This is a genomic window from Chryseobacterium aquifrigidense (genome assembly GCF_006716485.1).
Lineage (GTDB): Bacteria > Bacteroidota > Bacteroidia > Flavobacteriales > Weeksellaceae > Chryseobacterium > Chryseobacterium vietnamense.
Map to the genome: position 1 here is coordinate 2,271,679 of NZ_VFPD01000001.1, position 461,373 is coordinate 2,733,051.

The 461,373-nt window shown below is 37.1% G+C and carries 404 protein-coding genes, 2 tRNA genes and 2 riboswitches (1 of these 408 only partly in view); of the genes, 194 read left to right on the forward strand and 212 right to left on the reverse strand.

From position 1 onward, the window contains the following. From FB551_RS10190 to FB551_RS10255, 14 genes are all read right to left on the reverse strand, one after another. On the reverse strand, nucleotides 1-1,486 hold the 5' portion of the coding sequence (locus FB551_RS10190) for a beta-glucosidase (protein WP_142017211.1). Its footprint begins 1,178 nt before the window's first position; the window shows 1,486 of its 2,664 coding nt (coding positions 1-1,486); it begins with the start codon at nucleotides 1,484-1,486; its stop codon lies off the left edge, out of view. Continuing rightward, nucleotides 1,486-2,928: an alpha-L-fucosidase gene (locus FB551_RS10195; protein ID WP_142017213.1), complete on the reverse strand. Its 1,443-nt coding sequence runs from the start codon at nucleotides 2,926-2,928 to the stop codon at nucleotides 1,486-1,488. Before FB551_RS10195 ends, FB551_RS10190 begins: the two co-directional genes overlap by 1 nt. A 50-nt stretch (nucleotides 2,929-2,978) precedes the next feature. Further along, nucleotides 2,979-3,878, reverse strand: a complete 900-nt coding sequence (locus FB551_RS10200) for a TIGR01777 family oxidoreductase (RefSeq protein ID WP_052187103.1) — start codon at nucleotides 3,876-3,878, stop codon at nucleotides 2,979-2,981. A 91-nt stretch (nucleotides 3,879-3,969) separates the two neighbouring features. Beyond that, nucleotides 3,970-4,677: a YqjF family protein gene (locus FB551_RS10205; protein WP_310018314.1), complete on the reverse strand. Its 708-nt coding sequence runs from the start codon at nucleotides 4,675-4,677 to the stop codon at nucleotides 3,970-3,972. Nucleotides 4,678-4,692: 15 nt separating this feature from the next. Beyond that, nucleotides 4,693-5,169 carry an SRPBCC family protein gene (locus FB551_RS10210; protein WP_047433709.1) on the reverse strand — a complete coding sequence of 159 codons (477 nt, stop codon included), beginning with the start codon at nucleotides 5,167-5,169 and terminating at the stop codon, nucleotides 4,693-4,695. 154 nt (nucleotides 5,170-5,323) lie between these two features. Next, nucleotides 5,324-5,986, reverse strand: coding sequence for a class I SAM-dependent methyltransferase (locus tag FB551_RS10215; RefSeq protein ID WP_142017215.1), 663 nt, complete (start codon nucleotides 5,984-5,986; stop codon nucleotides 5,324-5,326). Then, complete coding sequence (locus FB551_RS10220; protein WP_142017217.1) at nucleotides 5,979-6,923, reverse strand: EscU/YscU/HrcU family type III secretion system export apparatus switch protein; 945 nt, start codon at nucleotides 6,921-6,923, stop codon at nucleotides 5,979-5,981. Before FB551_RS10220 ends, FB551_RS10215 begins: the two co-directional genes overlap by 8 nt. Nucleotides 6,924-7,000: 77 nt before the next feature. Continuing rightward, a complete protein-coding gene (locus tag FB551_RS10225) occupies nucleotides 7,001-7,696 on the reverse strand; it encodes a hypothetical protein (protein ID WP_142017219.1) in 696 nt (231 codons plus the stop codon). 10 nt (nucleotides 7,697-7,706) lie between these two features. Beyond that, a complete protein-coding gene (locus tag FB551_RS10230; protein ID WP_047433713.1) occupies nucleotides 7,707-8,210 on the reverse strand; it encodes a GbsR/MarR family transcriptional regulator in 504 nt (167 codons plus the stop codon). A gap of 171 nt (nucleotides 8,211-8,381) precedes the next feature. Continuing rightward, nucleotides 8,382-12,902 (reverse strand): TonB-dependent receptor plug domain-containing protein, encoded by a 4,521-nt coding sequence (locus FB551_RS10235; RefSeq protein ID WP_142017221.1) that lies wholly within the window; start codon nucleotides 12,900-12,902, stop codon nucleotides 8,382-8,384. Nucleotides 12,903-12,905: 3 nt separating this feature from the next. Next, nucleotides 12,906-15,674 carry a hypothetical protein gene (locus FB551_RS10240; protein ID WP_142017223.1) on the reverse strand — a complete coding sequence of 923 codons (2,769 nt, stop codon included), beginning with the start codon at nucleotides 15,672-15,674 and terminating at the stop codon, nucleotides 12,906-12,908. A gap of 64 nt (nucleotides 15,675-15,738) precedes the next feature. Continuing rightward, the gene (locus FB551_RS10245) at nucleotides 15,739-17,655 is read right to left on the reverse strand and encodes a vWA domain-containing protein (protein WP_142017225.1); all 1,917 of its coding nucleotides are present in this window, start codon (nucleotides 17,653-17,655) and stop codon (nucleotides 15,739-15,741) included. Nucleotides 17,656-17,775: 120 nt separating this feature from the next. Next, nucleotides 17,776-20,232 carry a vWA domain-containing protein gene (locus FB551_RS10250; RefSeq protein WP_142017227.1) on the reverse strand — a complete coding sequence of 819 codons (2,457 nt, stop codon included), beginning with the start codon at nucleotides 20,230-20,232 and terminating at the stop codon, nucleotides 17,776-17,778. 12 nt (nucleotides 20,233-20,244) lie between these two features. Next, complete coding sequence (locus tag FB551_RS10255) at nucleotides 20,245-20,763, reverse strand: RNA polymerase sigma factor (protein ID WP_142017229.1); 519 nt, start codon at nucleotides 20,761-20,763, stop codon at nucleotides 20,245-20,247. Between the two features lie 206 nt (nucleotides 20,764-20,969). Between FB551_RS10255 and FB551_RS10260 the strand changes: the two genes are divergently transcribed. Both FB551_RS10260 and FB551_RS23260 read left to right on the forward strand, forming a co-directional pair. Further along, entirely contained in the window at nucleotides 20,970-22,172 is a 1,203-nt protein-coding gene (locus FB551_RS10260) for a C1 family peptidase (RefSeq protein ID WP_142017231.1), read from the forward strand. Nucleotides 22,173-22,346: 174 nt separating this feature from the next. Further along, nucleotides 22,347-22,505: a bacteriocin-like protein gene (locus tag FB551_RS23260; protein ID WP_156121543.1), complete on the forward strand. Its 159-nt coding sequence runs from the start codon at nucleotides 22,347-22,349 to the stop codon at nucleotides 22,503-22,505. A gap of 182 nt (nucleotides 22,506-22,687) precedes the next feature. Here FB551_RS23260 and FB551_RS10265 read toward each other — a convergent pair whose 3' ends face one another. Next, nucleotides 22,688-23,749, reverse strand: coding sequence for an NADH:flavin oxidoreductase (locus FB551_RS10265; protein ID WP_142017233.1), 1,062 nt, complete (start codon nucleotides 23,747-23,749; stop codon nucleotides 22,688-22,690). 165 nt (nucleotides 23,750-23,914) lie between these two features. Here FB551_RS10265 and FB551_RS10270 point away from each other — a divergent pair, with 165 nt between their 5' ends. Continuing rightward, complete coding sequence (locus FB551_RS10270; RefSeq protein ID WP_142017235.1) at nucleotides 23,915-24,307, forward strand: winged helix-turn-helix transcriptional regulator; 393 nt, start codon at nucleotides 23,915-23,917, stop codon at nucleotides 24,305-24,307. A gap of 108 nt (nucleotides 24,308-24,415) precedes the next feature. Continuing rightward, on the forward strand, nucleotides 24,416-24,832 hold the full coding sequence (locus FB551_RS10275) for a carboxymuconolactone decarboxylase family protein (RefSeq protein WP_142017237.1): 417 nt from the start codon (nucleotides 24,416-24,418) through the stop codon (nucleotides 24,830-24,832). Between the two features lie 54 nt (nucleotides 24,833-24,886). Here FB551_RS10275 and FB551_RS10280 read toward each other — a convergent pair whose 3' ends face one another. Next, nucleotides 24,887-27,319 carry an alpha-ketoacid dehydrogenase subunit alpha/beta gene (locus tag FB551_RS10280; RefSeq protein ID WP_142017239.1) on the reverse strand — a complete coding sequence of 811 codons (2,433 nt, stop codon included), beginning with the start codon at nucleotides 27,317-27,319 and terminating at the stop codon, nucleotides 24,887-24,889. Between the two features lie 138 nt (nucleotides 27,320-27,457). On the opposite strand from FB551_RS10280, the gene FB551_RS10285 reads away from it, so the two are divergent. Then, the gene (locus FB551_RS10285; protein ID WP_047433723.1) at nucleotides 27,458-27,751 is read left to right on the forward strand and encodes a hypothetical protein; all 294 of its coding nucleotides are present in this window, start codon (nucleotides 27,458-27,460) and stop codon (nucleotides 27,749-27,751) included. 210 nt (nucleotides 27,752-27,961) lie between these two features. Here FB551_RS10285 and FB551_RS10290 read toward each other — a convergent pair whose 3' ends face one another. From FB551_RS10290 to queA, 7 genes are all read right to left on the reverse strand, one after another. Next, a complete protein-coding gene (locus FB551_RS10290) occupies nucleotides 27,962-28,756 on the reverse strand; it encodes a hypothetical protein (protein WP_052187105.1) in 795 nt (264 codons plus the stop codon). A 259-nt stretch (nucleotides 28,757-29,015) separates the two neighbouring features. Then, complete coding sequence (locus tag FB551_RS10295; protein ID WP_047433724.1) at nucleotides 29,016-29,993, reverse strand: polyprenyl synthetase family protein; 978 nt, start codon at nucleotides 29,991-29,993, stop codon at nucleotides 29,016-29,018. A gap of 71 nt (nucleotides 29,994-30,064) precedes the next feature. Further along, nucleotides 30,065-30,973 (reverse strand): hypothetical protein, encoded by a 909-nt coding sequence (locus FB551_RS10300; protein ID WP_142017241.1) that lies wholly within the window; start codon nucleotides 30,971-30,973, stop codon nucleotides 30,065-30,067. A gap of 231 nt (nucleotides 30,974-31,204) precedes the next feature. Further along, nucleotides 31,205-32,155 carry a sterol desaturase family protein gene (locus FB551_RS10305; RefSeq protein WP_142017245.1) on the reverse strand — a complete coding sequence of 317 codons (951 nt, stop codon included), beginning with the start codon at nucleotides 32,153-32,155 and terminating at the stop codon, nucleotides 31,205-31,207. Nucleotides 32,156-32,229: 74 nt separating this feature from the next. Further along, nucleotides 32,230-33,264 (reverse strand): 23S rRNA (adenine(2503)-C(2))-methyltransferase RlmN, encoded by a 1,035-nt coding sequence (rlmN, locus tag FB551_RS10310; RefSeq protein WP_047433728.1) that lies wholly within the window; start codon nucleotides 33,262-33,264, stop codon nucleotides 32,230-32,232. Nucleotides 33,265-33,296: 32 nt separating this feature from the next. Beyond that, nucleotides 33,297-33,644, reverse strand: coding sequence for a four helix bundle protein (locus FB551_RS10315; protein ID WP_047433729.1), 348 nt, complete (start codon nucleotides 33,642-33,644; stop codon nucleotides 33,297-33,299). A gap of 42 nt (nucleotides 33,645-33,686) precedes the next feature. Beyond that, a complete protein-coding gene (gene queA / locus FB551_RS10320; protein ID WP_047433731.1) occupies nucleotides 33,687-34,736 on the reverse strand; it encodes a tRNA preQ1(34) S-adenosylmethionine ribosyltransferase-isomerase QueA in 1,050 nt (349 codons plus the stop codon). Between the two features lie 154 nt (nucleotides 34,737-34,890). On the opposite strand from queA, the gene FB551_RS10325 reads away from it, so the two are divergent. From FB551_RS10325 to FB551_RS10350, 6 genes are all read left to right on the forward strand, one after another. Then, nucleotides 34,891-35,604 carry a hypothetical protein gene (locus FB551_RS10325; protein WP_226798668.1) on the forward strand — a complete coding sequence of 238 codons (714 nt, stop codon included), beginning with the start codon at nucleotides 34,891-34,893 and terminating at the stop codon, nucleotides 35,602-35,604. A gap of 36 nt (nucleotides 35,605-35,640) precedes the next feature. Continuing rightward, on the forward strand, nucleotides 35,641-36,333 hold the full coding sequence (locus FB551_RS10330; protein ID WP_047433734.1) for an AIM24 family protein: 693 nt from the start codon (nucleotides 35,641-35,643) through the stop codon (nucleotides 36,331-36,333). Between the two features lie 84 nt (nucleotides 36,334-36,417). Further along, nucleotides 36,418-37,926 (forward strand): M61 family metallopeptidase, encoded by a 1,509-nt coding sequence (locus FB551_RS10335; RefSeq protein WP_226798669.1) that lies wholly within the window; start codon nucleotides 36,418-36,420, stop codon nucleotides 37,924-37,926. A 219-nt stretch (nucleotides 37,927-38,145) separates the two neighbouring features. Continuing rightward, nucleotides 38,146-39,543 carry a Gfo/Idh/MocA family protein gene (locus FB551_RS10340; protein ID WP_142017249.1) on the forward strand — a complete coding sequence of 466 codons (1,398 nt, stop codon included), beginning with the start codon at nucleotides 38,146-38,148 and terminating at the stop codon, nucleotides 39,541-39,543. Continuing rightward, nucleotides 39,533-40,447 (forward strand): nucleotidyltransferase family protein, encoded by a 915-nt coding sequence (locus tag FB551_RS10345; protein ID WP_142017252.1) that lies wholly within the window; start codon nucleotides 39,533-39,535, stop codon nucleotides 40,445-40,447. Before FB551_RS10340 ends, FB551_RS10345 begins: the two co-directional genes overlap by 11 nt. After that, a complete protein-coding gene (locus FB551_RS10350; RefSeq protein WP_142017254.1) occupies nucleotides 40,438-41,472 on the forward strand; it encodes a phosphotransferase enzyme family protein in 1,035 nt (344 codons plus the stop codon). The genes FB551_RS10345 and FB551_RS10350 overlap by 10 nt, the downstream gene beginning before the upstream one ends. A gap of 180 nt (nucleotides 41,473-41,652) precedes the next feature. Here FB551_RS10350 and FB551_RS10355 read toward each other — a convergent pair whose 3' ends face one another. Together FB551_RS10355 and FB551_RS10360 are read right to left on the reverse strand one after the other, a co-directional pair. Further along, nucleotides 41,653-42,144 carry a DNA-deoxyinosine glycosylase gene (locus FB551_RS10355; RefSeq protein WP_142017256.1) on the reverse strand — a complete coding sequence of 164 codons (492 nt, stop codon included), beginning with the start codon at nucleotides 42,142-42,144 and terminating at the stop codon, nucleotides 41,653-41,655. A 300-nt stretch (nucleotides 42,145-42,444) separates the two neighbouring features. Then, nucleotides 42,445-44,439: a S9 family peptidase gene (locus FB551_RS10360; RefSeq protein ID WP_142017258.1), complete on the reverse strand. Its 1,995-nt coding sequence runs from the start codon at nucleotides 44,437-44,439 to the stop codon at nucleotides 42,445-42,447. A 206-nt stretch (nucleotides 44,440-44,645) separates the two neighbouring features. On the opposite strand from FB551_RS10360, the gene FB551_RS10365 reads away from it, so the two are divergent. Next, nucleotides 44,646-45,512 (forward strand): chitobiase/beta-hexosaminidase C-terminal domain-containing protein, encoded by an 867-nt coding sequence (locus tag FB551_RS10365; protein WP_142017260.1) that lies wholly within the window; start codon nucleotides 44,646-44,648, stop codon nucleotides 45,510-45,512. Between the two features lie 50 nt (nucleotides 45,513-45,562). On the opposite strand, the gene FB551_RS10370 is transcribed toward FB551_RS10365, so the two are convergent. The 4 genes from FB551_RS10370 to FB551_RS10385 all read right to left on the reverse strand — a co-directional run bounded on the left by FB551_RS10370 (nucleotide 45,563) and on the right by FB551_RS10385 (nucleotide 49,542). After that, complete coding sequence (locus tag FB551_RS10370; RefSeq protein WP_142017262.1) at nucleotides 45,563-45,907, reverse strand: phage holin family protein; 345 nt, start codon at nucleotides 45,905-45,907, stop codon at nucleotides 45,563-45,565. 118 nt (nucleotides 45,908-46,025) lie between these two features. Beyond that, entirely contained in the window at nucleotides 46,026-46,448 is a 423-nt protein-coding gene (locus FB551_RS10375; RefSeq protein ID WP_142017264.1) for a PaaI family thioesterase, read from the reverse strand. 122 nt (nucleotides 46,449-46,570) lie between these two features. Then, complete coding sequence (locus tag FB551_RS10380) at nucleotides 46,571-48,124, reverse strand: GMC family oxidoreductase (RefSeq protein ID WP_142017266.1); 1,554 nt, start codon at nucleotides 48,122-48,124, stop codon at nucleotides 46,571-46,573. Nucleotides 48,125-48,135: 11 nt separating this feature from the next. Continuing rightward, nucleotides 48,136-49,542, reverse strand: coding sequence for an aldehyde dehydrogenase family protein (locus FB551_RS10385; RefSeq protein WP_142017268.1), 1,407 nt, complete (start codon nucleotides 49,540-49,542; stop codon nucleotides 48,136-48,138). 101 nt (nucleotides 49,543-49,643) lie between these two features. Between FB551_RS10385 and FB551_RS10390 the strand changes: the two genes are divergently transcribed. The 4 genes from FB551_RS10390 (at nucleotide 49,644) to FB551_RS10405 (ending at nucleotide 52,812) form a co-directional block, all read left to right on the forward strand. Further along, complete coding sequence (locus FB551_RS10390; RefSeq protein WP_142017270.1) at nucleotides 49,644-50,513, forward strand: helix-turn-helix domain-containing protein; 870 nt, start codon at nucleotides 49,644-49,646, stop codon at nucleotides 50,511-50,513. 96 nt (nucleotides 50,514-50,609) lie between these two features. Next, the gene (locus tag FB551_RS10395; RefSeq protein ID WP_047433752.1) at nucleotides 50,610-51,035 is read left to right on the forward strand and encodes a hypothetical protein; all 426 of its coding nucleotides are present in this window, start codon (nucleotides 50,610-50,612) and stop codon (nucleotides 51,033-51,035) included. A 236-nt stretch (nucleotides 51,036-51,271) separates the two neighbouring features. Further along, a complete protein-coding gene (locus FB551_RS10400) occupies nucleotides 51,272-52,126 on the forward strand; it encodes a helix-turn-helix domain-containing protein (protein ID WP_142017272.1) in 855 nt (284 codons plus the stop codon). 194 nt (nucleotides 52,127-52,320) lie between these two features. Then, nucleotides 52,321-52,812: a hypothetical protein gene (locus tag FB551_RS10405; protein ID WP_142017274.1), complete on the forward strand. Its 492-nt coding sequence runs from the start codon at nucleotides 52,321-52,323 to the stop codon at nucleotides 52,810-52,812. A 323-nt stretch (nucleotides 52,813-53,135) separates the two neighbouring features. Here the strand turns inward: FB551_RS10405 and FB551_RS10410 are convergent, their stop codons facing one another. The 9 genes from FB551_RS10410 to FB551_RS10450 form a co-directional block, all read right to left on the reverse strand. Next, entirely contained in the window at nucleotides 53,136-55,262 is a 2,127-nt protein-coding gene (locus FB551_RS10410) for a type IA DNA topoisomerase (RefSeq protein WP_142017276.1), read from the reverse strand. Nucleotides 55,263-55,722: 460 nt separating this feature from the next. Next, entirely contained in the window at nucleotides 55,723-56,598 is an 876-nt protein-coding gene (locus tag FB551_RS10415; RefSeq protein WP_142017278.1) for a pirin family protein, read from the reverse strand. Between the two features lie 392 nt (nucleotides 56,599-56,990). Further along, nucleotides 56,991-57,575 carry a Crp/Fnr family transcriptional regulator gene (locus FB551_RS10420; RefSeq protein ID WP_142017280.1) on the reverse strand — a complete coding sequence of 195 codons (585 nt, stop codon included), beginning with the start codon at nucleotides 57,573-57,575 and terminating at the stop codon, nucleotides 56,991-56,993. A gap of 10 nt (nucleotides 57,576-57,585) precedes the next feature. Then, on the reverse strand, nucleotides 57,586-57,897 hold the full coding sequence (locus FB551_RS10425) for a hypothetical protein (RefSeq protein WP_047433762.1): 312 nt from the start codon (nucleotides 57,895-57,897) through the stop codon (nucleotides 57,586-57,588). A 161-nt stretch (nucleotides 57,898-58,058) separates the two neighbouring features. Then, nucleotides 58,059-59,669 (reverse strand): Na+/H+ antiporter, encoded by a 1,611-nt coding sequence (locus tag FB551_RS10430; protein ID WP_142017282.1) that lies wholly within the window; start codon nucleotides 59,667-59,669, stop codon nucleotides 58,059-58,061. Between the two features lie 163 nt (nucleotides 59,670-59,832). Then, on the reverse strand, nucleotides 59,833-60,453 hold the full coding sequence (locus FB551_RS10435) for an alpha/beta hydrolase (RefSeq protein ID WP_142017284.1): 621 nt from the start codon (nucleotides 60,451-60,453) through the stop codon (nucleotides 59,833-59,835). A 5-nt stretch (nucleotides 60,454-60,458) separates the two neighbouring features. Further along, nucleotides 60,459-61,412 carry a ring-cleaving dioxygenase gene (locus FB551_RS10440; RefSeq protein WP_047433768.1) on the reverse strand — a complete coding sequence of 318 codons (954 nt, stop codon included), beginning with the start codon at nucleotides 61,410-61,412 and terminating at the stop codon, nucleotides 60,459-60,461. Between the two features lie 212 nt (nucleotides 61,413-61,624). After that, the gene (locus tag FB551_RS10445; RefSeq protein WP_047433770.1) at nucleotides 61,625-61,921 is read right to left on the reverse strand and encodes a GNAT family N-acetyltransferase; all 297 of its coding nucleotides are present in this window, start codon (nucleotides 61,919-61,921) and stop codon (nucleotides 61,625-61,627) included. Between the two features lie 203 nt (nucleotides 61,922-62,124). Beyond that, nucleotides 62,125-63,057, reverse strand: coding sequence for a ring-cleaving dioxygenase (locus FB551_RS10450; protein ID WP_142017286.1), 933 nt, complete (start codon nucleotides 63,055-63,057; stop codon nucleotides 62,125-62,127). Between the two features lie 558 nt (nucleotides 63,058-63,615). Here FB551_RS10450 and FB551_RS10455 point away from each other — a divergent pair. From FB551_RS10455 to FB551_RS10475, 5 genes are all read left to right on the forward strand, one after another. Beyond that, entirely contained in the window at nucleotides 63,616-64,611 is a 996-nt protein-coding gene (locus tag FB551_RS10455; protein WP_142017288.1) for an EamA family transporter, read from the forward strand. Nucleotides 64,612-64,629: 18 nt separating this feature from the next. Then, nucleotides 64,630-65,658 (forward strand): methionine ABC transporter ATP-binding protein, encoded by a 1,029-nt coding sequence (locus tag FB551_RS10460; RefSeq protein ID WP_142017290.1) that lies wholly within the window; start codon nucleotides 64,630-64,632, stop codon nucleotides 65,656-65,658. Beyond that, a complete protein-coding gene (metI, locus tag FB551_RS10465; protein ID WP_047433776.1) occupies nucleotides 65,651-66,307 on the forward strand; it encodes a methionine ABC transporter permease MetI in 657 nt (218 codons plus the stop codon). Before FB551_RS10460 ends, metI begins: the two co-directional genes overlap by 8 nt. A gap of 113 nt (nucleotides 66,308-66,420) precedes the next feature. Continuing rightward, on the forward strand, nucleotides 66,421-67,230 hold the full coding sequence (gene metQ / locus FB551_RS10470; RefSeq protein WP_142017292.1) for a methionine ABC transporter substrate-binding lipoprotein MetQ: 810 nt from the start codon (nucleotides 66,421-66,423) through the stop codon (nucleotides 67,228-67,230). A 524-nt stretch (nucleotides 67,231-67,754) separates the two neighbouring features. Continuing rightward, a complete protein-coding gene (locus tag FB551_RS10475) occupies nucleotides 67,755-69,965 on the forward strand; it encodes a glycoside hydrolase family 3 C-terminal domain-containing protein (protein ID WP_374709943.1) in 2,211 nt (736 codons plus the stop codon). A 540-nt stretch (nucleotides 69,966-70,505) separates the two neighbouring features. Here FB551_RS10475 and FB551_RS10480 read toward each other — a convergent pair. From FB551_RS10480 to FB551_RS10515, 8 genes are all read right to left on the reverse strand, one after another. Then, the gene (locus FB551_RS10480) at nucleotides 70,506-72,692 is read right to left on the reverse strand and encodes an outer membrane beta-barrel protein (RefSeq protein WP_142017296.1); all 2,187 of its coding nucleotides are present in this window, start codon (nucleotides 72,690-72,692) and stop codon (nucleotides 70,506-70,508) included. A gap of 390 nt (nucleotides 72,693-73,082) precedes the next feature. Next, nucleotides 73,083-73,634, reverse strand: coding sequence for a DUF2652 domain-containing protein (locus tag FB551_RS10485; RefSeq protein WP_142017298.1), 552 nt, complete (start codon nucleotides 73,632-73,634; stop codon nucleotides 73,083-73,085). A gap of 59 nt (nucleotides 73,635-73,693) precedes the next feature. Continuing rightward, complete coding sequence (locus FB551_RS10490; protein ID WP_226798670.1) at nucleotides 73,694-75,106, reverse strand: efflux transporter outer membrane subunit; 1,413 nt, start codon at nucleotides 75,104-75,106, stop codon at nucleotides 73,694-73,696. A gap of 17 nt (nucleotides 75,107-75,123) precedes the next feature. Next, the gene (locus tag FB551_RS10495) at nucleotides 75,124-78,264 is read right to left on the reverse strand and encodes an efflux RND transporter permease subunit (RefSeq protein WP_142017302.1); all 3,141 of its coding nucleotides are present in this window, start codon (nucleotides 78,262-78,264) and stop codon (nucleotides 75,124-75,126) included. Nucleotides 78,265-78,273: 9 nt separating this feature from the next. Next, the gene (locus FB551_RS10500; protein ID WP_142017304.1) at nucleotides 78,274-79,419 is read right to left on the reverse strand and encodes an efflux RND transporter periplasmic adaptor subunit; all 1,146 of its coding nucleotides are present in this window, start codon (nucleotides 79,417-79,419) and stop codon (nucleotides 78,274-78,276) included. 218 nt (nucleotides 79,420-79,637) lie between these two features. Next, nucleotides 79,638-80,552 (reverse strand): helix-turn-helix domain-containing protein, encoded by a 915-nt coding sequence (locus FB551_RS10505; protein WP_142017306.1) that lies wholly within the window; start codon nucleotides 80,550-80,552, stop codon nucleotides 79,638-79,640. Nucleotides 80,553-80,638: 86 nt separating this feature from the next. Beyond that, complete coding sequence (locus tag FB551_RS10510) at nucleotides 80,639-81,385, reverse strand: metallophosphoesterase (RefSeq protein ID WP_142017308.1); 747 nt, start codon at nucleotides 81,383-81,385, stop codon at nucleotides 80,639-80,641. Nucleotides 81,386-81,499: 114 nt separating this feature from the next. Next, nucleotides 81,500-82,888 carry an MFS transporter gene (locus FB551_RS10515; protein ID WP_142017310.1) on the reverse strand — a complete coding sequence of 463 codons (1,389 nt, stop codon included), beginning with the start codon at nucleotides 82,886-82,888 and terminating at the stop codon, nucleotides 81,500-81,502. A 142-nt stretch (nucleotides 82,889-83,030) separates the two neighbouring features. On the opposite strand from FB551_RS10515, the gene FB551_RS10520 reads away from it, so the two are divergent. Then, nucleotides 83,031-83,501 (forward strand): Lrp/AsnC family transcriptional regulator, encoded by a 471-nt coding sequence (locus tag FB551_RS10520; RefSeq protein ID WP_034696927.1) that lies wholly within the window; start codon nucleotides 83,031-83,033, stop codon nucleotides 83,499-83,501. 73 nt (nucleotides 83,502-83,574) lie between these two features. On the opposite strand, the gene FB551_RS10525 is transcribed toward FB551_RS10520, so the two are convergent. Together FB551_RS10525 and FB551_RS10530 are read right to left on the reverse strand one after the other, a co-directional pair. Further along, nucleotides 83,575-84,090 carry an iron-containing alcohol dehydrogenase gene (locus FB551_RS10525; protein ID WP_142017312.1) on the reverse strand — a complete coding sequence of 172 codons (516 nt, stop codon included), beginning with the start codon at nucleotides 84,088-84,090 and terminating at the stop codon, nucleotides 83,575-83,577. 17 nt (nucleotides 84,091-84,107) lie between these two features. After that, entirely contained in the window at nucleotides 84,108-85,160 is a 1,053-nt protein-coding gene (locus FB551_RS10530; protein WP_047433796.1) for a hypothetical protein, read from the reverse strand. A 449-nt stretch (nucleotides 85,161-85,609) separates the two neighbouring features. Between FB551_RS10530 and mnmE the strand changes: the two genes are divergently transcribed. The 7 genes from mnmE to FB551_RS10565 all read left to right on the forward strand — a co-directional run bounded on the left by mnmE (nucleotide 85,610) and on the right by FB551_RS10565 (nucleotide 95,453). Continuing rightward, nucleotides 85,610-86,995 carry a tRNA uridine-5-carboxymethylaminomethyl(34) synthesis GTPase MnmE gene (mnmE, locus tag FB551_RS10535; protein WP_142017316.1) on the forward strand — a complete coding sequence of 462 codons (1,386 nt, stop codon included), beginning with the start codon at nucleotides 85,610-85,612 and terminating at the stop codon, nucleotides 86,993-86,995. Nucleotides 86,996-87,236: 241 nt separating this feature from the next. Continuing rightward, entirely contained in the window at nucleotides 87,237-87,497 is a 261-nt protein-coding gene (locus FB551_RS10540) for a hypothetical protein (RefSeq protein WP_142017318.1), read from the forward strand. A gap of 191 nt (nucleotides 87,498-87,688) precedes the next feature. Further along, on the forward strand, nucleotides 87,689-89,335 hold the full coding sequence (locus tag FB551_RS10545) for a class I SAM-dependent DNA methyltransferase (RefSeq protein ID WP_142017320.1): 1,647 nt from the start codon (nucleotides 87,689-87,691) through the stop codon (nucleotides 89,333-89,335). Continuing rightward, entirely contained in the window at nucleotides 89,332-90,711 is a 1,380-nt protein-coding gene (locus tag FB551_RS10550; protein ID WP_142017325.1) for a restriction endonuclease subunit S, read from the forward strand. The genes FB551_RS10545 and FB551_RS10550 overlap by 4 nt, the downstream gene beginning before the upstream one ends. Beyond that, entirely contained in the window at nucleotides 90,708-92,381 is a 1,674-nt protein-coding gene (locus FB551_RS10555) for a restriction system-associated AAA family ATPase (RefSeq protein WP_142017327.1), read from the forward strand. The genes FB551_RS10550 and FB551_RS10555 overlap by 4 nt, the downstream gene beginning before the upstream one ends. Nucleotides 92,382-92,479: 98 nt before the next feature. Beyond that, a complete protein-coding gene (locus FB551_RS10560; protein ID WP_142017329.1) occupies nucleotides 92,480-93,403 on the forward strand; it encodes a hypothetical protein in 924 nt (307 codons plus the stop codon). Nucleotides 93,404-94,193: 790 nt separating this feature from the next. Continuing rightward, entirely contained in the window at nucleotides 94,194-95,453 is a 1,260-nt protein-coding gene (locus FB551_RS10565; protein ID WP_142017331.1) for a hypothetical protein, read from the forward strand. 66 nt (nucleotides 95,454-95,519) lie between these two features. Here the strand turns inward: FB551_RS10565 and FB551_RS10570 are convergent, their stop codons facing one another. Both FB551_RS10570 and FB551_RS10575 read right to left on the reverse strand, forming a co-directional pair. After that, nucleotides 95,520-96,110, reverse strand: coding sequence for a DUF4840 domain-containing protein (locus FB551_RS10570; protein WP_142017333.1), 591 nt, complete (start codon nucleotides 96,108-96,110; stop codon nucleotides 95,520-95,522). A 240-nt stretch (nucleotides 96,111-96,350) separates the two neighbouring features. Beyond that, nucleotides 96,351-97,049, reverse strand: a complete 699-nt coding sequence (locus tag FB551_RS10575) for a DUF1826 domain-containing protein (RefSeq protein ID WP_142017335.1) — start codon at nucleotides 97,047-97,049, stop codon at nucleotides 96,351-96,353. Between the two features lie 193 nt (nucleotides 97,050-97,242). Between FB551_RS10575 and FB551_RS10580 the strand changes: the two genes are divergently transcribed. Beyond that, complete coding sequence (locus FB551_RS10580) at nucleotides 97,243-98,061, forward strand: helix-turn-helix transcriptional regulator (RefSeq protein ID WP_142017338.1); 819 nt, start codon at nucleotides 97,243-97,245, stop codon at nucleotides 98,059-98,061. Here FB551_RS10580 and FB551_RS10585 read toward each other — a convergent pair. From FB551_RS10585 to FB551_RS10595, 3 genes are all read right to left on the reverse strand, one after another. Beyond that, nucleotides 98,058-98,504, reverse strand: a complete 447-nt coding sequence (locus tag FB551_RS10585) for a YybH family protein (protein ID WP_226798671.1) — start codon at nucleotides 98,502-98,504, stop codon at nucleotides 98,058-98,060. The two genes, FB551_RS10580 and FB551_RS10585, sit on opposite strands and share 4 nt — an antisense overlap. A 148-nt stretch (nucleotides 98,505-98,652) precedes the next feature. After that, on the reverse strand, nucleotides 98,653-100,518 hold the full coding sequence (locus FB551_RS10590) for a T9SS type A sorting domain-containing protein (RefSeq protein WP_142017342.1): 1,866 nt from the start codon (nucleotides 100,516-100,518) through the stop codon (nucleotides 98,653-98,655). 71 nt (nucleotides 100,519-100,589) lie between these two features. After that, the gene (locus FB551_RS10595; protein WP_142017344.1) at nucleotides 100,590-105,458 is read right to left on the reverse strand and encodes a PKD domain-containing protein; all 4,869 of its coding nucleotides are present in this window, start codon (nucleotides 105,456-105,458) and stop codon (nucleotides 100,590-100,592) included. A gap of 532 nt (nucleotides 105,459-105,990) precedes the next feature. Here FB551_RS10595 and glsA point away from each other — a divergent pair. From glsA to FB551_RS10685, 18 genes are all read left to right on the forward strand, one after another. Further along, nucleotides 105,991-107,004 (forward strand): glutaminase A, encoded by a 1,014-nt coding sequence (glsA, locus tag FB551_RS10600; RefSeq protein ID WP_047433821.1) that lies wholly within the window; start codon nucleotides 105,991-105,993, stop codon nucleotides 107,002-107,004. A 932-nt stretch (nucleotides 107,005-107,936) separates the two neighbouring features. After that, nucleotides 107,937-114,959 (forward strand): type I polyketide synthase, encoded by a 7,023-nt coding sequence (locus tag FB551_RS10605; RefSeq protein WP_142017346.1) that lies wholly within the window; start codon nucleotides 107,937-107,939, stop codon nucleotides 114,957-114,959. Between the two features lie 19 nt (nucleotides 114,960-114,978). Next, the gene (locus FB551_RS10610; RefSeq protein WP_142017348.1) at nucleotides 114,979-119,244 is read left to right on the forward strand and encodes a type I polyketide synthase; all 4,266 of its coding nucleotides are present in this window, start codon (nucleotides 114,979-114,981) and stop codon (nucleotides 119,242-119,244) included. Further along, nucleotides 119,232-119,531, forward strand: coding sequence for an acyl carrier protein (locus FB551_RS10615; protein WP_002977699.1), 300 nt, complete (start codon nucleotides 119,232-119,234; stop codon nucleotides 119,529-119,531). The genes FB551_RS10610 and FB551_RS10615 overlap by 13 nt, the downstream gene beginning before the upstream one ends. Further along, on the forward strand, nucleotides 119,522-120,304 hold the full coding sequence (locus tag FB551_RS10620) for an alpha/beta fold hydrolase (RefSeq protein ID WP_142017350.1): 783 nt from the start codon (nucleotides 119,522-119,524) through the stop codon (nucleotides 120,302-120,304). The genes FB551_RS10615 and FB551_RS10620 overlap by 10 nt, the downstream gene beginning before the upstream one ends. Beyond that, nucleotides 120,297-122,699 (forward strand): glycosyltransferase, encoded by a 2,403-nt coding sequence (locus FB551_RS10625; RefSeq protein ID WP_142017352.1) that lies wholly within the window; start codon nucleotides 120,297-120,299, stop codon nucleotides 122,697-122,699. Before FB551_RS10620 ends, FB551_RS10625 begins: the two co-directional genes overlap by 8 nt. Nucleotides 122,700-122,702: 3 nt before the next feature. After that, nucleotides 122,703-123,986 (forward strand): condensation domain-containing protein, encoded by a 1,284-nt coding sequence (locus tag FB551_RS10630; protein ID WP_047433829.1) that lies wholly within the window; start codon nucleotides 122,703-122,705, stop codon nucleotides 123,984-123,986. Further along, on the forward strand, nucleotides 123,983-125,236 hold the full coding sequence (locus FB551_RS10635) for a phthiocerol/phthiodiolone dimycocerosyl transferase family protein (RefSeq protein WP_047433831.1): 1,254 nt from the start codon (nucleotides 123,983-123,985) through the stop codon (nucleotides 125,234-125,236). The genes FB551_RS10630 and FB551_RS10635 overlap by 4 nt, the downstream gene beginning before the upstream one ends. Beyond that, nucleotides 125,233-125,781: a hypothetical protein gene (locus FB551_RS10640; RefSeq protein ID WP_047433833.1), complete on the forward strand. Its 549-nt coding sequence runs from the start codon at nucleotides 125,233-125,235 to the stop codon at nucleotides 125,779-125,781. Before FB551_RS10635 ends, FB551_RS10640 begins: the two co-directional genes overlap by 4 nt. Before the next feature lie 207 nt (nucleotides 125,782-125,988). Then, on the forward strand, nucleotides 125,989-126,819 hold the full coding sequence (locus FB551_RS10645) for a helix-turn-helix domain-containing protein (protein WP_047433835.1): 831 nt from the start codon (nucleotides 125,989-125,991) through the stop codon (nucleotides 126,817-126,819). 46 nt (nucleotides 126,820-126,865) lie between these two features. Continuing rightward, nucleotides 126,866-127,282 (forward strand): hypothetical protein, encoded by a 417-nt coding sequence (locus FB551_RS10650; RefSeq protein ID WP_142017354.1) that lies wholly within the window; start codon nucleotides 126,866-126,868, stop codon nucleotides 127,280-127,282. A gap of 312 nt (nucleotides 127,283-127,594) precedes the next feature. Further along, nucleotides 127,595-128,119: a hypothetical protein gene (locus FB551_RS10655; RefSeq protein WP_142017356.1), complete on the forward strand. Its 525-nt coding sequence runs from the start codon at nucleotides 127,595-127,597 to the stop codon at nucleotides 128,117-128,119. A 75-nt stretch (nucleotides 128,120-128,194) separates the two neighbouring features. After that, complete coding sequence (locus FB551_RS10660; RefSeq protein ID WP_142017358.1) at nucleotides 128,195-128,998, forward strand: fimbrial biogenesis chaperone; 804 nt, start codon at nucleotides 128,195-128,197, stop codon at nucleotides 128,996-128,998. Beyond that, complete coding sequence (locus FB551_RS10665) at nucleotides 128,991-130,019, forward strand: hypothetical protein (RefSeq protein WP_142017360.1); 1,029 nt, start codon at nucleotides 128,991-128,993, stop codon at nucleotides 130,017-130,019. The genes FB551_RS10660 and FB551_RS10665 overlap by 8 nt, the downstream gene beginning before the upstream one ends. Before the next feature lie 41 nt (nucleotides 130,020-130,060). Further along, a complete protein-coding gene (locus FB551_RS10670) occupies nucleotides 130,061-132,817 on the forward strand; it encodes a COG1470 family protein (RefSeq protein WP_142017362.1) in 2,757 nt (918 codons plus the stop codon). A gap of 248 nt (nucleotides 132,818-133,065) precedes the next feature. Continuing rightward, nucleotides 133,066-136,137, forward strand: a complete 3,072-nt coding sequence (locus tag FB551_RS10675; protein WP_142017364.1) for a type I restriction endonuclease subunit R — start codon at nucleotides 133,066-133,068, stop codon at nucleotides 136,135-136,137. A 2-nt stretch (nucleotides 136,138-136,139) separates the two neighbouring features. Next, a complete protein-coding gene (locus FB551_RS10680) occupies nucleotides 136,140-137,735 on the forward strand; it encodes an HsdM family class I SAM-dependent methyltransferase (RefSeq protein WP_142017366.1) in 1,596 nt (531 codons plus the stop codon). Next, nucleotides 137,728-138,984, forward strand: a complete 1,257-nt coding sequence (locus tag FB551_RS10685) for a restriction endonuclease subunit S (RefSeq protein WP_142017368.1) — start codon at nucleotides 137,728-137,730, stop codon at nucleotides 138,982-138,984. The genes FB551_RS10680 and FB551_RS10685 overlap by 8 nt, the downstream gene beginning before the upstream one ends. 52 nt (nucleotides 138,985-139,036) lie before the next feature. On the opposite strand, the gene FB551_RS10690 is transcribed toward FB551_RS10685, so the two are convergent. After that, the gene (locus FB551_RS10690; RefSeq protein ID WP_142017371.1) at nucleotides 139,037-139,447 is read right to left on the reverse strand and encodes a helix-turn-helix domain-containing protein; all 411 of its coding nucleotides are present in this window, start codon (nucleotides 139,445-139,447) and stop codon (nucleotides 139,037-139,039) included. 298 nt (nucleotides 139,448-139,745) lie between these two features. On the opposite strand from FB551_RS10690, the gene FB551_RS10695 reads away from it, so the two are divergent. From FB551_RS10695 to FB551_RS10715, 5 genes are all read left to right on the forward strand, one after another. Further along, a complete protein-coding gene (locus FB551_RS10695; RefSeq protein ID WP_142017373.1) occupies nucleotides 139,746-140,252 on the forward strand; it encodes a hypothetical protein in 507 nt (168 codons plus the stop codon). Nucleotides 140,253-141,294: 1,042 nt separating this feature from the next. Next, on the forward strand, nucleotides 141,295-143,184 hold the full coding sequence (locus tag FB551_RS10700; RefSeq protein ID WP_142017375.1) for an McrB family protein: 1,890 nt from the start codon (nucleotides 141,295-141,297) through the stop codon (nucleotides 143,182-143,184). Continuing rightward, complete coding sequence (locus FB551_RS10705; protein ID WP_142017377.1) at nucleotides 143,184-144,650, forward strand: 5-methylcytosine restriction system specificity protein McrC; 1,467 nt, start codon at nucleotides 143,184-143,186, stop codon at nucleotides 144,648-144,650. Before FB551_RS10700 ends, FB551_RS10705 begins: the two co-directional genes overlap by 1 nt. A gap of 336 nt (nucleotides 144,651-144,986) precedes the next feature. Next, nucleotides 144,987-145,307, forward strand: coding sequence for a GIY-YIG nuclease family protein (locus FB551_RS10710; protein WP_142017379.1), 321 nt, complete (start codon nucleotides 144,987-144,989; stop codon nucleotides 145,305-145,307). Between the two features lie 622 nt (nucleotides 145,308-145,929). Beyond that, on the forward strand, nucleotides 145,930-147,072 hold the full coding sequence (locus tag FB551_RS10715) for a 1-acyl-sn-glycerol-3-phosphate acyltransferase (protein WP_142017381.1): 1,143 nt from the start codon (nucleotides 145,930-145,932) through the stop codon (nucleotides 147,070-147,072). Between the two features lie 71 nt (nucleotides 147,073-147,143). Here FB551_RS10715 and FB551_RS10720 read toward each other — a convergent pair whose 3' ends face one another. Further along, nucleotides 147,144-148,193 (reverse strand): alpha/beta fold hydrolase, encoded by a 1,050-nt coding sequence (locus FB551_RS10720; protein WP_142017384.1) that lies wholly within the window; start codon nucleotides 148,191-148,193, stop codon nucleotides 147,144-147,146. A 320-nt stretch (nucleotides 148,194-148,513) separates the two neighbouring features. Here FB551_RS10720 and FB551_RS10725 point away from each other — a divergent pair, with 320 nt between their 5' ends. From FB551_RS10725 to FB551_RS10755, 7 genes are all read left to right on the forward strand, one after another. Continuing rightward, nucleotides 148,514-149,497 carry an L-histidine N(alpha)-methyltransferase gene (locus tag FB551_RS10725; protein WP_142017386.1) on the forward strand — a complete coding sequence of 328 codons (984 nt, stop codon included), beginning with the start codon at nucleotides 148,514-148,516 and terminating at the stop codon, nucleotides 149,495-149,497. Between the two features lie 87 nt (nucleotides 149,498-149,584). Next, a complete protein-coding gene (gene egtB, locus FB551_RS10730) occupies nucleotides 149,585-150,754 on the forward strand; it encodes an ergothioneine biosynthesis protein EgtB (RefSeq protein ID WP_142017388.1) in 1,170 nt (389 codons plus the stop codon). Nucleotides 150,755-150,764: 10 nt separating this feature from the next. Continuing rightward, entirely contained in the window at nucleotides 150,765-151,685 is a 921-nt protein-coding gene (locus FB551_RS10735) for an ABC transporter ATP-binding protein (protein ID WP_047433868.1), read from the forward strand. Further along, nucleotides 151,682-153,250 carry an ABC transporter permease/substrate-binding protein gene (locus FB551_RS10740; protein ID WP_142017390.1) on the forward strand — a complete coding sequence of 523 codons (1,569 nt, stop codon included), beginning with the start codon at nucleotides 151,682-151,684 and terminating at the stop codon, nucleotides 153,248-153,250. Before FB551_RS10735 ends, FB551_RS10740 begins: the two co-directional genes overlap by 4 nt. A gap of 144 nt (nucleotides 153,251-153,394) precedes the next feature. Beyond that, nucleotides 153,395-153,940: a hypothetical protein gene (locus tag FB551_RS10745; RefSeq protein WP_047433871.1), complete on the forward strand. Its 546-nt coding sequence runs from the start codon at nucleotides 153,395-153,397 to the stop codon at nucleotides 153,938-153,940. Nucleotides 153,941-154,018: 78 nt separating this feature from the next. Then, nucleotides 154,019-154,627, forward strand: coding sequence for a Crp/Fnr family transcriptional regulator (locus FB551_RS10750; protein WP_142017392.1), 609 nt, complete (start codon nucleotides 154,019-154,021; stop codon nucleotides 154,625-154,627). A gap of 31 nt (nucleotides 154,628-154,658) precedes the next feature. Further along, nucleotides 154,659-155,555: a cyclase family protein gene (locus FB551_RS10755; protein ID WP_142017394.1), complete on the forward strand. Its 897-nt coding sequence runs from the start codon at nucleotides 154,659-154,661 to the stop codon at nucleotides 155,553-155,555. A gap of 42 nt (nucleotides 155,556-155,597) precedes the next feature. Here the strand turns inward: FB551_RS10755 and FB551_RS10760 are convergent, their stop codons facing one another. The 3 genes from FB551_RS10760 to FB551_RS10770 all read right to left on the reverse strand — a co-directional run bounded on the left by FB551_RS10760 (nucleotide 155,598) and on the right by FB551_RS10770 (nucleotide 158,284). Beyond that, a complete protein-coding gene (locus FB551_RS10760) occupies nucleotides 155,598-156,026 on the reverse strand; it encodes a DUF3592 domain-containing protein (RefSeq protein WP_142017395.1) in 429 nt (142 codons plus the stop codon). A gap of 110 nt (nucleotides 156,027-156,136) precedes the next feature. Continuing rightward, a complete protein-coding gene (locus FB551_RS10765) occupies nucleotides 156,137-157,624 on the reverse strand; it encodes a serine hydrolase (RefSeq protein ID WP_142017397.1) in 1,488 nt (495 codons plus the stop codon). 87 nt (nucleotides 157,625-157,711) lie between these two features. After that, nucleotides 157,712-158,284, reverse strand: a complete 573-nt coding sequence (locus tag FB551_RS10770) for a helix-turn-helix domain-containing protein (protein WP_142017399.1) — start codon at nucleotides 158,282-158,284, stop codon at nucleotides 157,712-157,714. A gap of 172 nt (nucleotides 158,285-158,456) precedes the next feature. On the opposite strand from FB551_RS10770, the gene FB551_RS10775 reads away from it, so the two are divergent. Next, on the forward strand, nucleotides 158,457-159,338 hold the full coding sequence (locus tag FB551_RS10775) for a CPBP family intramembrane glutamic endopeptidase (RefSeq protein WP_142017401.1): 882 nt from the start codon (nucleotides 158,457-158,459) through the stop codon (nucleotides 159,336-159,338). Nucleotides 159,339-159,408: 70 nt separating this feature from the next. On the opposite strand, the gene FB551_RS10780 is transcribed toward FB551_RS10775, so the two are convergent. Continuing rightward, nucleotides 159,409-160,488 carry a hypothetical protein gene (locus FB551_RS10780; protein WP_142017403.1) on the reverse strand — a complete coding sequence of 360 codons (1,080 nt, stop codon included), beginning with the start codon at nucleotides 160,486-160,488 and terminating at the stop codon, nucleotides 159,409-159,411. Between the two features lie 441 nt (nucleotides 160,489-160,929). Here FB551_RS10780 and FB551_RS10785 point away from each other — a divergent pair, with 441 nt between their 5' ends. From FB551_RS10785 to FB551_RS10835, 11 genes are all read left to right on the forward strand, one after another. Further along, nucleotides 160,930-161,145, forward strand: a complete 216-nt coding sequence (locus FB551_RS10785; protein WP_142017405.1) for a RebB family R body protein — start codon at nucleotides 160,930-160,932, stop codon at nucleotides 161,143-161,145. Between the two features lie 17 nt (nucleotides 161,146-161,162). Further along, nucleotides 161,163-161,741 (forward strand): hypothetical protein, encoded by a 579-nt coding sequence (locus tag FB551_RS10790; protein ID WP_142017407.1) that lies wholly within the window; start codon nucleotides 161,163-161,165, stop codon nucleotides 161,739-161,741. Next, nucleotides 161,716-161,904 (forward strand): hypothetical protein, encoded by a 189-nt coding sequence (locus FB551_RS10795; RefSeq protein WP_047433889.1) that lies wholly within the window; start codon nucleotides 161,716-161,718, stop codon nucleotides 161,902-161,904. The genes FB551_RS10790 and FB551_RS10795 overlap by 26 nt, the downstream gene beginning before the upstream one ends. After that, nucleotides 161,901-162,728 (forward strand): hypothetical protein, encoded by an 828-nt coding sequence (locus tag FB551_RS10800; protein WP_142017409.1) that lies wholly within the window; start codon nucleotides 161,901-161,903, stop codon nucleotides 162,726-162,728. The genes FB551_RS10795 and FB551_RS10800 overlap by 4 nt, the downstream gene beginning before the upstream one ends. Nucleotides 162,729-162,761: 33 nt before the next feature. Further along, nucleotides 162,762-163,145, forward strand: coding sequence for a hypothetical protein (locus tag FB551_RS10805; RefSeq protein ID WP_142017411.1), 384 nt, complete (start codon nucleotides 162,762-162,764; stop codon nucleotides 163,143-163,145). A gap of 20 nt (nucleotides 163,146-163,165) precedes the next feature. Continuing rightward, a complete protein-coding gene (locus tag FB551_RS10810) occupies nucleotides 163,166-163,393 on the forward strand; it encodes a hypothetical protein (protein WP_047433895.1) in 228 nt (75 codons plus the stop codon). A gap of 463 nt (nucleotides 163,394-163,856) precedes the next feature. Continuing rightward, nucleotides 163,857-164,114 carry a RebB family R body protein gene (locus FB551_RS10815; RefSeq protein ID WP_034697220.1) on the forward strand — a complete coding sequence of 86 codons (258 nt, stop codon included), beginning with the start codon at nucleotides 163,857-163,859 and terminating at the stop codon, nucleotides 164,112-164,114. A gap of 77 nt (nucleotides 164,115-164,191) precedes the next feature. Next, nucleotides 164,192-164,449 carry a RebB family R body protein gene (locus tag FB551_RS10820; protein WP_034697223.1) on the forward strand — a complete coding sequence of 86 codons (258 nt, stop codon included), beginning with the start codon at nucleotides 164,192-164,194 and terminating at the stop codon, nucleotides 164,447-164,449. Nucleotides 164,450-164,526: 77 nt separating this feature from the next. Continuing rightward, nucleotides 164,527-164,784: a RebB family R body protein gene (locus tag FB551_RS10825; RefSeq protein WP_034697225.1), complete on the forward strand. Its 258-nt coding sequence runs from the start codon at nucleotides 164,527-164,529 to the stop codon at nucleotides 164,782-164,784. A gap of 86 nt (nucleotides 164,785-164,870) precedes the next feature. After that, entirely contained in the window at nucleotides 164,871-165,128 is a 258-nt protein-coding gene (locus FB551_RS10830) for a RebB family R body protein (RefSeq protein ID WP_047433898.1), read from the forward strand. An 84-nt stretch (nucleotides 165,129-165,212) separates the two neighbouring features. Continuing rightward, on the forward strand, nucleotides 165,213-165,476 hold the full coding sequence (locus tag FB551_RS10835) for a RebB family R body protein (protein WP_047433900.1): 264 nt from the start codon (nucleotides 165,213-165,215) through the stop codon (nucleotides 165,474-165,476). A 66-nt stretch (nucleotides 165,477-165,542) separates the two neighbouring features. On the opposite strand, the gene FB551_RS10840 is transcribed toward FB551_RS10835, so the two are convergent. From FB551_RS10840 to FB551_RS10855, 4 genes are read right to left on the reverse strand one after another with little or no spacing between them, the layout of a single operon-like run. Next, nucleotides 165,543-166,223, reverse strand: a complete 681-nt coding sequence (locus tag FB551_RS10840; protein WP_142017413.1) for a response regulator transcription factor — start codon at nucleotides 166,221-166,223, stop codon at nucleotides 165,543-165,545. An 8-nt stretch (nucleotides 166,224-166,231) separates the two neighbouring features. Further along, nucleotides 166,232-166,981, reverse strand: a complete 750-nt coding sequence (locus tag FB551_RS10845; protein WP_142017415.1) for a sensor histidine kinase — start codon at nucleotides 166,979-166,981, stop codon at nucleotides 166,232-166,234. Beyond that, complete coding sequence (locus FB551_RS10850) at nucleotides 166,951-167,529, reverse strand: hypothetical protein (protein WP_142017418.1); 579 nt, start codon at nucleotides 167,527-167,529, stop codon at nucleotides 166,951-166,953. Before FB551_RS10850 ends, FB551_RS10845 begins: the two co-directional genes overlap by 31 nt. Before the next feature lie 52 nt (nucleotides 167,530-167,581). Further along, nucleotides 167,582-168,295, reverse strand: coding sequence for a hypothetical protein (locus FB551_RS10855; RefSeq protein WP_142017421.1), 714 nt, complete (start codon nucleotides 168,293-168,295; stop codon nucleotides 167,582-167,584). 204 nt (nucleotides 168,296-168,499) lie between these two features. Between FB551_RS10855 and FB551_RS10860 the strand changes: the two genes are divergently transcribed. The 3 genes from FB551_RS10860 (at nucleotide 168,500) to FB551_RS10870 (ending at nucleotide 170,986) form a co-directional block, all read left to right on the forward strand. Beyond that, on the forward strand, nucleotides 168,500-169,135 hold the full coding sequence (locus FB551_RS10860) for a LysE family translocator (RefSeq protein WP_142017423.1): 636 nt from the start codon (nucleotides 168,500-168,502) through the stop codon (nucleotides 169,133-169,135). Nucleotides 169,136-169,311: 176 nt separating this feature from the next. Beyond that, complete coding sequence (locus tag FB551_RS10865; protein ID WP_142017425.1) at nucleotides 169,312-170,175, forward strand: helix-turn-helix domain-containing protein; 864 nt, start codon at nucleotides 169,312-169,314, stop codon at nucleotides 170,173-170,175. A gap of 88 nt (nucleotides 170,176-170,263) precedes the next feature. Beyond that, nucleotides 170,264-170,986: an FAD-binding oxidoreductase gene (locus FB551_RS10870; RefSeq protein WP_047433912.1), complete on the forward strand. Its 723-nt coding sequence runs from the start codon at nucleotides 170,264-170,266 to the stop codon at nucleotides 170,984-170,986. A gap of 101 nt (nucleotides 170,987-171,087) precedes the next feature. Here the strand turns inward: FB551_RS10870 and FB551_RS10875 are convergent, their stop codons facing one another. The 4 genes from FB551_RS10875 to FB551_RS10890 form a co-directional block, all read right to left on the reverse strand. Beyond that, a complete protein-coding gene (locus FB551_RS10875) occupies nucleotides 171,088-171,666 on the reverse strand; it encodes an NAD(P)H-dependent oxidoreductase (protein WP_047433914.1) in 579 nt (192 codons plus the stop codon). Then, on the reverse strand, nucleotides 171,663-172,685 hold the full coding sequence (locus tag FB551_RS10880) for a Rossmann-fold NAD(P)-binding domain-containing protein (RefSeq protein ID WP_142017427.1): 1,023 nt from the start codon (nucleotides 172,683-172,685) through the stop codon (nucleotides 171,663-171,665). Before FB551_RS10880 ends, FB551_RS10875 begins: the two co-directional genes overlap by 4 nt. Nucleotides 172,686-172,738: 53 nt before the next feature. After that, nucleotides 172,739-173,305, reverse strand: a complete 567-nt coding sequence (locus tag FB551_RS10885) for a Crp/Fnr family transcriptional regulator (RefSeq protein ID WP_142017429.1) — start codon at nucleotides 173,303-173,305, stop codon at nucleotides 172,739-172,741. 587 nt (nucleotides 173,306-173,892) lie between these two features. Beyond that, entirely contained in the window at nucleotides 173,893-175,662 is a 1,770-nt protein-coding gene (locus tag FB551_RS10890) for an aminopeptidase P family protein (protein ID WP_142017431.1), read from the reverse strand. A gap of 217 nt (nucleotides 175,663-175,879) precedes the next feature. On the opposite strand from FB551_RS10890, the gene FB551_RS10895 reads away from it, so the two are divergent. Genes FB551_RS10895 through FB551_RS10905 form a run of 3 tightly spaced genes read left to right on the forward strand, consistent with a single transcriptional unit; the run spans nucleotide 175,880 to nucleotide 177,623 of the window. Then, nucleotides 175,880-176,317, forward strand: coding sequence for a DUF6526 family protein (locus FB551_RS10895; protein ID WP_142017433.1), 438 nt, complete (start codon nucleotides 175,880-175,882; stop codon nucleotides 176,315-176,317). A gap of 22 nt (nucleotides 176,318-176,339) precedes the next feature. Then, complete coding sequence (locus FB551_RS10900; protein ID WP_142017435.1) at nucleotides 176,340-176,507, forward strand: phosphatidate cytidylyltransferase; 168 nt, start codon at nucleotides 176,340-176,342, stop codon at nucleotides 176,505-176,507. Between the two features lie 9 nt (nucleotides 176,508-176,516). Further along, on the forward strand, nucleotides 176,517-177,623 hold the full coding sequence (locus FB551_RS10905) for a DNA topoisomerase IB (protein WP_142017437.1): 1,107 nt from the start codon (nucleotides 176,517-176,519) through the stop codon (nucleotides 177,621-177,623). A 106-nt stretch (nucleotides 177,624-177,729) separates the two neighbouring features. Here FB551_RS10905 and FB551_RS10910 read toward each other — a convergent pair whose 3' ends face one another. From FB551_RS10910 to FB551_RS10970, 13 genes are all read right to left on the reverse strand, one after another. Continuing rightward, nucleotides 177,730-178,620: a helix-turn-helix domain-containing protein gene (locus FB551_RS10910; protein ID WP_142017439.1), complete on the reverse strand. Its 891-nt coding sequence runs from the start codon at nucleotides 178,618-178,620 to the stop codon at nucleotides 177,730-177,732. 158 nt (nucleotides 178,621-178,778) lie between these two features. After that, a complete protein-coding gene (locus FB551_RS10915) occupies nucleotides 178,779-181,022 on the reverse strand; it encodes a TonB-dependent receptor (protein ID WP_142017441.1) in 2,244 nt (747 codons plus the stop codon). 126 nt (nucleotides 181,023-181,148) lie between these two features. Continuing rightward, nucleotides 181,149-182,036: an urea transporter gene (locus tag FB551_RS10920; RefSeq protein ID WP_142017443.1), complete on the reverse strand. Its 888-nt coding sequence runs from the start codon at nucleotides 182,034-182,036 to the stop codon at nucleotides 181,149-181,151. Between the two features lie 215 nt (nucleotides 182,037-182,251). Further along, nucleotides 182,252-182,953 (reverse strand): hypothetical protein, encoded by a 702-nt coding sequence (locus FB551_RS10925; RefSeq protein ID WP_079242526.1) that lies wholly within the window; start codon nucleotides 182,951-182,953, stop codon nucleotides 182,252-182,254. Nucleotides 182,954-183,017: 64 nt separating this feature from the next. After that, entirely contained in the window at nucleotides 183,018-183,806 is a 789-nt protein-coding gene (locus FB551_RS10930) for an urease accessory protein UreD (RefSeq protein ID WP_142017445.1), read from the reverse strand. Further along, the gene (gene ureG / locus FB551_RS10935) at nucleotides 183,807-184,445 is read right to left on the reverse strand and encodes an urease accessory protein UreG (protein WP_142017447.1); all 639 of its coding nucleotides are present in this window, start codon (nucleotides 184,443-184,445) and stop codon (nucleotides 183,807-183,809) included. Between the two features lie 301 nt (nucleotides 184,446-184,746). Next, nucleotides 184,747-185,436 (reverse strand): urease accessory protein UreF, encoded by a 690-nt coding sequence (locus FB551_RS10940; RefSeq protein WP_142017449.1) that lies wholly within the window; start codon nucleotides 185,434-185,436, stop codon nucleotides 184,747-184,749. 1 nt (nucleotide 185,437) lies between these two features. Beyond that, the gene (gene ureE / locus FB551_RS10945) at nucleotides 185,438-185,947 is read right to left on the reverse strand and encodes an urease accessory protein UreE (protein WP_142017450.1); all 510 of its coding nucleotides are present in this window, start codon (nucleotides 185,945-185,947) and stop codon (nucleotides 185,438-185,440) included. Then, entirely contained in the window at nucleotides 185,937-186,584 is a 648-nt protein-coding gene (locus FB551_RS10950) for a hypothetical protein (protein ID WP_047433937.1), read from the reverse strand. Before FB551_RS10950 ends, ureE begins: the two co-directional genes overlap by 11 nt. A gap of 111 nt (nucleotides 186,585-186,695) precedes the next feature. Further along, the gene (gene ureC / locus FB551_RS10955; RefSeq protein WP_047433939.1) at nucleotides 186,696-188,417 is read right to left on the reverse strand and encodes an urease subunit alpha; all 1,722 of its coding nucleotides are present in this window, start codon (nucleotides 188,415-188,417) and stop codon (nucleotides 186,696-186,698) included. Between the two features lies 1 nt (nucleotide 188,418). Beyond that, nucleotides 188,419-188,787 (reverse strand): urease subunit beta, encoded by a 369-nt coding sequence (ureB, locus tag FB551_RS10960; RefSeq protein ID WP_047433940.1) that lies wholly within the window; start codon nucleotides 188,785-188,787, stop codon nucleotides 188,419-188,421. An 11-nt stretch (nucleotides 188,788-188,798) separates the two neighbouring features. Next, entirely contained in the window at nucleotides 188,799-189,101 is a 303-nt protein-coding gene (gene ureA, locus FB551_RS10965) for an urease subunit gamma (protein ID WP_034697260.1), read from the reverse strand. A 155-nt stretch (nucleotides 189,102-189,256) separates the two neighbouring features. Then, nucleotides 189,257-189,622, reverse strand: coding sequence for a hypothetical protein (locus tag FB551_RS10970; RefSeq protein WP_142017453.1), 366 nt, complete (start codon nucleotides 189,620-189,622; stop codon nucleotides 189,257-189,259). A 406-nt stretch (nucleotides 189,623-190,028) separates the two neighbouring features. On the opposite strand from FB551_RS10970, the gene pruA reads away from it, so the two are divergent. The 3 genes from pruA (at nucleotide 190,029) to FB551_RS10985 (ending at nucleotide 192,808) form a co-directional block, all read left to right on the forward strand. Beyond that, nucleotides 190,029-191,654, forward strand: a complete 1,626-nt coding sequence (gene pruA / locus FB551_RS10975; protein ID WP_142017455.1) for an L-glutamate gamma-semialdehyde dehydrogenase — start codon at nucleotides 190,029-190,031, stop codon at nucleotides 191,652-191,654. Between the two features lie 382 nt (nucleotides 191,655-192,036). Further along, nucleotides 192,037-192,258, forward strand: coding sequence for a hypothetical protein (locus tag FB551_RS10980; RefSeq protein ID WP_047433946.1), 222 nt, complete (start codon nucleotides 192,037-192,039; stop codon nucleotides 192,256-192,258). 340 nt (nucleotides 192,259-192,598) lie between these two features. Next, nucleotides 192,599-192,808: a hypothetical protein gene (locus FB551_RS10985; protein WP_047433948.1), complete on the forward strand. Its 210-nt coding sequence runs from the start codon at nucleotides 192,599-192,601 to the stop codon at nucleotides 192,806-192,808. A 315-nt stretch (nucleotides 192,809-193,123) separates the two neighbouring features. On the opposite strand, the gene FB551_RS10990 is transcribed toward FB551_RS10985, so the two are convergent. After that, nucleotides 193,124-194,752: an AraC family transcriptional regulator gene (locus FB551_RS10990; RefSeq protein WP_167497846.1), complete on the reverse strand. Its 1,629-nt coding sequence runs from the start codon at nucleotides 194,750-194,752 to the stop codon at nucleotides 193,124-193,126. A 301-nt stretch (nucleotides 194,753-195,053) separates the two neighbouring features. Between FB551_RS10990 and FB551_RS10995 the strand changes: the two genes are divergently transcribed. Further along, nucleotides 195,054-196,214 carry a thioredoxin family protein gene (locus FB551_RS10995; RefSeq protein WP_142017459.1) on the forward strand — a complete coding sequence of 387 codons (1,161 nt, stop codon included), beginning with the start codon at nucleotides 195,054-195,056 and terminating at the stop codon, nucleotides 196,212-196,214. Between the two features lie 217 nt (nucleotides 196,215-196,431). Here the strand turns inward: FB551_RS10995 and FB551_RS11000 are convergent, their stop codons facing one another. Continuing rightward, complete coding sequence (locus FB551_RS11000; RefSeq protein WP_142017461.1) at nucleotides 196,432-197,454, reverse strand: 3-oxoacyl-ACP synthase III family protein; 1,023 nt, start codon at nucleotides 197,452-197,454, stop codon at nucleotides 196,432-196,434. Nucleotides 197,455-197,527: 73 nt separating this feature from the next. Here FB551_RS11000 and FB551_RS11005 point away from each other — a divergent pair, with 73 nt between their 5' ends. The 5 genes from FB551_RS11005 to FB551_RS23505 all read left to right on the forward strand — a co-directional run bounded on the left by FB551_RS11005 (nucleotide 197,528) and on the right by FB551_RS23505 (nucleotide 202,354). Further along, nucleotides 197,528-198,427, forward strand: a complete 900-nt coding sequence (locus tag FB551_RS11005; protein WP_142017463.1) for a magnesium transporter CorA family protein — start codon at nucleotides 197,528-197,530, stop codon at nucleotides 198,425-198,427. Between the two features lie 98 nt (nucleotides 198,428-198,525). After that, nucleotides 198,526-200,112, forward strand: a complete 1,587-nt coding sequence (locus FB551_RS11010) for a patatin-like phospholipase family protein (RefSeq protein WP_142017464.1) — start codon at nucleotides 198,526-198,528, stop codon at nucleotides 200,110-200,112. Nucleotides 200,113-200,145: 33 nt separating this feature from the next. Beyond that, on the forward strand, nucleotides 200,146-201,615 hold the full coding sequence (locus FB551_RS11015) for an FAD-binding oxidoreductase (protein WP_142017466.1): 1,470 nt from the start codon (nucleotides 200,146-200,148) through the stop codon (nucleotides 201,613-201,615). 6 nt (nucleotides 201,616-201,621) lie between these two features. Further along, nucleotides 201,622-202,122 carry a DUF2199 domain-containing protein gene (locus FB551_RS11020; RefSeq protein ID WP_047433959.1) on the forward strand — a complete coding sequence of 167 codons (501 nt, stop codon included), beginning with the start codon at nucleotides 201,622-201,624 and terminating at the stop codon, nucleotides 202,120-202,122. A gap of 4 nt (nucleotides 202,123-202,126) precedes the next feature. Then, nucleotides 202,127-202,354, forward strand: a complete 228-nt coding sequence (locus FB551_RS23505) for a hypothetical protein (protein WP_156121553.1) — start codon at nucleotides 202,127-202,129, stop codon at nucleotides 202,352-202,354. A gap of 14 nt (nucleotides 202,355-202,368) precedes the next feature. Here the strand turns inward: FB551_RS23505 and FB551_RS11025 are convergent, their stop codons facing one another. After that, entirely contained in the window at nucleotides 202,369-202,899 is a 531-nt protein-coding gene (locus tag FB551_RS11025; RefSeq protein WP_142017468.1) for an NAD(P)H-dependent oxidoreductase, read from the reverse strand. A gap of 91 nt (nucleotides 202,900-202,990) precedes the next feature. Between FB551_RS11025 and FB551_RS11030 the strand changes: the two genes are divergently transcribed. Then, nucleotides 202,991-203,356, forward strand: a complete 366-nt coding sequence (locus FB551_RS11030; protein WP_047433963.1) for a winged helix-turn-helix transcriptional regulator — start codon at nucleotides 202,991-202,993, stop codon at nucleotides 203,354-203,356. 248 nt (nucleotides 203,357-203,604) lie between these two features. Here FB551_RS11030 and FB551_RS11035 read toward each other — a convergent pair whose 3' ends face one another. Continuing rightward, nucleotides 203,605-204,153, reverse strand: a complete 549-nt coding sequence (locus FB551_RS11035; RefSeq protein WP_142017470.1) for a DNA-3-methyladenine glycosylase I — start codon at nucleotides 204,151-204,153, stop codon at nucleotides 203,605-203,607. A 163-nt stretch (nucleotides 204,154-204,316) separates the two neighbouring features. Between FB551_RS11035 and FB551_RS11040 the strand changes: the two genes are divergently transcribed. Genes FB551_RS11040 through FB551_RS11050 form a run of 3 tightly spaced genes read left to right on the forward strand, consistent with a single transcriptional unit; the run spans nucleotide 204,317 to nucleotide 206,692 of the window. Next, nucleotides 204,317-205,231, forward strand: coding sequence for an alpha/beta hydrolase (locus FB551_RS11040; protein WP_047433965.1), 915 nt, complete (start codon nucleotides 204,317-204,319; stop codon nucleotides 205,229-205,231). Between the two features lie 38 nt (nucleotides 205,232-205,269). Next, nucleotides 205,270-205,626 (forward strand): hypothetical protein, encoded by a 357-nt coding sequence (locus FB551_RS11045; protein ID WP_142017472.1) that lies wholly within the window; start codon nucleotides 205,270-205,272, stop codon nucleotides 205,624-205,626. Nucleotides 205,627-205,678: 52 nt separating this feature from the next. Further along, entirely contained in the window at nucleotides 205,679-206,692 is a 1,014-nt protein-coding gene (locus FB551_RS11050) for a TQO small subunit DoxD (protein ID WP_142017474.1), read from the forward strand. A 135-nt stretch (nucleotides 206,693-206,827) separates the two neighbouring features. Here FB551_RS11050 and FB551_RS11055 read toward each other — a convergent pair whose 3' ends face one another. The 6 genes from FB551_RS11055 to FB551_RS11080 form a co-directional block, all read right to left on the reverse strand. Beyond that, complete coding sequence (locus FB551_RS11055) at nucleotides 206,828-207,424, reverse strand: hypothetical protein (protein ID WP_142017476.1); 597 nt, start codon at nucleotides 207,422-207,424, stop codon at nucleotides 206,828-206,830. A 207-nt stretch (nucleotides 207,425-207,631) separates the two neighbouring features. Next, on the reverse strand, nucleotides 207,632-209,209 hold the full coding sequence (locus tag FB551_RS11060) for a DHA2 family efflux MFS transporter permease subunit (RefSeq protein ID WP_047433973.1): 1,578 nt from the start codon (nucleotides 209,207-209,209) through the stop codon (nucleotides 207,632-207,634). Nucleotides 209,210-209,349: 140 nt separating this feature from the next. Beyond that, on the reverse strand, nucleotides 209,350-210,453 hold the full coding sequence (locus tag FB551_RS11065) for an HlyD family secretion protein (RefSeq protein ID WP_142017478.1): 1,104 nt from the start codon (nucleotides 210,451-210,453) through the stop codon (nucleotides 209,350-209,352). Nucleotides 210,454-210,469: 16 nt separating this feature from the next. Then, nucleotides 210,470-211,786, reverse strand: a complete 1,317-nt coding sequence (locus FB551_RS11070; protein WP_047433976.1) for a TolC family protein — start codon at nucleotides 211,784-211,786, stop codon at nucleotides 210,470-210,472. Further along, complete coding sequence (locus FB551_RS11075; protein WP_047433978.1) at nucleotides 211,770-212,408, reverse strand: TetR/AcrR family transcriptional regulator; 639 nt, start codon at nucleotides 212,406-212,408, stop codon at nucleotides 211,770-211,772. Before FB551_RS11075 ends, FB551_RS11070 begins: the two co-directional genes overlap by 17 nt. Before the next feature lie 315 nt (nucleotides 212,409-212,723). Next, entirely contained in the window at nucleotides 212,724-213,842 is a 1,119-nt protein-coding gene (locus FB551_RS11080; RefSeq protein ID WP_142017480.1) for a DNA polymerase III subunit, read from the reverse strand. Nucleotides 213,843-214,090: 248 nt separating this feature from the next. Here FB551_RS11080 and mdlD point away from each other — a divergent pair, with 248 nt between their 5' ends. From mdlD to FB551_RS11100, 4 genes are all read left to right on the forward strand, one after another. Further along, complete coding sequence (gene mdlD, locus FB551_RS11085; RefSeq protein WP_142017482.1) at nucleotides 214,091-215,410, forward strand: NAD(P)-dependent benzaldehyde dehydrogenase MdlD; 1,320 nt, start codon at nucleotides 214,091-214,093, stop codon at nucleotides 215,408-215,410. A gap of 195 nt (nucleotides 215,411-215,605) precedes the next feature. Further along, nucleotides 215,606-216,922, forward strand: coding sequence for a hypothetical protein (locus FB551_RS11090; RefSeq protein WP_142017484.1), 1,317 nt, complete (start codon nucleotides 215,606-215,608; stop codon nucleotides 216,920-216,922). A 1-nt stretch (nucleotide 216,923) separates the two neighbouring features. Continuing rightward, nucleotides 216,924-217,514: an LPS export ABC transporter periplasmic protein LptC gene (gene lptC, locus FB551_RS11095; RefSeq protein ID WP_047378448.1), complete on the forward strand. Its 591-nt coding sequence runs from the start codon at nucleotides 216,924-216,926 to the stop codon at nucleotides 217,512-217,514. A gap of 11 nt (nucleotides 217,515-217,525) precedes the next feature. After that, a complete protein-coding gene (locus FB551_RS11100; RefSeq protein WP_142017486.1) occupies nucleotides 217,526-218,569 on the forward strand; it encodes an anhydro-N-acetylmuramic acid kinase in 1,044 nt (347 codons plus the stop codon). A gap of 49 nt (nucleotides 218,570-218,618) precedes the next feature. Here FB551_RS11100 and FB551_RS11105 read toward each other — a convergent pair whose 3' ends face one another. Then, entirely contained in the window at nucleotides 218,619-219,008 is a 390-nt protein-coding gene (locus FB551_RS11105; RefSeq protein WP_034699917.1) for a hypothetical protein, read from the reverse strand. Between the two features lie 36 nt (nucleotides 219,009-219,044). Between FB551_RS11105 and FB551_RS11110 the strand changes: the two genes are divergently transcribed. Further along, nucleotides 219,045-219,656, forward strand: a complete 612-nt coding sequence (locus FB551_RS11110) for an NUDIX hydrolase (RefSeq protein WP_047433988.1) — start codon at nucleotides 219,045-219,047, stop codon at nucleotides 219,654-219,656. A 150-nt stretch (nucleotides 219,657-219,806) separates the two neighbouring features. Here FB551_RS11110 and FB551_RS11115 read toward each other — a convergent pair whose 3' ends face one another. Together FB551_RS11115 and gldJ are read right to left on the reverse strand one after the other, a co-directional pair. After that, nucleotides 219,807-221,078, reverse strand: a complete 1,272-nt coding sequence (locus tag FB551_RS11115) for a UDP-N-acetylmuramoyl-tripeptide--D-alanyl-D-alanine ligase (RefSeq protein WP_142017488.1) — start codon at nucleotides 221,076-221,078, stop codon at nucleotides 219,807-219,809. A 152-nt stretch (nucleotides 221,079-221,230) separates the two neighbouring features. Beyond that, entirely contained in the window at nucleotides 221,231-222,832 is a 1,602-nt protein-coding gene (gene gldJ / locus FB551_RS11120; RefSeq protein ID WP_047433991.1) for a gliding motility lipoprotein GldJ, read from the reverse strand. 164 nt (nucleotides 222,833-222,996) lie between these two features. Between gldJ and porU the strand changes: the two genes are divergently transcribed. The 3 genes from porU (at nucleotide 222,997) to FB551_RS11135 (ending at nucleotide 230,741) form a co-directional block, all read left to right on the forward strand. Beyond that, entirely contained in the window at nucleotides 222,997-226,899 is a 3,903-nt protein-coding gene (gene porU, locus FB551_RS11125) for a type IX secretion system sortase PorU (RefSeq protein WP_142017490.1), read from the forward strand. Nucleotides 226,900-226,959: 60 nt separating this feature from the next. After that, nucleotides 226,960-228,123, forward strand: a complete 1,164-nt coding sequence (gene porV / locus FB551_RS11130) for a type IX secretion system outer membrane channel protein PorV (protein WP_034699905.1) — start codon at nucleotides 226,960-226,962, stop codon at nucleotides 228,121-228,123. A 353-nt stretch (nucleotides 228,124-228,476) separates the two neighbouring features. Further along, entirely contained in the window at nucleotides 228,477-230,741 is a 2,265-nt protein-coding gene (locus FB551_RS11135; protein WP_142017492.1) for an FUSC family protein, read from the forward strand. On the opposite strand, the gene FB551_RS11140 is transcribed toward FB551_RS11135, so the two are convergent. Both FB551_RS11140 and FB551_RS11145 read right to left on the reverse strand, forming a co-directional pair. Continuing rightward, a complete protein-coding gene (locus FB551_RS11140; protein WP_047433996.1) occupies nucleotides 230,722-231,336 on the reverse strand; it encodes a 4'-phosphopantetheinyl transferase family protein in 615 nt (204 codons plus the stop codon). The two genes, FB551_RS11135 and FB551_RS11140, sit on opposite strands and share 20 nt — an antisense overlap. Before the next feature lie 175 nt (nucleotides 231,337-231,511). Then, a complete protein-coding gene (locus tag FB551_RS11145; protein WP_047433997.1) occupies nucleotides 231,512-232,030 on the reverse strand; it encodes a pyridoxamine 5'-phosphate oxidase family protein in 519 nt (172 codons plus the stop codon). 167 nt (nucleotides 232,031-232,197) lie between these two features. On the opposite strand from FB551_RS11145, the gene ahcY reads away from it, so the two are divergent. The 7 genes from ahcY (at nucleotide 232,198) to FB551_RS11180 (ending at nucleotide 240,598) form a co-directional block, all read left to right on the forward strand. Next, the gene (gene ahcY, locus FB551_RS11150; protein WP_047433999.1) at nucleotides 232,198-233,511 is read left to right on the forward strand and encodes an adenosylhomocysteinase; all 1,314 of its coding nucleotides are present in this window, start codon (nucleotides 232,198-232,200) and stop codon (nucleotides 233,509-233,511) included. A gap of 102 nt (nucleotides 233,512-233,613) precedes the next feature. Continuing rightward, the gene (locus tag FB551_RS11155; protein WP_142017495.1) at nucleotides 233,614-234,411 is read left to right on the forward strand and encodes a hypothetical protein; all 798 of its coding nucleotides are present in this window, start codon (nucleotides 233,614-233,616) and stop codon (nucleotides 234,409-234,411) included. Nucleotides 234,412-234,531: 120 nt separating this feature from the next. Continuing rightward, nucleotides 234,532-235,329: a hypothetical protein gene (locus FB551_RS11160; RefSeq protein ID WP_142017497.1), complete on the forward strand. Its 798-nt coding sequence runs from the start codon at nucleotides 234,532-234,534 to the stop codon at nucleotides 235,327-235,329. A gap of 257 nt (nucleotides 235,330-235,586) precedes the next feature. Continuing rightward, nucleotides 235,587-235,979 (forward strand): inner membrane protein YiaA, encoded by a 393-nt coding sequence (gene yiaA, locus FB551_RS11165; RefSeq protein ID WP_047434004.1) that lies wholly within the window; start codon nucleotides 235,587-235,589, stop codon nucleotides 235,977-235,979. A gap of 139 nt (nucleotides 235,980-236,118) precedes the next feature. Further along, the gene (locus FB551_RS11170) at nucleotides 236,119-237,441 is read left to right on the forward strand and encodes a BspA family leucine-rich repeat surface protein (protein WP_142017499.1); all 1,323 of its coding nucleotides are present in this window, start codon (nucleotides 236,119-236,121) and stop codon (nucleotides 237,439-237,441) included. 23 nt (nucleotides 237,442-237,464) lie between these two features. After that, complete coding sequence (locus FB551_RS11175; RefSeq protein ID WP_142017501.1) at nucleotides 237,465-239,024, forward strand: BspA family leucine-rich repeat surface protein; 1,560 nt, start codon at nucleotides 237,465-237,467, stop codon at nucleotides 239,022-239,024. Nucleotides 239,025-239,038: 14 nt separating this feature from the next. Continuing rightward, complete coding sequence (locus FB551_RS11180) at nucleotides 239,039-240,598, forward strand: BspA family leucine-rich repeat surface protein (RefSeq protein ID WP_142017503.1); 1,560 nt, start codon at nucleotides 239,039-239,041, stop codon at nucleotides 240,596-240,598. A gap of 53 nt (nucleotides 240,599-240,651) precedes the next feature. On the opposite strand, the gene purE is transcribed toward FB551_RS11180, so the two are convergent. Then, the gene (gene purE, locus FB551_RS11185; RefSeq protein ID WP_034699885.1) at nucleotides 240,652-241,155 is read right to left on the reverse strand and encodes a 5-(carboxyamino)imidazole ribonucleotide mutase; all 504 of its coding nucleotides are present in this window, start codon (nucleotides 241,153-241,155) and stop codon (nucleotides 240,652-240,654) included. Nucleotides 241,156-241,411: 256 nt separating this feature from the next. On the opposite strand from purE, the gene FB551_RS11190 reads away from it, so the two are divergent. The 3 genes from FB551_RS11190 to FB551_RS11200 all read left to right on the forward strand — a co-directional run bounded on the left by FB551_RS11190 (nucleotide 241,412) and on the right by FB551_RS11200 (nucleotide 245,150). After that, nucleotides 241,412-242,320 (forward strand): DMT family transporter, encoded by a 909-nt coding sequence (locus tag FB551_RS11190; protein ID WP_142017505.1) that lies wholly within the window; start codon nucleotides 241,412-241,414, stop codon nucleotides 242,318-242,320. A 133-nt stretch (nucleotides 242,321-242,453) separates the two neighbouring features. After that, nucleotides 242,454-243,020 (forward strand): hypothetical protein, encoded by a 567-nt coding sequence (locus FB551_RS11195; protein ID WP_047434010.1) that lies wholly within the window; start codon nucleotides 242,454-242,456, stop codon nucleotides 243,018-243,020. Between the two features lie 6 nt (nucleotides 243,021-243,026). Continuing rightward, nucleotides 243,027-245,150, forward strand: a complete 2,124-nt coding sequence (locus FB551_RS11200; protein WP_047434012.1) for a cation:proton antiporter — start codon at nucleotides 243,027-243,029, stop codon at nucleotides 245,148-245,150. A 282-nt stretch (nucleotides 245,151-245,432) separates the two neighbouring features. On the opposite strand, the gene FB551_RS11205 is transcribed toward FB551_RS11200, so the two are convergent. Together FB551_RS11205 and FB551_RS11210 are read right to left on the reverse strand one after the other, a co-directional pair. Further along, entirely contained in the window at nucleotides 245,433-246,545 is a 1,113-nt protein-coding gene (locus FB551_RS11205) for a 5-(carboxyamino)imidazole ribonucleotide synthase (RefSeq protein WP_142017507.1), read from the reverse strand. Nucleotides 246,546-246,570: 25 nt separating this feature from the next. Continuing rightward, the gene (locus FB551_RS11210; protein WP_142017509.1) at nucleotides 246,571-247,122 is read right to left on the reverse strand and encodes a DUF1543 domain-containing protein; all 552 of its coding nucleotides are present in this window, start codon (nucleotides 247,120-247,122) and stop codon (nucleotides 246,571-246,573) included. Nucleotides 247,123-247,219: 97 nt separating this feature from the next. On the opposite strand from FB551_RS11210, the gene FB551_RS11215 reads away from it, so the two are divergent. Continuing rightward, nucleotides 247,220-248,050 (forward strand): sulfite exporter TauE/SafE family protein, encoded by an 831-nt coding sequence (locus tag FB551_RS11215; RefSeq protein ID WP_142017510.1) that lies wholly within the window; start codon nucleotides 247,220-247,222, stop codon nucleotides 248,048-248,050. After that, nucleotides 248,050-248,433: a DUF1634 domain-containing protein gene (locus FB551_RS11220; RefSeq protein WP_034699869.1), complete on the forward strand. Its 384-nt coding sequence runs from the start codon at nucleotides 248,050-248,052 to the stop codon at nucleotides 248,431-248,433. Before FB551_RS11215 ends, FB551_RS11220 begins: the two co-directional genes overlap by 1 nt. Nucleotides 248,434-248,436: 3 nt before the next feature. On the opposite strand, the gene gloA2 is transcribed toward FB551_RS11220, so the two are convergent. Continuing rightward, complete coding sequence (gloA2, locus tag FB551_RS11225; protein ID WP_142017512.1) at nucleotides 248,437-248,814, reverse strand: SMU1112c/YaeR family gloxylase I-like metalloprotein; 378 nt, start codon at nucleotides 248,812-248,814, stop codon at nucleotides 248,437-248,439. Between the two features lie 22 nt (nucleotides 248,815-248,836). Beyond that, nucleotides 248,837-249,277 carry a nuclear transport factor 2 family protein gene (locus FB551_RS11230; protein ID WP_142017514.1) on the reverse strand — a complete coding sequence of 147 codons (441 nt, stop codon included), beginning with the start codon at nucleotides 249,275-249,277 and terminating at the stop codon, nucleotides 248,837-248,839. A 110-nt stretch (nucleotides 249,278-249,387) separates the two neighbouring features. Here FB551_RS11230 and FB551_RS11235 point away from each other — a divergent pair, with 110 nt between their 5' ends. Beyond that, complete coding sequence (locus FB551_RS11235; protein ID WP_142017515.1) at nucleotides 249,388-250,470, forward strand: endonuclease/exonuclease/phosphatase family protein; 1,083 nt, start codon at nucleotides 249,388-249,390, stop codon at nucleotides 250,468-250,470. 45 nt (nucleotides 250,471-250,515) lie between these two features. On the opposite strand, the gene FB551_RS11240 is transcribed toward FB551_RS11235, so the two are convergent. The 10 genes from FB551_RS11240 to FB551_RS11285 all read right to left on the reverse strand — a co-directional run bounded on the left by FB551_RS11240 (nucleotide 250,516) and on the right by FB551_RS11285 (nucleotide 260,239). After that, nucleotides 250,516-251,574, reverse strand: a complete 1,059-nt coding sequence (locus FB551_RS11240; protein ID WP_142017516.1) for a diphosphomevalonate/mevalonate 3,5-bisphosphate decarboxylase family protein — start codon at nucleotides 251,572-251,574, stop codon at nucleotides 250,516-250,518. 21 nt (nucleotides 251,575-251,595) lie between these two features. Continuing rightward, complete coding sequence (locus tag FB551_RS11245; RefSeq protein ID WP_142017517.1) at nucleotides 251,596-253,365, reverse strand: AMP-dependent synthetase/ligase; 1,770 nt, start codon at nucleotides 253,363-253,365, stop codon at nucleotides 251,596-251,598. Beyond that, nucleotides 253,362-254,375 carry an NAD-dependent epimerase/dehydratase family protein gene (locus FB551_RS11250; RefSeq protein WP_142017518.1) on the reverse strand — a complete coding sequence of 338 codons (1,014 nt, stop codon included), beginning with the start codon at nucleotides 254,373-254,375 and terminating at the stop codon, nucleotides 253,362-253,364. Before FB551_RS11250 ends, FB551_RS11245 begins: the two co-directional genes overlap by 4 nt. Nucleotides 254,376-254,634: 259 nt before the next feature. After that, nucleotides 254,635-255,639 carry an MvdD family ATP-grasp ribosomal peptide maturase gene (locus FB551_RS11255; RefSeq protein WP_142017519.1) on the reverse strand — a complete coding sequence of 335 codons (1,005 nt, stop codon included), beginning with the start codon at nucleotides 255,637-255,639 and terminating at the stop codon, nucleotides 254,635-254,637. Further along, the gene (locus FB551_RS11260; protein WP_142017520.1) at nucleotides 255,632-256,588 is read right to left on the reverse strand and encodes an MvdC family ATP-grasp ribosomal peptide maturase; all 957 of its coding nucleotides are present in this window, start codon (nucleotides 256,586-256,588) and stop codon (nucleotides 255,632-255,634) included. The genes FB551_RS11255 and FB551_RS11260 overlap by 8 nt, the downstream gene beginning before the upstream one ends. A 74-nt stretch (nucleotides 256,589-256,662) precedes the next feature. Continuing rightward, the gene (locus FB551_RS11265; protein ID WP_062674467.1) at nucleotides 256,663-256,887 is read right to left on the reverse strand and encodes a microviridin/marinostatin family tricyclic proteinase inhibitor; all 225 of its coding nucleotides are present in this window, start codon (nucleotides 256,885-256,887) and stop codon (nucleotides 256,663-256,665) included. A gap of 53 nt (nucleotides 256,888-256,940) precedes the next feature. After that, nucleotides 256,941-257,177 carry a microviridin/marinostatin family tricyclic proteinase inhibitor gene (locus tag FB551_RS11270; protein WP_047434032.1) on the reverse strand — a complete coding sequence of 79 codons (237 nt, stop codon included), beginning with the start codon at nucleotides 257,175-257,177 and terminating at the stop codon, nucleotides 256,941-256,943. A gap of 116 nt (nucleotides 257,178-257,293) precedes the next feature. Beyond that, entirely contained in the window at nucleotides 257,294-258,073 is a 780-nt protein-coding gene (locus FB551_RS11275) for an alpha/beta fold hydrolase (protein WP_226798672.1), read from the reverse strand. 5 nt (nucleotides 258,074-258,078) lie between these two features. Next, entirely contained in the window at nucleotides 258,079-258,798 is a 720-nt protein-coding gene (locus tag FB551_RS11280) for a pyridoxine 5'-phosphate synthase (protein ID WP_142017522.1), read from the reverse strand. A gap of 172 nt (nucleotides 258,799-258,970) precedes the next feature. Further along, on the reverse strand, nucleotides 258,971-260,239 hold the full coding sequence (locus tag FB551_RS11285; protein WP_047434037.1) for a mechanosensitive ion channel family protein: 1,269 nt from the start codon (nucleotides 260,237-260,239) through the stop codon (nucleotides 258,971-258,973). A 272-nt stretch (nucleotides 260,240-260,511) separates the two neighbouring features. On the opposite strand from FB551_RS11285, the gene FB551_RS11290 reads away from it, so the two are divergent. The 3 genes from FB551_RS11290 to FB551_RS11300 all read left to right on the forward strand — a co-directional run bounded on the left by FB551_RS11290 (nucleotide 260,512) and on the right by FB551_RS11300 (nucleotide 262,793). Continuing rightward, nucleotides 260,512-261,696: a carboxypeptidase-like regulatory domain-containing protein gene (locus FB551_RS11290; RefSeq protein WP_226798673.1), complete on the forward strand. Its 1,185-nt coding sequence runs from the start codon at nucleotides 260,512-260,514 to the stop codon at nucleotides 261,694-261,696. Between the two features lie 79 nt (nucleotides 261,697-261,775). Continuing rightward, nucleotides 261,776-262,267: a DUF456 domain-containing protein gene (locus tag FB551_RS11295; protein ID WP_047434041.1), complete on the forward strand. Its 492-nt coding sequence runs from the start codon at nucleotides 261,776-261,778 to the stop codon at nucleotides 262,265-262,267. A 16-nt stretch (nucleotides 262,268-262,283) separates the two neighbouring features. Next, nucleotides 262,284-262,793, forward strand: coding sequence for a hypothetical protein (locus FB551_RS11300; protein ID WP_142017524.1), 510 nt, complete (start codon nucleotides 262,284-262,286; stop codon nucleotides 262,791-262,793). On the opposite strand, the gene FB551_RS11305 is transcribed toward FB551_RS11300, so the two are convergent. From FB551_RS11305 to FB551_RS11320, 4 genes are read right to left on the reverse strand one after another with little or no spacing between them, the layout of a single operon-like run. Continuing rightward, the gene (locus FB551_RS11305; RefSeq protein WP_047434047.1) at nucleotides 262,780-263,421 is read right to left on the reverse strand and encodes a uracil-DNA glycosylase; all 642 of its coding nucleotides are present in this window, start codon (nucleotides 263,419-263,421) and stop codon (nucleotides 262,780-262,782) included. The genes FB551_RS11300 and FB551_RS11305 overlap by 14 nt on opposite strands. 39 nt (nucleotides 263,422-263,460) lie before the next feature. Beyond that, nucleotides 263,461-264,459 (reverse strand): acyltransferase family protein, encoded by a 999-nt coding sequence (locus tag FB551_RS11310; RefSeq protein ID WP_142017526.1) that lies wholly within the window; start codon nucleotides 264,457-264,459, stop codon nucleotides 263,461-263,463. 39 nt (nucleotides 264,460-264,498) lie between these two features. Further along, complete coding sequence (locus tag FB551_RS11315; RefSeq protein WP_047434051.1) at nucleotides 264,499-265,026, reverse strand: GNAT family N-acetyltransferase; 528 nt, start codon at nucleotides 265,024-265,026, stop codon at nucleotides 264,499-264,501. Between the two features lie 27 nt (nucleotides 265,027-265,053). Next, nucleotides 265,054-265,410 (reverse strand): hypothetical protein, encoded by a 357-nt coding sequence (locus tag FB551_RS11320; RefSeq protein WP_142017528.1) that lies wholly within the window; start codon nucleotides 265,408-265,410, stop codon nucleotides 265,054-265,056. 238 nt (nucleotides 265,411-265,648) lie between these two features. On the opposite strand from FB551_RS11320, the gene FB551_RS11325 reads away from it, so the two are divergent. Continuing rightward, nucleotides 265,649-267,796 carry an endonuclease MutS2 gene (locus tag FB551_RS11325; protein WP_142017530.1) on the forward strand — a complete coding sequence of 716 codons (2,148 nt, stop codon included), beginning with the start codon at nucleotides 265,649-265,651 and terminating at the stop codon, nucleotides 267,794-267,796. Nucleotides 267,797-267,866: 70 nt separating this feature from the next. Here FB551_RS11325 and FB551_RS11330 read toward each other — a convergent pair whose 3' ends face one another. Beyond that, nucleotides 267,867-268,952 (reverse strand): GEVED domain-containing protein, encoded by a 1,086-nt coding sequence (locus tag FB551_RS11330; RefSeq protein WP_142017532.1) that lies wholly within the window; start codon nucleotides 268,950-268,952, stop codon nucleotides 267,867-267,869. Nucleotides 268,953-269,206: 254 nt separating this feature from the next. Here FB551_RS11330 and FB551_RS11335 point away from each other — a divergent pair, with 254 nt between their 5' ends. Both FB551_RS11335 and FB551_RS11340 read left to right on the forward strand, forming a co-directional pair. Further along, on the forward strand, nucleotides 269,207-270,007 hold the full coding sequence (locus FB551_RS11335) for a hypothetical protein (RefSeq protein ID WP_142017534.1): 801 nt from the start codon (nucleotides 269,207-269,209) through the stop codon (nucleotides 270,005-270,007). Nucleotides 270,008-270,040: 33 nt separating this feature from the next. Beyond that, nucleotides 270,041-270,221: riboswitch (cobalamin riboswitch) on the forward strand. A gap of 112 nt (nucleotides 270,222-270,333) precedes the next feature. Continuing rightward, on the forward strand, nucleotides 270,334-270,717 hold the full coding sequence (locus tag FB551_RS11340; RefSeq protein WP_034699813.1) for an acyl-CoA thioesterase: 384 nt from the start codon (nucleotides 270,334-270,336) through the stop codon (nucleotides 270,715-270,717). Between the two features lie 54 nt (nucleotides 270,718-270,771). Here FB551_RS11340 and FB551_RS11345 read toward each other — a convergent pair whose 3' ends face one another. From FB551_RS11345 to FB551_RS11355, 3 genes are read right to left on the reverse strand one after another with little or no spacing between them, the layout of a single operon-like run. After that, complete coding sequence (locus tag FB551_RS11345; RefSeq protein WP_142017536.1) at nucleotides 270,772-271,362, reverse strand: HD domain-containing protein; 591 nt, start codon at nucleotides 271,360-271,362, stop codon at nucleotides 270,772-270,774. Between the two features lies 1 nt (nucleotide 271,363). Next, nucleotides 271,364-271,660, reverse strand: a complete 297-nt coding sequence (locus tag FB551_RS11350; RefSeq protein WP_142017539.1) for a hypothetical protein — start codon at nucleotides 271,658-271,660, stop codon at nucleotides 271,364-271,366. Beyond that, nucleotides 271,641-272,066 (reverse strand): XAC2610-related protein, encoded by a 426-nt coding sequence (locus FB551_RS11355; RefSeq protein WP_142017541.1) that lies wholly within the window; start codon nucleotides 272,064-272,066, stop codon nucleotides 271,641-271,643. The genes FB551_RS11350 and FB551_RS11355 overlap by 20 nt, the downstream gene beginning before the upstream one ends. A 557-nt stretch (nucleotides 272,067-272,623) precedes the next feature. Here FB551_RS11355 and FB551_RS11360 point away from each other — a divergent pair. The 5 genes from FB551_RS11360 (at nucleotide 272,624) to FB551_RS11380 (ending at nucleotide 277,192) form a co-directional block, all read left to right on the forward strand. Next, nucleotides 272,624-272,953, forward strand: a complete 330-nt coding sequence (locus FB551_RS11360; RefSeq protein WP_002977573.1) for a PadR family transcriptional regulator — start codon at nucleotides 272,624-272,626, stop codon at nucleotides 272,951-272,953. An 11-nt stretch (nucleotides 272,954-272,964) separates the two neighbouring features. After that, complete coding sequence (locus FB551_RS11365; RefSeq protein ID WP_142017543.1) at nucleotides 272,965-274,686, forward strand: PspC domain-containing protein; 1,722 nt, start codon at nucleotides 272,965-272,967, stop codon at nucleotides 274,684-274,686. Nucleotides 274,687-275,001: 315 nt separating this feature from the next. Further along, the gene (locus tag FB551_RS11370; RefSeq protein ID WP_142017545.1) at nucleotides 275,002-275,610 is read left to right on the forward strand and encodes a 1-acyl-sn-glycerol-3-phosphate acyltransferase; all 609 of its coding nucleotides are present in this window, start codon (nucleotides 275,002-275,004) and stop codon (nucleotides 275,608-275,610) included. A 26-nt stretch (nucleotides 275,611-275,636) separates the two neighbouring features. Beyond that, on the forward strand, nucleotides 275,637-276,065 hold the full coding sequence (locus tag FB551_RS11375; protein ID WP_047434068.1) for a PaaI family thioesterase: 429 nt from the start codon (nucleotides 275,637-275,639) through the stop codon (nucleotides 276,063-276,065). A 158-nt stretch (nucleotides 276,066-276,223) separates the two neighbouring features. After that, on the forward strand, nucleotides 276,224-277,192 hold the full coding sequence (locus tag FB551_RS11380; protein ID WP_142017547.1) for a chorismate-binding protein: 969 nt from the start codon (nucleotides 276,224-276,226) through the stop codon (nucleotides 277,190-277,192). Nucleotides 277,193-277,743: 551 nt separating this feature from the next. Here the strand turns inward: FB551_RS11380 and FB551_RS11385 are convergent. From FB551_RS11385 to FB551_RS11435, 11 genes are all read right to left on the reverse strand, one after another. Continuing rightward, nucleotides 277,744-277,944 carry a hypothetical protein gene (locus FB551_RS11385; protein ID WP_047434073.1) on the reverse strand — a complete coding sequence of 67 codons (201 nt, stop codon included), beginning with the start codon at nucleotides 277,942-277,944 and terminating at the stop codon, nucleotides 277,744-277,746. A gap of 5 nt (nucleotides 277,945-277,949) precedes the next feature. After that, nucleotides 277,950-278,552, reverse strand: a complete 603-nt coding sequence (locus FB551_RS11390; protein WP_047434074.1) for a MarC family protein — start codon at nucleotides 278,550-278,552, stop codon at nucleotides 277,950-277,952. Between the two features lie 44 nt (nucleotides 278,553-278,596). Then, nucleotides 278,597-280,336 carry a BatD family protein gene (locus FB551_RS11395; RefSeq protein ID WP_142017549.1) on the reverse strand — a complete coding sequence of 580 codons (1,740 nt, stop codon included), beginning with the start codon at nucleotides 280,334-280,336 and terminating at the stop codon, nucleotides 278,597-278,599. Beyond that, nucleotides 280,336-281,079 (reverse strand): tetratricopeptide repeat protein, encoded by a 744-nt coding sequence (locus tag FB551_RS11400; RefSeq protein ID WP_052187114.1) that lies wholly within the window; start codon nucleotides 281,077-281,079, stop codon nucleotides 280,336-280,338. The genes FB551_RS11395 and FB551_RS11400 overlap by 1 nt, the downstream gene beginning before the upstream one ends. A 99-nt stretch (nucleotides 281,080-281,178) precedes the next feature. Further along, nucleotides 281,179-282,186, reverse strand: a complete 1,008-nt coding sequence (locus FB551_RS11405; protein WP_047434080.1) for a vWA domain-containing protein — start codon at nucleotides 282,184-282,186, stop codon at nucleotides 281,179-281,181. Next, nucleotides 282,186-283,178 carry a VWA domain-containing protein gene (locus FB551_RS11410; protein WP_142017551.1) on the reverse strand — a complete coding sequence of 331 codons (993 nt, stop codon included), beginning with the start codon at nucleotides 283,176-283,178 and terminating at the stop codon, nucleotides 282,186-282,188. The genes FB551_RS11405 and FB551_RS11410 overlap by 1 nt, the downstream gene beginning before the upstream one ends. Further along, nucleotides 283,171-284,067: a BatD family protein gene (locus tag FB551_RS11415; RefSeq protein ID WP_142017553.1), complete on the reverse strand. Its 897-nt coding sequence runs from the start codon at nucleotides 284,065-284,067 to the stop codon at nucleotides 283,171-283,173. Before FB551_RS11415 ends, FB551_RS11410 begins: the two co-directional genes overlap by 8 nt. Nucleotides 284,068-284,124: 57 nt before the next feature. Continuing rightward, entirely contained in the window at nucleotides 284,125-284,988 is an 864-nt protein-coding gene (locus FB551_RS11420; RefSeq protein WP_047434084.1) for a DUF58 domain-containing protein, read from the reverse strand. A gap of 67 nt (nucleotides 284,989-285,055) precedes the next feature. After that, nucleotides 285,056-285,514 (reverse strand): GNAT family N-acetyltransferase, encoded by a 459-nt coding sequence (locus FB551_RS11425; protein ID WP_142017555.1) that lies wholly within the window; start codon nucleotides 285,512-285,514, stop codon nucleotides 285,056-285,058. Continuing rightward, nucleotides 285,514-286,518, reverse strand: coding sequence for an AAA family ATPase (locus FB551_RS11430; protein WP_047435863.1), 1,005 nt, complete (start codon nucleotides 286,516-286,518; stop codon nucleotides 285,514-285,516). Before FB551_RS11430 ends, FB551_RS11425 begins: the two co-directional genes overlap by 1 nt. A 269-nt stretch (nucleotides 286,519-286,787) precedes the next feature. Continuing rightward, nucleotides 286,788-288,095 (reverse strand): Ig-like domain-containing protein, encoded by a 1,308-nt coding sequence (locus FB551_RS11435; RefSeq protein ID WP_142017557.1) that lies wholly within the window; start codon nucleotides 288,093-288,095, stop codon nucleotides 286,788-286,790. 235 nt (nucleotides 288,096-288,330) lie between these two features. On the opposite strand from FB551_RS11435, the gene FB551_RS11440 reads away from it, so the two are divergent. The 8 genes from FB551_RS11440 (at nucleotide 288,331) to FB551_RS11475 (ending at nucleotide 297,655) form a co-directional block, all read left to right on the forward strand. Next, nucleotides 288,331-289,665, forward strand: coding sequence for a peptide-N-glycosidase F-related protein (locus tag FB551_RS11440; RefSeq protein WP_142017559.1), 1,335 nt, complete (start codon nucleotides 288,331-288,333; stop codon nucleotides 289,663-289,665). Nucleotides 289,666-289,914: 249 nt separating this feature from the next. Beyond that, a complete protein-coding gene (locus FB551_RS11445; RefSeq protein ID WP_047434092.1) occupies nucleotides 289,915-290,388 on the forward strand; it encodes a DinB family protein in 474 nt (157 codons plus the stop codon). A 114-nt stretch (nucleotides 290,389-290,502) separates the two neighbouring features. Continuing rightward, nucleotides 290,503-291,252 carry a 23S rRNA (guanosine(2251)-2'-O)-methyltransferase RlmB gene (gene rlmB / locus FB551_RS11450; protein ID WP_047434093.1) on the forward strand — a complete coding sequence of 250 codons (750 nt, stop codon included), beginning with the start codon at nucleotides 290,503-290,505 and terminating at the stop codon, nucleotides 291,250-291,252. 3 nt (nucleotides 291,253-291,255) lie between these two features. After that, nucleotides 291,256-292,377 carry a serine hydrolase domain-containing protein gene (locus FB551_RS11455; RefSeq protein WP_142017561.1) on the forward strand — a complete coding sequence of 374 codons (1,122 nt, stop codon included), beginning with the start codon at nucleotides 291,256-291,258 and terminating at the stop codon, nucleotides 292,375-292,377. A gap of 14 nt (nucleotides 292,378-292,391) precedes the next feature. Continuing rightward, nucleotides 292,392-293,441, forward strand: a complete 1,050-nt coding sequence (locus FB551_RS11460) for a DUF6263 family protein (protein ID WP_142017563.1) — start codon at nucleotides 292,392-292,394, stop codon at nucleotides 293,439-293,441. A gap of 64 nt (nucleotides 293,442-293,505) precedes the next feature. Beyond that, nucleotides 293,506-293,736 (forward strand): hypothetical protein, encoded by a 231-nt coding sequence (locus tag FB551_RS11465; protein WP_047434099.1) that lies wholly within the window; start codon nucleotides 293,506-293,508, stop codon nucleotides 293,734-293,736. A 31-nt stretch (nucleotides 293,737-293,767) separates the two neighbouring features. After that, nucleotides 293,768-296,308: a YfhO family protein gene (locus FB551_RS11470; RefSeq protein ID WP_142017565.1), complete on the forward strand. Its 2,541-nt coding sequence runs from the start codon at nucleotides 293,768-293,770 to the stop codon at nucleotides 296,306-296,308. 57 nt (nucleotides 296,309-296,365) lie between these two features. Beyond that, nucleotides 296,366-297,655, forward strand: coding sequence for a glycosyltransferase family 4 protein (locus FB551_RS11475; protein WP_142017567.1), 1,290 nt, complete (start codon nucleotides 296,366-296,368; stop codon nucleotides 297,653-297,655). Between the two features lie 61 nt (nucleotides 297,656-297,716). On the opposite strand, the gene FB551_RS11480 is transcribed toward FB551_RS11475, so the two are convergent. Then, a complete protein-coding gene (locus FB551_RS11480) occupies nucleotides 297,717-298,358 on the reverse strand; it encodes a hypothetical protein (protein ID WP_142017569.1) in 642 nt (213 codons plus the stop codon). 131 nt (nucleotides 298,359-298,489) lie between these two features. On the opposite strand from FB551_RS11480, the gene FB551_RS11485 reads away from it, so the two are divergent. Then, complete coding sequence (locus FB551_RS11485; RefSeq protein ID WP_142017571.1) at nucleotides 298,490-299,455, forward strand: YpdA family putative bacillithiol disulfide reductase; 966 nt, start codon at nucleotides 298,490-298,492, stop codon at nucleotides 299,453-299,455. A 93-nt stretch (nucleotides 299,456-299,548) separates the two neighbouring features. Here the strand turns inward: FB551_RS11485 and FB551_RS11490 are convergent, their stop codons facing one another. Further along, nucleotides 299,549-300,730 (reverse strand): MFS transporter, encoded by a 1,182-nt coding sequence (locus tag FB551_RS11490; RefSeq protein ID WP_142018105.1) that lies wholly within the window; start codon nucleotides 300,728-300,730, stop codon nucleotides 299,549-299,551. Between the two features lie 302 nt (nucleotides 300,731-301,032). On the opposite strand from FB551_RS11490, the gene FB551_RS11495 reads away from it, so the two are divergent. The 3 genes from FB551_RS11495 to FB551_RS11505 all read left to right on the forward strand — a co-directional run bounded on the left by FB551_RS11495 (nucleotide 301,033) and on the right by FB551_RS11505 (nucleotide 304,856). Continuing rightward, a complete protein-coding gene (locus FB551_RS11495) occupies nucleotides 301,033-301,914 on the forward strand; it encodes an AraC family transcriptional regulator (protein WP_142017574.1) in 882 nt (293 codons plus the stop codon). Nucleotides 301,915-302,003: 89 nt separating this feature from the next. Beyond that, nucleotides 302,004-303,932, forward strand: coding sequence for an oleate hydratase (locus FB551_RS11500; protein ID WP_142017576.1), 1,929 nt, complete (start codon nucleotides 302,004-302,006; stop codon nucleotides 303,930-303,932). 27 nt (nucleotides 303,933-303,959) lie between these two features. Beyond that, a complete protein-coding gene (locus FB551_RS11505) occupies nucleotides 303,960-304,856 on the forward strand; it encodes a 3-hydroxyacyl-CoA dehydrogenase (protein ID WP_142017578.1) in 897 nt (298 codons plus the stop codon). Nucleotides 304,857-305,200: 344 nt separating this feature from the next. On the opposite strand, the gene FB551_RS11510 is transcribed toward FB551_RS11505, so the two are convergent. Next, nucleotides 305,201-306,874 (reverse strand): glutamine--tRNA ligase/YqeY domain fusion protein, encoded by a 1,674-nt coding sequence (locus FB551_RS11510; RefSeq protein ID WP_142017580.1) that lies wholly within the window; start codon nucleotides 306,872-306,874, stop codon nucleotides 305,201-305,203. Between the two features lie 153 nt (nucleotides 306,875-307,027). Here FB551_RS11510 and FB551_RS11515 point away from each other — a divergent pair, with 153 nt between their 5' ends. Next, nucleotides 307,028-308,158 (forward strand): alpha/beta hydrolase, encoded by a 1,131-nt coding sequence (locus tag FB551_RS11515; RefSeq protein WP_142017582.1) that lies wholly within the window; start codon nucleotides 307,028-307,030, stop codon nucleotides 308,156-308,158. Nucleotides 308,159-308,606: 448 nt separating this feature from the next. Beyond that, a complete protein-coding gene (locus FB551_RS23265) occupies nucleotides 308,607-308,774 on the forward strand; it encodes a bacteriocin-like protein (protein ID WP_156121559.1) in 168 nt (55 codons plus the stop codon). Nucleotides 308,775-308,788: 14 nt separating this feature from the next. Here the strand turns inward: FB551_RS23265 and menC are convergent, their stop codons facing one another. Together menC and fbp are read right to left on the reverse strand one after the other, a co-directional pair. After that, nucleotides 308,789-309,793: an o-succinylbenzoate synthase gene (gene menC, locus FB551_RS11520; RefSeq protein WP_142017584.1), complete on the reverse strand. Its 1,005-nt coding sequence runs from the start codon at nucleotides 309,791-309,793 to the stop codon at nucleotides 308,789-308,791. Beyond that, a complete protein-coding gene (fbp, locus tag FB551_RS11525; RefSeq protein ID WP_047434129.1) occupies nucleotides 309,794-310,810 on the reverse strand; it encodes a class 1 fructose-bisphosphatase in 1,017 nt (338 codons plus the stop codon). A gap of 324 nt (nucleotides 310,811-311,134) precedes the next feature. Here fbp and FB551_RS11530 point away from each other — a divergent pair, with 324 nt between their 5' ends. The 3 genes from FB551_RS11530 to FB551_RS11540 all read left to right on the forward strand — a co-directional run bounded on the left by FB551_RS11530 (nucleotide 311,135) and on the right by FB551_RS11540 (nucleotide 314,419). Next, nucleotides 311,135-312,373, forward strand: a complete 1,239-nt coding sequence (locus FB551_RS11530; RefSeq protein ID WP_047434132.1) for an aspartate kinase — start codon at nucleotides 311,135-311,137, stop codon at nucleotides 312,371-312,373. Nucleotides 312,374-312,395: 22 nt separating this feature from the next. After that, the gene (locus FB551_RS11535) at nucleotides 312,396-314,237 is read left to right on the forward strand and encodes a lysophospholipid acyltransferase family protein (protein WP_047434134.1); all 1,842 of its coding nucleotides are present in this window, start codon (nucleotides 312,396-312,398) and stop codon (nucleotides 314,235-314,237) included. Nucleotides 314,238-314,346: 109 nt separating this feature from the next. Further along, nucleotides 314,347-314,419 (forward strand) — tRNA-Phe (locus tag FB551_RS11540). A gap of 232 nt (nucleotides 314,420-314,651) precedes the next feature. Here the strand turns inward: FB551_RS11540 and tssD (FB551_RS11545) are convergent. Continuing rightward, complete coding sequence (tssD, locus tag FB551_RS11545; protein WP_047434135.1) at nucleotides 314,652-315,056, reverse strand: type VI secretion system tube protein TssD; 405 nt, start codon at nucleotides 315,054-315,056, stop codon at nucleotides 314,652-314,654. A 540-nt stretch (nucleotides 315,057-315,596) separates the two neighbouring features. On the opposite strand from tssD (FB551_RS11545), the gene FB551_RS11550 reads away from it, so the two are divergent. Next, nucleotides 315,597-315,669, forward strand: a tRNA-Phe gene (locus tag FB551_RS11550). Between the two features lie 305 nt (nucleotides 315,670-315,974). On the opposite strand, the gene nagB is transcribed toward FB551_RS11550, so the two are convergent. From nagB to FB551_RS11580, 6 genes are all read right to left on the reverse strand, one after another. Further along, a complete protein-coding gene (gene nagB, locus FB551_RS11555; protein WP_142017586.1) occupies nucleotides 315,975-317,903 on the reverse strand; it encodes a glucosamine-6-phosphate deaminase in 1,929 nt (642 codons plus the stop codon). Between the two features lie 923 nt (nucleotides 317,904-318,826). Next, nucleotides 318,827-319,588: a LytR/AlgR family response regulator transcription factor gene (locus FB551_RS11560; protein WP_142017588.1), complete on the reverse strand. Its 762-nt coding sequence runs from the start codon at nucleotides 319,586-319,588 to the stop codon at nucleotides 318,827-318,829. A gap of 79 nt (nucleotides 319,589-319,667) precedes the next feature. Next, complete coding sequence (locus FB551_RS11565; protein ID WP_142017590.1) at nucleotides 319,668-320,987, reverse strand: RagB/SusD family nutrient uptake outer membrane protein; 1,320 nt, start codon at nucleotides 320,985-320,987, stop codon at nucleotides 319,668-319,670. A 12-nt stretch (nucleotides 320,988-320,999) separates the two neighbouring features. Continuing rightward, nucleotides 321,000-324,329, reverse strand: coding sequence for a SusC/RagA family TonB-linked outer membrane protein (locus tag FB551_RS11570; protein ID WP_142017592.1), 3,330 nt, complete (start codon nucleotides 324,327-324,329; stop codon nucleotides 321,000-321,002). Between the two features lie 6 nt (nucleotides 324,330-324,335). After that, nucleotides 324,336-326,909, reverse strand: a complete 2,574-nt coding sequence (locus FB551_RS11575) for a zinc-dependent metalloprotease (RefSeq protein WP_226798675.1) — start codon at nucleotides 326,907-326,909, stop codon at nucleotides 324,336-324,338. 130 nt (nucleotides 326,910-327,039) lie between these two features. Then, a complete protein-coding gene (locus tag FB551_RS11580) occupies nucleotides 327,040-328,623 on the reverse strand; it encodes a histidine kinase (RefSeq protein WP_142017596.1) in 1,584 nt (527 codons plus the stop codon). A gap of 293 nt (nucleotides 328,624-328,916) precedes the next feature. On the opposite strand from FB551_RS11580, the gene FB551_RS11585 reads away from it, so the two are divergent. Genes FB551_RS11585 through FB551_RS11595 form a run of 3 tightly spaced genes read left to right on the forward strand, consistent with a single transcriptional unit; the run spans nucleotide 328,917 to nucleotide 330,950 of the window. Then, nucleotides 328,917-330,092 carry a thioredoxin fold domain-containing protein gene (locus FB551_RS11585; RefSeq protein WP_142017598.1) on the forward strand — a complete coding sequence of 392 codons (1,176 nt, stop codon included), beginning with the start codon at nucleotides 328,917-328,919 and terminating at the stop codon, nucleotides 330,090-330,092. 14 nt (nucleotides 330,093-330,106) lie between these two features. After that, a complete protein-coding gene (locus FB551_RS11590; protein WP_142017600.1) occupies nucleotides 330,107-330,739 on the forward strand; it encodes a DUF3575 domain-containing protein in 633 nt (210 codons plus the stop codon). A gap of 4 nt (nucleotides 330,740-330,743) precedes the next feature. Then, nucleotides 330,744-330,950 carry a hypothetical protein gene (locus FB551_RS11595; protein WP_142017602.1) on the forward strand — a complete coding sequence of 69 codons (207 nt, stop codon included), beginning with the start codon at nucleotides 330,744-330,746 and terminating at the stop codon, nucleotides 330,948-330,950. Here FB551_RS11595 and FB551_RS11600 read toward each other — a convergent pair whose 3' ends face one another. Continuing rightward, nucleotides 330,951-332,147 (reverse strand): exo-beta-N-acetylmuramidase NamZ family protein, encoded by a 1,197-nt coding sequence (locus FB551_RS11600; protein ID WP_142017604.1) that lies wholly within the window; start codon nucleotides 332,145-332,147, stop codon nucleotides 330,951-330,953. Between the two features lie 4 nt (nucleotides 332,148-332,151). Between FB551_RS11600 and FB551_RS11605 the strand changes: the two genes are divergently transcribed. Both FB551_RS11605 and FB551_RS11610 read left to right on the forward strand, forming a co-directional pair. Beyond that, complete coding sequence (locus tag FB551_RS11605) at nucleotides 332,152-333,381, forward strand: ABC transporter permease (protein ID WP_047434151.1); 1,230 nt, start codon at nucleotides 332,152-332,154, stop codon at nucleotides 333,379-333,381. A 174-nt stretch (nucleotides 333,382-333,555) separates the two neighbouring features. After that, complete coding sequence (locus FB551_RS11610; RefSeq protein ID WP_142017606.1) at nucleotides 333,556-334,548, forward strand: PLP-dependent cysteine synthase family protein; 993 nt, start codon at nucleotides 333,556-333,558, stop codon at nucleotides 334,546-334,548. A gap of 58 nt (nucleotides 334,549-334,606) precedes the next feature. On the opposite strand, the gene FB551_RS11615 is transcribed toward FB551_RS11610, so the two are convergent. The 3 genes from FB551_RS11615 to FB551_RS11625 are packed head-to-tail and all read right to left on the reverse strand — an operon-like array spanning nucleotide 334,607 to nucleotide 336,395. Beyond that, nucleotides 334,607-335,137, reverse strand: coding sequence for a hypothetical protein (locus FB551_RS11615; RefSeq protein ID WP_142017608.1), 531 nt, complete (start codon nucleotides 335,135-335,137; stop codon nucleotides 334,607-334,609). A 37-nt stretch (nucleotides 335,138-335,174) separates the two neighbouring features. Further along, a complete protein-coding gene (locus FB551_RS11620) occupies nucleotides 335,175-335,477 on the reverse strand; it encodes a chaperone modulator CbpM (protein WP_142017610.1) in 303 nt (100 codons plus the stop codon). A gap of 3 nt (nucleotides 335,478-335,480) precedes the next feature. Then, nucleotides 335,481-336,395, reverse strand: coding sequence for a DnaJ C-terminal domain-containing protein (locus FB551_RS11625; RefSeq protein WP_142017612.1), 915 nt, complete (start codon nucleotides 336,393-336,395; stop codon nucleotides 335,481-335,483). A gap of 93 nt (nucleotides 336,396-336,488) precedes the next feature. Between FB551_RS11625 and FB551_RS11630 the strand changes: the two genes are divergently transcribed. Next, a complete protein-coding gene (locus FB551_RS11630) occupies nucleotides 336,489-337,688 on the forward strand; it encodes a dicarboxylate/amino acid:cation symporter (RefSeq protein ID WP_047434160.1) in 1,200 nt (399 codons plus the stop codon). Between the two features lie 20 nt (nucleotides 337,689-337,708). Here the strand turns inward: FB551_RS11630 and FB551_RS11635 are convergent, their stop codons facing one another. The 3 genes from FB551_RS11635 to FB551_RS11645 form a co-directional block, all read right to left on the reverse strand. Then, entirely contained in the window at nucleotides 337,709-338,092 is a 384-nt protein-coding gene (locus FB551_RS11635; protein WP_047434162.1) for a DUF779 domain-containing protein, read from the reverse strand. A gap of 89 nt (nucleotides 338,093-338,181) precedes the next feature. Beyond that, the gene (gene adhP, locus FB551_RS11640) at nucleotides 338,182-339,216 is read right to left on the reverse strand and encodes an alcohol dehydrogenase AdhP (RefSeq protein ID WP_047434164.1); all 1,035 of its coding nucleotides are present in this window, start codon (nucleotides 339,214-339,216) and stop codon (nucleotides 338,182-338,184) included. A gap of 208 nt (nucleotides 339,217-339,424) precedes the next feature. After that, nucleotides 339,425-340,954: an aldehyde dehydrogenase family protein gene (locus tag FB551_RS11645; RefSeq protein WP_047434167.1), complete on the reverse strand. Its 1,530-nt coding sequence runs from the start codon at nucleotides 340,952-340,954 to the stop codon at nucleotides 339,425-339,427. Nucleotides 340,955-341,137: 183 nt separating this feature from the next. On the opposite strand from FB551_RS11645, the gene FB551_RS11650 reads away from it, so the two are divergent. Beyond that, a complete protein-coding gene (locus FB551_RS11650) occupies nucleotides 341,138-342,061 on the forward strand; it encodes an AraC family transcriptional regulator (RefSeq protein WP_142017614.1) in 924 nt (307 codons plus the stop codon). A gap of 79 nt (nucleotides 342,062-342,140) precedes the next feature. Here the strand turns inward: FB551_RS11650 and FB551_RS11655 are convergent, their stop codons facing one another. The 14 genes from FB551_RS11655 to FB551_RS11715 all read right to left on the reverse strand — a co-directional run bounded on the left by FB551_RS11655 (nucleotide 342,141) and on the right by FB551_RS11715 (nucleotide 361,995). Next, nucleotides 342,141-343,601, reverse strand: a complete 1,461-nt coding sequence (locus tag FB551_RS11655; protein ID WP_142017616.1) for a RagB/SusD family nutrient uptake outer membrane protein — start codon at nucleotides 343,599-343,601, stop codon at nucleotides 342,141-342,143. A gap of 14 nt (nucleotides 343,602-343,615) precedes the next feature. Next, nucleotides 343,616-346,411, reverse strand: coding sequence for a SusC/RagA family TonB-linked outer membrane protein (locus tag FB551_RS11660; protein ID WP_047434174.1), 2,796 nt, complete (start codon nucleotides 346,409-346,411; stop codon nucleotides 343,616-343,618). A 733-nt stretch (nucleotides 346,412-347,144) separates the two neighbouring features. Continuing rightward, complete coding sequence (locus tag FB551_RS11665) at nucleotides 347,145-348,593, reverse strand: RagB/SusD family nutrient uptake outer membrane protein (RefSeq protein ID WP_142017618.1); 1,449 nt, start codon at nucleotides 348,591-348,593, stop codon at nucleotides 347,145-347,147. A gap of 11 nt (nucleotides 348,594-348,604) precedes the next feature. Beyond that, nucleotides 348,605-348,847: a hypothetical protein gene (locus FB551_RS23510; protein WP_226798676.1), complete on the reverse strand. Its 243-nt coding sequence runs from the start codon at nucleotides 348,845-348,847 to the stop codon at nucleotides 348,605-348,607. 39 nt (nucleotides 348,848-348,886) lie between these two features. Further along, nucleotides 348,887-351,445, reverse strand: coding sequence for a SusC/RagA family TonB-linked outer membrane protein (locus FB551_RS11670; RefSeq protein WP_226798677.1), 2,559 nt, complete (start codon nucleotides 351,443-351,445; stop codon nucleotides 348,887-348,889). A 414-nt stretch (nucleotides 351,446-351,859) separates the two neighbouring features. Continuing rightward, a complete protein-coding gene (locus FB551_RS11675) occupies nucleotides 351,860-353,188 on the reverse strand; it encodes a hydroxymethylglutaryl-CoA synthase family protein (protein WP_142017620.1) in 1,329 nt (442 codons plus the stop codon). Between the two features lie 173 nt (nucleotides 353,189-353,361). Then, on the reverse strand, nucleotides 353,362-355,872 hold the full coding sequence (locus FB551_RS11680; RefSeq protein WP_142017622.1) for a M1 family metallopeptidase: 2,511 nt from the start codon (nucleotides 355,870-355,872) through the stop codon (nucleotides 353,362-353,364). Between the two features lie 23 nt (nucleotides 355,873-355,895). Further along, a complete protein-coding gene (locus FB551_RS11685; RefSeq protein WP_047434188.1) occupies nucleotides 355,896-356,114 on the reverse strand; it encodes a hypothetical protein in 219 nt (72 codons plus the stop codon). A 231-nt stretch (nucleotides 356,115-356,345) separates the two neighbouring features. After that, nucleotides 356,346-357,140: a thymidylate synthase gene (locus FB551_RS11690; protein ID WP_047434191.1), complete on the reverse strand. Its 795-nt coding sequence runs from the start codon at nucleotides 357,138-357,140 to the stop codon at nucleotides 356,346-356,348. 135 nt (nucleotides 357,141-357,275) lie between these two features. After that, nucleotides 357,276-357,716: a hypothetical protein gene (locus FB551_RS11695; RefSeq protein ID WP_142017624.1), complete on the reverse strand. Its 441-nt coding sequence runs from the start codon at nucleotides 357,714-357,716 to the stop codon at nucleotides 357,276-357,278. 148 nt (nucleotides 357,717-357,864) lie between these two features. Then, nucleotides 357,865-359,214, reverse strand: coding sequence for an alpha-amylase family glycosyl hydrolase (locus FB551_RS11700; RefSeq protein WP_142017626.1), 1,350 nt, complete (start codon nucleotides 359,212-359,214; stop codon nucleotides 357,865-357,867). Nucleotides 359,215-359,506: 292 nt separating this feature from the next. After that, nucleotides 359,507-360,106, reverse strand: coding sequence for an IS1096 element passenger TnpR family protein (locus FB551_RS11705; protein WP_047434196.1), 600 nt, complete (start codon nucleotides 360,104-360,106; stop codon nucleotides 359,507-359,509). 134 nt (nucleotides 360,107-360,240) lie between these two features. Then, nucleotides 360,241-361,272, reverse strand: coding sequence for a sensor histidine kinase (locus FB551_RS11710; RefSeq protein WP_047434197.1), 1,032 nt, complete (start codon nucleotides 361,270-361,272; stop codon nucleotides 360,241-360,243). 48 nt (nucleotides 361,273-361,320) lie between these two features. Then, nucleotides 361,321-361,995 carry a response regulator gene (locus tag FB551_RS11715; RefSeq protein WP_002977493.1) on the reverse strand — a complete coding sequence of 225 codons (675 nt, stop codon included), beginning with the start codon at nucleotides 361,993-361,995 and terminating at the stop codon, nucleotides 361,321-361,323. A gap of 325 nt (nucleotides 361,996-362,320) precedes the next feature. On the opposite strand from FB551_RS11715, the gene FB551_RS11720 reads away from it, so the two are divergent. Together FB551_RS11720 and FB551_RS11725 are read left to right on the forward strand one after the other, a co-directional pair. Further along, entirely contained in the window at nucleotides 362,321-365,110 is a 2,790-nt protein-coding gene (locus FB551_RS11720; protein WP_034695118.1) for a TonB-dependent receptor, read from the forward strand. A gap of 44 nt (nucleotides 365,111-365,154) precedes the next feature. Beyond that, the gene (locus FB551_RS11725; protein WP_047434199.1) at nucleotides 365,155-366,564 is read left to right on the forward strand and encodes a hypothetical protein; all 1,410 of its coding nucleotides are present in this window, start codon (nucleotides 365,155-365,157) and stop codon (nucleotides 366,562-366,564) included. A 391-nt stretch (nucleotides 366,565-366,955) separates the two neighbouring features. Here the strand turns inward: FB551_RS11725 and FB551_RS11730 are convergent, their stop codons facing one another. Together FB551_RS11730 and FB551_RS11735 are read right to left on the reverse strand one after the other, a co-directional pair. Continuing rightward, a complete protein-coding gene (locus FB551_RS11730) occupies nucleotides 366,956-368,194 on the reverse strand; it encodes an amidohydrolase (RefSeq protein ID WP_142017629.1) in 1,239 nt (412 codons plus the stop codon). Between the two features lie 79 nt (nucleotides 368,195-368,273). Continuing rightward, a complete protein-coding gene (locus FB551_RS11735) occupies nucleotides 368,274-369,119 on the reverse strand; it encodes an AraC family transcriptional regulator (protein ID WP_142017631.1) in 846 nt (281 codons plus the stop codon). Nucleotides 369,120-369,152: 33 nt separating this feature from the next. Here FB551_RS11735 and FB551_RS23270 point away from each other — a divergent pair, with 33 nt between their 5' ends. Next, on the forward strand, nucleotides 369,153-369,290 hold the full coding sequence (locus FB551_RS23270; RefSeq protein ID WP_167497847.1) for a hypothetical protein: 138 nt from the start codon (nucleotides 369,153-369,155) through the stop codon (nucleotides 369,288-369,290). A 52-nt stretch (nucleotides 369,291-369,342) separates the two neighbouring features. Here FB551_RS23270 and FB551_RS11740 read toward each other — a convergent pair whose 3' ends face one another. From FB551_RS11740 to FB551_RS11760, 5 genes are all read right to left on the reverse strand, one after another. Next, nucleotides 369,343-370,677 (reverse strand): amidohydrolase, encoded by a 1,335-nt coding sequence (locus tag FB551_RS11740; protein WP_142017633.1) that lies wholly within the window; start codon nucleotides 370,675-370,677, stop codon nucleotides 369,343-369,345. Nucleotides 370,678-370,973: 296 nt separating this feature from the next. Beyond that, entirely contained in the window at nucleotides 370,974-372,263 is a 1,290-nt protein-coding gene (gene hemL, locus FB551_RS11745) for a glutamate-1-semialdehyde 2,1-aminomutase (protein ID WP_142017635.1), read from the reverse strand. A gap of 18 nt (nucleotides 372,264-372,281) precedes the next feature. After that, a complete protein-coding gene (locus FB551_RS11750; RefSeq protein ID WP_142017637.1) occupies nucleotides 372,282-373,247 on the reverse strand; it encodes a hypothetical protein in 966 nt (321 codons plus the stop codon). Between the two features lie 16 nt (nucleotides 373,248-373,263). Next, nucleotides 373,264-374,322, reverse strand: coding sequence for a glucosaminidase domain-containing protein (locus FB551_RS11755; RefSeq protein ID WP_142017639.1), 1,059 nt, complete (start codon nucleotides 374,320-374,322; stop codon nucleotides 373,264-373,266). A gap of 66 nt (nucleotides 374,323-374,388) precedes the next feature. Continuing rightward, entirely contained in the window at nucleotides 374,389-375,297 is a 909-nt protein-coding gene (locus FB551_RS11760; protein ID WP_142017641.1) for a 1-aminocyclopropane-1-carboxylate deaminase/D-cysteine desulfhydrase, read from the reverse strand. A 168-nt stretch (nucleotides 375,298-375,465) separates the two neighbouring features. Between FB551_RS11760 and FB551_RS11765 the strand changes: the two genes are divergently transcribed. Next, nucleotides 375,466-375,654, forward strand: coding sequence for a hypothetical protein (locus tag FB551_RS11765; RefSeq protein ID WP_142017643.1), 189 nt, complete (start codon nucleotides 375,466-375,468; stop codon nucleotides 375,652-375,654). Here the strand turns inward: FB551_RS11765 and FB551_RS11770 are convergent. Next, nucleotides 375,651-375,977 (reverse strand): hypothetical protein, encoded by a 327-nt coding sequence (locus FB551_RS11770; RefSeq protein ID WP_142017645.1) that lies wholly within the window; start codon nucleotides 375,975-375,977, stop codon nucleotides 375,651-375,653. The two genes, FB551_RS11765 and FB551_RS11770, sit on opposite strands and share 4 nt — an antisense overlap. A gap of 40 nt (nucleotides 375,978-376,017) precedes the next feature. Between FB551_RS11770 and FB551_RS11775 the strand changes: the two genes are divergently transcribed. The 3 genes from FB551_RS11775 (at nucleotide 376,018) to FB551_RS11785 (ending at nucleotide 379,625) form a co-directional block, all read left to right on the forward strand. Next, the gene (locus FB551_RS11775) at nucleotides 376,018-376,200 is read left to right on the forward strand and encodes a DUF5522 domain-containing protein (RefSeq protein WP_047434227.1); all 183 of its coding nucleotides are present in this window, start codon (nucleotides 376,018-376,020) and stop codon (nucleotides 376,198-376,200) included. Nucleotide 376,201: 1 nt separating this feature from the next. Beyond that, a complete protein-coding gene (locus tag FB551_RS11780) occupies nucleotides 376,202-376,729 on the forward strand; it encodes a DUF4136 domain-containing protein (protein WP_047434230.1) in 528 nt (175 codons plus the stop codon). 1,105 nt (nucleotides 376,730-377,834) lie between these two features. Beyond that, nucleotides 377,835-379,625, forward strand: a complete 1,791-nt coding sequence (locus FB551_RS11785) for an endonuclease (RefSeq protein WP_142017647.1) — start codon at nucleotides 377,835-377,837, stop codon at nucleotides 379,623-379,625. Nucleotides 379,626-379,784: 159 nt separating this feature from the next. On the opposite strand, the gene FB551_RS11790 is transcribed toward FB551_RS11785, so the two are convergent. The 16 genes from FB551_RS11790 to namA all read right to left on the reverse strand — a co-directional run bounded on the left by FB551_RS11790 (nucleotide 379,785) and on the right by namA (nucleotide 394,809). After that, nucleotides 379,785-380,501: a hypothetical protein gene (locus FB551_RS11790; RefSeq protein WP_142017650.1), complete on the reverse strand. Its 717-nt coding sequence runs from the start codon at nucleotides 380,499-380,501 to the stop codon at nucleotides 379,785-379,787. A gap of 124 nt (nucleotides 380,502-380,625) precedes the next feature. After that, a complete protein-coding gene (locus tag FB551_RS11795; RefSeq protein WP_142017651.1) occupies nucleotides 380,626-381,399 on the reverse strand; it encodes a hypothetical protein in 774 nt (257 codons plus the stop codon). 4 nt (nucleotides 381,400-381,403) lie between these two features. Continuing rightward, entirely contained in the window at nucleotides 381,404-381,772 is a 369-nt protein-coding gene (locus tag FB551_RS11800) for a hypothetical protein (RefSeq protein ID WP_142017653.1), read from the reverse strand. Then, nucleotides 381,753-382,313: a LemA family protein gene (locus FB551_RS11805; RefSeq protein WP_142017655.1), complete on the reverse strand. Its 561-nt coding sequence runs from the start codon at nucleotides 382,311-382,313 to the stop codon at nucleotides 381,753-381,755. Before FB551_RS11805 ends, FB551_RS11800 begins: the two co-directional genes overlap by 20 nt. Beyond that, nucleotides 382,313-382,963: a hypothetical protein gene (locus FB551_RS11810; protein WP_047434240.1), complete on the reverse strand. Its 651-nt coding sequence runs from the start codon at nucleotides 382,961-382,963 to the stop codon at nucleotides 382,313-382,315. Before FB551_RS11810 ends, FB551_RS11805 begins: the two co-directional genes overlap by 1 nt. A gap of 13 nt (nucleotides 382,964-382,976) precedes the next feature. Further along, entirely contained in the window at nucleotides 382,977-383,576 is a 600-nt protein-coding gene (locus FB551_RS11815) for a hypothetical protein (protein WP_142017656.1), read from the reverse strand. Between the two features lie 5 nt (nucleotides 383,577-383,581). Beyond that, complete coding sequence (locus FB551_RS11820; RefSeq protein ID WP_142017658.1) at nucleotides 383,582-386,413, reverse strand: OmpA family protein; 2,832 nt, start codon at nucleotides 386,411-386,413, stop codon at nucleotides 383,582-383,584. Between the two features lie 11 nt (nucleotides 386,414-386,424). Beyond that, nucleotides 386,425-386,913, reverse strand: coding sequence for a DUF4280 domain-containing protein (locus tag FB551_RS11825; protein ID WP_047434248.1), 489 nt, complete (start codon nucleotides 386,911-386,913; stop codon nucleotides 386,425-386,427). Between the two features lie 29 nt (nucleotides 386,914-386,942). Beyond that, a complete protein-coding gene (locus FB551_RS11830; RefSeq protein WP_142017660.1) occupies nucleotides 386,943-387,986 on the reverse strand; it encodes a hypothetical protein in 1,044 nt (347 codons plus the stop codon). A 50-nt stretch (nucleotides 387,987-388,036) separates the two neighbouring features. Next, the gene (locus FB551_RS11835) at nucleotides 388,037-389,449 is read right to left on the reverse strand and encodes a phospholipase effector Tle1 domain-containing protein (RefSeq protein WP_047434251.1); all 1,413 of its coding nucleotides are present in this window, start codon (nucleotides 389,447-389,449) and stop codon (nucleotides 388,037-388,039) included. Between the two features lie 34 nt (nucleotides 389,450-389,483). Beyond that, complete coding sequence (locus FB551_RS11840; protein WP_262711496.1) at nucleotides 389,484-390,458, reverse strand: DUF2931 family protein; 975 nt, start codon at nucleotides 390,456-390,458, stop codon at nucleotides 389,484-389,486. 61 nt (nucleotides 390,459-390,519) lie between these two features. Beyond that, on the reverse strand, nucleotides 390,520-390,690 hold the full coding sequence (locus tag FB551_RS23275) for a hypothetical protein (RefSeq protein WP_156121567.1): 171 nt from the start codon (nucleotides 390,688-390,690) through the stop codon (nucleotides 390,520-390,522). 1 nt (nucleotide 390,691) lies between these two features. Further along, nucleotides 390,692-392,623 carry a type VI secretion system Vgr family protein gene (locus FB551_RS11845; protein ID WP_142017664.1) on the reverse strand — a complete coding sequence of 644 codons (1,932 nt, stop codon included), beginning with the start codon at nucleotides 392,621-392,623 and terminating at the stop codon, nucleotides 390,692-390,694. Between the two features lie 148 nt (nucleotides 392,624-392,771). Next, a complete protein-coding gene (gene tssD / locus FB551_RS11850) occupies nucleotides 392,772-393,176 on the reverse strand; it encodes a type VI secretion system tube protein TssD (RefSeq protein ID WP_002977458.1) in 405 nt (134 codons plus the stop codon). Between the two features lie 271 nt (nucleotides 393,177-393,447). Next, complete coding sequence (locus FB551_RS11855) at nucleotides 393,448-393,726, reverse strand: DUF2752 domain-containing protein (protein WP_047434262.1); 279 nt, start codon at nucleotides 393,724-393,726, stop codon at nucleotides 393,448-393,450. Nucleotides 393,727-393,756: 30 nt separating this feature from the next. Further along, nucleotides 393,757-394,809 carry an NADPH dehydrogenase NamA gene (gene namA, locus FB551_RS11860; protein WP_142017666.1) on the reverse strand — a complete coding sequence of 351 codons (1,053 nt, stop codon included), beginning with the start codon at nucleotides 394,807-394,809 and terminating at the stop codon, nucleotides 393,757-393,759. A gap of 100 nt (nucleotides 394,810-394,909) precedes the next feature. Between namA and FB551_RS11865 the strand changes: the two genes are divergently transcribed. Then, nucleotides 394,910-395,392 carry a cytidine deaminase gene (locus FB551_RS11865; RefSeq protein ID WP_142017668.1) on the forward strand — a complete coding sequence of 161 codons (483 nt, stop codon included), beginning with the start codon at nucleotides 394,910-394,912 and terminating at the stop codon, nucleotides 395,390-395,392. 232 nt (nucleotides 395,393-395,624) lie between these two features. Here FB551_RS11865 and FB551_RS11870 read toward each other — a convergent pair whose 3' ends face one another. From FB551_RS11870 to FB551_RS11905, 8 genes are all read right to left on the reverse strand, one after another. Next, a complete protein-coding gene (locus FB551_RS11870; RefSeq protein WP_047434272.1) occupies nucleotides 395,625-395,936 on the reverse strand; it encodes a barstar family protein in 312 nt (103 codons plus the stop codon). Continuing rightward, nucleotides 395,933-396,556, reverse strand: a complete 624-nt coding sequence (locus FB551_RS11875; RefSeq protein ID WP_226798678.1) for a Zn-dependent protease — start codon at nucleotides 396,554-396,556, stop codon at nucleotides 395,933-395,935. The genes FB551_RS11870 and FB551_RS11875 overlap by 4 nt, the downstream gene beginning before the upstream one ends. 140 nt (nucleotides 396,557-396,696) lie before the next feature. Beyond that, nucleotides 396,697-396,864 carry a GIY-YIG nuclease family protein gene (locus tag FB551_RS23620; protein ID WP_310018383.1) on the reverse strand — a complete coding sequence of 56 codons (168 nt, stop codon included), beginning with the start codon at nucleotides 396,862-396,864 and terminating at the stop codon, nucleotides 396,697-396,699. 122 nt (nucleotides 396,865-396,986) lie between these two features. Beyond that, complete coding sequence (locus FB551_RS11885; protein ID WP_142017669.1) at nucleotides 396,987-397,490, reverse strand: ribonuclease domain-containing protein; 504 nt, start codon at nucleotides 397,488-397,490, stop codon at nucleotides 396,987-396,989. Nucleotides 397,491-397,516: 26 nt separating this feature from the next. Further along, on the reverse strand, nucleotides 397,517-398,308 hold the full coding sequence (gene nadE, locus FB551_RS11890; RefSeq protein WP_047434281.1) for an NAD(+) synthase: 792 nt from the start codon (nucleotides 398,306-398,308) through the stop codon (nucleotides 397,517-397,519). Nucleotides 398,309-398,328: 20 nt separating this feature from the next. Beyond that, a complete protein-coding gene (locus FB551_RS11895; protein WP_142017670.1) occupies nucleotides 398,329-399,066 on the reverse strand; it encodes a leucine-rich repeat domain-containing protein in 738 nt (245 codons plus the stop codon). 2 nt (nucleotides 399,067-399,068) lie between these two features. After that, the gene (locus tag FB551_RS11900) at nucleotides 399,069-399,593 is read right to left on the reverse strand and encodes a GNAT family N-acetyltransferase (RefSeq protein WP_226798679.1); all 525 of its coding nucleotides are present in this window, start codon (nucleotides 399,591-399,593) and stop codon (nucleotides 399,069-399,071) included. Nucleotides 399,594-399,605: 12 nt separating this feature from the next. Then, entirely contained in the window at nucleotides 399,606-400,244 is a 639-nt protein-coding gene (locus tag FB551_RS11905; RefSeq protein WP_142017672.1) for a leucine-rich repeat domain-containing protein, read from the reverse strand. Between the two features lie 52 nt (nucleotides 400,245-400,296). Between FB551_RS11905 and gldB the strand changes: the two genes are divergently transcribed. From gldB to FB551_RS11950, 9 genes are all read left to right on the forward strand, one after another. Further along, a complete protein-coding gene (gldB, locus tag FB551_RS11910; RefSeq protein WP_185097561.1) occupies nucleotides 400,297-401,280 on the forward strand; it encodes a gliding motility lipoprotein GldB in 984 nt (327 codons plus the stop codon). 30 nt (nucleotides 401,281-401,310) lie between these two features. Beyond that, entirely contained in the window at nucleotides 401,311-401,634 is a 324-nt protein-coding gene (gldC, locus tag FB551_RS11915) for a gliding motility protein GldC (RefSeq protein WP_034695059.1), read from the forward strand. 135 nt (nucleotides 401,635-401,769) lie between these two features. Next, on the forward strand, nucleotides 401,770-402,912 hold the full coding sequence (locus FB551_RS11920) for a cystathionine gamma-synthase (protein WP_262711506.1): 1,143 nt from the start codon (nucleotides 401,770-401,772) through the stop codon (nucleotides 402,910-402,912). Between the two features lie 69 nt (nucleotides 402,913-402,981). Next, a complete protein-coding gene (locus tag FB551_RS11925) occupies nucleotides 402,982-403,428 on the forward strand; it encodes a GNAT family N-acetyltransferase (RefSeq protein ID WP_142017674.1) in 447 nt (148 codons plus the stop codon). 102 nt (nucleotides 403,429-403,530) lie between these two features. Beyond that, nucleotides 403,531-404,043, forward strand: coding sequence for a DinB family protein (locus FB551_RS11930; protein WP_142017675.1), 513 nt, complete (start codon nucleotides 403,531-403,533; stop codon nucleotides 404,041-404,043). Nucleotides 404,044-404,317: 274 nt separating this feature from the next. Continuing rightward, nucleotides 404,318-404,746 carry an IS200/IS605 family transposase gene (gene tnpA / locus FB551_RS11935; RefSeq protein WP_142017676.1) on the forward strand — a complete coding sequence of 143 codons (429 nt, stop codon included), beginning with the start codon at nucleotides 404,318-404,320 and terminating at the stop codon, nucleotides 404,744-404,746. A 279-nt stretch (nucleotides 404,747-405,025) separates the two neighbouring features. Further along, complete coding sequence (locus tag FB551_RS11940) at nucleotides 405,026-405,574, forward strand: L-threonylcarbamoyladenylate synthase (protein ID WP_142017677.1); 549 nt, start codon at nucleotides 405,026-405,028, stop codon at nucleotides 405,572-405,574. Nucleotides 405,575-405,681: 107 nt separating this feature from the next. Next, nucleotides 405,682-406,026 (forward strand): nuclear transport factor 2 family protein, encoded by a 345-nt coding sequence (locus FB551_RS11945; protein WP_142017678.1) that lies wholly within the window; start codon nucleotides 405,682-405,684, stop codon nucleotides 406,024-406,026. Nucleotides 406,027-406,063: 37 nt separating this feature from the next. After that, nucleotides 406,064-407,482, forward strand: coding sequence for a CCA tRNA nucleotidyltransferase (locus tag FB551_RS11950; RefSeq protein WP_142017679.1), 1,419 nt, complete (start codon nucleotides 406,064-406,066; stop codon nucleotides 407,480-407,482). Between the two features lie 157 nt (nucleotides 407,483-407,639). Here FB551_RS11950 and FB551_RS11955 read toward each other — a convergent pair whose 3' ends face one another. The 3 genes from FB551_RS11955 to FB551_RS11965 all read right to left on the reverse strand — a co-directional run bounded on the left by FB551_RS11955 (nucleotide 407,640) and on the right by FB551_RS11965 (nucleotide 412,202). Beyond that, nucleotides 407,640-408,695 (reverse strand): DUF5074 domain-containing protein, encoded by a 1,056-nt coding sequence (locus FB551_RS11955; RefSeq protein WP_047434313.1) that lies wholly within the window; start codon nucleotides 408,693-408,695, stop codon nucleotides 407,640-407,642. Between the two features lie 19 nt (nucleotides 408,696-408,714). After that, nucleotides 408,715-410,541 carry a TonB-dependent receptor plug domain-containing protein gene (locus FB551_RS11960; protein WP_142017680.1) on the reverse strand — a complete coding sequence of 609 codons (1,827 nt, stop codon included), beginning with the start codon at nucleotides 410,539-410,541 and terminating at the stop codon, nucleotides 408,715-408,717. Between the two features lie 32 nt (nucleotides 410,542-410,573). Beyond that, a riboswitch (cobalamin riboswitch) is annotated at nucleotides 410,574-410,751 on the reverse strand. Between the two features lie 137 nt (nucleotides 410,752-410,888). Beyond that, entirely contained in the window at nucleotides 410,889-412,202 is a 1,314-nt protein-coding gene (locus FB551_RS11965; protein WP_142017681.1) for a T9SS type A sorting domain-containing protein, read from the reverse strand. 154 nt (nucleotides 412,203-412,356) lie between these two features. Between FB551_RS11965 and FB551_RS11970 the strand changes: the two genes are divergently transcribed. Further along, a complete protein-coding gene (locus FB551_RS11970) occupies nucleotides 412,357-413,967 on the forward strand; it encodes a helix-turn-helix domain-containing protein (protein ID WP_142017682.1) in 1,611 nt (536 codons plus the stop codon). A gap of 80 nt (nucleotides 413,968-414,047) precedes the next feature. Beyond that, on the forward strand, nucleotides 414,048-415,094 hold the full coding sequence (locus FB551_RS11975) for a tetratricopeptide repeat protein (RefSeq protein ID WP_226798680.1): 1,047 nt from the start codon (nucleotides 414,048-414,050) through the stop codon (nucleotides 415,092-415,094). A gap of 234 nt (nucleotides 415,095-415,328) precedes the next feature. Here the strand turns inward: FB551_RS11975 and pafA are convergent, their stop codons facing one another. Then, nucleotides 415,329-416,975 carry an alkaline phosphatase PafA gene (gene pafA, locus FB551_RS11980; protein ID WP_142017683.1) on the reverse strand — a complete coding sequence of 549 codons (1,647 nt, stop codon included), beginning with the start codon at nucleotides 416,973-416,975 and terminating at the stop codon, nucleotides 415,329-415,331. Nucleotides 416,976-417,077: 102 nt separating this feature from the next. Between pafA and FB551_RS11985 the strand changes: the two genes are divergently transcribed. The 8 genes from FB551_RS11985 (at nucleotide 417,078) to FB551_RS12020 (ending at nucleotide 422,364) form a co-directional block, all read left to right on the forward strand. Continuing rightward, nucleotides 417,078-417,863: a hypothetical protein gene (locus FB551_RS11985; protein WP_142017684.1), complete on the forward strand. Its 786-nt coding sequence runs from the start codon at nucleotides 417,078-417,080 to the stop codon at nucleotides 417,861-417,863. Nucleotides 417,864-417,882: 19 nt separating this feature from the next. Beyond that, complete coding sequence (locus FB551_RS11990; RefSeq protein ID WP_142017685.1) at nucleotides 417,883-418,275, forward strand: VOC family protein; 393 nt, start codon at nucleotides 417,883-417,885, stop codon at nucleotides 418,273-418,275. Between the two features lie 17 nt (nucleotides 418,276-418,292). Then, entirely contained in the window at nucleotides 418,293-418,829 is a 537-nt protein-coding gene (locus FB551_RS11995; protein ID WP_142017686.1) for a GNAT family N-acetyltransferase, read from the forward strand. 80 nt (nucleotides 418,830-418,909) lie between these two features. After that, nucleotides 418,910-419,146 (forward strand): hypothetical protein, encoded by a 237-nt coding sequence (locus tag FB551_RS12000; protein ID WP_142017687.1) that lies wholly within the window; start codon nucleotides 418,910-418,912, stop codon nucleotides 419,144-419,146. 99 nt (nucleotides 419,147-419,245) lie between these two features. Beyond that, nucleotides 419,246-420,316: a tetratricopeptide repeat protein gene (locus FB551_RS12005; protein ID WP_226798681.1), complete on the forward strand. Its 1,071-nt coding sequence runs from the start codon at nucleotides 419,246-419,248 to the stop codon at nucleotides 420,314-420,316. A 189-nt stretch (nucleotides 420,317-420,505) separates the two neighbouring features. Continuing rightward, the gene (locus FB551_RS12010) at nucleotides 420,506-421,057 is read left to right on the forward strand and encodes a putative glycolipid-binding domain-containing protein (protein WP_142017689.1); all 552 of its coding nucleotides are present in this window, start codon (nucleotides 420,506-420,508) and stop codon (nucleotides 421,055-421,057) included. Between the two features lie 103 nt (nucleotides 421,058-421,160). Next, complete coding sequence (locus FB551_RS12015) at nucleotides 421,161-421,712, forward strand: REP-associated tyrosine transposase (protein WP_142017690.1); 552 nt, start codon at nucleotides 421,161-421,163, stop codon at nucleotides 421,710-421,712. Between the two features lie 115 nt (nucleotides 421,713-421,827). Then, complete coding sequence (locus tag FB551_RS12020) at nucleotides 421,828-422,364, forward strand: hypothetical protein (protein WP_142017691.1); 537 nt, start codon at nucleotides 421,828-421,830, stop codon at nucleotides 422,362-422,364. Nucleotides 422,365-422,424: 60 nt separating this feature from the next. Here the strand turns inward: FB551_RS12020 and FB551_RS12025 are convergent, their stop codons facing one another. From FB551_RS12025 to FB551_RS12035, 3 genes are all read right to left on the reverse strand, one after another. After that, nucleotides 422,425-423,351, reverse strand: a complete 927-nt coding sequence (locus FB551_RS12025; protein WP_034699354.1) for a malate dehydrogenase — start codon at nucleotides 423,349-423,351, stop codon at nucleotides 422,425-422,427. 118 nt (nucleotides 423,352-423,469) lie between these two features. After that, nucleotides 423,470-424,021, reverse strand: a complete 552-nt coding sequence (locus FB551_RS12030) for a biliverdin-producing heme oxygenase (protein ID WP_142017692.1) — start codon at nucleotides 424,019-424,021, stop codon at nucleotides 423,470-423,472. A gap of 21 nt (nucleotides 424,022-424,042) precedes the next feature. Beyond that, entirely contained in the window at nucleotides 424,043-426,241 is a 2,199-nt protein-coding gene (locus FB551_RS12035; RefSeq protein WP_142017693.1) for an ATP-binding protein, read from the reverse strand. Between the two features lie 382 nt (nucleotides 426,242-426,623). Between FB551_RS12035 and FB551_RS12040 the strand changes: the two genes are divergently transcribed. From FB551_RS12040 to FB551_RS12065, 6 genes are all read left to right on the forward strand, one after another. Continuing rightward, nucleotides 426,624-427,673, forward strand: a complete 1,050-nt coding sequence (locus FB551_RS12040; RefSeq protein WP_047434352.1) for a linear amide C-N hydrolase — start codon at nucleotides 426,624-426,626, stop codon at nucleotides 427,671-427,673. Between the two features lie 171 nt (nucleotides 427,674-427,844). Then, nucleotides 427,845-429,011: a porin gene (locus tag FB551_RS12045; protein ID WP_142017694.1), complete on the forward strand. Its 1,167-nt coding sequence runs from the start codon at nucleotides 427,845-427,847 to the stop codon at nucleotides 429,009-429,011. 20 nt (nucleotides 429,012-429,031) lie between these two features. Continuing rightward, nucleotides 429,032-430,462, forward strand: a complete 1,431-nt coding sequence (locus tag FB551_RS12050) for an anion permease (protein WP_047434356.1) — start codon at nucleotides 429,032-429,034, stop codon at nucleotides 430,460-430,462. Nucleotides 430,463-430,478: 16 nt separating this feature from the next. Next, complete coding sequence (locus FB551_RS12055; RefSeq protein ID WP_047434359.1) at nucleotides 430,479-431,135, forward strand: succinate dehydrogenase cytochrome b subunit; 657 nt, start codon at nucleotides 430,479-430,481, stop codon at nucleotides 431,133-431,135. A gap of 11 nt (nucleotides 431,136-431,146) precedes the next feature. Beyond that, nucleotides 431,147-433,063 carry a fumarate reductase/succinate dehydrogenase flavoprotein subunit gene (locus FB551_RS12060; protein ID WP_142017695.1) on the forward strand — a complete coding sequence of 639 codons (1,917 nt, stop codon included), beginning with the start codon at nucleotides 431,147-431,149 and terminating at the stop codon, nucleotides 433,061-433,063. A 12-nt stretch (nucleotides 433,064-433,075) separates the two neighbouring features. Next, complete coding sequence (locus FB551_RS12065) at nucleotides 433,076-433,828, forward strand: succinate dehydrogenase/fumarate reductase iron-sulfur subunit (protein WP_142017696.1); 753 nt, start codon at nucleotides 433,076-433,078, stop codon at nucleotides 433,826-433,828. A gap of 84 nt (nucleotides 433,829-433,912) precedes the next feature. On the opposite strand, the gene FB551_RS12070 is transcribed toward FB551_RS12065, so the two are convergent. From FB551_RS12070 to FB551_RS12080, 3 genes are all read right to left on the reverse strand, one after another. Continuing rightward, nucleotides 433,913-434,686, reverse strand: coding sequence for a cyclase family protein (locus FB551_RS12070; protein WP_142017697.1), 774 nt, complete (start codon nucleotides 434,684-434,686; stop codon nucleotides 433,913-433,915). Nucleotides 434,687-434,756: 70 nt separating this feature from the next. Then, on the reverse strand, nucleotides 434,757-435,719 hold the full coding sequence (locus FB551_RS12075) for a hypothetical protein (RefSeq protein WP_142017698.1): 963 nt from the start codon (nucleotides 435,717-435,719) through the stop codon (nucleotides 434,757-434,759). 60 nt (nucleotides 435,720-435,779) lie between these two features. Continuing rightward, nucleotides 435,780-436,793 carry a nucleoid-associated protein gene (locus tag FB551_RS12080; RefSeq protein ID WP_142017699.1) on the reverse strand — a complete coding sequence of 338 codons (1,014 nt, stop codon included), beginning with the start codon at nucleotides 436,791-436,793 and terminating at the stop codon, nucleotides 435,780-435,782. Nucleotides 436,794-437,225: 432 nt separating this feature from the next. Between FB551_RS12080 and FB551_RS23280 the strand changes: the two genes are divergently transcribed. The 5 genes from FB551_RS23280 (at nucleotide 437,226) to FB551_RS12095 (ending at nucleotide 439,138) form a co-directional block, all read left to right on the forward strand. Further along, the gene (locus FB551_RS23280; protein WP_167497848.1) at nucleotides 437,226-437,390 is read left to right on the forward strand and encodes a hypothetical protein; all 165 of its coding nucleotides are present in this window, start codon (nucleotides 437,226-437,228) and stop codon (nucleotides 437,388-437,390) included. Nucleotides 437,391-437,401: 11 nt separating this feature from the next. Then, the gene (locus FB551_RS12085) at nucleotides 437,402-437,758 is read left to right on the forward strand and encodes a DUF7674 family protein (protein ID WP_047434373.1); all 357 of its coding nucleotides are present in this window, start codon (nucleotides 437,402-437,404) and stop codon (nucleotides 437,756-437,758) included. An 82-nt stretch (nucleotides 437,759-437,840) separates the two neighbouring features. Further along, entirely contained in the window at nucleotides 437,841-437,972 is a 132-nt protein-coding gene (locus tag FB551_RS23595) for a hypothetical protein (protein WP_262711497.1), read from the forward strand. A gap of 51 nt (nucleotides 437,973-438,023) precedes the next feature. Further along, nucleotides 438,024-438,419 (forward strand): DUF7674 family protein, encoded by a 396-nt coding sequence (locus FB551_RS12090; RefSeq protein ID WP_047434374.1) that lies wholly within the window; start codon nucleotides 438,024-438,026, stop codon nucleotides 438,417-438,419. A 119-nt stretch (nucleotides 438,420-438,538) separates the two neighbouring features. Continuing rightward, nucleotides 438,539-439,138, forward strand: coding sequence for a hypothetical protein (locus tag FB551_RS12095; RefSeq protein ID WP_142017700.1), 600 nt, complete (start codon nucleotides 438,539-438,541; stop codon nucleotides 439,136-439,138). Nucleotides 439,139-439,219: 81 nt separating this feature from the next. On the opposite strand, the gene FB551_RS12100 is transcribed toward FB551_RS12095, so the two are convergent. After that, nucleotides 439,220-439,732 carry a thioredoxin family protein gene (locus FB551_RS12100; protein ID WP_047434379.1) on the reverse strand — a complete coding sequence of 171 codons (513 nt, stop codon included), beginning with the start codon at nucleotides 439,730-439,732 and terminating at the stop codon, nucleotides 439,220-439,222. A 125-nt stretch (nucleotides 439,733-439,857) separates the two neighbouring features. Here FB551_RS12100 and FB551_RS12105 point away from each other — a divergent pair, with 125 nt between their 5' ends. The 4 genes from FB551_RS12105 to FB551_RS12120 all read left to right on the forward strand — a co-directional run bounded on the left by FB551_RS12105 (nucleotide 439,858) and on the right by FB551_RS12120 (nucleotide 442,411). Next, the gene (locus tag FB551_RS12105; RefSeq protein ID WP_142017701.1) at nucleotides 439,858-440,385 is read left to right on the forward strand and encodes a hypothetical protein; all 528 of its coding nucleotides are present in this window, start codon (nucleotides 439,858-439,860) and stop codon (nucleotides 440,383-440,385) included. 66 nt (nucleotides 440,386-440,451) lie between these two features. After that, nucleotides 440,452-441,243: a helix-turn-helix domain-containing protein gene (locus FB551_RS12110; protein WP_142017702.1), complete on the forward strand. Its 792-nt coding sequence runs from the start codon at nucleotides 440,452-440,454 to the stop codon at nucleotides 441,241-441,243. 376 nt (nucleotides 441,244-441,619) lie between these two features. Then, nucleotides 441,620-442,045, forward strand: coding sequence for a DoxX family membrane protein (locus FB551_RS12115; protein ID WP_142017703.1), 426 nt, complete (start codon nucleotides 441,620-441,622; stop codon nucleotides 442,043-442,045). Between the two features lie 12 nt (nucleotides 442,046-442,057). Continuing rightward, nucleotides 442,058-442,411, forward strand: coding sequence for a cupin domain-containing protein (locus FB551_RS12120; protein ID WP_047434386.1), 354 nt, complete (start codon nucleotides 442,058-442,060; stop codon nucleotides 442,409-442,411). A 173-nt stretch (nucleotides 442,412-442,584) separates the two neighbouring features. Here FB551_RS12120 and FB551_RS12125 read toward each other — a convergent pair whose 3' ends face one another. The 3 genes from FB551_RS12125 to FB551_RS12135 all read right to left on the reverse strand — a co-directional run bounded on the left by FB551_RS12125 (nucleotide 442,585) and on the right by FB551_RS12135 (nucleotide 445,847). Further along, the gene (locus FB551_RS12125) at nucleotides 442,585-443,694 is read right to left on the reverse strand and encodes a heparan-alpha-glucosaminide N-acetyltransferase domain-containing protein (protein WP_142017704.1); all 1,110 of its coding nucleotides are present in this window, start codon (nucleotides 443,692-443,694) and stop codon (nucleotides 442,585-442,587) included. 385 nt (nucleotides 443,695-444,079) lie between these two features. Beyond that, nucleotides 444,080-445,030 carry a BPSS1187 family protein gene (locus FB551_RS12130; protein ID WP_142017705.1) on the reverse strand — a complete coding sequence of 317 codons (951 nt, stop codon included), beginning with the start codon at nucleotides 445,028-445,030 and terminating at the stop codon, nucleotides 444,080-444,082. A 43-nt stretch (nucleotides 445,031-445,073) separates the two neighbouring features. After that, nucleotides 445,074-445,847, reverse strand: a complete 774-nt coding sequence (locus tag FB551_RS12135) for an aspartate/glutamate racemase family protein (protein WP_142017706.1) — start codon at nucleotides 445,845-445,847, stop codon at nucleotides 445,074-445,076. A 687-nt stretch (nucleotides 445,848-446,534) separates the two neighbouring features. On the opposite strand from FB551_RS12135, the gene FB551_RS12140 reads away from it, so the two are divergent. Further along, nucleotides 446,535-447,920, forward strand: coding sequence for an autotransporter outer membrane beta-barrel domain-containing protein (locus tag FB551_RS12140; protein WP_142017707.1), 1,386 nt, complete (start codon nucleotides 446,535-446,537; stop codon nucleotides 447,918-447,920). 132 nt (nucleotides 447,921-448,052) lie between these two features. Here FB551_RS12140 and FB551_RS23670 read toward each other — a convergent pair whose 3' ends face one another. Both FB551_RS23670 and FB551_RS12150 read right to left on the reverse strand, forming a co-directional pair. Continuing rightward, nucleotides 448,053-448,259, reverse strand: a complete 207-nt coding sequence (locus FB551_RS23670; protein WP_142018107.1) for a helix-turn-helix transcriptional regulator — start codon at nucleotides 448,257-448,259, stop codon at nucleotides 448,053-448,055. Next, on the reverse strand, nucleotides 448,253-449,509 hold the full coding sequence (locus FB551_RS12150; RefSeq protein WP_142017708.1) for a tetratricopeptide repeat protein: 1,257 nt from the start codon (nucleotides 449,507-449,509) through the stop codon (nucleotides 448,253-448,255). Before FB551_RS12150 ends, FB551_RS23670 begins: the two co-directional genes overlap by 7 nt. Before the next feature lie 875 nt (nucleotides 449,510-450,384). Between FB551_RS12150 and FB551_RS12155 the strand changes: the two genes are divergently transcribed. The 3 genes from FB551_RS12155 (at nucleotide 450,385) to FB551_RS12165 (ending at nucleotide 457,136) form a co-directional block, all read left to right on the forward strand. Then, nucleotides 450,385-452,484 (forward strand): hypothetical protein, encoded by a 2,100-nt coding sequence (locus tag FB551_RS12155; protein WP_142017709.1) that lies wholly within the window; start codon nucleotides 450,385-450,387, stop codon nucleotides 452,482-452,484. 382 nt (nucleotides 452,485-452,866) lie between these two features. Continuing rightward, nucleotides 452,867-455,002 (forward strand): hypothetical protein, encoded by a 2,136-nt coding sequence (locus FB551_RS12160; protein WP_142017710.1) that lies wholly within the window; start codon nucleotides 452,867-452,869, stop codon nucleotides 455,000-455,002. 523 nt (nucleotides 455,003-455,525) lie between these two features. Further along, nucleotides 455,526-457,136, forward strand: coding sequence for a hypothetical protein (locus FB551_RS12165; RefSeq protein ID WP_142017711.1), 1,611 nt, complete (start codon nucleotides 455,526-455,528; stop codon nucleotides 457,134-457,136). Between the two features lie 366 nt (nucleotides 457,137-457,502). On the opposite strand, the gene FB551_RS12170 is transcribed toward FB551_RS12165, so the two are convergent. Together FB551_RS12170 and dnaK are read right to left on the reverse strand one after the other, a co-directional pair. Further along, nucleotides 457,503-458,981, reverse strand: a complete 1,479-nt coding sequence (locus FB551_RS12170; RefSeq protein ID WP_142017712.1) for a helix-turn-helix domain-containing protein — start codon at nucleotides 458,979-458,981, stop codon at nucleotides 457,503-457,505. 251 nt (nucleotides 458,982-459,232) lie between these two features. Further along, on the reverse strand, nucleotides 459,233-461,131 hold the full coding sequence (gene dnaK / locus FB551_RS12175) for a molecular chaperone DnaK (RefSeq protein WP_142017713.1): 1,899 nt from the start codon (nucleotides 461,129-461,131) through the stop codon (nucleotides 459,233-459,235). Nucleotides 461,132-461,373 lie beyond the last annotated feature (242 nt).

Genomic DNA, 461,373 nt, shown 5'->3' on the forward strand with positions numbered 1-461,373 from the left:
CTAGCCCTTTTTTGTTTTCAGAGGATAAATATTCATTGGAAATGGTGACGAAATCTTTTATATTCCAATCAATTCCTTTTGAATACACAACTTCAGTAGCTGTATTTTTCACATAATTTTTAAGACCATCCAGGATATTTACTTTTTTGTTCCCAGGCCCCGAGTACCCGCCTAATCTTGCATCCACAGCATCTGTTCCTACCACCAAAATCTTTTTAACATTTGAAGGAACAGGAAGTGTATGATTAGTATTCTGAAGCAAAACAAAAGACTCTGCCGCAGCTTTTTCTGCCAAAGTCTTGTGATTGAGTTTTTTTAATTCTTCAATTTCCTTAGCAGAAACATAGGGATTTTCAAATAATCCAAGTTCAAATTTGGCTCTTAATACTCTTGAGACGGCATCATCAATTCTTTCTTTTGAGATTCTTCCGTCCAAAAAAGGTGGAATAAACAGTTGATAGTGTTTATATTCCGTCTGAAAAATCACATCAAGCCCGGCATTGATAGCCTGTGCAGAAGCATCATCATAATCTTTTGCTGTAAAATGGAGAACATTGGCTCCTCCTACCGCACTTGCATCACTGATAACAAATCCTTTGAAATTCCAGTCTTTTTTTAATTTTTCGGTCAGTAACCAATGACTGGCAGTTGAAGGTCTTCCATCAAGCAAATTATAAGAAGTCATTACAGAACGGCTTTTTCCTTTTGTAAAAGCAATGTGAAAAGGAATTAAATGGGTTTCTTCCAGATATCTTTTGCTCCAATGAATAGGGTAAGAATCTCTTCCTCCCTCTCCTACATTCGCTAAAAAGTGTTTAGGCGTAGTAATAATTCCCATATTTTCAAATGACCTGACAAAGCTGACTCCCATTACGGAGGTCAAAAATGGATCTTCACCATAGGTTTCCTCTGTTCTTCCCCATCTTACATCGCTGGCAAGGTTTACTACCGGTGTAAGAATCTGACGAATTCCTCTCAATTTTGATTCTCTGGCAATAGCTGTTGAAACTTTGGTCATTAATTCCGGATTAAAAGTAGCTGCCAGCCCTATTGCCTGCGGAAAAGCGGTAGCACCTTCCCGGACCAGTCCGTGTAAAGCTTCATCAAAAGGAATAATAGGAATTCCTAATCTTGATTCTTCCACAAAATATTTCTGAATGGCGTTGATCTTTTGCACCAGTATTCCTGCATCTTCACTGGCATTGTATTTCAGTAATTGCCCTGCTGCTCCGCCTCCCTGATTGCCTGCGCTTACCTGCAATCCGAAAATTCCGTGGGAATATTGTCCTTTCGGAACGTTATCCAGATCTCCCGGAATCATAAAGCACTGCCAGAATTTTTCTTCCGTAGTCATTCTCTTCAGCAGATCCTGAACTCTGGCTTCAATGGGCTGCCTGGGATCTTTATATAAAGGTTTTTGAGCAAAAATAATCACAACATTCAACAATAATGCTGCTCCAGCAAGTTTAAAACAAACAGATCTCATTATTGAACGATTTGAATTACAGTTGAATATTTTAACTGATCTCTTTCTTTCGGTAAATTAACTTCAATTGAATTCCCTGTTTTTTTCCATTGAATTTTGTTTGACAAGCCTAAAACTTTTAAAGATTTTGGTTTAAAATGATCAGGAATGGTAAAACTTAATGTTGATGGAGACTCATAATTTGCTTTTTCATCCAAATGAAAAATATTCACTGTTTTTCCATCTTTGCTTTGGGTGTAATAATAGTTTCCTTCATGGTAGGGAGCAATGCTTCTGGTGGCAAAAACAGCGGACTGATTTTTTTCCATCCAGCCGGAAATCTGCTGTAATCTTTCGTATACAATGGCATCATAATCTCCGTTAGGTCCGGGAGCAATATTCATGAGGTAATTTCCTCCTCCTGAAATGATTTTAACCAGTGTTTCAATGATCTTCTGAGAGGTTTTATAATTATCATTGGGAACGTAAGAAAAGGAATCTCCCATGGTAATACAGCTTTCCCACGGAATAGAAAGAGCGTGCTCCGGAATTGCCTGCTCGGGAGTGACATAGTTTTCCCATTTTCCAGAAACGGTACGGTCGACAATGATAATCCCTGGCTGATTTTTTCTTGCCATTGTTCCTATTTTATCCATATCAATATCCTGCTCTACTTTTATGGTGCGCTGCCACTCTACTTTTGGATCTATGGTGTGAAAAGGACGTACCCAGCCGCCATCCAGCCACAGAATATCAATTTTCCCATAATTGGAAGTAATTTCATTCAGCTGATTGAAGGTAAATTTTTTAAAGTTCTCCCATCTTTCCGGATATTTCTTCGGATCGTAATTGACATTTCTGTCTTTGGGTGGAAAGTAAGACCACCAATAATCATCGGAATGCCAATCAGGTTTTGAAAAATAAGCTCCGATTTTAAATCCTTCTTTTCTGAATGTATTGAAAATTTCTTTCGTCACATCAGATTTTGGATTTTTTGAAAAAGGGGTTTTGGGAGAGGTAATCTTATAATCCGACTGCTGAGTATCAAACATTGCAAAACCATCGTGATGCTTGGTGGTAAAAACCACATATTTCATTCCTGCCTTTTTTACGGCATCAGCCCATTTTTGCGGATTGAACCGGGTTGGATTGAAAGTGGTCTGAAGATTCTCATAATTCTTCACATATTCGTAATAAGATTTTCCGTGTTCAGATTTTCTTTGTGTCCATGATTCATCTTCAGGGCATAAGCTCCAGCTTTCAACAATTCCCCATTGGCTGTAGGTTCCCCAATGCATAAACAACCCGAATTTCATATCCTGCCATTGCTCCAGATTCTGCACGACCAAGGGGTCTGTAGGCTTCTGATAGCCTTCGGATACATTATGAGCCTGTGAAAAAGCAATTGAACTTATTAAAAAGGATGAAAGAAAAAAGGGTTTTATTTTGGATATAACCAGCATAAGGAATAGTTTTCCGCTAATTTAATTATCCTTTGGGAAACCCGCAAACATTAGGAATCCAAGAGATTAAGAATCGCTTCATCAAATGTAGAATATGAAAACCTAAATCCGTCTTTAGTAAGTTTTTCAGGATACACATTTCTGCTTTTTAAGAGTAATTCTGTTTCTGTTTTCATGAATAGGGATGCTACTTCCAGCTGCCATACCGCTGCATTGAGTCCAAACGGCATTTTCATTTTATTTCTCAGTTTTTTCATCATATTCTGATTGGAAAGAGGAGCGGGAGCAGTCACATTCACTATTCCTGAAATAGTCTGATGCTGAATAATCCAATCCACCGCTTTACAGAAATCTTCAATATGAATCCAGCTTACCCTCTGGGTACCTCTTCCCTGCTTTCCTCCTAAACCCAGTTTTGTAATCATTTTCAGTTTTGGAAAAGCTCCGCCATTTTTCCCCAGAACAATAGAAGTCCGGAGGGCAACTTTTCGTATTTCATCATTTTCAACTTTAAAAAATTCTTTCTCCCAGCTTTTGCAGATATTCATGGAAAAATCGTCCCCGATAATTCCGTCTTCTTCTGTATTAAGGTGTTTTTCAGAATGAACATAAATGGTTGCCGAACTTGCATTCAACCATATTTTTGGCTTTTCAGCACACTGATCTATTGCCTTTTGTAATACTCTTGTACTGTTGATCCTTGAGGAATAGATCTCCTTTTTATTGTTCTCATGATAGCGGCAGTCTACAGATTTTCCTGTCAGATTGATCAAAACATCTGCTTTCTCAAGACTGCTTTTCCATTCACCTATTGTTTGGGCATCCCAATAGATTTCATTTTTACGTTGAGGATTGCGGGTCAGAATGCAGACCTGATTTCCTTTTTGTGTAAAGTATTTTTCCAGGTTTTCGCCGAGAAATCCGGTTCCTCCGGCTATGATTATTTTCATTGTTTTAAAGTTTAAGGATTGGGATTCAATGGTTTAAGGTTTTAACCACAGATTTCGCTGATTTTCACAGATTATTGAGGATTGTTTATTTTTAGCTGATATATTTTTTGGTTTTGACATGAACTTCTGAGCCTTCGGCAAGCATTACTGAAAGAGGTTTCTGATCATTCAGATGTTTAAAATCAATTCCATAGATTTTTTGAAAATCTATTTCTAAATGGTATTCTTTAACAGTATAACAATCCCATTTTGGGTGGCAGACTTCATATTCTGAGGTTATATTTTCTTTTTTTGTAAAGCCAAAATAATGCTCTGTGATGAATTCAAATTCTGAGTTTTCTTCCATTGGCTTTGCTTTACTTTCAGCCATAATCTGAATGGAATGCCAGTTTTTATCTTTCCACGAATAGCGGATCAGCAGTTCATCCTCTCTTTTTTCAATCTGATTTTTCATGGGCATTGTATGATAATTTTCTTTGTAAATAGAATTGGCGACCATGCTTAATGCAGGCTTGGGAACAATTTCCTTGATAAACACCACTCCCCGTTTCCAGATTCCCTTTTCTTTTTTCTTTACATAAAACCTTAGATTCACTTCTTCAAAATTGCGGTGAAAAGGAATCGGTACTCCCAAGAGTCTGGTGTTTAAAAACATGAATCCCACCAGACTTACGTAGCATTTGCCTTTATAAAAATCGAGTTCTGTTCCTTTGGGTAAATAAGGTAGTAAAATATCAGGATCAATTTGGTAGTTAATGATGGCCAGTTTTCGCCATTCTGCTTTTAAAAAATTCATCATACTCTTTTTTTTGGATTAAAAAATGGCTATCCCTTCCTGGATGGAAGATTCTGCAATAGTCTTGATCATTTCATTTCTTTTGAGCAGAAAACTCTTGAGATAGCCTCTAAGAAAAACTGCGTTAAATAATTTTCCTATGATGCCGAACGGCGATTCGAATTCAAAAATATCTGTCATTAAGGTATTTCCGTTTACGGATTTAAAAATATGCCTGTGGCGCATGGATTTAAAAGCTCCTTTCTGCATGACATCAATAAACTGAAACGGTTTTTCCATGCTGATAATTTTTGTGGTGAGATTTTGATAGACTCCGAGATGTTTTGCGCGCCAGGTTACAGTTTCATTTTGTTCAATCAATCCGGAGGTGCGTCCTGCAATTGCTCTTTCATGGGATTTTGAGGTAGACTGCTGATGCAGGTCAATATTTCTTGCCAGGTCAAAAACATAGTGAATATCTGCTTTGATGACTGTATTTAAATAGATGGTTGACATTTTTTAATGGTTTTTAAGCTTATTAATTCTATAGTTTACAATGATCCTTTTCGTCTGAAATAAATAATCAGGAATAAGTGAATGAGTACATTTTTCATAATTATTATTCATTTAATTTTTTTTGTAATTCTGGAATATGGTTTTGAATGAAAAATCAGTTTCGTTTTACATGAAGAATTTCAATCAGATCCAGATATCTTTTGTGAGATATGATGGAAAGTTCATTTTTGAGAAACTGGACTTTAAGATCTTCAAGGCTTTTATTTTTATTGATATAATGGAACAGTTTTCCAAATTCGTTTCCAAAAATTTTTGTAACAAGAACTTCTATATACCACTTTACACAACTAAACCTCCACTTTGTTTTGGGTTTTACAAATTCTACAATGATAATTTCACCTTTCTCATCAATGATATTTGAAAGTCTATCTGCAAAAATCGGTTTCTGATCTTCTTCTATCGTCTTTGTCCCATAAGAGCAAAGGATAATGTCCATAGAATGATCGGGAATCTGGCTTTCGAAAAAATCGGTCTGGATCTGTTGTATTGACAGTTTATTTTTGAATGTTGCAGCCAGCTTCCTATGCATTGCTGAAGAAAAATCCAGTGCTACAATTTCTGTATTCTCATTGTGTGCCTTTATAAATTCTAAATTTTCTCCCTGCCCGCTCATCAAATCCAAAACTCTTTTATTTCCATAGTTTTTCACCTTTTGAACAGCCATCTTTCTGAACAGTCTTGTAAAGCCTAAAGATGCAATTTCATTAATATAATATCTGGGTTGCAGATGGTCAAAATATTGTTGCAGATCATTCATTTTCTGATTGTGTTTTTATAGATTGTAATACATTGCTTTGCATTTTATCTATGATATAGCCGGACCATTTTTTCCAGTACCAGGTAGGTGCAATTTTGTAACTGTATTTAGTTTTTGCAATTATCTTTGTTTTATTTTCTGATAGTTTGTCTAAAGTAATCTCACCATATTTCACAATAAAATAATCATGCAAATGCTTAGCATCAATATCTTCATAAGGTGTTATCTCTTTCATTGGAACAGTCTGATTTTCCAAAGAGAATTTCACTTTTTTATTTTCTATGAACTCATCAATATTAAGTTGTAATTCATCATTATTGGTTTGGCAGCTATAGTTCAATTTTCCGTTTTCATTAACAAGCTTTATATTTTTTGGATAGCTGATTCCTTTTTCAAACAGAAGAAAATCAGGGGTATTGAAATTGATTTGTGTATTTAAAAGCTTCCACACTTTTTCATTGGAAGAATTCACAATCATTTCTGTGGTGATAATTTCTTCAATTGGTTTTGTATAGGTATCAAATATGTAAGATGCCGGATTGATAAAAAGAATAAATACTATCACACTTCCGGTATGCCGCTTTTCGTCAAATACTCCAATGATAAAACCAATATTGAAGCCTACGAACATTGCAAAGCCAATAAATGGAATGGCCATAATAATACAAATAGCTCCTTCCACGCCAGCTCCTATTAAAATCAGAGAGAAAATGACTAATCCCAGGACTATTTTTAAAATGGTCTTCAGAACATTCATTAATCCGACTTTTTTAAAATACTTGACATATCCGATGACAAATCCAATAGAAACCGGAATGGTAAAGAACATTGTTACTCCATATTCACCTTTGGCCACCAGAAAAAACCAGACTGCAACAACTAAAACAACAGTCAGAAAGAGACTTAAATAGAGATAACGTTTAAAAAAATTCTTCATGATATTATAAGTTTTATATTTTCAGTAATTTTTGAAAATTAATTTGAAATAAAAAAGGATTTTCATCCTGATTTATTTTATTGTAGCTTATTCTTTTTTAAATAGTCTTTCAGTGTATACCAGATAGAAAATTCACAGGTCCCATCATAAATGGTATCTGATTTTCCTTTATGATAGAAAATATATTCATCTCTGGTAGTACAACCTCCATCTTCAGGAATTTCCCTTATTTTGTTTTCGGTTTTTACAAAATATGCCCATGCTGCTTTATCTATAGATTTCAAACTCCCGTTTTTTTGGCGAAGAAAGTAATTATTGTCTTTGTTAATAATCATTACTGAATCTTTATCCTGATGAAAACATCCTGTAGATCGAAATACCAATTTTGCTTCATCCTCTTCCAGGTTTTCAAAAATAGATATTTTATTTTTCTTTAATAAATAATCAGGAGTAATACTAACTCTATACGTTATAGATTCAACAACTTCTATTTCTTTTTTTATTGTTTCTCCAAAAATATTTTCATAAACAAATGAATATTTTCCCTCTTTTAAACTGTCAAGTTTTATATTGGAATTTAAGAAAGGAGCAGACTCTTCAGGTTCTAGAATTTTGAAAATTTTTTCATCCTTATAGATTTCCATTTTATGCAAATCGTGACGCCTATTATCATACTTATCAGAGTTTTCTATATGAATATCGAAATTTGCCGTTACATTTTTCTGACAGCTCATCATAAGAGTTAAAAGACATAGTAATAAAAGATTTTTCATTTTTGAAAATTTATTTCAGCAGATTGGTAATCTTCCCTACCAGCCAGTGGTCATCACTTTTTATCGCCAGATCCATAATATTGTTGATCTTTCCGGTTACAGAGCTGAAATCATTCATCAGCTTGATAAATTCCTGCGCTTCTTCTGAATCTTTATCCTCAATATTTTTTAACTCTTCAAGAAAGGAAATGACAGGTTCTATCTCTCTTTTTCTTCTTTCTTTGGTAATTTGTTTGAACAGATACCAGACATCTTTTTCTGCTACGAAATACTCTTTACGATCACCTTTTACAAACTCTTTTTTCACGATTCCCCAGTCTATCAGAGCCCGAAGATTCATATTGGCATTTCCTCTTGAAATCTCCAGCTGCTGCATAACTTCATCGGTAGAAAGAGGTCTTCCGCTTGCCAGAAGCAATGCATGCACCTGTGCCATCGTACGGTTGATTCCCCAGTTGGTAGCAAAGGTTCCCCAGGTTTGAATGTATTTTTCTTTAGCTTCTGAAAGTTGCATCTTGTTCCGTTTTTAATTTCTGTAACAAATGTAATTATATTTTTTGAATTTTCAATAATTTTTGAAAATTAATTTTAAAAGATTATTCCTTTTAGAAAGATTTCTTATTATCCATGTCAAGGTTTAAAATCTTGACATGGATAAATGGATGTCTGTTTCAGTTTATAAAAACTAAGGCTCAATACTGGTTCTAATCCCTTGATTCCAATACTTAGCTTCTGGCATATAATAGAGGTAAACATTGCTTGATTTTCCTGTATACGTTCCGGCAAATTCTACTTTAAGATCAAGATTAATGGTCTTTGTTTCTTCAGCATTGAAATGTTCCCAGTATAACACCAGATAGTTGTCAAAAATTTCATAGTAAGAAACCTGTTTTTTATCAACCATATCTTTCAGTAAAGCATTTTGCAGAGTAAGTCCTGCAGGGATGCCAACCTTTGCTATGGTCATTGGCAGCTCACCGTTTATTTTGTTTTTGACGGTAATGGTCATTCTGTTCGTCTCTCCTATTTTTGACATTCCGGATTTTAATTTGGTCTCCATGGTAAGAGGAATATCTTTGCTTTCCGGAGCCTGCAATGTATAATATTGATATTCCAGCTTATAAGGCAATCCACTCTTATCTGGATAATGAATATTTATCGTATTTTCTCCGGTTTTATATGCTGATACCGCACTTATCATAGGTGAGATTTGTGCGTTGTTAATTGCAATCAATGGCTTTTCAGATCCATATAACTTGTCATTTTTAGAGAAAAACTCAGACAGTGCCTGTATTGCCAATGTGGTAGCCTGTGTAGAACCAAACCCGTAATATCCATTGAAATTAATAAGCTGATCAGCCGCTTCAGCAATTTTCAACTGATTGAGTTTCTCATCTTTCTGAAGTGCCATTATATATAATGATAGTGTTTCCGCAGCCGCAGACATTCCCCATGAACCTGTAAAAGTAACTTCAGATTTTACCTTCTTTGTTTCATATTGTTTGTCCAGAATGTTTATCAGATCGTCATATTCTTTTTGTTTTCCAAGATTTGCTGCTGCATTAGCTAGTAAAGCCAATTGATAAGAATCTTTTGTAGCCAAAGCTCTTTTCAACATTACCTGAAAGGAATCTTCAATTTCATTTTTAAAACCCAGTTGAGATAAAGCATATACTACATACATATTTCTCGACCAGGAATACTCCGAAAAATCTTTTTTAGACTCATAAGGTTTTCTTACTTCGAATAATCCATTGGCATTCTTTTTCGACAGAATAAATGAAGAAAGTTCCTGAATAAGCTTAGTATCCGGATTTACATACTTCTTTAATCCTGTAAATTCCAATAATGCAAACGCTGAAAGAGCAACATCTGATTCCTCAGAACTGAAATATCCGAAACCTCCGTCTCTATTTTTATAACTCAGCAGCTTCTGGAAGCCTTTCTTCAGGCTTTTTACCACCTGACTCTCAGTTGCTGGGTCTATTTTTTTATTTGACTTTAAATAATCAAGAATAAAAATGTTAGGATACACGGTAGAAGAAAGCTGTTCAAAACATCCGTAAGGTTCTTTTTTCAGCTGCTCTATATCTTCAAACATCTTCAGCGCTGTACTTTCAAATACATAATATGAGGAATACAGGCTTCCATTGATATACTCCGGAATATTGATTTTGAGATCTTCGGTTTTATTATTGATCATGGAAAATTGATGGAGAAATCCTTTTTCCTCCACTTTAAAAGGAAGGATCATTGTTTCCCTGAATTCTCCCGATTTTATGGTAAACTGGATATTGGAATTCACCACCTCATCTGTCTGGATTCTGACAAATAATCTTCCTGATTCCAGAGGCTTCAAAGTGATAAGACTATCAGAACTGATGAGTTTCACATGGTTTGGAACAATAACATCCATGGTCATTTTACGGGTTTCGGGAGAATTATTTTTAATGACCACAGGAATTATCATCTGATCCGTTCTTGTCAGATACTGAGGTATTTTAGTATCTACCGAAATCAAACTCTGCGCAGCATAGGTTGTTTCATCTCTTCCCAAAAGTCCTGTTGCAGCAATCCCTTCTGTCATAATTCTGAAAGTGGAATTGGCATCCGAATTATAGAATTCTACTTTTGCTTTTCCATTTTTATCCGTTTCCACAACCGGATTCCAGTAAAGCGCTTCCCTGTAGTCAAAACGATAAGAGGTATTGGTTGTCTTATACTCAGGATATACAAATTCTCTTGATCCGGCATATGAAAGAAGTTTTCCATAAGGTAAAGCTTCGATGGCAAGATAAGATTTCGGAGTTATATCAAACTCTATTTCGGATTTTCTATTTTTAAGTGAAGTTACGATAATGACTCCATTCACAGCTCTGCTCCCGTAAATAGCGGTAGCAGCAGCATCTTTCAAAACGGTAATGCTGTTGATATCATTTGGGTTGATGGTGGTATTAAAGTTTTCGACAGGGACACCATCCACAATAAATAACGGATTTTTATTGGTAATGGAGGCCGTTCCTCTGATATTGATCTGTTCCCCTGCTCCCGGCTGTCCGGCACCTGTTACAACTAATCCTGCAACTTTTCCATTCAATACGGAAGTTACACTGGAGTTTTGAAGTTCCATAGAAGATGCTACTGTGGTAGAAGCAACGGCTGCTTTATCTTTATTTATACCATAACCTAAGGCTACTACTTCTTCAATACTTGTATTCCTTCTTACTGTATCCGTTTTTGATTTTCCAAGATTGTTTGACTGATTGGTATTGTTTCTGTTTTCTTTTTTTACTTCTTCTTTCCTTTCTGCCTCTTTTACGATTTCTTCAACATCTATATGGGTAAGTTTCTGTTTTACTAAGGGGTTAATATCCAGATTATAAGATAAAATCTTTATCTTCAGCTGATGTTTAGGCAGGAAGGATCTGGCAATGATTTTATATGAACTTTCTGCATTTAAATCTGAAAAATAAAACTTTCCGTTTTCGGCAACAGTCTGTTTGAGGATCTTATTATTATGAGTATCCAAAAGAAAAACATCTGCCTTCACAGTTTTTTTGTTTTCATCTTCCACCACACCATAAATAGTATTTTTCTTTTCAGGAAGGTATTTGTATTTATTCGTTTTCAGAACTTCAGGAATAAATTCAAAATATCGGTAGCCGTTTGTAAGCATAACAAGATCTAAACTTTTATCAGCTTTGGGTTCTTTTTTATCGAAATAAAACTGTGGCTTTTCTATTTTACCTTTAAGCTCAGTGTCCATCAAAAGCCAGGAAACAATATGATTCTGCTTATCATCGGCGTAAGTCCATAGCTTATCATCTACCACACTCACTCCAAGGTTGGCCGGAACCGGTGTATTGTTTTCGTCAGTAGTTTCAATATTCAGAATTACTTTTTCCCTTGGCAGGTAATGTTGCTTTACAGGGGTAACCTTTACATTCAACTGGTTTACTTTATTAGTAAAAACTATACGTTCCGCAAGAGGAATATTTTTTTCCAGAACGGTAAATCTGCATATTCCTGTCGGGAAATCCTTTTCTGCAATTTCCAGTGAATTTTTTCCCTTTTTTAACGAAATCACTTTGCTATAAACTTCTTTTCCACGGAAACCTCCCTGTAGGGTAATTGTTTTTTCCTGAGTTGAGATGATAGTAAAAGTCAGATTTTTGTTTGCATTTTGAATATTTAAAACCAGTCCTTCATTGTTTGCTGCGGGGAGATTAAAAGTCTGGGTAATATTTTCCGGTTTTAAAACTTTTGCATAATAAGTTTCTCCTCTTTTAGGGGTAAACAGGAAGCTTCCCATTCCGAAATTATAGGCTGAAATTTCTTTTATTTTTTCATGATTCTGATTGTAAACTACCAGATCAGCATCTACAGGCTTTTCAAACTCATCCAGAATTTTAAAGGCTATATTCTGTTCTATTCCATTGATAAAAGTTCCGCCTTCAGGTAAGAATTTCACATCGAGATTATTGAGAACAATGGGGATATTTCTGGAAATAGATTCTGTAAATCCGTCAAAATTCACTTTGATATTCAAAAGAGCATCAGAGGATTTTAACACTTCAGGAAGCCTGAAGGTCAATACTTTTTTCCCTTCTTTATCAGTAATGAGTTTTCCTTCTGATACGGTTTCTCCATTGTACGTTACCATATAATCAGCTTCATAAAAAGGGATGGGAAGGTTGCTCAGGCTTCTCATGGAAAAATCTGCAGTCACCTGATCTCCCGGTCCATATCCTTTTTTGGGAAAATCCAGTTTCATTAAAATCCTTGGAGAAACAATTTTCTGGAGGGTAATTTCTTTTTCGAAGGCATTTTTTCCTTCTTCATTCTGCATCCAGTTGGTAAAAGCTCTGATTTTATAGATACCCCCTTTCATGTCTTCCGCAAAATAGAAATCTCCCCGGGCATATCCATTGGTAATTTCATATTTTAATTTTTTTACAACACTTCCTGCCGGATCTGTTATTTCAAAATTGACGACTCTGCTTTCTTCGACCGGCAAATTATTATTTCCTTTTACGACATATATTTTAAAATACATTTGCTCACCAGGTTTATAAAAAACATGATTGGTCTGAACGTAGGTCTTTTCTTTTTCAAAATCCTGAAACGGCTGCTGATCTTTCACAGAAAAGGTTGAAAATAATAAGCACAGCAGGGTGATACAGACAGATATAAATTTGAGATTCATGGGTTAAAATTTAAGTGAAACAATACAGCCGAATGTTTTAAAGGAGGGCAGGTTAAAAAAGTCCAGGCCTCTTCCATTATTCATATCATAAAAATTCTGATTAGGATCTGCTCCTTTATTAGCCTGCCAGAGCAAAATATTATTTACATAAAAAGTCAGCCTGAGGGTCTGTTTATTCCTGTTAATCGGGAAATCTGAGGAAAGTGATATATTGTTGATTCTTACATAATCTGCTTTTTGAATATAATTTTCCGCCACACCTAAATAACCGTATCTTGACCATCTGTTTTCCAGAACATTCAGGTTAGGATCATAGAAATCGACAGGAATCTGGTTGACAGTTCCATTTGTATGTACGCCTTCGAAAATATAATTTTTTATGTTCCTTTCTTCTCCTGAGCTATAAGAACGTCCGTAATAATCAAGAACAGCCTGTGTTCCATTCCATAGCTGGCCTCCCTTTTTCCATTCCCAATTGATATCTAAAGACAGATTTTTATAGGTAAAACTGTGGTTGAATTTCATCACAAAATCCGGTGTAGGATCTGCAATAATTTTCATACCGTCTGCCTTTTTGGGGAATCCGAACTCATCAATAATCACTTGTCCGGATGCATTTCTTTCAAAGTAATTTCCCATGACAGCACCCAAAACCTGTCCTTCTGATAGTGTTTTATAAATATCTTTGAATCCTGAAACCGCCAGATCGTGATATCCCGGAGCGACACGGTCTACAATATCTTTATATTTAAAAAATGAAACTTTATGGGTGGTATACATATCGTACCCCAGACGTAATCGTTCGTAAGCAAAATTGAATTCATATCCGCTGTACGTATGATCTGCTATATTTTTAAGTCGTAATTGATTGTTTTCAAAAACTGGAAATATATCGTCACTATTCTTTTTACTAAAATATTCTCCATCTACACTGATATTATACCCAAGGTTCAGCCTGGCTCCAATTTTCCATTCTTTAGTATTGACATTGGACACACCTTTGAAACTTTCTGCTTCCTGTACCGGAAAGTATTGATTGTAATTTTCTGCCTTCAGCAAAGTAGTAGAATACGAAGCATAGGATCTTGTTATTTCCGGTTCGGAGCTTAGTTGAGTGTAACTTCCCAGTAATTTAAAACTGTAGTTATACCAATTGAAGATCTGATTGAACTTCAAATAAAAGTTAGCCTTTGGAAGCCAATAATTATTTTTAAGGGAAGTATTGGAGATATAAAATGAATTCCCAAGATTAAAACCTGCTTCAAAATTATAATCGCGGATGTTCATATTATAATTAAAAATATGATCCTGCGAAGTTCTCTGATAGAGATATTTTTGATGGGTCAGGCTGTTATAAATATCAGCTTTTTTATCATTTAAAATAAAATTCAGGCTGAAAGTATTTCTAAAATCATAGTCTCCCAATGAATAAGAACCCTGTATATTGGAATGATAGGAACGGTTGTTTTGAATTCTTTCATTTGATATTCCGCTGATGAAACCATAAGTAGAAGGTTTATATTGATCCTGATTCCAGCTATTACTATTTTCATAGGACTGAGTGATATTCAGTTTAAAGTTATCCCAGTCTTTCGCTACATTAAGACTAAACTGCCTGTCCCGATTCCTAAACCGGTATTTACTATCCTGCTCAAAAAGGAATGAAGGATTGTCTGCATACCGGCTGTAGCTTCTCTGTGAGCCGTTGTTCAGGAAAATATTTTGCTCATTTGAAAATGAAACCGGTGTTAACAATGAGTTTTGGTAAGCTCTGTTGAACAACCCTATTCTATTGGTATTGGTTGCTTTGTTTTCTTCGTAATTAAAAGCAAGATTAATGTAATATCTACCCAAATCTGCATTCAGTTTTGTTTTGAGGGTATTGGTAACATCAAATTGATCAATAAAATACATTTGGTTCTTCTGCTGTCCCAGATTCATTGAAAGCCTGATCTTTTCGCTGGAGCCTTCTTTTATAAACGCATTTACATTCAATTGATTATTGTAACCTACCGTAGTTTTAAAAAGGTTGTTATCATATCTTTGCGCACGCTGAAGTCCATTAACCCATGGAGTCAGTTTTCCATTCTGATCATACTCGTAAGGTAATCCGTTAAATCCAAGGGTTGATATGTCTGGTCCAAAGCTGAACATTTCATTCGTTTCAGGACCTTTCCAAACAAGATTTGCATTTTCAGATCTTCCCTGAACATACTTATTTTGAGTCTCCGGGACAGCATTCCTGCTTTTGATATCAAGAGATGTGGTAAAGCTTCCATTAAACAGTAATGCTGTCTTATTGATCCTTTTTAAAACATAAACAGTATCGTTCTTTTGCTTTAATTTTCTTATGTCATCAAAATAAGAATGTGATCTTTTGCTGAGTTGGGTTGTAGCTTTTTCAATACTGAAATCATCTTTAATTTCCTTTGAAACAAGACTGTCGTACGCTTTACTGTAAATATTTTCTACACTTTTACTTCCTGTCTGATTTTCCAGAATCTCTTTTAGTTCCCTGAGTTCATAGGTAGAAATAACATGGGTGTTTTTACCTTGGTTCCAAACGAGAGTATCATAAGCTTTGGCTGCAATGATGGCAAATCCTTTCTCATCAGTCAGTTCATAAACCCCACTGTTTTTGTTATAAATCTTTAAAAAGTTCTGTGCTTTATCTTTAGTTGTTAAAAATTTACCAGAGTAATATAATTGTGAATTTTGTGCCTGTAATAAGGTAATTGTAAATGGCAGTAACAGCAGATAATTCTTTTTCATCGGTGATTAGTATGCTTAAAAATATAAAAAAAGAAATTTCCGGGGAAATTTCTTTTTTTATCAACTATTTTTGAATTGTTTTATAGCTCTCTATCAGTCCTATAAATTCGGAGCGATAGCCTTCTTCATCTTTATTTTTACCCTCTTTGGCGAGATTCTGAATATCAGAAAGATCTCTTTTCGTAATCAGTTCCGAGTTTCTTAGTACCAAACCGAACCAGGCTACGGAAGAAGCAAATTTGAAATCCGGGCTTATTGCTGCTGAAGATGCATTTTCTTTTTTAATCACTTTAGCGATTTCCATACTTTTGTTTCCATCAGGTTTTTTGTACCGGAATTTCACAGTTGCCAATTCATCTCCAAAGTTCTTCTTATCTGAAGTTTTAGAATATTTCAATTTCGTTTCTGCAGGAATAAATTCTGATTCTGTATTTACCGGAATAATTTCATATAAAGCAGTTACAGTATGTCCGCTTCCTAATTCTCCCGCATCAATCTTATCATTAACAAAGTCTTCATTTCTCAGTTTCCTGTTTTCATAGCCTATCAAACGGTAAGATTTCACAAATTTAGGATTGAATTCAATCTGAATCTTTACATCTTTAGCAATAGCGTACATGCTTCCGGCAAATTCTTTTCCTAAAAATTTATTGGCCTCCTGTATATTATCAATATAGGCATAATTTCCGTTTCCTTTATCAGCAAGCGTTTCCATTGTGTTGTCTTTGTAATTCCCCATTCCATATCCAAGACAGGTCAGGAAAATCCCTGTTTTTCTTTTTTGTGTAATTAAGGCTTCAATATCGGTATTGGAAGAAGGACCAACATTAAAGTCACCATCTGTTGCCAGAACGACTCTGTTGTTTCCTCCTTTGATAAAATTCTCCTTTGCCAGTTTATAGGCAAGCTCAATACCTTCTCCACCTGCTGTACTTCCTCCTGCCTGAAGATTATCCAACGCTTTAATAATTTTTTCTCTTTCTCCAGCTGACGTTGGGGGTAAAACCACTCCTGCACTTCCCGCATAGACTACAATGCCTACTTTGTCTTTTGGTCTCAGCTGTTTCAGCAAAACTTTAAGAGAAGACTTCAGCAAGGGAAGTTTATTTTCCTCACTCATTGATCCTGAAACATCAATCAGAAAGACAATATTCGATGCAGGCAGATTGTCCATAGGGATGTTTTTCCCCTGAAGGCCTATTTTAAGAAGCTTATGCTTTGGATTCCATGGAGATTTACCATATTCGGTATTGATTGAAAAAGGTTCTCCATTTGTAGGCTTTGGATAATTATATTTAAAATAATTGATCATCTCTTCTACCCTTACTGCATTTTTATCTACTTTATCTCCATACTTGATGATTCTCCGGACATTGGAATAAGAAGCATTATCCACATCAATAGAAAAGGTAGAAAGAGGCTGGCTGCTGGTCAGTTCAAATGCATTTTCAATAAATCCGGCGTACTCTTCATTATTATAACTAATATTCTTATCAGTTTTTTCAGGCTTCTGAACCTCTTTTTTTCCTCCAATGTGATGAGTATAAACTCTTCCTGGTTCATATAATCTCTTTGATAGGGAACTTTCTACTTCCATTGCAGTAACTGACTTTGGTTTCGGGCAGCCATTATATTCCGGCATTCCCGGAACCGTAGGACAGGCATCGTCTTTATCCAAAATACCATCACCATCTGTATCCGGCCACGGACAGCCATTATTTTCCGGAGGTCCGGGCACTGTAGGGCACGCGTCATCTTTATCAATAACACCATCTCCATCCGATTCTACCCACGGACATCCTTCATTTTCTATCGGACCGGCAATATCTGGGCACTTATCCAGTTTATTAGGAATTCCATCCTGATCCTTATCTTTTCTGACACTGTAAGTCTGTGGTTTCTTGTCACTTTCAGTGTTTTTTTGAGTTTTACAGCTTGTTAATGCCACAAGCCCTAGCATGGTTATTAGAATTTTTCTCATCTTTTTTCAAATTTCGGCAGGAAATTATTAAAATAAATTTAAACCGATTAATAAATATTGAATAAAACTTATTTTCTCAATAAAGAAGAGAAATTTCCTGAGTAATTTCTCTTCTAATCATTACTTTTGAACTGTTTTATAACTTTCTATCAGTCTTATAAATTCTGACCGATAGCCTTCTTCATCTTTACTTTTGCCTTGTTTAGCCAGATTTTCTATATCAGAAAGATCCTTTTTCGTAATCAATTCCGAGTTTCTGAGTACCAAACCGAACCAGGCTACCGAAGAAGCAAATTTGAAATCCGGGCTTGCAGAAGATATTCTGTCATCTGTATTTTTAACAACCTGGCTTATTTCTCGGCTGGTATCTCCGTCAGGTTTTTTATATCTGAATTTAATTGTTGCCAGTTCATCTCCAAATTCTCCTGATGAACTATTCCGGATATATTTCAGATTACTTTCTTTAGGTACAAAGTCTGATTTTACATCTGTTGGAATTACCTCATATAAAGCAGTAACGGTATGGCCGCTTCCGAGCTCGCCGGCATCTATTTTGTCATTGGCAAAGTCTTCATTTTTCAGTTTTCTGTTCTCATAACCTATCAAACGGTATGATTTTACGTATTCAGGATTAAATTCAATCTGAATTTTCACATCCTTTGCGATAGCATACATACTTCCTGCAAATTCTTTCCCCAGAAACTTATTCGCTTCCTGCATATTATCGATATAAGCGTAATTCCCGTTTCCTTTATCGGCAAGGGTTTCCAGCGTATTGTCTTTATAGTTGCCCATTCCGAAACCTAAGCAAGTAAGGAAAACGCCTGATTTTCTTTTATCTTCAATCAGTGTTTTAAGGTCTGATGTAGAAGACATCCCTACATTGAAATCTCCGTCGGTTGCAATAATAACACGGTTATTACCATCTTTTGCAAAGTTTTCCTGCGCCAGTTTATAAGCAAGCTCAATTCCTGCTCCTCCGGCTGTGCTTCCGCCAGCCTGAAGATGATCTAGCGCCTCTATAATTTTATCTTTTTCTGCTGCTGAAGTTGGTGGTAAAACCATTCCTGCACTTCCCGCATAGACTACAATTCCAACCTTATCCTTAGGTCTGAGCTGGTTCAGTAAAAGTTTAAGAGAAGACTTTAGCAATGGTAGTTTATTTTCCTCACTCATTGAGCCTGAAACATCAATAAGGAAAATAAGGTTTGAGGCAGGCAGACGATCCATTGGAATATTCTTCCCCTGAAGTCCTATTTTAAGCAATTTATGCTTCGGATTCCATGGAGATTCACTGTATTCAGTATTAATTGAAAAAGGATCTCCATTCTGAGGTTGTGGATAATTATATTTAAAATAATTAACCATCTCTTCGATTCTTACTGCATTTTTATCAACTGCCTGCCCGTTATTGATCATTCTTCTTACATTGGAATAAGACGCATTATCAACATCAATAGAAAAAGTAGACAACGGCTGGCTTCGTGTGAGTTCAAAAGGGTTCTCAACAAAAGTATCATAGCTTTCATCATGCGGAGTCACTGGAGAAACCTGCTGTTGGTTATTAATTGCTTCCTGAAGTTTTTTCATTCTTTTTCTTTCCCTTCTTGAAAGATCTTTGGTAGTTACCACAACTACTCCATTTGCTGCCTTACTTCCATAGATTGCTGTAGCAGAGCTACCTTTTAAGACATTCACTCCTTCAATTCTGTTAGGATCTAAATTTTTGAAGTCATTAGCTTTTGTCAATATTCCGTTAACAACAAACAGAGGTTGATTTTCCGGTTTCACAGAAGCTGACCCTCTGATCCTCAGCCGAATATCATTAAAGTCTCCCGGAGAAACATTACTCCCCAGATATCCTGTTGAGCTACTTACTCTAACCCCAGCAACAGTTCCCTTCAATGACGAATAAGTGGACTGTGGTAAGTTGCTGACAGAGCTTGTAACTGTACTGGATGATGTAACAGATTTCACCACTTTTCTTTGTCCAAAACCAACCATTACAACTTCATCTATACTCGTGACTCTATTGGTATCTTTCCGTTGTCCGGAAGCAACATAATTTGCTTTCCTCTCATCGTACACCACGTCGCTTTTCTCTCTTACAATCTGATTTTCGGAGCTTACCGGTTGATATCCATGATCCGAAGACGGACGAAGAGGAGGCAGCTCAACAGAATGTTTCGATGGTAACTGAATTGTATTCACTGCAATATTTTCTGCCGGCTTAATACTATTTTTCTCTTTCTGGATATTATGCTTTGTAATGCTATCTATTTTTGCAATATCAGATGTATTACCAGGACCGTTTGAAGTTCTATTTTCTACTATTGCAGGTTGTAAAGGTTTTTCAATCTCTTTTTTATTCATAAAGTAAAAAGCCCCAAGACCAATCATCAAACTTGCAGCAATACCATACGGCAGCCAAAGCGGAATAATTTTCTTTTTATCTTCTTTTTTATCTAATTTCTCTTCAATCTTATCCCATACTTTCTCAAAACCAGGAAAAACAGTTGGTTCTTCTGAAAGCCTGGAAGCTTCATTGAATTGTTGATCTATATGATTATTTTCCATTGTTGTAAAAGTTTAAATGTTTTGATTCACTAGAAGTTCCTGCAACTTTTTTCTTGCAAAATTGAGCTGGGATTTTGATGTTCCTTCGCTTATGGAAAGCATGGCTGCTATTTCCTTATGAGGATATCCTTCAATAGCGAAAAGGTTAAAAATCGCTCTACAACCTTCGGGGAGAAAATTCAGTAAACTTAAAATATCTTTTTCCAGGGAAAGGTTTTCTGTAGTTCCTTCAGAATGATCTATGAAATTTTCTTCAAGAGAAATCAGTAATCCCTTATTAGATCTTAATTTTTGCAGACATTCGTTCACCGCAATTTTTCTCGCCCATGCTTCAAAGGTTTCAGCATTTTGAAGCTGGGTAATTTTCGTGAAAATCTTGTAGAATGTATCGGCCAATACTTCTTCTATATCTTCATCGTTTTTCAAATAGCGTCTGCAGGCTGCGTAAAGCCTGCCCGCCATTTTCTCGTAGACTTTCCGCTGTGCATTGCGGTTGTTACGCTGGCATTCCAATAATAATTCTTGTTCCATAGTCAGGAGTTATATTATTATAGATGCGGAAACTTTTGAAAGGGTTGGAAACATGATCAACTTTTTTTGAGTAAAAGGGTAAATTGGCAAATGAACCTCTATTAATTCAGCTTTTTTGTAATTTTTTTAATTTCAAATTTAACTTTTCCATCTGTAACAAATCTCTATTATCAACGACTCTTAATATAAATAATCTTTTTATAGTAATGAAAAATGCCAAAATTGCATCATTACTTTTTGTTTTGTCTGCAGGAAGTATGATGTTTGCCCAAGATGACTTAATCAACAAGTTAAAAAACAACCAATCACAAAATGCTAATTTTCAGTTCACAACGTTAAAAGACGTTGGTGCAACTTCTGTAAAGAACCAAGGTTCATCAGGAACTTGCTGGAGCTACTCAGGAAATTCATTCCTTGAATCTGAAATGCAGAGAATGGGCAAAAAACCTGTAGATCTCGCCGAAATTTTCACAGCAAGAAACTCTTATCATGATAAAGCGAAGTTATATGTTTTAAATAATGGAGCGATCAGTTGGGGTGACGGAGGAGAACTTCACGACGTAATTAATATGTACAAAAAGTATGGAGCCGTTCCTCAGGATGTTTATACGGGTTTAAAATCCGGACAGACTACCAACAACTTCAAGGAAATGCAGGGCAAACTGAAGCCCGTTCTTGACAGTCTTGTTCAAGCTTCTTCGAAAGGGAAACTGACTGATAACTGGATGGATTCTGTAGATGCTATTCTTGACGAATATTTAGGAAAAGTACCTGCTAACTTTACATATGAAGGGAAAAACTACACTCCGAAAACATTTGCTAAAGAAGTAGTAGGAATCAACCCTGAAGATTATGTGGAATTATCTTCCTATAAAGATTATCCATATTTTCAGAAATTTGTAGTTCCAATTCCTGATAACTGGAGTCACGATTCTGACTGGAATGTTCCGATGAAAGATCTTACAGCAATCATCGACAATGCGGTAACAAAAGGATATTCTGTGGGTTGGGCAACTGACGTTTCGGAGCCTTATTTTTCTTACAAAAATGGTGTAGCTTACGTTCCGGATATGGATCTTGACCAGATTACTGCAGAGAACAAGCAGACTTTGTTTACAGAGCCTAAAAAAGATAAAACCATCACTGAAGACATGCGTCAGAAAGCACTTAATAACCTTTCTACAACGGATGACCACGGGATGCACATCGTAGGTTTGGCTAAAGATCAAACGGGTAAAGAATATTATATGGTGAAAAACTCATGGGGAGTAACCAATGATTTCGCCGGATATATTTATGTAACAAGACCTTATGTTGAATATAAATCAACAGCAATTCTTGTTCACAAAAATGCAATCCCAAAAAGCATATTAAAACAATTGAAGCCAACTAAGAATATTGGTTTGTAAAGAAATCATTTCTGCCGGTTTAAGGGCAGTTTAGATATTTAAATCTGTTAAAACCCGCTTCCGGAAATTCCGGAAGCGGGTTTATTTTATACCAGTATATTTCACATTTTAGTGCAAAGTGTTATTTAGATTCTAAAAAATATTATATTTGTATGAATCAACAAATTATTACATATGAAAAATCTAAAGAAATTATCAAAATCGACATTAAAGAATATCATCGGAGGAAATGCTCCTGAGTGTCCTGAAGGAAGTACAGCATGCTATATTCCAGGCAGCAATGGAATTCCTCCCCGTTGGAGATGTGTACCAGATTCAATAGGATGTCCATAACATACAAAATCGGCTTTCAGGAAATCCTGAAAGCCGATTCTTTAATAAATAGGTGAAAATTAAATATAAAATAAAGTGAATTATGCTGATTTAATACCTGTATGAACCGTTAATTCTTCTTCGCAAGTAAATTATGCTGTTAAAAAAACCAACGCAAATGAATTCACAATTCATTATTGGTATTAAAATAAAACGCCCATACTTTCTGCTGAAAAATCAAGAAGTGCTTCAGTATTGCCATCTTTGATCTTCTGTACCCATTGGTGATCCTGAAGAATAGCTCTTCCTACCGCAACAAGATCGAATTCTTCATTATCAAGTCTTCTGATCAGTTCTGTAAGATCACTTTTTTCTGTTCCCTGTCCTGCAAAAGCATTAAGGAAATCTCCGTTTAAGCCTACAGAACCTACTGTAATAGTTGGCTGTCCGGTAATCTTTTTGGCCCATCCTGCAAAGTTTAAGTCAGAGCCTTCAAATTCCGGCTCCCAGAAACGGCGCTGTGAACAGTGGAAAATATCTACACCTGCTTCTTTTAATGGTAATAACCATTCTTCCATTTCATTTGGAGTGAATGCCAGTCTGGTTTTATAATCCTGTTGCTTCCACTGTGACAGACGGATAATAATGGTAAAGTCCTCTCCTACTGCTGCTCTGATCGCTTTTACCACCTCTACAGCAAACCTGCTTCTTTCTTTTAATGTTTTACCACCATACTCGTCAGTTCTTGTATTGGTCACTTCCCAGAAAAACTGGTCGATAAGGTATCCGTGAGCGCCATGAATTTCAATACAATCAAAACCAAGATCTTTTGCAGATTTTGCAGACGCTGCAAACTGTGCTATCGTATCCTGAATATCTTCAATCGTCATTGTTGAAGCTTTTTCCATGGGAACTAACGGATAGTCTTCGGACATCCTTGTATCACCTACGTGCCAGATCTGAGGCCCCATTTTACCTCCATTCTGATGTACAGTATCGATGACATTTTTCCAGCCGTTCAAGGCTTCTGTTCCATAGAAATCCGGAATATTCTGCATATTTTTGGATCCTGGTCTGTTGATCACAGTTCCTTCGGAAAGAATCAATCCTACTTCTGAAGCGGCTCTTCTTCCATAATAATCTGCGATACTTTGAGTAGGAACTCCATTGTCAGATTGTGCTCTGGTCATAGGAGCCATTACGATTCTATTTTTAAGCTGTAAATTCTTGTATTGAAACGGTTTAAATAATGATGATGTGCTCATATTTAAATTTATATTTTATAATTGTTACACAAAGTAACTAATAATAGTTCACTTTTGTATCTTTTATTAAAAAAATAGTGGTAACTTCGCAGTAACTTACATTAGTAACATCAAAGTAACACATGAAATTCCGGTTTCATATGGTTTTAAAATAAAGATCTCTCTATGAAAAAGAATGAATTAATGCAATACAGCTGTCCTCTGGGTAAGGCAATGGCCGCTCTGGGAAGCAAATGGAAGCCTATTATTGTTCTTGTTATTAAAGACAGGAAGTTACGTTTTGGAGAACTGGCAGTACGCATTAATGTCATTTCCAGAAAGGTATTAACTGATCAACTGAGGGAGATGGAAGCTGATGGGCTGGTGGTTCGTGAAGAGTTTAAAGAACTACCTCCAAGAGTAGAATATTCTCTTACAGAAAAAGGATTGGCTTTGCTGCCAATTTTATATTTACTGGAAGAGTGGGAAGCTAAATATCAGGTAAAAGGATCGCATGAAGATAAGGATTGCGCTTTTTTGAATGAGGAGGTAAAAAATAAAAAGGCTGTCAATGTTTGATAGCCTTTTACTTTAAATTATACTTTCAAAAAGGTAAGTATATCACCAAAAGGTAAGTATATAGGTTTAAAAGCATTTCTGATGCAAATTTGCAGGAAAATATTCATTATGAATTACAAAGAAATTGCAAAAGAAACTATTGGAAATCTGTATAAAGCCCACAACAGCATTAGAAAATCCGGGATTGATGAAAAATTAATTGCACTCGTTGAACTACGGATTTCTCAAATCAATGGTTGTGCCTATTGCTGTAGCTATCATGCAAAAGAACTCTCTGATTTTGGCTTTGAACAGGATGTTATTAACAGACTTCCAGGCTGGAAACATACCAATGCCTTCACTGATCAGCAAAAGCTTGTTTTAGAATGGGCTGAAACTATTATTTACAGTAAAGATGATTGGCAAAATATCAAATCAAAGCTGATAGAGCAATTCACTGAGAGAGAATTTGTAGAACTTACAGCAAGTATAACCCTGATGAATACTTTGAATAAATTGAGGATTACATTGGCTGAAAAGGACTAGCAAACAAAAAACCGCTCCCCAAAGGAAACGGTTTTATATTTATTTAAAATCCCATTAGAATATCGCAGGATATTTCTGAGGATTTGTTTCATTAAACATTGCGTAGATTTTTTCTACCATATCGTCTGTAGATGGCTTGCTGAAATAGTCACCATCACTTGCATAAGCAGGTCTGTGATCATTGGCAGAGATCGTCAACGGATCTGAATCCAGATATCTGAAAGCTTTCTGCTTTTCAAGGATCTGCTGCAAGATGAATCCTGTAGTTCCTCCTTCCACATCTTCGTCAATCACGACTAATCTGTTGGTTTTCTTAACACTTTCAGCAATTTCGTGAGATAAATCGAAAGGAATTAAAGACTGAATATCAATCACTTCTGCAGAAATTCCCAGTTTTTCCAATTCGTTGGCAGCTTCTGTTACAATTCTCCATGTAGAACCGTAAGTCACCAAAGTAACGTCTTTACCTTCTTTAGTTACTTCAATTTTCCCTACAGGAACTGTGAATTCGCCTAAGTTATCCGGTTGTTTTTCCTTTAATCTGTATCCGTTCAGACATTCTACGATGATCGCAGGTTCGTCGGCCTGAAGCATTGTGTTATAGAATCCGGCAGCTTTTGTAAGGTTTCTAGGCACCAATACCAGAATTCCTTTTGAAAGGTTAAGAATACCCGCCATTGGAGAACCTGAGTGCCAGATTCCTTCCAATCTGTGACCTCTTGTTCTGATGATTAACGGAGCTTTCTGACCTCCTTTGGTTCTGTAATGTACTGTTGCCAGATCATCACTCATTCCCTGTAAACAGTAAAGAACATAGTCTAAGTACTGGATTTCAGCGATTGGTCTTAAACCTCTCATCGCCATACCAATTCCCTGTCCAAGGATCGTTGCTTCACGAATTCCCGTATCAGCGATACGCAGAGCACCGTACTTTTCCTGCATTCCTTCCAATCCCTGGTTTACGTCACCGATGTTTCCGGTATCTTCACCAAAGATTAAGGTTTCAGGATATTTTTCAAAAATTTTGTCAAAATTGTTTCTGATCACTACTCTTCCGTCTACCTCTTCAGAGCTGTCAGAATATACAGGTTTGATTTCCTGTACATTTTCAGCCTTCCATTCAGACTGAGAGTATAAGTGGGAAGAATAGTTGTCTTTTTCAACAGCAGATACTTCATTATATTTCTGCATCAACTGATTTCTTTCTGCAGAATTGGTTCCTCTTGTCGCCAGTAAAGACTGTCTTACCAGATGGAAAATATCTTTCTTCGCTTTTGAAACCAGTTTATTGAAATGAGCAATATAATTTTCTACTTCAGCATTTTGTCCTTTAAGATTTTCTACTAAAGGTAAAATAGACTGAATAAGTTCAGAAATTGCTTTCTGATAGTTTTCCCAGGCTATTTTTTGTCCTGTTTTTGCCGCTTTTTTCGCTTCTTCATCTATAGCTTCCAGTTCTTCAGCGGTAGCAATCACTTCTTCTTTTCCATCAATTTCGATAGAATAGTTCAGGATCCATTCTTTAAATTTTGCCAGACCATCATACTCAGCTTCCCAGGCCAGACGTTCTTCGTTTTTATATCTTTCGTGAGATCCGGATGTAGAATGTCCCTGAGGCTGGGTAACATCTACCACATGCACTACCACCGGTACACTTTCTGTTCTTGCAAAATGTTCTGCCTTAGCATAAGCATCCAATAATGCAGGATAATCCCAGGCTCTCACCTGGATGATTTCACATCCCTGATTATCGCCTTCTTTTCTCTGGAAACCGCTTAGCATTTCACTGATATCAGCTTTTGCTCTCTGGTTTTTCGTAGGAACTGAAATTCCGTATCCGTCATCCCAGATAGAAACGATCATAGGAACCTGAAGTGCACATGCAGCATTCAGAGTTTCCCAGAAATGACCTTCTGCTGTAGAAGCATCCCCAATTGTCCCGAAAGCAATTTCGTTCCCTTCTCTTGAGAATTTTTCTGAACCGTCAAATTTTACGCTTTTATAAATAGTAGAAGCCTGAGCCAGTCCCAATAATCTTGGCATCTGCCCGGCTGTAGGAGAAATATCCGAAGAAATATTTTTCTGAGCTGTCAAATCTTTCCAGCTTCCGTCTTCATTTAAACTTCTTGTTGCAAAATGCCCGTTCATTTGTCTTCCCGCTGAAGCAGGCTCTCTTTCCACACTGGTATCTGCATACATCTGTGCAAAGAAACTCTCTACTGTCAATGCATCTATTGCCAATGCAAAAGTCTGATCCCTGTAATATCCTGAACGGAAGTCTCCATTTCTGAAAACTTTCGCCATTGCAAGCTGAGGAAGTTCTTTCCCATCCCCAAAAATTCCAAATTTAGCTTTTCCAGTGAGTACTTCTCTCCTTCCGAGATAAGACATTTCACGAGAGATCCTTCCTAACCTGTAGTCTCCAAGTATCTGATTTTTAAAATCTTGAAAGGATATTTGCTGTGTTTCAATATAGGTTGTTTGCATAGCTAAGTAAAAAAGTTTTTTAATCTTCAAGTATTTTGCTAATATACACTTTTTAAATTAATTTTAATTTTTAATAATCTTTTTTAAAAATTTGATAATAAAAAAAATTGTGCTTTATTTTGAAAAAAATTGTAAATCATGGAAAAAAAATCACCTCACATCTTGAATGCTTCCAGCAATCTTTTAGGATTTTCTTTAATTATTATTACCTCATTGAAAATCTCTAAGATCAGTCAGAATACGTATTTGGACGAATTTGCCGGATTTGCCTCTATTCTTTTTGCCTGCAGCTGTTTCTTTTCATTTCTGGCAATCAGAACAGAAAACAAAAAGCGGGAATACACGTTTGAGAACATTGCGGATTATTTATTTTTAATTGCTTTATTTTGTATAGTTCTAGCTGTTATTATTGTAACCCTGAAAATTATTTAATTTAAAATTTTCGCTCAATTCTATAGTTCATGGCAATATATAAGGACAACCACAGGGAAATGTGAAAATTCATCAATAAGCTCTTTTCTGTTTTTTAAACTGAAATCATATGAGATTGTGAATATAAAAAAAGAAAGTGCTCTGTATACATTTCCAGTTTCCTGAAAACCTATACAAAACACTTTTGTTTTGATTAGAGTAAAGATAGAATTATATCTTCTGAACGGTTACATTGGTAACATTTCCACTTCCTGTAGATCCTGTTTCTGTTGCAATAATGGTAGCATTTTGATTGGGAGCTGCTGTAAAACGGATCTGATATCCGGCTGTAGGAGCTACCACTACGGTTGTATAGTTCATCAATTCACCTACCGTTCCCGAAGAAGCAACTGCATTATAATGGCTTCCTCGTCCCAGGTAATTAGCATCCGGTACAGGTCTGATACCGATGAGCAACTGAGTATCTGCCGGCATATTGGTAAAACTTGCCTGTAACGTTATCAAATAATTCCCAGCCTGATTGAAAGTTAATACTCCGGTTCCTGCATTATAAGAGTAGAAGGGAGAAGTTGCTAACGGTGTAGCAAATAATAAAGTAGTAATTGTAGAAGAACTGATGTTCTGGTTAGCAGCTAAACGTGCATGAAACAGAGAATAAGCAGTGAAATCAATAGTCTTTAGTACTCCGGTAGCATCCGCTACAACCACCCTGTCAGTTCCTCCGACACCTATATTCGAATTAATATTACGGATACGGGCATTTCCGGAGGCCACGTCTAATTTTTCACTTGGAGAAGTTGTACCAATCCCTACTTTAGCAGTAGAAGTCACGCTAAAATCATTATCCTGTTGGGTTACAGAAGGAATTCCTGTGGAAGGATTGTCTTTAGAACCGTCAATATGAAATGTTGTCTGGGGATTCTGAGTACCTATTCCCACTTGTGCGTACGTAAGAAAGCTTGAAGTGATAGCACACGCTACCATCATTGTTTGGATTTTTTTCATTATTTGTTGTTTTTTCTTGCGACAAATTAACAAAAAATATACTGAAACCCAATGAATTATTAACAAGCACTTTATTTGAATGATGCAAAATATTAATTTACAGTAATTTACTGATACAAAAAGAACAGACTAATCACAACTCATTGAATTATTGAGAGATAGAGCTATTTTCTTTCCAATAATAAGAACTTTAGATACCATGCAGGATCAAAGGGAAAAAGAGAAAAAAAAAGCAGAAATACCTTAAAAAGTATTTGCATCAGAATTTTCGCTCAATAACATAATCCAGCATAATATGCAATGATTTTCTGGCTTCAGAATCCGGAAATTCATTCAGAATATCTTTTGCTTTCTGCTGAAAATCTTTCATGATGGTAATAGCGTATTCCAGTCCACCGGAACTTTTAACAAATTCTATCAGCTCTTTTACACGCTTAGGATTGTTATTGTATCGTTTTATGGTATCGAAATAGTATTTTCTATCCTTTTCATTGGCTATTTTCAGGGTATGAATCAAAGGCAGTGTCATTTTCTGTTCTTTAATATCAATTCCTACAGGTTTACCGATCACGTTAGAACTTAAATAGTCGAAAAGGTCATCTTTGATCTGGAATGCCATTCCGGTAAAAGTACCGAAATCCATCATCTTCTTGGCAAGAGCTTCATCTGCATTGTTGGAAAGAACTCCTATTTCGCAACATGCTGCAATCAGAGTAGCTGTTTTCTGACGGATAATTTCATAGTATACATCTTCTGTAATATCCAGTTTTCTGGCTTTCTCCAGCTGAAGAAGTTCTCCTTCAGACATTTCACGGATCGTTCTGGAAATAACTCCAAGCAGATCATAATCTTTGTGATCTGTAGAGAGTAAAACTGATTTTGACAAAAGGTAATCCCCTACCAAAACCGCAATTTTATTTTTCCACAGCGCATTGATTGAGAAAAAATTACGACGTTTAAAGCTTTCATCCACCACATCATCATGTACCAGAGTAGCCGTGTGGATCAGTTCGATCATTGAAGCACCACGGTATGTTTTTTCCGTCACTTCACCTACCAGCTTGGCACAAAGAAACACAAACATAGGACGCATCTGCTTTCCTTTGGTGGTAACAATAAAACGGGTTACTTTATCCAATAAAGCTACTTTACTCTGCATTGATTCATAAAACTTCTGTTCAAAAAGTTTCATTTCATCATTGATCGGTCGTTTAATCTCTTCTACTGTATTTGCCACAATCTGCGATGCTGGGTGAATAATTATTAATTCTCACAAAGATAATTTTTTTCGCTCAATTTTAAGGCAAATTAATCTTTGAGTTGATCTTTCGGAATAAAATAAAATGAAGGTTTTGTAGTTCCCAGTGGAGACCTGAACTTTTCTCCTGAAATATAAATTCCTGTTTCATCTACACTTATTCCCTCAATCTGTGCCAATGAAAGCGCAGACCCAAGGTAATAATGCCTGGGTTTTCCTTTAAAAAATATTCCGGGTTCTGTTTCCGTAAAAATATCTAAAAAGACTTCGGTTTTCTTGGTGTATCCTACCAAATAAAGCTTTTTATCAAAATATGAGGCATCAGTAACCACAAAACCGGTTTTATAAGTTTCTATTTTCTCTGCCTGTTGCAGTTCTGAAATTTCAGGATCTACGGTATAATGTGAGGTTGCTTTTGAGGCCCATTCTTTGGTAAATATATGAAGCTTTCCATTCAGATAAATCATGGCTTCCGCATCAAAGTCGTTCCTGGTATTTTTAGAAATAAACTCAGTCTGCTCCGGATAATAAAAAAGAACCTTTGTTCCGTCTAAGGCTCTTTCTGAACCGGGAATTTTAATGGCATTAGACTCATCCAGACGTTGGTATGGGACTTTGTAAATCATCAGATCCTTTCTTGTTCCGGTATTATTCCCGAAATCTCCGATATAAAAATTTTCTCCATCATTGGCTAAGGCTTCCCAGTCCGTATTGATTAAATTGGTTTTCAGAGTTCTTATAATTTCTCCACTTTTTTTATCAATCTCAAAAAGCTCGGCAGCATTTCCACTGTCATTGAATGTATACAGTTTTCCATTGAAAATATTCAGTCCTGAAGTTTCTTCAATCCTGTCATCAAGATAATTAACTCTGTATTTTTTTATTTTCAGAAAATCAGTCTGCTGGGAAAATGCAGGTTGGATAACAAAAAGAGCAACAATCAGGAGGATTTTTTTCATAAGACAAAAATAGGGTTTTATTGTGAGTTTGAAGATTGGTGGGTTTGAGGGTTTGAGAGCCTGAATGAGACGAGATTTTGGGTTTCGGGATTCGAGTTTGAGGTGAAATCTAGATTCCTACAGAATGGACAAAGTGTTGTTGCTACTTTAAAAAAGTCTCCTTCAAAAATAGAAAAACGGACTAAAGCAGCCCGTTTTTCACTTAGATTTCTATTGGTTTTAAATCAGAAGTTAAGCCGTTTTCTGCTCTTTCTGATTTTGCTGTTGTTCTTTCTTTTGTGCCTGTCTGGCAAAATACTCTTTCTGATATTGTCTTACCGTCTTTCCGGTTCCGTCATGTCTCCATCCCGGAGAATTGAAAATATAATTGATTCTGTCTGTAAATTTTAATCCCGGCTGCTTCAGATCTTTCCAGATTTTTCTCCATTCATAAAAAAGCACAGTATCCGGTCTGTTATCCGGCATTTTTGGATAGATTCCATATTTTACAGGTACATTCGGATCTTCTTTTTGGAAGGTTCCAAATATTTTATCCCAGATAATGAGACACATTCCCATATTTTTATCCAGATATTTCACGTTACATGCATGGTGCACACGGTGATGGGAAGGTGTTACCAGGATATATTCCAGGAATCCCATAGTTTTCACAGTCTGCGTATGTACCCATGTTCCATACACCTGTCCGATAGCGTATGCTACCATAATATGCCATGGATTGAATCCTAAAAATGCAAGCGGTGAAAAATACAAATATCTGTAAAGAGGCTGTAATACGGGACTTCTGAATCCTGTTGTCAGGTTAAAATATTCTGAACTGTGGTGCGTAATATGAACTGCCCAGAACGCTCTGGAGCGATGGTCTACATAATGCAGCACATAATAAGCAAAGTCTGTGATGATAAAACAAGCCAGCAAATACCATACACTAAGATCCCATGAAAAAAGTCTGTGATGGTAAAAGAAAAACATCACTCCCATGGCAAATGCCTTCATGATAAGGTCAAGGCCAAAGTTCATCAATGCAAGATAAACATTGGTGGCAAGATCTTTCCCGCTATACAATTTAGCTTCTGAAACGTGGCTGTAAATCATTTCAGCTAAAATAACAGTAGCATGCAATGGGATCGCCCATGCATACACATTTTCCAGCCCGTCCTCGCTCATAAGAAAATCCATCATCACAAAATAATTTGTGCAAAGGTAGGGTTTTAACCTATTTTTTAAGAAAGTTTTAGGCTTTTTTTAAGGAAATTTTAATCTGTTGTTTTGTTGGCTAACTGTCCGCAAGCGGCATCAATATCACCTCCACGACTTCTTCTGACCATTACCGTTACGCCTGCATTTTCAAGTTGACGGATGTAATTTTCTTCCGCCTGTTTATTGCATTGATCGTATTTTCCATCCCCGATCGGGTTGTATTGAATCAGATTTACTTTTGAAGGAACCTGTTTGCAGTATTTAATTAAAGCTTTAATATCTTCATCACCGTCATTGATTCCTTTCCATACGCAGTATTCAAAAGTAATAACAGAACCGGTTTTCTGATACCAGTACTGAAGAGCCTCCATAATATCCGTTAACGGGAATTTATCAGAGAAAGGCATGATCTCATTACGTTTGGATTCGATAGCAGAGTGAAGGGATAAAGCCAGCTTCACACGCAGTTCGTCATCTGCAAGCATTTTGATCATCTTAGGAATACCGGATGTAGAAACGGTAATTCTTCTTGGAGACATTCCCAAACCTTCCGGCTGGGTGATTTTTTTGATGGCTTCCACTACGTTTTTGTAATTCATCATCGGCTCTCCCATTCCCATAAATACGATATTGGAAAGCGGCCTGTCGAAATACATTCTGCTCTGGCTGTCAATCAGAGCTACCTGATCTACAATTTCAGCGACTTCAAGGTTTCTCATCCTTTTCAGTCTTGCTGTAGCACAGAATTCGCAGTTTAATGAGCATCCTACCTGTGAAGATACACAGGCTGTAGTTCTTGTTTCTGTAGGAATAAGAACAGATTCCACCATCAGTCCGTCGTGAAGTTTCACTCCGTTTTTGATGGTTCCGTCAGCGCTTTTTTGAAGAAGGTCTACGGAAACAGGATTAATGGTATATTCTTCCGAAATTCTCTCACGAAGTGATTTTGAAAGATTCGTCATTTCGTCAATCGAATGGAGGTTTTTACTCCATAGCCAGTCATAGACCTGTTTCGCGCGAAACGGCTTTTCTCCTAAAGACACAAAGTAGTCTTTAAGCTGGTCTAATGATAATGTACGGATATCTTTCATAATATTAAAGAGCCAAGTTAAAAGTAAAAGGTTTAAAGTTTAGTATTGTTAACTATTGCAGCCAAAATGTTTTTCAATTCATTACTTTCATTCAATAAAGCTTTAAATTCTTCAGAATCATAACCATCTAATCCTTCTAAAACGCGAAGCCAAAAATGACTTTCTCTGGCTTCTCTTAAAGCAATTTTTACTTTATTTTTAAAATCTGCTTTAGAGGATCCTGCTTGGGATTCTTCATAATTAGCGCCTATTGAAGTAGCTGATTTTCCGAGCTGAAATCTTATTAATTTACTTTCAGAATCATTGGGAAGCGTTCTTAAAAACTTAAGACAATCAACCCCAAATGTAAAAGTTCTTATAAGTAAATCATTTTGTCTCATTTCTACTTGTATTACCTTTAACTTGGCTCTTTTTACTTTTTTTTATAGAATTAACATTGCGTCACCGTAAGAATAGAATTTATACTTTTCTTTTACGGCTTCTTCATAAGCGTGCATTACGAAATCTCTTCCCGCAAATGCTGCAATCATCATGATCAGAGTAGACTTCGGTGTGTGGAAGTTCGTGATCATTGAGTTCGCTACTCCAAAATCGTGAGGAGGATAAATGAATTTATTTGTCCATCCGTTGAAAGCAGAGATTTTTTTGTTTGAAGAAACAGAAGTTTCCAGTGCTCTCATGGTAGTAGTTCCTACTGCACATACTCTTCTGTGAGTTTCAACTGCTTTATTAATGATGGCAGCATTTTTCTCATCGATGATAATTTCTTCAGACTCCATTTTGTGTTTGGAAAGATCTTCTACCTCAATCGGGTTGAATGTTCCCAATCCTACGTGAAGGGTAACTTCAGCAAAATTGATCCCTTTGATCTCCAATCTCTTCATCAAATGCTTTGAGAAGTGAAGACCTGCTGTAGGTGCAGCTACTGCTCCTTCTACTTTTGCATAGATCGTCTGATATCTTTCTGCATCTTCAGGTTCTACTGCTCTTTTGATATATTTTGGAAGCGGAGTTTCTCCCAATTCTTTTAGTTTTGTTCTGAATTCGTCGTAAGAACCGTCGAATAAGAATCTTAATGTTCTTCCTCTTGAAGTTGTGTTATCAATAACCTCAGCTACCAAAGACTCGTCTTCTGTGAAGAATAATTTGTTACCAATTCTGATTTTTCTTGCCGGATCTACCAAAACGTCCCAAACTCTGGTTTCTTTATCAAGCTCTCTTAATAAGAAAACTTCAATTTTAGCACCTGTTTTTTCTTTATTTCCGTAAAGACGTGCAGGGAAAACTTTTGTATTGTTGAAGATGAACAAATCCTCTTCATCAAAATAATCCACAACATCCTTGAATAATTTGTGCTCGATAGTTTGTGTTTTTCTATCAAGTACCATTAATCTCGCTTCGTCTCTGTGCTCTGATGGGTGTTCTGCTAATAATTCCGCAGGAAGATCAAAATTAAAATCTGATGTTTTCATTTTTTAAATTACGGTTTAAAAATTATTGAAATTACAAGGTGTAATTTTCGGAGTGCAAATATACGACATTGAACACCCCTTTGTCAAGTATTATTTACAATCAAATATAAAACCGTGATTTTACGGGCAGTTTCAAGGTATAAAAAGAGTATTTTTGGGAAAATTAAAATTCAATATGGAATCTGTAAGCAAAATATACTTCATTGATAATCCGTATCCTGAAGGTCATGCAATTGAAAATTTCAGCTGGAGCGGGCGGATTGATGAATATGGATTTATCTGGTTTGATTTTCATTTAAAAACTGAAAATTATTATGCCAATGATGATGAAAACAATGAAGACGAGGACGAAGATCTGTCCGACTGGGACTCCAAAATCGTATGGAGAAATTATCACGCCTGTACACTTTCTTCCAATTATTGGGGTGAACAGAGAGGCATCAGAATTAACAACCTTGATGAAAAGCTGGATTTCGATGCTGTTGTTAAAAATGACCTTTTCAGTAATGATCTCCCTTCTGAACAACATTCTGATGATGATGATCTTGCTTTCAACATTTACCTGCTGGGACATGACAGCTGTGCAGGGCATCAGATCCGGTTTTCAGAAACAGATCATAATCGGTATAATATTACATGGACGGGCAAAATAGCGCTTACCTACGCAGGCGATCATGAGTTTGCACATGATTTCAAAGCCAAAATTTTCAATGCTGAATTTGAAGGCTTTCACTATCCCAAAACCTGGTCGCTGGAAAAAGCAACTGAAATGTTCAATGCCAGACTTGCCAATTTTGAAGAGTACGAATTTGTAGATCTGAATCCTAAAAGTAACAAAAGGGAGTATAAACTCGACAAACTGAAATAATAACACTATAAAAGCAACAAATAAAAAAATATCATTATGAGCAAATATTCGATAGAAGCATTTATCAACGAAACGAAGGAAAACCCACAACAAAGAGATTATTTTGAACTGGAAACAAAGCATCTTCTGGAAATCAACCTTAACAATCAGGCAGTGTGGACGAAAAGAGGAAGCATGGTAAGTTATGTGGGAAATATCAATTTTGAAAGACAGGGAATGCTGTCCGGAGGACTTGGAAACCTTTTAAAGAAAGCTATCAGTGGTGAGGGAGCCAGACTGATGAAAGCAGAAGGTACCGGAAAACTATATGTGGCAGATTCCGGGAAGAAAGTCCGTATTTTATATCTGAATAATGAATCTGTTTGTGTAAACGGAAATGATATTCTTGCTCACGAACAAAGTGTGAAAAGTGATATCACCATGCTAAAAAGTATCGCAGGAATGATGTCCGGAGGTCTTTTTCAGGCAAAACTTTCAGGAACAGGACATATTGCCATTACCACCCACGGAGATCCTCTTACGCTTTTGGTAACTCCGGATACTCCTGTTTTCACAGATCCTAATGCTACTGTTGCCTGGTCCGGAAACTTAAGCCCGGAACTGAAAACCAATGTTTCTTTCAAAAGCCTTATCGGAAGAGGAAGCGGAGAAGAGTTCCAGATGAAGTTTTCAGGACATGGATGGGTACTGATTCAGCCTTATGAAGAGGTATACTATATGGAAAAATAAAACAGACATAAGCTAGAAGTGATTTAGAATTTTCGTAATAATTAAGATTTGCAGCCCATGAATATCCTTATAAAGCTATTTTTTGTGATCATCATACTACCTAACGTAATGATAGCGCAAACTTCAAAGAAAAATTACGAATACACTATAGATCTGCTTCATATGTCCAATGATGAAGTCCGGGTATCTTTTTCACCTCCAAAGAGTAATCTTAAACAGGGAAAATTTATCATTCCCAAACTGGTACCCGGATTTTATCAGGCTATGAATTTCGGACAATATGTTTCTGATTTCACAGCCACTGATAAAAACGGTAAAAAAGTAGTAACCGAACGTCTGGACAAAAACAGCTGGATGGTACACGATCTCAATCGGGTAAAGAAAATATCTTATCAGGTAGCTGACGGATGGGACTCTTTGGAAAAAGAATCCAATGAAGCCCGATCTGCTGGCAGTATGTTTATAAAAGACAGAATTTTTGTCATCAACTATAATTCTTTAGTAGGATATTTTGAAGAAATGAAAGATATTCCTTATCGGATTACGATTACAAAAAACAAAGATTTTTATGCTTCTTCCGCTTTAGATTATCAACAGAAAAATAAGAATACGGATATAGTACGGGCAAAGGATTACCGCGAACTGGTAGATTCTCCTGTTTTATATTCTGTTCCCGATACTACATGGCTCAAAATAGGGCACACCGATGTGCTTGTATCATTCTATAATAAAAAGGAAAGGCATTACTCCAAAACAATTGCTCGCGAACTAGAAAACATTCTGAAAAATCAGCAGGCGTATCTTGGTGGAACATTACCGGTCAACAAATATGCATTCCTGATCTATTATGAATCATCCAACGAGAATGGATTTTTGGGAGACGGACTTGAGCATTCCCACTCTACGGTCTGCCTGTACCGTTCCGGAAGTATGAAGTTTCTTCCCAATGCATTACACAGGGTTGCTTCCCATGAGTTTTTCCACGTTGTTGCCCCACTCAATATTCATTCAGGAGAAATTCAGCATTATGATTTCATGAATCCTGTTATGTCTGAACATTTGTGGCTCTATGAAGGGATGACAGAATATGCGACCATTCATATGCCTGTCAAACAAAAAATGATCAGTCTGGAAGATTTTGAAAGAAGTCTGGAAGAAAAGATCAAAGGCATGAAAGAATTTGACAACACTCTTTCTTTTACAGAAATGAGTAAAAAATCCATGGAAAGACAGGACCAGTATATGAACTTTTATATGAAAGGAGCTTTGCTCGGGCTTTGTTTAGATATACGGCTAAGAGAACTTTCTCATGGGAAAACCGGAACCCAGGATCTGATGCAGATGCTTATGAAAAAATATGGAGCAGGTAAATATTTTAATGATAATGAACTTTTTGACGAAATTACAAAAATGACCTATCCTGAAATACGTACATTTTTCACAGATTATATAGAGGGTACCCAACCTGTTCCTTTGAAAGAATACCTGGAAAAGGCAGGATTCAATTATGATGAAACTACTGGAAAAGTAACTGCCGTATCCCATCCTGATTCAAAACAAATTGCATTAAGAAAAGCCTGGATCAATCAATAATTTTTCATGCAGATAACAAATATTAAAAAAATATAAATGAGCAAAACCGAGAAAAAAGTGAAAATTAACAACCTGTAATTCAATAACTCAAAAACCATTCAACTTTAAAATCCACCAACCTGCAAATTCTTACAAACCGCCTCCATTACTTCATTATCATATTGCCCATCACTTTATCGGGATTTAAAAAAAGTTTTAATATATTTAAAAAAAATATTGATGAACAATAGTAACTCCCGCAGAACCTTTCTTAAGACTGCTGCTTTAGCAAGCTTTGGAGCATTGGTTTTACCCAATTCTTTATTTGCTTATTCCAATGATTTTAAAACAGATAAAAAAGTCCGCGTTGGTTTTATCGGCGTAGGTCTTCGTGGTCAGGAGCATGTGAAATTGCTGGCAAAACGTAATGATGTAGAAATTGTTGCGTTTGCAGATCCGGAGAAACGAATGCTTGCCGCGTCTCAAAAAATACTTAAAGACAACAATAAACCGGCTGCCCAGGAGTTTTCCAATGGGGAATACGACTATCGGAATCTTTTAAAATTAAAAACAATAGATGCTGTTGTTATTGCAACGCCATGGGAATGGCATCTTACCCAAGGTGTGGAAGCCATGCGCGCTAAAAAAATTGTAGGCATGGAAGTTTCTGGAGCTATTAAGCTTCAGGACTGCTGGGAGTTTGTAAAGGTATATGAGGAAACAAAAGTTCCTATCTTTATGATGGAAAACGTGTGCTACCGCAGAGATATTATGGCCATCCTGAATATGGTGCGTAAAGGAATGTTCGGGGAACTGGTACATGGAAGAGGCGGTTATCAGCATGATCTGAGAGGTGTTCTCTTCAATGACGGGGTTAATCCATACAATTCCGGTGCTGAATTTGGAGAAAAAGGATTCAGTGAAGCAAAATGGAGAACCGAACATTATGTAAAACGTAACGGGGAGCTTTATCCTACCCATGGATTAGGCCCGGTTGCCATGATGATGGATATCAACAGGGGAAACCGTTTAACAAAACTTTCTTCATTCTCTTCAAAATCCGTGGGACTTCATAAATATATTGTTGAGCATCCCAAAGGCGGGGAAAACCATCCTAATGCCAAAGTAAAATTCAACCAGGGAGATATCGTAACCACTCAGATTGCCTGTGCCAACGGGGAAACCATTCTTCTTACTCATGATACGAGCTTACAAAGACCTTATGATCTTGGTTTCAGAGTTCAGGGAACAGAAGGATTGTGGCAGGATTTCGGTTGGGGAGATTTTAACCAGGGACATATTTATTTTGAAAAGACCATGAATCATACCCACCGTTGGGACAATACTGAAAAGTGGATGAAAGAACACGATCATCCGATGTGGAAGAAGTTTGAAACTACCGCTGCAGGCGCCGGACATGGCGGAATGGATTTCTTTGTGATGAATACTTTTATTGAATGTATTAAACGAAACATAGAATTCCCGATGGATGTATATGATCTTGCCCTGTGGTATTCGATTACCCCATTGAGTGAAGAGTCTATTGCCAAAGGCGGTCAGGTAGTTGACATCCCTGATTTTACCAATGGAAAATGGAAAACCCGCAAACCAGTATTTGGAATGACCGATGAGTTCTAAGAAAACATTACTCATATTGGCAGGCGGATTGGGCAGCAGATATAAAGGACTCAAGCAGATAGATGGAATACTTGATAACGGTTCGCCGATTCTTGAGTATTCTATCTTTGATGCGCTGGAAGCCGGTTTCCAAAAAGTAGTTATTATTGTCAACAAACTGATTCCTGAAAGTTATATTGAAAGACTCAACCAGATTTCAAAAGCTAAAAACTTTGAATTGCACTGGGTATATCAGGAGAAAGATACTATTCCTATTTCACTGGAAGGTTTTGATTATCCTGATCGTGAGAAACCATGGGGAACTGCCCATGCCGTACTTTGTGCCAAATATTCAATACAGGAACCTTTTGTGATGATCAATGCTGATGATTTCTATGGAAAAGAAGCCTATCAGCTGGCTGCCCATGAAATTAATCATCACCATATTTCAGATACACAATTAGGGATGATTGCATATCCTGTGGGTACAACATTGAGTGGAAATGGTGCTGTAGCAAGAGGAATCTGTACGCTGGATGCTGAAAATTATCTGATTAAAGTAGAGGAACAAACCTCTATCCAAAGAATCAACAGTTCAATTATTTATGTTGAAAATGGAGAAAATATAAAATTAGATCCCGAAACATTGGTATCCATGAACTTTTTTATTTTCCATCCTCATATTTTCTGTTATCTGGAAGCCTATTTCTATGATTTCATAGAATCTGATCCGCTGCCTAATCAGGAATTTTATATTCCTTCTGCGGTACAGAGAATGATGGACGAAAACAGAGTAAAGGTAAAGGTGAAAGCATCTCCGTCCCGATGGATGGGGGTTACCTATGCTGATGATAAAAAGGAAATTATAGATTTTCTGACTTCAGAGATTAACCATAACAGATACCCGGAAGATTTATGGAGATAAATGCTATTGTTGCTGAATTTATTACTACGGATAATTATAACTTTACTCCTATTACTGATGGATTAATTAATACAACCTATCTTTTGGAGGATAAAGATCAGAGCAGAAAGTTTATTCTGCAGAAAATCAACAATCATGTTTTCAAACAGCCGGAAGTAATCGTAAATAATCATTTGTTAATTAACGAAATTCTCAGGTCAAATGATTATCATTTTCAGATTATCGAACCTGTCAGGTCTCTGGCCAATAAACTTCTGGTAGAAGATATAAATGGCGAACCGTGGCGCATGTTAAGTTTTGTAGAAAATAGCGTTACATTCCTTACCGCTCCATCTTTACAGACGGCCTTTGATGCTGCTAAAACCTTCAGTTATTTTCTAAACACTGTTAATACTGAAAAACTGCCTGCTATTGAAGATTCTCTTCCCAACTTCCTTAATTTTGAAAAAAGGGTTGCAGATTATAAAGACTCACTAAAAAACGCAGCGCTTCATTTAAGAGAAAACGCTAAGGCTGAAATAGAAATCACCAACCAGCTTCTGTCCTTGCCTGATCACTGGATCAAAATGGAGAAAAACAATCAGATTCCTAAAAGAATTATTCATGCAGATGTAAAAATCAGTAATATTCTTTTTGATCAAAAGCATAACCCATTAGCTGTAATTGATCTGGATACTATGATGATTTCTACCATTTTATATGATTTCGGAACGATGATCCAGTCTTATACCAATACCACACAGGAAGATGATGGAACAGCCCAAAACAATTTCAATCCTGAAATGTATAAGGTTGTAAAAGAGGGATTTTTATTCTACTTAAAAGAAAAACTGACACCCGAAGAATCTGATCATCTTGATTATGCAGCGCAAGTCGCCATTTATATTCAGGAACTTCGTTTTTTGACGGATTACCTTAACGGAAGCACCTACTATTCTGTCACGCATCCTGAACACAATCTGGACAGAACCAAAAACCAATTAGAGCTATTGAAAGGATTGAGAGAATATCTGGGAACTAGTTGAGAGTTGGAGAGTTTGAGAGCTGTGTTTATAAAGTGCATAGATTCCTACGGAATGACAAGGTGTATGGATAAATAAAGCGTACCAGTTATCCATTCCGCAGGAATTTATATGTTTACAATTTAAGCACTATAACCCGCAAACTCTCCCACTCTCAAACCCTCCAACTCCCCACGACTCTTCTCACCCTAAAAACTCCAGAACTTTCTTCCACTCTTCCAGTTTTTTTTCAAAGGAAACCGTATGAAGCGGACTTGTAGAAGGCAATAAAAAAATGGGAAGTTTATAATTTTTACCAAGAAGTTTCAGCAAGTTTTTATAAGATTTTCCACCATTGCAAAATATGGCTTTGATGTTCGGATGTTCTTCAAGCAATTCTTCAATTTGATTAGCTTCTTCATTCCTGATTTCAGAATCCAGGCTTCCTTTTCGCTCGCAAGAATCAATCACATCCCAAAGCGCAATATGATGTTTCTTTATGGTTTCAATTCTTTGGATATAATCATCAGTAAAATCCTCATTCAGCAATTCAAAAATGATTTTCCAGAATTTGTTTTGTGGATGCCCATAATACTGCTGCTTTTCCAGTGATTTTACTCCGGGAATTGAGCCTAGAATCAGAATTTCAGACTGAGAGTCAATAATGGGTGAAAATGAAGAAATACGGTTTTGCATACCCAAATATAGAGATTTAATTTATTTTAATCAGGTTGGAAGCTGGGAGCCTGAAGAAGGAAGTTATTGAAGTTATAAAAAACGGGTTGCCCATATTTTCATCTTTCTAAACAATGATATCATTAATTTATAACAGTCTCTATAAATGTTAAGATTAACAGCTACTTCCAGCTTCCAATAGCCTGAATTAAATTCCTTTAACCAACGTAGTTATTTAGGTTTTAGCTAAAGCTATTGGAATTTTTAATCATAAAAAAACGGGCTAAAGCCCGTTTCTATTGATGTTTTATATTATTGTTCTTATAAAGTTTCCTTCAGCCAATCGAAGAATTCTCTCTGCCATACCAGTCCGTTTTGCGGATGAAGTACCCAGTGGTTTTCGTTCGGGAAGTATACCAGTTTAGATTTTAATCCTCTTAATTTTGCAGCCTGGAAAGCTTCCTGCCCCTGCTCGTAAGGAACACGGAAATCGATTCCACCCTGAACAATCATGATAGGTTTGTTCCATTTTTCTACAAAGTTGCTTGGGTTGAATTCTGTATATGCTTTTGGAAGTGGTTTTTCCCATGGAGAACCAAGATCCCAATTCGCAAACCAAAGTTCTTCGGTAGTCAGGTACCAGGATTTCATATCAAATAATCCATCATGAGCGATGAAAGTTTTGAATCTGTTCTCATGAATTCCTGCCAGCATAAATACACTGTATCCTCCGTAGCTAGCTCCTACAGCAGCTACTCTGTCTCCGTCTACGTATGGTAAAGTTTTTGCAAAGTCTGTTGCTGCCAGATAATCTCTCATAGGCTGTCCTCCCCAGTCTTTTGAAATTTCTTCATTCCATTTTGTTCCCCAGCCCGGCATACCTCTTCTGTTTGGAGCTACCACAATATAATCGTTGGCTGTCATTAAGGCAAAGTTCCATCTTACACTGAAATATTGAGTAAGCGCAGACTGTGGACCACCCTGGCAGTATACCAGCGTTGGGTATTTTTTGTTCGGATCAAAGTTCGGTGGATAGTGGAACCAAACTCCCATTTCCTTACCGTCTGAAGTTTTCACCATTTTAAGTTCGGATTTCCCTTGAGCTAACTTAGCGTATGTTTCTTTGTTGGCTTCAGTTACCTGCTTCATTTCTCCGTTTTTAACGTTTACAGAGAATAATTCTGTAGCATGGTTCACGTCTGTTCTTCCTACTAACAGTGAAGTTTTATTGTCTGTAAAGATTTCGTTTACGTCAAAATCTCCTTTGGTAATCTGCTGTACTTTTGCTGATTTTGAATCCAGCGAGAAAAGTTGTTTTGTTCCTCTGAATGCCGCTGTAAAGTAGATTGTTTTTGAATCTGCTCCCCAAAGCACATCTCCTGAAACACTTTCATCCCAGCCTGAGGTAAGATTAGTGGTCTTCCCTGACTTCCAGTCCAGGATTTTTACATCATTCTTGTCTGCTTCGTATCCATCTCTGGCCATACTCTGCCAGATTAAAGATTTTCCGTCCGGACTGAATTTTGGGTTTACATCATATCCTTTGTTGGATTCTGTAAGGTTTTTGGTAGTACCTGATGCCAAATCGTAAGCAAAGATATCCGTGTTGGTGCTTGTAGCATATTCTTTACCGCTTTTAGGTTTGGTAACATATAAAAGCTGTGCAGAATCCGGGCTCCAGATAAAATCTTCTGCACCCCCGAAAGGTCTTTGTGGGGAATCCCATGTTTTTCCTTCCAGCAGGTCTTTAGCTGATTCTGCTTTATCAGAAGTATTCACTACAAATACATGGTTATATTTTCCTTCATTGAAATAATCCCAGTGTCTGTGGTTCAGGTCTGTATACACCTGAGCCGTTGTTTTAGGAGTATCACTGAATTTATCTTTGCCCATTACTTTCTCTACCAACACCTGCTTACTGAAGGCAATTTTCTTTCCGTCAGGAGAAATGACAACATTATCAGCTTCCCCGATGGTATAAAATTCTGTCCAGGTTTTTCCGGCATCTTTAGAAAGATAGATTTTATCACCTTCCTGAGCATAGATCCCGTTTTTATCCCACTGAATAAGTGCTTTTTTACCGAAATCAATTTTGGAAGACTGATGATTAAGAACATTTAGAAAATAGTTCTCATTTTTTGTTTTCTCTGTTTTCAGATCAACCTGTCCTACTTTATAGATAAGGGAACCCTGATCCGGTGAAACTGCCTGTACTCCAACTTTTTTCAAAGTCCAAAGAATTTCAGGCGTCATTACTTGTTGTGCATTCATTAAAAGCGGAGCTGCCAAAGCCAGCAGACTGTACTTAAGTTTCATATGTTGATATTCATTTTTTAACGGATGTACAAAATAAACTGATCTCCTACATCCTTTTATTAAATTCAAAGATTGCCAAAGTTAATATTTAAAATAAAAATGGACGAAAGAATTAACATTAAGTTTTTAAAGTTGATAAATAATTGATTTATGTATGGCAAAAGTTTATTAGTTTTACAAAAGACTAAACTAATACCCATTTTTATATGAAAAAATTTATACTTTTTTCTTCACTCTGTGTATCTTCATTCTTTTTTTCACAGCTTACGATGAGTCCTTTTCCAAGTCATTATGATAATCCTTATCTGGCCGCCATTTCAGGAAACGGAACAATTTATTATACAACCGATGGAAGTACCCCGACACTGAACTCAGCCTCTGCAGCCAACAGTGTACAAATCCTTATTGACCAGAATAAAGAAATTAAAGCCTTTCTTGTTAACGGCCAGGGAAATTCTTCTGCTGTCATCAGTAAAAAGTACTACACCGGAGTGATTCCCTCTGCTGTCATTTATTTTAAAGCACCTTCCACATGGACGTCAGGAAGCTGTGTCATGGTGGATTTGGTTAACCCCAATGCCGTTAACGGTTTTGCTATGGATACCTTCTGGCCGGGAATTACTATGCAGCCTGCAGGATGTGAGTCGTGGTATAAAACAACCAGAAATTTTGAAAATGCCAATCTGCGTTTTAACAACTGTACTCTTTTTGAGAATATCCCTCAAACTATCAGCACCAGTCTGATTCCGGCGGGAAGCACTATTTACTACGATTTTACAGATGGTGTGATAACAACTCCGCCTTCCTGCTTATTTTTGGCAAGCGATGAAACACCATCAAAAAATAAAAATGTTTTAATCAAGGTGTATCCGGATCCGGTTTCAGATATTTTAAAAGTACATACCGACCGACAGTTCCAGGACTATGAAATTATAGATGTGAGTGGAAAAGTTCTTCTTAAGGACCGGTTTACCAAAGAAATTGTGATCATTCATCTTGTTTCAGGAAATTACTTTCTAAGAATGAAAGACCAACAAGGCGATTTGGTTGTAGTAAAATTCATTAAGAAATAAAAAATTCCGCTCTGAAACAGGGCGGAATTTTTTTGATTGTTTATCATTTATTATTCTCCATCTGAGAACATAGAGTTCGCCAGAGAAGTTACGATTGACAATAATATACTGAAGATAAATGCCCACCAGAAGCCATCTACGACCATGCTGTCTATGAAATAGTCTGCAATCAGGACAATTGCGGCATTAATTACCAGGGCAAAAAATCCTAAGGTAAGAATGGTCAGCGGAAGACCAAACAGACTTAAAATAGGCTTTACAAATATGTTCAGAACCCCAAGTACAATAGCAAAGATAATGGCTGAAGAGAATCCTTCAAAATGTACTCCGGGTAAAATTTTGGTTAAAAGGTAAGCGACAATCGCGGTAATAAAAAGTCGGATAATTAAGTTCATTGTGATATTTTTTAATGTTTATGGGGTTTATGGAGCAAAAGCCATTCCATTCCGCTAAAAAGAATTCTCTGAAACCCTTTATTGAAGGAATATTTCGACTTTTATTTCCTTTAAATTCCTATTTTATTTTCATCATCGTGACCAATGAAGTTGCCACATGGCTTTCTGAATCAGATCCTTCGGTCTGGACATAGATTTCCGTTCTCACTACAATAATTTTTCCACCTCCTTTGATGACATAAGATTTTGAAACCAGGGCGTCTCCCATTGCCGGGCGAAGGTAATTCACTTTCAGCTCAACAGTCACTACATAACAGTCTTCCGAATAGTGGCTCACAGCGGCGTATCCTGAAGAAACGTCTACCAGAGAGGCGATCATTGCTCCGTTGAACATTCCTGCTTTTCGGGTCATCATTTCCATTTTAGGAATCTTCATGGATATAAAATCGGTTTCTACTTCCAGCAGTTCTGCTTTATAAAACTGTAAGGTTTCCGAACGGCCGAAGCTGTCTGTAATGAGTTTCTTTTTTTCTGGTGTCATGAATTTTATTTTAAACAAAGGTAAGCGCTACAACGTTTTTGATCTCCATGATCTTATATTTTTTCATTAAAAAACCGTTTCAACACTCGTGAAACGGTTTCTTTCTGGCTTTTTAAACCTTCTTACACAACAAACGATAACTTTTCAGATGAGTCTGACGCTTTCAGATGATGATCTTCTTTGATCATTTCGGCTGCTTTTTCACCTATCATAATGGTAGGTGCATTGGTATTTCCGGAAACCACATCCGGCATAATAGATGCATCTGCTACCCTTAATCCTTTTATTCCATATACTTTCAGTCTGGGATCTACTACAGAATAGCTGTCGGTTCCCATTTTACAGGTTCCTGTCATATGATGATAGGTAGAGCATGATTTTTTAATATAATCAATGACTTCTTCTTTTGTTTTTCCTTCTCCGGGATAGATTTCACCGTCATTCCATTCTTTCATAGCTTCTGTTCTTCCCATTTCACGACATATTTCGACACATTTGTAGAGAGCTTCCAGATCGGATTCTTCAGAAAGATACATCGGATTGATTTCCGGTGAAGCTAAAGGATCGGAAGAAGTAAGTCTGATATATCCTTTACTGGCAGGTCTTATAAATCCTGCGCAGAATGTAAAAGCGTTTTCCGGTCCTGTGAATCCTGGGCTGTAATAAGGAAGTCCCATGAACAAAGGCTGAAGATCCGGGAAAGCCATTTCTTCTTTGCTCTTCCAGAATAACTGTGCCTCCAGGAGATTGGCTTCCGGAGCAGGAATTTCTTTTTTAGCTTTAAAAATAACACTTGTCAGAAGATGATCCTGAAGGTTTTTCCCAACTCCTTTCAAATTTTTTACCACTGGTATTCCAAGTGATTCCAGTTCCTTTTGATCACCAATTCCGGAAAGCATCAGAAGTTTGGCAGATTCTATGGTTCCACAGGATACAATCACTTCTTTTTCGGCTTCTACTTCTACTAATTCACCATCTCTCAAATACTGAACTCCAATACATTCGTTTTCTTCAAAAATTAATTTCTGAGCCAGCGCATTGGTTTGGATATGCAGATTGGAACGTGATTTTACAGGATCCAGAAATGCTTTTGCCGTAGAACATCTTTTGCCATCTTTTCCTACACTAAGGTGGTTAAGACCTGCTCCCCAGATTTCTTTATTAAAATCATCCGTCAAAGGATAGCCCAGTTCTTTACAGGCTTCAATAGCACTTACTGAAATGGCATTCGGCCGTTTGATCCTGCTAACAAACAGTGGTCCTGCCCCTCCATGAATATCATCTTCACCCTCTTCATGGGTTTCTGATTTTTTAAAATAGGGCAAAACACTTTCCCAGTCCCAGCCTACACATCCTTTATAAGCCCAGCTATCATAATCCTGCTGATGTCCTCTGATGTAAATCATTCCATTGATGGAACTTGAGCCACCCAATGTTTTACCGCGGGGCCAGTATCTTGTATTTCCTCCTGCATGTTCCTGCTCAACGGTATGATAGGCCCAGTCCCTCTCCGTATTCCAGATAGCGGGCCACCGTGCCTGTTCCTCCACTTCAGCCACTTTATCATCGGGACCTGCTTCCAGCAGGAGTACATTTATATTTTCGTTCTCACTTAATCTGTTGGCTATTACAGCTCCTGCCGAACCGGATCCGACAATTATAAAATCGTATTTCATGAGTTCTACCTTTATTTTTTAATGCTGATTACTTTAGGAACTGTGACTGCTTTCAATCCTTCAATTCCGAATTCTACTCCGTAACCGGATTGTTTGGCTCCTCCGAACGGTACAAAAGGATGAATAGCTCCATGCTGATTAATCCAAACGGTTCCTGCTTCCAGTTGTGCGGCTACTTTCTGTGCTTCATCAAGATTATCACTCCAAACGGAAGCTCCTAATCCGTTTTCAGAATCATTGGCTTTACTGATGGCTTCATCGACTGTTTTATATGTAATGATCGGCAGTACCGGACCGAACTGTTCCTCATCTACAATTCTGTCTCCGTTATCTACGTTTCCGATAAGTGTTACCGGAATGAAATATCCCTCAAGATCGGGTTTCTGACCTTTGAAAATAAAGTCTGCTCCAATATTTTCGGAATCACGAATCAGATCCTGAATTTTATCATACTGCATTTTATTCTGGATTGGTCCCAGAACAATACCCTCATCGGCTCCGTTCCCCATCGGAATATGGGAAGAGTAATCAGCTAACGCCTTAACGACTTTTTCATAATCGTTTTCATAAACATATAATCTTTTTAAGCAGGCGCAGGTTTGGCCCATATTCAGGAAAGCGCCCCAGAAAAGTCCTTCAATATGTTTTGCGATATCAAGTCCGGGTAAGATGATCCCGGCATCATTTCCACCGCATTCCAGCGTCAAACGGGCCATGTTTTTGGCAGAAGCTTCAATGACTTTCTTTCCGGTGGCAATAGATCCTGTAAACATAATTTTCCCAATTTCCGGATGGGATGTTAGGTAACCTCCCACTTCTCCTCTGCCGGTAACTACCTGTAAAATATCCTCAGGAAGCACACTGTTGATTACCTTTATCATTTCCAGACTGCAATAGGTTGTATATTCCGAAGGTTTGATGATGACTGCATTTCCCATTCTCAGTGAGGGAATAATCTGCCAGATGGCGATCATCAGGGGCCAGTTCCACGGAGCAATAGCGGCCACTACTCCAATCGGGTTTCTGTATACAATATCTTTCCGGGTTTCGTCTTCAAAAACAATTTCTTCGGGTAAATCCAGTGATGCAGGTACCTGTGTCCAGCCCACGCAACCCTGCATTTCAAAATTGGCTCCCGGCCCGTTAAGCGGTTTTCCCTGCTCGCGGGTGATCCATTCTGCCAGTTCTTTTGAGTTTTGCTGAAGCGCTTCTGCAACTTTTAATAAAATTTCTTTTCTTTCTGCATCCGGCCTTGCTGCCCACAGTTTCTGGGCTTTTTTTGCTTTCTCAATTTTAGTATCAATCTCCACACGAGAAGTATTGGTAACTTCCCCTATAACCTCTAAATTAGAAGGATTTAAGGATAAAAACTGAGTATCGGGAGTATGAGTTTCTTGAGCTACTGATGTATTTTCCATTGTTTTAAATATTTTGTATTTTACGTAGTCCTAAAATGGCAATAACATGATATAATTCATTTACTTATTCTCTATTTTTTTTAACCTAAACTCTACCTGTCATGGAAAAGATCGAAGAAAGAACTGTTTTCAGCATTCCTTTCGGTGAATTGAATGTATTTGAAACGAATGTAGATTGTCATGATTTTCCTTTCTTTTTTGAAAAGCCTGTCATCACGCTGATGTTGAGTGGCAATAAGATCATCCGGAGTGAGGATGGAATTTTTGAGTTTAATGAAAGAAGGGTGTTTATTCCTCCTTGCAACAAGGAATTGAGCATAGATATTCACCCTGTTTTCAAAGAACCTACCAGGTGTCTTGTATTGAATATAGAACAGGAATATATTGACAGTGTATTTTCTGAAGTAATCGAAAACTGGCATCCGGACTGGGACAGAACAGGAATTATGATGAAGGAAAATGCAACGGAAAAGTTTGTAAGTTCAGATGAATCTTTGTGTAGAAGCCTTACCAATCTTTATAACAGAAGAATTGACGGAAACCTTCATGGTACCTCAGATTTTCTTTTAAGTTTAAATCTGAAAGAATTGATTTATGAACTGATGAAAACCAATGCTAAACATATTCTGCTGCATTCTGACAAGAAAGAAAATATACAGAACGGACTTCAGGAGGTGGTTCATTTTATCAAAAACAATTACAGAGAACCGATTACCATCAAGAAACTTACTGTGATCGCAGGAATGAGCGAAGCCAATCTGTTCAAAAAGTTTAAGCATTCCTACCGCTGTACTCCGGTAGAGTATATTATCCAACTGAGAATAGAACATGCCAAGCAATTGCTGATCAGCAATCCTGAAATTGGGATTAAAAATATATGTTTTGAATCGGGTTTTAATACATTGGAGTATTTTTACAGAAAATTTACCCAGATCACCGGAAAGTCTCCGAAGAAGTTTAAGGTAGATTGATATCATTAGGGCTGGAAGATGGAAGCGAGAAGATGGAGGTTAGTTCCCGCCTTTTTATTTCTGAAAGTTGTCTTCATTTAATAAAATAATCATTCTATGTATCATTGTAAAAAAGTGTTTATTGTTTTAGGTCTCCTCTTATGCTGTGTCTTTCATGCGCAAACTCTGCATCTATATGGCGGCGCGGATCAAAAAGAATATCTGGGATGCTTAAACTGTGATAATTTTGATAAAAATTCAATATGGAATAAGTTCAGTGATTATGGAAATGTCTTCAGCTCAAAATCCATCTGGAACGCTTATGGAAACTATGGAAGCACCTATGGTCCTTATTCTCCATGGAATGCTTACGCTTCTTATCCTCCGGCGATCGTTGACCAGGATGGAAATTTCTTCGGATTTCTTACTTTGAATTCTTATCTGGCCGACAGATCTGAGCTGGAGCTGGCTGTGATTTTATGTAAGCATCATGAGGAGATTAAAAGCGATGTTGGCGGTTGGTATGAAAAATTGTTCCGGTAAACCACCAGTCAAAAAAGTGTAAAGCCGGATTTCTTCGGAATGACAAATACGACGTTTAATTTATCCATAAAGCCATAGTTTGGTTGGAAAACGCAAAGTCGCAAATTGTTGCCAAACTATATGTTTTTAAGGCCTAAGATTTTATCTCCGATAAAATGTAGTTTTGCTTTACATTTACAATGAAAATTTATTTAACTTTTCCTGATTATTGAATTCAAAAATTCACGAACTCCATTATGCTGAATGATTACAAAAAACATGAATTGTTTGGGAAAACCCTGATACAAAAAATTGATATGTCAGGAACTTTCAGATATGACTTCCCGGTTTCGGAGCAAGCCTGTTTTCTGTATGTGCTTAAAGGTGAGTTTCAGTATACAACAAAGGAACAGGAGTTTGATGTTTCTGCAAATTATTCTCTGTTTCTGAACTGTATCAGCTCCGGAAAACATATTCAGAATTCAAAGTCAGAAGATCATTGTGAAATTGTGATCGTTACTTTTTACCCGGATATCCTTAAAAAAATATATGACAGGGAATTACCATTATTGCTGCAAAAGCCGGCCAATATCGTTTCAAACCAATCCAATGAGAAAATAAATAATGACTTTCTGATTCAGAAGTATGTAGAAGGGCTGCTTTTTTATTTTGAAAACCCTTCCCTTGTAAATGAAGACATATTAGTTTTAAAACTCAAGGAAATCATTTTGCTGCTGGCTCAGTCACAAAATGCTGATTCTGTTCAGCTGATCCTGTCACAGCTTTTTTCTCCCACCACTTATTCTTTTAAGCAAATCATTGAAGCGAATTTATTCTCACAGCTTACCATCGAACAACTCGCCGGACAAAGTAATCTAAGTGTTTCCTCCTTCAAAAGAGAATTTACAAAACATTACAACGATACTCCCGCTAATTACATAAGGAACAAAAAACTGGAAAAAGCCGCCGAATTACTTTTACTATCGGATGAACGTATCAGCGATATCGCATTCGACTGCGGATTCAATGATCTGGCCACTTTTACAAAAAACTTCAGCGATAAATATCTTGTCACACCTTCAGGCTATCGTCAGGAACGGAAAGAAAAATAATTGAACCTATTTTATGATACGGCCATTCCTTATTTCGATAAGGAATGTTTTTTTTGGACCAAAACCTCAAATTCTTGAACTAAATCCCAAAATCTTTTCTTTGATTCTATCGCAAATTTGTACCATCAGTTTCAGGCAATACAAATATACCTGTTGCTCCAACTGAATAAGTATACATTTAAAATAAAATCAATATGAATCTATCAAGTTTAGGAATTTTTCATACCATTATTGGCATCACAGCACTGTCTGGTGCAATTATAGGGTTTATCAAGTATGGTAAAATCAATCTGGCTCAGCCGTCAGGAAAAGTCTATTTTTATGCGACTGCCATCACTTCACTTACAGCGTTGGGTATCTCCAAAAACGGAGGTTTTAATGCAGGGCATGTGTTCTCATTATTTATCCTTGTTTTGATTGCTGTGGCCTACTTTCTTTCTGTCAGTAAAAAAGAAAGTAAGAAAGCCAGGTATTTTGAGAATTTCCTGCTGTCATTCAGCTTTTTTCTGTCGCTGGTTCCTACTGTAAATGAGACTTTCACAAGAGTTCCAATTGGCCATCCTTTGGCTAAAGATATCAAAGATCCGGTCATTGGACAGACTCTTCTTATTATTTTTCTGCTTTTTATTGCCGGATCTGTTTTTCAGTTTATCAAGCAGAAAAAAGAGAATGTTGGGATTTCTTGATGATTACGTGTTCAGAAAACGTATAACCACCCCGTCAAAAATTCTCTGAATTTTTACCACCCCTCCGGTGGAGGGGAATTTTTACGTCTTCAGTTGGGGTATTTGTAAATAGGGTAACTATTCTAATTCTATAGATAGGTGTATGGTTGGGTTCCTGCTGAATGACAAATACAATGTTTAGTCTATTCGTAAAACTTATCCTTACGTAGAAATCTCGGTATAATTTGGTTGGAAAACGCAAAGACGCAAGTTATTTTCCAAACTGTTTTTTAAGGCGCTAAGATTTTATCTCCGATAAAATAGGATACTGCCAAAAAAGAGGGTTAACTAAGCTGTACCTGGAAATCATCAGTTAAAGTTAAAACACCTTCTGTAATGGCATCCGGATGTGTGGTAAAGCCCTTTAATTTTGAAGTTTTTCCTTTTAAAACAAGATCAAGAAGCTGTTTATCTGATAATTTTTTGCCGAAAATTTCAAAGGTGATTTTAAAGCCACAGTTTTTGAAGTCGGAACAGCCTACGGCGGTTTTTCCTTTGATCAGGTTGTGGTCTTTACATTTCGGGCATTTCGTTTCTTCCCAGGACTGCAGTTCTTTTTTCTGTGCAGGTTCTCTTTTTTTCTTCTCCTTCACTTCTTCTTTTTCTTCTTCCTGAAGGGTAATCACTTTTCCTTTTCCGTAGACTACTTTTTCAGTCAATTCTGTCACCATCTGGATCAGTTCTTCTTTGAAAAGGTTAGCTTCGTACTGTCCTTTTTCAATTTTACGAAGCTTGGATTCCCATTCTCCGGTTAGTTCCGGGCTTTTTAACAGTTCATCTTCGATGGTATCGATCAGCTGGATTCCGGTTTGGGTAGCAATCAGATTTTTTCTTTTCTTCTCGATGTATTTTCTTTTGAAAAGGGTTTCGATGATGTTGGCACGGGTAGATGGTCTTCCGATACCGTTGTTCTTCAACATTTCACGCAGTTCTTCATCTTCAACCTGTTTTCCGGCTGTTTCCATCGCTCTCAGCAAAGTTGCTTCGGTATAAGGTTTTGGAGGTGTTGTTTTTCCCTGGTGAATCATTGGATCGTGTGGTCCCGTTTCTCCCACAACAAACTCAGGAATCGTTTGTTCCTCCTCTTTTTCTTTTTCCTTATCGGTGGCCTCCTCTTTAGGTTCTTTGGCGTAAACGGCTCTCCATCCTGCTTCAAGAACCTGTCTTCCACTGGTTTTGAAAGGAATGGTTCCTACTTTTCCTTCTACCAGGGTATTGGAAATTTTACATTCCGGATAGAATACAGCAATAAAGCGCTTTGCGATCAGATCATAAATCAGTTTTTCTTCCCTGCTCAGGTTCTGGGAAGGTGGAATTTCCGTAGGAATGATGGCATGGTGATCGGTTACTTTCGTATCGTCGAAAACCGCTTTTGATTTTGGAATCGGAGCTTCCAGCAACGGAGCGATCAGATCCTGATAAGGATACATCTTCTGGAGGATTCCAGCAATTTTCGGATATAAACTATCTGATAAGTAGGTGGTATCAACACGCGGATAGGTTACATGCTTCTTTTCATAAAGACTTTGTACATAATTCAATGTATTTTCTGCTGAATATCCGTATTTCTTATTGGCTTCCACCTGAAGTCCGGTCAGGTCGAAAAGTCGTGGATTTTTTTCTTTTCCTTCTTTAATTTCGAAAGAAACGATTTCAAATGGATTGACTTTAAGGTATTCCAATCCTTTTTCTGCCCGTTCCAATGTCTTTAAACGATCGATCGCTGCACTGAAAAGTACGTCACGGTATCTGGTTTTCAGCTCCCAGTATTCTTCTGTGGTAAAGGCATCAATTTCTTTCTGACGCTGCACAAGCATCGCCAAGGTAGGAGTCTGCACTCTTCCAATGGAAAGAACTGCTTTATTTCCTCCGAATTTCTTGGTAAAAAGCCTCGTAGCATTGATTCCCAACAGCCAATCACCTATCGCTCTGGCATTTCCGGCCAGATACAGATTTTTGTAATCTTCAGCAGGCTTTAAACTGGCAAATCCTTCTTTAATAGCATCTTCCGTCAATGAAGAAATCCATAAACGCTGAATAGGTTTGTTGCATTTTGCCTTCTGCAATACCCAACGCTGAATGAGTTCTCCCTCCTGCCCGGCATCCCCACAGTTAATGACCTCATCACATTCTTCTACCAATCTTTCAATTACTTTAAACTGGTTTTCAACACCTTTATTCGGGATCAGCTTGATTCCAAAGCTGCTGGGAATAATCGGCAGTGAAAAAAGGTTCCAGGATTTAAACTGCGGACCGTAATCGTGGGGTTCTTTCAGGGTGCAAAGATGTCCGAACGTCCATGTTACGCAATAGCCGTTCCCTTCCATATAGCCTTGTTTAGGCGTGGTAGCGCCCAATACTTTGGCGATATCTCTGGCAACACTGGGTTTCTCGGCAATACATAATTTCATGAACTCGGGTTTATTGAAGGAGTGCAAAAATCGGGATTTTTTTTGACTTTTCAAATTTCGTTGAGGATTGAGGTCTTAAAGTTGAGAAAGAGCAAATTACGTTTTTATATTCTAAAGAACTAAAGTTTCACAACATATGTAAACGCAAAGTTTATTGGATTCTATTATTTATTTGAGGGAGCAAAGAATTGCGACTAAAGTCGCTGATGGAGCAGAAGGATAATCCATAAGCTTGGAAAGGATCAATTTCATTGATTCCATCTTTGCTTCCTTAGAATTTTAAAAAAGGGATATTAAACTTTGCGTTTAAAATTACTTGTCAGATATGTAATCGTGATCATATTTTTTATACAAAAAGCCCCCTAAAAAAAGGAGGCTCAATCAACAATGTAATGAAACAAGGTTCATTATTTCTTTTATTTTAAAATGGCATTGGCCATTCAATAGACTTTTAGTAATCTTAAAGCGTCATGGGTACATCCATTACAAGGATTTCCGTGCCTTTTTTAAGGGCTTTGATATCGAGATCCTGAATATCCCATACTCCGAAGCCGTCGCGTTCTTCCAAAGTCTCACCACCTATTTCTGCACTTCCCTTCAAAATGAAAACATACACTCCGTTTCCTTTTTTTCTGATCTGGTAACGGGTTTCTGTATTCTTATCAAAAGTTCCCAGGTGAAACCACGCATCCTGATGAATCCACACTCCTTCATCATCTGCATTGGGAGAAAGGATCTGCTGAAACTGATTGTGGCTTTTCGTTTTGTCTAAAGTGATCTGATCATATCTTGGCGTCACATTTCTTTTTTTCGGGTAAATCCAGATCTGAAGGAATTTTACAAGCTTATCGCTGTTTTTGTTGAACTCGCTGTGCATAATTCCTGTCCCGGCACTCATCACCTGAATATCTCCGCTTCTGATCACTGCTGTATTTCCCATGCTGTCTTTATGTTCAAGATCGCCTTCCAAAGGAATACTGATGATTTCCATATTGTCGTGAGGATGTGTTCCGAAACCTCTTCCTGCTTCTACTTTATCGTCATTCAGAACTCTCAGAACTCCGAAGTGCATTCTCTCAGGATTGTAATAATTGGCAAAACTGAAAGTATGGTTGCTCAACAGCCATCCATGATCTGCTTTTCCTCTTGAGTCGGCTCTGTGAATGACGGAGTTTTCTTTTATTTTTGATTCTGTATTGGGAAGATGATTGTATCCGATCGGTTCTAATGGTTCGATCTCATCGATGTCATTTTTCATAGCGCTGGCCAAAGAAGCTGATGCTACAAACATTCCTGTTCCCAATAATCCTTTCTTTAAAAAATCTTTTCTGTCCATATCAGATTGTTATTTGTTCTTGTTTGACAGGACAAATTTAGGGTAATGGGAAACCCTGCACATTTAACTAGTTTAATAAATGACTTTAAAGCAAAAAAAATTAGGAAACTTTTGTATCTGGGAGTGTGGTTATATGATTCTAATTGTGAGGAGTAAATATTTGCTTGTTCTTTTACCTTGAAGCAAAAGAACCAAAAATTCAAGACTTAGAAACTTCCGCTAAAAATGAAGTCTGTTCTCTAAAAACTCTAAACTCGTGCGGAATCAATGTATATTTACAATCACAATTTCATCCGCACTCAAACATAAGAGTTTTCTTAACGTTCACAGAATTCATTTTTTTTAACGCTCCATTTTCTCAGGTCGTAAAACGCTCGCGTGATGTAATAAAATTATTTCTCTTTTGAAGCAAGGCGCTTTCTGATGGTACTTACAAATTCTTTTGAAACCCCAAGGTAAGAAGCGATATAATACTGTGCTACTCTTTGCGGGATGGAAGGGTAAACTTTGATAAATTCAAGGTATCTGTCGGATGCCGTTTTGGAAATAGTGTCTACCAACCTGCTTTGAAGGGTTGCAAGATTCCGTTGAACCAACATTCTGAAAACTCTTTCGAATTTTGGGACTTCCTGCAGCAGTTTTTCTTTTGTTGCCGGGTTCAGCATATAGATTTCAGAGTCTTCCAACGTTTCGATAAAAACCTTAGAAGGCTTCTGCTCATGAAACGATGCGATATCACTGATCCACCAGTCTTCAATGGCAAACAGCAATGTCACTTCGGTTCCATCATCATCCAGACAATACATTCTCAAACATCCTTTCTGAATATACCCTTCAAACTGGCAGATTTCTCCTTCCCTCAGTAATACTGTTTTTTTGGGAAACGTCTGGCAGGACAACAGACCTGTAAATGCTTTTTCTTCTTCCGGGGTAATTGAGATAAATCGTGAAATATTTTTAATGATATTTTCAAACATAATGCAGAGTTTACCCCTGCAAATTAGGAAAAAGACTGTAAACTTCGTTCTTTAAAAGCCCACTTCCTCCTCCATAATGGTCAATTACTTTCACCTCTTTATCCAAACCGGCACAAAATATTTTTATATCTTTCTCAAAATCATCTCCTAAGCCGGAGCTTAAAAGGACAATATCCACTGTATTTTCTTTTATATAATCATAGCAGAAATTTTCATCACTTTGTATTTCTGCTGTCCAGCCTTCATTATTTTCTATAATTCTTTTTAACGTATCCAGAATTTCCTGGTTCTTTCCAATCACTAAAAAATGTAATGTTTTCATCTCGTTTAAGGTTTAAAGTTCAATGTTTAAGGTTTAAGGTTTAGATTGCAGAAGTAAAGGATAAAAAGAGTGGAAAAGGTTTAGAAAATAAAGGTAGAATTACTCTGATACCCTCCGACTCTCAAACACATCAACTCGCATCCCGAAACCCTCACCTCGCTCTACAAGTGCTTATTCCCGGTAATTTTCAACTCATTCAGATCCAGCTGCGATTCTGCTTTTCGGATCTCATCATCGCTGAAGAGCTTTTCTCGTTTCATTTTAAAGAGTTCTTTTCGCTGTAAGGCAAATATATCCAGCATCACTGTATGATATTCAGCCATATCATTTCGCCTGTTGGTGCACATTTCAATTGAATTTAAATGATTCTGGTGAAGTTTGATATCACTTTCCAGTGCTTTTTTAAGATTTTCCAGCAGTCCATTGCTATTTACGGCTTCGTTGTATTCGCTGTCGAGTTTATGAACGGCAAGTTTATCGAGTCTCATCTGAATTCCGGCCTGCTGTTCATGGGAAGGAAGGATATGATCGATCTCTCCTATTTTTGTTAATTTAATAATCAAAGGTAATGTCAATCCCTGAAAAACCAATGTCACAAAAATGACGACAAATGTGATAAAAATAATCAGGTTTCTCATGGGAAATTCGTCCTGACTATTCATCATTACCGGAATAGACAGGGCTGTAGCCAAAGAAACCACTCCTCTCATTCCTGCCCATCCTATGATTAAAGGATTTTTCCATCCGGGACTCGGATCATGGCGGGCTTTTTCACTTAGCCATCTGGGAATATGAGCAACGGGATAAATCCATAACAGACGTACTGCAATGACGATCAGGCTTATTATTAAACCATATTTGATTCCTTCCATTACTGAAATTTCCCCTAATCCATTAATAATGTCCGGAAGTTCAAGACCAATTAATACAAAGACTAAAGCATTCATCACAAAAATCAGCGTGTTCCAGACTCCTGTCATGTTGATTCTTGTGGTTCCGGTTTTGAAAATTTCGTGCGCACGGAAAGACATAAACAGTCCTCCGCTCACCACCGCCATCACTCCTGAAAAATGAAAATGCTCTGCTGAAAGAAACAGAATGTAGGGCGTCATTACGGTAAGTGCTGCATCAATCGCTGGTGTGGTTGGTAAGAAACGATGAATGGCATAAAAAACATGAGCGCCCACAATTCCTACGACAATTCCCATTCCTGCTACTAGAAAAAACTGCCCGGTAGCTTCATGCATTGAAAAAGTACCTGTCATAACTGCTGCCAGAGCAAATCTGAAAACAATCAGTGAAGAGGCGTCATTAATCAAACTTTCCCCTTCCAATATGGCAATGGTACGTTTCGGCACTTTTAATCCTTTTAAAACGGTAGTAGCAGCCACAGCATCCGGTGGTGAAACAATTCCTCCCAATAAAAATCCTAATGCCAGGGTAAATCCGGGAATCAGCATCTGTGAAGTATAGGCAACCACCAGAGATGTCAGAAATACCAGTCCAAAAGCCAGCAGACTGATGGGACGTTTCCATTTCCAGAAGTCGTTCCATGAGGTGTACCATGCGGCTTCGTATAAAAGTGGGGGTAAAAAAATTAGAAAGATAATCTCCGGATCCAGTTTTAAAACAGGAACTCCCGGAATAAGACTGATTCCCAATCCGGCAAGTACCAGAAAGATAGGGTAAGCAATCTTAATCCGCTGTGCCAGCATCACGAGCATCATGACGAGTAATAAAAGTCCGAGTATTAAAAGTAACTGTTCGTGCATAGTTTTTCAGAAGTTAGATCTCAGATTCTGAGTAGTTAAGTTTTGGCTAAAGCCAGTAGTATATTTATTTTTTAAAGGTGGGCTAAAGCCCACCGCTATTGAATATCTAATTAAATACTTAAAAGATCATTAAAAATTACAAATAATTCAAAGTTAAAAGTACTTATTTAAAGATAACCGAGTTGGCTAATTCAATTTCTTCTTCATTAATAGAGTGTCCGAAATTGGCATATACTTTCTCTGTTACCTCAGCATTCATTTCTCTTAAGATATTGGCTGTTGCATATACTCTTTCTACCGGAACATGAAAATCGGGATTGCTGGTTCCCAGAAAGACGGGGGTTCCGGCAAAATCTCCTTGATAATTTTCACGATTGATCTTATCTCCTATCACTCCGCCAATAATGGCAGCTGCTCCACCGAACTTCTGAGCATTGCGGGCCAGAAACTCAAGGGTAAGACAGGCTCCCTGGGAAAATCCGAAAAAGTAGATATTTTCATGTTTAATTCCTGCATTGACAGCAGCTTTTACGGTTTCGCCAACCATTTCAAGGGCTGATGATAACCACGGTTCGTTTTGTTCTACCGGAGCAATAAATGAAAAAGGGTACCATGTGTGATTCAAAGCCTGTGGAGCCAGTAATGCATAGTCTTTTACATTCAAATGCCGGGATAAACTTAGTATATCCCGAGCACTTCCTCCGCGCCCATGAACCATGATTAAAGCTTTTCCTGCCTGATTTAATGGAATTCCTGCTGTTTTTATATTTAAAATATGACTCATTATTTTTATCTGAATTTTTCTGTTGGATAATCAATTTTGGGAAGAACTTCTTTCAAGCGCTCTCTTCTTTTTTCAAACTGTAGGGGCAATTGCAGATCCTCTCCTAAAAATGCTGCCTCTTCATCTACATCGAAACCTGGGCCTGACGTGGCAATTTCAAATAAAACGCCTCCCGGCTCTTTAAAATATACGGAAGTAAAATACTTTCTGTCTTTCACTTCAGTATGTTCCAGTCCGTATGCATTCAGTCTTTTTACCATTTCAAGCTGGGATTCCGCATCGGGAGTCGCAAAGGCTACATGATGAACGGTGCCTCTTCCTGCTAAACCTTTTAAAGCATTTGGGGTAGAAAGCAGATCTACATATTTCCCCGGCATATTGTCTGTTCCCAATCTCAATCTGTCAGGACTTTCTCTGATCACTTTATGATCCATCTGAGTTGTCAGAAGGGCCGCTGTTCTTTCATAGGCATCCTGCCAGATTTCTACGTGATGGATTCCTTTGATGGCATAATCTTTAGGAATATAGCCATTGTAATACCCTTTTCTTTCGTCTTTATCATTAAAAACCAGTTCCAATCCTAACCCGTCAAAATCTTCTAGATAAATAAAAACTTCATCAGAAAACCTTTGCTGCGGCTGTTTGAAAGGAATATTAAACTGTTCCAGACGGTTCATCCAATAATCCAGGGCATCTATAGAAACTGAAAAAGCAGTGGTATTGAGCATTCCTTTTCCATGTCTGCCATTGATCAGGTCTTTACCATAGGGAAAAGTTGTCATAATCGTTCCCGGTGTTCCGTATTCGTCACCGAAATAAAAATGATAAACATCTGAATAATCAAAATTGACTGTTTTTTTGACCAGTCGAAGTCCTAAAACTCCTGTATAAAAATCTATATTTTCCTGTGCATTGCCGGTAATTGCCGTTACGTGATGCAGTCCTGTGATAAGTTTCATTGTGATAAAATTGTTAATTGGTTATTATGATAGGAGACGAGATTTCGGGATGCGGGATTCGGGTTGATAAGTTCGTGAGCAGCTTTATGAATCATTTGTCTTTCATTTCTGCTTTTTTAGCCCGAGACTCTCAAACTCTCTTTCACTCCGACTCTCAAACTTGAATCTCGAATCTCAAAAATCCGCATCCCGAAACCCGACTCTCAAACTCACTAGAGTTCTTCCTTCAACCATACATCATTATATTCTTCCGGATGACGTTTGAACTGTGCGTGAACATACGGACACAGCGGTAAAATCTTTAAGTCGTTTTCTCTTGCATAGGAAACCAGTCTTTCCAATAAGATTTTAGCAAATCCTTTTCCTTCATATTCCGGATTTACTTCCGTATGATAAACCGTCAGCTTTTTTCCAATGACTGAAATATCCATTTTACCTGCTTTATGATCGTCTGAGAAAAGCTGAATCTCTCCCTTTCTTCCTTCTAAAACTATTTCTGTTCTTTCCATTTTTTTTATTTTTTTGGTATTAAATCGTGTTTTTTTAAAGCAAAGATTTAATAATACTCCTTCATATTTTAAGTTGACTTAAGAATGGAATCAACATGTTGATTCTATGAAGCGTCCTGTTACAATAACCTACAATAAGTTTATATTCCGGAAGTTTAAATCTTTATTCAAAATTAGCATCTTTATAAAATATGACCGATGATCTATGATAAGTTCGGCAATACTCCTTCTATTTTCTCACGCATTCCTTCGTATTGAACAGGAAGTTTAAGGTTGGTCCCCAACTCATTCAAAGGTTCATCTACAGTGAATCCCGGATTGTCTGTTGCAATTTCAAATAAAACACCTCCCGGCTCGCGGAAATACAGTGAATAGAAGTAATCTCTGTTGATTTTCGGGGTGATGCTTAATCCTGCAGATAAAGCTTTCTCACGATATTCCATCAGAACATTGTCATCTTTTACTCTGAATGCGATATGGTGATTGGTTCCCGCTGCATTTCTTCCTGCAGGAATTTTATCATTTTCAATAATATCAACTAGATTAGCAGTATCTATAGCATCAGTAGCCAATCTGTATCTTTCACCTTCCTGTTTCTGCAAATCGTATCCTAAGATATCTGTCAGAACTTTGATGGTAGGATCTGCTTTTCTCAGGGTTAAAGTTACATTATGGAAGCCTCTTAATGCATTTTCATCCTTGATATCGTCTGTTGTCCATACTTTTCTGTTGTCTTTACTTAACGGTTCTATCAACTGTAATTGAAGGCCGTCCGGATCTTTAAAAGAAATCATTTTTTCTCCAAAGATTTCGCCCTCTTCTATCGCTACATTTAAGCTTTGTAAATGGTTTCTCCAGAATTCAAGGCTTCCTTTAGGTACTGAATATCCAATATGGGTAGCCATACCACTTCCGTTAGTTCCTTTTCCTATTCCTTCCCATGGAAAGAAAGTAAGAATTGTTCCCGGTGTTCCTTCTTCATTTCCGAAATAGAAGTGATACGTTCCCGGATCGTCAAAGTTCACGGTTTTCTTTACCAGTCTTACGCCTAACACTTTGGTATAAAAATCTAAATTTCTTTTGGCGTTGTCTGCAATAGCAGTAATATGATGCAGACCTAAAATTCTATTGTCCATTGTCTTTTTATTTTGATGCTAAATTACAGTGAACAGAAATCCTGTACATTTAACTAGTTTAATAAATGCAGGAATTCAATTTTGCAGCATCATTTTTACAGGAAATGAACATTTGCATAATTCTCATCAATTTCACTTTATATTGCCTTTTTCACAACGCCTATTTTAGGGGAAATATGATCTTCTTTTTCCAAAAAATTCTAAAACCAATCTATTCAATACTTTAAATTCAAAATAAAACAAATAATAATTAACTGGTTTACAAAGTATTAACCTATTAATAATAATTTAATATTCAAAAAGCCTACTTTTTTAGTAGACTAATAAAAATTATATTCTATATTTGCAAACGTATTCAGGAAATAAAACAAAATGAAGGCAGAATTAAAATATAATTCAATGAGAAAACATAGCATCAAAAATATGATGAAGGATATGTGTATGCCTTTACATCAAAAATACTGTGGTTGACCTTACTTTTATTTAGATATATTTTCAAAGGCTTTACCACGTGGTAGAGCCTTTTTTCATTAACACAACAACATTAAAAATATAAAAATGAGCAATTCTAAAAACAAATGGTTGATTCCATTGGCTTTTACAAATATCTATGTGATATGGGGAATTACGTTTTTAGCTATATCATTTGGCTTAAAAGGTTTTCCGCCTTTCATTCTTTCGGGATTAAGATTTCTGGTTGCCGGAATTCTGATGATAGGATATCTACTGTCTAAGGGAGAAAAAGCCAATTCTCTGGTCAACTGGAAGAAAAATGCAATCACCGGTATTCTTATTCTTACCGGAGGAACCGGTCTAGTAGCCTGGGGAGAACAATATGTGACGGCTTCTGAAGCAGCAATTTCGATTGCAACCGGGCCATTCTGGTTTATTGCTATCGACAAAAAGAACTGGAAATATTATTTTTCAGATAAATTCATTCCGATAGGATTGGTGATCGGTTTCGTAGGATTGATTATGTTTCTAAAAGGAAGTGTAAATTCTAATGCTCATACATTGGCAGATGGAAACTTACGTATTACTGCGTTTGTGGTATTAGGATTAAGCTCCATTGCCTGGGTACTTGGCTCATTATATTCAAAGAAAAATCCGGCTTCTCAATCTACCTTCATGAATATTGCACAACAGCTTATCGTAGCAGGATTAGCCTCTTTTCTAATTGCTTTTTTCAGAAAAGAATGGACTGGTTTTTCAGTTTCAACTGTTCCGTTATCGGCATGGTTTGGGGTTCTATTTTTGATCTTCTTTGGATCGATAGTCGCTTATTTGTCGTACATTTGGCTTCTGTCCGTAAAACCCGCTGCTTTGGTAAGCACCCATACCTATATCAATCCTATTGTAACAGTGATTGCAGGCTGGATTGTTGCACACCAAAGCATCAATGGAGGTCAGCTGTATGGTTTATTCGTCATATTGCTGGGAGTACTTCTAACAAATGTCACCAAGTATTTCAGACTTTCAAAACGGGCCAAGGTCAAAATCAGAAGAGTAAGGAGATTTTTAAACAGAACAGGCAGACCTTATCAGCCTATTTAAAAAGTATATAAAATCAGAATGATAGAAATCAGAAACATATCAAAAACATTTCATCAGAAAAAACAGTCTTTCAAAGCACTGGATAAGGTGAGTCTTACTATAGATAAAGGAGATATCGTAGGAATTATCGGTTTTTCAGGTGCAGGAAAAAGTACACTGATCCGCACCGTCAATCTATTGGAAAGACCGGATGAAGGACAGATTATTATTAATGGAAAGGATTTTACCAGGCTTAATGCCAAACAGCTGGCTGAGGAGCGTAAAAAAATAGGAATGATCTTCCAGCATTTCAATCTTCTTTCTTCAAGAACTGTTTTTGATAATGTAGCACTTCCATTGGAACTGGATCATACCAGCAAGGACGAAATCAACAGAAAAGTAAATGAACTTCTGAAGATTGTAGGACTTGAAGATAAAGCTAATGATTATCCCAAAAGCCTTTCCGGAGGACAGAAACAAAGAGTTGCCATTGCAAGGGCTCTGGCCAATGACCCTCACCTTCTGCTTTGTGATGAAGCAACCAGTGCACTGGATCCTGCTACAACACAATCTATCTTGCAGCTTTTAAGAGATATCAATCAGAGACTGGGAATTACCATCCTTTTAATTACCCACGAAATGGAAGTCATCAAAGCGGTCTGCAACCATGTTGCCGTGATCGACAAAGGAAAATTATTAACAAAAGGAACGTTGAGCGAGATTATTTCGGATAAAGAGAATCCGATCATCCGTCAGTTCATTAATTCAGACATCATGACCCTGCCACAGGAACTCATCAGCAGACTGCAGAAAGAACCCAAAGAAGGTTTATTTCCGCTGGTCGAAATAGAACTTAACGAAAACATCAGTGTTGAACAAATTCTTTCAACGCTGTACAATCAATATAAAATCCCTTATAAACTGTTAAAGGCAGATGTAGAATATTTCGGAAATTCCAATTTCGGTAAACTACTTTTGCAGCTTCAGGGGGAAACTGAAGAAAATCAACAGGCGATCTATTATTTCAACCAAAATAAAATTCAAAATACAGTAAAAGGATATGCTTAGTGATACGGTAATTGCCCTTTTGGCAAAAGGAACCTGGGAAACGGTTTATATGACATTTTTATCCGGATTTTTTGGATTTGTGCTGGGACTTCCGGTAGGAATCATGTTATTTTTAACCAGAAAAGGCCAACTGCTGGAAAATGTGGTCTATCATAGAGGATTATCTATTCTGGTTAATATTTTCCGTGCTATTCCTTTTATTATTCTGATCGTGTGGATGATTCCTTTTACCAGAGTTCTGGCAGGAACTTCTATTGGAGTAAATGCAGCTTTGGTTCCGCTAAGTGTGGGAGCAGCTCCTTTTATTGCAAGACTCGTGGAGAACAGCCTGATTGAAGTTCCTCATGGTCTTATAGAAACGGCAAGAGCTTTGGGAGCTTCTCCATTACAGATCATTAGGAAAGTATTGCTTCCTGAAGCCCTTCCATCCTTAATCAACAATGCTACTATCACTTTGATTACGCTTGTAGGATATTCTGCAATGGGCGGTGCTGTAGGAGCAGGTGGACTTGGACAGGTAGGTTACCAGTACGGATATATCGGCTATGATATTGTTATTATGAATACGGTCTTGATCCTGCTTGTTCTTTTGGTTTTCATCATCCAGTTTATGGGCGACAGATTGTCAAAAAGATTTGATCACAGGTAGTTTTTGGATAAGAGGGTTTGAGTGTTTGCGATTCGGGGGGCGGGTTTCGGGATATGGAAAAGGTAAAAACTTTTTGCTCTTTTGCTTCAATGGTATTTAAATAAAAAAATAGAATGAAAAAAATAAAGATTTTTGGTTTGGTGGCTGCCGGAATATTGTTATTCAGTGCCTGTTCTGGAAGAAAGGATGATCCGAACTTTATCCGTGTCGGGATCACTTATGGCCCGGAGCAGGAAATTGCTGAAGTAGCTAAAAAAGTAGCCAAGGATAGATACAATCTTGAAGTGGAACTGATCCCTTTCAATGATTATGTAGTTCCCAATGAAGCATTGACTAACGGAGATATTGATGCCAATGCTTTCCAGCATATTCCTTATTTAACAGAACAGTCGAAGCAGAGAGGTTATAATCTTGCCCCTGTAGGCAATACTTTTGTTTATCCTATTGTAGCCTATTCAAAAAAGATTAAAAATGTCGGTGAATTACAGGCAGGCAATACGATTGTTATTCCCAATGATCCTACGAATGGAGGACGTTCTTTATTGCTTCTGCAAAAAAGCGGATTGCTGAAATTGAAAGCTGGCGTAGGACTTCTACCGAAAGTAACAGATATTACAGAAAACCCGAAACAACTCAAAATTATGGAGATTGAAGGTGCTCAGATTCCAAGAGTGTTGGAAGACAGAGATGTTGTTGTGGGAGTGATTAATAATAATTTTGCGGCTCAGGCAGGTTTGAATCAGGAAAAAGAAGGTATTCTTGTGGAAGATAAAGACTCCCCTTATGTGAATGTGGTGGTTGCGAGACAAGATAATAAAAACAGCCAGAAAGTAAAAAACTTTGTAAAAGCCTACCAGTCTCCCGAAGTGGAAAAGAAAGCTAAAGAAATTTTCAAAGGAGGTGCTGTGAAAGGATGGGATTGATGAAAGAGTTTGAGAGTGTAAGGATTTTAGAGTAGTAGAGTTGAGAGAGGATTCGGGATTCGGGGTACAAGTTTTCGGGATGCGAGTTGGAGGGTTGGAGAGTAAGAGGGTTTAAGTTTAGATTCCTTCGGAATGAACAAACTACACGCTATACCTATACGTCCGCCTTGTCTTTCCGTAGGAATCTAAACACTGTGTTAGGAGCATTGTAAGATTCGAGGTGTTGAATGAAAGTATACGGGAGTAGCTTCATTCGTCTTTTATCATTTTGCAATTTCGCTTTTAGCCTTTTCACTTTTATGTTTCCCATCAACTTCTCTTCAGTTTTTTCACATGTACAAATACAATATTGAATAAAAAGCTGTCCGCCAGTAAGCAGGCAGTTTTTTTATTTGCTAAATTTTATTTTCTCAATTTGAGATAATAAAAAATTTTCTTTATTTTTGTTTTTAATCAAATAGAAAGGCATTATGTTAAAGAAAACCGTCATTATAAGTTTACTCACCTTTATTTCTGCTTCTTATATGGCTCAGACAAATACTACCATCCCCGTTTATTTAGATGAATCCAAACCTGTAGAACAGCGTATTCAGGATGCATTATCAAGAATGACACTGGAAGAAAAAGTGGCTATGCTTCACGCACAGTCGAAATTCAGTTCACCGGGTGTACCAAGATTGGGAATTCCGGAATTCTGGACCACAGATGGTCCACACGGGGTTCGTCCTGAGGTAATGTGGGACGAATGGGATCAGGCCGGATGGACCAACGACTCTATTATCGCCTACCCTGCCCTGACTGCTTTATCCGCAACATGGAACAAAAAAATGTCATGGAATTACGGGAAAGCGTTGGGTGAAGAAGCCCGTTACAGAAAAAAAGATATTCTTCTGGGACCTGGAGTTAATATTTACAGAACTCCGCTGAACGGAAGAAATTTTGAATATATGGGTGAAGATCCTTATCTGACTTCAAAGATGGTAGTTCCTTATATTAAAGGAGTGCAGTCTAATGGTGTAGCCACTTCTGTAAAACATTTTGCCCTGAACAACCAGGAAATGTTCCGTCATACGAGCAATGTGAATGTAGATGACAGAGCGCTTTATGAAATTTATCTCCCTCCTTTCAAAGCTGCGGTAACAGAAGGTGATTCATGGACCATCATGGGTGCTTACGATATGTACAAAGGCCAATACGCCAGCCAGAATCAGTATCTTTTAAATGATATTTTAAAGAAAGAATGGAACTATAAAGGGGTTGTAGTCTCTGACTGGGGTGCTGTAAACAATACTGAACAGGCCATTCATAACGGTCTTGATCTGGAATTCGGATCCTGGACCAACGGCCTTTCTGCCGGAACTAAAAATGCCTATGACAACTATTATCTGGCAAAGCCTTATCTTGATCTGATTAAAGCAGGAAAAGTAGGAACTAAAGAATTGGATGACAAGGTAACCAGATTACTTCGTCTTGCATATAAAACAACGATGAACCGCAACAAGCCTTTTGGAAATATTGCTTCTGAAGAGCATAAAGCCGTTGCGAAAGAAATTGGTGAAGAAGGAATTGTGTTATTAAAAAACCAAGGCAATGTTCTTCCGATCGATATAAATAAGGCTAAAAAGATAGCGGTTATCGGAGAAAATGCCATCAAAATAATGACTGTTGGCGGAGGTTCTTCTTCATTAAAAGTAAAATATGAAACCCTTCCTTTAGACGGAATTAAATCCAGATTTGGAAAACAGGCAGATGTACAGTATGCAAGAGGTTATGTAGGTGATATCGGTGGTGAATACAATGGCGTAAAATCCGGACAGGACTTAAAAGACACCCGCTCTGAAGCCGAATTACTGAATGAAGCGGTGGAATTGGCTAAAAAATCAGATTACGTCATTTTTGTAGGCGGATTAAATAAATCAGACTTCCAGGACAGCGAAGGAAACGACAGAAAAAGCTATGGATTACCATACAATCAGGATCACGTGATCTCTGCTCTTGCCAAAGCGAATAAAAACCTTGCCGTTGTTCTAGTTTCAGGAAATGCTGTAGCAATGCCATGGATCAAAGAAGTTCCCACTATTTTACAGTCGTGGTATCTGGGTTCTGAAGCTGGAAATTCACTTGCAGCAATTTTAGCCGGGGATGCCAACCCATCAGGAAAGCTTCCGTTTACTTTCCCTGTAAAACTTGAAGACAACTCAGCACACCAGCTGGGAGAATATCCGGGGCAGAAAGACGAATTTGCCGCAGGAAAGGGAAAAGATCAGAAAAATCCGATCAATATTACTTACAACGAAAGCATTTTTGTAGGCTACCGCTGGCATGATACTAAAAATATAAAACCGTTGTTCAGTTTCGGACATGGATTGAGCTATACCACTTTTGAATTCGGAAAAGCAAAAGCAGACCAGACCACCATTTCACAGGATGGAAAAATCACGTTTACCGTAACCGTAAAAAATACAGGTAAAAAAGCTGGTGCTGAAGTAGCCCAGCTTTACATCAGTGATATAAAATCATCTGTTCCCCGTCCTTCAAAAGAACTGAAAGGTTTTGAAAAAGTATATCTGAATCCTGGAGAACAAAAGGAAGTGAGTTTTACTATTGATAAAACGGCTTTAAGCTATTTTGATGCTCAAAAACATGACTGGGTAGCTGAACCGGGAGATTTTGAAGCACTGATTGGAAATTCTTCTGATGCCATTAAAACAAAAGTGAAATTTACTCTTAAATAAAACTGAGAGTTAAGAGTATAAACTCTATTTAATAATTATTTGATATAATGCAAACAGATTCCAGATTGGGATCTGTTTTTTTAATTTATTTAAACGCAAAGATTATTGAATTCTATCTTATCTGAGGAAGCAAAGAAAGGCAACAAAGTTGCGGATGAAGCTAATGGATCATACGAATGCTTAGAAAAAATCAATCTTTTTGATTCCATCTTTGCTCCCTTTAAATTCAAAAGTATCTTAATGTAAAACTTTGCGTTAAAATAAAAATCCTAAGTCTGCTCAAATATTCAATCTTATTTTTTAAACCATTAAGGAGTTTTTAAGTGATGAAGAAAAATTAAGATTCAAATAAATTTGAATAAAGCGTTGCATCTGATAAATGTCTTTAGACATTCTCTTAATAATCTTAACAACTTAATATTTTCTTAATGGTTCAAAAACTTCAGTGTAGATTTTTTGCTATAGCATAAATATTTTAGAAAAATAAAAAACAGACTCCAAATTGAAACCTGCTTTTATTTTTACCTGACAAATCTTGAATTATTTTCCGCCGCCGCCGTTTTTCTCTACGTCAGTTTTCGTATTTTCTTTTACCTTCTGGTTTCCGAAGCGCTTCACAAACGTAAGGGAAACTCCGTACCAATCCCATTTTGAGTACTCTCTGAAAGTTCCGTCCTGGCTGTAAGTTGTGTTATCACCATAAGGTCTTTTAAAAATATTCATCAGCTGCATACTCAGCTCCATTTGAGTTTTCGGGAATATTTTGGTGACTGAAATATTGTGGAAAACATTGGTATTGTTTGCATATGAGTTTCCATTGTTCTGATTGGCCAATTCTACCCATGCACTCAGGTTAATGTTTTTATTGAAAAGGTTCGTATAAGAAACATTCGCAGAAGCTCCCCAATAACTGATATAATCTTTGGCACCCAGTTTATTTTTCTCATTAAAATCTTTGTTATTAATATAATACCATCCGAATCCTGCATTCACATTCAGTTTATTTTTCAGGAAGTTCTGATTGGTATTGGCAAAAAGGTAATATTTTTCAACCTTTCCGTCAAAGTTTCCGGGTAGTGAAACCGTTCTTCCGTTTTCCGTTACATAAGTCGTCCAGTAATCCTGATTGGTGTGCATATATCTTGCAGAAATAAAATACTTCTTCAGAATTCCGAATTTCATATAAACCCGGTCATTCGGGTTGGGATTCAGATAAAGGTTTCCTCTGGAATAGGTACCGTTAATTTCAGGCATCAGGAAAGGGTTAAACTCAGAATACCATGGTCTCCAGATGCTTCGGTTATAGGTAAGACTCAGGTCAAATTTCTCTGAAAAGCTATATTTCAGCAATAAATTGGGAAGAAAAGTTCCGTAAGAATCTCTTCTCTCTGTACCTGCTACTTCCTGTCTTACTTTATAATCAATGTATTCGTATCGGATTCCGATTCTCGTTTCCAGTTTTTCGAAAAATGTCTTACTATAATTGGCATATAAAGAGCTCAGATGATCTTCATAATGGAATCTGTCATTTTTGGATAGATTAGCAAATTCCGGGGTAGGATTATTCATGCTGAATCCATAAAGGCTGTTGGAAATAGCATGGTTATTGATTTCCGTTTTACCGCCCACTTCCATAGTGCCGCCCGATTTACCGAAAGGATGTGTATAATCCACTTTCAGATAATAATTACGCATCTGGTTGGAGCTGATAACCCCAAGCTGCTGAGTGGTTTTCACTCCCTGTTTATCAATTAATTTATCAATCAGGTTATCATTGCTATCACCGGAGTAATTGGTTCCCAAATTAATATCTAAGATTCTGTTCTTTTCTTTATCATAATATTTATAGAAAGCATTGGTTCCCAGATTACGGCTGAATCCCCAATTGTTCTGGCTTTGGAGGAAAGATTCTCCCGGATCTCCATCTTTTGACGTCATCCCATCAGATTCTGCTGAAAGTAAATTCCTGTTTTGTGAATATTCCAGTACAAGTCCGAAATTATTTTTGTCATTAATTTCAAACTCTGACGTAGAAGAAATGGAAGGGCTTTCATTTCTCATTACGTTTTCCAGGTTGAAGCGGGTAAGCTTATTATTTTCATAACGGTTATCCCAGGTTTGGGTTTTCTGTACATAATTTCCGTTATTGTATCCTCCAATAAAGGTTTGGGTAAACTTTTTCTTATGATAGTTCAGGTTGAAATTCGTGTATTGTGAATTCTTCGTACTTTGTCTGTTATTGAGGGAGATGCTTCCTTTTAGTCCTTCGTCATCCCTTTTTTTAAGAACAATATTGATCACGGATCCTGAAGTTTCATAACGGGAAGACGGGCTGGTAATGACTTCAATTTTCATCAGGTTATCGGCTGGAATAGTTTTAAGGTATTCCTTCAATTCTTTCCCAGTAAATACAGATTTCCTGTCGTTGATGTATACGGTAACCATTTGCCCCTCGGCTTTTACCTCATCATTGTTATCAATACTCACCAAAGGCGTCATTCTGAGAACATCCCATGTTGTATTTCCTGCCAGAATTGCACTATTCGCTACATTGAATACAGTTCTGTCTATTTTCGATTCTACTGTTGGCTTTCTGGCAACCAGTGTAACAGCTTCTATTTCTTTTGCATTTCCCTTCACAGTATCTTTGGCTACGGGAGCTGGAGCTTGCTGTGCCAGTGCTAATGAGCCTGTTAATAGTGCTATTGGAAATAATAGTATTTTCATGTGAGATTATAGTTTTATCTATAAGACCACCATCTGCATAATTTCGTTACATCAAAAAAGAAAAAAAATTAAAATAAACACTTAATTACCAATCATATATAAGTATTTAATTTAAACATAAATTCAAAAACAATACATATTTCTCAACAAAAGAACGTAATATAAATCACTATCATAATAAATATTCTTAAAAAAGCATTTTATACACAATCTAAATTTCAGTTAAAAAAGTTTTAAAATGAATAGTAATTTCATGAATATTTTACACTTAATTAATGTCAAGCAATTTTTATACAGGATTTCCAGCAGGTTTATCCATAAAAAAGCCCGGATCTCATCCGGGCCGCTAGCAATAGCAAATTTACAAGGATTAATATTAAAAAATATATGCTAGTTTAAATTTTCAAAATAATGGATAACGCCTACTTCAGGCAAACGAAGCGGATCTTTATTAAAATCAGATTCTTTATTGTTACTGCTTTCCAGAAACGAATTACTGAAGAGCGCATAAGAAGGCTGTTCTGCTACTCCGTTTTTCAAAAGCTGATGGGCTTCCACAATCGTTTTTCCATATAGCTTTCTGAAGTTTCCAATATTGTATTGTGAAAAAGATCCATAATGAACAATAAACTTGAGGGCCAGATCAATTTTTGTACTTAAGCTCTTACTGAGCTCCTCTATTTTCCTGTTGAAAGCACTTCTCATCTTCCAAAGCATCGTTGAAATACTCTGGTAGGATGGATTTTCATCATAACGGTAAAATAAAATAGCATCGCCTTCAATCTCGGAAATTTCAAAATACTGATCGTTTACCTCAATAAGTGTAGACAATAATTGCCGTACAATATATTCTCCGGTGTACAATTTTGTATTGAACACAAATTCGGTAAATCCGCTGAAATCCGGAATGAGAATGATCCCCTCTTGTATATTTGTCTTCATAATGATAATGGATTAGAAACCTGCTTCATCATTACAGACGAAGCAGATTCAATTTTACTTTATTGCCATCCGCCTCCTACAGAGCGGTAAAGTGCTGTAATGGCATTCAGTCTCTGGGTTTTCAGAGAAGCCAGTTCCAGTTCTGCCTGTAGTTTATTCGTTTGTGCAATAATTACTTCTACATAAGTAGCCGAATTATATTTAAATAACAAATCCGCCTTCTTTACTGCTTCTCCGGATTTCACAGCCAGCCCTTCTGCAATTTTCTGCTGTTCTTCCAGCTTTTTAATCTGTACCAATGCATCAGAAACTTCAGCTACTGCTTTTAAAACAGATTGCTTAAAGTTAATTTCTGCCTGATCAGCCAATACTTTAGACTGTTCATACTGGGTTTTCAACTGTTTCCCATTCAAAATAGGTTGCGCCACAGCACCCGCCACCATTCCAAAAAGTGATCCCGGAATACTGAACCATTTGCTGATCTGGAAGGCATTCACTCCACCCTGCGCAGTAATATTCAATGAAGGATACATACTCATTTTTGCCACATGAATAGCTGCTGCACTTTTTCTGACTTCAAATTCAGCTGTTTTAATATCCGGTCTGTAGCTTAATAATTCTGAAGGAATACCTGCTGCCAGATGATCCGGAGACTGTACATTGTTCAGGCTTGCACTTCTTTCAATTTTTCCCGGCATAGAACCCGTTAACAGGCTCAAAGCATTTTCCTGAGTGGTCACAGAGCTTTCAATCGCCGGAATTGATTTCAGAATCTGATCTTTTACAATTTCCTGCTGCTGTACTGCCAACGCAGTTGTCAAACCAAGTTCCTGCTGTTTGGTCAGAAATTTCAGGGTATTATCTGCATACGCCAGATTCGATTTTGTAATTTCCAGCTGAGTATCCAGCATTAACAAGTTGTAATATCCCTGCACCACCGCAGATACAACCTGTGTTTTTACCGCTTTTGCCGCTTCCTGTGTTTTAAGATATTCTGCCAAAGCCTGTTCTTTTCTGCCTTTGATCTTACCCCAGATATCCGCTTCCCATGAAAAACTCAGAGAAGTTGTATAATCTTCCATATACCTTTTTCCCATAAACTGTCCCGCCATCATCCCGTTCATACTATTGTCGGAAGGACGGTTGATATTGGCATTGGCCGAAGCACTGACTGTCGGTATATTGGCCCATTTGCTTTGGTTATATGCTAATGATGCAAATTCTATCTGCTTTAAAGCCACCTGAAGATCATTATTCTGTACCATTGCTTTATCAATTAACCCTACCAGAACAGGATCTTTGAAGAAGTCTTTGTAGCTTATTTTAGCAATATTCTCCTGAGAATCCACCACCATACTGTCAGCTCTGAAAGCTTCGGGCATTTTTATTTCAGGTTGTTCATATTTCTGAACTTTACAGGAGATTGCTGTTCCGGAAATAAATGCGATGTATGCTATATTTTTAATTTTCATTTTTAAAATCATTTGATTTAATATTCCCAATCTGCATCGGTTACCACTCTTCCGTTGATTCTTTCATGCAATGCCTGGAATACCACAAAAAGAACAGGAACTACAAAAATCCCCAGAATGGTTCCGAAAAGCATCCCTGAAATGGCTGCATATCCGATGGAATGGTTACCCATCGCTGAAGGCCCTACCACGAATAATAATGGAATCAATCCGGTGATAAATGCAAGGGAAGTCATTAAAATAGGACGTAAACGCGCCTTTGCTCCTTCTACTGCAGATGCGATAAGACTTTTCCCTGCTCTACGCCTTTGAATAGCAAATTCCACGATCAGGATACCATTTTTTGCTAACAAACCAATCAACATTACCAGAGCAATCTGTACATAAATATTATTGGAAAGTTCTGCAAAAGTAATTCCCACAAATACTCCTGAAAGACCTACCGGAATAGCGATCAATACAGCTAATGGAAGAATATAACTTTCATATTGGGCAGATAAAAGGAAAAATACAAACACGATACATAATCCGAAGATCATAACAGATTGTGAGCTTGAACCTGCTTCTTCACGGCTCATTCCTTTATAATCATAAGTATATCCCGGAGGAAGTACCTGCTTGCTCACTTCTTCAATGGCTGCCATAGCCTGTCCGGTACTGTATCCCGGAGCAGCCATTACCGTTAAATTGGATGAATTAAACAGGTTAAAACGATCTACCACTTCAGCTCCCGTTACCTGTTTCAGACTTACCAGTGTGTTGACAGGAACCATCTGGCCCAGATTATTTTTAACGAAAATCCCGTTTAAGGATTCTTTATCCTGTCTTGTCTCCGGAGTAGACTGCACGAGAACTCTGTAATATTTCCCGAATCTGTTGAAATCAGAAGCCTGAATACTTCCGTAATATCCCTGCATTACTCCTAAAACATCAGAAACATTGACTCCCAGCTGTGCGGATTTCACTTCATCCACAAGCACCTCAAACTGAGGATACGTAACATCAAACGTGGTAAATGCCACTGCGACTTCCGGTCTCTGCATTAAAGCACCCATCATTCCGTAGGAGATATTTCCAAGGTTCTGAAGTTCTCCGTTGGTACGGTCCTGAAGCACAAGCTCCATCCCACTCGTATTACCGAAACCATCTACCGTTGGGGTGTTGATCACAAGGAAATTGGCTCTTTTATCCTGGGAAAGCATTCCCTGGGTTTGTCCGATGATGTCATTGATATTATTAACAGCACCTCTCTCGCCTCCTTTTTTTAATTTAACGAAAATAGAAGCTGCCGATGATGACATGGAACCACTGAATAAGTTCAGTCCATCTACCGAAATCACTTTATCCACGGCCGGATTTTTCATCAGAAGATCTTCCGTATCGGAAACGACTTTGGAAGTTCTGTCTTTTGATGCTCCGGGAGCAAGGTTAGCCGTTACAATGATAAAACTCTGGTCTTCATCCGGGATAAATCCTTTAGGCGTTGTCATAGACATCCACGCAAACAATCCACCGAAAGCCACAATAATAATCAAAGCCACCCATTTTCTTTTTAAAAGGAATAACACGGCTTTTCCATAACGGAAAGTCAGTTTATTGAAGCTTGCATTAAATCCTGCAAAGAACCTGTCTTTGAAATTCATTTTTTCATGCGTTTCCGGATGATGTTGTTTTAAGAATAAAGCACATAAAGCCGGACTCAACGTCAATGCATTCACCGCTGAAATCACAATAGCAATGGCCAGTGTTAATGCAAACTGCTGGTAGAACAATCCCGTAGAACCACTCATAAAAGCCACCGGAACGAATACTGCAGACATAATCAACGTAATCGAAACAATTGCTCCTGTGATCTCACTCATTGCAGACATCGTAGCGGCTCTCGGGTTGAGTTTTTTATGTTCCATTTTAGCATGAACAGCCTCTACAACCACAATCGCATCATCCACCACAATACCAATGGCGAGCACCAGTGCAAACAAGGTCAGGATATTGATAGAGAATCCGAAAACTTTCATAAAGAAGAATGTTCCCACAATGGAAACCGGAACGGCAATCGCCGGAATTAAAGTAGAACGGAAATCCTGAAGGAAAATATACACCACAATAAACACCAGGATAAATGCTTCTATCAAAGTATGAATTACTTGTTCTATGGATTGATCCAGCGCGTCTTTTGTAGCATAAGGAATTTCATAATCCATTCCTGCCGGAAAGGATTTTTCCAGTTCTTTCATTCTTTCCTGAAGAGCGATCTGTACTTCATTGGCATTGGATCCAGCCATCTGGAAGATCGCCATCGTTACGGATGCTTTTTTATTATAATTCGAAGAAACGGTATAACTGTACGCTCCGAATTCTACTTTGGCAATATCTTTTAATTTCAAAACAGAACCGTCATTCAATGCTTTGATTGTTATATTTTCATATTGCTCAGGCTCTGTAAATTTTCCTTTGTAGCGAAGCACGTATTCCATGACTTCTTTACTTCTTTCTCCTAATCTTCCGGGTGCTGCTTCAAGGTTTTGCGTCTGGATAGCACGCGAAACATCAGATGGAGTAAGATTGTATGAAGTCAGTTTATTGGGATCCAGCCAGATACGCATGGAATAATCTTTATTTCCGTATACCATGGCATCTCCTACTCCTTTTACCCTTTTCAGCTCCGGAACGATATTGATTTTTGCATAGTTTTCAAGGAAAAGATCACTCATTGACCCATCTTTACTGGTCAGCGAGACCATAGCAATCATACTGTTCTGTCTTTTCACCGTAGTGATTCCCGCCTGAATTACTTCTGCAGGAAGCTGATTGGTAACCTGAGCTACCCTGTTCTGCACGTTAATCGCAGCCTGATCGGGATCTGTTCCCAATTTGAAAATAACAGTAATACTTAACGTACCGTCATTACTCGCTGTAGACGTAATATAATCCATATTTTCCACACCGTTGATGGCATTTTCCAATGGCGGTGCTACAGACCTTGCAATAGTCTCAGCATTGGCTCCCGGATAGGCCGCTGTTACCATAACGGTAGGAGGCGCAATGTCCGGAAATTTTGTAATCGGAAGACTTACCATCCCGACGATCCCCAGTATTACAAGCAATACGGAAATAACCGTTGCCAGTACGGGTCTTTTTATAATTTTCTTTAACATGATTTCTTCTTAGGATTTTTTCTGTTGAGCATTTTTCTTCTGTGCCACGACAGGAGTTCCAGGCTGTAATCGGTCAAAACCACTGGTGATATATTCATCTCCAGCCTTAAGTCCTTTGGCTACAATGAAATTATCTCCGGCCTTTCCATTCACTTCTACAGGCAGCATAGCTGCTTTCCCACCCTGAATAGTGAATACAAAAACTTTATCCTGAATGGTTCTTGTAGAAGCAATGGGAAGTAGAACAACATTGCTGTAGAACTGATCAAGTACAATTTTTCCAGTGTTTCCGCTTCTCAAAAGATTGTTCGGATTGTTGAATTTTGCTCTTAATGTGATTGATCCGGTCGTTTTGTTGAACTGACCTTCCACCGCATCAATTTTTCCTGTTTCTGCATATTTTTCACCACCTGAAAGCAATAATGACACTGCCGGTGTATTTTTGATCACTTCAGCAATACTGCTTCCTGTATACTGTTTCTGGAAATTGTTAAAATCATTTTCGCTCAGGCTGAAGTAGGTATACACCTGATGAATATCTGATAATAAAGTAATCGGCTCCTGATTACCCGGCGTCATCAAACTTCCCAGACGATAATTGAACCTTCCGATAAACCCGCTTACCGGAGCTTTGATGGTAGAGAAATTCATATTGATTTTCGCAGATTCAATGGTTGAAGCAGACTGACTTACCGCTCCTCGTGCCGCATTATAAGCTGCTTCAGCCTCTTTTACCTGAATTTCTGAAACCATTTTATTTCTGAACAGTTCTTTTTTTCTGTCCAGATCAATTTTAGAAGTGGAAAGATTCGCCTGAGCAGTAATCAAAGAGGCCTGAGCACTTTTCAGCTGCTCACGGAAAACCTGATCTTCAATTTTGAACAAAGGCTGCCCCGCCTTCACAAAGTCACCTTCATCAACAAAAATTTTGCTTAAATATCCTGTTACCTGAGGTCTGATTTCCACATTGGAGATCCCCTCCACAGATGCTGCATATTCTCTGGAAACAGAGGCGTCTCCCTGTATCACTTTTGCTACAGGCAATTCCGGTGCCTGCTGCTGATAGCCCTGGTTTTGATTGTTTTTCCTACACCCTGCCAATACGATCAGTGAGAGGAAAAGTAGAGTCGATTTTTGAATAAAAAATCTTTGCATAACATTAGTCCTTTTAAATTTTCCGCACAAAAATCGAACGAAAAAAATTCAATAGGATTATTCGAAAAACTCCTTATTTTGTCAAAAAGACTCCTTATTTGAAAAAACATGAGAAATATCATTCATAGATAATATAAATGACAATATTTACTATTTTAAATCAAAATAATAGTTGAAATTTGGTAAAAAGACGTCTTAAAAACACAAAACACTGATTATCAATACAAATCATCTTTTTTGTATTCCAGAGGAGATCTTCCGGCGTGTTTTTTGAAAAATTTACTGAAGGATGCCTGATCTGAAAAACTCAGCTTTGATGCTACCTCACTGATATTCAGGTTGGGATTTTTCAATAACAGCCTGGCTTCTACCGCCAACACCTGATGAATAATATCTCTGGGAGATTTAAATACCGTTTTATTGATTACTTTCGTGAGGTATTTACGGCTGATAAAAAGTTTATCGGCATAGAATTGAACATTATGTTCTTCTTTGAAATGATCCTGAACAAGTTTGAAGAAACGTGTGGTCAATTCATCTTCTCTGTGGGTAACCGGATGGGGCTTTTCGGTTTTCTTGAAATAATTATCAATTTCGTAGATCACCAGCGAAAAGTGATGCCAGATCATTTCGTTGAAATAATAATTTTCTTTTTCCTTATCATTTAAAACCTTCAGCTCATCGAGATGGAAATTTACTTTCCTGTACACATCCGGCTCATTTCTGATGATATGAGTAGGATCTGAAGACAAACTCTTCAGAACATTGTTTGATTTGTAATTAAAGCCTGCATCGGATATAAAGTTCAGTGAAAAGAAAATATATTTAGCATTGTAATCTTCTGTAATTTCATCCAGCCAAAACGTTTCCAGCATGGGACAAAAAATAATATCGCCTTTCGTGACGCTATAACTTTTATCATCCAACCTGAATGTAACACCTCCTTTCTGGACCATAAAAATGCTAAAATAATCGGAGCGGTAAGGCATATTAGGCTGTATAATGTAGTTTGCCTTATCAATTTCCATCACCACAAATTCCTTGATTTTAAGATCAAACTCCACTTGCTGAAGCACTTCATCGAAGGCCAGCTGGGAAACAAAATCAGGTTTTGACTGGGATTTTTTAGGCATTTGGAAAGAAAATTAAATACGAAGGTAGTGGAAAAAGGAAAAAATGCCAAGAAGCCCCATCATCAAATTGTACTTTTTATTGTTTGCTAAACAACAATCAGCAATTCCTTATCATATCCATTGTACTTTTCATCGATATAGCCGTGAGGATTACAGATGATTTCCGTGGCTTCAATCTTATATCTGCACGGCGTATGGATGTGCCCGTGAATCCAGTACAACGGCTGATATTCTTTAATAAAATCTTCCAGATCAGAAGCATAGGCCGCTGTTAAAGGATCTTTTTTGTAATGTCCGGGAACAGATTGTATGCTGGGTGCATGATGGGTAACCACTATATTTTTAAGTCCTATTGAGTTTTCAAGACTTTCTTTTAACCATTGCTTTGAAAGCTGATGAATTTTAAAAGTATCCAATGTTCTCATTTTCGAATAAGAAGGATCTCTTCTGATCATTTTATAGTCGTTGATCTTTGGCTGGCAAAGCATTCCGTACTGAACCGGATTTCCAAAGATTGAAAAATCTGTCCACAAGGTTGCCCCATGAAAACGAATACCGCCTATATCTACAAATGAATTTTCCAGCACATGAACATTGGAGTCCAGCGCTGCTTCTCTGATCTTATGGAGTGTTTTAGGGTAAGAACCTTTATAGTATTCATGATTACCCAAAACATAGATGACAGGTTTATTGGGTATGGCTTCTTTAATCCATTCAATTCCTTTGGTTCCCAGATTGACATCACCTGCCAGCAACACCACATCTGCGTGATCAAAACATAATTCCGTAGTTCCAAATTCCCGATGAAGATCGCTGATGACCTGTATTTTCATGATTTCCCGTAAACAGCAAAGGTAGTGAAGAGAAACAGAATATAAAAAATCAAAAAGAACCGGCACCTAAGCACCGATTCTTTCCTCATATAGTTTGTGTATTTTTAAGACCGCTTATGAAACGGCTACTTCTGCCTGCTTCACTTTTACGCTTTTCAATATAAAATAAAATAACATTCCGAGAGCCAGTAAAGAATAACTGATCAAAATAATCAGATTCAGGCTTCCTACAGAAAGTTCTGACGGAAAGATCTGACTCATTAACGTCATGAATGACAATCCAATACCCGCTCCCAAAAAGTAACTTGTAGAACTCAGACTTGATGCCAATCCGTAATATGCAGGTTCAACATCCTGGATTCCCATTACTGAAAGTGCGGTAAAGCAAAACGTCATTCCAACTCCGGAGATGCATGCAGCTCCCAATAAAACTACGGTTAGCGGATGTCCTGTGTAAACTGAAATCAACAGCAACAATCCTCCAGCCAGCATAAACAACCATCCTAAAACACCCATTTGAGAAGAACTCAGACGTTTCGATATGTGCGGCAGAATGAATTTAGCCGTTAAAGCAGACAGAATACTGAACGGAACAAGCATTAATCCTGCAGACGCAGCACTATACCCCATATCTTTCTGAAGCATCAGTGAAATCAGGAATAAAAATCCGATAAAAAATGCTCCCAGGGTAAAGAATACCGCATTGGAAACTACCAGGGATTTATGTTTAAACAATTTTAAATCTACCAAAGGCTCCGCAACGGATTTTAAACGATAGTACACCATAACAAGCAGTACTAATGCCAAAACCAAAGAACCTGTTATCAGGAAAGGCTGTTCTTTAATATGAACTAATTCATGGGTTCCGTAAGTCAGACTTAAAAGCCCCAGCACCATCAATATTCCTGAAACCAGATCTGTTTTCTGAGCCGTTTCATTTTTCTCATCTGCCGGCAGATAATAATACGACAACACCAATGTGATTAAAAGAATGGGAACATTGATCAGGAAAACCCAATGCCAGCTCAGGTAAGTACTAATAATTCCTCCTACTGAAAGACCACTTCCTGAACCAATGGCAGCAAATGAACTGAAAATTCCTATAGCACGGTTTCTCTCCTGTTCTGCTCTGAAGGTATTGGTCACGATAGACAATGCTGACGGCATTACCAATGCAGCTCCCAATCCCTGCAAAGCACGGAAAACAGCCAGCACTTCAAAGTTTTGGGATAATCCTGCCCCTAATGAAGTGAGCATAAAAATCAGCGCTCCCCACAAAAACATTTTCTTTCTTCCAATCTGGTCTGAAAGTTTTCCCCCAATGATCAGAAATCCTCCAAAAAACAATACATAGAGTGTCTGCAGCCACTGTACGGTCTCGGCTCCAATCTGAAACTGCTGCTGAATAGAAGGAATGGTTAAATTAATAATGGCAATATCCAACGCCTCTACAAATGTTCCTACCGATGCTAAAATTAATATTAAATTCTTCCTTGTATCCATGTTTCAAATTTCCTGCAAAATTAAAATTAACAGAACGTATTTGAAAATTTAACCTTAAATTTGGAACAATATTGAATATTTAAAACACACAAAAGAACAAAACACCTGATCCATCAAAAAAAACCTATAAAAACAGAACAAAATGGCAACTGAAAATTATATTCCAGATGAAAAAGACTTGTCCATCCTCCGTCTTCTTCAGAAAGATGCGAAGATGAGTGTCCGTGATATTTCGGCAAGGATCAATTTGAGTCCTACGCCTACGCATGAGCGTATCAAACGTATGGAAAAACAGGGAATCATTAAAGAATATACGGCTGTAGTAGACCGCAAAAAGGTCAATAAAGGAATGATGGTGATCTGTATGATTGCTTTGAATGTTCACAACAAAAAAACAGCAGGAAAATTTATTGAGGAAGTGGGTAAACTGAAGGAAGTCGTAGAGTTTTACAATATCAGTGGGGATTTTGATTTTATGCTGAAGATCCTGGCTCCCAATATGGATGAATTTCATGAGTTTTTTGTCAATAAACTGTCAGAAATTGAAGGAATTGGACAGACCAAGAGTATTTTTGTGATGAACAGCATCAAGGAAAGTGCGCAAATCGTTTAAGCTAAAAAGCAGCCATGTACCATACACGGCTGCTTTTTTATTTTGAACGGAATATTCCGGATCAGCTTATTTTTTATTTCCAGTAATTCCAGACTGTGCCGTCAAATACCGCCAGTGTTTTGCTGGTTCTATCATAGCACATCATCCCCGGATAAGGATTTTTTACGTTAAGATGTGGTGTGGCTATCTGAGGAAGAACCATTGCTTTATTCTGAGATTCCAGAACCAATACGCCATCAGCAGAACTTGTAGCTTCACCCATAATGACTCCTTTTCCTGTTTCTGCAGAATTATTGATAACAACTGCACTTGAACTTCCGGCATCTGATAATGATTTCCAGACATCATTTTCGTAGACCTTCACTTTGTTATCGGTGACATCAAAGATGAATGTTCCGTTCACTAAAGAACCTGTAGGAAATCCGGAGGTAGCAGGAAGAATTAAGCCTTTTGTATTTCCTGATACATTATCAAAATCCAATACGGTACTCTTTCCGTCTATCGTCTGTTTACCAATCGCAACCTGAGCGAAAAATGTATTACAAACAACTAAGGCAAATGCTATACTTATATTTTTTATATTTCTCATATCCTTTATCGGTTACATTAATCGTTACAGCTTCTTTGTACACATTTCCATTCAGTACCGTTATAAAGCTTCACGCATTTATCCTGAATATCATAGAGAAGCATTCCTTCTTTCGGTTCTGCGATGGCATCTCCGGGCTGTGGAGTCTGGCTTACATGCTGAACTCTGGTAATAACAAAACCTTTATTTTTTGATTCCATAGCCAAAAATCCATTAGGGATATTTTCAGGCCATGCATCGCTTTTCTGCTGTATGGTGATCCCAAATTTGGTATATCCGTCAGGGGTCCCTGAAATTCCGGGTTTTGTACAAAATCCATCGATCTCATCAATAATCAGGGGTGCATTTCCACAACTTGTTTTATCTTCAGACAATCCTTCTGGCCAAAGAGAGGGACACATTGCTTTTGTTGCATTGGGTCCGCAGAAGCTTGAATTCCCCATTCCCAATCCTATAACAGATCCCATGGCAATGGTTACAATCTGGCTGTCATCACTGATGATGGAAGCTCCCCCTCCACCGCTTACGTCTGCTTTAGCAATACAATAGGCTCTTCCGGTAGGAACACCTACATATTCAACAGAAGGATAGGTTGTAGACTGCTGGGTAAATGTTCCGCAAATCTCTACCACACTGCCTGTTCCCATTTCAATAACTGAGGTTGTTCCGGGATAAAAACCACCAAAACTCGGGTCTTCCTGAACTACCGATCCTACAAGAGATAGGAAGGATTTTGTTCCTAATTTAATTTTTGAATTTTTCTGAGATCCGAAAGTTCCTACTTTCACTGTTCCTGTTGACTTAACACTTGCCCCATCACTAATTTCCAGCACGCCATCCACCTGGATACTGTTAGACTGCAATTGTCCGGATTGTATGATAAGGGCTGCTCCGTTCGGGATGCTGATATTGGTACTTACACTAAGATTTCCGTTGAGACAATAGGTATTTCCGCTTGTGATCGCCTGTCCGGTATAAGGAATACATTGCGCATAGGTCATTGTACTGAAGACAAGCATTAATAAAAAAGATAATTTTTTATTAATCTTTAAAAAAAATAGGTTATTCATATACATTTATAATACTTTAACAAATTATTACCGTTTTAATAATAAATATTTAAATTTTCAACATCAACGACCCCACTAACAACAATTAACATACCAAACAATTGTTTAATTTTTTACTCCATACATGACATTTAACCATCATCCATCACTGTCGAGTTTATTAAAAAACACTGATCAATGTTACACCACAGCAAACTACACCTTTCCCATTCTGTTTATATTCAACAGAATTATTTTTTAAAATTTTATATTTCAAATGGTGTTTTCGCTCTATGTTTAATAGAAATAATTCTGCACTTATTGATATAGCAGGTACATCTTTTATACAACAAGCCTCTCAAAACATAGCCTGTATTTAAATCTTCGCTGTTTTTAACTGAATACAACAATAGATAATCTGAATAACAGACGTCCATGAAAATTCACATTAAAAACCGTAAATTTGCAGCATGAATAACGATACGATATGTGCACTGGCTACTGCCAATGGAATAGGTGCTTTAGGCATCATCCGTGTTTCAGGAAATGAAGCTTTATCTGTAGTTCAGAAAAGTTTTCCGGCTAAAAATCTGGAAAAACAGAAATCCCATACCATTCATTACGGTTATTTTATGGATGAGGAGGAAGCTATTGATGAGGTGATGCTTTCTATTTTTCTGGCACCAAAAAGTTTCACTACTGAGAATTCTGTGGAGATTGCTTTTCACGGTTCTCCGCATATCGGAAAACGTATTCTTGAAACCCTGATCAAAAACGGAGCGAGAATGGCTAAAGCAGGAGAATTTACTCTTCGTGCTTTTATCAACGGTAGAATTGATCTTTCTCAGGCGGAAGCGATTGCTGATGTGATCGCCTCTGAAAATGAAGCTTCGAGAAAAGTTGCGATCAACCAGCTGAAAGGAGGAATCACCAATGAAATCTCTGTATTAAGAACGGATCTTTTAAATTTCGTTTCCTTAATTGAACTGGAGCTTGATTTTGCGGAAGAAGATGTGGAATTTGCTGACAGAAGTGCTCTGAGTGGATTATTGGATAAAATTGAAGTCAAATTAAATTCGTTGATTGAAAGTTTCCAATACGGAAATGCCATTAAAAACGGGACCGCGGTTGCCATCATTGGAAAACCTAATGCCGGAAAATCTACGTTATTGAACTCCCTTTTGAAGGAAGAAAGAGCGATTGTGAGTAATATTGCAGGAACAACAAGAGATACCATTGAAGAAGTTCTTCATATTAAAGGTCATGCCTTCCGGTTAATTGATACTGCCGGACTTCGGGAAACGGTGGATGAAATTGAAGCAATCGGGGTAAAAAAAGCCAAAGAAAAAGTAGAAAACGCCAATATTCTGGTGTATCTGGCAGATGCTGCTACCCAGGATTTTTCTGAGGATATTGACATGATTCAATCCTTATTAAGAGAAGATCTGAAGCTGATTATCTGTGCAACAAAAATTGATGAAGTTATTCCAACAAAATACGAAACGGTAGAAGATATTTTCAGAAACGCTATTTCTCATGATTTTGATTTTATCAAAATCTCAGCAGTTGAAAATCAAAATATCCAGGATCTGAAAAATGAGCTTTCCTCATATGTAGAGCATTTGAAAACTGAAGAAAACAATGTTGTCATCACCAATCAACGACACTTTGAAGCCTTAAGAAAATCCATGGATGCCGTTGATAAAGTGAAAGAGGCTATTTCTATTCAGATCTCTACGGAATTACTGGCTTATGAGCTTAGAAATGCCCTGGAACATCTTGGAGAAATCTCCGGAGAGGTAACCAATGATGAGGTGCTTGGGAATATCTTTTCTAAGTTTTGTATTGGGAAGTAGATCCAATCATATTTTAAGAATTTTGAATTCAAAATATAAAACAGCCTTTTTTAAGGCTGTTTTTTTTGTTTATTGAAGTCTCTTGTTTGGAATATCCGAACTTTGAAGCTTTATTACTGACTCAAAGTCAGGAGACTTTGCGGAGCGGGGAACTATAGAATCTATTGATTTTATGACAATTGTGGAAAAGTATTCTTTTGAAAAGAGGACTTTTTTAGTTAATTTTAGTAAAATTCAAAATATGACTATCAAACACTATTATGATGATTTAAAATCTGCTGACGATTTAATGAGTAATAACTTGCATCATAAGCTATCATCTGTATTAAGATATATAATTCCTTTGGTTAAAGATTCGGAACAAAAGAAGGAGTTAAAAGATTTCTATAAAAGATGTGAAGAGCTTCCTTTTGCGAATAAAGGTAGCGAAGAATATATAGAAGTTAGAAGAATTACTTATGAAGTATTAGAATTCATTGAAGAAAATTTATTAATTAATTAGTTTCATTGAAATTGCATATGAAGAAGCTACTATATCAAAGATTGAATGAGACATAATTAAACTATAATATTATCCAGTATTTATAATTTGTTGACAGGTAGTAATATTATCACTTTTTCACCAGATAAATTTATAAAACTAGTAATAAAACAGTTTATAATTTTAAATTTGCAATTATCAATAATTAATATATGTTAAATTCAGAGATAAAAAGTAAGATTCAACTACTATGGGATAGATTGTGGGGAGGAGGTTTAACTAATCCTATAACTGCGATTGAACAAATCTCATATTTACTTTTTATGAAGCGCTTAGAAAAGTTTCATCCCGAAGTTGAGGAAAAATACAAATGGAGTACTTACCATGATTTTAAGGGAATAGAATTAAAAAATAGGATAGTTGAAGTTTTTACTTTTGTTCAAAATGACCTAGCAAAAGAAGATGAGCCTTTTGCTATTGAAATGAAAAAAGCTAAATTTGGTATAGAGACGCCTTCTCTCATCGAAGATGCAACCATAATTATTGATGAAATTTTCGACCAAATTGAAATAGAGGAAAATAAGAATCAACATTTTCAAGATACTTTAGGTGATGTTTATGAATATTTATTAAAATCAACTAATGAAGCAGGTAAAAATGGGCAATTTAGAACTCCACGACACATCATACAAATGATGGCTGAATTATTACAGCCAAATATTGACGATAAAAATGCAAGGATTTGTGATGTTACAAGCGGGACGTCTGGATTTCTTGTTGGAGCATTTCAATATATTCTAAAAGAGAATTCTAAATTAGTGGAATTAGATGAAGATAACAAATTGGAAAAAGGACTGGACGGGGCTAATCTCACTTCCAAAAAGAAAAGTCAATTATTGCAAAAAACTTTTTTTGGATTTGATATAGATTCTACTATGGTTAGAATTGGTATGATGAACATGATGATGCATGGAATTACAAAGCCACAAATAAAGCATTTAAATACATTATCTGAAGAGTATGAGAAATTTATTGAAATCTACGATAATGAAATTAATATTGATAATTTGATTGATGGAAAGCTTAAGGGTAGTGTAAACCACGTTGAAACGAATAATCTGAATATATCAAAATCAGATATTTTTGGCAAAGGCGAATTTTCATACATACTTGCTAATCCTCCTTTTGCAGCAAAAGTAAATAGCAAAAGCATTAGCAAAAATCTCAATCGTATCTATGAAATAAAGGAAGATTCTAAAAAAGCAATATCATTACAAACTGAACTTCTCTTCTTAGAAAGAATAATATTTATGCTAAAGAATGAAGGAAAGGCAGCTGTAATAGTTCCAGAGGGTGTTTTGTTCAACTCGGGAAAAGTTTATAGAAAAGCGAGAGAAATACTTTTAAAAGATTGTGATTTAGAAGCTGTTATTTCTTTACCAAGTGGTGTATTTAATCCTTATACGGCTGTTAAAACTTCAATTTTATTATTTACTAAAAAACAATTTGATAGTAAAAAATATCATACTAAAAAAGTGTGGTTTTATGGTATGGATTCTGATGGTTATACATTAGATACCAATAGAAAAAAAATTGTGGAAGATTTTCCATTACCTGAGGTTTTAAAAGGATTTGAAAATCAAAAGGACAAAATACAAAAAGATAGAAGACAAAAACATTTTCATGTTCCAATTAAAGATATTGAAGAAAATGGGTTGGAGCTTAACTATAATAAGTATTTTGAGATTAGCTATAAAGCACAAGGATATGAACCCCCTGCTAAATTACTTTCTCAATTAATAAAACTCGAAGAAGAAATTTTTGAAAATTATAGTGAATTATCAAAAATAATTGAATGAAAGAAGAGTACTTATATAAATTATGTAATATAATTGGAGGTAAGCCAAATCCACAATTTGACAGTGCTTTTTCAGAAAGCGAAAGCATCTCATTTGTAAAAATGAAAGATTTGGGTAAATACCATTTAACCACCAATTTATTAGAAACAGAAAAGAAAATTAAAATAGAATATGCTGAAAAAAATGGATATAAATTAATTAAAAAAGGATCTGTAATATTGCCACGAAGTGGTTCAGTATCACAAAATCATAGGGCGATTCTAGGTATTGATGCTTATATTGTTAGCCATATATTTGCTTTAGAAATAATTGATGAGAATGTAATTAACAATTATTATTTATATTATTATTTATTAAATATAGATTTAGGATTAATAGCTAACAAAACAACAGGAATAGATTCTGTTACTAAAGAAAGACTTGGATTATTAAGAATTCCTATACCGCCAATTGAAATACAAGATAAAATTATTTCAATATTAAAAGTTATACAAAAGGCTGAAGAGAAAAGAAAAAAAAGTATTAATTTATTAAATGAATTTTTACGTTCAATTTTCTTTGAGCTGTTTGGTGATCCGATAGCAAATACAAAACAGTGGAAAATAAAAAAGAAATTATCTGAAATTGGTGAATGGAAAACTGGAGGTACGCCAACGACAAGTAATTTAGAGTATTATAATGGAAATATACCTTGGTTTACATCTGGAGAGCTAGGGAAAGTATTTATTGATAAAAGCAACAAATCTATTTCGTTAGAAGCTATTAAAAATTCAAATGCTAAAATTATTCCTCAACATAGTATAATGATTGGAATGTATGATACTGCTGCTTTTAAAATGAGTATGAATTTAGTAGAATGCTGTTGTAATCAAGCTATTCTATATTCAAAATTAAATGAAGATGTATATACCTTATATGTTTATTATTCTTTAAATTATTCTAAAGAATTTCATTTAAATAAAAGAAAAGGAGCAAGACAAAAAAACCTAAATGCAACTTTAATTAAGGAAATCGAAATATATTTTCCTAATGATAAAAATAAAATTGAACACTACAATCTTTTACATGCTTTAATAGAAAAACAAAAACAAAAAATAAATGATTCCAGAAATGTACTAGACAATCTATTTAAATCATATCTTGAATTATTATTTGTTGGTAAAACAGATAATGTAGAAGCTTCTCTAGAGGCTTTAAATAATGAAAATGAACTATTGGAATTAATAAATTTGTTTAAAAACAATAAATTTGTTAATCAAACTGACTATAATATAAAAAAAGATTATCTATTTGAACTTCTTGAAAAATCAGAAAATGAACTGAACGGTATTACACAGATTTTTAATAATGATATAGTCGAATTACATATAAAATGAAGCTTGTAAAACTTACCCTATTAGATAAATTTAGAAGTCTGAACAAAATTGATGGAGAAGACTTTGTAGTGAATTTTAGAGAAGATGAGCCTAACGAGTCTTGGAAAGAGTTTCACCCATATTGTTTTGCAGGTTTAAATGGTAGTGGGAAATCGAACGTTTTGGAAGCATTAGCTAACATTTTTTATCATTTAGAATGTTGCACGCTTAATTCTGAGTACTCTGAATATTTGAAAAGTAGCGAGTTCCAAAAATCAAAAGGAATTCCTACATCTTATGAATTAGAATATTATATTATTCCTAAAGATTCTGATAAGAGATCTGAAAACGATTTTGTAAATGTTATAATTAGGAAAGAAAAAAATGAAGCTCCCAAAATAAAGATAAAGGCACAAGATCAAAAAGAGGAAGGGGTTAGTTTTCAGGTATTAAGCGAATCTATAAGAACATTTTTACCAGAACTAGTTATAGGATATTCATCAGGTGAAAATGAAATTTTGAGTTTACCTTTTATAAAATCTCGCTTACTACAACTTGATGAATATTACTATCATTTAAAAAATATTGGAAAAATTGAGCTCAAATATGATTTAGATAAAAAACCTGAAAGTAGCTTAGTATATATGGATTATCATATGAGTCAGGCAATATTGCTTTCCAATTTTTTATTACAAGACAACACAACCTTAGAACCAATAAAGAATCAATTAGATATTGATAGGTTAGATAGCTTTAGACTAGTCATTAATAACCATAAGTTATATCATAAGGATGATGATTTAGATATGGGATACCTACTCCCATTAGTTAAAGATACTGTTGATAAATTGAGAAAATGTAGTACAATTAATTATTTTGAAAAAAAAGATAATGGAGATGAGTATTTAGAATATTTAGATTTTTATGTAGATAATGCAACTAAAGAGGCATTTCGGAAGCATTTCGTAACACCTCTCAGATTATTTAAAGCATTTCAAGTTCTCTCATTATTGAACTTACGAGTTATTGATAAAGATTTAAAGAAGGAAATCTATAAATCAGACAGTTTATACGCAATGTATAAAATTCCTACGTATAAAGAGCAAGAACATATTTTTCATTTTAATTTATTTAAAATAAAAAAGAATGATTCTAGTGATAAAATGTTGTTAAAAGCATTCTCAGATGGGGAACATCAATTTTTACACACAATGGGTATTTGTCTGATGCTTCAGGATAAAAACACTTTGTTTCTTCTTGATGAGCCTGAAACACATTTTAATCCGGAATGGCGTTCTGAATTTATTAGTTTATTGAAAGAAAGTTTAGGAATGAGCGGAGTAAATCATTTAATGAGAGATATTATTATTACTTCTCATTCTCCATTTATAATATCAGATTGTTATCCTGATAAAGTGATCATTTTTGATAAAGGAAAACAACCTCAAAATGCTATTGATTTAAACGTGGAAACTTTTGGTACGTCGGTAAATTTATTAACTAACAAAATTTTCAAAAGAAAAAATACTATTGGTAATTATTCTTTAAGCAAAATAGCAGAGTTTAGAAAAAGAAGTCTAAATGGAGAAGAAACAAACAAACTGATTGAAGAAATTAATAATGAATTGGGTGATTCAATAGAAAAATTAATCTTGATTAAAGAAATCTCACAAATAGAAAATATTAAGTGATTTACCCTTACACAAATATAAAGCATAAAATTACTAAAGGGCAATCTTTTGTAAACTACATTGTCTTAGAAGTTCTTTGTAAATCAAAGAAGACTGGAATGCCAGAAGAATTTGACGAGCATTTAGTTATTACAAAATATAAGGCATTAATTAATGTAAATGAAAAATATATAAAATCTCCTTTAAATAGTGCTTATAAAATATGCCAGAAAAAGCTTAATCTATCAGATTTAAAACTATTAAAAAAAGCTCTACACAGTAATTTAGATGTTAAAGGTATTTGTGAAGGGAATATTAAACCTCTACTATATTCTGATATAAAAAATGTTGATAAAGATTTAGCAAATTATCTTTACATATTCTGTACATATCTTTACACTGAAGTATTAAAATTAAAACCATTTATTGATTTATTTGGAACTATTCAAAGTCATTATACTGAATTTTCTACAGCAAATGTTTTAAAATCAAGAAGATGTCCGTTTTGTGGTTCGGCAAGAATGTTAAATGAATATAATACAAAAAAGGAAGCGTATGATCATTTTTTGCCAAAAGAACAATATCCTTTTATTAGTATTCACTTTATGAATTTATTTCCAATGTGTCATACTTGTAATTCTTCATACAAGTCAAGAAAAAATCCTGTGGATATTCTTAAATTGGGAGTGCAAAAAAAAGTCTTTTATCCTTTTTTAAATTATGGTAAAATAAGCTTTGAGGTAAGCATATCAAATTTAAATCTAGAAATAATTACTCCTAGTGAAGTCACATTGAATAACACACTGATAGGAAATGAAGATGAAATAGAATCTTGGGAAAGTATCTTTGGAATACAAGAGAGACATAAAAGTATATATGTTGGTGATGGTTTTAATTGGTTTGAAGAAGTCAGAATTGCAACTGATGAATTTGGTGACACATATGATAGCTATAAAACAAAACTAGATAATAATTATTATTCAAACGAAAATTTCATGAAGCTGTCATTATTGGAAGCTTGTGAAAAAATTGGATTAATATAGTGTTTACTAATCATGCTACTACTTTTCTGTAAAGCTGCATAAACAGGAAGTAGTCTACTTTCTGTATTGGGAAGTAACTTCAGTTTCCATCATTATCTTTCAAGAATTTCAAATTCAAAATATAAAACAGCCTTTTTTAAGGTTGTTTTCTGTGTATTGAAGTGTCCTGTGCAAAGTTTCCAAAATTTGGAACATACATTCTATAATTTTAAACCAATTATTCCAAAGGAGAATCAAATAAAAGATTTTTCATAACACCAATTGTAAGCATGACTAAAAAGAAGAGTAAAAAATAGGCGAAGAAATTGACAAGTCGTTTTTTATTATCATGATTTTGCAACGTATTAGTACTATAACTATTTACAAAACTTCTTAGCCCTAAAGTAAATACAACAATAATTGATGTAAAGGTAATATAAAGGATCATAGATTGCCTTAGTTCAAAAAAGACCAGGATTACTAAAATATCTATTAATGCAATAAGCCAACTTAATTTAAATATTTTAAAGGACGATATATTTTTTTCCAACATTAAAAATATTGAATTTGAAAATATAATGGTAAGAAGTATTATCTGTAAAATTGTATTCATAAAATTGAGTATTAAAAATTAATATGAGCAAGGATTAGGGAAAGTAATATCTGCATCCAGCCCCAGCCCATCTGCTGCTTTCCTGAAACATCCGATCTCCAAAATCAGGAGGCTTTGCATAGCAGACTTCAAAAATAGCGAAAAAGGGTAATTTCCCGATAATAGTCTACACGGTAACTTTATCAAAAAATAGGTACCATGGACGCAATTATTAAAAAACTATCAATTTTAAGTGTACTGATTTCACTTTTGAGTTTCTGTTCCTTCCTGTTTGCGCAGGTTTATCCTATTGGGCAGATGTTTTTGACTACTTATGGTCAGTCTTTTACGATGTACAACACAGGGGTGATTGTTCAGGATGGAAATCCGGGAAATGCCGGCCAGGCCGTATATGATCAGACCGGAATTAATTATTTACGCTTACCGTCTGCCGTTCCTTACCAAAAGGCTTTTTTTCTGGATTTTAATAAAAATATTATAGAGCTGGATTACCGATATGGATATCGCGTCGTTGGTTATTCCAATATTCCTGTTCCTCCGCCGCCAGTTATGAATCTGCCAAAACCTACGTATGATAATCAGATAGGAATTGAAACCGCTGACGGATTGAGACCTTTACCCACCCAGATTATTGATGAGCAAAAACCTTATGGAGATGTCATGATGACCAGTGAACAAAATGCCGTAGACTGTTATAAGAATTCTCTGAATTTTGACGGATCATTAAATCAGATGAAATTCGGGGACTGCATGGTAACGAATATGGCGGGTAAAAAAGAGCTTGAAATTTATAAATGTGCTAAAAACTCAGCAACCATGGAGGAGCAAAGTCTTTGTATGCTGAGTATATTAGGCGGTTCTAAAGAAAAGCAAATTACCCAGGATATGTTGAAATGCTATAAAGAATATGGCGGCAATTACGAAATGTATCCCCTTTGTTTCGCTGATAAAGTAAACGATCCTGAACTCAAGCAATTAGTTTCCTGCTTTAAAGATCAGGCCAGCAGCGGTGAAATATCTTTCATGGGAACTGCCGTGTGTTATGGCGCAAGCAAACTTAATCTGAATACGGAAGCCCAGATTGCTGTTGAGTGCGCTGTAAGCACGGGAGGTCAGCCTTATGCATTTGCAGGATGTGCGGGAGGCCAGCTCACCTATCGTGAATTAAGCAAATGTTTAACAAACGGTGTAGGTGGTGACAATGGATGTTTTGGAAAAAACAATACGATCGTTAAAGGATTAAATCAGATTGGAGAGGCTTTAAAAAATCAGTTTGGCCCTACTAACGATATTGTCAAAACATGGAATACGACCGTTCATGATTTACAATATGGCCCCGGCAAAAATCACGAAGCAGTAAAAGTGGTCAGAAACATTAGTAATGAGCTGGGAAAAGCAGGAACTAATGTCGCCAAAGAAATTAAAAAAGTCGTTCCCAAAATAAAAATAAAATGGTAACTGAGAAGGTAAAATAAAAACAGATGCACTTGTGTAAGTGCATCTGTAGAATATTCCTTACTGCACCTATTTCTTCAGCATTTGAAAATTATATTTTATAGGATTGAAAGGATTGACAGCCGTTCCATCAACAGTTATTTTACTTGCAAGCAGTTCAAAATTCATATTTTGCGTGTTCTGCTTGGTAAACAGTCCTTTTTTGGAAGCTGTAAACGTTATGACCACTTTCTTGCTTACTCCATCCACAGGAACCTGAACCGTTAATTCTTTGGGAAGAAGATTAAGTTCTATTTCCTTTTTATACTGATATAAAACTGCCGTATAATCCAGGTCATATTTTATTTTCCCGATGGCTGTTAAGGCCTGATTGGCTTTCGCAGGATCAGAAATTACAGAGTAAACAATCTCTTTCATTGGAAATTCCGAATAGGAAATCAGGTTTTTCTTGGCCGAAAAAGCAACCGCCGTTTCTCCGTTCACAGTTCCCTGGGATACCCCTGCTTTTCCTGTGTATTCACCGTTGAGATCATCGAAACTGATGGTCACAGGATTAGGTTTTGGAGCATCATCATCATTACTGCAGCTTGCCAGAGCAAAAGGAATAGCCAGTAAGATCACAAGCATTGATATCAATTTTACATGATTGAATTTTTTCATTTTGATTTTGAATTTATTATTTTGATTGAAAAATATTTTACTGAGTACTCATCTATATAAATACAGAAATTCCATATCCTTGCTTGGGATTTTAAAAAATAAATTCAATCAATTGATTTACTGCCTGTTATTTTTTAATATTTAAAACAATTAAAAGCATTACTTCATAATTATTCATAAAAAAAATCCAACATCTTTCTGATATTGGATTTTTGTATCGTTCAAAATATAACAGATCAGTTAACAGATCAGCAGCAGTCTATACTCGCCATCATTTTCCACAGGCGCTCTGTGAACACAAGGTAAAACCTCCTGATCAGGATGATCTACTGCAATACGCCAAAGATGGCCAACTCCTAAATTGACAGGCTCTGCATCGGGCTTTGGCTGATAATGAAGATCAAAGAAATACTCTTTCAGGAAGTCTTCAAATTCTTCTTCAGGACCGTCGTGTAATTTTCTGAGCTGTTCCCGGATTTCAGGAATTAAAATTTTCTGTTCCACCTGATCATTGGGTATAATATCACTTGCTGTCCCGTGATAAGTACATAAAAAAGTATCTGTCCCGACAGGTGAACGGTCAACATGATAGGAGTACACATCTGTTGAAATAAAACCGAGCTCTTCGTCACGCTCATAACATTTAAGCAGGTTAAGAACCGGAGATGCCCCGAAATCTGTCAGTAATTGCAGGTCATTTAAAATAATTTCTCTCGCCATACTCCCCTCTTCTGACAATTCCAATGCTAAAAGATCTTCACTGGAAACTTCTGTAATATTATCTTTCAGCAAAAGCTTTGTGACAATTTCTTTAAAGTCTCCCACTACATTCCTGTGCCAGCAAATGGCATTCATAACTCCTTGAAAACGGGTATTTACAAGTTCAGAAAAAGAAGAAACCATACCTACCTGATGATGGTCAGAAAACATATTGCTCATATATTGGAATAAACAGTTTGGCTGTTTAATTCTGTACAAAAATACGGAATAGGTCTTTCAAAACCTTCACTATAAGAATTCTTATAAGTTCTGCTACTGAAATTTAATTTCCTGTTGATCTTTTCTCTTGACATTGTATTTATTCTTAACTTAGAACAAGGTAATTATCAACGAATTAATTAAATTAACCGTTATGCAGATTTCACCATCCGCCAGCCTTGCACCTTATATAAAAAGTTACACCGTTGTTACCATTGATAAGGATCTCAGAGATGAGGTATTTTATCCGAGTGGATATATAGATCTCATTATCAATATTTCCGGTGGTTTTGCTGCTACTATTATCAATGGCGAACAAAAAAACACTCCGGATATAGAATTATTGGGACATCTCACACTTCCCACCCGGCTTAGTGCAGCGAAAGGAACTTCGGTACTTATAGCAAGGATATTTCCGCATGCCGCCACTTTATTTTTTTCCGACCCTCTTTCAGAATTCACGAACTATGCCACTGATATGTATGATGTAACGGGGAATGAAAACAGAAATTTGTATGACCGCATCATGGATACCGGGGATCTTTGTTCAAAAATAACCGTTTTAGAAGAGCATTTTCTTCAAAAGCTGAAGAAAAATGAATCTCATCTTAAAAAAGCGACCATCCTCCACGCTCTTAATCAACAGCTTTTCATGAATCAGAATGTATTGAATTTGTCTGTTATAGCTCAAAGCTCAGGGCTATCGGAAAGATATATTCAAAAACTTTACCTTACGCATATGGGAATAAGCCCTTCTTCTTTTGCTTCAGTAACAAGATTTAACAAAAGTCTGCCAATGGTTCTCAACACCCCGGAATCACTCACAACAATAGCTTACCACTGCGGATACTATGATCAGGCTCATTTTATCAAAGAGTTTAAAAAATTTACCGGCATTACTCCTTCAGCATCCAGACACTCGCTGATCAAAAACGATGCTGATCTCCAACAGGCTGTCAATATTGGCTTTTAGTTTGATTTTGCAGGATGATTGCTACTGAACATGTCCCGGTGCATCTTCCAGCCATCTTTTGTATTCTTCCAGATGACGATCACTTTTCCGTCATCCAGTTTTTCTCCCTTTAAATCTGTCATCTCATAATAACTTTCTTCTGTTACTGAGGTTCTGCCATCTCCATACAGATTTTGAATCATAAACTTAACACGTACTTCCGGGCCGTTTTTAAAGAAATCAAGTATTTGCTCTTTTCCGCATAATGGGACAGCATTGGGTGGAAAAAGACATGCATCATCGGTATATCTGCTAAGAATAGAACCGTCATTTTTATTGGCAAGCTCCGCATAGATTGCATTACTGGCTTCTATAATCTCCCTTACCGGCTTAAGATCTTTATTTTGGGCATCAGACCATGAAGTTAGGAGTAATAATAAGCTTAAAATAAGTATTTTTTTCATTGTAAAATTTTTATACAAAGCAAAACATTCCTCAAACCCAAAAATTGTAAAATTGCGAACAAACTGATATTTTTCAATAAAAAACGGTGTCTTCTCCTGGAAAACACCGTTTTATATATAAGGTTATTAATTTTCAGTTTTGTTTTTTTTACTTCTTTAGTATTTTTTCAGTTACTGTTGAAGATTTTGTTTGAAGTTTAATGTAATATACTCCTGTCTGAAGGGAGGATAATACGATCTGTTCCTGCATCATACTCAAAGTCCCCTGTTTTACCAGTTGTCCGGCTGCTCCAAAGATTTCATACGAAACCAACGGCTCTTTGCTCCTGATCGTTAAAACATCCTGAACCGGATTAGGATATAGCTGCATTCCCGCCTGAACAGCAGTTTCTTCTACTGACATCTGGCTGCACGCTGATTTAGCAAATTTTGTAAAAAAAGACTGAGATTTTCCTCCTGCTACATTAACAGCCATTGTATTGACATTATCATTGGCATCTGTAAATAGCTGATCATGAAAAAAACCTCCCACTACATAGTTGCCGTCATTATCTGCAGCAACCGCCGTAAATTCATCGATAACATAAAAGTTACTGCGAATCTCTCCCGTTCCCAAAACATCTCCTGTATCTTTATTAAGTCTCACCAATAAAGGGTCTGACCTGTCTCCATCCGGACGTACCATTGCATAGCTGCCCCAGACGTCTGACCAGCTTCCTTTAGCAAATGCTATTTCATTTCCATTAATGGCAATTGTTCCTTTGGTAAAACGATAGCCAAACTGAAGACCGGACATTGCTTCCGGAGTTTTTGCCCATTGTACCGTACCCGAAGCATTCATCTTCATCACAAAGGGAACAGCTTCCACATAACTCCTCAAAGGAAAAGTATAGTTTCCAAAAGTGGCAGGCACCGTTATTCCGTTATAATAACGTCCTGAAATATAAATATCAGAAGTCACCGGATCTTTGATAATAGAATGAATTTCGTCATCAGTACTTGTTGTACCATTATTGAGTTCTTTTCTCCAGACCTCAGCTCCGGTAGTACCGTCAAAAGCAAATACATAAGCAGCTTTCGTAAAAGGAACATTATTATAAAAAAGATCAACCAGATTACTGAATCCGGGATCCATTCTTTTCCCTGCAATGTAATAACGGTTTAAACTTTCATCATATACCAAATTCACTTTTCCCTCTCTTCCCACAATATTGATTCCATTTCCCGTGATAGGAAGAAGTAAAGGCGCAGCAGGGGTCATATTTCCATTATCGTAATTGAACTTAACTGCATAATACTGGTACGTTGAAGTAAAGGTTGAAGGCACTGTAATTAATCCATTTAAATGTGTTCCTGCTCTGAATCCCATTACAGCATGAATATTTTTGGAAGAATCCATATACATCATCTGAACATCACACATGCGGGAGAAATAATTGACATCTCCCTGTAAAGCTTTGCTCCATGCCAGTGTACCGTCTGAAGTATTATATTTTAACAGAAAAGCTGCTTTGTGGGCAGGTTCTATTGTCTGATCATAATAAGTGTACAGAGGCTGTGTATGGGTATCATCAAAATGTACAGGAACCGCATTAGGATCTCCTACATATGAATTGTTATAAATGGTTGCCATCACATATAATCCTCCGTTATTATCTACTTTAATATGCCATGCATTTTCTCCGTCTCCCGAACCCCCAATGGGTCTGGTCCATCTTATATTTCCTGCACAATCAGCAGAGAACAGAAAGAGATCACTCAGTCCGTAATTGGTTACAGAAGTACCGTTCAGGTTTTGTCCCTGTTCACGCATCGTTGCAAGATAATAAGTGTTATTGTTGTTGTCTACTACAATATCCCTTATGGATTCATCAAAGACATAATGAAAGCCCGGATCGGCAGAACCTGTTAATCCTCCTGCCTGTTTTCCCCATTGCCATTGATAAGTCTGGCTAAAAGATAATCCTGGTAATATCAGAAGCAGTCCCCAAAGTTTGTTTTTAAATTGTATCATAAAAATTCATTTAATTATCACATACTATAAAAAAACAGTGCTCTCCGAAGAGAACACTGCTTAATAAGCTACTAATTTTTAATTAGTTTTCCTTGTAATGAAGTGTCTCCCGTTTGTACGATAACAATATAAACACCTTGCATCCAGCTGGTAACCTCCACGTCTACCTCTCCGGAAGCCGCTTTCAGTTCCTTACGGAATTTGACATTGCCCATGGCATCAAAAACCGTAACCTGTTTTGCCAGTAATTTTTCATTGCCCGTATGATACGAGATTTTCACTTTTTCCTTTGCAGGATTTGGGATCATTTTCAGAGAATAAACTGACGTTGCCACCACACTTCTTCCTGCATTTTTCATACCCATCCAGTTAGGATCTACCGCTTTGGTAGTAAACTTACATGTTTCATTGGAGAATAAAATCTCATCAGTACCCTGGAAGCCTGAGTTTGGATAGAATGCCAATGGATTAGCGTTCATATCATATATTCCGCCTGCAGGAATCGTGATGATAGAAGGAAGATAAATTCCAAATCCATTAAGACTTGAAACAGTAAGACTTATCGGTTGGCTTCCGCCATTGAAGATAACACCATACACGTTATAGTGATCTCCAACCCATTTCATGTCTTTGATACTTGCCTCCAGTTTACATTCTGTTTCGTATCCGCATTCTTTACCCGGATAGTAATTCATGGTTCCGGAAGTAAACTGACATCCCAGGTGATTAATCTGCAACTGATACGTTCCTGCAGCACCAATATATAAAGGATAGATATAATCATTGTTTCCACTCTGGATACTGTTTCCGAACAGCTGCCAGTCATGGTGATCAAATACTCCTTTTGGTCCTAAAACATAATTCTTTCTGAGACATTCGTCATAACATCCTGTTGGGAATACCCACATCAGGCTTTCAAGACTTAAAGGTACCTGTACGTTACCTACAACTTTACATCCGCTTGGCGCTGTGTAAATAACCTGATAAGCACCACCTTCGTATACTGTGATAGACTGACCTGTCATTCCGTTGCTCCAGTTGTACACTCCTGCAGACGGCCCGGATGCTGTTAACACAACACGATAAGGCTGACAGCTTGCCATATTATAAGTTACCGAAACTGGTGCCGGTGGGCTATTGACAGTAACGGTAAAGCTTTTACTGCTTGTACATCCTGATGTACCCGGAGTTCTTACTTCCAGCGTATACACATAAGTACCTGCGGTCAGTGGTCCTGTGCTAAGGGCAATCGGATAAGGAGCAGAAGCCCATGGTACAATTACCGAATTTCCTTTTTTCCATTGATATTCCAATGTATTATCTGTTACAATACCGGTAAGTACTGCCGAAGATCCTTCACAGATGTTAGCTGTTCCCGCTATATTAACATAAGGAGGGTTTTTAAGCGTTACAGGTATTGCTTTAGTACTCATAATACTTGTTCTGCATCCGTCTGATGATACCAGCACCGGCCAGTAGTTACCAGATTGTGTCGGGGTGAATACCGGAGAGTTTGGTGCTCCAAGTACAGCCTGAGAACCATTCATCCAGATATACTGGGAAGGAGATCCAAGCGTACTGGTAAATACGATATTAGGAGCACTTCCTATACAAGCTACCAGAGCAGGAGGCGCCATATCACCATCCAGAGTCGCTTCTTTCACATTAACACCAATTACAGCAGAAGTATATTCACATCCCATTGGAGTTTTAATTTTCAGCTGAATTGTTTTTGTTCCTGCAGTGTTATAAGTTATTGTAGCATCTGGTCCTGTCGTAATATAGGAAGTACCGTCAAAGATCCAGGTATATGTATTTCCTGAAACATAGTTTATTGGACTAAACGTAATAGGCGAACGTGCACATAACCAGGCAGGAACCAGGAAGCTGGTATCAGGAACCGGAGCTAATGTAATAGTCTGCGTAGTGGTACATGTTGGTTTCCCCGGTGAAGATACCGTCATGGTAAAGGTATATGTACCTGGCGCAAGATTATAAGTAGCCGATTGTCCTGTTTGAGTAGGCTGTCCCGGCGAAGTAAATGTATAGGTAATAGCCGCCGGATTGATTTCAAATATGGTAGAGGTATTGAAAAGCGTTACACTGTAACCGTTTCCGCTGCACACCGTACTGATATTGAATTTAGGCTCATAATTCTTTCTCACTTCTACTCCTTTGCTGTACCAGCATGAACCATATCTAAGACGTACAAAAACAATATGTGCGCCTGCAAGATTAGTCTGATATACCGGTGAAGCCGTTCCCTGACCGGAAACTAAGGTAAGTACAGTATCAGATAACCATTGGATCTCATCCGGAGTTCCATTGTACGTTAAGCCTGAAACAGTAATTGTGTTACAAGCAGACCATGCCGGAACGAAGTTAATCTGAGGATTCGCTGTACAACTTCCACTGCTCGGACAAGACTGAGTAACATTAATGTTCTGTGAAGAAACCACACAACCGTTAATATCTACAGCCTGTACTCTGTAAGTTCCAAAAGCACCTGCTCCTGAGATGGTATATGAGTTTGTAGTTGCTCCTGGTATGATACTATTATTTTTATACCATTGCCAAGACAGGATATTTGTAAGCCCTGTAGAACTGTTGGCCGTAATAGTATACGGTGTCATCGTGGCAGGGTCACAAACGGCAATATTATATACCGGAGAAATCGTAATAATAGTTTCAGGATATACAATAAAGTTAGCACTTGCGGTAGGCTTATAATTACATCCATTAGTACCTGTATAAGTTACGGTAACGGTCTGGGAAACATTGTTCCCTGAATTATTCTGGATATACCCGTTATTTGGGAAGCTGTAAACCCCAGACGGATTAAACGCTGTAGTAAACGTTCCGCCAACAAAGGTGAAAGTTACGCTTGTTGCAGAAGTAATTGTTCCCTGATTCACTGTAAAAGTAAGATTTGATCCCAAACAGATTCCACCAACATTGGTAAAGCTTACTACCGGAAGTTTTATTAAAGATACCGGCATAGTAATGATTTTCGTCACTCCACATTTTACGATTTTCAGCATCAGATCAGTAGTATCTGTTGAAGAAATCTCGTTGAAGTTTACCGTAATATTAGCTGTACCCTGTCCTCCCACTACACTTCCGAAATTGGAACTTGCAAACGACCATTCCATAAAATCCGGAACAATACCATTCAGATTAGCACTGAATGTTTGAGTACTGCTCGGGCAGAAAGGCCCTGAATTAGCATTAATAACAATAGTATTAAGGTCTAATTTCGTTACATTAAACGATTTTGGAGCTGAAAGACATGCTGCACTGCTGATCGATTTGTTCTGTGCAGACACGGTATATGATGTTGCACCTGCATTAAATATCACCGTAACAGATTGTCCTGCATTACTTCCCTGAATCGTTCCGTTGGTAACACTCCAAACCGGCACCATTCCAGGATCTACTGAACTGATGGTATACACATACGGTTTTCCAGGACATACTTTTGTTTCTCCGGAAATTGTTCCGTTAGGTGCCTGTGGAATTGGTAATACCTTAATAATTCTTCCATTACTTTCACAACCTCCACCTTGCTTGGTAGCCGTCACGGTATACGTTCCTGCTGTTGCAAAGTTGTAGTTGAATATTCCTGTCATAGGTGGAGAAGTATAAGTAGATGTCCCCGTTGTCACTTTCCAGATCACCGGTACATTAGGAACCGCTGTAAACCCCTGGCTTGTTCCCGCGCAGATTTCATCCACACCGCCACTTACCAGCACAGGTGCCTCTACTACAATATCTATAGAAGCCTGTCCTTCACATCCCAGTAAAGTATTAAAATAATTTGCTGTAAGATGATAAGTACCTGGCTGATTTGCAGAGAAAACAATTTCATTTCTCTGTTGAGTATTCGTCAGGAGACCTCCCGCAGGACCTGAAACATTCCAGTTAACTTTAGTTGTAGGCCACTGAGGAATTGTATAGGTATACTGTCTTCCAGTACATATCACTGCCTGTCCTTTGATTTTTGCATTTTTTAAAACTACAGGAATTTTAATGGTTGTCCACTCAGGACAAGCACATTCTGACATATACATTACATATCCAAAGCCGTCAAGCGGATCAACCTGATCCCAGACAACTTCGATTTCGTTACCGTTATTATTGACAATTGATCCTCCAATAACTTTCCATTGTCCTTTGTTGCATCCATCCTGTACGTTATATTTTTCAGTACTGCCTTCACATACTACGGAAGCACAGTTGATCTGTACAGGATCTGCTTTTAAGACTTTGATTTGTCTTTTAATTTTATCCTGGCAGCCACACTTGTTGGTTACCGTAAGAGTGATTGTATAATTTCCGGGATTGGCATACAGATGGGAAGGCTCAAAAGCGGTGGAAGTAGTACCATCACCAAAGTCCCAGAAATAATTAATGATATCCGACCCGCCGTTCTGTTCAGAAAGGTTATCAAAATAGATCGTTGTATTTCTACATACAGTATCACTCAGATTTAACATTTCAAATTTAGCAATCGGCCTGTTGATCTTTTCAATACAGATCGTCTGGGTTTCTACCGTTCCATCGTTGTAGGTGATGACAGCCTGTAAAGATCCGTTACCTGCCGCTCCCCAACTTACATTGGCTACGGTATTCGCGGGTCCGGAAATAGCTGCCGTACCTCCTGAAACCGTCCATTGTACATTGGAAACATTCGGTCCCTGAATCTCATACTTTACAGTTGACTGCTCACAGACACGGAGACATTGGGATGAATTGATGTAGGAATAGGCGATTCCGTTGTCAGGGATCTGACCATCTTTTTCGCCACGGAATTCCTGGCATCCGACCTGAGCGGTCCATGTAATTCGAGCTTGTGCTTGCAGTACCCAGGGTACCAAAAGCCAACATAGCAGGAGCCATCTGAAGATGTGCTGCCTACCAAAATAGGTGTTGTTTTTCATAGTTATTAAAAAAGTGTTATTAATTTTTTGTCAAATTAATAAAAATAATAATACAAAAATCATTTAATCGTGAAAAAATAACATTATTTCACACCTGAATTCCAACAATATAGACAAATTCATGCTTATATGTTATTTCACTATCCCATTACTTATTTAAGAAACCTATGTCTATCGCTAAATTTTGGCGTAACAAGCTAATTTCAGCCAAATAAAATGCTGAATTTTCAATTAATAAATCCCGAAATCAATAACCTAAATCACATTTAGTTTATTTTTTACTAAATAATTTAAATTTGTATTAAAATTAATCATAATTAAAACTGATAAAACAACAAGCTTTTTTATCCATTTCTTATTTTAAAAAAAATCCTATGTATTTCAACAATTCAATCTTCCCCCCGGGAACATTGTCTACTCAGACCTGTATCGATATCCACCGGGAATATCATGAGAATTGCCGACAAGACTAAAATACTTTATCTTTGTTTTTCAAGGCTTATCATAAACATTATATTTGAACATCTTCTATATGAAAAACAACCGCTTTTTATTTTCTGCCAAAGGAATCTGTACCGCAGCTTTTCTTTCTTTAAACACAATCGTTTATGCACAGAAGGCAGCAGATATTTCAACCCTTTCAGAAAAAACTTTAAATACCATTCTGGAAAAAAACAGAGCTTATTACACTCAGGGAAAAGTAGCCGATTACATTCCTGAACTGGGAAAAATGGATGCTAAGGCAATAGCTTTTTCAGTGGTTGACAACAATGGAAAAGTATTCAATACAGGTGATGTAAGTAAAAAATTTACCATGCAAAGCATTTCCAAAATCATATCATTAATGGTAGCGGTAAGCGAAAAAGGAGAAACTCACATTTTCGACAAAATGGGGTATTTCGGATCAGACAAACCTTTCAACCACTTTTCAAACCTTGAAACTACCGGAAAGCCACTGAATCCAATGATGAATGCAGGAGCAATTCTTACCACATCGCTCATCTCCGGAGACGGCGAAAAACCGTTCCTTAAAATACTGGATATGGTAAGATATATTACCAAAAATTCTTCAATTGACTATAATAAATCAGTGTATGAATCCGAAAAATCAACAGGACACCGCAACCGTGGTATGTTTTACATTATGAAAAACAGCGGACTGATTTCAGGAACTGAAGACCAACTAGACAACTATTTCAAGCAATGCTCTATTGAAATTACAGCCGAAGACCTTGCAAAAATAGGATACTTCTTTGCCAACCACTGCGTAAGATTTGACGGCGATACCACTTATAAAAACGCAGACATGGCCAAATTAGTAGAATCACAGATGCTGACTGCCGGAATGTATGAGTTCAGCGGTGAATATTCCAGAACCGTTGGTCTGCCGAGCAAATCCGGTGTTGGTGGCGGAATTACAGTAAGCGTTCCGGGGAAAATAGGAATCGGGGTATTCAGTCCTGCTTTAGATCAACATGGTAATTCTCTGGCTGGGTATCATATGATCTTGGATCTGGCAAAACAATATGGATTAAGTATTTTTTAACTTTTAAAAGAACGAATCCTCCATCGTAATTCTTTCTTCAACGGGAAGAAATTTCACTACTTCTACACAGCATACAAATAGCTTATCAGTCAAAAAAAAATATAGCAATCAACACCTACAAAACAGTAAGTACATCAGACACTTACTGTTTTTTTTATGAATTTCGGAAAGATATATTAATTATTCTTAAAATTACGTATCTGTTTATTTATCAAAAAGATATAAAAAATTCATAAATAATTCAAATTAAATCACAATATATTGATTAATTTTAATTATCTTCGTCTTATCATTTTATCAGATTGATAAAGGAGATTCTTACACTTTTGTACCATATTCACTCTATATTATCTTTTTGTAATATTACTCAAAACAAATCTCTTGTTTTTGAAATATTTTATTTTTTATTCCTATATTTGCTTAACATTTTTTTAACTATAAATATTTATAGTTAAAATTACTAAGATTGTATCGTCACGTTTCTAAGAATAATGGAACAATAAATATACTTTAATAAAATTTGAATAATTAATCTTTTTGTATTAAAAAATAGTTATCAAATTTCGTTTATGATTAAAGATATATTTAAGTTTTATTATTTTTATTCCATCATAACAAAATATCACTGCTAATCCCATTGATATTGATGTTTTGTTATGAAATATCATTAACTATCCCAATACCGTAAATGCTATGAAAAACTTGACCAAAATCAGGCTGATGCCTTTTGAAAAGACGGACTCCGATCTTACATCATACTATCTGTTTCCAACTAATAGATTATTGAATAATTACTATAAAACGAATCCATTCGTTAACGATATAACAAAAACCAATTTTATTACATCATAATGATAAGCAATTGCCTTATTATCGGGCAAAGCAAGTTGTTATGACACTCTGTTATCATTCAACCATTCAATTAACACGCCATGAAAAAATTAACCATTATTGGACTGACGCCTTTTGAAAAGCCGGACGTTAACCTTATATCCCGACTGCATCAGGCAGGCGCACTACCCGTATTAAGTTTAGGAAATGAGCTAACGAAAGCCCAGGAAGCGTTACAACAACTTGATCAGATAGACGTACCATCGTATGGTATTTATTTTTCTAATGACAATTTCACCACTCTTCAAATTCCGGAAAAAGTAAGATTTGCGATCCTTCCGTTTGGAATGCCTAAGCCCCATAACGTACCTGTTATTTATCAGGTAACCAGTTTGGAAGAGGCCAGACAGGCTGAACAATCGGGAGCGCAGGGAATTATTATCAAAGGAAATGAAGCCGGTGGATTAGTAGGCTATGAATCCACGTTTGTATTATTCCAGCGTGTGATCAAAGAAATTCAGAACATTCCGGTGTGGGTACAGGGAGGAATAGGTCTCCATACTGCAGCGGCATCTAAAGCATTGGGAGCAACAGGAGTTGTACTGGACAGCCAGTTGGCTCTGTTCCCGGAAAGTTCGGTCCCTCAGGATCTGAAAGAAGTCTGCTCAAAACTGAATGGTACAGAAACTAAAGTGATTGCTAACCATCGTGTATTGGTAAGACCCAACTCTCCTGCTTTACCTGAAAATGTAACAGCAGAAGACCTTAAACAATATTTTGCAGGTTTCGACCTTAGCACATGTTATATCCCTATGGGACAAGACATTTCGCTGGCAACAGACCTGTATGAAGATTTCAAAACTCTGAAAAAACTGATTTTCGGTTTCAAAGAAGCTATGTATGGCCACCTGAAGCAGGCAAAAGCACTTAAAGTAATTGATAAAAACAACTCTTTAGCTCAGGAGTTAGGGTTGAGTTACCCTATTGCTCAAGGTCCAATGACCCGCGTGAGTGATGTACCTTCATTTGCCAATGCGGTAGCAGATGCCGGAGCCTTACCTTTTGTTGCCTTATCCTTATTGAAAGGAGAATCTGCAAAATCACTGGTAATGGACACCAAAAAGCTGGCTGGTGAAAAAACATGGGGAGTAGGAATTTTAGGATTTGCTCCACAGGAATTAAGAGATGAACAAACCTCATATATATTAGAAGCAAAGCCACCGGTAGTTTTGATAGCCGGAGGAAGACCAGCTCAGGCTAAAGTATTTGAAAAAGCCGGAATAAAATCATTCCTGCATGTTCCTTCCCCTGCCCTTCTGGATATTTTTCTGAAAGAGGGAGCGAAAAACTTCATTTTTGAAGGACGTGAATGCGGAGGCCATGTAGGACCTTTGTCCAGCACTGTTCTTTGGGAAAAACAGATTGAACGTATATTAAAAGAAGATCATCCTGAAAACATCAGTGTTTTTTTTGCAGGCGGAATTCATAACGCATTTTCAACGGCGTTTGTATCCATTATGGCTGCACCATTAGCTGCAAGGGGAGTGAAAATCGGGGTATTGATGGGTACAGCTTATCTGTATACTCATGAAGCTGTACAAACGGGAGCTATTCAGGAAGAATTTCAGGCGCAGGCTATGCAGGCGAAAGATACAGTTTTACTGGAAACAGCGCCAGGACATGAAACCCGCTGTTTAAATACAGCATTCGCCAACCATTTCAATACAGAAAAAGCAAAGCTTCTTGCTGCAGGAATGGATAAAAAACAGGTGTGGGAACAACTTGAAAAATTAAATGTAGGCCGTTTACGTATCGCGGCTAAAGGGATAGAACGTCAGGGTGATAAATTGGTCAATATTCCTAAAGATGATCAACTGGATTTAGGAATGTATATGATAGGACAGGTTGCTACGATGCAGAATCGTGTGATCTCATTATCAGCACTTCACCAAAGTGTTGTAGACAACTACGAGCATATTCAGGATGCAGCGTTACCGGAAGAACCGGTTTCTACAGAAAAGCCATTGGATATTGCTATCGTAGGAATGGAATGTATTTTCCCGGGAGCTAAAAACCTGGATGAATACTGGAGAAATATCATTTTAGGAAAAGACAGCGTTACCGAAGTACCGGACGAAAGATGGAATAAAGACCTTTATTATAAACCAGATTCCAACGAATCTGATGTCTCCCATTCCAAATGGGGAGGATTTATTCCTAAAATTGATTTCGATCCATTGGCATTCGGAATTCCGCCACAATCACTTGCTGCCATTGAACCTACACAGCTATTAACTTTATTGGTTGCCAAGCGTGCAATGGAAGATGCGGGATATGGTGAAAAACATATCAACAGAGAAAACATTTCTGTCATTATAGGTGCTGAAGGAGGTAATGACCTTGCCAACAGCTATAGTTTCAGAGGATATTATAAGCAGGTTTTCGGAGAACTTCATGAAGAAGTAAAAGAAGCCTTCCCACATACCACAGAAGACTCATTTCCGGGAATTCTTGCCAACGTGATCGCAGGTAGGATTACGAACCGACTGGATCTTGGCGGCAGAAACTTTACCGTAGATGCAGCTTGCGCTTCGTCATTAGCCGCTATTGATCTGGCTTGTCAGGAACTTGTATTAGGAAAATCTGATATGGTTCTTGCAGGAGGAGCAGATTTACACAACGGAATCAATGATTACCTGATGTTCTCCAGTACTCACGCCCTTTCCAGAAAAGGAAGATGTGCTACTTTTGATAGTGAGGCAGACGGCATCGCCCTTGGAGAAGGTATTGCGATCCTTGTTTTAAAAAGATATGAGGACGCTGTACGTGATGGTGACCGTATTTATTCCGTAATCAAAGGAGTTGGCGGATCCAGTGACGGTAAAGCACTGGGATTGACTGCTCCAAGACAGATAGGCCAGGTAAGAGCATTAGAACGTGCTTATTCCCAGGCTGGTATCAGTGCTGCTTCTGTAGGTTTAGTAGAAGCTCACGGTACAGGAACTGTAGTAGGTGACAAAACCGAACTAAGTGCATTGACTAATTTATTCAGCCGTTCTGGGGCATTGCCTGGGCAGACTCATTTAGGTTCTGTGAAAACCCAGATCGGACATACAAAATGTGCGGCAGGATTAGCAGGATTGATCAAGGCTTCCCTTGCAGTTTATCATGGTGTAAAGCCACCTACTCTTCACCTTCAGCAGCCGAATGCTTATTATAACGCAGAAACCAGTCCATTTGCCTTCCATGCAGAAAGTGGATTATGGGCGGAGAAAAACCGTTATGCAGGGATCAGTGCTTTCGGATTTGGGGGAACAAACTTCCATACAGTAATTGCCAACCATCCTAAGGAGGATAACTCAATCGCCATGCAGTCATGGCCATCAGAACTATTTGTTTTCCGTGGAGACACTTATGAAGAAGCCAAAGGACAATCAAGCCAGGTAAAAGCTTTATTAGAAATTAACGATGGGATTCCATTAAAAGATATCGCTTACAGTTTAAGTATCAGTTCAGAAAAGCCAATCCAGTACAGTATTGTTGCAGATACTGCTGAAGACCTGATGATGAAGCTTGAGCTGGTATTGCTGGGGATTGAGACAAAAGATACGTTTACCGTGAATAAAAAAGAAGGTAAAGTAGCCTTCACTTTCCCTGGACAAGGCAGCCAGAGAATCAATATGGCCCGTGACTTATTTGTAGTTTTCCCGGCTATGCGTAAGATTATTGACGAGTATCCTGAACTTGAAAAAGTAGTTTTCCCATCTAAGACTTTTAACGAAGCTGATTTAAAACAACAAAAAGAAACCATTAAAGATACCCGTTTAGCACAACCGCTTTTAGGAATTGTAGACCTTGCATTGGCTAAATTCCTGGAATCATTAGGTATTATTCCTGATATGCTGGCAGGTCACAGTTATGGTGAAATTCCCGCATTATGTTTTGCAGGTGTATTTGGAGAAGATATGCTGGTTGACTTAAGTGTTCAGAGAGCGCAGTCTATCTTAGATTCTGTAGAAGGTGGAGATCCGGGTTCAATGCTGGCAGCAAGTGTTACAGCAGAACGTTTACAACCGATCATTGCTAAAGTAGAAGGATGCTATCCGGTGAACTTTAATGCTCCTACACAATGTGTCATTGCCGGAAGTACAGAAGCGATCAATAAATTGCTGGAAGTTCTTAAACAGGAAGGTATTTCTGCTAAAAAGCTTGAAGTTGCCTGTGCGTTCCACAGCCCGTTATTAGCAAAATCCAGGGATTTATATGCTGAAGTATTGAAAAATGTTCCTTTCGGGGAAATGCAGATTCCTGTTTGGTCCAATACCACAGCAGAAGTATATCCCGCGAATCCGTCAGAAATAAAAGAAAGACTTACTGACCATCTGGTACAGCCTGTAAGATTTGTAGAACAGCTTCAGGCAATGTATAACGACGGCGCAAGAATATTCATCGAAGTAGGACCAGGAAAAGTTCTTACCGGGCTTACCAAATCCTGTCTTGAAAAAGATCAGCTGACCTTATATGTTGAAGACAACAGCCGTAATAAATTCAGCCACCTGCTTTGTATGCTGGCACAATATTTAGGAACTGGCCGAAGCTTTAGTATTGATAAACTTTTTGATGGCCGCAGCGTTAAGGTTATTGATCTTAACCAACCTGAGCTTTACAAGAAAAGCCCTGCCATCTGGCGTGTTAACGGGCAGACCGCCCACCCAACTCATGGTAATCTGCCATCCAATGGTGCTTTACCACTTATAAACCCTATTCCCATGAACAATTTTACTCATCAACCACAGACCTCTGCAACTGAAGCTCAGTCTACTGCTGAACGTATGCTGCAGGAATATTTAAACAGCATGAAATTAATGATACAGGCACAACGCGATGTGATGCTTTCCTTTATGGGACAGAATCCTCAGGCGTTCCCTGCTCCTGTATACAATTCACCAGTACAGGCTCCGGTTCAACAGCCAATATCTACTATTCCGGTTCAGCCTGTTCAGCAGGAAAGACCGGTAGCCGTTACAGCTGTAAAACAAGCTCCTTCAAGAGATATCAAATCCTTATTACTGAAGGTGGTAAGTGACAAAACAGGATATCCTCAGGAAATGCTGGGTATGGAAATGGACCTGGAAGCTGACTTAAGTATTGATTCTATTAAAAGAGTTGAAATCATCGGAACACTTCGTAACGAACTGGGAAGTCTGGGTAACGGGAATACCAGCGAAGATACCGTTATGGAACAGTTAGCAGGAATAAAAACCTTAAGCGGTCTTGTTTCGTGGCTTACTGAATTCTCAGGAGCTGAAACAACTGCTGCTGAAAAAAACGGATCTGCAGCTGAATCAACAGCTTCAACACCACAAGTTCAAACGGCATTCTCTCTTGAAGATCTTCAAAATGCTATTCTGAATATTGTAAGTGAAAAAACAGGATATCCAAAAGAAATGCTGGGTCTGGATTTTGATCTGGAAGCAGATTTGAGTATCGACTCTATTAAACGTATGGAAATCATCGGTGATCTTAAAACTAAGATCGGATTTGGTCAAAACCTTGAGCAAGCGGATGATGTCATGGAAAAACTGGCGGCCATTAAAACCCTCCGTGGTCTGGCAAGCTGGATCAGCGAAATGAATGGTGAAACCAGCGAAGCTACTCAGGAAACAAAAGAAACCAACACCGCAGAGCCAGCTCAGAATGTACTTTCACGTCTTCGTTTTGACATCACTCCTACTGATGCTTCTTTAGTACAAAATACAGACGTATTACAGGGAAAACGTTTTGCCATTACACAGGATGACAACAAACAAACTTCTGCGATCAAAGATGCTCTGGAAAAACATGGAGCTATCGTAGAAATAGTAGATACAGAAAAAGATCTTTCAGACATTGACGGATTAATTATGCTGGACCTGTTCTCAGCAACCGATAAACCAAGTATTATTGATCACGTAGATCTGATCAAAAAACTGGATTTTGATAAAGCAAAATGGGTATACCTGATCTCAGATATTCCAGCTCATATTCAGGAAATTACAGATGCAAGCATATTACGTCACCATCAGGGATATCCGGGGCTTTTCAAAAGTTTAGCCAGAGAATTTGACAATACAACCTGCAGACTCATCAGCCTGAGCACCCCTCAGGAAGTAGATCAGATTGCTGAAATCACGTTGAAAGAAATCCTTACCAACGATAAACCTGCTGAAGTTATTTATAAAAATGATCAGAGGCATAAGGTAGACATCATCCCTTCCCCATTATCAACGAGCTTACATGAAGCCCATATCCAGTTAGATCAGAAATCTGTGGTACTGGTACTTGGAGGCGCACAGGGAATTACTGCCGAGTTGGTAAAACATATGTCTCAGGCCTATCCTTGTACTTATATTCTGGTAGGAAGATCAGCGGACCCAAGAAATGAACTTTCTGCTAAAGACTTTCAAGGCATGAAAACCAAAGAAGAGATCAGAAGTTTCTTAATTAAATCCGGACAATTCACTTCTCCGGCAGAAATAGAAAAAGAGACGACAAAGATTTTCAAAAACAATCAGATTCTTCGTACGATCCGTGACATGGAAGAACTTGGAAATATCATCATTTACCAATCACTGGATCTTTGTGACGAAGAAGGTTTAAGTAACCTGATCAGCAATATCTATGAAAAATATGACCGTCTTGACGGAGTAATCCACGGAGCAGGTCTTTTAGAAGATAAATTATTCAAACAAAAGACGACAAGCTCTTTCGGACGTGTATTTGATACTAAAGTGAAACCACTTCGTGTATTGGCGGAGCAGCTTCGTACAGACTGCCAGTTTGTAGTATTATTCTCAAGTATTGCTTCTGTATACGGTAACAAAGGTCAGACAGATTATGCGGCTGCCAACAGTGTACTGGATGATTACGCAAATGCTTTAAATAAAAGATTAAAAGGAAAAGTAATCTCAATCAACTGGGGCCCATGGAAAGGAGCCGGAATGGTTTCTTCCACCCTTGAATCAGAATATGAACGCAGAGGAATTTCCATGATTCCATTGGATGAAGGGAAAGAAATCTTCCTTAACGAGATTAAGTACGGAACAGAAAGCCAGGTGCTGATCATGTCAGGAAATAATTGGTAAAACACTGTATAAACTCAATATGAAAAAAACAGATGTTGCTGTAATTGGCCTATCCTGTGTCTTTCCCGGGGCACAGGATGCCAACACTTTTTGGCAGAATATTGTCAATAAAGTCGATTCTACCGAGCCGGCTCCGGCTGATCGGATAGATCCTGTTCATTTCAGTGATGCTACAAGTCCCGTCGACCGTTTTTACTGTCAGCGTGGAGGATTTATCCCTGATTATACATTCGATCCTACAGCATTCGGTATTTTACCACTCGCTGTTGAAGGAACGGAACCTGACCACTTACTTACCCTTGACCTGGTACAGAAAGCACTGGAAGACGCAGGAATATTTCAGAAGAAAACTTCTCTTGAAAAAACGGGAATCATCATCGGTAAAGGAAACTATACCGGTCCGGGAGCTACCCGCGCTATCGAAATTGTAAGAACCGGAGAACAGATTTCCTCGTTACTGCAGGAACTGCTGCCTCACGTTTCTTCATCCGATATTGAAAAGGTAAAGCATGCTTTTCAGGAACGTAAAGGCCGTTTTGCAGCAGATACCGCTATGGGATTAATTCCTAATCTTGTAGCCTCTCTTGTTGCCAACCGTTTCAATCTGGGAGGTGCTGCATTTACAGTAGATGCTGCTTGTGCATCCGCTTTAATCGCTGTAGACCATGCTGTACAGGAACTTCAGAGAGGTCGTTCTGACATTATGATTGCAGGAGGAGTACACACAGGACAAAATGCTGCTTTCTGGAGTATTTTTGCCCAGCTGGGTGCGATGTCCCGCCAGCAGCAGATCAAACCCTTCAGTATAGATGCTGATGGATTATTGATTGGTGAAGGTTGTGGCTTTGTTGTGTTAAAACGATTGGAAGACGCTGTTCGTGATCAGGATAAAATTTATGCAGTAATCAAAGGTATAGGAGTAAGTAGTGATGGTACCGGAACCAGTGTGATGAGCCCTTCTGTAAAAGGTCAGTTGAAAGCGTTGGAACAAGCCTGGATCAATGCTGATTTAGATAAAAATAAAGTCGGTTACCTTGAAGCTCACGGCACAGGAACACCGCTTGGAGATAAAACAGAACTTCAGACCTTAGCTCAGTTCTTCGGCAAAGAAGAAGCTGCAACTGCAGCGGGTATCGGGTCTGTGAAATCCAATATCGGACATGCTATGCCTGCAGCGGGAATCGCAGGGTTAATTAAAACCTGTCTGGCATTACACCATGACACATTACCTCCAACATTATATTGTGAGAATCCAACTGCAGAGATGCAGAACACAAGGTTTGAACCGGTACAGGAAGCTAAAAACTGGTCAAAAACAGGACTGCCAAAAGTAGCCGCTGTAAATGCCTTCGGATTTGGAGGAATCAATGCGCACGTTGTTCTGGAAGGCTATGATATGCCTAAAAAAGATCAGGTGCTGATATTGGCAAGACCTACCCATGAAGAACTGCTTTCAGCATTACAAAATAATGAAACAGCCATTGGAGAAGGAGATTTCAGAGTAGCGATCTTCGATCCAACGCCTGCAAGAATAGAAAAAGCGATTAAAATTGTTTCCAAGAATATCATCTGGAAAAACAAACAGGATATCTGGTACACTTCTACTCCATTATTAAAAGATGGCGGTAAAGTTGCCTTTGTATTTCCTGGCTTAGATGGTCTGGCTAAAGGTGAGGTAGATACCGTTAGCCGTTATTTTGGATTAACGGCACCGATAGAAACGGAAGGCGAAGGTCTTTTAACCGATGCTTTAAACATTTTCAACAACTGCAGTATCCTTGACAATTCACTGAAAAAACTGGGAATTATTCCCGATATGAATGCTGGACACAGTTTAGGAGAATGGCTGGCAGGATATTCATCTGAGCTGGCAGAAGCCAATTCTGTAAAAGCTTTAATTGATGTACTGAATCCGGAAACATTTGAATTAAAAGATTCCAAATTCATTGCTATAGGAGCAGGTATCGATGCCATAAAACCTTTTATTGATGAAATTTCAAACCTGTATGTATCCAATGACAACTGCCCAAATCAGGTGATTCTTTGCGGAAGCAATGCTGCTTTGGATGAATTGGTTCCTTTGTTAAAAGCAAAGCAGATTTTCCATCAGGTATTGCCGTTCCAATCGGGTTTTCACTCTCCTTTTATTGCAGATAAACTGGATGTGATCCTTGCAGGAATGGAAAAAGCACAGTTTCAGCAGACAAAAATCCCATTGTGGTCTGCCACAACACTAGAACCTTATCCTGCAGATCAGGCTGCGATCAGAAAACTGAGTGCCGAGCATTTGGTAGAACCCGTTCGTTTCCGTGAACTGACAGATAAATTATACGAAGAAGGCGCAAGAGTCTTCATTCAGGTGGGTACCGGAGGATTGATCGGATTTATTGATGATACTTTAAAAGGAAAAGCATTCAGTACAATTGCTTCCAGCGTTCCTACCCGTTCTGCATTGGCGCAGTTACAGCGTGTAGTTGCTTCACTATTCGTAGAAGGTAAAACAATTGCTCTTGACTTTCTGGAGATTCAGAATCACTCGAAAAGAGTATCAGGAAAAGGCATTAAACTGGAATTAGGCTCACCTATTATCCGTAATTTTAAAGAAGTGAAAGCGTTGGCTCAATCCTTTGATTCGCCAAAACAATATACTACAACAGCTTCAGCTATTGCGACTAAAAGCGGCCACCCGCTGGTACAGGCATTCCAGGATAACGTTGCAGATATGATCCGGATGCAGGAAGAAGTATTGACTTTATTCCAGAACCGTCCGGAGATTACAATTCCACGTCCTGCTCAGACTGCTCCTGTAGTACAACAGGCTGCTCCAAAAGCACCGGGAAGTACAAGTTTCTCAAAAGATTTGTATGTAACGCTGGAAAGTCATCCTTACCTGATTGATCACAGCTTATTGAGACAACCAAAAGGTTGGGCTCATGTAGCAGATATGGAACCGGTAATTCCGATGACAATGATTTTTGAGCAATTAGCAGAAATTGCAGAAGCAGAAATTCCGGGAACACGGGTTCATAAAATCATGAATGTAAGTGTATTCCAATGGATGAACGTGGCCAAACCTTTTGAGAAAACCGTAAAAGGAGAATGGCGTTCACCGAATCACGCTTATCTCGACATTGAAAACTTTGCCAACGCAGAAGTAGTTTTAAAATCGGGTCCTGTTCCAACACCTGCTTTCAATCTTTCCATCGGTACTCTTTTACCCATCGAAAGAACACCTGAAGAAATCTATGACATGCACATGTTCCATGGAGAAAAATACCAGGGAATTACTGAAATTTCAGCCGTTGGAGATAAAGGAATCATCGGAAAAATAAAAGGAAACGGCGGTAAGGGTTCATTACTTGACAATGCCGGACAGTTATTCGGGCTTTGGCTGCAGCTTACTTTGGTAAAAGACCGTATTGCATTCCCTGTAAAAATCAGAGATATTGAATTCTTCGGAGATATGCATAACCAGGAAGGTATTTTTGAATGCACCTGTATGCTGACCGAGCTTAATGATGAATTTGCCATCGCAGATATCATCCTGAAAAGAGACGGAAAAGTTTGGTGTGCCATTACGGGCTGGCAGAACAGAAGACTGGAAATTGATGCCGCTTTATGGAATGTTTCCATGTCACCACTTCACAACAGACTTTCGGAAGAGATTGCTCCTGAAGTATTCTTCTTTCATCAGGCGTATACCAGAGTGGCTTCATGGGATTTCATCCTGAAAAGATACTTTAACCAGACAGAAAAACAGCACCACCAGCAGTTATTACCCAACAAAAAGAAAAACTGGATGGTAAGCCGTGTGGCCGTGAAAGATGCCGTAAGAAATCTTCTCCGTCAGGAAAAAAATCATGCCTGCTTCCCGATTACGTTTGAAATCCGTTCCGATGAAGTGGGGAAACCTTACCTCATCAGTGATTTTACAGAAAACATTCATATTTCATTAGCTCATAAAGGGAAAGAAGCCGTGGGAATTGCGAGGTATGGAAAATCTGTAGGAATCGATATGGAACTGATGGAAGAACGCAGCGCCGGATTCTACGACATGGTATTTACCAACAACGAATTAGCATTATTAAAAGACAGAGATCAGGCAGAATGGACCACCCGCTTCTGGGTAGCCAAGGAAGCTTACGGAAAGTTCTTAGGAACAGGACTGAAAGGGAATCCAAAAGCCTTCGAAGTCGAACAAATAAAAGATGATCATCTCTGGATCAACAACATTGAAATCAAAACTATTAAACATAAAAATTATATTATCGGATGGACACTGTAAACGCAACATTAAAAATGAACCACGAAGAACTTTTTACTTTATTAAAAGGTTTTATTACTGAAGTGATAGGTGCTGAATTTGTAGAAGAGATGGACATTACTCCTGAAAGTTCATTCACCAAAGATCTTGAAATGGACAGCATCGAGATTGTTTCTTTCTCTGAAAAGATCAAAGCCCATTTTGGCGATCAGATCGACTTTACAGGTTGGTTATCTTCTATGGATCTTGACCAGCTGATAAATCTTGACCTTAGTATGATCATCAATTATATCTACGAATGCCAATAATCACTGTCAATAACAGACAAGTTCATATACAGGAACTCAACAAAGGAGCCGAACAAACCGTGGTACTCATCCACGGTATGTTCAGCAACCTGTCCATTTATTATTTTAATATTGCCCCTGTGCTGGCCAAGCATTTCCATGTGGTGATGTACGATCTGAAAAGCCACGGTATGAGTGAACGCTTTTTGGATGGGTACGACCTTGACAACATGTCATCCGATTTAATAGGTTTAATAGATCATCTTCAACTGGAAAAAGTACACCTTGTAGGCTATAGTTTCGGAGGTCTTATTGCTTTAAAAACAGCTTTAGAATACCCGGACCGCGTGAATCAGCTCGTGGTAATGGAAGCTCCGGATCCTCAGGATGAAAAAGCGCGTAACATCATTGATGAATACAGCAAAGAATTTCTTGAGCATTATGTAGCCAACTTTACAGATACCACCAAAGTACAGATGGGGAAAAGACAGATGGAAAAGAACCACCGTATGTATGAATTTCTGTTTAATCAAACCACCATTAAAGCAGATATGATTAAGGAAAAACATTTCCTTGGTGAAGCCCATTTCAATGAATTGACAGCTCCCACTCTATTGCTTTATGGCGCTGATTCCAACTGCAGACAAACAGGTGAATGGTTGCAATATCAAATCAGCGGATCTGAACTTGAATTAATCCCGGGCGATCACAATATTCCTATTCAGGAACCGAATCTGATAGCAGAAACAATCGCTCAATTTTTATCTAAAATTTTAACACAAAACCATGGCTAAATTTGCATTTATAGTTCCACCATTGACAGGACATGTCAACCCTACCTTAAGCATCGGTGCTACTCTGTTGGAAAGAGGACATGAAGTAGCCTGGATCAGCCTTGACCCTACTTTAGAGGCTAAACTTCCCGAGGGAGGAAAATTATTACTGATCCAGTACGATCAGACCGACGAAGAAAAAAAAGAAAGTGAACAATATCTCGATATTATTTCAAAGAAAGTAGTGTACGGAATCGACAGCGTGAAGTTCCTTTACGAAGAGGTGCTTATCCCGCTGAACAGACATTGCTATAATGGAGTTGTTGCTTTACTGAAAACATATCAGCCTGATTTGATTATCGGTGACCACCAGTTATTTGCAGCCCCTGTTGCTGCGAAAGCGCTTGGAATTCCTTATGCCACTTCCGTTACCGCTCCGGCTGCCATTAAAATTATGAATGAGCTTCCTAAAGTACATGAATGGGAAGTGAATCAGATTGTAGCACTACAGAAAGAATTAGGTTTCCAGGAAGAACGTTCTCTGGCGACTTCAGATCTCTTGACCCTTGTTTTAACCTCGAATTATTTCTTTGGTGACATGGAAGATCTGGCACCTCAATATAAATTCACAGGACCAGTTCTCACAGAGCGTCGTATTTCTTGTGAGTTCGATTGGGACAGATTGAAAAATGCCACCAACAAAAAGATTCTGGTAAGCATTGGAACGACCTTCGATCATGATCACAAAAAAGTATTCTTCCAAAAGGTTATTGATGCCTTTAAAGATGAAGATTTAACCGTTGTAGTCGTTTCTGATCCACAGCTTTTCGATCAGTGGCCGGAAAACTTTATGGTCTATCAGCAGATTCCTCAACTGGATCTTTTACCTCATCTTGACGGTGTGGTATGCCATGGCGGTCACAATACCGTATCTGAAACCTTATCCAACGGTATTCCTTTGGTCGTGATCCCGATTGCGTATGACCAGTCGCATGTTGCAGGACGTGTGGTGCGTACAGAAGCGGGTGAACGTCTTAATTTCAACCGATTTAAAGCCAATCACCTGAGAGAAGCAGTACACCAGATTTTAAATAATCCAGGCTATCGTGAAGCGGCTCAGAAGGTAGGACAATCTTTTGTGAATGCAGGAGGTGCAGCTACAGCAGCAAATCTGCTGGAACAGGCTATATCAAAGGCTTCAAAGCCTGAAAAACCCTCTAAGTTTTTATTCGTAGTTCCCCCGTTTTTCGGACATGTGAGCCCTACTTTAAGTGTGGGAGCGAGTTTGATTGCACGTGGACACGAAGTAAAATGGTTCGGGATTACGCCTTTAGACAGCAAACATATTCCTGAAGGAGGCTCTTATTTCTATCCAGAAGAAGACCTTGTTCCCTATCAGGAGGAAATTGCCCGCATTTTAAAAAGACAGGATGACGGCCCGGCCTGTTCCGGACCTGAAGTGATGAAGCTGGCACTGGAAGAAACCTATGTTCCTTTCGCTAAAATGATGATGCCGGGATTAACGAGACTGACAGAAAGCTGGATGCCGGATGTGATCGTAAACGACTGCATCACTTTCGGAGGGGCTCTTTTCGCTCATAAAAATAATATTCCTTGTGTAACGACAACTCCGGTTCCGCCGGATGTGATGGGAGACACGGAAAAAAGTGCTCCCAAAATCTGGGAATGGCAGCAAAACCTGATTAAAGACCTGCAAAAAGAAGTAGGCATTCATGAAGAAGGAATTTATATCCATTCTCACAAACTGAATATGGTATTTACCTCACAGGCTTTCGCCGGTTTTGAAACTGTTCCACCTCATATGAAATTTGTGGGTCCGGTGAAAGGCCGTCCGAACGATGCTCTATTTGACTGGGATAAACTGAATGCTTCTACCACTCCAAAGATTTTCGTATCATTGGGAACGCTGCTCGTAGATATCAGAAAAGCTTTCTTCGAAAAAATCATCGCTGCATTTAAAGATCAGCCGGTAACAGTGATTGCTGCTACTCCACCCGAAATTTTTGAAGAATGGCCGGACAATTTTATTGTGAACAGCTTTGTTCCCCAGTCTGCAGTAATGCAGCAGATGGACATGGTGATCTGCCATGGTGGTTTCAATACCGTAAATGATACTTTCCGTAATGGTTTACCTATGTTGATCACACCTATCGCTTATGACCACTTCCATATTGCCAAACTGATTGAGCAGGCAGAGTGCGGAATCAGCATCCGGTACAAAAGACTGCGTGTAGATGCGCTTCGTGAAACCGTTTTTGAATTGTTGGAAAATCCAAAATACAGAATCGCCGCTCAGGAAGTCCGCAATACATTCACGCTTGCTGGAGGAAATGACAAAGCAGTAGAATTATTAGAAAATTTTGTACACGAACATTCAATATTAGCTTCAGTGTAGCCTATGAATCAACCTATAAAAAGAAGATTGCTATTTGGAGAGCGCATGTTATTAGGGGACGGAACAGAACCTTTTAACGCGGTCATTCCGTTCAGACTTAGAGGTACTTTTACATTAAAAGAGATCCAGCAGGCTCTGGCCCGAATCCAAAATAAACACCCGTGGCTGAGAGCATTAATCAGCCATGATGAAAAAAATATTCCGTGGTTTATTGTTCCTGAAAAACCTGTTTCTATTCCTGTAAGAATCATCACCAGACAAAATGAAGATCAGTGGCAGGAAGAATCCAGGAGAGAATGGAACACCACCTTTAATTACGAAAAATTGCCTCTGATCCGTTTTATCTGGATCAAGGGGGAAGACGTTTCTGACATGCTGTTTGCGTTCCACCATTGTCTTTGCGATGGTGGTTCTGCAATGGCTTTTTTAAAAGAGTTTCTGACAGTACTGGACAATCCGGCTGCCGATATCGGGACAGAAAAGCCAATATTAGGAATCCAGGATGTGGTTCCATCTGATATTCTGAACAGCCGCAGACAAAAACTGAAAGCTAAATTTATCGGAAGATTGGCGGCTACAGCAATCAAATGGCTTCCGGTAAACAAAAAGCCTGTTGAAAGACAGAATGACTATCTGATCCATGGTAAACTGGATGAAGAGACAAGCCAGCAGGTCATCGCTTATTGCAAATCTCATGAAGTGACCGTCAATACATTTTTGAGTGTGGCGCTGCTACACGCATTCAGAAAAGTAAGAGGCAAAAAATCCTTCAACAAAGTTTCCTGTCCGGTAGACATCAGACGTTTTGCCAAACAGATTAAAGAAGATCACATCTTCGCTTTCGGGCTGATGATTGTGATTTCTCTGGATGAAAAACTAAACTTTACAGAGAATCTCCGTGCGATGCAGAAATCTGTTCAACAAAAGTCTTCAAAACTGGATCCGTACATCACCATGATGGTCATGGAGTCCGGACATGATGCGCTGAAAAGTTTTACCAGACTGTTAAAAAACGGAAAGTCATCCAACGACTGTATGTTTTCCAATCTGGGGCCTCTTCAGATTCCACATGAGTACAAAGAGTTTTCGGTAGAGACCATCTTCAGCCCATCGGTCATTGGTCCGCTGGGAAATACCACTACCCTTGTGGTTTCTACTTATCGTGGAAGAATGGATTTTTCAATCATGGGAAGTGAAGGCTATTTACCCCATGCTGAAGTAACGGCTATCCGTGATGAGGTTCTGAGAACAATTTATTCACAAGTTAAACAGACAGCAGTATCATGATCAAAAGACCTTTAATGATGGTGGAAAGGATCATGTATGTAGATCCGGAAACCCCCTTAAACTGTATTTATACGGCAAGAATCAAAGGAGAGATTTCTGAAGAAAATTTTAAAAACGCTTTAATACGAATCCAGCAGAAACATCCGATTCTGAGAACTAATATTGATCATAACAAAGGGCGCTATCCTTTTTTTATGGGACAAAGAGATATTGAACCTATCCCCCTTCGTATTGTAGAGCGTACCACAGACGAAGATTGGTTCAAAGAATCTGAAAAAGGATGGTTTAAACTTTTTGAAACTCCCAAAAAACCTTTGGCAGAAGTAGTCTGGGTAAAAGGACAGGATACTTCCGAAATCCTTTGGATCATGCCACACTGTATATCCGATGGGACTACTGGAGTGACTTTACTCCGTGAACTTTTAAGTTTGCTGGACAATCCTTATGCTCCGCTAATTCCTTATGTTGCTTTTGAATCTGTTGATGATTTCCTGCCTTCAGATTTTAACACCGGAATACAAAAATGTAAGGCCAGCCTTTACCTGCTGTTTGCCAGAATATTTTTTTTCATCCAAAGAAAAAGTAAAAAGAGAAATCAGGGGAAAAACTATGCCATTCACTGGAAAATGACTCCGGAGGACACCAAACTGATCACTGAAAAATGTAAAGCCAACGGAATTTCTGTGCATGCCTTGCTGTGCTCTTCGGTAATGCAGGCCTTCCGTGATATTCAGGGAGACCGTGCCAAAGGTAAGGTGATCAGTCCTGTAGATGTGCGTCATTTTATTCCGGAAATTAAAGAAGATCATTTATTTGCTTTTGCTCCAACGGTAGAACTGTCTGTGAAAAAAAACAGTAAGGATGTTATGAGCAATGCCAAAGAGATCAAAAAAGATCTTACGGAGAAAATCAACAAGATGGAAGCCCGTGAACTCCTGTGGATGGGTGAACATATGCATCCTGTTGTGGGACATATGATCAATATGCTGAAATCCAGTGAAGGCGGGCATGATGTAACCTTATCCAATATGGGAAAGGTAAACATCCCGAATGATTATAAAAATTTCAGTCTGGAAACAGTCATTAGTCCTACCGTGGCTTTCCCATGGCTGAACTCGAATACCTTAGTTACCAGTACGTACAACCAGCAGATGGACTTCACTTTCATGTCCAATGAAAATTTTCTTCCCAAAGAGGAAGCTCATCGGATAAAAGATAAAGCCATCGAGCTATTGACCACCTCTCTATGAAATTTAAATTAAAGCCTCCGAAGCCCAAACTAATAAAGAAAACCACCCTGAAACGCTTTCTCATAAAGCGTACAATTTATTACGTCCTTCCGAATGTGTTTTTTAATTTTATTATTGCCTATGCCAGTTTTAAGGAATTAGGCTACACCCATTTCTTTTCGGGTACACAAAACCTGGCCCGTCTTACTCTGCCTATGGCGATCTTCCTTCCGGTAGTTCTCACCATTGATATCATCAAAAGAGTAACCGATGCCGCCAGCCAGGAAGCCATCGAATTTACCGTAGATGAACAGTTGAATATTAAAAAACTCATGACCAGGTTAAGTATTTTACATGGTTTGATTACAGGACTATTGGTATTGTCTCTGCTCTTTATAGGACAATATAATTTTTCAAAAGATTATAAACTGGATGCAACGGCAATGGCCGTGGTAGTGGGAACCCTCGCAGGAATATTGTCTGTGGTTTTTGTGTATTTACCAGTTTGGAGGTTGAGGAGATGGATGTGCAAAGTAACATCAGTTCCTGCAGACATCAACCCATGATTTTTGAACAAAAACAGATACAACACTGTATATCATTCAATTAAGAGTCAAAAAAAGGATAATTATGCCCGGATAATCATAAGGACACCGGGTATTTTTACGAAGATCTCAACTTAATTTTTTCCTTTAAAACTCAGTATTTGGTAAATTTTTTATATTTATATAATAATTTACAAGAATTTTCTTGAACAGAATGACTAACAATGTATGTACAAAATCACGGATCAGTTAAAAAATGTAGGATTCAGTATCAATCGTTTAGATTTCCTTATCAATAGAAATAACAACAAAAGAGAATTCAATACCTTAGAATATTTTTGTATTTATATTATTCTTGAAGATATCCAGTTAACGGTAGAAAATGTTCCCTATCCTTTAAAAGGAGGAAGTATTGCCTTCGTAGGACCTCAAAAGAAAATAATTTTTGGCAAAACCAAAAGATCAGATGTGTATTCAATTGCATTTTCCTCCAGCTTTTATGAGAGATCAACCAAAGACAGTCTTTTTATCAATTCGCAGCTTTTTTATAATTATAATTCCGACATATTTATAGCGCCCTTCCTCAATGTAGAACAGATGAGGGTGGTATTTCTCGAGCGGATGGAAAGTTTCCGGGCAAAGGATGAAAGCTTATATATAGCTGCTGCCCATAATGCCATAGAAAGGCTGATGCTGGACGCCCTTTTACATATTCCCACTGAAGAAATCAAAAAGGATATCAAATTTGACTATATGTACTATGTTAACCGATTCAAAGTTCTGCTGCAAAGAGATTACAAAAAGGCAAAAAAAGTGGCTTACTATGCAGAAGAACTTAATATCTCCTCGAGGAAACTCACGGAGATGACAGAGTATGTACTCGGCAAAACAGCCAAGCATATTATTATCGAAAAGCTCATTACAGAATGCCGGAAAGCACTGAACTTCTCCAATTCCACGATCTCTGAAATATCTTATGATCTGGGTTTCAGCAATGAAGGAAATTTCACCAATTTTATAAAAAAACATACGGGAAAAAATCCCTCCGAAATGAAATAATTTGTATATTTACATAAGTAACCTTTTGGGGAAAAATATAGGTTATATGCTTGCAAAGTATATTTTATTCATTTTGCTTTATTTTGCTTTTACAAAATCATTTGCACAGGCAGCAGACGGTTTAAGGCTTAACGTCAGGCTTTATCCCGTACAGATGCTTGCTGTTGGCACAGGATTTTCGGACGATGGGGATGAGTCTTCCTTCCGGGAGGTTCAGTCTGTAATGATCTCAAGTCCGTCCGGGTTTCAACTGAATGCACAATATGATGAATACCGGGGTACAAGCGGTAATTCTGAAAGCAACAGAGAAAGATCGGATGAATATCCTCTTATCAGCCAGTACAAAGGAGTGGTTCAGGAGAGATATATCATCAACGATGAGTTAGAAAATGCAATAAAAAATTTAAGCTCTGACACCAGTGATGAGCAAAATTTTTTAATATTAACTCTAATTTCTCAGTAAAAAATTAAGCAAGGCTTAAAAAAATACTATGCACTAAATAACAATCTCACAATTTATTCATTCCCTATAAATTAAGTAAAATTAATGTTTAAGATTAATAAAACATTTTTTTTACTTTATGGTGATTTTATCAGCATTTAAATACTACTTTTTATGTAATTATTCATAAAGAGTATTGATTGGTGCGCTCTTATTTCTCCGTAAAAATTCACAAATAATAAGTATCTTTTCACAAAGGTCCTGCTGTTCTTTGTATTTACCTTTGCATCCGCAATTTTAAAAACAATTAATACAAAAAACATCCTTAACCTTATGAAAAATTTGATCTTAGCTTCTTTTGCTATCCTGGGATTCTCAACATTAAAAGCACAACAGAATGTAACCCTTAACGTGAGACTTAAACCTATTCAGACTCTTGTTGTTAACAACGCTCAAAAAATCGTTAACCTAGACTATGTAACCAAAGATGACTATGCTGACGGTGTATCTTCTCTCAACGCAGATCACTTAAGCATTTACAGCACAGGAGGATTCCAGGTAAAAGTAAAAGGTGGTAACGATGTATTACAGCAGGGAGGTAAAAACATCCAGGCTAACACGATCCAGATTATTGCAAGCGCAGGCTCTGAGGCTGTAAACGGTGCCCAATATGCTCAGAATGTACATTTATCAGCTAACGAAGCTACTTTGGTAACTTCTTCTACCGGAGGTGTAGACAAAAAAATCAATATTGAATATAAAGGTGCAGGAGCTAATACTTACCTGGATAATTATATCGCAGGACAAGATCCTACCGTATATACTACTGAACTTACGTATACCATTATTTCTCAATAATAGATATCATTTTGTAATGATAAAGTGTTGTACCTACCACAGCACTTTATCAACACTTAAAAACTAATTTCCGTCATGAGCAGATTCTCTCTTCTCCTTTTCAGTCTTCTTTTCCTATCCTCTCTTCATGGATACGCACAAACAGGAGTTTCGGTTTCACCGCCAAGGCTGTATTTTGAGTCGGGAAACGGAAACAGCAATACCCAGACAATAACGGTAACGAATGTAAGTGCCAAGAATTCTCTGGATCTTGCCGTAAGCCTTGGAGACTGGGAGTATGACGGCAAAGGTGAGAATGTAACGTATCCTGCCAATACTCTTCCCACTTCATGCGCAAGTTGGGTTTCGGTCAAAAAAGAAGAAAATTACTTTACTTTAGCTCCGGGAGAAAAAAAAGATATTGAGGTAACCATTACAGTTCCTAACGCACTTTCAGACCAACTGGCTGCCCATACAGCCGTTTTGTATGTTAGTCAGATGAATCCGGTAGATGATGTGGACCATAAAGGTGCCAACATCAAAGTGAGCATACGCTCAGGCATCAAATTATTCCACAAGCTGCCTGCGGCAAAAACCAAAAAACTTGAAATCCAGAATCTGGTATACGGAAAAACAACCAGTACAATCAACCTCTTCTTTGAAAATCAGGGTGACGTATGGGGAGACGGAAAAATATACACCGACTTTGTGAATACCCAAACCGGGAAAAAAGTATCACTGGATCCCGTTATCTTTTATACGATGCCCGGAAACAAAAGGGAAATGGATATCCCATTACCGGCAGGCCTTGAAAAAGGAAAGTACACTGCTTCGGTAATGATTGATTATGGAGACAACAACAATCTGGAATTGGGAGAATTAAGTTTCAGCTATGAATAGTAAAACATTCTTCTGTTTCTTGCTGCTGGTTTCTCCGAACTGCTTCTCACAGGTCAATTACAATTCCTGGATAAACAGCTACTTACAGATTAATTCCTACAGCGGAAATACCAATCCGGATGCATACACCTTTACTCTGGCTGGTAACGGTGCATTTAATATTCCTTACTGGAAAATATCCATGAGGCTGAAACAGCCCATCACTTCCACTGACGGAAATTATACGATGCCTGCCAACAAGATTTCATTTCAGCCGGTTTCCACTTCAGGACAGGCTTATCCGGGACCCGTACCCACAATTCCTCAGATCGGAATGCCGCTGAATACTTTTCTTCAGGCCAACCAGGAAGTCTTTTTAATTCCGCAGTCCAATGCAGCGCTTTACAATCAGCCGCCACAGCCCAACGGCTACTATAACCTGCAGGTAAAATACAGCCTGACCGTTATGGGAGGATCCTATCTGGGTAGCTACCCTTCCTGGACCAGGTTTAATGTTCCGGTACAGTTTACCGCGTATGACCAGTACAACAATATTATCGGCAGAGGGGATCATAATTTTCAGATTCACATCGGACCGCTCAGCGGAACTCCGACTGATGTACCAGAAATGTCGCTTCAGTTTTCAGCAAAAGCGGTTAACGGATCACTGGAATTCAAAAGTATGTCGGATTATGTCAACGGAGTAAGTGTCATCTACTCCAATGGACTGATTGTAAAAAGCAATACCAATTACCAGATCAAATTACGTTCTCTTCAGGGGCAGTTCAGCTCTCCGGCCGGAAACTACATTCCTTTAGGAACCGTAAAAATGAATCTCATCCCGGTTTCAGGAAACAATGGAAATGTCTACCCTATCCTATTGAGTGCTTCTCCGCAGCTTATTGCAACAGGAAGCTCGACGGGAAACTCCAGCCTGTATTATGATATCAGATATTCCACCAAAGCCAATGATGAAAGACTGATTAATGCCAAATCGGAAGAATATTCCACCACCCTTCAATACGAGATTATCCCCCAATAACCATGCTTCAAGACCTGTTCAAAAAAATCTTTTTCATTTTTTTGATTTCGTTTCAGATATGGATTCCGGCACAAAGCAGTTCCGGAATAAGCCTTGATATCCGTAATGAATCCAGAACAGATAAAACAGGAATCCTGGATCTGATTATCGTCCTTGACAATCAAAGCACCAATGATTTCAAAGGAAAAATAAACATTACCATTCCTCAAGGTTTCAGAAATATTTCAGGAAACAGTCTTCAGGTCGAAATAAAATCCGGGGAACATCTTTTTCTTCCTGTAAAGATTGTGGTCAGCAATAATGCCGTTTCAGGAGAATCCCGTCTGGGTTTCCGTCTTTCGGACCAGCAGAATAAAACAATGGCGGAAAAAGAAATACCTTACACCGTTACTGAAAATAATGCCATGCGCATCACGGCAGAAACCCCTCTGATTTATGTGAATAAGGCTACCGATTCGGTAGAAGTAAGGGCAAGGGTTTCCAATCTTGGGAACAGAAAGCAGCATGTAACGGTTGTCTTTAAAATTCCTGAAGCTGAGCAGGGAAATGCTTTTATAGAGAAAACAGGAAGTATTGGCGTGCAGAAAGATTCAGTCTTTGTGTTCCGTTTTCTGCCTTCCCGAATCAGATCACGCAGTTCTCAGATTTCCGTTAATATTGCAGGCTTCAGAGAGCCGGACAGAGAAATATTCGGCAATACCAGTGTTTCCATACAGAACGTTTCTTCGGTGCAGCGCTATGAGGATATGGAATCCACTGCATTTTCCAATTTTACCAAAAACACCATCACGGCAAGTTACAGACATGCCGGGGAAAACCTGGATATGTATCAATTGGTAGGTTCGGGAGGTTTCAATCTTCCTTCAGGATATATTTTCATCCGGGGGAATATCTATACGATGACGCATCAGAACGATCCTGTTGTCAACAATACCTATCTGACCTATCACAGGGAAAACAGTGAATTCACGATCGGAAATATCAATAAACTACTGGAACTTTCCATGTTCGGAAGAGGGCTGGAATATGCCTACACTTCTCCGGACAAAGACAAGAAATTTGAAGCCGGATTCGTAGACCAGACCTACAGCCTGATCGAAAGAAATTCTTTTTTGAAATATGGCTATGGATTTTATACCCGAGGAACTCTTGGGGCTCAAAATGCTTCCCGCAATCTCTCCGGAACATATATTTTCAGGGACGATCCTTATGAAAAAGCAAAACATCATGTAGCGGGAACTGATCTTCAATATGCTTTCGGCAAAGACTGGAAAACGAATACCAAGGTGTATGGCGGACTGAGTTTCTACGAAAATAACCAGCCTTCCAAACCTTCTTTAGCTTTGGAATCACAGTATTCGGGAATGATCAAAAAGATCAATCTGAATGGAAATTATTTCTACAGCACAGATTATTATCCCGGAAACCGAAGAGGAATTTTACAGATCCAGCAGAATTTCTCTACCATGATTTTCAAAGACCATTATGTGTATGCCAACATTACGGCTTCCCATTTTTCACCTAAGTTCTACTTTTACAACAACACCCTGAATTCAAGCAACATAAGACTGGATACGGGAATCAATTTCCCTAAAAAAGGGAATTTCGGGATGGGGCTTGGCTATCAGTACCAGGAAGAAAACTCCAATTCTTATAATACTTTCTTCAATGCCCAACCTTACGAGAACACAAAACAGCTGAAAGCCCAGCGTTTTACGGAATACCTTACCTGGCTGAGCCCTGATAAGCAACACTCCTCTATCTTAAGCTTAGAGACAGGACTGGTTCAATATCCGGATAACGACAAACAGCAGTTTCAGATGAAAGTAACCGGAACTTACAGCTACAAATGGCTTACCGTAAACGGGATCTATCAGCACGGAAGTTATTTCCTTTCCGAATATGCTTTTTCAAAAATGATGAACCAGCGCACTCCCTACGAAAAGCTTTCCCTTTCTGCTTTTGTGAATAAAAATTTCTTCAACCGTCAGCTGAATATCACCTCAGGGGTTTCTTATACGGATGATGTTCTTTACGGAAAATCGCCCTCCGGTTTTATGAACCTGAAGTATTCCAGGGAAAAGTACGCTCTGTACCTGAACTCTTCCTACTTCAGTTATACTGCAGGAAGCTTCACCAATAATCTGTTGACCGTTGAAGCCGGTGTGACCGTCAATCTTAGAAACAGCACCCTTGATCCGGGTAAAAAAGGTGATATCAAAGCGTTTGTCTATTATGACCTGAACGAAAACAATATCTATGATGAGGGTGACAAAGAAGCGGCAGGCTATCTCATTATGCTCAACAATATTTCATTTAAAACCGACCCGTCAGGTTCTATCAGCTACCGTTCGATCCCTTACGGAAAGTATGCCCTGAAACAGGTGATCCAGCAAGGCTGGTATTATGATGAAACCGAATTTACCGTAGACAAGCACCACTACTCTTTTGAGATTCCCCTTCATCAAAACGGAACGACCCAGGGAAAAATAACCTATGATTTTGATTCCAAAACCGCAGTAGATTTCACGCCTAAAGTCGGAGGTGTTCTCTTCAATATTTACCGCAACGAACAGTTAGTACATCATATCATCACCGATGATAACGGGGAATTTGCCTCCTTCCTGCCTTCCGGAAATTACAGAATTGAGCTGAACAAAAACTCTCTGCCTTCCAATACCTATTGCGAACGCTCTACCGATACTTTCAAAGTGGAAGCCGGGAAAATTGTAAAACTTGAGCCGTTTGTGATTAAGGTAAGGGAGAAGGTGATTAGGGTGAAGAGGTTTGGGAGTTAGTACCACTTGCAAGTTACGAATATTTGTCATGGATCAGTTTATTGGGGGATTGAGAAGATGGATGTGTAACAGAGTAAATATAATTGCTTTAGACCATTACTAAAAACTATATTTTTTTTTATATACTGATAATAAAATAATTGAAATTTTAACACTAGAAAAATAGAAATTACTTGTCTTATTTCTTCGTTTGAGGAGCTCGGAATCTTATCTTTGCCGAACTAAACCAATAACAGAGAAAATTCCTAATGGCATTTAACGAAAATTCCAGAGTTAAAATTCCTGCCCTTCTTCATCTTATGAAGTTGGGCTATAAGTATATTCCATTTTCAGAACAGAATCGTAGAGATGAAACTAATATTTTTGAAGACATTTTTGTTGAAAGTCTCTTGCATATTAATCCGGATGTATCCAAAGAAGATATCTTACGTGTATTAGATGAAATTACTTTAGAATTAGATTATGAAGATCTGGGAAGAAAGTTTTTTAAAAGACTTACTGCAAACTCTGGCATTAAACTGATAGACTTCAAGAATTTCAACAACAATAGTTTTCATGTAACAGCTGAATTAACAGCTAAAAATGGAGACGAAGAATTCAGACCAGATATCACAATTTTAATAAACGGTATGCCACTGGCTTTTGTTGAAGTAAAAAAACCACATAACAAACAAGGTGTACTTGATGAAAGAACCCGTATAAATACCCGCTTTAAAAACAAGCATTTCCGACGTTTTGCCAATATTACCCAATTGATGGTCTTTTCCAACAATATGGAGTATGAAGATGGTATTGTAGAACCTGTTTTTGGAGCTTTTTATGCTACATCTGCTTATTCTAATCTGCATTTCAACTATTTCCGTGAAGATGAAGAATTTCCGGTTAAACAAAAATTTGGAATAATTTCAGAATCTGAAGAGAATACCATTCTAAAGGATAACAATTTATTAGTTATAAAACATAGTCCAGAGTTTAAAGTTAATAAAGAACTTTATACACCTACGCATCGTATACTTACTTCTTTATTTAGCAGGGAACGTCTGGCTTTTATATTACGTTATGCCATTGCTTATGTAGAAGAAGAAAATGGTTTGCAAAAGCACATTATGCGTTATCCGCAGATTTTTGCAACCATGGCGATTACTCAAAAATTGAGTGAAGGAAAAAACAAAGGAATTATCTGGCATACACAAGGTTCAGGAAAAACAGCGTTGGCATTTTTTAATGTTAAACATCTGACTGATTATTACCAGAAACTAAACATAATTCCAAAATTCTATTTTATTGTAGACAGAATTGATCTACTTGATCAAGCTTCTACAGAATTTAGTAATAGAAAATTAAGTGTTAAAAAAGTTAATTCTCGACAAGAATTTATTCAAGATTTGCAGGTTGTAGGTGCCATTCATAATGATAGTGGACAAGCAGAAATTACAGTAGTCAATATTCAGAAATTTAGCGAAGATTCAACCATTATTAAACTGCCGGATTATGATATTAATACACAACGTGTCTACTTCTTGGATGAAGCTCACAGAAGTTACAATCCAAAAGGTAACTACCTTGCTAACCTTATCAATTCTGACAGAAATGCTGTAATAATTGCATTAACAGGAACTCCATTGTTAAGAGAAGTCACTAAAGAATATGATTCTAAACTACTCTTTGGGAACTATATTCACAAATACTATTATAACCGTTCCATTGCAGACGGCTACACCTTACGTTTGATTCGTGAAGAAATTGAAGGAAGCTTTAAGATGGAGATGAAAGAAGTAATGGAGCAGATCAAATTGCTGAAAGGAGACATCAAAATATCGGATGTATATGCCGAAAGACCATTTGCACAAGGATTACTTAATTATATAACTAAAGATCTCATAGAATTCAGAGATCGCTGGAAAGATGAATCTTTGGGAGGAATGGTTGTTTGCGATTCTTCTAAACAGGCTAAAATGTTGTTCCAATTATTTGAAGAACAGTATGGTGAACAAGAAACAGATGCAGATAAACTACCATTAGTTGCGGAAGCATCTGCTCCTTATGGTAAGCGTAAAAAAGACAAATTAACCGCTGCATTAATTCTGCATGATGAAAATGATAAATCCACTCGTAAGGAACTGATAAAAGCCTACAAAGGAGGAAAGATAGATATTCTTTTTGTATACAATATGCTATTAACAGGTTTTGATGCCAAACGATTAAAAAAGCTTTATTTGGCACGTGTTATTCAGGATCACAATTTGTTGCAGACATTGACCAGAGTAAACCGTCCGTACAAAAACTATCAATATGGGTATGTAGTAGATTTTGCTGACATATCCAAAGCTTTTGACCGTACCAATCAACTATATTTTAAAGAATTGCAAGACGAGCTTGGTGATGAAATGGAAATGTATTCTAACTTGTTCAAATCAGAAGAAGAAATCAGAGAGGAGATTGACAAGATCAAAGAAACTCTTTTCCATTATGATACTGAAAACAGGGAAATATTCTCACAGCAAATAGCTCAGCTGACTGATAAAAAAGAATTATTACAGTTGGTAAAAGCCTTACGCACTGCAAAAGAATTAAAAAGCCTGATAGCATTGCAAGATTTACAGGGACTGGGAGAACTCATAGACTTTGAAATTCTAAACCGCTTATTAATTGAAGCACAAAATCGTTTGGATAATCTCAATCTTCTTGAAAATCTTGCTAATGCTGAAGAAACTCAAAATCTTTTGAATATTGCATTGGAGGATATTGTTTTCCAATTTATTAAAGTAGGAGAAGAAGAACTAAAACTGGCAGATGAACTGAAAGATCAGCTTCGCAAAACACGTGAAGCCCTACAAAATAATTTTGACCAGAACGATCCAGTTTTTGTAAGTTTAAGAGAAGAACTGGAACGTATTTTCAAGAAAAAAAATCTCACCGAAACAACGCAAGTCGAAATGGTAGAAAACTTACCTTTGCTTCGTAAAATATATGATGAAGCCAAAGAGCTGAACCGTAAAAATGCATTATTGAAAGCCAAGTACAACAACGATAAAAAATACGTCCGCATCCACAAACGCCTGACCGAAAAAGGTAAGCTTAATGCTAAAGAAATACAACTTCACAGGGCACTAATGCAGGTAAAAAATGAAGTAGATACCAGACTTGAAGGACAGGAGGATTATTTAAATAATGAAGAGCTATTCGAGCGTTATTTGGTTCGGTTAGTAGCTCAAAGTTTTGTGATAGAAGAAAAATTAGATTTAGATGCAGGTGCCAGACAAAATATTGGTAACCTTATTGGAAAAGAATACTTACAACTGTATAACAACAGAATATAAAAATGACGCAGGATATAACATATACAACAAAAACCAAACAACTTATTGACAACCTAAAAAGTGTCTGTGCTAACTTTGGTCTTGGAAATGACGGTAACGAATTCAAGATTATATCACAAATGTTTTTGTATAAATTTTTAAATGATAAATTTAACTACGAAGTAAAAAAAGAGCGACAGAAGTCAAGAAAAGATGTAGATTCCGATCTACTATTGGATTTACTAGATGAAAATGTACCAAGATTAAGACACGATCAATTAATATCACATCTGCATAATATTCAAAATGATGGAGATTTTGCTAAAACGTTTGATGATACTTTGAGAAGTATCAGTAATGATAATGCAGGTGTATTTTCAATTAAATCCTTCTCTGGAGCAAAGGATTCGCTTTTTGATGATTTAAGTGAATTTATCTCAGACAAGTCAGAACGTGACAACTTCTGTAAAGCACTAATTAACAAACTATTTGAATTTAGCTTTGAAGAAAGTTTTGAAGACTATTTCAGTGAAAAATATGATTTCTTTAAGGATATTTTTGAGTATTTAATCAAGGATTATAATTCAGATTCCGGGGGGAAATATGCAGAATATTATACACCTAATGCTGTTTCCCGTATTATTGCAAACATATTGGTTCCAGAACCTGTTAAGCAAGCAAAATGCTATGATCCAAGTGTAGGATCGGGTTCATTATTAATGTCCCTGGCTCATAAAATTGGAGAAGATAAATGTACTATTTATTCTGAGGATATTTCACAAAAGTCCAGTACCATGCTACGACTAAATCTAATCTTGAATGACCTTACTCATAGTATTCCTAATATCATTAAAACCAATACCATTTCCCAGCCTTATTATCTGGAAAAACAAAAGTTCGACTATATTGTATCAAATCCACCTTTTAAACTGGACTTTTCGGATTTCAGAAGTGATTTGGAAAAGGATAGTTTTAAAGAACGTTTTTTTGCAGGTATTCCGAATGTTCCAAAAACAAAAAAGGAATCTATGGCCATCTATTTGTTGTTTATCCAACACATTATGTACAGTCTAAATGATAGTGGAAAAGCAGCTATTGTTGTTCCTACTGGTTTTATTACAGCACAAAGTGGTATAGAAAAGAAAATACGTGAACGTTTAATAGATAAAGGCTGGCTACGAGGGGTAGTAAGTATGCCTAGCAATATTTTTGCAAGCACAGGTACTAATGTATCAGTATTATTTATTGACAAAAAAGCCGATAGCAAGCACATTGTATTAATGGATGCAAGCAAACTTGGTGAAACCATAAAAGAAGGCAAAAACCAGCGTACTGTATTAACCCGTGAAGAAGAAGCAAGTATTGTAGAGACTTTTAATAATAAAGAAGCCGTAGATGACCTTTCAGTAATAGTAACCAAAGAACAGATAAAAGAAAAGAATTATTCTTTTTCTGCTGGGCAATATTTTGAAGTAAAAATAGAATATACCGATATTACAGCCGATGAATTCCATGAGAAGATGCAAGGTTTTGAAGAGCGTTTGAATGCCTTATTCATTGAAGGAAACCGTTTGGATATTCAAATTCAGAAACAGTTAAAAGGACTAAAGTATGAATAAAATTAAGCTCAGAGAAATTTGTAAACCTAATCAAATTGGTAAGTATGGAATCCCTGCATCAGCCGAAGATTTTACGATTGATAAAACTCGATATTTGAGAATTAGTGACATTGATGACAATGGAAATCTACTTAATAATGATAAAAAATCGGTTAGCTCACAGGAGATAGAAAAGTATATATTAGAAGAAGGAGATATTGTCTTTGCAAGAACTGGAAATTCCACCGGAAGGACTTATTATCACGAAAATAAAAATGGAATATTAGCATATGCCGGATTCCTTATAAAATACGGGTTGGATAGCAAAAAAGTTAATCCTAAGTATGTAAAATATTTCACAACTACTCAAGAGTATAAACAATGGGTAAAAAACTTATCAGTTGGAAGTACTAGAGGAAATATTAATGCTCAAACTTTTGCAGATTGCCCTATTATATTACCCAATAGGAATCAACAAGATTTATTGGTTTCTATTCTTTCAGTACTAGATGATAAAATAGAACTCAACAACAGCATTAATGCTGAGTTAGAACAAATGGCCAAAACGCTGTATGATTATTGGTTTCTACAGTTTGATTTCCCAAATGAAAATAGTAAGCCTTATAAATCTTCAGGCGGAAAAATGGTTTATAATGAGGTTTTAAAAAGAGAAATTCCTGAAGGTTGGAAAATAAATTTTTTAAGTGAAATTAATTCGGAATTGGTTAGAGGAATTTCACCAAAGTATTCTGATAGTAACGGAATACCTGTTATCAATCAAAGATGTATTAGAAATAATACAATAGATTTTTCTTTATGCAGACTGCATAATGTACAATTAAAACCTGTAAAAAAAATTATAAAAATTGGAGATGTACTTGTAAATTCAACAGGAGTAGGTACATTAGGACGTGTAGCTATTGTTAAACGATTAGAAAATCCTCAAACAACAGTTGATTCACATGTAACAATTGTAAGAGCAAATATAAATCTTGTTGATCCTCTCTTTTTAGGGTTTTCTTTAGTAAGTAAACAAGTCGAAATTGAAAAATTAGGAGAAGGATCAACTGGCCAAACAGAACTGAGCAGGGAAAATCTTGGAAAATTACCAATACTTCTACCTAAACAAAATTTACAAAATGATTTTGCCTCTATCATAAAACCCTTATTTGAAAAAATATCAAATAATGAAAAGCAAAACCTAGAACTGGCCTCTCTCCGAGACTGGCTATTACCTATGCTAATGAATGGACAAGTAAAAGTAGAATAATACAAAAGCTCAACATTTCCGTTGAGCTTTTCAATTTACAATATCTTAAAAATTATCCCTTCTCAATCAACCTCTCCAGCCTCCCCATCATCTCATCCTTTTCCTTCAGCATCCTTTCATAAAGTTCCATTTTTTCTTCATGCATTTTAAGGATAGCTTCTACCGGATTAAAAACAGGATGAATATTGATCGCAGAAGCTCCTTCTTTGAAATCACTAAACGTATTAGAAATAATATTCACCGCCTGCTCCTCATCAAAATTCTGAAACGCTTCCACCGGAATTTTCAATACTTCAGAAATCCTTTTCAGTAAAGGGTCTTCAATAATTTCTTTCTGTTCCAGCAGAGAAATTTTCTTCTGGTTCCAGTCGTCCCCAAGGTCAAAAGCCAGTGCTTCCTGCTTGATGCCCAGCATTTCTCTGAATCGTTTTACATTGCGTCCCTGATGTATTGTATGTTCCATGATAATTCAACATTTATGAGGTTTAAATATAGAAAAATATTTATAAAAACACGCCTTAAAAAAACAGCTTAATTACAATCTCTGTTCTTCATGCTGATAATGTGAAACAGGCCTTCTCTCCTATTTCGCCATTTCCGTTTTTATGCCCGCTTTTTTTCATCAAAAAGTCAGAAAAAATAAACCTTGTTATCTGGTTTTCACTTTCTGGTGAACATGCTCTGAAAATCTTACAACATCCTGTTTTTCTATACCTTGTACTCGCTATATTTGATCATACAAACCAAAAAAACACAATATTATGGCACTAGACAATTTAATCAGTGTAAGCTTTTCAAAAAGTGATCTGGAAACGATTGATAAAGCAATTCAGGACATCCAGTCTATACTGTTGGGAAAAACCATCAACCTTACTCCGGATCAGCGACAACAATACGGAAGAATTGCAGAACAAAACAAACTTTTCGTGAATAAAGCCAAAATCTATATGGAACAATATGCCCAATATGTTCCTAACTTCCTGGATAAAGCAGAATTCGATAAAGATTATATCGCCAGAGAACAGATCGAACAAAGACTGCAACAGCTGGATTCCTTAACAGAACAGCTTTCAGACACCAAAGTATTGCTGGATCACGATAACTATCATAACGCCATCAGTTTCTACCGAAGCATCAGATACCTTTCCGAAGAGAATGTACCGGGTACTAATGTTATTTATGATGACATGAAGCAGTTTTTTGTGACGGGACAGACTTCAGGACCCACTGAAACACCGCCTCCATCCGGTTCAAACAACAATCAGTAAGAATAAAGACCTTTTTGAGCACGTGAAAACGTGCTTTTTTTATGATGATCCAGCTGCTTATTTTTGGTTGGAAATCGCAAAGACGCAAGTTCTTATTATAGGGACGCTGTTTAAGGCGCAAAGATTTTATCTCCGATAAAATTTCTATATCCTGATATCCTTACCTGCTGAAAATCTTTGATTTTCTTGCGCCTTACAAAACATATCAATATTTAAAACTTTGCGACATTGCGTTTAAAACAAAATAATAAGCCATTGTATTAATCAGTAAGAGTAAATACTTTTTCTGGGAGCACATGAAAACGTGCTTTTTTTGTGATGATCCAGCTGCTTATTTTTGGTTGGAAATCGCAAAGACGCAAGTTCTTATTATAGGGACGCTGTTTAAGGCGCAAAGATTTTATCTCCGATAAAATTTCTATATCCTGATATCCTTACCTGTTGAAAATCTTTGATTTTCTTGCGCCTTACAAAACATATCAATGGTAAAACTTTGCGACCTTGCGTTTAAAACAAAATAATAAGCCATTGTATCTGAAGAAGCAGGATGTTTTAAAATGCAAAGGTTTTATTGGTCAGAATTAATGATTAAAGGGAGCAAAGGAATGGTGGCTGCGCCACTGATGAAGCCAGATGAATAGTGCTTATGATTCTTACAATAGTATTTTACTCCTCTTACTTCCTTCCTAGCACCCTCCAGGTAGTATAGCAACCGTCTCTACCCCTTTGGACAACGGTCTCTACCCTCTTATATAAGCAGGTGGAGCCCCTTATCCAAGTCTGTCTACCCCCTTACCCAAGGGGGTATAGCCCCTTCATGAAGGGGGTGGAGACCGTTCATGAAGTCCCTTCAGGAGCTTGTTTAAGAGGTTAGAGGGACTTTGGAAGGGCCTATGGGCATTTCTGAGCAATATTTATAGTGACTTTCAGGAAAATTTACGCTTTACCGTAAGCAGAAGCTGGAGATTTTTATTATTATTGTGATCTTAATTGGACAATACAGCCTAAGCTGTTTGTCAGAATATGAAAACTATAGCCAAAAATGACCTTTACAGAATTAATTGACAAAATAGAAATCTGGGATCACTGGCAGGGAGAATATACCCGTTTTGTGCCCCAGTTTGTAGCAGAGGCAAGCACAGGAAAAAATTGGGAAGATTGGGACAACGACCTTTTTTATGAGTTTTTTATGCGTTCTGCTGACCAATGTGTTTCGTCTCTGAGACAGGGATATTTTACCCATGCAGAAAAAGACCTTATCAAACGTAGCTGGCCAGAACTTTCCACATTATTACAGAAAATTGCCTTAAGCCAGGAGCAACCTTTATTTGAGACCTATCATCAGATCAAAGAACTGATCCGGATGTATACGGGCAATAATAAAAAAGCCGCTACCAACAGACTGATCGCGGGTTTGCAGCCTCAGCTGTTGTGCACCATTGTCAATCAGGATAAATTGGGACAGCTGGTGTATTTGTTGAATACCCATGTTGAGGATTTCAAAATGGAACTTACCTACGACTGGTTTGAGGACAGCCACCATCTGCTTCAGATATTCAAAGAAAAACTCGATAAAAATGGTTTTGAAATTGTGACTCTTCCATGGCAGGTTTACGATTATTTTCAGGAACAAAATAACCCATCTTTCAAAGAACAAAATGATATGAGCGAAAATAAACTGGAACAGCAGATCCAAATTTTAGAATATAAAAAACAAATCATCCTGCAAGGTCCTCCGGGAACGGGAAAAACCAGACAAGCAAAGGAACTGGCTGTTGAATTATTGGGATTGAATGATCGTAAGGAATTAAAAAATAATCCTCAATTCAAAATCATTCAGTTTCATCCAAGTTACACGTATGAAGATTTCGTAAGAGGTATTGTTTCTCAACCTAATGAAGACGGAGACGGAATACTTTTCAAAGCTGAAAACAGAGTGTTAGCTGATATGGCCCATATGGCATTACAAAATTACAAGGCATCACAAAATACTCCGGATACGATAATCTCAAAAGATACTTTTGAGATATTCATTGAAAAAGTAAAAGATGAAATGGCAGAAAACGAACTGCATCAATATCCGATTACCAATTCTGTGTACCTGTTTTCTGCGGATGAAACCAAATTCAAATACAAAGGAGATAATTGGGATGCTCATAAAAATGGCTTAAATATGAAGTTTTCAGAATTAAAACTTATTATTGAATCCGGAGCAAAAGAAAGACAGGACATTAAGAAAATGTCTGATGTTGAAGAAAAAACCAGGCAACATGCAACCTATTTTATGAAGGTTGTTGAGAAGTACTATGAATTTGAAAAAAACTATCAGCCTGAAACAATCCGGGCTGAAAAAGTTCAGTTAAAAAATTATGTACTTGTTATTGATGAAATTAACCGGGCCAATTTGTCTTCCGTTTTAGGTGAGTTGATCTATGCGCTGGAATACCGGGGAAAAGCCGTTGAAAGTATGTATGCTCTTGAAGATGCGACCAATGAAGATAAAAATAAATTGATCCTTCCTCCCAACCTGTACATCATCGGCACCATGAACACTGCAGACCGTAGTGTAGGACACATTGATTATGCGATCAGAAGACGTTTTGCTTTTATTGATGTATTGCCGGAATCTCTTGAGCATGATACCAGTATTCATTTTAATACTGATGGTTTTGAAAAAGTTTCACAATTGTTCTTAAACGGAAATGTAAGTGGTGAATTTGAAGCTAAGGATGTTCAGCTAGGACACAGTTATTTTATTGCCAAAAATGAAGATCTAAAGGATGGGCAGACAAAAGAGGAAATTTTCAGAATGAAGATGAATTATGAAGTAGTTCCTATTCTTCTTGAGTATGTGAAAGATGGTGTTCTTATCGGAAGCCATGAAGGAAAAGATATTAAAGAATATATCAATGATCTGAAAATAAATAATTAATGGGAATTTTACTTTCGGAACATAAAAGTTTTCTGATCAAACGGGTTGCTGCTGAAGAGTCTTTTACCAATATTGCAGACGAACTGCTGCATCTTGATGACGACTCTTTTCAGCTGTTTGCGGCTTTGGAAAGTAAAAAGTTCAACCATCAGTCTTATTCTTTTTCGGTGGTAAAAAGAGAAAATCATTGTGAGATTAAGGCAGATTATTTTGTAGGTATTGACTGGCTGGGAAATACCGGCAGAACCATTTATGTAGAACCCAAGATCAATGCGGGTTTGTCGCAGTACTTCCGGAACTGCCTTAATGAAGAAGAAAATTCTGTTCCCCTCCCTGAAACATTTGATAGCAAGGAAAAGACAGAGACTAAAGAAGTCAATTATCTTAAAATTCTTTTGGATATCATGGCTTTGCCACAAACTGCAAACTATTCAAAAGATGTTATCCAAATAGACTGGGATGCAAAATATATTGAAATAGATCAAAAAGCTGATCGTTTGACCCCTTTTCTTATTATACAGTTTTTACAGCATTTGAAAATAATTGTAAGAAAAGGACTAAAAAAGGCATATTATAAAGTCCAGGAAAATCTTAATAATAGAGTGAAGGGCAAAGTATTAATAGGTCAGCATATAAAGAAAAATGTTTTTAAAAATAAACCCACCTCTTCTTTTTGTGAATTTCAGGTTTTTGGTGAAGATTATTTTGAAAACAGATTTTTAAAGAAAGTACTGGTATTTGTAACGGGCTATATTGAAAACAATCCTTCATTATTCTCTTCCAATATAGAATCTGTTCAACATATTTTAAATTATTGCAGGCCAGCATTTGAACATATCAGTACCGATGTTGATGAACTTCAATTAAAACATGGTAAAATAAATCCGTTCTTCAATGAATATGGAGAGGCTTTACGAATAGGGAAATTTATTCTGAAAAAATTCTCGTATACGATTACGAAAACGACGCAGAAAAAAATAAAAACGCCTCCCTTCTGGATTGATATGCCCAGACTGTTTGAGCTTTATTTTTATTATCAACTAATAAAAGCAAACCCCGGAGATGAGAAATATATTCACTATCAATTCAAAACCTACGGAAATCATCTTGATTTTTTAATTAGTAAACCGGGCTATGAAATGGTCATTGATACTAAGTATAAATTGAAATATACTAAAAGTCATATCCACAAAGACATCCGTCAGGTTTCAGGATACTCCCGTTTAAAGAAGGTTATCAACGAAATGAAAAGTAAGAATAAGGATTGGAAAGAAGATCAGATATTAGATTGCCTGATTATTTACCCTCATCTTCACCAGCCTGATAATGATAATTCTAATAATCCGTCCTCATTATTACACAACTTTTCAATTGAAAACATAAAAAGGCAGTTTGATAATACTGATAATCAAATCACTGCTTATCATAAAATTTTTAAAATGGGAATAAATTTACCGGTAAGCTAGTAAAAAAGCTTAATGACAATGAAGGGGTAAAATAATGTGAATACAATATTTAGATTCCTACGGAATGACAAGATGGGTGCTTCTGTGTGGGTGCATAGCCACTTACTTGCTCCAGACATAGTACAAACTATTCTATTCGCTCAGACTATCCACAACGTTTGTCATTCCGTAGGAATCCAGGCACAGAAAGGTACAGAAAGCTTTCTGATGATAAGTGATAACAATATAAGAGTTTAGATTCCTTCGGAATGACAAAGTGGAATAAAAACAATTAAATCCAATTGAAAAAACCAGTAGTACTATATTTTTTGTAACTTTTGTAAAACAAATACACAAATGACTGCATTTTCAAAAGGAAGGCATACCTACTATATCTATATTCTTACCAATAAAAGCAGAAGAGTACTTTACACCGGGGTTACAGGAAATCTGCACAGGAGATTGTATCAACACAAAACAAAGCTCAATCCAGGCAGTTTCACAGCAAGATATAATCTTGAATTTCTGATTTATTATGAAAAATATAATTGGATTCATAATGCCATTAGAAGAGAAAAGGAAATTAAAAACTGGTCAAGAATTAAGAAACTTGAACTTATCAGAAACACAAATCCTAATTTAGAATTTTTGAATTATTTGTTTGAGAATTGGCTTTGATACGGACATTCATATGAATGACAAAATTGTATATCGTCGGATTAATAGATTCCTCTGCAATGAATAAGTGAGCGCTTATTTTTTTTGTGTGTGCATATAGTTACTTGCTTCAGACATACAAACTATTCACTTAGACTATCCATGCCAATTGTCACTCCACAGGAGTCCGGAGCTAAAAAGCATTCTGATGATAAGTGATGACAATATAAGAGTTTAGATTCCTACGGAATGACAAGGTGGGTGTTTCCATGTGCGTGCATAGCCACTTATTTGCTCCAGATCTACAAACCATTCGCTTAGCCTATCCGCAACGTTTGTCATTCCGTAGGAATCCTGGATAAAAAGCTTTCTGATGATAATGATGATGAGATAAGAGTCGAGGTTTTGCGGAATGACAAGGTGGGCGCTTATTTGCGTGTGTTTGTTTATGTGTTTTATGTGTTTGGCTGTTTATGTGTTTGTTTGTTCAATGGTGAAAGGATGAAGGAGCGCGTCATAATACTAATTGCACAGCTGTTTCAACCAACTCTTACGCCCCTCATAATACTTTAACACCCTTTATACCCCATCCCCCGATAAATTTTCGTTCTTTTGCAAAAAGTTTTAATTTTTACCCAACCGCATGTCTAAGTTTGATGAAATCCGGTATTTCTATGATCAGGAAGTCAATGAGAGATTACAGAGCATAGCTCGTGATCCCATGATGAAAGCCTTTATGAATTTTACTTTTCCTGATACAGATGAGCAGGTTTGGCTGGAACAGTTTAAGAATGTTCATTCCATCAGTGATTTTCAGCATCAGTTTGTAGCTTATGCTGTTCGCCAGATCCTTGCAAAAAGTTCTGACGGCTTAACGACTTCTGGCTTTGATAAGCTGGATAAAAACAGCTCCTATCTGTTCATCTCGAACCACAGGGATATTGTTCTGGATACTTCATTGCTTAATCTGGTATTGCTGGAAGGTGGTTATGTAATGACCGCTTCTGCTATTGGAGATAATCTTGTGCGTAAGAATTTCTTAAATGTACTGGCTAAACTGAACCGAAACTTTCTGGTACAAAGAGGGTTGCCGCTTCGTGAACAACTGACAAGTTCGCAAACAATGTCTGAGTATATTAAGGAACTTCTGCTTCAGGAAAACCGCTCTGTATGGATTGCACAACGTGAAGGCCGTACCAAAAACGGTAACGATTCTACCCAGCAAGGTGTTTTGAAAATGCTTGCCATGGCATCCGGAGATCAATCGCTTACAGATTATTTTAAAACATTAAAAATTGTTCCGGTCTCCATTTCCTATGAGTATGATCCTACAGATTCGTTAAAAATGCCTCAATTGCTGGCACAACATAGGGATGAGGAATATATCAAAGGAAAAAATGAAGATTTCACCAATATCATCAGCGGAATTCTGGGACAAAAAAAACGCATTCATCTTCATGCCGGCGATGTACTGGATAAAGAACTGGATGAGATAGCAGCGACCATTGACAATAAAAACAAACAGCTGCAGGCCATTGCGCAGGTAATTGACCGCTCCATTATCAGTAATTATAAGCTTTGGCCAACCAAGTACATTGCTTACGATCTACTTCACAACACCAATACTTACGCTTCGGAATATACGGAGCAGGAAAAACAGTTATTTGTCCGCAGGCTTGAAATGCGTATTGATCCATCGGATCCTGTTTCCAGAGAGTATTTCTTAGCAATGTATGCTAATCCTTTGGTGAATAAACTGAAGGTTGAAGAAGAATCTGAAAACTAGTTTAGATTACTATAAAGATAAAAAACCACTGTTATTGAGCAGTGGTTTTGTTTTTTTATTCTTTCAGATTTTTATTTGGATTTCGACATTGAATCCACCTCTACGATTGCATCTGCAAATGCTTTTGGAGCTTCCTGTGGCAAATTATGCCCAATTCCACCCGTTATGGTATGGTGTGCATATTTTCCGGTAAATCTGGAGGCATAACTTTCCGGCGCAGGAAATGCAGCACCGTTGGCATCGCCTTCCAGGGTAACTGTTGGGACGGTAATCGAAGGAAATTTTGCCAGTTTGGCTTCAAGGGCATCATATTGTTTTTCCCCTTTTGCCAATCCCAAACGCCAGCGATAATTGTGAATTACGATATCAACGTGATCAGGATTATCGAATGCTTTCGCAGAACGTTCATAGGTTTGGTCATCAAAAGCCCATTTTGGTGAAGCCGTTTTCCATATCAGTTTATTAAATGCTGAAGTATTGGCTTTGTAACCTTTATACCCTCTTTCTGTTGAAAAGTAATACTGATACCACCATAAAAACTCAGCATTGGGTGGCAGAGGTTTTTCGTTTGCTTTCGGACTTCCTATCAGATATCCGCTCACAGCCACCAGCCCCGAGCAGCGTTCAGGCCATAGTGCTGCCATAATATCTGCGGTTCTTGCTCCCCAGTCGAAACCGCCAATGATTGCTTTATCAATTTTCAAAGCATCCATAAAAGCAATGACATCCAATGCAACAGCACTCTGCTGGCCATTGCGCTTTGTATTGGGTGACACGAAAGTAGTTGTTCCATAGCCTCTTAAATAAGGAACCAACACGTGGTAGCCTTTTTCAGCAAGTATAGCAGAGGATTCTTCAAAACTATGGATATCATAAGGCCATCCATGAAGGAGGATAACAGGTTTTCCAGTTTCAGGACCTACTTCTGCATAACCAATGTTCAGCAGTCCGGCTTTGATTGACTTTGTATTCTGAAATGCAGACCTCATTGTTGCGTTTTCAAAATCTTTCTCACCAGTGCTATACGTCTGTGCTTTTAAAGACAAAAATCCCATTCCCATCAAAATAAACAGGGATAAAATGGATTGTATTTTTTTACTGAAATTCAATGTAGTATTCATAATAGTGATGTTTTGTGATGGTAAAATTATGGTAAACCGGAGACCAGAAGAAGAGCAAAAACGTTGAACAGGTCATATTGAAAGGTGAATACTGATTTTCAGACGGTAAAGCAGACAGCTCCCTACTCTTTTTGCTGGCTTCTACTATCAAAAGAAAGGATTCATGATGGATAAAAAAGTACCACATCTGGTAAAAACATCATGATAATCATTTTATTAAAAATAAAATTGTTTATATTTAAATAGATATATTCTAAGAATTTCATGTTGTAAAAGGCAGGATAATTGCAATAATCTACAAATCACACAAAATAATACTTATGAATGTACAGTTAGACCCGCAATCTACAACTGATAATAATGCTGTTGATCATTTCCGTTCAGATATTTTAAACGGCCTTAGCAATACTCCTAAAAAATTATCTTCAAAATATTTTTACGATAAGATCGGCGATCATCTTTTTCAGCAAATCATGGCCATGCCTTCCTATTATCTTACCCGTTGTGAGCTGGATATTTTCAAAAATAAAACAGATGAACTTATTGATCTGCTTATTCCCGGAGACGAACCTTTTGACCTGATTGAATTGGGTGCAGGAGACGCCATGAAATCGACCTATTTACTTGAACAGCTGATCCGGAAAGGGATTAACTTTACTTACATGCCCATTGATATTTCAGGAAATATTCTTTCCATACTTCATCAAAAACTGAGCAGCCAGCTTCCGGAAATCAAAATAACCTGTCTGGAAGGAGATTATTTTGAAATGCTTCAAAAAGCAGCTTCATTATCCAACCGGAGAAAAGTTGTGTTATTTTTAGGAAGTAATATCGGGAATATGACTCTGGAAGAGGCTGAAGATTTCTGTCTGCATCTGAATCGAAATCTATCTCCGAAAGATCGTGTATTGATAGGATTTGACTTAATGAAAAACCCACACACCATTCTGGAGGCCTATAATGACAAAGAAGGAATTACCGCTTCTTTTAACCTTAATCTTCTTACCCGCATCAATAATGAACTGGGCGGTAATTTTGATCTGAAACAATTTCAGCATTACCAGACGTATGATCCGGTTAGTGGAGCGTGCAGAAGTTTTCTGATAAGCCTTATCAGCCAGGATGTGACTATTGACAATACAAAGATTTCTTTTGAAGAAAACGAATGGATCGATATGGAAATTTCACAAAAATTTTCTTCTGAAAAAATCATGGAATTAGCCCAAAAATCAGGTTTTACGATCACTGGAAATATCAACGATTCTAAAAAATGGTTTGTAGATTCAATCTGGCAGGTAAAATAAAAATGAGAATACACACTGCACATCTGCAAAAGTGAAAAAATAAATAGACTTCTTTCATTGGACATCAATCATTAAAAACTAAAAGACATGACACCAGAGATCACCACAAAAGATTTTACTAAAAAGTATAAGGATATCCGCAGACGTTCTGAAGAAATCTGTGCTCCACTGGAAATCGAAGATTATGTAGTACAGCCGATTGTAGATGTAAGTCCTCCGAAATGGCACCTTGGTCATACCACCTGGTTTTTTGAGACCTTCATTCTTACCCCACATTTTCCGGATTATAAGGTTTTTGATCCCCACTATAATTATGTTTTCAACAGTTACTATGAAACAATCGGGGCACGGGTGATCCGGACCGACCGTGGAAACCTCAGCCGCCCTTCTGTTTCAGAGGTATATCAATATAGAAAATATGTAGATGAGCATATGGAAGCTTTTCTTGAAAGCTCATTTCTGACAGAAGCTATTGAACCTCTTTTGGAACTGGGGCTTAACCATGAGCAGCAGCACCAGGAGCTATTAGTCACTGACATTAAATATATTTTAGGACATAATCCGCTTTTCTCTGCTTATACAAAAGAAAAATCAGGACAAAAGAACTCCGGAAATCTGGAAATGCTAAAGTTTTCTGAAGGAGTCTATGAAATTGGATTTAAAGGAGAGGGATTTTGCTTTGATAATGAATTAGGAAGACATAAAGTATACCTCACTGACTTCGAAATTGCCAGCCAGCTTGTCACCAATGGTGAATATTTAGAATTTATGAAAGCAGGCGGGTATGAAGATTTCAGACACTGGCATGCTGAAGGATGGGACTGGGTGAAACAAAACTCTGCAAAATCTCCACTGTACTGGCATTATATCGAAAACAAATGGATGTATTATACCCTCAACGGATTACAGGAAATAGACCCTGCCGCCCCATTGTGCCACGTTAATTTCTATGAAGCCTCTGCTTTTGCCTCCTGGAAAGGAATGCGTCTGCCCACTGAAGAAGAATGGGAAACAGCTTCCATTTATTTTGACTGGGGAACACGCTGGGAATGGACGAATTCTGCTTATCTCCCCTACCCTCACTTTAAGAAAGAAGCAGGCGCGGTAGGTGAATATAACGGAAAGTTCATGATCAATCAAATGGTTTTAAGAGGAGCTTCAGAAGCCACACCTCCGGGACACAGCAGAAATACATACCGCAATTTTTTTCAGCCTAATTTAAAATGGCAGTTTACAGGAATCAGACTTGCTCAGTAATTTTTTACCGATGATCACAGTAGAATCAATTTCAAAAAGTTTTAACGGAAAAAAGGCAGTAGATCAAATTTCTTTTCAGGCTCTTGATCAGGAAATCCTTGTTCTTTTAGGAACCAGCGGGTGTGGGAAAACAACCACGCTTAAAATGATCAACCGTCTCATAGAAGCAGATTCCGGAAATATTTTCATAGATGGCAAAAACATCCGTGATCAGAAAGCTGAGGAACTGAGAATGGGAATTGGTTTTGTCATGCAGCATTCAGGGTTATTTCCCCATTATACCATTCAGCAGAATATTGCGGTAGTTCCTGAGCTATTGAAATGGGACAAAAAGAAGACAGAAAGAAAAACGCATGAACTTTTGGCTAAGCTTCACCTTTCTGAAGAGGTACTTTCCCGATTTCCCCATGAGCTAAGCGGCGGACAACAGCAGCGGGTAGGTATTGCAAGGGCACTGATTGCAGACAATCCCGTTTTGCTGATGGATGAACCTTTCGGAGCGCTTGATACCATTACTAAGGCTGATATTCATTCAGAATTTAAATCATTGGAGGAGCTTAAAAATAAAACAATCATACTGGTTACCCATGATGTACAGGAGGCATTTGAGCTGGGACACCGGATATGCCTAATGGATCAGGGAAAAATAGTACAGACTGGCACTCCCAGGGAAATACTTTACCAGCCTGAAAATGACTTTGTGCGCGATTTTTTTGCCAAAAACCGTCTTTTATTAGAGTATAAAGTAACATCGTTACATCACATCAGTCCATTTCTTACACCAGAAAATCACTACTACAGGCCCAATGGAACGGGTAGTACAAGTGTGTGGGATATTTTACAGCAATTGAGTTCCGATCACCAAAATGCCGGAGTATATGAGGAAGTAGTCAGAGCATTTAATCATTACAGAAAATCACAGATGGTATGACGCAGCAACAGAGTTTTTGGCAATTTATTGCTGAACAGCACGAAAAGCTTACTACCCAGATCATTCAGCATCTTGGCCTTACCTTTTTGTCCCTGCTTCTCGCCATCATGGTCGGGGTACCTTTAGGTATCCTGATTTCCAGAAAAAAGAAACTTTCCAGCCCGGTGCTGGGTACCGCAGGTATTTTACAGACCATTCCGAGTATTGCCTTGCTGGGTTTCATGATTCCTGTTTTCGGCATTGGTCCGAAGCCAGCCATTGCTGCTTTATTGATCTATGCTCTTCTTCCCATTATCCGGAATACATATACCGGAATTATGGGTGTAGATCCGGCTGTGATTGAGGCAGCCAAAGCCATGGGAATGAACAGAAGGCAGCTTCTTTTTAAGGTGAAACTTCCTTTAGCCATGCCGGTTATCATTGCCGGTATCAGGACTGCTGCTGTTATAAATGTAGGAGTAGCTACACTGGCCTCTTTTGTGGCAGCAGGTGGTTTGGGAGAGTTTATCTTCGGAGGAATTTCACTCAACAATACGAATATGATTCTTGCCGGAGCCATTCCGGCAGCATTATTAGCTATCTTTCTGGACCAGGTTATTGCCATGATCCAGAAATCAGGTTACCGGTTCTTTCAAAAACTGAAATATATTCTTCCTGTTATCTTTATGATTCTGGGAATAGGGTATCTTCTGACTTTTGTATCACCCAGGACAATTAAAGCTGGTTTTACACCGGAATTTATGGGGAGACAGGATGGTGACATCGGGCTTCGTTCGGTGTATGGGCTGAATGTGAATCCTCTTGTGGTAAATGATGCAATTATGTATAAGGCTGCTTACGAGAAGGAACTGGATCTGATCAGCGGATATTCTACAGACGGAAGAATCAAAGCGTATGATCTGTATGTACTGAATGATGATAAAAAAATATTTCCGCCTTATTATGCAGCTCCCATTATCAAGACCAAAACAATGAAAAAATTTCCGGAATTGGAGAAAACCTTAAATCTGTTGGCCGGAAAGTTCAATGATTCTATCATGACGGATCTGAATTACAGAGCTGATCATCTCCATCAAAATCCTGAAAAGATTGCAAAGGATTTCCTCATCAGAAATAATCTTTATAAAAGTCCCCGGAAAGGAAATGCAGGAACCGTCAGGATTGGTTCAAAAATCTTTGGGGAACAGTATATTCTCGCAGAAATGTATACCCTACTTATTGAAGGATATACAGATTATAAAGTGGAAACCAAAACAGGTTTAGGGGGAACAAAGATATGTTTTGATGCCTTAATGAACAATGCCATAGACTTTTATCCTGAATATACGGGAACCGGGCTTCTGGTGCTTTTAAAGCCAACCTCACAGACCATCAGCAATGTGTCCAAAAGTCCCGCTACAACCTATGAATACGTGAATGCAGAGTTTGAAAAACAATATGGGATTCAATGGCTGAAACCGCTTGGATTTAATAATGCTTATGCTCTGATGATGCGGAGAAAGCAGGCTGAAGCGCTTCATATCAAAAGCATATCTGATCTTGCTCATTATTTTGATGGAAACTAAATTTCTCTGGATGATGCGGATAGCGTGAATCAGGAATATATCTCATTTTTATTAAAAAAACAGAGGGAAAAGTCTTTTGAAATCCATCAGTTTTTCCAAAAACCCTATCTTCGTATCTGAAAAAAATTTACAAAATTTTACAAAATGAAGAAAATAGTATTGCTGGCTTCGGTTGTATTTGTTCTCCATTCATGTGTGGTAAGAACGGCTACAAAAGTAGTATCCGGAGCGGTAAGCTTAAGTTATAAAGCGGTAAAAGGTACAGTAAACGGAATCAGCTGGGCGGTAAGTAAAGCGAAGGGAAAGATAGATGAAGACCGTGTAGACGGAACCTGGAAAGTAGTAGGTGTTTATCGTGGTTCTTTTGAAGATTTTTCTAAAGATCAGAATCCTGATGGTTCATTTACCTCAGACTGTACAGAAGGCTTTGATCAGATTGTTTTCAAGGCTAAAAAGTCTAAATTTAAGCCTGTACACTGCAGTACACAGGATGAGGATTGGGTAAAATATTCTATGGAGTTTGGAAAAAATCCTTCCACAAAAGAAAAGGAGAATTATATAGAATACAATTCCAACAGCTATATTTCTGTGATAGATGTCACCAATAAAACTATGGTTCTGGAAGGCAATCTGATGCCGAAATTAGGTTTTTCCGGAGCTAAATTATATCTTCTTGAAAAGGTAAAATAGAAATAGGAGCTGCATTTTTACAGCTCTGTTTTTGTCATATATCTGCAGTTTCTGTTCACTGTTTAAAACTTCAAAACGATGCATGATCTTACTCCTTTCTTCGAAACAGCAATATATCCTTTGTTTGATCTTACCGATGAGGAGAAAGAAATGATTCGGGCTGAAGCCAAAATACAGCACCTGGAAAGCAACAGTTATATCATACGGGAAAACTCAACGGCTGACAGTCTTCTTTTTCTTCAGAAAGGAGTTGTCAGAAGCTTTTACGTGAAAGACCACCGGGAGATCAATACTGAATTTTTCTTTGAGCATAATTTCTTTACAGCACTGACAAGCTATCTGACAGGTGAAAAAACTTCTCTTAATTTTCAATGTCTGGAAGCTTCAGAAATTATTGTCCTTCCCAAAATAGTAACAGACCGTCTTTTAACGGATCCCAAATGGCATCAGCTCATTAACGAAATCCTTACAAAAGAATTTATTAAAAAATGCCGCCGCGAAAGCTCTTTTCTGCTTCATGATTCTTATGAACGATATCTTTATTTTCTTGAACAGTTTCCGCATTCGGAAAACAGAATTCCTCTTTTCCATATTGCTTCTTATCTGGGGATGAGTCCTGAAACCTTAAGCAGGATCCGAAGTAAAAAAATCAGGCAAATTGATGTAAGTCAAGTAAACAGAATCTGAATTTCTTCACTTTTGTCTAAATATTTTAATAATGGACAAAAGAGTACAATTTGATTTTGAAGTGTATTTTACCAACGGGGGAAACCTGAAAGGGGAAGAATTCAGACTTGACATTACCGGAGATACTATTACAGACCAGGAACTGATTGATTATATTGTTGATGATCTCAGGCTTCTCATGGCTGGAAAAGTCAATATCCTGAACAAACAGATCATTACCGAGCCCCATAAAAGAAAGACCGTAAAACAAGAGCCTCCTTCTGAACGACTGATCGATCTGAGCCACACCATTGAAGAGGGACTTACTACTTATAAAGGGCTTCCGCCTCCTTATATCTGTGATTATCTCAGCAGAACGGAATCTCAGAAAATGTATGAGGAAGGAACTACGTTTCAAATTGGTAAGATTGAAATGGTTACGAATACAGGAACCTATATAGACTGTCCTTTCCATAGGTTTGAAAACGGAAAAGACACCGCTGGGATGGAGCTGGAAAAACTGGCTGAATTAGAGGCAGTCGTTATCCGGATCCCATATACAGAAACACTGGAGATTACACATCTGCATCTCAGAAACCGGGATATCAGAAACAAAGCGGTACTTATCCATACCGGATGGGACAGCCACTGGAACACTGAAATATACTATGAAAATCATCCTTATCTTACGCAAAGTGCTGCTGAATATCTCAGAGACTGCCAGGTAAAACTTGTAGGGATTGACTCTCATAATATTGATAACACAACAGGCAGAAACCGGCCTGTGCACACCATTCTTCTGGGTGCTGAAATAGTAATTGTGGAGCATCTGTGTCATCTGAATCAGCTTCCTGACGAAGGTTTTACCTTTACAGCTGCTCCCCCAAAATTCAAAGGAGCCGGAACTTTTCCGGTAAGGGCTTTTGCATCAGTACAGCAAAACGTATAAAGAGTTTCTGTGAAAAACAACCCAAGCAATTGACGATGAAGTTTATTTTAGAAACTGCTCAGCAATAAAGTACCCGCTTCCCACCATCAGCAACGGCAGTGCTATTGAAATCAGGATTAAGGGCCAGGCAAAAATTCTGAAATAGGTATATAAACTTACTGACGAAGGATCATCAGGATCATAGATAACAGTCTCTGTTTCCCCAATGGCCCATGCCGAGGGATTGGTTCCTTCCGCCAATTCAAAAGTATGTTCCATATTATTTTGCGACCGGAAGGTAAAGACAGGGCTGAATACAGTTCCCTCTGATTCATATTCCCTTAATGAGGTAACGGTTGCCGTTGCCTTTTCTGCTTTTTTTAAGAATGAAAGAGTGTTTCTGAATGTTAATAATGCTGCAGCAAACAGAATGACTCCTGCTGCAAGGATGATATAATACTGCCACATAGCTTTCATTTTTTTTCTGTTCATACTATTTCATCCGGAAACAAATATTTTGATTATCTTTCTTGTTTTCAGATTAATACCCCGAATATACAAAGATTTATCACAACCTTTATAAAACCTGAAAAAGTAATCTGCTACCTGGTTTCTATATCAACAATTTTCTTTCCTTGCTTACCCAGATAATGGAGAACGAGCTTCTCATACACTTTATAACCATCATCAACATTGGTAAAAATTACAATTCCCTTTCCCGAATCGGGCAATACAATGGCAATACATTGAGTGCCCCGGTCGGCTCCGCTGTGTGATAAGGCATAGTCACCATTTCCAAGATCATATATTTCGAATCCCAATCCGAAATATTTATTTTCTTTCGTTTTTACCTGTTTTCTGATCATTTCCTGAAAGACCTTTGGTTCCATTTTCTGCCCTTTCATGACACTTACCATAAAATTCCCGTAATCTGTTATCGTGGTATGAAGATCATCAGCGGCATTGGCCGTTTTATTTTTTTCGATCGGATAAGCTTTACCATCTTTATCATATCCTATGGCAAATCTTGATTCATCAGTGCTTTTATCCCAGATATAACTGCTATCTTTCATTTTGAGAGGCTGAAAGATGAGTTCCTGTGCCAGCTGCTCCAATGTTTTCCCAAACTTCTTTTCCATTGCTTTCCGTAAATATTCAAAACCTTCTCCCGAGTATTGGTATCTGGTGCCGGGATCAAACTGAAAGTTCAGTTTCTTATCGGTGTTCATCCATCTCCAGTTCGGAAAACCTGTCTGATGGGTAAGAATAATTCTGGTGGTTAATTTTTTATGCTTTGGATCGTTGCTAATATCAGGGTCTATCCAATAAGTATCAAGAGGTTCATCCAGCTGCCATTTTCCTAAACTTACCAACCGTAAGACTACCATTGCTGTAACTGGTTTCGTAAGAGATGCCACATTGAATAAGGCATTGGGAGGTGCCGGAATTCCTTTCTTTATCTCTCCAAAAACTTTTACCTGCTTCAGCTTTCCATCTTCGATAATTCCCAGGCCCAGAGCAGGAATATCGTTTTCTTTCAGCCAGCTTTGCATCGACTGGTCGTTATCAAACATCGTTTCACTATCGGTAGTCTGCTTGGGATGGTGATTAAAACTCAATGAATTCCTAAGTTTCCATTCAGCATTTTCAAGCATCCACAAATGGGTAAATTTTGCTTCTCCCACTAATTTTTCAGCATGATTTCCCATTTTCTCATAAAACAAATGATTTCCATTCTGAATGGCAGCGTAGATCTTTCCGTTTTTATACATGGGATAAATCTCTGTGCTTTTATCAACCAGGACTCTTTTTATCTGATAGGTTTCCGGAGATTTGCATAGTCCGTTTTTAAAATCAATGATAAAATTTTTCCTGTCCTCAAAGCCTCCTTTATCGTGGTAAAATTCAAATTTGTCACTTAACAGACTTTCCATCTGCTGGATGTTGCAGGTATTGTAGCCTGCAGAAAAAAACAGGCTGTCTTTAGCCATAATGGTTGTATAAAGGGGATCTGTTTTTTCTGTTTGTGCCTTTATGATACTCATGAACAGAATGAGAAAAAGAAGGGTCAACCGTGAAGACTTTGTCATTGTTATTTTTTTGACAAAGATTCAATTTCATTTCCTTTTTTGAGTAAAAATGGACCTGACAAAAACCCGACAAAGCCGTGACAGGATTTATATCATACTGAATTTCAATCTGAAATAGAGTTTTTTATTCTTATCGATTTCGGCTGCATTGCGAAGGATAATAAATATATTGGAAAGCACAATCAGGATCATCAGGATCAGGGTAAACTGTTTTCCGAACTTTAAAAAGATACCAAGCATGAAGGTAATAGGTGCCATTACTGTCCAGATCATCTGAACTGAAATAATCTGTCTTGCCAGGCTGTTTCTCTGCTTCATACTATGCATGAGAATAAGCGGAACAAAAATATTCAGTGGGGGTAAAAGGGTAAAGATTAATGAGGAAAGATTAATGATTTTAATATAAGAATAGTTGATGGGAGCTTCCTCTTCCTGTACTCCTGTTTCAGCCTCATTGATTTCTGAAATTACCTGTGGCTGATCCTGCTGTAACTCAATCTCTTCTATTCCTAAAGTTTGTGCCAGTACTCTAAGCGTATGTCCTTTGGGTACTGTTCCGGCTTCTATGCGTTGAATGGTTCTCACAGAAATCTTTGATTTTTCTGACAGTTCTTCCTGAGTCAGGTTCTTTTGTTCTCTTATGGCTTTTAGCTTGGACATCGTTTAGGGTATTCGGAAAATATTTTGGCTAATTTACTATTTTCATGATTAAAAATTTTTCTTGTGTCCGTTGATATTTAAATTATTATTCATATAAAAAAATAAGTGTATTTTTATCTAAAATAACTTTCTATTTTTCAGTTATTTATAAACTCTAACACCAGATCAGTTTATGGAAAACACACTACCCAGATCCGAAATCAGGAAGAATATTGCTACTTATCTGATTCTTACCCTTCTTTTCTGTCTTCCTGTCTACTATATGTGTATCCGCACAGGAAAACTTGGTGGCGGAGCGGTCTCCTATGCAACAATTGTCATGTGGTGTCCCGCTATTGCTGCATTTCTTACCTGTCGTATCCGGAACATTCCCATTTCTTCTCTGGGATGGAAATGGGGACTGACAAAGTACCAGATCATGGCGTATTGCATTCCTGTTCTTTACAGTTTAGTTCCATACCTCATCATCTGGATCAGTGGAGCTGGCGGTTTTTATAATCATGAATTTGTCGCAGAAATTGGCAAAGGAATGGGCTGGAATCTTTCTGATGGACTTACCATCATCCTGTATATTATTCTGATGAGCAGTTTTGGTATGGTACGTTCCGTAGGATCTGCATTAGGGGAAGAAATAGGCTGGCGTGGCCTTCTGACTCCTCAACTGGCTAAAATGAATTCTTATACCGCTACTTCTCTCTGGATGGGGGTGATATGGTCCATTTATCATTATCCTCTCCTTCTTTTTTCCAATTATAATACAGGAGGGCCAAAATGGCTGGCTCTTCTATGTTTTACCATTATGATATTTGCAGCCTGTTTCATCTTTACATGGCTGAGGCTAAAATCCGGGAGTTTATGGACAGGGGTTATTTTACATGCCAGTCATAACCTTTTTATACAGTCTATTTTTACACCCCTTACTATAGATACGGGAAATACCAATTATTATATTGATGAATTTGGCATTGCACTGCCTATTGCAACTGCTCTGGTTGCTTATTTCTTTTGGAGGAAGAGAAAAGAACTGGAGCAGGATCATCCACTTTCAGCATAACCTCCTGATTAAAAAGACAGCCCTTTCAATAAAAGGCTGTCTTTTTGATATATTATTAATTTTGAAAAATCTATTCCGGAGCAATTACTTCAATAAGCTGTATTCTGCTGAGCAGATCTTGAAATTTTTCCTGAGTATCTCTGCTCTCACCTAACGAAATACTTAATCCCTCTCCTTCCTTATCTTCATTTTTAAGGCCTATTCTACCTGCTTTTTGGCCTTCACTGTTACTTATTTCTTCAAACGGTATTTCGTTATCTTCAAACCATGATTTAATTTTTGCTACCGCAGAATTACTATTCTTTGATGTTCTTTGTAAAACTAACTGGTCCGGCTTTCCAAAGAATCCTTTAGCATTCTTATTCAATACAAACTGCACGAGAAATTTAAACTGATGCCTGTCTGGTCTCGCATACCATCTGGCCTGGCTGTATCCGCCCAAATGATGACGAACGGGTATCTCATTCGGGATATTATTGTTGGCAAATACCTTTGTATTCATTATTTCATGATGGAAAGTAAGATCAGTTTTTATATTTCCGCCCTCTGCCCTATATTTTTCTGCCCATTCACTTATTCCTTTAAACTCTGTTTCTCCCATTGTTCTGTAGAATGTCATCGTATGGAGATCAGGACTACCTTCTGTTCCATTTCTCAATAAACCAAGTCTTTGGCTCATAAATTCTTTACTTTTACTTCCGCTATCCCATCTTCTTTCATGAAATTTTTTGATAAAAAACAATTGCTGCAGATCCCGATATACAGAAGATGTAACAACCTGGGTATTCATAATGATATTAACTTCATACCTTTCCTTTTCGCTGACATCCCCATACTTTCCTTTTCTTTCATTTTCATACTTGTCAGTTTCCCACTGATCATGGTTGAATTTATAGTCTCCTTCAGACAAATAATCTGCATTATAAATATCAAGTACCTGAATAATATCTTTTATATCTCCTCCCATCAGCTCCAAGGTTTCCAGCATCTTTCTTTCATTTTCCCTGCTGTTTATAAAGTAGGTATTGAAGACCTCCTTCACAGTCATTGCTTTTATCTTTCCGTTTTTCAGCCTGATTCCTATCTTAGCTTTGTCATTTGTTCCTTTTGCACTGAAAAACAAATTGTTGTATTTTCCTATAATGCTCATAATTGTTTTATTTAAGGTTATTCATTTGATTTCTGAAATTTTTCTCTATTCTGACTTCCAGAGTTTTAATCCATATTAATAACACAAATTTCCGCGGAAACATTCTGACTCACTAAAGGGGAAAACCCCATTTTCAGAAACTAAGAGTTTACCCTTATTTACAGGTAATGTATTTGTTTATTTCATTCATTAAGTTCTCAGATATCATAAAGAATTATGATTAAAATTTCACCCATAAGAGAATTCCCTTATTTTTTAAAATTCAGTTTTTTCCCTTAATGAAGATTTATTCTGATTGATGAAATTTGTATCAGACAAAAGAGATCAACAATCTCGCATTGAAGACTTAATCAAAAAATAATATAAAGATTGAGTGGAAAGAAAAGTCTTTGAAAAAAGATGCTAGAAAATAAAACAACAGTAACCCATTAAAACCAGAATATGGCAGATACAGTAAACACCCAGACTACAGACGCAGTAACGCAGACTAACGTTACCGTACTTGGTAAGTCTCCCGCACAGGCTATGAGTATGCTTTACCAGATGGCTACCCATGCCAGTGGAATTTCTATTCAGAATTCTGTGACAAACCAGCAGAACCTGAACCAACTCAACCCTGCGATTGTTGCAGATGCCATTAAAATTTTAAAAGGATAATCTAAAACCTTACCATCATGAGTGAAAACAACAGTGAAACCCAACAATCCCAGGCAGCCAATGCTACCACTCCGGCGGAGAAAGCTGTAGTATTTGTGAACAGTGAGGTACTGGCTCCCCCAAAGGCTTCTCCAATGACCGGAGTAACGAAAGTAATGATAGAACAGTCAACAGGAATGATGGTTCAGGATTTACAGTCTTTTTTAAAAGGATTCGAGCAGGTAGGTCTTATTGCATTAAGCAGATTGGCTAATAATCTACTGACTTATGGCACCACATTCGGGCCGGCTCCGGGAAGTAAAGAAACCTCTGTTCAGATGGCTGAAAATAGTCAGGGTCAGGATGCAGGAAAAGGCAATGAAATGATGAAAGACTTATTCAAAATGGTAAGTGATTATGCTGAAGTAAAGGCTAAAATTTCCAATACTATCTATAATGTCAACACGTTACCCGTCTCAGAAGCTCTTCCTTCTCCCCCATCTTATACGGAAGTTTCCTCTGAGGCTGAAGATCCTGAAAAAAAAACGGGTAGATCCGGTTCTGGAAAAGACCTCCTCAGAAAAAGAAAGTATGAGAAAAAGCTTTATGGCGGCTGATCAGGGGGGAAAATTAGTATTAAAGTCAGTCAAACTGACACAGCCACTCGTAAAACCTGAGATTAAAGAAGCGGTAATTCCTTCTGTAGAAACGGAAATTAATCCGAAGAAAAAAACAATCATAGCCCAACTCATTGAAAAAATTAAAATAAATAAAAGATGAATTATTCCTCAGTAACCAAACCCGCCAAAATTTTAAATCTGGAAAGTTTAGATGATTTAAATGAACGACTTTACCTGTTTAAAAACAATGAAATCAGTTATCTGGATACCAAAAGTACAGAGCCTAAAAAAACGGAACACAATTCGGAGCGATTTGTATTTAATCTTCAGACATCTGATATTAATATTCAGCCATCTTTAAGACTGGTCAACTGCATCGGCAGAGGAGGTAAAAGATACACTCACTTTCAGTCTTTTGTAGTGGAACCTAAAGATAATTCCACCGGAATTGCCGTAATCATGGTCAAGCTGGATGATCCAAAGGTATTTTACTGTAATGTCAGAATTATGCCTCTTACCACCCTGAACGAAATTGCTGTTCCTGATTATGATTCAAAACTTCTTACGATCAATCTTGAAAGATCAAAATGTGTACTGAAAGCAGATATTACGATCACTCCATCTAATACGGGTGAAGCACAATATTCTGTACATGATGTGGATGTAAGTCCCATTTCCGAACTGGTTACCCAGGATGAAATGATAGGCTTAAAAAGAGAGCTGGAATTTCAGGCCTCCAAACTGATTGCGCATTATATTCAGGAGATCCTGAGTATCATCGTCAATGAAGTCCCATCTGGTAATAAACAGCTGATGATTCCGGATGATTATATCCTGACCCTTCCTCCGCATCAGTTAAAAGAAATGCTTACTGCCAGCGCTATTTCTGCATGTATTGCTTTAGAGATTACAGGTTACAACGTTGTTAAAGACCTCAACCGGGATTGGAAATCTGCGTCTGCATTTATTAATTATCTGCTGTAAAGAATCTCTGTTCTTACCCATAAAATAAAACATATGCGAAGAAGAATCCGTAAGAAAGCTCCCGCTCCAAAACCTCCGGTGCCTGTGACAGAACCTGAAATGGTAGAAAAAGAAATCATGCCTTTTGTTTTAAGACATGAAGATGAGATTATCAGTTATATTAAAGATAAAGCTATCAAAGAGACGATGAAGTCACTTGCACCGCTTCTGGAAAAACTGGAAGAAGCCGTAAAACAGCATGACGCTGCTCCTGCTCCCGTTGCCACTCCACCACCACCCGAGACTCCTGTAATGAATTATGAAGAACAGCTGAAAAAACTGCAGGAAGCTTCCACAGCAAAGGTAAAGGAGAAAGAACTTAAAATAATGGAGCGAATGAATAAACTGAATTCAAGATTGGGTAATATCCAAACTTAGCACCACCAAAACCAATGAATATGAACGAAATTGATGCCATCATTACGGGAATGTCTACGGCAGTACCTCAGGCTATTTCCGCGCAGGTAAGTGCCCATTCCACCGGACAGATGCAGATTAATTCTGCGTTAAACCAACAGCGGACAGCAATAACCGGGATCGGCCATTATGTAATGGGATTAAAAAAAATGAGTCCTAAAAATATAAAGCTCAGGCAATTGGAAGCCATTAAAAAAGGGCGTTTTTAATCCAGGTCTATCAAAACTACGGATGCGGTTTATTTCCATGCAAAGATGAAATCCGGTGCCCTCAGCATATATACAATCAGGTCAACATTTATTTTCGCACCGCCTTTCAGATGCTGTCAATGCACAAGAGCAATTATTCAGAATCCATCTTTAGCCCAAAGGAATCCGGTATTGCCAGCATACCTGCAGCAGGAATTTATTTTTGAGACAGATATTAAAAATAAAGACCGCATCCTTTTTTAAAAAAATATGCTTTAAACTCGCGCAGATTTTACAGATAGGGTTTCAGCCATTGTATTCAGAGCCACCCTTCAGAGCCAATTTATCCATAACCTGTTTATACCAATGCTTTTGAAACGCATTCATCTGCAGGATCTGTGGTGAGTTTAAAACTCAAACATAAAACTAGTTTACCTCAATAATTTATTAACCGAGATCAGATCTCAAAAAAACAATTACAATTATGCCAGTTAATGAACAAATCACAGACGCAGTAACACAGTCGAACGTAAAAGTAGTAGGAGAATCTCCTGCAATGGCTCTGGCCAACGTATACCAATCTGCTGCACATTCTACGGGAATCATGTTTGAAAATGCGGTCAATACGCAAAACCAACAGAACATTTTAGGCCAGGCAGCAACCACTCAGGGTATTCTGCAAATCTATAGCCTGGATACTGTAGCAGACGCGGTTTCTATTGCGAAGATCCTTAAGCCTTAATTTTTAAGCGGTTTGATCAAAGTAATGACCTCAATCGGAAAGTCCGGTTGTTTTTAACCCAATAAACCTTAATCATTATGCCAGTTAATGAACAAATCACAGACGCGGTAACGCAGTCTAATGTAAAAGTAGTTGCAGAGTCTCCTGCTATGGCGTTAAGTAATGTGTATCAATCTGCTGCACATTCTACAGGAATTATGTTTGAAAACGCAACCAACGCTCAAAACCAACATAATATTGTTACCCAGGCAGCCACTACACAAGGGGTTACTCAAATCTACAGCAAAGATACCATCGCTGATGCTCTATCTATTGCTAAAATTCTTAAACCTTAAACACATTCTGCAGAGCGCAGAATCAATCAACCCGCCGGAAAACCCGGTGATTTTAACCAAAATAAACAATAATCATTATGCCAGTAAACGAAAAAATCACAGACGCAGTCACTCAATCCAACGTAAAAGTAGTAGCAGAATCTCCTGCAATGGCTCTAAGTAACGTGTATCAATCAGCAGCACATTCTACAGGAATTATGTTTGAAAATGCTATTAATACTCAAAATCAGCAAAATATTGTTACTCAGGCTGCCACTACACAAGGGGTTACTCAAATCTACAGTCTGGATACGATAGCCGATGCGGTTTCTATTGCTAAAATCCTTACTCCGTAATCACTTTTTACGAATAGCTTACATATTACTATCCGAACAACCGGAAACTCCGGTTGTTTTTAAAACCTAAATAAACAATAATCATTATGCCAGTAAACGAACAAATCACAGACGCGGTAACGCAATCCAACGTAAAAGTAGTAGCAGAATCTCCTGCAATGGCTCTGGCCAACGTCTATCAATCTGCAGCCCATTCTACAGGAATCCTGTTTGAAAATGCAGTGAATACACAAAACCAGCAAAATATTGTTACTCAGGCTGCCACTACACAAGGTATTGCACAGATCTATAGCCTGGATACAGTTGCAGATGCAGTTTCAATTGCCAAAATCCTTAATCCCTAATTCGTTGTTGCGAATCGCTTAAATACCATTATCCGAACAACCGGAAATTCCGGTTGTTTTTAACCCAAATAAACAATAATCATTATGCCAGTAAACGAACAAATCACAGACGCAGTAACGCAATCCAACGTAAAAGTAGTTGGAGAATCTCCTGCTATGGCTTTAAGTAACGTATATCAATCCGCTGCACACTCTACAGGAATTATGTTTGAAAATGCAGTGAATGCTCAAAACCAACAAAATATCTTAGGTCAGGCTGCTACTACACAAGGTGTCATCCAGATCTACAGCATGGATACGGTAGCAGATGCCGTTTCTATTGCTAAAATATTACATCCTAAATTATAGTGTTTTTTAGATTTCTTGTGATCAAGGAGTACATTCACGTGCTCCCTGATTCTTTTTTGAATAAAGCTATTTATCAAACAATACAATTTCTTCAGGGTCTATGACTTTATTCTGTACAGCATAAATAACAAGTCCCGCCATATTTTTCACTCCGGTCTTGATCATCAGATTGGTCTTATGGGTTTCTACCGTTTTGGGTGAAATAAACAGAGAGTCTGCAATTTCTTTGGTGCTCAGCTGCTGACAAACTAATCGTAAAACATCAATTTCCCTGTCTGTCAGTTCATCTTTGGAGAACGCATGAAATTCCGGAAGCTTGTTGGAAAGCTGGGTTCTCATGACATCCATCTGATCATTGGAAAAATAATGTCCGGTATGATGAACAGTCTTCATCACAGATAACAATTCTTCCAGTTCAATTTCTTTTGGTAAAAAAGCATGAGCTCCCATTTTCAGCATCTGTCCCATGAATGAACGACGGTAGAAGCTGGAGAGAACAATGATTTTTGTTTCGGTTTCTTTGCGGGCCAGTTCGGTCATCACTTCAAGACCGTCCCCATTGGCCATTCTCAGATCCAGAATCAGGATATCTAAAGAAGCTGAATCCTGTTCTTTAAGAAACTGATACCCGCCTGTAGAGGTAAGCATCACCTGATAGTCTCCATTGTTTTCCATATAATTTTTTAAAAGCTGTACAAACAGCAGATCATCATCTACAATTCCGATTTTAATTTTTGAGTGTTCCATGTTTATTTTTATTGTATTGCCATACAGGTTATAAATTTTGTACCTTTTTCAGGCTGGGTTTTAAGTTTATAGATGGCTTTAATTTTTTGTGTTCTTGTTTTAATATTCCTCAGCCCAATACCTCCAGACTGGTTTTCAATGATGAATCCGCGGCCGTTATCCTCTATGGTTAATATTAAATAATTCAGAGAGATTCTTAAGGAGACATCTACTCTGGTGGCTTCCGCATGTTTTAAAATATTGGTGATCAGTTCCTGAACAATTCTGAAAAGATTAAGTTTTACAGGATTACTGATCGGTATTCTGATCGTCATATGATTGAAAATAACCTCTATATTTTTATTAACCTGCTCAAGATAGTCTGCAATCAAATCTACCAGTTCCACCTCATCGAGGTCAGGCGGCGTAAGATTATGGGATAATTCCCTTATCAGCTGCATAGACTTTTTTAAATCACGATTAAGTTCTTCCGGCATTTTATCATTAAGATTCAAACGGATAAGATTTAACTGTGAAATAATATTATCATGAAGTTCTTCTGCCAACCGTTCCCTGTCCTGTTCCTGTAAAAGAAGCATATTCTCCCAATGTTCATTTTTTGAATTACGGACCAGACGGGAAACTTTCTTTTTGTTTTTCCTTATGCTTTTTAAATAACTAATAACCAATAAAGTAACAAATAATGTTGTTAAAGAAAACAATCCAATACCGATCCATATCCATACAATTATCTGATCCTGATTTTCCCAACGCCCCATCCCAGATTAATAAAAGCAAGATAAAAAGACAATAGCAAAATGCCTCTAAAAAGCCAGATAGGAGCTACCCAGTTCAGATGGTTGCTGATTAAAAAATTAAAGGTAGTGGATATGATACATTCTATAGAAAAAAACAGAAAAACGATAATGTTCACAATAAACATATCCCTATCTGCCCTACCTTCCCTGATGACTTTCATAAAATAAGCAGCAGCATAGCTACAGATGATCATACTGGTGATAATATTGGAATAAAAAGTAACCTGCATATCATTTTGCACAAATACCCCATTAATAATCAAAACCAGGACAGCATAACAATAGACCAATCCTCTTAATCTGCGGGAAAGCTGTATATAATAATTGTTATAGATCACCGTAAGGATCATCAAACCAAAAAACTGGCTCAATATATAATTGTAAGTATTGAGGGTATTTAATTTCATCAGCCGGTCGGTTAAATCCGTGAGTTCCAGCATCAATTCTCCTGAGAGCAGTACAATCACAGGAAGTTTTGTTTTGATCCCTTCTTTTATCAGTACAACCAATCCGGTGCATAAGACGAGATTAATTATAATTTGTAAATAAAGGGATAAACTGTTATACGAAAACACGGGTACTTTGCTTCAGAAGTTGATAATCATTAAGAGTATCAATAATCGTAAAAGGAGGTCTTGGTGTAGAATAATTTTCAGCAGTTTCACTCATATGATTAATAGCGAGACTTTTCACAGTAATAATTTCAATATGATAAGGGAATCCAGGATCTTTTTTTTCCAGATCATCTGTAAGCCCAAAGAAGCTGGTACACGTCTGCCCTGCTGTAATTCCTATATTTTTATAATCTGAGAACGGTATGGAAATCAGTTGAAAAATATCTTCTGTTTTCTGAGCCTGCAGCCACGAATTCCCAAACATATTCCATCTGAAACTACGGTTGATGGCTGATTCTGCAGTAATAGGAGGAACATCTATCACCATATCATTGCTGCTTTCTATTTTTGATTCACTGAATTCTACTAAAAAGTCTTTTATAAGAATGGTATTGAAATCAGCATCTTTATCACTTTTAGAATCAATGAGAAAAAATTTCAGCTTACCTTCATGAATTCCCACGTAAGCATGGATCATTGGGAGCTCCATAGTTCCAAGGTTTCTTTTCCACTGTTCAATGTCTTCACCTGAAACACTGAAGTGAGTTCCCTGATTCAAATAATTCAAAATTTCTGCTCCATTTCTATCAATTCCGTTTTTATAAGAATCGATAAGATTTTTCCATTTTCTGATAGCTTCAAAGATGTTTTCAGTAGTCATGATAATATTTATTTGTGAATGATAATTATTTTATGAGTTGAAATTTACAAAAAAAACAGACTGATATTTTTTTTAAATCACATTCAGGTGGAAAATAAAATTTAATTGAATGAAAATGAATTTTTCTTCTGTTTCTAATAAAATTTAATCAGGAACACCTCTTATCTTTGCACCGGAAACCTTCTCATTTAAATAAGAACTCCCATGATTCCATTTCACGAGCTTATATTTTTTATTCTGGCTGCACTCATTTTGGTGATCAGTCCTGGTCCTAATATGATTTATCTGATTTCAAAATCCATTACCCAGGGAAAAAAGTCCGGGTTTATCTCCTTAGCCGGAGTTGTATGCGGATTTTTGTTCCATATCATCATGGTATCTTTTGGTCTCACCGCTGTTTTACTGGCTGTTCCGCTTGCGTATACCATTCTTAAAACACTGGGAACTGTCTATCTTTTATATCTTGCTTATCAGGCTATAAAACCGAAAAGCAAAAACATTTTTGATGTTGACAGAAATGTTGCCCATGATAGTCCAAAAAAGCTTTTCACCATTGGTTTTTTAACGAATGTTTTGAATCCTAAAGTAGCTGTGTTTTACCTGTCTTTCTTTCCTCAGTTCATCAAGCCAGCGTATGGTTCGATATTTACCCAAAGCCTTGAACTTGGGGTCATTCAGGTCCTGATCAGCTTCAGCATCAACTTTATCATTGTTTTAACAGCTGCAAGAGTAGCTTTATTCTTTTCCCAAAATCCGGTCTGGATAAAAGTACAGAAATGGTTTATGGCCAGTGTCTTAACCTATTTAGCTATAAAAATGGCATTTTCAAAAGCAAAATAAAATCCGGAACAGGTTTCTTTCTGTTCCGAATTCCGGTGTATATTCATATAAAATCTGACTTGAAGAAAAGCACCATGTTATGCACCGCGAATTTGAGATTAAAATCCGGAATGTAAAACCGTGAAAATACGTAATTTTACCCTTGCGTATTATCCTCATCACAACAGGTTTAAAAGATGAAACAGATCATTCCTACTTACGACTTAAACGGTATTACCCATCATCAGTTCCATATCAAAAGGATGGATAAACGTACTCAGAATGCGGGAGATATTCTTTTGGATAAAGGCATACATCGCGACAGCCATTATATTTTTACCTGTATGGAAAGCGGTCACGTGAGAATGATGGTCGATTTTAAAACCATTGAAGCCAAAGAATCCACTATTTTCTGCGTATTGCCGGGTCAGGTACATCAGGGACTTCTCATGGAAGAGGTCTGCGGATGGTTTGTTGCTGTAAAAGCGGAACTTGTTCCCGATACCGTACGTTCTTTTTTTGATGAATCCCTGGGCGAAATACAGCCACTGCCGATGGATAAAAGCCTCATCAAAAAAATCAATACCACAGCCAGCATGCTTCATGCATCTTATACGAACGAAATGCTTTCTTCCAAAGAAGGATTTCTGGTTGTACAGTCGTTGCTTAACGCATTCCTTGGAATGTTTGCTTTAATGTATTCTCAGAAAAATATTTCTCCTGCTTCAGGTGAAAACCGTGCTTTACAACTGTGCAGAGCATTCAGAATTTTGGTTCGAAAAGATTTTAAAACCATGAAAAGTCCATCTGAATATGCAGAAGTTTTAAATATTACAAGAGGATACCTGACTGAAACGGTTCGCGAAGTGACAGGAAAGCCCGCACAACACTGGATTCATCAGGAAATTTTGATTGAAGCCAAAAGATTACTGGTTTTTACCAATCTGAGTGTAAAAGAAGTGGCTTATGAACTGGGATATAGTGATCACACCTATTTCAGTCGTCTATTTTCCAAACTGGAAGATCAATCTCCATCACAATTCCGGAATCAACATCAATAGTTCACAACCACGAATAGTCCAATTAATTCCCCGAAACTGCTATCGGTATTTTCCCATTTTGCAACGTCCTTTGCAATAAAAATAATTTATGCCAAGCCTGCCAAAATGGATCAATGACACCGTAGAAAATGTTTGGTCCTCAAAATTTAAAGAATGTACCGTTAGCCATATAGAACAGATTACCAATGATCTTCGACTGATACGCTTTGAAACGGATTTACAGGAGGTTCCTTATGAACCCGCCTACGCTATTGGAATAAGAATCAATGATCGTGATTTCAGGAATTATTCACCTTTTAATTTTAACAAGGAAGCGGGAACTTTCGATGTTTTATTTCACTTACATGATAAGTCTGCTGCAGGAAGTAATTTTGTCACTCAACTCATAAAAGGAGCTTCCATCAAGCTTTTAATGCCCAGAGGAAAACAATTTTTTACTCCTGATGCTAAAATTCATTTTTCTGTGGGTGATGAAACTTCTTTGGGAAGTTCTATTTCCATCAAGGAAGCCGTAGAGGAATCCGGTTCTTTATTCATATGCCTTCATGAACTGGAAGAGTGTTCTGCTCTGGAAAAACTGAATTTATATGGTTACCACAGCCCCAAGAACAATACCATGAGAATGATTGAAGCATTGAATGATTTTCTGAGGGAAGAAAAAGATTCTATTTCTGATAATGAAGTGATTTTTTACCTTACCGGAAACGGAGGAAAAATGTCTCTGATCAGAAAATTTCTTAAAGCCAGAGGAGTTTCTCCCAAGTGCATAAAATCACAGGCATATTGGATTGAAGGAAAAAAAGGCCTGTAAAATAGTAAAACAACTGTATTTAACTATAATAATGAAACTTTAACCGGCAATAGAAAATTATTGCCGGATAAAGTTATCATTACTACATCCTAAAATTTAAATTATTTCTGTTTCTTTCCTAGTTCCTTCACTTTCCTTAACCATTGAACCCGCTGCTCATCTTTAGAATTCCGGATAATTCCGATATAAGTCAGTTTAACGGGTTTTACTCCACAATATTCCAATATGGATTTTTTAAGCTGATTCACGCTGGGCCTGCCAAAAAACAGACGGTAATACCATCCCGGCTGGTCTAATGTGGTAATAATGTGAGCCGTTTTTCCTTTCAGCAGCTTGTCCCACCACACAGAATTTTCACGATATTTATAGGCCATTCCCGGTAAAAAAAGTCGGTCTATGAATCCTTTCATTAGCGCTGGAAATCCTCCCCACCAGACAGGATGTATCCAAACGAGATGATCTGCCCACTGAATAACTTCCCAGGCTTTCAACAGATCCGGCTCAAGCTCCATTCTTTTCTGATATCCGAACTGTAAATTGGGATTGAAGTGTAAATCCCTTATCACTATTTCTTTTACTTCAGCTCCTGCTTCTATTGCTCCTGATCTGTAAGCTTCTGCTATCCCAAAATTGAAAGAATCTTTATTGGGATGTCCGTTAATGATAGCTATTTTTTTCATTGTGTTACATTGATATTGATAGAATCATAGGCATTAAGCTGTGCCATTAATGATAAAGGCTCATGCAGCTGATGACTGAAATATACTTTATTTTCGTGAGGATTTCTCAACAGTTCTTCGGTATGCAGAACAGCAGATAAAGCGGTTAATTCTGCCTGTCCTTTTTCACTCTGCAAACTCAGCCTCTTTTCTCCCGAATGACTATCAACTACAATTTCAAAGACCGCCTGATCTCCGTTACCACTGGATCCAAAAATCATTTTTCTTTCCTTTAATGACAAAATATTGTAGATCCTGAGGTATTGAAATGCTCCCAGCAGCCAGGTTATGAATTTTGAGTTGTAGGTCATTTTCACACTTACATCGGAAATTCTTTCCACTTTGTTGAGAATATACAGGTCGGGCACATCAAAATTATAGGCACTTCTTTTCCCTATTCCAAAGGAAAAGTTAAAAGCTTCTGTGTCCAGGAAATGTCTGATAAAAACCGGTTTATCATTCTTATAATGCACAAAAGGAACGGCTACGTTTTCTGCCATAAAGTGAGCTGAACTCTCGCCTGCAAGATCTTTCACAGAATAATAAACAAAGAGTTTCGCTTCAGTAATATCACCTGAATCCGAAAGAATATTAACCAATCCAGGGACAATTCCACCCATCCAGCCTGAACTAAAGACAATTCTGCTGTTTACCTTTGACTTCCCTGCAATACTGTAAGCTTTTACCAATGCCGGAGTAGGTTTGGTAATATCCAGATAATCTATGTGACGATCAATCGCAAAACGAAGTACATGATCTTCTTTATCATTCACGGAAAGAATGATAAGTTGTATTTTTTTCTCAAGGATCACTTTAAAAGAGGAAGGATCTGTGACATCGATTTTCAGGTCTTTGTCTGTTTTTCCCTCTTTTCTTCCTCCGATGAAAACAGTAAGATGAGGATTTCTTGATTTCAGAATACGGGAAATTGTTTTACCTACCAATCCATTTCCTCCAATTATAAGAATATTTTGCTCCATAACTTTTTTTGACAAAAGTAGAGCGCCTCTATTCTAATCAACAGGACAAATGTCTAAAAAGAAATTTCCTTTCTGATACGACTCAGATGCCGCTGGGTAATGCCCAGATAAGAAGCCAGATACTGTAATGGAATATTTTGAATATAATCAGGATGTTTTTTTACTAATGTTTCGTAACGCCGGGCAGCGCTGTCCCTTTGCAACTGAAAAAACCGTGTTTCAAGTTCAAGATATTCCTGCTCTGCAATAACTTTTAAAAACTTTGTCCAGTTAAGATTGTTCTGAACCAGTTCATCTACCGCATCTTTTTTAAGAATAATCAGCTCTGCATTGGTAATGGCCTGCATACTTTCTTTGCTTGGGCATCCTGAAACAAATGATGAATAGGAAGCTATCATATGATTGGGAAACCGGAAGCAGTAGGTCATATCTTTTCCTTCATCAGAAGTATAAAAAGAACGGAAAATACCAGACTTTACCAATCCTACTTCTTTACAAAGCTCTCCTTCCTGTATAAAATAATCATTTTTACCGATAAGTCTGACTTCGGAAAATTTCAGGAATTCTTCAATTTCATCTTCTGAAAACAGGTTAAAGCTTCGAAAATAGTCTCGTTCCATTCTATAAAATAAGTTTCAGCGAAAATAAATAAAAAGATGGAAGCAATGTTGTTTATCTACGCAAAGTTTTAATTTTTGCAGAGTTTAATGTAAAGAGGGCAAAGAGGGAGTCAATTGCATTGATTCTTTCTAAGCTCATGCATAGCCATATAGCTTCATCAGCGACTTTATCGAAGCCTTAGCCCCCTTAAGATAAGATGTTCTAATAGATTCTTTGCGTTTCATATCAATCAATTTGAATATTTTTCACTCAAATAGATCTAGCTGATTTCAATTGAAAACAAAAAAAATCATCTCAGGACGAGATGATCTACCGTTTTGAATTTACTTGAGTTATTTATGAAGATATGAATGATGTTTTGTTGTAACAAAGATAGGTGAACCTTATTTTTTATGCATCAGTGGAATCCCTAGAATTATATCCGTAAAAATACGGTTGTATAAAAAGAAAAGCCCTGCAGGAAATACCTTACAGGACTTTGGATTATCTAACAATATTCAGTTTACTGTTTACAGTTCAAGGTTCAAGGTTTAAAGTTTAAAATTTAACGTTATGATTGTCATGCACTTTCACCTTTGAATCTTTATTAAAGCGGGCTTACCAGTTGAAGGAACCATTCTTTAACTTCTCCATCTAAATGTGGAGCAAGCTTTTCCTCACAAGTTTTATGGTAACCGTTCAGCCAGGCGATTTCGTCTTCTGAAAGGATTTCTTTTACCACTGTATCTTTGAAGAACGGGCAGAATGTCAATGTTTCAAATTCATAGAATGTTCCGTGAATTGTTGTTTCTGATTCTTTTACGGCAATCAGGTTTTCGTGACGGATTCCGTAATGCCCTTCAAGGTAATATCCAGGTTCGTTTGAACAAACCATTCCCGGAAGAAGTTCCTGAGGATTCAGGTCTTTTCTGATGTTTTGCGGTCCTTCATGTACATTCATAAAGCTTCCTACTCCATGTCCTGTTCCGTGGTTGAAGTCTTTCCCTTCCATCCATAGCGGAAGCCTTGCAATAGCATCCAGGTGTACTCCTTTTGTTCCTTTCGGGAATTTCACCATCGATAAACGGATCAGTCCCTGCAGTACCAATGTTGAATTTCTTTTAAACTCTTCCGAAGGTGTTCCTAAAGCGAAAGTTCTTGTAATATCTGTAGTTCCTTCAAGGTACTGGCCTCCTGAATCTACCAGGATTGTGTCCTCATTCGTAACTTCTTTACTTCCTTCTTTTTTAGCAGAATAGTGCATGATAGCACCGTTATCTTTATATCCAACGATAGAACCAAAGCTTTCTCCGACAAAATTTTCACCTTCTGCACGGAATCCTTTCAGTTTCTGTCCGATAGAATATTCATTCATCGCTTCTTTTCCTGCATTATGTGTTAGCCAATAAAGGAATTTCACCATCGCTACTCCGTCTCTTACCATTACGGTTCTGAAACCTTCCAGTTCAGCTTCATTTTTCTGGGCTTTCATAAGGTTGCCGGGAACCGGAGCTTTGATAAACTGGTTGTCTGTTTTTAATGTTTCAAAAATCTGTTGGTTGCTGTTGGGAGAAACCAGTACTTTTTCGTTTTTGAAAGTCTTAAGGTAATTGTAGAATTCTTCGTAAGGCATCATTTTAACAAACGAATCATCCATTTGTTTTCTTGCAGCCACTTCCATCTTTTCTAATCCTGTGAATACAACAGCGTCGTTTTTAGTAATCACAATATATCCTAAGAATACTGGATTGCTTTCTACATCACTTCCTCTCAGGTTCAGTGTCCATGCCACATCATCCAGACTTGAGATAATGTGTACGGTTGCCTCCTGCTCTTCCATTTTCTGACGGATGGCAGCAATTTTATCGGATACAGATTTACCGGCTCTTTCTACGGGATGTACGAAAATAGGGTTAGCAGATGCAGTTCCTCTGTCTTTCCAGACTTCTTTTAAAAGTGGAATATCTGCCAGCGTAATATTTTTTGCATTAAATTTTTGAGAAAGCAGTTCCCAGTTGGCATGAGAAGCTGCAACAGCATTTACCGCCACTTTACCGCCTGCAGGAATTTCTGAAATAATCCAGTCGATATAATTAGGAGTTCCTTCCATTCCATCTTTAAAAAGATCAATTCCGGAACCTTCCAGTTCAATAGCAGCTTGTGTAAAGTATCTTCCGTCTGTCCAAAGTCCGCCTTTATCTTTGGTAATTACCACAAAACCAGCAGAACCTAAGAAACCTGACAACCAAGCTCTCTCCTGCCATTCTTCAGGAAGGTATTCGCTCATATGCGGGTCTGCAGAATATACTATAAATGCATCAACATTATTTTTCTGCATTTCTTCACGAAGCGCAGCAACTTTTTCCTTTGAAGTCATTCTTTTTATTTTTAACCACCGAAAGTTACAAAAAATTTGATGTCTGAAGGGTAAATCTACCGGCTATTTTGCTTAATAATTCTATATTTTTTAAGGTGTCCTGAAAAAAACGAACTACTAAACATATTTAACAAAAACAAACCATTTCTAAGAAAAAAAATCTACCATATTATCAAAATAATAAATTTTTGGAAAGATTATTGCTACATTCTATTGCATGAAACAGCAAAACTACAATAACCACAGGAAATTTTATCCGCCCCATCATTTTATTTATCTTCCATTGCTCATTATATTGGAGATTTTAGGAATCTATAAAATCTGGGACGACCCCGGAAACCGGCTGATCTGGATATTATTTTCTGTCGTGATTTTTTTGCTTTTTTATCTGGCATTCATGACAAGGCAGCATTATGCACTGGGACTTCAAAACCGCATGGTTATTCTGGAGTTTAAGCAGCGTTATTTCGAAATTTTCAATAAGAGGTCTGATGAAACTGCTGAGAAACTGAAATTCGATCAGATTGCTGCGTTGAGATTTACGTATGATGATGAATTCAAAGAGCTTTTATACAGAGCGCTTCATGAAAACATCTCAGGAGACGAAATTAAAAGGTCTATCAAAAAATGGAGAGCTGACCATCTCAGAATTTAACACACCAACAAAAACAGATACTATGAAAAAATGGAGCTTTTACAGTATGATGCTATTGAGTATACTGACATTAACAAGTTGTGAAGCCGTGGAAACAATTTTTAAGGCAGGAATGTGGTGGGGAATTCTCTTAGTCTGTGTAATAGTAGGGATTCTTTTACTGATTTTTTCGAGGGGTAAAAACTCTTAACCATGTTTTATGGAGAAGAATACAGATTTGGAGATCATTTCTCACCTGAAGCCTTCAAAAATTGTTAAAATAATGAAGGACCCGGAAGCTTCTGCAAAGGCGGTACATCTTGTATATACCACCGATGCAGAAACCGCCGGAATTACCCGTAAGAAAACCGGGAAGAAATATTTCTATTACAAAGATGGTGAAAAGATAAAGGATAAAGAAGAAATTACCCGGATTAATAAACTGGTGATCCCGCCAGCCTGGGAAAATGTATGGATCTGTGCTCTTGATAACGGCCATCTTCAGGCAACAGGCTTTGATGTAAAAAAAAGAAAACAATATCGCTACCACCCTCTGTGGAGTGCTTTAAGAAATCATACAAAATTTTACAGAATGCTTCAGTTCGGATATGCATTACCGGACATCCGCCTGCATATTGAACAGGATCTTGCCCTGAGAAATTTTGAGAAACGAAAAATCCTGGCCCTAATTGTAAGCCTTATGCAAAGAACCAATATCCGTATTGGAAATAATATATATGAAAAACTGTACGGTTCTTTTGGACTGACTACTTTAAAGGATAAACATGTAAAGGTAAACGGGCAGAAAATCTCTTTTTCTTTTAAAGGAAAGAAAGGTGTTATGCATCAGATCGACCTCAGAAGTAAGAGGCTGGCAAGGCTGGTTCAGAAATGTAAAGATATCCCTGGGAAAGAACTCTTCCAGTATTTTGATGATGAAGGAAACCGACATTCTGTAGATTCGGGGATGGTGAATGAGTATATCAAGGAGATCAGTGGTGAAGATTTTACAGCGAAGGATTTCAGAACATGGTCCGGAACGGTAAGTGCGCTGATTGCTTTTAAAGAAATCGGATATGCAGAAAATGACACTCAATACAAAAAGAAGGTCAAAGAAGCCCTGGATATTGTTGCAGAACACCTGGGAAATACATCGACGGTTTGCAGAAAGTATTATGTTCATCCTTTAGTCATCAACCTTTACGAAAACAACACGATCAAAAAATATCTTGATGAGCTGGAAGTCATAGAAGAAAATGACGGAAAAGCCGATCTTACAAAAGAAGAAAGACTGGTTTTGAAAATTCTGGAAAACGAGAGGATGTAGAAGACGGAAGAATGGAAGCTGGGAGTTATGAAATTCCTAAAAACAACTTATTTGATCAGGCTACTACACAATACTTCCATCATCTGACTTTCCGCTTCCAGCCCGACTATATTGAAATTCTACTATTGTTCAGGAACTGGATTCTATATTCTTTTGGAGTAATTCCTGCGATCTTTTTAAAAAGCTGGGTAAAATGGGAAGCCGTATGGAAATTCAGTTCGTAGGCAATCTCAGCAATATCTTTACTGGAATGAAGTAATGCTTTGCTATAATTGATATCAATTTCATTGATCCATTGTTTTGGAGATTTTTGAGTTACTCCTTTTACACATTTATTCAGATAACTTTCTGTAACGGACAGTTTATCAGCATAGAAAGCCACTCTCTTTTCTCCTACATGATATTTAAACAAAAGATCCCGGAACTGCAGGGACAGCTCCATGGGACGTGTTGCAGATTTATGATGGTTATCAGCATCTGTACTGAGCATTTTAATCAGAATAAGATGAAGCATCGTTACCACTACATCATTGACATTGAGGTTATTCAACCATAATTCCTGCTCCATGATCGGGAGAAGCTGAGTAATGGTTCCGTAGGTCAGGCTATCCAGATTAAGGAAAGGAGTCATGAAAAAGATGCTGCTTTTATGTTTGGGCAGTTCCTGTTCAGACAGAATATTATTTTCATAAGCAAGGAAAAATCCTTCAATATCATCAGATAATTCAACAGTTGCGGTAATTGTTCCTTGTTTAATAAAGATCACACCTCCTTTTTCAGCATGATATTCTTTATTTTCAAGGTACTGTCTGATATGTCCGTTGGTAACGAAAATAATAAAATTAAAAGTTGTACGGTACGGAATTACCGGCATCAGAATACCTTTAAGATAATTTTCTATCCGATAGAGCTGTATATCAGCATTATTGGCTAATATTTTTTCCGTAATATTAGGAAGAAAAAGCTTTTTATATTGAAAATTGGATAGAACTTCCATATCCTTGTTATGATTAATTAAAGTTATACAAAATATTTTAAGACTCAATACTGAATCAGCAGAGAAGATAAAAGGGCAAAAAAGCAAGAGAATAAAAACCCCGAAACCCGGAACTCACATCTTCACTCTGAAACCCTCAAACTCTACCACTCTCTCACTTAGAACTTATAATACACTCCTACTCTCACTCCGAAAGGACTTCCCGGGGTATACGTAAGATCTGTAATGGGCTCCGCTTCTCCTTTTAGCTGTGTTTCTGTTGCAAACTGGGCTTCATTCCATTTTACGTTGAAAAGGTTGTTCAACTGAACATTTGCTCCCCATTTCTGACGGTTATAGGAAAGCATAAGATCATTGACAAAGTAAGCTTTGGTTCTGATGCTGTTATCCTCTACCGCTGGTCTTGCACCCAGATATCTGTACTGTAGTCCTAAAGAAAAACCATTCAGGAAATCCCAGTTTACAGATCCTGTGCTGGTAACTACCGGAGCCAGCGGAACGTAATCCTGTCCTTTTTCTTCTTCTGTAAATCTGGCGTGGGAATAGTTGATATCCGCATTCAGATAAAAGTTTTCCAACGGCTGGAAGCGAACTCCAAGATCAGCCCCAAAACGTCTTGATTTGCCGGAAGGTTCTACTACTGCATCATCACCTACATAGACAAATTCCTGCTGAAGATCCATATACCATAATGCCGGAGTAATGATCAAAGATTTGAAAGGATGCAATCTCACCCCGAAATCTGCTCCAATAGAATACGGAAGAGTATTTTCATTTTTATTGGGAACAACTACTCTGAGGTCATTGGAGTGGAAGCCCATCCCTGTTTTCAGGAACCACATTACATTATCGTTCTGAGCGTAGGAGAAATTCAATTTTGGACTAAGCCTTGTTGCTTCTTTTGACTGTCCTGATGGCAGCTGTTCTGCATCCAGCAGATTATGCATATTGAAAATAAAATGATCCACTCTCAAGGCAGGGTTAATGGTCCATTTCCCAACTTTCCATATCAATCCTGAATAAGCATGAAGATTGGTTTCTGTTCCTGTCACATCTGATAATTTATCAAGCAGCATATCTCTGTGATAAACGTGATTAAGCTGTAAAGTATTGATGTCATCATTTCTTAGTCCGATTCCTGAAGTCCAGTTTAAGGAGCTGCTGGCAAAGGAAAAAGTCTTTGTATATTTCACTTCCGCGCCGTAAATATTTCTTCCGTCGGTCTGCTGAATTTCATCCCCATGATCTTTATCTTTTAAATTAAAGGTAAAATCAGAATACAGATTAAAATTATATTTTGAATAGAAAGCCATGGCATCAATCTGCTCGGAAGGAGAAATAATGTGCTTAAAGTTCATCTGAAGGTTTGTTCTGGAAGTTTTACCGCCTTCAGTAGGATCAATACTTCCCCATCTGCCAATAATTCCTTCATCTACAGCGCGCTCCGGAATCTGCCCGGAAGCATTCCATGAAGAATTAAATGTTGAAAACTGAATATTGAAATAATCGTTATCGGTAAGCCATTGGTTGTACTTCCCGAAAATATTGACTCTGTTGAAATTCTGTTTTACATCAAAAGGCCCGTCTGTATAGTTGTATTCTGCTGCTATATAGGCATTTTTCCTCCCCAGATCATCATGTAGAATATTGAACATTCCCAACACTCTTTTTGAATTGAACGAACCTCCTTCCAGTTTAATCACACTGTTTTTCAACCCATTATAGGTCTGGAAATCTACATATCCGGCTGTATTAAAGTCTCCGCGGTCCATATAATAGGCCCCTTTTCCGAAGTCAATATTATTGACGGTTTCAGGAATTACAAAGTGTAAGTCAGAATATCCCTGTCCATGGGCATGAGATACAATATTCACGGGCATTCCGTCTACATTCACACTTACGTCGGTACCATGATCGGCATCGAATCCTCTTAAAAAAAGCTGTTCTGCTTTTCCACCTCCGGCATGTTGTGCAATAAACAGTCCCGGAACTTTTCTCAACAAATCCTGCGCTGAGTTGACCGGAAATTTGTTCAGATCTACTTTGGTGATAGCTGATAAAAATGAACTGTGGTTAATGGCAACTTCAGAAATCTGAAAAGGTTTATGCTGTAAAAAAATAACTTTATTTTTATCATCATTGGTTACTGCCCATTTTATCTCATCATATCCCTGACGGCTGATCACCAGTGTATCAGGAAGAGATTTTACAGGGACAGCAAACATACCATCTGCCGCTGTATGAGTATGGCTGTTTCCATGGTCATATTTTACCAAAGCATCTGCAATGGGAAATTTGTCATCTGCATCTTTGATCAGCAACTGTTTTTCTGTTTCCTGCGCCATCATTTTTCCACTGAATACCATAACCAGAAATACGGCTGCTATTTTTGTTATTTTCATTTTTTTTAATTAAATTATAAATTAGATAAGAGATGAGAGATAATAGACAAAGAGATGAGAGACTGGGAATCTTTCCACATGTAAAACCCCACAACTTTCAAACTCTTCAACTCTCAACCTCAGAAGCTATGCTTTCGCTTTAAGAAATATTTTCTGAATTAAAAGGGTAATCCATGTTCCTGCTACAAAGGGGAAAGTAAATACTCCGCCGACCATATCCAGACAATGGTTATCGATCAAGAGATCATCGATCGCGATGGTAATAAGAACGGCGATCAGTACCCACAAGCCATCTGTTTTTTTAACTCCGGAAAAGACAATTGCAGAAAGCACGGCATTGAATCCAAATAATCCCATGTGGATTTCTTTAATAGGTTCTCCGTTCAACTGTGATAATCCTGCCCCCAAAATAGATGCAGCCAAACCATATAAGGCCGCTACTGGAGAACTTATGAATACCGCCAGGAAGAAAATCATACCTGAAAGGATTCCTCCCTGAAATATCACTTCACCAAAACCATTGGTACAGGTAAGAAAGTCATCATATTCTGTAGGAACCACTTCACTGCTTAACATTTCAGAGGGTGGAATATGAGTAAAATGATGCAGAACAAATACCAGGACCCAGGTAATAATGATAAAAGGAAAAGTAAATACAGGGATTTTCTTTTGTATAAAGAAATGCTGAATAACAGCAGCCAACGCTCCACCCAATACAATAAGGCCCCAGATCAGTACTGTTGTCTGAAACAGAAATGCCAATGCTACTCCCACAAGTGCGGCACTGAAACCATATAGTCCGGCATTGATTTCGGATTTGTCATAATTAAGCTTCATGGCAGTGAAAGTTCCGGCTGCTGTTGAAAGCAATACGGCCACTCCACACTGCCAGCTTCCCATAAAAATTCCTATCAGAAAAAGAAGTCCGGTCCATCTGTTTTCCTGGAGCATAATCTGCCCGATTCCTTTTAAAATATTGTCTAAAAAAGGCAGTTTTTTGAAAAATTCGTCCATAGTTTTTTTAATTTATTAATAATGGGGTTGTTGTTGCCAGATGCGGGTTGCGGGTTGTGAGGTTCGAGGTGTGGGGATTAGATTAAGATAAAACATACGAGATTGAAAGTTCATCATTTTTCAGCTTCAATTTTTTCTTCAACCTTAAAACTCTCAAACCCTTTTACCCTCAAACTCTCCCGCCCGAGACCCGAAACCCGCAACCCGGAACCCATTTACCATCCAAGAAAGACCATTCCTACTCCGCAAACGGTTACTACCGCTCCGCTTACCACGCCCATGTATCTTTCCAGTTTTTCGGTATTGAATAATGTTGAGTAACCATACCGCCCCAGAAGAACCATTCCAAGCATCGTCAACACGGTTGTTGCTGTGAAAGAAGTAACCAATACAGCAATTTCAGACATTGAATGTTTCACTCCCGAATAAAATAATAAAGGAATCAGAGGTTCGCTGGGTCCCATTACAAAAATCATGAACAGTACAAGCGGTGTTACTTTTATTCTTTTTTGAGGCATTACGATTTCGCTGTGATTATGTTCATATACATACACATCATCTCCCATTACATCAAAATGCTTATGTGGTTTGTTTCTGATGGCCTGAATGAGGCCGTATACCAGATAAACGCCTCCAAAGATCAGCAGTGCCCATCCTGAGAAATTTCCTCTGATATCCTGAAACCATGAGATTTTATTGAGCTGCCATCCAAGGAAAACCCCGATAAAACCTAAGATCAGAGAACTGAATACATGTCCGAAACCGCAGACAACTGTTAATATAGCCGTCTTCATTCCACTCCACTTCTTAGATTTTGAGATTACAATAAATGGCAGATAATGATCCGGCCCTGAGGCGGTATGTATGAAACTTATTGAAACGGCACTCAAAAGAAGTGCCCAAACTGTACTATCCATTTTTTATTAATTCTGTTATTTCAGATTCTTTATTAAGTTTTGGCTAAAGCCAATGGAAGATTTCTTACTCCAACGACCAGAGCATCTCCTGAATACGCAGGAAGAAGTTGTACATCAATTCTCCTCCATGTCCCAGCGCTCGTACTACAAAACCATTGTCATCCATTACAGAGACTCCTGCTTCCATCTGTTCATGGTGTTGTGTAGCGGCTTCAACAATCTCCTCTATCAATCCGTTTTTATCAACATTTTCTTTTGTACTGTAGAAGATCAGGGTTCCCTGATGGGTATATTGTTCCAGGTTACCGATACTGCTGATCGGAATCATATCAGGCTGAATGAGAACATTATCTTTTACAACCAGTTTATTGTTATGATAAATTTCCATTACATTCTGAAAACGTTTCAGTTTAAAAACTTCTCCATAATGTTTTCTTCCACATGTGATGATCTCACTGATGATAATCTGGCTGTTGTTCCCGATATGAATATTCGCTTTACTCTTAAAATTGGAATCTTCATGGGGAACTATCGGATGGGGAACGTAAGCAAAAGAGGTTTCATCTTCCATAGATACGTTAAGCTCCTGAAGTGCCTTGTCCTGCATGTTGAAAAGTCTTTGATAGGATTGCGACTGCAACTGCAGTGATGATCCTTTTTCAAGAGTAACATCCAAATGGTAGTGATCTCCATCCAGAATCCCCGGAGAAGAACTCATCACCATCTGATAGAGCTTTTTGTCGCTTTTCCGCTGCCCTACAGAAACTACTCTGAAAGGAAGTGAGACATAAAGATCTTTCACATAGGATTCTCCTCCCTTGAATCCTGCAATAATTTTTAAATGACTGTCCATTTATCTTACCAGATTCGGTTCTTCAATTTCTTCTAAAAGGGCATATTTTTTAATCCAGCCTATTACTTTATCCAGTCCTTCATCGGTTTTCAGGTTGGTGAATACGAAAGGACTTCCTTTTCTCATCCTTCTGGCATCATTTTCCATTACTTCAAGGCTGGCACCTACGTGAGGGGCAAGGTCAATTTTGTTGATGATCAACAAGTCTGATCTTGTAATTCCAGGTCCTCCTTTTCTAGGGATTTTTTCACCTTCTGCTACGTCGATAATGAAAATGGTAACGTCCGCAAGATCGGGACTGAATGTTGCAGAAAGGTTATCGCCTCCACTTTCGATAAGCACCAGTTCAATTTCCGGAAAACGTGCTGCAAGCTCATCTACCGCTTCAAGGTTCATACTTGCATCTTCACGGATGGCGGTGTGCGGGCATCCTCCTGTTTCTACTCCGATAATTCTGTCATGGGGAAGAAGACTGTTTTTAGCCATAAATTCAGCGTCTTCTTTGGTATAAATATCATTCGTGATGACGCCAAGATCGTAAGTCCCGAATAATTTTCTGCTTAAACGTTCTAATAATGCAGTTTTTCCTGAGCCTACAGGTCCTGCTACTCCTACTTTTATATATTTTCTGTTTTCCATTTTTTTTAATTTTATTTTTTTTTTAACGCCATGGCGCTAAGTTTTTTTGATTTCGAATATTTTCGATCGCAAGGGCGTTTCACTCAGCAAAGAGCACCTTATTTCACGTATATTTTTTTATTAATTGAGAATATTACAAGGGATGCAAAGGCATTTCATTCGGCTAAGAAGCACACCATTCACTCAGTTATAAGTTATTCATTTTCTTAACTTTACAACCTCCCTTTATCACCTTACCTTTCCTGCCTTTTATCTTTTTACTTTTGTCTTTTTACTTTTTACTTTTTACTTTACTTTTGCCTTACGACATATAAAGTCTTGAATACAATCTTTCATGCTGCATACATCTGATATCAAAGGCGGTATTACAAAGTCCCACCATATCTCTGTCCAGTTCTATTGTTTCTAAAGCTGTTTTTTCCATTACAGGATATAATGAGAATAGAATATCCTGTCCATCCAGCTGTCCAAGAGGAACAAGCTTTACCGCATTGGTGATCATTCCGGCAACTGAGGTGTAATAGAACCCCAGAAGTGCTTCGTACAAAGGAATTTTCATTAAGTAAGCATACACTCCAAATACAATACAGTAGTGGGAATTAGCTTCTTTATGCTGAACTGCTTTTTCAAACGCCTCCATAAAAGGGAAACTTTCTCTTCTTTTGAAAATCTTGATCAGTCTGAGTCCTAGTTTCTGACTAGCCTGGCGGATTTCCTTTGGACATTTTATTGCATTACATTCATTATCCAGTTCTAAAAGCTGTTGCAAATCTCCCTTTTCTGCTGCTTTATAAGCCATTTTTACAAAAGCCCCGTCATTGAATTTAAGGTTGTACTGAAGCATATTCTGCACAAATTCTTTCGCTGTTGCCAGGTCATGTACGATCCTTTCCTGCACATACGTTTCAAGTCCGTTGGAATGGGTGTAGCCTCCGATGGGAAGTGTAGGATCTGCAAGATGAAGCAGTCCTGACAGAAAGTTTATGTTCATATTATTCATCTTTCGGGGCCGCCATTTTTAAGATTTTTGTGAAAATTGTTGATCCCAGACTTCCATGTCCGTGAGGCTCTACATTAGATTTAAGAAGATTCAGCAGCTTTACGGACTGTTTTTCCGGTTTGAAGCCACTTGCTTCCAGCCACCTGAACATTGGCATTTCAAAAGGGAGCAATACTTTATCATTCTGAATGAAAAGCGGAATATGTTTATTTCCTATCTCATAACACACCGTACCCATTTCCAGCAGTGAGGCGGGTGACATTACGATAGCTTCCGTTTCCAGAACATTGACCGCAATTATTTTTTCTGCATCCTCAAAAAGAATATCGCCCTCACGCAAGCGTTGCCCTTCTCTGAGAAATTTGATGGCCACCTCAATTCCCTGTCTGGTTTTTTTTCGCTGGATTCTTTTGGTGGTTTCAAACCATTCAAGATCAAGATAATCTATGGTTTTGCCGGTTGGATTTTCTGAGAGATTGCCTATGATTTGATTAATTATCATTGTTGGATTTTTTTCTAAAGTCTAAGTTTTTGGAGATTCCTACCCCGAATGTTGAACCACTGATTCCCGCTACATAGCTTTTCGTCCAGCCTTCTTCTTTGGTCTTGGTCTGAAGCATGGATAGTTCTGCAAATTTGAATTTCAGTGCCCAGCCTCCTCCTAATACTATTCCGATCAAAGGATAAGCACGAAGACGGAATCCGTTAAAATTCTGCATGGCATCAGCAGCTGTTGAAAGTTGTTGCCCCCAAACATAGTGAGCGTCCACCTGTCCGATCAATACAAAATATTTCCCAAGCATTACGGACGGACTGTACCAGATACCTGCTTCATTCTGTTTGTAAACAACATTGTGATCAACTGTATTCTGTGAGTACGCATAATTGACTCCGATAAGATCATTATTATTGATGAAGTATCCCACGCCAAGCGGCGCACTTGATACCGTACTGCTGCTGCTTGACGGTGTTGTCATTTTAGAATAGTCTAATGAACCGTACACCATAAACTGTCCTTTGGGTCCGTCTTCATCACTTTTAAGCCTGTGTCCGCCCAGAAACTGAGCATTCAGATTCCCTGACAGCATAGATACACCAGCTATAGCAAGAGAAAAAACTGTTTTATTTAAATATTTCATTCTACACTTAGTTCTATAATTGTTTTACAATATGATCTGATAATTTTTTTTGTTGTTAAATAAACCTAACAGGTTTTTGAAACCTGTTAGGTTTTATTCATAAAATTGATCTTAGAACAAGTAATACAACTGTGTTAAAGGAAGTGTTTCTGCCGGTTCACAGGTGATGTATTCACCGTCTACCGTTACTTTATAGTTTTCAGGATTTACTTCAATTAAAGGCGTTTTATCGTTGTGGATAAGGTCTTTTTTGGAAATATTTCTACAGTTTTTTACCGGAAGGATCATTTTCTCCAATTTATAAGAAGCGATGGTTCCGTTGTCGATCGAGATCTGAGAAACAAAGTTTGCACAAGTACCAAACTTAGCTTTTCCATGGGCCCCGAACATATTTCTGTAAATAATAGGCTGCGGCGTTGGAATGGATGCATTCGGATCTCCCATTTTAGCAGCAATTACAAATCCTCCTTTTACAATCATTTCCGGTTTCACTCCGAATAATGCAGGTTTCCAGATCACCAAATCTGCCAGTTTTCCTTCTTCGAGAGATCCTACATATTCTGAAATACCATGTGCTATAGCTGGATTGATCGTATATTTGGCCACATATCTTTTTGCACGGTAGTTATCATTTCCACTGTCTTTATCTTCAGCAAGATCACCTCTCTGCTCCTTCATTTTGCTCGCAGTCTGCCATGTTCTTGTGATTACTTCTCCCGGTCTTCCCATTGCCTGAGAGTCTGAGCTCATGATGCTGAAAACCCCCATATCATGAAGGATATCCTCTGCTGCAATAGTTTCAGGACGGATACGTGAATCTGCGAATGCTACATCCTCAGGAATATTTTTGCTCAGATGGTGACAGACCATCAGCATGTCTAAGTGCTCATCGATTGTATTTACAGTATAAGGACGTGTAGGGTTTGTAGAAGCGGGTAACACATTTGGATACATCGCTGCTTTGATGATGTCCGGTGCGTGGCCTCCACCAGCTCCTTCTGTGTGGAAAGTGTGGATTACTCTTCCGTTGATCGCTCTCATTGTATCTTCAAGAAATCCTCCTTCATTCAGGGTATCGGTGTGGATGGCCACCTGAACGTCATATTTATCAGCTACTTTCAAAGCAGCATCAATCGTTGCAGGAGTTGCTCCCCAGTCTTCATGAATTTTTACTCCTAAAGCTCCGGCTTCTACCTGTTCTTCAATAGGTTCTTCTGCTGAACAGTTCCCTTTCCCGAAGAAACCCAGGTTCATAGGATATTCTTCTGCCGCTTCAAGCATTTTCTGCATATTGAATTTTCCCGGAGTTACTGTTGTAGCATTGGTTCCGTCGTTGGGACCTGTTCCTCCACCGATCATAGTCGTAATTCCACTGTATAAAGAGGTTTCGATCTGTTGAGGACAGATGTAATGAATGTGTGTATCAATACCTCCAGCTGTTACGATATATCCTTTTCCACCGTGAACTTCAGTTGATGCTCCGATAATCATATTAGGAGATACACCATCCATCGTATCCGGATTTCCTGCTTTTCCGATTCCTACGATTTTTCCGTCTTTGATTCCGATATCTCCTTTTACAATTCCCCAGTGATCAATGATAACAGCTCCCGTGATACAAAGGTCCAGAACCCCTTCGTCTCTTTTAGCGGTAACATTCTGCCCCATACCGTCACGTACGGTTTTTCCCCCTCCGAAAACGGCTTCGTCACCGTAATGCGTGAAATCTTTTTCAATTTCAATAATAATTTCAGTGTCTCCCAGTCTGATTTTATCTCCGGCGGTAGGACCTAATATATTGGCGTATTGTTTTCTGTCTACGTGTAAGCTCATCTTAGTGATTTTTAAAGTTTAATTCTTCAACTTTTGCAAGGCTCGTTTTTTTCTGTTCTTCGGAATCTACCTGTCCGTCAACAAGATTATTGAAGCCCATTGCTTTTTTGGTTCCTCCTATTTCTACCAATTCCACTTCTTTTTCTTCTCCCGGTTCAAAACGTACTGCAGTACTTGCTACAATATTCAGTCTCTTTCCGAAAGCTTTTTCACGGTCAAAACTCATTGCTTTATTAACTTCGAAAAAATGGAAGTGTGAACCTACCTGAATAGGGCGGTCTCCGGTATTGGTTACTTTTATTTTCACAGTTTCTCTGCCTTCATTGCAGATAATTGTTCCTTCTTTTACAAAAATTTCTCCTGGTATCATCATCAGTAGTATTAGCGGATTGGGTTGTGTACGGTTACCAGCTTAGTCCCATCAGGAAAAGTGGCTTCAATCTGAACATCATGGATCATTTCTGACACGCCTGGCATTACATCCTCTTTTGTAAGGAGATTAGCGCCTTCCTGCATCAGTTCAGCTACTTTCTTACCATCTCTTGCTCCTTCAAGCAAAAAGTGGCTGATCAGTGCTATTGATTCCGGGTAGTTTAATTTAAGGCCTCTTGCCTTTCTTTTCAGAGCGAGTTCGCCTGCCAGAAACAGCATAAGCTTTTCCGTTTCTCTCGGTGTTAAGTGCATAATATTTTTTATTTAAAATTGGACAAACAGTATCCTATTCACCTCTCCGTAAAGGCAAACCGATATGTTCAAAATGTAAAATGGGAATGATTCTTACAGGTCTGTATTGACATGAATACAAACCACAGCGGATCATTAAAAATTAAGAAAAGAGATTAGCACCCCGCTATCTGTAAGCAATGATACAGGATGTATCTTGGTGCTGTAATATAAATACGGTTTTGAACGGCCGCAACCCGTGTATTGTGAGAATACCCTGCAAAGAAATAATGAAGCCACTGCTGGGCAAGTACAGAGTAATCGAATTTCACTTTCTCCCAGTCATTGGAATCCTGTACATCCTGCACATCTGAAAAACTATACATTTCAGGTTGGGTCTGCTGATCGGATTTCTGCTGAAGGAGATTAATTTTTGAAAGAATATCAGAGTATGGTTGAGTTTTCCCTTTATGTGCAAAAAGACCTGCACACAACGCTGAGAAAAATAAGACAAAAGAGAAAAATAGGACTCTTTTTTTCATACCTGTTAATAATGGTGTAAAATTAGAACAATCTTATCCCTCCGGCTATCAAAAAAATTATTTAAAATGTTCAAAATCGCAACAAATGTGAATTTATATAATTTTAACTTTCTGTTATAAATCCCTTGTTTACAGCAATTAATGACTATTTTTAAACTATGACAAATATTTTATTGTCCCAATTCCTACAATTATAACAAATTGATGCATTTTTTTCTAAAGGTTAAAGAATAATCAAAACATAAGAAAATTTGATAAAATTATCTTCAAAAAAAGCTGATATACCATCAGAAAACTCATTTTAGCGTTTATTTGACAAAAACAGATGGCATTTTTTCTTTCTTTATAATTATTGTAAATTTGTATACACATCTTATTTAATTTAATAAAATAATAAAAACGTAATATGTCAAAAGCAATTTCGCAAGTACCATTAGCGGTAAACGAGCCTGTAAACTCATACGAACCGGGATCTCCGGAAGTTAAAAGCCTTATCGACACTTATAAAAAAATGTGGGCTGAAAAGGTAGAAATCCCAATGATCATCAACGGAAAAGAAGTAAAGACTGAAACAAAAGTACAGCTTCAGTCTCCACAGGATCATGCTCATGATTTCGGGTTTTACTACCAGGGTGGTATGCAGCATGTGGATGACGCTATCAACGCGGCATTGGCAGCTAAAAAAGAATGGAATGAACTAGGCTGGGAGCAGCGTGCAGCAATTTTCTTAAAGGCAGCCGATCTTTTGGCTGGTCCTTACAGAGATGTAATTAATGCAGCAACAATGATCGGACAGTCTAAAAATGTACACCAGGCTGAAATTGATTCTGCTTGTGAGTTCATTGACTTCCTAAGATTTAATGTAGAGTTCATGACAGAAATGTATGCTGAGCAGCCGGTTTCTGACAATGGAATCTGGAACCGTGTTGAGTACAGACCATTGGAAGGATTCTGTTTTGCAGTAACTCCATTCAACTTTACAGCGATTTCAGGAAATCTTCCGACTTGTATGGCAATGTTAGGAAACGTTGTCGTTTGGAAGCCATCTGATAAGCAGGTATATTCTGCAAAAGTAATCATGGATGTATTAATTGAAGCGGGTCTTCCTGCAGGGGTAATCAATATGATCTTTACCGATGGTAAAGAAACTGCTGAAAAAGTACTGGCTCACAGAGATTTCGCAGGTCTTCACTTCACTGGTTCTACAAAAGTATTCCAGGGGATGTGGAAAATGATCGGTGATAATATCCACAACTACAGAACATATCCAAGAATTGTTGGAGAAACAGGAGGTAAAGACTTCGTTATTGCTCACCCTTCTGCTAACGTAGAAGCTGTAGCAACTGCATTGGTAAGAGGTGCTTTCGAATATCAGGGACAGAAATGTTCTGCTGCTTCAAGAGCTTATGTACCTAAATCTCTTTGGGCTGATGTGAAAAAAGTAATGGAGGCTCAGATGGGCACAATCAAAATCGGTTCCCCAGAAGATACTTCTAACTTTGTAAACGCTGTCATCGACAAGAATTCTTTCGAAAAATGTAAAGGATATATCGACAGAGCAAATGCTTCAGGTGAAGCTACTGTAGCTATCGGTGGAAAATATGACGATTCTAAAGGATGGTTCGTACACCCAACAGTAATTGAAACTACAAATCCTCACTACGAAAGTATGGTAGAAGAGATCTTCGGCCCGATCTTATCCATCTACGTATATGAAGATCAGGACTGGAAAGAAACTCTGAAACTTGTAGATTCTACTTCTCCTTATTCATTAACAGGTTCTGTATTCTCACAAGACCGTTATGCAATCAGTGAAGCTTACAAAGCTTTAGAAAATGCATCAGGTAATTTCTACATCAATGATAAACCAACAGGTGCTGTAGTAGGACAACAGCCTTTCGGTGGTGGTAGAGCTTCAGGAACAAATGATAAAGCAGGTTCTAAAATGAATCTTCTAAGATGGGTTTCTGTAAGAAGCGTAAAAGAAACTTTCGTTTCTCCTAAAAACTACAAATATCCATACCTTGGATAATTAATTAGTAATGAGTAACAGGCAATGGGTAATTTTTGTCTGTTCTTTACATACAGCCTCGGAATTTCGGTTTCGGGGCTTTTTTGTGGTGAGAGACGGGGTGCGAGGTGCGAGGTTCGGGATTCGGGTTTGAGAGTTTTAGGGTTATAGCGTTTTAAGAATATTAGAGTATGAGAGTATTTTTGGTAATAAAATATTTTTTTTGACTACATTAAACATTAAACTCGAATCCCGAATCTCGCATATCCCGTAGCTCGTATCCCGAAACCCGATATCTCCACTAACATCTTTTAACAAACTTTACCTATATTTTACGATTTTCAATGTCCTGTTAGGAATAATTATTGATTTTCTGTTATTATACACCCCAAAATAAAATAATATGAAAAAGTTATTGCTAACAGCTGTCGGAATAGGAATATTTGCAGTGAGCTGTGGAACCAAAGAATCGACAATGTCTACAAGTAGCCGGGATTCAGCAACAGTAGGTAATACACAGAAAAGTATACCACCTACTACTACTGATACAACGTCTACCAAAATGACGAATCCTGATACAATCAAGATAAAAAGGGATTCTATGGCAACGTCTCCTGTGAAATAGTAATGATAACATTCAATCTAAAAATGGAAAATCTGCAGATGAAAGCTCTGCAGATTTTTTTTATTGAGTTACCAGCAATATTGGAGTTATCATCAAGTTTTAGCTTTAAAGGACTATTATTTAGGTTTTGGCTAAAGCCAATGGGTAAGATTTATGGTTAGCTGGGTTAAAACCCAGCCCTATTGAATTTTAATGACAACATCTTTTATCTTTTATCTTTTATCTTTTATCTTTTATCTTTTATCTTTTATCTTTTATCTTTTATCTTTTATCTTTTATCTTTTATCTTTTATCTTTTAATCCTTATATTTGATTACATCAACAATCAAAATTAACTATTATGAGAAAATTATGGATAGGAGCAGTTCTTGGACTTCTTTTCCTTGGAAGTTGTGCTCAAAACAAAGAAAAAAGAGAGGAATATAAAGATGCTCACGATAAAGATTCTTTAAGAAACAGAATGGGTGATTCTGCTGTAGCAAACTCTATACCTTCACCCACAGCCTCAGATACTTCAAAAGTAAAAACCGACAGTACGAAAATTAAATAAAATCACAAATCCACAGAAAATCTGTGGATTTGCACTTAAAAAAACTTGACTGAAAAAAAACCGGGCAATCAACCCCGATTATAAGATATGATACATATTCTGATCAGAATATTTCCTTAAAAAATTAAAAATGGGAATGCAGTTTCTCTTACGATGATCTTAATTCAGAATTGAAATAAAAGTGATAAGCTGTAACAGATTGTCTTGTGCACTGTGAAACTGCCACAAAGATATGACAGCAAAGGTTTCCTTTAAAATAATAGGTTGTTCATTTTCGTGAAAATGGTAAGATAGAATTACATAAAGTCTCTCTATTTAATCATTTTCAGGAAAATGAACATTTTTATCGGATTGTTTTTCAGCATCCAGGTATTTGATATATGCTGACGGAGAATAGTCTGTAACGGCCTTAAAGACAGCAGCAAATTTGCTGTGTGAAGAGAATCCGCACTCGTCAGCAAGGATACTTATTTTATACTGTCGGTACTTCTCATCATTGATAAGCTTGTCTACTATATAGTTGATTCGTAAACGATTGATATATGTTTTGAAATCCGCATTCTTATGCTGATTGATTACATAAGACAGGTATTTTGTATTGGTATTCAATTCACCTGCAAGGAAAGACAAAGACATCCCTTTATTGTTGTAAAGATCCCCTTTTTCAAACTCTTCAAGAAGTTCAAGCAATTTAGATTCTGTCTCAGAAGTCATCAGAGAGTCATTCCTTCTTCGGTTGGCTTCAGAGTCTTTTTCATCAATTTCTTCCACAAATATGTTCGAAAACTCAGAATCGTCAGATTGAGCTAAAGAATAATGAGTTCTGGTACCGATCATATTTAACTGCGCTCTTATAATATTTCTGAACTTTGAACGCTGTTTTCTCTGCTTCGTCCTGAAGAAAATAAGTAGGCCCACCAGCGAAGTAAACAGAATAATAATGGCTGCATTTTTCACCAGATTCATCTGCCCTCCTTTTTTATGAGGCTTTCCTTTCAGAGGCTCGGTTCCCTTTGCTGCAAAACTTTGATTACGAGCTGCAATACTGTCGTAAGCACGGATATATTTCACCGCATATAATGAAGCTTTAAAATTGTCCCCGATTCCTTCATAGTAATCATTAATATTGGAATAAACTGCTTTTTTAAGCTTAAGGCTTCGGGATGTATCTGCAATTTTCTCTGCTTTTTTAAGATATAGTTCAGCATCTTTCCAGTTTTTCTGCTTCAGACGGATTCCTCCCAGGCCATTGTACACCAATCCCAATGTACAGCTTCCATTTTTCAGCAGACCTTCTGCTTTTCGATAATAATTTTCGGAAACAGAGTAATCATTAAGTTTGAAATAGACATCTCCCAACAGCTGATAAGAGGCTGCCGCCGTTCTGTTTTCATTAGAACTGTTTATTTTTTCAAAATATTTCAGAGAAGACTCAATATTCCGTATTGCATTGGGAAAATTCCCCATCTCCATTTCATAGAAGGCCATTTCCTGATTCAGCAGACCTGCCGCTTCATTACTTTTCTGAAAATCAACAATCTGAGCTGACGCTTGCAGCCCTTTTACAATATATTTTTTTGACCTTTCGTATAACCCTACCTGTCTATATTGCCTCGCAAGTAATCTGGTCACCACAGCCATCCATTCGGGATCATTGATCTGATTGATCACGGAGTAGGCATTTTCGCTGTAACAGATTGCTTTTTTAAGTTCACCTGCATGATGGTATAGTTCTGAAGAGAGCACAAGGCATCTTATTTTCTCTGAAGGTTTCTGTGCCTTCATGTAGAGAGAATCTGCAGTTTTGATGGCTTTGGGTAAATCCTTATAGGCTGTTACGGAAGAGGTTCTCTCACAGATAAGGTCAAAGTTACTTTTTTTCTGAGCGAATATGGGGACTGCCGTTGCCAGCAAAAACAAAAATTTCAGGAGATTCTTAGACATACAAAAACAAATTATTATTTTTATTTTATAATAATTCATCATTATTTTCACGGGGTGTCTTTTTGTTTTTTACAAAACTAGTGATATTTTATTTTTTATTAAAACATTATATTGAAATTTAATCATTTAACCTAAACCTGTAATTTACATTAATTTTAATAATAAGACTAAAACAATATACGATTATCTTCAATATAAGCTGAAGCCTGTTTTAAAACCAAAGTTCCTGTATAATTATTTTCAATATGAACGGCTCCGGTGTCATCATATTTATTACATTTGCATGGAATAAAAAGTTTTTATGAAAAAAATAGCCATACTTTCCTCAATCTTTATAGGAGCTCTTGCATGGGCGCAGGGAATTAAATTTGAAGAAGGCAATTTTGCCTCTATTATTGCCAAAGCGAAAAAAGAAAAAAAACTGGTCTTTATTGATGCATATGCCTCATGGTGTGGGCCTTGTAAACTGATGGTTAAAAATATTTTCCCACTTCAGTCTGTGGGAGATTACTACAATTCTCACTTTATCAATGCTAAAATTGATATGGAAAAAGGAGAAGGAATTGAGCTGGCAAAAAAATATAATGTTAAAGCATTTCCTACTTACCTGTTTATTGACGGAAACGGTGAAGCTGTACACAGAACGTTAGGATATGTGGAAGAAAAAGACTTTATCCAGTTTGCAAAAGACGCGGAAGATCCAAACAAAAGACTCACTTCTCTGAAGCAGCAGTTTGAAAAAGGCGAAAAAGATCCTGAGTTTTTAAAGAATCTTGCCGGACTTACTATGTATAACGATGCGGAGTTTGCAGGGAAAGTTCTTAACCGCTATTTTCAACAGAAAGCAAGCTTAGATCAGGAAGATATCCAAATGCTTCTTTCAGGAGTACAAACTACAGACAGTCCTCTGTACAAAATTTTCCAGGATAAAAAAGCAGATATCATTAAATTCTTCCCGGAAGATAAATATGAAAAGTTTGATAAAAATATTAAACTGAACACTGTTTCTAAAAAAGCATATAATCCGGATACTAAAAAATGGGATGATAACTATTTCATGGCTGAAACTCAGAAATTCCTGAGCAAAGAAGAGGCTGACAAGATCTTAAAAAGAATGAAAGCCAACAGAGCGTTAAAGAATAAAGATATTCCTGAATATGAAAAACTAATTCTTGATATCTATAAAGATTATTCTGCGGCTGGTTCTGAAGAGCTGAATTCTCTTGCATGGAACTTCTTTGAAAATGTGAGCAATAAAACGTCTCTGGAAAAAGCTATTGCGTGGGCACAGGAGTCTGTAAAGAAAGATCAGAACTTTGCCAATACAGATACTTTGGCAAACCTTTACAATAAGGTTGGTGACAAGAAAAATGCAAAAATGTGGGCTGAAAAGTCTATTGAACTGGCAAAAAGCACAGGACAGGATTCTACAGACACCGAAAAACTATTGAAAAGCCTTTAATTAGGATATATAAAATAAAAACCGCAGAACTTTAATTCTGCGGTTTTTTTATATTGTTTAGTGAGTAGGAATGGTAAAAGCACCCCGTCAAAAATTCTTTGAATTTTTGACAATCCTCCAAAGGATGGGAATTTTCACGTCTTCAGTTGTAATATAAGTAAAAATGAAGCTTCCTAATGCTTTAGTAAAGATACAATAGCGATTTATTCTCTCTTTTTTAGTATTCAAACAGAACACTTCCCCATGTAAATCCACTTCCGAAAGCAGAAAGAAGTACAAGGTCTCCTCTTTTGATTTTTTCCTGTTCAATCGCTTCACTTAAAGCAATAGGAATGGAAGCAGCGGTTGTGTTTCCATATTTCTGGATATTATTGAAAACCTTTTCATTGGGTAACCCGAATTTTTCCTGTACAAACTGAGCAATTCTAAGGTTTGCCTGATGTGGAATGAACATATCAAGATCTTCAACTGTTTTTCCCGCTTTGTTCAATGCTTCCATCATGGTTTCAGGAAATCTTGTTACGGCATGCTTGAATACGAAGTTTCCGTTCATGATTGGGTATACTTCTTTGTTGGTTACGTTTTCAGGCTCTTTTCTCATTCTGTCGCTCCATCCGAATTTTGAACCCGGAAACTGAGTACAGAGTTCATCTGCATATTTCCCTTCAGAATGCATATTGACAGCTAAAATATCTCCTGCATTTTCATCTTCTGAAGCTGAAAGTACCACTGCTCCTGCTCCATCTCCGAAAATAACAGACACGCCTCTTCCTTCGTCAGAAAAGTCCAGTCCGAAGGAATGAACCTCTGCGCCTACCACAAGAATATTTTTGTAAGTACCTGATTTAATAAATGCGTTGGCAACACTCATAGAATATACAAATCCTGAGCACTGATTTCTCACGTCCAATGCTCCAATGGTATCACATCCAAGCATATCCTGAAGCAATACTCCACTTCCAGGAAAATAGTAATCCGGAGAAAGGGTTGCAAAAACAATAAAATCAATATCTTTTGAGGTAAGACCTGCATTCTGAATAGCTTTTTCTGAAGCTTTAAATCCTAAATAAGCAGTAGTTTCCTGAGCGTCATTCCTGTTTTTTCTATGTCTTCGTTCCTTGATACCCGTTCTTTCCGTAATCCACTCATCATTGGTAGTCATTAGTTTTGCTAGATCATCATTTGTAACAACGTTATCTGGAACATAAAATCCCACCCCTTTTATTGTACTTTTAATCATATAGTTTTTTAATTTTGGCAAAGATAAAACTTATTTAACACATAGTTTTTCAAAATATTAGTATTTTTACTTTATGCCAATTGACACGTTATACAGAACCTCCCAGTGCGAATGGGTAGATGTAGAGGCTCCTACTTTAGAAGACCTGAAATTTCTTCATGAAAGATATGAAATCAACAATCTTCTTCTGGAAGATACGATGGATCCCAATCACCTTCCGAAATATGAAGAAGACGGGAATGTAAAATTCTTCTTACTCCGTGAAAGCACAGAGCTCGAAAGAAAAAATCTGAACACCATCAGTGATATCAGTACCAAGATTGGAATTTTTCTGGTGGAAAATACCATCATCACCATTCACAGGATGAAAACCAGAAGTATTTCCGAGACCAGGAAAAAAGTTTCCCTGATTCAGGAAGACCTTAAGCCCCAGCAAATCATGCTGATGATTGCGATATTGATTATGAAAAGTTTTGATGATGAATCTTTAAGTCTGTTTGAAACGATGGACAATATTGAGAATGAGATTTTTCTTAAAAATACCAATCATACCAGCCAGATCCGCCGTCTTTACAAACTGAAACGAAAATCAGGGTTGAATTCAAGGGTGCTTGTGATTTCTACAGATGCCATTGATAAATTTAAATTGCTGAACTTACAGGACTCAGAGATTGTCGATTTAAAAGATAAGCATAAAGACGTGGTGGCCGATTTTGATCATTTGAATATTCAGATTACCAACCTTATTTCCATGTTCCTGGCACTTTCGGACCAAAAGGCCAACCAGGTGATGAAAGTTTTGGCTATTTATTCGGTTTACTTCTTACCCATCACCTTTATTGCCGGAGTTTATGGAATGAATTTCGATAATATGCCTGAGCTTCATCATAAGTACGGATATTTTATCACATTGGGAGCAATGGCAACAGTGGTGATCAGTACGTTTATTTATGTGAGACGAAGACAGTGGTAATGGCATAAAACAAAGACACAAAGATCTTATTTTCCAATAAAATACAGCCTGTAAAATCACTTCTGTCTCTAACCAACACCTCATCAAAACAAAATACCATGACTACTGAAAACCTAAGCAAAATTCTGGAAGATCCTTCTCTATCGCAGGCATCCAAAGATAAATTGCTTGCTTTACACGAGAATATCTCTGCCAAAGAATTCTCTGATCTTCTGGATCAGAATGGCAGTCAGTATGTAGAATTTGTGCAGGAAGGTGGTGGTGTCTGGGGAAGCGCATTGGTAGGCTATCTTTATGGGCTGGAAATATTTGGAATCCGTTTTCTGAAAGTGGCAGGTACAAGTGCCGGAGCTATTAACACCATGCTTATTGCTGCCTGTAAGACCAAAGAAGAATCTAAAAGTGAGCTTATCAAGGATATTCTTTTCAGCTGGAATTTTGCAGATTTCATGGATGGGAAAACCTATGTAAAAACTACTCTCCATGCGATGCTTAACAACAAAGATTTCTTTAAAATCAATGCTGTTATTGCCGCTATCCTTTTTATGATTCTCATCAGCATTCCTTTTCTTGCTCCTTCCACAACGATCCTGAATGCAAAACTGATGTTTTTGATTCCTTTGATTCCAGCGGTTATTCTCTTTTTCTGTATTAAAAAGCTGTACAATAATTTCAGGAAAGAAAACAGCGGACTGAATCCCGGAAATGTTTTTCAGAATACCATGCAAAATGCGCTGGATCAGTTTGGAATACAAACTGTTGCCCATCTCAACGAAAAATTCATTCAGAAAGAAAGTAACCTCAACCTCAATTACCGCTATGGGAACGGGCAAGAATATTATCTGATGGCTCTGCAAAGCATCGAAAAAATTAAAATCAAAAATCAGATACACATTGACCAAACCCGATACAGAATTTTCTATGAAAGTGCTGTAAATAACGACTATTATAAAAACAATCCGTTCTACCTTCTTAAATCTGAATATGTTGTCATTACCACTGATATCAATGCCAAAATTAAGGTAGAGCTTCCTACGATGGCCAATCTCTACTGGTCTGAAGAGGAACTGAAGCACATCAGCCCTGCTGAATTTGTAAGAGCTTCTATGGCAGTTCCTTTTTTCTTTGAGCCTTTCCAAAAACAAATCAATAAAGATAATGATTCTGTAAAATATGCATGGAGATACTGGATGAATACCAAACCTGAAGACATCAACCCTGCCGGGGTTTTCATTGATGGCGGCAGTATTTCCAATTTTCCTATTGACCTGTTTCATGCTGATGAAGTCTTTTATCCGAGAATGCCACTTTTCGGAGTTCAGCTAACCAGTGATTCTGCGATTCTTTCTGAAAAAGGAAAAACAAGTGAAGAAATCCTTAAGACCCCTTTCAGCTACGCCGGAAACATCATCAGTACTCTGAAGGGCTTTAATGATAAAACATTCCTTACCAAACATACTTTTTACCGCTCTTACAGCATACAGAGCGTCAACTGTGGCACCAGCAGCTGGCTGAATTTCTTTATGAAAAAGGAAGAAAAAGAAGAACTTTTCAACAGAGGCTTTCAGGCTGCTCTAGATTTTCTCAACACCTTCAACTGGGAAAAGTATAAATATGAAAGAATGATGCTCACCATGAAAGAGAAAAAAATACTCAAAGAAGAAGATACGCATACCGTAGGATAAGGATTTTTGAGTATTTTAGCTTTTTAAATAACCATGAAAAAGAGACCTTTTTTTATTCTTGGGATCGCGATGATCCTTATTTTTATTTCTATTCCTGTTATTCATGTTCTTAAAACAAAATGGAGTGAATCTGATCGTAAAAATGAAATTCCTGAAGGGTATACTAATGATGCGAGCCAGCTGAATTTAACGAAAATTGATACACTCATCAAAGTTCCAACTTCTAAACCAGAAATTGAAAACCAACTTCGCCAGATCATACAATACGCAAAGAAAAAGAACTTAAAAATATCAATTGCCGGGGCCCAGCACAGTATGGGAGGACACACCATCTATCCTAACGGAATTCTTCTGAACATGCTTCCTTACAAACATATGGAACTGGATGAAAAGAACAACATCCTGACAGTTGGCTCGGGAGCTCTTTGGGAAGATGCCATCAAATACCTTGATAAACATGGAAAATCTATTGCCGTGATGCAGGCATTCAGCTCTTTTTCTGTAGGTGGATCGATGAGTGTTAACGGTCACGGGTGGCAAAAAAATCTTCCTCCTGTTTCTTCCAGTGTTGTTTCCTTCACCCTGATGGATCAGAATGGAAAAATCCTTCATTGCAGCAGAGAAGAAAATCCTGAGCTTTTCAAGCTCGTAATCGGAGGTTATGGTCTTTTTGGGATTATTCTTGATGTTCAATTAAGAGTGGTAGATAATATTGCTCTTCAGTATAAATATATCCGTCTAAGTGCTGATCAGTATCCGAATTATTATAAAAAATTCATTTCCAAAAATCCTGCTGTTAACCTGGTTTTCGGAAGATTGAGAATTTCTGATAAACATTTTCTGGAAGAGGCTACGATCAATTTTTTTGAGAAAGCTAATGAAAAACCTTTACCGCTGCCCCTTCAAAATGCCAAAAATGAAGAAACAAAACGCCTTGTGTTCAGAAGTACAGTCAATAGTGAATATGGAAAAAGGCTTCGCTGGGATCTTGAAACCGGAATGAATAAAATAACCAGAAATGCAGTATATTCCAGAAATGAGCTTCTGAATGACCACGTTTCACTCATTGAAAACAAAGATCCTTATTCTACAGATCTTTTGCAGGAGTATTTTATTCCGGAGAGAAACTTCAGCCAGTTTATTAAAGATATAAAACCTGTGTTGAAAAATTCTGGTTTAGATTTGCTTAATATCACCATCCGTGCTGTGAAAAAGGATGAAGACAGCTATATGAATTATGCGAGAAAAGATGTATTTGGATTTGTATTTTTATTCAATCAAAAAAAGACAGACAAGCAGGAAGAGGCCATGAAAATATTAACGAATAAACTTGTTGATATTACATTAAACAATGAAGGAACGTTCTATTTACCTTACCGTCTTCATATTGACAGAGAGAAAATGAGAAAGGTATATCCACAGGCAGAATCTTTTTTTGAGCTGAAAAGAAAATATGATCCTTCTGAGATCTTTGACAATAAATTTTACCAACATTACAAATAAAATACGATGACGAAATACATCTGTCAGTGCTGCGGAGAAGAGAAAGAAGACTGGCCTGCAATAGCCTATTCATACCCTTATTTTTACTCCTGCTTATCTGAAGAAGAATTGAAAAATGCTGAACTCAGTTCAGACCTTTGCATTGTAAAAGAGGAAGAAGATACCCATAGATTTATCCGTACTGTTCTTGTACAGGAAGTCACAGATGACTGTAGAGACCTGGATTATGGAATCTGGGTTTCACTGAGTGAAAAAAGCTTCAATGAATATGTTGAAAATTATGATAATAAAGATTTCGAAGCTGAATATTTCGGATGGCTTTCCACCTATCTTCCGGATTATGAGTTTGAGGAGAGTGTTCCTACAACGGTGGTGGTAAATAATTCTGTCGGAAGACCTTTTGTCTATCCCCATCAAAGCTATGATCATCCGTTTGTACACGATTTTTATAATGGGATTACAAAGGAAGAAGCAGAGAAAAGAATCAATCGGGTTTTAAACAAATAGAAAAATGAAATCAATTTACAAGTACCTCTTTTTTATCGGATTATCAATGTTTGTTCTATCCATTATAATGTTCTTTACGTCTGTTGGATTATTTACGGCAAGAGGAGGTTATTCTGAAATCATTGTAAAGTTAGGTGAAATTTCCTTTCTCCTGTGGTATCCTTTTTTAATTATGGGAATATTTTTAACCATCTTAGGGATAGGAATCTATTTTTCAAAAACCTCAAAATAGATTCCTATTGATTTCTATAAATTATCCAGAAACTCCAGATACATCGGAATACTTCTGTTGATCCATTCATCGGAAGAATCTCTTTCAATTCCGTAATACACAAAAGGTTCTTTATAATCGGCTTTTATATAATCAAAAGTCAACTCATAAGGTCGGAAAAGTTCCTTCATGGTATATTTATATTCTCCCGATTTAGAATATCCATCTTCATCTATTCCTGCGGTAACAGCCAGTGTCATTTTCTTTCCAGCCAGTTTGAAACCGCTGTTGCTTCCATATGCCCAACCATATAAAACCACCTCATCCAGCCATTGTTTTAAAAGCGGCGGGCTGCTGAACCAGTAAAACGGAAACTGAAATACAATTTTGTCATAAGATTCCATCATCTTTTGCTCTTCTGCCACATTAATTTTTCCATCAGGGTAAGCTTTGTACAGTTGATGAACGGTATATTTTTCAGGATATTTTTTTAATTCGTCGATCCATTTTTTATTGATCACTGATTTTTCAATATCAGGATGCGTCACAATCACTAATGTTTTCATTATGTTTAAATTTCTGATACAAAATTACTGCACATAACTTACATTTTGTACATTAGCAACCTATTGTATGGTACTATAAAAAATGTAAGTAATGACTAAAATAAAAGAAACCTCAACTAATTTTGCCAATAAAAAAGCGCTTGCTGATGAATGCCCTGAAATTTATGCATCCAACATTATCGGAGGGCAATGGGCATTGGCAATATGCTGTTATCTGATCAACGGAAAAATGAGATTTGGGGAACTTAGAAAAAAGCTTCAGAACATTACCGAACGTATGCTCACCCTTCAACTTCGCAGGCTGGAAGAAGATAAAATCATTACCAGAACAGTATATGCTGAAGTTCCTCCAAGGGTAGAATATGAACTTACAGAAATCGGGTACAAACTGAAACCCATTATTCTGGAGTTTGAAAAATGGGGAAAGGAGCATAAGCAGATTATGGATAGCGAATAAAAAGATTTTGGGTTAAAGAATTTTCACTGTATTATTGATGATCAATGTTACCTGTTCTGCCTATGACAGATCCGGAAAAGTGTAAGCAGTACAATTCCTGTATCCGGCAGCTTATAAAAAGTGATCTGATCAGAACAATAGGAACGGGTTTAGCCCGTTTACTACAAATTAAAACTTCAATTGGCTTTAGCCTGAACTTAAAATCTTAGCGAACCGGATTGAGCTTTCTTTTTCTTATTCTGAATTTATTATTTATTCCACGAAGGCTTTTGAGCTAATACTTTCGAATGTATCGGACAACTTTCGTGATGAGCTCCTTTCAGATATCCTGTGCTCATAAGAAATTCGTTGACAATTTCTCCTCCTGTAAATTTGAAGGTTTTTTTGAATAATTTCATCCATTCCTGCAATGTCAAAGGATGATGATGTTCCAGCCATTTTTCGAATGAACCAAATTCCTTCTGCAGTTCAATAATTGTTTTGGCATTTTCAATGGCAGCATTCACTTTTAGTTTATTTCTGATAATTCCCGGGTCACTCAGCAGTCTTTCGCGGTCTTCTTCCGTATAAGCTGCAATTTTCTGAATATCAAATTGATCATAAGCTTTTCTGAAACTATCTTCTTTTTTCAAAACCGTTTCCCAGCTTAGTCCTGCCTGATTAATTTCAAGAATCAGTCTTCCAAATAATTCATTATCATCATGAATAGGAAATCCGTAATAGTTATCATGGTAATTTTTGTGCAGTTCTTTTCTGCTTGCAGGCTGCATGCCTTCTATGGCTAAACAATAACTCATTTCAATGTTTTTTATATTTGTGTACAATTTCTGATCTGTAAAGATAAACAGGAACTGTGACAACTGTCCGTCAGCAGTATTTTTATTTTTAAATTAAATCATATTTCAGTCTTTTCCTCGGATTAAAGAATATTTAGTAGTTTAGAAGACTCAAACTACCATCATGAAATTTCTGTTTTCCAGCCTTTTTATTATAACATCAATTTTTTTCAACGCACAGAATTTATATTCTAAAGCCTACGGAAATCCGAAAAAGCCTCCTGTTATTTTTATCCATGGCGGACCGGGTGGAAATGCAACGTTGTTTGAAGGAACTACGGCTCAAAAGCTTGCCGACAAGGGATTTTACGTCATCGTTTATGACAGACGCGGTGAAGGTCGCTCAAAAGATGAAAATGCAGCCATGACATTCAAAGAAAGTTTTGAGGATTTAAAAGGTATTTATACAACTTATCATCTTCAAAAAGCCAATATACTTGCTCATAGTTTTGGTGGGATTATCGGGACTTTATTTACATCTCAATTTCCCGAAAAAGTCAATTCGCTTACTCTTGCCGGAGCTTTATTTACCCAGCAGGCAACCTATGATCATATTCTAAAACTGGCTAAAGAACATTTTAAAAATGATTCTGCCCAACTCAAGGAGATTTCTGAAATAGAAAATCTTGATAAAAATTCTGCAGCCTATAGAAAAAGATGTTATGAAATAGCGGGTAAGCTCAATTTCTTCGATATGCCCCATCCTACTCTTAAAAGTGAAATGCTGAGAAACGAATATAAAACGGGCGAATTTTCCAGAAACAATATCAGAAATGCTGATTCACCCCTTAAATTCTATAAAAATGAACCTCTGAACAACCTTGATAATACTTCTGTTTTAAAAGACATCCGAAAAAAAGGAATTCCCCTTTTTGCTGTGTATGGTAAGAACGACGGAATATTTTCAGAAAAACAGCTGAATGATCTTAAAAATATCGTTGGACAGAAAAATTTCAGGCTTATTGACAACTGCTCTCATTATTTATTTGTAGATCAGCAGGACGATTTTTTAGAATTTATTAAGCTTACATTGAAATAAAGTGTAGTTTTGTAATCATGCCCAATTCAGGAGTCCATATGAAAAACTATAAAGCAATCGTTACGGTGCTTATTTTGGTGTTTTCATTATCTCCATGCGCTGTAAAACGGAATGTTCTTGATATTTTTGACATTCAGTTCATCAGCGGACTGAATAAGGTAAAAACAACGTCATCAATTTCCTTCAGCTGTGATGCAACATCTGCTTCTTCCGGAACTTCGGTTGTAAAAAACAAAACTCAGAACCAATATAAAGATTCTTTTTCCAATCTTTATACAACCACAGGAAATTCTTTTGAAAGGAAAATTTTCCTTAATGACTATTCCGGGAATTCTACCGGCAACAGCCCTCCGAAGTATATTCTATTTAAAAGACTGAAGCTTACTCTGGTTTAAAAAATTTTAACCCAATTAAAAATCAGTTTTTTACAATACAATATTAATTTCAATGAAACATATCACAAACCGCCAGTCTTCGGATCTGGCCGGATTATATACTTTATCCCTCCGAATGGTTATCGGATGGACATACTTTTCAGCGTTCTGGCGCAGACTGATCCTCGAAAACAAGCTTATCCCTGATGAAAAGGGATACATCGGGGAAAAATTCAATCATTTCTTACCGAATGCCCTGGGCATAAAGCCTGTTATTGAATATCTGGTAACTCATCCTGATGCTTTACAACGCTCGATGATGATTTTTACCATTATCGAAGCCATTGTGGGATTATTCATCATCCTCGGATTATTTACGCGTTTAATGAGTATTGGCATCTTCAGCCTTGCTCTCGGAATTTTATTGGGTTCAGGATGGCTGGGAACAACCTGTCTCGATGAATGGCAGATCGGTGTTCTGGGTGTTGCTGGTGGATTCGTACTGTTTCTGACAGGAAGCGGATCTTATTCTCTGGATCATTATTTCATGAAAAACAACAAAAAATTTACTCAAAAAGGATGGTTTTCATGGCTTGGTTCAGGAACTTTCCCTGTCTCAAACCCAAAAGTTTTTGTGCTGGCAGGCTCACTCATCATATTTGGATTGACCATTTTTACCAATCAGTATTTTCATGGAGGCGTATGGGGAACACTGCATAATAAATCGGTAAAACCTAAACTGGAAATTTCAAACATCACTCATCATCATTCAAAATTAAGGTTTGAAGTCTACAGAACAGAAGGTGCCGATGTGTACGGTTCTTTTCTGATAGGCATTCATATTCTGGATAAAAACGGAAAAATTTTAAAGGAACTTGATCATAAAGAACTCGCCGGAATTCCTAAAGAAAATATTCAGAATCATTATGTTGCCAAAGTGAAACCTGGAAAGCACAGCCTGATAATTCCATTGGGAGCAAAAGCTGATGTGACTCTGAATATTGATGATATTCTTCAGAAAAGCGAAATTCATGCACTTAAACTGATTGATGTGAGCGGGATTGAGTGGATTGAGAGGATTAAATAAATTGAAACTCAAGGTCCGGGATTCGGGGTGCGGGTTTTATGTTTTGTCTAAAGCCGATCCTTGATTTATAAGAGAGAAAGCGGACTAAAGTCCGCTCCTATTGTTGTTTGAAATTATTATTTTCAATATTCAGCTCTATTTTTCTGAGACAAGGATATGATAGCTGCATGAGCTGTCCGGATCAAGTCTGAGTACTTTTATATCCAATAAAACATCCAGTCCCATGGTGTCGCAAATGCCCTGTATGAAAGGTTTTATGACAGGCCATTTCAGCAGACCTGCAATTTGCAGGCTCTGCGTAATTTTGTGGTAACGGTCTGTCCCTTTAATAAGCATTTCGCATTTGTAGTCATTTAATTCTTTAAATTCAAAATTGTATTCGGGACTGGATGTAAAAATTGCTCCTATCAGTATTTTTGCAACAGCTGGAATTCCAGGCTGCAGGTTAGGTTTTGCTTCAAGATTCCTCAGTGTCATTCTTGATCCCAGATCATACATAAAAGTGCCGGAAATCTGTTCAATAGCTTCTGGTCCGTAAAGTTTTCCGATCTGCTTAAGGACGCCTCCATAAAAAGCTCCTGTAATATCAGACAAGCGCTGGGTAAGTTCTGTAAAAGTTCCGGGAAAGAAATCTGCAATAATCTGAGCCTGATTCATTTCAGAAAGATAGATGTCATCTTTTCTGAAGTCTGATAAAGCCAGATAGGTTTCCGGCAGTTGAATTTGATTCATAGTTAATACGTTATTAGTGTTTTGAAATCATGGTTAAGTGAAGTTATAAAACCATGTAAATCTAGAAAAAATAAATAAACTCTCCAATAAGTGATATTATTTTTCGTTTAACAAAATAAAAACAGAACGTATTGTAAATTATTACCTTATAATAAAAAATGGACATAAAAAAACCTTCGGAAATCCGAAGGTTTTTTATTTTAAAATTTAGTGCATGGCTTCACTCAAATCTATTTTTTCTTTGCTCTTTCTTTCTTTTACAAGTAAGATAAACGGAATACATATCAGGAATACGATTCCGAGGTAAAGAAACACATCCATATAAGATAATACAGTGGCCTGTTTCGTTACGGATAAGTCGAGCATTTTATACGCGGCATTCATTGCTGCATCAGGGGTCATTCCTTTTGCTATAAAATTCGCTTTCAATGCAGCCAGCCTTTGCTGAACATCAAAACTGTTTTCGTCCAGATGGGAAATTAAGCTATTTCTGTATTTCTGACCTGCATTAGCAATAAAGGTTGTAATCGCTGCAATTCCGAAAGATCCTCCCAGCTGTCTCATCATCCCTGTAAAGGCTGCTCCCTGACCAATCTCCTGCCCTTTCAATGTACTTAATGACAATGAGGTAATTGGAATAAATAACAATCCTAAACCTGCACCTCTCACGATCAGCATCCAGAAGAAGGCTTCTTTACTGGTATCCGGGGTCAGAATCTTGTATCCCCAGAAGCTATATACAAAGAAGATAAAGAGTCCTAATGAAACCAGGATCTGTTGTTTAGCTCCTTTTGCCAGCAATCTACCAATGATCGGCATCATGAAAGCTGTTGTCAATGCCGCCGGAATCATCAAAGCTCCGGACTGAAGTGCCGTCCATCCCAAAATACTCTGAGTATACAATGGAACGATGAATGTAGAACCATACAATCCGAATCCAAGCACGAATGACATCATAGTTCCGATTCTCAGGTTACTGTTTTTAAGTACCCTCAGCTCAACGATCGGATATTTAAAGGTAAGTTCCCTCCAAAGGAATAATATAAATCCTAAAACCGCAGCTACTGTAAACGCTACAATCATTCCGCTGGCAAACCAGTCTTCTTCATGACCTCTCTCAAGGATAAATTGTAATGAACCTACGGTTACTGCCAGTAATCCAATCCCAATCCAGTCAACATCCGAGACTTTACGTTTTTCTGCATATTTCGGACTTCTTACAAACTGCAGCGTCATCAGGGTTGCTGCAATTCCAATCGGAATATTAATATAGAAAATATATGGCCAGCTGAAATTATCAACGATATATCCTCCTAGAGGCGGACCTAAGGTAGGACCGATAATTACTCCCAGACCATAAATAGCCTGAGCCATACTTCTTTTTTCAATCGGATAAGATTCCGTAATGATCGTTTGTGAAGTTACCAATAAGGCTCCCCCACCGATTCCCTGCATTAATCTGAAGAACACGAGTTCCCAGATATTGGTTGCATTTCCACATAAAAATGAAAATATGGTAAATATAATGATGGATGCCGCAAAGTAATTTCTACGTCCAAACTGCTGGGAAAGCCAGCTCGTCATTGGTACTATAATAACGTTACCAATGGCATAAGCCGTAATTACCCACCCCACTTCTGAAAGTGTAGATCCAAGATTCCCCTTCATTTCATTCAAGGCAACATTAACAATCGTGGAATCTACAATTTCAAGAAGGGCACAAAGGATAGCAGTAATCGTAATGATCACTCTCCGCGCTCCATATTCTACTAATGAATCTTGCATAAGTTTTTTTCGATGTTAAAAATCAATGGTGAATTTTGCTTCGCAGGTGAATAGTGAATTGTAAAGCTTTCGTTTTAATTGGCTGCAAAGCTGATTCACTATTGATAACGAAGTTCATTGACTCTCAACAATTTTAAATGTTATTTCAAAGCAACTTCTGCCTTTACGTTCATTCCTGTTCTTAATCTTTTGGCAATGTTCTTGTCAAGATTTACAAAATCGATTTTTACAGGAAGTCTCTGAACTACTTTTACGAAGTTACCGCTCGCGTTATCCGGAGGAAGAATAGAGAATGTAGCTCCTGTAGCCGGAGAGAATGAACTTACCACTCCTTCAAACTCCTGATCAGGGAAAGCATCAATCTCAATTTTCACTTTCTGCCCTTCTACCATTTTGTCTACCTGCGTTTCTTTAAAGTTAGCTACAACCCATTTCTGGTCGTTTTTAACCAAAGCAAACAACTGTGCTCCAGCCTGCAGATACTGACCTGCCTGTGTAGGTACTTTTCCAACGTATCCATCCTCAGGTGCAAGGATTACGGTGTATGATAAGTTAAGTTTTGCATTTTCTACATCCACTTCTCTTTGCTTAGCCACAGATCCTGCCACACTGATTTGTTGTGAACTTGCTGCGGTCTGAGAAGAAGCGATGTGAGTTTGCTGAGCAATTTGGTTTCTTTGATCAACCAAAACCTGTAACTGTCTGTCTGCAGATTGTTTTGCTGCCAAAGCCTGCTCATATTGCTGTTCTGTAATAGAGTGGTCTTTTACAAGATTAGCATATCTCTTCAAATCCTGAGAAGTTTTCCAAACATTTACTTTTGCTGCTTCTATCTGAGCATTAGCCGTTACTACAGCCGCTTCTGAAGAACCGATATTTTTTGAAGTAGCTGTTGTGGTAGCTTCTGCATTGGAAATATTACTTTTAGCAGTAGATAATGCTGCCTGAGCCTGGTCTAGAGCCATTTTCTGATCTCTGTTATCCAAAATCACCAAAGTATCTCCTTTCTTTACAAACTGGTTGTCTTTTACCTTTACCTGAGCTACATAACCTGAGATTTTAGAAATTACCGGTGCCATATTGGAAGCAATCTGAGCATCGTCAGTCTCTTCGTGATACTGTCCGTAAGTAAACGCTCTGTAACCGTACATTCCTCCTCCGATTACTACTGCCGCTAAAATGATAGGAAAAACTAAACTTTTTTTCTTTTTAGGTTCAGCTGCCTGTGTATTATTATTTTCCATTTTGGTTTCGATCTGATTATTTAATTGTTAAAGTTCCTGTTGTTTGTAATAGTTTTCTGTATGCCAGTGCTGCGTCTGCCTTAGCATTGATCACTCCAACGTTGGCAGCAATCTGAGCCGCGTCTGCATCCAGCAATTCAGTCATGGTTGCCAGACCGTTGTCGTATTTATTTTTTGTAATTCTGTAATTTTCATTAGCCTGCTCAGCAGATTTTTCGAAAACAGCAATTCTCTTTTTTGAATAATCGGTGTTTTGGTATTCTCTGTTGACATCAAGCTTAATGTTATCATTCAGTAATTCATCAGTAGCAGCAAGCTGTTTTTCTCTCGCCTGTGACTGTCTTAATGAAGAATTTTCTTTCCAAAGGTTGGATAAGTTGTAAGAAACTCCAATTCCTACGTTAATCGCATTGTAAACGGTAAGAAACTTAGGAATATCTGCTGCTACGTATCCTCCGGTAAATGCAATGGAAGGAAGGTTTTCTGCTTTCGCTGCTTTTGATCCAAGTTCTGCCGCTTTTCTCTGCTGTGCCAGAGCCTGTAAATCTTTACGGTTTTCTCTGGCTTCGGTAACATAAAAATCAACAGGTTTTACGTCTGATCCCTCTTCAATATAATTTTCATCCACTGTCAGTTCTGTAGTTTCAGGAAGCCCAAGCAATAAATCCATATTGATATTGGCAATATTGTAGTTATTCTTAGCTTCCAACAGTTGAAGTTCAATATTTGAAGTCTGAAGATTTGCCTTTAATCTGTCGTTTCTTGCTATCAAACCGTTGTTTTCCATTTTAAGGAAGGTTTCATCTCTTTTTTGAGAAGCAGTAAGGTTTTCTTCAAAGACTTTGATAGACTGGTTAGCCTTAAACAGATTATTATAAGCCTGAGCTACATTGTAAGCAATGGCAATTTTATCATTCTCAGTACTTAGTTTAGAAGCTTCTACAAGATATTTAGCGGACTGAATCCCATATTTGATTCTTCCGCCGCTGTAAATCGGAACGCTAAGATTCGCTGAGCCGTAAACTACCTGATGTATTTCAGGTCCGCCAGCGCCGCCTGCAAGACCAGGAAGTTTGATATCAACATTTGGTTTTATCGGAAGATACATATAGCTACCTGATACTTTTAATTCCGGTAGTTGTCTGTTTTTAGCCTCCAAAAGATCAGCTGTAGCCTCTTCGATCTTGGCTGCATCGATCTTGAGATTCTTGCTGTTCTGGATTCCCAGCTGCACGGCCTCGTCAAGAGTAAGTGTTCTTTTCTCCTGAGCATTTGCATTTGCTATTCCTACGAATAGTGATAATGCAATCACTGAGTTATTTATTCTCTTCATAACCTAAAAGGTCTTTTAGTAAATATTTAATATGTTTATTAAGTTCTGTGTAGTATTTTTCATCAAAAGCTTCTTCATCTTCTGTTTCATTCAGGAACTCTTTATACATTTCTTTCGCATTGAATGCATAAAATAAGGTTCCGCTTACTGTGGAATGAAGAAGATAAATGGGTGGATTTTTGGTGAAAATTCCATTTTTAAGACCACTTTCCAATATTTGTGAATACATGGAAAGAAATCCCATTTTGGTTTGCTTCAAAAATTCTACAATCTGAGGATTTTTAGTATGCAGCTGCTCTCTCTGCATAATCCTGTAGAAGCATTTTTGAGTGCGGATCTTGTAAGAAAACTGATCGATTACCCTTTCAATCTTCTGCCATTCGTTGATGTCTGTTCTTCCCAAAAGATCTTTAGAAAAAAACTGACCTTCATTCATTCTGTATTCTACTAATTTCTCATAAAGTTTTTCTTTAGAGCCAAAATAATACGAGATCATAGAAATATTAACATTCGCATCCTTTGCAATTTCCCGGGTGGAAGTTCCTTCGAATCCCTTTTCTGCAAAGAGCTTCTCGGCGGCGAATAATATATTTTCTTCTTTTGAAATCATGTTCGTGTTCATTTTTCAGGGCGCAAATGTACACAAGTTTTAACACAAATCAAACGATTGATTGATTTTTTAATATAGATTTAATTTATTGCAAAGAAAAGACGTTTTCTATAATATATGCTGAATACGCAGCAGAGGCAGTTTTTGATGGAAAATAATAAAAATAGCGTCCTTTTTTTATTCATATATGGGAAATACTTCAATGATAATTCTTAATATTTCCAGGCTATATTCAATTGAAGTATACCTAAAAAAGGCAGGAAAGTAAAGCTAAAATGATAATCTCCAGAATAAAAACAAAACTCCGGTGTTAACCAGAGTTTTTATTTATGTGCTTTTATGAATGTATCTTGATAGTTTAATTCCCAGATCCGTCCAGACAATTTTGGGGTTTCCGTTTCTGGTCAGGTGAAGATCAGCTGTATTGATTTCTTCCAAAATACTTTCAATATTGGCCCCGCTGATAAATTTTGAAAAGCCGGCCCAATTGAAGCCATTCGCATTGATCTTTTTATATACCAGATTCTCAGACTGATAGTTCTGAAGCAATGCCAGTCTGAAAATTTCAGAACAATAATTAAGGAAGTTTTTTTGCTTTTCTCTGTTCCATCCTGCAATTTCTCTTGCCCAAACAATAATACTTCTAAGATATTCCGGTTTCTTTTTTACCATAAAGGCATCTCTCACCCACTGTACAAAAAGCTTTTCAAACTCATTGCTTTTGTCTCCTGAATGTAACAGTTTTATGGCTTCGTTGAGATCACCCTGTGCTTCATGAACAATCTCCCTTATTTTTTCTTCTGAAACAGAGAAGTTCTTTTTAAGATAATTCTCAATATCTTCATCATTAATTCTCGGGATCTCTACAATCTGTGTTCTGGAAAGAATAGTAGGAAGAATATCGTTTGTGCTTTCAGCCGTAAGAAGAATGACGGTTTTTGCCGGCGGTTCCTCTAAAAATTTCAAAAACTTATTGGAAGCGGCTATATTCATTTTATCTGCTCTCCAGACGATAAGAATTTTGGTTCCTCCCTCAAAACTTTTTAAAGAAAACTTTTGATTCTGGTCATCCACTTCATCTGCAGAAATAAATAACTGTTTATTTTCCGATTCCAGGAAGGCAGTCCAGTCATCATAGCTTGCGTAAGGAGAAGCTATAATCATTTCTCTGAACTCATCAAATTTATTCTTACTTAATGAGTTTTTATTGTCCGTAAAAACCGGAAAACTGAAATGCAGATCCAGGTGATTGAGGTGTTCTACCTTCGCAGCAGCATGTTCATTTTCCCGACTGAAAATTTCCCGTGCATAGGCCAATACCATAGGTAGTGTTCCGTATCCCTCTTTTCCTACAAAAAGCTGGGCATGGCTCACTCTGTTTTCAGCAATGCTTTCTCTAAGAAGTTTTTTCAGATTCGTCTGTCCGGCGATGTTCTCCCAATTCATGTTTCAAAGATAAAAAATCTTATCTCAATTCATAAAATTAAGTCTGCTTAAAATGCATAAAACTATAGATTACAATTTCAATAGAGTAATACACCTACTCTATTATAGGAAACATCAATAATAAGATTAGAATAAAACTTAAAATTAAATTTTACACAATTTAATTTTAAACAATACATTTGTCAAGTGAAATTATTCGTAAATTGATTACCATTTCACACCAATTCAAATATTAAAATTACACACCAATGGATACAAACCTGGAACAAAAAATCAGAGGGATATTTCAGCAGCAGAAAGCCTTTTTCAAAACCAATCAGACTAAAGATATTGAATTCAGAAAAGCACAATTAAGAAAATTCCGTGAAGTTTTTCTTCAGCATACCGATGCACTTTGTGAAGCTTTGGATACAGATTTGGGGAAAAGCAGAAAAGAAGCGGAATATGTGGAGATTCAGATAGTGATCAGCGAACTTGATTATTTGTTGGAAAACATCGATGAATGGGCAAAACCTACCCCTGTAGCATCAAAACCACATCCCTCAGGAGCTGAAGTAGAAAGCAAAATAACGTATCAGCCTTATGGAGTTACTTATATTATAGGCCCTTTCAACTACCCTGTCCAATTGACATTCAGTCCGTTAATCGGAGCACTGATTTCCGGAAATACTGCTATTATAAAACCTTCAGAAAACACACCTCATGTTGCCCAGGTTCTTGAAGATATTGTGAAAGAATCATTTAATGAATCCTACGTAGCAGTTATTCAGGGTGCTATTGAAGAAAATACCTTATTACTAAGTCTTCCTTTTGATTATATTTTCTTTACAGGAAGCCCCAATGTTGGAAAAATTGTCATGAAAGCCGCTGCAGAACAGTTAATTCCTGTTACGTTGGAACTGGGAGGAAAATCTCCTACCATTGTTCATAAGGATGCAGATCTGGATAAAGCTGTAGCCAGAATATCCTACGGAAAATGGATTAATTGCGGACAAACCTGTGTGGCTCCTGACTATATTTACATTCATGAATCTGTAAAAGATGCTTTTATAGAAAAATTTAAAGCTCATTTAAATACAGCTTATGAAGGTAATTCTCTGGGAAAAATCGGAAAGATTGTTAGCCAGAACCAGATTAAACATCTGGCAGGGTATCTGGAAGCAGCTCCCGAAAAAGTAATCTACGGAGGAAATTACGATCTTGAGAACCGTCATTTTGAAGCTACTTTAATGGATCATGTGACCTGGGATGATCAGGTGATGCAGCAGGAAATCTTTGGTCCTGTTCTTCCTGTGATGACCTATAGCGATATTGAAGAAGCTTTGGAGGAGATCAACAGCCGTCCAAAACCTTTGGCATTATATGTATTTTCAGAGGATCAGAAGTTTGCAGATTATGTTTTAAACCATACTACAAGCGGAGATGCTGAAATCAACAGTGCTATTATCCACGTGGGTTCTCATTATTTACCTTTTGGAGGAGTAGGAACTTCAGGGATGGGAAAATATCACGGAAAATTCAGTTTTGAATGTTTCAGCCACAGCCGTTCTGTTCTCCAGGTAAAATAATAGGATAAATGTCTATTCCTATAACTAAGACTGTTCATCATAGGACAGTCTTTTATGCAAAACAGAATTGATATTTTTATAGCAGGAAATTTGCATTTTTCTTGTAAAGAAAAGCCCTTAACAAACTTTAACCACATATAATTTTTACAATTCATTAATATTTAAGATATTTGCGCATTGTTTTAAAAATAAAGAATGAAAAAAATCTTTGTAGTATCATTCATATCAGTTGGATATTTTCTGAATGCACAGAGTCTAAGCAACTCTCCTTATGCAACTTATGGAATTGGAGATGTGAAATATGATAATACGATCGAAACTGCTTCTATGGGAGGCATATCTACTGCTTTTATTAGTGATTTTACCAGCAGTTTCAATTTTGCCAACCCGGCAAACAATGCCAATTTTGAACTTACGAGTATCAGACTGGAAGCTACCAACGAAAACAATTATTTCAAATCGAATTATAACGATATGAAATCTACAAAGCATTCTACGTATCTTTCCAATATTTCGATTGCATTTCCATTATCTTCAAAAGTGAAAATGGGGATCTCTTATCAGCCATACAGTTCTAAAAGTTATGACATCGTAACTGAACAGTTGGCCAGTGATAACACGACTCCTCTTTACAGAAATAACTTTAAGGGAAGCGGAACGTTGAACACAGCACAGCTTGCTGTTTCTTATAAAATTAATCAGGAATTATCTGTAGGGGCAAAAGCCAATCTTTATTTTGGAGACCTTAATGACCTGAATGAATTCCGTGCTTACAATAACAATCTTGGTACGTATGCAGGTGGATATGTTAATGGTTATGAAACTAAAAACAGAGTCCGAAACTTTAATTTTACGCTGGGTACAAGCTACCAGACTTTAAATATGCGTACTGATAAGAAGTTTACAGTAGGAGCTACTGCTACTTTTGGGAATACTAGTAATATGACTACCCAGTATACCAACAGTACGTACAGATATTCTGATGATCAGGAGACGACTAAACTTAGCGGATCAGAAACCATCATCGAACAAAAAGAAACAAAATCCAAAAACCTTCTTCCATTACAGGCTTCAGTAGGGGTTGGATATGGAAGTGAAAACCATTGGTTTGTATCAGGACAGGTAGATTATAAAAAAGGAGAAGATATCTCTTATTTTGGTAAAAATTTCAGTTACCAGGATACCTACAGAATTTCTGCAGGGGGATGGTACCTTCCAAATTATAACAACTTCAGAAACTACTTCTCAAGAGTAATCTATAGATATGGAGCATTCTATGAAAGAGGAAATCTGAATCTGGAAGGGAACAGTATTAACAAATTCGGTATTTCTGCCGGAGTAATGTTACCATTCAAGAACAGTAGTATTACAAGAATGAGTGGTCTTGAAATCGGATTAGAAGTTGGTAAGAGAGGAACTCTTCAGAACAACCTGATCAACCAGAATTTCGTCAACCTGAGAATCGGCTTTAATTTTGCTGATAAGTGGTTCAGAAAGACACTTTATAACTAAAATGAACTTTTCAAAAAAAATATCATATAAAAATATAGCATGCCTTTTTAGTTGTGCTATATTTTTTATATTGACATCCTGTGAGGAGGATCTTACCAAAAGGAATGGCAGCCAAAGCAAAAATTTCCCTTCACAGATCATCAACAATGCCAATATTATACAGCGTGATTCCGGCTTTGTTACTTTAAAAGCCAAAGCACCCATCATTGAAAAATACGAGCTGATTGACAGCCCATATGTGGTAGCCAGAAAAGGAATTGACATTGAGTTTTTTGATAAAAAGAAACCTAAAGTTCCCGGAAGAATTACCGCCAAATATGCCCGTATTTTTGAATACAAAAAATTCTACGAAGCTAAAGGTGATGTAAGGATAAAAACCAATGAAGGGCAGAGATTTGCAATGCAGAGTATTTATTGGGATCAGAAAAAAAACAGAATCTATACCAAAGATACGGTTTATGTTACTATGGAAGACGGTTCTACACTGGTAGGTGCCAACGGAATGACTGCCAAGGACGACTTTTCCGAATACACATTCTATAACAACTCCGGAGATTTCAGTTCTAAAAGAATTTCTGAGAATAAAAAATAATTTCAAAAACAATGAAAACTCTGGCTATAGGATTGATGTCTGGAACAAGTCTGGACGGCTTGGATATCTGTCTTGCTGAATTTGAAAAGCAGGACAAGTGGACCTTTCAAATCCTTAAAGCCGAGACAGTCACCTATTCTGAGGATTGGGAAACTCAACTTAGAAACTCTATTCATCTTTCTTCTGAAGATTTATTGGAACTGCATTCAGAGTATGGTTTTTATCTTGGACAACAGGTTAAAAAGTTTATTCATCAACATCGGCTTGAAAATATTGACCTCATTGCCTCTCATGGCCATACTGTTTTTCATCAGCCAAAGAGAAAATTTACGCTGCAGATTGGTGATGGCAAGGCCATAAAACTGGAAACCGGACTTCCTGTTATCTATGATTTCAGAAGTCAGGATGTGTTGATGAAAGGAAATGGAGCTCCTCTGGTCCCTATAGGTGACGAATTACTTTTCTCCAGTTACAGTGCCTGTCTGAACCTGGGTGGATTTTCCAATATTTCTTTACGTTCAGAAGGAAAAAGAATAGCATTTGATATTGCTCCGGTAAATATTGTTTTGAACTATTTAGCTCACCAGCTTCATAAAAATTTTGATGAAAACGGAGCATTGGCAGCAAAAGGAAAAACAGATGAAACTCTACTGAATCAACTTAACGTTTTGGATTTCTATCACATTCCACATCCAAAATCATTGGGAATAGAATGGTGCCATCAACATATATTTCCCCTTCTTGAAAATATTGAAACACTGGATGCACTGGCTACTTTTACAGAACATGCTGCGCAGCAGATTGCCAATGTCATCAATCAATATAGTATAAAAGACATTCTTATCACCGGAGGAGGCGCATACAACACGTTTTTAATTGAAAAAATAAGAGCAAAAACGAAAGCTGAAGTAATCATCCCTGAAAAAGAGATCATCAATTATAAAGAAGCCCTGATTTTTGCCTTTATGGGTGTTTTAAAAATGAATAATGAGATCAATGTGCTTTCTTCTGCGACTGGAAGTACTGAGGATCATTGTTCGGGAGTTATTGCATAAGAAAGGGCCACATATCAAAATAAAAAACCTCCAACGTTGGAGGTTTTTATTATTTATAAGCTTCGATTTTATCGGTAAGCGTATTGATAAAGTTCTGTAAAGGTTTTTCTACCATCATTTTGATGAATGGATTGAATTTTCCTTCAAATAGCATCTGAACTTCAGTCTGGTTTTCACTGATTGGGTTCAATGTAGCGGTTAATGAGAAATCCAAACTTGAACTTGCAGATCTTAAAACAGCTTTCTGATCATCTACCTCATCAATTTTTAATGCGATTTCAGGCATACCCTGTAATCCAAATTTAAATCCGTTATCTCTTGTTTCAAATTTCTGAAGACCATCCGGCATAAAATCTTTATAATTTTCAGGGGATTTCAGCAACTCGGTAAGTTCTTTGGATGATTTATTGACAATAATCTTTCGTCCTTCTAAATTCATTTTTTATTTTTGTATTTAAATTCTTAACTATTACAAATGTATAAAGTTTTTGTCAACGAAAAAAAATTATTAATATCTAAGCATCCTGAAGAACTTGAAAAAAAGCTTGGATACGAAAATTATACAACTTTAGAGATCGCATTGGATCTTTTGGAGAATACTTCTGTGCAGGAACTGAATGTGTATGGAGAGAATTTGGAAGAAATCTGGCAGGAATTTCAGAAGCTTTTCAGAATTATAGAAGCTGCAGGAGGTCTTGTTAATAATCCTGAAGGTAAAATTCTTTTCATCAAAAGACTCGGTAAATGGGATCTTCCTAAGGGTAAGATGGAAAAAGGAGAATCCAGGGAGGAGTCTGCAGTAAGGGAAATAGAGGAAGAAACAGGTTTGAGTGATGTTGAACTTGTACAATTCATCAATACTACTTACCATATCTATGTGGAAAGAAATGGAGAGAAAATCTTAAAATGTACGCATTGGTTTGAAATGAACTTTGATGGAGAAGATACTTCCAAACCGCAAATAGAAGAAGGTATCACCGAAGTTGCCTGGAAAACTACATCAGAAATTGAAAATGAAGTGTTTCCAAGTACTTTTAAAAATATCAAACTGATCGTAAAAGAATTCTGGAATTTGAAGAAATCTTAAAAGCTGGAAGAATGAAGCCGGAAGTTACTATCCGGCCATTACTTCTTTAAGTGTTTTTGATCAATGGAATTTTATAAAGCTGAATAAATAAGGGAACGGTCTTCAATCCCCTTCAGGAACTTCCCTCTCCCAGCCTCCAGCTTGCTTACCCTAAATAAAGTCGATCACTTTCTCCAGTGCAATTCCTCTGGATCCTTTCAACAATATGTTTTCGGACTGAATTTTATTCTGTTTTAAATATTCTATTAATTCTGCTGTATTTTCAAAAGCAAGGTCTGAAGAATTAACCGCTTTAAAATGTTTTCCAACAGTAATAATTTCATTAAAATGAAGATCCTGAGCCAGTTTTAGGATATTTTGATGCTCTTTTTCACTTTCATCACCCAATTCCAGCATATCTCCGATAATAATAGTTTTACGGCCTTCAAAGCTGATAAAGTTATTCAAAGAAGCAGTCATAGAACTTGGGTTGGCATTATAAGTATCCAGAACCAAAGTCCTGCCCTCTTTTTTCACCACCTGAGATCTCATATTCGTTGGGGTGTAGAGTTCCAACGCATGCTTTATTTTTTCAAAGCTGATTCCGAAATGAAGTCCCAGACTTGCAGCAGCACAAAGGTTAGTAAAATTATACTCTCCTGTCAGTTTTGAAACCGCTTTTACTCCATGATAAGTCAAACCTACAAAATGCTCTTCTGAAAAAGATTCAAAATAATAATTGGAAGTTTCCGCTCCAAAAGTAATTTTAGGGGAATAGTTTTCAGTTTTCTCTACCTGTATAGGATCATTTTCATTAACAACAATAGTTCTGTTATTGTTTCTAAGATAATCATAGAGCTCAGATTTTCCTTTTATTACGCCTTCGAAACCTCCGAAGCCTTCCAGGTGAGCTTTTCCAAAATTGGTAATATATCCGAAATCAGGTTGTGATAGAGTACACAGGAATTCAATTTCTTTCTGATGATTGGCTCCCATTTCAATCACGGCCATTTCATGTTCGGGTTTAATGGAAAGAATGGTCAACGGAACTCCAATATGGTTATTGAGATTTCCAGCTGTATACTGAACATTAAATTTTTCGGAAAGAACTGCGTGAATCAACTCTTTGGTAGTTGTCTTTCCGTTACTTCCCGTAAGTCCTATAAAAGGAATGGTAAGTTTGCTTCTGTGATAGATTGCCAATTGCTGTAAAAATTCCAGCGTAGAGGGAACATAGAAAATGTTTTTATCTCTGTTTTCAAATTCCGGAAGCTCAACAATCACTGCCAAAGCTCCGTCATCAATGGCTTTTTCCGCCAGGGTAGCTGCATTGAAATTATCACCGGAAAAGGCAAAGAAAATATCATTCTCTGCTATTTTTCTGCTGTCAATAGTCACTTTTGCTGCCTGCAGAAATAAAGGATAAAACTGTTCTATATTCATGTGGAAATATATTTAATTTTTTTAGAAGTCATATGTAATCGCTAAATCTATATGGGTGTTTTTAGACTTTTCAGCCTACGCGATTTCATGCTTCAAAAATAAAAAAACCTTCCGAAAGTTCGGAAGGTTTTTTATAAGTATTTTGATAAATATTATCTTCTAGTTCTACTCTTATCGCTAGCTCTGGCATCCTGTGCAACACGGAACCCAACCCAGCCATAAGCTCTGTTTTGATTTTTATATCTTCTTTGTCCCGGATCCAGCCAGTATGCTGTATCCTGCCAAGAACCACCTTTTACAACTCTAACCTCGTTAGAAATTCCGGAAGTTCTGTCTTTACTATCTTTCTGTAGTTTCACTCTACCAGTTGCATCTACGACAAAGCTTTTCTTAGGAGCGTTGTACATATCGAATCCGGCAGCAGAATCAGAAGCTCTGTAATATTCTAAAGAAGACTGTCTGTCACCATCTCTGTAGTTTCTGTAATCAGCGATAGTTTGTCTTTCAAATTGTCCAGGAAGTCCTTTGTAAACTAATCTTCCGTCAGCTAATGTATCATACTTGATAGTACCTTCGTCGATCATTTTATAAGTTCCGTCACCGTTTCTTACGATTGCCTGAGGCATGTTTCCTCTGTAATAGTTGAAATCGTTGTAATCTTCATCAATGATTGGTCTGTAAACATCAGCCGTCCATTCAGAAACGTTTCCGTACATACCATAGATTCCTAAATCGTTAGATGGATATTGTCTTACGTCAGAAGTTTGAGCTGATCCGTCGTTTTTCCATCCTGCAATACCAGAATAGTCACCTTTACCCATTTTGAAATTTTCAAGGAACATTCCTCTCTGTTTTCCTTTAGTCCCTCTTAATCTTTCGATTTCAGGCTTTTTACCCAGATATTGGTTATATTCTCTGTTTTTAGCCATACCAAGAGCAGCATATTCCCATTCTACTTCAGTAGGAAGTCTGAACTTCTGTACCATTGCAGAATTTGGAGCTCTGTTAGCTGCAAGCAATCTCTGGTTGGTAGTTTTCATACCAGTTTTTTGCTGCATTCTTTTCTCATTGATGTATCCTTGCATTTCAGGATCATTCGATTTGAATTTATCCATGTTGAATGCAGTCCCTCCCTGGTTGTTGGATTCGTTGATATACAAATCCTTGGCAATAATACCAGCCTGCATCAAAGCTTTTTCATTCGCTCTGTCTGACAGCCATTCACAGTATCTGTTTGCCTGAGTCCAGGAAACTCCTACTACCGGATAGTAATCAAACTCCGGAGAACGCAGATAAGTTTCATTATAATCGTTTCTTGCTAATTTGTTGTCCCATAATAAGGTATCCGGTAAAGCACCGTTATAGATCTCCTTAAAACTCGGGTCACTTGGTGGGAATACATACTTCAACCATGTAAGGTATTCGCGGTATTCGTAGTTAGTAATTTCAGTTTCTCCGATAAAGAATGAACTTACCTGCATTCTGCGAGGTGTGTTATTCCAATCGTGCATAACATCATCTTTCACTAATCCCATTGTAAAAGTTCCACCTTCTACATATACCATCCCAGGCCAACCCTTCTGCTTCTGTTGCTTTCCTGCAAAAAACCAACCCTGTTTTTCGTTTGGTTTCCAACCTGTTTTGCTGACAAATTTTTTGGTACCGCCACCTTTGCTGGTTCCTGATCCGCCACAGCTGGTTAATGCAAGTGTAGAACTTAATGCTATTAATGAAAACAACTTTAGTTTTTTCATAGTCGATATAAATATTTTCAAAGTACAAAGAAAAAATAAATTATTCAATAAATCAAGTAAACATTTGATTTTTTTGAAAAACGTTAACAAATTAATTTTATTGTATCACAATTTAATTCTAAAATTTTCATTTATTTTGTAATTTAGCAATTTCAATAGTAAACATGAAACGAAAAATTACGATTTTATCTTTAATCGCTTTTGCATCAACACTTTACGCCCAAAGAAACACCATAGAATGGAATGGCTCTAAAATTCAGGATTTTGGTGACACAAAATTAAATCTTCCCAATTTTAAAAATGAAGGTTTTTCTTACAGCCAAAATAATGTTTTTATAGTAAGCAAGCAAAAAATCGGAGAAAAGCAATTAAAAATCTCAGACCTTGTTTGGGAAAGCGTTTCTAACCAGGATTTGTTTGAGCTGGATAAAGGCAGACTTCCGGATTATGATGTAGCTGATGTTTCCTATTATACTTTGGATGGAGAAAGCTATGCCAGCGTTAGTATTGCTTTATTTAAAAATGTAAAAGGCCGTGTTCAGAGATTATCTTCGTTTAATGTTTCAGAAGCCTCTTCTTTTATCAATACAACAGGAACTGTTAATAAAATAGGGACCACCGGAAATCCTTTGTCAAGTGGAAATTTTTATAAGATAAAGGTAGACAAGTCCGGAGTATTCAAAATCACCTCCCAGTTTCTAAGAGATAACGGAATCAATCCGAGTTCTGTAAATCCAAAAAATTTCAGAATCTACGGAAACGGAGGAGTAATGCTTCCTGAATATAATCAGGATCCGAGATATGGGGCTTTACAGGAAAATTCCATTCAGGTAGTAGGTGAAGATGATGGCGTATGGAATGATAATGACTATGCTCTTTTCTATGCACAAGGTCCGGACGGATATAACCTTTATGACACAGGCAATGGAAACGGTTTTAAAAGACATGATACCCGATTCAGTGAAAGAAGTAATAATGTGAAAAACATCTATGAAGATTTCTCATATTATTATATCAATTTTGACAAAGGAGCGGGAAAAAGAGTTCCCACTGTAGACGGAAACCTTCCTGCCCAGCTGATTACAAGATATGACAGTTACCAGGTGATCAATAAGGATCAGAAAAACCTGTTAAAAGTGGGAAGAACTTGGGTAGAGGACACTCCTTTCTCCAATGAAAAGACCATAACATTGACTACCAATTCTCCTATACAGGCGAATGATGTAATACGATACAGAACTCAGGTGGTAGCGTATAACTCCCAGCAGAATACGATGGATTTTAAAATCAATAATTTAAATCCACACCCACAGCAGGTAATTCCTACAGATACCTCTTCCTATCAGTATACTTTCTATCCGGTAACATATACCGGGACATTAACCAATCTTACAGGAAATCAGTTTAATCTGGTTTATAACCCTGATATTTCCAAAAATCCGAATGGAACATTCTATTTTGATTATCTGGAAGTTCAGTATAAAGAGAATCTTGCATTCAATGGTTCACAAATGAACTTCAGAGATTATTCCATTGTAAGTGGAAGCAATACAGACTATGGTTTCAGTATCAGTAATGCTGCTAATATAGAACAGGTATGGGATATAACGGATATTACAAACGCTAACAGAAGAGTGAATAAAGCAGGAGGCGGCTCTTTCAACTTTGCGTACACGGCTGCTGATCAGAATTTCAATAATGAATTTGTAGCTTTTCGTGCTGACGCTGCTTTTAGTCCACAGTTTGTAGGAAGAATTTCCAACCAGAATCTTTCTGCAATACAAAATGTAGATTATCTTATCCTTACCGTCCCTGAAATGATGGGCCAGGCACAAAGAATCGCCAACTATCATCAGACCACGCATAACTACAAAGTAGAAATTGTTGACATTAACAAAATCTATGAGGAATATGGCAGCGGAAGTAAAGATCTTACCGCAATCAGAGATTTTGTAAGCAAACTCAATACTCCTCTGGGCAGACTTCAGTATGTCTTTATTCTCGGGGATACTTCATACGATTATAAAAACAGGGTTCCGAATAATTCAAACGTTGTTTCCAGCTATCAGAGCGAACAGTCTTCAGATTATGTATCCTCTTTTGTTACGGATGATTATATTGTAATGACAAAGCCGCAGACAACATTATTAATTGAAAACAATTTACCGGACCTGCCTGTGGGTAGAATTCCTGCAGCCAATGTAAGTGAAGCCGGAGATATGATTAATAAAACACTGGCTTATTATAATTCTCTTCAGGGTCAATCCTCTCCTTTTGGAGACTGGCGTATGCGGCTTGATTTTGTAGTGGATGATAATGACGAAGGAGGCGGACCTTTCCATAATGTAATGAACAACTCGCTGGCAAGTATATTTGAACAGCCAGGTCAGCAGGAACTTAAAGAGTATAATGTAAAAAAATTATACATGGATGCCTTTACCGCTCAGAGTACATCCGGAGGGCGAAGATATCCGCAGGTAAACCAGGCCATTTCCAATGCGATAGGAAATAGTTTGTATCTATTCTATTTCGGACATGGAGGAATTAATGGTTGGGCACAGGAAAGAGTGCTTACCAGTACAGAGGTTCAGAATGCCAACAACTTCTCTAATGTATACAGCAGATTCCCGTTTGTATCAACCATCACTTGTGAATTCACATTATGGGACGAACCTGCAACCAACTCTGTAGGGGAACAGTTTATTAAAATGAAGCAAGGAGGCGTTTCTACCATGATTACTTCCAGCCGTGCTATCGGGGTAGATTATGGACGTGATTTTACCAATACATTAACTCAGAATATTTTTAAGCTAACCAATGACGATTTTAACTCATTAGGAAATGCCCAATTAATTGCCAAAAAACAAAAAGGGCCCAACAGCAACCATTTAAAAGTAAACTTCCTGGGTGATCCGGCTATGAAATTAAGCAGACCCCAAAGGCTTCTTGTCATTGATAATATTGAAACTCCGGTTCCAGGGCTGATCAGAGGTTTGGATTTTGTAAAAATTAAAGGACACATTAATAATCCGAACGGAACACTTAACAATACCTTCAACGGAAAAGTCAGCATCAATATTTTTGATAAGAGATTAAACAAGAAAACACTTAATAACAGTGGAATTCTGACTCCGGTTTTGGATTATACTGAAGAAGGAAGTGCTATTGTAAAATCTGCAGGAATTGCTGTAAACGGAGTATTCACTGCTGAATTCTATGTTCCTAAAGATATTAATTATGCTGTAGGACAGGGAAGAATACTGGCCTATGCTGATAACAAATCAACGGATGTTTTTAACAACCAGGCTGTACAGGTGGGTGATATCAATCCTAATGGAATCAATGATAATCAACCTCCAAAAGTAAAACTGTATATGAATAACACCAACTTTGCAGATGGTGGAATTACCAACCAGAATCCTATGCTTCTTGCCTGTCTAACCGATGATACGGGAATCAACTCAACAGGATCCGGTGTAGGGCATGATATTACCGTATATCTTGACGGGCAGATTATCAATACTGTTGTTTTAAATGATTTTTATGCTCCGGGAGAAGGTAACGGATGCTTAAATCCAAGCCTTGCCGAATACCAGAAAGGGAATGTAACCTACCCATTCAGAAATCTGTCAATCGGGCAACACCAATTAACATTTAAAGTTTGGGACATAAACAATAATTCTACAACTGCTACGTTAAATTTTGAAGTTAAAGATGAATCTGACCAACACCTGACGATCAATCGTCCGCTGAACTGGCCAAATCCATTTACCAATAAAACTTATATTCAGTTTGAACACAATTGTGATGATATTCTGGATGTGAACGTGCAAATTTATACAATAACTGGAAGATTGGTAAGAACTTTATCGCAGCCGGTGGTTGCAGAACCGTTCCTACAGGGCTTCAGAACCCCTCGTCAGGCAATAGAATGGGACGGAAGAGATGATTTTGGTTCTACAGTAGCAAAAGGTACGTATATTTTTAAGATATTTGCAAAAAGTCAAAATCAAGAAAAATGCAAAGGAAGTGCTACAGCTGTAGAAAAAATGGTACTTTTGAAATAATAAAATAGAACAATAGATAATAATATTAATAAAAAACTGATAATATATAAAAGACAACATATGAATTTAACTACTAAACTGCTATTAGGATTTGGTTTGAGTGCTGGTTTTTTAGGCTATTCGCAAGATTTAGGTAAAGTAAACCCAGTTCTTACCGGAGCTCCTTTCTTAAGAATTGCACCTGATGCGAGATCGGGAGGTATGGGAGATCAGGGGGTGGTAACCTCTCCGGATGCATTTTCACAATTCTGGAATGCGGCTAAATACCCTTTCAGCAGGACAAGTTCTTCCGTAGGTCTTAACTATACGCCTTACATGGGAAAACTTACCAATGATGTATTCTTATTATATGCTTCGTTCCATAAGTTTTTGGGGCAGGAAGAAAGATCTACAATTTCTGCGAGTATCTATTATTTCAATATGGGACAGGTAGACCTGACTCAATTGGTAGGTACAGAAATCGCTTCCATGGGTACATCAAAACCAAACGAATTCTCCATTGACGTTGCCTACGCTTTGAAACTTTCTGATTCATTCTCCGGAGCTGTTACCGGTAGATTTATCCGTTCAGACTTAGCCGGAGGATTCAATACAGATACTACACTTAAAGCGGCCAACAGTTTTGCAGTAGACGTTTCAGGATACTATACCTCTCCAAGATTCTCCAGTATTGGTGGATATGATGGTAAAGTGAATGCAGGTTTAGCAATTCAGAACTTAGGTCCGAAACTGGATTATACAGGAAATGAAGAATCAAGATCTTATCTTCCTACTATGGCAAGATTAGGGGTTGGATATGACATGTACCTGGATGATATGAACAGAGTTGGAATTTCTGTGGAAGGTTCCAAACTTTTGGTTCCAGGATCTGAGTATGCAGGAATAGACCCTAATACAAGACAGCCTATTTATCAGATCCCTAATGTAGGACCAATGGCTGGTATCGGAAAATCTTTCAAAAATAAAAACAGTATCATGTACAGTGGTGCTTTAGAATATTCATATGACAATGCATTTTCTGTAAGAGGAGGTTACTTCCATGAAAGTGAAGAGCAGGGAGCAAGACAGTTTGCAACTGCGGGTGTTGGGTTAAGATACCGTTCTTTCGGACTTGATCTTTCTTACCTGATCAACATGTCCAAGATCAACAGTGCTTTGGATAACACACTTCGTTTCGGTCTTACCTGGAACATTGGAGAAGAAACATCTAATAACGATCGTTAAAAAAGCAACAGCTCTATAAAAAAAAGCCTCATACATTGTATTGAGGCTTTTTTATGTCAATTGTCAATCGTCAATCCGCTACGCTTGTCAATTTATTTTCACACTAGACCATTCACTATTCACTTTGCGAAGCAAAAATTCACTATTGATTTTTAAGGTAAGAATTCGTGGAACAAGATTTGTTAGCTGTTGTGTTAAAAATTGACTAATACGAGCTGCGAATCATTGGTATGTTTCTTCTGTCAATTCTTTTTTAATAGCACTATAGCACAATTAAAAAAAATATAACATTAAGTTGAGAAAAGTCTTTTTTTTATGGCAATTTTGTTAAATTCAATAGCTATTTTTGTAATATGAACTATTCGGCGGAGCTAAAAAAATTTGTAACCAGTCAGTATGTATATTCTGCCATCAGAATTACATTAGCTACTGTTCTGCCTTGTTTAGTCCTTGCCCACTTCGGGATTTTGAAAGAATACTTCCTTTTCCCACTGGGAACCAGCTTTGTAGCGCTTACAGACCAACCCGGTCCTTTTATCCGAAGAAGAAATGCCCTTACTTTTGCGATCTGTTGTTTTGTCTTTGTAGCCCTCATCGCCAGCCTTGTAATGAACATCAAAGTCCTGGTCATTCTGGAGGTCATTATCTTCGGAATGTTTTTCTCCCTGATCGGCGTTTATGGTCAGAGATTAGCTGCGGTAGGCTCATTATCCCTTGTGGTACTCGCCATCTTTATTGACGGACATCTTACAGGGAGCAATATCTTTAAAAGTTTACTGATTTTTGCTTCCGGCTGTATCTGGTTTTTACTTATATTCCTTATTGTAACTACCATTCGTCCCTATAAACTGGCAAGCCAGATGATTGGGGAAAATTATCTTCAACTGGCTGAGTTTTTAAAGATCAAGGCCAATTACTATCAGAAAAATCCTGATTTTAATAAGTTGACTACTCAGGTTATTGCCAAGCAGATTGAAATAAAAAACCTTCAGGAAGACACCAGGGAAACCGTTTTTAAAACCAGAACCATCGTCAATGAATCTACGACCACCAGTCGTCTATTGATGCTGATGTTCCTAAATTCCATGGACCTTCATGAAAAGCTGATGACTTCTGAAAGTGACTATCAGAAATTACAGCAGAGCTTTGAAGACAGTATGATTCTGGTGAATATCCATGATTATCTTAACCTTTTGGCAGAAGAGATCACCAATATCGGAATTGCCCTTCAAAGTGGTACCAGAGCAAAGCCGATGTTTAATCTGGAACAGGAGTTAAAAAGTTTAAATTATAATTATTTCGAACTCAGAAATAAACAGCTTTCACCGGACAATCTGGAAAATTTCATGATCCTGCGTCAGATCCTGATGCGTATCTATGAAATTACAAAAGAAATCAACGAGATCTATAAAGTATTTTCACAGGATATCAAACTGGCGAAAAGTTTATCAACAGGACTGGACCTTAAGAAATTTATGCCTAATGAGCCTAAATTGAATGCCAAGGTTCTGAGGAATAATATTTCATTATCATCTTCCCATTTCCGTCATGCCATAAGAATTACAACAGCTTTATTGCTGGGATATGTTTTTTCTATGTTCGATTTTCTCGTCCTGGGGCATACGTATTGGATATTAATTACCATTACAGCAATCTTAAAACCAGCTTATTCCATCACTAAACAGAGAAACCTTCTTCGTCTGTATGGAACGATTGCCGGGGCAAGTATTGCTTATGCGATTCTGTATTTTGTACATATTAACGGCGTTTTATTTGCGATCCTTCTGATCAGCATGATCATGTGTTTCAGTTTTCTGAAAGGGAGGTATTTCTGGGCGGTATTATTCATGACGATCTATGTGTTCCTCAGCTTTAATTTTTTAAATCCGGGTAAAGTCAATATTATTTTTAAAGACAGAATTTTTGATACCGCTATTGCCGGAATTATTGCCTTTGCCGTATCCTATATAGTATTACCTGTTTGGGAACATACCCAAAATCTGGATCTGATGAAGAAATCTGCTGCAGACAACCTTATCTATTTCCAGAGTGTGATTTCTAAATTCTTACAGGGAAATTTCGATCTTGAAGATTATAAGGTAAAACGAAAAAATGCCATTATTTCTTTGGCCAACCTCTCTGATAATTTCCAGAGAATGATTTCCGATCCTAAAAATCAGCAGAAAAAACTGGAAGTAGTTCATCAGTTTGTGGCAACGTCTCACCTGATTACTGCCTACACAGCTTCCCTATCCCAATATGCGAAAAGTAATGAACAGTATCCTGAAATAGATGCTGAAAGCTGGAGCAGAAAGATTGAGGCAGAAATGCAGCAGACCTCTACCCTTCTCAACGGAAATGATGTTAATGAAACATTGAAAATGGAAAGCCGCCTTGAGCCGGAAGATTCTTCCATTGAAGATATGCTCCTGAAAAGAAAAACAGAGATTGAGGAAAATGAAATTGTGGACCGAAGAGATCCTGATAAAATTTCCCATTTAACCGAGCTTAAAAATATCCACGATATCCTGGAACTGATCTATGATGTAGCAAAAGAGCAGAGAAAAGTGATCGAAAAATATAAAAACGAAACTGAGCCTACTCCTCCACAATCGTAAAGCAGTAGTCGTCAAAAAACTCTACTCTCGCTTTAAATTCATCTGAAAACTGATCATCATATACTCTGCAGCTTATTTTATGAAGATGTTTCAGCTCGAAAGGTTTTACTTCGTAATTCTTTTTTAAAGACCAGTATTTTGAGTGATGGATTTTGTACATACTTTCTTTTACACTCCATATAATAGTATAGAAAGTATCCGCTTTGTCTTCAGGAATAAATCCACGCTCATTTTCATAGGTAAATTTATCAATTACCCTTAAGATCTTAGGATTGAATTTTTCAACATCAATTCCTATTTTATTTTTAGATAGAGCGATGGCCGCAAAGGGAAAAGAATGCGTAATAGAAATTTCCGCATCGTTGGGAGAAAGAAAAGGTTCTCTTTCCTTATATAAAATTTTAGAATTTGGTTTCAATCCTTTCAGGAGTTTACGAACCATCAGCACCTCCAGTAATTTTTTAGGATGATAATCTTTTACCTTCTCCGCATTTTCCGGCTCGAGAAGCTGGTTGATATCAAGCTCTTCACTTTCATCATACTTCCAAACAAGGATTGTGGCATTATCATCTGAAAAATCTCTGTAGAGGGGCATTCTTTTTTTATTGGACAAAAGTACTAAAAAAAAGCTTGAAGATAGGAGCTGGAAGATGGAAGTTATTATTCGTGGTAAAAGAATTTTCAGACTTTACAAAAGAACTGTTTAAGAAAAAACAAACTCTTTGTCTCCTTAATCTTTACAAACCTTCAGCTCCCAGCTCCCATCTTAATTATTTAGACTGATGATTCACATCATTTCTATGCTCTACAATTTCCAGATTGGCATCCACGAAATAAGCACTTCCGAATCCGTTTACATACGATCCTTTTACAGGCTGCAAAGCAATTAAAATAAAATCTCCCATTTCGGAAATGACATCTACAACTTTCCCATGATTTTCTTTAAGTTTCGCCACTACAGTATTCCATACTTCAGAATCTCTATCAATCTGAGAAGTGGTCGCTTCAATGGTAAGACGTTCGCGGGCATAGATCTGTTTAGTGGCAGATTCATCTTCAATAAACATAATGGATGTTTTTCTTCCGTCTGCAAGGTTTTTAGTATGTTTTGCCATAAAAGATACCAGAATATAGAATGTCTGCTCTACCTGAACAAAAGGAGCATAACTTGAATTGGGATTTCCTTCGGCATCTACAGTAGCGAGAATGATGCTTTTAGAAGAATTGATCAGTTCCTGTACTTTGGGAGCAACAGGTTTGATTTTCTTTTCCGTATGGGTTTGATTCATAATATATTTATTTATCAGCTAAAATTAGTTATTTATATTAAGACTAAATAATATTAACTCATGTTTAATCTCATAAAACTGAACTTGATCTGTTGTTTTTATATCTTAATTATAAATCGTAATTTTGCCTTTCGTTATCAATTGAATTTAAAAACTATTCATTACATATGAGTACTACAACACAATACGTTCCTTATAAAGTTAAGGACATCTCCCTTGCAGAATGGGGTAGAAAAGAAATCACCCTTGCAGAAGCAGAAATGCCTGGTTTGATGGCTATCCGTGAAGAATACGGACCGTCTCAGCCGCTGAAAGGAGCAAGAATCGCAGGATGTCTTCACATGACCATCCAAACGGCTGTGCTTATCGAGACTCTTGTAGCTTTAGGAGCTGAAGTTACATGGTCATCTTGTAATATTTTCTCTACACAGGATCACGCTGCTGCTGCTATTGCTGCTGCAGGAATTCCGGTGTATGCGTGGAAAGGATTAAATGAAGAGGAGTTTGACTGGTGTATTGAGCAGACTTTGTTCTTCGGTGAAGACAGAAAGCCATTAAACATGATCCTTGATGATGGTGGAGATTTAACAAACATGGTTTTTGATAAATACCCTGAGTTCACAAAAGATATCAAAGGTCTTTCTGAAGAAACCACTACAGGTGTTCACAGACTTTACGAAAGAATGAAGAACGGAACTTTAGTAATGCCTGCCATCAACGTAAATGATTCGGTTACCAAATCTAAATTCGACAACAAATACGGATGTAAAGAATCTGCTGTAGATGCAGTAAGAAGAGCTACAGACGTAATGTTAGCCGGAAAAAGAGTGGTTGTTTGCGGATACGGAGATGTAGGTAAAGGTACTGCTGCTTCTTTCAGAGGAGCTGGTTCTATCGTTACTGTTACAGAAATTGACCCAATCTGTGCGCTTCAGGCAGCTATGGACGGATATGAAGTAAAAAGATTGGATACTGTAGTAGACAATGCTGATATCATCATTACTACAACAGGTAACTTCAATATCGTAAGAGGAGAACATTTCCTTAAAATGAAAGATAAAGCGATCGTTTGTAACATCGGTCACTTCGATAATGAAATCGATATGGCCTGGTTAAACAAAAACTACGGTCAGACTAAATCTGAAGTGAAGCCTCAGGTAGATATTTATACTATCGAAGGAAAAGAAGTAATCATCCTTGCAGAAGGTAGATTGGTTAACTTAGGATGTGCTACAGGTCACCCAAGTTTTGTAATGTCTAACTCTTTCTCTAACCAGACGTTGGCTCAGATCGAGCTATGGAATAACTCTGCGGCTTACAAAAACGAAGTATATATGCTTCCTAAGCACTTAGATGAGAAAGTAGCTGCTTTACACCTTAAGAAATTAAGCGTAGAGCTTGAAACTCTTTCTCCTGAGCAGGCTGAATACATCGGAGTAGACGTAAAAGGGCCATTCAAGCCTGAATACTACAGATACTAAGATCTTAATAAAACATGATATGATCCCACTATTTCTAAGATAGTGGGATTTTTTTATGCAGTGTATGAAGCATTTCTTATTTTTGCCGACTAAAAAAATAACATGAAAAAATTCTTATTTCTGGGACTCATGAGCTCTGCTCTATTCTTTAACAGCTGCAGCAGTAATGATGATAATGAAGGAAACAATACATCTTCTAAAGTATTATTGAGCAAAGTTACTATAGTTTATTATGACAATCCGGCACAGCCGCAGACCAGCATACAAACTCTGGAATACAATAATCAGGGTGAACTTATAAAAGCATCATCTGCTTCTGGAACTTCCAAGTTCGAATACAGTAACGGGAAACCTACTAAAACCACTTATTATAAGCCGGATGGTACGGTAGACTATTATTCAGCCTATACTTACAATGGAGATCTGCTTACAACAGTTAAGGCAATCTATACTACTACCCCGGATAACAACAGAACGATTAGTTATAATTACAATACCAACGGACAGGTAATTTCTTCATCTCTTTGCCAGTCACCTGCCTGTTCCAACCCCATCGTGGATACTTATACTTATGACGGAAATAATATTTCATCAGAAACTTCAGAAGGTGGAGGATCCAGCTACAGCACTAAAGTTGTTTACTCTTACGATGATAAACTGAACCCGTACTTCAATATCAACAAATACGTAAAAATTATGATGGGAGGAGCTTATGCTGTAAGCCAAAACAATTATCTTGTAGAAAAGATAAGCTTTAAAAGTAACGGAACCTGGACACAAAACCAAACCCGAACTTCCACCATTCAATACAACAGCGCAGGTTTTCCTACTCAGGTGATCTCAAAAGAAGCCAACGGAAACCTTTCCGCTCAATATAACTACGAATACATCACTCAATAAGACAAAGCTCTCCAATGTGGAGAGTTTTTTATGGACTCAATATTTTGTTGCCCATTCTTATGGCAGTTTTTACCAATAATTATTATATTTAGTCCTTTATTTAATAAAAACTTTTAATACATGAAAAACCAGTTATTTGTTGGGTTGATGAGCTCATTTTTATTCCTCAGCTGTAGCAGCAATAATGACGAAAATAATGAACCCAATCCTTCGGATCCTCAAATATTATTAAGTAAAGTCACTACAGTTTCTTATACAAGTCCCTCCGGCCCACAAACCAGTATTACAAAATTTGATTATAACAGTCAGAAACAGTTACTTAAAATTACATCAGAAAATACAACGTCCGTTCTGGAATATGACAGTGCCGGAAAACCTTCAAAAATTACTTACCAGAAACCAGATGGCACCGTAGCTTATTATAAAACCTTTACTTATAATGGTGATCAGCTTACGACGGTTAAAACAATATATTCCGATACCCACTATAACACGGCAATGACTTATACCAATGGTAAAGTTACTGCTACTTCTACTTGTGAGTCTTCCAATTGCCCAATCCCGTCTACTATGTCCTATACTTATAGTGGTGAAAATGTTTCGGAAGAAATCTCAGTTAATGATGGTATTGGTGGTCCTCATATCAATAAAAGAGAATTTTCATATGATAACAAAATAAATCCCTATTCTTTGCTGGGCAAATATTTCAGAGCGATTACAGGAGAAGCACAGTTTTTAAGTCAGAATAATTATACCACATTAAAAATAAGTGGCAAAGATGACGCTGGAAACTGGAATCAAATTTTAAATTTCAACTATCAGATAGAATATAATAATAATCAATTGCCAACTCAGGTCATGGTAAAAGTGGATAATAATGATTATGCAAAATATACTTACGAATACATCACTCAATAAGACAAAGCTCTCCATTTTGGGGAGTTTTTTTATCAGCTGATTCCCGCTATCCGCTCATACTCCTCACGCCAGCCCAATCATTCAATAGGAACGGGCTTTAGCCCGTTTATATAAAATAAAAATAACATCCATCGGCTTTAGCCGAAACATAAACCTACCTCATCCTTCTATTCAGTATTTTTCCCATATTTTCCCCTTACAGGAGCTGTATTTATAAAAAATGAATATCTTAGCCCTCTTAAATAAAACATTAAACTATGAAAAAACAAAGAGTATCGAATGCATTCGTTGCTGCGTCGTGGGTAGCATTGGGAGCGGGAATGATTGGCTTTATAGTTGGTCTTGCAAGGGCAGAAATGCTGCTGAATGAGAAGGGATATTATTTCACCATTCTTCTCTATGGTTTATTCGCGGTGGTTTCTTTACAGAAAGCCGTACGTGACAAATTAGAAAACATTCAGGTAACCGATATTTATTATGGGATCTGCTGGTTTGCAACATTATCATCTATTGTACTACTGGCCATCGGACTTTGGAATGCCACCATCCTTCCCAGCGAAAAAGGTTTTTATGCCTTTGCTTTTTTACTTGCGCTCTTCGGAGCCATCGCAGTTCAGAAAAACACCCGTGATAACATGCTACAGGAATAAAGAAAACTCTCCAAAACGGAGAGTTTTTTATTTATATAAATGCATTAAAATTCATAAAATACTATAAATTCAACATTTAAGTTAAAAATATATTAAGTTTTTTGTTATTTTAGCAGTGCTTATTTCACAAACTAATGACATGTACAAAAAACTAATAACTTCTGCCCTGTTTATAGCAGTATTTCAGCTTTCAAAAGCACAAAATGAGTTTATTACAATCTGGAAAACACAGAATGCACAACTCATTAAATTTCCCGGCAGAGGAACCAACTTCAAAGTATATTGGGAAGAAGTTGGATATCCTCAGCATAACGGCACTATGAGCAATGTAACTTCCACTACCGAATTTATTATCAACTTAGGTGTACCTTCTAACCCTGTGCCGTCTCAGGCCAGCTACAGAATTAAAATCAGTGACGGAAACGGAAGTTTTGATCAGGTAAGATTCTTTGATAATACATTAACTCCTACCTACAATGCCTCAGACCGCTCAAAAATCACTCAGATTACCCAATGGGGGAATATAAAATGGAAAAGCTTTGACAATGCTTTTGTATATTGTGATAATATGGACGTAACAGCCACAGATGTACCAGACCTCAGCATGGTCACCAGTATGCGCCAGATGTTTTATTTGTGTACTTCACTCATCGGCAATCCTTCTTTCGACACGTGGAACACCTCCACCATCACAGATATGTATTATATGTTTGGTGACAATTATCTCTTCAACCAGCCACTGGGAAACTGGGATACTTCAAATGTTACAGATATGTCATATATGTTTGACTATACCGGATTCAACCAATCTTTAAGCAAATGGAACACTGCTAAGGTTACCACTATGGAACATATGTTTCATGATTCTGAAAATTTTAACCAGGACCTTCAAAACTGGAATACAGCCAATGTCACTAATATGAACGAAATGTTCCGTGAGACCGCTTTTAATCAAAATATCGGAAGATGGAATCTAAGTTCATTAACCACAGCAACCGGAATGTTTCTCAATTCTGCAATGAGCTGTGTGAATTATGATAAAACACTTTTTGGATGGAGTCAGAGCTCGTCAACACCTAATAATATTGATTTATCAAGTGCTTCGCCATTAATCTATTCTCATGCTGATGCTGTAACTGCCAGAAATTATTTAATGAATAATAAAGGCTGGACTATATCGGGAGACGTTTACAACGGACTCTGCAACCAGACACTGTCAACCTCTGAGCGAAATTTCAATAGCAAAGCATCTATTTATCCTAATCCGGCAAAAGATCATATTTATCTGAAAAATATTACAAATGCAGTAAGTTATATCATCACCGATATGAATGGAAGAACTGTTGCAAGGGACAACCTTAAAGATGAAAAGATTAATGTCAGACTTTTAACTCCGGGAAATTATATTCTGCAAATTTCGACAAAGAATGCAACTCATTCACTCCCATTCATCAAACAATAAACTACTATCATAAAACGATAACCATGATTTTAAAAAAAATTCCAACACTCATTTTTCTTTTACTGATATTCCTGGTAAAGGCGCAAAATGAATTTATTACCATCTGGAAGCCGGCATCCACTGTATTACCGGCAGTCAATGTAGACGCTCCCTATCAGGCAACCACACAGCAAATTTGGTTTCCCGGGATTGGCGATAATTATGATATTTACTGGGAGGAAGTGGGCTATCCGCAACACAATGGCTCCCTTCTCGATGTAACTTCTACAAAACAGGTTCTTATCGACTTCGGAACGTCGATCGCAGAAAAAAATGATGCCAAATACAGGGTAAAAGTTACAAATGGTAACGGAATTTTCAGGCAGATAAAATTTGGAACCCCTCAATTATTTCCCGGTCCTGAGCAAATCATCCCTATCTGGCAGGTCAATGGAAGTTCAGATAAAATACTGGAAATAGAACAATGGGGTAATATTTCGTGGACTACCATGGAGAGTGCCTTCAGTCTGTGCAGGCTTATGCAGCTTACGGCAACAGATACTCCTAATCTTAATAATGTAGAAGATGCATCTTTCATGTTTTATGGCACCACCAGCTTTATGGGTGCCAGCTCTATGCAAAACTGGGATACTTCGAAAATTAAGAATTTCAGTTTTATGCTGTCTCTTTTATTTGATGTGAATCCATCTTCTTCAGTAATAGAACAGTTCAACTCACCTTATCTGGATAGCTGGAATATGTCTTCTGCTACCAACCTCAGCTATATGTTGGGTAACAGAACTGTTTTTAACCAGACTCTTAATAGCTGGGACGTTTCAAAGGTGACGGATATGAGCTGGATGTTTGGGCAGTGTTTAAGCTTTAATCAACGACTTGACAACTGGGATACTTCAAGCCTGGAGGATATGCATTTTATGTTTCATATGATTCCTGTTTTCAACCAGCCGTTAAACTGGAATACTTCCAAAGTGACCAATATGGCCCATGTCTTTCATGGCTGTACAACCTTTAATCAGTCTTTAGACAATTGGGATATGACAAAGGTGACCAGAATAGATCAAATGCTTAATATTGCCTCAGGTTTCAATCAGTCCTTAGGAAACTGGAACTTAGTTTCTCTTACCAATGGTAATGGTGCTTTAACACTGTCTGGTCTTAATTGTGAAAATTACAGTAAAACATTGATGGGATGGGCCAACAACCCCAATACAGCCAACAATGTCTCATTAGGTTCTGTACAAGGGCTAAAATATGCTTCCAACGCTTCAGACAAAAGGGATATTCTTATCAATAAAGGCTGGTTAATAATAGGTGATGCTCCCGGAAGCTGCTTATTATCTTCATCGGATGTAAAGCTGAATAAAAAACTTTCGCTATACCCTAACCCTGCAGTGGATGATATTCACGTTGAAGGATTAAGTGATATAAAGAGCTATAAAATTTATGATGCCAGCGGAAGACTGGTAAAGGAAGGGAATCCCAATAATGATATCATCAATGTAAGCTCCCTGCCTAAAGGAAATTATATGATACAACTGATCATGAAAGAAAACACCTTCTCTTCAAAATTCATTAAGAAATAACTATAATCCTTAATATGGTACTGAAAAAATTTTTGGCTGGCTTTTTTATCCTGCTGGTATTCATAGCGAAAGCTCAGAATGAATTTATCACGATCTGGAAGCCGGCATCTACGATAACACAGCCAATCACTGTAAGTGCTCCCTATCAGGCAAGTTCTCAACAAATATGGTTTCCGGGAATTGGTGAGAACTATGATATTTATTGGGAAGAAGTAGACTATCCCCAGCACAACGGTTCTCTTACCAATATAACTTCTACAAAACAGGTTCTTATTGATTTTGGGATATCCATCGCAGATAAGGATGCTGCAAAATACAGAGTAAAAGTGAGTAACGGAAATGGGGTTTTTCAACAGATAAAATTTGGAGATGTACAGGAAGTTCAGCTTCCGGATCAGATTTTTCCGATCTGGCAGGTCAACGGAAGCGCTGATAAAATATTGGAAATAGAACAATGGGGAAACATTGCCTGGACATCGATGAACAATGCCTTCAGCCAATGTAAACTCGTTCAGATCACTGCTACAGACATTCCCGACCTAAGTAATGTTGAAGATGCTTCTTATATGTTTTATGGTACAAAAAGCTTTACAGGCGCAAGCTCCATGCAAAACTGGGATACTTCCAAGGTTAAGCATTTCAGATTTATGTTTGCTCTTATCTTTGACACCATCATAAGCTCAGTTTCTGATCAGTTCAATCCTCCTTACTTTAATAGCTGGGACATGTCCTCTGCAACTGATCTCAGTTTTATGTTTGCAGGAAGAGGAATCTTTAACCAGACATTAAACAACTGGGACGTTTCGAGCGTAACGGATATGAAGTGGATGTTTGCTCTTTGCCCAAACTATAATCAGCCCATGGATAACTGGGATACTTCAAGCCTCGAAGACATCCGTTTTATGTTCCATTTTGATTCCGGTTTCAATCAATCTTTAAACCATTGGAACACTTCTAAAATTACCAATATGGCCCATGCTATTCATGGCTGCACAGCCTTTAATCATTCCCTGGAAAATTGGGACATGACCAAGGTTACCAGAATAGATCAGATTCTTAAGGAAACTCCGAATTTCAATCAATCCCTTGCAAGCTGGAATCTTGCCAGCGTTAATAACGGAGCTCAGGCTTTGATGCAGACAGGAATGGATTGTGAAAACTTCAGTAAAACACTTGCAGGATGGGCAGATAATCCCGACACTGCCAATAATATTGATTTAGATATTGTAACACCTTTGACGTATGCTTCCAATGCAGCAGATAAAAGGAATATTCTCATCAGCAAGGGATGGACGATGTCGGGTGATACGGTAGGAAACTGTTTACTGTCCTCATCAGAAGTTAAGCTGAATAAAAAACTTTCGCTATATCCCAATCCCGCTGTGGATGATATTCATATTGAAGGACTAAGTGACATTAAAAATTACAGAATTTTTGATGCAAGCGGAAGACTTGTACTGGAAGGAAATCCCAACAGGGATATGATTAATGTAGGATCTTTACCAAAAGGGAATTACATTTTGCAGCTGATTCTTAAAGAAAAAACAATCTCTTCAAAATTCATTAAAAAATAAAATAAAAGCCTCGCTGAAAAGTGAGGCTTTTATTTTTGAGTTTAAAAACTCAACTATTTATCAAAATGATTAGGATGCTGTGCTTTGATATCATCCACAGTTCCTAAAACTTTATCTTTTAAAGAATCCTGGTATTTCTGAAGTTTTGCAGCGACTTCTTCATTACCGCTTCCTAAAATTTTTGCGGCTAAAATCCCTGCATTCAAAGCACCGTTCAAGGCTACGGTAGCTACCGGAATTCCACCGGGCATTTGAAGAATAGACAACACAGAATCCCATCCGTCTATAGAATTACTGGACAAAATCGGAACTCCGATTACCGGAAGTGTAGTACAGCTTGCTACCATCCCCGGAAGGTGGGCCGCTCCTCCGGCTCCTGCTACAATTACCTTAAGGCCTCTTTCCTGAGCAGTCTTTGCATAATCGAACATTCTTTCCGGTGTTCTGTGCGCTGAAACTACTGTTAATTCATAAGGGATATCAAGGCTTTTCAGAAAATTTGCAGCCTGTTCCATGATCGGCAGATCACTCTGACTGCCCATAATAATTCCTACCATCTTCAATTTTATTAGATGTTCAAAGATAAAAAATAAAAATGTAAAGAGGAAAGACTACAAAAAATCCGGGAAACGATTTATGATTATAATTCCTAAAATAATTTAATCTTTCAATAGATCTTCCATTTAAAATGTAAAGAATTAATAAAGTTATTTTTGGCTCAGATTTTTCATCTGTACTCCTATAAATTACAGTATCTGTATCCATAAAAATCGCTGGAAAAATAGATATATTTGCTGTTACACCACATTAAAATTGAAAGATTATAAACTTACACTGGCTGTATGTACCGTTGCAATTGTCTGGGGTACTACGTTTTTATCAATAAGGGTTGCGGTAGAAACTATTCCTGCCTGGTTTGTAGCAGGAATACGTCAATTCCTTGCAGCGATTATCATGTTCCTTATTCTTACCTACAGAAAAGAATTCAAATGGATAGGCTGGAGAAGTTTGAAGTATCAGTTGATCTTCTCTTTATTAATGCTTGTGATTGCGAACGGAATGACTACAGTAGCGGAAGAGGAAGTTACCAGCAGCCTTACTTCACTGATAAGTGCCTGCTCCCCTATCCTGGTATTTTTCGGAAGTATGGCTCTTGGTCTGCAGAAATTCAGCTGGCGGGCTTTTACAGGCGTAGTTTTGTGTTTCAGCGGCATCCTTTTTATCTTCTGGGATGGCATTAATGATCTGAAAAACCCGGATTATGCACTGGGAATATTATTCTTATTCATTGCCATTGCAGGATGGGCTTCAGGAACTATTTTTACCAAAAAACTCAATATTCAAAGCGGGAATATCTCACTTAACCTGTTTTACCAGTTTGCTTTTGCAGGAATTATCCAGATAATTTTTGCCTTCCTTTTTTCAGAAGACTACAACTTCGGAAACTGGAGCCTGAAAAGTATTTCTGCGATGCTTTATTTATCGTGCTTCGGCTCTGTAGCTGCATTTTTTGCTTTTCATTATGCATTGACCAAGGTTTCTCCGGTTCAGGTATCCATCCTGGCTTATATCAATACGGTAATCTCCATTTTTTTAAGCTGGATGATTCTGGATGAAAAAATTTCTGCCAAATTCATCATTGCAGCAGTACTTATTATTGTAGGGGTTTTTGTTATCAATTACAATCCTGCCATGTTTAAAAGGCAGAGAATCGAGTCGTAAATCAGGAAATAATCTCAACCGGTCTATTCCTCTGTTTTTTAATTTATTAAACAGAATTAAAATCAGATCCGTCTTATCGGGATTTTATATTTCCTTGATTTTTTCTTATATTGTATACTCCAACCGATACAATATGCTGAAAAACACATTTTTTTTATTACTGGCTGCCTCTTTTCTATTGGTAAGCTGTGATTACAAAGAGAAGGAAAAGAACCTGACAGACAGGGAAAAACAATTATTAGAAAAAGAAAAAGTATTCGCAAAAAAAGAATCTGAATATCAGTCTCTGCTGAAAATGAGAGACAGTATTTTTGCGAAAAAAGATTCTGTGGTAATCGCTGCTGCATGGCCTGCGGAAATTTCCGGCCCATGGAACGGTAAGGTGATCTGTACAGAATCCAACTGCAGCGAATATGCTGTAGGCGACCAGCGTACTGACATCTGGGAATTTGATAACGATTCTACCCAGCCTATTACCAAAATCATCAACAATAATAATCTGGTAAGGCTTTATACGGGTAAGTTTGAAAACAATGAGATCAGACTGTCTTTCAAAACCGATTCTACAGCTAAAAAGAATGTAGAAATGAACGTTCTTCTTAATGATATTTCGGACAACAAGATCAAAGGTACACGCACCATCACATCGGATGGCTGTACCGCCAAGTTCTCTGTTGAATTAGTACGTTCCACAAAATAAACACTTATGATTTTACTGAGTATACACAACCTGAGCCTTCCTATAGAAGATCCGGTACTGAAGTTCCTGTTGGTACTGGTCATCATTCTGGCAGCTCCATTGCTGCTAAATAAAATTAAAGTTCCCCACCTTTTGGGGCTTATCATCGCCGGAGCGATTATTGGTCCGAACGGATTCAATGTATTATCCAGAGACAGCAGTATTGTGGTCACCGGAACTACTGGACTGCTTTACATTATGTTTCTTGCAGGTCTCGAGATTGATATGGGCGACTTTAAAAAGAACAAGTGGAAAAGTCTCACCTTTGGTATTTATACCTTTACGGTTCCTTTTATACTGGGATATCTGGGAGGATATTATCTCTTACATTTCTCCATGCTGACCTCCATTCTGTTTGCCAGTCTTTTTTCGTCTCATACCCTTATTGCATATCCGCTTGTGAGCAAGTTGGGAATTGCGAAAAATAAGGCGGTTAATATTACCGTTGGAGGAACGATGATCACAGATATTCTTGCCTTATTGGTACTTGCCGTGATTGTAGGAATGTCTCAGGGAGATGTAGGAACCGAATTTTGGGTCAAATTATCGGTTTCTTTTGTGGTATTTGCCCTCATTGTACTTATTGTATTCCCGATTATCGGACGTTGGTTTTTCAAAAGAGTGGATGATAAAATCTCACAGTATATTTTTGTCCTGGTCATGATTTATCTGGCTGCTATGCTGGCTGAACTGGCTGGTGTAGAAGCTATCATCGGAGCATTCTTTGCCGGACTGGCCTTAAACAGACTCATCCCTCACACTTCTTCTTTAATGAACAGGGTAGAGTTTGTAGGAAATGCTATATTCATCCCTTTTTTCCTGATTAGTGTAGGAATGTTGATTGATTTTAAAGTTTTCTTTAAAAGCTGGGAAACCCTGGAAGTTGCCGGAATTATGCTGGTTGCCTCCATCGGAGGAAAATATCTCTCTGCGGTTGCGACTCAGAAAACATTCAGACTAACAAAAGAGGAAGGAAAGCTAATTTTCGGATTAAGTTCTGCCTCGGCAGCAGCAACACTGGCTTCTGTAATGGTAGGATACAACATCATCCTTTCTGAAACCGAAACCGGAGAGCCTGTAAGATTATTAAACGAACACGTACTGAACGGAAGTATTCTTCTGATCCTGATTTCATGTACCATCTCCTCTTTCATTTCTATGGCGAGCGCCCAGAAAATTGCAGAAAGTGACAATGAAGATACAGTTTCGGGAAATACGCATGAAGAAGAAAATATTCTCTTAGCCATCAACCACGAAGCCACTGTGGAGAGAATGGTGAATCTGGGAATTCTGATCAAGGCACATTCCAATACGGAAGATCTTTTTGCTTTGAATGTCATCAACGAAGATAAAAATGAATCTTCGGTAAAGAATGCGGAGAAACTTCTCCATCAGGCAGCAGATGCAGCCGCAGCGGCAGATGTTAAATTGCAGGCTTTAAAAAGATATGACAATGATGTTATCAATGGAGTCAATAATGTGATTAAAGAACAGAAAATCACAGATCTCATTATTGGACTTGAAGATGAAAAAGGGTTCTCCCCTTCTTTTGTATATAATCTTTACAACGGTTATCTGCAGAATGATGATGTGAATGTACTGGTTTACCATGCGGCACAACCACTTTCCACTATTAAGAAATATGCTGTGATGATTCCCGAAAATGCCCATCAGGAAGCCGGATTCTTCCATGCATTGCTGAGAGTATGGAATATTGCCAGAAACTCCGGTGCCACAGTAGTTTTTTATGCTCCTGAAAATATTATTGATATTCTTCAGAAAATCATTAAAAAAGCCAATATAGAAGCAGAATTTATTATCATGAGCACATGGCAGGACGGAGAAAGAACCGCCGCCCAGCTGAAAGATGATGAAGCCTTGATTATTCTGATGGCCAAGCGCGGCATGAAATCTTACATTCCAAGGATGAGACTGATTCCGGAGCTTTTAAACAGAAACCTGAAAGACAATAATTACCTTCTTATTTTCCCTTTCTCAGAATATGACAAAAACAGTCCGGAAATACGTTCTGTAGGAAATCACGGGGATTTTGTAGAGATTGGAAATGTGATTCAGAAGATATTTAAATAAAAGAAGTTTAGATAGGTTAGAAGCTGGAAGTTATCTGAGTACGAATAATCATTTTTTATCAAATTGTGAAACAATTTGAGTCATCAATAAGATTGATATAAACAAGATGAATATATTGGCTTTAACCGAAATCCAAATTAAGTTTTGGCTAAAGCCAATTGAATTTATAATCATTGATAAACGGGCTAAAGCCCGTTCCTATTGAATTGTTTATTGCACAACATAAAAGGGAGCTGTTTTTTTAAGTTAAAACAGCTCCCTTTTATTTATTTTAAACTGATATTATTCAGCAATTACTCTCACCATTCCTTTTACCTGTACAAGCTTTTCCATTAGCTCTTCTCTGGAATCAGCAAGAACGTTTATATGCCCCATTTTTCTTCCCGGTTTGGTTTCTGTTTTCCCGTATAAGTGGATGTATGTTTCAGGAAGCTTAAGAACATCTTCCATTCCTTCATAGATTACTTTTCCGGCATATCCTTCTGCTCCAACAAGATTCAGCATTCCGCTGTAAGTAATGGCATCGGTATCCGCTAAAGGTAAATTTTTAACCACACGGTACATTTGCTCAAACTGGGAATTCGTATTTCCTTCCTGGCTCTGATGTCCTGAATTGTGCAGTCTTGGTGCCGTTTCATTCACCCATACTTTCCCTTCTTTATCAAGGAATAATTCGATGGCAAATAATCCCGGAGAGTTTACTGCAGCCAGAAATTTCTCTGTAATGGAATCAATCTGGTTCTGAACATCCTCTGTCAGAAGAACCGGACATACATTGAAGTCTAAAAGATTCAGCTTTGGATCGGCTACCATTTCCGTTACAGGGAAAATATTGGTTTCTCCTTTTTCATTTCTTGCAACAATGACGGAAAGTTCTTTTTCAATGTCTACAAGACTTTCTATAACAGAAGCTTCTGTCCATAGATGTTGATAGTCTTCCTCCGTTTGGATCACCTGCACTCCCTTTCCATCATAACCTCCTGTATTCATCTTCTGAACAAATGGCAGTGGCATAATAATCTTCTCATCACTGTTCCATACCACCTGAAACTCAGGACTTGGAATATCATGAGCTTTATAAAATTCTTTCTGAAGGATTTTTTGCTGGATTGTTTTGATAATATTGGCATTGGGAACCACTTTTATTCCCTGCTTTTCAAGTTCTGCCAATGCATCAGCATTTACGTGTTCTATTTCAATGGTTACAACATCTTTATCTTTTCCGAAGTTCAAAACCGTTTCATAGTCATTGAAATTTCCCTGTGTAAAATACGAGATATTATGACATGGCGCATCAGAAGCCGGATCCAGAGTATAGAACTCATCATCATACTTCAGTGCACTTTGTATCAACATTCTTCCCAGCTGTCCGCCTCCCAGAATTCCTATTTTCATTTTTTATTTTTATTAGATTTACTTCTTATTGAATTTTATCGATTTTTAAATACCCAAGTCCCATCGGGTTTTCCTGATTTTCTGCATCAGATTTTTGAAGAACGATAGAATATTTTTCTTTCATACTGGCAGGAAGAATATCGCTCACATTGAAAATATCATCAATATCCACTCCATGCTTATCATCAATATGGCTTACAGCACCTTCAAACCCCATCGTCTGATAAAATTCGGTAGCTTTTGCTCTTTTTACAATTTCACCCATAGATGGTCCTACCATTAAGTGCTGCTCATGAAATTCTTCAAAGAAACCCGGCTTGTAACCTCCCAGATTCAGAAAAAACAACTGATTTTCTGATGTTTTTTCTCCTTTTTCTACAATTTCCACCTTGTACCCGTCTGCAAATCTTACTTCCTGATAACAATCCAGGTGAATTTTCCCTTCTGCTTCCTTCCAAAATTCTTTCATATCAGGAATCAGATCTTTAAGATTCTCCGCTATTCCGAAGAAAACATCGTGCTGCTCAATATTTCTTCCTTTGGGTGTTGCCCCCAGGATGACATAAAATAATTTCATTACATTTTTCATGCATGCAAAAATACGTTAAATTTATCTTTTTCAAATGTTTGGCAGACTACCACAATAATTTTATATTTGTAATATTATTTGTAGTATGTCAGAAATCATCATACTCTTCCTTGGCGCAATTTCAGCGGGTCTTTTAGGTTCACTTACGGGTTTAGGAGGAGGAGTCATCATTATTCCTTTATTAACGCTAGGTTTTGGCGTTCCAATGCATTACGCTATCGGTGCTTCGCTTATTTCTGTGATTGGTACCTCTTCCGGTGCGGCTGTAGCTTTCGTAAAAGAAGGTTTTACCAATATGAGAATCGGGATGTTTCTCGAAATAGCCACCACCGCGGGAGCAATTATGGGTGCCCTGGTTTCAGGAATGCTTAACCCTAACACAATTGGAATTATTTTCGCCAGTATTCTTCTTTTAACAGTTATTTTAAATCTTAAAGGGAAACCTGATCACCAGGAACCTTTAATAAAAGGAAGTCTTGAAGAAAAACTGAAATTATACGGAACATTTCCTGATAAAGGAGTATTGAAAAGCTATTCTGCAAGAAATACAGTTCCCGGATTTTTAATGATGATGTTTGCAGGTGCCATGTCCGGACTTTTAGGAATTGGCTCCGGTGCATTGAAAGTATTGGCGATGGACAATATGATGAAGCTTCCTTTCAAAGTATCTACAACCACCAGTAACTTCATGATCGGAGTAACAGCAGTTGCCAGTGCACTGATCTATTTCCAGAGAGGAGAAATTATTCCTGTGATTGTGGCTCCGGTTTTAATTGGAGTTGTCATCGGAAGTTTTATAGGTTCAAAAACCCTGATGGTATCAAAAACCAAAAAATTAAAAGTATTTTTTGCCATTGTGATTACCATTCTTTCCATTTATATGATGTATAACGGTATCAACAAAAGTTTCAGATAATGAAAAAGAATTTTACAGATGTAGATCTGAACCGTTCGGTAGGAAACCTTCTGAGACTGGGGGTTATTCTGTCTGTGGCTACATCATTGATTGGTTTTATCAAATTATTCTTTGAAGGTTTTAAAATGCCTGAAAAGTATACCAGCCTTGTAGTAGGAACTTCTTCTGAAAAAGTATGGGGACATTTCTGGGATTCTCTGTGTAAAGGGGAAGGTACAGCTATTATTCAGCTGGGTATTCTTTTGTTGATCTTTACCCCTCTGATGAGAATTGTTTTCGCTTTGATAGGTTATTTAAAAGAAAAAGACTACGTATATGTAGTCATTTCTTCTATTGTTTTAGCGATTATGGCGGTAAGTTTCTTTGCTGGTTACGCTCACTAATTTTTACATTTCATAAAACTCTAACGGCAGCTGATCGGGATCCTGGGTAAAGAAAAATTCTTTTCCTGTGAATTCATCTATTCGGATATCTTCACAGTTTAATCCTTTTCTGATCAGTTCATTTCTTTTTTCTGCAACATTTTCAACGGAAAAGGCAAGATGCCTTAAACCACATGCTTCAGGTCTTGATGGTCGTTGTGGAGGATGGGGAAAAGAAAACAGCTCAATCACATAATGATCTCCAATTGCCAGATCAAGTTTATAGGATTGTCTTTCCTCCCGGTAAACTTCACGGATGATATTGAGATCTAAAATTTCCGTATAAAATTTCTTTGAAACGGCATAATCTGAACATATGATTGCAATATGGTGAATCTTCATTTTTATATTTAAATTACTTTTATTATTGTATTTCTTTACAGTTATCCTTTCTTCTTGTATCAATAATGTACTGAATCTTCCATTCATTATTCTGCTTTACCAACTGAAAACTATTAGCACCGCAATGTGATAATTTTCCTTTTAAATAAAAAGAATAAGGAGTGAATACACTTGCCAGATTTCCATCCGTATGCACAGCTTCTACTGTAATTCTTTCATCCAGATCTCCTTTTGTAAATTTGGAAACCGAAGCAACAAAATCCTGTATGCTGTCACTTTTTACCATACCATCTTTAGTGATGGTCTGAAGTACTGCATTCTCTGCAAAAGCTGATCTTACAAGCTCAGAATCTGCATTTTTCATGCCAAGGAAAAGGTTACGGATAGGTTTTTCAATATCTTTACTCTGCTGCCCGAAGCAAGAAATACTGATCAGAACAAGAAATATTATTATTTTATTCATAGTATAGATTTAGATAATTAAAAATAGATAAAATAAAATTTAAATTGATTAACAAATTTTAAAATTCATTTTCCTTAAATTGTGGTCAAAATTATTTCAGAGCTTTTTATATGTGGATTACTTATCTGACTCTGGCCATAGTTCTTCTGGTCATGACATTATTACCAAAAATACAGCATTCCCACTGGATATTCAGGGTTCCGGAATTTGCTAAAATACAGGTCACCTACCTTATATTCTTTACTTTTTTATTAGGATTTTTTACAGATTCTACAGAATATTTCTGGTATTATCAGGGACTTCTGCTGGTCATGTTTATTTATCACGGCCAAACACTGATCAGATACACCCGCTTCTATCCTGTAAAAAAGCATAGACAACGCTACAAATCTTCTGATAAACTGCATTTTATTTCTGCCAATGTATATCAGTTCAATAAAGAGTATGAGAAATTCATCGGGCTTGTTAAAAAGCATAACCCTGATTTTTTCATGACTATGGAAAGCAACAGTGACTGGGAGAAAGCAATGAGACCTTTAGAAAAAGAATATGGTTACCAGCACAAAGTGACTCTTGAAAACACCTACGGCATGCATTTTTATTCAAGAGTGGAGATTAAGGAAGCGAAAACCCATTATTTTGTGGCTGATGATATCCCGAGTATTGAGGTCCATCTGAAAACTACTGATGGTTTTTCTTTTGTTTTCTTCGGGGTTCACCCGCCGCCGCCAAGTCCTACGGAAGAGGAGACTTCAAAGGAAAGAGATGGTGATCTTTTAAGTACTGCCCAGCGTGTAAAAGACATCAAAAAACCTGTTATTGTTGTAGGAGACTTTAATAATGTTGCATGGTCAAGATCATCTGTACTTTTCAGAAAAACAAGCCATCTGATAGATCCGAGGGTCGGGCACTCTTTCGTTTCTACCTTCCATGCGAAATACCGTCTTTTAAGATTTCCTATCGATCTGATGTTTCATAGTGAAGATATTTTTATTAAACAGCTGAAGACATTGGAAAATTTTGGATCGGACCACCTTCCGGTATACTGCGAGTTTTTTATAGACCATCACAATGATGAGCAGGAAGATTTGATTGAAACAGCAACTTCCGAAGAGACAGCAGAAGCCGAAATCATGATCGAGGAAGGAAAGAAAGAAGATGGCGAACGTGAAACTGTGGTTACTGAAGATTAATAAAAAAGTGGGCTAAAGCCCACTCGTATTGAATATTATTTAATTTTAAAATTTCATTATATCCTTCACTACTCCATTTTTCTGGGTGTGCTGTAATAATTCAGCTTCGATGAAAGTTTTAATCTGTTCTCCAGAGCCATTGTTCGGGAAGAGAAGATGAACATTAGCTCCTGCATCCAGCGTAAAGAATAAAGGAAGTCCGGTCTCTCTTCTGAAATCCCAGATTTTGTTGATGACTTCCAAAGTACCTGTTTTCATCAGGATAAAAGCCGGATCGCTCATCATCATCATCGCATGCAGTGTAAGTGCTTCATGTTCTACCAGCTTGATAAAGCTTTCCATATCTCCGTTTTTCAGGATTTCTTTCATGGGAACAAAGTTTTCTCTTGCTTCCTGAAATCTTCTTTCTGCATAAGGATTGGTCTTCATCAGACCGTGTCCTACTGTTGAAGAAACACTTTTCTGTCCTTCATGGATCAATAAAACCCAGTCATTAAAATTTTTGAAAACTTCATGAATTTCTGTATCGGAATACTGTACCCCGAACAAATCTGAACTTCCTTCTACCTCACCAGTTTCTCCCCATACAACAAGACCATTATATAAGCTTCGGCATGCGCTTCCACTTCCCAATCTTGCTAAAAATGAAGCTTTTCTCAAAGATTCTTCTTCAGAAGTTTTTCCCGTAAATGAAGCATCCAACGCCATCAGACATTTTGCAATCGCTCCAAATCCTGAAGCAGAGCTTGCAATTCCTGAACTATGCGGGAATGTATTCTCTGTTCTGATAACATACTTCCCTTTTAAAATCCATGGAAGATACTGCTCTATATTTCTGAAATATTTTTCAATTTTTTCGGCAAATTTCACTTCTTCGTTTCCAGCCAGGAAAGTCTGCACTGAAAAAGTCTCATTCGCATAAAACTCCATTGAAGTATTGGTCTTACAATGGTTTAACGTGTAGCTGATGCTTGGGTTAGCAGGAATCTGATCAGCATATTTCCCCCAGTATTTAATCAGGGCAATATTAGACGGGCAGCTTTCTGAAACCGTTTGGGTATGAATGGTGAAATTTTCTTTTCCTATAAAATCTTGTGTCGTCATAGTCTGATTTAAGTGTACCGCTTAGTACATTTTCTCTATAATATCTGCGTATTTTTTGATCACTACATTTCTTTTGACCTTCAAAGTCGGAGTAATTTCTCCTGTATTGATGTCAAATTCTGCTGGCATCAAAGTGAATTTCTTCACTTTTTCATAGTCTGCCAAATGGTTCTGTAATTCTTTAATCTTCTCTTTATAAAGGTTGATGATCTTTTCATTTTTTACTACATCTTCCCAATTGGTAAACGGAATATTATTTTTCTTAATATAATCCTGTAAAAACTCAAAATTAGGGACAATCAATGCTGAAACAAACTGTCTGCCTTCTGCAATCAGCATAATCTGCTGGATAAAATTATTGTTGGTCAAAAGGTTTTCGATCTGTTGCGGAGCAATGTATTTTCCGTTGGAAGTCTTCATCAGATCTTTGATTCTGTCTGTAATGATCAGGTTCCCTTTGTCATCAAACTTTCCTGCATCGCCAGTTTTGAACCATCCGTCTTCTGTGAATACTTTGCGGGTTTCTTCAGGCTTATTGTAATAGCCTTTCATGATTCCGTTACCTTTGGCCTGAATCTCATCGTTTTCTCCGATACGCATTTCAACTCCCGGAAGAGGTTTTCCGCTGGTTCCATGCTCAAAGTGAGTTAAAGGGAAAAGCGTTAATGTTGCAGTAGTTTCCGTTAATCCATAGCCAACAGTCACGTGAATTCCTACTGATTCAAAGAAACGGGTAACTTCCGGTGATAATGAAGCTCCACCACAAGGCAGGAACCACAGTCTTCCACCCATTTTATTTTTAATTTTACTGAAAACCAGCATATCAGCTACAGATTCTTTGAATTTTAATCCAAAAGGAACCGGTTTTTCATTTCTTCTTAATTCTGCGGTTTCCCATCCGGTTTTAAGTGCCCAGTCGAAGATCTTTTTCTTCAATGATGACCCTTCTTCCGCTTTTTCAAGAACTCCGGCATATACTTTCTGGAAAAATCTTGGTACGGCACACATGGCAGTAGGTTTAATTTCTTCCAGTGCCTTGGCTACATTTTTAGGATCTTCAAGGAAATACACACGGGCTCCTCCGTATAAACAAAGTAAGCTCCAGCTTCTTTCAAACACATGGCTTAAAGGTAAGAATGCTAATGAAAGTTCTTCTTCAAAGTTTTTAAACTTAAAAAACTCAAAGTGTGAATCGAATGCCTTAATGAAATTTCCATGGGTAAGCATCACTCCCTTAGGAATTCCGGTAGTTCCGGAAGTATAGATCAATGTGGCTGTATCATCATTTTCTTTCTGACAGATCTCAAGCTCAGATGAAGCTTTTGCAATAAAATCTTCAAGATAAAAACTGTTGAATTCTTTCTTGATCCACACTGCTTTTTTGGAAACAATAATAGTTTCCAGATTATTTTCTTCTTTATGTAAAAACTCAAGACAGGCATCATACTGCATCTGATTTCCTACTAAAACTGCTTTAGCTCCGGAATCGTTGATGATATGTTCTGCCTGCTCAGCATTATTGGTAGAATAAATAGGCACAGTAACAGCACCAATCGCCAGAGAAGCAAGATCCATGATCATCCATTCTGATGAATTATCTGAATAAATAGCGACTCTGTCATTCTCCTGAACTCCGGATTCTTTTAAAGCATTGGCTGTTTTAAAAATAATCTCACTGAATTTTTTCCAGCTCAGCTCTTTCCATGCTCCCTCTTTCTTTTTAAATCCGATGGCTGCTTTTATAGGATGTTTTTCTACATTTTTAAGGATAATTGCCTCTGCAAGATTCATTTCTTCAGCTTTTTGTCGTTAATATAATTGTTCAGGTGAAAGTCTATGCTTTCTCTTACAGGAATAAACTGATAGTTCAGTTTTTCTTTGACTTTGTGATTGGAAATGGTGTTGAATGAAGAGATGGCCTCAATATTTGATTTGGTGACCATTTTCAGTTTTGGAATCAGCCATCCGAATAGAGCGTTGGCTATTCTTCCGATATTGAGTACAGATTGGGAAAGAATTCTGGCATCTTTAAGTCCCAATCGGGTTCTTACCTGTCTGGCAAGGTCTGCATATCTGTTATTTTCAGCAACAATGATAAAGCGTTCTCCGAAAAGATTATTTTCCATCAGTCCGATGGCAGTATTGGCTACATCCCTTACATCAACATAAGCAGAACCTCCTGAAAAGGTAAAACTGTTGTCTTCGAAGGTTGAAAAAAGCTCACCGCTGCTTTGGCTCCAGTTTCCGCTTCCTATAATCATTCCAGGATTGATGATCACCATATTCAGGCCTTCTGCTGACGCTCTCCAGGCTTCCATTTCTGATAAATGTTTAGAAATAGCGTATGCAGAGTGTTCCAGTTTCGGATTAAAGTCAGAATCTTCGTCCAGTTCTCCTTTTTCATTAAAATTATCCAGAACGGCAACAGAACTTACATGGAGAAATTTTTTAACATCTGATCCTTCACAGGCAAACAAAAGATTTTCTGTACCCTTGATGTTGGTATGGTACATTTCTTTTTCATCTTTCGGATGAAAACTCACTTTTGCAGCACAGTGATACACCTCATCTACACCTTGCAGTGCAGTTTTTAAAGAATCGAGATCATCAAAATCTACGTTGATCCATTCAATTTTATTGAAAAAATCGTCAGGATTCTCCGTATAAAAGCTGTATGAATGCTTTACTTCGTTTAAATTGCTGCCAGGTCTTTTGGAAGCACGTACATTTTTACCTCTTTTAAGAAGTTCCAGTACAATTATTCTTCCCAGAATTCCGGTAGCACCCGTTACAAAAATCATTAATTATTTTACTTGATTGCTGACTAAAATATAACAATATTTTCTATCCGGCAATTCTTCCGGATCGGTAAAAATTCTTTAGAAAAACCGTTTTTGCAAATTTGCGATTTTTAAAGCATAATTCAACTTAATTTAACCAATATTATCATTCTGACTACAACAAAACGGAAAATTTTAATTCCAACAGATTATCCAACTTAAAAGTCCTGAAAGAATTGATAACTTTCAGGACTTTTTATATTTTAATATTCTTTACAGCTTAAGCCATTACCTCATTATTCCTTCTTGGAGCTTTATCACAGAGAACATCTGCAATGCTTTTAGAAATAAGGTTTCCTTCTGTAAGATTATCCAGCCAGAAGAATTCTCCTGCCGCATTGATTTCGATAAAATAATATTCGTCTTCAGGAGAAACAATCATATCTATAGCGCCATAATCTACATTATAAATATCAAGCAATTCAAGCAGTTTTGCTTCCACATCTGCCGGAAGTTCTGTTCTGTTCCATTTATCAATAAGATTAACGCCGTCTTTTCTCCAGTCTACTTTGGCATCCTCAGACTGTTGGGAATCTATTTCGAATGCATACACATCTCTTCCCACAATGGTAATACGAAGCTCTTTTTTCTTCTGAATCATCTGCTGAAACTGCATAGGACAGTACAATAATGAATCCAGCTCCTCAAGTTTATCTTCGCCCACAAAGTTTGTAAACACTACATTTTCAACACCGTCTTCATAAATAGCAAAACCGGTTTGCATTTTAGCCACCACATTTTGATGTTTTATAATAAATTTCCTTGCCTCATCAGGGTTATTGGTAAGGCAGGTCGCAGGAATGGTCAGCCCTAATTTATCTGCAATTTTCAACTGTTCTTCTTTGCTGTCGAGTCTTCTGTAAACACTTGGCTTTCCTAAAGAATAAGCATCCACAGATTCAAAGAAACCAAAAAGGGTATTTCTGATTTCTCCCATAGCCGCACCGTAAAATTTAGAGTCCATTTCTTCCTTTAAGCCTTTTCCGATGTTATAAGCTCTTCTGTACCAGATGGCAGAAATATCGTCCAAACGATGTTTTGTTTCAGGAGTCTCAAGGTAACTTACCCATTCTCCATCCTGGAAAATAGTGGATAGTTTGTTTTGTAACGGATAAACATCTACATCAAAGCGAATAACTTCACAATTATTTTTTTCAATGTATTCTGTTACTTTTTCGATGGAAAAGTTATCTGCGGTATGGGTGATAATTAAAATTTTATTCATGGAAATTAATTCTTTTGATAAGGTTGTCGGCAATTCTTTCTGCGATGGGAAATCCCAGCTCTTTCTGAAGCATTCCCCACTCTCCCTGTGGATTGACTTCAAGGAAATAATATTTTCCGTCTCTTCCTTTGATCATATCGATCGCCCCGATATAAAGTCCCATTTCTTTCATCATGGAAGTAAGATTGGCTTTTACAGCATCAGGTAGTTCATAAGCTTCCCAGAAATAGCCGTCACGAGCTACTCTCCAGTCTGCATTTTCACTGTTATTGATTTTTCCTGTGAAGAACTCACCGTCTACATACACAATTCGTAATTCGTATTCTTTGTCGATGTAGGGTTGAAAAATCATCGGACAGTAAGCAATATCTGAAAGGTGTTCCAGAGACTCTTCCTCAATGACTGTAGTGGAAATCATGTTTTCTCCTGACATTGTTTTTGCTGTAACTCCGTGAAGCTTTGCAATGGCTTTTCCCTGGCAGTACTGATGGAAAAATGTTGTTATTTTTTCTTCATCATTGGAAAAAATGGTTTTGGGAATGGTTAAGTTATTTCTTTGTGCAATTTTCAGCTGAAATATTTTATTTCCATCTATTTTTTTTTCAATTTCATAAGGGTTGATCCAGGGAATATGTTCTAAAGCGGTCATCAGGTTATACCGAAGGCTACCATACTCGTTGAGAAAGATTTTTTCGTAATCCTGATCCAGATCTTCGGGAGCAGTGATCCTCCAGGCCTTCCTGTGCCATACACCTTTTATAGTGTCGGAATGGATCGTATTTCCCTGCTCATCCGTCAATTCAAATGAATCCTCATGAATACTGATTTTCTGAAGGTGATTCAGGCGGTCAGAATTCAATCTGAAATAAGGAATATTTTGAGAGTTCAGGTATTCGAAAAAGAGATCAATATTATAAAAATCCTGTGAATGAGTGATGCAGAGAATCATTTGCCGGTGTTATTAAAAAGGGAAACTTATTATTTAAGTTTCCCCTACTATTTTATTAAATATTCTTTCTGATTTTACAGTGGAAGAGTGATTGTATCATCATCACCGTCAGAAGGATATTTCAGCGTGTGCATCATATCGTCTTTTGGAGAAGTTACGGTATCTATTGCTGGCTTTGTGATCAAATCTCTTTCAGCAAGGGTGATATCACTTCCTCCTTTTACCGTTTCCGGATCTTTTACCTGTTTTTCCAAGAATGATGCGAAAAACGGCTTTTTCTTTGAGTTGTTGCTTTTCATAATGTTTTAGTTTTGGTTTGATATATAATTGAGCTTAAGCTGTGTTATATTTCTTATGCTTCTAAAACATCCTCATCACCGTCAGAAGGATATTTCATTGTTACATTGTCATTGTCAGGCTTTGTAACATTATCCCTAATAGGAGTCGTGATCTGATCCTGAAGAGATGTAGTAATCTGATCTGCCAATACAGAAGTAATACCTCCTCCTTTTACTGTTTCAGGGTCTTTAACCTGTTTTTCTAAGAATGACGCAAAAAATGGCTTCTTTTTTGAATTTTTGTTTTCCATAAGTTAATATTTTTATTGTTTTTTGAAAATCCAAAGTACAAAAAATTCAAATCATGGAGAAATAATATTACGTTTTAATAAAAATTTAACATAATATCAAAAATACAAGGATAAAATTAATTCAAACCAAGAAACTGCTTGACAACATTTGCGAAATCAACCGGATTTTCTGCCTGCACCCAATGTCCTGCATTCTGTACCGTTACTATTTTAGCTTTAGGAAACTGCTGCTTGATCCCGAATTCATCCTGTGGTAGAATGTAATTAGATTTTGATCCGGCTATAAACAATGTATCTCCTTCAAAAACTCCGAATTTAATTGCATTGGATACAAATTCCGTATATTTTTCAGATAACGTTTTAAGATTAAATCTCCAGCCCAGTTTTTTATTGTCATCCCAATACAGGTTTTTCGTTAAAAACTGCACCGTAGATCTTTCCGGAATATATTGATTCAGAACAGCTTCTACTTCATTTCTTGAAGTTACCGTATTAAAATCAACCGTTTCCAGCGCTTTGATGATCCCCTGATGATGCGGCGGATATGCTTTAGGTGAAATATCCACAACAATCAGCTTTTCAACACGCTCAGGGTATTTTACAGCAAACTGCATGACTGCTTTTCCTCCTAATGAATGTCCCAGAACATGAGCTTTCTGAATACCATAATGGTCCATATAACGGGCAATATCATCTGCCAGATCATCATGAGACATGCTTTCCGAATGAAAGCTTCTGCCATGGTTTCTAAGGTCGATAAGATGTACCGGAAGATATTCTCCCAGATCTTTTCCAAAACTTCCCCAGTTATCGAGCATTCCGAACAGTCCGTGAAATACAAGAAGCGGCGTATTGGTTAGATTTTCGCCGAATATTTTTGAGTTTAAAATTTCCATATTTTTTACCATTTTGCCAGTCTCTTCAAATAAGCCTGAACCGTATTTTCCAATCCCATATAAAGCGCTTCTGATACCAAAGCATGGCCGATAGATACTTCCAAGAGATTCGGAATAGTATCAGCAAAATATTTCAGATTTTCTAAACTAAGATCGTGTCCGGCATTGATTCCCAATCCGAAATTGGTAGCTTCCACAGCTGTATCGTAGTAAGGCTTTATGGCCTGTTCTTTATTGATGAGATAATTTTTTGCGTAAGCTTCTGTATATAATTCAATTCTGTCTGCGCCTGTTTTGGCAGCATATTCTACAAGCTCCGGCAGAGGATCCAGGAAAATGGATGTACGGATTCCTGCTTTTTTAAATTCTGCAATGATGTCTGTAAGGTAATCAAGATGTTTTCTGGTATCCCAACCTGCATTGGATGTAATAGCATCATCAGCATCCGGTACAAGAGTCACCTGTTCAGGCTTCACTTCCAATACCATGTCAATAAAATCCTGATGAGGATTTCCTTCAATATTAAACTCAGTCGTAACCAACGGCTTCAGATCATAGACATCTTTTCTTGTGATATGCCTTTCATCAGGTCTTGGGTGAATGGTAATTCCCTGTCCTCCGAATTCCTGAATTTTTACAGCAGCTTCTGTAACACTTGGGGTTTCTCCTCCTCTTGCATTTCTTAACGTCGCAATTTTATTAATGTTTACGCTTAGTTTTGTCATTTTTTATTTTAGATGTTAGATATAAGATGTTAGAAGCTGGAAGCATGGAGCCGGAAGTAAATCCAGACTTTGTACTTCTATTGGTCTTCCACATTTATGATCATTTAAAAATTTAATTTAAAATTAGTTTAAAAGGTATGAAACCTTCAGTTTATCTTTTTGCCTCTTGTTTCTATACTTTCACACTGACCTGCATTACCTGAAGTTCAAATTCTTTTGAAGCCACTAATAAATGGTCAAAAATATCTGCCTGTATCTGCTCGAAACGCTCCCATTTGGAATCATTGGCAAAGCAATATACTTCAAGAGGTAACCCTTGCGGGGTAATATCCAGCTGACGAACCATTCTGGTTCCGTTTTTATCGATATCGGGATCATTTTCAATATATTTCTGTGCATAATACCTGAAAACACCGATATTCGTAAGCTGCCTTCCATTCACAATTTTATCTTTATGCTCAAGGCTTTCCTTTTCTTTTTTAATCTCTGATGTTCTTTCTTCCAGATAATCAGAAATAAGGTTTATTTCTTTTAAGCGTTCAACATCTTCGTCCGTCAGAAACTTAAAAGAATTGATATTAAAGTAGATTGATTTTTTTATTCTTCGGGTATTAGACTCAGACATCACCTGCATATTCTTGATCTCAGTAGTCATCAAATCATAGGTTGGAATTGTAGAAACCGTTTTATCGAAATTGGTAATTTTGGTTGTCAGAAGGTTGATCTCTGTGATATTTCCTTCAATGCTGTATTTGGGAATACTTACCCAATCTCCTACTTTTAAATTTTTGGAAGTGGCAACATGAAGACCTGTTACAAACCCCAGAATAGTATCTCTGAAAACCAATACCAGAACAGCTGTAATGGCCCCCAGACTTCCTACAATAGTGGTTCCTTTGATCCCGAAAATCACACAAAGTCCTACTACTGTAAATATGAAAAGTCCTAAGATTTTTACGGTTTCCGAGATGGCATTAAGCGCCATTATCTTATAGAAATCCTGTTTGATGCTGAAATAATTTCTGAAAGCTGTCAACGATCTGTAGAGCATTCCTGCCAGTATCAATACCAGTCCAAGATTGATACATCTTATAATAAAAATGGTAGTCTTCGGCAATGCATTTTCCGGAAATATAGATCCCTGAATCCCGGCAACTGCAATCAAAGCTGCAAAATGAGCTACGGAGTTGGTGATTTTGGCCTGATAAATAGATTTTACAATAGGAAATTTCTCTTCATTATGAAATAACCTGAAGACAGAATTAATGATGAATTTAAAAACAAAATCAGTAATAAAAAACAGAACAAGAAGTAAGCTCAGTTTTACAATAATATGAAAAACCCAGTCCAGCCCGGTTGGTGAAATCCGGGTGATATAGAGGTACAGCTGCTCACTAAGCTCTTGTATAAAATTTTTGGTTTCTTGTAACTGGTCATTCATTACAGCAAATTTATGAAATTAAGAATCATCATTTTACTATTCACAATCAATTTTCATCCCAAAAAGTATTAAAGGGAAAATTTTGTACAAAATAAAATCATGGATCCGGCTTTACAATATCAAATCTACTACAACCCTTGATTATAAATGAAAAATTAACTACAAACAACTGATTTAAGTAAAAAATATTAAAATAAATTACATTTTAAGTGTTTTAATATTAAAAATTTATTAAATTTGGTTAAAACTAAACCCATCAAAACCAATTAAATATGAAACAAAATTACCTGTTCATCATGCTGTGCAGCCTTGTACTGCTAGTCAATTGTAAAGGCGGTGATGACTCAATAAACCCGGAAGTTTCCAAAACGGTACCCACCGGAACTGTAGAAGGCAAAGTATTTGCTAAAAACGGAACAAAACCTATTGGTGGTGCTACTGTATTCACTATTGACAGTAAAAATCAGGTTTACCACACGTATTCCAATGCAGATGGCTCATTCAGTCTGACTGCACCCGAAGGAAATACAATCCTTCACATCCAGACCGGTAATGGTCTTAATTTCAGAACTGAAATTCCTATTACAGTTAATAAAGATGAAACAACCAGTGTTGCCAGCAAAGATTCCAAACTGAATCAGATTGCAAAAATAGCTTATGTAGAAGGCAGCTATGATGAAATAGAGTCTATTATTACTAATCTTGGTTATGTCGCAACAGAAATTTCATATCAGGATTTAAAAAATTTCAATACTATTTCTCAATATGACATTATTTTCCTGAATTGCGGGTCACGTAACTTTACTTACTCAGGAACCAACACACCGAGTAACGATCTTTCTATTTTCAGTAATCTCTCTACTTTTATCACAAATGGCGGAAGTATTTATACTTCAGACTGGGCTGCTGCCTATCTGGTAGGTGGAGATAAAAATGCTCCGTACTGTGGTGTTTATGGAGGTTTTCTGGATCTTACAAAGATATGCTTTAATACCAATGGTAATAGTGCAATGTATAACAACTGCAGCGTTTCCAATGCTGCTATGGCTTCAGCAATAGGATTTAGCACATTAGATATTCAGTATGATCAACCTTTGTGGCAAAAAATCCAGCATTATGATCCTTCGTTCTGGGAAGTACTGGTACAGAAAGATAATGAACCATTGATGATAAGAACCAATAAGTATGTCAATGCAACAGCTCCTAAAACACCTGTGGGGACATCGTTAAACAATAATCAGATGACTATCTGCCATCATACGGCAAATGGTAACAATATTACCATTACCATTAATCAGAATGCATGGAACGCTCACCAGGCGCATGGTGATTATGTAGGATCATGCTCAGCAACTACCAGCAGTGGAAATATCTACTATACCACATTCCATAACCACGCCAGTGGAAATATCGGTAAATCAGGACCGATTCTGGAATACGTAATCTTAAATTTGTAATAAAATTTTATAACTCAGTTCTCAAAGTGGCTTTTTATAAGGCCACTTTTTTTATATTGCATGTATATTTTTTTAACGAATGGATACAACAATTATTAATATTTTCTGCCTTATTCTATTATTTATCGGAATATTGGGAACTTTTCTTCCGGTTTTACCTGGTCTTTTACTAAGTATCTGCGGACTATTGATCTATAAATTCGGGACAGATGCTGATCTTCCCATGATTTATGTCTGGGCCTTCGGAATTCTTACGGCTGCTTCTGTAGTGCTAAGCTATGTGATTCCGGCAAAGACCAACAGAAAATATGGAGGTACACGTTGGGGAAGCATCGGCTCTGTTATTGGAACTATTGTAGGGATCTTTATTCCGATTCCGCTGGGATTTCTGATTGGAATGTTTGCAGGGGTATTTATTGGTGAATTGCTTCACGACAGTAAGGATATGAATAAAGCTTTACAATCTACCAAAGGAGCACTGATTGGATTCATTTATGGAACCGGATTCAGTTTTGTGGTAGGAGTGGCAATGTTTTTGGTAGTATTACTTAATATGTTTAACGTCATTTAATTAAATATAAGAAACTATGTTCCATAAAGTTATCATACTCAGTCTGGGAATATTTGCATTAACAGGATGCGATGCCCAAAAGAAATCCAGGACTACTACAAAAGCTACTGAAATGTCTACAGGTACAAAATCCGCAGGTACAAATAACCAGAAAGACGGTGTTATCTATCTGAGTGAAGGAGAAAATAAGTTTTTAAGAGAATACCAGATGAATGTGACATTCAAAGGGATTTCCGAAGACAGCCGTTGTCCTGAAGGAGCCAATTGTATCTGGGCGGGAGTTGCTCTTGCTCAGGTGGAAGTAATGGGTACCTCTACCCGACCGATGACTCTGAACCTCGCCAGCGCAGATTACCCGGCAAGAAATTACCATCAGTCGACAGAATTCAATGATTACACTATTACACTGCAGGATATTGCTCCGTACCCGAAATCTCAGGATGGAGCAAAAGCATTGACCGGAAAATATAAAATCGGAATTACGATAAAAAAAGCAGATCCATCTGCTGATTCTACCAGGAAATAGGCTTCTTCCCTTTGGAAACAAGATATTCATTAATTTTTGAAAAAGGCTTACTTCCAAAGAAACCTCTGTACACAGAAAAAGGGGATGGGTGTGCCGATTTCAGAATAAAATGTTTAGCCGGATCTATGAGTTCGGCTTTTTTTTGTGCAAAAGCGCCCCACAATACAAACACTACATTCTCTTTTTTATCTGAAATCTCTTTAATAATAAAGTTGGTAAATTTTTCCCAGCCAAGATCTTTATGAGAATTGGGTGAATGAGCACGAACCGTTAAAGTAGCATTCAGCAATAAAACGCCCTGTCTTCCCCAGTCATCAAGTTCTTTAGAAGTTCTTACCACTCCCAGGTCATCTTTCAGTTCAATAAAAATATTCTTTAATGACGGCGGTGCAGCAACCTGTTCAGAAACAGAGAAACACAAACCATTCGCCTGATAATCATTATGATAAGGATCCTGGCCAATAATCACCACTTCAACATCATCAAAAGCGGTAAGCTCCAATGCTCTGAAAATCTGATTTTTGGGTGGAAAAACTTTGGTTGTTGCATATTCATTCTTCACTTTCTCCCAAAGGGTGGTAAAGTATTCCGTACTTTTTATCGGGGCTAAAATTTCTGTCCAGGTCATAATGCAAAAATAATAATAATATTAAAATAAGAGCCTCCATCATACTTTAAATATCTTCACTTTTCTTTCTATCAGTATATACGAAAAATAAGACAGCAGTATTGAAAGAGAAATTAATAAAAGATTATTAAGAAGGGAAATATCTACTATTAGAAAGTTCTGATCTTTCACAATATGATGTATGATATACAATGAATACGAGATATTTCCGAGCAAATAAACAGGCTTAGTTTCAAGAAACATCTGAAGATAATTCTTTTCCTGTGTATACAATTGTCTAATGATTAAAGCTGATAAAAACGGAATAAAGATTAGTCCCCTCGTTGTAAACAACAGTAAAAAAGTGATGACAAGTACTGCATAAACAGGCCATTTACCTTTTATTTTAATTCCAGGTAAAACAGCAACTCCTATTCCTAAAAAATAAGAAGCTATTGTTCTGATTAAAGAATTTACACCATACGGAATATCCAGATATTTCGATGACCTCCAGGAGTTTACCGAATCCGCTGAATGAAAATACAGGTCTGGAAAATGAGGAAGAATTAATCTTAAAAAAAGACCTGCTGCAATCAAAATTTCACCACGGATCTTATACCGGATAATCAGATAAAGCATGAAAGGAAATATCAGATAGCACATCCATTCTGTACTCAATGACCAGTAAACGATATTCAGTAAGTGATCCGGATTAAAAAAGCACTGCACCAGTCCGGCATTGATAAAAAATGTAAGCCATGAAGTATCCTTTATCAACAGAACAATAAAAATAATGGATATAAAATATACCGGATAAATCCTGTTGACCCTTTTTTTATAAAAAGTTTGTATTTTTTTAAACTCAAGATGCTTAAACTTATCAAAATAGGAAACAGTGAGAAGAAAGGCGCTTAATACAAAAAAGATATCTACAGCAAGATATCCTTTACCGATAATATTTTGGAGAATTTCGTTTTTAAAATCAAAAAAATGAAAAAAAGTTACCCATAACGCAACAATCCCTCTAAGTCCCGTTAAAGATTTTATTTCATTTTTCATATGTAATTTCAACTGGCAATAACAATAGAGAAAAACCCATTAGATTTCATCCGGACTGGTGGAAGCTCTTTGTAAACTAAAAATAATATTATCCGGAAAGCCTTCATCCTGCTTTCCTTCCTGCAAAATAAAATGATTTTTTAAAAGAAGTCCTTTTGAATTTTCATTGAATTTATTGGTAATGGCTACAATTTCCTGTAAATGCAGCTCGTTAAATCCATATTCTAATACTGCATTTAAAGCTTCAGTCATAATTCCCTGTCTATGAAAATCTGGTAATAGCTCGTAGCCCACTTCTGCTGTTTTCCGATCCTCAGAAAAATTCCAGAGACAGATGGTTCCGATAAGACGGGGCTGATCTTTTAAAGAAATCCCCCAATAAACTGTTTGATTACTTTGAATTCTAGCCTTAATGGTTAAAATAAACTGAAGAGCATCATAATTTGTCTTTGGTGAAACTCTTTTCACAAATTTATTAACTTCCGGATTGCTTCGGATTTTTAAAATATCTTCTGTATGATTTTCATTGATTCCTTTTAAAACCAACCTTAAAGTTTCCAGTTTCATTGATAGAATAGTTGTATACCGCTTAGATTAATTATTTCGGAAGTCTCTGAATGCCAATGTTTCCGAAAACTTGTTTTTATCAGCATCATGATTCATAAATAAATACACACCGTATTTTACAGAATAACTTCTTTCATAAATAACAATAGACTCGGTCTTATCACTACTGCTTTTCTGTTCTACTTTTTTATATGAATCAGTTTTTTTCTGATGATGACTGATTTTATTTTTTAAATTTTTCGCAGAAAGCCTTTTACTGCTGCTTTTATTGTTTTTTCTGCTATTACGTTTCTTTTCAACTGTTTCAATCTTATTCTTATCAATTTGAATTTGTGCTGGAGTTCCCACTGAAAGAAAAAGAAGAATAAGCAGTATATTTTTCATGGTTAAAGTTTAATTAGCGCAATAAATATACGCTATAAGTACCATCCACTCAAAATTTTTCATTTTTTTACAAATTTTTCTGCTTTAAATTCAAAATAAAATAGAAATTATTCATTGATTTAATCCTCATTAATTCTTTATTCATCAAAAAGCTTTAATAGTTGTCAATTTAAAGTTAATTTATACTGTAAATCTCTCAGATATACGTAATAATCAAAATTCTCACTAAATTTGCACTGTGTATATAGATAAAGAAGATTTAGACGAATTAGAGTTTCCGCAATTGCTCGCGGAAATCTCCCCATTTGCGTATTCTCCGAAAACAAGAGAAAAAATTCTTCAACTTCGTCCGATGGAAATTGACGAGGCGGAACTTTCATTAAAAAAAACGTCAGAATATCTGTCGAGTTTTGAAAGTTCAAATGCGATTCCGTTTGATGAATATGAAGATATTGAAAGTGAGCTGAAACTGATGCTTATTGAGAACTACCGTCTGGAAAATGCTGCTTTCATCAAAATAAAAACCATTACGGAACAGATCGGAAGACTTCAGAAATTCTTCCCTACCATGCCGGAAACGTTTCCTACTTTGTTAGAAGAAGTTTCTGTACTGGAATTCAGAAAAGAGATCATTGAGAAGGTAGATAAGGTTTTTAACCGTTTTGGTGAAGTGAAAAACGAAGCTTCTCCGGCTCTGAAAGGAATAAGAACTGAAATTCAGCTTGCTAAAAAGGCGATTCAGGAGAACTTTAACCGTGCGCTTACCACGTATGGACAGAGTGATTTTCTGGATGATATCCGGGAAACGATTATTGATGACCAAAGAGTTCTGGCCGTAAAATCAGGATTCAAAAAAAGGGTTGCGGGAAGAACATTAGGGATTTCCAAAACGGGTTCCATTACTTATATTCAGCCGGACAGTGTGGTAAAGCACTATTTCAAGCTGCGGGAAAATGAAGAGGAAGAGAAAAAAGAAATTGATAAGGTTCTCCGTAAGCTTACTGCAGAACTGGCAGAATTTCAACCTCAGCTATGGAGATACCAGGTTTATATTTTTGACCTTGACCTTACAAGAGCGAAAGCAAAATTTGGTGAACAGATCAACGGAGTCCTTCCGAAAATCAACCATCATAAAACGCTGAGATTAAAAGATGCCTATCATCCTCTTCTATGGTTAAGAAACAAAGTTGAAAACAAAACAATTCATCCGCAAACACTTACCCTAACAGAACATAACAGGATTATCTGTATTTCCGGTCCGAATGCCGGCGGAAAATCAATTACCCTGAAAACGGTAGGATTATTACAGCTGATGATTCAAAGTGGTATTCTTGTGCCGGTTCACCCTAAGTCTGAAATGTTTTTCTTTGAGAAAATCATGACGGATATTGGAGATAACCAGTCTATTGAAAACCATTTATCGACTTATTCATCAAGATTGAAGAAAATGTCAGGAATCATCCGTGAGGCTGATGCCAATACCCTTCTGCTTATTGATGAATTCGGTACGGGTTCTGATCCGGAGCTTGGAGGTGCACTGGCAGAAAGTTTTATGGAGTTTTTCTATGACAAAAAGAGTTTTGCCATTATCACAACGCACTATACCAACATTAAACTGGTAATAGAGCAGCTTCCCAACGCTCAGAATGCAGCTATGCTCTTCAATGAAGAAACTTTGGAACCGATGTATAAGCTGGAAGTGGGACAGGCAGGAAGTTCCTTTACTTTTGAAGTTGCAGAAAAGAATAAAATTCCGAGATTCATTATCCATTCTGCCAAGAAAAAGGTAGAACATGATATTGTGAATCTTGATAAAACGATTGTAAAACTGCAGCAGGAAAAATTTGAGGTTGAAAAACTAAAATCTGATCTTGCAGAAAGGAAAGAGTCCGTAGAAGATAAGCGTGATAACCTTCAGAAACTGAATGACCAGCTTCAGCAGAAACTGTTCAATTTCCAGAAACTATATGAAGAGGAACACCGCAAACTGCAGTTTGGAAATAAGATTGAAACATTCATCGACAGCTATACCAAAGGAAAGTCCAGAAAAGATGTTGTGAAAGACTTTGTAAAACTTCTTGAGCAGGAAAAATTCAGAAAACTTGGCAGTGATAAAGATGAAACCAAACGCCTGCAGGTTGTTAAAAGAAAAATTACCCAACAGCTGAAAAAAGAAGAGGTGATTGAGAAGATTGCTGAAACCAATGAAAAGCTGGAAGAACAACGTAAAAGCGACCGTGCTATTTGGATGAAAATCGGGCAGCGTGTTCGTATTACGGGAAGCACCAGTGTAGGAACCATTGAAAAGATTTCCAGAAACAAGGTCATTGTCAACTATGGAACTTTCAAGACCACGATTGATGCGGATGAGCTTGAGAGAATTTAATTAATAAGAAATTAAAGTAATGCAAATACGAAGAGAGAGCACCAGAAGGTGCTCTCTCTTTTCTTTATTTTTATTTCTTAATGAATTTTAATCGGGTTACTTTTTCTTTATTCTTCAACTGGATAAAATAAACTCCTTTTGACAAATGATGAAGGTTCACATGATGATTTGAAATTTTCCCTTCGTCAACTTTCTGGCCTGCCATATTATAAATTTCATAATCTGCTGCTTCCGAAATTCCTGAAATATTTAAAACATCAGAGGCAGGATTAGGATAAATTTCAGTGTTTGCAGACTTCCCTGATTCTTCCACTCCAAGTGTGAGATTGATTAAATCTACTCCATAATCCTCAACTTCTCCATAGATAAATGTACTACAAGCATCAGCAGACATTGTTTGATTGGAAATAACCCTCATGGTAACACCACAAAGTGTCACTGCAGCCAAACTTGGAATTGTAAATACAGATACTGCCGGTGCAGCCTGAGTAACATTATTAGCAACCATCACTCTTTCGGTTGATTCGAAAATTCCGTTGGCATTAAGATCTATCCACGCAGTTACTGTTATTGTCCCGGGTGTCCCCGTCCACGTATTGGTTACTGAAAGCTTATTTCCTGTACTTCCTATAAAAAATTTAACTCTACGACTCAGATCACTTCTGTAATCTGTATAATTGGAAGGTCCGGAATCACTCACCATGGGTGTGGTAACTCCTGCAGAATTTACGGTTACATTGGAAATATGCATCATTGTGGTATCTGTAGAAGCACTTGCACAATAATTAATGGTAGTGGTAAAAAATATAGGATTAGACCATAATCCCTGTGTCGTACACACTTTCACTACCTGTACTTCATATGTTGTACAAGGTTGCAAACCTGTAATTGTGAAATAATTTTGTCCTGGGGCAACATCAGCCGTCATCCATGTTGTAGTTCCCGGTATTCTATATCTGATCCTGTTATTGGATGTATTAGGATCTGCAGTCCATGTAACTGTTCCTGAGGCGAGCGTTATATTAGACATCTGAAGCCCTGTTGGTGCATTGGTATCACAGTAAAATAAAGATTGGGATTCTTCTATTTTGTGGGTTGCCTGAAAGCTGGAAATACCCAAAATAAAAGAGAATACATAAAGTAGTCTTTTTGTCATGTTTTATTAGTTTTTAATTCTCCTGAAAAATAGGAATTTTATAGAATATACCGACATCTATACTATTTATTATTATGTTTTTCTTAATACATTCAAATAGTAGGTATAGAAAATACATCTATGAGATTATTACCATTAAAATATTTACTTCTTATCATTATTTGAAATAAATACAATATTTTAGAAAACTGCAAGAGTATAATTATCTTCCGAAAAGCATTTAATTTATATATTTGGAGGATCAAAAAAAATTCATGATGACTTTCATAAACAAAGCATTCTATTTATCCGCTTTCAGTATCTTATCAATTGCCTTTGTAAAAGGACAGACTAAAGTTCCTTTTGGAGTGGTAAAAGCTGAAGATGGATATGCCAACGTACGCATACATAAAGACGACTACCGAAAAATTGTAGATAAAATCCGTATGCGTAAAGGAGATGTATTTGTTTATGTAAAACCGGCTCCGGGAGAAACAGAATGGATCTGGATCAAATATCCTGAGAAACAGGATGACGACAAACCTTTTGTACGTTATGAAACTCTTGATAAAGAAGGAATGGTAAATAAAGGGCGTATTGCCTATGTGGACCAGCTTCCTGCCTATACTCCATCAAAATCTAAAAACGGAAGATCTCTTATTTTTACCGATAATTCTGATCCTAAAATCCCGACTGCACAAAGAAGCAAAGTGGTGATTGACATTTATCCTTCCAATGCAGGATACCGTAAAAAGGAAAAAGATGCAGAAGGAAAAATTCTTACCATTGATAAAGTAAAACCATGGGGAATCGGAAATGACCTTCCTGAAGGAATGACCGAAATCAAATCCATCAGGGTACAGCAGCCCGGAAGAGGGTCTGTTTTTGTAAGAGAAGCTATCAAAAATATGTTCCAGCCCACCATGGATTTTGAGAACGTTGGAGTAACTTCCCTCGACAATGATAATATTTTTCTTTATATGATAAACGGTTCAGGAGAAAACAGATACACTACACTCTGGACAATTAAGAAAGGAAGAGTAATCAGTCAGATTATTTATCATAATCCGGAATAAATTCATTATTTTTGTATTCGAAAAGTTTTACACTTATTCATCACAGAAATTGGTTCTGCATCACTGCAGATTAAAAGGGAACCGTGTGAAAATCACGGACTGTCGCGCAACTGTAAAGTAACTGAAGTCTTTATCAAAGATCCACTGTGCGAGGCATGGGAAGGAGATAAATGATGTTACAAGTCAGGAGACCTGCCTTTTTCTTAAACATGTAACTTTCGCGATTTGAAGTTGTATTGATCTGATGGATTGTTTCAGGAATTCTGTAAGTTCCTGTCATTATTCTGTTTCCAATCATTTCTTATCGCTTTAATTAATAATGATATATGACTACAGAAGAAAGAATTGAAGCATCCGAAACCAGAATCTTTAAAGCGGTTTTCCCAAACACAACCAATCATTACGATACCCTTTTTGGAGGTACTGCTATGCAGCTGATGGATGAGGTAGCTTTTATCACAGCCACCCGTTTTGCCAGAAAAAGAGTGGTAACGGTAAGCAGTGATAAGATTGATTTCAAAAAACCTATTCCTGCCGGAACTATTGTGGAACTGATCGGAAAAGTTTCATACGTGGGAAAAACCAGTATGAAAGTGAATGTTGAAATCTACACTGAACAGATGTATTCCTATGAAAGAGAAAAGGCGATTATAGGTGATTTTACTTTTGTAGCGATTGACGAATTCAAAAAACCAATCCAGATACTATAAATACTATAAGTTTCGGGCGGCCAAAGGCCGCCCGAAACTTATTTTTCGCTGAAATTATTTCAAAACTTTTTCCGTCTCCAGGCTTCTGTTTAAAAGAAGTTCAAAAGCCTCCCCCATTTCATCCGATGCTCTGCTGATTGCATTTTCCAGCATATTCCGGATTTGTCTTTCTGTTACTCCTGCTTCTGTCCAGCTCTTTCCGGCAGTGTAGGAATTTAAGATGAATGGCATGATTCTGTCGATCCCGCAGGCAAAAATAGCGTCCGGTGTTTTCTCTTCTTCAAATTCAAGCCACAGGTTAAAAAATTCTGTACGTAAAGGTTCATCCAGAATTCCAAAGATTTTTTGGGCTGAAGCTTTCTCTCTTTCAAATTTTCCAACCATTGCTTTTTCATCAAAAATAAAAGTATCTCCGGCTTCTATTTCTACAAGATCATGAATGGAAAGCATTCTTATTACTCTCAGCAAATCAATATCTGCACGGTTTTTAGCATATGGATAAAGGATCTGGGCAAGAATTATGATCTGCCAGGAATGTTCAGCTGTATTCTCTCTCCGGGAATCGTCTGCATTGTAATTTCTTCGCTGTACATTTTTCAAAGCATCCACTGCCAGGATAAAATCGATTTCTTTTTGAATTTTCATCTTACTTTTTATTTCTGTTATATTGATCTGCCGGATACACCTTTGTTTTGGTAATCCATTTATTATTGAGCTTTTCTTTCGTTATGACCTTCACCTGATCTTCATTGGTCATATCCTCTTCTTTTTCCAACACCGTATCCAGCCCTTTATTCGGGATAACAGCATATTCTGTGGTAAAAATTCTGCAGCAACCGGACTTACCATAGGAAATAAGACGTTTGCGTTTGGCGTCCGTTTCAAAAAAATCAAAACCATTTGAGCCAAGGTCTGTAAGTTCTTTACTTTTTACAAATGCCATTCTTGTGCTGTTGAAATACATACACATCATACGAAGCCGAGCTGTAGTTTCCCATATTTCCGTTTCTTATGGCCACATCTTCCGTCCCGTCAAAATTAAAGTCATCGATAATCACAGCACGTTGATCTTTCGAAAGTGGAATCAGTTTCCCTTGGGTTAGCTTCTGGCCTTGGCCTGTATATATAACAAGGTCATCAGAAACAAATGTCTGTACCTTGCTGTTTTTATGGTCAAACAGGTCTACAGTTCCCTTTCCTCCACATCTGTCATCGTAACAATCTTCTATCCGGATGATGGCATCATAGCTTTTTGATACATTCTTAACTTCAAACTGATACTGTCCAAAACATAGCGGACCCAATAAAAGAAATGCTGATAAGTGCCTGTATTTATTCAAAATATTCATGGTATTAGTAAAATGATTTAGGTGTTTTTTATATCTAACAAAAATACGAATCATAATACCGATCTCAAAATCTACATCCCGCTATCTTCCATAATTTCCCTCCCAATAAAAGTATATTCGAAGATAAGAAGCTCTTTCCCGCTATCCGCTCATACTCCTCGCCCCCTTTCTTATGCCGTACTGCTTTGGGGTAACCGCTGCTATCGGGGCTAGGACATGAGTAATGAGTAATGAGTGATGAGTGATGAGTGATGAGTGATGAGTGATGAGTGATGAGTGATAAAAGATCATTTTTTCTCTCCAATTTTCAAAATTCTATTTAAAAATTTAAAATTTTCAGAAATTTTCTTCCAAAATTTGTTGTACTCAAAATTGACAGTAAAAATTATTACGCTGATTTACAATTAATTAAACAATTTATTTTAAAAATTTCACTACTTTGTATTGCATAATACCATTTTATTTACATATCTTTGTAATGTAAAATCGAAATAGGTACAACTAGCTAGGTTCCGAACTTCGAAAATTATATAACTAATTAACAAAACTTATCAAAGATGAATACCGAAAATACCAAAGCGCAAATGCGAAAAGGAATTCTGGAATTCTGTATTCTAAGTCTCATCAATAACCGCGAAATGTATGTTTCTGATCTTATTGATGAACTGAAAAAAGGAAAACTGGATGTAGTGGAAGGAACCCTCTACCCTCTTCTTACAAGACTTAAAAACGGAGAGTTTCTCTCTTACAGATGGGAAGAATCTACAGGAGGACCGCCCAGAAAATATTATCAGATCACAGAAAAAGGAAAACTTTTCCTGGATGAACTTCTCAATACATGGAATGAACTGACAGCCTCAGTAAACCAAATCACCCAACAAAATTAAAAAACAAAGCTATGAACAAGACACTCTCAATAGGACTCGCAGGTTTTTCTTTTACCATAGAAGAACACGCATATATAAAGCTCAGCGATTACCTGAACGCTCTGAGAAGCTCTCTGGATGCTTCTGAGGCTGATGAAGTAATGCATGACATAGAAATCAGAATGGTGGAAATTTTCAAAGATTCTTTAGGAAAACGTGAAGTGATTAATGATACCGATGTAGAAAGAGTAATCGCACAGATCGGAAGCCCTGAAAAAATCGAAGAGCAGGAAGAAGCTTATTATTCTGAAAAAACATCTGCCAGAAACCATAATTCAGGAACTCATTATACCGATAAAAAGCAGCTGTTCCGTGATCCGGAAAAACAAAAAGTTGCCGGAGTTTGTGCAGGTTTAGCTCAATATGTAGGAATGGATATTACTACCATGAGAGCAATCTGGCTGGGAATATTCGTACTAGGAATTTTCACAGCAGCAATTTCCTCTTCATTAATAGGTCTTCTATATGTAATCCTTTGGATCGTACTTCCAAAAGCTGAAACAGCAGCAGATTTCCTGAAAATGCAGGGAAAGCCTATGAACTTCGACAATCTTAAGAATGAGTCCAACAAATTGGTACAATTTGCCAATGAATCTACTCAGAGGGTCGGAGAAATCTATAACGAAAACAAACCATATATCAACAATGCAAGCAGCGGAATCTGGAATGTATTCAAGTATATTGTAGGAGGATTCTTCGTATTGATGGCTGTAAGCAGCATTATCGGAGTCTTTGTATTATTCGGTCTTTTCGGAATGGATACAGACTTCCCGGGTGCCAATGAAATCAGATTCTATATGGACGATCAGGGACTTGATAAAGTACTGGCGGCTATGATGGTAATCGGAAGCTTAATTCCAGCAATTCTTTTCAGTTTATTAAGCATCAAAATATTCTCGCCAAAAACAAAACTGAGAAATATCGGATGGGTTGTAGGTGGTTTATTCCTTCTTCTGATCGGACTTGGAACTTACTTCGGAATCAGCATGGCTAAGAAAGACATGATTTACAGAGGAACCAAGGAAGATGTAGAAAACGTAGCCATCAATACTACTTCAGATACCGTTTATGTAGATGTAAAACAAATCAACATTCCTCAGAACTTCAAAGCGTATAACAATGATATTTATTCTGATAAAAGATCAGTTTACGAAGAAGATTATATTTCTGTAGATGTTACAAGAAAACCAGATATCAAAACGCCTTATCTGATCATCAAAAAAGAAGGAAAAGGATATAACTTCCCTATCCAGCTGACAGTTCCTGTAGAAGTAGTAAACAATAAAATATTACTTCCAAACTACATCAAGTATCCATATGAGCACAGATTCAGAGATTACAGCCTTGATTATGAACTTGTAGTTCCGCAAAAAGCAGTTGTTTTATCCATGAATAAAGATCGTATCCACATGGACGGAGATTTAGACGGAGACGGAATTAACGACGACGATCAGGACAGAGATGATGACAATAACAATGTCAGAATTGAAAAAAATAAAATCACGGTAAACGGCTCCAGTATCGAATACAACTCTGATGACAAAGACAGCATCATTGTAAACGGTAAAAAAGTTCCGAACAACCAGGCAAAGAAAGTAATTGATTCTGCCGTGTCTACTATCAAAAAATCAAATAAAGATATGGACATCAAAATCAAAGACGGAAAAAACGAAATTTCCATACAAACTAAATAATTAACTTCAGAGAGTGGTAGAAGGTGTGAGTGGATGGCAACCGTTTGAAATTCACACCCTTCTTCTCTCAGAAAAGTGAAAATAAAGCCCTATTTAGTTTCTTATGTGAAAAAAAAGGTTTAATTTCGTAAAGCTAAAATTTAATAACCAAACAATCAAAAACACCTCCTTATCATGATACAATTTGCAATGGAATTCGTAATGAAAATCGTAGATTTAATTAGCGGTTTGTTTTAAGAGCGATAATATTTCAATATATTTGTAAAGTATAACCAAAGTTTGGTTATACTTTTTTGTTTTTAATCCGGGAAATCTATGAAAAAGCTATTAGGCAAAGCAATGTTAAAGATATTAGGTTGGAAAGTCGTTCTGCAGGGCGATGTCAACAATCTGAACAGGTGTATCCTTGTGGTTGCACCACATACTCATAATATGGAGTACATTTTAGGAAATTTCGCCTATTGGGCCTTGGAAAAACCTTTAAAAATTATTATCAAGGATGCACACACCAAAGCATGGTATGGAAGCATGGTAAAAGGACTTGGAGGTATCGGAATCGACAGAAGCCAGAAAAATGACCTTGTAAATTTCGTAGCCAACCAGTTTTCAAAGGAAGATTTCAGTCTTGTTATTACTCCGGAAGGAACCCGAAGCTGGGTACCAAAATGGAGAAAAGGATTCTATCACATGGCTTTGGCTGCAAAAGTCCCTATTGTTCTGGCAGCAGGAGATTTTAAAAGAAAAATTGTGTACCTGGGCTATACCATTCCTTATGAAAGAATAGCATCTGTCCCTTTTTCAGAAATCATGCAGGAAATTCAGGACTATTATGTAAAAAATGACATCGTTCCCAAAGTCCCTGCCAACTGGAATCCTAATATTATGGGAACCGGAAATGAAACGGACAGTGTAAAACAAGATTAATCAATCATCATTTATCAATTAGTAAAATGAAAGGTCAGACAAAAGAAGAAATATTAGCATTCATCAATAACTGGGGCGATGTAACTCTTGCCAAAACACTTGAAATTAAATTCATCGATATCGATCTGGAAAATGAAACCCTTACAGCCACAATGCCTGTTCTTCCCAGAACTCATCAGCCGTTTGGAATCATGCACGGAGGAGCGAGTTGCGTTTTAGCTGAAACCTTGGGATCAAGCCTGTCTAATATTTTTATCGATGGTGAAAAATATTATGGAGTGGGAACCAATATCAATTCTAATCACTTAAGAAGTAAAAAAGATGGTATTGTAACTGCTACAGCACGTTTTATCAGAAAAGGTAAAACGATGCATGTATCAGAAATTGAAATCCGTGACGAAAAAGGAGTTTTGATCAATCATACTACAATGACGAATAATATCATTCACAAATAAGTTATTGTAACATAAAAAAAATAAGGAGCTTAAAAAAATTTAAGCTCTTTTTATTTTGACATCTTTAAGACTAGTAATACCTTTGTAAAAAGGAAAATCAAAGCGGGAATTTTCTATAGTATTCTCAATGATGATTTTTCCAAAATCTTTCATAACCCATGATTTATTTCAAACTTCCTTTCGACGAAAGACTTCTTTCTACTGATGAAAAAAATATAAAAAATGCTGTTAACTTTTTTTCCTATAACAGCTTAGATCACATCAGCTTCACTGGAGATATTGTTGAAATTGATGCTTCAGAATTTGCTCATACTTCTATTACCAACGAAGATCTGATTAGCGATTCTACAGATTCTTCTGCCGAAACAAAAGAAGAATACTGCGAAACATTACAGAAAGTGATTGAAGTAATTAAAGATAATCACCTCCCAAAGCTTGTTTACTCCAGAAGAAAGATTTTTAGAGACTTTACTCGTATCGATTATAAGGAAAGTTTCAAAAACGTATGTGAATCTTATCCCAATGCCTTCAGATATCTTTTTAATGATGGAAAAAATGCCTGGATGGGAGCTTTCTCTGAAGTACTGGGAAAGTTTAACAAAAAGACTCACGAGTTTGAAACCATGGCCCTAGCCGGAACTCTTCCGGTATCTGAAGAATGGTCTGAAAAAGAAATTCAAGAACAAAAACCGGTTACCACTTATATTCAGGATATTCTTAAAAGCTATTCTGACAATGTACAGCAATCGGAAACCTATGATCATATTTCCGGTAATATCAAACATTTACGAACAGATTTTAAAACCAGTATAAAACCTGAAGTTCTTGATAAAATTATTCAGGAACTACACCCGACTCCTGCAGTCTGCGGTATTCCAAAAGATTTTTGTAATGAGAATATCCGTAAATATGAAAAATTTCCCCGTGAATTCTATGCAGGTTATATAAAAGTTGAAACAGAAGAAAGTATTCTTTATTTTGTAAATCTACGCTGTGCAAGACTTTATAAAGATTCTGTACATCTTTTTGTAGGAGGCGGAATAACGGCTCAAAGTGACCCGGAAAAAGAATGGAGAGAAACAGAACTGAAGTCTGAAGCAATATTGAAGAATCTGGTTATTTTTTAGATCATACTGGTTTTACGTGTTAATTAAACCACAGATTGCACAGATTTTCACAGATGATTACGTATATCTTCTTGCTGAGTGCAACGCCCTTGCGAACGTTTTAAAGCCATCAATAAGAACTTTGTGAGCTTCGCGTTATACCCCTTAAGTTTTGGCTGAAGCCAATTGAAAATTATCTATTTTTTTAACGGGCTAAAGCCCGTTTCTATTGAATTAACCAAATAATGATTGATGTAATTCATCTACTGGTATTTATAAAATTGCCCACAGATTTCACGAATTTACGCAGATGATTGCATATATCTTCTTGCTGAGTGCAACGCTCTTGCGAACGCTTTTAAAGCCAACAATAAGATCTTTGTGAGCTTTGCGTTACACCCGTAAGTTTTAGGTAAAGCCGATGGATGTCTTATTTTTTTTTAACAGGTTAAAGCCTTTGAAATTTAATGGTAACCAAACCTGATACCTATTACCCATTATCTGCTACGTAATAAAACAAAAAACCTCCTTCCAAAAGAAAGAGGTCTATATCTATATTGAATATATTCAATTTATTTCTTTACACCGATTCTGCTCCAGGTATCCATTACAAAAAGCAGGATAAGGCCTATTGCAGCAGCACCAGCTGAGAATGCAAATCTAATGTTATCTTCATCTCCCAGGATATCTGTTGCCTGCCAGTTGATAGCATAAAGATTGATGGTGATGAATACAATAAACAGTACTAAAAATACTTTATAAAACTTCTTCATGACTCTTAAAAATTAATATAATTCTGCACCAACTGGGCAAAATTTGCGGTGAATAATTTAATTGAAATTGCCAAAAGGATAATTCCGAAAACTTTCTGAAGGATCATCAAAGTAGCATCCCCAATTTTCTTCTCCAGCCATTTCGCTGATTTCAGCACCAAATATACGAAAATTGTGTTAAGAATAATTCCGAAGATAATATTAATATCATGAAATTCAGCTCTAAGAGATAATGCGGTCGTTAGGGTTCCAGCTCCTGCAACCAGCGGAAATGCGATGGGCACAATAGATGCAGCCTTTGCTTCAGTGGTTTTATTAATTTCAATTCCTAAAATCATTTCCAGTGCTATGACAAAAATCACAAAAGCTCCGGCAATAGCAAAGGAATTTACATCAACTCCAATAAGTTTAAGGATCTTATTTCCTACGAACAGGAAAACGATCATAATTGCTCCGGCAGTAATGGCAGCCCTTCCGGCTTCAATCTGTCCAAACTTTTGCTGAAGGCTTACGATAATAGGAACTGACCCTATGATATCGATAACGGCAAAAAGAACCATAAAGCTGGTAACAATCTCTTTAAAAGAAAAACCATCAAAAATTTCCATCTATTTGTAATTAAAAATTTCGCAAAAATATGAAAATAAACTGATTATTTGTTAATTTGTGAATATAAATTAACAATAGTTTTCAAAAGTTCTTCGAGAGCTTCAGCAGATTTCACAGGATTGTATTTTTCCATCTGAACTTTCTGCTGCAGTTTACTGTATTCCTCTGCAACTGAAGAACCTTTGTGCTTTTCAAGAAAAGTCTTAAATTCGGAAGCAGAGCCCTGAAAATACTGACCTCTTACTTCTTCATCCAATTCTTCCAGAGTGATAAAAAACTTTTCATACTCTCCGTTATCTTTAAGATTTTCGAGATATCCAAAATAATCATTGATATCCGTTTTCATCAATTCTCTGATCTCTTTTTCTGTTTCAGCCACTGAACCTAAAGGTTTTGCAGGTATAGTTTCCCTAACTAATGTACGTTTTTTTTGCCAATTTTTAAATAGCAGATAGGCAACAAATAAGCTGATCAGAATCGCAATATTGGTCAAAAGAATATTCCAGTGGAATTTACTTTTTTCTTTTACTTTAAATGACGTGGTTTTTAACACCGGAGTATTTACCGTCTCCAAAAGGTTATTGGTATATTCGTTTACCTTTTCTACCGTAGAACGGGCCTCCAGAATCTGGTCATGCGAAAACGTCCTAAGATCCAGTGTTTTCTGCCCAAGATCTACATATTCTTTACTGGCAGGATCAAAGAAAGCAAATTGTTCGGTTTTAATTGAGATAGCCCCTGATTTTCTAGGGATGATTACATAATTAGCCAGAATTTCACCTTTCATTCCTGTAGTTCCCGGAGTTACTTTAGCGGTAATTTTCGGGGCAAAAACTTCGTAATCCGGAGAAGCAGCAATTTTAGGAAGTTCCATATCCGGTAAATTACCTTCTCCCGAAACTTTTACTACCACATTCAGAGGTTTCTTGGCTTCCGGCTTTTCCTTGGAAGCATTATATACGTTGACATTAAAGTTTCCAACAGCATTTTTAAAGCATTCAGGAGCTCCTTCAGGAAGCTTTCTTACGTTAATTTTAACTTTATTGGAAACGATTTTTGTTTTATTTGAATAGGTGCTTACCGAAGCGGATACTCCGGGAACTTCCACATATCCTGCTTCATTAGGAAATACCATAAACATGGCCAAAACCTGTGAAGGCATGTTTCCATATCCGGAAGGATCTATCTCAGACTTATCAAAATTAATAGGATGTACATTGATATTGTCCTGTTGTGGAAGATGAATATTTTTCACCTTTCTCAGGTTATCCATATTTCTTGAATACACTCTCAGAACAGCTACGGTAGGCTGATCCTGATATACATCTCTGTCATCAATTTCCATATTCAGATATACATCATTGGAGGTATTCGCTGCCAGAGATCTTTTGTCAACAATATCGCGGATATTGACGTCAAAAGGTTCTGTTTTATAAATTCTGTTGTTGACGGTAACAAGAACGGAACCGATTTTTATTTTCCCTTTTTTCTTAGGTTCAAGGGCAATTCTGGAAACTTTCTGGGTAATTAAAGTATTGGTAGCAGGATCAATCACAGTATTGGTAACAGATCCGCTTCCTATGATATTAAATTTTGAAAGATCCGGAAGCTGAAAACCTGTTTGCTGTACGAGATCACTTCCGTTTAGTTCAAGAACAATGGTCAGATTAATGATATCCTTACCTGCGTATTCGGTTTTATCTGCATCCATGGATAGATTTACCTGTCCGTAAGTAATTACGGATGCCAGCGTTAGCAATATGTAAATCAATTTATGCTGCATCACCAATCTTTCTCGTTGCTTTCAGGCATCGAATAAGAATTTTTATTTAAAATTCTTCTGGCGGTTTCTTTTTCTTTTTCGTTTATTTTATCTAAGATCGCATTTTCAAGATTCTTTGGCATTCTGCCTTCATTATTTTGATTCTGCTTAGGATTGTCACCCTGGTCACTTTTACCTTCGTTCTGTGGGCCGTTACCCTGATCCTGTTTTTTGTCCTTGTCGCCTTTCTGATCATCCCCTTTGTTCTGATCATTTCCGCCGCCGCCTTTTCCTGAGTTATTCTGTTCGTTTTTTTGCTGTTGTTTTTCTTTTTCTTTCAGTTTGGCAATCTCATAATTTTTTCTGGTTACCTCACTGTGTGGGTCCTGCTTCAAAGCCTTCTTGTAATAGTCAGCGGCTTTTTCCGGCTGATTCATCTGCATATAAGCATTTCCTAAATTATGAAGAGCAGCAGTTTTGTCAGGAAGTGTCTGTGAAAGTTTTTCTGCCTTTTCAAACTCAGCCTTTGCTTCTTCATATTTTTTACTTTTATATAATGCATTCCCCATATTATAATGAGCGGTAAAATCTTTATCGTTGGATTTTATCGCTTCCATATACTTTGAGGAGGCACCATCATAATCTTTACCGTCAAATTTCTGGTTGCCTTCGTACACTAAATTCTTATAGCTTTCCTGCCCAAACATGAAGCCTGAGAACGAAATGGCAACAATAAACGATAAAAATATGATTTTAGTATTCATCACTTGCAAAATTATTCCTTTATATGTTAAGAAACAGAGTTTTATTTGTTAAAATTCGGTTAAAGTAGTTGTAGAATTTCTTCTATAAATACAGGAATTTTACACATTAAAATCTTTTTTAGGATTAAAAATATAAATTAAAAAGAAAAATAGCAGAGACGCTGCAAGAAAATACTGATAATAATGATTGGCATTCTGTGATTTTACCATAGTTTCCGCACCAGTAGATTTTTTATTGACAGCATCTACAATCCGATCCGGAGCTTCATTGATATTATTTCCGTCAATATAAGTTCCATCTGTAGACTCAGCCATTTTCTTTAATGCTTCTGTCTGTCTTTTTGATATTACCGTACCTCCATTGGCATCGGTTTTATACCCCATCAGTTGTCCGAACACATATTCCGGAACCGGCGCACCTTCATCTGTACCCACTCCTACAGAAGTAATGCTTATTCCTTCTTTATTAGCTAATCTGATGGCAGCATTATCATTTCCCTCATTATCTTCACCGTCACTCAGAAGAATCACTTTTCGGGATCCTTTGCTGACATTTTTAAATTTTTCAGCCGCAGCCTGCATTCCTTTCAGAAAGTCCGTTCCCTGAATTTGCATAGAGCTGGTTTCAATACCGCTGATATAAGTTTCTGCAGAATTATAGTCCGTTGTAAGAGGCATAATAGACATGGCATTACCTGCAAAAATCACTATACCTACTTTATCATTATTCATTTTCTTCATGGTAGCCAGCATCAGATTTTTGGCTTCTGTGAGACGGCTTGGATCTATATCTTCAGCATTCATGGAATTGGATACATCCAGCATAAAGATAACATTATTCAGTTTCTGGGTACTTTTTACTTCTTCTGAACCGTTCAGAAGATCAATGATAGAGAATATCAGAAATAGTGTTCCCAATAAGTATAAAGCAGGGAAAAACTTTGTAAATCCTGACCTTTTTTCAAATAAATTTTCGTGAAACTGGCTGGCAGCAAAAATTTCTCTTTTTTTGTTTCTCCATTGTAAAAACCGGATCAAAAAGATAGCTAACAGCGGCAGAAGCAACAGTAAAAATAAATACCAATAATTTCCTAAAGACCAACTCATCAGCTTAAAATTTTATAAAACACCCATCTCAACAATGCATCCAACACCAACATAGCCAGTGCAATCCAAAGAAATATTTTGAAATATTCTTCATAATTGTACAGCTTGGAAACCTTTATATCAGATTTTTCCAGTTGGTTGATCTCATTGTATACTTCTTCCAGACTACTGTTTGAGGTAGCTCTGAAATATTTACCTCCAGTTGTCTGTGCTATTTCTCTCAAGGTATTTTCATCAATGGTAACCTCTGTTTCCGTAAAGATAAGATCTCCGAAAATATCCTGCGATGTCGGCATCAATGCATAACCATTGGTCCCGATTCCTATTGAATATACCTTTATATTATTATTTTTTGCCAGTTCAGCGGCAAGCTGTGTGGGAATCGCATTCTGAATATTGCTTACTCCATCCGTCATCAGAATAACCACTTTACTCTTGGCTTTACTTTTAATCAAATGATTTACTGCTACAGAAAGCCCTTCTCCAATGGCTGTTCCAGGTTCAAGACCTGCCGAATTCAGATTTTTAATTTCATCAATAACAACCTGGTGATCTGAAGTAACAGGAACTTTAGTAAACGCTTCAGCGGCATAGGCTACCACTCCTATTCTGTCATTGGGACGTTTCTGAACAAATTTTACGGCGATATCTTTCAATGCAGTGATTCTGTCCGGAGTGAGATCTTTCGCCAGCATACTTAAAGAAACATCAATAGATAACATAATATCGACTCCCTTTGTATCATCTCTGTCCTGAGAAATGGTAAATGTTCTCGGCCTTGCCATGGCAATAATCAAAGCAGAAAGAATAATATACTTTGAAATTTTCAGTAAAAAAAGTACCCCCTGAATCCCTCCGCTGTGATCCATATTTTTTACCGTAGGAACTTTTATACCTTTTCTTTTCTTTCTTCCAATATCTTTAATTAAAAGTGGAATAAACAGCAGAAAAAGCAGCAAAAACCATGGGCTGTAAAACTCAAAATTAAACATCCTTCCTTAAGTTTTCGAATTCTAAATCTTTGGATGATCTTTTCACAAAATCTCTGATATTGGCAAAATCCCTTTCCATTGTTTCCTGATCAGGGAATGTCTTGGCAAATTTCACCAGGTCTCCCCTAAGAAATACATCTTCTATTATTTTTTCGTTGTCCTGCGAGATGGTATTATTTTTTTTCATGACATCAATGAGATCATCAGTAAGAAGTACATCTGCCGGAAGACGGTATTGTTTTGTAATGAAGGTTCTGGAAATATCGATCAGTTCCACATAAAACGAACGGAAGTTTCCTCCTTCAATATATTTTTTCTTTTTAAGAGAATCGAGTTCTTTTAAGGTCTGGTTGGTTGCCACTACAGGAGAGCTCTTTGATTTTCTTCCCCATTTTATAAACATAATAATTGCAATGATGACTGCAATACCAGCCAATGCAGCAAGAATATAAAACTTATAAAGCTCCCAGTAATCTTTGGCTTCAAGTTTCACCTGCTTATTATTCATGATATCATTGATCTGATCTGCTTTTTGAGCCGTATTAATGACATCTATTTCGTAAGGAATTGTTTTAAGTATTCGATCTCCTACTTTGAACTCCAGTTCCGGAATGGTAAATTTTCCTTCTTCAAAAACAGCAAATTCTATTTTTCTTTCATAAGTGTTAGCTGTTTGTCCGATACTGTCTTTGGTTTCTTCAAAATGAAAAGGTAACAGCTCATTTTTGGCTGCTGAAGTAACCTGCTGCTCATTCAGGTTGTCAATCTTTATGGTAAGATGATTGATTTCTCCAAGCGCAAGGGTTTTCTTTTCTACATTAGAGGATAATATCTGTGAAAAAGCATTTGCACAGATCAGAAAAGATAATATTAAAAGTATTTTTCTCAATGTTAAAATAATCAAGGCAGCTGCCTCATGTTTTTTAGTTACAGGCAAAGCCTGATGTTATTTTTTCTGAAAGTAATTATACAATAATTTTGAATAATCCGAACCGGTATTAATATTCATAAAACTGGCGGAGCTGTTGGCAAAATCTTCTTCCAAAGTTCTCAGTTTTTGTTTTTGAGCTTCCGCGAAGGTATAACGCCATCTCGCGCTGGAAGTATTGGCCCATATTTCTTTTCCGGTTTCCACATCAAGTAAACGGGCATATCCTACATCAGGAATTTCATTATCTTTTTCATCATAAATCCTCATTCCCAGCAACTGATGCTTCTTGGAAGCTACTCTCAGCATTTTGGAATCATAGGCATCTTCAAAATCTGAAAACAGAAATACCAGGGATTTTCTTTTAAAAATCCCCATCATATATTCCATTGCCTTGTCTATTTTAGATTCTGCCGGAACATAATCTGCAGTGAGAATATTGCTGATAATGGAAAGAATATGCTTTCTCCCTTTTTGAGGAGGAATTACTTTATATACTTTATCTGCAAACAGGATCAGTCCTACCTTATCATTATTTCCGGCTGCTGAAAATCCTAAACTGGCCGCAATTTCGGCTACATATTCTCTTTTCAGCTGAACTTTTGTGCCATAATCCATGGAAGCGGAAATATCAACGAGAATCATCATCGTCAATTCCCTTTCTTCTTCCATTACTTTTACGAATGGCTCACGGAAACGTGCGGTTTTATTCCAGTCGATTCTTCTGATCTCATCTCCAAACTGGTAGGGGCGCACTTCCGAGAAGGTCATCCCCTGTCCTTTAAAGGCACTGTGATATTGTCCCATTAAAGCAGCCTCCGTCTTTTTTCTGGTACGGATTTCAATCTGCTTTACTTTTTTTACAATATCTTTTATCTGCATAGACTAATTCAAAATTCAAAGTTTAAAATTCAAAGTTAAATACTGGTGCGGGATCCGGGTTTTTAGGTTAGTCTTTAAACTCAATGGATACGTTCGACCATTCATTATCAAACTTTGTGTTGTATTTTTTATAAAAATTGATGGCTGGTTCATTCCAGTTCAATACCTGAAATACCATTCCACTGTAATTATTGGTTTTACCATATTCCAGCGTCGCATCAAATAATTTCTTTCCGATCTGCTTTCCTCTCAGCTTTTCAGTAACCACAAGATCTTCAAGATACAGTCTTCTTCCCTTCCACGTTGAATATCTGTCATAATACAGTGATATTCCAACTATTTCTCCTTCATATTCTGCCACGAAAGCCCCCCAAACAGGAGAAGCTCCGAAACCATCCTGAGTAAAATCCTCCAAAGTAACGGTTACTTCATGCAGTGCTTTTTCATACTCAGCCAATTCTTTTATCAAATCTAACATGGAAGCACAATCCTGCTGAACTGCTTTTCTTATGATCACATCACTCATTATGGTGCCTGTATTTTTGCTAAAATTCTATTGATAATTTCTTCTGTTGAAATTTCTTCGGCTTCAGCTTCAAACGTTAAACCTATTCTGTGTCTCAACACATCTTTTGCCAATGCTTTTACATCTTCCGGAATGACAAATGCTCTTCCTTTTAAGAAGGCGTAAGCTCTTGAGGCAATAGCAAGATTAATGGATGCTCTTGGGGAAGCTCCGAAACTGATATAATTTTTAAGTTCAGACAGTCCGTAATTTTCCGGATAACGGGTTGCAAACACCATATCAAGGATATATTTTTCAATTTTCTCGTCGAGATAAATCTGGTTGATCAGTTCTTTTGCATCTACAATGTCCTGAAGGGAAATTACAGGTTTTACCGTAGGCTGATGTGAAGTTGACACCATTCTCATTACCTGTCTTTCGTCTTCAAAAGCAGGATAATCTATGGTACACTTCAACATAAAACGATCGCTTTGTGCTTCAGGCAAAAGGTAAGTTCCTTCCTGATCAATTGGGTTTTGCGTTGCCAGTACCAGGAACGGTTTGGGAAGCTTCATAGTTTCATCACCAATGGTCACCTGTTTTTCCTGCATCACTTCCAGAAGAGCCGACTGTACTTTTGCCGGCGCACGGTTGATCTCATCCGCCAAAACAAAGTTCGCAAATACCGGTCCTTTTTTTATAGAAAAATCATTGTCCTTGATATTGAAGATCATAGTTCCTACTACGTCTGCAGGAAGTAAATCCGGCGTAAACTGAATCCTTGAGAAATCTCCGTGAACAGCATCTGCCAGTGTTTTTATCGCTAAGGTTTTGGCCAGTCCGGGTACTCCTTCAAGAAGAACGTGTCCATTTCCCAAAAGCCCTACCAAAAGACGGTCTACCATGTATTCCTGCCCAATAATAACTTTGTTGATTTCCTGTCTCAGAAGAGAAAATAAGTAGTTTTTTTCCTTTACTTTTTCCGTCAATTGGCGGATATCTTCAGCTTGATATATCTCTGACATAGCTTGATTTAAAATAAGTGGTAAATTTCTGATAAATACTTGCATTAATCAACATAATAAATGCCATTTTTGAGTTAAAGTTTGTTAAAAATCTTGGATTAACGAGACATTTAAAGCTATAACGCTGAATTTCTTAGGTATAAATAAACTCAAATTACATCAAGTCCTGTCTCTATTTTTATTATTATTCATAAAAAATGTCACAAAATCACTTTTGCAACATTTTAATTTATCTTCTTGATTTTAGTCAGAAAATTGATTATATACTGTTAAAGTTTGGTTATAGTAATGGTAAATATATTTTCAGGAGCATCAGTAGTATCTTCATAAGCTCCGACATTTATAAAATAGTCTGTTCCAGACACCGTGGTAATCGTAAGCGTTTCTGCGGTACCTCCACCACCATTATCAACAGTTCCGGTACAGGATAAATTACTGCAGCTGCCACTATACACCCCTATCTGTGGATCATAGCTACTGCCGGAGGGCATAGTCACTTTAATAGTATACTGACTGCCATCACCAGTGAACTTAAACCATGTACCATCATTCATTCCTGTATCTCCATTACTTGTACATACGCTTATATTTCCTGTGTTATTGGTCGTAGATACAGCGTCATCCTGAGTATAGCTGTAAGGAAATACGGATGCCGGCAATGCTCCTGTACATGCATCGTTTACTGGTATTGGAGGAACAGTTTTAAAAACAAGTTCTGAACATCCTGAAGATTCTGTATTCCCCGACACGGATGTTACTTTTAAATAATAAGTTGTTCCGGCTGTAAGTGCTGTGGAAGGGGTAAAACTATTTCCTGAAACGGTCTGCTGATTAATAACATCAGAGCTTCCTGAACTTGTTCCCAGCGAAATTTTGTAAGATGTAGCTCCTGAAGCCGGAAGCCAGCTGAAATTTGGGGTTAAAGAAATATTCTGAGTATTATTTACCGGATAAATAACAAAAGGACATGCCGGTCCGGCACTTGGTGTAAGGCCTGAAATGGTAACTGATGATTTATAATCCGCCCTGATACCTCCGGGAGGAGAAGCAATATCCACTACGGCGCGATCTCCTTTATAATACAGTGTTGAATAAGGAAGATGAGGGTAAACATGAAAAGCTTCATCAAAATTATTGATATCGATATTCGGAGAATTCTCTTTTGCCGCAATAACCAGATTATCAACATTATTATAAGCAAATGGTGTAGTAAAAACAACTTCAACTTTATTATTGTTCTTGGTTACAGTTCCTGTGAACACTTGTGTCAACTGTGCAGCAGGAATCCAGTCTGTACCTGAAGCAAAGGCAGTTTTTGACGTATGTCCAAGATAGACAGTCCAGTTTGAAGATTCAGTAATGGTAGAGGAAGAATCCACATAAAATGTAAGCCCTGTAATATTGCCTGCAGCATTGGCATTAACTTCCTGCTTAGGGTATATCTGCTGTACATAAGAATAGGAAAAAAAACTGCTTACAGGAGCAGTACCTACTGTTGAACTTCCAATATTGATGTTGATCTGAGCGTTCAACCCCACTACTACAAAAAACAAAGCTAAAAGTAAAATTCTTTTCATTATTAATAATGTTTACCTGGAATACCATGCTAATTTAACAATAAATACTCTGATTACAGCAATAAAAAAAATATTTCATCACATAATTCAATATAAAGAAACAATTTAGACAAAAATATATCCAACATTAAAAACAATAAATACTCAGCAACAAAACAACCATAAAATGTAAAAATAAAGAAATTAAAAGTAATTTTGATACATATTTCATATATTTACACTAAACATCAATAACATGTATAAAAAGCTATTCTTTTCCAGTTTTTTGATTACCAATCTCGTTTTCGCCCAAACGACAATGACCAATATAATTTCAGATGCTGTGTACTATGATGGCTATGCCGCGACAGTATCCAACCCTACGCCCGCCGGTTTGACGAGACTGACAAACGCCAGATACACAAGGAAGCTTACTGATGCTGAATTAGATGCTTTCAAAGCTAAGATTGCAATGCGGGTAACAATAGCGGCACTGTGTGATAATTATGACCGCCTTGGAGAGGTCTTTTTAGCAATGGTTCCTAAAAACCAATCTACTTATACTGTCGATGATCCTAATGTCAAAAGAATAGAGGTAGGCAGATATATTACTCCTTTCATGAATAAAAACAAAACTCCTTCTGAAGTTCCCTATACCTATGATGTAAGTAATTTATACAGCATATTTCATGATACAGCATTACGTGGCCAGTATGATCTCTATATGGAATTAGATGTTTTCGGGGTTCCTTATGCAGCTCAAACTCAGGTCTCAGGCTGCGCAAACAGAATTGATGTTTTTTCAGGGACTCTTACTTTTTTCTCAACGGATACAGGAGCAACGCCTTCCGATACCAATACGCTCGTTCCGATACTAAGTTATAACAGCCTCAATAATTATAACAGCACTGATGTTACCGGAGAAACAGTTAGAATTGTTACTTTTAATCTGCCAAGCCCTGTTACCAATGCCCGTTTTTTTGTAATATCGACTCCGCATGGCGCCAACAGTGGTGGTGAAGAGTATGTCAGAAGACAAAACTATACCTATGTAGATGATGTACAAGTTCTCACCTATACTCCCGGAGGTATTTCATGTGAACCCTACCGTGTATACAACACTCAGGGGAACGGCATCTATGGTTCTTCCCCTAAAACCTTTGCTAACTGGACTTCATGGAATAACTGGTGTCCTGGAAATTCTGTTCCCATCAGAGAATTTACAGTACCCAACTTGACTACAGGCTTTCACACCTTGAAACATACGATTCCAACTGCTGTTTTCAATCAACAGCAGGGAGAAGTAAGGCTATCGGTTTATATGCAAGGGAAAAGCAACACAACATTGAATGTAAAAGATATCAGAACAGTGGATGTAAATATTTACCCCAATCCTACTTCTGACTTTGTCAATGTAAAATCAAAAGTAGAAGTCAATTCAATAAGCATTTTCAATATGGAAGGCAGAAAACTTTCCGAGACTTATAAAGAGAACAGAATAGATCTTTCCTCATACAGCGCAGGAGTTTATTTTTTAAATATTGTTTTAAAAGATGGAACCACCTTTAAGCACAAAATCATAAAAAAGTAACTACAGACAGATCTTTCGAAATACAACATTAAAAACCCTCTCTGAAACTTTTCTCAGGAGGGTTTTATATTAATCGTCATGTAAAATCAAACCTAAAAATCCTCTGATATCAATCAAAAGCAGTAAAAAAAACTCCTTTAATTCATTCTTTTCCCAAACCGTTAAAAAACTTTAACTTCAATCCTTTACCCAAAAAAATTGTCATTTCCAGTTTATTAAACTATTTTTGGTGATTAAAAATTTTGCAAAATGAATTATCATTTTCAAGCACACAGACAGGTAAGAAAGAACCTTTTAGATATCCTTCAGAACACATCTCATGAGGATTTGATTCTGATTCCGGATGGTTTCAACAACAATATTTACTGGAATATTGCACATACTGTTGCCACACAGCAGCTATTGCACTATTACCTGAGCGGAAACCCTTTCCGTATTGACAAGTATTGGATTGAAACCTACAAGAAAGGAACTTTGCCCAACTTAAATGTTCAGAAATCAGAAGTGGAAGATTTGGAATTTTTACTTACAGAAACTTCTAAGATTTTAATGAAGGATTATGACAGTGACTTCTTCTCAGATTATACTCCGTACACCACAAGTTTCGGAATGGATCTGAAAAGCATCCAGGATGCCATTATCTTCAACAATATGCATGAGAGCCTTCACTATGGATACGTGATGGCACAGAAAAGAGCAATTTTAGGAGAGAAAGGGAGATAGTGAATTTTGCTGCGCAAGCCAATGGTCAAATGTGAATATATGCACATCAGAATTGACTTACAGCGTAAAATTCTCAATTGACAATTCACTCTATAACTATATAATAAATTTTCAATGAAAGACGATTTTATTTTCGGGCTGCGTCCCGTGATTGAAGCAATTGAAGCGGGAAAAACGATTGACAAGGTCTTTGTGCAGAATGCACTTCAGGGCCCTATTTATGCTGAATTAAAAGCCATTTTAGCGAAAAATAAAATCCGTCCCAATTATGTTCCGGTTGAAAAACTGAACCGTTTTACAAGAAAAAACCACCAGGGTGTGGTGGCTTTTATTTCGGATGTACCGTTTCATAAAGTGGAGGATATTGTTCCACAATTATTCGAACAGGGAAAAACTCCTTTTCTTTTGATTCTGGACAGACTTACAGATGTAAGAAACTTCGGAGCGATCTGCAGAACAGCAGAATGCGTAGGTGTGGATGCTATCATCATCCCGGAAAAGGGAGCCGCTCCTATTAACTCTGATGCTATAAAAACCTCTGCAGGGGCTATTTACAATATTAAAATATGTAAGGAAAACAACCTGGCTCATGCTGTAGATTTCCTTCAGCAAAGTGGAATTTCTGTATATGCAGCCAGTGAAAAAGCTCAGAAGTTGATTTATGATGTCAACCTTACAGAACCATGTGCAATTGTTATGGGAAATGAAGAAACCGGAATTTCTAAAGAAGTATTGCATCATGCTGATGAAAAAATAAAACTTCCTATTGAAGGAAAAACTCAATCTCTGAATGTTTCTGTAGCATGTGGAGCGATTTTGTATGAGGCGGTAAGACAGAAAATGACCGTGATACCAAATCCTTAAACCATGAAAATACAGTCACTTTTACCATTATTTTTTGTCCCGTTAGTTTTTAATGCACAGGCAAAAAAAGTAGCAACAGATAACCGCCTTACGACCGACCTTGATAAGATGGTTCAGAAAGAAGCTCTCACTTATATGCAGAATCCTGCACGCGTAGGACTTTCTATAGGTATTTTTAAAGATGGTAAAAGCTATTTCTATAATTATGGCACTACGGAAAGAGGAAAATCAGAACTTCCAACTTCCAAAAGTTTGTATGAGATTGCTTCCATTACCAAGACCTTTACCGGAACACTTCTGGCTCATGCTTTAGTGGATGGTAAAATTAAAATGGATGATGATATCCGAAAATATCTGGATGGGAATTATCCCAATCTTGAATTTGAAAAGCATCCTGTAACAATTGGTAATCTTACCAATCATTCATCAGGATTACCTCAGTTTTTGCCGGATCAGTCTGAAACATTCAAAAAGCCAATGGATTCTGTTGCCATGGCATTAGCTGATTTTTATAAAAGCTATTCAAAAAAGAAGTTTTATGAAGATCTTCATCAGGCAAAAGTAGATTTTGTTCCGGGAACAGACTATAAATATTCCAATGTAGGAACACAACTTACCGGGGATATCCTTGAAAAAGTATATCATAAAAGCTACGGAGAACTGCTTTCAGAGTATATTACAAAACCTCTGAAAATGAATCAGACCATTCTTGGTACGAATTCTGCACAGCTATTGACTTGTTATAACGAAAAAGGAAAGGTAATGCCCAGAAATTTCACAACCATCTTTGCGCCTGCCGGAGGAATTATATCCACTACGGAAGACCTTGTGAAATACATGCAGTATCATCTGGATGAGAATAATAAATATGTAAAAATATCCCATACTCCTCTTGTAAAAAGTGAGGGAGATGCTATTGGATTGTATTGGAGATTGCATACCTATGAAGACGGAGGCCAAGCCGTTTATCATACCGGAGGTACATTTGGCTTTTCAAGTGTGCTTCAGATTTATCCGTCAAAAAATATGGGAGTAGTCATACTTTCTAATGAATCAGATGGAGAATCTCAGGGGAAACTGCATGATATTGCAGATAATTTATTAAGAAATAGTAGTAAAAAATAAAGTTAAAAAATCGAATGAAGAACATTGCAGCGCTTGCGCTTATATCATCAATAGCTCTTGTATCTTGTAAAAAAGAAACAGCAAAAATAACGAAAGTAGATCCTAAAACCGGAAAAACAGTAACAGTGGAAGTTCCTGCTGATTCTGTAGCAAAAGTTTCAGAAAACCCGGCTATCAAAGATTCTGCGGGAGTTATCACACAGACTTTCAAATTAGAAAAAGGAAAGACATATCCTCTTACCACTTATCAGAGAGATGTAAAAACAATGACAGATCCTCAGGGGAAATCTATCACTGCAACCAGCGAATCTACAGATGAAATGAATTTTGTAGTGGATGACATTAAAGGAAATGTGTATGAAATGACTCTTAACCTTGTTGCCAAGAGAAATTCTCAGTCTGCACAGGGAAAAACGGTAGTAGTAGACACCAAGCTTCCTCTTCCTAAAGAAGATGACCTTAAAATGATCTGGAATGTAAACAAAGCACTTACTGGAAACAAACTTCAGATGAAGATGGATACGAAAGGGAATGTGATTTCTATTACAGGATTTGATGCTGTTTACACAAAAGTAGGTAACGCGGTGGGTACACTGATCAAAGACGCCAACGAAAAAGCCAGTGTAGTAGCCAGCCTTAAGCAATCATTCAATGAAAAAGTTCTGAAAGATCAGTTTCACAAAAATCTGATGATCATTCCTAAAAAAGGAGTGAAAATGGGAGAAAAGTGGTCAACTTCTGAGAATGCTGATGCGAGCGGAAGCGTAAAAGTAACATCGAATTATGTACTGAAAAGCTTAGGAAACGGAGCTGCAGAAATTGTAGTAACCGGAGGTATTCCTAAGAAAACAGAGAAGAAAGCTCAGGGGCCTATCACACACAGCCTGAGCAGTGAACTGGTTCAGAACGGAACCATTAAGTTTGACGAAAGCACAGGATGGATTACCAACCAGAATATCAACGTAAAAACAACTCAGATAGAAACCATTTCAGATGGAAAACAATCTCAGTCTATGAAGAGCGTTTCCAATTCTTCGGTAATGGTAAACCCATCTGCTAAATAACTGAAGTAAACATTCAGGGTTTATCATATCATTTTTAAACCCTGAACTTTAAATTTTTTAAATTATGAAGTACATTCTTGAGTTAGTACTCACTGCCATTATTATTTTCTTTGTCTGGAACATTCTGAAAAGAATTTTCTTTAAGACATTTTACAGCTATCGTTTCAATAATGATAACCAGAATAACAGACAGCAGGACCTACAAAACTCAAATAAGAATAACCAACAGAACCTTAACTGGGATGCAGAAACTGTTGACTATGAGGAGGTGAAAGAGAGTAATGACAAAAGGTAAAAATTCCAAGAAATAAAAGATAATAACCAGCATGGCAAAAAATAAAAACTTAATTTATATTGCAATTTCATTAGTAGTATTTATAGTTTTAGCATTTTTATATTCCACTCCTGTATTTTCAGGAAAACAACTTTTTCAGCACGACATTGTGCAGTACCGAGGAGGTGCAAAAGAACTGCTTGACTATAGAGCCAATACCGGAAATGAAACCTATTGGAGTGACTCCATGTTTGGGGGAATGCCGACTTATCAGATGGGAAGCCAGTTCAAAGGTGATATCATCAAAAAAATCGACAGCAATCTGAATTTCCTGCCAAGGCCGGTTAATTATCTCTTCCTGCTATTTGCAGGTTTTTTCCTTTTGGGAATGGTAGTGGTCAGAAACTGGAAGTATGCTCTTTTGGGAGCCACTTTTTTCGGGCTTTCCACCTATTTTTATATCATTATTGCGGCCGGACATAATGGTAAAGTAAATACCATTGAATACTTTGCACCACTGCTGGCCGGAATTTTACTGGTGTATATCAGAAAACAATATATCTGGGGGTTCATTGTCACGACCCTTTTTATGGGCCTTCAAATTGCTGCGAACCATCCTCAGATGACCTATTATCTGTTTCTTGCTTTAGGATTCTTATTCCTTTCTGAACTGATCAGAGCGATCCAGAAAAAGACACCAATGAAGCATTTTCTTATTTCGTCAGGAATTATCGCAGCATCATGTGTTATTGGGGTTGGAATGAATTCACAAAGAATCATGGCCAATTCTGAATACGTAAAAGAAACGGTTCGTGGAAAGCAGATTTTAGATAACGACAGCCATACTTCAGGTAAATCAGGAATGGATAAAGAAAGTATGCTGATGTGGAGCTATGGGCAACTGGAAACTTTAAACCTTTTCATCCCAAGATTAATGGGTGGTGGAAGTCAGGAACCTGAAGGAAAAGAAATTATGAACAGAGTTCAGGAACTGGTTCAGGAAAATGTAGGTTCACAGGCTGAAATGGATAGAATTTCCAAAGGTTTCAGCGGGGTAACCTATTGGGGAGACCAGCCAGGAACTTCAGGACCAGCCTATCAGGGAGCTATCGTATGTTTCCTTGCCTTATTAGGATTCTTTTTTGCTTCAAAAAAATACCGTTACTGGATTTTAGGTGCTTCCATCCTGACTATTTTGCTGGCCTGGGGAAGTAACTTCATGCCATTATCGGATTTCTTTATTGATTATGTACCGTTCTATAATAAATTCAGGGCTCCTTCTTCAATCTTAGTGGTAGTAGAATTATTATTCCCGTTAATTGCTATTCTGGGATTATACAGATTCTTTACAGACGAAAAGCTGACTGAAGAATACAAACAAAAAATCCTTCTTTATGTGGGAGGTGGAACATTAGGATTTTTATTGATTCTTTTAATCTTTGGAAAATCTTTATTAGGCTTTGCAACAGAAAACGAAAAGACTTATTTCCCTCCTTTCCTACTCGATTATCTTGTAGATGAGAGATATAAATTGTTCAGGGTAGATGCGATAAAAGCATTCATTTATGTAGCAATTACTGCAGCTGCGTTATTCTTAACTTTAAAGAAAAAGCTTAATCAGAATATTGCTTTGGTAGTGATTGGACTTGTAAGTTTATTTGATCTTTGGTCCGTCAACAAGCGTTATTTAAATGACGAAAATTATGTAGATAAAATCTTTGCCGAAAATCCTTTCCAGACCGAAAGCTCAGATCTGCTGGCTGAAAAAGTACAGGGAAACCCAAATCTGGAATCTATTTTATCCAATGTCAATATCAATAAAACATTGGAAACGATTGCAGAAAAAGACAAAACACACTACCGAATTTACAACCAGACACTGGGTGTAACCAGTGAAACCAACACCTCTTATTTTAAAGCTTCTATCGGTGGTTACCATGCTGTAAAACTAAGAAGATATGACGATGTACTGAATGAATACATCAATAATGTAGACAGTGTAAAAACACCTAATATCTTAAACTTATTAAATGCCAAGTACATGGTTTTCGGGGGACCAGAGCAACCACAGGTTGTCCCTAATCCAAAAGCCAATGGAAATGCATGGTTTGTAAGTGATTTAAAATTTGTAGATACTCCTAATCAGGAAATTAAATCTATCGGAACTATCGACAACAAAAAAACAGCTGTCATTGCTTCATCTGACAAATCATATTTTGACAATAAACCAGTTCAGGCAGATTCTACAGCATTTATCACTCTTACGAAATACCAGCCAAACGAACTTGAATTTAAATCTCAGTCGAAAACTCCACAATTGGCTGTATTCTCTGAAGTGTATTATCCTCACGGATGGAAAGTACTGGTAGACGAAAAAGAAGTTCCGTATATCAAAGCAGATTATTTACTTCGTGCAGTACATGTTCCGGCAGGAAACCACCATATCAGATTGGTTTTTGAACCGGAAGTGATTGAAAAAGGGAAATGGCTTTCGCTTCTTTCATTTGGATTATTTATCCTGTTGGCAGCATTTGGAATTTTCTGGATGAATAAGAACAAGAAAAAAGAGATTGTAGCTGAACAAAAAGCTTAAATAATATAATATTACCTATGATGTCATTCAGAATGACAAAGACCATTAAGTAAATAAATGGAACAAAAGAAAATATTGATTATCACCTATTACTGGCCTCCTGCGGGAGGTCCTGGTGTTCAAAGATGGCTGAAGTTTGCAAAATATCTGCCGGATTTCGGCTGGAAACCGATCATCTATACCCCGGAAAATCCCAGTTACCCATTGCTGGATGAAACGTTGATGAAAGATGTTCCGGAAAATATTGAGATGGTAAGAACCACAATCTGGGAACCTTATCAGCTGGCTGAAAAACTGAATAAGAGCAATAAAAAATTTAAAGCCGGACAATTTGATGTAGGAAAAAATCAGAGCTGGAAATCCAGACTTTCCATCTGGGTAAGGGGTAATTTTTTCATTCCTGATGCCAGAGTTTTCTGGGTAAAACCTTCTGTTAAGTTTCTGGAAAAATACCTGAAAGAAAATTCGATAGACACAATCGTTACTTCCGGCCCACCCCACTCTCTCCATTTGATTGGTTTAGGGCTTAAAAATAAAATGCCGGATTTGAAATGGATTGCCGATTTCCGAGATCCATGGACAGAAATTTCCTATTATAAACACCTGAAATTAACCAAAAGTTCAGATAAAAAACACCGCCAGCTGGAAAGTGCTGTATTTAAAAATGCGGATATCACGCTGGCAACAAGTTATACTGATGCGGAAAACTTCAGGAAAGCAGGAGCCAATGCGGTTTGTATTACGAACGGATTTGATGAGAGTGATTCTGATAATAATGTAAAAGGACAAATAAGTCAAGCATTTACCTTAAGTTATATCGGTGTTTTGGAACAACTCAGAAATCCTGAGAATCTTTGGAAAGCACTCGACGAACTGGTGAAAGAAAATGCTGAATTTGCAACTGATTTTAAGTTGAAATTTGTAGGAAGAATCGATGATAAAATCCTTCAGGCTATCGAAAGTTCAAGTCTGAAAAACCATATCCGGAATCTCGGATATCTTGCTCATGGGAAAGCTGTAGAAGAAATGCAGAATTCTGATCTGCTTCTTATAACCAATTTCCCGAATGAATCTTCAAAAGGAATTATCCCTGGAAAAATATTTGAATATCTCGCTTCAGGAAAACAGATCCTGTCATTCGGTCCGGATAGAGCTGATGTTGCAAAAATTCTGGAGGAAACCCAGGCAGGAAAACATTTCAGTTATCAGGATACAGAAACTGTCAAGAAATTTATTCTTGAAAAATATGAGCTGTGGAAAAATGGCAGCCTGATAGAAAACACTCAGCATATTGAGCAGTTCTCAAGAAAAAACCTGACCCGTCAGCTGACTGAAATTTTGAAATAAAAAAAAAGGAAGTTAGAAGCTGGAAGTTTATATTCCGCTTCTAACTTTTAACTTTTAACTTCTATATCGTCCACTGGTCATTTACCACCGCAATCAGATAATATTTACCCTGAAATTCTTCAAACACAAAACGAACTGTTTTCCAATCCATTTCACCGGACTTTTCAGTTCCTTTGATATAGTTTTCTGTGAAATCAGCTTTTGGATAAATCTCCTTTAAATTATTCAGGGAATTTCCTCCTCCAATAAATTTATTTAATGAATATTGGGAAACTGTAAAATCCTTAGAAAACACCCATTTTCCAAGATAATCATTGATCGTTGCTTTATACGGATCGCCTGAACCATCTTGTGCTCCCCAGGTAAACAAAGTTTTTGTAGGCTGATATTTTTCAAAATCTGCTTTGGAAAAATGTTTATCTTCCTTTACATTAACAAAAGCATACATTGAAAAACGAATTCCTTTTTCGGGATGAATCAAAGAAGTAAAGGTAGTATAATCTTTAGTCTTAAGTGATTTCAAAACCTCATCATTTGTCTGCTTTAAAACAACTTCTTTATTGTCATTATTCTGAACGGTGCCTGCACTGTCTGTTTTATTTTGTGCAATGGAATCTATCACATTGGGAACAGGTTTTCCTGCCTCTTTTTTACAGGCTACAGCCAGAACCAAAACAGCCAATGGAATAAGTAATTTTTTCATATTTTATATTTAGCAATTCGTAAAAAACACCAAAACTGATGCCAAGTGGTAAATGATGTAAAGAGATAAAGACTATGAGAGTTCATGAGTTATAGCTTCTCATTTTAAAAATTACATCGTACATTTGTTAGATGGAAATATTGGATATTCTCATTATCGGGGCCGGACCCATCGGTTTGAACTGCGCCCTTGAAGCTCAAAAAAACAATCTTAGTCATGTAATCATAGAAAAAGGAACTATTGTCAATTCACTGTACAATTATCCTTTATACATGCGTTTTTTCTCCACTGCGGAAAAGCTGGAGATTGATGAAGTTCCGTTTATTTCTACCGCTCCAAAACCGGGAAGACAGGAAGCACTGGAATACTATCAGGGCATTGCCAGACAAAAAAATCTGAAAATCAATCTCTATGAAAAAGTTCTGAATGTTTCTAAAAGGGATGAAATATTTGAGATCAAAACCGCCAAAGCAATCTATCAGGCTAAAAATGTAGTTATTGCTACCGGATTCTATGATATTCCAAACCTGATGAATATTCCCGGTGAAAATCTTCCGAAAGTTAAACATTATTATACGGAACCTTACCCTTACGCAAGACAGAAAATTGTTGTGGTAGGATGCAGTAATTCTGCTGTAGATGCAGCGTTGGAAACGTATCGGAAAGGAGCTGAAGTTACAATGATTATCCGTCATGCTGAGATTTCCAAAAGTGTAAAATATTGGGTAAAACCGGATATAGAAAACAGAATTGCAGAAGGCAGCATTAAGGCTCATTTTAATGCAGAAATGATCGAAATTAAAGAAAATTCTGTTGTTTTTAAAGATGAGAAAGGAGAAACACACGAAATTGACAATGATTTCGTATTGGCTATGACGGGTTATCTTCCGGATTTTGATTTCCTGAGAAATTCTGGTATTGAACTCAACGGAGATTGCCTGAACCCATTTTACAATCCTGAAACAATGGAAACCAATATTCCCAATCTCTATCTTGCGGGAGTGGTGTGTGGAGGAAAAGATACTCATCTCTGGTTTATTGAAAACTCCAGGATTCATGCGAATATGATCATCAGTTCGATTATTTCAAAATTTTAATCATAGACGGACTAATATATATTAAAAAGGCTTCGGGCAATTTCTACGAAATTGCCCGAAGCCTTTTATTTTAAAATTCATGAATCAAAAGCATTATATAATGTCTTCTTCAACTTTATTTTTATCCTTAAGCATCCACGGAATGATAAAGTAAAAGCCGATGGCAATAGCTGTGGCCAATACTCCAGTTCCGATCCAAAGGGTACTGAATCCTAGTTTTTCTGCAATCAGTGTTCCTATATAAGGTGTGATGATAAATGCAATGGAAAATGACATCCCGTTCAACCCCATGTAGGCACCTTTATTATTCTCTCCTGAGCGTAATGCGGTAATGGTTGACATAAAAGGAAGCGTCCATATTTCTCCTACACAAAGTAAGGTCATAGACAGCACAAGGGTAATCATACTATAATCGAAAGCCAGCATTGCATAAGAAACTCCACACAGGAAAGTCCCGATAAGCATGGTAAAAGCTAAAGTAAAATACTTTTCAGCAATCTGTACCAGTCCCATTTCAAGCAGCACAATCAGGAAACCGCTGTATCCCAGAATATACCCGATATTTTGCTGGCTCATATGTGCCGTATCTTTATAAAATATCGTCAGCGTACTGAACAACTGGAAGAAACATATGGAAAACAACATACAGAATACACAGTAAATCAAAAACTTACCATCACGATATGGAGAGCTTTCTTTTTTAATAACAATGGCTTCTTTTACCTTTTTCGCCTGCTGTTTAGCTAATCTAGCACGGTCTTTAAAGAACCAGATATACATCAGCCCTGCCAGCAAAGCAGCCAGCGCATTACTGAAAAACAGAAACTCATAAGAAATAGCAGATAAAATACCTCCCAAAGCGGGCCCGATAGAAAATCCAAGATTTACCGCCATTCTGTTCAGAGAGAAAGCTCTTGTGATATTTTCAGGTTTTGCATATTTGGTAATCGCCACCGAATTTGCCGGACGGAAAGTTTCACTGACAATACTCTGCGCTAAAATAATTCCCGCCAGACCAGCTTCCGTCGTAAAGAGCGGAATCATACAGAACAAAGGAACACTAAGAAGTAAGCTCAGACTCTGTACTCTGTATTCGCCTATTTTATCCGTAATCATACCTCCCAGCCATGATCCGATCACCGAACCTATCCCAAAAAAACTCAGTACAATTCCGGAATTTTCTATACTGAAATGTAAATGATTCGTCATATAAACTCCCAGAAACGGTAGTACCATAGAACCGGCCCTGTTGATGAGCATTACCAACGCCAGCATCCAACTCTCCTGCGAGAGTCCTTTGAAAGAACTCGTATATACGTTAATTAATCTCACAATAATATTTTGGGGAAATTTGAAAGTGCAAAATTAGATAAAAATAACCCAAAAGCCTGTATTTAAACCTCTTTTTTATAAATAACATCGATTAAAACAGAATAACATCGATAGCCTGAAAAAAATAATTTTTTAACACACAAAAACGAAAAAACTTTCGTGAAAATCGTAAATTGCAGTAACAACAAGGGTTTTTAAACTAAAACCATTTAAAAACATAATAAAAATCTAACCGATACTGAAGAATGGTAACCTACGAAAATTTACATGATACGCTATCTTTTTACAGTATTGACTGCCGGCAATCCTACTACATTTCTTCAGGAAAACCCATTTTTGAATTTCCAAAGGCTCCTTTCAGAATGGACTATTATGCTCTGTGTGTCTGTACTGCCGGAGAAATCAGTATTGAGATAGATCGTCAGGAATATAAAGTAGATGTTCATGATTTTCTTATTGCAGCCCCTTCCACAATTGTAAAATTTGGAAAAACCAGTGATGATTTCACAATGAAACTGTTGTTCTTTGACAAAAATTTTCTGATTAAAAATATTTCCAATCCTTTTATCATTGAAAAAATGAACCTTTTCTCTAAAGGTTCATACAACATCATCAAAACTACGGCAACAAATTCGTCACTGCTGCAAAATCTTCTGGATTATCTTGACAAAAAATCTCAAAAGGAAGGAAAGTTTACGGAAGAAATTATCCGTACCATTATTTTCAATCTACTGCTGGAGACCGCTGAGATTATAGAACAGGAAAACGCCGCAAATCCCGATAAAAAAGAAGAAGGAAAAAAAGACCTTTATCTTAAATTTGGTCAACTGATCAGAGAAAATATTACCAGAGAGCGAATGGTTCAGTTTTATGCGGATCAACTTCATGTTTCCAATAAATATCTCATTGAGATTATTAAAAAAGCAAGCGGAAAAACGCCTCATGAGGTTATTGATGAAGCTTTACTGAAAGAAGCTTATGTCATGCTCGGAAATCCCGATATGACGATTTCTGAAATTGCATTCGGGTTACAATTTAACTCCGCCTCGGCTTTCGGCCGTTTCTTTAAAAAACATACTACGCTTTCTCCATCAGAATACAGAATGAAAGAAAATATTCAGTCATGAGAATTTGGGGATAATAATTCTGAACTTGGGGATATATATCGCTTTTTGAATAGAGGTACCTTTATACTGTTAATTAAAAACAATAAAAGATGAGTACGATCAATTCAAAATTCGATAAAGTTTTAAAAGCCTCTGACCAGTTTGGAAATGTAAACCACGAACCGGATTCAAGTAAAGAAGTTCAGATTAACACTCCTGAAAAAACAATGCCTTTCTCCGATCAGATCGGAAACTATCAACGTAATAAAGGTATCCCCTTACAATCTTATGAAAACAGTAAAATTTATATTGTAGGAAGCGGAATTGCAGGGATGTCTGCCGCTTATTATTTTATCCGTGATGGCCGTGTGCCAGGTAAAAATATTATTTTCCTTGATCAGCTGAATGTTGAAGGCGGATCTCTGGATGGAGCCGGTAACGCAAAAGACGGTTACATCATCCGTGGAGGAAGAGAAATGGATATGACCTATGAAAATTTATGGGATATGTTCCAGGATATTCCAGCTTTGGAGCTTCCTGCCCCCTACAGTGTATTGGATGAATACCGTCTTGTTAATGACAACGACCCGAATTACTCTAAAGCAAGATTGATCCACAATCAGGGACAGATCAAGGATTTCAGCAAATTCGGACTTGAGAAAAAAGATCAGCTGGCGATTGTAAAACTGCTGTTAAAGAAAAAAGAAGAGTTAGACGATCTTACCATTGAAGATTATTTTTCTGAATCTTTGCTCAACAGTAATTTCTGGTTCTTCTGGCGTTCTATGTTTGCCTTCGAAAACTGGCACAGCTTACTGGAACTGAAACTGTATATGCACAGATTCCTTCATGCCATTGATGGAATGAAAGATTTCTCATGTCTGGTATTCCCAAAATATAACCAGTATGATACCTATGTAACTCCATTAAAAAACTTCCTGGTAGAAAAAGGAGTGCAGATTCAGTTCAACACGTTGGTAAAAGACCTTGATATTCATATCAATACAGAAGGAAAAACGGTAGAAGGAATCATCACTGAACAAAATGGAGAGGAAGTAAGAATACCGATTAGTAAAGATGATTATGTTATCGTAACTACCGGTTCTATGACCGAAAGTACTTTCTACGGAGACAACAATACTGTTCCCGAAGTTACCATAGACAACAGCAGTGCAGGACAAAGTGCAGGATGGAAACTTTGGAAAAATTTGGCAGCAAAATCCGAAGTGTTCGGGAAACCTGAAAAATTCTGTAGCCATATTGAAAAATCTTCATGGGAATCTGCTACATTAACCTGTCGTCCTTCAGCTTTTACAGAGAAACTGAAAGAATTGTGTGTGAATGATCCGTATTCAGGAAGAACAGCTACAGGAGGTATTATTACCATCACAGACTCTAATTGGGTAATGAGTTTTACCTGCAACAGACAGCCGCATTTCCCTACTCAGCCGGATGACATCCTTGTAGTTTGGGTATATGCTTTACTGATGGATAAAGAAGGTAATTACATTAAAAAAACAATGCCTCAGTGTACCGGAAACGAGATCCTGACCGAGCTGTGTTATCATCTGGGAATAAAAGACCAACTTGATAATGTGATAGAAAATACCATTGTACGTACAGCATTCATGCCTTATATCACTTCTATGTTTATGCCGAGAGCGATGGGAGACCGTCCGAGAGTCGTTCCTGAAGGATGTACCAACTTAGGTCTTGTAGGACAGTTTGTAGAAACCAACAATGATGTGGTCTTCACTATGGAAAGTTCTGTAAGAACTGCGAGAATAGCCGTTTATAATCTTCTTAATCTTAATAAACAGGTTCCGGACATCAATCCGTTGCAGTATGACATCAGACATCTACTGAAAGCGACTCAGGCTTTGAATGACTATAAGCCTTTCTTAGGTGAAGGAATTTTAAGAAAAATATTAAAAGGAACTTATTTTGAACATATCCTTGTCAACCGTCCTGAAGAAAAAGAAGAACATGAATCTTTCCTAACCAGATTTCAGGAATGGGTAAAAGGAGTAAAAGATTAAAAGATTAAAAGACTAAATATAAATCTCATGGATTTTAAAAATATTACGATAGCAGGAAGTGGTGTATTAGGATATCAGATTGCCTTCCAGACTGCCTATCATGGCTTCAAAGTAACCGTATATGATATCAATGATGAAGTATTGGAAAAAGCCAAAGGTAAATTCACCGCTTTAAGTGAAGCTTACACAAAAGACCTGGGGGCAACACAGGAACAACTTGATGTCACCTTTAAAAATATCAGCTATTCATCTGATCTTGCCGAAGCGGTAAAAGATGCCGATCTTCTGATAGAAGCAGTTCCTGAAGATCCAGCCATTAAAACGGAATTCTACCATAAACTGGCTCAGGTAGCCCCTGAAAAAACAGTATTTGCAACGAATTCTTCCACCCTGCTTCCAGGTCAGTTTGCTGAGGATACAGGAAGACCAGAGAAATTTGTAGCCCTCCATTTTGCCAATGAAATCTGGAAACATAATACCGGAGAGGTAATGCGCCATCCGGGCACTTCTCAGGAAGTATTTGATTCAGTCATCAAATTTGCAAAAGATATTGGAATGGTTGCCTTACCTATCCAGAAGGAACAACCTGGATATATTGTCAATTCATTATTGGTGCCGCTGCTTGACGCTGCAGTCAGTCTCTGGGTGAATGAAGTAGCAGATGTAGAAACAATTGACAAGACCTGGATGGTTGCTACCGGAGCACCAACCGGCCCATTCGGAATTCTGGATGTTGTAGGAATTACAACCGCTTATAATATCAATAAAATAGAAGCTGAAGAAACTCAGGATCCATTAAAGATCAAAGCTGTAGAAAAATTAAAAGAAGAATTTATTGATAAAGGAAAACTGGGAGTATTGACAGGGGAAGGATTTTACAAATATCCTAATCCTGCTTACCAGGACAAAGACTTTTTGACATAGAATCCTGAACTTCAAATTTTAAGCTATAAAATAAAATCAGGACTTCATTTGGAGTCCTGATTTCGTTTATAAAATTGTATGTTGGAAAACGCAAAGACGCAAGTTTAATTTTTTAAACCGTTTTAAGACGCAAAGATTTTATCTCCGATAAAATTCCATGCAGCTTATTCCTGGTGATCAAAATGATGATTGATTAAATATTACACTTGCCGGAACTCTTTGATTTCTCTGCGCCTTAAACATCCACCATATATAAAATTCTTAGCACCTTCGTTGTCCAACAAAAACAAAAAAGCAGAACTCCCAATGAAGTTCTGCTTTATGTTTATTATTTATTTCTGAAATTATTCAGGTTTATAAGAATCTTTCAGTGTTACTGTACGGTTAAATACCAGCGTATCTTCTGTAGAATCCTGATCTTTTGTAAAGTATCCGATTCTTTGGAACTGTAAGGGTTCTCCCACAGCAACTTCTTTCAGGCTTTGCTCAGCAAATCCTTTTACCGTTGTTACAGACTCAGGGTTGATGAAGTTTAAGAAATCTACATCTTTTTCTGCATCAGGCTGTTCCACTGTAAACAGTTGGTTGTAGATTCTTACTTCTACAGGAATAGCATGTTTCGCAGATACCCAGTGTAAAGTTCCTTTTACTTTTCTCAAGCTTTCCTCTGTTCCGCTGCCTGATTTACTCTTCTCATCATAAGTAGCGTAGATCGTTGTAATCTCACCATTTTCGTCCTTCTCTACTCTTTCAGCTTTGATGATGTATGCAGATTTTAAACGAACTTCTCCTCCTAATTTAAGTCTGAAGAATTTATTGTTGGCTTCTTCTTTAAAGTCTTCACGTTCAATATAGATTTCCCTTGAGAATGGTACTTCTCTTGTCCCTGCATTTTCCTGTTCAGGGTTATTTTCAGTTTCTAACCATTCTTCCTTGTCTTCCGGATAGTTTTCGATCACTAATTTCACGGGATCTACAACTGCCATCACACGCTTGGCAACCTTATTCAGATCTTCGCGCACACAGAAATCAAGCAACTGAATTTCAATAAGATTTTCTCTTTTCGCTACTCCCACTTTTTCAATAAAGTTTCTGATAGAAACAGGAGTAAATCCTTTTCTTCTCATCCCTGAGATCGTAGGCATTCTAGGATCATCCCATCCGGTTACCACTCCTTCAGCTACCAGTCTCTGCAGCTTTCTTTTGGAAGTAATCATATAGGAAACATTCATCCTTGCAAATTCTCTCTGCTTGTTTTTCACCTTTCCTTCTTCATACACCTGATCCAGATACCAGTTGTACAATGGTCTGTGGTTTTCAAACTCCAGAGAACAAAGTGAATGTGAAACCTGTTCAATATAGTCAGATTCACCATGAGCCCAGTCGTACATCGGATAAATTTTCCAGGCTGTACCTGTTCTGTGGTGAGGCTTATTCAAAATTCTGTACATCACAGGGTCACGCATATTCATGTTAGGCGAAACCATGTCGATTTTTGCACGAAGAGACATCGAACCGCTTTCAAATTCTCCGTTTTTCATTCTTTCGAATAAATCTAACGATTCTTCAACAGGACGGTTTCTATATGGAGATTCAATTCCCGGTTCTGCAGGATTTTTTCTTTGCTCCGTAATCACTTCAGACGGCTGCTCATCTACATAAGCTTTTCCTTCTTTAATTAACTGAACTGCCCAATCGTAAAGCTGCTGGAAGTAATCGGATGCGTACAAAACTTTATCCCATTTGAAACCCAGCCATTCAACGTCTTTCATGATAGAATCTACAAATTCCTGTTCTTCTTTTTCAGGATTCGTATCGTCGAAACGAAGGTTTACGGGAGCATTGTATTTTTCACCCAGCCCAAAGTTGATGCAGATCGCTTTAGTGTGTCCTACATGCAGATAACCATTAGGTTCAGGTGGAAAACGGAAACGGATCTGATCTCTTTTCAGACCGTTTGCCAAATCATCTTCTATAATTTGCTCAATAAAATTGAGTGATTTTTTTTCTTCTTCCATTAAAGTAGCTTTTATTTTTTAGCAAAAAAAGTTTCACAAAGTTACGGAAAAATAAGCTTTTGTAAAAGTGGTAATTTAAAAGCCTGACCTGTTGTATTTCAATAATTTTCACTAATTTCGGGAAGCTAGTACCATTTTAACCCATTATCCGTCATGGCAGTTTATATCTTAAGCAACCGGAAAATTATCAGACATAAAGGTGAAAGAGTAGATTCTTTTTCCAATGAAGAATACTCAATTCCTAATTTCAGGATCGCCAAATGTGATTTTGACGATGATACAGAACCTGCTGCACAGGTCAAAAAGAAAAAAGACTATACCAACAGAAATATTTTAAATTACAAGCTTTTTTCTGAACCTGAAAAACAGGGCTATGGAGAAGTTTTAGATGTTCTGTTAAGTGAAAAAGGAATTAAAAAATCCTCTCTTACAGCCAATAATCTTGGCGGAACCCAACGAATGTTTTATGAACTGTACAAGAATATGTCTTCTACCAAAGACAGAAGTGACGTTCTGATATTCATTCATGGTTATCTGTATGATTTTGATGATGAATTAAAGGCTATCCTCGATCTGAAGAAAATATTCATTGATAATCCCGCGTCTCCTGTAGAGCATATTTTATTTGTAAGCTGGCCTGCCTCCGGCAGTATGATCCCGCTGAGCTATTTTGATGATAAGGCTTCAAGCATCAATTCCGGAACATCTCTGGTGAGATTGTTTTATTTCTACACTCAGTTTTTAAAAGATATCTTTTCCAACAGGGATCTTGCACCCTGCAATCAAAGAATACATCTTATGGCTCATTCTATGGGAAACAGAGTGCTTCAAAGCATGCTATACAGCCTTAAAAGGGAAAATATTCTTCGTGTTATAGATCAGGTTCTCCTGCTGAATGCTGATGTGAGCTATAAAGTATTTGAAGATTCGGAGAATTCATTTAATAAACTACCATTATTAGCCAACCGGATTTCCATTTACTTAAACAGACAGGATATTATTCTGGGAGCTTCTCAGTTTACGAAAAATATTCTTACCCCAAGGCTTGGTAAAAACGGACCAAGTGATATTGATCATTATAAAGATATTGTGTCTGTTATTGACTGTACTTTCGTAAAAGATGATTTGCTTGACAGCTTTAAATATGAAGTAGGAAATCATTGGGGATACCTCTCAAGCTCTCAGGTACAGAAAGATATCTTTCAAAATTTGTACGGGGTCGACAGAAATCTTATCACTAAAAGGTCTAAAGATAGTGAAAACATTTTCACAATTAATTCTTAACAAATAATTAAAATACTCCCTGAAAAATGAATTATACGTTAAAAATTAGCTAAAAAACATCAGTATGGCACAATGATTGCTAATTCATTTGTTAGGGAATTACAATTTTTAATTATGGGACAGATTAAAAAAAGGTTTTCTAATATATTGAACTATATAAAGAAAGCTATTTTCGTAAAAGATGTGATTTAATTGTGTAACAACCTCTAAATCAACAAAATATTCGATTCGTAACTGCCAGGTCTTCCTACAGACCGGATTAAAAAAATTCAAATACGCTGAACAGGAAGGGATTGCCAGGTTAAAAAACTGAGACCAACCAAATTCATATTCAATACTATCTAAATATTTCAGAGGAATTGTTAAATATTATTAAATAATTCCCAACATGTTGTATAATTCAAAAAAGTTATCGACATTTACTTACCAATCAAACAAAATCTATACCATGAAAAATTTAAAGAAAATCAAAAGAGGAGAATTGAAAACCATCAAAGGAGGAAGACCACCTCTTGGATGCAACAGCTGGAATCCGGTTGCGATGTGCTGCCGATCATGGGCACCAGACTATTGTGGTCAGACTACCTGCCCGGATTCACCTCCACCATTATGCTAATTAATTGCTAACATTTACTTTTTGAACCAAAGCAGCTCATTTCTGAGCTCCAGATCGGATTCAAAATTATTTACAAATAAAGCTCCAGTGCCTAAACCTTGAGGCATTGGATTTTTTTTGGTAAAAGTATATTGAGCAATGGCATTCAAACCAATATTACTTTCTAAAGCAGATGTAATCCACCAGCCGATATTCTGGTTTTCAGCAAGAGAAATCCATTCATCTGAACCTGAAAAACCTCCTACCAATGCAGGCTTCAAAATAATATACTGAGGCTGTATTTTTTCTAAAAGCTGTTTCTTTTTCACTGGATCAATAATTCCGATCAGTTCTTCATCCAATGCAATCGGAGTAGGTGTTTTCGAACATAACTCAACCATATCATCCCAATTTCCGGCCTTGATAGGCTGTTCAATAGAATGAATATGAAGATCTGCAAGCTGTTGTAAAACAAGTAACGCTTCTTCTTTACTGAATCCTCCGTTAGCATCCACACGAAGTTCGAGCTGATCTTTAGAAAACTTTTCTCTTAATTTCTGAAGAATAACATGCTCAGATTTCCAATCAACACCAATTTTTAATTTAATGCAGTGAAATCCTTTATCCAGTTTTTCCTGGATCTGTTCTTCCATATACGCAGCATCCCCCATCCATATCAGACCGTTGATGGTAATAGCGGATTTTTCCTCGGTAAATTCACTGGGAAAATAAAGGCTGTCTCCATATTTCAAATTCTGAATAGCCTGTTCATATCCAAACCAGATAGAAGGAAATTCTTTAAGTTCCTCCTTTAAAAAAACGCTGTCCTGATTGATATTTTTACAAAGCCATTGCAGTTTTTCTTCATAATCGGGTCTGTCATCAAAACTCAGTCCTCTGAAGATTGCACATTCCCCCACTCCTTTTCTTCCTTCTTCGGAAATTGTCAGAATAAAAGTCTCTTTATCAAGCAAAACGCCGCGAGATGTTCCACTCGGGCGTTTAAATTGTAATAAATATTGTAAATACTTTGCTTCCATTTATTTCACGCTGTCAATACGCATAAATTCTTCAGCTTTTTCTACCATTTCAATACTTCCGCAGAAGAAAGGTATTCTCTGGTGAAGTTCTGTAGGTTCTATTTCCAGAATTCTTCTGAATCCGTCTGTTGCTTTTGCTCCGGCTTGTTCAGCAAGGAATGCCATTGGATTACATTCGTATAATAATCTTAGTTTTCCATTTGGAGCCTGTGAATAAGAAGGATAGATATAGATTCCTCCTTTCAGCATGTTTCTATGGAAATCTGCTACTAACGAACCGATATATCTTGAAGTGTAAGGACGGTCACCTTCTTCCATCTGACAATATTTAAGATAATTTTTTACTCCCTGAGGAAATTTGATATAGTTTCCTTCATTAATGGAATAGATTTTACCTGTTTTTGGGAAAGTCATGTTAGGATGAGAAAGATAATATGTTCCTAAAGACGGGTCTAATGTGAATCCGTTTACTCCATTCCCTGTTGTGTAAACAATCATGGTAGACGAACCGTAAATAACATATCCTGCAGCAATCTGATTGATCCCTTTCTGTAAAAAGTCTTCAAGCTGTACAGGTGTTCCCGGCTCTGTAACTCTTCTGTAGATAGAGAAAATAGTTCCTACGGAAACATTAACATCAATATTGGAAGATCCGTCCAAAGGATCAATCAATACAACATATTTGCTTAAATGTCCGTTTTCACCACATTTAATATCAATAAAGTCATCATTTTCCTCAGAAGCAATACCACAAACAACCTCTCTCTGAGATAAAGCCGTAATAAAAATTTCATTAGCAATCACATCCAGTTTCTGCTGTTCTTCTCCCTGAATGTTCTGGTTTCCTGCAGCACCTGTAATATCTACAATTCCGGCTTTATTTACTTCTCTGTTTACCACTTTCGAAGCCAATCTTATTGCACTTAGAAGACGAGAAAATTCACCTGTAGAATACTGAAAATCGTCCTGTTTATCTATAAGAAATTCTCCTAAAGTCTGTAATGGTTGATTTGACATATTTTTCTTTTTACGTTTTGCCCAAATTTCGGAAAATTTATCGCATTAAGAAAATTTAATTAAAAAAGAGATTAAGCACTGTATGTCAACACAATACAAGTAAAAAACAATATAATTCCAGGTCTTTATTGAAAATTGTACGCCCGAATTTGTTGGCTCAGACCCACAAAAAAATTAAATTATTTCATTATTTGTTGATTTTAAGGAAATCTTAATTCTATCTCCGCGCTAGGCTATTTCATATCTCGTTGTAAATTTATAATTTTGACGTCCGTAAAAAGCTCATGCAATTTTTTATCTAACAATTTTATTTTTAACAATTTAATGAAAATTTTCAAGTTTGGTGGAGCATCGGTAAAAGATGCAGACAGTGTAAAAAACGTGTCCATGGTTCTAAAAAGCCAGGGATTTGCCAAATGCTTGCTAGTCATTTCAGCAATGGGCAAAACGACCAATGAGTTGGAAAAAGTTGTAGAACTTTATTTCAAAAAGGACAACTATCAAACTGAAATTGAAAAGATAAAACGAAAACACATGGAGATTGCGGAAGGACTTTTTCCGGAAAATCATGCCGTTTTTGCTGAAATCGATCTGTTCTTTGATGACATTGATTCTTTCCTGAGAAGAAACAAATCTCCTAACTACAACTTCGTATACGATCAGGTGGTAAGCTGTGGAGAAATGATTTCTACTAAAATTGTGAGTGAGTATCTGAATGAAATTCAATTTACGAATCAATGGCTGGATGCCAGAGATTACGTAAAGACAGATAATTCTTACAGAGAAGGGACGGTAGACTGGACAAGAACGGAAGAATTTATTTCCAATCTTAATCCGGAAATCTGCTATGTAACGCAAGGATTCATTGGTTCTGACGACAATAATTTTACGGTAACATTAGGAAGAGAAGGTTCTGACTACTCTGCTGCTATTTTTGCTTACTGCTTAAATGCTGAAGCAATGACGATCTGGAAGGATGTACCTGGAGTAATGACAGGAGATCCCAGAAAGTTCAATGATGTAACTCTTCTTTCCAACATCTCTTATGAGGAAGCTATTGAAATGGCTTATTACGGAGCAAGTGTTATTCACCCGAAAACATTACAGCCCCTACAGCAAAAAAACATTCCTTTTTATGTAAAATCTTTCGTAGATCCTACCAAAGAAGGAACAAAAGTAGGTGCTTCTGACAAAAATCAACAGGAAGAATCTTATATTCTAAAAGAAAACCAGGATCTTTTGAAAATCTCTACCAGAGACTTCTCTTTTATTGCAGAAGATCATATGAGCCTGATTTTTGGATATTTATCCAAATACAAAATTAAAGTTTCCCTGATGCAGAATTCTGCAATCTCTCTGGCATTGTGCCTTGAGGATAAATTTAATCATATTGATGAGCTCAATGATGAGCTTCAAAAAATTTTTAAAACCGAAGCAATTAAAAATGTATCTTTATTCACAGTAAGAAATGCGAAGAAGGATCACATTGATAAATTTTACCATGAAAAAAATGTATTATTGGAACAAATCTCCAAGAATACTCTTCAAATGGTAACACAATAATATTAATTGCGACTAAACACACATGAGTTTAATTTCGAAAAACGATCTGATCAAAGCTTCCGGCTTAAGTAAACTTGGGTTCCTCAAGAACCCGGTAGCATCTGCTGTGATGAGCATTGCTAAAATAAACGAAGTAAATAAATTATACGATAAATTAAAAGACAAGGAAGGCAAAGATTTTTTCGACTCATTTGTGAGAGAAAGAAACCTAAGCTATGTAGCTTTTGAAGAGGATCTGGCAAAGATTCCGAAAACGGGGCCATTTATTCTGGTTTCGAACCACCCACTGGGTGCTATTGACGGGATTCTTATGTGCAAGATCTTATCTGAGGTTCGTCCGGATTTCAAGGTAATGGGAAATTTCCTTCTGGAAAAGATCAAACCTATGGAACCGTTTGTAATCGCTGTAAATCCTTTTGAAAACAGAAAAGAAGCGTACAGCAGTTCTTCGGGAATGCGTGAAACCCTCAAGCATTTGCAAAACGGAGGCTGTGTAGGTATTTTCCCGGCAGGAGAAGTTTCCAACAAAAACAATCCTTACGGAGAAATTTTAGATAAAGAATGGGAAAAAACGGCACTTAAGCTTATCAGAATGGCTAAAGTTCCTGTAGTTCCTATGTATTTCCATGCTAAGAACAGCAGACTTTTTTATCAGGTGGCTAAACTTCACCCGAATTTACAAACATTGATGCTTCCTGCTGAAATGATGAATGACAGGGAAAAACCTATCAGAATCAGAATCGGACGTCCTATTACCGTAAAGGCAATGGATGATATGGAAACAATTGAGGAATTGGGAGAGTTTCTGAAACGTAAGGTTTATATGATGAAATCTTATTATGAAAAAAGAAAATCTCTTGCCCAAAGTATCAATCTTCAGAATTTATCTGTCAAATTTCCTTTATTGAAGGAAGAAAATATTGTTCAGAACATTATTGATGAAACGCCTCTGGAAGACATTATTAAGGATGTTGATAAACTGAGAGGAACTGATAAAATGCTTTTCAGTAACGGAAATTATGAGATCTACTTTACGACTTACGAGGAAATCCCATCTATTATGAGGGAAATCGGACGTCAGAGAGAGCTTACTTTCCGTGCTGTAGGGGAAGGAAGCAATCTTCCGTTTGACCTGGATGAGTATGACAAGCATTATCATCACCTGTTCCTTTGGGACAATGGTGAGAAAAAACTGGCTGGTGCTTACAGAATGGCATTGGGTAGAGAAGTCATGAAGAAATATGGCATCAAAGGCTTTTATACAAGCTCTTTATTTGAGTTTGAGCAGGACATTCACCCTTTCTTCAAAAAGGTGATTGAAATGGGGCGTGCATACATCTGCCAGGAATATCAGCAGAAGCCACTTCCACTCTTCCTTTTATGGAGAGGAATTGTACATGTATGCCTGAGAAATCCTGACCATAAATTCCTGATGGGTGGTGTGAGTATCTCCAACAAATTCTCGGAATTCTCAAAATCACTGATGATTGAGTTCATGCGTTCTAATTATTTTGATTCTGCAGTAGCTCAATATATCACTCCAAGGAATGAATATAAAGTAAAGCTTCGTGACAGGGATAAAAACATTTTCTTTGAGGAAATGGAGTCTGATTTGAATAAGCTGGACAAGATTATTGATGATCTTGAACCTGAATTGAGGCTTCCTGTTCTGATCAAGAAATATATTAAGCAAAACGCTAAAGTAATTGCGTTTAATGTGGATCCTAACTTCAATGATGCAATTGACGGCTTAATGTATATCCGAATCAGTGATCTTCCGGAAAACACGATTAAACCGGTATTGGAAGAGATGAGCGAGCAGATCAGAAAAGAGCAGGAAAATAATCCGGCTGATAATCAGTAAGTTTTTAACTTTATTCAAAAAAAGTACGATGAATACTTGCTTTGTATATTAAAACTTACTACTTTTGCATCACTTTAAAACAACGAAGTAAGTCAAACAAAAATATAATGGTTTCTTAGCTCAGTTGGTAGAGCAATGGATTGAAAATCCATGTGTCCCTGGTTCGATTCCTGGAGAAACCACTTTAAAACCTCTAATTCATTTTAGAGGTTTTTTTGTTTTTATTCATTATGGTTCATGTTCAAATCTGAAATGGAAAAGTCCATTTTTAGTGCTTGAACTGTTGAGTATAGTGCTTAGATGTTTTTCAGCACTTTATTCGAATAAACAGTCGTTCTGTAAGGTTAAAGAAAGCAGAACAGTGTTCCTTGAATGGGTCTACTATTCTGCCTGATATTTAAATTCTGAATAAGCTTAAGAAGGCCATGCTCCGAAATAAGAAGAATTCCCCAGATCTATCTGTTCTGCACTTACCACAAAACTGATATACATACTGTTGTCATCTACAGCATCGAAATCTACCTCATGCTGGATTACATACCCGTTGTTCCACTTCAATGTTGTTAATGTTCCTTCTTCGTGAGATTTGTTGAAAGTGATCTCTCCTACTGTAGGCTTATATTTTCCGTTCAGTAAACTTTCCAGGATGTCTGATTTATCAGTAGCTTCCACTGTGATTTTGATAAGAGCATTGGAAGGATCGGATGCTACACGTCCTGAAACGTCTGTAGATCTTGATACGCTGTAATTAAGCTTTAACAGCTTTTGTCCTTCACCGTTGTTGAATTTTAAAATTCCTCTTGAATTTCTTTCTGCCATGATTGTAAATTTTAATGGTTAATATATTGTGATTGTTCGTTTTCTATATCACCAAATATAGATGTATTTGTAAAAAGCAAATAGAGTTTATTATTAAATTTAAAAAAATGTCGTAATAGTACGACTAACACTTGTTAGGCTTATTATCTGTTATAAATCAAGTGTTTGCTACTATTTACAACTGAAATCGGAGTATTTTTATTGTCTGTTTAACATGATGTAAAGAAGCAACAATAGGTTCTCAAAATAGCCCTATAGAAAAAATCATCTGGCTCATCCTCTGTAAGCACAATAGTTTCTAAGGAAAATTTTAAAAATCAGCACTGAAAATCTTTTAATAAGGTTCTAGAAAAATTATATTCTAAAAAACAGAAAAAAATAAAACACACCAAAACACTGATGAACAATGCATTGAAGATATGACCCAGCTGTACCGGCACATTTATTCAAAAAAATTAACTGAAAAACTTGCGCGGTATTATAAAATGTTATACTTTTGCATCACTTTAAAACAACGAAGTAATAAACAAAAACATAAATGGTTTCTTAGCTCAGTTGGTAGAGCAATGGATTGAAAATCCATGTGTCCCTGGTTCGATTCCTGGAGAAACCACTTTAAAACCTCTAATTTATTTTAGAGGTTTTTTTGTGCTTATATGTTTTGGGATAATGCAAGTCAGGGGAAAAAATTATACAATCTCTTAATCCACCGAATGTGCATAGCCTACTTTTAAAACATATAGTTTTTCAAGCTTTCTCTACTGCCCCCGAGACAAGCCTCGGGGGAGCTCTTTAGATCAAACTACTTCAACAATATCATTCTTAGCTTATTGCTGCTTTGAAGTTACGGCTGCAATACCGCCTTTCAATGGCTTCAGTTCTTCATCGCTTACCCAATATTCACTTAAGACATTATTTTTAGAATTTCCACCTTACAAAAGCTTCCATGGCAGCGTAAGTAGCAAGTCCCATTTTATGATAAGTTTCTGCTGTTTCTCTGTTTCTTTCTTCTGCTCTCTGCCAGAATTCTCTCATGTCCGTCCCCTGGAATATGACTCCATCTTTTTGAGACTGATGCTTGAAAATCCCATAGCGTTTCTCCAAAATCTGGTCCGGGCTTAGTGGTACTGCCATTTCTATTTCTTCTATAGACCACTCTTTCCATGCTCCTCTGTATAGCCATAACCAGCAATCTTTCATGTATTCCTCCGATTTCAGATTTTTAACGGATTCAAAAACGGCATCTAAACACACCTTGTGGGTTCCATGAGGATCTGCCAAATCACCAGCAGCATATATCTGATGTGGTTTTACCCTGTCTATTATATCGGTCACAATTTCTATATCTTCTGTACTCAAAGGTTTTTTTTCTATTCTGCCTGTCTCATAGAAGGGCATTTCCAAAAAATGGATCTGGCTGTCTGGTATTCCCACATAATTGCAGGTGGACCTTGCTTCTCCTTTTCTTATCAGACCCTTTATATGCCTTACTTCAGGAATGTCTATATCACTGTTTTTCTTATTTTGTAAAAATTTGATCGCTTTGTCAAAAATCTTTCGCGCTGCATTATTTTCTATGCCAAACATTTCATTGTAATCACACACAAAATTTGCAAACCGCAATGCTTCAGAATCTGCTACAGCTATATTACCTGAGGTTTGATAAGCAACATGAACTTCATGCCCCTGCTGGTGCAGTCTTATGAACGTTCCCCCCATACTGATAATATCATCATCCGGATGCGGACTGAATATAAGAACTCTTTTCTTAGCCGGGGTTTTCCTTTCCGGTCTATTGGTATCATCTGCTCCTGGTTTACCGCCTGGCCACCCCGTTATGGTATGTTGTAATTTATTGAAAATCTGTATATTGATATCATAAGCTGGTCCTTTATCCGCCAGCAAATCGCTCATCCCGTTTTCTATATAATCCGAATCGGTAAGCATTAATATCGGTTTTTTGATTTTTTGAGCTAACCCTAAAACTGCTTTCCGGATCAATGCATCAGTCCATTCTATTTTTTCTACCAGCCATGGAGTATTAATTCGGGTAAGTTTATGAGCGGCTGACTGATCTAATACAAAAGTTGCGTTTTTGTGTTCCTGCAAATAGGAAGCCGGCACCAGATTGGTTACAGGACCTTCTACAGACTCTTTTATAATATTTGATTTAGATTCCCCCCACGCGAGCAGTATTACTCTTTTCGCTTCCATTATTTTCTTCACTCCCAATGTAATAGCAGTTCTGGGAGTATTTGACAGCCCTAAAAACTCATTGCTTGCCGCTACTCTTGTGATATGGTCTAATGCTACAAGACGGGTTTTGGAATTTTGTAAGGACCCTGATTCATTAAACCCGATATGACCATTGCCACCAATACCCAGAATCTGCAAATCTATCCCTCCTACGGCTTCTATTTTAAGTTCGTATTCTGTACAATAATCTGCTATTTCCTCTTTAGATAATGTTCCGTCAGGAATGTGATAATTTTCAGGAAGGATATCTACTTTATCAAACAATAATTCTTTCATAAACCGAACGTAGCTATGTACGGAATCCGGTTCCATAGGATAATATTCGTCAAGGTTGAAAGTAATGACGTTTTTGAAACTCAGGCCTTCTTCTCTGTGCATCCGTACCAATTCAGCGTATAAACTTTTAGGCGAGGAACCTGTAGCCAACCCTAAAATACAAGGTTGCTTTTGAGCTTGCTTTACACGTATAAGGTCTGAGATTTCTTTTGCTACGGATTTTGAAGCTGAAAGTGAATCCGTGAAAATAACTGTTTCTATCTTTTCAAATCTTTTTTCAAATCCTGTAGAGGAATCTATTGTGCTTTTTAACATATTAATTGGGTTTTGGGAATTACTACCATTAAATTTATATATAGAATTTGTATTTCTAAATTTTTAATTACTATTTTTTCAGTCATAAGAATAGTATTTTCACATTTCACTATTTCTCATATCCGGATTCTATTGTTTCTGGAGGTTTAAATTCTAATTGTTGAAACTTAGAAAAATGTATTATCTATCTGCTCTAATGTTTACGATACGATTGAAATTAAACCTATCTTCAGAATGTTATTATTCCCACAGATTCTCCGGATAAAGCTTTTTCATTCTTAATTCTGAAATACTTTTTTGTACAATTGCTTTATTTTCACGATAAGTAACTCCGAATCACCTGTCGTTAGACTGCCTCCGTATCTGCTGCCCATTCCGGCTGCTAAAACTATTGATGCAGGATGGTGATTTGTAATTCAGAATGGAATCTTAATAACACAAAACTTATCTATTTCCAATAAAAAACAAAGAAAACAGATACTACAGACATACACTACAAATAATAGTATTGACTTTCAATTACTTACAATCATAAATTTAGATCGCTACGATTAAAATAATGAGTTTGTTTAAATTTTAAGACCGGAAAAGCACAAGGTCTTTTGAAAAATAATAAATAGTTAGAAGGCTTAATTTAAGCTCAAGTGCATTTTGCAGCAGGTTAAATAGAAAATAAGTCACCAATAAAAATTTTACTGAAAAGTGTATTAGTTCATTAATAAATGTATTATACATCATTAATATAACAAAACATAAAACACTGAATAGCAAAACATTAAAATTACACAAGCATAACGTAGGATGGGTGTAGTAGGATTTTTTCTTCTTTTTAATTAATAATTTTCACATCTGAGAACAAATAATCAGAAAAAGAGAGGATGATGAAAAAATGTATCAGATGTTTTCCGAATACAGAACAAAAATTATTTATTTAGCCAGCTTAAACATTCCGCAATCTGCATTTTGCTGATAAAAACTTCCGCATTCACTTCCGGTTCCGGAGAGAGTCTAAGTTCAACTTTCTGGCTGGAATGTTTGATAATTTCGGAAACTGCCTCTTTATTAATGATAAACTTTCGGTTTATTTTAAAGAAAATTTCAGGATTCAGCTTCTGAATAATATCTTTAATGGTATCGTCATAAATATAGGTCTGATGATCTTTTGTGGTCAGGAAAAGGTATTTCCCGGAGGCAAAAAAATAAGCAGTGTTATGTTCATCTATTGATTTAAGCTTATTGCCTTCTCTTACCATAAAACGTTTCATTACCTCATCGTCTGCCTGTCGTAATGAGGACATCGATTTAAGAACCGGCTCAGGATCAAAATTATTTCTTATGGAAATAAATTTTTGTAACGCTTTATGCAGATCTTCTTCTTCGAAGGGCTTCAGAAGATAATCAATGGTAAAATGCCTGAAGACTCTCATGGCATATTCATCAAATGCAGTTATGAAAATAATCGGAGTAAAAAGCTCAACCTGTTCAAAGATTTCCAGGCTCATTCCATCACCAAGATGAATGTCCATAAAGATAAGGTCTGCGGAATCTTTTTCAAAAAAGTCAATTGCCTGTTTTTTGGAACGAAGAATAACCGTCTCTGTAACAGGGACTATGCTCTGTGTATCTAAAAGATTTTTCAGATAATTTACAGCCAGCAGTTCATCTTCTATAATGGCAATTTTCATAACGGTGCAAAAGTACAAAAAAACCGCTGAAACAATTAAGTTCAAGCGGCTTCCTCTGTATTGAATTTGATATGAAGTTCTATAAATTAGGGTTATTCTTCTTCGCACTCATTGGATATTCAATGGTATATCGCGGATCATTCTGCTGAAGAATATACTCTTTGCCACTAATGGTATGGCTTATTTTTTTCTGATTTGCTCTTCTTAAGTCGAACCATCTTTGTCCTTCTAAAGCAAACTCCCGGAATCTTTCATCCAGAATAAAGGTCATAAATGTGGCAGAATCCATTGAAGATACTGTATTTTGTACAGAAGTGTATCCTTCCGGAGTATATCTGTTTTTTAATACTTTCAGAAGTGTTTCTTTAGCCTCTGTCAGTTTATTCAATTTTAACAATGCTTCAGATTTTATAAAGTACTGCTCTGCTGTTCTGAAAGACACTTTGAACTCTAAACTTCCTCCTTTAATGACTTTATACTTACTACCATTTTTTTCAAAATACATGCCAAACCTTTTATCTGCGGTACTATTGTAAGAAGAAATAAGTTCCGGAGATACAAAAGATAAGTTTTTTATAGAATTATCCCATGTATTATCCAAAGCCATAATAGATTCCGGGGAAGCATAATGGTTAGGTGGGGTATTGACAGTGTTCAGATTGCTTAGATCACTTTTTACCGCCAGCACCTGATCTGCATAGTTCACAGCTTTGTTCCAGTCTCCTTCATAAAGTGCTGCTCTAGCTTCAAAAGCCAGCAATGCTGTTTTTGAGAACCTGTAATTAAGGCCTAATGCCTGCTTCTGCTCTACCATCAGATCTTCCGCCTTTTTAAGATCTGCATGAACCTGATTGTATACTTCCTGTACAGAAGATGGTTTCAATACCTGCTCAAGATCAATTTCAAGATTGATTGGAACTCCTCTGTCTGTAGAAGCCGTAGCACTGTTGTAGGGCTTTCCGTATAGATTTACCATATCAAAATACAAATAGGCACGAAGAGCATAGGCTTCTGCTAAAATCTGATTTTTCTCCGGTGAATCCTGCATGGTTTTGCTTCCTTCGATGATAATCTGATTCAGATAGAAATTCACGGAATAAAAGCTTACCCATGGAAATTCCGTAGAAGCCTGATCATTATTGGAATCTTTCCACATCGCAATTTCACGGTAGGAAATAAAATCTGCGGCATTGTCATCAATATTCACCTCATCGGTACGAAGGGCTACCAGAGATTTATGAACTGGGTATTTTGAATAGGCAGAAGTAAGTACTTTTCTGTAGTCTTCAACTGTGGTAGGAATAACTTTTCCTTCAGGCTGAATATCCAGAAATCTGTCACATCCGATATTGATAAAGCTGATTGCTGCAAGAGCTATAATTGCTGTAATTTTTCTCATTTTTCTCAAGTTTTAAAAAGAAACATTAAATCCTACGGTCACCGACTTAGTGATAGGCTGTGCATAAATATTACCATACGTTTCCGGATCGAAATATCCTTTATATCCGTTGCTGAATACAAACAGGTTACGCCCTTCAACGCTCAGTCTCAGACTCGAAATCCCCATAGGGTTTGTAAATTCTTTAGGAAGTGTATATCCTAAACGGATGCTGCTGATTCTGATATAGCTAATCTCTTTTGCCCATACATCCAGTAAACTGTATGCATTGGAACGGTTTCCGGTAAACCATTTATTAGCCATCCATCCATCCGGATTAGCATCCATATCAGGACTTGTAATTCCCGGAAGTGAGCCTCCTGCTTCGTAGATATCTCTTGTATAGTTTCTTCCTCTGTCCAGCTCCATACCTCTGTAAGAAGGCGTTCTCATCACCGTCTGCTTCAGGTTGAATGTTGCAGAGATGGTAAGATCAAAATTACTTACCTTAAAGGTATTGATAATTCCTCCGGTAAATTTCGGATCTCTGTCTCCCACATAGGTAAACAGGCTTCTCAACTCAGCGTTTGAAAGTTTGGTATCTACAAGCTGTCCCGGTAAGAAATCTGCATATACATCATATAACTTAAAGAATTCTGCTGCTGAAATCTTCTGATCTCCTTTCCAGAATAATGGATTTCCTTGTTCGTCCATTCCTGCGGTTTTCAACGCAAAAACAGCATTTACAGGCAGTCCTTCTCTTGATGGAAGCAATGCATTATCACGTGGCTGCTCGCTTAATACTCTACTCTTGTTGTGAGCAAAGTTGATGGTAGTTGTCCACTTAAAATTATCATGATTGATGTTTCTGGTAGATATTGCCAGTTCAAAACCTTTGTTTGTCAAGCTTCCCCAGTTCATCATTGTATATTCGAATCCTGTTTCAAGAGGGGTTTCTTTCATACTGATCATATCCGTTCCTTTTCTGCTGTAAACATCAGCAGTAAGGCTTACACGGTTGTTGAACAATCCTAAATCAAGCCCCAGGTTGGTATTGGTTGTTTTTTCCCATCTCAGTTTATCGTTCGGAGGGCTGATCACATTGATGATCGGTTCTTTTCCACCCGGAAGAATGGTTGCATCGTTATATTCACCGATAAAGAATGGCGATGTATTTCTGTCGATATTTCCCTGAAGACCGTAAGATGCTCTCAGTCTAAGGTTGGATACTGCAGAAATATTTTTCATAAAATCTTCCTTCGTTACCAGCCATGATCCTGAAACTGCCCAGATGGGAAGATATTTATATTTTTTATTTACCCCGAAAAGGTTAGTTCCATCATATCTTACACTTCCGAAGAAGGTATATTTCTGATCGTAGGTATATGATGCTGTTGCAAACATGGAAGCGTAAGCATTCTCTATAGGAGCTGCTTCACGGTAGGTTTCATATCTTTTGTCCGCTGCAAAACCTGAATTCGGGAAAACAATTGCAGTCGCTCTTCTGGTCTTCGGATCATATCCGAAAGCTCTTGTAATCGTTGTGTTATCCTCTGTTTTACGGATTTCCGTACCTGCCATCAAATCAATCTCATGCTTATTGATCTTTGTGCTGTACGCCGCCTGCAATTTCCAGTTGTACTGGAAGAAATCATTATCCCAGTTTTGTTTTACCGCACCAGCCGGCAGAAAGTAATTGTATTTACCGTCTTTGTAATAGCGGGTATTTTCTTTCATTTTTCTAGTGAAATAGGTATTCTCTGCTGCAAACTTCTCTGTTTTGTTTGCATCATACTGAATTCCTAACTGAGAGGTAAATCTTAAACTTTTTGAAGCTTTATATTCTAAATCTAAAATTGCCTTCAAAGAGTTGTTTTTCAGCGAATAGTTGGTATTTTCCCTTTCTTCGAGGAAGTTGAAAGGAATATAACGGTCTTCAAAACCATCCATATCTCTATCATAATTGTAGCTTCCATCTGCATTGAAAGGCTTCATGTAAGGATTGGCATTTCTTGAATAATTCACAGGGTTGATTGAGGCATCAGCATCCGTTACAAAAGATTCTCGCTCACTTTGCGTTCCAAAAATAGAGATTCCTGCATTTAACTTATCGCTTAATTTATAATTGTTTTTTAAAGTCAGGTTATACCGTTTAAAACCCGTTCCGATAGTTGTTCCTTCTTCATCATAGTATCCCAGAGAGAAATAGTAGTCTGCACGGTCACTTCCTCCGGAAACACTTAATCCGTATTGTTTGTTGATGGCATTTCTGTACAACAGTTTACCCCAGTCTGTGTTGTTATTTCTTAAACCGTTAATTTGCTGGCGTGTGAATGAATTCAACGCATCAAAACCTCCGTTTCTGAAAGCATCAAGCTGGTTATTCTGAGTCAGTATTCTCATTACTTCTCCTTTATCTGCGCGGTAAGTAAGATCTGCCCGCTTAGCAAGCATAAGTTCCAGGTCTACTTTTTCAGAGGCATTTAAAAGATTCAGTTTATCAAAATCAGGGCGTGATGTAACAAAAGTATCTGCTGAAAAATTTAGTTTCAGACTTCCTTTTTTCCCTTTTTTGGTGGTAATGGAGATCACTCCGTTCGCTGCTCTTGCTCCATAAATAGCTGTTGCTGCGGCATCTTTAAGGATGGTAATATCTTCAATATCATTTGGGTTCAGCCCTGCGATAGAGAAGTTCTGAAGCTGATCAATATTGTCTTTATCGGTAAAGTTAGGAACATCATTTCCTTCTAACGGCAGACCGTCGATTACCCATAGCGGATCCTGCGGCCCGGAAAGGGAAGCTGTACCTCTGATTCTGATCTTCGCCGGACTACCAGGAGCACCGGTTTCAGGAGTTACTGCCACACCGGCAATCTGCCCTGCCAGCATCTGGTCTACACTGGCAACACCAGCCTGGCTGATGTTGTCCATTTTTACTGTAGAAACCGCTGAGGTCTGCTTACGTTTTTCAATCTTCTGATATCCGGTGATGATGACTTCCTGGATTTTATTTTTTTCTGAAACTTCAGATGTCAGTCTGATGGTATAATTGGTCTGTCCTTCATTCAGCTGAATGACTCTGGATTCATACCCAGGATAACTGACCAATACTGTTTTTGTATCTTCAGGAATTTCCAGGATGAATTTTCCGTCCTTATCGGTTACTGTACCCACTGATACACTTTCGATAATTCCTGTTAGTTCTGTTTTTGTAGACACTGACTGCGTCTCAATTTTTATAGATGCACCCGTGATAAAATGAGAAGTATTGGCATCTTCTATTTTCCCGGTGATGGTTTTCTTTTGTTGGGCCATTGCTATATTAGCGGCCAAAAGAGGTAAAAGTATTAGAGTTTTTTTCATTGCCGTTTATTTGTTTAAAGCCTCCTGAATACGAATGATTAAATCTGTGTAATGTGCTCTCGAAGCATCATCACCTCTGTACCTGGTTCTGTTCAGTAAGTCCAGAACTTTCTGAAGTTCCGCTCTCTTGTAAGTTGTCACTTCAGATACTCTTTTCATGGATGAATAATTGATATTCCTCAAGCCGTGATCATCTTCATGGAAATTACAGATGGTTGGGATATTCAGTGTATCATCTACTTTCAATCCTTTTACTGCCGTCTTTTCAAACAACTTGTTCACCGAAACAATAAGAGCATCCACATAATTTTTCTGAGTCATTTTTTCAAGCATCGTAAGGCTTCCTTTTTTACTGAAAATGGCTGTTCTTACCTGATCAAATAAGTTCTCAACCGTATAGATTTCTTCTTTTGATCCTGAAACCTGATGCTTCAGCTCGTTTTCAAGCAACCTCAACAATCTGTCATCCATAAACAAAGAATAGATATTGGCATACTGCATTCCTCTTGCCATGGTATACGGTGTCTGCTCGAATGGTCCCATTGGTGAATCTTTTACCGGATACGTTTTTTCTGTAATCGGATTAAAGAATAGCCACTCCGGAAGGTTGATCGCATTTTTAACAAGGTAATCAACGGCTCTTCTCTGAATTTCTGCAGGAACAGCTTCATAGGCTTTCTTTTTATTTCCAAAAACAGTATTGTTCAGATAGATTCCACCTACATTTGCCATTACGTGACCTGTATACAGATCCCACTGCCCGATCACTCCCAGATATAATTTTCCGGCATCTGTGTATTCTTTACCGTCTTCATACGTCCATTTCAAAAGATTGTTAACCACCACTTTAAGGTTTTTTATTCCGTATTCGCTGGCTTTCATCGCATCATCACCTAAATCTTCAGACTGCGAACGCGGATCAATGGTTTCCAGGTAGCTCTGCTGCTCACCGTAGAAATACATCGGGTCGTCCTCGTGTTTTTCAATTAATTCTTTCAGCGCTTTTTTCTCGACAAATTCATCCGGATACCAACGGTACCCCCAGTCTATCACATATTTATCGTAAATACCGATTTTCGGGGTGATTGCTGTTACTCCGTCTTCCGGCTGAGCGACATAATTGTAACGGGCATAATCCATGATGGAAGGTGCCGTTCCCCCCATTTTGTCCGTAAATTCTTTGGAACGAAGCGACTCTACCGGGAAGGCAAAGGATGCCCCCATATTGTGCTTCAATCCGAAAGTGTGTCCCACTTCATGAGATGAAACAAAGCGGATGGCTTCACCCATATGTTCATCACTGAATTTATTTCCTCGTGCTTTAGGATCAATAGGCCCTGTCTGAATTCTCATCCAGTCATGAAGAGAAGTCATTACATTGTGCCACCAGATAATATCCGCTTCAATGATTTCTCCACTTCTCGGGTCTACTACTGATGGTCCCATTGCATTTGACTTTGGCGAAGCGGCGTAAGTAATTACAGAATATCTTACATCATCAATATCAAAATCTTCATCTTTTTCATCCGGCATTTTCGCAATCACTGCATTTTTGAATCCTGCCTGCTCAAACGCCGCCTGCCAGTCATGTACTCCGGCAATGATTTTCGCACGCCATTGTTTTGGTGTTGCCGGGTCGATATAATAAACAATCGGTTTCTTAGGTTCTACCAGCTCACCTCTTAAGTATTTTTCTTTATCTTCATCTTTAGGTTCAAGATTCCACTTGGTAATGAAGAATTTTTCATCCATTTTCTGCTGATTGTCATTAAACGACCAGTGTTTTTCGGAGAAAAATCCTACTCTTGAATCTGCAACTCGCGGTTTCATCGGTATTTCAGAAAGAAGAACCAGATTGGTAGTCACTCCTAATGTTACAGGAAGATCTACTCCACCTTCATTGACAGAGGTAGACAATTGTGACTTCACCACAAGGTTCTTAGGAAATGTTTTCACTCCTTCTATATAAGAAAGGCTTGATTTCACAGATCCTCCTAATCCTACATTGGCCAACACATCATTAAAGCTCTTCTGATTTCCGTCAAAAACTTTGTTCACTTTAATAGCCACCGCTGTAGAGTCGTTATTTTGTGCCTCAATATCAAAAACTTCAATCACAGATTCTGAGAAGTTATCTTTCACAGATTTTGTAATGGCATCATTTTTTGGGGATGACACTTTAGGAACCACAGTTTTTACCCAGACCTTTTTAGCTACAGGATCGCGGTGAAAAGAGATGACCTTATTTTCATAATTCATTCCTTTGTTTAAACCCGCTTCATTTACCTGCATCGGTACCTGCGAAAGTTTGTTAACTACCAAAAACTGACGTCCCATTAAACTGTCAGGAATTTCAAAATAAATATCCGTTTTTACCTGAATGGTATTAAAAAGTCCCTTTTTATAGGTCCCTTTTTTAATCAGGTCTTCAATTTTTTTTGTTTTTTTTGATGAGGATGTTTCTGTCTTATCCGTTTTTTCTTTATTGACCTTTACCGTATCCTTATCTTTTTTCTGAGCTACTGCCATTGGTGAGGCCATAGCGAGACCGAGATACAGCGCAAGTCTGTAATTCTTCATTAAAATAGTCCGATTCATTCCAAATAGTAAATATCTTAGTTTCAGCAAGCAAAGCTATAGGTATCGTGAATCATATATATAATATTAGGGAGTGAATGGTGATATTTTGGGAGTGAATGGATTTTTATTTTTACTCCATTAAAGGTAAAAAACATACGAAATATTCACCATCTACAGAAATATGAAGAAGATTATTCTTAAAATACCCATAAACCTGATTCAAATAATCAATTCCGAACTTCTCTCCCTGCACCGGTTCAGTTTTGGGCTGCCAGGTATTCTTTACCGTGACCCCATCCTCATCAACAATAATGATAATTTCCAGAGGTTGGTCTATCGTTGCAATATTGTGTTTGGTAGCATTTTCCGTAACAATCTGAAGGGATAAATACGGTATTCTTTTTTCAAGACTTTCCGGAGCATTAACAATCAGTTCAAACTTCATTTCTTCATCAAACCTGCTTTTCAGCAGTTCCATATATTGCTGAATAAACTTGATTTCCTGCGAAACCGGAACAATATTATCTTTCGGAGGCACGATAAGATACCTGTATATCTTAGAGAGGTTCATGGTAAACTTCTGTGCGTTTTCTTTATTAATCCCGATCAGCATGTAAAGGGAGTTCAATGAATTGAAAAGAAAGTGCGGATTGATATTATTTTTAAGCTGCTGAAGCTGATTGATCACTTCTGCCTTGTGCATTTTTTCGTTTTCTATCAGCAATAAATTCTTCTCAGACTGTATTTTCTCTTTCTCCTGATAAGCCAGATTGGTTGCTCTCTGGAATAATATAAAAACCGTTACGATGAGAAAAAGCGCGGCCAGGAAAATATAAACGGTATAAGCTTTTATCTTGCTGAGGTTTTCATCAATAATAAAGTTTACATGATTCACCACTGTGTAACCATCAAAATTATCGGTCTTCAAAGGTTTTATGAATCGGGTTACCTCAACTCCAAGATACTCTGAAACGGCTGTTCCTTTAGTATATCCAGCTTCAGTTTTGCTGGTTAACGTGTCATTAGCTTTAATATCAGTGAAATCAAAAATATTCTTTCCTATATATTTTTTTTCAGGATGCGTGATACAGATTCCTTCTTTAGTAAAGACATAAGCGTAGGTATTGGAGCTTTTATCAACATTGATAAAATATTGATGAAGATCATCCAGACTTACCGTAGACCCATAGTACAATTTGTTTTTATCGGGTAATACCAAAGAATCATAGCTTATCCAGTACATGCTGTCTTTTTTAGTAAGCAAAAGGTCTTTGAAATGTCCCGGTCCATTATTTTTAAGAACAATAGAGTTCTCATTATTTTGGGTATTGTTGAAAATACCGGATAAAGGATTATTACTATCTGTTTTTCCTGAAGCGGTATTTTCATAATAATACCAGCTATAGGGCAGCAGGTTTCTTTTTTTATTTAACTCATTGAGAACCGAAGAATAATCCTTATAATTCTTCAGGCCGTCTTTCTGAATCAGGGCACGAAGCAGGTACTGATAATCCTCAATATTCCTGAACTCATGTTCTATGGATTCATACTTTCGGAAAAAGGTCTTTTTTGCAAAATCATCGGTATTTTTACGGCTGTCTTCTGTGATCAGAAGACTCAAAACAGCAAATGCTGCCACTGCGATAAGGCAGGCAGATAAAGCGGTAATGTAAATGGATTTTTTGGATAAAGCGTGCTTAAAATTAATAATCAAATTCTCAAAATTGTAGGTTCCTCAACATATAAATTATTCGTTTGCAAAGATATAACAAAGATTTCAGGACTATAGAGTGAATTAAATTTTGATTTCAATTTTTTAAAACAGATACAGCATATTGAAAATAAACCACTAGTAAAAGCATTTGAGCCCTTTCATATTTTAAATTAAAAAACGAAAATCCGGATACGCTTAAGTCTTAAAGTTCGTTAATATCGTCATTCAGACTACCGATTCAGTACGCTATATTTTGAAAATTAATTATCTTCGCCTACAAATCTTATTTGAAAATGAAGAAGATCATCTCCGGGATATCTATTTTTTGTGCCATCGCGATTTCTGCTCAGGAAGCCATCCAGTTTCAGGAGCTGCCATTCAAGGATATTATTGCAAAAGCCAAAAAAGAAAAGAAATTGGTTTTTATTGATGCCTATGCATCCTGGTGTGGTCCATGCAAAATGATGGAAAAAAATGTTTTCACTCAGAAAGCGGTAAGTGATTATTATAACACCAACTTCATTAATGCAAGATTTGATATGGAAAAAGGAGAAGGAAGAGACATCGCTTCGAAATTCGGAGTACGTTCCTATCCTACTTATCTTTTCCTGAACGGTGAAGGAGAACTGGTTTCCCGAAATACCGGATATATGGAAGAAAGCCTGTTTGTGGCAATGGCTCAGGACATCAATTCACCCGGAAATAAAAAAGGATCTCTTAAAGACCGCTTTATCGGTGGTGAAAAAGACCCGGAATTCCTGATTAACATCATGAAGCTTAATGCCAACTCAGATTATGAATTTGCCAAAAAAGCCTCAGAAAGATACTTCCAGAACAAAAAGAAAACCGAAGAACTGACAAAAGATGAAATCGGATTTCTTCTTTACTTCGTAAAATCATCGGAAGATATCAACTATTCTGTTTTTGCATCCAGAAAAGCAGAGATTATTAAATTCCTTCCTGAAGAAACTTACAATGAATTTGATGCCCAGCTGAAATTGGGGAAAATAGTAGAACAGTCTATTGATGATAAAAATAAAAAAATCAGTGACGATCACTTCATGAAAGCGGCTGAACCGTTGGTAGGAAAAGAAGCGGCTGTTAAAAAGCTGAATCAGACTAAGCTCAGTTATTATGAACAGAACAGTAATTTTCCTGAATACGAAAAAGCAGCTTTAGACTATTATAAAAATTCTGATGCTTTTGATCCGAATGAACTCCTGAGAGCTGCATGGATATTTGCAGATCATGTGAAAACCCCATCTTCATTAAAGAAGGCTACGGAATGGGCAGAAAAATCTGTCATGAGAAGCGAAACTTCAGAAAACACATATATTCTTGCCAAACTTTATCATCTTACGGGAAATAAGGAAATGGCAAAAAACTATGCTGAAATGGCAAGAAATATGGCCGTTCAGGGTAATAAGGATTCTCAACTGGCAGATGAACTATTAAAGCAAATAAAATAAACATTATAAACCGGATGAATTATAAATTATTAGCAGCAGGCATTTTAGCTTTCCTGTCCACAACTATGTTGAGCGCTCAGGAACAGGAACAAGGAGGACAGGATAAAAGTTTATACATAAAAGGGAACGCTTTATTTGCTCCGATAGGAATTTTAAACTTAGGAATAGAAAAACAGATTAGTCCAAAATATACCCTTCACGGAGATGTTTTCATTTCACCATGGAAATCTTTCGCAGGACATGAATTACAGTTTTATTCTGTATCCGCAGAAGGAAGATACTATTTTAATGAAACTTTCAAACACTGGTATATAGGAGCCAACATTAGTTTTGCGGCCTACAATGCTTCAAAATGGAATTACTGGAATGATAATAGTTTTGAAAACTGGAATGGGGAAATCCTTACCAACTCTAATCTGTATCAAAGAGGGTTTTCTTTTATGCTGGGGGTAACAGCAGGGTATCAGTTCCAGCTATCCGAACGATGGAATCTTGATCTGTATGCTACTGTAGGAACATCACAGGGGTTTTACAAAGGATATGACCGTACTACCGGAAGACGCTATGATTCCGCACAAGAATTTAACAAAAGTGGCGAAATCATTCCGTACAGAGGAGGAATAATGATCTCTTACAAGCTAAAATAAGACAATGAAATTATTTGGAAAAAATCATATGATCATTCTAGTGATCACTTTTGTGATCCTTTTTTTAATGAATTATATCGGGAATGATCTGCCTGATAAATTACAGAGAGCTTTAATGACGGCTTTTGCTGGAGTTGTTGGACTGACTGTGGGACTTTTTATATTAAATAAGGGCAAAAATGATAAAAATCCGCCCCAGAATTTTGATTAATTAATCTTTATACACCACATATCTGGTTCTGATCTTTTCAAAACTTTCCAGATCTTTTTTCCATGAAGCTTTAATCTCCGGAATTGATTTTCCTGCGATAATCTGTTTTCTCAATTCATCAGTTCCGGATAAGGTATCAAACCATAAATTTTTCAGGAAGAAATCCTGCTGAGGGTTTTTATAATTCCGATAGGCTTTGATTACCCATTCAAGATTCAATTCTCTTAGATCTCTAGGGTAATTGGAAAGATTTTCACCATAGCATAATTTTCCATTCAGGAATGGATCTTTAGCTCCATAGCTTGGTTTTGGCGTAAACTGATAAGGAAGGTTTTCCGTCCATGGAGAACCATAAATCTGAAAAGGAAGGTCTGTTCCTCTTCCCACGGAAACCTGAGTACCTTCAAAGAAGCAAAGGCTCGGATATAAATTAATGGCTTTATCATTGGGTAAATTAGGAGAAGGTTTATCAAGCATCGGATAACGCTGCTTTTTATGATAATTCTTCATCGGAACAAGCGTATATTCAGCCTGAACCTGATTCTTCAGCCATTTTTCACCGTTAACCATTTTTCCATATTCTCCTATCGTAAGCCCGTAAACAACGGGAACTTCATGCATTCCTACAAAACTTGTCCATTTTTTTCTCAATACAGGGCCGTCTGTGTATCCGTCATGAGGATTGGGACGATCCAATACCATGATTTCCACATTGTTTTCAGCGCCTGCTTCCATCAGATAAGACAAAGTGGATATATAAGTATAAAACCTAACGCCCACATCCTGAATATCAAAAACAACGATATCAATTCCGGAAAGCTGTTCCGGTTTTGGCTTTTTATTATTGCCATATAGAGAAACAATGGGAATACCTGTCTTTACATCTACTCCGTTTTTCACTTTTGCACCCGCATCAGCATCCCCTCTGAAACCATGTTCGGGAGCAAAAATGGACTTGATTTTAATCCCGTTTTTAACCAGAAAATCAACAAGGTGGGTTTTATCACTCATTAAACCTGTCTGATTGGTTACCACGCCTATTGTTTTATTTTTTAACAGCGGCAGGTAGATTTCAGGCTGATCGGCACCCGTTTTAAAATCCGGTTGAACTTGAGTCTGAGAATAATATTGATTGAATACTCCTAAAAAAATTAGGCAAATCAGAAGTAAATTTTTAATTTTGAAATCTAAATTCATAAGCTTGAAATTTCCTTTATATTTCTCTAGAAAAATAGCATTTTCCAAAGATAACAAAAATAACCTTTCAAGGGTTATCATCTTCATTGGCAGGCTTTCCGTAGCATTGGGAATTATCGTTTCCCTGATTACCGTAGCCACCGGTTTTGGTTCAAAAAAAGCTATCAAAGAAAGGCTGGCCGATTTCAGCGGACATATTACAGTAAGATCCACGCGATCCAATTCTTCGTACAATACTTCTGTACTGGATAATCAGGGACTGAATATTGCCAAAATAAAAGAGCTTCCCGATGTGGAAAGCACTCAAAAATATGTGACGGTCACCGGAATTATGCGTAATGAGCATAATTTTGCAGGCATTATATTTAAAGGAATAGGAAAAGATTTTGACAGTTTAAGATTCAAAAAATTCCTTATTGCCGGAACAACTCCAAAGGTAACAGAAAAGGGATTCAATAGTGATGTAGCCATTTCGCAGAAAGTAGCCAATGACCTTCATCTTAAATTGAACGACAGCATTGTAACCGTATTTTTAAAAGCTGATCAGAAACCGCTTTACCGTAAATTCAGAGTTATTGGAATTTACAGAACCGATATCAAGCTCATTGACGAGCAATTTGTTATTGGCGGAATCAATCATGCCAGAAAAATTCAGGATATGAAACCTGATGAAATTGGCGGAATCGATATTTTCCTGAAGAACGTGAATGATATCGACAAGGATTTTCCTGGTATTGAAAAACTGATCGGGTATAAAAACTATGCTGAAAAAGCGACAGAAAAATTCCCGCAGATTACAGACTGGATCAGTATTTTTGATACCAATATTGCTTTAATCATCATCATCATGCTGATTGTAGTGGTTATCAATATCATTATGGTTCTTCTGATCCTTATTATTGAACGAACCAATTCTATCGGTCTTCTTAAAACATTAGGCGCAAGCAATTCACAGATAAGAGCCACTTTCATCAATTATACCCTGATTATTATGATTCCGGGACTTTTGTATGGAAACGCTATCGGACTGGGATTGATTTTAATCCAGAAATTCTTTGGAATCATCAAGCTTAATCCTGAAAATTACTACGTAAGCACTGTTCCGGTTGATCTTAATCCGATTGCCATTATCTCCATATCAGTAGGAATTCTTATTATCTCAGGACTGGCGCTGATTATTCCGAGCTACCTGATCAGTAAAATTTCTCCGGTGAAGGCGATTAAGTACAACTAACATGATAATTGATAATTGATAATTGATAATTGATAATTGATAATTGATAATTGATAATTGAAAGTTATCGATTGTCTTTCAATTGGCTTCAGTGTTATCCACAACTTATCCACATGTTATCCACAGCGCAGATAATTTTAAAAGCCTTATCTTTGTGCCGCTTATAAAACATTTATGAAATACGCAAAAAATATCCTTGAAACGATAGGTAACACACCGCTGGTAAAGCTTAACAAAGTATTAGGTGAAGATTTTCCGGCATTAGTATTAGCAAAAGTAGAGACCTTCAATCCCGGAAACTCAGTAAAGGACAGAATGGCTCTTAAAATGATAGAAGATGCTGAAAAAGACGGCAGATTAAAACCTGGAGGAACCATTATCGAAGGAACTTCCGGAAATACAGGAATGGGACTGGCTTTGGCTGCCATCATCAAAGGGTACAAATGTATCTTTGTGACCAATTCAAAACAGTCTAAAGAAAAATGTGACATTCTTCGTGCTGTAGGTGCAGAAGTAATTGTTTGCCCTACTGACGTAAAACCTACCGACCCACGTTCTTATTATTCAGTTTCCAAAAGACTGGCAAAAGAGACGGAAAACGGATGGTATGTCAACCAATATGATAACTTATCCAACAGAGCTGCTCATTATGAATCTACCGCTCCGGAGATCTGGGAACAGACAGAAGGAAAACTGACTCATTTTGTGGTAGGAGCCGGAACAGGAGGTACAATCACCGGGTGCGGAACTTTCTTCAAAGAAAAAAATTCAGATATTAAAGTAATCGGAGTGGATACTTACGGTTCTATTCTTAAAGAGTTCCACGAAACAGGTGAACTGCATTATGACCACGCTTATACATACATTACAGAAGGAATCGGGGAAGATATTATTCCTGAAAACTATAACATGTCTGTAATTGATCACTTTGAGAAAGTAACCGATAAAGATGGTGCTATCTATGCAAGAAAACTTGCGAAGGAAGAAGGTATTTTCTGTGGATATTCTGCAGGAAGCGCTATTGCCTCTTTAATTCAGATGAAAGATCAGTTCACGAAAGATGATGTAATTGTAGTTTTACTTCATGACCATGGTTCAAGATATGTAGGAAAAATCTACAATGACGAGTGGATGAAGGAAATGGGATGGCTGGAAGAAAGCAAATAAGCTAACTTATAAATCATAAAAAACGGAGCAAAATAATTTTGCTCCGTTTTTGTTTTTATCAGCTGATGTTCACTTTCTCTTTTAAGGTATTCTTTAGAAAACTGTATTGTTTCTCACTCATTGATTTTCTGGGAAACATATAGTTGTATTTTCCTTCAAGAGAAATAAATTCATGAGTACTATCAAAATACTCAAAATCTTTCCAGTCACTGGTTTCCTTTTCACCATCGATATTTACTGTGAAAAAGTTATTATCCAATCTTATTTCGTATACTTTACATCTTTCAAGCGTGCTTAGATAATGATTTACCTGTTTTTTCCATCTTGAAACTTTATTAACGCTTACGGATAAAAAAACCGCACAAAGCAAAAATATAAAGCTTAAAAAATATAGAATCCCCTTACTTTCTTTGCTCAGTTGATCTTTCAAAAGAAAAACGACGAAAACAACTACGGCTGCTGCAATGGTGGCAATGGTTTTACTTTTTGTAGTGGGTGAAAAAAGCAGACTTCCCTGATTACCGCTAAAATAAATATCTTCAAAAATCTTCCTGTCAGGTTTTAGTGTAATCACCTTTTCTTCATTCATAATTATAGAGTTTGCTTTAAAAAGCTACAAAACTAAACTAAATATCTTCATATTGATCACTTATTGCAGAAAGTTTGTTCATCAGTTCTCTGTTTCTGCGGTTCAGTGCATCCAGCTTTTTCAGCATATTATGAATGACTTCAAGACCCGGCAGATTAATTTCGAGATCATAATGCCAGTTGGCAAATTTTTCCAGAGCGGGCAGATCTTCATACATCAGGTAATGAATATTGTTTTCAATCTGAATATTCAGCAGCCCATAGTCTACAAGCTCATCAAAAAAAGTAATTTCTATATTATAGATTTTTACGAGTTCTTCCCGTGATATTCTTTCACTCATAGCTTAGGAATTTTTTAGTTGTTCAAAAAGTTCTTTCTGCTTTTCGGTAAGGTTGGTTGGCAGTTTCACTTCATAGGTTACAAAAAGATCACCGTGTTCTCCTGCTTTTTTATAGACAGGAAAACCTTTTCCTTTGAGCCTTACCGTCATTCCGGTTTGGGTTTCCGGTTTCACTTTAAGGTTTACGCTTCCGTTTAGAGTTTGTACTTTTACTTCTCCGCCCAGAACGGCAGTGTACAGATCGATAGTAACTTTGGTTTTCAGATCATCACCGATTCTTTCAAAATCCGGATCTGCCGGGATATTGAAGGTAATGTATAAATCTCCGTTTGGTCCGCCGTTTACACCGGGATTTCCATGTCCTTTTAACTTGATCTGCTGCCCGTCGTACACCCCTGCAGGAATGGTGATTCTTACTTTTTTACCATTGATTTCAAAAGTTTGCGGATGAGTGGTTGCGGCATCTCTTAAATTGAGATTCAATTCGGCAGTGATATCCTGCCCTTTGAACTTGCCGGAAGCTCTTCCTCTGGAACTTCTGCCAAATCCACCAGCTGCTCCGCCAAACATATCCTGGAAGAAATCGGAGAAATCTTCACCGCCACCAAAGTCTGCTCCGGAGTATCCTCCGTTATAACTTTGCTGCTGATACTGTCTTTGCTGTTGCTGCTGGGCTTTTTCGTATTCTTCGCCGTGCTTCCAGTTTTCTCCGTATTTGTCGTATTTTGATCTGTTTTCCGGATTACTCAGCACTTCATTAGCTTCATTCAGTTCTTTGAATTTCTTTTCTGCTTCTTTGTCTCCGGGATTGAGATCGGGATGATATTTTCTTGCCTGTTTCCGGTAAGCTTTTTTGATGTCATCCTGTGTTGCGTTTTTATCTACGCCTAAAATTTTATAGTAATCTATATAAGCCATAGAAATGTGGTTTACCCAAATTTATGAATTTTAGGTCTGAAAATTGTATAACAGAATGTTAAAAATAAACCTATCTTTGATAAAAAGCTATACATGAAAGATGTATTGAAAAACTACTCCGGAATCATATTTTTACTTTTAGGAATCACCATTGGAAGCATCATAGGAATTGTTGCTCCCGGTTTTGTGGAATATATAAAACCTTTGGGGGATATTTTTCTTAATCTTCTTTTCGTGAGTGTAGTTCCGCTGGTATTTTTTGCTGTTTCCAATTCTATTGCTTCTCTGGAGCAGCAGTCTAAATTCGGAAAGATCATCCTTGTGATGTCTCTTACCTTTTTATTCTTTATTCTCACCGCCGCAGTGTTTACCATCTGTGCTGTATATCTTTTCCCGGTCTCGGGTGTCTCAGGAAGTTCCGAAATGATTACAGAAGCTGCCAATGAGGATACCTGGGGTAACAGAATTGTAAGTTTCTTTACGGTGGGTGAGTTTACAGAGCTTTTCTCAAGAAGGAATATGCTTGCTCTTCTGGTATTTGCTTTTCTGACAGGATTTGCAGCCAGAAAAACAGGAGAAAAGGGACAGCCTTTCAGGGTTTTTATTGCTTCGGGGTATGAAGTGATGAAAGAACTTCTTTTGCTGGTTATGAAACTAGCACCCATTGGTCTGGGCGCTTATTTTGCCTATCAGGTTGCTACTTTAGGGCCGCAGCTTTTTGGATTTTATGCTAAACCTTTAGGGTTATATTATATTGCTGGAGTTATTTATTTCCTTGTGTTCTTTTCTATCTATGCATTCATGGCCAATGGACAGAAAGGAGTTAAAAGCTTTTGGACAAATGCCATTTATCCTACTTTAACCGCAATAAGTACATGCAGCAGTTTTGCAACAATGCCGGCCAATTTACAGGCAGCTTCAAAAATAGGAATTCCGAATTCTATTGCCAATCTCGTGATTCCTATCGGGACAACACTGCATAAAAACGGGTCTTCTATGTCATCTATCATTAAGATTTATGTAGCCTTTTTAATTATTGGAAGGGATTTTTTTGATCCTGCCAATCTGCTTTTAGCGTTGGGAATTACCGTTTTTGTGAGTATTGTAGCGGGTGGTATTCCTAACGGCGGGTATATTGGTGAGATGCTGATGATTTCTGTTTATAAACTGCCTCAGGAAGCGATTCCTGCGGTGATGATCATCGGAACTTTAGTAGATCCGTTGGCTACCGTTCTGAATGCTGTAGGAGATATTGTGGCAGCCATGTTTGTCAACCGGTTTGTAAAAGTCTGACTTGTTTTTGTTAAATCGCACTATTCACTACGTTTTACCGTTTCCAGGTTTTCATATTCTTCAGGAGTGAAAAGTCTGTAATGAACTTTGAAGGTTTTTCCCAAAGGAGTTTCCAGGGAGAAACCGCCAGGTCCGAAACCGTCTGTAACATCAAGGGTAAAATGTGAATATTTCCAGTATTCAAAGAGGTCGCGGTCTATCCAGAACTCATGTCCGTTAATGGTTCCGATCATCGCATCGTTCATTCTGGGAAAAAAACCTCCTTTTTCAAAGCATTGGGGTTGAGTACCTTCACAACATCCACCTGCCTGGTAAAACATCAGAGGGCCATATTGTTCTTCCAGTTTCCGGATTACTTCAAGAGCTTCATCTGTAGCGGAAAGTCTTGATATTTTTGTTTCCATTGTTTTTATTTTAGCTTAACATCTACCGTATATTGATAAAAGATCCCGGTAAAATACATTCTAACCGGGATCAGCAACACATCATCAAATTAATTTGAGCCAGCAATATCTAAAACGATTCTGCCGTCAATCTGTCCTTTTTTCATTTTATCGAATACATCATTGATATCTTCAAGTTTTGCTGAAGTGACTGTAGCTTTTACCAATCCTTCGTTGGCAAAATCCAATGCTTCCTGCAAGTCTTTTCTTGTTCCTACAATAGAACCTCTTACGGTGATTCTTTTCAGAACGGTTTCAAAAATAGGAAGTTCGAAAGATCCGGGAGGAAGCCCGTTCAGGGCAATTGTTCCTTTTCTTCTCAACACATCTATTCCCTGCTTGAAAGCAATAGGTGAAACTGCTGTAATCAAAGCGCCATGCATTCCGCCGACTTCTTTATGTAAGTATTCTCCGGGATCAGTGTTTTTTGCATTCACTACCAGATCAGCTCCTAGTTTTTTCGCCAGTTCGAGCTTATCGTCTGCTACATCAATGGCTGCTACGTGCATTCCCATTGCTTTTGCATATTGAACAGCAACATGTCCCAGTCCTCCGATTCCTGAAATGGCAACCCATTCTCCTGGTTTTGTTTCTGTTTCTTTTAAACCTTTATAAACGGTTACTCCGGCACATAGAATTGGAGCAATTTCAAGAAAATTAACATCAGATTTCAAATGTCCCACATATCTTGAATCTGCAATGACGTATTCTGCAAAACCACCATCTACACTGTAGCCTCCATTTTTCTGGGCTTCACAAAGGGTTTCCCATCCTGTAATGCAGTAATCACAACATCCACATGCACTGTACAGCCAGGGAACCCCTACCGCATCTCCTTCTTTCACAAAAGCTTCCGGTCCGCAGGCTACTACAATACCTACTCCTTCATGTCCTGGGATAAGCGGCATCTTGGGTTTTGCAGGCCAGTCGCCATCTACAGCATGTAAATCTGTGTGGCAGACTCCACAGGCGATGACTTTAACCAGGACTTCATATCTTCCGGGTTCTCTTACAGGTACTTCTTCTATTTTCAGAGGCTGGCCGTAGCCCTGAACTACTGCCGCTTTCATTGTTTTTGGAATCATATTTTATTTTTTGGATTGAGTTATTTTAAGTTATTAGTTTTTATCTCCGTTTCTGAACAGGTAATTTCCCTGCGTGAGGGATAGGAGGGGCGGCGAGGAACGAGCCGGTGCGGAATGCAATGGAGCACCGAAACGAAGTGCAGCCCTGGATAGCCCGACCGTTTTGCCCTGGATAAAGCCAAGGCAATCGGGCACGTCCTAAATAATATTAAAAGAAACCTAACTTATTCTTGTTATAAGAAATCAGCATGTTTTTGGTTTGACGGTAATGATCGAGCATCATTTTGTGATTTTCTCTTCCGATTCCAGACTGTTTGTATCCCCCGAAAGGTGCTCCTGCCGGGTAAGAGTGATATTGGTTTACCCATACTCTACCTGCTTCAATCTGACGTGGAATATTGTAAAGCTGATGGGCATCCCTGGTCCAGACTCCGGCTCCAAGTCCATAAATAGTGTCATTGGCAATTTTCACTGCTTCTTCTTCGTCTTTAAAAGTGGTAAATGCCAGTACTGGTCCGAAAATTTCTTCCTGGAAAATTCTCATTCTGTTGTTTCCCTTAAAGATCGTAGGCTGAATGTAATATCCATCTTCCAGATCTTCTCCTAAATGATTCACATCTCCTCCTACAAGCACTTCTGCTCCTTCTTCTATTCCCAACTGGATATAAGAAAGGATTTTATCTTTCTGAATCTTTGAAGCCTGCGCTCCCATCATCACAGTTTTATCTAGTGGATTTCCAACTTTGATGGCTTTTACCCTTTCAATCACTCTTTCAATAAAGGCATCAGCAATTCCTTCCTGAACCAGCAGCCTTGAAGGACATGTACAGATTTCTCCCTGGTTAAGGGCAAAAAGAACTGCACCTTCAATTGCTTTGTCTAAGAATTCATCATCTGCGTCCATTACAGAATTGAAGAAAACGTTGGGTGATTTCCCACCTAATTCCAGGGTTACAGGAATAATATTTTCTGTGGCATACTGCATCACCATACGTCCTGTAGCAGTAGAACCTGTAAATGCTGCTTTTGCTACTTTCGGATTGGTAACGAGAGCTCTTCCCAGCTCTGCTCCGAATCCGTTAACAATATTAATAACTCCCGCAGGTAAAAGGTCACCGATCAATTCCATTAAAACCATAATGGAAACAGGAGTACTTTCTGCAGGTTTCAACACGACACAGTTTCCTGCTGCCAATGCGGGAGCCAGTTTCCACACGGCCATCAGTATCGGAAAGTTCCATGGGATGATTTGTGCAATCACTCCAAGAGGTTCGTGAACTATTAAGGAAACAGTATCTTTATCCAGTTCGTTATGCGATCCTTCATCAGCACGGATTACTGAAGCAAAGTATCTGAAATGATCAATGGCCAAAGGTAAATCTGCTGCCAGTGTTTCTCTTACGGCTTTTCCGTTATCTATCGTTTCTACTGTTGCAAGATATTCTAAGTTCTGTTCTATTCTGTCTGCAATTTTATTCAGAATGATGCTTCTTTCTGTGGAGGAAGTATTTTTCCATGTCTGAAATGCTTTTTCAGCGGCATCCACCGCCAATTCCAAGTCTTCTTTGGAGGAGTGCGCTACCTGAGTAAAGTTTTTCCCATCCACCGGGGAAACTACGTCAAAATATTGTCCTTTAACGGGTGGAGTGAATTTTCCATCAATATAGTTATCGTATCTGCTTTTGAACTCCGGACGCTGTAAAAGCGTTGTTGATTTTGGTTCTGTAATAGTGCTCATATTAGTATTGTTTTTATTTTTTCTATACTGCCAAATTACACTGGGAAGCCAAAAAGTGTATAGCACAATCGTATAAAAAAAGTGGAAAATAGTGCAAGAGGTTCAATTTTAGTATTTTATTAACAGCAACGTACTCTCAAATTTTCTATATTTGAGTTACCTCCTTTTCAAAAAAATTTAGAAATGAATAACAATAGTAAGATTTTATTAAATACTCCTGAATTACATAAGGAAAGCCAACTATTGAGTCTTGTTGAAAACCAGACGAAATTCAATCTAAACAATTGTGAATTCAGTATTTATGAAACTCATAAGGCTGCTTTTGATGTAAAGCTTCATTTCGAGAATATTGCATTTACAGCAATGCTTAGAGGTAAGAAATATATGAAACTGGGTAAGAAGACCAATTATTTTGATTATTATCCGGGAGAAAGTATTCTGGTTGCTCCGGGAGAAACGATGGTCATTGATTTTCCTGAAGCGGATGAAACGCCTACACAATGTATTTCCTTAAGCCTTAATCCTGATTTTATTGAGGATTCTCTTAATTACCTCAATTATCATCTTCCTAAAGTGGATGAAACTTCGCAATGGAATATTCAGCTGGATGAGTATTTTCTGTTTAATAATAAAGCTTTGGCCTCCGCCACCAACAATATCATGAGAATTGCGATGGATGATAATTCTCAAAAAGATATTATGGCCGATTTTGCATTGAAAGAACTTCTGATCAGATTGATGCAGACTCAGGCAAGAGGTATGGTAGAAAAGAATATTGTTAAAAATAAATCGAGAATAGGCTTTGTAGTAGATTATATTAAAAGAAATCTGCACCAGAAATTGTCTATTGACAGTATTGCCAAACTGGCTTATGTAAGCAAATCGAATTTCTTTAAAATGTTCAAAGATGAGTTGGGAACATCTCCGAATGATTTTATTTTGCAAGAAAGAATTACCAGAGCTAAAGAATTGTTAGCCAGCCAGATGAGCATTAAAGAAACAGCTTTTCAAACTGGTTTTTCAGATACCAACTATTTCACAAGGGTATTTAAGCAACTGGAGGGAGTAACCCCGAAAAGTTACCAGGATAGTATGGTGATGAGATAATTTATGTATAAAATATCAATAAAAAAGAGCCCTAATGAATAGGGCTCTTATTATGTATTATAAAAATTAAATTTTATTATTAATACTGGTCATTCTGCTTAATATTCGGGTTTGCCTGAATAGCAGAAATAGGAATTGGCCACTGCCATTTGAAGCTTCCTGCTGCAAGAGTCTGTACAACAGAAGGTGTACCGGTACCATCAAAAAGGTCTCCTTTACCTGATCTCTGAACAGGAAGGTTTAATCTCTTCAACGTGTACCATCTGTCATTTTCAAATGCAAGCTCCAATCTTCTTTCTTTCAGGATCGCATCTAAAAGTGCCTGTCCTGTTTCTGTACCAGGAGTAAATACAGTATATCTTTCAGCTCTCAATTTATTTAAAAGAACCAAAGCCTGTGCACCATTACCTGTTCTGTAATAGGCTTCAGCAACGTTTAGCAACACTTCTGCTCCTCTTAAATATTTAATTGAAACGATGTTAGCAGGACCTCCGTTTCCTGAATATTTTGTTACATGATTATAATTTTGTTTACTGTATACACTGGTAGTGAAATAAACAGGTTTTCTCACATCATTATCTGTATATGAGGTATACAGATCATAATCCACAACAAATTCAGATCTTAAGGCAGGAACTGATTGATTATATGCAACACCTACTGTATTTTGTTCTGATGCCGCATTTAACACCTGGAATAAAATTCCGTCCACATTCTTAGCATTATTTTCTTCTTTCCAAAGAGAAGTGAAATTTTTCTTTTCAGTAATGCCCGGTGACAGTCCTAATGCCAACTCTCCATATTCTACAGTCTTAGCATAGTCTCCTTTGTATAGGTATACTCTTGATAATAATCCATAGATAGCAGCTTTACTTAGTCTTCCTTTATCAGCATCATTTTGTGCAATATTATCGGCACCAAATAATAAATCAGCTATAATCTTATCATATACCTGCTCAACAGTTAAATTTCTAGATCCTGTATTGTTGAGAGGCTCATATTTTTCAGCGTAATAAATTCCGATACTGGATTTAGCTCCTGCAGATTGTGTTGGAATTTGGGAATATGCTCTTACAATATCAAAGTGAGCTATTGCTCTTAATGCTCTTGCTTCAGCTTCCAGATTTGTTTTCTGTGTTCCGGATAATACTCCGTTATTGATATATTTCAAAACGAAATTAGCTCGGCTGATCACAAGGTAAGCAGCAGTATACAGTCCTGTTGTTTGTGAATTATCTGATGAGAATTCAAAGTTTGATGCAGCAAAATTGGTATTTCTACCTGTAGTTGTACGAACAAGGTTATCTGTGGTAAGATCACCCATGATAAGCTGATTTCCCACATCGCTAGTATAATACCCGGCTCCTTTAAGAGCTGTATAGGCACCATCCATAGCTTGTCTGAAGGTTTCAGGTCTGGTCATTGCCTGCTCCTGATCTTCATTGATTGATGAGATTTGATCTAGATTTCTGTCGCAAGACGTTAACGTAACAAAGGCAGTTAACGCAGCTAAACTTATTTTTATTATATTCTTTTTCATAAAGCTATTCAATATTAAAATTCTAATTGCAGTCCTACCAAGATTGTTCTTACAGCAGGGTAAGTATAAAGGTTATATGCTCCCGGAACGAACAATGCTGTAGATTCCCCAGATCCTACTGAAACCTCAGGTTCTCCATGGAATTTAGTCACTGTAAATAAGTTTTGTCCCTGTACGTATGCTCTAAGCTTATTGATAGGTGATTTATCTCCTAGGAATGCTTTATCAAATGTATATCCTAAAGTAAGTGATCTTAATCTTAGGTAATCTGATTTTTCAATCCACTGATCAGAATCACGCATACCGTTTGAGTCTACTTTTTGGAATACTCCTGTGTCTCCAGGATTTTGCCAAACCTGAGCAGCAGCCTGAGCCATATTTCTACCTGCAACAGCCAATGTTGGATCTACAGCAGCAGCGTACATGTTGTTATAAGTATATCCACCTAGCTTAAATGTGAAATCTGCACTGAAATCAAGTCCTTTGTACTGAACTGTAGTTCCGAATCCACCAAAACTTTTTGGGAATGGAGATTTATCAGTAATAGGAACTGCATTTGATGCGCTGTAAACATCTGTAACGTTTCCTGCCTTATCATAATACAATGCTTTTCCATTGCTTGGATCTACTCCAGCAAATCTAACATTATAGAATACATATGGAGCTTCTCCTACTTTCATATAAGTATCTCCTAAGTTTCTTTCTGTTTGCCCGTCTGCTAACTTATCAAGAATTGATTTCTGGAAAGACATATTAGCATGTAAATTCCACTGGAAATCTTTCTTTTTGATTACATCTACGCTAAGCTCAACTTCAAGACCTTTCTGAGACATATCTCCCGCATTGATATACTGATAGTATCCTCCTTCCTGCTTGTCCAAAGGTACAAGCTGTACGAAATCTTTTCTCTTATTCTTATATACTTCTACGGATCCACGAACTCTTCTGTTCCACATCGTGAAATCAACTCCTAAGTTGGTGATCGCATTAGACTCCCATTTAAGATTGCTGTTACCAATGATATAATAACCTTGTGAAGCTGTACCAGGATATGAAGTACCGTTAGGTCCATATAAACCATAACTGATATTATTAACGTTATAGTAGTCTGGTAAAGTACCATCGTTACCCGTTGTACCGTAAGATCCTCTAAGCTTTAAATCATTAATAAAACCACCTTTCATGAAATCTTCCTTCGCAATATTCCAAGCTGCACTTGCAGACCAGAAAACACCACTTTGGTTATTGGCACCAAATCTTGATGAAGCATCTCTTCTCAATGATCCTGTTACCAAATATCTACCTTCATAATCATAGTTTAGTAAACCTGCTAAACTGAATAAAGTATTTCTTACCTTAACACCAGTAAATGTATTTCTGTCAGAAGGTGTTGTAATAGATGGAACATTGATTACCGGAGATTTCAATCCGTAAGCACCACCATTCATTGTTTCGTTGTAGTTATCGTTATATTCGATAAATCCTAAGAAATCAAAGTTGTGGCTTCCGTATGATTTTTTATAATTAATGGAGTTATTCCAAGTATAATTAAATGTGTAGAATGAATTTTTGTTTAATGAACCTGTAGGAACTTTGTTCACTGTAATATCCAGGTTTGAACCTTTTTTCAACCACTGAGTTCCCATGTACCAATCGAAAAGTCCGTTAAAGTTTGTTTTAAACTTCAGGCCATCGATAATTTTATATTCTGCGAATAAGGTTACAGGAATTCTCAGTCTCTGATCATCTAATCTGTAATTACGGATCTGCTCAACAACGTTAGAACCCGCTCTCATTGTTTGATTATAGCTTCCGTCTGCGTTATAAACCGGCTCGTACGGAGCATATTTATACATGGCTCCAAATGGGTTCTGAGTATTGTTTCTGTCTCTGAAATTCTGAGTTTCCTGATACTGGACACCAAGGTTAATACCAACATTCAGTTTTTCACTCAGTTTATTTGTAAATCCAAAGTTACCTGTATATCTCTTAAGTCCGTCGATATCTCTGATAATCCCGTTATCAGAATCGTATCCTAAAGAGTAATAGAAAGTACTTTCTCTGGAACCTCCTTGCGCACTAAATAGGTAAGACTGAATGCTTGAAGGCTTTAACAGGTCCTTTTGCCAGTTGTGATCATACACAGCAAGTGCATCAATTTCCTGTTGAGTTCTTGGTTTAAATCCAAGGTAACCTAATTGATTCTGGAAATCCATCAATTCCCTAGAATTCATCATGGTGTAATTTTTGTCTCTCAACTTTTCACTAAAACCAAACTTAGTTTCAAATGAATAGTGAGTTTTCCCAGCTTTTCCAGCTTTAGTAGTTACCACTACTACTCCATTTGCACCTCTCGCACCATACTGTGCTGTCGCAGCAGCATCTTTAAGAATTGAAATAGACTCTACGTCTGCAGGGTTGATTGCACTGAACTGTCTTGCAGTCATATACATACCGTTTACTACATAAGTAGGCTCTGAAGAACCACCAACACCGGCAATACCTCTTACCTGAATGGTAGCAGCAGCACCTGGCTGCCCGGTAGTACTTTGTACAAATACCCCTGAAGCTCTACCCTGTAAAGAGTTACCGATAGACGTTGTAGGAGAGTTTCTTCTGATTTCGTCACCCCCAACAACAGCCTGAGCCTGGGTAATTTCATCTGCTTTTTTCTTCTGGTATCCAGTAACGATTACCTCATCGATCTTATTCTCCTTCAGAACAGAATCATTCTTAGATTTTTGCGCAAAAGCAGCTTGTCCTAAAAAAAACAAAGCTCCTGCACTTAATACATGTAACTTCACATTCATATTAACAGATTTTAATATATTCAAGGGACAAATATGTAGATAAATATCTGTAACATCAATTCATTAAACTCTGAAAACAGGCTTCCAGAACGGAGAAATTCACATTCATACTTGAAAAATGATAGAGAATCATTTTAATTGTATTTAAAAAATTAACAAAAAATAAGTCAATTTATACATTAACGGAATTTTAATAAATTTGAAAATTAAAATCAATTTACACTAATAACAATTTAAAGGTTAAAAAAATAAACCTAAAAACATTTTTTAACTAAAAAAATAAAATAAATTAATCTAAAATTTTGATGAAAATGAAGAAAAAATCAACCTATTTTCTTAATTTTTATATAAAAAATACACCTTAAAAAGCAGAAGACCCCTATTTTAAAGAGGTCTCGCTTTAATTAACATTAAAAAAAGGTTAATATACTATATCTCTCAATCTGTTGAAAGCTTTTAATTTTTCAAGAATATTTATCAACGTTTTCCAACTGTTTCGTTATTATTCATAAAATAATATAACCACCCAAAAGCAATAAAGAAATTGCCTGGCAGGCATTACTTTCAGACACGAATTATTACTTAAAACTACTGTAACAATTCAAGGGAATGGATCCTAAGAGTAATGATATTCCATGAATAGAGCCAGGCTTAATAAAGAAATAAGACTGTCTTTTTGGGACAATCTTATTCACATTTTATCAATTTCACTTCTATTTTACTTCATTTATTATTAATAACCATCATTCTGTTGAATAGAAGAATTAATATTAATTGCTCCCAATGGAATCGGCCATTGCCATTTATAGCTTGAAGGAGGTAAGGTAAGTGTTGGAGCAGGTGCTCCTCCTCCGGTACTTAAAGCTCCCAGATTAGGTCTTGTCAGACCAAGTCCTAATCGCTTGAGGGTGTACCATCTGTCATCTTCTCCCATGAGCTCCAATCTTCTTTCTTTCTGGATCTCATTCCACAATGCTGTACCTGTAAGGTTCAACGGAGTATAATCAGAATACCTGGATTTTCTAAGAATATTAAGCAATGCAAGAGCTCTTGCAGGATTAGAGGCATAAGCTGCTTCAGCACCGTTAAGATAAACCTCTGCTGTTCTAAGATATTTGTAATTCACAACATTCGGCAAAGATCCTCGGGTATTATATTTTATAACATTTATGTAGCTTTGGCCTGAATAGGAACTTACCTGGAAGTAGCTACTTTTTCTGATATCTTTAGACGTATACATATCATAGAAATCTTTATACACTACAAATTCTGATTTAATGGCTCCGCCCACAATCTGATTATATGAAATACCCACCGTAACTTTTTCTGCATCAGAATTCAGTATTTCAAGCAAAGTTCCGTCCTGATTGGTATTGTTCCAGACTGAAGGGAAGTTATCAATTGACCCTACACTTGGTGCCAGGGCAATACATTCTTCCGCAGCCTGAAGTGCTTTTGCATTATCTCCTCTATATAGATACACTCTGGAAAGCAAACCAGCTATTGCAGTTTTATTAAGCCTGCCTTTCGTAAATGGTGCAGCCGTATCATTTGTTTGGGGAATATTGATTCTTGCAAATTCAAGATCTTCTATAATTTTATCATAAACCTGAGTTACCGTCAGATCTCTCTTTACCGGACTATTAGAGGTAGTTGTCATGTATGCTATTCCTAAAGAACTGTTGGCATCTGCCGACTGAGTAGGGATTTTGCAGTATGCTCTGACAAGATCAAAATGAATAATTCCTCTTAAGGCTCTTGCTTCTGCCTCAACTTTCAGGGCATCTGCAGGAGGAAGAATTCCTTTACCCAGGTTTTCCAAAACAAAATTAGCCCTGGAAACCGCCTGGTATACAGCACTATACAGAGCTGTAGTAAGACCATCATCCGGACCAAATTCTAAAATCCAAGCCTTGTTATTGGATGATCTGCCTGAAGGGCTCTGAATTAAATTATCAGATGTGATATCTGCCATAATATTCTGATTCCCATTATCGCCTGAAAAGTAACCTGTCTCTTTCATGGCATCATAGATCCCATCTAATGCCAATCTGTAATCCGAAGAGGTTTGAAATGCCTGATCAGATAACGTATTTTTACTTGAGTACTGATCCAAATCTCTTTCGCACGAAGCTGTAGCTAACAGAGAAAGGAATAATCCTGATATAATTAACTTTTTCATTTTTTTACATTTTAAAATTCCATCTGAATACCGAACATAAACTGTCTGACAGCGGGATAACCGAATTGAGCAAATGAACCTGCCACATAGGTTTGGCCAGCCTGCAACTGACTCTCTCCGGATCCTACTGCTACCTCCGGATCACCTTTAAAACTGGTCCAGGTTAATAAATTCTGAGCCTGCGCATACACTCTTAATGAGTTGAGCGGAATATCATTTCCCAGATTTTTTTTACTGAAAGTATAGCCAATCATTAAGGTCCGGAATCTCAGATAATCTGATTTCTCCAGGAACTAATCGGATGATCTCAGTCCTACTGTCGTAGGTTTTGGCAGCACATCAGTATCTCCTGGGTTTTTCCAGTAATTAAATGCATCTACACTCATATTATATTTTCTATTAGAGGGATTCTGCAGCATTTGTGACTGATAGTTATAGGTATATGCGCCCGTTTTGAAAGAAAAGTCGGCAGAAAGATCAAATCCATAGACTTCAAGGCTCAGCCCAAATCCCCCAAAAAATTTTGGCAGCGGGCTTTTATCTGTAATATCCTTTTTATCCAAAGAACTATTGTAAACATCTGTGGCTGTTCTTCCATTTACTGAATAAAAATTTTCTCCGGTACCCGGGATAGTTCTGTCTGTGTAATACAGTGCTTTTCCATCAGCAGGATTTACTCCGGCATACTCTACCAACCTATAGAAATAAGGAATCTCACCTACTTTTAAAGAGGTCTCACCTAAATTTCTCTGTGTATTTGTGCCATCAAGAGAAAGTATTTTAGCTCTTTGCCAGGAAGCGTTGCCGCGTAATGAAAGTTTTATATTTTCCTTTTTAATCACATCAAAGGTAAATTCTGTCTCAATTCCCTCAGTACGCATGTTACCCAGGTTTTGATACATAGAATAACTTCCTGATTCGTAAGGCATAGGCAGGAGCTGGATAAAATCTTTACGGTCTGAACGGTATACTTCAGCAGCACCTCTGAATCTGCTTTTCAGGAAGGCAAAATCAACCCCTAAATTGGTTGTTCTGTTTGTTTCCCATTTAATATCAGGATTTCCAATAACATCTGTAGGAACCATTGTTCCTCCGGTTCCGTAATCTCCATAGGCAACATATCCTATATTGGCATAATTGGGTATATTCCTGTCATTACCGGTTATCCCATACGATGCTCTCAGTTTAAGGTCATTAAAAAAACTTTGGCTAAGAAAATCTTCCTTGCCGATATTCCATGCTACACTGCTGCTCCAGAATACCCCCGATTTGTTATTGGCACCGAATTTTGAGCTTTTATCCTGACGAATAGAAGCTGTCACTAAGTATTTTTTCTGATAATTATATTCAAAAAGACCTAATAAGGAAAAGAGGGTACTTCTTACTTTACTTCCTGTAAAGGTATTTTTATCTGAAGGAGTTGTATTAGATGGTACATCAGAATTCGGATTTTTATAGTTGGTACCACTTGCTGTAATATCTTCTGTAAATTCATTACTGAATTCTACAATACCTGTTGCACCCAGATAGTGATCATTCAGTTGCTTCCTGAAATCCAATCTGTTTCCATAAATATAATTGAATACATAGAATGTTGATTTTGTCAGTTTACCTAATCCACCAGCCCCATTGGTCGTAAGGTCTAATTGTGAACCTTTTTTGATGTTTGTAGTATTTACCAGATTGTCATATAAAGAATTAAAATACATTCTGTAGGACAAGCCGTCGTTGAATTTATATTCTCCAAAAATATTTCCGGATGCTCTTAATCTTTGTTCAATATCAGGTACATTTCTTAAAGATTCCACTACATTCGATCCTGCTCTCAGCTTTAAATTATAGGATCCATCAGAATTATATACCGGCTCAAACGAATTGTACCTGTACATAGCACCAAACGGGCTTTGAGTATTATTTCTGTCCCGGATATTCTGCGTATTTTGGTAAGCAGCCCCCAGGTCTAACCCTACTTTTAACTGGTCACTGAGGTTATTTTCAAAATTAAATCTTCCTGTATATCTGTCCAGGCCATTTATATCTCGTACGATACCATCATCTTTATCATATCCAAGGGAGTAGTAGAATTTATTTTTAGCTCCTCCACCTCTTGCTGCAAGCAGATAACTCTGAAGAAAAGATGTTCTTAAAATATCTTTCTGCCAGTTATGATCCAATTTCAAAAGGGCTTCTTCATCCGCGGGGGTATAAACAGGCAGTCCTCCCAGCCCGAGTGCATTCATTTCTTTTTCATATTGCAGTTTCTGAGCAGAATTCATCATTTCGAAATTAAGTTCTTTATCAGAAATTTTTTGTGAAAATCCGAGTCTGCTTTCAAATGAATACTGAGTTTTGCCACTTCTTCCCTTTTTTGTACTGACAACAATCACTCCATTCGCTCCTCTTGAACCATATTGGGCAGTTGCTGCGGCATCTTTCAGCACGACCATACTTTCAATATCATTTCCATTAACTGCGCTGAATTGTCTGGCTGTCATATAAATTCCATCTACGACATACAGAGGTTCTGAACTTCCGTTAAAGCCTGCAATACCACGAATATTAATTTCAGCAGCAGCACCCGGCTGTCCGTTTTTAGCCTGTACAAATACTCCGGAAGCACGCCCCTGCAGCATATTACCTATAGAAGTAGCTGGAGTTTGTGTTTTTAACTCATCTGCCGTAATAACAGACTGAGCCTGAGCAATTTCATCTTTGGTTTTTTTCTGATATCCCGTTACAATAACTCCTTCAATTTCTCTCCGGATGGTATCATTTTTTATTTTCTGTGCATAAACTGTATGCCCCGCAAAGAACAAAACACCTGCACTTAAAACATAAAGTTTTACATTCATCTTTAGCAGCTTTAATATAATAGATTACAAATATGTTTATAAAAATCAACACATTCAATTTTTAAAAAGCTGATAAACAAGCGTTTAAATTATAATATTTTCGTTAAAATGAATTATTAAAGAAAGCTACCTAGCAAGACTGTTGAAAAAAAAAGTAAAAAAAACCATTTTATTTAATAATAACAGAATCTTAACGATTCTTAAAAATATCGGCACCTTACCGATATTTCGTAAAATCAATAAAAAAAATCAGAGTATTTTTTTATTTTTCAAAAAAAAATTCAAAAAAAAACCAATGTAAACATTCAGAAAAAACTTAATAAATGCCATAAAAAAAGGCAAATCAAATAATAAAAAATAAAGCATTCCATAATCTGTAATGCTTTATTTCTGTTTATATGCCTATGATCATTGTTACTTTCGGAACCTATAATATCGTGCCCCAATTAAAACCGGATTTTCCTCTTCAATAGAAACAAGCCCGAAACCTTTATAATTTATATTTACAGATTCTTTCAATTGTTTTCTGTGAAGTCTTTCATAGGTTTCAAAGTTTACGGCGGTTCTTTGGTTCAAACTTTCAAACAAATTCCATTTCTCTACAACCTTTTTCCAGTTCGGGGAAACTTTTCCGGCAAACACTTTTGATTTTGAACCACTTCCATAGCCCACAAAACCGATTTCTTTTCCAGAAAGGTCTTCGTTCTCGTTGAAAGATGTTTGTAATGCTGAAAGGAACGCCATAAAAATAGAAGCGGTGTACATATTTCCAATCTCAGAAGAAGCTCTCTGGGTCTTTTCTATCTTATCATTAATTAATTTCAGATAGTTTTCTGACTTAGCAACTGCTTTTTGTTCATCTGCTGTTTCATAGGAAAGACCATTTTCCAGGCTATAAATTTCGGTAAAAACCCTTTTCCCATGGAACGCATAAGGAAGGTGGAAAATAATGTACTTCCAGTTTTCATAGGGTTTTTCCTGCCCTGTTATTTCTTTATAATGATGATAAGCTTCTTTGATTCTATCCTGATAGCACTGATTAGAATATTGTCCGTCAAAAACGGGTTCATCCGTGAAAATTTCAATCTTGTCAGGATATGCTTCCGGAGCACCCTTCAAGTCATCTTTATGATACGACCTTCTCGGTTTGAAAAAATCAAATACACTTTCTGAAGCTACTCCCCAGTTATTTTCTATTTCAAGAAGATCGGGTTTTGAGGAAATCAAAAGAGCAACAGCACCGCCTCCTTGTGTATATTCTCCTGATGAAGCCAATTCATATTTCGCATAATCACTGGCAATGACCACTGCTTTTTTATCAGGGTTTACTCTTACAAAGTCCAGAGCGTTATGTAAAGCATCTACTCCTCCAACACAGGCAAAAGTCATATCAAGTACATCACAGTTTCTGAAACACCTTGTTCCAAATTCTTCTTCCAGTACTTTTTCTACCATCTGTACAGCATAGGAAGCTGTTGGTTTTGCGGCATCCACTGCACTTTCTGTTCCAAGATATACTCTTGCTATTTCTTTAGGATTAATTTGATAGTCTTTTATAAGCTTTAGTAATGCTTCTGCTGCAAAAGTGGCAGCATCTTCGTGAACGTCAGAAAGTCCCATTTTATGAAGACCTAAGCCTTTTTCCAATTTCGCTGGTTCTATTCCTCTTTTTTCCGCTAAATCCTTAATCTCCAAATATAAACCAGGCACATAATAACCCGCTGCTTCAATTCCAAAACTCATAATTGTCTAAATTTTAAACGAATTTATGAAAGATAATGCAAAAAACAGTGGTAAAAAATGCTAATTTTTGCAACATCATTAAAAACCAATGTATTTAAAAATATAATCCTGCAATTTAGGTACACTTCATGATAAAAGTAAAGCCAGCAAATCTGCCGGCTTTATTTATTTACTTACTTATAATTTTCAATTGCTTTATTGATGACATCAATCTGCTTATTGATGCTCGCAGCGTTTTGTGGATTCTGTTTCAGCAGTTCCATTTTTTTGCTCAAACCATCTTTCAGCATCTGCACCATCATCATTTTAGCCTGTGGATTGCCTGTCATCTGATTTTTGGCATATCCTGCTACTTTTGTAATGCTTTCTGTAGCTTTCAGGTTATCAGAAGTCATGATCCAGTTGAAACCGTCTTCTGCTGCTTTTCCCAATTCAGGATTCTGGAATTTAATGAAGGGATAAAAAGTGGCAAGAGGCGCAATATTTTCTATCTGAGATACAATTTTATTCTTGACAATAATCGGAAGTAATTGTGCTCTGAGTTCGTCTGATGCTCCTTTCATATCAATTTTATCAGCCAGATTACTGGCTTTTGACGGGTCAATAGAAAGAAGTGCACTCAGAGAACTTCCTTTTACTGCATTGGAAACAGCATTCACTCCTTTTTCAAATAAAGGAAGGTATTTTTTATCTTTTGTTTTTCCTAAAGCCGTAATAGCTGCAGCCTGGGATAATGTTTTCGGATCGTTGGAAGCCAGTTTTTCAACTTCAGCACCCAGCGCTTTCATTTGTTCAGGATTAGTAAGATCCAGCAAATTCAATGCTTTTATTCTTACTCTGAAGAAAGGATCTTTCAATGCAGCAGCCAACAGTTTTACAGAGGCCGGACTTTTTGCAGTCTGATCTTTAAGTCCGTTTAAAGCCAGATATCTGCTTTTGAACTCTTTAGAATTGGTAAACTGCATCAGGTTTTGTTCCGGAGTTTTAGTATCTGTAATATCAGCCAGTAAAACTCCGTCTGCATTGATATTGATAAGATCAGGAGCTTTAGAAACATCAAAACTAAATGTATTTTTTGATTCTGCATTTACCCAGACATTATATCTTTTAGGTTTTCCATTATCATATACATCAATTGCCAGAGGAAATTCAAATGGCTTTTCCTGAGTTTGATTAATTGTAACAGCAACCTGCTTTTTCACGGGCTCAAATGTAGAGGTGTAATTAATCTTCGGATTTCCGTTTCCGAAATACCACTGATTAAAGAACCAGTTCAGGTCTTTACCGGATACTTTTTCAAAAGAAAGCCTTAATTGATGAGCTTCTGCATTCTGATATTCGTTTGTTTTCAGGTAATCATTCATTCCTGCAAAGAAGGCATCATCTCCAAGATAGTTTCTCAGCATGTTTAAAATACTTCCTCCTTTCTGATAGGTTACCAGATCAAAAACATCTTCGCGGGATTCATAGTTGAACCTTACCAGATTTTTATTAAAATCGGATGGATTGTGAAGATAATTATTCACATCGGTCATCAGGTGATAATCTGCCTGATCTTTTCCGTATTTGTATTCATTCCAAAGGTATTCGGAATAGTTGGCAAAAGATTCATTAACTGTTAGATTACTCCAGCTTTCTGCTGTAACAAGATCTCCAAACCAATGATGGAACAGTTCGTGAGCAATAGTATCTTCCCATGTATTTTCATCAATAAGCTGTCCCGGTTTCTGTAGGATGTCACTTCCATGAAGTGTTGCAGTGGTATTTTCCATCGCACCGCTTACATAATCTCTGCCTGAAATCTGAGCATATTTTGCCCATGGATAATCATAGTTCAGTTTTTTGGAGAAAAATTCGATCATTTCCGGAGTATTTCCGTAGATCTGCTTAGCGTAAGGTTCGTATTCTTTTTCAATGTAATAATCAACCGGAATATTTTTCCATTTGTCTTTTACAATGGCATATTCTCCTACGCCCATAAAGAAAAGATAAGTGGAATGTCTTTTATCCATCACCCAGTGATCTGTTCTAAGCCCGTTGGATTCTTTTTTAGATTCTTTCAGAAGACCATTGGAAAGGGTTACGTATTTATCAGGAACCGTCATATAGATTTCCTGTGTAGTCTTTTGATTAGGTTTATCAATTGTTGGAAACCATGCGGAAGACGATTCTGTTTCTCCCTGTGTCCAGATTTGTGTAGGCATATCCGGATCTGTTCCCTGAGGATTGATGAAATACAGCCCTTTTGCATCATTAATTGCCATACTTTCCTGCTGTTTTATCTCATTCGGGCGGGAAGTGTATTTGATATAAACTGTATACTCCTGATTTTTCTGGTATGTTTTATCAAGGTTGATTTTCAGAATATCATCTTTATAATCATATTTCAAAGGAGATTTCTTCCCGTTATTATCAAGAGCTACTTCATGAATCAACATTGCTTTTGCATCAAGGGTAAGCTCATTCGTTGCATAGAAATAAGGTGAGGCGGTAAGCCATTCTTCCCCATTCATCTGTTCTTTCTGATAATCAAAATTTACTTTTAGCTTGGTGTGCTTAAGTTCCGTTACTTTGGTGGGAGTAGCTCTGTATACTTTTTCCCTTCCTGAAGTTTCGGTTTGTGCTGATACATTGGCGGAAAATAAAATCCCGAGTATAGCAATTGATAAAATGGCCTTTCTCATCGGTCTGCTTTATTATTTTAGAATTATTTTTTGATGATGATTTCGAAAATATCATTGACTAGGGTTTCATAGTCCCCTTTTTTAAGCTGTTCTTTTGTTTTTGCAAAGGCTTTTTTGAGTTCACTTTCCGGATTTTCGTCATCCACAATTTCTGCTGATGCTACTCCTTTCAACTGAAGTACTGCATTTTTCAATGCTTCAATATCTGCATTTTCTTCTATATTAATTTTTAAATACTTCATAATTTATTTTTAAGCATTTTACATTGATGATTTACTACCAGTCAGTAAGCCGCTTTACAAAAAGGAGTTCAAACGACCGGAGTTGTTCTTTCAAATGTAAGAAACAATTACCAAAAGAAAGTGCGCTAAAGTATTTATATTCTGATTTCCCAACTAATGGGTACAGGTAATGCTGTCTACTCATATTAAAAATGATAGACGTAAATAAAAAAATAAAGTAATATAAGAATATTAAATCGCTACAGGAGCTTTGATTCCCGGATGTGGATCATAATTTTCTAAGGTAAAGTCTTCGAAATCGAAATCAAAGATATCTTTAACATCAGGGTTTAGTTTCATTGTTGGAAGTGCTCTTGGCTCTCTTCCAAGTTGTCTGTTTACCTGCTCAAAGTGATTATTATAGATATGAACATCTCCGAAGCTGTGCACATAATCTCCTACTTCAAGATCACAAACCTGTGCGACCATCATCAACAGTAATGCATAGCTTGCAATATTGAAAGGTACACCAAGGAAAACATCAGCACTTCTCTGATACAGCTGTAAGGATAGTTTACCATCAGCTACGTAAAACTGAAACAAAGCATGACAAGGAGCCAAAGCCATGTTAGGAATTTCTGCAACATTCCATGCGGATACAATCAGTCTTCTGGAATCCGGGTTCTTCTTGATCTGGTCAATTACTTCTGTAATCTGATCTACCACTTTTCCATCTGCACCGCTCCAGCTTCTCCATTGTGCTCCGTAAACAGGTCCCAGATCTCCGTTTTCATTTGCCCACTCATCCCAGATGCTTACTCCGTTATCATTAAGATACTTAATATTGGTATCTCCTTTCAGGAACCAAAGTAATTCGTAGATAATGGATTTCAAATGCACTTTTTTTGTGGTTACCAAAGGAAATCCTTTTGACAGATCATATCTCAGCTGATATCCGAAGACACTCCTTGTTCCGGTGCCTGTTCTGTCGGTTTTATCAGTTCCGTTGTCTAAAATATGCTGTAAAAGATCCAGGTAGTTTTGCATTTTGAATGAGATTTTAAGTTCCAAATTTAGTAAAAACCAACAAAAAAAGCACCCACTTTTATGAATGCTTTTTATACCGGTGATGTTTATTTTCTATTAAAGAACTGGATATCTGCAATCTAACAGATATTAATTTTACCATATATTTTCAATGGTCTGATGAATGGTATTAACAATGAATGTTTCTCCTGTTTTTTTACCATACATGACTTTCACCAGGGGTGACTCTGCAGAAACAGTCATGATTTTCTGGTTCCCAACAGTAATCTCTCCCATGGAAGCAGCTACATAAAATAATCCTTTATTGGTTTTTACCAGTGCTCCGTTCTGAACTTTTTCCGAAGGATCTGACGTTATTTTCTGCAAAACTGCCTGCTGATTCAATACTTCATTAAGTTGTCTCTGCAGATTATTGATTTCCTGCTGAAGCATTTCTCTTCCGGTTTCGTATTTGTCCCCCATTGAGCTTTTCGTATCGTTATTGGACGCTCGTGTTTCTGAAATAAGGTTTTCAAAATACCGGATTTTATCGGCAGCTTTTGCTTTGATGATATTGATTATTTCCTGTTTGTTCATTGTAATGGTGGATTTTTATTGCAGGGCAGATAAACCACCCCGTCAAAATCATAGATTTTGACACCCCTCCGGCGGAGGGGAATTGAGTACCTCTAAAGGCTAGTCGTTAAAATCTACTGTTTAAGCTAAGTTTCAAAGACAATATTTTTTATTTTTCAAATACGGCATAATCAGAAACTTTGAAACTAAAGTCTTTTCCGTTGCTGAAATCTCTTTTCGTTTTATCAAAAACATTTCTGAATATTCCTGATAAGTGTTCGTCTTCAATAGAAAAGTTAACAGGTTCTTTTGACATATTCAACACTACCAGTACTTCATCTTTTCCATTTTTTCTTACATAAGCAAGAATTTTATCATTGGCTGTGGTATTCAGGAGGTATGTTGTTACATTTGGATCACCTCCTCTTAAAGCAGGGTTGACAGCTTTTAAGTGCAATAATGTTTTATAGAAATCAGCCACCTGATAGGTATTGGTCCATTGGATGGCATCTTTTTCGAAAAATTCCAACCTTTTCATATTGGGAAGTTCCTGTCCTGAGTACAGTAACGGAACACCATTCCATATTGCAGAGAATACTGCCATTGGTTTTGTAATCACTCCATATTTCTCATATTCGGTTCCGTTCCATGAGTTTTCATCGTGGTTTGTGGTAAACCATGCTCTCATTGAGGTATCTCCGATATTAGAATATTGTCTCAACAGATCTTTTAATTCCTGAAGAGGCTCATTCTTTTTATAATAATCCGCAGATTTATGCATCCATTTCCAGGAATAACTGGCATCGAAAACTTTTCCATATTCCGGGCTTTCCAGTTCATCGAACTCTCCCAGCCAGAAAAGAGGTTTTATTTTTTCCACTTCGGGACGTGCCTGTTCCCAGAAATCAACCTCTACCCATGAAGCAAGATCACATCGGAAACCATCAATATTGGTTTCCTGTACCCAGTATTTCATGGCATCTATCATGGCCAGACGCATTTCCTTATTTTTATAATCCAGCTCAATAATATCATCCATTCCTGATGCAATATGAAACTTTCCATCGGGGTCTTTAAGATAAAATTCAGGGTGTTTTTTTGTCCAAACATGATCCCAGCCGGTATGATTGGCTACCCAGTCAATGATTACTTTAAATCCTAATCTGTGTGCTTCATTCACCATATCCTTAAAATCCTGCAGCGTTCCGAATTCAGGATTGATGGAAGTATAATCTGAAGCTGCATAAGGACTGCCCATACTTCCTTTTTTATTCTGCTGGGCAATGGGGGTGATAGGCATAAACCAAAGGGTTTTTATTCCCATAGATTTCAGACGGGGCATTTCTTTTGCAAATGCTTTAAAAGTTCCTTCCTGAGTATATTGTCTTATGTTTACTTCGTAGATATTTGTATTATGTTTCCAATCTTTTGGCAGTTCTGTCATCTTCCGGATATTTTTTTGAGTGGTACAGGAAACAATTCCCAGACCAATTACAGCTAACAAAATTAATTTTTTCATTAAACTATTTTTAACAAAAGTAAGGATTGTTTTTGGAGAAAAAGGATAAGTAGTATTTAGACTTATAAAAAATACTGGATCTATTAAAACCATTAAGAAGGATTTAAGAATAAAGTCTAGTTAAGATAAATCATTCTGATTTTTAAGCATAAAGCGAAGCTTATATTAACAACTTAATACCAATCTTAATGTTTCAAAAATAAAAGTTTAAAGAAATTCTGTAAAAAAATCATAAGTAAAACTCCATAAAAAAGCCCCGGATCAAAATCCAGGGCTGATATATTTTTATTGACTATCTTTCATCGTCATTGTCATCTTCCTCATCAAAGACATCGTCATTGTAATCTTCTTCTTCCTCATCATCAAAGCTGTCATCATCTTCATCTGAAAAGTTTCCACCCGCTACGAAATCGTCATCAAAACCGAATTCATCATCTACCAACGGCATTGCTGATTTCTTTTTGCCACCTGCAGCACCTCCGTTTTTGCTAGGAGCCTTTAATGGAACGTTTCCAAATCTGTATACGGTAATAGGATAATTAACTCCTTTTGTTTCTTCAATAACTTCTACAAGCTCGCAGAAGAACTCCCAAAGATCAAGAAGCCCATACTGGAACTGAGCTTTGTCCCCTACGTTTTCAAAAGCTTCATCAATATAAACATCTGACATGATCTCACCATCACCATCATCACTCATATCTTCCAATGGGACACTTTTTACGATTGTTCCGTCATCTTCTAACAGATTAAAAGTAGAAAGCTCGTCTCCCTGAAGACTGAATGCACTTTTAATTCCTAAATGTAAGTTCCATAACGTTTGTTTTCCCTTAACTTCAATATCACGGAAAATATCCTCTTTCGCATCTAATATTACGCGGATTTTGTAAACCATATCAGTTTCTTAAATTACTTTTTTGCCTTTATAATTATGATAAATCTCTGTTGCAAATATATAATAAATGACATGTGACAAAAAAATATTTCAGGATTTTTTAAAATATTTTTTTTTCTTACATTTTGCAGGAATTATTTACTTTTTTCGAGCATAAAACTGAACTTTGTGCCTTCGAGGTAGACACTTTCTACGGTAATGTTTTCGTTGTGAGCTTCAAGGATGTGTTTTACAATAGCCAGTCCAAGTCCGGAACCGCCTTCTCTTCTGCTTCTGCTGGTTTCCACACGATAAAATCTTTCGAATATTCTTGGAAGAATTTCAGATTTGATTCCCATTCCATTGTCTATCACCTCTATCAGTACTTTATTTTTCAGAATACTGGTTTTTACAATCACTTTTGCTTCCTGTCTGTTGGCATAATGAATGGCATTGGAGATCAGATTAATAAAAACCTGAGAAATCTTTTGTTTATCAGCTTCCACAAAGATCTGCGGATGAAGGGTCTGAATCTGTAATGTTGTATTTCGTTTTTCGGCTTCAAGATCAAGAAGGTCGAAAATTTCCTTGATCAGAAGATTAACATCGAATTTTGAAACGGTAAGATTAATTTCACCTGCCTCCAGCCTGTTAATCATATCAAGGTCTGTTACAATGGCAATCAGTCTTTCTACTGACTTATCGATTCTCTCCAAGTATTTATCTCGGATGGTAAGGTTATCTACTCCACCGTCTCTTAAGGTTTCTACATATCCCTGGATAGAAAACAGAGGTGTTTTCAGTTCGTGGGAAACATTTCCGATGTATTCTTTACGGTAACTTTCCATTTCTTTCATCATATCAATTTCTGATACCTGCTGTTGATTGAGATCTGAAAACCTTTCGCCAAGTTCTTTGATGGTGATATTTTCGTCATGGTTCTGTACGATTTCCTGCGGAAGAAATCCGGAAAGGCCTTTAACCTGTTTTCTGCTGTAGTAATTGAAAAGGAGTTCCAGTACTACACAGTTGATCAGGAAGATCAGGATAATACAGATGAAAAGACCCGTTTTGAACAAAGGGGTCTCATAATAGATATCTTTAAGTGAGTCAAATACAACACCTAAAAGGAGCATTACCAATGTCAGCAGACAGGAGGCAACGAGGGTAAGTCTGTAAAATTTCAATTTTACAACGTTTTAATGATTGAACGTAAAGTTAAGATTTTTAAATAATTAAACGATCAGTTTATACCCAATCCCTTTTAATGTCTGAATCGTATTGATTCCCAGTTTTTCTCTTAGTCTTCTGATGTGAACATCAATGGTTCTTTCTCCTACAATCACATCATTTCCCCAAACTTTTTCCAGAATCTCTTCTCTTTTGAAAACCTTTTCAGTATTGGAAGCCAAAAGGTAAAGCAAATCAAATTCTTTTTTAGGAAGAAGAAATTGCTGTCCGCTTTTGGAAACCCTGAAATTATCTTTATCAATAACAAGGTCTCCGATTTCAATAAGTTTAGCATTGTCAGACACCTGAGAGGTTAGCTGTAATAATGCATTTACTTTAGAAATAAGGATTTTCGGTTTGATCAGTTTTACGATGTAATCATTGGCACCTGCTTGAAAACCTGCTAATTGAGAAAACTCTTCGCTTCTTGCAGAAAGGAACACAATAAGTGTTTTTTGCAGTTCTTTCACTTTACGAAGTTCCTGACAGGTTTCTATACCATCTTTTTCAGGCATCATGACATCTAATAAGATAAGATCCGGAACAATTTCCTTCGCTTTTTCTATACCTTCGTTACCATTGGTAGCAGTATAGATATCATACCCTTCCTTTTCCAAATTGTAAGACAGAATCTCTAAAATGTCCAGTTCATCGTCTATTAAAAGAATTTTTTTGCTCATCTTCTAGTTTAAGAATTCCCACAAAATTAATTATTTCAATTGATTTCATCTATCTGCCAAATGTTAACTAATTATTAAAAAACAATATTTCGACTATAAATTATAAAATCAATAAAAAAATCAATAATTAAATATACACAAATCAAATATAGCGAATAATACTTAACATTAAAACAAAAATTATAATTATATAAATTAAACATCAATAACTATAAAATTCATCCATCCGTTAATACAAACTTCATAATTAATTAAGATTCTCCTAAAGTTTTCTTAAAAACTTAGCCTTTATTTTGCCCTTGAAAAAGAAGTAAAAGAAGTAATAATGAAAAAACAACTCCACAAGAGCATCATGCTACTTGCCTTGTTTTCTGCTGGCTATGCTTTTGCACAAAGTCAGATTTTGGAAGGTAGGGTATTGGACGAGAAAGATAACACTCCTATAGAAGGGGTAAAAGTAAAAGTAAATGGTCAGGAAGTAACCACTGACATTTCCGGCTACTACTCTATCAATCTTTCTCCCGGTGCCAATTACATCGTAACAGTAAGTTCTAACGGCTATAACAGAAAAGAGATCAGTGAAGTTATTATAAAGAATGAGGGTAACACTCATCTTGATATCGTTCTGGATAAGCCATCTACCAAAGAAAAAGAAATTGAAGGAGTTGTCATAAAATCAAACGCAAGAAAAGAAACGATAGCCTCTACAATCGGTTTACAAAAGAACGCAGGTGTAGTTTCTCAGGTTATTGGTGTTGAAGCAATCAAAAGGAGTCCGGATAGAAACACGGGTGAAGTTCTGAAAAGAGTTTCCGGAGTGAGTTTATTTGATGGAAAATATATTGTCGTTAGAGGTTTATCAGACCGTTATAACCAGGCGATGCTGAATGGTATTCAGTTATCCAGTACGGAACCAGACCGAAAGACTTTCTCTTTTGACCTTTTCCCTGCGAATGTTATTGAAACTCTTGTTATCAACAAAACTTTCATTCCTGAATATACAGGTGAATGGGGCGGTGCATTGATCCAGGTAAATACTAAGGATATTCCTAATAAAAATTTCTTCAATGTACAGGTAGGTGTAGGAGGAAACACCGCTACGATGGGACAGGAATTCCATATGCAGAAAGGTGGAAAATGGGACTTTCTAGGAATTGATGACGGTTACAGAAAACTCCCTACCAATATGCCTGCAAAGAATGCTTTCAGTATTCTGACTGAAGGTCAAAAAACAGAAATTGGTAAAGGATATACAAAAAATCTTGGCTATAACAGCATTGGTTATCCTGAAAACTTAAGTTTACAGTTAGACGGAGGTTTCAACACGAAATTATTCGGAAAAGATTTGGGAGTAATTGCTGTTTTGAACTATAGTAACAACAAAAGAAGAACGGAGTCTACCAACCGTTTCTTTACCATCAACAATCAGCTTGCTGATACCAACTTCGATTATTTTACAGAAAAATACAGCAATGATATTATTTTAGGAGGGATGTTGAACCTTTCTTTAAAGCTGAACAACAATAATAAAATTTCCCTAAAGAATATCATTACCAACAATACGGTAAACCACATGTCATTCAGAACAGGAAAGGACTTTGAATTTGATCCGATTAACGGAACAAACATCATGGCAAGGGAAATCGGATTTAAAGAAACCACTTTCTACAACTCTACCCTTTCCGGTAATCATAAAATTGATGTTCTTGGCGGATTGACCGTAAACTGGTATGGAAGCTTCGGAATCCTTGATCAGTATATTCCTTTGCTGCAGCGTTTACAGTATAATCAATATACGAACATGCCGGGAAGCCCTTATTTAGCCTTGATTTCTAATGGTCTTTCTCAAAAATCAGGAAGTGTATTCTACTCTACGCTAAGCGACTATTTATATAATGCAGGAGGTGACGTATCCAAGACATTTACAATGTTCGGACAAAAACAAACGATCAAAGGAGGGTATTTATTCCAGGTAAAAGACAGAATATACAACTCAAGACCATTTTCTGTAAGACTTGAAAACTTTAACCAGGGATTACTTTCCCAGCCTTTCGAAACGATTTTCAATCCTGGTAATTTCGGAACAAACGGAGGATTCACATTTGATGAAATTGCAGGAAACCAATACCGATATATTGCCAACACTATCCTTAACGCGGGGTATTTACAGTTTGACAATAACTTCACACCATGGTTAAGAGCGGTTTGGGGATTAAGAGTTGAAAACTTTGACCAATTGGTAGGAAGCACGAAGAAAAGTGATGACCGTTTTGTCAATACGCGTGTTACAGACTTCTTACCTGCTGTTAACTTAACATTCAAGGTAAATCCTAAAATGAATATCCGTCTTGCAGGTTCTCAGACTGTTGTAAGACCGGAATTCAGAGAGGTTTCTCCTTTGGCATATTATGATTTTGACCTTGGAGCAACGGTAATCGGTAACAAATCTATCGAAAGAACTAAAATCACGAGTGCCGATCTTCGTTGGGAATTCTACCCAAGAAACGGAGAAATTATTTCCGTGGCAGGTTTCTATAAAAATTTCAAAAAACCGATCGAATTATACTTCAACCAATCCGGGGTAGGAACGAGTAACACTTTCAACTACCTTAACGTAGATAAAGCTGATGCTTACGGACTGGAAGTGGAAGCCAGAAAAAAACTGGATTTTGTAAGTGCTCTTAAAAACTTTACGCTGGGTGGAAACGTAGCATTAATTAAAAACAGAGTAACAGATGAGGCGACTAACATAGACAGACCAATGCAGGGACAATCTCCATATACTGTGAACCTAAGTCTCCAGTATGACACTGAAAAATCAGGATGGTCTTCTACGCTATTATTCAACATGATCGGAAGAAGAATCCTTTATGTAGGAAATGATCAGGTACCACCAATCTGGGAAGCACCAAGACCTCTTTTAGACTTCCAGCTTGCTAAAAAATTATGGAGTAACAAAGGAGAGATCAAGCTGAATGTTTCAGATATCCTGAACCGTCGTGCCAAATTCTACCATGACCTGAATGATAACGGCAAGTATGACAGCAAAGATGCTCTTGCTATTGAAAGGCTTACAGGAACCAATATCAGTTTAACACTGGGATACAATTTTTAATTCACTCAACAAATAATCTAATAAATAATTTAATTCTTTATAACATGAAAAAGTTCGTTTTATATTCTTTAATGCTTGGCGCTCTAGTATCAACTACCGCATGTAGAAATATAGAAGAAGATGGACCTACCATTATTCAAAATGGAGGTAACGGAAACGGAGAAACTGAAAACCTAATTCTTTCAGGAAAAATCACTTCCAATACTACACTTAAAGCCAATAAAATCTATAAGCTAAGAGGACTGGTATATGTAACTAATGGAGCTACTTTAACTATCGAGCCAGGTACAAAGATTGTTGGTGAAGCCGATAAAAACGGAGCTTTGATCATTACAAGAGGAAGTAAAATAATGGCAGAAGGAACTGCTGCCAACCCAATTATCTTCACTTCAGAAAAACCAAGTCCTAAAAGAGGAGACTGGGCAGGTGTAGTTATCCTAGGAAACGCTCCTACTAATGCGTCTTTCGGAGGAACAAACGGAGTTGGAGAAATTGAAGGGGGTATTAACAACTCTGAAGGTCTTGGACTTTATGGTGGAACTAATGCTGCTGATAACAGTGGTGTATTAAAATATGTAAGAATAGAATATGCAGGATATGCATTCTTACCAGATAAAGAGATCAACGGACTTACATTTGGTGGTGTAGGTAACGGAACTACAGTAGATTATGTAGAAGTTGCTTATGCTAATGATGACAGTTTCGAGTGGTTTGGAGGAACAGTAAACTGTTCTCACCTTATTTCTTACAAAGGTCTTGATGACGATTTCGATACGGATAACGGTTTCTCAGGAAATGTACAGTTTGGTATTGCAGTAAGAGATTCTCAGGTAGCAGACGTTTCCGGTTCTAACGCATTTGAATCTGATAATGATGCCAACGGTTCTACTTTAACACCTCAGACTTCAGCTACGTTCTCTAACATGACGATTATCGGGCCAATCAACTCTGCCGCTCCCGGAACAATCAATGCTTTATTCCAGAATGCATTACAGATCAGAAGAAACTCTTCTATCTCTGTATTCAACTCTGTATTTACAGGATTCCCGGTTGGCTTATTCATTGATGCTACAAAAGGATCTCCAACAGATAACAATATCGTAGGAAACAAGTTATTCTTTGAAAACAACGTATTGGCAGGAAATACAACTCCTTTAAAATTCGGACCATCTACCTCTACGCCAACAACGTATACGTTGGCTGATCTTACTACATGGTTTAATGCTAAAGGAAACACCATCCTTGCTTCAACTGCTGATGTAAAACTTGCAGGTGCTTGGGCTCCAGCAGGAACTACACCTAACTTTACACCTACTGCAGGTTCTCCATTATTAACAGGTGGAGCATTTACAAACCCTAAATTGGCAACCTGGTTTACACAGGTTTCTTACAGAGGTGCTGTAAAAGATGCTACAGATACATGGTATGCAGGATGGACTAACTTTAACTTATAACATCATCATATAAGTACCTAGATTTAATTTCAAATAGAAGCCTCCGGAAGTATTTTCGGGGGCTTTTTTTTATCGTTATTATCCGATATGATGTTGGTCTCACGAAATTAATATTAAGAGGTGTTCATATTGTAAAAACAGAAAAAGGGAATATGAACAGTTATTTTTTAAATTGATCATGGGGATTTTATTGGTAGGTTGCTAAAGCCGGATGAATGTATTCTTCTATTTAATGGCTACAGCCCGTTCCTATCGATAGAGAAGAACCCCGAAACCCGAAACTCATAACCCATAACTCATAACTCATAACTCATAATAAAAAAAACGCCACCAGGAAAACTCCCGATGGCATTCACAAAAAACAAGTGTATAAAAAATATATATACTTCAATTAATTTCTCCAGAATAAATTCCCGTCGTTCATCAGGGCTTTTATTTCAGACATTCTGGAAACGGCTTCTGCAGAACATGAAGCGTCTGTCAGAACAATGGCTGCTTCATCCCCGGCTTTTGGCCACTGTTGTTTTCCTTTTTCATCGAGAGGAAGAATAATTTGGGTAGCAAACTGCAAAGCTCTTGACAGGGCATATTCCGTAGCATAACCGTACAGTTCTGCAATCAAATTGGCTTTCTGCAGCATATTTCCGGAACCGAACGTACTCCAGTAATCCTGTACATTGTCGTTTCCGATTAGTACATTCACTCCATATTTTTTCAGAGTGGGAATAGGCATTACTGTCCCTTTAAAAGGTACTGAAGAAGCAATTCCTACTTTTCCGGCAGCCAGTCTTTCCGCAATCTGTTCCGTTTCTTTGGGTGAAAGATGAGCTAAGGCAAACGCATGGCTTACAAATGTTTTTCCCTGAAGTACGGGATTTTCGATCGCTTTATCAATCAGATAATTGATGGTTTTCATTCCGGATTCTCCTACCTCGTGCAGGTGAATATCAATTCCTTTGTTGTGATCTAAAGCCAGCTGAACGGTAAAATCCATTACCTTTTCAATGCTTCCGTCTATACTTAAAGGATCCAGTCCGCCGATAAATCCTACACTTTTAAGCTGTGCTGCTTCTTTCATCAATGGAGCAGATTCTGTATAGTAAACTCCATGCTGCGGGAATGCCACCAGTTCAGCTTTGAAGGAATCTTTTTTATTTTCAAGTGCCTGTTCAAGATGTTCCAAAGATTTTAATCCTGATGTAGGATCAATATTAAAATGGGTTCTTGCAAAGTGAGTTCCATAATGCTGCTGCAGGCTGATCAGCTGCTCTGCCCTCTTTACGGAAGTTTTCAGCAATTCAGGGATGATTTCCTGTTCATAGGCGATCATATCTTTTACCGTTCTTCTTTTCGGAGAAAGTGCCTGCCACGGAAGACCATATAGTGTTTTATCCAGATGAATGTGCATGTCTCTGAAAGCAGGAAGCATCAGATAACCTTTTGCATCAATTGCTTGGGAAGCAGGATCATTGGCTTTTACTGTTTTTATTTTTCCGTCCTCAATTTCAATACTGAAAAGATCTGTTTTTGTTCCGGTAACCTCTTCATTTTCGTATTCAAAACCTGTTTCCAGGCGGACATTTTTTAGGGAATAGTTTCCTTTTGCAGTTAATTGATAGGGAAATTGCATGATTTAAAATTTAACTATACAAAATTAGCCCGACTTCATGTTAAAACCGGTGTATCAATTATGTCTTGTTTTGTACAGATTATTCTTTGAACTGGGAAGGTGTCATTCCCGTCTGCGCTTTAAAGAATTTGGAAAAGCTTGCATGATCATAGAACCCAAGATCATATACAATATCTTTCACAGACATTTCAGAAACTTTTAATAACCTCTTTGCTTCCAGCAAAATACGGTCCTGAATAAGAGATGAAGCTGAAGCATTGAGGGTTTTCTTGCAGACAATATTCAGGTAGTTGGCAGAAATATTCAGTTTATCGGCGTAAAAGGATACGGATCTTTCTGTTTTGAAATGTTCGTCAATAAGATGCAGAAACTTTGAAATAATAGGATTTGAGTTATAAACTTCAAAATCTTTGTAAGCACCTTCCACAGATTTACTCACCAGTAAACCAATCAGTTCACTTCTTTTTTGAATCAGTTCCCAAAATACTTTTTCTCCGTTCAGTTCTTTCTGAATGGCATGAAATTCATATAGAAAAGTTTCAAAAACTTCTTTGGAAAGATTGATCACCGGATGATTCTGGTAATACGATGCAGAAAACCTTAACGAAGGTAGAAAACTTTCAAACCAATCTCTGCTGATCATCAGCTGATATCCTATGGTTTCTTTTTCAATCACCCATTGATGTACCTGATCCGGAAAAACCAGATGAATCTGGTAATCCTTTACTTCATATTCTGTAAAATCTATGGTATGTGAGCCTGCTCCATGCTCAAAAAGATTGATGATAAAAAAGTCGTGCTTGTGTGGATCATCAATAGAACGTGCTCCGGAAAGCTCATTGAACAGCAGATTACAGCCTTTCAGCTGATTTTCACTAAATTCCTGAATTCCTAAAATTGGAAAATGATCTGTATGGTAAGCCACCCTGCCTGATTTTCTCTAAAATTAGTAAAATTTATGAGAGAAAAAATTAAAACAACCACAAAAGGGATAAAAGCTTTACATACACCACTTCTTCTTCAGTTTCTACTTCATTCCGTGGCTGTTTCTGAAAATCAACAATTGTTTTCAGGCTTTCATACCCTTTGTGGCTAAAAAACACAACTAAATTATATATATAAATTTGTAAACAATTATATCATTGGGTCTAAAAGACAACATTTCCATCATGCACCAATGATTCTACTTCTGAAATTCTTGATACGGCTTCTGCTGAACAGCTTGCATTGATGAGTACAAAGTCTGCCTTATCTCCGGATTTCGGCCATTGCTGAGTTCCTTTGTCATCCAGCGGAAGAATATTTCCCGTTGCAAGTTTTAAGCTTCTTGACAATAAAAACTCTGTTGAATATCCGTACAACTGAGCCATCAGGTTGGCTTTCTGAAGTACACTTCCTGTTCCGAAAGTATTCCAGTGATCTATGATACTGTCATTTCCTGTGAGAACAGTCACATTATGTTTATAAAGAGTTGGGATAGGCATAATCAGTCTGCCAAAAGGGATCGTGGAAACAATTCCAATTTGTGCTTCACTTAATTTTTCCGCAATTTCTTCCAGTTTTGCAGCTTCTAATTTTGCCAGAATAAAACAGTGGCTTACATAAGTTTTTCCTTTCAGAAAAGGATTTTCATTTACTTTTTTAATCAGGTATTCTACCGTTTTCAATCCTGAATCTCCGGTTTCATGAAGATGAATATCTATTCCTTTTTTATTGTCTAAAGCAAGCTGAACCGTGAAGTCAACCACTTTTTCGATATCTCCATCAATGCTGAACGGATCTACTCCACCGATAAAATCGATGTCCATTTTCGCAGCTTCTTTCAGATATGGTACGGAATCCGTATAGAAAACACCATGCTGTGGAAAGGCTACCAGCTCAGCTCCAAAGCTTTTCTTTTTGTTTTCTAAAGCTTTCTGCAGATTTTTTAAAGACTGAAGTTTGGAAGTCGGTTCAATATTCACATGGCTTCTTGCATAGGAAGTTCCCTTTGATTGCAGTAGCTCGATCAGTTTTTCAGCCTTGAAGGTAGAATTTTTCAGCATCTCAGGAAGCATTTTCTGCTCCAGTTCTATCATTCCTTTAACACCTCCGGTTCTTTTTCTAACTGCCTGCCACTTATCTCCATAAAAGGTTTTATCCAGGTGAATATGCATATCTTTAAATGCAGGAAGCATCAATAGACCTTTTGCATCTACAGCTTTAGCATTGGGCTGATTGGCTGTGATCTTTGTGATTTTTCCGTTTTCAACTTCTACATAAAACAGATCAGTTTTGGTGGAGGTAACTTCTCCTTCCCGGTAATTAAAACCTGTTTCCAGACGAACATTTTTAAGGCTCATTTTTCCTTTTGCTGAAATAGTACTGTCATTAAGGAAAGGTGATGCGGTCATGATACTGGGTATTAAAGTTAATCCCGCTACAGCCAGTGCTGAATTACGGATAAAATCTTTACGGGAGATGTTATTGTCTGAAGTCTTCATTTCCAATCTATTTGATACAAAATTAGAAAGAAGTACTCTGAACCAAGTGTATGGTTTATTACAAAATCTGTATGATTTATGCTTTGTGAATATTTATGTTTCAGATAGTCATTTTAAAAAGAAAATTTCCCCTGCAGAACACTCAGCTTATGCAGATTTTCATATATGACATGAGAAAATGAATATTTTAAATTAAAATTTGCCTATTAATTCAATCTGCGGGCTTAAAATTCTCAATATTGAAGTTACATTTCTGCATAAAAAAACCGGATTTAAAAATCCGGTTTCATTTATATTTATTTATTTGAATATTCAAATTTTCTTACTGCTTCCAGTGTCATATCAATTTCTTTATCCCTGATGGCATCACTGATGAAGTATGTTTCGTAACCGCTTGGTGGAAGATATACTCCATTCTGCAGCATCTGATGGAAGAAATTATTGAACAATGAATGGTTAGCTTCCTGAGCCTCATCAAAGTTGGAAACACTTTTGATATGGAAGAATACAGACATCATAGAACCTTTTCTGTTGATTCTGTGAGCAATTCCTTTCTCATTCAGAATTTTTCCGATTTCAAAATCCAACGTTTCTGTGGTCTTGTGTAATCTGTTGAAAAATTCGGGATCATTTTTAATAAGCTGAAGGGTTTTTAATCCTGCTCTCATTGCCAGGGGGTTTCCACTTAGCGTTCCCGCCTGGTAAACTCCTCCTTTTGGTGCAAGGTGATCCATAATTTCATTTCTACCTGCAAAAGCTCCTACAGGAAGTCCTCCTCCGATTACTTTTCCGTAAGTGACCAGGTCTGCTTTTACATTGAAAAGTTCCTGTGCTCCTCCGAAAGCTAATCTGAAACCGGTCATTACTTCATCAAAAATCAATAATGCTCCGTTTTCATCACAGATTTTTCTAAGATTTTGTAAAAAGTCGTTTTCAGGCAGTACACAACCCATATTTCCGGCAACCGGCTCTATAATTACTGCTGCAATTTCTCCCTGGTTATGGCGGAATAAATCCTGAACCTGTTCAAAATCGTTATAACGGGCTAACAAAGTATCTTTTGCAGTACCAGCAGTTACTCCCGGAGAATTTGGATTTCCGAATGTAGCGGCTCCGCTTCCCGCTTTGATCAGGAATGAATCTGAATGCCCGTGATAGCAGCCTTCAAATTTTACAATTTTATCTCTTCCCGTATATCCTCTTGCCAGCCTGATAGCACTCATACATGCTTCTGTTCCTGAAGAAACCATTCTGATCTGGTCAATATTCGGGACATTTTCAATGATGAATTTTGCAATTTCAGTTTCCAGTTCTGTAGGGGCTCCGAAAGAGAATCCTTTCTCTGCCTGTATTTTCAGTTCTTCCAGCACTTCAGGATGGGTATGTCCTAAAATAGCCGGGCCCCATGAGTTGATATAATCGATGTAAGTATTGTCATCTGCATCGGTAAGGTAAGCTCCCTTCGCCGATTTCATAAAAACAGGCACTCCTCCTACGGATTTGAATGCTCTTACCGGAGAGTTTACGCCTCCCGGAATGTATTTGTAGGCTTCATCAAATAAAGCCGAACTTCTCTGATACTTCATTTTCTCTTATTTTATTGTTTAACCCTCAAAATAAAGGGTTCCATCTTCTCCTGCATAATTCTTCTGTCCATCAATCACTGTGTAATATATTTGAAAAGGATTGCCATTTTTCCAAAGTGTAACGGCTGGTTCAAATTTTCCATATAAAACCTTATTATTGGGAAGAATTGTCATGAAAATTAAATTCTTATTGTTATTCGGATCAGGTTCTGAGAGAACCACTAACTGACTCGCTTCTACAAGATTGATCATCTTATATCGTATAGGATAAACCTCCCGAAAATGTTCGTCTGCTAATCCAAACAGCCCTGAATCGTTAGTCGTAAAAATATAAGGTTTTCCTCTATAAAACTGCCATCCAACATATGCTATTTCGCGTGTATTAATAAATATTTTCTTAAGTTTAGGAATATAAATCCCAACATAAGTATCATCTTTATTTATTTCGATAAAATCGCTCTTGTAATTCAGCTGGTAGTTGTCATCATCATATGGGACCAGCATGTCCAGGTCTTCATCATCAAGATCATTCCTGTTTAATGTTAACTTTGCATCATTTCTATAAAGCGGATCATTCTCCCAACCTCTGTCCCTTATTGGATAGTTTTCACGTTTAATATATTTTTCAAGACGCATTTTTGTTTTAATGGAATAATAATAGTAATCCCATCCATCAAACACCAGATATTTATCTCCGTCCACAGATATAGGCATATGAGAAATAAATGGCATGATCATCACTGCCCTTCTGTCTATAATTCCAAATTGTCCATTTTGTTCTGCATGAAAACCTCCTACAGATTCGTCGTAACTGCTTATGCTGCTATATTGTGGTTGCACAACTATAAATTTATTAATATCGCACAACCCCCACACTTTTCCTTTTCTGTAAGGAATATAATTTTGCTCCTGAGAAAATATTGTACATGACATCAATATCAGAAATATCAGCAGATATTTAGATTTGATATTTAAAATTCCCATTGTTTTGGAGTTATTATTAGTTTCGTGGTTTTTTGTCTATTAAATAAATCAGCTGTCCTGCAGAAGGCTGCTGTCCTTCATCCATCCTGTTTTTAGCATACAATTTATGTAATTTGATTCCGAATTTTTGGGCGATATCATGCATATCTTCTCCAGACACCGCTTTATAGGTTGCGGTATTTCCTGTAGAATTTTTTGACTCAAGGAAAACGATATCATTTTTCTTTAAAGTCTCATTTTCCAGTTCATTCCACTTCATTAGTCTGCTTTCGCTCACCTTGAACTTGCTGGCAATGAATTTTACATCGGTATCTTCAGGAATGATAATATATTTCAGCCCGTCATTCGGATGGCTTTTGATAAGAATAGAATTCAGAATTTCAGCTTTCGTTTTGATTCTTTCTACTCTTTTTTGTTGTTGTGCGTAAGAAGTCTGTTTGTAAGGAACTTCTACTGTAACAGGGTCTTTGACTTTTCTGATGGCTTTTGAAGGCTCCAGCTGTGCCATGAAAGTTCTGTCGTCTTTCAGATCCGGGTACATTTTAAGAACAGCATACAATACTTCATTAGAATTGGTATTGTCATATTCGTATAATTTATACTTTTCAATTTTGGTAATAAGAATTGAAGCATAGCGTGGATTGGTAGCATAACCCGCTTTTTTTAAACCGGTTGCCCACGCTCTGTAATCTTTCATATCCAGTTTGAAAAGGTTGGCGTAATATTTTCTTGTGGATAAAAATATAGAATGGTCTTCATAAGACTGTCTTGGATCATCGTACACACGGAAGCATTCGTTAGGTGCATCATCGGTATGTTTCATCGTTCTACCGGTCCAGTCTTCTTTACATTTTATACCGAAGTGGTTTTTACCTTCCTGTGCCAGTCTGCTCTGTCCACCTCCCGTTTCCAGTAATCCCTGGGCAAGGGTAATAGAAGCCGGAATTTTATATTTTTCCATTTCTTCTACGGCATATTTAGCAAACTTCTGAATATACTGATCTTCGGTTGCCCAAGTCTGGGCTGAAAATTTTGATAAAACTAAAAGGCTTATGGATAGAAAAAGTCTTTTCATCTTATAATTTTTATTGTTTTAAAATGAAAGATGGAACACTAAGTGTTTCATGTTTTTCAATTTTACTTATATAATTAAATTTCTATTCTGTTTTTCCAAAAGTAGATTAGCTCCTTCAATTCCCTGTAAACCACCAGTGTGAAAGCACAAAATCTTACTGTTTTCAGGAAAATACCCTTCTTCTATCAGTTCAAAAACTTTCTCCATCATTTTCCCTGTATAAATCGGTTCCAAAGGAATTCCGTACCTCTCTTTGAAATCATTGATAAAATGAACGTTTTTATCATTTATTTTACCATAACCTCCAAAACATGAATCTATTAGATTAAAATTTTGTCTCAAAGTTAATTCAAAAATTTTATTTTCCAGTGAAGCATCGTCAACGGCCTTAAATCCTATAACTTTCTGATTTTCTTCACAAAATTTTGAAATTCCTGCAATAGTACCTCCGGTTCCAACTGCGGTGCAAAGATAGTCAAAATCTTTTGTTTGTTCATTGAGCATCATTTTCACTCCTTCTACGGCCTCTTCATTGGTACCTCCTTCCGGGACTATCAATGCCTCCGGAAACTCCTGCTGAAGGAATTCCGTAAGTTTTTCTTTGTGACGGTATTCTTCGCGGGTGACAAATTTCAGGTTCATTCCATTCCTTTTGGCAAAAAGTAAGGTTGGGTTATCGCGCCATTTATGCTCTAATTCTTCTCCTCTGATAATTCCCAGGGTTGGAATGCCAGCCAGATGACCTACTGCAGCAACTGCGGCGATATGATTCGAAAAAGCGCCTCCAAAAGTAATAATATAAGGATTATCAGGATTTCTTTCCAGATAGTGGTTGACATTATGGAACAGTTTCCAGTATTTATTTCCTGAAATCAGCGGATGAATCTGATCTTCCCTTTTAATGAAAAGTTTAATATTTTTCTCAAGGGGAATTTCCTGGATGGGAACAGGTTCTGTGGGAAGTTTTAATAGCATTTCAGTTGTACAACTCAAGGTTTATTCTTTACAAAAGTAGGAAAAGATTTAGTGTTGTGACAATTTGTTGTTTTTATTGTTTTTTTACCACAGATAACATGGATTTCTACAGATGGCTGTTTGATACTTTTTTAAGTTTTGGCTAAAGCCGGATGAATTTTGATTTTTTTGATAAACGGGCTAAAGCCCATTCCTATTGAATTATACAGTACTGCAATGCCAAAATATTCCGGTTATCTTGATGTGAAAGATCTTAATACTTCTGTCATTACAAAGAATAAATCGGAAGCCAGAACCCAGAATCCTGAACCCGAATCTCGTAACCCGGAACTCCAATGCATCATGCCCTTATTCTAAAGATATTTCCTGAAGTTCCAGAATTTTCTTTTTCTGAGATAGTTCAGGTTGTTTTCATTAGCATAAGCTTCTCTTTCAAAGGAAATTCTTCTGTAAGCCAGATAGCCGTCTTTCAATTTGAAAAACCAATAATAGTATTCAACAACGTAGAAAATATAGAAGAAAATAACGAGCATTTCCAGTTGCTGCTTCAAATGGATTTTTTCGTGATTGATCAATACATTATTTTCCTTATCTTCGGGTTTCCTAATGAAGATAAAGGGAAAGAGAGCAATGCCATTAATTTTTAATTTTTTTAAAGGCTTTTGGCATACAATTATCATAGTAACAAATATAAAAAGTTTTTTGACTAGCATTTAACTTATGGCCCATTATGACATCAAAGAAGGTGAAGACTTCTACTATAATGAACAGGGGTACAAGGTTTTTACAGAAAAATTCCATCTGAAAAGAGGATACTGCTGTAAAAGCGGCTGCAGACACTGTCCTTACGGGTACGATAAAAAGACTGATACATTCATTAAAAGTGATAAAAAAAATAAATAAAATGAAAAAATATATTTTTATTTTGTTGGCATCTGCTACTTTAGGCTTAACATCTTGTAGCCCTTTTCAGGTACGTTCAGATTATGCTGAAACCGCCAATTTCAATTCTTATAAAACATATAAAATCAGAATTGATGATCTAAAACTGAATGATATTGATAAAGACAGAGTGTTGAATGAACTGTCGAGACAGCTTCAGAGCAAAGGACTGCAGTCCGGAGAAAACCCTGATCTTATTATCAACGTAAAAGCAAATCATAAAAAGATTACTGATATCAATTCCTCTTCTCCTTACGGAATGTGGGGATGGGGCGGACCATTCGGATGGGGTGTCGGCATGAGCAGAACATGGACAACCAACTATAATGAAGGAGCTCTGATTGTTGACCTTATTGATGCAAAAAGCAACAAATTGGTTTGGCAAGGTATAGGAAGCGGAATTTCTGTAGATTCTCCAAAAGCAAAACAGAGACAGATTCCAGAAATTATGGCTGAGATTATGAAAAATTATCCGCCACAAAGAAAATAAGATTTAAGTCATCCATTACATAGCCGGTACTTCTGTACTGGCTTTTTTTATGCAATTATTTTGTTTTTTCCACAGATAACACAGTTTGCACAGATCACCGTGGATATAATCTTCCATTATTTCGTTTCAGGCTAAAGCAAAATGAAATCGTTTATTTTTAAACCGGGCTAAAGCCCGGTTCTATTGAATAGCCAATATTGAGGATAGATTATAAAAGCATCAGCTTTTTTTATGGGGTAAATATTTTATTTTTCCCACAGATAACACAGATTTGCACAGATAACCGGGAATAGAATCTTCCATTATTTAAGTTTCGGCTAAAGCCAAAGGAAATAGTTTATTTTTAAACCGGGCTAAAGCCCGGTCCTATTGAATAGCCAATATTGAGGATAGATTATAAAAGCATCAGCTTTTTTATGGGGTAAATATTTTATTTATCCCACAGATAACACAGATTTGCACAGATCACCGTGGATATAATCTTCCATTATTTCGTTTCAGGCTAAAGCAAAATGAAATCGTTTATTTTTAAACCGGGCTAAAGCCCGGTTCTATTGAATAGCCAATATTGAGGATAGATTATAAAAGCATCAGCCTTTGTTATGGGGTAACTATTTTATTTATCCCACAGATAGCACAGATTTGCACAAATCACCGTGGATATAATCTTCCATTATTTAGTTTCGGTTAAGCCAAAGGAAAAAACGTTTTATTTTTAAACCGGGCTAAAGCCCGGTTCTATTGAATAGCCAATATTGAGGATAGATTATAAAAGCATCAGCTTTTTTTATGGGTAACTATTTTATTTATCCCACAGATAGCACAGATAACCGGGGATATAGTCTTCTATTATTTTTATTCTTGGCTAAGACAATTGAAAAACGTTTTATTTTTAAACCGGGTTAAAGCCTGGTCCTATTGAATAGCCAATATTGAGGATAGATTATAAAAGTCATAATTCAAAATATAAAACGGAATCTTATATGATCCTTATCATTCATTGCTCACTACTCATTACATATTTACATGCAGTGCATTTAAAATTAACGATTTTGTAATTTTTTAATTCACAAAAATGTGTTATTCTTGCTTAAACTTATATTATATGAAAAAAATCATTTTATTTTCTGTATTTGCAGGACTTGCTCACGCTCAGGCTCCTGCAGGATACTACAATTCTGCCAACGGACTGAGTGGGGCGGCACTGAAAACTGAATTAAGCAGCATTATCACCAACGGACATGTGGATAAAGGCTACAGCGGGCTTTGGACAGCCTATAAAACCACTGATATTGATAAGGACTACGAAAATGACGGGACCATCCTTGATATTTATTCTGAAAAGCCTTCAGGTGCTGATTCTTATAACTATACTCCTGGATCTGATCAGTGTGGGACGTATTCTACTGAGGGAAATTGCTACAACAGAGAGCATATTGTTCCTCAAAGCCTTTTCAATCAAGCTTCTCCAATGGTAGCAGATATTCATTTTATCAGAGCTACAGATGGCAAAGTAAACGGAATGAGAAGTAATTATCCTTTCGGAAAGGTAGGAAGTGCTTCTTTCACTTCACAGAATGGATCCAAGCTGGGAACCTCTGTATCTTCAGGATATGCAGGAACGGTATTTGAGCCGATTGATGAGTTTAAAGGAGATGTGGCACGTATGATTTTCTATTTTGTAACCCGTTACCAAAGCAAACTTTCTACTTTCTCATCAGGAAATATGTTAGGAAATTCTACATTCCCGGGATTGCAGACATGGGAACTGAATGTTCTTTTAGCATGGCATAATCAGGATCCGGTTTCTCAGGCAGAAATTAAAAGAAATAATGCTTCATATACTTTTCAGGGAAACAGAAATCCTTTCATAGACAATCCAAATTATGTTAATCTTATCTGGGGTTCTCAACAGCCTTCAGGTGATACTCAGGCACCTACTGCGGCGACAGGTCTGAATGTCTCAGGAACAACTTCAAGCAGCATTTCTCTGGCATGGAATGCTTCTACTGATAATGTAGGCGTAACCGCATATAATGTTTACATGAACGGAAATCTGGCTGCTACGATAAGTTCAACTTCAACGACTATTTCAGGGCTTACTCCTTCTACTACTTACAGTTTTTATGTGGTAGCAAAAGATGCAGCTGGAAATTCTTCATCGAACAGTTCAACGGTTTCCGGTACTACTAATTCAGGTGGTACTACTCCAGGGACCAGCTGCGCCAATGAAACTTTTGAAACAATTCCTGCAGCCAATTCTACTTACACAACCAGAACATGGAGCAATGGAGGAATCTCATGGACAGCAACGGATGCAAGAACAGATCAGACCATTAACAATAAAGCGATTACGGTAAGAAACGGTTCTTTAACTTCCGGAAGCTCTGCAAATGGTATTGGTTCTTTAACGGTAACTACACAGCTGAAATTCTCAGGAACAAATGGTACTTTTGATGTAAAAGTAAACGGAACAACCGTAGGAACTGTTCCTTACAGTACTACATCTACAACGACTACCATCAACAATATCAACGTTTCCGGAAATGTAGTGGTAAGTCTGGTTAATACTTCATCAAGTAACAGAGTGGCTATTGATGATCTTGCATGGACATGTTATTCCGGATCAGGTGCAAGAATGGCTCAAAATACAGCTGCAGAAACGACTTCCAACAGTTTCAAAATCTCGCCTAATCCTATTACCAATCAGGAAATTTTCGTAAAAGGGGATCTTCAGAAGGTAAAAAAAGCGGAGATTTATAACCTTCAGGGGAAAACTCTTCAGACAATTGATCAGCCTTTCAGAAATGGAAACTCTATTAAAACAAGAAATCTTGGTCAGGGAGTTTATATTTTAAAACTGGATCAGGTAACGATGCAGTTCCTTGTAAAATAATTCAAATACTGATTTGATATAAAAATGCCGGTTCTTTTTAGACCGGCATTTATTTTTTAAACTCCCGCAGATTTTGCTGATAGAGCAGATCTTTTTAACGCAGAGCTCTTATTTTAAAGGGCACAGAGGCATCAGCATGCTGATTTGTGTAAGCGAATGTTATAGAGATATTTTATCCAGATCCGGGTATCCTGATCCTTTGAGAAGGTCTTTCCATTCTTTATTTTTGAAGACAAAGAGGTTGCAGCGGTATTCGTCCGGTCTGTTATCAATTTTAGTTTCGCAGTAATAATAGAGCATATCTTTATTTTTCCAGATGGCTACTTCCTGTCTGAGCTTATTATGGGTCTTAATGATTTCATTATCTCTGATTTCAGATTCAAATCCTTCACGAATGGTATCAAAAGTAGGTTTCTGAAGGGTTTTGTTTAGGTTATCAAAGAGTGCTGTCTTTTCTTCTTCTGTATAGATATCAAGCTGATACATTCCTAATTCATCCTCTTTTTCATTAGCAAGAGGACCAATTTCTTGATCTACTTTTCCAAAATGCAGAAGGACTTTATTGATATTTTTATTATTTTTTCCTTCTAAATCTATCCCATTGAAGTGTAATAATTCTTTTGATGAAAAAGCCAGTTTTTCATTTCCGATAAGAGTAACTTCACTGGTACGTACTGCTTCTTTTGCTGTGGCTCCGGCAGATTTTAAGATTTCATTGATATTTTGTCCAACAGCAACTTTAGCAAGATTGAAGGGTTCTGTCTGAGTACTTCCCTGTGTTTCAACCAAAGATTCAGTATCTTTATTTTTCTGATGGCCGCATGAAGCAACTGCCAGACAGAGCATTGGTATTACTATATATTTCAATCTTTTCATAATGTTAGTGTTAGTATGCAGTTATCAATAATAGAACAGAAAAAAAATGATTCAAGTATCCGGAAAACGTTTTTTATTCACTTTTAACTTCAAATTCCTATTTGTTTGCATGAATATAAAGTGCTTATATGATTTCAAATTCTTCCTTTCCTTCCGGAATATAAAATGAAATATCAAGCATCAGTTCTTCTTCTGTTTCCGGGTTTTCCAGATATAAAGCAGATTCTCCGTTTGCCTTTTTTAAAAAAGCGACTTTATTTTCTGCACATACAAACATAACGGCATCTTTAGAAACAGGCTGTATTTTAAATCCGGACTTGAAATCTTTTACAAGATCATTAAATCGTTCTTCCGATTCTGTTTTTGACAGATACATAGAAGCAGCCATATTTTCTTCCCTTCTGGAAATTGATTTCTTATAATCTTCAAATTTATTTTCCCTTATTAATCTTGATATATGATCATAAGCCTGCTCCAGTTTTTTTCTGCCGTCTTTAATGTCCTGCAGGTTTCTCCCGTTCTGCCATGCCGAAAGCTGATAAGGAACTTCTGCTTTAAAGGAGCCAACATGTTTGATAACCTGTTTCTTTTTGTCTTCAATAGCCTCTGAATGATAGTCTCCAAACTGTTTGTCAAAAACAAAATCATTAGCCACATCAAAAAGTTTGACATTAAATTTCAGTTCTGATTTAGGATGCAGCTGTACATCGCCTATATTAGGTAAAATGGTTGCTGATATCGTCTGAACACCACTTTTCAATATGGCAAAATTAATTGGAATATTGGTGGCGACCTGTCCCTCAACATTCATATGAATCACAGGATAATCATTAATCCTTATTTCGAACAAACAGGCTGATGCACTGAAGTCGATCATATAATAGGGTTGTTGTATCATAATTTTAGTTTTTAATGATTTTAGACCAGTCTGTAAACATTTTACTGATGGTATTGGTATTGATGATGCTAAAGCAGAACATTCCCAGGAGAATAGCACTCCAGCACCACGCAAGTTTAACTCCGCTTTTATCTGTTATAAAAAAAAGAATCAGCATAGTGACTGTTCCAAAAAAGAATGTGAAAAGCAGTGTGTATAGTATGGCCTGAATAATATACATATTGAATTTCAGTTTTCTGAAAACCCAGCCTATCATACTGACCACCATAATCAGACCTATAGGAAGAAGCATCGCCCCGAACAAAACAATTTCGGGTTTTTCCATCAGTATATTTTCATATCCGAAAAATGTATTAAAACTGAACTCCTTCATAATGTTTTTCCTGATTTGAAACGTCTAATAGGGTTTTGTCTTTATAGCCCAGCATTTTTGCCAATATAACATTGGGAAATTCATGAATTCCTATATTATAAAGGTTTACACTGTCATTGAAAAATTCTCTTCTGTCTGCTATTTTATCTTCCAGTCCGGAGACTCTTTTCTGTAGTTCCAGGAAGTTATTGTTTGACAGCAGGCTGGGATAGTTTTCTGAAACAGCAAAAAATGATGAAAGTGCTTTTGATGTCTCATTGGCAAGCTCTGTTTTTCTGTCGGAATCATTGGTGTTGTTATAGGAAGTTCTAAGTTCTGTCAGTTTGGTAAGCAGATCTTTTTCATGTGCAATAAACTGTTTGGCAACGTTGACAAGGTTAGGAATTTCGTCTGCTCTTTGCTTCAGAATAACATCTATATTCCCATACGCTTTTTCCACATTGAATTTCAGCATGACAAGCTTGTTGTACAAACTGATGAAAAAAGCCACGATGGCCACGATAAGAAATACGGCGATAACAATTGCTACAATTTGATTCATTATTGTGATAAGATTAAAATCATTACGATAAGTATAACGATACAGGTGACAATAAATGACCTCAACAGGGGCTGGTATTTATTCCAGACTGAAATTCCTGCAACAGTGGTAATTCCTAAAAGCTTATGCCCTGTATCTTTTCTGATGAAAGCTTCTCCGTTTCTCGAGTCGGCAGCTCCCACAAGAAGCATTTCCTGGCCGGATTTAAGCAATGTTTCCTTATATCTTTTCTGTCCGTTATAACTTACATTGGTTTCTTCGATGAATATCAATTCTATGCCTTCGGGATGTATTTCAATGGTTCCTGAATCATCCTGCATCAGAAAGAGATTGCACTGGGTTTCTCTATGAATTGTTGTATAAGAATTTTTCCCTTCTTTATCTCTGGTTACATCTTCAATTGTATAATAATATCCTATGCATTCTTCTCTCGCAACGGGTGAAATCAAAGGTTCTTTCATAATAAGTTTTCCCTGAATTTCTACCAGCCCCATGGCCACAGATTTTATTTTGGATGTAGGTAATGATGCCTGAATTCTTAAAAATCTTTTTCTAGAATTAGGAAGTAGTAAAACAACTGCAATGACAGAAAGTATAACTAACGGTAAATACGTAATTACTTTTTCTGCATAATAATCATAATTATCCATCAATAAGAATCTGCTATGAAGTATACGTTTTCAGAAGGTGTGCTGCTGCTGTTTCCTGCCCGTCTGCTGTCTTCACCTGATTGTCTACAATATAGAGAACAGAGGAAGTATTGGGTTTATTATTGGTATATTCATAATATTGTACCAATACCATTGTTTTACCTTTCAGATCCCAGGCATAGGCTGCATTTCCCAATATTTTACCTTCACTGTTCTTTGCCGGAACTCCTGCAAGAACTTTAGGATTTTTGTATTGTGATTTGAGATAGGCTAGAAGATCGTTACCTGCGGCAGTATCTTCCAGTTCTATTTTCACTCCTTTAGTAAGCCTTTCTGTAGTATTGTTAATGAGTAATCCTGCGGTGGAGCTTTTTACATTATTTTCTTTGTGTTCCGGAAACGATATATTTCCGAATTTATATCCGGAAACATCTTTGGTATAAGCTACAGGCAATGTAGTTACAATTTCCCTCGCTTCTGTCTGATATTTGGTATCTTTCAGAACTTCTTTATATCCTTTGGAAAAATCTACTTTTTCCAGATCTGTCTTTTGTTGTGACTGGCATGATACAAACATGATAAAACACAAAATTATTAAAACTATCTTTTTCATATTATCTAATTTCTTATTAACGGAATATCGGCACTGAATCCGAAAAGTTCTTCAAGACTTTTGATGACATCAAATTTAGGTACAATTTCGTTAAATTTACCTTCTGCGATAATACCTTCGTCTTCTGAACTTCCTTTAAGTTCTGCCGGTTTTTTATTGCCACCTCTAGGTATTTTCTTTTTTGCAGACATTCCTACTTTTCCTTTGATCACATATTCAGCGTTGAGTCCATCAAATCCTAATTCCGGGCGGTAATTTAATCCTTTATCATCAAATTTCACACCATGCCCGAATGTAATGGAAGCTGATCCCTTTCCGCTCATTTCAAAATATCCTTCTACTTTCACAATGACAAGATTGGCTTCTGCTTTTGCCCAAACCCCTGCTTTTAATTCAATTTTAAGGGTATTTTTGGCTTCTATTTTTCCTTGCTTATCACTTTTTTCGCTTACAGTGTTGAATGAAAAACCAATTGATGTTTTGATTTCACTTGAAATAACAAGATCAATGTAAACATCTGAACTCATTTTAGCTCCGAAATCATCATTCCCGAACTCTACTCCTGTATTCATCTGATCTTTGATCACTCCATACAACCTTACAGCACCTGGTGCTGCGGTTCCACCACTCACGGCTCCTGCCACCAGTCCTACAGCTGTACAAAGGAGGTCTACTGTAACTTCTAATCCTATCAGGGGCTCTGCATTAAAAGATATATCAACCTTTGTTCCTAATCTTTCAATTTCGGTATTTTTCTGTTTGGCTCTTTCTAAACACCATTCACCTTTAAGATTGATATTAGGTGGTTTAATGGCGAAAGTTACCGGAAGACCTTTAAAACCTATATTTCTAACCTGTCCTTTAGTTTTGTTGGTAATACCGTCAGACATTGCTCCCATTGAGCCGAAAAGATCATAAAGCTTTTTGAATTTTGTCTCGTATTCACCTTTAACTTCTTTACTTTTCTGAAAACTGCCGCTTCTGTTCTTTTCCCATTCACTTTTCAGGCTGAATCCGAAGGAAGCATCCTTTTGTTTCCATCTTCTTTCAGCACCTATTTTACCGGCTTTAGCCTGTAGGTCTTTATGTTTTGCCGCTGGCTGGTTCTGCCATTTCACACTCAGTTCATTGGTAAGATTAACGAAGAAAGTGAGTGTCCATTTAATGTCCGGATAGGCTTTGATTAATACGGTTGTTCTCTTTTCATTGCTAAAATACCTGCAGGTATGTGCGTGAAGATGGAACTGATTGGGAGTGGCCCACATCGGCCAGATATATTGTATAGGAAAAGCATCGAATTGTGATAAATCTGAGTATACACCATAATTAAATGATGGCGTAGTAAATGTCTTTACCGTATCTCCTTTATCTATTGCCTGCCCTACATCTACCATCAGGACCTGTTTTTTATGTTTCCCTTTGCTGTCTCTGAAACATTCATTGGTTTGAAAACCGGTAACATCAATCGTTATATCTTTCTTCATGGATACACTAGGGGCTGTCACTTCATAGTTAACCGTTTGGGCATCATGGGCATTGAATACGAATGAGATGTCTACTCTACGGTTATTTTCGTAGTCTTTCTCATTTTTATATTTGATATTATCTCTTCCTTTTTTATCGTCGGTAGGATCTACTTCTCCTTTTCCCACAGAGATGATTCTTCTTGGATCTAATCCACCGTCTGCAAAGAATTTTTTGACAACATCCGCTCTTCTTTGGGAAAGACCTTTATTGTAATTCTGCTTTCCGATTACACAAGCGTAGCCACTCAGATTCATGGTGGCATCTTTATGTTCTAAAAGGAATTTGAGTACATTATTCAGGATGGCGACTCCATCTTTATCAATTTCTGTAGAATCGAATTTATAAAAGATGGTTCTTTTAATATGTTCCTGAAGCGCAGGTGACTGTATTTGCTTTACACCATTACCATTATCAAAAACTTTAACGGTTGTATTATTAGCTTTTCCGTCTTTTATTTCACTTTCAGTGATTTTGATGACTTCAAACTTACAAGGTTCCAGTCTGACGGAATTTACATCCGGCTTATACACTTTAGTCGGTGTCTGGTTCTGGGCTCCGTTGGTATTGGTAGTAACTACTTTATTCTTTACATTCAGATAGATGGCATGAAGATCATCCCCCAGATTATCTTTAATATATTTTTTGGAAGCAACATCTTTTACTTTAATATAGAATTCCTCTACATTCTGAATATTGTCCACATAGGCCATCCAGGCAAAGGTATTTTCTATTTTCAGATTAACTTCACCGTCTATTACCTGTACATTGTTATAGGTATGCACCAGTTTATCTGCTTTTGCTGTCTGCTGATTCCAAAGTTCGATACTGACTGTATTTCCATTGAGACCTTCCGTCACGAGGTTCAGATGAACGATATGTCCATAGGAAATGTATTCGTTCTTTTTATTGTTTTTGATGCTTTTGCTGTTTTTTTGTGTAGACCATTTGCTTCTTACAATTTTGGGTTCACACCAGCCTTTTACATATATTCCTGTATCATTTTTTGGGTCTCTTACTCCTGACAGACTGGCTTCAATATAAAACTGATAGCTTCCGCAGTACTGCTTGCCAATTAAAAATTTATATCCTGTAGCAGAGGTGATCTGATTGATAATAATTTTTTTGCTGCTGTTCTGCCTCATCCAGGTAAGAGGTTTCTTTTTGTCTGCATCTGTAGTTCCCGGCAGCCATTCTCCTACACCAAACTGTACCCACTGGTCTGGCTTTATGGTAATCCTTTGCCCTAATACAGACATTTTAGGGTAATACAATCCGCTTACAACTTTTATTTTTTTTACGCCTTTTGCCATTTTCTTATCATTTAGATTGCACCATCCTGCCCTCCTCCTGAAGGCTGTTCGTTATACATTTCTTCGGAATCTACCAACGGATTGATCTGCTGCTGAACATCTTTGTCGGCATTTTTAAAGTTCTGCTGGCTGGCTTCTGCTCTCTGCCCGTGGTCTATAATCTCAATACATGGAGTTCCGGCAACGGCACATACTGCTTTGCTGTCTTCTACAATGATATATCCGCCATTGCTGAGCTGTACTTTATCATAAAACTTCTGCCATTCTGTGACCATAATTTTGCATGGCGGAGGCGGCCCTCCCATTTTGGTACAGTTCCCGAATGTATTTTTTTCAAATGTGGCTGCTCCTATTTCTTTCGTGGTGACGATCAGTTTTTTAGAAGCACTTTTATCATTGGCATATTCTTTTTGGTGTGTAAGTACTTTCAGCTTGTCCGGAACCTGTCCGAACTGGCATTTGCATAGGGCGCCCTGTACTACAATATGTTTTTCTGCCATATTAATTTTATCTTTAGTGAAGTGGTAATTTAGCTTTTATCAATTCCTGAAACTGATACTGAAATCTTTTTTTCTTCCTGCAGCATGATACTGCATTCCAGGTAAAGAGATTCCGGAAGTGAGGTTTCTCCTTTCAGATAGCTTATGAGTCTGAAAGTTCCTTCTTCATTCATCACAGGGTCGTCTTCTATAATCAATGAAAAAGGTGATCTTCTTATAAAATCATCAATATCTCTTTCTTCATATAACTTTCCTGATCCTTCTATGGTGATCAGGCCTGTTTCCTCTTTTAACGGATCTGTTTCCAGTGTTAATTTATATCTGGGTTCAATTGCATTGTCTACTACAGGAAACGTTGTTGTCATCTCAGTTCTGTAGTCTTTTCCGAAACTCTGATATATCCCAAAGAATAAAGCACGGATGAAGTAATCATTTTTAATGTAAAGATTGATGGCTTCAGGCTGGCTGATTACTTTTTCAATCTTTCCGCAGTATTCGTCTACGGTTTCTCCTTCAAATTCTTTATATAATTCTTCTTTTACAGTGGTCCATCTTTTGGAAAATACCTCAGCATTTTCTACGGTTTCAAATCTTCCATGTTCATCTGTACTGATCTGTAAAGGATATAAAACCCCGGAGGTTCTGTAAGCCAGCAGATCTGCAATTTCATTCACTTCTTCTTCATTGAGATAAAGATTTGACGTTCTGTCTATTTCGAAAAAATGATGTCCTTTTTCTGTTTTCAGCCAGCGAACGGATACTTCATATTTTAATTCATTTTTGGATTCTCCTTTTTCAATGGTAATAACTACACTGTATCTTCGCACTGAGTTTTCTAGCTGTAGGGTAAGGCTGTTTCCTTTTCCGAATTTTACCAAAACATTTTTATCTGCAACAGCTGTTCTCGGAACAAAAAGCTCCTTCTGCCCATTAAGATTGATCAGGATCATGTCCTTAACAGCGCAGTGATTATTATGGAAGAGTTTTAGTGCATCTTTATCCAACCCGTACAGCGAGGCTATACTTTTTAAAGTTTCGTCTTTCTGAACGGTATGTATATTATATTTCTGCATAAAAATATTCCTGCTTCAATTTCTTTTTTGTATAAAATCTTATTAAAAGTTTAATGGATAACCCTTGTTCTGTTCGGTCTTGGATCCATCCCTATTTTTTCTCTTCTTGCTGACCAGTGAAGGTATTTATGGCGAAGCTTTCTTAAATCGGCTTGTTCCTTTACTTCTTTCTGATAAGCTTCCTGACGGTCTTCCGGAACTTCGTTTCCTCCATAGGCATCCCGCAGTTCTTTATAATGTCTGAAAGAATAAGGTTTGCCATTTCCCATCACATAAGTTCTGAGACGGTCTTTTATTCCAATTAAAAACTGATCATCCAAAATGGAATATTTGTCATCTGTCATTTTTTTTAAGGTGATAGGAAGATTTTTATCAATGCCGTATTCTGCCATAAAATGCAAAGGAATATAACTGAAAGTCTTCACAAGATCGCGTGTTCCTCTTAATGACAAATAGAATCCCGGAGTAATGGTGAGCTCACCTTTTTCGTACCATCCTTCATTTTCAAGCTCTGTTTTTAATGCTTCCAGCTTGCTGCTCGTAGTCCATGATGTTTCCACTTCTTCCCATGTTTCCCTTCCGTTTTCATAGGCTCCGCCTACGTCGCAGTGCACACCCGGGAATGTTTTTTCAGTTCCGATATGTACCCTTGTGAGGTCAAAGTTTTCTCTGTGTTCATCGGCTGCAATAAAGTGAACCACAGTCTGGGCTTTTCCGATTTCATTCAGGCTTAATTCTTCTACGTCATTACTGAAATTGGGCATTGGTGACAGATATTTTGAATAGGAAGAAACGGTATCGTAAATTCCCAGGAATCTTACTTTCAATACATCTATCTTTAATCCTGCTTCTTCGAGTTTAAGGCCGAGATGTCCCCATTTTGGAAGTTCTTCTGAAGCAACACTCTTTCCATCATCATCCGAATAAGTGGTCACCGAAACCGCTTCGTTGGCAACGGTGCGTGAAGTGGCTCTATATTTTGCTTTTCCGATTTCGTATACAAAATTACGGGCTGCTGCTGCTCCACGGCTGAAACCGAATACATCGAAAGTAAGCACGGCAATTTTATCAGCTTTCTTTTCGGCTTTGATGGTTTTCACTTTTTTTACGATTTCTTCACAGCCTTTCCTCACTTTTGCTCTGATTCCGGTTTCTCCTGTTCCGAAAGCATATCCCAACGTAGCATCTCCTTTCTTGTCTTCTGTACCGATCCCTTCTATATAAATGCCGAAGTTTTTATCATAGTTGTCCCACATGCGGGCTACATTGCTCCAGTCATTGTTGTAACTGGTATTGTCTTTAGCTTCTCCACCGTGTTTTTTATGGGCCTCTGTACCCTTTTTTCTTTCGTCCGTATTGGTTTTATTATTCAGGGTTCCGTCAAAAAAAATCCCAATAGTAATATCCAGTACCTCCTCTTTGGATACAGATGGTGTATAACTTCCAAATTGATTGTTGTGCATAGTTCTTGTTTTTAAATTGACTGATTGAATGCTATTATTCTATCTTTCGGGATACCCTTATTTTTGCTTTGGTAACTGCCAGTTTTTCTTTTTCGGATTCTAAGGAAACTAAAACTTTGGTATTGTCTTCGTTGACTTTAATGGTCAGATCAATATTTTTGTCTTTACCTGATTTTTGAAACAAATCAAATATTTCTTTGTCATCAAAAGCGTCTATCCATACTGCATATCTGTTGTTGTTTTTATCTTTCCAGTAAAAACCGCAGAATTTTGGTACAGCTCTGCTTTTGTAAGTATTCTCCTTTAAACTTTGGTCAAAAAGATTTTCCTGTTCTCCGTTATAATTGGTAAAACCGAAATCGATCCAGGTGGCTCCTTCCGGAAGAATTACAGAAGGTTTCCAGTTGTATTTTTCTCTGTAGACGTTATAAATATCTGCTGCTGGATAACCTTCTTTTTCAATTTTCTCGCGAATTTCCGGCTTGAATGTCTTATAAGACGGATCTTTGAGCATCCTCTCTGCAAAGCCTTCTTTCAACATATACTGGGCATTGTCATAGGCTTTTTCTTTGGTGATAATGGTATCATGAGCCTGAAAAGTACCTATTTCTTTCTGGTTTCCCGGACCTTTCATCCAAAGCACTACTCTTCCCTGTGGAGCTAATCCCACCACAAAGGAATTGTAAGTAGATTTCTTTTTCGTATCCTGATCTACAAACCCTTCATCAAAAAGGTTTTTTATCTTTTCTTTATCCAGATTCCATTTTCCGGTGTAGAATTTATTTTCTACTAGAGAATACCATGTGAATTCGAGCTTATGGGGAGCATCCATTCTTTCGGTGTTTACATTCATGGTACCGCCTTCTTTTCCCCATCCTGTATTCTGTGTTCCCCATATGGCATCAAAAGCATAAGTGAAATCATCAGCCACAATAGCTCCTTCATATACTTCCATCGGGTATTCCTGTGGGGCAGAAACGGTTCCCAGCCAACTGTATTTTTCTTCCATTTTTTTATTCTGACAATTCGTTAATGAAAAACACCCTATTAAAAGAATCAGCAGGTTATATTTACTTATGACCATGGGACATAATCTTCTTGTTACTTGCTAAAACCAGGTTTTCTTTATGGGCTTCCACATTGATTTTCTTTGCTATTTTTTCAACCTTTTTTCCTACGCTCAGATGGTAAGTATCTTTAACTGTTATGCGCAGATTGGTTGCTGTTTTGATGATCGCCATATCAGAAAAGTTTTGATTTTTCAGCACTGTTGAATTCTACAATCTTTCCGCTCTGCATGGTCATATTTTCCAGTTCGCTGAACATGGAAATTTCACCTGCTATTTCGTTGGATGTTTCAGATTGTCTCTTGAATTCTTTTTCAATCATTTCCGTTCTGGTATCGGAGGTTTCCGTAATATCTCCCGAAGCGGTTAGTTTCATATCTTTTCCTGCTATGGACACGATATTATCATTCGCGGTACTGGTTATACTTGCTCCTGCTCCTATTGAAATTTCTTTTCCTGCGGTGATATTGATATTATCGCCTGCATTTAAAGTAAAGTTTTTAGGTGCTTTCATGCTGATATTTCCCTGTCCGTCCATGTAATAGGTATTTCCACTCGGATCAAGAATGGTTACACTTCCTTCTTCGTCATTCATCAGAATCCTGATTCCGCTTCTGGTCTGTATAGACTTAAGGTGATTGTTAACGCCACCTCCTAACGCTATGCCTCCATGGAACATTCCTCCCATTACGAATGGCCTGTCCGGATGGCTGTGCACAAAGTTGACCATCACCTGATCTCCAACTTCCGGAATGGCTACATACCCACGGTTTTGGGTAATCTGATCGGTTCCTCCGGCATCAGGACTCATCATACGGATAAAATGAGTGGTATCATTGGTCTGCCAGTCAAATCTTACCTGTATTCTTCCCTGTCCTTCGGGATCTGTATTGGAAATTACGGTGGCAGTCTGTGGCTCTGCTTTCGGAATGGTATACTCAGGTTTTGGAAGAAATCCTGTATCTGCTGCTATTCCTACGAAGCTTCCTTTATAATGACCTATTGTGTCAATCTCATGTTCTGCTTCCGTAATCATTATCCTTGTGAAATAAGAGGTTTCATTGGAATCCTGTTTACGCATCTGGACATCAGCTACGCACCCCGGATGCAGGAAAGGAACCGTTGTATTTCCTGAAATAGAAAAAACATTTACCGCTTCACTTCCAGCTGCACTTTTCTGAGAATACTCCACATCTAAATGTGTAGTTGCTTTGATGGGAGCTATCTGCAGCGCCGGAGTTTTATAGATAGTTTCGTTATGACTGTAGGCTGTTTTCGCAAGATCACTTACATGTTTGATGGGTGTAGAACCGGACGTCAGCCTTTCATTTTTATTACTGTTGTAACCGTAAAATTGAGGCTTTGTATGTACTGCTTTCAGCTCAACTTTTATTTCATTGGCACTGCTTCCATAGGTAAGGGTAATGGGTTTATTCTGAGCAGGTAGTTTTCCGAAATGTAAAACTTCACCATCATAGTAAAACTGTTCACCATAAGCTTCTGCCATCCTTGCCAGATAGTTATAATGGGTTTCATCATACTGGCTGCTGTAGATAATCTGAGAAAAATTATTGGCTTCTACTCTTACATCAAATCGGCTTTTATCAATTCCCTGCTTAATCACTTCTTCGGCAATAATTCCTACGTTAACCGATTGGCTTCCTCCAAAACTCTGGATATGCGGTGCACCGTCAAGAAGGATGGTAGGGCTGTAACCTGTAAGCACAATATTTCCTAAACTCATATGCTCCTGACTGAATCCTACTCCGGTAATTACTCCTACAAAAGTTCTCTCCGGACTGTTGTCAATATCTTTATAGGAAATAACGGCTGTAAGTCGTTTTCCAAGGAATTTATTGGCTTCTTCCAATGAATGGGTCTGTCTGTCTCCCAGAGTATCGTGTGCCAAAGTCAGCGTAAATTCGTGATGACGTCTGGTACTTTGCTTAAGCTTGAAATGCTTGTAGTACTTGATAATTTTCCCTTCTATGACAAGAGAAAGTTTTACCAGACGGTTGATACCTGTGTGATGGTTTTCAGAAATACCATCTGCATTCTGCGTCGGACGAAAAGACGTCGCTTGTGAGTTTCCAGGTGTATTTGACATATTTTTTAGTGATTTGATTAGTTTTCTGAACGATTATTCAGCAGAAACGGGGTTTAAAAATTAAAACAAAAGGTCCTGCAGAATATAGTCTTAGGTAAAAAAAGACCGTCTTATAAGGACAGTCTTTTATTTCTTGCTCATGAAAGACTTAGCTCATTGGCCAAAGTCCATCATAAGATGAATTTCCATACGTAATGCTTTCAGCACTTACTACAAAGCTGATCAGCATATTATTACTATCAATGGCATCGAAGTCTACTTCATGCTGGATTACATATCCGTTTTCCCACTTCAAAGAGATCAATGTTCCTTCTTCGTGAGATTTATTAAAGTTGATTTCTCCGCTTGTTGGTTTATATTTACTGTTTAATAAACTTTCTAAAACATCAGATTTTTCTGTTGCTTCAATTGTTACTTTAATCAATGCATTTGACGGGTCAGATGCTACACGTCCTGAAACGTCTGTAGACCTTGACACGCTATAGTTAAGCTTTAACAACTTCTGACCTTCACCTCCATTGAATTTTAAGATTCCTCTTGAATTTCCTGCCATATTCTTACATTTTAATCATTAACGACTGTTCCCTGATATAGGATTTATATAACAAAGATAAAGTTCATGTTCTAATTTAAAAAGTTTTTAGGGCACTGTTTGAGAAATTGTAGTAGTTCTACGACATTTTAAAATTCTATACAACAAAATAAAACAGGAATTTTAATCTAACAAATTATATTTTTTATTAAAATTTTCCTATATATTAACAAACAAAAAATCAAAACACAAAAACAGTTCACAATTAAATATTTACTGCTGATTTTAATAGTTAATGGTGTTTATACAGATACCCAATTATCATAATAACCAGGTTGACGACCACCAAAGCCATTAAAGTTTTACTATATTTTCTTTTTTTATCAATAAAACTTACACCAAGGATCAAAAAAAACAACAGTAAAGTATATACCGCAGGATACAGTTGAAATGCTTCTGAAAACTTTCCTTCAAATACCAGCACGATTGCTCGCTGAGCACCGCAGCCAAGACATTCTATCCCCAGGTATTTTTTACTGGGGCAGGTAAGCATAAAATCATTGATATCCATTTCTGCTGTTTTACAGATTATTTGTGGTCATTAAGTAGAGATTTTGGCTCTGGTATACTGATGCGGAAAAAAGCAGTCTTCTTTCATTTCAAAAGATCCCTGAACAGCAATATAAGGATTTCTCAGGATTTCTCTTGCTACAAAGATAAGATCAGCATCACCTTTCTGAAGGATTTCCTCAGCCTGTTCTATTTTGGTAATCAAACCTACCGCTCCCGTTTTCACTTCCGCTTCATTTCTTACCTGCGAAGAAAAAGGAACCTGATAACCTTCGAAAACCGGAATTTTAGCTCCATGAATATTTCCACCACTGGATACATCGACTAGGTCTACGGCATGCTCTTTTAAAATTTTTGCCAGCGCTACACTGCTCTGAATGTCCCAGCCATTTTCAGCATATTCCGTTCCTGAAATTCTTACAAAAAGAGCTGTATTTTCGTTCAGTTCTTCATTAACAGCATCTACAATTTCGATCAGAAATCTGATTCTGTTTTCAAAACTTCCTCCATATTCATCCGTTCTGATATTGGAAAGCGGCGACAGAAACTGATGAATCAGATATCCGTGAGCACCATGAATTTCGATAATATCAAACCCGGCTTCCACTGCTTTTCTTGCTGCTTTTTTAAAATTCTGAACCTGTTCTTTTACCTCCTCTGTCGTCAATGCATGCGGAATTCTTTCTGTGGGGTGATAAGGAATAGGGCTTGGCGCCACCGTCTCCCAACCTTCCTCCACAGGAATCTGTATATTATTCCATGTTGACCCTTTCCTTCCGGCATGAGCCAGCTGGATTCCTATTTTACTTTCTGAATTTTTGTGTACAAATTCTACAATTCTCTGTAATTTCTCCGCGTGTTCATCATTCCAGATTCCCATGCAGTGATTGGTAATTCTTCCTTTGGGTTCTACTCCTGTTGCTTCTACAATCAAAAGGCCTGTACCGCCCTGCGATCTGCTTCCGTAGTGTACAAAGTGGAAGTCGTTGGCCTCCCCGTTTTCACATGAATACATACACATAGGTGACATTACCCATCTGTTTTTCAACTCTATATTTCTAAATTTTATCGGTGTATATAACATTTTTTAATCTTAAAAAATTGAACTTTTGGCCGGAAGAATAAAGTATTGCCCACTTCATTAAAAAGAACTACTTTTACCCCCCTTTTTTAGTTGACAATATATGAAAAAAGACATACAGATCAGTTACGAATATTTTAAAAATAGCAGTGAGCTGAGCGATATAGAAAATACATTATTTGAAAGAGCCAAAGAGGCTCGTGAGAATGCTTATGCGCCCTATTCTCAATTTTTGGTAGGCTGTTCCGTATTACTGGAAAACGGCGAAATCTATTCCGGGAACAATCAGGAGAACGCAGCTTACCCATCAGGACTTTGCGCAGAAAGAACTACTCTTTTTTGGGTAGCAGCCAATTTTCCGGATGTGCAAATAAAAAAGATCTTCGTGGTAGGAGGTCCGAAAGAGTTTCATGAGAAAAATCCTCCGATCCCACCGTGTGGAGCATGCCGCCAGAGTTTAATAGAGTATGAAACCAAACAGAATGAAAATATTGACCTTTATTTTTCAAGCATGAATGAAGAGGTTGTAAAAGTACATGCAGTGAAGGATCTTCTTCCTTTTTATTTTGATTCTACATTTTTGTAAGGAAAGTAAAAACCTGATTTTTAAACCCTGCCTTGGTTTGAAATCTTGACAGGGTGTGAAGCAAAAACTTCGCATTGATTAGTCGTAAATGAGTGTTTCAGTTAAATAATATAAGAAACCTAACAGGTTTTGGAAACCTGTTAGGTTTGTATGGTAAAGAATAAGATTTGAATATTATAGAATAAGGATCAGCATAAAAAAAGCTGTCCTATATTGAAACAGCCTTTCTTTTTTATTCTTCTTCAGATTCTAACTCGTCATCTTCGTCTTCATACTGCTCCAGATAGTAGCTGAAACTAAATTCTTCAACTTCTTCTTCAGCATCCTCCAGCGTTGTCAGAAGGTCTTCAAATATCTCAAGCTGATCTACAGTCATGTTGACGAATTCTAAATGGAGGGGCATTTCCAGATTACCGGTAATAGTATCGAAAAGGGCATCAAGATTATCGCCAAAATGCTCAGGAAGTTGAACTTTCTCCTTTAGCTGGGTATAAAAATCTTCATAGTCACCTATGTCTGTAAAATCTATATATACTGTCTTCATATTGAATTAAATTTCCAATTTTTATTGATTAAAAAAGTTTTGCATTTTTTGCAGAAATCCGTTTCTTCATTCGTGGGATTCTTGCCTTCTGCATCTCTCATAAAACACATTTTTTCCGGGCAATGTGGCAACCCTTGTGTATGACCAAGCTCGTGAATGGCAATTTTATAAAACTGCTCATCCCGGTTTTCTTTACTCAGTCTGAAATTTGAAGCAACGCAAGCTTTTCCTGGTCTATAGCCCAATCCCATGATTCCAAAGTCCTTTATCTTTCCTCTGGTGGCACTGATATCCTTTGAGGTCAAACCAATTACAACAAAGCCTTCTTTTGTTTTGTTATTTAAAAACTTAATAATTGAATCTGCTCTATATCGGTTTCTCTCTTTATAATAAGTATTTGCCGGAAAGTCTATCGCATTCAGAACTTTTACATTCGGGTAAATATTTTTTATTTCTTCAGCTATTTTTACTACAGTGTCCTGATTGATATCTTTAAACGGCTGTATGAGTATTGTTACGGCTGGTTTTTCTGCCTTTTCCTTTACCCCCTTCTTTTTTTCCGAACATGAATGCATCAGAAATAAGATGATGGTAAAGTACAAAAAGTTATAATTTTTCAAAATTAAGATTTATAATAATTACAATGCAAATTATACATTGGTCATTGCGAGGAGCACTGCGACCAAGCAATCTCAAAAAACATCCATAATACTTTCAACATCTCCTGTGAGGTCTTTCCAATCAGGATTTATACTATTTATTAATCCAGTTTCTTTTGTCTCGAACCTGCTTTTATTTGTTTTTCTCTAAATATAGCCTCACCTATTTCCTGAAAGGATTCCCAATACACCAGTATATACAAATTATATCTTGAAGTAAAGCTTTGTGAATAGTATGATTCTTTATTTTGCTGAACACGTTTTGGCAGGTTTGAGGTAACTCCTGTATAAAGAACTGTGGATTTTTATTCGTCATAATGTAGACAAAACCTGCTTTCACTTGTGATTCTTTTATAGAGATTGATCCTTCACTACGTTCCTCGCAATGACATTACTGTTTTTCAAAACTTTTATAATGGTTTTTGGTAAGATACACATCACCGTTCCGGGTATAGATGATACGGTCTGCATTTCTTCCGCCGCAATGATAGTTTACATCGGCTTCAAAATACTTTTCTCCATTCGGTAAACGTCTTTCTCTGTTTCCGAAATGATCTCCACCAATCGCTTTTCCGGGAAGTACATCACAAAGATTTCCTTTGGAAGGACTCCAGCCCTGTTTTCTGGCTTCATTTTTAGTGATATAATAATCTGGCAGCTTATGATTTTTTTTCACATAGCTGATCACCGTTTTTTCTTCTGTAAGTTGATCTATAGAAACCTGGGCAGAGGAATTTCCATCCGAAGAAGTACTTCCATAGCTCACTGTTTCTTTTTTTGCAGAACCTGACTGATCTTTTTTATCTTCAATAAAGTTCCTGTAGACATACATCACAGACATTCCAAAGAGAAGTCCCAGACATATAAAAAATACAGATCTTATTTTTCCGTTCATACCTGTTATTTATTGTAATGCTATTTCTATGCTCGCCATTCTTCAGGAATATCGCAAACCGGAATAGGATCCATTTTATGTTTCGCAGCCTTATGCATTCTGTCGAAGATCTGGAAAACTTCTTTATCTCTGCCTTCGTAATCATCAGCCGTTTTCGTTCCGTATTCTTTCTGGATTTTCTCCAGTTCCGGATACGTAGCACCAATCTGCTGTTCATCTGTTCTGTCCACATCCCAAAGTCCATCAGTAGGAATTGCTTCCTGGATACTTTTGATCAGATTTAGTCCTCTGGCCAATTCATACACTTCAGTTTTATAAAGATCAGCAATTGGAGAAACATCTACTCCACCATCACCATACTTTGTATAAAAGCCGATTCCGAAATCTTCCACTTTATTTCCTGTTCCACAAACCAGAAGTCCGTTCAGCTGTCCATAATAATACAGAGTAAGCATTCTAAGGCGTGCTCTTGTGTTGGCAAAAGCAAGTTTCTCATTAGGGTACAGATCGTCTTTTACATCGAATGTTTTATAAAGCTCCTCAAAGGCAGGTGTCAGATCAACTGACATTGTTTCCACGTTAGGAAATCTTGATTTAAGATCATTCATATGATCCTGTGCACGACCTACCTGATCGGCTTTCTGACGGATCGGCATTTCGATCAGTAATGTTTTCAAACCGGTCATTGCTGCCAGTGTAGAAACCACTCCGGAATCTACTCCTCCGGAAACTCCGATTACATATCCGTTTACTCTTGCTTTTGTAGCATAATCTTTTAACCAGCTTACAATGTGATCTATCACTTTCTGTGTCTGCATCGTTTATATTTTAGATTTAATTATTTTTTATCTCTTGCCGGAGGTGGCGGAAGAGAATCTTGTATTCTTGTATCAGGATCTACGTTAACTATTTCTCCTTTAAAATCTTTTGGCTTTATAATATCTGCTTTTTTTAGTTCATTTCCATAAGTTACTACAGAAACCAAGTCGGAATTTTTAGAAATATCTAATTTTCTAATATGGTTTCCTTCCACTGTAAGCCATTTCAATTTCGGTAGATTTTGGACATCTAATTTCTTCAAATTATTGTTCCCAATATGAAGTGTTTCTAATTTTTTGAGATGATCTACATTTATTTCAGAAATATTATTATCAGAAACGTTCAGATAATCAACTTCTGGGCAGTCCTTTACAGATATACTTTTCAGTTTATTACTATTGATATCGATACTGTAAAGGTGAGGTATATTTTCGACTTCAAATATAGTTAAATCACAATTTCCGCAATGAATTATTGCTAAGGTCGGATGATTTTTTATGATAAGATTTTTTATAGGGAAGTCTCCCAAAATTAACTTTCTTGCCCTAAACAAGTACACATCTTCGTAGGATTCAATTTGGATTCCTTGAAGATTGATTGTCGTTACAGATGCATATTCATTTTCATCTATTATACCATTTTTGTTAGTATCATACCTACTCAATATTACCTTTTCAAAAGTTTTATCCTTAAATTGAATTTTTTGGGAGAAAATAATTAATGGACAAAATATTGTTAATGATAAAAATTTATTCATAGTCAGTTATAATTTTCACGTTTCAGTTCATACCAGAAGCAAATTCCGTCCGGTTCTTCAAACTCTCCGGTTTTTTCAAAGCCTAATTTTCTTAAAATATGGTTGGAAGCGTCATGTTCAGAATGAGCATAAGCATAAATAACGTCTGCATTCAGGTCATTAAAGCCATAGTTTAGAGAAGCTATTCCGGATTCTACAGCGTATCCTTTTCCCCAGCATTCAGGCAGGAAACGATATCCAAGTTCCAGTACATTTTTGTATCCATTGGTTTCATAAGTCAGTAATTTTAATCCGCTCCATCCTATCAGAAGTCCGCTTTCTTTTTCTACCACTCCAAGTCTTCCTACCCCATTCTCCTCATACTGTTTCTGAATCATGCTGATCACTTTTTTTGATTCATTGACGTCCGTCAAAACCGGCACACCAATATATTTCATGACTTCAGGATTGGAGTCCAGCAGAAATATGCGTTCAAAATCTTCATCTTCAAGTTTTCTTAAAATCAGTCGCTCTGTTTCTATTTTCATAATCATTAGTTTTTATTCTTCAGCACCAAAAATAGTAACTTCTGTTTTTGTGCCTTTCTTTATATCTGTTTCTCTTATCTTATTTCCCATGATATTAAGGGTTTGTAAGTCCGGATTACCGGAAATATCAATTTTCTGAAGGTTGTTATGTTCTAAGTTCAGTTTTCTTAAGACTTTAAACGGAGTCAGATCAATTGTTTTTAATCGATTTAAAGATAATGTTAATTGATTAATTTTTGGAATCCCTGTCAATGAAATACTTTCCAACAGATTATTATCCAGATATAATGAGGTTAAATTTTTCAGATTTACAGCTTTAAATGAAGAAATTTTGCATCCTGTACATGAAAATAATTCCAGCTGATCCAGATTGCTTATCACCACATTAGAAATCACATTATCATCAATGACAATCATTTTTACATTTTTAAAAAATTGCAAATCTTCTGCAGAGGTAATTCCTTTCTGAACAAGGAACAGATTCATAACCATCCCGGCTTCCGGGGATTCAATCATTCCGTTTTTGTTCATATCAAAATTTTCCAGTACAGCTTTTTCAAAGTTTTTGTCTTTAAATTCAAGCTTTTGCCCATAGAAAAAAGAAAGCCCTGAAATAAAGCAAAGGGTTGTAAATATTTTAATTTTCATCATGAATTGTGTATTTAATCCTTATTTTTGTAAACTTAAATTCCATGTAAAAATAATGAAGATTTTTAGATATATTGCGCTTTCTTCTCTTTTAGCTGCCGGACTTATTTCCTGCAAAAAAGAACCTGAAAATCAATGGAAGGTAGAAGTCAAACAAACTGCCGAAAAAGTTGACATCACAGATATTTCCAAAGAATTTTACAATCCGAATGTTCCTCTGGATCAGTTTAAGGCTCAATTTCCATGGTTTCAGGGAAGTGTTTCTGATGCCGATTTTGGCAAAAGAAGAGCGGATGCTGAAGAGATAAAAATCTACAAGGAAGCTATCGGAAAAATAGATCAGGCAAAACTGCAAAGTGAACTTCAGAGTTTGTTTTCACATATCAAATATTATTTTCCACAGTTTAAAAATCCAAAAGTATATCTGTTCTCATCTGCTCTGCAAATGGTCCAGGATCCCATATTTTATGATGAGAAAGGGAACCTTTTATTTATAGATGTTACCGGTTTTATGGGCGATGGAAATGCAAATTATAAAGGACTGGAGCTATATTTTCAAAAATCGATGAACCCGCAGAATATTGTTCCGAAGGTATCACAGCTTTTTGCTGAAAATATTGTCACAGAATCTCCTGACCATCAGAAATTCATTGATCAGATTATTCTGAACGGAAAAGTAATGATTCTTCAGGATGCTTTTCTTCCAGATACACCTGATTATCTGAAAATGAATTATACTCAAAAGCAGTATGAATGGGCAACAAGCAATGAAGCCAATATCTGGAATTATTTTGTAGAAAGTAATCTGATCTTCGGAGATGATCCAAGGCTGGGGGAACGCTTTATTTCACCCGGACCATTCTCGAAATTTTATACAGAAATTGACAATGAATCGTCACCACAAATCGGAATTTTTACAGGATGGCAGATCTGTAAGGCATATCTTAAGGAAAAACCTGAAACAAAGTTGACGGAATTCCTGAAAATGGATGCTACCACAATTTTTAACCAATCCGGTTATAAACCGAAACTTAAATAAGAAAATTTAGAATTTAGAAAAAATAGAAAAATGAGAAAGACTCAGATTACGATAGATGTAGAGCTTGATGAAAATCACGTACCGGAAAATATTACATGGAATGCACAGGATGGCGGTATTGACAAACAAGATACCAAAGCAACCATGATTTCCGTATGGGATGATAAAACAAGAGAAGCGTTAAGAATTGATCTTTGGACCAAAGAAATGCCTGTAGATCAGATGAAGATGTTTATCCACCAGATTTTAATATCTTTAGGAAGCACTTATCAGAGAGCGACAGGTGAAGAGGATGTAGCGCAGTGGATGGAGGAAATTGCAGAAGAATTTGCTGTAAAATCTGCTATTAAGTAAAAAAAGACAATTGCAATAAGCCAGAGGCAGTAAGCGGTAAGCTTTTTGCATTCAGCTAGAGCAAATTTTAATAAAAAACAATGAACATTAATCAATAGAATATATGTACTTAATGTTCAAAGCCTAAAGCAAAAAATTATGAATTTTAATACAAAAGTAATTCACGGAGGGCAGCACCACGAGTCTGCAACAGGTTCTGTAAATGTACCTGTATTTTTAACCTCTACATTTGCACAAAAGAGCCCGGGAGTACATTCCGGATATGAATATTCAAGAGCTGCCAACCCTACAAGACAGGCATTAGAGGATTCTTTGGCAAGTATTGAAAACGGAGCGAGAGGCTTAGCTTTCGGTTCCGGTCTTGCTGCGATCGACTGTGTTTTGAAATTATTAAATCCAGGTGATGAAGTAATTGCTGTAGATGACCTTTATGGTGGTACATACAGAATGTTCACAAGACTTTTCGAAAAATATCAGCTGAAGTTTACATTCGTGAATTTTGATGATGTTTCTAAAATTGCTGATGTTATCACAGATAAAACCAAACTGATCTGGGTAGAAACTCCAACAAACCCTTTGATGAAACTGGTAGACATCAAAGCAGTAGTGGAAATTGCAAAAGGGAAAGATATTTTAGTAGCAGTAGACAATACTTTTGCTACTCCTTATATCCAGAGACCTATTGACTTGGGAGCTGACATTGTAATGCACTCTGCAACAAAATATTTAGGAGGACACTCTGATGTGATTGCAGGAGCACTTATTGCTAAAGATGCTGAACTGGGAGAAAAACTTCACTTTATTCAGTTTGCGAGTGGTGGTATTTTAGGCCCTCACGATTCTTATCTTGTATTAAGAGGGATCAAAACACTGGCGTTGAGAATGCAGAGGCATTCTGACAATGGACTTGCAGTAGCACAATATCTTGAAAATCATCCTGCTGTAGATAAAGTAATTTATCCGGGGTTAGAATCTCACCCTCAGTATGAACTGGCAAAATCTCAGATGAAGGAAGCTGGAGGAATGGTTTCATTCACTTTTAAATCCGGAAAGAAAGAAGATGCTATTAAATTCTTGGAGAAAGTAAGAGTATTCACCTTAGCAGAATCTTTAGGAGGTGTAGAGTCTTTGGCTAACCACCCTGCTCTGATGACTCACGCTTCAATCCCGGCAGAAAAACGTGCTGAATTGGGAATCACTGATGACCTTGTTCGTTTAAGCGTAGGTATTGAAGATGCAGAAGATCTTATTGCGGATCTTGAGAAAGCTTTTTCTTAACACACTATAAACTAAAATGAGAAGGGTTAATCAATCCTTCTCATTTTATTATAAACACCATCTCATACTATGAAGAACACAAGAAAGGCATTCATTTCCGACCTGCCGCAACTGGCTGAATTATTTGACCAGTACAGAATATTTTATCATAAGACTTCAGATATTCCCGCAGCAACCAATTTTCTGAAGGAAAGACTTCAAAATAAAGATTCCGAAATTTTTGTGGCGGAAGAAAATGGTAACCTGACAGGTTTTGTACAATTATATCCTATATTTTCATCTACAAGAATGCAGCGCTACTGGCTGCTGAATGATCTCTACGTGAATGAAAACCATAGAGGAAAAGGCTTTTCTAAAGAATTAATTGAAGAATCCAAAGAACACTGCCGTTCCTCCAAAGCATGTGGTATTCTTTTAGAAACAGGAAAAAGCAATGATATCGGAAATAAGCTTTATCCAGCCTGTGGCTTTGAACTGTATGACTCCGTGAATTTCTACGAGTGGAGCAATTCATGAGTAATAAGTAATGAATAATGGGTAATACATAATTTTACACGAATCACGGAACCCGAATCCCGAATCCGCACCTCAAAATCAATTTATAAAAACAAAAATAACATGACCGATTTTCAAAAATACATTCAAAGATATTTAGATCAGATTCCCTTAGGAAACTGGATCAACGAACTGCAAGTATCAGCAGACAAAACTATCGGAATTTATTCCAACCTTACCGAAGAACAATCTAATTTTGCCTATGCAGAAGGGAAATGGACATTAAAAGGACTTCTACTCCACTTATCAGATACAGAAAGAGTTTTCCAATACAGGATATTAGCTTTCGCCAGAGGAGAGAAAAATAATCTTCCGGGATTTGATGAAAATGAATATGCAAACCAATCCTTCGCCAGTGAAAGAACTCTTGAATCTCTTCTGGAGGAATATAAACTGGTAAGAAAATCTTCCCAAATTCTATTAGAAACACTTCAACCTTCTGCTCTACAAAATACAGGTACAGCCAACGGCCATGAAATTTCTGTGGAAACTATCGGAAAGCTTATTATAGGACACAATTATCACCACCTTAACATTATTGAGGAAAGGTATTTATCGAAATTGGGATGGATGTAAAAGTTGAAAAATATGGTTGAATTATTATAGGTTCTGGCTAAAGCCATAGGATTTTTTATCTCTGAATTAAATGGGCTAAAGCCCATTTCTATTGAATAGAATACCATCTCTAATAATTCATGAAATCATATCTTAATGACATTATACAAAAAATGTAATACATTTATCATTAAAATATCAATAGGAACGGGCTTTAGCCCGTTTTAATATTATATACCATTCCTTTGGCTTTAGCCGAAACTTAAAAAACATTACTTTTGATAAAACAACACAAATGGCTTTTATCAAAATTTACATTCATCTTGTCTTTTCTACAAGAAACAGAGATCCGTTTCTCAATACATTTGACATACGTTTTAAGGTCTGGAAACATATTAAAGAATATGCTACAGAAAAAGGAATATTTTTAGATATGATTAATGGATATTCAGACCATTGTCACTGCCTTATTTCTCTAGGTTCTGATCAGAACATTGAAAAAATTGTACAATTAATAAAGGGAGAATCATCACATTGGATTAATAAGAATGGTCTTGTAAAAGGAAAGTTTTCATGGCAGGATGAATATTTTGCAGTCTCCGTTTCTGAATCTATGGTAGATTCTGTAAGAAATTACATTAAGAATCAGGAAAAGCATCATCAGAAAAAAAGCTTTGGTGAAGAGTATAGGGAATTTATTGAAAGATATAATTTTATAATGTAAATAGGCAGATAAGTTTTGGCTAAAGCCAATACATTTATGCCTATCATTTAAATGGGCTAAAGCCCATTTCTATTGAATTTGATATTTCACCGATTTTTTTTTGATTTATTTCATGACTTAAAACATCAATAGGAACGGGCTTTAGCCCGTTTTATCATTATACAGCATTCCATTGGCTTTAGCCAAAACCTATTAACAAAACCATATTTACACTCCATTTTTTTGCCTGAAATTCTTATATTCTCTACCTTTATCCACTCTTTGAACTTATAGACAATTATGGAACATATTATCGAAATATTAAAATCCGGGGGAACAATTCTTTACCCTACAGATACTATATGGGGAATTGGTTGTGATGCCACCAATATAGAAGCGGTCAACAAAATTTTCGACATTAAGAAGCGCGAAAAAAATAAATCCATGATCATCCTTGTAGAGTCTGAGAAAAGACTTCAGGATCTTGTGGATGTTCCTGAGATGGCCTGGGAAATTATTGACCTTAGTGAAAAGCCGGTAACTATTGTTTATGAAAACCCCAGAGGCTTGCCTAAAGAACTTCTTGCAGAGGATGGAAGTATAGGAATCCGATTGGTAAAAAATGATTTCTGTAAAAAGCTGATTACAAAACTGAACAGACCTTTGGTATCTACTTCCGCCAATTTCAGTGGTGAAAAAAGTCCGCTAAAATTCTCTGATATTTCTGAGGAGATGATCAGCCTTGTAGATTATGCAGTGGAAGAAGACAGAGAAAAGATTTCAAAATACTCAGGCTCATCAGTGATCAAAATATGGAATGACAACAGGATAAAAGTTCTTCGGGAATAAAAATTCTGAACTTTTATGTTTATTTTTTAGAGTCTTGCCCGTTCATATCGGCAGGATTTCTTTTTTTTAATTCTATCTTTGCAAACTCAACTCATAAACTATTTGCTATGAATCATCACGAATTTGCTCAAATTTGGATCAATGCGTGGAATTCTCATGATCTGGAGGATATACTTTCCCATTATTCTGATGATATTGAGATTACGACTCCTATGATTGCACTGGCTACTGGTGGTAAAGAAAGTTCTTTAAGAGGAAAAGAAGCAGTTCGTGGATATTGGAGAAAGGCATTGGATAAGTTTCCGGACCTTCATTTTGATCTGATTCATTCCACGGCAGGAGTAGATTCGGTAGCATTATTTTATAAGTCGATTATGGATAAGCATGCTGTTGAAGTTATGTTTTTTAATGAAGAGGGAAAAATTAGTAGAATGTATGCTCATTATGATTAATGGGTAACATACGTAGAAATTGTCACTATTATTAACGATGAAAATTAATCTTAATCAAAATAAGAATTTAAAACTATTTAAAATCATTTCTGAAGCAGCAGAAAGGAATAATCAGTCCGTATATATTGTGGGTGGTTATGTGCGGGACCTTCTGATGAACAGAAAAGCATCTACAGATATAGACTTTGTAACTGAACAAAGCGGTATTGAGCTTGCTCAAAAGGTCGCTCAGGATATAGATCCTAAATTGAAGGTTTCGGTATTCAAAACTTATGGCACAGCCATGATTAAGTATAAAGAACTTGAGCTTGAGTTTGTGGGAGCAAGAAAGGAAAGCTATACAGAAAACAGCCGGAAGCCGGAAGTGGAAGGCGGAAGCCTGGAAGACGATCAGAAAAGAAGAGATTTTACCATCAATGCAATGGCTATTTCTTTAAATAAAAATAATTTCGGAGAACTTATTGATCCGTTTAACGGAATCGAAGATCTTGAAAAAGAAATTTTAAGAACACCGTTAGAGCCCGCTCAGACGTATTCTGATGATCCGTTAAGGATGATGAGAGCAGTGCGTTTTGCTTCTACTTTAAATTTTAAAATTGAGGAAAACTCTTTGAAAGCAATTCAGCAGGAAGCAGAAAGAATCACGATTGTTTCTATGGAAAGGATCATGGTAGAGTTCAACAAAATCATGCTATCTGAAAAACCGTCTATCGGACTTAGGCTGATGGAACAAACCGGTCTTATGAAACTGATTATTCCTGAACTGATCGAACTGAAAGGCGTAGAAGAAGTAGAAGGACAAACCCATAAGGACAACTTTTATCATACATTGGAAGTAGTAGATAATATTTCTGTGAATACCGACAATCTTTGGCTCCGTTGGTCTGCCCTGCTCCATGATATTGGAAAAGCTCCAACCAAAAAGTTTGTAGAAGGAACAGGATGGACATTTCACGGACATGAATTCTTGGGTTCAAAAATGGTGAAAACACTTTTTCAAAGATTGAAATTACCTTTAGGAAGTGATATGAAATATGTTCAGAAGATGGTGAAGCTTTCATCAAGACCTATTGCACTGATTACTGATGATGCTTCAGATTCTGCGTTGAGAAGGCTTTTATTTGATGCAGGAGAAAATCTTGAAGATCTTTTCACCCTTTGCAAAGCAGATATTACCACTAAAAACTCTAAGAAGCAGGAGAAATTCAAAAGAAACTTTGAATATGTAGCCGTAAAGATCAAAGAAGTAGAGGAAAAAGATCAGGTAAGAAACTTTCAGCCCCCTATTACCGGGGAAGAGATTATGGAAATGTTTAATCTTAAGCCGGGCCGTGAAATAGGTATATTGAAAGAGAAAGTGAAAGAAGCTATTCTGGAAGGTGAAATTCCTAATGAAAAAGAAGAAGCAACAAAATTTGTGATTGCTGAGGCTGAAAAGCTGGGGTTAACTCTATAATTCAACAATTTATATTAAATAAAAGACCGGCGGGATGTTCCATCCCGCCGGTCTTTTATTTTGATAAAACAAAGCCGGCCGGTTTCTTCGAAACCGGCCGGAAAAAAACACAAATGATGAAAAAATAAAAAATTATTTCTTTATAGGTTGTCAAACATTACGGGTTCAGGTATGTTCCACTAGCACCGATACCTCCTGTTTTAAAAGAACTGATCTGAGCACCTGTAACTGCTGAATATACTACCATTTCACTATCCTGTGTGAACTGCTTAACGTCTGATGCAAAAATCCTTCCATCGATAACATTAAATCCGTATAGTGTAAAGTAAGGACCGCCATCTGCAGCTGTCAATAATGGAGTTGCAGGGATCGCAGGGATCGCTAAACTTGTTGTATATACTTTATTGGCAGAGCTGAAGTAGATTTTATCATTGTCAATCTGAAGGTTTGTAGCACTAGGAATTCCTGTCAGCGTAATTACCGGTGTAATAGCTCCAGTACCTGAAATTTTATAGATATAAGAATCTGTAGCTGTTGAAGAAATCGTATAAACATTCGATTTGTATGATACCGTATTTCCGATCTGACCGTTTGGAACTGTAATTTCAGTTTTGCTATCATTAGAAGTATTGATATAAGTAATCTTATTTCCAAATCCTGATGAAGCATTTTGTACGAAAACATTTCCTCCGGCTTCTACTGCTTTATCAGAAACTTCAGTCATATTGATTTTGCTTACAAATGAATAGTCAGAAGCTTTATACTTTGTTACACTTTGAGTATGGGCAACGAAGTTGGTGTTGGTAACATAAATAAAGTCATTAGCAAAAGTAATCCCTCTTGGATTATCAAGCTGATCAGTAATTACGGCTAATTTTTTGAATGTATAACGGTCTACTACTACAATTTTATTTGAGTTATTTACCACAAGATAAGCCTTGTTTCCGTTAAGACCAATAGTCTGAAGAACATCCCCCAGGATATCTTTATTGTTATTATAGCCATATATATCATCCTGCTTAAGGCTTAAATTTCTTGTCACGAATGTTACCTTAGCTCCCTGGCTGTTATAGTTTCCTTCATTGGAGATAAAATATCCGTTCTGATAGGTGATCGGAGAAACTTCAATCTCGTCAGAACTACTTGAACATGAAGAAATGTTAAACAATAACACTACTGCAAATAATACAGTTAAAAGTTTAGTTATTTTCATATGTACTCAATTTTAATTTTTAAAAATTTATTGCTGCATACACACTATAATTTCTTTTTGGTAAAGGATAGAAAGAAACCGTTTTATAGTATGTATTGGTTAGATTATTCACTTTAAACCCTAAGGTATATTTCTTGGCCAAAGTTGCAGAAACTCCCATATTTAAAAGAAAATAAGGATCTATGGCATCTGATCTTTTTTCATCACTTGTAGTATACGTAACGCCATTCAGCTGTCCCTGTGCAAAAAGTTTAAAGAAACCATATTCGTAATCTATATTGGCATTTCCTCTGTGCATAGGAACGTAAGGTCTCTGCATTTTCGTTTCTTTGTCAATAGACTTTGCATAATAGTATCCTGCATTGGCCCGGATTTTATGATTACCCCATTGTTTGCTAAAGGACAGCTGGGATTCTAATCCGTAGGATTCAGCTTTATTGACATTAAATGCCTGCCAGTATCCTTTGGCCGTTGGAAGCCATGCAATAAGATCTGTGATGTTCATATAGTATGGAGACAAAGTAAGGCTGAAATCTCCTGCTTTGAACTCATTCGTCATATCGAGCTGGGTAGAGGTTTCCGGTCTCAGGTCTTTATTTCCTCCCGGTTCATAGTAAATATCATTAAAGGATGGAAATCTGAAGTTTTTTGATACATTAAGGCTTACATCATACCATTTTGCAGCACTCCATTTTCCGGAGAATGAATACATCAACGGTGACTTCACGTCTTCTACAAAATCTTTTTTAAAACCACCCTCAAAACGCAGGTCTTTTGTTGCAAAATATCGTAACAGTCCCGAAACAGAACCAATATTTCTGCTGACACTGGATATTCCGCTCTCATATCCTTCGCCTTTATTAATCTGAAACTCTCCGATGATATTAAAGTTCCATTTTGAATTCAGGAAATAATTAAAGTCATTTTTAAAGATATAATTTTTCCCGGTTCCACCACTTGATTTAGGCTGGTTTAACGAACCGAAATACTGAAAATTCTCTTCCGTGTAGGCTGCTTTAAGGGAATTACTGAACTTCGCTTTGTTCCAGTCCCAGGAAAGAAGACTTCTTACACTCTGAGTCTTATATTTCGTTTTTGTTCCTGTTTCCTCATACACGGGAAAACGCTGTGAAGAATCAAAAAACTGGCTCTGCCACGAAACTTTATGATCGTTTGTGATTTTATAGGATGCTCCTACATTGAACGTTGTATTGTAATAATTTCCGTTTCTGTTGATATAGTTCAGATCACTTACCTTATAATCATTTTCACTTACAGAATAATTTCCGGAAGCTTTAAAACTGAACTTATCATTGCTGTAAGAACCTTTTACAAAATTATTATAGGTATTAAATGAAGCAATTTCAGAGAATACAGAACCATGGAAGCCTTTATTAAAATCAAGGATATTATTCAGGTGAATACTTCCCCCGATGGCGCCACTTCCGTACACTACACTTCCACCACCGGCTTTGATACCGATCTGATCATAGCCGAACAAAGCAATATTATTGATATCTCCCTGTCCCAGAAAATTAGAATTGATATTAATCCCATTCCATACAAATGCAGTCTGCTGAGCGGTAGTTCCCCTGAAAGAAGGTGAAGAAACGGCACCGCGGCCATTTTCTTTAATAAAAACCTGTGACTGAAATCTAAGAAGTTCAGAAAGATTACTGGAGTTTTTCTCAGCCTCTTCTGCCGAAATTATTTTTACGGGATGAAAAAGTTTCACCCTATTCATCTGATTGTCGAAGACATAAACAGTATCGATGGCTTTCTCTTGTGCAAAAAGAAAACAGCCATACGATGAAAAAAGCAGTACTAAAGATCTTTTTATATCCATACTTTTTTACTTTTCCTCCGAAAGCAATATGTTTTTAAATTATAATTCCGGCAGGTCTCCTGACTTTCGCATTCTGCTCCTTCCCGTTATTAAACAGTGGTTTTTTGCAGAAACTTGTGTTGCGATTTACAGTTGCGGGGACAGTCCGGGAGTTACACCCGATTCCCTTTTCATTCCAAAATACTGGAAACCAAAATTTTTGCAAAGATAGTTTTTTATATGTATTTGCCAAAAACCACGCTTGCCAATACAAATGCTATCCTATTTTTGCTATATACATCAAAAAGAACGGCCGCTTTCAATATTGAAAACAGCCATTCATCCCACTACTTTACTATTTATATATGTTACTTTTTAATAAATTTATAAGGCTCCTGTTGTACTCCTTTTACAGAATATTGTAAAATATAATCTCCTTTCAGCAGAGATGAAACATCAATCTGACCTTCTACAGTATTAAATGATTTCACCTTCTGTCCAACCATATTATAAATTTCTGCTTTCTCTATTTTTTCTTTTCCTTTAAAATATAGGATATCCGTCACAGGATTAGGATAGATCCCCATAGTATTTCTCTCTTTTACAGCATCATTCACCGATAAGAATCCAGAAGTATCCAGATAAAAAGCAATCATTTGACCTGAAGCATTCGTTCCTGACCCTGCAATTTTCTTTCCGTCCTGTGAGATGGCAAGAGGAAGTCCCATTGTTACTCCATTAGTGGCAATTCCTAAAGATGCGGCATAATCATTCAGATTAATTCTTCCGGCAGCAGAGGTCCAGATAAAGCCTTCGCCTGACATGGGAGGAGCTCCAAATGCCCTGTAATATCCGATCACTTTTTTTCCATCAGCAGAAATTCCTGTTGCTCCTCCTTTAAAGCTGAAAGAAGCATTTGGGTGCGTTATATAAGTAAGTCCGCTTACTGCATTCCATACATAGGGATTAGGATTTGCTGACCCTATTATTGTATTTCCATCTGCAGAAATACCTCCTGCTTCCCCCACATTATTCCCATTATTATCTGTAATAAAACTTTCTACTCCATCCTGCCATTTTGCTCCGCTTCTCGTTCCGGTTGGCTCATCCTGCCAACCTACAATTACTGTTCCTGCAGCATTTATTGCATTGGCTCTTGAGCTGCGCCCTGGAACGATACTTCCCAGATCCACCATTCCGTTTACTTCATCCCATTTTACTGCATGCGCATTCGCTGCGGTGAGAAAACCAAGTCCAACAATAGTACTTCCATTGGTTGACATTCCCCAGGTAGAACTTACACTGCCATCCCATCCGGTAGGAACAAGTCCACCTCTGTTTATCCATGTGGCTGTAGCTACATCATAAGTAGATATTTCATTGAATCCTGTTGCGGCATTGGTAACTGAAGATGAGATTTTGGCTCCGTCATTTGAAACAATCGTTCTGCCTGCAGCAGGATATCCGTTGGTTATAGAACCTATCTGTACAAGTCCTCCCGCAGCATTCCATTTATATATTCCTCCTGCACTTGTGTGCATGCTTACAACTCCATTATCCGATACTGCCCCTACGTTATAATTTCCCAAACCTATTACAGTAAGCTGCGCCTCTGCAAAACCAAATTTCAGGAAAAGACAAGCCGTCAATATTTTCATTGACATTCTGTAAAAATTTTTCATATTTTATTATATTTAACGTTTCGAATTGGTGAAAACAATATTAATACAATATTCACCCTGTCAAAAGAGATTGACTTTCATAATTCGTGAATTTTAAAAGAATTTTATTTTTAAAAACCTAACAACCAAACAGATACAAAACAACATTTTGAATATGGATTTTACCCGAATTATTCAAAAAAACACAAAAAACAAATTTTCAAGACAAAAATTATTTCAAACATTACTGTTTATTTTCATTTTCTGCTCCCTTATTACCAAAGGGCAGTCCGGTCCGGACTTCAATATGCTGGCAGATAAAGCATTTCTGAAATTGTATCAGAATCCCGACGAATGCATTAGTTATACCCAGGGAATTCTTGTGAGCGATCAAAATGCAGAACACAAAATTGTACTTCAGAATATTATTTCACAAGCTTTTGCCCTGAAGGGAGATTATGTACAGTCTGTCAATATTTTCGCTCAAAAAGAAGATGCCGGTCAGAAAAATGACCTTTCTTATTGTATGCAGATCTTCAGTGATTATAATCTTGCCGACCAGTACCAGAACCTGGGTTTGTACAATCAGTCAAAGAGAATTATTACCCATCTTTTATCAGATCAGAAACTTCTTAAAAGTAACGACTTAAGAATCACCACCGCAAAATTGTATCAGCTTCAGGCATTAAACTCCGGAATCAACAGAAACTATCCTGAAGCCTTACAAAACCTAGATAAAAGCAACCAATACCTTGGGAATCATAATGAAGAGAATAGAATTTTAAAAGTAGAAAACAGAATTTTCCGCGCTTTCTATTGGCTAAAGCAAAATAAACTCACTGAATATAAAACACTTATAGACAGTATTATTGCAAATCTTGAACAACAGAAAAACCAGCCATTTCTTTTAGGTTTGGCCTACGAAAACCTCTCCCAATATTATTTCCTGAAACAGGATTATGCAATAGCTATTAAAAAATTGGAAGCAGGGCTTCAATTGATAGAGAATCTTCCTTTTAATAATTTAAAAATTAAAATCTACGAATCCCTTTCCCGTAATTATTATGCCGTACACGATGATGCAAAATACCATCACTACAATAAACTTTGTAATGACTTAAAAACAAAAACAGATTCCAGTTCAAAAGAAGGAATACGATACCTTGTGAAGCTTGTTGAAACCAATCAAAACAAAAATATTGAATTTCAGAAACATCTGCTTCTACGATCTTCCTGGTCTTTAATCCTGCTTTTATCTTTGATAATTCTGAGTTTGCTTACTTATTTTTTACTCATCAGAAGTAAAAATAAAGACTTAAAAAAACAGTTTGATTTCTTTGAAAAACAGATCAGCCGAAAACCTCAACCCATTATTTCAAACAAAATAACTCCAGCAACAAAAGATTCCGGCACAACAAAAATATCCAGGGAAAAAGAAGATGAAATTCTCCAAAAGTTACAGGAATTTGAAAAATCCGACCGGTTTCTGAATAAAAACATGTCTTTGTCTCTGCTTTCGTCTCAAATGGAAATCAATACAAAATACCTTTCAGAAATTATTAATAATAAGGAAAAAAACTTCAACGGATATATCAACAAACTTAGAATCAATCATATTGTACAGTTACTGAGAAATGATGCTGCTTTTCTTAATTATAAAGTAAGTTATCTGGCAGAATATTCAGGATTCTCATCACACAGTGCATTCACTACTGTCTTCAAATCCGTTACCGGAATGTCTCCCTATGCCTATATTCAGGAAATCAGTAAAACCAAAGCCTTATGAAATTAATTTTTAAAATAATAGTGCTGCTGGTTGCCTTTTGTAATTGTATGAAGGCACAAAAGATACCTGATAGTGTTTTAATGAAAAAGGCTAAACTTGAAATTTATGACAATCCGGATAACACCATCAGGATCGGAGAACAGCTGCTGAAGAAATCTCAGGATATAAAAACTTCTATTAACCTTTATATGCTGCTTTCAACAGCCAATATTGCGAAAAGAAATTTTGAAGAGTCTTTACAATATATTTTAAAGGCAAAAGAACTTTCCCAGAAAACCAATGATCCCAGAAGCCAGGCAGGAGTTCTCATCTCCGTTGCTATTCAGTATCAGCAAATGGAACTTTTCAACAAATGCCTTGAAACACTGAATGAAGCAGAACAGCATATTGCAAAAATCCCTGAAAAAAATCCTGAGAAATACGTTGAAACGGCTGCAAGCTACGCTATAAGAGGAATGGTCTATAAAAGCCAGTCAAATTCGGAAATTGCTTTGGAAAAATTCCTGATTTCCATACGGAATTATGAAAAGGTTCCCGTGAAGAGAACCACCTATTCCAATATGAGTGTGGTGTATTATAATATTGGATATTGTTATCTAAACCTTAATCAAATTGATAATGCGCAGGAAGCTTTTCTGCAGGCTATCAACTATGCCCGGAAAAATTATGCGAAAAGTCTGGAAGCATTCGCTTTGAAAGGACTTGCTGAAATACATAAACAAAGACATGAAAATCAATCAGCAATAAGCCTTTTATTAAAAGCCGAAGACCTTTCTAAAAATACCGGAGATATCATTCTGAATGAAGGACTTTATAAAGAATTAGCTGAGAATTATCTTGCTGTGGGACAACAGAATCTTTATCAGCAGTTTAATAAAAAACACTTGGAAATGCGATTCAAAAGAAAGCAGAATGAACTGAAATCCATTAATCAGGTGATCGATAACCACAACAAGGAAACAGCATTGAAAAGTGAGAAACTGAGATCTGATGATCGGTACATTAAGATAGGTTCCGTTTTCCTGGGCTGTATTTTGATCGTTCTGCTTTTATATTCTATTGTAAAAATCAGGAAGGAAAATAAGAAGTTTCACAAAGAGATACAGCAAATGATAAGAACGTCATAAGCTATAAAAACAAAAAACACCCCAAATTGGGATGTTTTTTATACTGTAGCTGTTTAAACTTATCAAAAAAATTTGTCGAACCATTAAGGATTATTTAAGAAATAAAGTATAGTTAAGATAAATCATTCTGATTTTTAAGCTCAAAGCGAAGCTCATCTTAATACTCTCGACACCTTAATACAATCTTAATGTTTCAAAAAATAAACGTTTAAACAGATTTGTTCTATAATTAATTTATTTACCAATAACTTCGGTAATCGGGTTACCTACATTTCCACTTGGAAACTGAATTTTCAATAAAGAAGAGACTGTAGGAGCAATATCCGTCATGTGATATTCTTTGTTGCTTTCTCCCTGTTTCACTCCCCAACCCATAAAGATCAACGGAATATGAGAATCGTAAGAATTCCACACGCTGTGCGTAGTTCCTGTTTTAGAATATGGAGGGAGCATAGAATCATGAGAAATTAACTGAATATCTCCACTTCTCTGTCTGTTGATTCCATTAATAATTCTTTGTTTAATTGGCTCCGGAATACTTGACTCCTGAACTTTGTCTACAGAAACAGCATATAAAACGGTAGGATCTTTTTCAATTTCTTTTACAGCAAAGTTTCTTACATCATCCAATTCAAGCTTGTTGTCTGCCAATACTTTTCTGTCGAAATAAACCTGATAATTATCAATGGCATTAACCAGTTTATCTGCCCCGAATTTTTCTTTCAGTTTCTGGTTCAGATTTTTTTCTGCATCTTCTCCGAAGAAACCAGTCGGGATTTTATGTTCTTTAAGGAATCCTACAGAATGTGCTCCACCATGGTCAGCAGAAAGGAAAACGGTATACTCTCCTTTTCCTACCTTTGAATCAAGATACTTGAAGAATTCTGCCAAATCCTGATCTAGTCTGATATAAACATCTTCCACTTCAATAGAATTCGGTCCGAATTTATGTCCTGCATAATCTGTAGATGCCAGGTTGATGGCTAAGAAGTCTGTGATAGTATCTCCACCCAGCTTTTCACCTTCTACAGAAGCTTCTGCCAACTTCAATGTCAGCGTATTTCCGAAAGGGGTGTAACGGATATTATCTTTTTTAGTCTGGTAGTCTTTTGCTAGATTACTGTAAGGGAAAGTAGGTGTTTTTGCACTTCCCAGCAAACCTTCCCAAGAAGAATTGTCCGGTGCGCTTTCTGTATATTCGTTGATTGGAAGTAAAGTATTCCAGCCATTGGCTACTAATTTTTCAGGAAGATTCTGAGAGTTGAATGATTTTACCCACTGAGGAAGATCATTCATATACCACGTACTGGTAATAAAGTTCCCAGTACTGTCATCAAACCAGAAAGCTCCGTTTGGAGTATGTCCCGCAGGAAGAATGGAAGCACGGTCTTTTAATGAAACACCGACTACTTTCCCCTGAAAGTTGGTCGCCAGTCTCAATTCGTCAGTTACTGTGGTAGACCAAAGGTTTTTTGGAGAGTGGCTTCCCGTTTTTGTATTGGTAGTTCCTACTGGCTGAACACTGTCATCTGCTGTACAGTAAACTCCTTTACCTGTTTCTTTATCCGTCCAGTCATTTCCGGCAATTCCGTGAATGGCAGGTACAGATCCTGTATAGATACATGTATGTCCCAGTGCCGTAATGGTAGGAACATAAGGAATATGTACATTGTTTAAAGAATATCCTGTATTCAAAAGTCTTTTGAAACCATCATTTCCATATTTACCATAAAAACGGTATAAATAGTCCCAACGCATCTGGTCTACTACCAGACCAACGACTAATTTCGGTCTTTCCAGTTGGGTATTTCTGTTCTTCTGTGCATTGATTGTAACTACGGACAATAAAGTAGCTGCCGCAATTGAAATGTTCCTAAGCATCCAAGTAAATTTTTATTGATGACAAATTTAAGGGTTTTGAAAGTTTTGGAGTGTGAAATTTTATTTAAATTTGATTATTGTACAATTATCAACCAATCTTCTATGATTTTAGGCGTATACTGGTATTTCAAATTTCCAAGTGATTTATATGACTTTCAGTTTTTCAAATTTTATCCCGGATATGGAGGACATGCTGATAATCCTGCTGAACTGACTGCCAGAATACAGGTAGAGGATATTGACGATTTTATCCATCAACTGGAAAAGCTAAAATCAGGCTTCAATAGAACATATTTACACCTCAATATCGATGGGATTCAAATGATCATCACTATTGGCGACTATATGCTTTTTGATTTTCATTTTCAGTTTGCCCTGGAAGTTGAAGAACTTCTGATAGAGAAAAATGCTGTATTAGTGGATTTCAGTATTCCTTTTACCATTCAATCCACCAAAAATTTCCCTCCGGAAAGAGAAGAATTCAAAAATATAGAACATCGTTTCATTCAGATGGTGGGTTCTGACTTCAGAAAAAGCAATGCAGAGAATTATGCCGCCCGAATTGATTGTAATCTGCCATTACAATACAAACATAGCCTTATTGATGACTTAGCACAGATATGTAGAGAAGAAAATCTCCATGTATTTTACTATAATGATTTTGATTTTAAAGATCATTGTAACCTGATGCTCTTTTTTACAAATGGCAGACAGAGAAAAGATTCTTGTCAAAAGGTTGACATCAATTCTTTCGGGAGTAAAGTAAGACAACTTACCCAGAAATATCCTCTTCATTTCGGTCATTTCGGCAGCTTTAAAGAATACCCTTTACATGGACCCCATGCAGTGTTGATAGCAGATGAGGAATATATTTTAAACCAAAAATAAAACCATTTAATTCAATCATATGATCAAATTCAAGTATGTCATTCTGTATGTAGAAGATGTAGAACAGTCTATGAACTTTTATAAAAACACCTTTGACTCTGAAATAAAATTCATCACTCCGGAAAAAGATTATGGTGAACTGCTGACGGGAGAAACAAGTCTGTCATTCGCCTCTGTGAGCCTGGCAAATTCCAATATTAAAAAAGGATTTATAACGGCAAAAACTGAAGACCAACCTTTCGGAATGGAACTTGGGTTTACAACAAATGATGTAGAGTCCTTGGTAGAAAAAGCAATTCAAAGCGGTGCTGTTCTTTATGAAGATATTGCTATAAAACCATGGGGACAAAAAACGGCTTACATCAAAGATCCTAACAATTATCTGGTGGAAATCTGTACCGAAATTCAATAAAATAAAAATATACAAGGGTGGAAATAAAAAAATTACAAAAACTAACCTATAATCCGAGCCTGGATTGGGGACATAACGGGTATATGACGGACATAAGATATGTGGTTTCCTCTATTGAATTCGGGGGTTCTTTTGAGTTTATTTTAAAAGAAAAATCATTGCCTTATACCAAAGTCTGGGAAACAACTTCAGAAGATCTCGAAGAACTGAATACCATCATTGAACAGGGAAATTCTTTCGGAGCCTATTTGGACGGAGAAATCGCAGGCTGGATCATCTGCGAACAAAGAACATGGAACAACAGTTTTTATATTGAAAACATCCTGATCAACGAAAAATACAGAAGACAGGGAATTGGAATAATGCTGATTAAAAGTGCCATTAAAGAAGCCAGGAAATTAAACTGCAGAGTTATTGAACTGGAAACACAGAACACCAATTATCCTGCAATACAATTTTACAGAAGAATGGGATTCAATATTACCGGACTGAGTACAAGATTGTATGAAAATGCAGAGGAAATCGCTATTTTTATGACCCTGGATATAGAGTAATTTTTGACCATTCATTAAAACACTTGCCGGTGTGTTAATAATTTTATACATTAGTAATCAACAAATTAAAAATGATTACTATGAAAAATTTAAAAAAATTAAAGAGAAATCAGCTTGTGTTGATCAGTGGTGGAGACACTCCCTATGCATTGTGTGATATGGATGGCAATTGCCCACCCACAATAGGTTCATACTATTGCAGTGGTGGTACCTGCTACAGAGTTTCAGACGGTGGCGGTGGTGTTGACCCTGGATGTCCTGAACCTATGCGCCTGTGCCAGGAATGGGAAACAGGATGCGGATGTGTTTATATGTAAAAATATTTGTTAGATAAAATTTTGTTGAGGGCGGTTTTTACCGCTCTTTTTTTAACTAAAAAAATGCATATTTGCAGTAAGACTAATATCAAAAGACTCATGTTCAGACAAACTTATTTTATAGCTGCACTTACTGCCTTTTCATTCATATATTCACAAAAAAAGACTTTCAAATGTACAGAAGTTCATGATGCTGTCAAACTTATTGATGATGGAAAATATGATGAAGGTATTGCTATTCTTAGAGAATGTGAAAAAAAAGATCCAAAAGATTATACTTATCCATATGAAATTGCACTTGCTTATATCCGAAAAGAAGATTATAAGAGTGCCATATCACTGTTAGAAAAAATCAAAGATTATCCAAATATAGATGACTATTATTATGCCCTTCTAGGTAATGCCTATGATTATGATGATAATCCAGAACAAGCTATAAAGGCTTATGATGAAGGATTAAAAAAATTTCCGTCTTCCGGAAAACTTTATTTGGAGAAAGGAGTTGTCCTTGAACTTCAAAAGAAAATAAACCAAGCCATTGAAAGCTACGAAAAAGGGATAAAGGCAGAACCGTCATATTCATCTAACTACTACAGAATAGCCAAATTATTTCTAAATTCTAATAATATGCTTTACGGTCTGATTTATGGTGAAATATTCTTAAATCTGGAACGTACTACTTCCAGAAGCCAGGAAATGAGCCAACTTTTATATAACGGGTATAAAAAAGCAATAAAATTCAAAGAAAAAAGTACAACAGTTGATCTTTGCCAGGCCATTATCATTATTGAAAAAGACAGTAAACCTAATGACACTCTCCCTTTTTGTATTCTTTACAGCGGCTATTTTGCATTCGCTACTGTTAATAAAAAAGAAATTAATCTGGAAACCCTGTCAGACATCAGAAAAAAGGTATTGAAGGAATATTTCAAAAGCAAGAGCAATCCGTCAAATGTTTTATTAAACTATCAAAAAATAATGGATGACAACAACCTATTTAATGCCTATAATTATTACCTGTTTCAGATAGGAGATAAAGAGGCTTTTAAAAATTGGCTTACCAATAATAAAGAAGAATATGAAAAATTTGTGGATTGGTACACCAATGATGCCAATATTCTGAAAATTAATGAAAAAAACCTGTACATTCCTGATCCTTTACCTAAATAATCTGGTGCTTTTCTTTCGAAGAATTTAAAAGAACTTCATTATTTTCGTAAAGACAGGATCAATTAATATATTGCAAAACGTTCCGAAGTTTATCATTTTCTAATTATTGCGTCATCTCTCACTCAGCTGGCTTCATTTCTGGGAGCCGCAAGGGGAAAATCAATCACATTACACACTAAATAATACAATATGAGAACATTGATCTGGCGGGGAATTCACTACCAGTCCCTTGAGTATTTTAATCTCAGTACAAAAGAGGAAAGCTATAGAGCAGAATCAAGAATCATCGGTTGTTATGAAGATAACATCTATACTTTAGATTATAGGATTCTCGTTGATAAAGACTGGATCGTTAAGGATTTTCTGATCGAAACTGAAATCAATAGGGTTAAAAGAACTTTCTCGGGAAAAAGAAACCAGAACCAATGGGAAATCAATGGAGTTGTAAATTCTGAATTTAATAATTTCAAGTTCATAGACATTTCTCTTACTCCGTTTACCAATACTCTCCCGATCAACAATTTAAAACTTTCAGAGAGTGATTCTCAGAAAATTGATGTTATTTATATAGACGTGCTAAACCATCATATCAGACCTGTTCAACAGCAATATACCAGAACAGCCGTTAATAAATACCTGTATGAAAATATCGAAACTATTTTTAAAGCTGAAATCTCGGTGGATGAGAGTGGATTAGTCTCCACCTATCCTGAATTGTTTGAAAAGATTAAAGAACTCTGAAAAAATACAATAATCAGCATAACCATCAATGAGATTAAAATTGCTGCTCCCGTACTATAATCTAACCTTTAAAAAATAATGAGTTTTTTATTATTTTTATAATATGAGCAGAAAACACAAATTTCATGAAAAAGAAGGCGCTTATTTTATAAGCTTTGCTACAGTATTCTGGATAGATGTCTTTACAAGAATGCAATATTTTGATATTCTTATTGAGGCGTTGAAGTATTGCAGAACAAACAAAGGAATGATTATTTTTGGGTATTGCATAATGCCTAGTCATGTACACTTGATTTTTAGGTCTGAGAATGGTTTACCTTCCGAATTGATCAGAGATTTTAAAAGTTTTACAGCTAAAAAATTACTACAAGCTATCGAAGAAAATAATCAGGAAAGCAGAAAAGAATGGTTACTTTGGATGTTCAAAAAAGCAGGAAGCCAAAATTCCAATATAAAAAAGTATCAGTTTTGGCAACAAAATAATAAACCTATACACATATGGTCGCTAAAAGTATTTGAGCAAAAACTAAATTATGTTCATCAAAACCCAGTAGAGACAGGTTTTGTCATGGAGCCTTGGGAATGGAAATACAGTAGTGCCAGGAATTATTGTGATGATTATAATGAGATCCTTGAAATAGATGTTAATTTATGATTGTGGACACGAGCGGGACGCTCGCGCCAGCAGAGGAATTGATATTTAGTATGGTTTCCCGTAATTAGTAATGACATTGGTTTTTTAGTTTTGAAGTATTATAAAATGAATAATTATGAACTTAAGACCCTTAGTAATTTTAACCGTTTTCACACTAATTTCCTTAAGCTGTAACAATAGTAAAAAGGAATTATATTCAGATCGGCTATCAAAATCTATTGATAGTGTTGCTATTACATCTGTAGGAAAAGAAAATCAAATAACAGAAAGTTCTAAATCCACAAAAACAAATTATGAAAATAAAAAAATAAAAAAAATTGATAGTAAAAAAGAAGAAAGAACTGACGGTAATTTCAACCAAATGACTCTTTTTGAGGTCAACAAAGATATTAGTTTAGACCAATTAAAAGATTACTGTTCTAGTGTAAAACCAAATTATACTAATGGTTATTTTCAAATTTTAGTTTTTTTCAAAAATGCTGATGCAGCAAGATTTCCTGATACCCCTGTTACAGGAAGTTATACGGAAGAAAGAGATTTAAAGAATATAAAAGCCATTTACACTATTAATAATATAAATGGATATAGTAAACTAGACTATTATGAGAAAAATAATTGGGAAAGTATTGCTCAAACAACCGACATAGATTGAAGAGCAATAAATAAAAAACCGCGCCAAAGGACGCGGTTTTCTTATATAAAATCCAGTAAATTAGAATTTAAGATCTCCATTCACTTCTCTTACTGCGTTAGCAGCTTCAGCGAATTTCAATTGCTCTTCAGCAGTCAAAGTTACGTTTACAATTGATTCAACTCCGTTTGCTCCAATGATAGCCGGAACACCTAGACAGATATCGTTTTGTCCGTATTCACCTTCAAGCATTAAAGAACAAGGGATCATTTTCTTCTGGTCACATGCAATTGCCTGAACCATTACAGAAACTGCTGCACCCGGAGCATACCAAGCTGAAGTTCCTAATAATTTCGTAAGTGTAGCTCCTCCTACTTTAGTTTCTTCGATGACGTATTTTTGTTGCTCATCACTTAAGAATTCAGTTACAGGAACACCATTTCTTGTCGCTTTGCTCAATAATGGAAGCATCCCTGTATCACTGTGAGCAGCGATTACCATTCCGTCTACATCAGAAATAGGAGCTTCTAATGCTTCAGCCAATCTGTATTTGAATCTTGCAGAGTCTAATGCACCACCCATTCCGATGATTTTGTGCTTAGGAAGACCTGAAGTTTTATGAACAAGGTAAGCCATAGTATCCATTGGGTTAGAAACCACGATGATGATTACTTCCGGAGAATGTTTTACTAAGTTTTCAGTAACTTCTTTCACGATACCAGCATTGATACCGATCAATTCTTCTCTCGTCATTCCTGGTTTTCTAGGAATCCCAGAAGTGATTACTGCTACATGAGAACCTGCAGTTTTGCTGTAATCTCCTGTTGTACCCGTAATTTTCGTATCAAATCCGTTAAGAGATGCTGTCTGCATCAAATCCATTGCTTTCCCTTCAGCAAACCCTTCTTTAATGTCTACCAAAACTACTTCTGAACAGAAGTTCTTCATTGCGATGTATTCTGCACAGCTTGCTCCTACAGCGCCTGCACCTACTACAGTTACTTTCATATTGTTACTTTTTAAAAATTATTTTTTGTTAGTTAAGTTTAAATTTGAAACTCCCCAAATTTAACAATTCCTGAAAAATTGAGCAATTTTTCAGGAATTTAATTAGAATTAAAATAAATTAGTTGACGTTCAGTAAAAACGTATATAGTTTTTTCGCCCCCGAAAGCACTTCATTATAGTTTTCTTCAGCGACTTCTGTATCCAGAACTTCCTTGAAATTTTTCCACATCGGCCCTGTATTCTCGTGATAGCATCCGAAAAAGTTGAAGGTAACCTCATCAAAGCCCTCCGTTTTAGAAAGTTGTTTTGCAATAACATTTCCACCCAGGGTAGAACCTTCAATCACGTACATCGCTCCAAGGGCTTCATGTTCATTATTGAACTCCAGAGGATGGGAAACTTCCTGATTTTCCAGGGAAAGGCTTTTAAGGTCTTTTTCAATAAGGGAAAGCTTTTTTCTTTGATCAAGCTGAAGTTTTTCTGCATACTTATCTGAAAGGCTGCTGAATATTTTGTCTTCACTGTGAAGAAGCATCAGGTAATTGGTATGAATGATTTTTTTATAATCTTCTAAAGTGAAAGTTTTGTTGAAAATCTTTTCAGAATTAAAAAATTTTTCTGCCGCATCGTGATAATCTGCTGTATTCTGTTTAAGGTATTCTGATACCATACATTACGTTTTAAAAGTTTCTCAAATATAAGGCTTTTTGAACGTTAAAATAAAGGAAGTCCCTTCACTGTTACTTTCAAAATCCACATCTCCCCCCAATCTCTTCATGATACGGTGTACAATAGACAGCCCAACTCCGTTTCCTTTAAACTTCTTGGCATTATCCATCCTGTTAAAGATTTTAAACATCTTATGTTTCTCCTCAGCAGGAATACCAATACCATTGTCTGAGATCCTGTAAATAATGGTCTGCCCGTCATCCGATCCTTCAATTTCCACTTTTGGAAGATCTTTATGGGAAGAATATTTCACCGCATTGTTGATGATATTCAAAAACACCTGATGAAGCATGGTTTTATCAGCCAGTACATCCGGACATTCTTTAATGATAACCTCACTGTTTGGACTGCCATAGGTCATCTTGGCATTTTCAGAAATTTTCTCAATCGTATGAGCTGTTTTCAGACTTTCAAGTTGGATTTCACTATGCTTGGCGCGGCTCAGCTGCAATACATCATGCATCATTTCCGCCATATTGTCAATTTCCTCAATAATTGAATTGATCTTGGTTTTGCTTTTATGAGAATCATCCGCAAGATTTCCCAGAAGCATCTGAGCATTCAGTTTCATTACCGTAAGAGGTGTTCCCAGATCATGTGAGATTGTGTAAGAAAAGCTGTCAAGCTCTTCATTCACTTTTTTGAGCTCATCATTAAGTCTTTTAATTGCATTGTAATTTTTGTGGGAAGTTTCTAAGATCAAATCCCTTACAGCCTGTACTGCACTTACATTTCTGGAATTCCATCTTTTAGAATGTCCTTTAATATTTTCTGTAAAAACATGGAATGAAGTTCTTGGTGATATCATTTGCCTTTCCTCTCCATTCTGAGAAAATACACTTACTTTTTTTTCAGGATTTCCTGCCCAGTTAATATGCTCGTCAAACTCTTTTCTGAACCAGATCAGCATTTCATTTTTATCCCTTTCAACAAAATAAATTGCAATTCCTGCTGCATTTTCAGTCAGTTCAAGTTCTTTACCATGATCTTTAAGGAAATTGCGACTCACATAAATATGATCATCAGTATTACTAAGAGCCCATTCTGCAATTCTTCCTATACTTTCAAGATCAGGAGTGCTGCCGTCTGTTACTATATTTTCATCCGAAACAATGGCAAGTCCGTCTGCTTCTGGTAGCTTTCTGATCTCTGTTTTACATTCGATAAGAGAATCAAACAGATTATGATGTTTTAAAAATTCCGTTTTCAGCTGAGACATTCTCTCATTCAGTTCCAAACGGAAATTCAGTTCGCTTTTAGATTTAAAAGATGAATAGGCATTAGCAGCAAGCGTTGTAAAAATTCCGGCCTGTACCCTGTCTTCAAGATCGATATGCTTGGGTTCTACATTCTGGCAGGTTACCAATCCCCAGAGATGGTCATCAATAATAATGGAAACACTAAAGCTGGAAGCTACTCCCGAATTTTTAAGATACTGTCCGTGAATAGGAGACATCCCTCTGGATGCTGAAAAAGTGAGATCAATATTCTCTGCTTTTTTGCTTAAAACAGGAACTGTATCAGCATATACATTACTGAAAATTCTTTTCCTTTTTTTAAGATAAAGCTCCCTTGCCTGTTTTGGAATATCAGATTCCGGATAATGAAGACCCAGAAAGCTCTCCATATTTTCATTTTTCTTTTCTGCAATTACTTTCCCGGAACCGTCCATCATAAATTTATAAACCATCATCCGGTCATAGTTCACGACTTTTAACAAGGTTTCCAGAAGATGATTCCAGAGCTCCTTTTCATTATCGATGATGTAAAAGTTATCATATTTATTGGAAATTCTTTTATCAGGATTGATCAAAACTTCTTCAAATTCAAGAAAAATATAATCTTCACTCCTGTAGACAGAGAAGTGATATTCTTTTTCGTTGATAAAAATTTTGTCAAAATAGGTTTCGTTTTTACGTCTGGTAAACCTTTCCAGGGAAGAATATATTTCTGAGCTGATAATGTTCTGAAAGTTTTCCGGAAAGTCTGTGATATATCTGTCGAAAAGTTCTTCCGGGCTTTCGATTTTAAATAGATCCGCAATATTCCTGCTAAAAAAAGTAATGGTGTGGGATTCTGCATCAATGCCAATCAAATAGCCAAAACTCTGAATAGAACCCGGAATATGGATAGGTTCCTCATGGCATTCTATAAAATTCATATATCTTTTCAGTCTATCTATCAAATATAGCGTTTTTTCGCATAGCTTTCTACTTTGTGGTATGTAATTTTAAAGCACTTTCCATCAAGTATTTATGAGAGTTATCGAACAAAAAAAAAGAATGAAAAATGGATTGAAAAATTCTTTATTTTTTCCCTCTTTTAATGTCATTTATCTAAAATATACAGAAAAAATTTCAATAATCAAAGTATTCATTCTTTAACTATGATTCATAACAGGGATTACATATTATTAATCCTAATAATTGTTTTATTAAAACAAATTTTGCTAAATTTATATCACCAAATAATGAATATGATGAAAATTCATTGAATTATTCACAACAAATTCAATATAAAATTTAAATTCAAATAATACTATTATGAAAAAGTTCCCATTAATTTTATTTTCTCTGGTTCTCTCTGTAGGATTATGGAATCCTTCAGAAGCCTGTACAAGGGTAGTTTACAAAGGTCCCCAGAATACCGTTATTACAGCCCGTTCTATGGACTGGCGTGACGAAATCCCTGCCAACTTATGGGTTCTCCCGAAAGGAATAGACCGCAACGGACAGGTAGGCTCCAAATCTGTAAAATGGACCGCCAAGTATGGCAGTCTTATCAGCTCTTCATGGGATATTGCTTCAGCAGACGGAATGAATGAGAAAGGACTGGTAGCCAATCTGCTTTGGCTGGGAGAATCTCAATATCCAAAATTCGATGGAAAAGGAAGTAAAAAGGGAATTGCCATTTCATTATGGGCACAATATTATCTTGATAATTTCGCTACAGTAAAAGAAGCCGTAGAATTTTCACGCAAAGAACCTTTCGTTATCGTGAGTGACTATATTCCGGGAACAGAAAGATTTACAACCGTCCATCTTTCTATTTCCGATGCTTCCGGAGACAATGCTGTATTTGAATATATTGACGGAAAACTGGTTATTCACCACGATCCTTCTTATACGGTAATGACCAACTCTCCCGTTTTTGAGGAACAGCTGGCTCTTAACAATTACTGGAAAGGAATTCCGGGAACGGTTATGCTTCCGGGAACCAACCGTGCTGCAGACCGCTTTGTCAGAGCTTCTTACTATATCAATGCAATCCCTCAGACTGCAGATACCCGTACCGCAGTAGCCAGTGTTTTCAGCGTCATCAGAAACTGCTCTGTTCCTTACGGAATCACCTCTGCAACAGAACCTAATATATCTTCTACAAGATGGCGTTCTGTTTCGGATCAGAAAAACCTGGTGTATTATTTTGAAACGGTTTTCACGCCCAACACTTTCTGGGTAGATCTTAAAGATTTTGATCTAAGTTCTAAAGGAAAGGTAATGAAGCTTGACCTTAGTAACAACCGTACCTATAACGGAAAGTCCAATGCAGAATTTAAAGAATCTGCACCGTTCACATTCTTAGGATTAAAATAGAAATTTCACTACAAACATGCTTATACTTAGTAATACAACACGCCTGAGTATGCCCCCATTATGATTGAATGGATAACCAATTTCTTCTCTGGAGAAGAATCAAAAAGATTTGGCAGGATGGGTAAGCAGTTGTGGTAAAATAAAGTTCACAATAAAAAAACAAACATAGATATGGCCTTTTTTTCGATTAAAAAGAAAAGCCTGATCCTGTGCATGCTGGCCTCTGGGTTATCAGCTTATGCGCAAAATCAGGATTCTCTGAAGACCACCTCTCCTCCACAGGAAGAAAGCAATGTAAAATACCCACAGCTACAGATCAAAGGCCTTTTTCAGGCGCGTTATCTTGTAGGAATGAGTAAAGACGTTGATGTAAACGGGGTTCATCACACCGATGGCTCCGGAACGGATAATAATTTCATGCTCAAATACATGAGAGTTCAGGTACGGGCGCAGATCAGCAAACGTACTGAAGTGGTGGTGTTAGCCAACCTTGCAGATTTTAAAAACGACCCCAAAAGCAGAGTTCTTGAAAATGCATACCTGAAATATACTTTCAATCCCAAATTAGCGATTACTGTAGGACAGTTCAGACCGTGGTTTGGTATTGAAGAGACTTACCCTATTGACATTATTAAATCTTTAGACTGGTCTAATCAGTATACCGAATTTGGCAAGCTGGGGTGGACAAGTTTCCAGATCGGAATGTCTGCTACAGGGCAGCTTCAGCTTGGAGAAATTCCTTTCCAATATGCTGTTTCCGTGGTGAACGGAAATGGAAAAAACCAGATCAACGATAATGATAATGGAAAGCAGTACTCTACCCGTCTTGTTTTCGGATTATCAAAAAAATATCACTTCAATGTAGGTCTGAATGGAGGTACCGGAGAGGTTTTCAGTAAAAAAGTATATGCTCTGGGGATAGATCTAAGTTCATTGATTGAGTTTGATCCCAAATGGAGTCTTGATATGCAGCTGGAAGCCAAGCAGGCAACCAACCACGTTCTGTACAATTCTATTGCTCCTGAACTGAGACCCGATAATCCTGACCAGTATCTGATTCGTGGTGCTTATTTTCTTCCGAATCTGAGATATGAGATCAACCATAAAAACCTCAGTGCCTTCGAATTATCCTGCCGTTACGAATATCTTGATACCAATTTCAGAATGGCTTCCAACCCAAGACAGACGATCACTCCAATGTTCGGCCTGGAATTCCTGAAAAATTACGGTGCAAGAATTCAGCTGGGAGTACAGTTTGACCGCTACAAACATCAGGTAGAAAACACATCACAATACAATAACAATCTATTCATAGTGCAAGTTCAGAGTAGGTTTTAAACGATTAAATAGTTAGTATCATGAAAGAAATAAATATCAGAAACGTAGCCATCACATTTGTTGTTGCGTTAATCATATGGTTCATTCCTGCTCCGGAAGGTGTTGCAGAGAATGCCTGGCATCTGTTCGCTATCTTTGCGGCAACCATTTTAGGAATTATTCTTAAAGCAGCTCCTATGGGTACAATGTGTATGATGGCCATTGGTTTTACAGCCCTTACACAGGTAGTTGCTCCCGGGGATGCCGGAAAATCAATTACCAAAGCGCTTTCCGGTTTTGGAGATAAAGTAATCTGGCTGATCGGGATTTCATTCTTTATTGCCAGAGGATTTATCAAAACAGGATTGGGAAACCGTATTGCCTTTTTATTCATCAGAGTTTTTGGGAAAAGTTCATTAGGACTTGCTTACGGGCTAGGACTTGCCGATGTTTGTCTTGCTCCTGCCATTCCAAGTAATACCGCAAGAGGTGGTGGGATTATCTACCCGATCATGAAATCTATGGCCATCAGTTTTGATTCCGTTCCTGAGAAACCGGAAACCCATAGAAAATTAGGATCATTCCTGACTTTGAACAGTTACTACATGAACCTCATCGCTTCTTCTATGTTCCTTACCGGGACAGCCAGTAATCCAATGTGTCAGAAGTTTGCTGCCAACCTTGGTATTGACATTACATGGATGTCATGGGCCGCAGCAGGTTTTATTCCCGGTGCAGTAGCTTTCTTTGTCGTTCCGTTGGTATTGTACAAATTATATCCGCCTGAATTGAAAAAAACAGGGGATGCTCCGAAAATGGCCGCTGAGAAATTAAAAGAAATGGGCCCTATTTCAAGAAACGAATGGCTGATGCTGCTGGCATTTTTCATTCTGCTGGCCCTTTGGATATTCGGTGGAGCTCTTTCTATTGATGCTACAACAACAGCTTTCATTGGCTTAACCTTATTGCTGTTAACCTCAGTATTAACCTGGGAAGATGTAAAAGGTGAAAAAGGAGCATGGGACACTATCGTTTGGTTTGCTGTACTGGTAATGATGGCGAGTTCTTTAAACGAATTGGGCTTTATTGGATGGTTCAGTAACCTGATCAAAGTTCAGATCGGAGGTCTGAGCTGGCAGGTAGCTTTCCCGGTAATTATTGTTGTCTATTTCTTCAGTCACTATATTTTTGCCAGTGCTACCGCCCACGTAGCGGCTATGTACGCAGCCTTGCTGGGTGTAGGGGTTTCTTTGGGAATTCCACCTATGTTATTGGCGATGATGCTTGGTTTCATGGGTTCAATTTATGGGGTACTTACCCATTACGGTCACGGTCCGGCTCCTGTATTTTTCGGAAGTGGATATGTAGACCTGAAAGCATGGTGGCTCAGAGGTCTTGAAATAGGAATCGTTCTATTGATCATTTACATGGTTGTAGGAGGATTGTGGATGAAAGTCTTAGGATATTATTAATCAATACATCAAAAATATGTTATCAACACTGTCAAGAAAAATGCTGATGTGCCTTACAGGACTCTTTTTGGGATTCTTCCTGTTGATTCATTTCCTTGGAAATCTTCAGCTTTTTCTTCCACAAGAACAGGCACACCTTCAGTTTAATGCGTACTCGCATTTTTTATCAGGAAATATCATTATCAAAATAGTTTCTTACGTTTTGTATGCCAGTATCATTCTGCATGCTGTAGACGGACTGATGATCACTTTAAAAAATAAAAAGTCAGGAGGTGGTTACCAAACCGACAGACGTGGAAGAGCCAGCAAATGGGCTTCCCGGAATATGGGAATCCTCGGAACATTAATTTTGATTTTCCTGGTGATCCATTTCCAGAACTTCTGGTATATCTACAAATTCGGAAATCCTCCTTTGGATGAGAACGGAAATAAAGATCTCTACATTCTGGTAGTGAATGTCTTTAAAGAATGGTGGTACGTTATCATTTATGTTGTATCAATGATCGCGTTATGCTATCACCTGATTCACGGAATACATAGTGCTGTAAGAACCCTGGGTCTCTATCATCCCAAGTTTGTACAGTGGTTCAAAACCATCGGAATTGCTTATTCAATCATTATCTGTGTAGGTTTTGCTTTGATGCCCATCTATGTATACTTTACTTACCAATAAACAGAACGGTCATGATTTTAGATTCAAAAATACCACAAGGCCCATTGGAACATAAATGGGAAAATTATAAAAAGAAAGCAAGACTCGTTAACCCTGCCAACCGTAAAAAACTGGACGTGATTGTTGTAGGAACAGGACTGGCTGGAAGCTCAATTGCAGCTTCTTTGGGAGAAATGGGCTATAATGTCAAATCATTCTGTTTTCAGGACAGCCCGAGAAGAGCACACTCTGTAGCAGCTCAGGGTGGTGTAAATGCTGCCAAAAACTACAAAAACGATGGCGACAGTGTTTACAGAATGTTTGTAGACACCCTGAAAGGAGGAGACTTCAGAGCCCGGGAAGCCAATGTATACAGAATGGCAGAATGTTCTCTGAACCTCATCGACCAGGCAGTGGCTCAGGGCGTACCTTTCGGCCGTGAATATGGCGGATATCTGAACAACCGTTCTTTCGGAGGCGTTCAGGTGAGCCGTACTTTTTATGCCAGAGGACAAACGGGACAGCAGCTGCTTCTGGGAGCTTATCAGGCTTTGATGAGACAGGTTGGCAAAGGCTCTGTACAATTATTTTCAAGACATGAAATGCTGGATCTGGTTACTGTTGATGGTAAGGCCAGAGGAATTATCGTAAGGAATTTAGACACTGGAGATATTGAAAGACATGCAGCTCACGCTGTAATATTGGCAACGGGAGGTTACGGAAAGATTTATTACCTGTCGACTCTTGCCATGGGATGTAATGGTTCCGCAATCTGGAGAGCTCATAAAAAAGGAGCTTTAATGGCTTCCCCAAGCTGGATTCAGGTGCATCCTACTTCGCTTCCGCAATCCGGAGATTATCAGTCTAAACTGACCTTAATGTCCGAATCATTACGTAACGACGGGCGTATCTGGGTTCCGTTAAAGGAAGGCGAAAACAGACCACCGAATGATATTCCTGAAAATGAAAGGGATTATTATCTTGAAAGAAGATATCCGGCTTTCGGGAATCTTGCACCTAGAGATATTTCTTCCCGTGCCGCCAAGGAAAGGATTGATGCAGGTTTCGGAATCGGACCTTTGAAAAATGCCGTCTATCTTGATTTTTCAAAAGCAATACAGGAACAGGGGAAAGATAAGATTAAAGAAAAATATGGAAACTTATTCGATATGTATCTTAAAATCACAGGATATGATGCATATAAAGAACCTATGATGATCTCCCCTTCTGCCCACTTCTCCATGGGCGGACTTTGGGTAGATTATGAACTGATGACTACTGTTCCGGGATTGTTTGCTTTAGGCGAAGCTAATTTTGCCGATCACGGAGCCAACAGACTGGGAGCAAATTCCCTTCTCCAGGCTTCCGTGGATGGATATTTCATTGCTCCCTACACGATTGCCAATTACCTGGCAGATGAAATTCATACCGGGAAAATTTCACCGGATACGCCGGAATTTGAACAGGCTGAAAAAGCCGTTAAAGACCAGATTACTGATTTCATCAATATCAAGGGAACAAAAACCGTTGATTATTTCCATAAGACATTAGGAAAACTTCTCTATGACTATTGCGGGCTGGCCAGAAATGAAGAAGGACTGAAATATGCCATTCAGGAAATCAGAAAGCTGAAACAGGAATTCTACAAAGACGTAAGAGTTTCTGGACAGGAAGATCAAATGAATAGCGAACTGGAAAAAGCAGGCCGCGTTGCCGATTATTTCGAAATAGGAGAACTGATGTGCTATGATGCATTAACCCGTAACGAATCCTGTGGAGCGCATTTCCGTGAAGAATTCCAGACTCCGGACGGAGAAGCCATGAGAAACGATACGGAATACCAATTTATTTCTGCCTGGGCTTGGAAGGGAGAAAATGGGGAACCTGAACTGATTAAGGAACCTTTGATTTTTGAAGAAATTCAGCCAACGGTAAGAAGTTACAAATAAAAACAGAAAATTATGGATTTACATCTTAAGATATGGAGACAGAAAGACAGAAAAAGTGAAGGAAAACTGGTGGGTTATGACCTGAAAGGATTGAATTCCCATATGTCTTTCCTGGAAATGCTGGATACCTTAAATGAAAAACTGATCATTGAAGGAGATGAGCCGATAGAATTTGATCACGACTGCCGTGAAGGAATCTGTGGACAATGTGGCATGATGATTAATGGTATAGCCCATGGCCCTTTGAAAAATACAACCACCTGCCAGCTTCACTTAAGGTCTTTTAAAGATGGGGAAACGATTCTGATAGAACCCTTCCGTGCTGAGGCTTTTCCGGTGAAAAAAGATTTAAAAGTAGACCGGTCAGCCTTTGACAGAATTATATCTTCAGGAGGTTTTGTATCGGTGAATACAGGCCAGGCTCCTGATGCCACAGCCATTCCGGTGACCCATCAGACGGCTGAGGAAGCTTTTGATTCTGCTGCGTGTATCGGATGTGGAGCTTGTGTTGCTACCTGTAAAAACGGAAGTGCAGCTTTATTTACCTCTGCAAAGATCACCCATATGGCACTCCTACCTCAGGGGAAAGAAGAACGAAGCAAAAGAGTGCTGGATATGGTGGCTCAAATGGATACGGAATTATTCGGGCACTGCTCCAATACGGAGGCCTGTGAAGTAGAATGTCCACAAGGTATTTCCGTTCTGAATATTGCCAGAATGAATTTTGAGTATAACAGAGCTTTGTTTTTCAGGAAGAAAAATTAATCTGAGAGACAATAAACAAAAAGGCGAATTTGAATATTTCCAAATTCGCCTTTTTTATTTTTCAGAGGTGAAAAATTCACATTCCTATGCATCCATTATTGCAACCACTCTCGCCGGAGCTGCAGAACCACCAACAATTTTCAATGGGAAAACACAGATCTTAAATCCGGAGGGAGGCAATGCACTTAGATTCGTAAGCTGTTCGATGTGTAAATATTCTTTTTCGATGCCTACACGATGGCCTTCCCAGAAGAATTCAGGATCATTGAGTTCTTTCGCTTTCTGGGCCATATATTTTAGCGGAAGATCCCAGCCCCATTGGTCAATTCCCATTACTTTTACACCCTGGTCAATCAGCCACTCTGTAGCTTCTTTACTCATTCCCGTTCCTTTTTCTACGAAATCCGGAGTTCCCATCATTTTATCGCGATCCGTTCTAATGAGTACAATATTTCCCTCCTGAATCGTAATTCCGTTTTTATCGAGATCTTTTTTCAAATCCTCTATGGTGATAGCAACAAAATCTTCTTTATGGGTACAATTGATCACAATTCCGTCTCCATAGCACCATTCCAACGGAATCTGGTCTATCGTTTTAGCGGGCTTCCCTTCCACTACAGGTCCATAATGCCAGGGAGCATCAATGTGAGTTGTCGCATGAAGTCCCATATTTTTGATGGTATCATCTGCCCAGCCTATCCAGTTTTTAGGAAAAAGCCTTGATGGAAGTCTTAACGCCAGACGAATCAGCCAATGTGATTTACGGTGAGCTTTATGTTTAATTTTCACCCGCATGAACCAAGGGTCTCCTGCATTGTACTGAATGGGTTTTGTTAAATCGACAAGTGTTGTTTTCATATGATCTGGTAAGTGGACAAAGATAGCGAATAAGGCAAAAGAGCAAAAGGTGAATTAATATTTTTCCTTCCTAGACTCCTTTGGGAATCATGATCTTCTTCGGATCATTTTCATCATACATGATCTCAATCGTTCCCTGTTTAGGAAGGGAAGAGAGCTTCAAAAGGCTGACAATTTTCTTGTAAACCGCAATGTGTTCAGTTCCTCTGAAATCTTTAAAACTTACCTGAAACATGATTTGCGGCTGGTCATTCACGGTAAGACCTGTCTGGCTTACACTTATAATATGGGCTTCTGCATTTCTTCCCGAAAAAAGAATACGTTCTTCTTTTTTATTTTTAAAATACTTACTGAAAATGAGCTGAAAAACCAATACATAAATAATCGTCATCACTCCACTGAAAATAATCGGGTGCATGAAGGTCATAAATCTCCACCCAAAATCAAAGGACTCTCTCCAATAAAAATAAGAGTATAAACCAATTACATAAGCCATCAGCAATATAAGAAACACACTTCTTAAAATCATTCCGGATGTGTTAAAACCTACTTTCTGATCACTTAAAATAAAGTAAGGTTCCTGGGATACTTTGGGGTTCAGCAATACTTTCACCTTGTTTCCGACATCAAATCTTTTTTCCTGTGGTTTGGAGTCATGAAACATCATTTCATGCTCTATCAGGGTATTGCTCAGATTGGGAAATGAAAGAACGATCTGAATAACATTCATATGGGTTTCCGGAATATATTTAAGAAGTTTATAATCAATGATTTTAGCTTCCCTTGGAACTCCGTTTCTTACAATAGACTGAATGGTATTCTTCTCTTTAAACGTTTTAACGAAAAGCTTATTGATAAAGAAGATCATCACATATCCCCATATCAACAAAGAAAAACCGAGATATCCATAGCTCACAGCTAATGAATTTCTCGGTTCTGTTGCCAGTTCTTCCGTCATCATATAAATGAAAATCGGAAAAGGAACGCAGAAAAAAAAGAGAAAAGCGCCCCAGAAAATGATCATAAATTTCATAACTGTTATTTTGTAATCAGGAATAAAGTTATGACATTATTATGGAACGTAAATTTCTTTTTATACTTCTTTTTCGAAATACAATCTATAATATTTTCCTTTATCATCTTCACCCATTTCAATTTTCTGTCGGTCTCCGTGGATATAAATGTGAAAGTTTTTATCTAGCTTAATAATACTTTTAAAATGTCTCTGGGTCTTTTTTACCGCTGCTTCACTGATCGGGAATTCTTCAGCAATATTCACCTGCATGTCCTGTTCGTAGTCTGTTTTAAAGTTTACAAAACTTTCAATCACATGCTCGTCACCCAATACTTCACTGGCAAATTCATCCAGCTTAAATTCTTCTTTTTCTTTAAAGAAATTGATAGACTTATTCAGGAAATCGGCCTGATCTGCTTTGGAAACTTCAAACTCCTGAGGAAGCTGTTTGGTAATATAATCCTTATACACCATCAGAGCTTCCTGCGTGTGGAAATATTCATCATCACGCTGTTTTACTTTCAGGAAATCTTCGAACCAGTAATACATATCCCCGTTTTTGTTGTTGTCTACTACGGAAAGTACATATCCTGTTTCTTTATTGTTGTTGTAGATTAAAGCGGCTTTATCAATTTTAGATAACCCGATTCCCTGATCTTTTTCAATATCAAATGTTTCTTCTCCAGGATTAATTTTCAGGAAAGATTCTCTCTTCTCTGTTTTAAAGATCCCGATTTTATCCACTCTATCAGGACGGTCGCTCTCATCCTCAAAAAGTACGATGAAAAGTTCACCACTCTGAACTCTTGGATTTTCTGCAGCTTCAAAAAGGTGTTTCGCAATGTTCTCAGATTCCCAGATAAATTTTGCTTTATCATCAAAAATTTCTGATACAGCACTGTAAACCGGATTATTGACCAGGTAAGTATCACTGTAAAAATGGAAGGTTTCTTCCGATTTAAAAGAACCTAAAAAGTAGTCTTCAAGCATTTCTGCCATTCCTTCTTCCAGCTTCAATTCCTCCTGGGAAAGTGTCAGCGAATCTCCGTTGATCTTATTTCCGACTCTGTGTACTATTATTTTTGAAAACATTTTTCTGAATATTTGGACTGCAAAGATATTCATTCTTATCCTTATTGCGAAACTTAAAAAATGTCATTTTATACTACATTATTGTGACCACCTTCTGTCATTCTGAATGAAATGAAATGTAGTGAAGCATCTCATAGAATTGATTTACAATAAGATTCTTCCTTCGTCAGAAATCGAAGATTCGACGTAGTCAATGACAAAAACCAAATTATTTGACCTTTGAGGGAGTGGAATTCTCAGTCGTTCATTAGTGATGACAGGTAACATCGTTTTTTGTCTTTTATTTTCAATTTGATAAAAACCTTATCATTTTGACATACTTTTTTGTTTAAAAAATGCAATTACAAAACCGTAACATATTAAATATCAACACTTTAATCAGATTTTATTTTCAACGGAATACCATTGGCATCATGATCTGAAAACATAGAAATGGACTTAAAGACTTTAAACAGAATCGACAAGCTCAGAAGATTAAAAAGCAAAGGCCCGGCAACTCCGAAATGGCTGAAGCCTTATCATATGCTCTTTCTGGCTTTTTTAACCATTTTCATCTTTGGTGCTATCATCAAAGTGCTGGAACATAATCACCATTAATATATAATACGATGAACTATTTGCAAGCCGTAAAGGAAATCACTGATGTGGTTCCTGATTTTGAAAAAGAAGTAAAAGAAATTAAAATTCAAAACTCATACAGCATTATCCGGACTTTTACAGAACGTATAAAAAATATGATCCGCCAGAATGACAGAAATCTGCTGTTCAGAAGTTTACAGAAAATGGACAAAATATACTCAGACGGAGATACAATATTAAAAAATGCTATTGAAACCACTTTTATCTATTCTCTGGACAATTGTACCGCTTTCTGCAGTGAAGAATACAGAAAAGTGATTTTTAGTCATATTTCTGACAACCTTCAGAAGGTGTATTCAAGACAAATTTACAGTCACGGCATATAAAGGTTTTATTACATTTTTCATCCGTTTCATTACAAAGTGTTTAAATTAAACAAAAATCAAAATAACTCACAATCAGTAGATTATGAAAAATAAAATCAGAAAAATTTCAGATTGGAGAACCTGGAAAACCACCACAAACAGGCACAATACAGAGATATTACTCACTCACATCGCTGTGATCGTAGGAGTTTTTATTTTTGCAGCCTGTCTTTAAATTTTGGTATACATTTCGCTGCAATAAAAAGTGTTTGAAAAATTCTTAATTATGATGAAAGTACAAATGCAAACTATTAATCAAAAAATAGCTGTTGAATACTTAAAATTTTTCTATCCGCCACTTCGCAATGAGATCACACAATTGTCTGTACAGGACAATTTCGCTGGGGTCATGCAGGCTACCGTGAATTATCTGAAGAACCTGTTGCAGGAATCTAAGATCAATATCATTGCCCATCATATCAAGCTGATGGACTGGATCTACAGAAACGGAAATTCTTATGTAAGAACCATGATTGAAAACCTTTTTGTAAGATCTTTCGAAAGTTTTAAAAAACATGCAAAAATCCAACATTGGAAACTTCTTTACCAATATATGCCTGTAAGCTTCCAGATCATTTATAATGAGCAGCAGAAGCAGGATCAGATGTATTTTGGAAAATAAATTAAACCCAAAAGGTGAAAGGTAATCCTATATTTACCTTTCACCTTATTAACTATAAAATCACTTTTTATTTCGTTTCACCCATATCTGTGAAACTTCTTTTTTATAAAAATATACCCATGAAATACTCTTTTTATGCCCTGATGATGGCATTATCATTGATCTCGTGTGAAAACAACGATAATACAATTGATGATCCAAGACCTGTTGATAAAGAGGTTTACTCGTTTCAATTTAAAAGCTATACTGTAAAAAATACAGTTTTGTATAAAGGATCAAACGGAGAAAAATCTGCACCGGACGAATCTTACCTTACCGGTTACTGGAGCTTATACCAGGAACCTGCCTGGAAAAAAATAACCCTTGACCTTAAAAACAAGACGATAAAATTATTCTCAGAAACCTCAACTACAGATTTCACCTATAGTTTTACCATCGTTAATGACTCTGTACTGATCAAAGAGAATAACAATAATAAGCCAACTTACATTGGCGATTTTCATAAAAATACTTCTTCATTCACTTTAAAAAGAACGTACAGATACGTAAAAAAAATTCCCCGGAATGATCAGGATGCACTACTGATTACAAAAAGTGCCCATTTTGGAACAACCCAATACGAAAATATTTTTGGAAATATATTTACCACTCCTTCTGAAATGATAAAAGGAGGTGATCAGGTTTTATGGACCAACATTGAATATTCTTACAAAGAATGATTGTTATCTGTGATTATTCAAAAAACAAATCCCCGGAACTTCATATTTCCGGGGATTTGTTTTATCATCAATGAAAAGTTTTTATTTCTTCACAAATACTTTCTCGATGGTCTGCGACTCTTCATTACTCAGTTTTGAGGCTTTCCCCAGTTTGGCAATAAAACTATTTACTTCTTCCGGTGTGGCAGGTGATCCCAGATTTTCTCCTTTAGCATCAAAAGAATCTGCCAATACTTCTCCCTTTGGATTTAGAATCACCCAGAAAGGAAGTCCAGCATTTTCACCTTTATATTTATTCATCAGCTCTTGTCCGCCCGGATTTTCAAGGCTTTTCTTGTCACCTCTCTCCTGAACGTCTACGTATGCCGTGACAAATCTTTTATCAAAAATAGGTTTGGTTTCAGGAAGATCCATATTTTTCTCCATCATTTTGCACCATTTGCACCATGAAGCATGGAACACCAGTAAAACATTTTTCTTTCCTGCTTTAGCTTCTGTGAAAGCCTTATTCAATACGACATCTGCTTTTTCCTGCGCTGCTCCCAACTGAAACAGTAACAAGGTTACAACGATAATAATTTTAGTGTATTTCATTCTGAATTTTTATTTTAAATCTACACGAATTTAGGTATTTAATCGTTACTTATTTTATTTAACTTTAAATATTAATACAAATAATGAGCTATAATATTTTTTGTTGTTTTCTGTTCACTTTTAGCATGATCAAGTTCAATGCTCAGGTTTCTGATGCCGTTAAAAAAACAGCAAAACCTTTAGAGAATATTTCTTATGCTGAGTCATCTCATATCGGAGCCGGAGGAGAACAAAGTAAAATTTATAATCAATTTAAAAAAGTTTCCAAAATAGCAACTAATGACGAACTGTATTATTTTGCGATGAATGGGAGCAATGCATTAAAATTATATTCTGGGAAAGAATTGTTTAAAAGAAATGATAAGAGATTTTTAGACGTCTATACATTTTACTCCAAAAAACCTTTAAAAATGGAGTATGTTTTAGGCTGTACCATAGACAGTAAAAATATTGCTGAATTTTTAAAAGATGAAGTATCTGCAGCTCCACAATATATTTCGTTGCGGGATCAGTTATTAAAAAATAATAAACGGGATGAAGTAGTGAAAACCCAACTCAGACAAATTAAAGAAATGGGCTATGGTAAGCTTACGGAAGAAGATGTCAGATTAGTAAAGAATGATTTGGAAAAAATTGATCAAAAGCAAAACTGAGTTACTTGGTAGAGCAAATAGATTTAAATCTTCAATTCAGTTACATTAATCTTTAACAAGTTTAAAATGATAGAAATAAAAAAATATTCTCATCAGCCAGGGCATCCTGAACCACGAAGAGTCATCAGATACACGCTATTCTGGTGTCATCAGGGAAGTGCCGAAATTTTGATTGACGAAAATATTTTCACCCTGAAACCCAGTCACGTCGTAACCATTACTTCAGGACAGTTTCATCAGTTAAAATCAGTGGAAGGAGAGCTTACTGCCTTAGAATTTACCCTGGATTTTTTCTGTAAAAGTGACAGCGATATTGAACTTATTTTTCACAACGGTCTCTTTTGTCATTTTGGGATGAATGAAATGATCACTATACAAAATCCTGCATTTTTTACTGAAACTCTGAATACGATTGAAAGAGAAATTCAGGAACAGCCTTATCAGTATCTGATCTCTACACATTCTCTGGTAGAGTTACTATTGGTGGAAATCAACCGCAGTAAAATTGCCAATGGCGATGAAATCTGGAAACCGGATGCTTTATTTTTAAAGTTCCTTGAAAGTGTAAGGGCAAATTTTAAAAACAATTATCAGGTCTCCCATTTTGCAGATATTCTCGGAGCTACTGAAGCCAAACTGAATGAAGTTTCAAAGCTTCATACCAACAAAACCGCTCAGAATGTGATCTACAGCCTGACCATTTCCGAAGCCAAAAGACTTCTACTCTACGAAAAACTTACCATAAAAGAAATTGCCTACCAGCTTGGCTTTAATGATCCTTTCTATTTTTCAAACTTCTTCAAAAAACATACTTCCCGTTCTCCCAAAGACTATCAGAAAGCAGTAAAGGAAATTTAAAAGAAGTCAGAATTGAGATCAGCACAAAGTTAGGGCCAGGCAAAAAAATGTACTAATCCGTTGATGAAGCAATATGGCTATGCTGTTGCTTAGAAAGAATCAATGAAATTGATTCCTCCTTTGCCTCCTTAAAAATATAAAATCAACTTCTTAAAACTTTGTATCTGAATTACATCCCGAATCGGTTTAAAAGTTGGAGAAAAATGTCAACATCCTAAATTATCTACAGCATTTGAGGCTCATCCAGCATTGTTTTATATATCATCACTTCCATCTTTCCTGCTAAATATTACATTCTTTTTCCGGAATTGTCTATTCTTTTGGCAACCGCTTTCGTTGAACTTTGTACAATAATTAAGACCTAAAAATTATGCGTATGAAAACTCAACAGGATACTGCGATATTCTTACTAAGAATTACTTTGGCTTTTGGATTTTTATCTGCCGTGGCAAGCAGGCTGAACCTTTGGGGAGCACAATCTTCCGGCTGGAAAAAATTTGTCGATTACACTGCTGAGACCAATTCATTTTTACCCCATTCGTGGGCGTCTGCCATTGCAATAGTTTCAACAGCAGCTGAACTTTCAATAGGCATTTTGCTTCTGCTGGGATATCAGATAAAAAAGACATCCTTTTGTGCTTCTGTTCTTACTTTATTATTTGCCGTTGCAATGAGTATTTCTTACGGAATTAAAGAACCTTTGGATTATTCAGTTTTTGTATTCAGTGCCGGCGCATTTCTTCTAAGTACATTTCCACGTTACTCATGGAGTTTAGACCATTTTTACATCGATAACAATTAAAATTTATATATTATGAACACCAACATCCACGATTACATCGTAAAAACAGAACAGAAAGAATGGCAGCCTTTAATTGAAAAAGGGATTCATTATGAAGGTATTTCTGTAAAATCTTTGAAATTTGATCCTGAAAAAAACCGTTCCACCAGTATTCTTTTAAAATTTGAACCGGGAGCCAGCTATCCTTATCACAATCATCCTGCCGGTGAAGAATTGTTTATCATAGAAGGTAATGCGACTATTGCAGGAGCTCAGCTTGAAAAAGGAGATTATCTGTATACTCCGCCCAATTTTAAACATTCTGTGAAATCAGAGCTTGGCTGTACCATTCTTTTTGTGGTACCGGAGGAAGTAGAAATTCTTTAAATGGATGACAAACCAAAGAGGTTGTCTCAAAAGTGTCAATCTGAATGAAATACAATGTAATGAAGAATCCCATTTGTTTGATCATCAATAAGATTCTTCCTACTTCAGAATGACAAAGTCAGGTAATCTGACTTTTGAGACAGCCTCTACCGTAATTAAAAAACAGGATGAACTTATTTCAAAGCTGTTTTCCCCGGTGATATCGGTTTGAAATTAATTAATGTTTTTTTCTTTCTCACCATATCTACCAAAGTCTGTACTGAAAAAGTGAGAATAATATATAACAGGATAAGCACGCATACATAACCAATTTCATGTTGTCTGTATCCGAAAATCCCTTTCCCCCATGAAATCAGAATCCATTGGATCATGTACATTGAGGTTAAATTTTTGCTGCAGTATTTCAGAACACGCATAAAGCCATTGTCTTTAACGTTGGCTGTAACTGTATTAATCAGCCATAAAAACAGCAAAGTCCAGCCTGCAAAATAAATAACGCCTCCTGGACCCATATGATAAAAACCATTGTAATGATAATCTCCATATAGAAAGACCAACGGAGCTCCTATGGCAATAAACAAAAGCCCGACATAGAGCATATTTCTGAATATCTGTTTGATATTATAGTTCAGTTCCTGAAACCATTTCCCGAAAAACATTCCGATGATAATAAAAGCCATCCATGGGAAAACCGGGAAATAAACATATGCCGGATAATCAGTATTGAAAAGTAAATCCAGCACATAGTTGATCACAGGGTAATCCAGATTAATTCCGCTTACCTCTCTTGATATTAATGCAACGAATAAACCAATAGCCAGTATGATATATTTATTCTTCACATACGCTCTGATCAATCCGACAAACAATAAAGACATTCCCGCAAGCTGTAAAATATCTCCCAGCTGTACCAGATACACATACTGCTGTTCTATAGGCGCGTGCCATCCGTATTTTTGAATAAAATTATCGGGAGCAAAATTAAAAATCACAGGAATCATAAACTTCATAAAGTTCATAAACAGGCCCGCAAATACGAGTAAAACACCCCGTTTTAAAGCACTTTTAAGACTTTGATGGCTGGAAGTCATGAAGGTAATTCCCATACAGATCAGAAAGATAGACGTTCCTCTTCCGAGAAAAACAATAAAACTGCCGATAGCGGTTTCATATTGTGATTTTACATTGGCATACACCAATAAGGTATGTATAATGATCATCCCGATGACACTTATACCTTTTATCAGATCCAGAGTAAGGATTCTTTTGTTTTGTTGTTCCATAGTTTTTAGTGGAAATTGTGGATTAGATAGATAAAATTGTATTCATTTAGTAATTTTTCAAAACTGTATTTTTATTTATTCTAAATAAAAATCAAATATACAAATTAAAACCACTTCTTATATTGTATTCAATAATTTTCATAAAATACTAATAATTAAATATTTACTTCGAAATTAAAGAACGATGAGGATAAATATTTCTTCATACACAATCACCTAATTTTATCCTGATATCGTCCGAAAAATGAAACACTTAATACGCTATCCCTGAAACAAAAAACTCTTCCAGACGGAAGAGTTTCATTACCATTATCATAATTCTGACAGTTCTGATGATCAGATTTGTATTACAAACTGTAAAGTCATCAGAGACAACCTTTAAAAATTACAGGCCCGAACCAAGCATCTTTATCCAGATAGGTTGATAGACAGGATTTTTAATTCCTTCCACGTGATATGGATTAGAAGGTGCACGCTTATTTGTTCGCTGGATCATAGGCTGATCTAGAGCAAAAACATTCTCTGCAGGAATATGAAGTTCTTTACAGATTTCTGCCAGCTCTGTTGCAGCAGCTTCTTTCACATGGTAGGTTGCAAAAACATTTTGGGGTGATGTTACCAGTTTTTGAGAGTACCAGCCTGCAATTTTTTTCGTTTTGGAATCACTGTAATCCCAGCCTCCAGAAAAGCTGATAATTCTTGCTACAGACTCGTGCTGGGCAATAAATTCAGCCATACCTCCGCCCTGGGATTGCCCTACAATGGCAATTTTGCTCCAAATGGGCTTGCCTGTGCTCTGATTCAGATATTGAGACCATGCCCCTTCTTTATCATTTTTCGACAAATACTGTAAAAGTTTTGTCAGACGAGGTATAATGGCATCCTGATACTGATCCGGAATAGGCAGAAAAGTATGATCACCATAGATACGTTTTCTGCGGAATTCCGCAGCACAGTCAACATTTTTACTCAAATAATCCCCTTTACAAACCTGCGAAACCCCAGGCGTACTCATAAAAGAGAGTGCTATAATTCTATATCCCTGGTCCAATGCTGTTTTAAAAAAGCTCTGAGGAACATGATCAGTTGATCCTCCGGTTCCTGTAAGCCATAACAACACTTTATTGTTTTTAATGGCCTCGTCATAAATTACACTATGCGCACTGTCCCAATTCTTTACCGAAGGGTCAGCTTCACTGGGTTTCACCTTGAGTATTTTATATGCTGAAAAATCAATAGCCGGACTTACCTGTTGTGCTGCCAGGTTTGCGGACAAACTTATCATAATCAACAAAATACACAGTATCATGGTGGATAATGAGGTCTTTTTTTCCATTTGTATTTAAAATTAAATTAAACAATTAAACTCTATAAATTAGTTAAAAATCAGATCCCAGGATAAAATCTACGCCCATTTGAGCATGCAGTAATGTGGTATTGAATACCGGTATCTTCAGATCATTTTGCCCTATAATAAGGGGAAATTCTGTACATCCCAATATAATGCCTTCAGCACCGTTTGATTCCAGAATTGCAACCTGATCCAATATGTATTTTTTTGTTTCAGGTTTTAAAATACCAAGAGACAGTTCTTTTTGTATAATGGTGTGAAGCTTTTCTCTGTCTTCCTTTTGATCAGGTACCATCATATCAATATCATATTTATCTTTTAGGATTTTCGCAATAAATGGCTCCTCCATGGTAAATATTGTCCCAATAAGCCCAACCTTACAGAGCCCTTTCTTCCGGACTGCATTGCCTATAGCATCTCCAATGTGGAGTATGGGAATCATGCTATGCGGCTGTACATCATGATACACTTTATGGGGCGTATTGGCACAAAACATTACTGCAGATGCGCCGGCTTTATATAATTGGTCACAGGCTTCAATCAGCATTATTGCAATGGTATCCCAACGATCCGCTTTTTGTAATTGATGCATATTATACTGGTCAAGATTTAATAATACAAGTGGGGGATTTGTGTTATTACCAAAATGTTCATTGATGCTTTGGTTCAAGTACGTATAATATTCCAAGGTTGAGTGCCAGGAAAGACCTCCGATAAGACCTAATTTCCGCAACATAGGATGGTGCAGCTCCTGTTGAAACTTTTTCGGATAATCTGTAGAACTTGTATTATAACTTGTCATGAATCTGATGTTTATTAGTGGAACGGTATTTAATCCTATTTGCTAATAAAATACAGATCAGTTCATATGATCAATAGGCCTTGACAACTCCTGATGATATAAGTTTACTATAGCAAAGTCGAAATACCGCAATTAACTTTTACAAAATATTGTTGATATGGAGGTTATTCCTTAACAATATTGAGAAAAAAAACGGAGAGCTGCGCAACAACACCCTACAACATATATACGTCTTTTATATCTATACTAAAAAAAACTATTCATATACATTCACCATAAGCCTGCCCGACATCGGTTTTTTGGTTAATAGTTTCTTGTTGTTAAAATATCCCTATTGAAATGCATGAAAATTAACTATTTCTGCCGGAGCAGAATTTCGGTATTGAACAGAAGTCAGCAGGCCGCATACGCTATTGCACGTCCACCAATACATCTACAATCAATAACCAGAGAACACAAAATATTTCATTATTTAAATCACTTTAATGTGGTTTAATATATTCGTATTTTTCATTAAAATCATGCATTTTACTAATAAAAAATGCATGCATTATACAGCCATGTACACAAATGATGTATTTATGTTGCATATGCAACTTTACTACACTACTCCAATATATATTACATTTACACACGTAGTCCGGTTCTATTGATACAAAGAAAAAAAAATTATTAAATTAACATGTTATGAAAAAAAATCTATTACTCGCAGGCTTGCTTACCACCTTTTCCCTGGTAGCAAAATCACAAGTGGGGATCCATACATCTAATCCTCAGGGAGTATTTAACATTGACGGATTAAAAAATAATCCGACAACGGGAGTGCCTACAGCAGTTCAGGCTGCAGATGATCTGGTGATGACTTCTAATGGTAATCTGGGACTGGGGCTTACCACTCCCGGTACTACACTGGATGTGAAAGGGGCTATTACCAACCGTGAAACTGTTTTAGCTGTAGCAGGAAATGCTGTTACTATTCCGGCTAATGTGAGTTTGGTAAGACTTACCGGAGCTGCTACAGCCAACGTCGCCATTTCTGCATTTGCTGCTCCTAATCCCGGACAGCGTCTTATTGTATACAACGGTACCACAGGCGGATTTGGAGCTACACTGGATGTTGTTACTATTCCTAATAATACAGCAATGGAATTTGTTTTTACTAATTCATTCTGGAGACCTACGGATGGGGGGATGCTAGTAGCTGGCCCCACTAACATTTATACCGCAAACGGAACTCTTGCAGGAAACAGAGTTGTAACTACTGCCGGAAATTCTCTTTCTTTCACCAATGGTTCCAATAACGTGTACGTTGGAACAACGGGTACTGAAGGGACTGTAAAAGCAACCGGCTCTTCAAGAGGATCATTTGTTGCAACTGGTGGTGGTGCTGCTCTAAACATGTATGTAGATAATAATGCAATGGCCCAGATTACCACAACAGGAACCAATACCGGTATGGATATAGGTGCCACCACAGCAGATCCTGTAAATATTATTACCAATAACACGCAAAGAGTTACTGTAACCAGTACCGGAAATGTGGGAATAGGAACCAATGCCCCTGCGACAAAACTCGATATTAATGGAAATATGAGAATAGGAACAACTACTGGCTCTAGTAGCTCTAACAATGTCTCGACTTTGGTAAGAGATAATACAACAGGAGAAGTAAAAATAGCAATGTCAACTACCGGAAATCGGTCACCCATAAATATGATCAATTACACACTTTCCAACGTTAATGGTGATTATATTAGTGACTATGATACCAAAATAAATATAGCAGAATATACAGTGATAGTGGTGGGTATTTACTTTAGCCAACTTTTAAAAGTTGTAAGCCCCGAGACCCCCCAACCCTACTTCGCCCCTTTTAATGTAATTGCTTTTGAACAAAATTCTACCTGGCATCTTAATGCCGACTATCCAAACACTGCTTCGTCTTCTAATGGCACTTGGGTTATTAACTGTCTTGTAATCAATAATAGTCTAATTAAAATTCTAACAAATGTAAATCAGGACTTAGGAGGAAGCAATATAGGAGCCGCAGCAGCACAACCCTCAGGATTATAAAAATTCAGATCTTAATCCTGATATTTTATAGTTATTAGGCAAAAAACAAAAAAACCGGAACTGAAAGATTTTGTTCCGGTTCTTTATTACAGATTCCTAATTACCAGCTTATAGATATTCTTTTCAACATTTCTAAGGCTCAGAAATAGATCTGAAGAAACGGTACAGATCAGTTTCGCTTTCCAGATTCAGTTTTTTCCGTATCCTGTACTTTTTTGTCTGGACAGATCTGTGCTCCATTGAGATAGACTGAGCAATCTCTTTTGACGAAAAGCCAAGCCATATCAATGCACAAAAAGCTAAATCCGACCTGGATAGATTGGAATTTATTTTTAACAGCTCTTCGCATAACTCCGGATAGGTTTCCTGAAATTTAGGAAAAAAACAATCTTTTTTTCTTTGGCAAGCAGAACGATAATTTCATAATTTTCATTGAGTTTTCTTTTTAAGTCTTTAGTTTCATTTCCAATTTCAAAAATTATTTTTTCGCTTTCCGCAAGCATCTTTTTCTTTTTTCTTATGCGCAGATAAAAGTAAATGGTAAGTAAAGTAATCAACAGTATCACGATACCGCCATACCACAAAGTAGTATTATTTTGATTTTTAAACTGAACCTTTTCACTTTCCCTGTCTTGATTCAGTCTGTTGATAGAAAGATCTACAGCCTGATTCTGGTTAGCATTCAGACTGTCCTGCAATGAAATTGCTTTGTTCAGGTATTCATTTTCTTTATCAGCATTACCCACTTTTTTGTAAAGCACAGACAGTTCCTTATAATTGTCGAGAATAAGTTTTGGCCTGTTGACCTGTTTTGCAAGCTTCACTGACATATTAAGTGTATTGATGGCCTGATCATTTTTCCCAAGGCTGTGCAGAAATAATCCATACTTATGTAAAACACCAGCTCTCTGGAATTTGTCATACTTGAAATTTCCGGTCTCTAAAAGCACAAAAGCATTTTGAAAGTAATATTGAGCGGAATCCGGCCTCACTTCAGATAACGTGTAGTATTGTGCTATATTAGCTACATCAAGAGGGTACGCTTCAATTTTTACAGCTTTACGAAGATATATTATGGCAGAATCCGGTTGGTTTACCTTGTAGAAGTAATCAGATCTGTTTGAATAGACATAGCGTAAAAACAAGCGGCAATCACGATGATCTTTTCGCAGCTTCAGACCGTAATTCATAGCTTTGGAACTGTATTCCAAAGCCAGCTTGCTCACATCCATCTTACTGTAAAGCTGGGCATACTCCTGATTTATCCTGCCTAAAAGAAAATTATTTTTACTGTTTTTAACCAGATCTTCTGCTTTGTTTAAGTATTCTAACCCTTTTTTTACATCGCCCCCAAATACAAACCGGTTGGCAATATTGACATATCCCATTGCCTCTCCTTCACGGTAACCGATCCGGATTGCTTCTTTTATGACTCCTTTATTCCAACGGATAAGATCATCATCAGATATTCTTGTCCGAAGCGCTTTGTTTGTTTTTATCAGTAAAGTATCAATATTCCTTTCTGTATAGTGTTGTGAAAATAATTCCGAACACCATAGTATAAAGAAAACCAAAAGTATTTTATTCATAGTTAAAAAAAAACATAATCACAAATTGTTAATTAAGATAAAAAACACTGATAGCAACCTGATAAAATAATCATGATAAGGATATCCTGTCAATATTTCCAATTTGGAAAAATACAGGCATTACAGGAAGAATAAGAGCAACGAATCCCTACCTGTTAAATTTATTGTTCTGCAAATACAATTACTCCTTTTTTGAACATTATTTAATATCGAAAAGATCAGTCATTCGCTTTTCTTTATACCCGCAAGGTTAAAAAAAACACAAAAAAATGCACAAAAATGCACAAAAACAACATACAGCATATATACATCATGGCCTACAAGCTTTTCAAAACAAGAGCTTTAAACATATTACAGACCTTCCGCAACAGCTATGACAATGATTAATTTTCCATCTGACAGCAAAAAAACTGAAATGAATTAGCGCATGTCACAGGGCAGTTGTAAGACTATTAACTTAAATTGCCTGTTTATTAATTTTAAGGGCAACCATATCCATCATGATCAATTTTATCCACTATCATGCTTTGAAATGATATTTATAAAGGAATCTTCATTTCAGACCTTATTCTAATCTGATAAAAACAATAAAGGCAAATACAAACGAATGCACCTTTCTTTAACTCACTTGACTGAGGTTTAATTTATTAATGATTTTCCCGCATATCGCTTATTTTTTCAACAAAAACAAACAAATGCTGTATATATGATATACCTATGTTATACCTATGATAAGTGTACATTATCCTTTCCAAGCTCCAACAAGCATTAATTTTGCCGCCCAATCAATAGTAAAATAATAGGTATCACTTTGAGATATGTTCATTACTATTATTATAACTGTTGATATAAGGAAATATTAATTAATACATATTATGAAAAAAAACTTATTACTGGCAGGCTTGCTTACCACCTTTTCGCTGGTGGTAAAATCGCAGGTGGGTATTAATACTGCAACTCCCACTGCAACTCTTGATGTGAATGCTAAAAACAGTACCGGCACAGGTACAGCAGTAGAAGGACTGCTTATTCCCAGAGTAGACAGGCAAAAAGCTCAGAGTATGGCAGGAGTTCCGGTATCGACCCTGATCTATGTCAACAATATTGCTACAGGAACTACTACAGGCACTGCTGTAAATATTGATACCGTTGGCTATTACTATTATAATGGTACCGTATGGACAAAGCTGAGCATTCCTGTTAATATTTATAATGCAGACGGGACCCTTACCGGAAACAGAACCGTAACACAGGGAGCCAATACTTTAGCATTCACAGGGACAAAAACCAATGCATTTTCTGTGAATGGGAAAAATTTTTCTGTAGATGCAGCAAATAGCAGAGTTGGAATCGGTACCATAGCTCCTGCTTCTTCCCTGTCTGTGCAAAACAGTTCAGGAGCTACAAACAGTACCATTTCTGCAGGAATTGAAAATTGTGGTGCTGCATGTCTGCAAGGAATAGCAAGAAATATTACCCTTTATAATTTAAACAGCACCGGTGGGCAGTTTGCTGAGCTCGGGTTTATTCCGTCAACATCTGAAACAGGACTTTCCGGGGCCAGCATTTCAGGAATTGACCGTGATGCTGCCAACAGCTATGCAGGCTTACAGTTTTCCACCAGAAATGCAACAGACTATGCTCCAAGGCTGACGATCAAATCCTCAGGAAATGTGGGTATCGGTACAACGAGCCCTACCAATAAACTTCAGATTGAATCCACCACAAGCGGAGCTTTGAAAATCGTAGATGGTACCCAGGGTACAGATAAGGTATTAACATCCGATGCCAGCGGAGTGGCAACATGGAAAGCTTTGCCGGCAGCACCTGCATCTGCCAATATTTATAACACAGACGGTTCTTTAACAGGAAACCGTACCGTTACACAGGGAACCAATACCCTTACCTTTACAGGAACACAAACCAATGCATTTTCTGTAAATGGGAAAAATTTTTCTGTAGATGCGGCAAATAGCAGAGTGGGAATCGGTACCATAGCTCCTGCTTCTTCTCTGTCTGTCCAAAACAGTCCGGGAGCTACTACCAATACCATTTCTGCTGGAATTGAAAATTGCGGAGCTCCATGTTCACAAGGAATATCAAGAAATATTACTTTGTATAATTTAAATGGCTCCGGCGGGCAGTTTGCTGAGCTCGGGTTTATTCCGTCAACATCTGAAACGGGGCTTTCCGGGGCCAGTATTTCAGGAATTGACCGTGATGCTGCCAACAGCTACGCAGGTTTACAGTTCTCCACCAGAAATGCAACAGACTATGCCCCAAGGCTGACGATCAAATCCTCAGGAAATGTGGGTATTGCCACAACTACTCCCAGTACTACCCTGGATGTGAATGGAAATGCAAGAGTTCGAAATCTGGCTACCTTAACCAGCTCTACGATTTCAGCGGTATATGCTGATGAAAATGGAGTTTTGGGTAAATCCAACGTTAGTCCACAGTCTCAGGTATCTTTTTATACAAGTAGCAACCCAATGTACAATAATGCGACAAGTTATAATTCAGGAGCAGTTCAAACGGTTTCTATACAATCCTCTGACTCAACATTGAATACCATAGGAACAACAGTTCCCGCTAATGGCGCTGTTGCGATAAGTCAGGCAGGTACTTATATGCTGTCCGGATTTATAAGTCCTTCCCTGGGAATGAATAATGACGGAGACGGCTATGCGTATGTAGCAGTTAATCTTGATATCAGCACTGATGGAGGAGCATCATGGAATACTGTAGCCGGGGGACGCCCCATGTTTCCAAGAGTTGTTGTTACTACCCCGAGATCTTATAACTTTTCTATATCACCTGTGATCAAATTTTTAAATTCCGGGGACCTGATCAGAATTACTTTTTACAGAACCAAGGATTCAGCAGGCACCCTACAAGGGGCTTCTATGAATGCAGCAGGTATTGCTAGTTTTTATGGCGCACCTTCGTATTCTCTTAGTATTAATAAGTTATAATCATCAATCCACAAAAAAATAAAGAAGAGGTTGCCTGAAAATTCCGACAGCCTCTATTTTAATTCAGTACAATGTTTCTTTGGCTGATGGTGTTTATGGAAACATTTAATTTAAAACTTTATTGGCATTTCACTTTTACTCCATGGATATGTGGTTTAATTTTTCAACGCTTTTCCAGGATATTATTCAATTTATTAATACATAATACAGGGATAATATACAACAGTTGTATATATGCTGTAGGTGTTATATATACTACAAACCTCATCAGGCGTTATCTTTGCCACCCTTTAATAACTACCATAACCACCCGATATAAAATATAAGATCCTCAGCTCTGTTTTAGAGCAATAAACACAAAGAAGAAATTAATTATTATACAATGAAAAAAAACTTATTTCTGGCAGGCTTGCTTACCACTTTTTCGCTGGTGGCAAAGTCACAGGTAGGTCTTAATACTCCTACTCCTGCCGCAACTCTTGACGTGACCGCTAAAAACAGCACAGGTACAGGCTCAGCAGTAGAAGGACTGCTTATTCCCAGAGTAGACAGGCAAAAAGCTCAGAGTATGGCCGGAGTTCCGGTATCCACCCTGATCTATGTCAACAATATTGCTACAGGAACTACTACAGGTACTGCTGTAAATATTGATACCGTTGGCTATTATTATTATAATGGTACCGTATGGACAAAGCTGGCCAACCCCGTTAATATTTATAATACAGACGGTACCCTTACCGGAAACAGAACCGTAACACAGGGAGCCAATACCTTAGCATTCACAGGGACAAAAACCAATGCATTTTCTGTGAACGGGAAAAACTTTTCCGTAGATGCGGCAAATAGCAGAGTGGGAATCGGTACCATAGCTCCTGCTTCTTCTCTGTCTGTCCAAAACAGTCCGGGAGCGACAACAAGTACCATTTCTGCAGGAATTGAAAATTGTGGTGCTGCATGTCTGCAAGGAATAGCAAGAAATATTACCCTTTATAATTTAAACAGCACCGGTGGGCAGTTTGCTGAGCTCGGGTTTATTCCGTCAACATCTGAAACAGGACTTTCCGGGGCCAGCATTTCAGGAATTGACCGTGATGCTGCCAACAGCTATGCCGGGTTACAGTTCTCCACCAGAAATGCGACAGACTATGCTCCAAGGCTGACGATCAAATCCTCAGGAAATGTGGGTATCGGTACAACGAGCCCTACCAATAAACTTCAGATTGAATCCACCACAAGCGGAGCTTTGAAAATCGTAGATGGTACCCAGGGTACAGATAAGGTGCTAACATCTGATGCCAGCGGAGTGGCAACATGGAAAGCTTTGCCGGCAGCACCTGCATCTGCCAATATTTATAACACAGACGGTTCTTTAACAGGAAACCGTACCGTTACACAGGGAGCCAATACCCTGGCCTTTACAGGAACACAGACCAATGCATTTTCTGTAGACGGAAATACGTTATCAGTGGATGCTGCCAACGGCCTTGTAGGCCTTGGTACCACAACCCCTGATACGAAACTTACCATCAGTACGCCTGATAGCAGCTTTGGATTAAATCATACCAATGGTACAGTTAACTTAAAAACGTATATCGGAGGAGGGGCAGCTACCGTGGGAACCACTACAGCTAATGATCTGAGGCTGATGACCAATAACACCCAAAAAATGACTGTTACTTCAAGTGGAAATGTAGGAATAGGAACAACAACACCCAATACTAAGCTGACCGTTAGTACAGCTGATAATAGCTTTGGTATCACCCATACCAATGGTACAGTTAGTCTGGAAACTTATATCGGAGGAGGATCAGGCTATGTGGGAACCACTACTTCAAATACCCTGAATCTGATGACCAATAACAGTCCCAAAATGACCATTACCCCTACAGGAAATGTAGGCGTAGGAACCAATACTCCGGACAGTTCGGCTTTGCTTGACCTTAATACCAGCAATAAAGGACTTTTACTTCCCAGAGTATCCCTGTCATCCACATCCGATACCACCACTGTCCCTTCCCCGGCTACCGGACTTCTGGTGTATAACAACAATACTGCCATGTCACCTCAGGGAGAAGGAATTTACTATAACGGAGGAACAAGCGCTGCACCGGACTGGGGAAAAATTGGGCCTGTTTCAAAAATGTATTTCAAGTATTATATGCTTACGAATCCTAACGGAGATTTTGTAGGTAATTTTGACACTAAAATACCAGTAGATAGGTATACGGCTATTGTGGTGGGATTTGATACTAATCATCACGCTACTATCAGTTCCGGCTTTAAAAATGCCTATGGCACTTACGATTTTCAGTCGCCCGATATCTATACTTTCCAACAAAACGGGACATGGAGAATTCATGCAGACGTTCCTAATGCAAATACTACAGCTGGAAGTGCATTTACGTGGGGGATCAGATTGCTGATCATCTCCAATGAACAAATGACCACACTGGATACTTCCAATTATAACCTTGGAGGCAATATTACGGGCGCTGCGGCAGCTTCACCTGTTCCATAGCAGCAAAGAATAAAACAAATAATCCTACTGAAAAAAATCCTCTTCAATAAGTATTTTGAAGAGGATTTTTTATCTATCTAAAAAAAACCTTGAATATGAATTATAAAAACACAGCTTTTTGAGATTCAAACATGAAAATAAAAAAGGCATAACAGATTAATTATTTCACCCAAAAAGGATAAAAAAAAGTAAAAAAATAATAAATAACACCAATTTGATGTATGTAAGATGTATGTGCAATATATACATGATGCATGTTTGCTGTAGGTGTAAAATATACTACATCTTCAATAAGCTGTAGTTTTGTTTTATAAAACTTGAATCAGAAAAAGAACAACAAGTTGATTAAAGTTGATCATATAACAATTACACCAAATTTTTATTATACAACGATCAAATACAACAGATTAAAACTATTAGCCTATTGCTCTATTAAATATAAAAACATATGGATGCTCTGTAGCTATTATAGAGTTCCTGACAAAAAGGTCTCAGTCTAATTTAAACTCAATTACCATATATTATGAAAAGAAATTTATTACTAGCTGGTTTACTTACCACCTTTTCCCTGGTAGCAAAATCACAAGTGGGGATCAATACAACTAATCCTCAGGGAGTATTTAACATTGACGGATTAAAAAATAATCCAACAACGGGAGTGCCTACAGCAGTTCAGGCTGCAGATGATCTGGTGATGACTTCTAATGGTAATCTGGGACTGGGGCTTACCGCTCCCGGTACCACACTGGATGTGAAAGGGGCTATTACCAACCGTGAAACTGCTTTAGCTGTAGCGGGGAATGCCGTTACTATTCCGGCTAATGTGAGTTTGGTAAGACTTACCGGAGCTGCTACAGCCAATGTCGCCATTTCTGCATTTGCTGCTCCTAATCCCGGACAGCGCCTTATTGTCTACAATAATACCACAGGTGGATTTGGTGCTACGCTGGATGGGACTACCGTTCCTAACGGCAAAGCGCTGGAATTTATTTTCAGTAATTCATTCTGGAGATCTACGGATGGCGGATCTGCAGGAGCTACCCCGGTAAATCTCTATACTGCAGACGGTACTCTTGCAGGAAACAGAGTTGTAACTACTGCCGGAAATTCTCTTTCTTTCACCAATGGTTCCAATAACGTGTACGTTGGAACAACGGGTACTGAAGGGACTGTAAAAGCAACCGGCTCTTCAAGAGGATCATTTATTGCAACTGGTGGTGCTGCTGCTCTAAACATGTATGTAGATAATAATGCAAAGGCACAGATTACCACAACAGGAACCAATACCGGTATGGATATAGGTGCCGCCACAGCAGATCCTGTAAGTATTATTACCAATAACACGCAAAGAGTTATTGTAACCAGTACCGGAAATGTAGGAGTAAATGTTGTGACCCCCGATCCTTCTGCTATACTGGATCTTAATGGGATCAACAGGGGACTTCTATTGCCCCGGGTATTTTTGGGTTCAATAACAGATGCTACTAACGTACCAACTCCAGCTACTGGCCTTATGGTCTATAATTATAACACAGCATTAACTCCTTATGGCCAGGGAATTTATTATAATTCAGGAACTTCGGCAGCACCAAACTGGGACAAGCTATCCCCTCAGAAAAGCGATTTCATTTTATCTGCAGTGGTGTTTTCTGCTGCAACAAGTCCCGTAGACCAGGCAGCAACAGGAACCGCACCAACACCAGTAGTTGTAGATAATGTAAATATTGGATTAACTACCACTGTCACAGTTCCGCCTAATTCTACTGCTAAGATATTAATGACCTACAATGTTCCTATGGGTACTTATCCTGCAGGAGCTACCAGTGGTAACACTAATGTGAATGGATATTTTGGTATTCGTTTTCTTAAAGATGGAGTAGAAGCACAGGAAGGTTCTCGAAAATATGCTATTCCTTATGCAAGTGCAGGTTCGCATATGATGAGTGTAACGGGGAATTTCACGGAGACTATAGTTAATAATGGCTCATCCCCTCTTAACATCGTATATACTCTGAATGGCTATGTGGAAAGTACAGAAACAGCCGTGAGGTTTAATATGTGGGCATCCTCAGGAGATAATTTTAACTGGGGTAAGGGATCTCTTACAGGAACTGTCTTTGTAAAGCCTAATTAGAAAGATTAATAATTACTATATAGATCTTTTGAGGGAAACTTCAAAAGATCTTTTTATTTTATAGAATCAATAAATACAGTATTTTACACTTTATTGACGTATCTCTTTAATTAATTTCTGAGATTAATTATTAACAAAGGGTTCCTTATGGATAGCCCTTCGACGGGCTCAGGGTGACAACCCGGATACCAACCGAAATTTTTAAACATTGTCAGGCTGAGCCTTTCTATGCTGTGATGACTCAATAATTGATAGGTCTATAACTTTACATAAGGGCATTTGATGATACTTTTGGGGACAAATTTATATCAGATCCCTTTAATGGCAAAAAGCAGCTATAATTGGATTACAACCAATATAACTTTATTAATTATCTACCAGAGATTTAAGGAATTGATAGAGATCTACATCTGATCCGAGGTTGAGTTTTTTTCTCAATCTGCCTTTCTTTATCTGCACGGATCTGTGCTGCATAAAAGTAAACTCAGCAATGTCCTTAGAAGAGAATCCTAACCAAATTAAAGCACAGAATGCAAGATTATCTTTGGTTAAATCCGGATTGATTGCCAGTAGTTTTTGAGAAACATTAGGATAAACTTCATGAAATTTTTCCAAAAAACTGATATCATTATTTTTAGCCAATTGAATTAAATCTTCATGCACCCCTGAAATTCTTTTCTCCAATATTTTAGTTTCATCTTCTTTTCTGGAAATTATTTCCTTGCTTTCCAATATCAGTTTCTTTTTTTTATTATTCTGATAATATAAATAAGCCAGTAATATCAAACCTAAAGAAACTACAATACTGATATAAATGAGTATCTTTTTTTTGAGTGTTTTATTTTCTTCTGTTTTTTCCTTTTCTATTGTTTTTATAGAGAGCTCTGCCCCTTTGGTTTGTGAGTTTTCCAGGCTGTCTTTTAGTTTTATATAATGCTCCAGATATTCTTTTTCCTTTTCTACATTACCAGAGTTTTTATAGCATTCTATTAAAAGCTTATATATATTTTTAGAGTGCTCAATAGTTGTTAATTTTTTATTGTATTCCAGAGCCTTATCTAAGTATAGTATTGCCTTTTCATAATTTTTTTCTTTAAAAAAATATTGTGCATAATAGTAATAAAAAACAGATATCTGATAGCTATTAGGTTCGTGCTTATTTTTGCTTATTATATCCACTCCCTGATCCAGATAGGTTTTAGCCTCATGCTGGCTGGGTTGATATTCAATATAATGATTAGCAATTTGAGAGGTAGTGCTTAAGCTTTCATACAATAGAGATGATTGCTTTAGATAATAGAGCGCTGAATCCAGGTCTTTTTTCTCATAAAGAAGATTGGCACGTAAAGTATAAACGTAAGATAAAAACTTCCCTTTTCTATCTTTATCCTCAATTTTATTTCCATAATAGCCTCCTTTAGAATTATACTTCAGACCTGTATCGTACAGTTTCAGGATATAATAAGCCTGAGAATATTCCTGATAGAGCTTGGCAATGGTAAAAAAATCAATCTCACTTTCATTTTTATGCCATATGCTTTCTGCTATATTGAGATTTTTTATACTTTCTTCTGCATTTCCTAAATTCCAGTTTTGATTGGCAATATTAATGTGAGCCCAAATTATTCCTCTTGCATAATTTTCTTTTTTCATTTTTTCCAACATCTCCTTATTCCAAAGAATAATTTTTTCTCTGGGAATATTGTTTTTCCCCATTTCTTTAGGTTTATTCAAAAGAATGGAGTCATACGCTTTATATTTAGTAGTTTGGGAAAACAGCAGTACAGATGAGAAAAAAAGCCCAACTGTGAATAAAAACTGAAATAAGTATTTAAAGTATTTCATTGAATGCTAAAATAAAAATATTTTCATAAAAAATATTAAATTAATTAAATATAAACATATTTTACCGATTAAATATGTGTATAATCAAATTATTTTACTCAATTTATTGAGGGTGAGAAATCTCCTGAAATGCTATAAATAGCATAAGGATTAGAAATTACAGCAAAAAAAGATAAGCCGGTATAAAAAACCGCTTTAAACATTCGTTTAAAGCGGTTTTAAATTATTTATTATGTATATTAAAACAATAATTATTTTACTTCTTCAAAGTCTGCATCCTGTACATCCTCAGCTCCGGCGTTTCCACCTGCATTCTGAGCACCTGCACCTGCATCAGCACCTGGCTGTTGACCTGCTGCATATAATTCTTCAGAAGCTGCCATCCAGGCTGCATCTAACGCTTCAGTTTTAGCTTTTACGTCATCAGCATTTTTAGCTTCGAAGGCTGTTTTTAATTCTGCATGAGCTGCTTCGATAGCTGCTTTTTTGTCAGCAGAAAGTTTTTCACCGAATTCTTTCAGTTGTTTTTCAGTCTGGAAGATCAATCCGTCAGCTTTGTTAAAGATTTCAACTTCTTCTTTTCTCTTAGCATCTGCTGCAGAGTTTTCCTGAGCTTCTTTCTTCATTCTTTCGATTTCTTCGTCAGAAAGACCTGAAGAAGCCTGGATTTTGATAGACTGTTCTTTTCCAGTTCCTTTATCTTTAGCAGATACACTTAGGATACCGTTAGCATCAATATCGAATGTTACTTCAATTTGAGGAACTCCTCTTGGTGCTGGTGGGATATCCTGAAGATCGAATCTACCGATTTCCTTGTTATCGTTGAACATTGCTCTTTCACCCTGTCCTACTCTGATGCTTACAGCCGGCTGGTTGTCAGAAGCTGTAGAGAATACTTCAGATTTCTTAGTTGGGATGGTAGTGTTCGCTTCAATTAATTTAGTAAATACAGAACCCATAGTTTCGATACCTAAAGAAAGTGGAGTAACGTCAAGTAGTAATACATCTTTTACATCACCTGTCAATACACCTCCCTGGATAGCTGCACCAATAGCTACAACCTCATCCGGGTTAACTCCTTTAGATGGTTTTTTACCGAAGAATTTTTCTACTTCTTCCTGGATGATCGGGATTCTTGTAGAACCACCTACCAGGATTACTTCGTCGATATCAGAAGTTGATAAACCAGCATCTTTTAATGCTTTAGCAACAGGCTCCATAGATCTTCTTACAAGATCAGCAGATAATTGCTCGAATTTAGCTTTTGTTAAAGTCTTCACTAAGTGTTTAGGACCTGTAGCAGTAGCTGTGATATAAGGTAGGTTGATTTCAGTCTGAGGAGAAGAAGATAATTCAATTTTAGCTTTTTCAGCAGCTTCTTTCAATCTTTGAAGAGCAATGGCGTCCGCTTTTAAATCTACCCCTTCTTCAGCTTTGAATTCGTCAGCCATCCAGTTGATGATCACATCATCAAAGTCATCACCTCCTAAGTGCGTATCTCCGTTTGTAGACAATACTTCGAATACACCGTCTCCCAAATCAAGGATAGAGATATCGAAAGTACCACCACCAAGGTCATATACTGCGATTTTCTGATCTTTATGGTTTTTATCAAGACCGTAAGCTAACGCTGCAGCTGTAGGCTCGTTGATAATTCTTTCTACTTTAAGACCTGCAATTTCTCCGGCTTCTTTAGTAGCTTGTCTTTGTGCATCGTTGAAGTATGCAGGAACAGTAATTACTGCTCTGGTTACTTCCTGTCCAAGGTAATCTTCAGCAGTTTTCTTCATTTTCTGAAGAGTCATTGCAGAAATTTCCTGTGGAGTATATTCTCTGTCGTCGATTTTTACTTTTACTGTATCGTTTGGTCCGGCAACTACTTTATAAGGTACTCTTGTGATTTCAGAAGCATCATCTTTAAAGTGAGTTCCGATAAATCTTTTGATAGAGTAAACAGTTTTTGTTGGATTCGTTACAGCCTGTCTTTTTGCAGGATCACCTACTTTTCTTTCTCCGTCTTCCGTAAAAGCTACGATAGAAGGAGTAGTTCTCTTACCTTCTGCGTTAGGAATAACAACAGGGTCTTTACCCTCCATTACAGCAACACAAGAGTTGGTTGTTCCTAAGTCAATTCCAATTATTTTACTCATAATATTTTATATTTTTTCTATTTTTAATTTAATTTACACTCTCAATTTCTCAATATCTGTACCATTCGAAAAATTATGACAAAATGACACAATAAAAATAAAAACCCCGATAAATTGGAGTTTTATATGATTTAATATGGAAATTTTTTCCTGTAAGATTTTATCAGAATGCCATCAGTAAGACTTCTGATTCTTTGTAATCGTTATTTGAGATTTTTTCTTGTAGTTTTTCTATATAGACA

Coding starts and splice junctions, on each gene's coding strand:
- FB551_RS10195 (WP_142017213.1), bottom strand. CDS start 2,928: ATGCTGGTTATATCCAAAATAAAACCCTTTTTTCTTTCATCCTTTTTA.
- FB551_RS10200 (WP_052187103.1), bottom strand. CDS start 3,878: ATGAAAATAATCATAGCCGGAGGAACCGGATTTCTCGGCGAAAACCTG.
- FB551_RS10205 (WP_310018314.1), bottom strand. CDS start 4,677: ATGATGAATTTTTTAAAAGCAGAATGGCGAAAACTGGCCATCATTAAC.
- FB551_RS10210 (WP_047433709.1), bottom strand. CDS start 5,169: ATGTCAACCATCTATTTAAATACAGTCATCAAAGCAGATATTCACTAT.
- FB551_RS10215 (WP_142017215.1), bottom strand. CDS start 5,986: ATGAATGATCTGCAACAATATTTTGACCATCTGCAACCCAGATATTAT.
- FB551_RS10220 (WP_142017217.1), bottom strand. CDS start 6,923: ATGAAGAATTTTTTTAAACGTTATCTCTATTTAAGTCTCTTTCTGACT.
- FB551_RS10225 (WP_142017219.1), bottom strand. CDS start 7,696: ATGAAAAATCTTTTATTACTATGTCTTTTAACTCTTATGATGAGCTGT.
- FB551_RS10230 (WP_047433713.1), bottom strand. CDS start 8,210: ATGCAACTTTCAGAAGCTAAAGAAAAATACATTCAAACCTGGGGAACC.
- FB551_RS10235 (WP_142017221.1), bottom strand. CDS start 12,902: ATGAATCTCAAATTTATATCTGTCTGTATCACCCTGCTGTGCTTATTA.
- FB551_RS10240 (WP_142017223.1), bottom strand. CDS start 15,674: ATGAAAAAGAATTATCTGCTGTTACTGCCATTTACAATTACCTTATTA.
- FB551_RS10245 (WP_142017225.1), bottom strand. CDS start 17,655: ATGAGAAAAATTCTAATAACCATGCTAGGGCTTGTGGCATTAACAAGC.
- FB551_RS10250 (WP_142017227.1), bottom strand. CDS start 20,232: ATGGAAAATAATCATATAGATCAACAATTCAATGAAGCTTCCAGGCTT.
- FB551_RS10255 (WP_142017229.1), bottom strand. CDS start 20,763: ATGGAACAAGAATTATTATTGGAATGCCAGCGTAACAACCGCAATGCA.
- FB551_RS10260 (WP_142017231.1), top strand. CDS start 20,970: ATGAAAAATGCCAAAATTGCATCATTACTTTTTGTTTTGTCTGCAGGA.
- FB551_RS23260 (WP_156121543.1), top strand. CDS start 22,347: ATGAAAAATCTAAAGAAATTATCAAAATCGACATTAAAGAATATCATC.
- FB551_RS10265 (WP_142017233.1), bottom strand. CDS start 23,749: ATGAGCACATCATCATTATTTAAACCGTTTCAATACAAGAATTTACAG.
- FB551_RS10270 (WP_142017235.1), top strand. CDS start 23,915: ATGAAAAAGAATGAATTAATGCAATACAGCTGTCCTCTGGGTAAGGCA.
- FB551_RS10275 (WP_142017237.1), top strand. CDS start 24,416: ATGAATTACAAAGAAATTGCAAAAGAAACTATTGGAAATCTGTATAAA.
- FB551_RS10280 (WP_142017239.1), bottom strand. CDS start 27,319: ATGCAAACAACCTATATTGAAACACAGCAAATATCCTTTCAAGATTTT.
- FB551_RS10285 (WP_047433723.1), top strand. CDS start 27,458: ATGGAAAAAAAATCACCTCACATCTTGAATGCTTCCAGCAATCTTTTA.
- FB551_RS10290 (WP_052187105.1), bottom strand. CDS start 28,756: ATGAAAAAAATCCAAACAATGATGGTAGCGTGTGCTATCACTTCAAGC.
- FB551_RS10300 (WP_142017241.1), bottom strand. CDS start 30,973: ATGAAAAAAATCCTCCTGATTGTTGCTCTTTTTGTTATCCAACCTGCA.
- FB551_RS10305 (WP_142017245.1), bottom strand. CDS start 32,155: ATGATGGATTTTCTTATGAGCGAGGACGGGCTGGAAAATGTGTATGCA.
- rlmN (WP_047433728.1), bottom strand. CDS start 33,264: ATGAAAGATATCCGTACATTATCATTAGACCAGCTTAAAGACTACTTT.
- FB551_RS10315 (WP_047433729.1), bottom strand. CDS start 33,644: ATGAGACAAAATGATTTACTTATAAGAACTTTTACATTTGGGGTTGAT.
- queA (WP_047433731.1), bottom strand. CDS start 34,736: ATGAAAACATCAGATTTTAATTTTGATCTTCCTGCGGAATTATTAGCA.
- FB551_RS10330 (WP_047433734.1), top strand. CDS start 35,641: ATGAGCAAATATTCGATAGAAGCATTTATCAACGAAACGAAGGAAAAC.
- FB551_RS10340 (WP_142017249.1), top strand. CDS start 38,146: ATGAACAATAGTAACTCCCGCAGAACCTTTCTTAAGACTGCTGCTTTA.
- FB551_RS10345 (WP_142017252.1), top strand. CDS start 39,533: ATGAGTTCTAAGAAAACATTACTCATATTGGCAGGCGGATTGGGCAGC.
- FB551_RS10350 (WP_142017254.1), top strand. CDS start 40,438: ATGGAGATAAATGCTATTGTTGCTGAATTTATTACTACGGATAATTAT.
- FB551_RS10355 (WP_142017256.1), bottom strand. CDS start 42,144: ATGCAAAACCGTATTTCTTCATTTTCACCCATTATTGACTCTCAGTCT.
- FB551_RS10360 (WP_142017258.1), bottom strand. CDS start 44,439: ATGAAACTTAAGTACAGTCTGCTGGCTTTGGCAGCTCCGCTTTTAATG.
- FB551_RS10365 (WP_142017260.1), top strand. CDS start 44,646: ATGAAAAAATTTATACTTTTTTCTTCACTCTGTGTATCTTCATTCTTT.
- FB551_RS10370 (WP_142017262.1), bottom strand. CDS start 45,907: ATGAACTTAATTATCCGACTTTTTATTACCGCGATTGTCGCTTACCTT.
- FB551_RS10375 (WP_142017264.1), bottom strand. CDS start 46,448: ATGACACCAGAAAAAAAGAAACTCATTACAGACAGCTTCGGCCGTTCG.
- FB551_RS10380 (WP_142017266.1), bottom strand. CDS start 48,124: ATGAAATACGATTTTATAATTGTCGGATCCGGTTCGGCAGGAGCTGTA.
- FB551_RS10385 (WP_142017268.1), bottom strand. CDS start 49,542: ATGGAAAATACATCAGTAGCTCAAGAAACTCATACTCCCGATACTCAG.
- FB551_RS10390 (WP_142017270.1), top strand. CDS start 49,644: ATGGAAAAGATCGAAGAAAGAACTGTTTTCAGCATTCCTTTCGGTGAA.
- FB551_RS10395 (WP_047433752.1), top strand. CDS start 50,610: ATGTATCATTGTAAAAAAGTGTTTATTGTTTTAGGTCTCCTCTTATGC.
- FB551_RS10400 (WP_142017272.1), top strand. CDS start 51,272: ATGCTGAATGATTACAAAAAACATGAATTGTTTGGGAAAACCCTGATA.
- FB551_RS10405 (WP_142017274.1), top strand. CDS start 52,321: ATGAATCTATCAAGTTTAGGAATTTTTCATACCATTATTGGCATCACA.
- FB551_RS10410 (WP_142017276.1), bottom strand. CDS start 55,262: ATGAAATTATGTATTGCCGAGAAACCCAGTGTTGCCAGAGATATCGCC.
- FB551_RS10415 (WP_142017278.1), bottom strand. CDS start 56,598: ATGGACAGAAAAGATTTTTTAAAGAAAGGATTATTGGGAACAGGAATG.
- FB551_RS10420 (WP_142017280.1), bottom strand. CDS start 57,575: ATGTTTGAAAATATCATTAAAAATATTTCACGATTTATCTCAATTACC.
- FB551_RS10425 (WP_047433762.1), bottom strand. CDS start 57,897: ATGAAAACATTACATTTTTTAGTGATTGGAAAGAACCAGGAAATTCTG.
- FB551_RS10430 (WP_142017282.1), bottom strand. CDS start 59,669: ATGCACGAACAGTTACTTTTAATACTCGGACTTTTATTACTCGTCATG.
- FB551_RS10435 (WP_142017284.1), bottom strand. CDS start 60,453: ATGAGTCATATTTTAAATATAAAAACAGCAGGAATTCCATTAAATCAG.
- FB551_RS10440 (WP_047433768.1), bottom strand. CDS start 61,412: ATGAAACTTATCACAGGACTGCATCACGTAACGGCAATTACCGGCAAT.
- FB551_RS10445 (WP_047433770.1), bottom strand. CDS start 61,921: ATGGAAAGAACAGAAATAGTTTTAGAAGGAAGAAAGGGAGAGATTCAG.
- FB551_RS10450 (WP_142017286.1), bottom strand. CDS start 63,057: ATGGACAATAGAATTTTAGGTCTGCATCATATTACTGCTATTGCAGAC.
- FB551_RS10455 (WP_142017288.1), top strand. CDS start 63,616: ATGAGCAATTCTAAAAACAAATGGTTGATTCCATTGGCTTTTACAAAT.
- FB551_RS10460 (WP_142017290.1), top strand. CDS start 64,630: ATGATAGAAATCAGAAACATATCAAAAACATTTCATCAGAAAAAACAG.
- metI (WP_047433776.1), top strand. CDS start 65,651: ATGCTTAGTGATACGGTAATTGCCCTTTTGGCAAAAGGAACCTGGGAA.
- metQ (WP_142017292.1), top strand. CDS start 66,421: ATGAAAAAAATAAAGATTTTTGGTTTGGTGGCTGCCGGAATATTGTTA.
- FB551_RS10475 (WP_374709943.1), top strand. CDS start 67,755: ATGGCTCAGACAAATACTACCATCCCCGTTTATTTAGATGAATCCAAA.
- FB551_RS10480 (WP_142017296.1), bottom strand. CDS start 72,692: ATGAAAATACTATTATTTCCAATAGCACTATTAACAGGCTCATTAGCA.
- FB551_RS10485 (WP_142017298.1), bottom strand. CDS start 73,634: ATGAAGACAAATATACAAGAGGGGATCATTCTCATTCCGGATTTCAGC.
- FB551_RS10490 (WP_226798670.1), bottom strand. CDS start 75,106: ATGAAAATTAAAAATATAGCATACATCGCATTTATTTCCGGAACAGCA.
- FB551_RS10495 (WP_142017302.1), bottom strand. CDS start 78,264: ATGTTAAAGAAAATTATAAAAAGACCCGTACTGGCAACGGTTATTTCC.
- FB551_RS10500 (WP_142017304.1), bottom strand. CDS start 79,419: ATGCAAAGATTTTTTATTCAAAAATCGACTCTACTTTTCCTCTCACTG.
- FB551_RS10505 (WP_142017306.1), bottom strand. CDS start 80,552: ATGCCTAAAAAATCCCAGTCAAAACCTGATTTTGTTTCCCAGCTGGCC.
- FB551_RS10510 (WP_142017308.1), bottom strand. CDS start 81,385: ATGAAAATACAGGTCATCAGCGATCTTCATCGGGAATTTGGAACTACG.
- FB551_RS10515 (WP_142017310.1), bottom strand. CDS start 82,888: ATGGATACAAGGAAGAATTTAATATTAATTTTAGCATCGGTAGGAACA.
- FB551_RS10520 (WP_034696927.1), top strand. CDS start 83,031: ATGGCAACTGAAAATTATATTCCAGATGAAAAAGACTTGTCCATCCTC.
- FB551_RS10525 (WP_142017312.1), bottom strand. CDS start 84,090: ATGAGAAATATAAAAAATATAAGTATAGCATTTGCCTTAGTTGTTTGT.
- FB551_RS10530 (WP_047433796.1), bottom strand. CDS start 85,160: ATGAATAACCTATTTTTTTTAAAGATTAATAAAAAATTATCTTTTTTA.
- mnmE (WP_142017316.1), top strand. CDS start 85,610: ATGAATAACGATACGATATGTGCACTGGCTACTGCCAATGGAATAGGT.
- FB551_RS10540 (WP_142017318.1), top strand. CDS start 87,237: ATGACTATCAAACACTATTATGATGATTTAAAATCTGCTGACGATTTA.
- FB551_RS10545 (WP_142017320.1), top strand. CDS start 87,689: ATGTTAAATTCAGAGATAAAAAGTAAGATTCAACTACTATGGGATAGA.
- FB551_RS10550 (WP_142017325.1), top strand. CDS start 89,332: ATGAAAGAAGAGTACTTATATAAATTATGTAATATAATTGGAGGTAAG.
- FB551_RS10555 (WP_142017327.1), top strand. CDS start 90,708: ATGAAGCTTGTAAAACTTACCCTATTAGATAAATTTAGAAGTCTGAAC.
- FB551_RS10560 (WP_142017329.1), top strand. CDS start 92,480: ATGCCAGAAGAATTTGACGAGCATTTAGTTATTACAAAATATAAGGCA.
- FB551_RS10565 (WP_142017331.1), top strand. CDS start 94,194: ATGGACGCAATTATTAAAAAACTATCAATTTTAAGTGTACTGATTTCA.
- FB551_RS10570 (WP_142017333.1), bottom strand. CDS start 96,110: ATGAAAAAATTCAATCATGTAAAATTGATATCAATGCTTGTGATCTTA.
- FB551_RS10575 (WP_142017335.1), bottom strand. CDS start 97,049: ATGAGCAATATGTTTTCTGACCATCATCAGGTAGGTATGGTTTCTTCT.
- FB551_RS10580 (WP_142017338.1), top strand. CDS start 97,243: ATGCAGATTTCACCATCCGCCAGCCTTGCACCTTATATAAAAAGTTAC.
- FB551_RS10585 (WP_226798671.1), bottom strand. CDS start 98,504: ATGAAAAAAATACTTATTTTAAGCTTATTATTACTCCTAACTTCATGG.
- FB551_RS10590 (WP_142017342.1), bottom strand. CDS start 100,518: ATGATACAATTTAAAAACAAACTTTGGGGACTGCTTCTGATATTACCA.
- FB551_RS10595 (WP_142017344.1), bottom strand. CDS start 105,458: ATGAAAAACAACACCTATTTTGGTAGGCAGCACATCTTCAGATGGCTC.
- glsA (WP_047433821.1), top strand. CDS start 105,991: ATGAAAAACAACCGCTTTTTATTTTCTGCCAAAGGAATCTGTACCGCA.
- FB551_RS10605 (WP_142017346.1), top strand. CDS start 107,937: ATGAAAAAATTAACCATTATTGGACTGACGCCTTTTGAAAAGCCGGAC.
- FB551_RS10610 (WP_142017348.1), top strand. CDS start 114,979: ATGAAAAAAACAGATGTTGCTGTAATTGGCCTATCCTGTGTCTTTCCC.
- FB551_RS10615 (WP_002977699.1), top strand. CDS start 119,232: ATGGACACTGTAAACGCAACATTAAAAATGAACCACGAAGAACTTTTT.
- FB551_RS10620 (WP_142017350.1), top strand. CDS start 119,522: ATGCCAATAATCACTGTCAATAACAGACAAGTTCATATACAGGAACTC.
- FB551_RS10625 (WP_142017352.1), top strand. CDS start 120,297: ATGGCTAAATTTGCATTTATAGTTCCACCATTGACAGGACATGTCAAC.
- FB551_RS10630 (WP_047433829.1), top strand. CDS start 122,703: ATGAATCAACCTATAAAAAGAAGATTGCTATTTGGAGAGCGCATGTTA.
- FB551_RS10635 (WP_047433831.1), top strand. CDS start 123,983: ATGATCAAAAGACCTTTAATGATGGTGGAAAGGATCATGTATGTAGAT.
- FB551_RS10640 (WP_047433833.1), top strand. CDS start 125,233: ATGAAATTTAAATTAAAGCCTCCGAAGCCCAAACTAATAAAGAAAACC.
- FB551_RS10645 (WP_047433835.1), top strand. CDS start 125,989: ATGTACAAAATCACGGATCAGTTAAAAAATGTAGGATTCAGTATCAAT.
- FB551_RS10650 (WP_142017354.1), top strand. CDS start 126,866: ATGCTTGCAAAGTATATTTTATTCATTTTGCTTTATTTTGCTTTTACA.
- FB551_RS10655 (WP_142017356.1), top strand. CDS start 127,595: ATGAAAAATTTGATCTTAGCTTCTTTTGCTATCCTGGGATTCTCAACA.
- FB551_RS10660 (WP_142017358.1), top strand. CDS start 128,195: ATGAGCAGATTCTCTCTTCTCCTTTTCAGTCTTCTTTTCCTATCCTCT.
- FB551_RS10665 (WP_142017360.1), top strand. CDS start 128,991: ATGAATAGTAAAACATTCTTCTGTTTCTTGCTGCTGGTTTCTCCGAAC.
- FB551_RS10675 (WP_142017364.1), top strand. CDS start 133,066: ATGGCATTTAACGAAAATTCCAGAGTTAAAATTCCTGCCCTTCTTCAT.
- FB551_RS10680 (WP_142017366.1), top strand. CDS start 136,140: ATGACGCAGGATATAACATATACAACAAAAACCAAACAACTTATTGAC.
- FB551_RS10685 (WP_142017368.1), top strand. CDS start 137,728: ATGAATAAAATTAAGCTCAGAGAAATTTGTAAACCTAATCAAATTGGT.
- FB551_RS10690 (WP_142017371.1), bottom strand. CDS start 139,447: ATGGAACATACAATACATCAGGGACGCAATGTAAAACGATTCAGAGAA.
- FB551_RS10695 (WP_142017373.1), top strand. CDS start 139,746: ATGGCACTAGACAATTTAATCAGTGTAAGCTTTTCAAAAAGTGATCTG.
- FB551_RS10700 (WP_142017375.1), top strand. CDS start 141,295: ATGACCTTTACAGAATTAATTGACAAAATAGAAATCTGGGATCACTGG.
- FB551_RS10705 (WP_142017377.1), top strand. CDS start 143,184: ATGGGAATTTTACTTTCGGAACATAAAAGTTTTCTGATCAAACGGGTT.
- FB551_RS10710 (WP_142017379.1), top strand. CDS start 144,987: ATGACTGCATTTTCAAAAGGAAGGCATACCTACTATATCTATATTCTT.
- FB551_RS10715 (WP_142017381.1), top strand. CDS start 145,930: ATGTCTAAGTTTGATGAAATCCGGTATTTCTATGATCAGGAAGTCAAT.
- FB551_RS10720 (WP_142017384.1), bottom strand. CDS start 148,193: ATGAATACTACATTGAATTTCAGTAAAAAAATACAATCCATTTTATCC.
- FB551_RS10725 (WP_142017386.1), top strand. CDS start 148,514: ATGAATGTACAGTTAGACCCGCAATCTACAACTGATAATAATGCTGTT.
- egtB (WP_142017388.1), top strand. CDS start 149,585: ATGACACCAGAGATCACCACAAAAGATTTTACTAAAAAGTATAAGGAT.
- FB551_RS10735 (WP_047433868.1), top strand. CDS start 150,765: ATGATCACAGTAGAATCAATTTCAAAAAGTTTTAACGGAAAAAAGGCA.
- FB551_RS10740 (WP_142017390.1), top strand. CDS start 151,682: ATGACGCAGCAACAGAGTTTTTGGCAATTTATTGCTGAACAGCACGAA.
- FB551_RS10745 (WP_047433871.1), top strand. CDS start 153,395: ATGAAGAAAATAGTATTGCTGGCTTCGGTTGTATTTGTTCTCCATTCA.
- FB551_RS10750 (WP_142017392.1), top strand. CDS start 154,019: ATGCATGATCTTACTCCTTTCTTCGAAACAGCAATATATCCTTTGTTT.
- FB551_RS10755 (WP_142017394.1), top strand. CDS start 154,659: ATGGACAAAAGAGTACAATTTGATTTTGAAGTGTATTTTACCAACGGG.
- FB551_RS10760 (WP_142017395.1), bottom strand. CDS start 156,026: ATGAACAGAAAAAAAATGAAAGCTATGTGGCAGTATTATATCATCCTT.
- FB551_RS10765 (WP_142017397.1), bottom strand. CDS start 157,624: ATGACAAAGTCTTCACGGTTGACCCTTCTTTTTCTCATTCTGTTCATG.
- FB551_RS10770 (WP_142017399.1), bottom strand. CDS start 158,284: ATGTCCAAGCTAAAAGCCATAAGAGAACAAAAGAACCTGACTCAGGAA.
- FB551_RS10775 (WP_142017401.1), top strand. CDS start 158,457: ATGGAAAACACACTACCCAGATCCGAAATCAGGAAGAATATTGCTACT.
- FB551_RS10780 (WP_142017403.1), bottom strand. CDS start 160,488: ATGAGCATTATAGGAAAATACAACAATTTGTTTTTCAGTGCAAAAGGA.
- FB551_RS10785 (WP_142017405.1), top strand. CDS start 160,930: ATGGCAGATACAGTAAACACCCAGACTACAGACGCAGTAACGCAGACT.
- FB551_RS10790 (WP_142017407.1), top strand. CDS start 161,163: ATGAGTGAAAACAACAGTGAAACCCAACAATCCCAGGCAGCCAATGCT.
- FB551_RS10795 (WP_047433889.1), top strand. CDS start 161,716: ATGAGAAAAAGCTTTATGGCGGCTGATCAGGGGGGAAAATTAGTATTA.
- FB551_RS10800 (WP_142017409.1), top strand. CDS start 161,901: ATGAATTATTCCTCAGTAACCAAACCCGCCAAAATTTTAAATCTGGAA.
- FB551_RS10805 (WP_142017411.1), top strand. CDS start 162,762: ATGCGAAGAAGAATCCGTAAGAAAGCTCCCGCTCCAAAACCTCCGGTG.
- FB551_RS10810 (WP_047433895.1), top strand. CDS start 163,166: ATGAACGAAATTGATGCCATCATTACGGGAATGTCTACGGCAGTACCT.
- FB551_RS10815 (WP_034697220.1), top strand. CDS start 163,857: ATGCCAGTTAATGAACAAATCACAGACGCAGTAACACAGTCGAACGTA.
- FB551_RS10820 (WP_034697223.1), top strand. CDS start 164,192: ATGCCAGTTAATGAACAAATCACAGACGCGGTAACGCAGTCTAATGTA.
- FB551_RS10825 (WP_034697225.1), top strand. CDS start 164,527: ATGCCAGTAAACGAAAAAATCACAGACGCAGTCACTCAATCCAACGTA.
- FB551_RS10830 (WP_047433898.1), top strand. CDS start 164,871: ATGCCAGTAAACGAACAAATCACAGACGCGGTAACGCAATCCAACGTA.
- FB551_RS10835 (WP_047433900.1), top strand. CDS start 165,213: ATGCCAGTAAACGAACAAATCACAGACGCAGTAACGCAATCCAACGTA.
- FB551_RS10840 (WP_142017413.1), bottom strand. CDS start 166,223: ATGGAACACTCAAAAATTAAAATCGGAATTGTAGATGATGATCTGCTG.
- FB551_RS10845 (WP_142017415.1), bottom strand. CDS start 166,981: ATGGGGCGTTGGGAAAATCAGGATCAGATAATTGTATGGATATGGATC.
- FB551_RS10855 (WP_142017421.1), bottom strand. CDS start 168,295: ATGACTACTGAAAACATCTTTGAAGCTATCAGAAAATGGAAAAATCTT.
- FB551_RS10860 (WP_142017423.1), top strand. CDS start 168,500: ATGATTCCATTTCACGAGCTTATATTTTTTATTCTGGCTGCACTCATT.
- FB551_RS10865 (WP_142017425.1), top strand. CDS start 169,312: ATGAAACAGATCATTCCTACTTACGACTTAAACGGTATTACCCATCAT.
- FB551_RS10870 (WP_047433912.1), top strand. CDS start 170,264: ATGCCAAGCCTGCCAAAATGGATCAATGACACCGTAGAAAATGTTTGG.
- FB551_RS10875 (WP_047433914.1), bottom strand. CDS start 171,666: ATGAAAAAAATAGCTATCATTAACGGACATCCCAATAAAGATTCTTTC.
- FB551_RS10880 (WP_142017427.1), bottom strand. CDS start 172,685: ATGGAGCAAAATATTCTTATAATTGGAGGAAATGGATTGGTAGGTAAA.
- FB551_RS10885 (WP_142017429.1), bottom strand. CDS start 173,305: ATGGAACGAGACTATTTTCGAAGCTTTAACCTGTTTTCAGAAGATGAA.
- FB551_RS10890 (WP_142017431.1), bottom strand. CDS start 175,662: ATGACTTCAAAGGAAAAAGTTGCTGCGCTTCGTGAAGAAATGCAGAAA.
- FB551_RS10895 (WP_142017433.1), top strand. CDS start 175,880: ATGAAACAGCAAAACTACAATAACCACAGGAAATTTTATCCGCCCCAT.
- FB551_RS10900 (WP_142017435.1), top strand. CDS start 176,340: ATGAAAAAATGGAGCTTTTACAGTATGATGCTATTGAGTATACTGACA.
- FB551_RS10905 (WP_142017437.1), top strand. CDS start 176,517: ATGGAGAAGAATACAGATTTGGAGATCATTTCTCACCTGAAGCCTTCA.
- FB551_RS10910 (WP_142017439.1), bottom strand. CDS start 178,620: ATGGAAGTTCTATCCAATTTTCAATATAAAAAGCTTTTTCTTCCTAAT.
- FB551_RS10915 (WP_142017441.1), bottom strand. CDS start 181,022: ATGAAAATAACAAAAATAGCAGCCGTATTTCTGGTTATGGTATTCAGT.
- FB551_RS10920 (WP_142017443.1), bottom strand. CDS start 182,036: ATGGACGAATTTTTCAAAAAACTGCCTTTTTTAGACAATATTTTAAAA.
- FB551_RS10925 (WP_079242526.1), bottom strand. CDS start 182,953: ATGGATAGTACAGTTTGGGCACTTCTTTTGAGTGCCGTTTCAATAAGT.
- FB551_RS10930 (WP_142017445.1), bottom strand. CDS start 183,806: ATGGACAGTCATTTAAAAATTATTGCAGGATTCAAGGGAGGAGAATCC.
- ureG (WP_142017447.1), bottom strand. CDS start 184,445: ATGGAAAACAGAAAATATATAAAAGTAGGAGTAGCAGGACCTGTAGGC.
- FB551_RS10940 (WP_142017449.1), bottom strand. CDS start 185,436: ATGAACATAAACTTTCTGTCAGGACTGCTTCATCTTGCAGATCCTACA.
- ureE (WP_142017450.1), bottom strand. CDS start 185,947: ATGATAATTAATCAAATCATAGGCAATCTCTCAGAAAATCCAACCGGC.
- FB551_RS10950 (WP_047433937.1), bottom strand. CDS start 186,584: ATGAAATATTTAAATAAAACAGTTTTTTCTCTTGCTATAGCTGGTGTA.
- ureC (WP_047433939.1), bottom strand. CDS start 188,417: ATGAGCTTACACGTAGACAGAAAACAATACGCCAATATATTAGGTCCT.
- ureB (WP_047433940.1), bottom strand. CDS start 188,787: ATGATACCAGGAGAAATTTTTGTAAAAGAAGGAACAATTATCTGCAAT.
- ureA (WP_034697260.1), bottom strand. CDS start 189,101: ATGCACTTAACACCGAGAGAAACGGAAAAGCTTATGCTGTTTCTGGCA.
- FB551_RS10970 (WP_142017453.1), bottom strand. CDS start 189,622: ATGAAAAAAAGAGTCCTATTTTTCTCTTTTGTCTTATTTTTCTCAGCG.
- pruA (WP_142017455.1), top strand. CDS start 190,029: ATGTCAAAAGCAATTTCGCAAGTACCATTAGCGGTAAACGAGCCTGTA.
- FB551_RS10980 (WP_047433946.1), top strand. CDS start 192,037: ATGAAAAAGTTATTGCTAACAGCTGTCGGAATAGGAATATTTGCAGTG.
- FB551_RS10985 (WP_047433948.1), top strand. CDS start 192,599: ATGAGAAAATTATGGATAGGAGCAGTTCTTGGACTTCTTTTCCTTGGA.
- FB551_RS10990 (WP_167497846.1), bottom strand. CDS start 194,752: ATGTCTAAGAATCTCCTGAAATTTTTGTTTTTGCTGGCAACGGCAGTC.
- FB551_RS10995 (WP_142017459.1), top strand. CDS start 195,054: ATGAAAAAAATAGCCATACTTTCCTCAATCTTTATAGGAGCTCTTGCA.
- FB551_RS11000 (WP_142017461.1), bottom strand. CDS start 197,454: ATGATTAAAAGTACAATAAAAGGGGTGGGATTTTATGTTCCAGATAAC.
- FB551_RS11005 (WP_142017463.1), top strand. CDS start 197,528: ATGCCAATTGACACGTTATACAGAACCTCCCAGTGCGAATGGGTAGAT.
- FB551_RS11010 (WP_142017464.1), top strand. CDS start 198,526: ATGACTACTGAAAACCTAAGCAAAATTCTGGAAGATCCTTCTCTATCG.
- FB551_RS11015 (WP_142017466.1), top strand. CDS start 200,146: ATGAAAAAGAGACCTTTTTTTATTCTTGGGATCGCGATGATCCTTATT.
- FB551_RS11020 (WP_047433959.1), top strand. CDS start 201,622: ATGACGAAATACATCTGTCAGTGCTGCGGAGAAGAGAAAGAAGACTGG.
- FB551_RS23505 (WP_156121553.1), top strand. CDS start 202,127: ATGAAATCAATTTACAAGTACCTCTTTTTTATCGGATTATCAATGTTT.
- FB551_RS11025 (WP_142017468.1), bottom strand. CDS start 202,899: ATGAAAACATTAGTGATTGTGACGCATCCTGATATTGAAAAATCAGTG.
- FB551_RS11030 (WP_047433963.1), top strand. CDS start 202,991: ATGACTAAAATAAAAGAAACCTCAACTAATTTTGCCAATAAAAAAGCG.
- FB551_RS11035 (WP_142017470.1), bottom strand. CDS start 204,153: ATGAGTTATTGTTTAGCCATAGAAGGCATGCAGCCTGCAAGCAGAAAA.
- FB551_RS11040 (WP_047433965.1), top strand. CDS start 204,317: ATGAAATTTCTGTTTTCCAGCCTTTTTATTATAACATCAATTTTTTTC.
- FB551_RS11045 (WP_142017472.1), top strand. CDS start 205,270: ATGAAAAACTATAAAGCAATCGTTACGGTGCTTATTTTGGTGTTTTCA.
- FB551_RS11050 (WP_142017474.1), top strand. CDS start 205,679: ATGAAACATATCACAAACCGCCAGTCTTCGGATCTGGCCGGATTATAT.
- FB551_RS11055 (WP_142017476.1), bottom strand. CDS start 207,424: ATGAATCAAATTCAACTGCCGGAAACCTATCTGGCTTTATCAGACTTC.
- FB551_RS11060 (WP_047433973.1), bottom strand. CDS start 209,209: ATGCAAGATTCATTAGTAGAATATGGAGCGCGGAGAGTGATCATTACG.
- FB551_RS11065 (WP_142017478.1), bottom strand. CDS start 210,453: ATGGAAAATAATAATACACAGGCAGCTGAACCTAAAAAGAAAAAAAGT.
- FB551_RS11070 (WP_047433976.1), bottom strand. CDS start 211,786: ATGAAGAGAATAAATAACTCAGTGATTGCATTATCACTATTCGTAGGA.
- FB551_RS11075 (WP_047433978.1), bottom strand. CDS start 212,408: ATGAACACGAACATGATTTCAAAAGAAGAAAATATATTATTCGCCGCC.
- FB551_RS11080 (WP_142017480.1), bottom strand. CDS start 213,842: ATGAATTGGGAGAACATCGCCGGACAGACGAATCTGAAAAAACTTCTT.
- mdlD (WP_142017482.1), top strand. CDS start 214,091: ATGGATACAAACCTGGAACAAAAAATCAGAGGGATATTTCAGCAGCAG.
- FB551_RS11090 (WP_142017484.1), top strand. CDS start 215,606: ATGAAAAAAATCTTTGTAGTATCATTCATATCAGTTGGATATTTTCTG.
- lptC (WP_047378448.1), top strand. CDS start 216,924: ATGAACTTTTCAAAAAAAATATCATATAAAAATATAGCATGCCTTTTT.
- FB551_RS11100 (WP_142017486.1), top strand. CDS start 217,526: ATGAAAACTCTGGCTATAGGATTGATGTCTGGAACAAGTCTGGACGGC.
- FB551_RS11105 (WP_034699917.1), bottom strand. CDS start 219,008: ATGAATTTAGAAGGACGAAAGATTATTGTCAATAAATCATCCAAAGAA.
- FB551_RS11110 (WP_047433988.1), top strand. CDS start 219,045: ATGTATAAAGTTTTTGTCAACGAAAAAAAATTATTAATATCTAAGCAT.
- FB551_RS11115 (WP_142017488.1), bottom strand. CDS start 221,078: ATGAATATAGAACAGTTTTATCCTTTATTTCTGCAGGCAGCAAAAGTG.
- gldJ (WP_047433991.1), bottom strand. CDS start 222,832: ATGAAAAAACTAAAGTTGTTTTCATTAATAGCATTAAGTTCTACACTT.
- porU (WP_142017490.1), top strand. CDS start 222,997: ATGAAACGAAAAATTACGATTTTATCTTTAATCGCTTTTGCATCAACA.
- porV (WP_034699905.1), top strand. CDS start 226,960: ATGAATTTAACTACTAAACTGCTATTAGGATTTGGTTTGAGTGCTGGT.
- FB551_RS11135 (WP_142017492.1), top strand. CDS start 228,477: ATGAACTATTCGGCGGAGCTAAAAAAATTTGTAACCAGTCAGTATGTA.
- FB551_RS11140 (WP_047433996.1), bottom strand. CDS start 231,336: ATGCCCCTCTACAGAGATTTTTCAGATGATAATGCCACAATCCTTGTT.
- FB551_RS11145 (WP_047433997.1), bottom strand. CDS start 232,030: ATGAATCAAACCCATACGGAAAAGAAAATCAAACCTGTTGCTCCCAAA.
- ahcY (WP_047433999.1), top strand. CDS start 232,198: ATGAGTACTACAACACAATACGTTCCTTATAAAGTTAAGGACATCTCC.
- FB551_RS11155 (WP_142017495.1), top strand. CDS start 233,614: ATGAAAAAATTCTTATTTCTGGGACTCATGAGCTCTGCTCTATTCTTT.
- FB551_RS11160 (WP_142017497.1), top strand. CDS start 234,532: ATGAAAAACCAGTTATTTGTTGGGTTGATGAGCTCATTTTTATTCCTC.
- yiaA (WP_047434004.1), top strand. CDS start 235,587: ATGAAAAAACAAAGAGTATCGAATGCATTCGTTGCTGCGTCGTGGGTA.
- FB551_RS11170 (WP_142017499.1), top strand. CDS start 236,119: ATGTACAAAAAACTAATAACTTCTGCCCTGTTTATAGCAGTATTTCAG.
- FB551_RS11175 (WP_142017501.1), top strand. CDS start 237,465: ATGATTTTAAAAAAAATTCCAACACTCATTTTTCTTTTACTGATATTC.
- FB551_RS11180 (WP_142017503.1), top strand. CDS start 239,039: ATGGTACTGAAAAAATTTTTGGCTGGCTTTTTTATCCTGCTGGTATTC.
- purE (WP_034699885.1), bottom strand. CDS start 241,155: ATGGTAGGAATTATTATGGGCAGTCAGAGTGATCTGCCGATCATGGAA.
- FB551_RS11195 (WP_047434010.1), top strand. CDS start 242,454: ATGCTGAAAAACACATTTTTTTTATTACTGGCTGCCTCTTTTCTATTG.
- FB551_RS11200 (WP_047434012.1), top strand. CDS start 243,027: ATGATTTTACTGAGTATACACAACCTGAGCCTTCCTATAGAAGATCCG.
- FB551_RS11205 (WP_142017507.1), bottom strand. CDS start 246,545: ATGAAAATAGGAATTCTGGGAGGCGGACAGCTGGGAAGAATGTTGATA.
- FB551_RS11210 (WP_142017509.1), bottom strand. CDS start 247,122: ATGAAATTATTTTATGTCATCCTGGGGGCAACACCCAAAGGAAGAAAT.
- FB551_RS11215 (WP_142017510.1), top strand. CDS start 247,220: ATGTCAGAAATCATCATACTCTTCCTTGGCGCAATTTCAGCGGGTCTT.
- FB551_RS11220 (WP_034699869.1), top strand. CDS start 248,050: ATGAAAAAGAATTTTACAGATGTAGATCTGAACCGTTCGGTAGGAAAC.
- gloA2 (WP_142017512.1), bottom strand. CDS start 248,814: ATGAAGATTCACCATATTGCAATCATATGTTCAGATTATGCCGTTTCA.
- FB551_RS11230 (WP_142017514.1), bottom strand. CDS start 249,277: ATGAATAAAATAATAATATTTCTTGTTCTGATCAGTATTTCTTGCTTC.
- FB551_RS11235 (WP_142017515.1), top strand. CDS start 249,388: ATGTGGATTACTTATCTGACTCTGGCCATAGTTCTTCTGGTCATGACA.
- FB551_RS11240 (WP_142017516.1), bottom strand. CDS start 251,574: ATGACGACACAAGATTTTATAGGAAAAGAAAATTTCACCATTCATACC.
- FB551_RS11245 (WP_142017517.1), bottom strand. CDS start 253,365: ATGAATCTTGCAGAGGCAATTATCCTTAAAAATGTAGAAAAACATCCT.
- FB551_RS11250 (WP_142017518.1), bottom strand. CDS start 254,375: ATGATTTTTGTAACGGGTGCTACCGGAATTCTGGGAAGAATAATTGTA.
- FB551_RS11255 (WP_142017519.1), bottom strand. CDS start 255,639: ATGAATAAAATTTTAATTATCACCCATACCGCAGATAACTTTTCCATC.
- FB551_RS11260 (WP_142017520.1), bottom strand. CDS start 256,588: ATGATTCTCTGCATCACTCATTCACAGGATTTTTATAATATTGATCTC.
- FB551_RS11265 (WP_062674467.1), bottom strand. CDS start 256,887: ATGAAAAGCAACAACTCAAAGAAAAAGCCGTTTTTCGCATCATTCTTG.
- FB551_RS11270 (WP_047434032.1), bottom strand. CDS start 257,177: ATGGAAAACAAAAATTCAAAAAAGAAGCCATTTTTTGCGTCATTCTTA.
- FB551_RS11275 (WP_226798672.1), bottom strand. CDS start 258,073: ATGGAAATTTTAAACTCAAAAATATTCGGCGAAAATCTAACCAATACG.
- FB551_RS11280 (WP_142017522.1), bottom strand. CDS start 258,798: ATGACAAAACTAAGCGTAAACATTAATAAAATTGCGACGTTAAGAAAT.
- FB551_RS11285 (WP_047434037.1), bottom strand. CDS start 260,239: ATGAATGACCAGTTACAAGAAACCAAAAATTTTATACAAGAGCTTAGT.
- FB551_RS11290 (WP_226798673.1), top strand. CDS start 260,512: ATGAAACAAAATTACCTGTTCATCATGCTGTGCAGCCTTGTACTGCTA.
- FB551_RS11295 (WP_047434041.1), top strand. CDS start 261,776: ATGGATACAACAATTATTAATATTTTCTGCCTTATTCTATTATTTATC.
- FB551_RS11300 (WP_142017524.1), top strand. CDS start 262,284: ATGTTCCATAAAGTTATCATACTCAGTCTGGGAATATTTGCATTAACA.
- FB551_RS11305 (WP_047434047.1), bottom strand. CDS start 263,421: ATGACCTGGACAGAAATTTTAGCCCCGATAAAAAGTACGGAATACTTT.
- FB551_RS11310 (WP_142017526.1), bottom strand. CDS start 264,459: ATGAAAAATGAAATAAAATCTTTAACGGGACTTAGAGGGATTGTTGCG.
- FB551_RS11315 (WP_047434051.1), bottom strand. CDS start 265,026: ATGAAACTGGAAACTTTAAGGTTGGTTTTAAAAGGAATCAATGAAAAT.
- FB551_RS11320 (WP_142017528.1), bottom strand. CDS start 265,410: ATGAAAAATATACTGCTTATTCTTCTTTTTCTTTCAGTGGGAACTCCA.
- FB551_RS11330 (WP_142017532.1), bottom strand. CDS start 268,952: ATGACAAAAAGACTACTTTATGTATTCTCTTTTATTTTGGGTATTTCC.
- FB551_RS11335 (WP_142017534.1), top strand. CDS start 269,207: ATGATGACTTTCATAAACAAAGCATTCTATTTATCCGCTTTCAGTATC.
- FB551_RS11340 (WP_034699813.1), top strand. CDS start 270,334: ATGACTACAGAAGAAAGAATTGAAGCATCCGAAACCAGAATCTTTAAA.
- FB551_RS11345 (WP_142017536.1), bottom strand. CDS start 271,362: ATGAAAATTCAAAAAGAAATCGATTTTATCCTGGCAGTGGATGCTTTG.
- FB551_RS11350 (WP_142017539.1), bottom strand. CDS start 271,660: ATGGCATTTGTAAAAAGTAAAGAACTTACAGACCTTGGCTCAAATGGT.
- FB551_RS11355 (WP_142017541.1), bottom strand. CDS start 272,066: ATGAATATTTTGAATAAATACAGGCACTTATCAGCATTTCTTTTATTG.
- FB551_RS11360 (WP_002977573.1), top strand. CDS start 272,624: ATGAATACCGAAAATACCAAAGCGCAAATGCGAAAAGGAATTCTGGAA.
- FB551_RS11365 (WP_142017543.1), top strand. CDS start 272,965: ATGAACAAGACACTCTCAATAGGACTCGCAGGTTTTTCTTTTACCATA.
- FB551_RS11370 (WP_142017545.1), top strand. CDS start 275,002: ATGAAAAAGCTATTAGGCAAAGCAATGTTAAAGATATTAGGTTGGAAA.
- FB551_RS11375 (WP_047434068.1), top strand. CDS start 275,637: ATGAAAGGTCAGACAAAAGAAGAAATATTAGCATTCATCAATAACTGG.
- FB551_RS11380 (WP_142017547.1), top strand. CDS start 276,224: ATGATTTATTTCAAACTTCCTTTCGACGAAAGACTTCTTTCTACTGAT.
- FB551_RS11385 (WP_047434073.1), bottom strand. CDS start 277,944: ATGAAGAAGTTTTATAAAGTATTTTTAGTACTGTTTATTGTATTCATC.
- FB551_RS11390 (WP_047434074.1), bottom strand. CDS start 278,552: ATGGAAATTTTTGATGGTTTTTCTTTTAAAGAGATTGTTACCAGCTTT.
- FB551_RS11395 (WP_142017549.1), bottom strand. CDS start 280,336: ATGCAGCATAAATTGATTTACATATTGCTAACGCTGGCATCCGTAATT.
- FB551_RS11400 (WP_052187114.1), bottom strand. CDS start 281,079: ATGAATACTAAAATCATATTTTTATCGTTTATTGTTGCCATTTCGTTC.
- FB551_RS11405 (WP_047434080.1), bottom strand. CDS start 282,186: ATGAGTTGGTCTTTAGGAAATTATTGGTATTTATTTTTACTGTTGCTT.
- FB551_RS11410 (WP_142017551.1), bottom strand. CDS start 283,178: ATGTTTAATTTTGAGTTTTACAGCCCATGGTTTTTGCTGCTTTTTCTG.
- FB551_RS11420 (WP_047434084.1), bottom strand. CDS start 284,988: ATGCAGATAAAAGATATTGTAAAAAAAGTAAAGCAGATTGAAATCCGT.
- FB551_RS11425 (WP_142017555.1), bottom strand. CDS start 285,514: ATGAGTGATGTGATCATAAGAAAAGCAGTTCAGCAGGATTGTGCTTCC.
- FB551_RS11430 (WP_047435863.1), bottom strand. CDS start 286,518: ATGTCAGAGATATATCAAGCTGAAGATATCCGCCAATTGACGGAAAAA.
- FB551_RS11435 (WP_142017557.1), bottom strand. CDS start 288,095: ATGAAAAGAATTTTACTTTTAGCTTTGTTTTTTGTAGTAGTGGGGTTG.
- FB551_RS11440 (WP_142017559.1), top strand. CDS start 288,331: ATGTATAAAAAGCTATTCTTTTCCAGTTTTTTGATTACCAATCTCGTT.
- FB551_RS11445 (WP_047434092.1), top strand. CDS start 289,915: ATGAATTATCATTTTCAAGCACACAGACAGGTAAGAAAGAACCTTTTA.
- rlmB (WP_047434093.1), top strand. CDS start 290,503: ATGAAAGACGATTTTATTTTCGGGCTGCGTCCCGTGATTGAAGCAATT.
- FB551_RS11455 (WP_142017561.1), top strand. CDS start 291,256: ATGAAAATACAGTCACTTTTACCATTATTTTTTGTCCCGTTAGTTTTT.
- FB551_RS11460 (WP_142017563.1), top strand. CDS start 292,392: ATGAAGAACATTGCAGCGCTTGCGCTTATATCATCAATAGCTCTTGTA.
- FB551_RS11465 (WP_047434099.1), top strand. CDS start 293,506: ATGAAGTACATTCTTGAGTTAGTACTCACTGCCATTATTATTTTCTTT.
- FB551_RS11470 (WP_142017565.1), top strand. CDS start 293,768: ATGGCAAAAAATAAAAACTTAATTTATATTGCAATTTCATTAGTAGTA.
- FB551_RS11475 (WP_142017567.1), top strand. CDS start 296,366: ATGGAACAAAAGAAAATATTGATTATCACCTATTACTGGCCTCCTGCG.
- FB551_RS11480 (WP_142017569.1), bottom strand. CDS start 298,358: ATGAAAAAATTACTTATTCCATTGGCTGTTTTGGTTCTGGCTGTAGCC.
- FB551_RS11485 (WP_142017571.1), top strand. CDS start 298,490: ATGGAAATATTGGATATTCTCATTATCGGGGCCGGACCCATCGGTTTG.
- FB551_RS11490 (WP_142018105.1), bottom strand. CDS start 300,730: ATGCTGGCGTTGGTAATGCTCATCAACAGGGCCGGTTCTATGGTACTA.
- FB551_RS11495 (WP_142017574.1), top strand. CDS start 301,033: ATGGTAACCTACGAAAATTTACATGATACGCTATCTTTTTACAGTATT.
- FB551_RS11500 (WP_142017576.1), top strand. CDS start 302,004: ATGAGTACGATCAATTCAAAATTCGATAAAGTTTTAAAAGCCTCTGAC.
- FB551_RS11505 (WP_142017578.1), top strand. CDS start 303,960: ATGGATTTTAAAAATATTACGATAGCAGGAAGTGGTGTATTAGGATAT.
- FB551_RS11510 (WP_142017580.1), bottom strand. CDS start 306,874: ATGGAAGAAGAAAAAAAATCACTCAATTTTATTGAGCAAATTATAGAA.
- FB551_RS11515 (WP_142017582.1), top strand. CDS start 307,028: ATGGCAGTTTATATCTTAAGCAACCGGAAAATTATCAGACATAAAGGT.
- FB551_RS23265 (WP_156121559.1), top strand. CDS start 308,607: ATGAAAAATTTAAAGAAAATCAAAAGAGGAGAATTGAAAACCATCAAA.
- menC (WP_142017584.1), bottom strand. CDS start 309,793: ATGGAAGCAAAGTATTTACAATATTTATTACAATTTAAACGCCCGAGT.
- fbp (WP_047434129.1), bottom strand. CDS start 310,810: ATGTCAAATCAACCATTACAGACTTTAGGAGAATTTCTTATAGATAAA.
- FB551_RS11530 (WP_047434132.1), top strand. CDS start 311,135: ATGAAAATTTTCAAGTTTGGTGGAGCATCGGTAAAAGATGCAGACAGT.
- FB551_RS11535 (WP_047434134.1), top strand. CDS start 312,396: ATGAGTTTAATTTCGAAAAACGATCTGATCAAAGCTTCCGGCTTAAGT.
- tssD (WP_047434135.1), bottom strand. CDS start 315,056: ATGGCAGAAAGAAATTCAAGAGGAATTTTAAAATTCAACAACGGTGAA.
- nagB (WP_142017586.1), bottom strand. CDS start 317,903: ATGTTAAAAAGCACAATAGATTCCTCTACAGGATTTGAAAAAAGATTT.
- FB551_RS11560 (WP_142017588.1), bottom strand. CDS start 319,588: ATGAAAATTGCCATTATAGAAGATGAACTGCTGGCTGTAAATTATCTG.
- FB551_RS11565 (WP_142017590.1), bottom strand. CDS start 320,987: ATGAGAAAAATTACAGCAATTATAGCTCTTGCAGCAATCAGCTTTATC.
- FB551_RS11570 (WP_142017592.1), bottom strand. CDS start 324,329: ATGAAAAAAACTCTAATACTTTTACCTCTTTTGGCCGCTAATATAGCA.
- FB551_RS11575 (WP_226798675.1), bottom strand. CDS start 326,909: ATGAAGAATTACAGACTTGCGCTGTATCTCGGTCTCGCTATGGCCTCA.
- FB551_RS11585 (WP_142017598.1), top strand. CDS start 328,917: ATGAAGAAGATCATCTCCGGGATATCTATTTTTTGTGCCATCGCGATT.
- FB551_RS11590 (WP_142017600.1), top strand. CDS start 330,107: ATGAATTATAAATTATTAGCAGCAGGCATTTTAGCTTTCCTGTCCACA.
- FB551_RS11595 (WP_142017602.1), top strand. CDS start 330,744: ATGAAATTATTTGGAAAAAATCATATGATCATTCTAGTGATCACTTTT.
- FB551_RS11600 (WP_142017604.1), bottom strand. CDS start 332,147: ATGAATTTAGATTTCAAAATTAAAAATTTACTTCTGATTTGCCTAATT.
- FB551_RS11610 (WP_142017606.1), top strand. CDS start 333,556: ATGAAATACGCAAAAAATATCCTTGAAACGATAGGTAACACACCGCTG.
- FB551_RS11615 (WP_142017608.1), bottom strand. CDS start 335,137: ATGAATGAAGAAAAGGTGATTACACTAAAACCTGACAGGAAGATTTTT.
- FB551_RS11620 (WP_142017610.1), bottom strand. CDS start 335,477: ATGAGTGAAAGAATATCACGGGAAGAACTCGTAAAAATCTATAATATA.
- FB551_RS11625 (WP_142017612.1), bottom strand. CDS start 336,395: ATGGCTTATATAGATTACTATAAAATTTTAGGCGTAGATAAAAACGCA.
- FB551_RS11630 (WP_047434160.1), top strand. CDS start 336,489: ATGAAAGATGTATTGAAAAACTACTCCGGAATCATATTTTTACTTTTA.
- FB551_RS11635 (WP_047434162.1), bottom strand. CDS start 338,092: ATGGAAACAAAAATATCAAGACTTTCCGCTACAGATGAAGCTCTTGAA.
- adhP (WP_047434164.1), bottom strand. CDS start 339,216: ATGATTCCAAAAACAATGAAAGCGGCAGTAGTTCAGGGCTACGGCCAG.
- FB551_RS11645 (WP_047434167.1), bottom strand. CDS start 340,954: ATGAGCACTATTACAGAACCAAAATCAACAACGCTTTTACAGCGTCCG.
- FB551_RS11650 (WP_142017614.1), top strand. CDS start 341,138: ATGAATAACAATAGTAAGATTTTATTAAATACTCCTGAATTACATAAG.
- FB551_RS11655 (WP_142017616.1), bottom strand. CDS start 343,601: ATGAAAAAGAATATAATAAAAATAAGTTTAGCTGCGTTAACTGCCTTT.
- FB551_RS11660 (WP_047434174.1), bottom strand. CDS start 346,411: ATGAATGTGAAGTTACATGTATTAAGTGCAGGAGCTTTGTTTTTTTTA.
- FB551_RS11665 (WP_142017618.1), bottom strand. CDS start 348,593: ATGAAAAAGTTAATTATATCAGGATTATTCCTTTCTCTGTTAGCTACA.
- FB551_RS23510 (WP_226798676.1), bottom strand. CDS start 348,847: ATGATTGGCTATACTTTCAGTAAAAAAAATCTGGGAAATGATATTCCG.
- FB551_RS11670 (WP_226798677.1), bottom strand. CDS start 351,445: ATGAATGTAAAACTTTATGTTTTAAGTGCAGGTGTTTTGTTCTTTGCG.
- FB551_RS11675 (WP_142017620.1), bottom strand. CDS start 353,188: ATGAGTTTTGGAATTGAAGCAGCGGGTTATTATGTGCCTGGTTTATAT.
- FB551_RS11680 (WP_142017622.1), bottom strand. CDS start 355,872: ATGAGAAAGGCCATTTTATCAATTGCTATACTCGGGATTTTATTTTCC.
- FB551_RS11685 (WP_047434188.1), bottom strand. CDS start 356,114: ATGAAGTATTTAAAAATTAATATAGAAGAAAATGCAGATATTGAAGCA.
- FB551_RS11690 (WP_047434191.1), bottom strand. CDS start 357,140: ATGCAAAACTACCTGGATCTTTTACAGCATATTTTAGACAACGGAACT.
- FB551_RS11695 (WP_142017624.1), bottom strand. CDS start 357,716: ATGAACAAACAGGAAATAATCAATATCATCAAAGCAAAAGCTGCCGAT.
- FB551_RS11700 (WP_142017626.1), bottom strand. CDS start 359,214: ATGAAAAAATTAATTTTGTTAGCTGTAATTGGTCTGGGAATTGTTTCC.
- FB551_RS11705 (WP_047434196.1), bottom strand. CDS start 360,106: ATGGTTTACAAAATCCGCGTAATATTAGATGCGAAAGAGGATATTTTC.
- FB551_RS11715 (WP_002977493.1), bottom strand. CDS start 361,995: ATGAGCAAAAAAATTCTTTTAATAGACGATGAACTGGACATTTTAGAG.
- FB551_RS11720 (WP_034695118.1), top strand. CDS start 362,321: ATGAAAAAACAACTCCACAAGAGCATCATGCTACTTGCCTTGTTTTCT.
- FB551_RS11725 (WP_047434199.1), top strand. CDS start 365,155: ATGAAAAAGTTCGTTTTATATTCTTTAATGCTTGGCGCTCTAGTATCA.
- FB551_RS11730 (WP_142017629.1), bottom strand. CDS start 368,194: ATGCAATTTCCCTATCAATTAACTGCAAAAGGAAACTATTCCCTAAAA.
- FB551_RS23270 (WP_167497847.1), top strand. CDS start 369,153: ATGAGAGAAAAAATTAAAACAACCACAAAAGGGATAAAAGCTTTACAT.
- FB551_RS11740 (WP_142017633.1), bottom strand. CDS start 370,677: ATGAAGACTTCAGACAATAACATCTCCCGTAAAGATTTTATCCGTAAT.
- hemL (WP_142017635.1), bottom strand. CDS start 372,263: ATGAAGTATCAGAGAAGTTCGGCTTTATTTGATGAAGCCTACAAATAC.
- FB551_RS11750 (WP_142017637.1), bottom strand. CDS start 373,247: ATGGGAATTTTAAATATCAAATCTAAATATCTGCTGATATTTCTGATA.
- FB551_RS11755 (WP_142017639.1), bottom strand. CDS start 374,322: ATGAAAAGACTTTTTCTATCCATAAGCCTTTTAGTTTTATCAAAATTT.
- FB551_RS11760 (WP_142017641.1), bottom strand. CDS start 375,297: ATGCTATTAAAACTTCCCACAGAACCTGTTCCCATCCAGGAAATTCCC.
- FB551_RS11770 (WP_142017645.1), bottom strand. CDS start 375,977: ATGATAATTGTATGCCAAAAGCCTTTAAAAAAATTAAAAATTAATGGC.
- FB551_RS11775 (WP_047434227.1), top strand. CDS start 376,018: ATGGCCCATTATGACATCAAAGAAGGTGAAGACTTCTACTATAATGAA.
- FB551_RS11780 (WP_047434230.1), top strand. CDS start 376,202: ATGAAAAAATATATTTTTATTTTGTTGGCATCTGCTACTTTAGGCTTA.
- FB551_RS11785 (WP_142017647.1), top strand. CDS start 377,835: ATGAAAAAAATCATTTTATTTTCTGTATTTGCAGGACTTGCTCACGCT.
- FB551_RS11790 (WP_142017650.1), bottom strand. CDS start 380,501: ATGAAAAGATTGAAATATATAGTAATACCAATGCTCTGTCTGGCAGTT.
- FB551_RS11795 (WP_142017651.1), bottom strand. CDS start 381,399: ATGATACAACAACCCTATTATATGATCGACTTCAGTGCATCAGCCTGT.
- FB551_RS11800 (WP_142017653.1), bottom strand. CDS start 381,772: ATGAAGGAGTTCAGTTTTAATACATTTTTCGGATATGAAAATATACTG.
- FB551_RS11805 (WP_142017655.1), bottom strand. CDS start 382,313: ATGAATCAAATTGTAGCAATTGTTATCGCCGTATTTCTTATCGTGGCC.
- FB551_RS11810 (WP_047434240.1), bottom strand. CDS start 382,963: ATGGATAATTATGATTATTATGCAGAAAAAGTAATTACGTATTTACCG.
- FB551_RS11815 (WP_142017656.1), bottom strand. CDS start 383,576: ATGAAAAAGATAGTTTTAATAATTTTGTGTTTTATCATGTTTGTATCA.
- FB551_RS11820 (WP_142017658.1), bottom strand. CDS start 386,413: ATGGCAAAAGGCGTAAAAAAAATAAAAGTTGTAAGCGGATTGTATTAC.
- FB551_RS11825 (WP_047434248.1), bottom strand. CDS start 386,913: ATGGCAGAAAAACATATTGTAGTACAGGGCGCCCTATGCAAATGCCAG.
- FB551_RS11830 (WP_142017660.1), bottom strand. CDS start 387,986: ATGCAGAAATATAATATACATACCGTTCAGAAAGACGAAACTTTAAAA.
- FB551_RS11835 (WP_047434251.1), bottom strand. CDS start 389,449: ATGCACAACAATCAATTTGGAAGTTATACACCATCTGTATCCAAAGAG.
- FB551_RS11840 (WP_262711496.1), bottom strand. CDS start 390,458: ATGGAAGAAAAATACAGTTGGCTGGGAACCGTTTCTGCCCCACAGGAA.
- FB551_RS23275 (WP_156121567.1), bottom strand. CDS start 390,690: ATGGCGATCATCAAAACAGCAACCAATCTGCGCATAACAGTTAAAGAT.
- FB551_RS11845 (WP_142017664.1), bottom strand. CDS start 392,623: ATGTCAAATACACCTGGAAACTCACAAGCGACGTCTTTTCGTCCGACG.
- tssD (WP_002977458.1), bottom strand. CDS start 393,176: ATGGCAGGAAATTCAAGAGGAATCTTAAAATTCAATGGAGGTGAAGGT.
- FB551_RS11855 (WP_047434262.1), bottom strand. CDS start 393,726: ATGGATATCAATGATTTTATGCTTACCTGCCCCAGTAAAAAATACCTG.
- namA (WP_142017666.1), bottom strand. CDS start 394,809: ATGTTATATACACCGATAAAATTTAGAAATATAGAGTTGAAAAACAGA.
- FB551_RS11865 (WP_142017668.1), top strand. CDS start 394,910: ATGAAAAAAGACATACAGATCAGTTACGAATATTTTAAAAATAGCAGT.
- FB551_RS11870 (WP_047434272.1), bottom strand. CDS start 395,936: ATGAAGACAGTATATATAGATTTTACAGACATAGGTGACTATGAAGAT.
- FB551_RS11885 (WP_142017669.1), bottom strand. CDS start 397,490: ATGAACGGAAAAATAAGATCTGTATTTTTTATATGTCTGGGACTTCTC.
- nadE (WP_047434281.1), bottom strand. CDS start 398,308: ATGCAGACACAGAAAGTGATAGATCACATTGTAAGCTGGTTAAAAGAT.
- FB551_RS11895 (WP_142017670.1), bottom strand. CDS start 399,066: ATGAATAAATTTTTATCATTAACAATATTTTGTCCATTAATTATTTTC.
- FB551_RS11900 (WP_226798679.1), bottom strand. CDS start 399,593: ATGAAAATAGAAACAGAGCGACTGATTTTAAGAAAACTTGAAGATGAA.
- FB551_RS11905 (WP_142017672.1), bottom strand. CDS start 400,244: ATGATGAAAATTAAAATATTTACAACCCTTTGCTTTATTTCAGGGCTT.
- gldB (WP_185097561.1), top strand. CDS start 400,297: ATGAAGATTTTTAGATATATTGCGCTTTCTTCTCTTTTAGCTGCCGGA.
- gldC (WP_034695059.1), top strand. CDS start 401,311: ATGAGAAAGACTCAGATTACGATAGATGTAGAGCTTGATGAAAATCAC.
- FB551_RS11925 (WP_142017674.1), top strand. CDS start 402,982: ATGAAGAACACAAGAAAGGCATTCATTTCCGACCTGCCGCAACTGGCT.
- FB551_RS11930 (WP_142017675.1), top strand. CDS start 403,531: ATGACCGATTTTCAAAAATACATTCAAAGATATTTAGATCAGATTCCC.
- tnpA (WP_142017676.1), top strand. CDS start 404,318: ATGGCTTTTATCAAAATTTACATTCATCTTGTCTTTTCTACAAGAAAC.
- FB551_RS11940 (WP_142017677.1), top strand. CDS start 405,026: ATGGAACATATTATCGAAATATTAAAATCCGGGGGAACAATTCTTTAC.
- FB551_RS11945 (WP_142017678.1), top strand. CDS start 405,682: ATGAATCATCACGAATTTGCTCAAATTTGGATCAATGCGTGGAATTCT.
- FB551_RS11950 (WP_142017679.1), top strand. CDS start 406,064: ATGAAAATTAATCTTAATCAAAATAAGAATTTAAAACTATTTAAAATC.
- FB551_RS11955 (WP_047434313.1), bottom strand. CDS start 408,695: ATGAAAATAACTAAACTTTTAACTGTATTATTTGCAGTAGTGTTATTG.
- FB551_RS11960 (WP_142017680.1), bottom strand. CDS start 410,541: ATGGATATAAAAAGATCTTTAGTACTGCTTTTTTCATCGTATGGCTGT.
- FB551_RS11965 (WP_142017681.1), bottom strand. CDS start 412,202: ATGAAAAATTTTTACAGAATGTCAATGAAAATATTGACGGCTTGTCTT.
- FB551_RS11970 (WP_142017682.1), top strand. CDS start 412,357: ATGGATTTTACCCGAATTATTCAAAAAAACACAAAAAACAAATTTTCA.
- FB551_RS11975 (WP_226798680.1), top strand. CDS start 414,048: ATGAAAAAGGCTAAACTTGAAATTTATGACAATCCGGATAACACCATC.
- pafA (WP_142017683.1), bottom strand. CDS start 416,975: ATGCTTAGGAACATTTCAATTGCGGCAGCTACTTTATTGTCCGTAGTT.
- FB551_RS11985 (WP_142017684.1), top strand. CDS start 417,078: ATGATTTTAGGCGTATACTGGTATTTCAAATTTCCAAGTGATTTATAT.
- FB551_RS11990 (WP_142017685.1), top strand. CDS start 417,883: ATGATCAAATTCAAGTATGTCATTCTGTATGTAGAAGATGTAGAACAG.
- FB551_RS12000 (WP_142017687.1), top strand. CDS start 418,910: ATGAAAAATTTAAAAAAATTAAAGAGAAATCAGCTTGTGTTGATCAGT.
- FB551_RS12005 (WP_226798681.1), top strand. CDS start 419,246: ATGTTCAGACAAACTTATTTTATAGCTGCACTTACTGCCTTTTCATTC.
- FB551_RS12010 (WP_142017689.1), top strand. CDS start 420,506: ATGAGAACATTGATCTGGCGGGGAATTCACTACCAGTCCCTTGAGTAT.
- FB551_RS12015 (WP_142017690.1), top strand. CDS start 421,161: ATGAGCAGAAAACACAAATTTCATGAAAAAGAAGGCGCTTATTTTATA.
- FB551_RS12020 (WP_142017691.1), top strand. CDS start 421,828: ATGAACTTAAGACCCTTAGTAATTTTAACCGTTTTCACACTAATTTCC.
- FB551_RS12025 (WP_034699354.1), bottom strand. CDS start 423,351: ATGAAAGTAACTGTAGTAGGTGCAGGCGCTGTAGGAGCAAGCTGTGCA.
- FB551_RS12030 (WP_142017692.1), bottom strand. CDS start 424,021: ATGGTATCAGAATACCTTAAACAGAATACAGCAGATTATCACGATGCG.
- FB551_RS12035 (WP_142017693.1), bottom strand. CDS start 426,241: ATGAATTTTATAGAATGCCATGAGGAACCTATCCATATTCCGGGTTCT.
- FB551_RS12040 (WP_047434352.1), top strand. CDS start 426,624: ATGAAAAAGTTCCCATTAATTTTATTTTCTCTGGTTCTCTCTGTAGGA.
- FB551_RS12045 (WP_142017694.1), top strand. CDS start 427,845: ATGGCCTTTTTTTCGATTAAAAAGAAAAGCCTGATCCTGTGCATGCTG.
- FB551_RS12050 (WP_047434356.1), top strand. CDS start 429,032: ATGAAAGAAATAAATATCAGAAACGTAGCCATCACATTTGTTGTTGCG.
- FB551_RS12055 (WP_047434359.1), top strand. CDS start 430,479: ATGTTATCAACACTGTCAAGAAAAATGCTGATGTGCCTTACAGGACTC.
- FB551_RS12060 (WP_142017695.1), top strand. CDS start 431,147: ATGATTTTAGATTCAAAAATACCACAAGGCCCATTGGAACATAAATGG.
- FB551_RS12065 (WP_142017696.1), top strand. CDS start 433,076: ATGGATTTACATCTTAAGATATGGAGACAGAAAGACAGAAAAAGTGAA.
- FB551_RS12070 (WP_142017697.1), bottom strand. CDS start 434,686: ATGAAAACAACACTTGTCGATTTAACAAAACCCATTCAGTACAATGCA.
- FB551_RS12075 (WP_142017698.1), bottom strand. CDS start 435,719: ATGAAATTTATGATCATTTTCTGGGGCGCTTTTCTCTTTTTTTTCTGC.
- FB551_RS12080 (WP_142017699.1), bottom strand. CDS start 436,793: ATGTTTTCAAAAATAATAGTACACAGAGTCGGAAATAAGATCAACGGA.
- FB551_RS23280 (WP_167497848.1), top strand. CDS start 437,226: ATGGACTTAAAGACTTTAAACAGAATCGACAAGCTCAGAAGATTAAAA.
- FB551_RS12085 (WP_047434373.1), top strand. CDS start 437,402: ATGAACTATTTGCAAGCCGTAAAGGAAATCACTGATGTGGTTCCTGAT.
- FB551_RS23595 (WP_262711497.1), top strand. CDS start 437,841: ATGAAAAATAAAATCAGAAAAATTTCAGATTGGAGAACCTGGAAAACC.
- FB551_RS12090 (WP_047434374.1), top strand. CDS start 438,024: ATGATGAAAGTACAAATGCAAACTATTAATCAAAAAATAGCTGTTGAA.
- FB551_RS12095 (WP_142017700.1), top strand. CDS start 438,539: ATGAAATACTCTTTTTATGCCCTGATGATGGCATTATCATTGATCTCG.
- FB551_RS12100 (WP_047434379.1), bottom strand. CDS start 439,732: ATGAAATACACTAAAATTATTATCGTTGTAACCTTGTTACTGTTTCAG.
- FB551_RS12105 (WP_142017701.1), top strand. CDS start 439,858: ATGATCAAGTTCAATGCTCAGGTTTCTGATGCCGTTAAAAAAACAGCA.
- FB551_RS12110 (WP_142017702.1), top strand. CDS start 440,452: ATGATAGAAATAAAAAAATATTCTCATCAGCCAGGGCATCCTGAACCA.
- FB551_RS12115 (WP_142017703.1), top strand. CDS start 441,620: ATGAAAACTCAACAGGATACTGCGATATTCTTACTAAGAATTACTTTG.
- FB551_RS12120 (WP_047434386.1), top strand. CDS start 442,058: ATGAACACCAACATCCACGATTACATCGTAAAAACAGAACAGAAAGAA.
- FB551_RS12125 (WP_142017704.1), bottom strand. CDS start 443,694: ATGGAACAACAAAACAAAAGAATCCTTACTCTGGATCTGATAAAAGGT.
- FB551_RS12130 (WP_142017705.1), bottom strand. CDS start 445,030: ATGGAAAAAAAGACCTCATTATCCACCATGATACTGTGTATTTTGTTG.
- FB551_RS12135 (WP_142017706.1), bottom strand. CDS start 445,847: ATGACAAGTTATAATACAAGTTCTACAGATTATCCGAAAAAGTTTCAA.
- FB551_RS12140 (WP_142017707.1), top strand. CDS start 446,535: ATGAAAAAAAATCTATTACTCGCAGGCTTGCTTACCACCTTTTCCCTG.
- FB551_RS12150 (WP_142017708.1), bottom strand. CDS start 449,509: ATGAATAAAATACTTTTGGTTTTCTTTATACTATGGTGTTCGGAATTA.
- FB551_RS12155 (WP_142017709.1), top strand. CDS start 450,385: ATGAAAAAAAACTTATTACTGGCAGGCTTGCTTACCACCTTTTCGCTG.
- FB551_RS12160 (WP_142017710.1), top strand. CDS start 452,867: ATGAAAAAAAACTTATTTCTGGCAGGCTTGCTTACCACTTTTTCGCTG.
- FB551_RS12165 (WP_142017711.1), top strand. CDS start 455,526: ATGAAAAGAAATTTATTACTAGCTGGTTTACTTACCACCTTTTCCCTG.
- FB551_RS12170 (WP_142017712.1), bottom strand. CDS start 458,981: ATGAAATACTTTAAATACTTATTTCAGTTTTTATTCACAGTTGGGCTT.
- dnaK (WP_142017713.1), bottom strand. CDS start 461,131: ATGAGTAAAATAATTGGAATTGACTTAGGAACAACCAACTCTTGTGTT.